The organism is uncultured Methylophaga sp. (assembly GCF_947259025.1).
Classification (GTDB): Bacteria; Pseudomonadota; Gammaproteobacteria; order Nitrosococcales; family Methylophagaceae; genus Methylophaga.
Genome location: NZ_CAMYKO010000004.1, coordinates 1 through 453,744 on the forward strand (window position 1 = coordinate 1; position 453,744 = coordinate 453,744).

450 protein-coding genes, 6 tRNA genes, 1 rRNA gene and 2 pseudogenes (1 of these 459 only partly in view) are annotated in these 453,744 nt (G+C 52.1%); 223 read left to right on the top strand and 236 right to left on the bottom strand.

Annotated elements, in window-relative coordinates:
• Positions 1-122 (bottom strand): 16S ribosomal RNA (locus Q0X64_RS03200); the annotation flags it as partial.
• 590 nt (positions 123-712) lie between these two features.
• Positions 713-788 (bottom strand) — tRNA-Lys (locus Q0X64_RS03205).
• An 84-nt stretch (positions 789-872) separates the two neighbouring features.
• Here Q0X64_RS03205 and Q0X64_RS03210 point away from each other — a divergent pair.
• Entirely contained in the window at positions 873-1,163 is a 291-nt protein-coding gene (locus tag Q0X64_RS03210; RefSeq protein WP_297808989.1) for a hypothetical protein, read from the top strand.
• Here Q0X64_RS03210 and queC read toward each other — a convergent pair.
• Genes queC through glnE form a run of 15 tightly spaced genes read right to left on the bottom strand, consistent with a single transcriptional unit; the run spans position 1,154 to position 14,708 of the window.
• On the bottom strand, positions 1,154-1,825 hold the full coding sequence (gene queC / locus Q0X64_RS03215; protein WP_297808992.1) for a 7-cyano-7-deazaguanine synthase QueC: 672 nt from the start codon (positions 1,823-1,825) through the stop codon (positions 1,154-1,156). The two genes, Q0X64_RS03210 and queC, sit on opposite strands and share 10 nt — an antisense overlap.
• Positions 1,822-2,463 carry a 7-carboxy-7-deazaguanine synthase QueE gene (queE, locus tag Q0X64_RS03220; RefSeq protein WP_297808995.1) on the bottom strand — a complete coding sequence of 214 codons (642 nt, stop codon included), beginning with the start codon at positions 2,461-2,463 and terminating at the stop codon, positions 1,822-1,824. Before queE ends, queC begins: the two co-directional genes overlap by 4 nt.
• Positions 2,464-2,483: 20 nt before the next feature.
• Positions 2,484-3,305: a tol-pal system protein YbgF gene (gene ybgF, locus Q0X64_RS03225; RefSeq protein WP_297808996.1), complete on the bottom strand. Its 822-nt coding sequence runs from the start codon at positions 3,303-3,305 to the stop codon at positions 2,484-2,486.
• Positions 3,306-3,307: 2 nt separating this feature from the next.
• Positions 3,308-3,877 (bottom strand): peptidoglycan-associated lipoprotein Pal, encoded by a 570-nt coding sequence (pal, locus tag Q0X64_RS03230; protein WP_297808999.1) that lies wholly within the window; start codon positions 3,875-3,877, stop codon positions 3,308-3,310.
• Between the two features lie 18 nt (positions 3,878-3,895).
• Entirely contained in the window at positions 3,896-5,194 is a 1,299-nt protein-coding gene (tolB, locus tag Q0X64_RS03235; RefSeq protein ID WP_297809002.1) for a Tol-Pal system beta propeller repeat protein TolB, read from the bottom strand.
• Between the two features lie 12 nt (positions 5,195-5,206).
• Positions 5,207-6,400 carry a cell envelope integrity protein TolA gene (gene tolA, locus Q0X64_RS03240; protein WP_297809005.1) on the bottom strand — a complete coding sequence of 398 codons (1,194 nt, stop codon included), beginning with the start codon at positions 6,398-6,400 and terminating at the stop codon, positions 5,207-5,209.
• Between the two features lie 9 nt (positions 6,401-6,409).
• Positions 6,410-6,865 (bottom strand): protein TolR, encoded by a 456-nt coding sequence (gene tolR / locus Q0X64_RS03245; RefSeq protein ID WP_297809007.1) that lies wholly within the window; start codon positions 6,863-6,865, stop codon positions 6,410-6,412.
• A gap of 24 nt (positions 6,866-6,889) precedes the next feature.
• Positions 6,890-7,561: a protein TolQ gene (gene tolQ, locus Q0X64_RS03250; RefSeq protein WP_297809852.1), complete on the bottom strand. Its 672-nt coding sequence runs from the start codon at positions 7,559-7,561 to the stop codon at positions 6,890-6,892.
• On the bottom strand, positions 7,551-7,955 hold the full coding sequence (ybgC, locus tag Q0X64_RS03255; RefSeq protein ID WP_297809010.1) for a tol-pal system-associated acyl-CoA thioesterase: 405 nt from the start codon (positions 7,953-7,955) through the stop codon (positions 7,551-7,553). The genes tolQ and ybgC overlap by 11 nt, the downstream gene beginning before the upstream one ends.
• Positions 7,955-8,971 carry a Holliday junction branch migration DNA helicase RuvB gene (gene ruvB, locus Q0X64_RS03260; RefSeq protein ID WP_297809013.1) on the bottom strand — a complete coding sequence of 339 codons (1,017 nt, stop codon included), beginning with the start codon at positions 8,969-8,971 and terminating at the stop codon, positions 7,955-7,957. Before ruvB ends, ybgC begins: the two co-directional genes overlap by 1 nt.
• Entirely contained in the window at positions 8,971-9,570 is a 600-nt protein-coding gene (ruvA, locus tag Q0X64_RS03265; RefSeq protein WP_297809015.1) for a Holliday junction branch migration protein RuvA, read from the bottom strand. Before ruvA ends, ruvB begins: the two co-directional genes overlap by 1 nt.
• Positions 9,567-10,103 carry a crossover junction endodeoxyribonuclease RuvC gene (gene ruvC / locus Q0X64_RS03270; RefSeq protein ID WP_297809017.1) on the bottom strand — a complete coding sequence of 179 codons (537 nt, stop codon included), beginning with the start codon at positions 10,101-10,103 and terminating at the stop codon, positions 9,567-9,569. Before ruvC ends, ruvA begins: the two co-directional genes overlap by 4 nt.
• Before the next feature lie 10 nt (positions 10,104-10,113).
• Complete coding sequence (locus Q0X64_RS03275; RefSeq protein ID WP_297809020.1) at positions 10,114-10,863, bottom strand: YebC/PmpR family DNA-binding transcriptional regulator; 750 nt, start codon at positions 10,861-10,863, stop codon at positions 10,114-10,116.
• 60 nt (positions 10,864-10,923) lie between these two features.
• On the bottom strand, positions 10,924-11,856 hold the full coding sequence (locus Q0X64_RS03280; RefSeq protein WP_297809023.1) for a branched-chain amino acid transaminase: 933 nt from the start codon (positions 11,854-11,856) through the stop codon (positions 10,924-10,926).
• Between the two features lie 23 nt (positions 11,857-11,879).
• On the bottom strand, positions 11,880-14,708 hold the full coding sequence (gene glnE / locus Q0X64_RS03285) for a bifunctional [glutamate--ammonia ligase]-adenylyl-L-tyrosine phosphorylase/[glutamate--ammonia-ligase] adenylyltransferase (protein WP_297809025.1): 2,829 nt from the start codon (positions 14,706-14,708) through the stop codon (positions 11,880-11,882).
• 230 nt (positions 14,709-14,938) lie between these two features.
• Here glnE and Q0X64_RS03290 point away from each other — a divergent pair, with 230 nt between their 5' ends.
• The 6 genes from Q0X64_RS03290 (at position 14,939) to Q0X64_RS03315 (ending at position 18,235) form a co-directional block, all read left to right on the top strand.
• On the top strand, positions 14,939-15,337 hold the full coding sequence (locus Q0X64_RS03290; protein WP_297809028.1) for a DUF6627 family protein: 399 nt from the start codon (positions 14,939-14,941) through the stop codon (positions 15,335-15,337).
• A gap of 37 nt (positions 15,338-15,374) precedes the next feature.
• Positions 15,375-16,340: a PA2778 family cysteine peptidase gene (locus Q0X64_RS03295; RefSeq protein ID WP_297809030.1), complete on the top strand. Its 966-nt coding sequence runs from the start codon at positions 15,375-15,377 to the stop codon at positions 16,338-16,340.
• Between the two features lie 43 nt (positions 16,341-16,383).
• Positions 16,384-16,722: a tRNA-binding protein gene (locus tag Q0X64_RS03300; RefSeq protein WP_297809032.1), complete on the top strand. Its 339-nt coding sequence runs from the start codon at positions 16,384-16,386 to the stop codon at positions 16,720-16,722.
• Positions 16,723-16,778: 56 nt separating this feature from the next.
• Positions 16,779-17,141 (top strand): lysozyme inhibitor LprI family protein, encoded by a 363-nt coding sequence (locus Q0X64_RS03305; protein ID WP_297809034.1) that lies wholly within the window; start codon positions 16,779-16,781, stop codon positions 17,139-17,141.
• A gap of 93 nt (positions 17,142-17,234) precedes the next feature.
• Positions 17,235-17,864 (top strand): alternative oxidase, encoded by a 630-nt coding sequence (locus Q0X64_RS03310; protein WP_297809036.1) that lies wholly within the window; start codon positions 17,235-17,237, stop codon positions 17,862-17,864.
• A gap of 2 nt (positions 17,865-17,866) precedes the next feature.
• Complete coding sequence (locus tag Q0X64_RS03315) at positions 17,867-18,235, top strand: DUF6164 family protein (RefSeq protein WP_297809038.1); 369 nt, start codon at positions 17,867-17,869, stop codon at positions 18,233-18,235.
• 72 nt (positions 18,236-18,307) lie between these two features.
• Here Q0X64_RS03315 and groL read toward each other — a convergent pair whose 3' ends face one another.
• From groL to Q0X64_RS03330, 3 genes are all read right to left on the bottom strand, one after another.
• Positions 18,308-19,945 carry a chaperonin GroEL gene (groL, locus tag Q0X64_RS03320; RefSeq protein ID WP_297809040.1) on the bottom strand — a complete coding sequence of 546 codons (1,638 nt, stop codon included), beginning with the start codon at positions 19,943-19,945 and terminating at the stop codon, positions 18,308-18,310.
• A gap of 45 nt (positions 19,946-19,990) precedes the next feature.
• Positions 19,991-20,281 (bottom strand): co-chaperone GroES, encoded by a 291-nt coding sequence (groES, locus tag Q0X64_RS03325; protein ID WP_297809041.1) that lies wholly within the window; start codon positions 20,279-20,281, stop codon positions 19,991-19,993.
• 120 nt (positions 20,282-20,401) lie between these two features.
• Positions 20,402-20,878: an FxsA family protein gene (locus Q0X64_RS03330; protein WP_297809043.1), complete on the bottom strand. Its 477-nt coding sequence runs from the start codon at positions 20,876-20,878 to the stop codon at positions 20,402-20,404.
• Positions 20,879-21,155: 277 nt separating this feature from the next.
• On the opposite strand from Q0X64_RS03330, the gene Q0X64_RS03335 reads away from it, so the two are divergent.
• The 3 genes from Q0X64_RS03335 to Q0X64_RS03345 all read left to right on the top strand — a co-directional run bounded on the left by Q0X64_RS03335 (position 21,156) and on the right by Q0X64_RS03345 (position 26,143).
• Complete coding sequence (locus Q0X64_RS03335; protein WP_297809045.1) at positions 21,156-22,490, top strand: porin; 1,335 nt, start codon at positions 21,156-21,158, stop codon at positions 22,488-22,490.
• An 80-nt stretch (positions 22,491-22,570) separates the two neighbouring features.
• Complete coding sequence (locus Q0X64_RS03340) at positions 22,571-24,082, top strand: hypothetical protein (protein WP_297809047.1); 1,512 nt, start codon at positions 22,571-22,573, stop codon at positions 24,080-24,082.
• Between the two features lie 237 nt (positions 24,083-24,319).
• Positions 24,320-26,143 carry a bifunctional diguanylate cyclase/phosphodiesterase gene (locus tag Q0X64_RS03345; protein WP_297809049.1) on the top strand — a complete coding sequence of 608 codons (1,824 nt, stop codon included), beginning with the start codon at positions 24,320-24,322 and terminating at the stop codon, positions 26,141-26,143.
• Here the strand turns inward: Q0X64_RS03345 and Q0X64_RS03350 are convergent.
• Entirely contained in the window at positions 26,140-26,574 is a 435-nt protein-coding gene (locus tag Q0X64_RS03350) for an arsenate reductase ArsC (RefSeq protein ID WP_297809051.1), read from the bottom strand. The genes Q0X64_RS03345 and Q0X64_RS03350 overlap by 4 nt on opposite strands.
• A 166-nt stretch (positions 26,575-26,740) precedes the next feature.
• On the opposite strand from Q0X64_RS03350, the gene Q0X64_RS03355 reads away from it, so the two are divergent.
• Complete coding sequence (locus Q0X64_RS03355; protein WP_297809053.1) at positions 26,741-27,415, top strand: TIGR04211 family SH3 domain-containing protein; 675 nt, start codon at positions 26,741-26,743, stop codon at positions 27,413-27,415.
• Between the two features lie 52 nt (positions 27,416-27,467).
• Here the strand turns inward: Q0X64_RS03355 and Q0X64_RS03360 are convergent, their stop codons facing one another.
• Genes Q0X64_RS03360 through Q0X64_RS03370 form a run of 3 tightly spaced genes read right to left on the bottom strand, consistent with a single transcriptional unit; the run spans position 27,468 to position 30,451 of the window.
• Positions 27,468-27,998 (bottom strand): pyridoxamine 5'-phosphate oxidase family protein, encoded by a 531-nt coding sequence (locus tag Q0X64_RS03360; protein WP_297809055.1) that lies wholly within the window; start codon positions 27,996-27,998, stop codon positions 27,468-27,470.
• A gap of 4 nt (positions 27,999-28,002) precedes the next feature.
• Positions 28,003-28,398: a heme utilization cystosolic carrier protein HutX gene (hutX, locus tag Q0X64_RS03365; protein WP_297809056.1), complete on the bottom strand. Its 396-nt coding sequence runs from the start codon at positions 28,396-28,398 to the stop codon at positions 28,003-28,005.
• Positions 28,399-28,408: 10 nt separating this feature from the next.
• Entirely contained in the window at positions 28,409-30,451 is a 2,043-nt protein-coding gene (locus Q0X64_RS03370; protein WP_297809058.1) for a TonB-dependent hemoglobin/transferrin/lactoferrin family receptor, read from the bottom strand.
• 161 nt (positions 30,452-30,612) lie between these two features.
• Between Q0X64_RS03370 and Q0X64_RS03375 the strand changes: the two genes are divergently transcribed.
• From Q0X64_RS03375 to Q0X64_RS03390, 4 genes are read left to right on the top strand one after another with little or no spacing between them, the layout of a single operon-like run.
• Positions 30,613-31,446, top strand: coding sequence for an ABC transporter substrate-binding protein (locus Q0X64_RS03375; RefSeq protein WP_297809059.1), 834 nt, complete (start codon positions 30,613-30,615; stop codon positions 31,444-31,446).
• A 12-nt stretch (positions 31,447-31,458) separates the two neighbouring features.
• Positions 31,459-32,502, top strand: coding sequence for an iron ABC transporter permease (locus Q0X64_RS03380; protein ID WP_297809061.1), 1,044 nt, complete (start codon positions 31,459-31,461; stop codon positions 32,500-32,502).
• 7 nt (positions 32,503-32,509) lie between these two features.
• On the top strand, positions 32,510-33,271 hold the full coding sequence (locus tag Q0X64_RS03385; RefSeq protein ID WP_297809063.1) for a heme ABC transporter ATP-binding protein: 762 nt from the start codon (positions 32,510-32,512) through the stop codon (positions 33,269-33,271).
• 33 nt (positions 33,272-33,304) lie between these two features.
• Positions 33,305-35,089: an ABC transporter ATP-binding protein gene (locus Q0X64_RS03390; RefSeq protein WP_297809065.1), complete on the top strand. Its 1,785-nt coding sequence runs from the start codon at positions 33,305-33,307 to the stop codon at positions 35,087-35,089.
• A 196-nt stretch (positions 35,090-35,285) separates the two neighbouring features.
• Here the strand turns inward: Q0X64_RS03390 and ilvD are convergent, their stop codons facing one another.
• Positions 35,286-37,139: a dihydroxy-acid dehydratase gene (gene ilvD / locus Q0X64_RS03395; RefSeq protein ID WP_297809067.1), complete on the bottom strand. Its 1,854-nt coding sequence runs from the start codon at positions 37,137-37,139 to the stop codon at positions 35,286-35,288.
• A gap of 127 nt (positions 37,140-37,266) precedes the next feature.
• Between ilvD and argA the strand changes: the two genes are divergently transcribed.
• The gene (gene argA, locus Q0X64_RS03400) at positions 37,267-38,574 is read left to right on the top strand and encodes an amino-acid N-acetyltransferase (RefSeq protein ID WP_297809069.1); all 1,308 of its coding nucleotides are present in this window, start codon (positions 37,267-37,269) and stop codon (positions 38,572-38,574) included.
• Here argA and Q0X64_RS03405 read toward each other — a convergent pair.
• The 4 genes from Q0X64_RS03405 to Q0X64_RS03420 all read right to left on the bottom strand — a co-directional run bounded on the left by Q0X64_RS03405 (position 38,571) and on the right by Q0X64_RS03420 (position 42,008).
• A complete protein-coding gene (locus Q0X64_RS03405; protein ID WP_297809072.1) occupies positions 38,571-40,238 on the bottom strand; it encodes a GMC family oxidoreductase in 1,668 nt (555 codons plus the stop codon). The genes argA and Q0X64_RS03405 overlap by 4 nt on opposite strands.
• Positions 40,229-40,654 (bottom strand): gluconate 2-dehydrogenase subunit 3 family protein, encoded by a 426-nt coding sequence (locus tag Q0X64_RS03410; RefSeq protein WP_297809074.1) that lies wholly within the window; start codon positions 40,652-40,654, stop codon positions 40,229-40,231. Before Q0X64_RS03410 ends, Q0X64_RS03405 begins: the two co-directional genes overlap by 10 nt.
• Before the next feature lie 187 nt (positions 40,655-40,841).
• Positions 40,842-41,417 (bottom strand): hypothetical protein, encoded by a 576-nt coding sequence (locus Q0X64_RS03415; RefSeq protein WP_297809076.1) that lies wholly within the window; start codon positions 41,415-41,417, stop codon positions 40,842-40,844.
• Positions 41,418-41,501: 84 nt separating this feature from the next.
• Positions 41,502-42,008: an RNA pyrophosphohydrolase gene (locus Q0X64_RS03420; RefSeq protein ID WP_297809078.1), complete on the bottom strand. Its 507-nt coding sequence runs from the start codon at positions 42,006-42,008 to the stop codon at positions 41,502-41,504.
• A gap of 147 nt (positions 42,009-42,155) precedes the next feature.
• On the opposite strand from Q0X64_RS03420, the gene Q0X64_RS03425 reads away from it, so the two are divergent.
• From Q0X64_RS03425 to Q0X64_RS03435, 3 genes are all read left to right on the top strand, one after another.
• Positions 42,156-42,809: an HAD family hydrolase gene (locus tag Q0X64_RS03425; protein ID WP_297809080.1), complete on the top strand. Its 654-nt coding sequence runs from the start codon at positions 42,156-42,158 to the stop codon at positions 42,807-42,809.
• Between the two features lie 48 nt (positions 42,810-42,857).
• Positions 42,858-44,300: an Asp-tRNA(Asn)/Glu-tRNA(Gln) amidotransferase subunit GatB gene (gene gatB, locus Q0X64_RS03430; protein WP_297809082.1), complete on the top strand. Its 1,443-nt coding sequence runs from the start codon at positions 42,858-42,860 to the stop codon at positions 44,298-44,300.
• Between the two features lie 203 nt (positions 44,301-44,503).
• Positions 44,504-45,646, top strand: coding sequence for an FIST N-terminal domain-containing protein (locus tag Q0X64_RS03435; protein ID WP_297809084.1), 1,143 nt, complete (start codon positions 44,504-44,506; stop codon positions 45,644-45,646).
• Here Q0X64_RS03435 and gshA read toward each other — a convergent pair.
• On the bottom strand, positions 45,643-46,917 hold the full coding sequence (gene gshA, locus Q0X64_RS03440) for a glutamate--cysteine ligase (protein ID WP_297809086.1): 1,275 nt from the start codon (positions 46,915-46,917) through the stop codon (positions 45,643-45,645). The genes Q0X64_RS03435 and gshA overlap by 4 nt on opposite strands.
• 269 nt (positions 46,918-47,186) lie before the next feature.
• Here gshA and Q0X64_RS03445 point away from each other — a divergent pair, with 269 nt between their 5' ends.
• The 12 genes from Q0X64_RS03445 to fae all read left to right on the top strand — a co-directional run bounded on the left by Q0X64_RS03445 (position 47,187) and on the right by fae (position 63,050).
• The gene (locus Q0X64_RS03445; protein ID WP_297809854.1) at positions 47,187-47,558 is read left to right on the top strand and encodes a response regulator; all 372 of its coding nucleotides are present in this window, start codon (positions 47,187-47,189) and stop codon (positions 47,556-47,558) included.
• A 3-nt stretch (positions 47,559-47,561) separates the two neighbouring features.
• A complete protein-coding gene (gene pilH, locus Q0X64_RS03450; RefSeq protein WP_297809088.1) occupies positions 47,562-47,936 on the top strand; it encodes a twitching motility response regulator PilH in 375 nt (124 codons plus the stop codon).
• Positions 47,929-48,471, top strand: a complete 543-nt coding sequence (locus tag Q0X64_RS03455) for a chemotaxis protein CheW (RefSeq protein WP_297809090.1) — start codon at positions 47,929-47,931, stop codon at positions 48,469-48,471. Before pilH ends, Q0X64_RS03455 begins: the two co-directional genes overlap by 8 nt.
• Before the next feature lie 24 nt (positions 48,472-48,495).
• Positions 48,496-49,761 (top strand): methyl-accepting chemotaxis protein, encoded by a 1,266-nt coding sequence (locus Q0X64_RS03460; protein WP_297809092.1) that lies wholly within the window; start codon positions 48,496-48,498, stop codon positions 49,759-49,761.
• Positions 49,762-49,788: 27 nt separating this feature from the next.
• A complete protein-coding gene (locus Q0X64_RS03465) occupies positions 49,789-55,803 on the top strand; it encodes an Hpt domain-containing protein (protein ID WP_297809094.1) in 6,015 nt (2,004 codons plus the stop codon).
• 15 nt (positions 55,804-55,818) lie between these two features.
• Positions 55,819-56,280, top strand: coding sequence for a chemotaxis protein CheW (locus tag Q0X64_RS03470; protein ID WP_297809097.1), 462 nt, complete (start codon positions 55,819-55,821; stop codon positions 56,278-56,280).
• A 76-nt stretch (positions 56,281-56,356) separates the two neighbouring features.
• A complete protein-coding gene (locus Q0X64_RS03475; RefSeq protein WP_297809099.1) occupies positions 56,357-58,306 on the top strand; it encodes a transglycosylase SLT domain-containing protein in 1,950 nt (649 codons plus the stop codon).
• A gap of 9 nt (positions 58,307-58,315) precedes the next feature.
• Positions 58,316-59,542 carry a multifunctional CCA addition/repair protein gene (locus Q0X64_RS03480; RefSeq protein ID WP_297809101.1) on the top strand — a complete coding sequence of 409 codons (1,227 nt, stop codon included), beginning with the start codon at positions 58,316-58,318 and terminating at the stop codon, positions 59,540-59,542.
• Between the two features lie 104 nt (positions 59,543-59,646).
• Complete coding sequence (gene mch / locus Q0X64_RS03485) at positions 59,647-60,630, top strand: methenyltetrahydromethanopterin cyclohydrolase (RefSeq protein ID WP_297809103.1); 984 nt, start codon at positions 59,647-59,649, stop codon at positions 60,628-60,630.
• Positions 60,631-60,636: 6 nt separating this feature from the next.
• On the top strand, positions 60,637-61,548 hold the full coding sequence (locus tag Q0X64_RS03490; RefSeq protein WP_297809105.1) for a RimK family alpha-L-glutamate ligase: 912 nt from the start codon (positions 60,637-60,639) through the stop codon (positions 61,546-61,548).
• Positions 61,538-62,407 (top strand): triphosphoribosyl-dephospho-CoA synthase, encoded by an 870-nt coding sequence (locus tag Q0X64_RS03495; RefSeq protein WP_297809106.1) that lies wholly within the window; start codon positions 61,538-61,540, stop codon positions 62,405-62,407. Before Q0X64_RS03490 ends, Q0X64_RS03495 begins: the two co-directional genes overlap by 11 nt.
• Before the next feature lie 124 nt (positions 62,408-62,531).
• A complete protein-coding gene (fae, locus tag Q0X64_RS03500) occupies positions 62,532-63,050 on the top strand; it encodes a formaldehyde-activating enzyme (RefSeq protein WP_366517482.1) in 519 nt (172 codons plus the stop codon).
• A 29-nt stretch (positions 63,051-63,079) separates the two neighbouring features.
• On the opposite strand, the gene Q0X64_RS03505 is transcribed toward fae, so the two are convergent.
• The gene (locus Q0X64_RS03505) at positions 63,080-63,799 is read right to left on the bottom strand and encodes a HisA/HisF-related TIM barrel protein (RefSeq protein WP_297809110.1); all 720 of its coding nucleotides are present in this window, start codon (positions 63,797-63,799) and stop codon (positions 63,080-63,082) included.
• Between the two features lie 15 nt (positions 63,800-63,814).
• On the opposite strand from Q0X64_RS03505, the gene Q0X64_RS03510 reads away from it, so the two are divergent.
• From Q0X64_RS03510 to Q0X64_RS03530, 5 genes are read left to right on the top strand one after another with little or no spacing between them, the layout of a single operon-like run.
• Positions 63,815-64,762: an ATP-grasp domain-containing protein gene (locus Q0X64_RS03510; RefSeq protein ID WP_297809111.1), complete on the top strand. Its 948-nt coding sequence runs from the start codon at positions 63,815-63,817 to the stop codon at positions 64,760-64,762.
• Positions 64,759-65,799 carry a hydantoinase/oxoprolinase family protein gene (locus tag Q0X64_RS03515; protein ID WP_297809112.1) on the top strand — a complete coding sequence of 347 codons (1,041 nt, stop codon included), beginning with the start codon at positions 64,759-64,761 and terminating at the stop codon, positions 65,797-65,799. Before Q0X64_RS03510 ends, Q0X64_RS03515 begins: the two co-directional genes overlap by 4 nt.
• 9 nt (positions 65,800-65,808) lie before the next feature.
• A complete protein-coding gene (pabB, locus tag Q0X64_RS03520; protein ID WP_297809114.1) occupies positions 65,809-67,200 on the top strand; it encodes an aminodeoxychorismate synthase component I in 1,392 nt (463 codons plus the stop codon).
• Positions 67,197-67,778: a delta 1-pyrroline-5-carboxylate synthetase gene (locus Q0X64_RS03525; protein ID WP_297809116.1), complete on the top strand. Its 582-nt coding sequence runs from the start codon at positions 67,197-67,199 to the stop codon at positions 67,776-67,778. Before pabB ends, Q0X64_RS03525 begins: the two co-directional genes overlap by 4 nt.
• Complete coding sequence (locus tag Q0X64_RS03530) at positions 67,775-68,935, top strand: aminotransferase class V-fold PLP-dependent enzyme (RefSeq protein ID WP_297809118.1); 1,161 nt, start codon at positions 67,775-67,777, stop codon at positions 68,933-68,935. The genes Q0X64_RS03525 and Q0X64_RS03530 overlap by 4 nt, the downstream gene beginning before the upstream one ends.
• On the opposite strand, the gene Q0X64_RS03535 is transcribed toward Q0X64_RS03530, so the two are convergent.
• The 8 genes from Q0X64_RS03535 to Q0X64_RS03570 all read right to left on the bottom strand — a co-directional run bounded on the left by Q0X64_RS03535 (position 68,907) and on the right by Q0X64_RS03570 (position 77,121).
• Positions 68,907-70,463: an AAA family ATPase gene (locus tag Q0X64_RS03535; RefSeq protein WP_297809120.1), complete on the bottom strand. Its 1,557-nt coding sequence runs from the start codon at positions 70,461-70,463 to the stop codon at positions 68,907-68,909. The two genes, Q0X64_RS03530 and Q0X64_RS03535, sit on opposite strands and share 29 nt — an antisense overlap.
• Before the next feature lie 15 nt (positions 70,464-70,478).
• Complete coding sequence (gene aroB / locus Q0X64_RS03540; RefSeq protein ID WP_297809122.1) at positions 70,479-71,558, bottom strand: 3-dehydroquinate synthase; 1,080 nt, start codon at positions 71,556-71,558, stop codon at positions 70,479-70,481.
• Positions 71,555-72,091: a shikimate kinase AroK gene (gene aroK, locus Q0X64_RS03545; protein WP_297809123.1), complete on the bottom strand. Its 537-nt coding sequence runs from the start codon at positions 72,089-72,091 to the stop codon at positions 71,555-71,557. Before aroK ends, aroB begins: the two co-directional genes overlap by 4 nt.
• A gap of 83 nt (positions 72,092-72,174) precedes the next feature.
• Positions 72,175-74,310, bottom strand: coding sequence for a type IV pilus secretin PilQ (locus Q0X64_RS03550; RefSeq protein WP_366517473.1), 2,136 nt, complete (start codon positions 74,308-74,310; stop codon positions 72,175-72,177).
• A gap of 29 nt (positions 74,311-74,339) precedes the next feature.
• On the bottom strand, positions 74,340-74,876 hold the full coding sequence (locus Q0X64_RS03555; protein WP_297809125.1) for a pilus assembly protein PilP: 537 nt from the start codon (positions 74,874-74,876) through the stop codon (positions 74,340-74,342).
• A 33-nt stretch (positions 74,877-74,909) separates the two neighbouring features.
• On the bottom strand, positions 74,910-75,500 hold the full coding sequence (gene pilO, locus Q0X64_RS03560; RefSeq protein ID WP_297809127.1) for a type 4a pilus biogenesis protein PilO: 591 nt from the start codon (positions 75,498-75,500) through the stop codon (positions 74,910-74,912).
• A 2-nt stretch (positions 75,501-75,502) separates the two neighbouring features.
• Complete coding sequence (locus Q0X64_RS03565; RefSeq protein WP_297809129.1) at positions 75,503-76,063, bottom strand: PilN domain-containing protein; 561 nt, start codon at positions 76,061-76,063, stop codon at positions 75,503-75,505.
• Positions 76,063-77,121, bottom strand: coding sequence for a pilus assembly protein PilM (locus Q0X64_RS03570; RefSeq protein WP_297809131.1), 1,059 nt, complete (start codon positions 77,119-77,121; stop codon positions 76,063-76,065). Before Q0X64_RS03570 ends, Q0X64_RS03565 begins: the two co-directional genes overlap by 1 nt.
• Positions 77,122-77,315: 194 nt before the next feature.
• Here Q0X64_RS03570 and Q0X64_RS03575 point away from each other — a divergent pair, with 194 nt between their 5' ends.
• Positions 77,316-79,694 (top strand): penicillin-binding protein 1A, encoded by a 2,379-nt coding sequence (locus Q0X64_RS03575; protein WP_297809133.1) that lies wholly within the window; start codon positions 77,316-77,318, stop codon positions 79,692-79,694.
• On the opposite strand, the gene Q0X64_RS03580 is transcribed toward Q0X64_RS03575, so the two are convergent.
• From Q0X64_RS03580 to miaB, 9 genes are all read right to left on the bottom strand, one after another.
• Positions 79,695-81,188 carry a M48 family metalloprotease gene (locus Q0X64_RS03580; RefSeq protein ID WP_297809134.1) on the bottom strand — a complete coding sequence of 498 codons (1,494 nt, stop codon included), beginning with the start codon at positions 81,186-81,188 and terminating at the stop codon, positions 79,695-79,697.
• 30 nt (positions 81,189-81,218) lie between these two features.
• Positions 81,219-81,419: a 50S ribosomal protein L31 gene (gene rpmE / locus Q0X64_RS03585; RefSeq protein ID WP_297809135.1), complete on the bottom strand. Its 201-nt coding sequence runs from the start codon at positions 81,417-81,419 to the stop codon at positions 81,219-81,221.
• Positions 81,420-81,542: 123 nt separating this feature from the next.
• On the bottom strand, positions 81,543-82,118 hold the full coding sequence (locus tag Q0X64_RS03590) for a class I SAM-dependent methyltransferase (protein WP_297809137.1): 576 nt from the start codon (positions 82,116-82,118) through the stop codon (positions 81,543-81,545).
• Positions 82,119-83,570 (bottom strand): TrkH family potassium uptake protein, encoded by a 1,452-nt coding sequence (locus Q0X64_RS03595; protein WP_297809139.1) that lies wholly within the window; start codon positions 83,568-83,570, stop codon positions 82,119-82,121.
• A gap of 12 nt (positions 83,571-83,582) precedes the next feature.
• The gene (gene lnt, locus Q0X64_RS03600) at positions 83,583-85,037 is read right to left on the bottom strand and encodes an apolipoprotein N-acyltransferase (protein ID WP_297809140.1); all 1,455 of its coding nucleotides are present in this window, start codon (positions 85,035-85,037) and stop codon (positions 83,583-83,585) included.
• A 41-nt stretch (positions 85,038-85,078) separates the two neighbouring features.
• Positions 85,079-85,936, bottom strand: a complete 858-nt coding sequence (locus Q0X64_RS03605; protein ID WP_297809142.1) for a transporter associated domain-containing protein — start codon at positions 85,934-85,936, stop codon at positions 85,079-85,081.
• Positions 85,933-86,400, bottom strand: coding sequence for an rRNA maturation RNase YbeY (ybeY, locus tag Q0X64_RS03610; RefSeq protein ID WP_297809144.1), 468 nt, complete (start codon positions 86,398-86,400; stop codon positions 85,933-85,935). Before ybeY ends, Q0X64_RS03605 begins: the two co-directional genes overlap by 4 nt.
• The gene (locus Q0X64_RS03615) at positions 86,397-87,374 is read right to left on the bottom strand and encodes a PhoH family protein (protein WP_297809146.1); all 978 of its coding nucleotides are present in this window, start codon (positions 87,372-87,374) and stop codon (positions 86,397-86,399) included. Before Q0X64_RS03615 ends, ybeY begins: the two co-directional genes overlap by 4 nt.
• Positions 87,375-87,390: 16 nt before the next feature.
• Entirely contained in the window at positions 87,391-88,731 is a 1,341-nt protein-coding gene (miaB, locus tag Q0X64_RS03620) for a tRNA (N6-isopentenyl adenosine(37)-C2)-methylthiotransferase MiaB (protein WP_297809148.1), read from the bottom strand.
• Positions 88,732-88,856: 125 nt separating this feature from the next.
• Between miaB and radC the strand changes: the two genes are divergently transcribed.
• Positions 88,857-89,531, top strand: a complete 675-nt coding sequence (gene radC, locus Q0X64_RS03625) for a DNA repair protein RadC (protein ID WP_297809149.1) — start codon at positions 88,857-88,859, stop codon at positions 89,529-89,531.
• Here the strand turns inward: radC and Q0X64_RS03630 are convergent.
• From Q0X64_RS03630 to Q0X64_RS03660, 7 genes are all read right to left on the bottom strand, one after another.
• Positions 89,526-91,094, bottom strand: a complete 1,569-nt coding sequence (locus Q0X64_RS03630) for a PepSY-associated TM helix domain-containing protein (RefSeq protein ID WP_297809151.1) — start codon at positions 91,092-91,094, stop codon at positions 89,526-89,528. The two genes, radC and Q0X64_RS03630, sit on opposite strands and share 6 nt — an antisense overlap.
• Positions 91,091-91,351: a hypothetical protein gene (locus Q0X64_RS03635; RefSeq protein WP_297809152.1), complete on the bottom strand. Its 261-nt coding sequence runs from the start codon at positions 91,349-91,351 to the stop codon at positions 91,091-91,093. The genes Q0X64_RS03630 and Q0X64_RS03635 overlap by 4 nt, the downstream gene beginning before the upstream one ends.
• Positions 91,341-91,676: a hypothetical protein gene (locus Q0X64_RS03640; protein ID WP_297809154.1), complete on the bottom strand. Its 336-nt coding sequence runs from the start codon at positions 91,674-91,676 to the stop codon at positions 91,341-91,343. The genes Q0X64_RS03635 and Q0X64_RS03640 overlap by 11 nt, the downstream gene beginning before the upstream one ends.
• A gap of 8 nt (positions 91,677-91,684) precedes the next feature.
• Positions 91,685-92,422, bottom strand: coding sequence for a cytochrome b/b6 domain-containing protein (locus tag Q0X64_RS03645; protein ID WP_297809156.1), 738 nt, complete (start codon positions 92,420-92,422; stop codon positions 91,685-91,687).
• A 73-nt stretch (positions 92,423-92,495) separates the two neighbouring features.
• A complete protein-coding gene (locus tag Q0X64_RS03650) occupies positions 92,496-93,347 on the bottom strand; it encodes a thymidylate synthase (RefSeq protein WP_297809157.1) in 852 nt (283 codons plus the stop codon).
• A 66-nt stretch (positions 93,348-93,413) separates the two neighbouring features.
• Positions 93,414-94,340: a sigma-54 dependent transcriptional regulator gene (locus tag Q0X64_RS03655; RefSeq protein ID WP_297809159.1), complete on the bottom strand. Its 927-nt coding sequence runs from the start codon at positions 94,338-94,340 to the stop codon at positions 93,414-93,416.
• Positions 94,337-95,083 (bottom strand): sulfite exporter TauE/SafE family protein, encoded by a 747-nt coding sequence (locus Q0X64_RS03660; RefSeq protein ID WP_297809161.1) that lies wholly within the window; start codon positions 95,081-95,083, stop codon positions 94,337-94,339. Before Q0X64_RS03660 ends, Q0X64_RS03655 begins: the two co-directional genes overlap by 4 nt.
• A gap of 153 nt (positions 95,084-95,236) precedes the next feature.
• On the opposite strand from Q0X64_RS03660, the gene Q0X64_RS03665 reads away from it, so the two are divergent.
• The gene (locus Q0X64_RS03665) at positions 95,237-97,261 is read left to right on the top strand and encodes a TonB-dependent receptor (RefSeq protein ID WP_297809163.1); all 2,025 of its coding nucleotides are present in this window, start codon (positions 95,237-95,239) and stop codon (positions 97,259-97,261) included.
• Between the two features lie 3 nt (positions 97,262-97,264).
• On the opposite strand, the gene Q0X64_RS03670 is transcribed toward Q0X64_RS03665, so the two are convergent.
• The 10 genes from Q0X64_RS03670 to Q0X64_RS03715 all read right to left on the bottom strand — a co-directional run bounded on the left by Q0X64_RS03670 (position 97,265) and on the right by Q0X64_RS03715 (position 110,144).
• A complete protein-coding gene (locus Q0X64_RS03670) occupies positions 97,265-97,837 on the bottom strand; it encodes a hypothetical protein (protein WP_297809164.1) in 573 nt (190 codons plus the stop codon).
• A gap of 51 nt (positions 97,838-97,888) precedes the next feature.
• Positions 97,889-99,394, bottom strand: coding sequence for an exopolyphosphatase (gene ppx / locus Q0X64_RS03675; protein ID WP_297809165.1), 1,506 nt, complete (start codon positions 99,392-99,394; stop codon positions 97,889-97,891).
• 140 nt (positions 99,395-99,534) lie between these two features.
• Positions 99,535-100,257, bottom strand: a complete 723-nt coding sequence (gene phoU / locus Q0X64_RS03680) for a phosphate signaling complex protein PhoU (RefSeq protein ID WP_297809167.1) — start codon at positions 100,255-100,257, stop codon at positions 99,535-99,537.
• A gap of 24 nt (positions 100,258-100,281) precedes the next feature.
• On the bottom strand, positions 100,282-101,124 hold the full coding sequence (gene pstB / locus Q0X64_RS03685) for a phosphate ABC transporter ATP-binding protein PstB (protein ID WP_297809169.1): 843 nt from the start codon (positions 101,122-101,124) through the stop codon (positions 100,282-100,284).
• Positions 101,125-101,127: 3 nt separating this feature from the next.
• Positions 101,128-102,801, bottom strand: a complete 1,674-nt coding sequence (pstA, locus tag Q0X64_RS03690; protein ID WP_297809171.1) for a phosphate ABC transporter permease PstA — start codon at positions 102,799-102,801, stop codon at positions 101,128-101,130.
• Positions 102,802-102,812: 11 nt separating this feature from the next.
• Entirely contained in the window at positions 102,813-105,086 is a 2,274-nt protein-coding gene (locus Q0X64_RS03695; RefSeq protein ID WP_297809173.1) for an ABC transporter permease subunit, read from the bottom strand.
• 133 nt (positions 105,087-105,219) lie between these two features.
• On the bottom strand, positions 105,220-106,176 hold the full coding sequence (locus Q0X64_RS03700) for a phosphate ABC transporter substrate-binding protein PstS family protein (RefSeq protein ID WP_297809175.1): 957 nt from the start codon (positions 106,174-106,176) through the stop codon (positions 105,220-105,222).
• Between the two features lie 135 nt (positions 106,177-106,311).
• Positions 106,312-107,601 carry a phosphate regulon sensor histidine kinase PhoR gene (gene phoR / locus Q0X64_RS03705; RefSeq protein WP_297809177.1) on the bottom strand — a complete coding sequence of 430 codons (1,290 nt, stop codon included), beginning with the start codon at positions 107,599-107,601 and terminating at the stop codon, positions 106,312-106,314.
• Between the two features lie 11 nt (positions 107,602-107,612).
• On the bottom strand, positions 107,613-108,305 hold the full coding sequence (phoB, locus tag Q0X64_RS03710) for a phosphate regulon transcriptional regulator PhoB (RefSeq protein WP_297809179.1): 693 nt from the start codon (positions 108,303-108,305) through the stop codon (positions 107,613-107,615).
• Positions 108,306-108,494: 189 nt separating this feature from the next.
• Complete coding sequence (locus Q0X64_RS03715; protein WP_297809181.1) at positions 108,495-110,144, bottom strand: inorganic phosphate transporter; 1,650 nt, start codon at positions 110,142-110,144, stop codon at positions 108,495-108,497.
• A 140-nt stretch (positions 110,145-110,284) separates the two neighbouring features.
• On the opposite strand from Q0X64_RS03715, the gene dsbD reads away from it, so the two are divergent.
• The 19 genes from dsbD (at position 110,285) to Q0X64_RS03810 (ending at position 131,681) form a co-directional block, all read left to right on the top strand.
• Positions 110,285-112,120: a protein-disulfide reductase DsbD gene (gene dsbD / locus Q0X64_RS03720; protein WP_297809183.1), complete on the top strand. Its 1,836-nt coding sequence runs from the start codon at positions 110,285-110,287 to the stop codon at positions 112,118-112,120.
• A gap of 148 nt (positions 112,121-112,268) precedes the next feature.
• Positions 112,269-112,706, top strand: coding sequence for a type II 3-dehydroquinate dehydratase (aroQ, locus tag Q0X64_RS03725; RefSeq protein ID WP_297809185.1), 438 nt, complete (start codon positions 112,269-112,271; stop codon positions 112,704-112,706).
• Positions 112,707-112,725: 19 nt separating this feature from the next.
• Positions 112,726-113,190: an acetyl-CoA carboxylase biotin carboxyl carrier protein gene (gene accB, locus Q0X64_RS03730; protein ID WP_297809186.1), complete on the top strand. Its 465-nt coding sequence runs from the start codon at positions 112,726-112,728 to the stop codon at positions 113,188-113,190.
• A gap of 59 nt (positions 113,191-113,249) precedes the next feature.
• The gene (gene accC, locus Q0X64_RS03735) at positions 113,250-114,590 is read left to right on the top strand and encodes an acetyl-CoA carboxylase biotin carboxylase subunit (protein WP_297809187.1); all 1,341 of its coding nucleotides are present in this window, start codon (positions 113,250-113,252) and stop codon (positions 114,588-114,590) included.
• Positions 114,590-115,465 carry a 50S ribosomal protein L11 methyltransferase gene (prmA, locus tag Q0X64_RS03740; protein WP_297809188.1) on the top strand — a complete coding sequence of 292 codons (876 nt, stop codon included), beginning with the start codon at positions 114,590-114,592 and terminating at the stop codon, positions 115,463-115,465. Before accC ends, prmA begins: the two co-directional genes overlap by 1 nt.
• The gene (gene dusB, locus Q0X64_RS03745) at positions 115,452-116,456 is read left to right on the top strand and encodes a tRNA dihydrouridine synthase DusB (RefSeq protein WP_297809189.1); all 1,005 of its coding nucleotides are present in this window, start codon (positions 115,452-115,454) and stop codon (positions 116,454-116,456) included. The genes prmA and dusB overlap by 14 nt, the downstream gene beginning before the upstream one ends.
• Positions 116,453-116,743, top strand: coding sequence for a DNA-binding transcriptional regulator Fis (gene fis, locus Q0X64_RS03750; protein WP_297809190.1), 291 nt, complete (start codon positions 116,453-116,455; stop codon positions 116,741-116,743). Before dusB ends, fis begins: the two co-directional genes overlap by 4 nt.
• A gap of 33 nt (positions 116,744-116,776) precedes the next feature.
• Positions 116,777-118,342, top strand: coding sequence for a bifunctional phosphoribosylaminoimidazolecarboxamide formyltransferase/IMP cyclohydrolase (gene purH, locus Q0X64_RS03755; RefSeq protein WP_297809191.1), 1,566 nt, complete (start codon positions 116,777-116,779; stop codon positions 118,340-118,342).
• Positions 118,343-118,357: 15 nt separating this feature from the next.
• The gene (locus Q0X64_RS03760) at positions 118,358-120,973 is read left to right on the top strand and encodes a class I adenylate cyclase (protein WP_297809192.1); all 2,616 of its coding nucleotides are present in this window, start codon (positions 118,358-118,360) and stop codon (positions 120,971-120,973) included.
• Positions 120,974-121,038: 65 nt separating this feature from the next.
• The gene (argC, locus tag Q0X64_RS03765; protein WP_297809194.1) at positions 121,039-122,067 is read left to right on the top strand and encodes an N-acetyl-gamma-glutamyl-phosphate reductase; all 1,029 of its coding nucleotides are present in this window, start codon (positions 121,039-121,041) and stop codon (positions 122,065-122,067) included.
• A complete protein-coding gene (locus Q0X64_RS03770) occupies positions 122,067-122,765 on the top strand; it encodes a DUF6776 family protein (protein ID WP_297809196.1) in 699 nt (232 codons plus the stop codon). Before argC ends, Q0X64_RS03770 begins: the two co-directional genes overlap by 1 nt.
• Before the next feature lie 8 nt (positions 122,766-122,773).
• Positions 122,774-123,226 carry a polymer-forming cytoskeletal protein gene (locus tag Q0X64_RS03775; protein WP_297809198.1) on the top strand — a complete coding sequence of 151 codons (453 nt, stop codon included), beginning with the start codon at positions 122,774-122,776 and terminating at the stop codon, positions 123,224-123,226.
• 82 nt (positions 123,227-123,308) lie between these two features.
• Positions 123,309-123,653 carry an iron-sulfur cluster insertion protein ErpA gene (erpA, locus tag Q0X64_RS03780; protein WP_297809200.1) on the top strand — a complete coding sequence of 115 codons (345 nt, stop codon included), beginning with the start codon at positions 123,309-123,311 and terminating at the stop codon, positions 123,651-123,653.
• A gap of 126 nt (positions 123,654-123,779) precedes the next feature.
• The gene (locus Q0X64_RS03785) at positions 123,780-125,051 is read left to right on the top strand and encodes a DUF2254 domain-containing protein (RefSeq protein WP_297809201.1); all 1,272 of its coding nucleotides are present in this window, start codon (positions 123,780-123,782) and stop codon (positions 125,049-125,051) included.
• Positions 125,052-125,125: 74 nt separating this feature from the next.
• The gene (locus tag Q0X64_RS03790) at positions 125,126-125,725 is read left to right on the top strand and encodes a TetR/AcrR family transcriptional regulator (RefSeq protein WP_297809203.1); all 600 of its coding nucleotides are present in this window, start codon (positions 125,126-125,128) and stop codon (positions 125,723-125,725) included.
• A gap of 9 nt (positions 125,726-125,734) precedes the next feature.
• Complete coding sequence (locus Q0X64_RS03795) at positions 125,735-126,892, top strand: efflux RND transporter periplasmic adaptor subunit (RefSeq protein ID WP_297809204.1); 1,158 nt, start codon at positions 125,735-125,737, stop codon at positions 126,890-126,892.
• A complete protein-coding gene (locus Q0X64_RS03800; protein ID WP_297809206.1) occupies positions 126,892-130,035 on the top strand; it encodes an efflux RND transporter permease subunit in 3,144 nt (1,047 codons plus the stop codon). The genes Q0X64_RS03795 and Q0X64_RS03800 overlap by 1 nt, the downstream gene beginning before the upstream one ends.
• Positions 130,032-131,450 (top strand): efflux transporter outer membrane subunit, encoded by a 1,419-nt coding sequence (locus Q0X64_RS03805; RefSeq protein WP_297809207.1) that lies wholly within the window; start codon positions 130,032-130,034, stop codon positions 131,448-131,450. The genes Q0X64_RS03800 and Q0X64_RS03805 overlap by 4 nt, the downstream gene beginning before the upstream one ends.
• A 51-nt stretch (positions 131,451-131,501) precedes the next feature.
• Positions 131,502-131,681, top strand: a complete 180-nt coding sequence (locus tag Q0X64_RS03810) for a PLDc N-terminal domain-containing protein (RefSeq protein ID WP_297809209.1) — start codon at positions 131,502-131,504, stop codon at positions 131,679-131,681.
• A 59-nt stretch (positions 131,682-131,740) separates the two neighbouring features.
• Here Q0X64_RS03810 and gloA read toward each other — a convergent pair whose 3' ends face one another.
• From gloA to Q0X64_RS03825, 3 genes are all read right to left on the bottom strand, one after another.
• On the bottom strand, positions 131,741-132,214 hold the full coding sequence (gene gloA / locus Q0X64_RS03815; protein WP_366517483.1) for a lactoylglutathione lyase: 474 nt from the start codon (positions 132,212-132,214) through the stop codon (positions 131,741-131,743).
• Between the two features lie 102 nt (positions 132,215-132,316).
• Positions 132,317-133,663, bottom strand: a complete 1,347-nt coding sequence (locus tag Q0X64_RS03820) for a sodium:alanine symporter family protein (RefSeq protein WP_297809213.1) — start codon at positions 133,661-133,663, stop codon at positions 132,317-132,319.
• 93 nt (positions 133,664-133,756) lie between these two features.
• Positions 133,757-134,551 (bottom strand): SDR family oxidoreductase, encoded by a 795-nt coding sequence (locus tag Q0X64_RS03825; protein ID WP_297809215.1) that lies wholly within the window; start codon positions 134,549-134,551, stop codon positions 133,757-133,759.
• A gap of 106 nt (positions 134,552-134,657) precedes the next feature.
• Here Q0X64_RS03825 and Q0X64_RS03830 point away from each other — a divergent pair, with 106 nt between their 5' ends.
• Positions 134,658-135,560 (top strand): LysR family transcriptional regulator, encoded by a 903-nt coding sequence (locus Q0X64_RS03830; RefSeq protein ID WP_297809218.1) that lies wholly within the window; start codon positions 134,658-134,660, stop codon positions 135,558-135,560.
• A 1-nt stretch (position 135,561) separates the two neighbouring features.
• Here Q0X64_RS03830 and mnmE read toward each other — a convergent pair whose 3' ends face one another.
• The 5 genes from mnmE to rpmH are packed head-to-tail and all read right to left on the bottom strand — an operon-like array spanning position 135,562 to position 139,289.
• The gene (gene mnmE / locus Q0X64_RS03835) at positions 135,562-136,905 is read right to left on the bottom strand and encodes a tRNA uridine-5-carboxymethylaminomethyl(34) synthesis GTPase MnmE (RefSeq protein WP_297809220.1); all 1,344 of its coding nucleotides are present in this window, start codon (positions 136,903-136,905) and stop codon (positions 135,562-135,564) included.
• A 6-nt stretch (positions 136,906-136,911) separates the two neighbouring features.
• Complete coding sequence (gene yidC / locus Q0X64_RS03840) at positions 136,912-138,552, bottom strand: membrane protein insertase YidC (RefSeq protein WP_297809222.1); 1,641 nt, start codon at positions 138,550-138,552, stop codon at positions 136,912-136,914.
• On the bottom strand, positions 138,545-138,781 hold the full coding sequence (yidD, locus tag Q0X64_RS03845; protein ID WP_297809224.1) for a membrane protein insertion efficiency factor YidD: 237 nt from the start codon (positions 138,779-138,781) through the stop codon (positions 138,545-138,547). Before yidD ends, yidC begins: the two co-directional genes overlap by 8 nt.
• Positions 138,766-139,098 carry a ribonuclease P protein component gene (gene rnpA, locus Q0X64_RS03850; protein ID WP_297809226.1) on the bottom strand — a complete coding sequence of 111 codons (333 nt, stop codon included), beginning with the start codon at positions 139,096-139,098 and terminating at the stop codon, positions 138,766-138,768. Before rnpA ends, yidD begins: the two co-directional genes overlap by 16 nt.
• Before the next feature lie 56 nt (positions 139,099-139,154).
• Positions 139,155-139,289 (bottom strand): 50S ribosomal protein L34, encoded by a 135-nt coding sequence (gene rpmH / locus Q0X64_RS03855; RefSeq protein ID WP_297809228.1) that lies wholly within the window; start codon positions 139,287-139,289, stop codon positions 139,155-139,157.
• 267 nt (positions 139,290-139,556) lie between these two features.
• On the opposite strand from rpmH, the gene dnaA reads away from it, so the two are divergent.
• From dnaA to Q0X64_RS03870, 3 genes are all read left to right on the top strand, one after another.
• Positions 139,557-140,927: a chromosomal replication initiator protein DnaA gene (dnaA, locus tag Q0X64_RS03860; RefSeq protein WP_297809229.1), complete on the top strand. Its 1,371-nt coding sequence runs from the start codon at positions 139,557-139,559 to the stop codon at positions 140,925-140,927.
• Between the two features lie 28 nt (positions 140,928-140,955).
• A complete protein-coding gene (dnaN, locus tag Q0X64_RS03865) occupies positions 140,956-142,059 on the top strand; it encodes a DNA polymerase III subunit beta (protein ID WP_297809230.1) in 1,104 nt (367 codons plus the stop codon).
• A 324-nt stretch (positions 142,060-142,383) separates the two neighbouring features.
• Entirely contained in the window at positions 142,384-144,228 is a 1,845-nt protein-coding gene (locus Q0X64_RS03870) for a hypothetical protein (protein WP_297809231.1), read from the top strand.
• 60 nt (positions 144,229-144,288) lie between these two features.
• Here the strand turns inward: Q0X64_RS03870 and Q0X64_RS03875 are convergent, their stop codons facing one another.
• Genes Q0X64_RS03875 through hemC form a run of 5 tightly spaced genes read right to left on the bottom strand, consistent with a single transcriptional unit; the run spans position 144,289 to position 149,921 of the window.
• Positions 144,289-146,022, bottom strand: a complete 1,734-nt coding sequence (locus Q0X64_RS03875) for a monovalent cation:proton antiporter-2 (CPA2) family protein (protein ID WP_297809232.1) — start codon at positions 146,020-146,022, stop codon at positions 144,289-144,291.
• A 10-nt stretch (positions 146,023-146,032) separates the two neighbouring features.
• Complete coding sequence (locus tag Q0X64_RS03880) at positions 146,033-147,235, bottom strand: heme biosynthesis HemY N-terminal domain-containing protein (RefSeq protein ID WP_297809233.1); 1,203 nt, start codon at positions 147,233-147,235, stop codon at positions 146,033-146,035.
• Positions 147,232-148,254 carry a uroporphyrinogen-III C-methyltransferase gene (locus Q0X64_RS03885; RefSeq protein WP_297809234.1) on the bottom strand — a complete coding sequence of 341 codons (1,023 nt, stop codon included), beginning with the start codon at positions 148,252-148,254 and terminating at the stop codon, positions 147,232-147,234. The genes Q0X64_RS03880 and Q0X64_RS03885 overlap by 4 nt, the downstream gene beginning before the upstream one ends.
• Positions 148,238-149,008: a uroporphyrinogen-III synthase gene (locus tag Q0X64_RS03890; protein ID WP_297809235.1), complete on the bottom strand. Its 771-nt coding sequence runs from the start codon at positions 149,006-149,008 to the stop codon at positions 148,238-148,240. The genes Q0X64_RS03885 and Q0X64_RS03890 overlap by 17 nt, the downstream gene beginning before the upstream one ends.
• Positions 148,992-149,921 (bottom strand): hydroxymethylbilane synthase, encoded by a 930-nt coding sequence (hemC, locus tag Q0X64_RS03895; RefSeq protein WP_297809236.1) that lies wholly within the window; start codon positions 149,919-149,921, stop codon positions 148,992-148,994. The genes Q0X64_RS03890 and hemC overlap by 17 nt, the downstream gene beginning before the upstream one ends.
• A 124-nt stretch (positions 149,922-150,045) precedes the next feature.
• Between hemC and argH the strand changes: the two genes are divergently transcribed.
• Positions 150,046-151,428 (top strand): argininosuccinate lyase, encoded by a 1,383-nt coding sequence (gene argH, locus Q0X64_RS03900; RefSeq protein WP_297809237.1) that lies wholly within the window; start codon positions 150,046-150,048, stop codon positions 151,426-151,428.
• A gap of 232 nt (positions 151,429-151,660) precedes the next feature.
• Positions 151,661-152,176: a flavodoxin FldB gene (gene fldB / locus Q0X64_RS03905; protein ID WP_297809238.1), complete on the top strand. Its 516-nt coding sequence runs from the start codon at positions 151,661-151,663 to the stop codon at positions 152,174-152,176.
• Positions 152,177-152,215: 39 nt separating this feature from the next.
• Here the strand turns inward: fldB and Q0X64_RS03910 are convergent, their stop codons facing one another.
• The 6 genes from Q0X64_RS03910 to Q0X64_RS03935 form a co-directional block, all read right to left on the bottom strand.
• Entirely contained in the window at positions 152,216-152,545 is a 330-nt protein-coding gene (locus Q0X64_RS03910; protein WP_297809239.1) for a DUF3325 domain-containing protein, read from the bottom strand.
• Complete coding sequence (locus tag Q0X64_RS03915) at positions 152,532-154,238, bottom strand: PepSY-associated TM helix domain-containing protein (protein WP_297809240.1); 1,707 nt, start codon at positions 154,236-154,238, stop codon at positions 152,532-152,534. The genes Q0X64_RS03910 and Q0X64_RS03915 overlap by 14 nt, the downstream gene beginning before the upstream one ends.
• A 10-nt stretch (positions 154,239-154,248) precedes the next feature.
• Positions 154,249-154,542: an iron uptake protein gene (locus Q0X64_RS03920; protein WP_297809241.1), complete on the bottom strand. Its 294-nt coding sequence runs from the start codon at positions 154,540-154,542 to the stop codon at positions 154,249-154,251.
• 191 nt (positions 154,543-154,733) lie between these two features.
• Complete coding sequence (locus tag Q0X64_RS03925; RefSeq protein ID WP_297809242.1) at positions 154,734-157,160, bottom strand: TonB-dependent receptor; 2,427 nt, start codon at positions 157,158-157,160, stop codon at positions 154,734-154,736.
• Between the two features lie 115 nt (positions 157,161-157,275).
• On the bottom strand, positions 157,276-158,226 hold the full coding sequence (locus Q0X64_RS03930; RefSeq protein ID WP_297809243.1) for a FecR domain-containing protein: 951 nt from the start codon (positions 158,224-158,226) through the stop codon (positions 157,276-157,278).
• On the bottom strand, positions 158,219-158,710 hold the full coding sequence (locus tag Q0X64_RS03935; protein WP_297809244.1) for a sigma-70 family RNA polymerase sigma factor: 492 nt from the start codon (positions 158,708-158,710) through the stop codon (positions 158,219-158,221). Before Q0X64_RS03935 ends, Q0X64_RS03930 begins: the two co-directional genes overlap by 8 nt.
• A 222-nt stretch (positions 158,711-158,932) precedes the next feature.
• Here Q0X64_RS03935 and Q0X64_RS03940 point away from each other — a divergent pair, with 222 nt between their 5' ends.
• Entirely contained in the window at positions 158,933-159,598 is a 666-nt protein-coding gene (locus tag Q0X64_RS03940) for a pyridoxamine 5'-phosphate oxidase family protein (protein WP_297809245.1), read from the top strand.
• Between the two features lie 6 nt (positions 159,599-159,604).
• Here Q0X64_RS03940 and Q0X64_RS03945 read toward each other — a convergent pair whose 3' ends face one another.
• The 4 genes from Q0X64_RS03945 to Q0X64_RS03960 all read right to left on the bottom strand — a co-directional run bounded on the left by Q0X64_RS03945 (position 159,605) and on the right by Q0X64_RS03960 (position 164,645).
• Positions 159,605-160,060: a TerB family tellurite resistance protein gene (locus Q0X64_RS03945; protein ID WP_297809246.1), complete on the bottom strand. Its 456-nt coding sequence runs from the start codon at positions 160,058-160,060 to the stop codon at positions 159,605-159,607.
• A 162-nt stretch (positions 160,061-160,222) separates the two neighbouring features.
• Positions 160,223-162,364: a TonB-dependent siderophore receptor gene (locus Q0X64_RS03950; protein ID WP_297809247.1), complete on the bottom strand. Its 2,142-nt coding sequence runs from the start codon at positions 162,362-162,364 to the stop codon at positions 160,223-160,225.
• A gap of 105 nt (positions 162,365-162,469) precedes the next feature.
• Positions 162,470-163,588: a GNAT family N-acetyltransferase/peptidase C39 family protein gene (locus Q0X64_RS03955; RefSeq protein WP_297809248.1), complete on the bottom strand. Its 1,119-nt coding sequence runs from the start codon at positions 163,586-163,588 to the stop codon at positions 162,470-162,472.
• A complete protein-coding gene (locus tag Q0X64_RS03960; protein ID WP_297809249.1) occupies positions 163,566-164,645 on the bottom strand; it encodes a DUF2817 domain-containing protein in 1,080 nt (359 codons plus the stop codon). The genes Q0X64_RS03955 and Q0X64_RS03960 overlap by 23 nt, the downstream gene beginning before the upstream one ends.
• Positions 164,646-164,791: 146 nt before the next feature.
• Here Q0X64_RS03960 and Q0X64_RS03965 point away from each other — a divergent pair, with 146 nt between their 5' ends.
• Entirely contained in the window at positions 164,792-166,270 is a 1,479-nt protein-coding gene (locus Q0X64_RS03965; protein WP_297809250.1) for a RimK family protein, read from the top strand.
• 597 nt (positions 166,271-166,867) lie between these two features.
• Here the strand turns inward: Q0X64_RS03965 and Q0X64_RS03970 are convergent.
• Positions 166,868-168,937: a TonB-dependent receptor gene (locus tag Q0X64_RS03970; RefSeq protein WP_297809251.1), complete on the bottom strand. Its 2,070-nt coding sequence runs from the start codon at positions 168,935-168,937 to the stop codon at positions 166,868-166,870.
• A 157-nt stretch (positions 168,938-169,094) separates the two neighbouring features.
• Here Q0X64_RS03970 and Q0X64_RS03975 point away from each other — a divergent pair, with 157 nt between their 5' ends.
• Entirely contained in the window at positions 169,095-170,006 is a 912-nt protein-coding gene (locus Q0X64_RS03975) for a DnaJ C-terminal domain-containing protein (protein ID WP_297809252.1), read from the top strand.
• Between the two features lie 14 nt (positions 170,007-170,020).
• Positions 170,021-171,397, top strand: a complete 1,377-nt coding sequence (locus Q0X64_RS03980) for a DegQ family serine endoprotease (protein WP_297809253.1) — start codon at positions 170,021-170,023, stop codon at positions 171,395-171,397.
• A gap of 39 nt (positions 171,398-171,436) precedes the next feature.
• Here the strand turns inward: Q0X64_RS03980 and Q0X64_RS03985 are convergent, their stop codons facing one another.
• Positions 171,437-172,006 carry a hypothetical protein gene (locus Q0X64_RS03985; RefSeq protein WP_297809254.1) on the bottom strand — a complete coding sequence of 190 codons (570 nt, stop codon included), beginning with the start codon at positions 172,004-172,006 and terminating at the stop codon, positions 171,437-171,439.
• Between the two features lie 182 nt (positions 172,007-172,188).
• Here Q0X64_RS03985 and gdhA point away from each other — a divergent pair, with 182 nt between their 5' ends.
• Positions 172,189-173,535: an NADP-specific glutamate dehydrogenase gene (gene gdhA, locus Q0X64_RS03990; RefSeq protein WP_297809255.1), complete on the top strand. Its 1,347-nt coding sequence runs from the start codon at positions 172,189-172,191 to the stop codon at positions 173,533-173,535.
• A 66-nt stretch (positions 173,536-173,601) separates the two neighbouring features.
• Here gdhA and Q0X64_RS03995 read toward each other — a convergent pair whose 3' ends face one another.
• On the bottom strand, positions 173,602-175,725 hold the full coding sequence (locus Q0X64_RS03995) for a TonB-dependent siderophore receptor (RefSeq protein ID WP_297809256.1): 2,124 nt from the start codon (positions 175,723-175,725) through the stop codon (positions 173,602-173,604).
• 373 nt (positions 175,726-176,098) lie between these two features.
• On the opposite strand from Q0X64_RS03995, the gene Q0X64_RS04000 reads away from it, so the two are divergent.
• The 9 genes from Q0X64_RS04000 to Q0X64_RS04040 all read left to right on the top strand — a co-directional run bounded on the left by Q0X64_RS04000 (position 176,099) and on the right by Q0X64_RS04040 (position 184,508).
• On the top strand, positions 176,099-177,457 hold the full coding sequence (locus Q0X64_RS04000) for a sigma-54 dependent transcriptional regulator (RefSeq protein WP_297809257.1): 1,359 nt from the start codon (positions 176,099-176,101) through the stop codon (positions 177,455-177,457).
• Between the two features lie 305 nt (positions 177,458-177,762).
• On the top strand, positions 177,763-178,053 hold the full coding sequence (locus tag Q0X64_RS04005; protein WP_297809258.1) for a hypothetical protein: 291 nt from the start codon (positions 177,763-177,765) through the stop codon (positions 178,051-178,053).
• 1 nt (position 178,054) lies between these two features.
• Complete coding sequence (locus Q0X64_RS04010; RefSeq protein WP_297809259.1) at positions 178,055-178,549, top strand: hypothetical protein; 495 nt, start codon at positions 178,055-178,057, stop codon at positions 178,547-178,549.
• Between the two features lie 2 nt (positions 178,550-178,551).
• Positions 178,552-179,169 carry a hypothetical protein gene (locus tag Q0X64_RS04015; RefSeq protein WP_297809260.1) on the top strand — a complete coding sequence of 206 codons (618 nt, stop codon included), beginning with the start codon at positions 178,552-178,554 and terminating at the stop codon, positions 179,167-179,169.
• A 22-nt stretch (positions 179,170-179,191) separates the two neighbouring features.
• Positions 179,192-180,427: a hypothetical protein gene (locus Q0X64_RS04020; RefSeq protein WP_297809261.1), complete on the top strand. Its 1,236-nt coding sequence runs from the start codon at positions 179,192-179,194 to the stop codon at positions 180,425-180,427.
• Positions 180,428-180,516: 89 nt separating this feature from the next.
• The gene (locus tag Q0X64_RS04025; protein WP_297809262.1) at positions 180,517-181,218 is read left to right on the top strand and encodes a C39 family peptidase; all 702 of its coding nucleotides are present in this window, start codon (positions 180,517-180,519) and stop codon (positions 181,216-181,218) included.
• Positions 181,219-181,282: 64 nt separating this feature from the next.
• Positions 181,283-182,149 carry a hypothetical protein gene (locus tag Q0X64_RS04030; RefSeq protein ID WP_297809263.1) on the top strand — a complete coding sequence of 289 codons (867 nt, stop codon included), beginning with the start codon at positions 181,283-181,285 and terminating at the stop codon, positions 182,147-182,149.
• A gap of 127 nt (positions 182,150-182,276) precedes the next feature.
• On the top strand, positions 182,277-183,563 hold the full coding sequence (locus tag Q0X64_RS04035) for a transporter (protein WP_297809264.1): 1,287 nt from the start codon (positions 182,277-182,279) through the stop codon (positions 183,561-183,563).
• A gap of 162 nt (positions 183,564-183,725) precedes the next feature.
• Positions 183,726-184,508: a DUF2189 domain-containing protein gene (locus Q0X64_RS04040; protein WP_297809265.1), complete on the top strand. Its 783-nt coding sequence runs from the start codon at positions 183,726-183,728 to the stop codon at positions 184,506-184,508.
• Positions 184,509-185,002: 494 nt separating this feature from the next.
• Here the strand turns inward: Q0X64_RS04040 and Q0X64_RS04045 are convergent, their stop codons facing one another.
• Positions 185,003-185,572, bottom strand: coding sequence for a nucleoside deaminase (locus Q0X64_RS04045; RefSeq protein ID WP_297809266.1), 570 nt, complete (start codon positions 185,570-185,572; stop codon positions 185,003-185,005).
• Between the two features lie 157 nt (positions 185,573-185,729).
• On the opposite strand from Q0X64_RS04045, the gene Q0X64_RS04050 reads away from it, so the two are divergent.
• On the top strand, positions 185,730-186,125 hold the full coding sequence (locus Q0X64_RS04050) for a hypothetical protein (RefSeq protein WP_297809267.1): 396 nt from the start codon (positions 185,730-185,732) through the stop codon (positions 186,123-186,125).
• A 71-nt stretch (positions 186,126-186,196) separates the two neighbouring features.
• On the opposite strand, the gene Q0X64_RS04055 is transcribed toward Q0X64_RS04050, so the two are convergent.
• Genes Q0X64_RS04055 through Q0X64_RS04065 form a run of 3 tightly spaced genes read right to left on the bottom strand, consistent with a single transcriptional unit; the run spans position 186,197 to position 188,305 of the window.
• Positions 186,197-186,577 carry an STAS/SEC14 domain-containing protein gene (locus tag Q0X64_RS04055; RefSeq protein ID WP_297809268.1) on the bottom strand — a complete coding sequence of 127 codons (381 nt, stop codon included), beginning with the start codon at positions 186,575-186,577 and terminating at the stop codon, positions 186,197-186,199.
• A gap of 52 nt (positions 186,578-186,629) precedes the next feature.
• Positions 186,630-187,256 (bottom strand): MBL fold metallo-hydrolase, encoded by a 627-nt coding sequence (locus Q0X64_RS04060; protein ID WP_297809269.1) that lies wholly within the window; start codon positions 187,254-187,256, stop codon positions 186,630-186,632.
• A 53-nt stretch (positions 187,257-187,309) separates the two neighbouring features.
• Positions 187,310-188,305, bottom strand: a complete 996-nt coding sequence (locus Q0X64_RS04065) for a hypothetical protein (RefSeq protein WP_297809270.1) — start codon at positions 188,303-188,305, stop codon at positions 187,310-187,312.
• 77 nt (positions 188,306-188,382) lie between these two features.
• Here Q0X64_RS04065 and Q0X64_RS04070 point away from each other — a divergent pair, with 77 nt between their 5' ends.
• A complete protein-coding gene (locus Q0X64_RS04070; RefSeq protein ID WP_297809271.1) occupies positions 188,383-189,561 on the top strand; it encodes a DUF819 family protein in 1,179 nt (392 codons plus the stop codon).
• A gap of 3 nt (positions 189,562-189,564) precedes the next feature.
• On the opposite strand, the gene Q0X64_RS04075 is transcribed toward Q0X64_RS04070, so the two are convergent.
• Positions 189,565-190,173, bottom strand: coding sequence for a hypothetical protein (locus Q0X64_RS04075; RefSeq protein ID WP_297809272.1), 609 nt, complete (start codon positions 190,171-190,173; stop codon positions 189,565-189,567).
• Positions 190,174-190,463: 290 nt separating this feature from the next.
• On the opposite strand from Q0X64_RS04075, the gene Q0X64_RS04080 reads away from it, so the two are divergent.
• Positions 190,464-190,847: a hypothetical protein gene (locus Q0X64_RS04080; protein WP_297809273.1), complete on the top strand. Its 384-nt coding sequence runs from the start codon at positions 190,464-190,466 to the stop codon at positions 190,845-190,847.
• 146 nt (positions 190,848-190,993) lie between these two features.
• Complete coding sequence (gene bfr / locus Q0X64_RS04085; protein ID WP_297809274.1) at positions 190,994-191,473, top strand: bacterioferritin; 480 nt, start codon at positions 190,994-190,996, stop codon at positions 191,471-191,473.
• Between the two features lie 939 nt (positions 191,474-192,412).
• On the opposite strand, the gene Q0X64_RS04090 is transcribed toward bfr, so the two are convergent.
• From Q0X64_RS04090 to mnmG, 19 genes are all read right to left on the bottom strand, one after another.
• Positions 192,413-193,897: a sodium:solute symporter family protein gene (locus Q0X64_RS04090; RefSeq protein WP_297809275.1), complete on the bottom strand. Its 1,485-nt coding sequence runs from the start codon at positions 193,895-193,897 to the stop codon at positions 192,413-192,415.
• On the bottom strand, positions 193,894-194,154 hold the full coding sequence (locus tag Q0X64_RS04095) for a DUF3311 domain-containing protein (protein ID WP_297809276.1): 261 nt from the start codon (positions 194,152-194,154) through the stop codon (positions 193,894-193,896). The genes Q0X64_RS04090 and Q0X64_RS04095 overlap by 4 nt, the downstream gene beginning before the upstream one ends.
• A 120-nt stretch (positions 194,155-194,274) precedes the next feature.
• On the bottom strand, positions 194,275-194,661 hold the full coding sequence (locus tag Q0X64_RS04100) for a tautomerase family protein (RefSeq protein ID WP_297809277.1): 387 nt from the start codon (positions 194,659-194,661) through the stop codon (positions 194,275-194,277).
• Positions 194,662-195,550: 889 nt separating this feature from the next.
• Positions 195,551-196,657: an XRE family transcriptional regulator gene (locus Q0X64_RS04105; RefSeq protein WP_297809278.1), complete on the bottom strand. Its 1,107-nt coding sequence runs from the start codon at positions 196,655-196,657 to the stop codon at positions 195,551-195,553.
• Positions 196,658-196,659: 2 nt separating this feature from the next.
• The gene (locus Q0X64_RS04110) at positions 196,660-197,322 is read right to left on the bottom strand and encodes a hypothetical protein (protein ID WP_297809279.1); all 663 of its coding nucleotides are present in this window, start codon (positions 197,320-197,322) and stop codon (positions 196,660-196,662) included.
• A gap of 101 nt (positions 197,323-197,423) precedes the next feature.
• Positions 197,424-198,788 carry a bifunctional UDP-N-acetylglucosamine diphosphorylase/glucosamine-1-phosphate N-acetyltransferase GlmU gene (gene glmU, locus Q0X64_RS04115; protein ID WP_297809280.1) on the bottom strand — a complete coding sequence of 455 codons (1,365 nt, stop codon included), beginning with the start codon at positions 198,786-198,788 and terminating at the stop codon, positions 197,424-197,426.
• Between the two features lie 491 nt (positions 198,789-199,279).
• Positions 199,280-199,705 (bottom strand): F0F1 ATP synthase subunit epsilon, encoded by a 426-nt coding sequence (locus tag Q0X64_RS04120; RefSeq protein ID WP_297809281.1) that lies wholly within the window; start codon positions 199,703-199,705, stop codon positions 199,280-199,282.
• Between the two features lie 18 nt (positions 199,706-199,723).
• On the bottom strand, positions 199,724-201,100 hold the full coding sequence (gene atpD, locus Q0X64_RS04125; protein WP_297809282.1) for a F0F1 ATP synthase subunit beta: 1,377 nt from the start codon (positions 201,098-201,100) through the stop codon (positions 199,724-199,726).
• A gap of 28 nt (positions 201,101-201,128) precedes the next feature.
• Positions 201,129-201,995, bottom strand: coding sequence for a F0F1 ATP synthase subunit gamma (gene atpG / locus Q0X64_RS04130; protein ID WP_297809283.1), 867 nt, complete (start codon positions 201,993-201,995; stop codon positions 201,129-201,131).
• A gap of 14 nt (positions 201,996-202,009) precedes the next feature.
• Positions 202,010-203,551, bottom strand: coding sequence for a F0F1 ATP synthase subunit alpha (gene atpA / locus Q0X64_RS04135; RefSeq protein WP_297809284.1), 1,542 nt, complete (start codon positions 203,549-203,551; stop codon positions 202,010-202,012).
• A 25-nt stretch (positions 203,552-203,576) separates the two neighbouring features.
• Positions 203,577-204,110 carry a F0F1 ATP synthase subunit delta gene (locus Q0X64_RS04140; protein WP_297809285.1) on the bottom strand — a complete coding sequence of 178 codons (534 nt, stop codon included), beginning with the start codon at positions 204,108-204,110 and terminating at the stop codon, positions 203,577-203,579.
• Between the two features lie 11 nt (positions 204,111-204,121).
• Entirely contained in the window at positions 204,122-204,592 is a 471-nt protein-coding gene (locus tag Q0X64_RS04145) for a F0F1 ATP synthase subunit B (RefSeq protein WP_297809286.1), read from the bottom strand.
• A gap of 45 nt (positions 204,593-204,637) precedes the next feature.
• Positions 204,638-204,871 carry a F0F1 ATP synthase subunit C gene (gene atpE / locus Q0X64_RS04150; protein ID WP_266277168.1) on the bottom strand — a complete coding sequence of 78 codons (234 nt, stop codon included), beginning with the start codon at positions 204,869-204,871 and terminating at the stop codon, positions 204,638-204,640.
• Between the two features lie 56 nt (positions 204,872-204,927).
• Positions 204,928-205,827 carry a F0F1 ATP synthase subunit A gene (gene atpB, locus Q0X64_RS04155; RefSeq protein WP_297809287.1) on the bottom strand — a complete coding sequence of 300 codons (900 nt, stop codon included), beginning with the start codon at positions 205,825-205,827 and terminating at the stop codon, positions 204,928-204,930.
• 7 nt (positions 205,828-205,834) lie between these two features.
• Positions 205,835-206,206, bottom strand: a complete 372-nt coding sequence (locus Q0X64_RS04160; RefSeq protein WP_297809288.1) for an ATP synthase subunit I — start codon at positions 206,204-206,206, stop codon at positions 205,835-205,837.
• Between the two features lie 85 nt (positions 206,207-206,291).
• Positions 206,292-207,152: a ParB/RepB/Spo0J family partition protein gene (locus Q0X64_RS04165; protein WP_297809289.1), complete on the bottom strand. Its 861-nt coding sequence runs from the start codon at positions 207,150-207,152 to the stop codon at positions 206,292-206,294.
• Positions 207,153-207,168: 16 nt separating this feature from the next.
• On the bottom strand, positions 207,169-207,945 hold the full coding sequence (locus Q0X64_RS04170; RefSeq protein ID WP_297809290.1) for an AAA family ATPase: 777 nt from the start codon (positions 207,943-207,945) through the stop codon (positions 207,169-207,171).
• A gap of 1 nt (position 207,946) precedes the next feature.
• Positions 207,947-208,579, bottom strand: coding sequence for a 16S rRNA (guanine(527)-N(7))-methyltransferase RsmG (gene rsmG, locus Q0X64_RS04175; protein ID WP_297809291.1), 633 nt, complete (start codon positions 208,577-208,579; stop codon positions 207,947-207,949).
• On the bottom strand, positions 208,579-210,462 hold the full coding sequence (mnmG, locus tag Q0X64_RS04180) for a tRNA uridine-5-carboxymethylaminomethyl(34) synthesis enzyme MnmG (protein ID WP_297809292.1): 1,884 nt from the start codon (positions 210,460-210,462) through the stop codon (positions 208,579-208,581). The genes rsmG and mnmG overlap by 1 nt, the downstream gene beginning before the upstream one ends.
• Before the next feature lie 106 nt (positions 210,463-210,568).
• Here mnmG and Q0X64_RS04185 point away from each other — a divergent pair, with 106 nt between their 5' ends.
• Positions 210,569-210,925, top strand: a complete 357-nt coding sequence (locus tag Q0X64_RS04185; RefSeq protein WP_297809293.1) for a diacylglycerol kinase — start codon at positions 210,569-210,571, stop codon at positions 210,923-210,925.
• Here the strand turns inward: Q0X64_RS04185 and lgt are convergent.
• Positions 210,909-211,691, bottom strand: a complete 783-nt coding sequence (gene lgt, locus Q0X64_RS04190; RefSeq protein ID WP_297809294.1) for a prolipoprotein diacylglyceryl transferase — start codon at positions 211,689-211,691, stop codon at positions 210,909-210,911. The genes Q0X64_RS04185 and lgt overlap by 17 nt on opposite strands.
• 299 nt (positions 211,692-211,990) lie before the next feature.
• Between lgt and Q0X64_RS04195 the strand changes: the two genes are divergently transcribed.
• The 3 genes from Q0X64_RS04195 (at position 211,991) to Q0X64_RS04205 (ending at position 214,357) form a co-directional block, all read left to right on the top strand.
• Positions 211,991-212,698, top strand: a complete 708-nt coding sequence (locus Q0X64_RS04195; RefSeq protein ID WP_297809295.1) for a TorF family putative porin — start codon at positions 211,991-211,993, stop codon at positions 212,696-212,698.
• A gap of 62 nt (positions 212,699-212,760) precedes the next feature.
• The gene (locus Q0X64_RS04200) at positions 212,761-213,099 is read left to right on the top strand and encodes a P-II family nitrogen regulator (protein WP_007144177.1); all 339 of its coding nucleotides are present in this window, start codon (positions 212,761-212,763) and stop codon (positions 213,097-213,099) included.
• A gap of 19 nt (positions 213,100-213,118) precedes the next feature.
• The gene (locus Q0X64_RS04205; RefSeq protein ID WP_297809296.1) at positions 213,119-214,357 is read left to right on the top strand and encodes an ammonium transporter; all 1,239 of its coding nucleotides are present in this window, start codon (positions 213,119-213,121) and stop codon (positions 214,355-214,357) included.
• An 86-nt stretch (positions 214,358-214,443) separates the two neighbouring features.
• Here the strand turns inward: Q0X64_RS04205 and hemE are convergent, their stop codons facing one another.
• The 3 genes from hemE to gltB form a co-directional block, all read right to left on the bottom strand.
• The gene (gene hemE / locus Q0X64_RS04210) at positions 214,444-215,511 is read right to left on the bottom strand and encodes a uroporphyrinogen decarboxylase (protein WP_297809297.1); all 1,068 of its coding nucleotides are present in this window, start codon (positions 215,509-215,511) and stop codon (positions 214,444-214,446) included.
• Between the two features lie 114 nt (positions 215,512-215,625).
• Entirely contained in the window at positions 215,626-217,032 is a 1,407-nt protein-coding gene (locus Q0X64_RS04215; RefSeq protein ID WP_297809298.1) for an FAD-dependent oxidoreductase, read from the bottom strand.
• A gap of 25 nt (positions 217,033-217,057) precedes the next feature.
• The gene (gene gltB, locus Q0X64_RS04220; protein WP_297809858.1) at positions 217,058-221,509 is read right to left on the bottom strand and encodes a glutamate synthase large subunit; all 4,452 of its coding nucleotides are present in this window, start codon (positions 221,507-221,509) and stop codon (positions 217,058-217,060) included.
• A 263-nt stretch (positions 221,510-221,772) separates the two neighbouring features.
• Here gltB and purE point away from each other — a divergent pair, with 263 nt between their 5' ends.
• From purE to Q0X64_RS04235, 3 genes are all read left to right on the top strand, one after another.
• Positions 221,773-222,267, top strand: coding sequence for a 5-(carboxyamino)imidazole ribonucleotide mutase (gene purE, locus Q0X64_RS04225; protein WP_297809299.1), 495 nt, complete (start codon positions 221,773-221,775; stop codon positions 222,265-222,267).
• Positions 222,268-222,349: 82 nt separating this feature from the next.
• The gene (locus Q0X64_RS04230) at positions 222,350-223,489 is read left to right on the top strand and encodes a 5-(carboxyamino)imidazole ribonucleotide synthase (protein WP_297809860.1); all 1,140 of its coding nucleotides are present in this window, start codon (positions 222,350-222,352) and stop codon (positions 223,487-223,489) included.
• Positions 223,490-223,492: 3 nt separating this feature from the next.
• Positions 223,493-223,774: a SelT/SelW/SelH family protein gene (locus Q0X64_RS04235; RefSeq protein ID WP_297809300.1), complete on the top strand. Its 282-nt coding sequence runs from the start codon at positions 223,493-223,495 to the stop codon at positions 223,772-223,774.
• A gap of 34 nt (positions 223,775-223,808) precedes the next feature.
• On the opposite strand, the gene topA is transcribed toward Q0X64_RS04235, so the two are convergent.
• The 4 genes from topA to Q0X64_RS04255 form a co-directional block, all read right to left on the bottom strand.
• Positions 223,809-226,094: a type I DNA topoisomerase gene (topA, locus tag Q0X64_RS04240; RefSeq protein WP_297809301.1), complete on the bottom strand. Its 2,286-nt coding sequence runs from the start codon at positions 226,092-226,094 to the stop codon at positions 223,809-223,811.
• A 101-nt stretch (positions 226,095-226,195) separates the two neighbouring features.
• Positions 226,196-226,663: a DUF494 domain-containing protein gene (locus Q0X64_RS04245; RefSeq protein ID WP_297809302.1), complete on the bottom strand. Its 468-nt coding sequence runs from the start codon at positions 226,661-226,663 to the stop codon at positions 226,196-226,198.
• 37 nt (positions 226,664-226,700) lie between these two features.
• Positions 226,701-227,804, bottom strand: coding sequence for a DNA-processing protein DprA (dprA, locus tag Q0X64_RS04250; protein ID WP_297809303.1), 1,104 nt, complete (start codon positions 227,802-227,804; stop codon positions 226,701-226,703).
• Positions 227,805-227,817: 13 nt separating this feature from the next.
• Positions 227,818-228,849, bottom strand: a complete 1,032-nt coding sequence (locus tag Q0X64_RS04255) for a LysM domain-containing protein (protein WP_297809304.1) — start codon at positions 228,847-228,849, stop codon at positions 227,818-227,820.
• Positions 228,850-229,031: 182 nt separating this feature from the next.
• On the opposite strand from Q0X64_RS04255, the gene Q0X64_RS04260 reads away from it, so the two are divergent.
• The 15 genes from Q0X64_RS04260 to Q0X64_RS04330 all read left to right on the top strand — a co-directional run bounded on the left by Q0X64_RS04260 (position 229,032) and on the right by Q0X64_RS04330 (position 242,315).
• Positions 229,032-229,349, top strand: a complete 318-nt coding sequence (locus tag Q0X64_RS04260) for a cytochrome c (protein WP_297809305.1) — start codon at positions 229,032-229,034, stop codon at positions 229,347-229,349.
• Between the two features lie 137 nt (positions 229,350-229,486).
• The gene (gene def / locus Q0X64_RS04265) at positions 229,487-229,990 is read left to right on the top strand and encodes a peptide deformylase (protein WP_297809306.1); all 504 of its coding nucleotides are present in this window, start codon (positions 229,487-229,489) and stop codon (positions 229,988-229,990) included.
• A 17-nt stretch (positions 229,991-230,007) separates the two neighbouring features.
• Complete coding sequence (gene fmt / locus Q0X64_RS04270; RefSeq protein ID WP_297809307.1) at positions 230,008-230,937, top strand: methionyl-tRNA formyltransferase; 930 nt, start codon at positions 230,008-230,010, stop codon at positions 230,935-230,937.
• Positions 230,930-232,240 (top strand): 16S rRNA (cytosine(967)-C(5))-methyltransferase RsmB, encoded by a 1,311-nt coding sequence (gene rsmB / locus Q0X64_RS04275; protein ID WP_297809308.1) that lies wholly within the window; start codon positions 230,930-230,932, stop codon positions 232,238-232,240. Before fmt ends, rsmB begins: the two co-directional genes overlap by 8 nt.
• A complete protein-coding gene (locus Q0X64_RS04280) occupies positions 232,218-232,796 on the top strand; it encodes a DUF4390 domain-containing protein (protein ID WP_297809309.1) in 579 nt (192 codons plus the stop codon). Before rsmB ends, Q0X64_RS04280 begins: the two co-directional genes overlap by 23 nt.
• Positions 232,787-234,952 (top strand): ATP-binding protein, encoded by a 2,166-nt coding sequence (locus Q0X64_RS04285; protein ID WP_297809310.1) that lies wholly within the window; start codon positions 232,787-232,789, stop codon positions 234,950-234,952. Before Q0X64_RS04280 ends, Q0X64_RS04285 begins: the two co-directional genes overlap by 10 nt.
• Entirely contained in the window at positions 234,949-236,223 is a 1,275-nt protein-coding gene (locus Q0X64_RS04290; RefSeq protein ID WP_297809311.1) for a sigma-54 dependent transcriptional regulator, read from the top strand. The genes Q0X64_RS04285 and Q0X64_RS04290 overlap by 4 nt, the downstream gene beginning before the upstream one ends.
• A gap of 14 nt (positions 236,224-236,237) precedes the next feature.
• Positions 236,238-237,620 carry a Trk system potassium transporter TrkA gene (gene trkA / locus Q0X64_RS04295; RefSeq protein WP_297809312.1) on the top strand — a complete coding sequence of 461 codons (1,383 nt, stop codon included), beginning with the start codon at positions 236,238-236,240 and terminating at the stop codon, positions 237,618-237,620.
• A 7-nt stretch (positions 237,621-237,627) separates the two neighbouring features.
• Complete coding sequence (locus tag Q0X64_RS04300) at positions 237,628-238,188, top strand: YqgE/AlgH family protein (RefSeq protein WP_297809313.1); 561 nt, start codon at positions 237,628-237,630, stop codon at positions 238,186-238,188.
• Positions 238,185-238,604 (top strand): Holliday junction resolvase RuvX, encoded by a 420-nt coding sequence (gene ruvX, locus Q0X64_RS04305; RefSeq protein WP_297809314.1) that lies wholly within the window; start codon positions 238,185-238,187, stop codon positions 238,602-238,604. The genes Q0X64_RS04300 and ruvX overlap by 4 nt, the downstream gene beginning before the upstream one ends.
• Entirely contained in the window at positions 238,586-239,131 is a 546-nt protein-coding gene (gene pyrR, locus Q0X64_RS04310; protein WP_297809315.1) for a bifunctional pyr operon transcriptional regulator/uracil phosphoribosyltransferase PyrR, read from the top strand. The genes ruvX and pyrR overlap by 19 nt, the downstream gene beginning before the upstream one ends.
• Complete coding sequence (locus Q0X64_RS04315; protein WP_297809316.1) at positions 239,121-240,095, top strand: aspartate carbamoyltransferase catalytic subunit; 975 nt, start codon at positions 239,121-239,123, stop codon at positions 240,093-240,095. Before pyrR ends, Q0X64_RS04315 begins: the two co-directional genes overlap by 11 nt.
• Positions 240,092-241,369: a dihydroorotase gene (locus Q0X64_RS04320; protein ID WP_297809317.1), complete on the top strand. Its 1,278-nt coding sequence runs from the start codon at positions 240,092-240,094 to the stop codon at positions 241,367-241,369. Before Q0X64_RS04315 ends, Q0X64_RS04320 begins: the two co-directional genes overlap by 4 nt.
• A 21-nt stretch (positions 241,370-241,390) precedes the next feature.
• Positions 241,391-241,576, top strand: a complete 186-nt coding sequence (locus Q0X64_RS04325; RefSeq protein WP_297809318.1) for a DUF3012 domain-containing protein — start codon at positions 241,391-241,393, stop codon at positions 241,574-241,576.
• On the top strand, positions 241,566-242,315 hold the full coding sequence (locus tag Q0X64_RS04330; RefSeq protein WP_297809319.1) for an HAD family hydrolase: 750 nt from the start codon (positions 241,566-241,568) through the stop codon (positions 242,313-242,315). Before Q0X64_RS04325 ends, Q0X64_RS04330 begins: the two co-directional genes overlap by 11 nt.
• Before the next feature lies 1 nt (position 242,316).
• Here the strand turns inward: Q0X64_RS04330 and Q0X64_RS04335 are convergent, their stop codons facing one another.
• The 4 genes from Q0X64_RS04335 to Q0X64_RS04345 all read right to left on the bottom strand — a co-directional run bounded on the left by Q0X64_RS04335 (position 242,317) and on the right by Q0X64_RS04345 (position 251,098).
• Positions 242,317-245,940 carry a hydantoinase B/oxoprolinase family protein gene (locus Q0X64_RS04335; protein ID WP_297809320.1) on the bottom strand — a complete coding sequence of 1,208 codons (3,624 nt, stop codon included), beginning with the start codon at positions 245,938-245,940 and terminating at the stop codon, positions 242,317-242,319.
• A gap of 116 nt (positions 245,941-246,056) precedes the next feature.
• Positions 246,057-248,969, bottom strand: coding sequence for an autotransporter domain-containing protein (locus Q0X64_RS04340; protein WP_297809321.1), 2,913 nt, complete (start codon positions 248,967-248,969; stop codon positions 246,057-246,059).
• Complete coding sequence (locus Q0X64_RS13330) at positions 248,857-249,327, bottom strand: autotransporter outer membrane beta-barrel domain-containing protein (protein WP_366517484.1); 471 nt, start codon at positions 249,325-249,327, stop codon at positions 248,857-248,859. Before Q0X64_RS13330 ends, Q0X64_RS04340 begins: the two co-directional genes overlap by 113 nt.
• Before the next feature lie 142 nt (positions 249,328-249,469).
• Positions 249,470-251,098 (bottom strand): inverse autotransporter beta domain-containing protein, encoded by a 1,629-nt coding sequence (locus Q0X64_RS04345; protein WP_297809322.1) that lies wholly within the window; start codon positions 251,096-251,098, stop codon positions 249,470-249,472.
• 327 nt (positions 251,099-251,425) lie between these two features.
• Between Q0X64_RS04345 and Q0X64_RS04350 the strand changes: the two genes are divergently transcribed.
• Positions 251,426-252,211, top strand: coding sequence for a helix-turn-helix transcriptional regulator (locus tag Q0X64_RS04350; protein WP_297809323.1), 786 nt, complete (start codon positions 251,426-251,428; stop codon positions 252,209-252,211).
• A gap of 114 nt (positions 252,212-252,325) precedes the next feature.
• On the opposite strand, the gene Q0X64_RS04355 is transcribed toward Q0X64_RS04350, so the two are convergent.
• From Q0X64_RS04355 to Q0X64_RS04365, 3 genes are all read right to left on the bottom strand, one after another.
• Positions 252,326-252,402: transfer RNA gene (locus Q0X64_RS04355), tRNA-Asp, on the bottom strand.
• A gap of 112 nt (positions 252,403-252,514) precedes the next feature.
• Entirely contained in the window at positions 252,515-254,266 is a 1,752-nt protein-coding gene (ycaO, locus tag Q0X64_RS04360) for a 30S ribosomal protein S12 methylthiotransferase accessory factor YcaO (RefSeq protein ID WP_297809324.1), read from the bottom strand.
• 70 nt (positions 254,267-254,336) lie between these two features.
• The gene (locus Q0X64_RS04365; protein ID WP_297809325.1) at positions 254,337-255,155 is read right to left on the bottom strand and encodes a plastocyanin/azurin family copper-binding protein; all 819 of its coding nucleotides are present in this window, start codon (positions 255,153-255,155) and stop codon (positions 254,337-254,339) included.
• A 290-nt stretch (positions 255,156-255,445) separates the two neighbouring features.
• Here Q0X64_RS04365 and Q0X64_RS04370 point away from each other — a divergent pair, with 290 nt between their 5' ends.
• Positions 255,446-256,732 (top strand): DEAD/DEAH box helicase, encoded by a 1,287-nt coding sequence (locus tag Q0X64_RS04370; RefSeq protein ID WP_297809326.1) that lies wholly within the window; start codon positions 255,446-255,448, stop codon positions 256,730-256,732.
• A gap of 6 nt (positions 256,733-256,738) precedes the next feature.
• Here the strand turns inward: Q0X64_RS04370 and Q0X64_RS04375 are convergent, their stop codons facing one another.
• From Q0X64_RS04375 to Q0X64_RS04395, 5 genes are all read right to left on the bottom strand, one after another.
• Complete coding sequence (locus Q0X64_RS04375) at positions 256,739-257,404, bottom strand: peroxiredoxin (protein WP_297809327.1); 666 nt, start codon at positions 257,402-257,404, stop codon at positions 256,739-256,741.
• Positions 257,405-257,498: 94 nt separating this feature from the next.
• Positions 257,499-257,849 (bottom strand): hypothetical protein, encoded by a 351-nt coding sequence (locus Q0X64_RS04380; RefSeq protein ID WP_297809328.1) that lies wholly within the window; start codon positions 257,847-257,849, stop codon positions 257,499-257,501.
• A 13-nt stretch (positions 257,850-257,862) separates the two neighbouring features.
• Entirely contained in the window at positions 257,863-258,708 is an 846-nt protein-coding gene (lepB, locus tag Q0X64_RS04385) for a signal peptidase I (RefSeq protein ID WP_297809329.1), read from the bottom strand.
• A gap of 43 nt (positions 258,709-258,751) precedes the next feature.
• Complete coding sequence (locus tag Q0X64_RS04390) at positions 258,752-260,014, bottom strand: MgtC/SapB family protein (protein WP_297809330.1); 1,263 nt, start codon at positions 260,012-260,014, stop codon at positions 258,752-258,754.
• On the bottom strand, positions 260,011-260,985 hold the full coding sequence (locus tag Q0X64_RS04395) for a bile acid:sodium symporter family protein (protein ID WP_297809331.1): 975 nt from the start codon (positions 260,983-260,985) through the stop codon (positions 260,011-260,013). Before Q0X64_RS04395 ends, Q0X64_RS04390 begins: the two co-directional genes overlap by 4 nt.
• 94 nt (positions 260,986-261,079) lie before the next feature.
• Between Q0X64_RS04395 and Q0X64_RS04400 the strand changes: the two genes are divergently transcribed.
• Together Q0X64_RS04400 and Q0X64_RS04405 are read left to right on the top strand one after the other, a co-directional pair.
• Positions 261,080-262,150, top strand: coding sequence for an efflux RND transporter periplasmic adaptor subunit (locus Q0X64_RS04400; protein WP_297809332.1), 1,071 nt, complete (start codon positions 261,080-261,082; stop codon positions 262,148-262,150).
• Positions 262,151-262,166: 16 nt separating this feature from the next.
• Positions 262,167-265,316, top strand: coding sequence for an efflux RND transporter permease subunit (locus Q0X64_RS04405; protein WP_297809333.1), 3,150 nt, complete (start codon positions 262,167-262,169; stop codon positions 265,314-265,316).
• Here the strand turns inward: Q0X64_RS04405 and Q0X64_RS04410 are convergent.
• Positions 265,307-265,738 carry an MgtC/SapB family protein gene (locus Q0X64_RS04410; RefSeq protein WP_297809334.1) on the bottom strand — a complete coding sequence of 144 codons (432 nt, stop codon included), beginning with the start codon at positions 265,736-265,738 and terminating at the stop codon, positions 265,307-265,309. The two genes, Q0X64_RS04405 and Q0X64_RS04410, sit on opposite strands and share 10 nt — an antisense overlap.
• Positions 265,739-265,761: 23 nt before the next feature.
• On the bottom strand, positions 265,762-266,277 hold the full coding sequence (locus tag Q0X64_RS04415) for a lipocalin family protein (RefSeq protein ID WP_366517474.1): 516 nt from the start codon (positions 266,275-266,277) through the stop codon (positions 265,762-265,764).
• 41 nt (positions 266,278-266,318) lie between these two features.
• Between Q0X64_RS04415 and Q0X64_RS04420 the strand changes: the two genes are divergently transcribed.
• Complete coding sequence (locus Q0X64_RS04420) at positions 266,319-266,576, top strand: TIGR03643 family protein (RefSeq protein WP_297809335.1); 258 nt, start codon at positions 266,319-266,321, stop codon at positions 266,574-266,576.
• A 6-nt stretch (positions 266,577-266,582) separates the two neighbouring features.
• Here Q0X64_RS04420 and Q0X64_RS04425 read toward each other — a convergent pair whose 3' ends face one another.
• The 14 genes from Q0X64_RS04425 to Q0X64_RS04490 form a co-directional block, all read right to left on the bottom strand.
• Complete coding sequence (locus Q0X64_RS04425) at positions 266,583-266,978, bottom strand: MAPEG family protein (protein ID WP_297809336.1); 396 nt, start codon at positions 266,976-266,978, stop codon at positions 266,583-266,585.
• Positions 266,979-266,980: 2 nt separating this feature from the next.
• On the bottom strand, positions 266,981-267,991 hold the full coding sequence (locus Q0X64_RS04430) for an alpha/beta hydrolase (protein ID WP_297809337.1): 1,011 nt from the start codon (positions 267,989-267,991) through the stop codon (positions 266,981-266,983).
• A gap of 9 nt (positions 267,992-268,000) precedes the next feature.
• Positions 268,001-268,819: a hypothetical protein gene (locus tag Q0X64_RS04435; RefSeq protein ID WP_297809338.1), complete on the bottom strand. Its 819-nt coding sequence runs from the start codon at positions 268,817-268,819 to the stop codon at positions 268,001-268,003.
• Positions 268,816-269,559, bottom strand: a complete 744-nt coding sequence (locus Q0X64_RS04440) for a dienelactone hydrolase family protein (protein WP_297809339.1) — start codon at positions 269,557-269,559, stop codon at positions 268,816-268,818. Before Q0X64_RS04440 ends, Q0X64_RS04435 begins: the two co-directional genes overlap by 4 nt.
• 29 nt (positions 269,560-269,588) lie before the next feature.
• Entirely contained in the window at positions 269,589-270,056 is a 468-nt protein-coding gene (locus tag Q0X64_RS04445) for a DM13 domain-containing protein (RefSeq protein ID WP_297809340.1), read from the bottom strand.
• A 29-nt stretch (positions 270,057-270,085) separates the two neighbouring features.
• Positions 270,086-270,598 carry a DUF4124 domain-containing protein gene (locus Q0X64_RS04450; protein ID WP_297809341.1) on the bottom strand — a complete coding sequence of 171 codons (513 nt, stop codon included), beginning with the start codon at positions 270,596-270,598 and terminating at the stop codon, positions 270,086-270,088.
• The gene (locus tag Q0X64_RS04455) at positions 270,558-271,568 is read right to left on the bottom strand and encodes a class 1 fructose-bisphosphatase (RefSeq protein ID WP_297809342.1); all 1,011 of its coding nucleotides are present in this window, start codon (positions 271,566-271,568) and stop codon (positions 270,558-270,560) included. The genes Q0X64_RS04450 and Q0X64_RS04455 overlap by 41 nt, the downstream gene beginning before the upstream one ends.
• A gap of 157 nt (positions 271,569-271,725) precedes the next feature.
• A complete protein-coding gene (locus Q0X64_RS04460; protein WP_297809343.1) occupies positions 271,726-272,541 on the bottom strand; it encodes a formylmethanofuran dehydrogenase subunit C in 816 nt (271 codons plus the stop codon).
• Entirely contained in the window at positions 272,538-273,443 is a 906-nt protein-coding gene (gene fhcD / locus Q0X64_RS04465; protein ID WP_297809344.1) for a formylmethanofuran--tetrahydromethanopterin N-formyltransferase, read from the bottom strand. The genes Q0X64_RS04460 and fhcD overlap by 4 nt, the downstream gene beginning before the upstream one ends.
• On the bottom strand, positions 273,440-275,107 hold the full coding sequence (locus Q0X64_RS04470; protein ID WP_297809345.1) for a formylmethanofuran dehydrogenase subunit A: 1,668 nt from the start codon (positions 275,105-275,107) through the stop codon (positions 273,440-273,442). The genes fhcD and Q0X64_RS04470 overlap by 4 nt, the downstream gene beginning before the upstream one ends.
• 13 nt (positions 275,108-275,120) lie before the next feature.
• On the bottom strand, positions 275,121-276,395 hold the full coding sequence (locus tag Q0X64_RS04475; RefSeq protein WP_297809346.1) for a formylmethanofuran dehydrogenase subunit B: 1,275 nt from the start codon (positions 276,393-276,395) through the stop codon (positions 275,121-275,123).
• Between the two features lie 93 nt (positions 276,396-276,488).
• Positions 276,489-277,055, bottom strand: a complete 567-nt coding sequence (locus tag Q0X64_RS04480) for an SPOR domain-containing protein (RefSeq protein ID WP_297809347.1) — start codon at positions 277,053-277,055, stop codon at positions 276,489-276,491.
• Between the two features lie 10 nt (positions 277,056-277,065).
• Positions 277,066-278,823 carry an arginine--tRNA ligase gene (gene argS, locus Q0X64_RS04485; RefSeq protein ID WP_297809348.1) on the bottom strand — a complete coding sequence of 586 codons (1,758 nt, stop codon included), beginning with the start codon at positions 278,821-278,823 and terminating at the stop codon, positions 277,066-277,068.
• A gap of 84 nt (positions 278,824-278,907) precedes the next feature.
• Complete coding sequence (locus Q0X64_RS04490; RefSeq protein WP_297809349.1) at positions 278,908-281,091, bottom strand: primosomal protein N'; 2,184 nt, start codon at positions 281,089-281,091, stop codon at positions 278,908-278,910.
• A 289-nt stretch (positions 281,092-281,380) separates the two neighbouring features.
• Here Q0X64_RS04490 and folA point away from each other — a divergent pair, with 289 nt between their 5' ends.
• Positions 281,381-281,875 carry a type 3 dihydrofolate reductase gene (folA, locus tag Q0X64_RS04495; RefSeq protein WP_297809350.1) on the top strand — a complete coding sequence of 165 codons (495 nt, stop codon included), beginning with the start codon at positions 281,381-281,383 and terminating at the stop codon, positions 281,873-281,875.
• On the opposite strand, the gene Q0X64_RS04500 is transcribed toward folA, so the two are convergent.
• Positions 281,844-282,095 (bottom strand): TIGR02647 family protein, encoded by a 252-nt coding sequence (locus Q0X64_RS04500; protein ID WP_297809351.1) that lies wholly within the window; start codon positions 282,093-282,095, stop codon positions 281,844-281,846. The two genes, folA and Q0X64_RS04500, sit on opposite strands and share 32 nt — an antisense overlap.
• Before the next feature lie 123 nt (positions 282,096-282,218).
• Between Q0X64_RS04500 and Q0X64_RS04505 the strand changes: the two genes are divergently transcribed.
• Positions 282,219-282,563 carry a pentapeptide repeat-containing protein gene (locus tag Q0X64_RS04505; protein WP_297809352.1) on the top strand — a complete coding sequence of 115 codons (345 nt, stop codon included), beginning with the start codon at positions 282,219-282,221 and terminating at the stop codon, positions 282,561-282,563.
• Here Q0X64_RS04505 and tatC read toward each other — a convergent pair.
• The 10 genes from tatC to hisB are packed head-to-tail and all read right to left on the bottom strand — an operon-like array spanning position 282,560 to position 287,707.
• Complete coding sequence (gene tatC, locus Q0X64_RS04510) at positions 282,560-283,294, bottom strand: twin-arginine translocase subunit TatC (RefSeq protein ID WP_297809865.1); 735 nt, start codon at positions 283,292-283,294, stop codon at positions 282,560-282,562. The two genes, Q0X64_RS04505 and tatC, sit on opposite strands and share 4 nt — an antisense overlap.
• Complete coding sequence (gene tatB / locus Q0X64_RS04515; RefSeq protein WP_297809353.1) at positions 283,281-283,565, bottom strand: Sec-independent protein translocase protein TatB; 285 nt, start codon at positions 283,563-283,565, stop codon at positions 283,281-283,283. The genes tatC and tatB overlap by 14 nt, the downstream gene beginning before the upstream one ends.
• Positions 283,566-283,583: 18 nt before the next feature.
• Positions 283,584-283,826: a Sec-independent protein translocase subunit TatA gene (tatA, locus tag Q0X64_RS04520; protein ID WP_366517475.1), complete on the bottom strand. Its 243-nt coding sequence runs from the start codon at positions 283,824-283,826 to the stop codon at positions 283,584-283,586.
• Between the two features lie 9 nt (positions 283,827-283,835).
• The gene (locus tag Q0X64_RS04525; RefSeq protein ID WP_297809354.1) at positions 283,836-284,174 is read right to left on the bottom strand and encodes a histidine triad nucleotide-binding protein; all 339 of its coding nucleotides are present in this window, start codon (positions 284,172-284,174) and stop codon (positions 283,836-283,838) included.
• Positions 284,171-284,491 (bottom strand): phosphoribosyl-ATP diphosphatase, encoded by a 321-nt coding sequence (locus Q0X64_RS04530; protein WP_297809355.1) that lies wholly within the window; start codon positions 284,489-284,491, stop codon positions 284,171-284,173. Before Q0X64_RS04530 ends, Q0X64_RS04525 begins: the two co-directional genes overlap by 4 nt.
• The gene (gene hisI / locus Q0X64_RS04535) at positions 284,488-284,871 is read right to left on the bottom strand and encodes a phosphoribosyl-AMP cyclohydrolase (RefSeq protein ID WP_297809356.1); all 384 of its coding nucleotides are present in this window, start codon (positions 284,869-284,871) and stop codon (positions 284,488-284,490) included. Before hisI ends, Q0X64_RS04530 begins: the two co-directional genes overlap by 4 nt.
• A complete protein-coding gene (gene hisF, locus Q0X64_RS04540; RefSeq protein WP_297809357.1) occupies positions 284,868-285,641 on the bottom strand; it encodes an imidazole glycerol phosphate synthase subunit HisF in 774 nt (257 codons plus the stop codon). The genes hisI and hisF overlap by 4 nt, the downstream gene beginning before the upstream one ends.
• Before the next feature lie 6 nt (positions 285,642-285,647).
• Complete coding sequence (gene hisA / locus Q0X64_RS04545) at positions 285,648-286,397, bottom strand: 1-(5-phosphoribosyl)-5-[(5-phosphoribosylamino)methylideneamino]imidazole-4-carboxamide isomerase (RefSeq protein ID WP_297809358.1); 750 nt, start codon at positions 286,395-286,397, stop codon at positions 285,648-285,650.
• A gap of 28 nt (positions 286,398-286,425) precedes the next feature.
• The gene (hisH, locus tag Q0X64_RS04550; protein WP_297809359.1) at positions 286,426-287,070 is read right to left on the bottom strand and encodes an imidazole glycerol phosphate synthase subunit HisH; all 645 of its coding nucleotides are present in this window, start codon (positions 287,068-287,070) and stop codon (positions 286,426-286,428) included.
• 43 nt (positions 287,071-287,113) lie between these two features.
• On the bottom strand, positions 287,114-287,707 hold the full coding sequence (gene hisB, locus Q0X64_RS04555; RefSeq protein WP_297809360.1) for an imidazoleglycerol-phosphate dehydratase HisB: 594 nt from the start codon (positions 287,705-287,707) through the stop codon (positions 287,114-287,116).
• A gap of 96 nt (positions 287,708-287,803) precedes the next feature.
• Between hisB and fnr the strand changes: the two genes are divergently transcribed.
• Positions 287,804-288,553, top strand: a complete 750-nt coding sequence (fnr, locus tag Q0X64_RS04560; RefSeq protein WP_297809361.1) for a fumarate/nitrate reduction transcriptional regulator Fnr — start codon at positions 287,804-287,806, stop codon at positions 288,551-288,553.
• Between the two features lie 108 nt (positions 288,554-288,661).
• Complete coding sequence (locus Q0X64_RS04565) at positions 288,662-289,348, top strand: OmpW family protein (RefSeq protein WP_297809362.1); 687 nt, start codon at positions 288,662-288,664, stop codon at positions 289,346-289,348.
• A gap of 76 nt (positions 289,349-289,424) precedes the next feature.
• On the opposite strand, the gene murJ is transcribed toward Q0X64_RS04565, so the two are convergent.
• Positions 289,425-290,966, bottom strand: coding sequence for a murein biosynthesis integral membrane protein MurJ (gene murJ, locus Q0X64_RS04570; RefSeq protein WP_297809363.1), 1,542 nt, complete (start codon positions 290,964-290,966; stop codon positions 289,425-289,427).
• A 47-nt stretch (positions 290,967-291,013) separates the two neighbouring features.
• Between murJ and Q0X64_RS04575 the strand changes: the two genes are divergently transcribed.
• A complete protein-coding gene (locus Q0X64_RS04575) occupies positions 291,014-291,652 on the top strand; it encodes an SCO family protein (protein ID WP_297809364.1) in 639 nt (212 codons plus the stop codon).
• On the opposite strand, the gene Q0X64_RS04580 is transcribed toward Q0X64_RS04575, so the two are convergent.
• Entirely contained in the window at positions 291,634-292,560 is a 927-nt protein-coding gene (locus tag Q0X64_RS04580; protein WP_297809365.1) for a hydrogen peroxide-inducible genes activator, read from the bottom strand. The genes Q0X64_RS04575 and Q0X64_RS04580 overlap by 19 nt on opposite strands.
• Positions 292,561-292,780: 220 nt before the next feature.
• Between Q0X64_RS04580 and Q0X64_RS04585 the strand changes: the two genes are divergently transcribed.
• From Q0X64_RS04585 to gyrB, 3 genes are all read left to right on the top strand, one after another.
• The gene (locus tag Q0X64_RS04585; protein WP_297809366.1) at positions 292,781-292,945 is read left to right on the top strand and encodes a rubredoxin; all 165 of its coding nucleotides are present in this window, start codon (positions 292,781-292,783) and stop codon (positions 292,943-292,945) included.
• Between the two features lie 76 nt (positions 292,946-293,021).
• Positions 293,022-294,137, top strand: a complete 1,116-nt coding sequence (recF, locus tag Q0X64_RS04590; RefSeq protein WP_297809367.1) for a DNA replication/repair protein RecF — start codon at positions 293,022-293,024, stop codon at positions 294,135-294,137.
• Between the two features lie 39 nt (positions 294,138-294,176).
• On the top strand, positions 294,177-296,591 hold the full coding sequence (gene gyrB / locus Q0X64_RS04595) for a DNA topoisomerase (ATP-hydrolyzing) subunit B (protein ID WP_297809368.1): 2,415 nt from the start codon (positions 294,177-294,179) through the stop codon (positions 296,589-296,591).
• Between the two features lie 257 nt (positions 296,592-296,848).
• Here gyrB and Q0X64_RS04600 read toward each other — a convergent pair whose 3' ends face one another.
• The gene (locus tag Q0X64_RS04600) at positions 296,849-298,162 is read right to left on the bottom strand and encodes an NAD(P)/FAD-dependent oxidoreductase (protein WP_297809369.1); all 1,314 of its coding nucleotides are present in this window, start codon (positions 298,160-298,162) and stop codon (positions 296,849-296,851) included.
• Between the two features lie 232 nt (positions 298,163-298,394).
• On the opposite strand from Q0X64_RS04600, the gene Q0X64_RS04605 reads away from it, so the two are divergent.
• The 4 genes from Q0X64_RS04605 to Q0X64_RS04620 are packed head-to-tail and all read left to right on the top strand — an operon-like array spanning position 298,395 to position 301,710.
• Positions 298,395-298,952: a flavoprotein gene (locus tag Q0X64_RS04605; RefSeq protein ID WP_297809370.1), complete on the top strand. Its 558-nt coding sequence runs from the start codon at positions 298,395-298,397 to the stop codon at positions 298,950-298,952.
• Complete coding sequence (locus Q0X64_RS04610) at positions 298,952-300,466, top strand: DUF6513 domain-containing protein (RefSeq protein WP_297809371.1); 1,515 nt, start codon at positions 298,952-298,954, stop codon at positions 300,464-300,466. The genes Q0X64_RS04605 and Q0X64_RS04610 overlap by 1 nt, the downstream gene beginning before the upstream one ends.
• Positions 300,438-301,022 (top strand): DUF447 domain-containing protein, encoded by a 585-nt coding sequence (locus Q0X64_RS04615; protein ID WP_297809372.1) that lies wholly within the window; start codon positions 300,438-300,440, stop codon positions 301,020-301,022. Before Q0X64_RS04610 ends, Q0X64_RS04615 begins: the two co-directional genes overlap by 29 nt.
• A complete protein-coding gene (locus Q0X64_RS04620) occupies positions 301,015-301,710 on the top strand; it encodes a (5-formylfuran-3-yl)methyl phosphate synthase (RefSeq protein ID WP_297809373.1) in 696 nt (231 codons plus the stop codon). The genes Q0X64_RS04615 and Q0X64_RS04620 overlap by 8 nt, the downstream gene beginning before the upstream one ends.
• A 13-nt stretch (positions 301,711-301,723) precedes the next feature.
• Here the strand turns inward: Q0X64_RS04620 and Q0X64_RS04625 are convergent, their stop codons facing one another.
• Positions 301,724-301,987, bottom strand: a complete 264-nt coding sequence (locus Q0X64_RS04625; protein ID WP_297809374.1) for a DUF2798 domain-containing protein — start codon at positions 301,985-301,987, stop codon at positions 301,724-301,726.
• 125 nt (positions 301,988-302,112) lie between these two features.
• On the opposite strand from Q0X64_RS04625, the gene Q0X64_RS04630 reads away from it, so the two are divergent.
• The gene (locus Q0X64_RS04630) at positions 302,113-303,030 is read left to right on the top strand and encodes a LysR family transcriptional regulator (RefSeq protein WP_297809375.1); all 918 of its coding nucleotides are present in this window, start codon (positions 302,113-302,115) and stop codon (positions 303,028-303,030) included.
• Between the two features lie 46 nt (positions 303,031-303,076).
• Here the strand turns inward: Q0X64_RS04630 and metE are convergent, their stop codons facing one another.
• Positions 303,077-305,356 carry a 5-methyltetrahydropteroyltriglutamate--homocysteine S-methyltransferase gene (gene metE, locus Q0X64_RS04635; RefSeq protein WP_297809376.1) on the bottom strand — a complete coding sequence of 760 codons (2,280 nt, stop codon included), beginning with the start codon at positions 305,354-305,356 and terminating at the stop codon, positions 303,077-303,079.
• A gap of 99 nt (positions 305,357-305,455) precedes the next feature.
• Here metE and Q0X64_RS04640 point away from each other — a divergent pair, with 99 nt between their 5' ends.
• Positions 305,456-306,352 carry a LysR family transcriptional regulator gene (locus tag Q0X64_RS04640; protein WP_297809377.1) on the top strand — a complete coding sequence of 299 codons (897 nt, stop codon included), beginning with the start codon at positions 305,456-305,458 and terminating at the stop codon, positions 306,350-306,352.
• Here Q0X64_RS04640 and Q0X64_RS04645 read toward each other — a convergent pair whose 3' ends face one another.
• The 5 genes from Q0X64_RS04645 to gpmI are packed head-to-tail and all read right to left on the bottom strand — an operon-like array spanning position 306,353 to position 311,835.
• Positions 306,353-307,147 (bottom strand): response regulator, encoded by a 795-nt coding sequence (locus Q0X64_RS04645; protein WP_297809378.1) that lies wholly within the window; start codon positions 307,145-307,147, stop codon positions 306,353-306,355.
• Positions 307,148-307,156: 9 nt separating this feature from the next.
• Positions 307,157-307,711, bottom strand: coding sequence for a DJ-1 family glyoxalase III (locus tag Q0X64_RS04650; RefSeq protein WP_297809379.1), 555 nt, complete (start codon positions 307,709-307,711; stop codon positions 307,157-307,159).
• A gap of 13 nt (positions 307,712-307,724) precedes the next feature.
• On the bottom strand, positions 307,725-309,077 hold the full coding sequence (locus Q0X64_RS04655) for a S41 family peptidase (RefSeq protein ID WP_297809380.1): 1,353 nt from the start codon (positions 309,075-309,077) through the stop codon (positions 307,725-307,727).
• A 31-nt stretch (positions 309,078-309,108) separates the two neighbouring features.
• Positions 309,109-310,296, bottom strand: coding sequence for a peptidoglycan DD-metalloendopeptidase family protein (locus Q0X64_RS04660; protein WP_297809381.1), 1,188 nt, complete (start codon positions 310,294-310,296; stop codon positions 309,109-309,111).
• A gap of 3 nt (positions 310,297-310,299) precedes the next feature.
• Positions 310,300-311,835, bottom strand: coding sequence for a 2,3-bisphosphoglycerate-independent phosphoglycerate mutase (gpmI, locus tag Q0X64_RS04665; RefSeq protein ID WP_297809382.1), 1,536 nt, complete (start codon positions 311,833-311,835; stop codon positions 310,300-310,302).
• Positions 311,836-312,272: 437 nt separating this feature from the next.
• Here gpmI and Q0X64_RS04670 point away from each other — a divergent pair, with 437 nt between their 5' ends.
• From Q0X64_RS04670 to Q0X64_RS04690, 5 genes are read left to right on the top strand one after another with little or no spacing between them, the layout of a single operon-like run.
• Entirely contained in the window at positions 312,273-312,692 is a 420-nt protein-coding gene (locus tag Q0X64_RS04670; protein ID WP_297809383.1) for a rhodanese-like domain-containing protein, read from the top strand.
• A gap of 24 nt (positions 312,693-312,716) precedes the next feature.
• Complete coding sequence (gene grxC / locus Q0X64_RS04675; RefSeq protein ID WP_366517476.1) at positions 312,717-312,974, top strand: glutaredoxin 3; 258 nt, start codon at positions 312,717-312,719, stop codon at positions 312,972-312,974.
• Positions 312,975-312,987: 13 nt separating this feature from the next.
• On the top strand, positions 312,988-313,482 hold the full coding sequence (gene secB / locus Q0X64_RS04680) for a protein-export chaperone SecB (protein WP_297809384.1): 495 nt from the start codon (positions 312,988-312,990) through the stop codon (positions 313,480-313,482).
• Between the two features lie 15 nt (positions 313,483-313,497).
• Positions 313,498-314,517 carry an NAD(P)H-dependent glycerol-3-phosphate dehydrogenase gene (locus Q0X64_RS04685; RefSeq protein ID WP_297809385.1) on the top strand — a complete coding sequence of 340 codons (1,020 nt, stop codon included), beginning with the start codon at positions 313,498-313,500 and terminating at the stop codon, positions 314,515-314,517.
• 28 nt (positions 314,518-314,545) lie between these two features.
• A complete protein-coding gene (locus Q0X64_RS04690) occupies positions 314,546-315,415 on the top strand; it encodes a hypothetical protein (protein ID WP_297809386.1) in 870 nt (289 codons plus the stop codon).
• A gap of 49 nt (positions 315,416-315,464) precedes the next feature.
• Here the strand turns inward: Q0X64_RS04690 and Q0X64_RS04695 are convergent, their stop codons facing one another.
• Positions 315,465-316,634 carry an SAM-dependent methyltransferase gene (locus Q0X64_RS04695; RefSeq protein ID WP_297809387.1) on the bottom strand — a complete coding sequence of 390 codons (1,170 nt, stop codon included), beginning with the start codon at positions 316,632-316,634 and terminating at the stop codon, positions 315,465-315,467.
• 18 nt (positions 316,635-316,652) lie between these two features.
• Here Q0X64_RS04695 and Q0X64_RS04700 point away from each other — a divergent pair, with 18 nt between their 5' ends.
• Positions 316,653-317,372, top strand: a complete 720-nt coding sequence (locus Q0X64_RS04700; protein WP_297809388.1) for an SDR family NAD(P)-dependent oxidoreductase — start codon at positions 316,653-316,655, stop codon at positions 317,370-317,372.
• On the opposite strand, the gene folK is transcribed toward Q0X64_RS04700, so the two are convergent.
• Positions 317,331-317,837, bottom strand: coding sequence for a 2-amino-4-hydroxy-6-hydroxymethyldihydropteridine diphosphokinase (gene folK / locus Q0X64_RS04705; protein ID WP_297809389.1), 507 nt, complete (start codon positions 317,835-317,837; stop codon positions 317,331-317,333). The genes Q0X64_RS04700 and folK overlap by 42 nt on opposite strands.
• Positions 317,838-318,188 carry a dihydroneopterin aldolase gene (gene folB / locus Q0X64_RS04710; RefSeq protein ID WP_297809390.1) on the bottom strand — a complete coding sequence of 117 codons (351 nt, stop codon included), beginning with the start codon at positions 318,186-318,188 and terminating at the stop codon, positions 317,838-317,840.
• Positions 318,189-318,267: 79 nt separating this feature from the next.
• Between folB and plsY the strand changes: the two genes are divergently transcribed.
• On the top strand, positions 318,268-318,861 hold the full coding sequence (gene plsY / locus Q0X64_RS04715) for a glycerol-3-phosphate 1-O-acyltransferase PlsY (RefSeq protein ID WP_297809391.1): 594 nt from the start codon (positions 318,268-318,270) through the stop codon (positions 318,859-318,861).
• Here the strand turns inward: plsY and tsaD are convergent.
• Complete coding sequence (tsaD, locus tag Q0X64_RS04720) at positions 318,858-319,865, bottom strand: tRNA (adenosine(37)-N6)-threonylcarbamoyltransferase complex transferase subunit TsaD (protein ID WP_297809392.1); 1,008 nt, start codon at positions 319,863-319,865, stop codon at positions 318,858-318,860. The genes plsY and tsaD overlap by 4 nt on opposite strands.
• 136 nt (positions 319,866-320,001) lie before the next feature.
• On the opposite strand from tsaD, the gene rpsU reads away from it, so the two are divergent.
• The 6 genes from rpsU to Q0X64_RS04750 all read left to right on the top strand — a co-directional run bounded on the left by rpsU (position 320,002) and on the right by Q0X64_RS04750 (position 326,155).
• Entirely contained in the window at positions 320,002-320,217 is a 216-nt protein-coding gene (rpsU, locus tag Q0X64_RS04725) for a 30S ribosomal protein S21 (RefSeq protein ID WP_266236185.1), read from the top strand.
• A gap of 27 nt (positions 320,218-320,244) precedes the next feature.
• Positions 320,245-320,706 carry a GatB/YqeY domain-containing protein gene (locus Q0X64_RS04730; RefSeq protein ID WP_297809393.1) on the top strand — a complete coding sequence of 154 codons (462 nt, stop codon included), beginning with the start codon at positions 320,245-320,247 and terminating at the stop codon, positions 320,704-320,706.
• 66 nt (positions 320,707-320,772) lie between these two features.
• Positions 320,773-322,494 carry a DNA primase gene (gene dnaG / locus Q0X64_RS04735; RefSeq protein WP_297809394.1) on the top strand — a complete coding sequence of 574 codons (1,722 nt, stop codon included), beginning with the start codon at positions 320,773-320,775 and terminating at the stop codon, positions 322,492-322,494.
• 87 nt (positions 322,495-322,581) lie between these two features.
• Positions 322,582-324,420, top strand: coding sequence for an RNA polymerase sigma factor RpoD (gene rpoD / locus Q0X64_RS04740; protein ID WP_297809395.1), 1,839 nt, complete (start codon positions 322,582-322,584; stop codon positions 324,418-324,420).
• A 10-nt stretch (positions 324,421-324,430) separates the two neighbouring features.
• A tRNA-Ile gene (locus tag Q0X64_RS04745) sits at positions 324,431-324,507 on the top strand.
• Positions 324,508-324,706: 199 nt separating this feature from the next.
• Complete coding sequence (locus Q0X64_RS04750; RefSeq protein ID WP_297809396.1) at positions 324,707-326,155, top strand: mechanosensitive ion channel; 1,449 nt, start codon at positions 324,707-324,709, stop codon at positions 326,153-326,155.
• 81 nt (positions 326,156-326,236) lie between these two features.
• Here the strand turns inward: Q0X64_RS04750 and Q0X64_RS04755 are convergent, their stop codons facing one another.
• Positions 326,237-326,452 (bottom strand): TIGR02450 family Trp-rich protein, encoded by a 216-nt coding sequence (locus Q0X64_RS04755; RefSeq protein ID WP_297809397.1) that lies wholly within the window; start codon positions 326,450-326,452, stop codon positions 326,237-326,239.
• A 97-nt stretch (positions 326,453-326,549) separates the two neighbouring features.
• Between Q0X64_RS04755 and pdxH the strand changes: the two genes are divergently transcribed.
• Positions 326,550-327,200 carry a pyridoxamine 5'-phosphate oxidase gene (gene pdxH, locus Q0X64_RS04760; protein WP_297809398.1) on the top strand — a complete coding sequence of 217 codons (651 nt, stop codon included), beginning with the start codon at positions 326,550-326,552 and terminating at the stop codon, positions 327,198-327,200.
• 62 nt (positions 327,201-327,262) lie between these two features.
• On the opposite strand, the gene Q0X64_RS04765 is transcribed toward pdxH, so the two are convergent.
• From Q0X64_RS04765 to Q0X64_RS04775, 3 genes are all read right to left on the bottom strand, one after another.
• Positions 327,263-327,403: an entericidin A/B family lipoprotein gene (locus Q0X64_RS04765; protein WP_297809399.1), complete on the bottom strand. Its 141-nt coding sequence runs from the start codon at positions 327,401-327,403 to the stop codon at positions 327,263-327,265.
• Between the two features lie 32 nt (positions 327,404-327,435).
• Positions 327,436-328,092 (bottom strand): Crp/Fnr family transcriptional regulator, encoded by a 657-nt coding sequence (locus Q0X64_RS04770; RefSeq protein WP_297809400.1) that lies wholly within the window; start codon positions 328,090-328,092, stop codon positions 327,436-327,438.
• 170 nt (positions 328,093-328,262) lie between these two features.
• On the bottom strand, positions 328,263-328,430 hold the full coding sequence (locus Q0X64_RS04775) for a DUF1328 domain-containing protein (protein WP_297809401.1): 168 nt from the start codon (positions 328,428-328,430) through the stop codon (positions 328,263-328,265).
• A 154-nt stretch (positions 328,431-328,584) separates the two neighbouring features.
• Here Q0X64_RS04775 and Q0X64_RS04780 point away from each other — a divergent pair, with 154 nt between their 5' ends.
• Genes Q0X64_RS04780 through Q0X64_RS04790 form a run of 3 tightly spaced genes read left to right on the top strand, consistent with a single transcriptional unit; the run spans position 328,585 to position 329,586 of the window.
• Positions 328,585-328,788 carry a hypothetical protein gene (locus Q0X64_RS04780; RefSeq protein WP_297809402.1) on the top strand — a complete coding sequence of 68 codons (204 nt, stop codon included), beginning with the start codon at positions 328,585-328,587 and terminating at the stop codon, positions 328,786-328,788.
• 52 nt (positions 328,789-328,840) lie between these two features.
• Positions 328,841-329,110, top strand: coding sequence for a hypothetical protein (locus tag Q0X64_RS04785; protein ID WP_297809403.1), 270 nt, complete (start codon positions 328,841-328,843; stop codon positions 329,108-329,110).
• A 29-nt stretch (positions 329,111-329,139) separates the two neighbouring features.
• Positions 329,140-329,586, top strand: coding sequence for a hypothetical protein (locus Q0X64_RS04790; protein ID WP_297809404.1), 447 nt, complete (start codon positions 329,140-329,142; stop codon positions 329,584-329,586).
• A gap of 14 nt (positions 329,587-329,600) precedes the next feature.
• Here Q0X64_RS04790 and Q0X64_RS04795 read toward each other — a convergent pair whose 3' ends face one another.
• Both Q0X64_RS04795 and Q0X64_RS04800 read right to left on the bottom strand, forming a co-directional pair.
• Positions 329,601-329,741 (bottom strand): entericidin A/B family lipoprotein, encoded by a 141-nt coding sequence (locus Q0X64_RS04795; protein ID WP_366517477.1) that lies wholly within the window; start codon positions 329,739-329,741, stop codon positions 329,601-329,603.
• Positions 329,742-329,814: 73 nt separating this feature from the next.
• Positions 329,815-330,054, bottom strand: a complete 240-nt coding sequence (locus tag Q0X64_RS04800) for a hypothetical protein (RefSeq protein WP_297809405.1) — start codon at positions 330,052-330,054, stop codon at positions 329,815-329,817.
• 73 nt (positions 330,055-330,127) lie between these two features.
• Here Q0X64_RS04800 and Q0X64_RS04805 point away from each other — a divergent pair, with 73 nt between their 5' ends.
• Positions 330,128-330,817, top strand: a complete 690-nt coding sequence (locus Q0X64_RS04805; protein ID WP_297809406.1) for an EAL domain-containing protein — start codon at positions 330,128-330,130, stop codon at positions 330,815-330,817.
• Positions 330,818-330,820: 3 nt separating this feature from the next.
• Here Q0X64_RS04805 and Q0X64_RS04810 read toward each other — a convergent pair whose 3' ends face one another.
• Positions 330,821-331,279, bottom strand: coding sequence for a BLUF domain-containing protein (locus Q0X64_RS04810; protein ID WP_297809407.1), 459 nt, complete (start codon positions 331,277-331,279; stop codon positions 330,821-330,823).
• 153 nt (positions 331,280-331,432) lie between these two features.
• Between Q0X64_RS04810 and Q0X64_RS04815 the strand changes: the two genes are divergently transcribed.
• The 7 genes from Q0X64_RS04815 (at position 331,433) to Q0X64_RS04845 (ending at position 337,402) form a co-directional block, all read left to right on the top strand.
• Complete coding sequence (locus Q0X64_RS04815; protein WP_297809408.1) at positions 331,433-331,963, top strand: glutathione peroxidase; 531 nt, start codon at positions 331,433-331,435, stop codon at positions 331,961-331,963.
• 393 nt (positions 331,964-332,356) lie between these two features.
• Complete coding sequence (locus Q0X64_RS04820; RefSeq protein ID WP_297809409.1) at positions 332,357-332,902, top strand: OmpA family protein; 546 nt, start codon at positions 332,357-332,359, stop codon at positions 332,900-332,902.
• A gap of 17 nt (positions 332,903-332,919) precedes the next feature.
• Positions 332,920-334,263: a TolC family outer membrane protein gene (locus Q0X64_RS04825; protein ID WP_297809410.1), complete on the top strand. Its 1,344-nt coding sequence runs from the start codon at positions 332,920-332,922 to the stop codon at positions 334,261-334,263.
• 173 nt (positions 334,264-334,436) lie between these two features.
• A complete protein-coding gene (locus Q0X64_RS04830) occupies positions 334,437-334,856 on the top strand; it encodes a hypothetical protein (protein ID WP_297809411.1) in 420 nt (139 codons plus the stop codon).
• Between the two features lie 88 nt (positions 334,857-334,944).
• Positions 334,945-335,439: a thiol peroxidase gene (tpx, locus tag Q0X64_RS04835; RefSeq protein WP_297809412.1), complete on the top strand. Its 495-nt coding sequence runs from the start codon at positions 334,945-334,947 to the stop codon at positions 335,437-335,439.
• 211 nt (positions 335,440-335,650) lie between these two features.
• On the top strand, positions 335,651-336,298 hold the full coding sequence (locus tag Q0X64_RS04840; protein ID WP_297809413.1) for a hypothetical protein: 648 nt from the start codon (positions 335,651-335,653) through the stop codon (positions 336,296-336,298).
• A 183-nt stretch (positions 336,299-336,481) separates the two neighbouring features.
• Entirely contained in the window at positions 336,482-337,402 is a 921-nt protein-coding gene (locus Q0X64_RS04845; RefSeq protein WP_297809414.1) for a mechanosensitive ion channel family protein, read from the top strand.
• Here the strand turns inward: Q0X64_RS04845 and Q0X64_RS04850 are convergent.
• Positions 337,384-338,490: a WG repeat-containing protein gene (locus tag Q0X64_RS04850; protein ID WP_297809415.1), complete on the bottom strand. Its 1,107-nt coding sequence runs from the start codon at positions 338,488-338,490 to the stop codon at positions 337,384-337,386. The genes Q0X64_RS04845 and Q0X64_RS04850 overlap by 19 nt on opposite strands.
• Positions 338,491-338,602: 112 nt before the next feature.
• On the opposite strand from Q0X64_RS04850, the gene Q0X64_RS04855 reads away from it, so the two are divergent.
• Positions 338,603-339,469, top strand: a complete 867-nt coding sequence (locus Q0X64_RS04855) for an alpha/beta hydrolase (protein WP_297809416.1) — start codon at positions 338,603-338,605, stop codon at positions 339,467-339,469.
• A 37-nt stretch (positions 339,470-339,506) separates the two neighbouring features.
• On the opposite strand, the gene Q0X64_RS04860 is transcribed toward Q0X64_RS04855, so the two are convergent.
• The 3 genes from Q0X64_RS04860 to Q0X64_RS04870 all read right to left on the bottom strand — a co-directional run bounded on the left by Q0X64_RS04860 (position 339,507) and on the right by Q0X64_RS04870 (position 343,501).
• The gene (locus tag Q0X64_RS04860) at positions 339,507-340,958 is read right to left on the bottom strand and encodes an aldehyde dehydrogenase family protein (RefSeq protein WP_297809417.1); all 1,452 of its coding nucleotides are present in this window, start codon (positions 340,956-340,958) and stop codon (positions 339,507-339,509) included.
• Positions 340,959-340,968: 10 nt separating this feature from the next.
• Entirely contained in the window at positions 340,969-342,609 is a 1,641-nt protein-coding gene (locus Q0X64_RS04865; protein WP_297809418.1) for an acetolactate synthase large subunit, read from the bottom strand.
• Between the two features lie 64 nt (positions 342,610-342,673).
• A complete protein-coding gene (locus tag Q0X64_RS04870; RefSeq protein WP_297809419.1) occupies positions 342,674-343,501 on the bottom strand; it encodes a flagellar motor protein MotB in 828 nt (275 codons plus the stop codon).
• Positions 343,502-344,070: 569 nt separating this feature from the next.
• Here Q0X64_RS04870 and Q0X64_RS04875 point away from each other — a divergent pair.
• The 3 genes from Q0X64_RS04875 to Q0X64_RS04885 all read left to right on the top strand — a co-directional run bounded on the left by Q0X64_RS04875 (position 344,071) and on the right by Q0X64_RS04885 (position 348,981).
• Positions 344,071-347,451, top strand: coding sequence for an EAL domain-containing protein (locus Q0X64_RS04875; protein ID WP_297809420.1), 3,381 nt, complete (start codon positions 344,071-344,073; stop codon positions 347,449-347,451).
• Positions 347,452-347,453: 2 nt separating this feature from the next.
• Positions 347,454-348,317: an HDOD domain-containing protein gene (locus Q0X64_RS04880; protein WP_297809421.1), complete on the top strand. Its 864-nt coding sequence runs from the start codon at positions 347,454-347,456 to the stop codon at positions 348,315-348,317.
• 115 nt (positions 348,318-348,432) lie between these two features.
• A complete protein-coding gene (locus Q0X64_RS04885; protein WP_297809422.1) occupies positions 348,433-348,981 on the top strand; it encodes a Slp family lipoprotein in 549 nt (182 codons plus the stop codon).
• Positions 348,982-348,985: 4 nt separating this feature from the next.
• Here the strand turns inward: Q0X64_RS04885 and oadA are convergent, their stop codons facing one another.
• Both oadA and Q0X64_RS04895 read right to left on the bottom strand, forming a co-directional pair.
• Complete coding sequence (gene oadA / locus Q0X64_RS04890; protein WP_297809876.1) at positions 348,986-350,779, bottom strand: sodium-extruding oxaloacetate decarboxylase subunit alpha; 1,794 nt, start codon at positions 350,777-350,779, stop codon at positions 348,986-348,988.
• A gap of 26 nt (positions 350,780-350,805) precedes the next feature.
• Positions 350,806-352,221, bottom strand: a complete 1,416-nt coding sequence (locus Q0X64_RS04895; RefSeq protein ID WP_297809423.1) for an acetyl-CoA carboxylase biotin carboxylase subunit — start codon at positions 352,219-352,221, stop codon at positions 350,806-350,808.
• A 116-nt stretch (positions 352,222-352,337) separates the two neighbouring features.
• Between Q0X64_RS04895 and Q0X64_RS04900 the strand changes: the two genes are divergently transcribed.
• On the top strand, positions 352,338-353,288 hold the full coding sequence (locus tag Q0X64_RS04900; RefSeq protein ID WP_297809424.1) for a LysR family transcriptional regulator: 951 nt from the start codon (positions 352,338-352,340) through the stop codon (positions 353,286-353,288).
• On the opposite strand, the gene Q0X64_RS04905 is transcribed toward Q0X64_RS04900, so the two are convergent.
• Complete coding sequence (locus tag Q0X64_RS04905) at positions 353,289-353,489, bottom strand: hypothetical protein (RefSeq protein ID WP_297809425.1); 201 nt, start codon at positions 353,487-353,489, stop codon at positions 353,289-353,291.
• A gap of 179 nt (positions 353,490-353,668) precedes the next feature.
• Between Q0X64_RS04905 and pqqA the strand changes: the two genes are divergently transcribed.
• Positions 353,669-353,740 (top strand): pyrroloquinoline quinone precursor peptide PqqA, encoded by a 72-nt coding sequence (gene pqqA, locus Q0X64_RS04910; RefSeq protein ID WP_081443609.1) that lies wholly within the window; start codon positions 353,669-353,671, stop codon positions 353,738-353,740.
• A gap of 84 nt (positions 353,741-353,824) precedes the next feature.
• Here the strand turns inward: pqqA and Q0X64_RS04915 are convergent, their stop codons facing one another.
• On the bottom strand, positions 353,825-354,034 hold the full coding sequence (locus Q0X64_RS04915; protein WP_297809426.1) for a hypothetical protein: 210 nt from the start codon (positions 354,032-354,034) through the stop codon (positions 353,825-353,827).
• A 201-nt stretch (positions 354,035-354,235) separates the two neighbouring features.
• On the opposite strand from Q0X64_RS04915, the gene Q0X64_RS04920 reads away from it, so the two are divergent.
• Complete coding sequence (locus tag Q0X64_RS04920) at positions 354,236-354,568, top strand: hypothetical protein (protein ID WP_297809427.1); 333 nt, start codon at positions 354,236-354,238, stop codon at positions 354,566-354,568.
• Between the two features lie 16 nt (positions 354,569-354,584).
• Here Q0X64_RS04920 and Q0X64_RS04925 read toward each other — a convergent pair whose 3' ends face one another.
• From Q0X64_RS04925 to Q0X64_RS04935, 3 genes are all read right to left on the bottom strand, one after another.
• Entirely contained in the window at positions 354,585-358,010 is a 3,426-nt protein-coding gene (locus Q0X64_RS04925) for a GMC family oxidoreductase N-terminal domain-containing protein (RefSeq protein ID WP_297809428.1), read from the bottom strand.
• Positions 358,011-358,025: 15 nt separating this feature from the next.
• Positions 358,026-359,714: an alkaline phosphatase D family protein gene (locus Q0X64_RS04930; protein ID WP_297809429.1), complete on the bottom strand. Its 1,689-nt coding sequence runs from the start codon at positions 359,712-359,714 to the stop codon at positions 358,026-358,028.
• A 377-nt stretch (positions 359,715-360,091) separates the two neighbouring features.
• Positions 360,092-360,388 (bottom strand): hypothetical protein, encoded by a 297-nt coding sequence (locus Q0X64_RS04935; protein ID WP_297809430.1) that lies wholly within the window; start codon positions 360,386-360,388, stop codon positions 360,092-360,094.
• 393 nt (positions 360,389-360,781) lie between these two features.
• Between Q0X64_RS04935 and Q0X64_RS04940 the strand changes: the two genes are divergently transcribed.
• From Q0X64_RS04940 to Q0X64_RS04975, 8 genes are read left to right on the top strand one after another with little or no spacing between them, the layout of a single operon-like run.
• Complete coding sequence (locus tag Q0X64_RS04940; protein WP_297809431.1) at positions 360,782-361,354, top strand: hypothetical protein; 573 nt, start codon at positions 360,782-360,784, stop codon at positions 361,352-361,354.
• Positions 361,344-362,579, top strand: a complete 1,236-nt coding sequence (locus Q0X64_RS04945; RefSeq protein WP_297809432.1) for a hypothetical protein — start codon at positions 361,344-361,346, stop codon at positions 362,577-362,579. The genes Q0X64_RS04940 and Q0X64_RS04945 overlap by 11 nt, the downstream gene beginning before the upstream one ends.
• Positions 362,580-362,587: 8 nt before the next feature.
• Positions 362,588-364,033 (top strand): hypothetical protein, encoded by a 1,446-nt coding sequence (locus Q0X64_RS04950; protein WP_297809433.1) that lies wholly within the window; start codon positions 362,588-362,590, stop codon positions 364,031-364,033.
• Complete coding sequence (locus Q0X64_RS04955; RefSeq protein WP_297809434.1) at positions 364,020-366,041, top strand: PEGA domain-containing protein; 2,022 nt, start codon at positions 364,020-364,022, stop codon at positions 366,039-366,041. The genes Q0X64_RS04950 and Q0X64_RS04955 overlap by 14 nt, the downstream gene beginning before the upstream one ends.
• Complete coding sequence (locus tag Q0X64_RS04960) at positions 366,028-366,168, top strand: hypothetical protein (RefSeq protein WP_297809435.1); 141 nt, start codon at positions 366,028-366,030, stop codon at positions 366,166-366,168. Before Q0X64_RS04955 ends, Q0X64_RS04960 begins: the two co-directional genes overlap by 14 nt.
• A gap of 2 nt (positions 366,169-366,170) precedes the next feature.
• Positions 366,171-366,953, top strand: coding sequence for a MotA/TolQ/ExbB proton channel family protein (locus tag Q0X64_RS04965; RefSeq protein ID WP_297809436.1), 783 nt, complete (start codon positions 366,171-366,173; stop codon positions 366,951-366,953).
• Between the two features lie 6 nt (positions 366,954-366,959).
• Positions 366,960-368,021 carry a VWA domain-containing protein gene (locus Q0X64_RS04970; RefSeq protein ID WP_297809437.1) on the top strand — a complete coding sequence of 354 codons (1,062 nt, stop codon included), beginning with the start codon at positions 366,960-366,962 and terminating at the stop codon, positions 368,019-368,021.
• Positions 368,018-368,968 carry a hypothetical protein gene (locus Q0X64_RS04975; RefSeq protein ID WP_297809438.1) on the top strand — a complete coding sequence of 317 codons (951 nt, stop codon included), beginning with the start codon at positions 368,018-368,020 and terminating at the stop codon, positions 368,966-368,968. Before Q0X64_RS04970 ends, Q0X64_RS04975 begins: the two co-directional genes overlap by 4 nt.
• 37 nt (positions 368,969-369,005) lie before the next feature.
• On the opposite strand, the gene Q0X64_RS04980 is transcribed toward Q0X64_RS04975, so the two are convergent.
• Entirely contained in the window at positions 369,006-369,611 is a 606-nt protein-coding gene (locus tag Q0X64_RS04980; RefSeq protein WP_297809439.1) for a DUF2238 domain-containing protein, read from the bottom strand.
• A 149-nt stretch (positions 369,612-369,760) separates the two neighbouring features.
• Between Q0X64_RS04980 and Q0X64_RS04985 the strand changes: the two genes are divergently transcribed.
• The gene (locus Q0X64_RS04985) at positions 369,761-369,937 is read left to right on the top strand and encodes a hypothetical protein (RefSeq protein WP_297809440.1); all 177 of its coding nucleotides are present in this window, start codon (positions 369,761-369,763) and stop codon (positions 369,935-369,937) included.
• 60 nt (positions 369,938-369,997) lie between these two features.
• Here the strand turns inward: Q0X64_RS04985 and Q0X64_RS04990 are convergent, their stop codons facing one another.
• Entirely contained in the window at positions 369,998-370,522 is a 525-nt protein-coding gene (locus Q0X64_RS04990; RefSeq protein WP_297809441.1) for a cytochrome b/b6 domain-containing protein, read from the bottom strand.
• 145 nt (positions 370,523-370,667) lie between these two features.
• On the opposite strand from Q0X64_RS04990, the gene Q0X64_RS04995 reads away from it, so the two are divergent.
• Positions 370,668-371,564 carry a LysR family transcriptional regulator gene (locus Q0X64_RS04995; protein WP_297809442.1) on the top strand — a complete coding sequence of 299 codons (897 nt, stop codon included), beginning with the start codon at positions 370,668-370,670 and terminating at the stop codon, positions 371,562-371,564.
• On the opposite strand, the gene Q0X64_RS05000 is transcribed toward Q0X64_RS04995, so the two are convergent.
• Both Q0X64_RS05000 and Q0X64_RS05005 read right to left on the bottom strand, forming a co-directional pair.
• Positions 371,561-374,020 (bottom strand): FtsX-like permease family protein, encoded by a 2,460-nt coding sequence (locus Q0X64_RS05000; protein ID WP_297809443.1) that lies wholly within the window; start codon positions 374,018-374,020, stop codon positions 371,561-371,563. The genes Q0X64_RS04995 and Q0X64_RS05000 overlap by 4 nt on opposite strands.
• 2 nt (positions 374,021-374,022) lie before the next feature.
• Positions 374,023-374,700: an ABC transporter ATP-binding protein gene (locus Q0X64_RS05005; protein WP_297809444.1), complete on the bottom strand. Its 678-nt coding sequence runs from the start codon at positions 374,698-374,700 to the stop codon at positions 374,023-374,025.
• Positions 374,701-374,726: 26 nt separating this feature from the next.
• Between Q0X64_RS05005 and Q0X64_RS05010 the strand changes: the two genes are divergently transcribed.
• Positions 374,727-375,350, top strand: a complete 624-nt coding sequence (locus Q0X64_RS05010; protein WP_297809445.1) for an arylesterase — start codon at positions 374,727-374,729, stop codon at positions 375,348-375,350.
• Positions 375,351-375,367: 17 nt separating this feature from the next.
• On the opposite strand, the gene Q0X64_RS05015 is transcribed toward Q0X64_RS05010, so the two are convergent.
• The 8 genes from Q0X64_RS05015 to Q0X64_RS05050 form a co-directional block, all read right to left on the bottom strand.
• A complete protein-coding gene (locus Q0X64_RS05015) occupies positions 375,368-377,347 on the bottom strand; it encodes a DUF2075 domain-containing protein (RefSeq protein ID WP_297809446.1) in 1,980 nt (659 codons plus the stop codon).
• Positions 377,340-377,573, bottom strand: coding sequence for a helix-turn-helix transcriptional regulator (locus Q0X64_RS05020; protein WP_297809447.1), 234 nt, complete (start codon positions 377,571-377,573; stop codon positions 377,340-377,342). Before Q0X64_RS05020 ends, Q0X64_RS05015 begins: the two co-directional genes overlap by 8 nt.
• A gap of 114 nt (positions 377,574-377,687) precedes the next feature.
• Positions 377,688-378,524 carry a nuclease-related domain-containing protein gene (locus Q0X64_RS05025; protein WP_297809448.1) on the bottom strand — a complete coding sequence of 279 codons (837 nt, stop codon included), beginning with the start codon at positions 378,522-378,524 and terminating at the stop codon, positions 377,688-377,690.
• Positions 378,525-378,570: 46 nt separating this feature from the next.
• The gene (locus Q0X64_RS05030) at positions 378,571-379,782 is read right to left on the bottom strand and encodes an acetate kinase (RefSeq protein WP_297809450.1); all 1,212 of its coding nucleotides are present in this window, start codon (positions 379,780-379,782) and stop codon (positions 378,571-378,573) included.
• Positions 379,779-382,163 carry a phosphoketolase gene (locus Q0X64_RS05035; RefSeq protein WP_297809452.1) on the bottom strand — a complete coding sequence of 795 codons (2,385 nt, stop codon included), beginning with the start codon at positions 382,161-382,163 and terminating at the stop codon, positions 379,779-379,781. The genes Q0X64_RS05030 and Q0X64_RS05035 overlap by 4 nt, the downstream gene beginning before the upstream one ends.
• A gap of 110 nt (positions 382,164-382,273) precedes the next feature.
• Positions 382,274-382,417 (bottom strand): hypothetical protein, encoded by a 144-nt coding sequence (locus Q0X64_RS05040; protein WP_297809454.1) that lies wholly within the window; start codon positions 382,415-382,417, stop codon positions 382,274-382,276.
• Between the two features lie 36 nt (positions 382,418-382,453).
• Positions 382,454-383,476, bottom strand: a complete 1,023-nt coding sequence (gene cydB / locus Q0X64_RS05045; protein ID WP_297809456.1) for a cytochrome d ubiquinol oxidase subunit II — start codon at positions 383,474-383,476, stop codon at positions 382,454-382,456.
• 2 nt (positions 383,477-383,478) lie between these two features.
• Positions 383,479-384,882: a cytochrome ubiquinol oxidase subunit I gene (locus tag Q0X64_RS05050; RefSeq protein ID WP_297809458.1), complete on the bottom strand. Its 1,404-nt coding sequence runs from the start codon at positions 384,880-384,882 to the stop codon at positions 383,479-383,481.
• Between the two features lie 300 nt (positions 384,883-385,182).
• On the opposite strand from Q0X64_RS05050, the pseudogene Q0X64_RS05055 reads away from it, so the two are divergent.
• The 3 genes and pseudogenes from Q0X64_RS05055 to Q0X64_RS05065 form a co-directional block, all read left to right on the top strand.
• Positions 385,183-386,079, top strand: a pseudogene (locus Q0X64_RS05055) (cache domain-containing protein); the annotation flags it as partial.
• Between the two features lie 174 nt (positions 386,080-386,253).
• A complete protein-coding gene (locus tag Q0X64_RS05060) occupies positions 386,254-386,838 on the top strand; it encodes a GGDEF domain-containing protein (protein WP_297809883.1) in 585 nt (194 codons plus the stop codon).
• Between the two features lie 228 nt (positions 386,839-387,066).
• Entirely contained in the window at positions 387,067-387,762 is a 696-nt protein-coding gene (locus tag Q0X64_RS05065) for a VC0807 family protein (protein ID WP_297809460.1), read from the top strand.
• 204 nt (positions 387,763-387,966) lie between these two features.
• On the opposite strand, the gene Q0X64_RS05070 is transcribed toward Q0X64_RS05065, so the two are convergent.
• From Q0X64_RS05070 to Q0X64_RS05080, 3 genes are all read right to left on the bottom strand, one after another.
• Positions 387,967-388,461, bottom strand: coding sequence for a cupin domain-containing protein (locus Q0X64_RS05070; protein WP_297809462.1), 495 nt, complete (start codon positions 388,459-388,461; stop codon positions 387,967-387,969).
• A gap of 18 nt (positions 388,462-388,479) precedes the next feature.
• Positions 388,480-388,839: a cyclophilin-like fold protein gene (locus tag Q0X64_RS05075; RefSeq protein ID WP_297809464.1), complete on the bottom strand. Its 360-nt coding sequence runs from the start codon at positions 388,837-388,839 to the stop codon at positions 388,480-388,482.
• Positions 388,840-388,982: 143 nt separating this feature from the next.
• Positions 388,983-390,032, bottom strand: coding sequence for an NAD(P)-dependent alcohol dehydrogenase (locus Q0X64_RS05080; RefSeq protein WP_297809466.1), 1,050 nt, complete (start codon positions 390,030-390,032; stop codon positions 388,983-388,985).
• Positions 390,033-390,513: 481 nt separating this feature from the next.
• Here Q0X64_RS05080 and Q0X64_RS05085 point away from each other — a divergent pair, with 481 nt between their 5' ends.
• The 7 genes from Q0X64_RS05085 (at position 390,514) to Q0X64_RS05110 (ending at position 394,969) form a co-directional block, all read left to right on the top strand.
• Complete coding sequence (locus Q0X64_RS05085) at positions 390,514-391,731, top strand: integrase family protein (protein WP_297809468.1); 1,218 nt, start codon at positions 390,514-390,516, stop codon at positions 391,729-391,731.
• On the top strand, positions 391,731-392,291 hold the full coding sequence (locus Q0X64_RS05090) for a hypothetical protein (RefSeq protein WP_297809470.1): 561 nt from the start codon (positions 391,731-391,733) through the stop codon (positions 392,289-392,291). The genes Q0X64_RS05085 and Q0X64_RS05090 overlap by 1 nt, the downstream gene beginning before the upstream one ends.
• 183 nt (positions 392,292-392,474) lie before the next feature.
• A complete protein-coding gene (locus tag Q0X64_RS13335; RefSeq protein ID WP_366517485.1) occupies positions 392,475-392,651 on the top strand; it encodes a helix-turn-helix domain-containing protein in 177 nt (58 codons plus the stop codon).
• Positions 392,641-393,267, top strand: coding sequence for a hypothetical protein (locus tag Q0X64_RS05095; RefSeq protein ID WP_297809471.1), 627 nt, complete (start codon positions 392,641-392,643; stop codon positions 393,265-393,267). Before Q0X64_RS13335 ends, Q0X64_RS05095 begins: the two co-directional genes overlap by 11 nt.
• A 25-nt stretch (positions 393,268-393,292) precedes the next feature.
• Positions 393,293-393,946, top strand: a complete 654-nt coding sequence (locus tag Q0X64_RS05100; RefSeq protein WP_297809473.1) for a VRR-NUC domain-containing protein — start codon at positions 393,293-393,295, stop codon at positions 393,944-393,946.
• 15 nt (positions 393,947-393,961) lie between these two features.
• The gene (locus tag Q0X64_RS05105; RefSeq protein ID WP_297809475.1) at positions 393,962-394,567 is read left to right on the top strand and encodes a BRCT domain-containing protein; all 606 of its coding nucleotides are present in this window, start codon (positions 393,962-393,964) and stop codon (positions 394,565-394,567) included.
• Positions 394,568-394,627: 60 nt separating this feature from the next.
• Entirely contained in the window at positions 394,628-394,969 is a 342-nt protein-coding gene (locus tag Q0X64_RS05110; protein ID WP_297809477.1) for an MbcA/ParS/Xre antitoxin family protein, read from the top strand.
• Here the strand turns inward: Q0X64_RS05110 and Q0X64_RS05115 are convergent.
• Positions 394,966-395,319: a type II toxin-antitoxin system ChpB family toxin gene (locus tag Q0X64_RS05115; protein WP_297809478.1), complete on the bottom strand. Its 354-nt coding sequence runs from the start codon at positions 395,317-395,319 to the stop codon at positions 394,966-394,968. The two genes, Q0X64_RS05110 and Q0X64_RS05115, sit on opposite strands and share 4 nt — an antisense overlap.
• The gene (locus Q0X64_RS05120; protein WP_297809480.1) at positions 395,313-395,564 is read right to left on the bottom strand and encodes an AbrB/MazE/SpoVT family DNA-binding domain-containing protein; all 252 of its coding nucleotides are present in this window, start codon (positions 395,562-395,564) and stop codon (positions 395,313-395,315) included. The genes Q0X64_RS05115 and Q0X64_RS05120 overlap by 7 nt, the downstream gene beginning before the upstream one ends.
• A gap of 134 nt (positions 395,565-395,698) precedes the next feature.
• Between Q0X64_RS05120 and Q0X64_RS05125 the strand changes: the two genes are divergently transcribed.
• A complete protein-coding gene (locus Q0X64_RS05125; RefSeq protein WP_297809481.1) occupies positions 395,699-396,118 on the top strand; it encodes a hypothetical protein in 420 nt (139 codons plus the stop codon).
• A 1-nt stretch (position 396,119) separates the two neighbouring features.
• Here Q0X64_RS05125 and Q0X64_RS05130 read toward each other — a convergent pair whose 3' ends face one another.
• From Q0X64_RS05130 to Q0X64_RS05140, 3 genes are all read right to left on the bottom strand, one after another.
• A complete protein-coding gene (locus Q0X64_RS05130) occupies positions 396,120-396,530 on the bottom strand; it encodes a type IV toxin-antitoxin system AbiEi family antitoxin domain-containing protein (protein WP_297809483.1) in 411 nt (136 codons plus the stop codon).
• Positions 396,531-396,592: 62 nt separating this feature from the next.
• Positions 396,593-396,847, bottom strand: a complete 255-nt coding sequence (locus Q0X64_RS05135) for a Txe/YoeB family addiction module toxin (protein ID WP_297809485.1) — start codon at positions 396,845-396,847, stop codon at positions 396,593-396,595.
• Positions 396,844-397,095: a type II toxin-antitoxin system prevent-host-death family antitoxin gene (locus tag Q0X64_RS05140; protein ID WP_297809486.1), complete on the bottom strand. Its 252-nt coding sequence runs from the start codon at positions 397,093-397,095 to the stop codon at positions 396,844-396,846. The genes Q0X64_RS05135 and Q0X64_RS05140 overlap by 4 nt, the downstream gene beginning before the upstream one ends.
• A gap of 93 nt (positions 397,096-397,188) precedes the next feature.
• Between Q0X64_RS05140 and Q0X64_RS05145 the strand changes: the two genes are divergently transcribed.
• Both Q0X64_RS05145 and Q0X64_RS05150 read left to right on the top strand, forming a co-directional pair.
• Positions 397,189-397,443, top strand: a complete 255-nt coding sequence (locus Q0X64_RS05145) for a type II toxin-antitoxin system prevent-host-death family antitoxin (RefSeq protein WP_297809488.1) — start codon at positions 397,189-397,191, stop codon at positions 397,441-397,443.
• 52 nt (positions 397,444-397,495) lie between these two features.
• Positions 397,496-398,251, top strand: coding sequence for a metallophosphoesterase (locus Q0X64_RS05150; protein ID WP_297809490.1), 756 nt, complete (start codon positions 397,496-397,498; stop codon positions 398,249-398,251).
• 113 nt (positions 398,252-398,364) lie between these two features.
• Here Q0X64_RS05150 and Q0X64_RS05155 read toward each other — a convergent pair whose 3' ends face one another.
• Entirely contained in the window at positions 398,365-398,682 is a 318-nt protein-coding gene (locus tag Q0X64_RS05155; protein ID WP_297809491.1) for a helix-turn-helix domain-containing protein, read from the bottom strand.
• A gap of 207 nt (positions 398,683-398,889) precedes the next feature.
• Between Q0X64_RS05155 and Q0X64_RS05160 the strand changes: the two genes are divergently transcribed.
• The 4 genes from Q0X64_RS05160 (at position 398,890) to Q0X64_RS05170 (ending at position 401,055) form a co-directional block, all read left to right on the top strand.
• Positions 398,890-399,144: a helix-turn-helix domain-containing protein gene (locus Q0X64_RS05160; protein ID WP_297809493.1), complete on the top strand. Its 255-nt coding sequence runs from the start codon at positions 398,890-398,892 to the stop codon at positions 399,142-399,144.
• Positions 399,145-399,146: 2 nt separating this feature from the next.
• Positions 399,147-400,448, top strand: coding sequence for a HipA domain-containing protein (locus tag Q0X64_RS05165; protein ID WP_297809495.1), 1,302 nt, complete (start codon positions 399,147-399,149; stop codon positions 400,446-400,448).
• Between the two features lie 81 nt (positions 400,449-400,529).
• Positions 400,530-400,805, top strand: a complete 276-nt coding sequence (locus tag Q0X64_RS13340; protein ID WP_366517478.1) for a helix-turn-helix transcriptional regulator — start codon at positions 400,530-400,532, stop codon at positions 400,803-400,805.
• Positions 400,783-401,055, top strand: coding sequence for a type II toxin-antitoxin system Phd/YefM family antitoxin (locus Q0X64_RS05170; protein WP_297809497.1), 273 nt, complete (start codon positions 400,783-400,785; stop codon positions 401,053-401,055). Before Q0X64_RS13340 ends, Q0X64_RS05170 begins: the two co-directional genes overlap by 23 nt.
• A gap of 288 nt (positions 401,056-401,343) precedes the next feature.
• Here the strand turns inward: Q0X64_RS05170 and Q0X64_RS05175 are convergent, their stop codons facing one another.
• From Q0X64_RS05175 to Q0X64_RS05190, 4 genes are read right to left on the bottom strand one after another with little or no spacing between them, the layout of a single operon-like run.
• Positions 401,344-401,559 carry an MbcA/ParS/Xre antitoxin family protein gene (locus Q0X64_RS05175; RefSeq protein ID WP_297809499.1) on the bottom strand — a complete coding sequence of 72 codons (216 nt, stop codon included), beginning with the start codon at positions 401,557-401,559 and terminating at the stop codon, positions 401,344-401,346.
• Positions 401,546-401,800, bottom strand: a complete 255-nt coding sequence (locus Q0X64_RS05180) for a hypothetical protein (RefSeq protein ID WP_297809500.1) — start codon at positions 401,798-401,800, stop codon at positions 401,546-401,548. The genes Q0X64_RS05175 and Q0X64_RS05180 overlap by 14 nt, the downstream gene beginning before the upstream one ends.
• 27 nt (positions 401,801-401,827) lie before the next feature.
• Positions 401,828-402,187, bottom strand: coding sequence for a hypothetical protein (locus Q0X64_RS05185; RefSeq protein ID WP_297809502.1), 360 nt, complete (start codon positions 402,185-402,187; stop codon positions 401,828-401,830).
• Positions 402,184-402,546: a hypothetical protein gene (locus Q0X64_RS05190; protein ID WP_297809504.1), complete on the bottom strand. Its 363-nt coding sequence runs from the start codon at positions 402,544-402,546 to the stop codon at positions 402,184-402,186. Before Q0X64_RS05190 ends, Q0X64_RS05185 begins: the two co-directional genes overlap by 4 nt.
• A gap of 261 nt (positions 402,547-402,807) precedes the next feature.
• On the opposite strand from Q0X64_RS05190, the gene Q0X64_RS05195 reads away from it, so the two are divergent.
• Together Q0X64_RS05195 and Q0X64_RS05200 are read left to right on the top strand one after the other, a co-directional pair.
• Positions 402,808-403,440 (top strand): division plane positioning ATPase MipZ, encoded by a 633-nt coding sequence (locus tag Q0X64_RS05195; RefSeq protein ID WP_297809506.1) that lies wholly within the window; start codon positions 402,808-402,810, stop codon positions 403,438-403,440.
• A 12-nt stretch (positions 403,441-403,452) separates the two neighbouring features.
• Positions 403,453-403,674: a hypothetical protein gene (locus Q0X64_RS05200; protein WP_297809508.1), complete on the top strand. Its 222-nt coding sequence runs from the start codon at positions 403,453-403,455 to the stop codon at positions 403,672-403,674.
• 43 nt (positions 403,675-403,717) lie between these two features.
• On the opposite strand, the gene Q0X64_RS05205 is transcribed toward Q0X64_RS05200, so the two are convergent.
• Together Q0X64_RS05205 and Q0X64_RS05210 are read right to left on the bottom strand one after the other, a co-directional pair.
• Positions 403,718-405,880, bottom strand: coding sequence for a relaxase/mobilization nuclease domain-containing protein (locus Q0X64_RS05205; protein WP_297809510.1), 2,163 nt, complete (start codon positions 405,878-405,880; stop codon positions 403,718-403,720).
• The gene (locus Q0X64_RS05210; RefSeq protein WP_297809511.1) at positions 405,877-406,353 is read right to left on the bottom strand and encodes a hypothetical protein; all 477 of its coding nucleotides are present in this window, start codon (positions 406,351-406,353) and stop codon (positions 405,877-405,879) included. Before Q0X64_RS05210 ends, Q0X64_RS05205 begins: the two co-directional genes overlap by 4 nt.
• Positions 406,354-406,647: 294 nt before the next feature.
• On the opposite strand from Q0X64_RS05210, the gene Q0X64_RS05215 reads away from it, so the two are divergent.
• The 7 genes from Q0X64_RS05215 to Q0X64_RS05245 all read left to right on the top strand — a co-directional run bounded on the left by Q0X64_RS05215 (position 406,648) and on the right by Q0X64_RS05245 (position 412,859).
• Complete coding sequence (locus Q0X64_RS05215) at positions 406,648-407,007, top strand: hypothetical protein (protein WP_297809513.1); 360 nt, start codon at positions 406,648-406,650, stop codon at positions 407,005-407,007.
• 421 nt (positions 407,008-407,428) lie between these two features.
• Positions 407,429-408,931 carry a hypothetical protein gene (locus tag Q0X64_RS05220; protein ID WP_297809515.1) on the top strand — a complete coding sequence of 501 codons (1,503 nt, stop codon included), beginning with the start codon at positions 407,429-407,431 and terminating at the stop codon, positions 408,929-408,931.
• 95 nt (positions 408,932-409,026) lie between these two features.
• Positions 409,027-409,224, top strand: a complete 198-nt coding sequence (locus Q0X64_RS05225; RefSeq protein ID WP_297809517.1) for a hypothetical protein — start codon at positions 409,027-409,029, stop codon at positions 409,222-409,224.
• Entirely contained in the window at positions 409,221-410,957 is a 1,737-nt protein-coding gene (locus Q0X64_RS05230; RefSeq protein ID WP_297809519.1) for an Eco57I restriction-modification methylase domain-containing protein, read from the top strand. The genes Q0X64_RS05225 and Q0X64_RS05230 overlap by 4 nt, the downstream gene beginning before the upstream one ends.
• A complete protein-coding gene (locus Q0X64_RS05235) occupies positions 410,929-412,035 on the top strand; it encodes a BsuBI/PstI family type II restriction endonuclease (protein ID WP_297809521.1) in 1,107 nt (368 codons plus the stop codon). Before Q0X64_RS05230 ends, Q0X64_RS05235 begins: the two co-directional genes overlap by 29 nt.
• A complete protein-coding gene (locus tag Q0X64_RS05240) occupies positions 412,028-412,195 on the top strand; it encodes a plasmid partition protein ParG (protein WP_297809523.1) in 168 nt (55 codons plus the stop codon). Before Q0X64_RS05235 ends, Q0X64_RS05240 begins: the two co-directional genes overlap by 8 nt.
• A 157-nt stretch (positions 412,196-412,352) precedes the next feature.
• Positions 412,353-412,859 carry a hypothetical protein gene (locus Q0X64_RS05245; protein ID WP_297809525.1) on the top strand — a complete coding sequence of 169 codons (507 nt, stop codon included), beginning with the start codon at positions 412,353-412,355 and terminating at the stop codon, positions 412,857-412,859.
• Positions 412,860-413,044: 185 nt separating this feature from the next.
• On the opposite strand, the gene Q0X64_RS05250 is transcribed toward Q0X64_RS05245, so the two are convergent.
• The 3 genes from Q0X64_RS05250 to Q0X64_RS05260 are packed head-to-tail and all read right to left on the bottom strand — an operon-like array spanning position 413,045 to position 415,397.
• The gene (locus tag Q0X64_RS05250; protein ID WP_297809527.1) at positions 413,045-413,731 is read right to left on the bottom strand and encodes a hypothetical protein; all 687 of its coding nucleotides are present in this window, start codon (positions 413,729-413,731) and stop codon (positions 413,045-413,047) included.
• A 12-nt stretch (positions 413,732-413,743) separates the two neighbouring features.
• Positions 413,744-415,204, bottom strand: coding sequence for a hypothetical protein (locus tag Q0X64_RS05255; RefSeq protein ID WP_297809529.1), 1,461 nt, complete (start codon positions 415,202-415,204; stop codon positions 413,744-413,746).
• The gene (locus tag Q0X64_RS05260; RefSeq protein WP_297809531.1) at positions 415,194-415,397 is read right to left on the bottom strand and encodes a hypothetical protein; all 204 of its coding nucleotides are present in this window, start codon (positions 415,395-415,397) and stop codon (positions 415,194-415,196) included. Before Q0X64_RS05260 ends, Q0X64_RS05255 begins: the two co-directional genes overlap by 11 nt.
• Positions 415,398-415,511: 114 nt before the next feature.
• Between Q0X64_RS05260 and Q0X64_RS05265 the strand changes: the two genes are divergently transcribed.
• The 6 genes from Q0X64_RS05265 (at position 415,512) to Q0X64_RS05290 (ending at position 420,268) form a co-directional block, all read left to right on the top strand.
• Positions 415,512-416,375: a hypothetical protein gene (locus tag Q0X64_RS05265; RefSeq protein ID WP_297809533.1), complete on the top strand. Its 864-nt coding sequence runs from the start codon at positions 415,512-415,514 to the stop codon at positions 416,373-416,375.
• A gap of 3 nt (positions 416,376-416,378) precedes the next feature.
• Complete coding sequence (locus Q0X64_RS05270) at positions 416,379-416,624, top strand: hypothetical protein (protein ID WP_297809535.1); 246 nt, start codon at positions 416,379-416,381, stop codon at positions 416,622-416,624.
• On the top strand, positions 416,624-418,669 hold the full coding sequence (locus Q0X64_RS05275) for a TraM recognition domain-containing protein (protein WP_297809537.1): 2,046 nt from the start codon (positions 416,624-416,626) through the stop codon (positions 418,667-418,669). The genes Q0X64_RS05270 and Q0X64_RS05275 overlap by 1 nt, the downstream gene beginning before the upstream one ends.
• Positions 418,670-418,819: 150 nt before the next feature.
• The gene (locus tag Q0X64_RS05280) at positions 418,820-419,410 is read left to right on the top strand and encodes a hypothetical protein (protein ID WP_297809539.1); all 591 of its coding nucleotides are present in this window, start codon (positions 418,820-418,822) and stop codon (positions 419,408-419,410) included.
• A gap of 13 nt (positions 419,411-419,423) precedes the next feature.
• Complete coding sequence (locus Q0X64_RS05285; protein WP_297809541.1) at positions 419,424-419,837, top strand: hypothetical protein; 414 nt, start codon at positions 419,424-419,426, stop codon at positions 419,835-419,837.
• Entirely contained in the window at positions 419,834-420,268 is a 435-nt protein-coding gene (locus Q0X64_RS05290; RefSeq protein ID WP_297809542.1) for a hypothetical protein, read from the top strand. The genes Q0X64_RS05285 and Q0X64_RS05290 overlap by 4 nt, the downstream gene beginning before the upstream one ends.
• Positions 420,269-420,321: 53 nt before the next feature.
• On the opposite strand, the gene Q0X64_RS05295 is transcribed toward Q0X64_RS05290, so the two are convergent.
• Entirely contained in the window at positions 420,322-420,504 is a 183-nt protein-coding gene (locus Q0X64_RS05295; RefSeq protein ID WP_297809544.1) for a hypothetical protein, read from the bottom strand.
• 120 nt (positions 420,505-420,624) lie between these two features.
• Here Q0X64_RS05295 and Q0X64_RS05300 point away from each other — a divergent pair, with 120 nt between their 5' ends.
• From Q0X64_RS05300 to Q0X64_RS05330, 7 genes are all read left to right on the top strand, one after another.
• Positions 420,625-421,113, top strand: a complete 489-nt coding sequence (locus Q0X64_RS05300) for a hypothetical protein (protein WP_297809546.1) — start codon at positions 420,625-420,627, stop codon at positions 421,111-421,113.
• Positions 421,114-421,135: 22 nt separating this feature from the next.
• The gene (locus Q0X64_RS05305) at positions 421,136-421,402 is read left to right on the top strand and encodes a hypothetical protein (RefSeq protein WP_297809548.1); all 267 of its coding nucleotides are present in this window, start codon (positions 421,136-421,138) and stop codon (positions 421,400-421,402) included.
• Between the two features lie 128 nt (positions 421,403-421,530).
• Complete coding sequence (locus Q0X64_RS05310) at positions 421,531-422,595, top strand: DnaB helicase C-terminal domain-containing protein (protein ID WP_297809550.1); 1,065 nt, start codon at positions 421,531-421,533, stop codon at positions 422,593-422,595.
• A complete protein-coding gene (gene trfA / locus Q0X64_RS05315; RefSeq protein ID WP_297809552.1) occupies positions 422,595-423,482 on the top strand; it encodes a plasmid replication initiator TrfA in 888 nt (295 codons plus the stop codon). Before Q0X64_RS05310 ends, trfA begins: the two co-directional genes overlap by 1 nt.
• A gap of 351 nt (positions 423,483-423,833) precedes the next feature.
• Entirely contained in the window at positions 423,834-424,280 is a 447-nt protein-coding gene (locus Q0X64_RS05320) for a hypothetical protein (protein WP_297809554.1), read from the top strand.
• Between the two features lie 164 nt (positions 424,281-424,444).
• Positions 424,445-425,992: a YadA-like family protein gene (locus Q0X64_RS05325; RefSeq protein WP_297809556.1), complete on the top strand. Its 1,548-nt coding sequence runs from the start codon at positions 424,445-424,447 to the stop codon at positions 425,990-425,992.
• 339 nt (positions 425,993-426,331) lie between these two features.
• Positions 426,332-426,550 (top strand): hypothetical protein, encoded by a 219-nt coding sequence (locus Q0X64_RS05330; protein ID WP_297809557.1) that lies wholly within the window; start codon positions 426,332-426,334, stop codon positions 426,548-426,550.
• 7 nt (positions 426,551-426,557) lie between these two features.
• On the opposite strand, the gene Q0X64_RS05335 is transcribed toward Q0X64_RS05330, so the two are convergent.
• The 7 genes from Q0X64_RS05335 to Q0X64_RS05365 all read right to left on the bottom strand — a co-directional run bounded on the left by Q0X64_RS05335 (position 426,558) and on the right by Q0X64_RS05365 (position 434,586).
• Positions 426,558-428,006 (bottom strand): plasmid recombination protein, encoded by a 1,449-nt coding sequence (locus Q0X64_RS05335; protein WP_297809559.1) that lies wholly within the window; start codon positions 428,004-428,006, stop codon positions 426,558-426,560.
• A gap of 9 nt (positions 428,007-428,015) precedes the next feature.
• Positions 428,016-429,224, bottom strand: coding sequence for an LPD7 domain-containing protein (locus Q0X64_RS05340; RefSeq protein ID WP_297809561.1), 1,209 nt, complete (start codon positions 429,222-429,224; stop codon positions 428,016-428,018).
• A 228-nt stretch (positions 429,225-429,452) separates the two neighbouring features.
• The gene (locus tag Q0X64_RS05345; protein WP_297809563.1) at positions 429,453-430,310 is read right to left on the bottom strand and encodes a hypothetical protein; all 858 of its coding nucleotides are present in this window, start codon (positions 430,308-430,310) and stop codon (positions 429,453-429,455) included.
• A 35-nt stretch (positions 430,311-430,345) separates the two neighbouring features.
• A tRNA-Leu gene (locus Q0X64_RS05350) sits at positions 430,346-430,432 on the bottom strand.
• 171 nt (positions 430,433-430,603) lie between these two features.
• Positions 430,604-432,337, bottom strand: a complete 1,734-nt coding sequence (locus Q0X64_RS05355; RefSeq protein ID WP_297809565.1) for a chloride channel protein — start codon at positions 432,335-432,337, stop codon at positions 430,604-430,606.
• Between the two features lie 114 nt (positions 432,338-432,451).
• Positions 432,452-433,831 (bottom strand): oxygen-independent coproporphyrinogen III oxidase, encoded by a 1,380-nt coding sequence (gene hemN, locus Q0X64_RS05360; RefSeq protein WP_297809567.1) that lies wholly within the window; start codon positions 433,829-433,831, stop codon positions 432,452-432,454.
• Between the two features lie 83 nt (positions 433,832-433,914).
• On the bottom strand, positions 433,915-434,586 hold the full coding sequence (locus tag Q0X64_RS05365; protein ID WP_297809569.1) for a TIGR00730 family Rossman fold protein: 672 nt from the start codon (positions 434,584-434,586) through the stop codon (positions 433,915-433,917).
• A gap of 236 nt (positions 434,587-434,822) precedes the next feature.
• On the opposite strand from Q0X64_RS05365, the gene purD reads away from it, so the two are divergent.
• The 3 genes from purD (at position 434,823) to hemF (ending at position 437,686) form a co-directional block, all read left to right on the top strand.
• Positions 434,823-436,112, top strand: coding sequence for a phosphoribosylamine--glycine ligase (gene purD / locus Q0X64_RS05370; RefSeq protein ID WP_297809571.1), 1,290 nt, complete (start codon positions 434,823-434,825; stop codon positions 436,110-436,112).
• Between the two features lie 114 nt (positions 436,113-436,226).
• A complete protein-coding gene (locus Q0X64_RS05375) occupies positions 436,227-436,781 on the top strand; it encodes an L-threonylcarbamoyladenylate synthase (protein WP_297809573.1) in 555 nt (184 codons plus the stop codon).
• Positions 436,778-437,686, top strand: a complete 909-nt coding sequence (gene hemF / locus Q0X64_RS05380; protein ID WP_297809575.1) for an oxygen-dependent coproporphyrinogen oxidase — start codon at positions 436,778-436,780, stop codon at positions 437,684-437,686. Before Q0X64_RS05375 ends, hemF begins: the two co-directional genes overlap by 4 nt.
• A gap of 166 nt (positions 437,687-437,852) precedes the next feature.
• On the opposite strand, the gene prfA is transcribed toward hemF, so the two are convergent.
• Together prfA and hemA are read right to left on the bottom strand one after the other, a co-directional pair.
• Positions 437,853-438,938: a peptide chain release factor 1 gene (prfA, locus tag Q0X64_RS05385; protein ID WP_297809577.1), complete on the bottom strand. Its 1,086-nt coding sequence runs from the start codon at positions 438,936-438,938 to the stop codon at positions 437,853-437,855.
• A complete protein-coding gene (hemA, locus tag Q0X64_RS05390) occupies positions 438,935-440,194 on the bottom strand; it encodes a glutamyl-tRNA reductase (RefSeq protein ID WP_297809579.1) in 1,260 nt (419 codons plus the stop codon). The genes prfA and hemA overlap by 4 nt, the downstream gene beginning before the upstream one ends.
• Before the next feature lie 116 nt (positions 440,195-440,310).
• On the opposite strand from hemA, the gene Q0X64_RS05395 reads away from it, so the two are divergent.
• From Q0X64_RS05395 to Q0X64_RS05455, 14 genes and pseudogenes are all read left to right on the top strand, one after another.
• Positions 440,311-442,107: a tetratricopeptide repeat protein gene (locus Q0X64_RS05395; protein ID WP_297809580.1), complete on the top strand. Its 1,797-nt coding sequence runs from the start codon at positions 440,311-440,313 to the stop codon at positions 442,105-442,107.
• Positions 442,104-442,700, top strand: coding sequence for a lipoprotein insertase outer membrane protein LolB (gene lolB / locus Q0X64_RS05400; protein ID WP_297809582.1), 597 nt, complete (start codon positions 442,104-442,106; stop codon positions 442,698-442,700). The genes Q0X64_RS05395 and lolB overlap by 4 nt, the downstream gene beginning before the upstream one ends.
• Positions 442,697-443,554, top strand: a complete 858-nt coding sequence (ispE, locus tag Q0X64_RS05405; RefSeq protein WP_297809584.1) for a 4-(cytidine 5'-diphospho)-2-C-methyl-D-erythritol kinase — start codon at positions 442,697-442,699, stop codon at positions 443,552-443,554. Before lolB ends, ispE begins: the two co-directional genes overlap by 4 nt.
• A gap of 22 nt (positions 443,555-443,576) precedes the next feature.
• A tRNA-Gln gene (locus Q0X64_RS05410) sits at positions 443,577-443,651 on the top strand.
• Positions 443,652-443,741: 90 nt separating this feature from the next.
• Positions 443,742-444,677, top strand: a complete 936-nt coding sequence (locus Q0X64_RS05415) for a ribose-phosphate diphosphokinase (protein ID WP_297809885.1) — start codon at positions 443,742-443,744, stop codon at positions 444,675-444,677.
• Between the two features lie 105 nt (positions 444,678-444,782).
• Complete coding sequence (locus Q0X64_RS05420) at positions 444,783-445,484, top strand: 50S ribosomal protein L25/general stress protein Ctc (RefSeq protein WP_297809586.1); 702 nt, start codon at positions 444,783-444,785, stop codon at positions 445,482-445,484.
• Positions 445,485-445,507: 23 nt separating this feature from the next.
• On the top strand, positions 445,508-446,080 hold the full coding sequence (gene pth / locus Q0X64_RS05425) for an aminoacyl-tRNA hydrolase (protein ID WP_297809588.1): 573 nt from the start codon (positions 445,508-445,510) through the stop codon (positions 446,078-446,080).
• A gap of 8 nt (positions 446,081-446,088) precedes the next feature.
• Positions 446,089-447,180 (top strand): redox-regulated ATPase YchF, encoded by a 1,092-nt coding sequence (gene ychF, locus Q0X64_RS05430; RefSeq protein ID WP_297809590.1) that lies wholly within the window; start codon positions 446,089-446,091, stop codon positions 447,178-447,180.
• A 53-nt stretch (positions 447,181-447,233) separates the two neighbouring features.
• Positions 447,234-448,280: a phospholipase A gene (locus Q0X64_RS05435; RefSeq protein ID WP_297809592.1), complete on the top strand. Its 1,047-nt coding sequence runs from the start codon at positions 447,234-447,236 to the stop codon at positions 448,278-448,280.
• A gap of 60 nt (positions 448,281-448,340) precedes the next feature.
• Positions 448,341-448,417, top strand: a tRNA-Met gene (locus tag Q0X64_RS05440).
• Between the two features lie 212 nt (positions 448,418-448,629).
• Positions 448,630-448,749: pseudogene (locus Q0X64_RS13345) on the top strand (Arm DNA-binding domain-containing protein); the annotation flags it as partial.
• Between the two features lie 237 nt (positions 448,750-448,986).
• The gene (locus tag Q0X64_RS05445; RefSeq protein ID WP_297809593.1) at positions 448,987-449,931 is read left to right on the top strand and encodes a thymidylate synthase; all 945 of its coding nucleotides are present in this window, start codon (positions 448,987-448,989) and stop codon (positions 449,929-449,931) included.
• A gap of 25 nt (positions 449,932-449,956) precedes the next feature.
• A complete protein-coding gene (locus Q0X64_RS05450; RefSeq protein WP_297809595.1) occupies positions 449,957-450,847 on the top strand; it encodes a hypothetical protein in 891 nt (296 codons plus the stop codon).
• Positions 450,756-451,673, top strand: coding sequence for a hypothetical protein (locus tag Q0X64_RS05455; RefSeq protein WP_297809597.1), 918 nt, complete (start codon positions 450,756-450,758; stop codon positions 451,671-451,673). Before Q0X64_RS05450 ends, Q0X64_RS05455 begins: the two co-directional genes overlap by 92 nt.
• Before the next feature lie 3 nt (positions 451,674-451,676).
• On the opposite strand, the gene Q0X64_RS05460 is transcribed toward Q0X64_RS05455, so the two are convergent.
• A complete protein-coding gene (locus tag Q0X64_RS05460; RefSeq protein WP_297809599.1) occupies positions 451,677-452,774 on the bottom strand; it encodes an ImmA/IrrE family metallo-endopeptidase in 1,098 nt (365 codons plus the stop codon).
• Positions 452,764-453,096 (bottom strand): hypothetical protein, encoded by a 333-nt coding sequence (locus Q0X64_RS05465; protein ID WP_297809600.1) that lies wholly within the window; start codon positions 453,094-453,096, stop codon positions 452,764-452,766. The genes Q0X64_RS05460 and Q0X64_RS05465 overlap by 11 nt, the downstream gene beginning before the upstream one ends.
• A gap of 242 nt (positions 453,097-453,338) precedes the next feature.
• Here Q0X64_RS05465 and Q0X64_RS05470 point away from each other — a divergent pair, with 242 nt between their 5' ends.
• Positions 453,339-453,744: the 5' portion of a uracil-DNA glycosylase family protein gene (locus tag Q0X64_RS05470; RefSeq protein WP_297809888.1), read on the top strand. It continues 179 nt past the right edge of the window; 406 of the gene's 585 nt are visible here — the first part of the coding sequence; its start codon is at positions 453,339-453,341; its stop codon lies beyond the right edge, outside the window.

Sequence of the window (453,744 nt, forward strand, 5' to 3'; positions counted from 1 at the left end):
TATACGTTACTCACCCGTCCGCCACTAATCCGAAACAGCAAGCTGTTTCTTCATCGTTCGACTTGCATGTGTTAGGCATGCCGCCAGCGTTCAATCTGAGCCATGATCAAACTCTTCAGTTTAATACTAGCTTGTAACTTTATAAGACAAAGTTACCAAATCTTGATTGACGTTGAACATGAATGTTCACGTCAGGTTTTCTACGACCTAACGTAAGCACCCACATAAATTACTTGATACCAGTTTGTTAAAGAGCGTTTCCTGCAGAACTTGCTGCAGCAAAGAAGCGAGAATTATACAGTGCCTCGCCGGACTGTCAACCGAAATTTTCGACTCATTTTAAAACCGGAAATTTCGCTGAAATTCGTTGTTGTCTGCCTGCTTTCAAAGCCAAGCTCATCAACTGAGGCTGCGCATCTTACGTGACAGGCTGAGGCATTGCAACAGCTAATTTTCGCCGCTGTCATCAATTTGTCATTTTCCGCCTGATAAAAGCAAACATCAAGAGTGAGTTAGCGATTTTTCACTATCAAATACCGCTGCCCCGAATAGCCATTCGATGGCCACTGTGAGTCTGGTCACAGACCGGCGCTCCGCTTTGGGTAATGATGAAGCTATCTGGGAGTAGAACACGCTGCGGCGCAGCGCTCAGGAAAGATGGTGGTAGAAATAAAAAAGGGCTATGCTTAAAAAGCATAACCCTTTTGAATCTTGGTGGGCCGTCTGCGACTCGAACGCAGGACCAACGGATTAAAAGTCCGGTGCTCTACCAACTGAGCTAACGGCCCGTAAGAAGCCGAGAATGATACCGTATTTGAGATAAATGACAACCCCTAAACCCAGATTTTTTTCATTTTGCTGACGAGGCGGACATGGCAGTCATAACCAAACCTGATAAAGCCACATTCACCACGGCACTGAACAACGCCGAGCTGCTGCGCGAGACGGGCAATGATCATCACCATATTGCTCATGCGGTACTGTTTCTCGAAGAACGCAACCGGATGTTGCAGGCTGTCGCCGATGCGGCCGAGGAATATGTGCGCTTTGGTGAAGATAGCCAGTTGCACAGCAAGTTGCTTAAGGCGCTGGAAGCCCTGGACAAATATGAACTGGAAACCGACACCGATGAACCACCGGGCTTTGGCCTGGATCAGGGCTGATAACGGGTCGGGTCTGTCATGCCGGCCTGGGCAAAGCCCTGTTTACGAAATCGGCAAGAATCACATTGACCGCAGGCACGGCCTTGGTCATCCGCCTCATAGCATGACACCGTCAGACTGTAATCGACGCCGAGTTCATTACCGCGTTCAATAATGGCCTGCTTGCTCAAATCAATCAGCGGGGTTTCAATCTTTAATGGATGTCCTTCCACCCCGGAGCGGGTGGCCAGGTTCGCCATTTTTTCAAAGGCCGCAATATACTCGGGACGACAGTCCGGGTAACCGGAATAATCAACGGCATTCACACCCACAAAGATCGCTTCGGCTTCCAGCACTTCGGCCCAGCCCAGGGCTATCGACATAAAGACGGTATTGCGCGCCGGCACATAAGTCACCGGAATACCTGCCTGCTCCTCATGAGGAACGTCGATATTGGTGTCAGTCAATGCCGAACCGCCAATAGCGGTCAGATCGATATTAATGACTTTATGCGAAACCGCACCGAGTTGTTCTGAAAGCAAGGCGGATGCATGAAGTTCAGCGCGATGACGCTGGCCGTAATCAAAGCTGATGGTGTAGCTTTCATAGCCCTGCGCTTTGGCAATCGCCAGTACGGTCGCTGAATCAAGACCACCGGATAATAAAACTACCGCGCGTTTCATCGACCCTGCTCATCTCCCCACAGATATTTATGTAACTGCAACTGCATTCTGACCGGCAGATTATCTTCGACAATCCAGTCAGCCAGATCCGCCGGTTTGAGTTCACCATGAATCGGTGAGAACAGCACTTCACAGCGATCGTTTAATTGATACTGAATCAGTTTGCTTCGGGCCCAGTCATAATCTTCACGATGACAGATAACGAACTTGAGCTGATCTTTTTGTTCCAGCAGTGCGATATTGTCGTAGCGGTTTCTGCTTTCCTCGCCCGAGCCTGGTGTTTTAAGATCCATCACCCGCACGACCCGTGGATCAACGTCGCTGATATCCATGGCACCACTGGTTTCCAGTGAGACTTCGACGCCCATGTCACAAAGCGCTGTGAGTAAAGGCAGGCAGTTGCGCTGAGCCAGCGGTTCACCGCCGGTGACACAGACATAGCGGGGTTTGTAGGCAGCGACCTGGGCGACGATATCGTCGATCTCCATTTTTTCGCCACCATAAAACGCATACTCGGTATCACAATAACCGCAGCGAAGTGGACAACCAGTCAGCCGCACGAACACCGTGGGCAACCCCACGGTGCGGGACTCGCCCTGTAAAGAATAGAAAATTTCGGTAATGCGGCACTGGGCCATAATAATTCCCGGCTCAGTGTTTATTGTGACTGCTGGATACGATCCAATCTGACTTTGGCCAGTCTGGCGGCCGAAGTGTCAGGATATTGTTCAATGACCTGCTGCAGCGTGGCAGTAGCTCGGGCGGGATCACCCATTTCCTGCTCGCTGAAACCACGCTTGAGCATCGCATCCGGCACCTTGGTACTGGAAGGATATTGATCAATGACGATCTGAAACAGCGCGGCCGCATCAGCAAATTCACGCAACACGTATTTGGCTTCACCCTGCCAGTAATAGGCATTAGGAAGATAGGTACTGCCCGGATATTGTTCCGGGAAAGCCTGTAAAGCGGCAATGGCTTCTTCGTACTGACCGCTACGCAGGGTTTGCAGAGCAGACTGGTAAGCCGCTTCGCCATCTTCTACCGAGGCCGGCGCAGAATCCGGCGTCTGGGTTTGCTGTGCTGACTGTTCGCCAGAAGCAGGTTCAGTGGTTTGCGACGCCGGTGCAGGTGTTTGACTGCCATTGGTGTTATCGGCAGGCATGCTTGTCTGCGGTGGTGTCGCCTGAGCCTGTTGCGTCATACGCTCGTCCAGATCGATATACATCTCGCGCTGGCGCTTTTGCATCTGCTCCAGTTCATGGCGCAGGGTTTCATTTTCGCCGTTCAGCCGTTTGACCTCGTTTTGCAACTGGTCAACACGGGTGATGAGATTCATCAATCCCTGGCCCTGAATAATGCGTTCCAGGCGCTCCACCCGCTGTTGCAGCGGCTGGCCATCCTCTGCCCAGCTAATGCCGGGCAGAGTGGCGGCCAGAATCACGGCACTGATAAGGCTTGTTTTGCCGTTAAACTGCATAATTATCGACCTACGTAAACAAGTTCAACACGACGGTTCTGTGACCAGGCATATTCGTCACCGCCCTCTTCGGCAGGACGCTCTTCACCAAAGCTGGTGACCTGGAACTGGTCAATGCTCGCGCCCTGCAACATCAGAATACGGCGCACTGACAAAGCACGACGTTCGCCCAAAGCCAGGTTGTATTCGCGTGAACCACGCTCATCAGTATGGCCTTCCAGACGCACGGTCAGGTTAGGGTTTTCCGCCAGGTAGGCAGCGTGAGCCTGCAGGGTTTGCTGATCCTCGTTACGAACCACATCGCTGTCGTATTCAAAATAGACAGTGCGGTTGGATAGCGGGCTATCCGGATCATTGAGTTCATTACCGGCATACTGATCTTCACCGACTACGACTTTGGCTTCAGCGCCCATGTCTTCACCGTCAGCACCCTGACCATCAACACCGGCAGATTCAGCGCCACGGTCTTCAACCAGCACATCCCCTTCCTGCATCCCTTTATCCGGCGAAGAGCTACAGGCTGCCAGCGCGAACAGCGGCAGAATAATTGCAAATAATTTGAATAACTTCATTGATTATCTCCTATCGGATTATTGTCTGAACGGCGACCAGGCCGGTTCTCGAACTGCACTGCCTGATTCTCCCAGGCGTTGTTTAATACGGCCGTCCACGGAGACTGCCGCCAAAACACCTCTGCCTTGTTGCTCTGTCGCATACAGGATCATGCGGCCGTTGGGCGCAAAGCTCGGGGATTCATCTGCCGTGGTTTCTGTTAACACCTGCACGGCACCTGTCTGCAAATCCTGGATAGCAATATGGAACTTGCCATTGACGGCATGCACCATCGCCATATTGCGGCCATCCGGTGAAATATCCGCAGACGCATTATAACTGCCTTCAAAGGTCACCCGCTCGGCACGACCACCATCAGCATTCACCCGGTAAATCTGCGGGCGACCACCGCGGTCCGAAGTAAACAGGATTTCGCGGCCATTAGGCAGCCACACCGCCTCGGTATCGATGGCCTGTGAATTATGCGTGACCCGTGACAGATTACCGGAAGCCAGTTCCAGTACATAAATTTCCGGGTTGCCGTTTTTCGACAAAGTCAGCGCCAGCTTCTTGCCGTCCGGTGACCACGCAGGGGCACTATTAAGGCCACGGAATGAAGCAACCGAGTTGCGACGACCGCTGCTCAGTTGCTGCACATAGACTTCGGCTTTGTTGTTTTCGAAAGTCACATAGGTCAGTTGCTGACCATCCGGTGACCAGTTGGGAGAAAGGATTGGCTGCGTGGATTGCAGCACTGTGCGCGGGTTAGCGCCATCGGCATCAGAGACCTGCAGAGCAAAGCGCTTGCTGCCATCCGCATTTTTCATCTCGCTGACAAAAGCCAGCCGGGTTGAGAACACGCCTTTTTCACCGGTCAGTGTCTCATAGACGATATCGGAAATCTGATGCGCCAGATTGCGCAGACCTGAGGCAGGCACATTATAGCGCTTGCCTACCAGTTGCTCGGCTTTGTAAACATCGTAAAGCTGGAACTGAACCTGGTAGTTTTCGCCATCCTGACTGCTGATCTTGCCGATCAGCAAACCTTCGGAGCGCAGCAGGCGCCAGTCCTGAAAGTTGACCTGCTGGCCTTCATGCGGCTCTGAAATCAGATCACGTTTTTCCAGCGGCGCGAAGCGGCCACTGCTTGCCAGATCGTTGCTGACAATATCGGAAATATTTTCCGGCGGTGCATAACCCTCAACCCCGAACGGGACAATCGCAATCGGCAGTGCTGCTTCGGAACCGCCGGTGATCTCAATCGTAAGCAGGGCATGCGCCGGCCATGGCACCAATGCTATCAGTAGCGCGATGAGTTTGAACCACTGTCTGAACATTGTTTCTGTCCTCTATTCTGGTTTGAAAATAAACTGGAAGTCGCGCAGCGCGTCAGCCGCTTTGGGATCAGAAGGCTGAGGCAGAGGCGCTGCCTTGTAAACCGCATTTTCTGCAGAGCGATCAAACACCGGGTTGCCACTGCTTTTAACGATTTTAACGTCACGCACATCACCGCCCGGTAACAAGGTGACCCGGAGCGTGACTTGCAAGCCCTCTGCCGTATTGGCGGGACGGATCCAGTAACGCTTAACGCGTTGCTTGATCATAATCGAATACTGATCGACTACGCCCTGCACCCGGCGTGCCTCGCGTTCCTGCTGCTCCTGCTCCAGTTGTTGCTGCAGCGCATCTTCGGCAGCCTGACGCTCGGCCTCTTCAGCTTTACGCCGTGCTTCTTCGGCCTTGCGTTTTTCTTCCTCGGCTTTGCGACGTGCCTCTTCCTCAGCTTTACGCTTTTCTTCTTCCAGACGTTTGCGTTCTTCCTCTTCCTTGCGGCGCTGCTCTTCTAATCGCTGGCGTTCTTCTTCCGCCTTGCGCTTTTCTTCTTCAATGCGCTGACGTTCGGCTTCGGCTTTGGCTTTCTCTTCCTCGATGCGCTGGCGTTCAGCTTCCGCCTTGGCTTTTTCTTCCTCGATAAGCTGGCGCTCGGCTTCAGCTTTGGCTTTTTCTTCCTCGATACGCTGGCGTTCCTGTTCGGCTTTCAGCTTTTCCTGTTCGATACGCTCACGCTCGGCCTGAGCCTCTTCACGCCGCTTTTCTTCCTGCTGGCGTTGCTGTTCGGCTTCTTTACGCTTTTGCTCTTCCAACTCCCGTTGTTTCTCGAGCTCAGCAATGCGTTGTTGTTCTTGTTCCGCCTGTTTCTGACGGCGCTGTTCTTCCAGTTCAGAACGCTGTTCCAGATCCAGGGCTTCCTGTTCTTTGCGGGCCAGTTCTTCCTGGGTCTGCTGCAAGCGATCTTCCAGTTCCTGCTGACGCTGCTGTTCGGCTTCACGCTCCTGTTGCTCGCGCTGTTCAAGCTTGGCCATTTCCTGTTCTATCAGATTTTCATCCAGTACTGTGGCCTGCACGATTTCAGTTTCTGGGTTAGAGGCAACCTGTGGTGTGCTGGTTGACTCCAGCCCCACCACCAGCAATACCAGCAGAGCAGCATGCAACAGCAGTGAGTAGCTTCCTGACAGAAAATTTTCAACGAATGCTTTTTTCATTGTGCGTTCTTATTCGTCGTCGCTCACCGGATCAGGTTGCTGAGTTATCAAACCAACGCTGGGTGCACCGGCTTTTTGTAACAGTGCCATGGCACTGACCACGTAGCCATAGCTGGCGGCATTATCGCCTCTGACCATCACCGGCGTCTGCGGATTACGGCGCAATACAGCTTGCGTTTTCGCCATCAGCTCACGAGCAGCTATTGGCTCGTCCTGGCGATCACCGATGGCAGCGTAAAACTTGCCATCGGCATCAACCGATACGATCAAGGGCTCGGTATTCTCATCCGGCATTTCTACCGGCTCTGCCGTCGCCTGCGGCAGGTTCACCTTCACACCCTGGGTCAGCATCGGTGCGGTGATCATAAAGATAATCAGCAACACCAGCATCACATCGATATACGGTACGACGTTTATCTCGCCCATCGGCTTACGGCGTTGTCGCATTGGTTTGTGAACAGCCATATCTCTACCCGGGTACCTTAACGGTTAATCCTGTTGACGCTGCAAAATGGAAGAAAATTCCTCCAGGAAAGTATCGTAGCGGTTAATCAGCCGCTCTACTTCGTGGGAATAACGGTTATAAGCGATGACCGCCGGAATCGCAGCAAACAGGCCCATCGCTGTTGCAATCAGGGCTTCGGCGATACCAGGAGCCACCATTGCCAGGGTCGCGTGTTGCACATTACCCAGCGCCCGGAATGAGTTCATGATGCCCCAGACTGTACCAAACAGACCGATATAGGGACTGGTGGAACCGGCGGTCGCCAGAAACGGCAGCGAGGTTTCCAGTTGGTCAATTTCACGGGCCAGCGAAATACGCATCACCCGCTGCGAGCCTTCCAGCACCGCATTATGACCGCTGCCGTTCGATTTTTTCAGGCGAACAAATTCCTTGAAGCCGACTTCGAAAATGCCTTCCATGCCCCGGCTGGCATGCGGCCTTGAAGAAATGTCTTCATACAGCCGGTTAAGTTCGTTACCGGACCAGAATTTGTCTTCAAAAGCATCAGCATCACGCTTGGCCTGTTCCAGTTCACTGCGCTTGCGAAAAATCAGCAGCCAGGAATAGAACGAGATCAGTAACAACGCCAGCATCACCAGCTTGACCAGCAAACTGGCTTCAGAAATCAGCGTGATAATGGAAAGATCAGCAGTCACCATGCATCTCCGTCAAAATAAAGGTGGGTATGGACTTGGGGCGAAAGGACTCGGCATCCAGGCTCGCAATTCTGACTGAAGCCTGACATAACAGTTCCTCGCCGCGATAGATGTTTTGTTCAAACTGCATACTAGCACCGGATGCTTTATTTATCCGTGATTGAATCAACAAAGCATCATTAAAACGGGCCGGCCTGCGGTAAGTCAGTTGCATCGAATGCACGGCGAACAACAGATTATGCTCTGTCCTGAGCTGGTCCTGTTCAAACCCCAGGGCACGTAACCACTCTGTCCGCGCCCGCTCCATGAAATTCAAATAGTTGGCATGATACACGACTCCGCCAGCGTCGGTATCTTCGTAGTAAACCCGCACCGGCCAGTCAAACGTCTGCATTAATGACCGTCCAGCGTCAGGTCCGGTGAGTTCAGCCCGAGGTGCAGCCAGGCGCGCTTGGTCGCCACCCGTCCACGCGGGGTACGCATAATGAAACCTTCCTGGATCAAATACGGTTCCAGCACGTCTTCAATGGTGCCGACTTCCTCGCCAATGGCCGCTGCCAGGTTGTTGATGCCGACCGGGCCGCCTTCAAATTTTTCGATAATCGCCAATAATAATTTTCTATCCAGCATATCGAAACCGTAGTTATCGACATCCAGTAAATCCAGTGCCTGACGGGCCACTTCAGCGGTCACTTCACCGTTGAACTTGACTTCGGCATAGTCACGTACCCGTCGTAAAAGGCGGTTGGCAATCCGTGGCGTGCCCCGCGAGCGGCGGGCAATTTCATTGGCACCGCCCTGCTCCAGCTTGACGCCCAGAATGCCGGCGCTGCGCTGGACGATGGTGCTCAGATCCTCTACCGCATAGAACTCCAGCCTTTGTACAATGCCAAAGCGGTCGCGCAGGGGTGACGTCAGAGAACCGGCGCGGGTAGTGGCACCTACCAGAGTGAACGGTTCCAGATCAAGCTTAATCGAGCGTGCTGCCGGCCCTTCGCCGATCATAATATCGATTTGATAATCTTCCATCGCCGGATATAAGACTTCTTCCACCACCGGACTCAGGCGGTGAATTTCGTCCACGAACAGCACATCATTGGGTTCAAGATTGGTCAGCAAGGCGGCCAGATCACCGGGACGCTCGAGCACCGGGCCCGAAGTCTGCTTGAGGTTGACGCCCATTTCATTGGCGATGATATTTGCCAGCGTGGTTTTACCCAGCCCGGGCGGGCCGAAGATCAGCGTGTGGTCGAGCGCTTCTTCACGGTTGCGGGCTGCGGAGACAAACAGATCCATCTGCTCACGCACCACCGGCTGGCCGATATAATCATCCAGCCTGACCGGACGAATCGCCCTGTCGATGCGCTCTTCATCGTTGGTAGGCTGCGGCGAAATGAAGCGTTCTTCCATTAGTGCCTCTGCAACGCCTGGCGAATAATCTGTTCGGTGGACATGCCATCTATATCAAAACTGCGCAGCATCTTGTCAGCTTCCGCGGGTTTATAGCCCAGCGCCATCAATGCTTCCACCGCTTCGTTCTTGGCGCCACCCGCCGGTGCAGAAACACTATCGACCACAATATCCTGCAGTCCCATCGCGCTGCTGACTTCCTTGAGGCGATCGCGCATTTCCACGATCAGGCGTTCGGCGGTTTTCTTACCGACACCGGGCAGGCGGGTCAGGCTGGCGGTATCACCGTCCTGCACACTGCGGGCAAAGGTATCAACATCACTGCCGGAGAGAATGGTCAGCGCCAGCTTGGCACCGACACCATTAACTTTAAGCAGGCTGCGAAACAGGAGGCGCTCGCGTTCAGTGGCAAAGCCATAGAGCAGTTGGGCGTCTTCCCTGACCACCATATGCGTGAACAAGGTCACTTCATCATTGACGGCGGGCAGGTTGAAAAAGGTCGACATCGGCGCTGATAACTCATAACCCACACCCTGCACATCCACCACCAGCTCAGGTGGCTGCTTTTCAATGATAACCCCACGTAAACGTCCAATCATCGACTATATCGTCCTCCGCGACGGCTAGTGCGCATGCCTGCCGGTAATTTGCTTTGACTGCTGCCGACCGAAGCGTGATGGGCATGTGTCAGTGCACAGGCCAGCGCATCAGCGGCATCTTCTTCCGGCACTTCCGGTAGGTTCAGAATCACAGACATCATATACTGGACCTGATCTTTTTTCGCGTGGCCATTGCCGACCACGGCTTTTTTTATCTGGGTGGCGCTGTACTCCGACACCGCCAGTTGTTTGTTGACCGCGGCACAGATGGCCGCGCCGCGTGCCTGCCCCAGCTTCAGTGCCGAGTCGGCATTTTTATGCAGAAAGACTTTTTCTACCGCGACCATGTCCGGCTGATAGCGCTCGATCAGATCACTGAGGCCTTCAAAGATCTGCCTTAAGCGGTCAGCAAACTCGCCGTCGCCGACTTTGAGGCGGCCATTGATCACGTGTTTAATTTTTTTGCCATCCAGCTCGATAATGCCAAAGCCGGTTTTACGGGAACCGGGATCAATACCCAGAATGCGCGGCATAGAATCGGCTTCAGCCTTCCAGCTGTGCCATCACCTCATCAGAGAAATCCGCGTTGGAATAGACTTCCTGCACATCATCCAGTTCTTCAAACGCTTCGATCAGACCGATGGTTTTCTTGGCATCGTCCACTTCCAGGCTGACGGTGTTATCCGGGTGCATGGTGACCTGCGAGGATTCAACTTCAATCCCGGCGGCAACGAGTGCGTCTTTGACGGTGGAATAATCTTCCGGAGAAGTGAAAACATCCAGACTGCCATCGCTGTTGGTGACGATATCTTCTGCACCGGCTTCCAGTGCCGCTTCCATCACTTCATCTTCTTCAGTACCGGAAGGCAACGTAATAATGCCTTTCTGGTTGAACATGAAGGCGACACAGCCATCGGTGCCCATATTGCCGCCGCGCTTGGAAAACACATTACGCACTGCGGCAACTGTGCGGTTTTTATTGTCGGTCATGCAGTCCACCATGATGGCAATGCCGTTGGGGCCATAGCCTTCGTAACGGATTTCCTCGTAGTTGACGCCTTCCAGCTCACCGGCACCACGCTTGGTCGCGCGTTCGATGACATCCTTGGTCATATTGCTGCCCAGCGCCTTATCAATTGCTGCCCGCAAACGTGGGTTGGAATCGGGGTCGCTGCCACCCATTCGTGCTGCGACGGTGATCTCACGGATCAGCTTGGTGAACAGTTTGCCGCGTTTGGCATCCTGTGCGCCTTTACGATGCTGAATATTAGCCCACTTACTATGACCTGCCATTGTGCTTATTACCTCTTGCTTTGCTTACAGCCGGTTTACCGGCCTCAGTAATGTTCGTTATCAGTCGACCAGCGTATTCCAGTTGCGGTACATCTCGCTGCGGCCCAGAACCTGGTCGAAGTACATCGATTGCAACTTCTCGGTGATGGGTCCACGGCTGCCCTGACCGATAGGACGATTATCCAACTCACGGATAGGTGTGACTTCCGCCGCGGTACCAGTAAAGAAAGCTTCATCGGCGACATAAACTTCATCACGGGTGATGCGTTTTTCACGCACTTCCAGGCCGATATCACGCGCCAGGGTGATGACGGTGTCGCGGGTAATGCCTTCCAGCGCTGATGTCAGCTCCGGGGTGTAGAGCACGTCATCACGCACCATAAAGAAGTTTTCACCACTGCCTTCACAGACAAAGCCCTGAGCGTCGAGCAGCAGTGCTTCGTCGTAGCCACAGTTGACTGCTTCCTGCAAAGCCATCATGGAGTTCATGTAGTTACCGTTGGCCTTGGCTTTACACATGGTGATATTGACGTGGTGGCGGGTAAATGACGAGGTCTTGATGCGAATGCCCCGGGTCATGTTTTCTTCGCCCAGATAAGCGCCCCAACTCCAGGCCGCGACCATGGTGTGCACGTTCAGGTTATCGGCACGAATGCCCATGCCTTCCGAACCGTAAAAACACATCGGGCGGATATAGGCGGATTCAAGGTTATTCTCACGCACGACCTGGCGCTGCGCTTCGTTGATGGTTTCCTTGTCCTGCTGAATACCCATGCCCAGGATCTTGGCGCTGCGGAACAGACGGTCGGTGTGTTCCTGCAAACGGAAGATTGCGGTGCCATCATCGGTCTTGTAAGCGCGGACACCTTCAAACACGCCCATGCCGTAATGCAGGGTGTGCGTCAAAACGTGTACCTTCGCTTCACGCCACGGCACCATTTTGCCGTCCAGCCAAATCAGGCCGTCACGATCCGCCATTGTTGCTGCTACCATATCCAAAATTCCAAGTCTGTCTGTTAATCGGAGCCGGTCAGATCTTCGTCCAACCAGCGTTGCCAAATTGTGGCTACCTGCTGTGGATAGTCGCCCACTTGCGCAACAGGAGCCAGCGCCGGCCGCTCCTGCAATACGCAGTAATTCGCCTCTGAGCGATAGCGCCGATAGGCTTCTGCCAGCATTTCACCCTCATCGGGCTCCAGTTTGCCGCTGGCCACCAGCGCTTCCAAAATCCTGATATTATCAGTGTAAACCAGTAGTTCAGGCAAGTTTGCTGACCAGGCCAGTACCGCATATTGCACCATGAACTCGATATCGGTCATGGCGCCGATACCCTGTTTCAGATCAAACAGTTGACCCTCAGTTTTATCCAGTTGCCCGCGCATCTTGGCGCGCATATCGCGCACCTTGTCAGCCAGCTCGGCGGTATCACGTTGCTTTGACAGCACCTGTTCGCGGATTTGGCGAACCTGCGCCGACAGTTTTTCATCCCCCACCACGCAACGCGAGCGCACCAAAGCCTGGTGTTCCCAGGTCCAGGCCTCGGTCTGCTGATAGTCCGCAAAGCCACTGACCGGACTGACCAGCAGACCGGAGGCGCCGCTGGGGCGCAGCCGCATATCCACTTCGTAAAGGATGCCACCCGGCGTAATGGTGGAAAGCAAATGAATCATGCGCTGCGCCAGCCGGGTATAGAACACCATCAGCTCCACCGGCTTATCACCGTCAGTCATGCCCTGCTGGCTGTCATCAAAGATGAACACCAGATCCAGATCCGAACCATAGCCCAGCTCCAGGCCGCCCAATTTACCGTAAGCCAGAATGGTAAAACCGCAGTGGGTGGGATCATCGCCCTGGGCTGCGGGTGGATAGCCGTGACGCGAAACCAGATGCTGCCAGGCCAGTTGCCAGACTTTTTCAAGCTGAATTTCCGCCAATTCCGTTAGCTGATCGCCCACCCGCATCACCGGTAAAACCCCGGTCACATCGGCGGCCGCCACATGCAAAGTGGCGATCTGGCGAAATTCCCTGAGGCGATTCATCAATTCTTCCAGGTCACCGGCATCGACCGAGGAAAGGAACTGTTCCAGACGCGCCTTTTGCTCTTCCCGTTCAGGTACTTCATAAAGCGACCGGGGATCCAGTAGCTCATCCAGCAAAACCGGGTAACGAGCCAGCTGATGACTGATCAGCGGACTGGCAGCACAGAGTTTAATCAGCTGCGACAGGGCCAGTGGATTTTCCACCAGCAGAGACATGTAAGCACTGCGACGCATAATCGAGGCCAGCAACGGCATCAGTCGCGACAGACACTCGTCGGCATTATCAACGCCAGCCGCGGCCTGCACCAGCAGTGGCAGCAGTTTTTCCAGCCGCTGGCGTCCGGTCTGGCTCAGGTTGCGGCAAATGTGCATTTCCAGCAATTTGTCGATGACTTCCAGGCAGGCTTCCGGATCCTGATAACCACATTGAGTCAGGTACTGGAGCTTGTCTTCCTCGCCGGCATTAAGCAGCGATATGTTATTCGTGGCCGCCTCGTCTTCGGCTTGCGGCGCCGCCAGTAACTGGTTGAAATGATCGTGCACCTGCTGACGATGCTGTGACAGCGTCTCTGCAAACGTCTCCCAGTCTTCAAAGCCCATGCCGCAGGCCAGGCGCTGACGCCCTTCCTCTTCAGCGGGCAGCAAGTGTGTTTGCTGGTCGGCCCAGGCCTGAATACGGTGCTCAGTACGGCGCAGGAAATCATAAGCCTGCTTGAGTTCCTCCACGGCATAGTCGGAAAGCAGCTGCCTCTCGGCTAAACCATCGAGAATAGTGAGGATAGGTCTCTGTTGCAGCGGTTTATCCCTGCCGCCATAAATCAACTGAAACACCTGGCCGATAAATTCAATTTCACGAATGCCGCCCGCGCCCAGTTTGATATTGTCTTCCATGCCGTTGCGATGCAGTTGTCCGGCAATCATCGACTTCATCTCACGCAGCGAATCAAACATGCCGTAATCAAGGTAGCGTCGATAGACAAAGGGCTGCAGCATCTCCCGTAATTGTTCTCTGGCTTCATCAGTGCCGGTAATGCTGCGCGCTTTGATCATGGCGTAGCGCTCCCATTCCCGGCCCTGGGTCTGGTAGTACTCTTCCATCGCATCAAAGCTCGAAGCCAGGGCCCCGCTCTCCCCGAAGGGACGCAGCCGCATGTCAACCCGGAACACAAAACCATCGACAGTCTGACTGTCGAGCGACTGGATCAGCTTGCGACCGACACGGGTGAAAAACTCGGTGTTAGTCAGCTCGCGGCGGCCACCGCGGGTCTGACCATCTTCGGGATAGGTGAAGATCAAATCGATATCCGAAGACAGGTTAAGCTCGCCCGCCCCCAGCTTACCCATGCCCAGTACCACCATGTACTGCGGGTTGCCATCCTCGTCACAGGGTTCACCCAGTTGCTCAACCTGCCACTCATGCAGCAATGCCAGACTCTGGGCAATAGAGACATCGGCCAATGCTGACAGATCGGCCATGGTCTCGGCCAGATCAGCCCAACCGGCCAAATCCCGCCAGATAATGCGGACCATTTGCTGATGACGAAAACGCCGCAGTTGTTGTTGCAGTAACTCTTCCGTGGTGACCTGCTCCAGCCTGGTGGCAAGCTGCTCGGCAAAGTCCTCAGCTGACAGCGTCTTTTCGATAATATTCGCCGCCATTAACTCTGCCAGTTGCGCCGGCTGGCGTTGCCCCCACTGATTCACATAGTCACTACCGGTCAACACTGCCGGCGCCGACTCCTGCAGCGACGGATAATCGTTCAAGATGCCTTGCCAGTCTTCGGGCAGGGAAAAGGCAGCGGTCATATGATTTCCTGAGTTGAAGCTATAAAAGCCCTACTTTACCGCAAGCGGGCGGATGTCCAAACATGAACTCTGTCACAGGCCGAATAGATTTTCAGGGTGATTTTGCCGGCTGGGTCACAAAGCGGGTTTCAACTGGTCGAGATTTTCAGATGAATTTGTTAGCTTGCCAGTTGTCTTATAACTGCCACGGTTAGCAGTTGTGGACTACTTCACTTTGATAAGGAGTATTTATGCATTTTTTCAGACGACTTGGAAAAATCATCCCGGTGCTGTCAATTCTGGCATTCCTGAGTATGCACATGGCACCGTTACAGGCCGCCATGGTCGATAACAGCCAATTGATCGCCGACTCACAACAACAAATAACCAAACAGGAAGTATTAAGTCAGCTTGATCGCCAGGATGTGCAGAACAAGCTGGTCGCGATGGACGTGGATATCGACGATGCTAAACAACGCATCGCTCAGATGAGTGATCAGGAGCTGGCCCAGATCGCACAGGATTTTGAACAGATGCCCGCAGGTAGCGGTGTCCTCGGTGCCTTGCTGGTCATCTTCATCGTTTTTGTTGTCACCGATATGCTGGGGGCAACAGACGTGTTCAGTTTCGTTCACAACATTAATCACTAGGATGAACGCAAGCTTGATACAAAAAAGCGCCAGGCTGTTGTCTGGCGTTTTTTTTGCTCTGCTGCTCAGTGCCTGTGCCGGGACACCGCAAACCCGGGAGCTGATCAGCCAGGTGCCGACAAACCTGCCCAGCCAGGTTGAACTCAGCGGCATTGCTTTTTATCCGCAGGAAAAATACCAGTGCGGACCGGCGGCGCTGGCCACCATGTTGACCAGTGAGGGCATTGACGTCACGCCCCAGCAACTGGTCGATAAGGTTTATATCCCCGAGCGCAAAGGCAGCCTGCAGATAGAAATGATCGCCACTGCCCGCAGTGCCCAACTGCTGGCCTATCAACTGGCCCCTGAGTTAAAAGCAATTCTCAGAGAAGTCGCATCAGGGCGGCCGGTGTTGGTATTTCAGAATCTGGCGCTGGACTGGTTACCGCAGTGGCACTATGCGGTGGTGGTCGGTTATGACCTCAGTGCCCAGCAACTGATCCTGCGCTCAGGCACCCAGAAACGCCATTTAGTGGCATTCTCAACTTTTGAACGCACCTGGCAGCGCGGCAAACACTGGGCTTATGTGTTTACCGCGCCTGATGAAGTACCGGTCACCGCCAATGTGCTGCAATACAGCCGCAGCGCCAGTGAATTGATGCAATCCGGTCATCAACAAGCGGCGTTAACCGCCTTCCAGACTGCCAGTCAGCACTGGTCGAATGAGGCTCTGCCACAAATGACGCTGGGCAATGCTCTATATCAGATGGAAGATTTTGAAGGTGCGCATCAGGCGCTCAGCCGCGCCGTGAAAATTGAACCCGACAATGCCCGTGCCTGGAATAACCTCGCTTACGCGATGATGGCCCGACAATGCCGGGTGGGCGCGATTAAAGCCATTGGCTGTGCCGTCAGGCTGGATCCCGAAGATCAGAACCTGGCTGACAGTCTCAAAGAACTGGTCGGCCAGCGCACAGTGCCGGCAGGACAATGCGAAGTGCCACGCTGCCCGCGCTACCAATAAACCTTTTCTCGGGTTAGCATTTTGCTTTTATGTGGAGACGTTGATGGCTGATTTAAGCTGGCCTGAATTTGAGCAGGTCGAACTGCGGGTGGGCACCATCATTGATGCCAAGCCGTTTCCGGAAGCCCGCAATCCAAGCTATATTCTGCAGCTGGACTTCGGCCCTGAGATTGGCACGCGTCAATCCAGTGCCCAGATTACCGATCTCTATTCTCCGGAAGATCTGGTAGGCAGGCAGGTGATGGCCGTCACCAACTTTCCTCCCAAGCAAATCGGCCCTATCATGTCAGCCTGTCTGGTCACCGGCTTTCACCGTGACGATAACAGCGTGGTGCTGGCCGTTCCGGATGCCGAAGTGCCCAACGGCACCCGACTCGCCTGAGGTGATAAATGCGTTTTTTGCTGTTGTTAAGCCTTTTCTGTTTACCGGCTACGGTCATGGCCCAACTCCCCTGCACTGAGGCAGACACCACCGTGGCGATGAATGCCTGTCTGGAAGCAGAGCTGGAAAAAGCAGACAACACCATGCAACGTTATCTGGAGGCCAGCCGCGAGCGTTATCAGGACAATCAGGCGGTTCTGACAGCCATCAGCAAAGCCCAGCATGCCTGGCAACAATATCGCGATGACCACTGCAACTCGCTCTACACCATCTGGATAGACGGCACCATTCGCGGCCCGATTGGCTGGCGCTGTCTGATTGATAAAACCCAACAGCGCAGCCATGAGTTGTGGTCTACCTACCTGAACTTTATGGACAGTCAGGAGCCACTGTTGCCGGAGCCTTCACCCTCGCCCTGACGGCGCGACGCTCAGCATTGAGACTTTACCTGTATACCCGAAATCGGTTTAAATTCTCACAGATGCAAAGATAAAGGCTTTACAGGACACAGCATGGCAGAAAATTATCAGTCGCCCCCGCATTATTCACCGCGTTGCTTTTCCGACAGGCTGGCCTTGCGCGTGGTTAAATTTATGCGCTTTTTTGCCGATGCCTTTTTTGCAGGACGCTATGGCCACCGTGCCGTGATCCTGGAAACCGTAGCAGCGGTGCCCGGCATGGTGGGCGGTGCTTTACAGCATCTACGATCTCTGCGAAAGATGAAGGATGATGACGGCTGGATTGCCACCTTGCTGGAAGAAGCTGAAAACGAGCGCATGCACCTGCTCACCTTTATTCATATCGCCAAACCCAATATCTTTGAGCGCTTGCTGGTCATCGTCACCCAGGGTGTGTTTTATAACTTGTTCTTCCTGCTCTACCTGTGTTCATCACGGGTGGCCCACCGTATTGTTGGTTACCTGGAAGAAGAAGCGGTGTACAGCTACACCGAATACCTTAACGGCGTTGATAACGGTCAGTACGAGAATGTCCCGGCACCGCAGATTGCCATTGGTTACTGGGATCTGCCCGCCGATGCGCGGCTGCGCGAGGTGATCGTGAAAGTGCGTGATGATGAGGCCAAGCACCGTGATGTGAACCACGACTTCGCCAATCAAGTGCAAAATGGTGAGCACCCTTAATCATGGCAGCCTTATTATTCCGACTGGCTCAGGTGCCGGAAGATGAACATCAGGATATCCGTCAGCTCCTCGATGAGGGCGGCTTTGATATCTATGAGACTTCGGCCGGGCTATTCGGCCTGGGCGTGGCGGCTATCTGGTTGCGTGACCGCGATCAGTTATCTCAGGCACAGGCTGTGATTGACGATTATCAAAAGCAGCGCGCAAAGCAAATGCAGGCTGACTACCAGGCCCGTGTTGCCAGTGGTGAAGAGGCAAGCTTCTGGGAATACAGCATCCATCACCCCTTCCGCCTGCTGGGCGTCATTGCCGTGGTGGCCCTGGTGCTGGCAGTGATGCTGCTGCCATTCTGGAAAACCCTGCACCTCTGAACCCTCCCCCATACAAAAAAGCCCCGACACAATGTGTCGGGGCTTTTTGTTTCAGAAGGACTGAACGGCTGATTACATCATGCCGCCCATACCGCCCATGCCACCCATATCAGGCATGGCTGGTGCGTCTTCCTTTGGCAGTTCAGCGATCATCGCCTCCGTAGTCAGCATCAGGCCTGCTACAGAGCCGGCATTTTGCAATGCGGTGCGAGTCACTTTGGTTGGGTCCAGAATACCGAACTCAATCATGTCACCGAACTCACCGGTCGCAGCGTTGTAACCGAAGTTACCTTTTCCTGCTGCCACTTCGTTCTGAATGACCGATGCTTCAGCACCGGCATTGCTGACGATTTGACGCAGTGGTTCTTCCATTGCGCGACGCGCCAGTTTGATGCCCATGTCCTGATCGTGGTTGTCACCTTTGAGCTCACCCAGACTGCTTTCTGCGCGAACCAGTGCGACACCACCACCCGGGACCACGCCTTCTTCAACGGCGGCACGGGTTGCGTGCAGCGCGTCTTCAACGCGGGCTTTTTTCTCTTTCATTTCAATTTCGGTAGCCGCACCGACTTTGATCACGGCAACACCGCCAGCCAGTTTGGCCACGCGTTCCTGCAGTTTTTCTTTGTCGTAGTCTGAAGAAGACTCGGCGATTTGAGCACGGATTTGCTCAACACGTGCCTGAATTTCATCAGCACGGCCCGCACCGTCAACGATGGTGGTGTTTTCTTTGCTGACAGTGATTTTCTTGGCTTGACCCAGGTGATCCAGCGTCACTTTTTCCAGGCTCAGGCCGACTTCTTCAGAAATCACGGTGCCACCGGTCAGCACTGCGATGTCTTCCAGCATCGCTTTACGACGGTCACCGAAACCAGGGGCTTTCACCGCGCAGACTTTAACGATGCCGCGCATGTTGTTGACAACCAGTGTCGCCAGCGCTTCGCCTTCCACGTCTTCAGCGACGATCAGCAGCGGACGGCTGGACTTGGCAACTGCTTCCAGGGTTGGCAGCAGATCGCGGATGTTAGAGATTTTCTTGTCAAACAGCAGAATGAACGGGTCTTCCAGTTCAGCATTCATGGTTTGCTGTTCGTTAACAAAGTAAGGCGACAGGTAACCACGGTCGAACTGCATACCTTCAACCACGTCCAGCTCGTTGTCGAAGCCGCTGCCGTCTTCCACGGTGATAACGCCTTCTTTACCGACTTTCTGCATCGCTTCGGCAATGATTTTACCGACTGACAGATCAGAATTGGCCGAGATAGTACCGACCTGGGTGATGGCTTTATCATCATCACAAGGTGATGACATTTGACGCAGCTCTTCAACCGCAGCCTGAACGGCTTTATCGATGCCGCGTTTCAGATCCATCGGGTTCATACCGGCAGTCACGGCTTTCATGCCCTCACGCAGAATAGCCTGAGCCAGTACGGTCGCAGTAGTGGTACCGTCACCGGCAGCGTCAGAGGTTTGTGAAGCGACTTCTTTCACCATCTGGGCGCCCATGTTTTCGAACTTGTCTTCCAGTTCGATTTCTTTGGCGACTGATACACCATCTTTGGTCACGGTCGGTGCACCAAAGCTCTTTTCCAGAACCACGTTGCGACCTTTTGGACCCAAAGTGACTTTGACAGCATTGGCCAGGGTGTTAACACCGGTGACCATTCTCTGGCGCGCATCGACGCCGAATTTGACTTCTTTAGCAGCCATATTGATTCCTCTTATCCTTTATAAAGCAAATGAATCCAGAAAAGATTAGCCTTCGATAACAGCAACGATGTCGTCTTCGCGCATAACCAGCAGCTCTTCACCGTCAGCCTTGACTTCGGTACCGGCATATTTACCGAACAATACTTTGTCACCGACTTTAACAGTCAATGCACGAACGTCACCTGAATCGGTTACTTTGCCATCACCAACGGCAACGACTTCACCGCGTGATGGTTTTTCTGCCGCGTTATCGGGGATAACGATACCGCCAGCACTCATTGTTTCTTCTTCCATGCGACGCACAATCACACGATCATGAAGGGGACGAAGATTCATCTGTAATTCCTCCGAAAAAATGTCTGTTTAGGACCAAGTTGTTTGTTTTGGCTCCCATTAAATGGGGGCTGAAAACCCGCTTTCAAGGGGCTGAGCGAAAATTTTTTTAAGCTTTTTGTGCTATTTGAGGTGTCTGGAATCGTCTTCGTCGACCACTTCACCTTCAATGATGTCGTCATCCTCTGTCGACGACCGATAGGAACGCTGCTGATAAAACCCGGCTTTGCCACGACCACTGAAAATCATCCGGCTGTTTTTGAGCATCTGTTTAATCAAAGCCTGACGCACCGGCGGTGTCAGCAGTAAGAAGCCCACAGTGTCAGTGAAAAAGCCCGGCGTCAGTAGCAATGCACCACTAATCAACAGGCACAACCCTTCCAGCATTTCTGTCGCCGGGATTTGCCCCTGCGCCATTGAAGTCTGTGCCCGGTACAGCGTCTGGAAGCCCTGCAGCCGTAAAAGAAAAGCCCCTATCACTGCGGTGGCCACTACCAGGAAGATCGTCCAGCCAGCCCCTATTACCTGTCCAACCTGGATCAGGAAATAGATCTCCACCAGCGGCACTATCAGAAATAAAACAAACAGCAATCGAAACATAAGCTTTTCCAGTTCCTGGGTGTAATAGATGACATTGGGACGACAAGGCTTTTTTCAAGTCCAGCGCGAATTTGTTGCACAGATACAACAAAAAATGTCGTTTTGTCGCATTGTCATCAAACTGTCATGGTTTTTTCATCAGCGTGAAATATTTCGGGCATAAGGTGTGCGGGACTTCGGCATTGGACCGGATTTAAAAACCAACCAAGAGGATAGTCCCTTGAAACTCAAATCAACATCTCTTTTAATCGCAGGTGCGTTGTTTGGTGCAGCAGTCATGCCAGCACAAGCTAACAACGATGCCATGATGGATCTGCTGGAAGTGCTGCGTGACAAAGGCACCATCAGCTCTCAGGATTACGACTTGCTGAAAAATGCCGCGGCAGCGGACAAAGAAGCCAGCGAAGAAGTCGCTAACAAAGTTAATAAAGTTGAGAAAGAAGCGGTTTCAGTCAGTCTGAAAAAAGGCGCGATGAAGCTTGAATCCGGCGACGGCGCATTCAAGGCACAGGTCGGCGGTCGTGTGATGGCTGACTACGCCTGGATCGATGATGATGATCGCGCAGAACGTATTGGCGATGCCAGTGGTGACGGTTCTGAACTGCGTCGTGCCCGCCTGTTCATGAAAGGCACTGTTTTCAACGACTGGAAATACAAAATGCAGGTCGGTTTCGCCGGTGACGAAGTCGAAATCAAAGACGCTTATATTGGTTACACCGGTTTCGATGCCGTTGACTTCACACTGGGTAACCACAAAATGCCTTTCAGCCTGGAAGAGCAAACCAGTTCTAAATACATCACCTTTATGGAACGCAGCCTGACCAACGACATTTTCTCTCCCGGTCGTCAAAATGGTCTGAGCGCTGCCACCAACGGTGATAACTGGTCTTTGAAAGGTGCGGTACATATGGACGGTATCGACAACAACAACGAAGACAAAGATGAAGATTACGGCTACGGTGCCCGTGCTCACTTCGCACCACTGGTTGACGGCAGCAACGCCATTCACCTGGGTGTGTCATGGCACCACCAGGAATATGAAGAAGAAGGTCTGAACAACGGCACACACGGTGACCAGCGTTTCCGTGCCCGCCCTGAAATTCACACTGTGGATACACGCCCTTACCTGACAAACATTGATGGCGTTGAAGATGACGATACCATCGGTCTTGAAGCAGCTGGCGTGTTTGGTCCTTTCTCTTTGCAAGCTGAATACTTTGACAAGAGCATCAATACTGAAACTGATGATGTCGATTTTGACGGCTGGTATGTCTACGGTAGCTTCTTCCTGACTGGTGAATCACGTGCCTATGAGGCAGACGCTGGCGAATTCGGCCGTGTTTCTCCGAAGAGCACTGTGGGTAACGGTGGCTACGGTGCCTGGGAACTGGCACTGCGCTACTCTGAAATTGACCTGTACGACTCAAGCTCAGCGGCTGTGACTGATGCCGGTGAAAAAGGCGATATCTTTACCATTGGTCTGAACTGGTACGCCACACGCAACATCCGTGTGATGGCGAACTATATCGATGCCACTGTTGAATACCCGGGTCAGGGTATTTCTGATGAAGACATCAAAGCCTTCCAGCTGCGTGGTCAAATTGACTTCTAAGCTAAAGCACTGAATTGATGTCAGTCTTAAAAAGCCCCGCTTAATCTTTTAAGTGGGGCTTTTTTATGGAGAAAAAATTAATGAAAATGATGTATCAAACTTTGCTTGCCACTATGGCACTGAGCGTCAGTGTCAATGCATCGGCTTTGGATACTGTTGAATTGCTGGATGTGATCCAGACCGGCAACAAGAAAGGCGATGAGATCGTCTCTGTGCAAAGCAGCAGCAAGCAGCTTGCCGTCTCTAACAGTAAGAAAGGCAGCGTCGATATTTATTCCATTGCCAACCCCGGTCAACCTGTCAAACAACACAGCCATGCACTGTCACTAACTGACGGCGAGCAATTAACTTCTGTCGCCATGCACCCGGAATATTCCTATTTTCTGGCTGCGATTCAGGCTACAGGTGCCACTGCCGCAGGTCGTGTTCAGTTTCATGACATTGACTCGGGTACATTGCTGGCCAGCTTGCCAACCGGCATAGGCCCGGACGCCGTGGTGATTGATCCCACCGGCCGTTATGCGATGTTACCCAATGAAGCTGAAGCCTTTATCTACCACCCGGAAGATGAAACTTTCAGTTCTCCTGAAGGCTCTCTGACTCTGCTTAAGCTGGCACAGACAGCGCAGCAGAGTGAAGCCGTACAAATTGCATTGCCAGACCTGACCGGTAAAGCCGGGTTTGTCAGTGCGGCTGACAAGCGTTTTATTGAGCGTGAAATTGACTGGAATGGTGATGGCAAAATCACTGAAGAAGATGTCGATCTGGACAACAACGGTACGATTAGCGAAAACAAAATGACTGTGGGCACATTCCGCGGAGAGCCGGTCAGAGTGGAAGAGGAAGACGGAGAGCTTTTCCTGTTTCCATTATTCGATAATCAACCTGATGTGCTTGAGCCTGAATACCCGGCCTTTTCGCCTGATGGCTCAACAGTCTGGGTAAGCCTGCAGGAGAACAATGGCATGCTCGTAGTAGATACTGAGTCAGCCACTATCATCGACAGCTTTGGCCTGGGCACCACAACCCATCCGGCCGATCTGGACGACAACCAGAATGTTGATTTCAGCGAGACTCTGACCGCCCTGAGAGAGCCCGATGGCATTGCCATCAGTAAAAGTGGTCGTTTCCTGCTGACCGCTGATGAAGGCGATACCGATCCCAAGGCCTCTAAAACTAAAAAAGGTCCGGCAGGTGGTGGCAGAACCATCAGTGTATTTGATGCCGGCAATGGTGAGTTTATTGCTGATACCGGCAATCAGATTGATCTGATGGCACATAATAAAGGCATTTACCCGGAGTCGCGCAGTGACAATAAAGGCTCCGAACCGGAAATGCTGATCAGCTTTACCGACATGGGTATCGACTATGCGGCAATTGGTCTGGAGAGAGCGAATGCGCTGGCATTGTTATCCCTGCAAAACCCTCAGCAGCCCGTCATTCTGGATATTACTGCGATCAATGCTGATGCAGAAGATGGAAAGGTGGCCCCAGAGGGTGTGGCCTACTATCAGGACAAAGACAGTGGGTCGCATTATATATACACCGCCAATGAAAAAGACGGCACACTGGCCGTATTTCAATTACGTTAAAAGCCACAGTAGCTCAGTCTCTGCCTGGCAGGGACTGAGCTTTACTAAACTCGAAACAGCTTAAGAATTCATCGAATGGTAATAATTCACATATATGATGTGTATTGAGTTTATTCAGCAACCTGCCGGTTTATAGGCACAGACGCTCAAGACAGCCGGCTTACTGAGATTACTCATCTCTCGTGGTGACTTATCCTGCCTCTCCGGGGGCAGGATTTTTTTTGGTAGCGGCTCAGTATGACACAAGAAGAACTTCGCCATTTTCACTCACTGGAAGAGATTCTCAGTCAAGGGACTTTGACACCACTGTTTCAACCGATAGTCTCGCTACAACAACAGCAGATTCTGGGTTATGAAGCTCTGATTCGTGGTCCTTCCGACAGTCCGCTGCACTCTCCTATCAACCTGTTCAACACGGCCCACCGCCATGGCCGCCTGGCCGATCTGGATTTGTTATGTCGTGAGACGGTGATCCGCCGTTTCGGTGAGTTAGGGCTGAACCACACCCTGTTCATCAACACCTCTCCGGCTGCATTGCTGACAGAGGGTTACCCGCATGGCCTGACCCTTAAGTATCTGCAACAGGCGGGGCTATCACCACAACAGGTGGTCATTGAACTGACCGAGCAACATCCAATTGATGACTATGAGCTGATGCGCGATGCCACCCGCCATTACCGCGACATGGGCTTTTCCATCGCCATTGATGACCTGGGCGCGGGGTACTCGGGCCTCAGAACCTGGTCTGAACTCAAGCCTGATTATGTCAAGCTGGATAGGCATTTTATGCAGAATATCCACGACGATCGACAAAAACGCCATTTCGTTCAATCAATGATTGATATTGCCCGTAGCATTGGCTGTAAGGTCATTGGTGAGGGCGTCGAGGTGCGTCAGGAGTATCTGGCGGCACAGAGCCTCGATTTGCAATTTGTGCAGGGTTATTATTTCGGTCGCCCGACCCGTCACCCACAAGCCAGCCTTGATCCAAATCTGTTCAGTCAACGTCAACAAAACAGCCTATTACAGGCCGGCAGACCCAGAAAAAATACCCTGGTGGGCAGCCTGCTCAATGAACTGGCACCGCTGCGCTGTAACGACAGTGTCGAGCAGGCGGCAGAACGCTTTCAGCGACAATTGAAACTCACTGCTTTGCCCGTGGTGGACAACACCAATCGAGTCAAAGGCATGCTCTGGCGGGATGAATTCATGACGCTGTATGCCAGCCGTTTTGGCCGGGAATTATATGGCCGTAAATCGGTAGAGACATTTATCGATACCACGCCCGTTGTCGTAGAAACCAGTCAGTCTCTGAAAAATCTGAGTTACTACCTGACCAGTCAGCAGTCAGAGCAACAGCACAGCGTTTTTATCATCACCGAAGAACAACGCTATCGCGGGGTAGGCAGCCTAATCGACCTTTTACGACAGATCACCGATATGCAAATCACCATGGCCCGCCATGCCAACCCGCTGACCGGCCTGCCAGGCAATGTGCCGCTGAGCGAGCAGACCCGGGATGTGTTGGAACAGCAACGGGATGTCACCGCCTGTTATATCGACCTGGATAATTTCAAGCCTTATAACGATATTTACGGCTACGGCAAGGGCGACCAGGTGATCCACCACACTGCCAAAATCCTTCGTGAGCACATCAATAACGATATTGATTTTATCGGCCATGTCGGCGGCGATGATTTTATTATTCTGTTCGAAAGCCCTGACTGGCGTCAGCGCTGTGAAGCCATCCTCGACGCGTTTCAGCAAGTTCAGCCGCAGTTATATAATCATCGACATATGCAGCAGCAAGGCATTCACGCCATGGACCGGCACGGGCGAGAGATGTTTTACCCTCTGATAAGCCTGTCGATTGGCGCGGTAAGGTTCAGGGATTTCGCCGGCATTCTGGTTGAGAGTGAGTTGGCGGAGTGTGCTACTAAAGCCAAATCAATGGCAAAACAGATAAATGGCAACAGTCTCTACCTGCTGGGTAAACAGCAGTGTGAATGCAATGAAAATCTCGTTTCGCCTCGCCTGATGGCTAGTAATAATCAGGCCTAGATTGCGGCTTCCAGCGCAACTTGTTCCAATACGAACTCAACCCGTTGCCGGACTTTCTCACGGCTTTCCCGAAACTCTTCCAGCAACTGTGGCTCACTGCCGCGCATTTTGGCCGGATCCGGCAATGGCAGATGCACCTTGATGGTATGTGGGCTCAGCAGCGGGCATTGTTCTTCTGCATTGTCACATAGGGTCACCAGCAAATCGGCCCACTCCAGCATTTCTCCGTTAACCTTGATGGACTGCTGACGGGAAATATCAATGCCGACTTCCGACATCACCCGAATGGCATGGGCATTCTGACCATGTGCCTCGATACCGGCTGATTTGATTTCCACATTGTCACCGGCCAGGGCCCTGGCCCAGCCTTCTGCCATTTGTGAACGGCAGGCATTGCCGGTGCATAAAAACATGACTCTTAACGTTTCCATTTTCTTTACCTTATTTATCGGTGGGGGCGACCATACCAGCGCTTTGTGACAAGCCGATGAATCCAAAGGTTTTGCCGACTTAATCGCAGAATCATCAAGGCAACTTGAAGCCAACTGACCGGCATCTGCTAAAATGCGGGTTTTAAATTAAATAAAGCCAAGCACCGTGAAAAAAATCTTCAGTTGCACTCTGCTCATCGCTGCTCTTTGCCTGCCAGCCCTCAGCCAGGCGCAAACAACGCGTTATGTTTCCGACGAACTGGAAATCACCATGCGTAACGGCCAGGGCATCAAGTTCGGCATCAAGAAAATGCTGCAGTCCGGCACCCAGCTTCAGGTGCTGGAAACCGACCCCGCCGGTTACTCCAAGGTCCGGACCCCGGAAGGTGCTGAAGGCTGGGTCTTAACCCGTTATCTGAGCAACAGCCCCAGCGCCCGTAATCAACTGGAATCCAGCAAGCAGCGAGTGGCAAACCTGGAGCTGGAAATCAGCAAATACAAAGAGGAAATTGCCTCGCTGAGTAACCAGAACTCCGATGTTGATTCCAAGAACCTGACCCTGCGCGAGAAATCACAGCGCTTGAGCAAGGAGTTGGATGATCTGCGTCGTACCGCTTCCAACGCTGTAGCACTGGAAAACGAAAACCGCCAGCTCAAAGAGAAACTGCAACAAATCGACCACGAAAATCAGTCTTTGGTGATCGAAAACAACGCGCTTAAAGACAACAGCACCCGTAACTGGTTCCTGGTCGGCGCAGCGGTATTGTTCTCCGGGATCTTACTGGGCCTGATTCTGCCCAGACTGCGCATTCGCAAGAAAGACAGCTGGGGTAGCCTCTAATCAGAAAAAGGCGCCATTATGGCGCCCTTTTTACCTGCTCAAGAAGATAAGTTCAGGCCTTCGCATCACTGCGCTTTTTGTGGCCCTCACGCAGGTGCGACAGACTGTCACCGGACAGGGTCCCGCCCTCAATCTGATAGGCTTTGCCAAACCCTTTCACGTAGCGGCCACCCTGAGGATGCAGGCGGAACAGCTTAAAGTCGCTGAGTTGACTCAGATTGCTGATTCGCTCGCCATGACGGCTTTGCAGGCAATCAACGCCCTGTTGCCAGTCTGCCGTTTCCGGTTTAATCATTTCTGCCCACAGCCGGTAAAACACACGCAGGCGGGCAAATAATTCATCAGCGGTATCTTCATCTTCAATGATCAAAGCCGAGGCCTGCGGGTTGTGTTGCAGATTCCTGCCGTGCACGGCGATTTCACTGATCAACACATACAGGCAGTCATCGCCCACCGCAAACGGTGCATAAGAAGCATAGGGCAGGCCGTCTTCATCCAGTGATGACAGCATCAGGCTTTTGCGGCTGTTGACCATGGCCATAATCTCATCGCGGATTTGGGTTTCCAGACCTTTGTTATTCATACATTCAATCCTGTTGGTACTGCAGCTGCAGTTGTTTAAAACGTGCTGTTTGCGGGGCAATCAACTTACCGTCCGAATCCCGGCCCAGAAAGATCTTGAAGATGGTGTCGCCCTCGGCATCTTCAAACACAAAAGCATAGCTTTCCCGGCCACGATGGGCTTTATCCTGAAAGCGGATATGCGACACCCGCTCCAGGTTCAGATGGCCGTGAAAACCCGGCAGCGGGCCTTCCAGATTATAAAACCCATGCCCCTCGCTGCCGCGGGGAAACGGGCCTTTGAACTCAAACACCGACCCACCGTGCAGGATGATGGTGGTTACCCATTCCCAGTCGGCAATTTCCTCCAGCAGCGCCCTGGCCTCTGTGCCCGGCATGCAGTCAATATGTGTGGTGCTCATCTTGCCTCCTTTAGAAATCGTATCTTACACCCAGGCGAATATCTTTACCGGGCATGTAAAGCTGCTCAAAGGCGACGATATATTTCTGATCGGTCAGGTTGTTCACTGACAGATCTACGGTCAGGTTTTCAACGTCACGTGGTGTCCAGCTGGCATAGAGATCCAGCAGGGTGTAATGATCATAGTCTGCCGAATCGTTGATTTCATTGGGCAGATGGTCCTGCGCCTCAACCCGGGTCAGAGTAAAGCCGGTTTTCAGGCTGTCAGCCAGCCAGGCTTTATTCAAATCCACAACCCATTTATCTGCAGGCACTGAATACAGGGCGACACCGGTTTTTTTATCCTGACCACGGGTCTGCCCATAGCTTACCAACGCATTCCAGCTTTGCCACTGGTAATTCATCGCCAGTTCAAAGCCGACCAACTGAGCTTCATCCACATTTCTGTTAAAGGTGGTACCGGCACTGACTGGAATCACTGTAGGCGGACCTGGCGGGTTAGGGATCACATTGAATACCGGGTCAGTGACTACCTGCTCAATAAAGTTATCCACATCATTATGGAAGGCTGACGCGTGCCAGTTAATCTTGTCTCCCTGATTGAAGACATCGCGCATCTGGTAATCCACCAGCAACTCTATATTACGGGATTCTTCCGGTTTCAGATTGGCATCCGGCACAAAGCTGTTACAAAAGCCCGGGAAAATACAAAAGTGACTGCCTGAGGTGTAAAGCTCTTCGGCGCTGGGGGCGCGGAAAGCTTCGTCATAGCGTAATGTCAGACGCAGATCCTGGTTGGGTAACCAGCTGAGCGCGGCTGACGGTGAAAAGGCATTATCACTGCGATCATCGTTGAGGTTATCGGCTTCGGTAGCAAAATAATCGTAGCGGCCGCCCAGTTCCACCAGCCATTGTTCATTCAACGGCATCTGCATATTCACAAAGGCGCCCCAGACATCGGTGGTAGCTTCAGGCGGGGTAGGTCGGTTGCTACCGCCGCGGCTGGTGTCGAGCTTATCCTGGTAGCCGTCGATACCATACAGTAAGTGCACATTGCCCAGATCACTGCGGTTATTCAGGTTGATGCCCAGGGTACGGATTCTGGTGTCATCCGGCCTGCTATCTGTGATGCGGCTCTCTTTCATCTCGGTTTCATTCCAGTAGAGCTGCAGTTTGCTGTTAATCAGATCACTGTGCGGGTTGAAATGGTAGTCCAGAGAGGCATGCTGGGTTTCGTTTTCCCGCTCGACCAGAAAGTTGGAAGTGGCATTCGGCACTGCGCTGCCATTACTGGGTACTGAACCATCGGCGCGGGAACTGCGGAAATTAAAAGTCGCGGTCTGGCTGTCATCTATAAACCAGTCCATCTTGGCCATCATGCCACGGTCACGAACGGCCGAGTCCAGCAAGTCATCACCACCGCCAATTTCGATATCATTCCCGTCACGGTAAAAACCTGACACCAGTAAATCGACATCACCGTAGCGCCCGGCCACCGCAGTGGTGGTCAGCCATTTGTCATTGTTGCTGTTATAGCCCTGCTTGACGAAGCCACCCAGGCTCTCTCCCGGCGACAGCAGATCAGCAGCATGGATGGTGTTGGATGCGACCACCCCACCTAAAGCCCCGGAGCCCCATAATGAGCTGACCGGACCTTTGACGACTTCCACGCTTTTCAAAAGCGCCGGATCCAGAAAATAGGTCGGACGGTGCCCTGAGAAAAAATTCACTCGTTTACCGTCGACCAGTTGTAACACCCGTTCTCCCCCCAGTCCTCGTATGTTCACATTCTGCAGATCCTCACGGGGGCCGCCATTAGTTGTGACATTCGGCAGATAACCGACCGTCTCAGGGACAGACACGGCTTGTTGCTGATCCAGTTGCTCCGTTGTGACCCGTTCGACATGACGGGTTTGCACTGTGTCAGAATCACTGCGCGTCGCGGTGATCACAATGGTGTTCATTTCATATGCAGGAACAGTATCAGCGCTGGTCGCTGGCATCGCTGCTGCAAGAGCGCTGCACAGCAAGGTCATATTACTTTTTAGCTTCATCGAATAATCCTTCTGGCTGGCCCAACCGGGCAATCGTCTTTGATAATGTGAATTATTATTATTTGCATTACTGGATTTTCTTGTAAAGGATTGTTACATTTCATTTTTCTAAAGCTGTTTTGCTATCTGCCTGTCACCAGGCGCCATAACTGGAGATTGAAATGTTGTTACGCCGTTTTCCTGTGCTGCTGATATTGCTGGTTTTCTTATTGCCGCTGCGGGCACAGGCTGAGCCAAATCAGCGCATCGTCAGTGTCGACAGCAATGCGACTGAGGTGCTGATGGCACTGGGATTAAGTGAACGGATCGTGGCAGCCGATGTCACCAGCCAGTCGCTGTTATCGGCAGAAGTCCCCGATCTGGGCTATCACCGGGCACTGTCTGCAGAAGGCATTCTCGACAGTAATCCTGACTGGGTGGTCGGCAGTAATCACATGGGGCCGGCGGAGACGCTGAATCTGCTGAAAAAGGCACCGCTCAAACTGGTGCAGCTGGATAGTCCGCATACACTGGATGAGTTGCAAGCCAATATTGCGGAACTGGGGCGGTTACTGCAGCGAGAACAGCAGGCCGCGTCACTGGTGGCCGATATTGAGCAACGTCGCATGCAATTGCCTTCGAACATGGCGCAAAAACAGCAAATGGTTTTCCTGCTGGATTTGGGCGACCGCGGCTTGTCCCAGGCTGGCAAGGGAACCACTGCTGATGCCCTGATCACTTTACTGGGCGGTGAAAACGTCAGCCAGTTTGGCGGCTATAAATCCTTGTCGGTAGAAGCCCTGCTGGCTATCAACCCGGATGTCATCCTGCTGGGACAACGGGCTGATGGTGAGCTCGATGTCGATGTTATCCAAAAGCGTCATCCGCTGCTTTCAAAGACCCGGGCAGGTAAAAATGGCCATATCGTTGGCGTTAATGCTGCCAAGTTGATTGCCGGTATCAGCCTCGGCGCGCTGGATGAAGCGCTGGCTATTGCTGACAAACTGACACCGTAAGCACACACTACCATGGCGCATACGATCCGCTTTCCGGCCTGGCTGGCCTGGTCCTCCATGTCAGTCATACTGCTTGCCGGGCTATTACTGTCGCTGACCTCCGGGCCAATGAAACTGACGGCTTCAGACTCGATGCTGACACTCTGGGATGCCATCGCCGGTTCCAGCTACAGTCAACTGGCTGAATACCAGCAGCTGGTGATTACCGATATTCGCTGGCCGCGAACGCTGCTGGCCCTGTTTGTCGGCGCTATTCTGGCAATCTGTGGCGCGGTGACCCAGGGCCTGTTTCGCAATCCACTCGCTGATCCGGGCATCATCGGTGTCTCTTCCGGCGCCGGTCTGGGTGCAGCCATTGCCATTGTCCTGTTACCAGCCAGCCTGACGCTGATATTTACGCCTGTTGCTGCCTTTACTGGTGGCCTGCTGACAACAATTCTGGTTTACCGCCTCGCACAATCCCAGCAGGGCTCGACATCGGTGCTGATCCTGCTGCTGGCCGGGGTCGCCATTGGCGCTTTCAGCGGTGCGGTAGTCGGGTTTCTCACTTTTATCGCCAACGATCAGGCGCTGCGTGACCTGACCCTGTGGGGAATGGGCTCGCTTAACGGTGCCACAACATCAATGTTATGGCTGACGGCCCTGACCAGTCTGTTTCTGTTATTTTATTACCAGCGTCAGGCAGTCGCACTGAATGCGCTGTTGCTGGGTGAAGCGGAAGCTGAGCATCTGGGTATAGATACCGAAAAGCTTAAACGACGACTGATTGTGGTCACGGCGATCGGCGTGGGCGTTGCCGTGTCGGCGTCCGGAATTATCGGTTTTATCAGTCTGGTTGTGCCGCATCTGATCCGCATGAGCCTGGGCCCCGATCATCGGCTGCTGTTGCCTTTTTCGGCTCTGACCGGCGCCGCCCTGTTATTGATGGCTGATGTCGGTGCACGGGTGTGGATGGCCCCGGCGGAATTACCGGTAGGGCTGGTCACTGCCTTGATCGGCGCACCGTTTTTTGTATTTCTGCTACTGCAACAGCGGCAGCGACTGAGCACGCTCTGAGGTAGTCATGCTGATAATCGACCAACTCGAACTGCACCGCAGTGGACGCGCCATTCTCTCGGTCAATCATGCTGAACTTAAACCCGGCGAAGTGATTGCTGTTTTGGGCCCCAACGGCGCCGGTAAATCCAGTCTGCTCAAGACCCTGGCCAGCCAGTGGCAGCCTGACAAGGGCGATCTGCTATTGCATGGGAAAGCGCTGCATGAGTGGCCACGCCGGCAGCGTGCCCGCCATGTTGGCGTGTTGCCGCAGAGTAGTGAGCTGACCTTCCCTTTCAACGCCCGTGAAGTGGTCGCTATGGGTGCCACGCCGCTGTCTCTCGAAGCCGCAGAAATCGACGAGCAATCACGTCACTGGATGCAGGTCACCGACACCCTGCCCTTTGCGGACAGGATTTATACCAGTCTCTCCGGTGGTGAACGGCAACGGGTGCAACTGGCACGCGTGCTGCTGCAACTCTCAAGCGCAGAACAGCCGCCATTGTTACTGCTGGACGAACCCACCTCAGCGCAGGATCTGGGTCAACAGCATCATATGCTGACATTAATTCGTCAGCTCAGCCGTGAACAAAATGCCGGTGTCGTTGCCATATTGCATGATCTCAACCAGGCCGTGCGCTATGCCGACAAGATTTGGCTGCTGAATGAGGGTAAAATGGTGTCATCAGGCTCACCCGAGACTATTTTACAAGCCGAAACCATTGCAAAAATCTGGGGCTATCATCCGGAGATACTCAGCAGCAAAGATGGTCGTCAGGTGCTGGTCTGATACCCTGCCTGATTACTGATTTGACTGACGCTGATGACAAGCAACAACAACTACGATCTCAAAAGCATCCTGCAGCAGGCGCTGGGCTATAAAAAGCACCTGATCAAAGCCAATATTATCGCTTTGCTTGCCACTGCCTGTGCCGTGCCCGTGCCCTTGCTACTGCCATTGATGGTGGATGAGGTGTTGTTGGATCAGCCCGGTCCCACGGTACATTTTATTGAGCAGTTCACCCCTGAACACTGGCATGGGCCGGTGCTTTTCATCCTGGCGGTATTGCTGTTTACCCTGATTTTGCGCGTCTTTTCGCTGATACTGAACGTGGCGCAGTCGCGTTACTTCACTTTGATTGCCAAGCGCATCACTTTCCGCATCCGGCATAAACTCATTAAAAGACTGGGGCGCATCGCCATCAGCGAATACGAAACCCGCGGCAGCGCCGGTATCGCTTCACATTTTGTTACGGATATTGAAGTTATCGACGACTTTATCGGTAACACCGTCAGCCGGTTTATCGTCGCCTTTCTCAGTATTCTCGGTACCGCGATTATCCTGCTGTTTCTGCACTGGCAACTGGCCCTGTTCATTCTGTTTATGAATCCGCTGGTGATTTACTTCACCATGGTGGTCGGCAAGCATGTCAAAGAACTGAAGAAAAAGGAAAACTCGGCCTTCGAGGTGTTTCAGCAGAGTCTGACCGAAACGCTGGATGCCGTGCAGCAGATCCGCACAGCTAACCGCGAAAAACATTATCTGGGCCGCGTTATCGACAACGCCAGGCAGGTGCGCAATCACGCCAGTGAGTTTGCCTGGAAAAGCGATGCCGCCAACCGTTTTTCTTTTGTGATCTTCCTGTTTGGCTTCGATGTTTTCCGTGCCATCAGCATGTTTATGGTGGTGTTCTCAGATTTGACCATCGGTCAGATGTTCGCCGTGTTCGGCTACCTGTGGTTTATGATGAGCCCGGTGCAGGAGATCCTCAATATTCAGTATTCCTACTACGCTGCAGGCGCGGCAGTGGGCCGGCTCAATAAACTGTTCTCGATGAGAGAGGAAGCCCAATACCCGGACAAAATCAATCCTTTTGTTGCGGGTCAGGCCTGCAGTATTCGCATTGACGATCTGCACTTCAAATACGGTGATAACAACAAAGTATTGAGCGGCGTTTCGCTCAATATCAAGGCCGGCGAAAAAATCGCACTGGTCGGCGCCAGCGGCGCCGGTAAATCCACGCTGGTCAATGTGTTGCTGGGTCTCTATCCGGCCGATCAGGGTATGGTCTATTTCAACGATGTCGCGGTCAGTGATATCGGCCTGGAAACCGTTCGCGAGCATGTAGCGACCGTGCTGCAGGCACCGGCTTTGTTTAATGACAGCGTGCGTCAGAACATCACCATGGGCCGTGAATTTGCTGATGACGCGGTTTGGCAGGCGATTAAGATCGCTCAGCTGGAAGACACCATCCTGGCCATGCCCAATAAGCTCGATACTATTATCGGCCGGGCCGGGGTCAAACTCTCAGGCGGTCAACGTCAGCGGCTGGCCATCGCACGCATGGCACTCATCGACCCCAGTGTAGTAGTGCTGGACGAGGCAACCTCAGCGCTGGACAGTGAGACCGAATACCACCTGCATATGGCTTTGGAAGAATATCTTCAGGGCCGGACTACCATCATTATTGCCCACCGCCTGAGTGCCGTGCGTCAGGCTGATCGGGTGGTGGTCTTCGATGGCGGGGAGATCATCGCCGAAGGCGATCACGAGTCTTTGATGCGTCAGGAAGGCCTGTACCAGAAGCTCTACGCCCAGCAGATTTAAATTTGATTCAACCACAGAGGCACAGAGGGCACAGAGCGTTTGTTATCCGCAGATTTCGCTGATTAACACAGATTTAAAGTCTCTCAGAAATCGGCGCCCATCTGCGAAATCTGCGGATCAATTGAACTGATGCGCTAGTGAAGAACGCCGTGAAAGAACATTTAATACTCTCTGTTCCTCTGTGGTTAGCCTCCAATCAACGGCGCTTAAGCTGCTCCACATCACGCACCGCGCCTTTCGCCGCCGAGGTGGTCAAGGCCGCGTAGGCCTGCAGAGCCAGGCTGACTTCACGCTCACGCGCCACCGGTTTCCAGGCATTTTCGCCGCGGGCTTCCATCTTGGCCCGGCGGTGGGCCAGTTCTTCATCGGTGAGTTCAACATCGATCTTACGGTTGGGAATATCGATATGAATCATATCGCCCGGTTCCACCAGCCCGATATTGCCACCCTCCGCCGCTTCCGGTGAGGCATGGCCAATCGACAGACCGGATGTACCGCCAGAAAAACGACCATCAGTCAGCAAGGCACAGGCTTTACCCAGGCCTTTGGATTTCAGGTAACTGGTCGGATACAGCATTTCCTGCATGCCCGGACCGCCTTTGGGACCCTCGTAACGAATCAGCACCACATCGCCTTCTTCAATACCGCCGCCGAGAATACCGGCGACTGCCGCATCCTGGGACTCGAAGATCTTAGCCGGACCTGAGAAAGTCAGAATCGACTCATCGACACCGGCGGTTTTGACGATGCAGCCATCCTCGGCCAGGTTACCGTAGAGTACGGCGAGACCACCATCCTGACTATAGGCATGCTCGATATCACGGATACAGCCGTTTTCACGATCGATATCCAGTTCCGGCCAACGGCAGTCCTGGCTGAAGGCGACCTGGGTCGGAATCCCGGCCGGGCCGGCCAGATAACGGCTCTGCGCCATTTCATATTCACTGCGCGCCACATCCCACTGCGCCAGGCCGTCAGCCATGGTTTTGCTGTGGACGGTCGGCACTTCGGTGTGCAAAAGACCACCAGCGGCCAGCTCACCCAGAATACCGACGACGCCGCCTGCACGGTGCACATCTTCCATATGGTATTTGTTGGTGGCTGGCGCGACTTTGCAGAGGTTAGGAATCTTGCGCGACATGCGGTCAATATCAGCCATGGTGAAATCAACCTTGGCTTCATGCGCTGCTGCCAGCAGGTGCAACACGGTATTGGTGGAACCACCCATGGCAATATCAAGCGCAATGGCATTCTCAAACGAGGCCTTGGTCGCAATCGCCCGCGGCAAGACATCGTCTTCATCGTTTTCGTAGTATCGCTTGGCCAGATCAACGATACGACGACCCGCTTCCAGAAACAGTGCTTCGCGGTCAGCATGAGTTGCCAGCAGCGAACCATTGCCCGGCAAGGACAGGCCCAGCGCTTCGGTCAGGCAGTTCATCGAGTTGGCAGTAAACATGCCGGAGCAGGAACCACAGGTGGGGCAAGCGCTACGCTCAACCTGAGCCACATCTTCATCACTGACATTGTCATCGGCGGCCTGCACCATGGCATCAACCAGGTCCAGTTTGACGTCTTTACCGGCCAGCTTGGTTTTACCGGCTTCCATCGGGCCGCCGGAGACAAAAATAACCGGAATGTTAAGCCGCATGGCGGCATTGAGCATGCCCGGCGTAATTTTGTCGCAGTTGGAGATACACACCAGCGCATCGGCGCAGTGGGCATTGACCATGTATTCAACCGAATCGGCGATAATATCGCGTGACGGCAGGCTGTAGAGCATGCCGCCATGGCCCATGGCAATGCCATCATCGACCGCGATGGTATTGAATTCCTTGGCGACGCCGCCAGCACGCTCGATTTCGCGGGCGACCAACTGTCCCAGATCTTTCAGGTGCACATGCCCCGGTACAAACTGGGTGAAAGAGTTGGCAATAGCGATAATCGGTTTGTTGAAATCATCGTCTTTCATTCCCGTCGCCCGCCACAAGGCGCGGGCACCTGCCATATTGCGGCCGGCTGTTGACGTCTTAGAACGATATTCAGGCATGCTGAGACTCTCCAAAAATCTGTATTGAGCGCGAAATGCTATGATCGCACTGAATTTAATGAATATTTAACCCAATAATTTTACACCACACTTGGCAAGCGTGCTGAGTCTGAGATAAAAAGAAGCTATGAATAACGCGTCACCGTTCAATTCGGAAAACAATCTGGCCACCACAACCAGCTGGTTTCGTACGGCTGCGCCTTATATTCATGCGCATCGCGGCGCCACCTTTGTCATTGCGTTTGATGGCGAAACGATTGCCAGCGACGGCTTTGCACCGTTGCTACATGATATTGCCATTCTCAATAGCCTCGGCATCAAGCTGATACTGGTTTACGGTGCCCGTCCCCAGATTGAGGCGCAGTGCGCCGCACAGGACATTGAAGTCCACTATCACAAGGGGCTGCGGATCAGCGACGACGCCAGCATGGAAGCGGCCAAGGCTGTTATCGGCAGGTTGCGTCTTGATATCGAGTCCCAGCTTTCCTTTGGCCTGCCCCACACGCCAATGGCTGATGCCCGTATCCGCTGCACCAGTGGCAACCTGGTCACTGCCCGTCCTGCTGGTATTCTCGATGGTGTCGACCTGGGCCATACCGGCGAAGTACGCCGCGTCGATACCGTTGGTATAAACCAGCAACTGACGCTGGGAAATATCGTGTTATTACCGCCGCTGGGCTACTCATTGACAGGTGAAATGTTCAATTTGTCCGCTGAAGCGATTGCCACCGCAGTCGCTGTCGCATTGAAAGCCGATAAACTGATTTTTGTGGGCCCGTCCAATCAGGCACTTCCCCGTGAGCTGACCCTGACTCAGGCCCGTCAGCACCTGGATGAACATCCCTCAATTGCAGCCTCAGTCAAAGCCTGCGAAGCAGGCGTTCAGCGGGTTCACCTGCTGGATAGGGACCAGGATGGCGCCCTATTGCAGGAACTCTTCAGTCGTGACGGTGCCGGCACCTTGCTGTCTGCCACCTCATTTGAAACCACGCGCCAGGCAAATATTGACGATGTCGCCGGGATTCTTGAACTGCTACAGCCACTGGAAGCCAACGGCACGCTGGTCAAACGTTCCCGCGAGTTACTGGAACGCGAAATCGAACATTTCACGGTGATGGAGCGTGATGGCACCGTGGTCGCCTGTGCGGCTTTGTACAACTATCCGGACAACCAGATGGCCGAACTCGCCTGCCTGGCAGTATCGGCGGGTTACCAAAGCAAGGGGCGCGGTAAACAGCTGCTGGCCAGCATTGAGCAAAGCGCGCTACAGGCAGGGGTAAAAGCCATGTATGTGCTCACCACCCAGACTGCTCACTGGTTTCTGGAACAAGGTTTTAAAGCCGCTGATATTGCCGACTTACCGGTAGAAAAACAGGCGCTGTATAACTACCAGCGGAACTCGCGGGTATTTCGCAAACCATTAGCGTCTGCTTAAGTCGTTTTCAGAGACACAATATAGTCAGCAGTGCGCAAAGCCAGGGCCTGAATGGTCAGAGATGGCGCTTCGCCACCACCGGTTGAGGGAAATACACTGGCATCGGTGATAAACAGATTGGCATGGTCATGACTCTGACCATAAGCATTGACCACAGATTTCAGCGGATCAGTGCCCATCCTGCAGGTGCCAAACACATGGGTCGCAGAAAAGTGGTCATAGGTGGTGAACTCCTCTACCAGCTCTGCACCGGCTTGCTTGAGTAATGCTCTGGATTTCTCTGCCATGAACCTGAGCCGCCTCAGTTCCTGCTCACCCAGCGATGAGTGGATTTGTGGGCTGTAAAGTCCAAGACTGTTTTTTTGACTGCGATCCAGATCCACATAGCTGTCAGGATTGGGTAAAAACTCGCCAATCGCTCCGACACTGAGCGCTTTACCAAAGGACTGTCGCATTTGTTGCTTCATCTTGCGCCCAAAACCACCGACAGCTCTCGAGGCATAGGCGATCGGGCCGGTAAAGCCGATCTCACGGGTCGCCGAAGTCAGACGGCACCCACCGACCACACCTTCAATCGCATCAGGCCTGTTAAAATCCCAGCAAATGGCATCGGCCGGCAGGCCCATATGTGTGTTGCTCAAATCGGAGACGATTCCTGTTGAGTTCCACACCAGCGTTTCCATAAAGTTTTTACCCACCTGACCGGAACCGTTGGCCAGCCCCTCTTTCGCGCCCGGCTGTGAAGCATTAAGCAATAAGGCGGGCGTTTGAATCGCACCGGCGGCGAGCACGACGCTAGTGGCAGACAGACGCTGTTTTTGACCCTGTTCGATAAAACTGACAGCCGTGATATCGCCATTGTCAGACAGCTCAAAACCGACTACCGGGCAGTGGGTTTTAATTGTCAGACGTCCGCTCGCTTCGGCATGACGGATAAAGGTCACATCGGCCGAGCCCTTATCCGAAATCGGACATCCCTTCGAGCAATTGCCGCAATAATTACAGGGCGGCCGGTTATCATAGGGCTGCGACAATGCCGCGCGGGAGTTGGCCTGCCATTGCATGCCCAGTTGCTGTCCTGCCTGCACCAACGCCTGGGCCGAAGTGCTCAGAGGATGGGCTGGTAGAGGAAACGGTGCCGAGCGCCAGCGTTCGCCCTGCTCAGTGGGCCCCGCCACACCGATGAGCTTTTCTACCTCAAGGTAATAAGGTTCGAGTTCAGCGTACTCAACAGGCCAGTCGTATCCCACCCCGAACTCCGTTTGTAGTCGCATTGAGGCTGGGTTGAGGCGGTGGGCTTCCCCCACATAGTGCAGCGTCGAACCACCCACTCCCTGGACATGCCAGTATCCGGGTCCACTGGGTTTGCGTTTGCCCTCTCTGGCGAGTTTGCCGCGGGTTTGGCTCCAGGATGCTAAATCAACGTAATCGGAATTAAGTGGGCCCAGTTCAGCAATACTCACCGCGCCCTGACTGTTTTTCTTTTCGGGGAAGGCATGGCGTTCCCAGTCGGGCTGATCCAGTTTATAGTCAGCCTGCGGATCAAAACGGCCACCGGCTTCCAGAATCAGTACATTGAGTCCTTTACTGACCAGTCGCCAGGCTGTGGCGGCACCGCCGGCACCGGCGCCAATGATGATCACATCAGGATTCGCTAGTGCCATGGCGGGGAATATCCCAGCGGCTGGGGCGGCCTGTCAATGGCCAGGCCTTCCCAGGCTGCAGGCTGAGCAAAATAAAAGCGCATGGCGCTACTGCGCACTATTTCGTAAAACAGGCGGGGCACGTTCTCCCAGTCGGATTCGGCCATCCAGGCCACCAGTTTGTACTGTTGCTTATATTTCAGCTCGGAAAAAGGCGGGCCGCCAGTCTGGTTCAACCATTCACAGCCTGCGGCCAGGAGTTGTCTCAATTTTTCTGAGGACTCAGCTAAAGACCATAGCTGAGCATCCACCTGCAAATCGGTCGCGGAGCCGGTGAAACGGTCTTTTGGAATCAACACATCCACAAAAGCGGCCAGCGTTGTTTTTTCCGAGTTTGTAGGCGCCCCCTGATTCAACACCTCTGCACTGAGACTCACGCTATGAGCAGCAAAAAAAACGCCAACAGATTGTAGAATCTGTCGGCGCTGTTGATTGAAGCTTTTATTTCTCAAACTAATGTTTAAATGTTCATCATTATATTTGGCATGTAACACCAGTGATGCTTAATATGGTGATAAAGATCTAAACGACCTGCCTCATGCCGCGCGTTAATCTCAACCGGGATCAAAAGGGTACGCCATTGAATGGCACAGAGCAGTCAGCATCGACAAACTCGCCACCACCACCAGGTCCACGGCTTAAACAGCTAGTTTCTTCATCAGGTTTATCAAACTCATCACGGGTATGCAGCATAAAGTAAGGTTCGATGGCAGATCGATAGACATCCAGCCCTCCAGCCACATGCGGCGCATTGACCCCAACCGGGATCAGAAATGAGTTGGTCTTCAGGTCATAGCCGATACCGGCTTCACCCTGGAAATCTTCTTTACCATTCAGGTAAGTGAGCTTGGCTTTGCCGAGTTGAAAGCCACCGGCAAAATTGATACTGAGAGAAGCATGTACGCCCTCGGTATCACCATCGGCTTCCACCTTGCCGTGGGAAAAACCAATCACGGCTGAAGGTGTCATATCACCCCAGGTCCAGACCAGGCCGGCATAAGCCTGATTATCGGTTTTTTCTTTTCCAGAATCAGAAACCAAATCGTAAGTGACAGGTGGAACATTTGGAACTTGACCAGCAAAGGCATTTGCAGAGATCAGAGCAAAAAGTGCGAAAAAACTAATGAGCAGATATTTCATGGTGAATCCTTTTATTTGCAAACCCGTTCAAACTGTTTGCGATTTATCCTGTTTTTGTGAACTACGTCACATAAATTAATGCTTTTACTTTCTCTTGGCAAGCACACGCCGTTTGTATTCCGGGAACAAAATGGGGGCAAATTCGTGTAGCGCTTTTTCATAGACCCGGCGTTTGAAAAACACGATTTCTTCTACCGGGGTCCAGTAATCCACCCAGCGCCAGTCATCAAACTCGGGTTTTTCGTGCAGATCCAATCGCACGTCCTGTTCATTGCCGGTAAAACGCATCAGAAACCAGCGCTGTTTCTGGCCGATGCACAGAGGTTTGTTGCCGTAGCGCAGATAGCGCTTGGGCAGACGGTAGCGTAACCAGTTTCTGGTGGTTGCCAGCAGTTCAACATGCTGCGGTGACAGGCCCACCTCTTCCATCAGTTCACGGTAAGCCGCCTGTTCGGCAGTTTCATGGGCTTTTATGCCTCCCTGCGGGAATTGCCATGAATCATGTTGCGCGCGCTGTGCCCACAGCACCTGGTTGTCATCATTGCAGAGTATGATCCCTACGTTAGGCCTGAAGCCATCTTTATCAATCACGACTTATGTCTCGACTGGCTGGGCGTTAACACCCCCAGCAGGTTAATCTTAATAGCAACTAGATTAGTAAATGCACCGACAGGTTGCAATGCATTTTGGCGTAGAATGAACACTTTACTGAATTAACACGGAGACAAATTCTGGATCATGGCACTGGCAATTTTTGACCTTGATAACACCCTGCTGGGGGGAGACAGTGACTTTCTTTGGGGTCGCTATTTGTGTGAGAACGGGATTGTCGAGGAAGCCGACTATCGCCGAGCCAATGAGCATTATTACCAGCAGTATCTGGAAGGCTCGCTGGATATTTATGACTTTCTCGAATTTGTCTTCAAACCACTGGCCACCCACGATATGGACACCCTGCTGCAATGGCGCGAAGCTTATCTGGAGCAGAAAATCAAACCGATCATGCTGCCGGCTGCCGAGCAACTGGTGGAAAAACACCGAGCTCAGGGCGATACCCTGCTAATTATTACCGCCACCAACAGTTTTCTGACTACGCCTATTGCCAACTTACTGGGTATCGAGCACCTGATTGCCACCGAACCGGAAGTCGCTGATGGCCGCTTTACCGGCCGGGTTGCCGGCAAGCCTTCATTTCAGCACGGCAAAGTCGAGCGGCTGCGCGGCTGGCTAAGCGACCGTGATGAAACGCTGGCGGGCAGTATTTTTTACAGCGATTCGCACAATGACCTGCCGCTGCTTGAGTTGGTCGACACCCCGATCGCCGTCGATCCGGATCCCAAACTTAAGGCTGAGGCCCAGCAACGTGGCTGGAAAATTCTCAGTTTAAGGTAATGCTTGCTACAATCTATCGTTTTTCAGAATCATCATCAGGCCGTCATTATGGAATGGGAAGTTGTTATCGGGCTGGAAATTCACGCCCAGCTCGCCACCAAAAGTAAGATTTTTTCGGGTGCTGCCACAGCCTACGGTGCTGCGCCCAACACACAGGCTTGTGCCATCGATCTGGGCTTGCCGGGCGTATTGCCAGTGCTTAACGAGGAAGCGGTAAAAATGGCGCTCAAGTTCGGTCTGGCGGTTGATGCCGAGATCGGCGAGCGCAGTGTGTTTGCCCGTAAAAATTACTTTTACCCGGATCTGCCCAAGGGCTATCAAATCAGTCAGTATGAACTGCCGGTTGTTGGAAAAGGCAGTATCAGCATCGAACTGGAAGATGGCAGCGAAAAAGACATCGGCATTACCCGCGCTCACCTGGAGGAGGATGCCGGCAAGTCGCTGCATGAGGACTTCCACGGTCAGACCGGTATCGATTTGAACCGTGCCGGCACGCCGCTGCTGGAAATCGTCTCCGAACCGGATCTGCGTAGCGCCAAGGAAGCCGTGGCCTACATGAGAAAGATTCACTCGCTGGTACGCTACCTGGAAATCTGTGACGGCAATATGCAGGAAGGCTCTTTCCGCTGCGATGCCAACGTTTCCATCCGTCCCAAAGGACAGCAGGAATTCGGCACCCGCGCCGAGCTGAAAAACATCAACTCTTTCCGTAACGTTGAACGCGCGATTAACTTCGAAGTTGAGCGTCAGATTGATGTGCTGGAAGGTGGCGGTGAAGTGGTGCAGGAAACCCGTCTCTACAATGCTGATAAAGACGAAACCCGTTCCATGCGTAGCAAGGAAGAAGCCAACGACTACCGTTATTTCCCCGATCCCGACCTGCTGCCTTTGCTGGTCGATCAGCCCTTGATTGAATCAGTGCGTGCAACATTGCCGGAACTGCCTAATGAAAAACGCGATCGTTTTGTCAATGAGCTAGGGCTCTCTTTATATGACGCCTCTATTCTGATCAGTAGTCGTGAACTGGCTGATTATTTTGAAGCTGTGCTGACAGCCACTGGCAATAAAGATCCCAAGCAATGTGCCAACTGGGTCACCGGCACTTTGTCCGGCGCATTGAACAAGGCCGACCTGGATATCAGTGAGTCACCGGTAACGGCTGAACAACTGGGCAGCATCTTGCAGCGTATCGATGACAAGACCATTTCCGGCAAGATTGCCAAAACCGTATTCGAAGCGCTGTGGGCAGGTGAAGGCAAAGATGCGGATGAAGTTATCGAAGCCAAAGGCCTGAAACAGGTGACCGATACCGGTGCCATCGAGGCCATGATTGAGGATGTGCTGACTAACAATCCGGACCAGGTGCAACAGTACCGGGACGGCAAGGAACAATTATTCGGTTATTTTGTAGGCCAGGTCATGAAAGCCTCAAAAGGCAAAGCCAACCCGGCGCAGGTCAATGAAATCCTCAAACAAAAGTTGGCTGGATAACAGCGACACACTCATCAACGTAAAAAAGCCACTTTTTGTTGTGGCTTTTTTGTTTGTCAGTGCATGACGAATTGTGAACTTCGTCACAGTTTTGTCAGCGCATGATTCCCCAGCACGAAAAAACTGATGTAGTATCAGTCGATATTTATTAATTTGTTCAGGCGCAGGATGCGTCATTTTCTCGGAGTCAGATTCGCGAGCCTATGAAGTTTGAACAGGAACACCTGCCCGCCAAGACGGGCTTGAACAAACTGCCGTCGACCTCACCATTGCCGGATGCAAACTGGGTCTTGGTTTTCGGTTCGGTCAACCGATTCAACGAACGCGGTTTTGCCAAAAACCTGCGTAAGCGCTATCCGCAAGCACAAATCATCGGCTGCACGACCTCGGGCGAAATCACCGGTGAGGGCGTTTACGATGACAGTGTTCACATCAATGCGATGAAGTGGGAGCGCAGTACCCTGCGTTTCATCACCAAGCCGGTAAACAGCATGGAGCAGTCACATGCGCTGGGCGCACAAATTGCCGGCGAGCTGAAAATGGATGATCTCAAAGGCGTGTTCGTACTCAGCGACGGGCTCAATGTGAACGGTTCCGAACTGGTGGAAGGCCTGCAGGAAGTATTGCCCAATGTGCCTATCACTGGCGGTCTGGCTGGCGATGACGCTAAGTTCTCCAAAACCCTGCTCATCAACAATGACAAGATCCAGGATCGGGTGGTCATTGCTGTGGGTATTTACGGTGAAGATGCCATTGTCACCAGTGGCGCGCTGGGCGGCTGGAATCCTTACGGTCCACCACGACGGATCACCCGTTCCAATAAAAACGTTGTCTACGAAATGGACAACAAACCCGCCTTACCCCTCTATAAAATGTATATCGGCTATTACGCCAATGAGCTGCCGGCTTCCGGACTCAATTTCCCGTTTGCGATCATGGACGACAAAAACGTCAATGTGATTCGCACGCTGCTGTCGATTAATGAAAAAGACAATAGTCTGACCTTTGCCGGCAATATTGATCAGGACTCCACCGTCCGCTTTCTCAAATCCGATCACGACAGTCTGGTGATGGGGGCCAGTGAGGCCGCCCGCCAAATCCTGCAAAAGGATGTCAATATCAATGACCGGGCGTTGGCTATCTGCGTCAGCTGTGTCGGCCGTAAACTGGTGATGGAGTCACAAGTGGCCGATGAAGTGTTTGCGGTACAACGTTTGCTGGGCATGCAAACCGGTATTACCGGTTTTTATTCCAACGGTGAAATCTGCTCCGGTGAAGACGACAGTCACAGCCAGTTGCATAACCAGACCATGACCATCGCCTACCTGAGCGAGCATAACGCCTAGACCAGCTCCCTGGCTGCTGCCAGTAAGGCCAGCCGGGCAATGACGCCGTAAGCATAAAAACGGTTAGGCTCAGAGTCCGGTTTATCTTGCTGATCCGGCGTAATACAGGACTGGGCAAAAGCCAGTGGTTCAAAATGCATACCCGGTGCATTGAGGTTTTCGTTGACACCACGGCCGGTATGCACCCGGTAAAAACCGCCGATCACAAAGTGATCCATCATATAAATCACCGGTTCGGCCACCGCTTCTTCCTCGCCCAGCGTTTCAAAGGTATACACCCCTTCCTGCACCAGTACGTTATCCACCACCAGCCCGTCCTTGGCAGAGGACATCTTATTACGCTGCTTGCGGTTGAGATTCATGATTTCATCGACACTCTTCACCGTCATGATCCCCATGCCATAGGTGCCGGAATCAGCTTTGACCACGACAAACGGTTCGCGGTCAATATTGTACTCACGGTATTTGCTGCGGATTGACATCAGCAGGTTATCAACGTTTCTGGCCAGACATTCCAGGCCGGCTCTTTCCTTGAAGTTGACCTCGCCACACTGCAAGGTCAGCGGCGAAATCAGCCAGGGATCAATATCAATCTGGCGGGCGAACTCCTTGGCCACATTGTTGTAATGGGTAAAGTGCTGTGACTTCTTACGGGTTGACCAGCCAGCCTGCAGCGGTGGCATCACTTCCTGCTCCAGCCCTTCCAGGATTTCGGGACGCCCCGCTGATAAGTCGTTATTCAGCAATACCAGACAGGGAGAAAAGTCTCCCACCGCGACCCGGTTCCCCTTTCTTACCAGCGGCTCCAGTAGGCATTGCTTGCCCGATGGCAAATCGATAGTCACCGCTTCGGTGATATCGTCACGCAGGCTACCGATACGCGCCTCCAGGCCGGCTTTCTGGAAAATATCACGCAAGGTTTCCAGACTTTCCAGATAAAACAGGTTGCGAGTATGGTTCTCGGCGACAATCAGTACCCTTTTTGCTGTAGGGCAGGCGCGTTCTACCGCTGCCTGTGCAGCCTGAATCGACAGTGGTATAAAGGCTGGATTGAGATTATTGAAGCCGGCCGGGAACAGATTGGTATCGACCGGTGCCAGCTTGAAACCGGCATTACGCAGATCGACTGAGGCGTAGAACGGCGCTGGTGTCTGCAGCCATTGTTCTCGCAGCCAGGTTTCGACCTGGGTCTGTTTTTCCAGCAAATGGGCTTCCAGTTGCAGCAGCGGGCCATTGAGAGCGGTGATCAGGTGGGGGACGCCAGAGGTCATAGGGTTATCTCGCTGTTTCGATTGCAGGATGCGGGGTTATGGCCGCATATAGTGTGAGATGGGACACAGTTTCCATATTTCAAGTGATACATACTCGTTTGTCGATTAAATTCGGGCGGCAAGCAAGGCAGAAAAAGGCCTGGCACATCACTAGCCTGCAGACAAAAAATGGGTTATCTTCGTTCGACAGGATTGTTTTAAATGACGACTTTATCAGGTACAGCATAACCGTGAGTGAGAACCAATCTGAATTTTCAGGCCTGAAGGTCATGGTAATTGATGACAGCAATACCATTCGTCGTACTGCCGAAACTTTGCTCAGCAAAGCCGGTTGCGAAGTACTAACTGCTGACAATGGGTTTGAAGCGCTACCGGTTATCAGTTCTCATCGTCCGGATATCCTGTTTATTGACATTATGATGCCACGGCTGGATGGATACCAGACCTGCGCGTTGGTGAAAAACAACCCCAGATTCAGTGACATCCCAATTATTATGCTCTCCAGCAAGGATGGCTTGTTTGACCGCGCCAAAGGCCGTGTGGTTGGCGCTGAGCAATACCTGACCAAACCCTTTACCAGAGACGATCTTCTCGGTGCCATCCGCCAATATTTGCTGGAAAACAACCAGGACGCTGATTAGCTTATGGCACTGATTCTGATTGCTGATGACTCACCGACCGAAGTCTACGTTTTGCAAAAAATGCTGGAGCAAAACGAACACCAGGTCCTGATTGCCGAGGATGGCGAACAGGCAGTCAATATGACACATCAAAACAAACCCGACTTAATCCTGATGGATGTAGTCATGCCCAATCTCAACGGTTTTCAGGCGACCCGCAAACTGTCCAAGGATGCTGAAACCAGTCACATTCCCATCATCATTGTCTCCTCCAAAAATCAGGAAACCGACAAGATGTGGGGATTGCGTCAGGGTGCAAAAGGCTATCTGGGCAAGCCGGTTGATGAAGCCAGCCTGCTCAGTCAGATTAATGAACTATTGGGAAGTCAACATGGCTGAATTGCAGACGCCCGAGGACATCATCGCACTGTTGCAGGACATGGAACGCCGCAGCAAACAACAGGCGGCCGGGCTGAGTCAGCAGGAACAAGCCGGAGACAGTTGGACTGCTATCGGCTTTCGCATCGGCAAGCAGCATTTTGTTATTCCCCTCAGCCATTCCCGCGAGGTTTTTCCGCTTCCCGAGCAGGTGACACCGGTGCCCAAATCACAGCACTGGGTTTACGGAATCGTTAATCTGCGCGGCGAACTGTTACCGGTGTTCGATCTCAGCCTGTTTCTGGCCGGAGAGCCCGCCAATGTCACCAAGCGCAGTCGCATTATCGTTATCAATGACAGTGATATCAGTTCCGGTGTTCTGGTCGATGAGGTGTTTGGCCTCAAACATTTCCAGCGTGCACCGGAGCCTATCGCAGAACAACTTGAGCTCAAACCCTACTTAAGCGGCAGCCTTTATCAGCAGGACACGCTCTGGCACGTGTTCAGTTTTGAAAGGCTGATTGCCGATCCCCGTTTTATTAATGCCGCCGCCTAACAAATCGATATCAGGACAAGGTTTATGAAATCCACCAGCAAGCTTTTTTTATCTTCCCTGATGAGCAGAAAAAACTGGCTCAATCTATTCCTCGTGATCCTGTTTTCAGTGGCAACGCTGGCCGGCCTGTGGCTGATAGTCAGCGGCCAGTATCAGAGCCTATATAACAATCTGTTACACATCGGTGCCGGCGTGGCGGTCGGTTTTATTCTGACATTGGTGTTTGCGGTCAGGCTCAGCTTCCCAACCATGAATGCTCTCAAGGCATCGATGGATGACATGGAATTACAAAATCGTCATAACCAGGATGCGATCCTGCGCCTGCTGGATGAAATGGGCGACTTGGCCGACGGTGACCTTACGGTCAGCGCCACCGTCACCGAAGACATCACCGGAGCCATCGCCGATTCGGTCAACTACACCATTGACGCCCTGCGCAGCCTGGTCGAGCAAATCAACTCCACCACCCTGCAGGTCTCATCGGCAGCGCAGGAAACCCAGGCCACCGCCTTGCACCTGACCGATGCCAGTGAGCACCAGGCACAGCAAATCACCGAAGTCAGTAGCGCGATTACCCAGATGGCTGGTTCCATCGAGCAAGTATCAGAAAATGCCAGTCAGTCGTCTGAGGTAGCCCGGCAATCGGTATCACTGGCGGTTCAGGGTAACGGCGCGGTGAAAAAAGCGATTCATGGTATGGACACCATCCGTGAACAAATCCAGGAAACATCCAAACGGATCAAACGCCTGGGTGAAAGCTCACAGCAAATCGGCGATATCGTGGAACTGATCAACGACATCGCCGAGCAGACTAATATCCTGTCACTCAACGCGGCCATCCAGGCGGCAATGGCTGGTGAAGCCGGTCGCGGCTTTGCTGTGGTCGCCGATGAGGTGCAACGTCTGGCTGAACGCTCCAGTAACGCCACCCGCCAGATCGATGCGCTGGTAAAAACCATCCAGAGTGATACCAGTGAAGCCATTGCTTCAATGGAACAGAGCACCACCGAGGTGGTTAGCGGGGCCAAACTGTCCCAGGACGCCGGCGCCTCACTGGAACAGATTGAATCGGTGTCACAGCAACTAGCCGAACTCATCAACAACATTTCTGCCAATGCCAAGCAACAGGCGACAGCAGCGGTCAGCACTTCGGAGAACATGAACGTTATTCAGGAAATCACCATGCAGACCTCGACCGGCACCAATGAGAGTGCCGCAGCTATCGGCCGGCTGCTGGATTTGACTAATGAACTGCGTAAGTCGGTTTCCGGCTTCAAACTGCCACAGTAAACAGACAGGCGAGAGCGGACAGCGAAAATGGCACAATTTATCAAGGGCAACTATAACGCTTTGATGTGGCTGCAGGAGGAACTGCAGCAGTCACTGGCACATGCTCTTTACGCCATGAACAGCTACATCGACGGCGATACCGATAGTGCTAAATCGTTGTCCGACTGTATCGGTGCGCTGTATCAGGTCAAAGGCACACTCGATATGGTCAATATGAGTGGTGCCGCCATGCTCGCTGATGAAATGCAGCAAACCGCAATTGCCCTGCGTGACCACCGTACTGCTGATAAGGAGCAGGCTCAGGATGCACTGGTCCGGGCTCTGCTGTTACTGCCCAATTATCTGAAGCTACTGAGCAATGACTTTCAGGACCATCCGCTGTCCTTACTCGATAGTTTCAATGAATTGCGTCATACCCGCGGCGCTGAAAAGCTGACCGAACAGGCATTGTTCAACCCCATACTCAGTGTGGCATTACCTGATAGCATCGCCCCCAACCCGCTTCGCAAACCGCCCGCGATCGCCATTGAACGCAACAAGCTGGGTCATGCCTTCCAGGTTATGCTACTCAACTGGTTAAGACAGCAGGATCAGGAAAGTCTGCGCAAAATGCGTGGCGTTACCCATTATCTGCGATTAGCGAGCCTGGAAGAAAAAACCACCCTGCTCTGGTGGGCAGCGGAAACGATGTTGGAAGCCCTGGAACAGGACGGCCTCGAAACCAGCGCGGAATGCAAACAACTGCTCGGCAAACTGGTCGCCCCCATCAAAACCCAGAGCGAACAAAGCGAAGCGGTGTTGCTGGAAACCCTGCCGACCGAACTGATTCACAAACTGTTGTTACAGGTGGCCCGGGCGCAGAGCAGTGGCCCGCTGGTGACACTGCTGAAAGCCACCTTCAACCTGCATTTCCTCGATCACAAGCAGAAAATCTACGGCATGAGCGACAATGCGCTGGGCGACGCGCATTTGGCTCTGCTGGAACAACTGGAAGACCTGAAATCCAGGCTCGATCGCTACAATCCGGATCAGGATCTGGATGCAGCCACCATCAGCGAGATCACCCAGCAGTTGCAGAGTATGACCGATACACTGGCACTACTGACCGAATACGAAGCCAGCAACCTGTTGCAACTGCAGGCTGAAAAACTGCAGGCCCTGAACGAAGATAACCAGCGTCCTGATGAAGACGCATTGACTGAACTGGCCGATGTGTTGCTGCAGGTAGAAAAATTCCTGCAAACATCAACCCAGGCCAGTGTCAATGACCAATTACGTCATACCGTGATGTCGGAATGTCTGCTGGAAATGGCGAATATCAAGGAAACCCTGACTTTGATGAGTCAGGCTCAGCGCCATCCCGATCAGCTAGGTGAAACTGAAAGACAACTCGGTTTGATCGCCGGCAGCATGGAAATGCTCAACTACCCGGACTGTGCCGACATTCTGCGCCAGACAGTCAGCAAAATCAGCGAGCACAACGATAGCCATGAAGCGTTCAGTCCGGCCCAGCTCAATTATCTGGCCGATATTCTCGCCTGCTGCGACATATACATGGAAGGCATCAGCCAACATGGCCACGCTGAACCCGGCTTTCTGGCCGATGCCCGAGACAAGCTGGCCTACTACGACCAAGCTGATGAGTATGCCGACGACAGCGAACAGACGCCTTCAGAATCAGGGGAAACTGTTCAGGATCCGGCATTAGCGGAACTGGACTCTCTACTCAACGGTGATAATGAGCAGTTATTATTTGATGCTGAACCGGCCAATCTGAGCATCGATGAACAAGCAACAAAGGCTGGCAATCATAGCGCTGAGACAGCATTAAGCAGCCCGGAAAGCGCTGGTTCCGTCGCCGATATCATTGCAAATCGCGATCAATGGCAGTTTGCTGAAGGCATTGATGCGGAAATCGCCGATGTCTTCATCGAAGAAGCCCAAGAAGTGCTGGGCGAGTTGGATAGCTTGATGCCGCAGTGGCTCAATCATAATAATGAGGCGGCATTAACAGATATCCGCCGTCACTTTCATACGCTGAAAGGCAGTGGCCGTATGGCCGGGGCGACGGTGCTGGCGGAGCTGGCCTGGGGCGTGGAAAAGGTGCTCAACCATGTGCTTGATGGCACCCGTCCGGAGACCGAGCAGGTTCAGCAACTGACTGCCGAATCTCACCAGCTTATTCCCGAGTTGCTGGCCCGTTTCACCCGCGCTGATAACAGTAGCACCGCCCGCGTCGATGCCTTACATGAGTTGAAACAGGCCTGCCTGTCGGCAAGCGCAGATGACAGTGCCGCAGCAGATCTGACCCTGTCTTTCGCTGAGACGGATGACGCTGATATCAGTGAGACCGCATCTCCTGAAGCCGACAATGCAGCATCGGTGCTTGAATTTGATCCGGCTGACTATCAGCCAGCCTCAGATAACAGTACCTCACAAACTTTCGAGGCCAGCGACTTTACAGTCGAGACTGCGCTACTGACCGGCGTTGAACGTTATCTTCGCCGTCAACAGAATACAGCGGTTCTGTCGCAGACTGATGAGCAGCCCGCGGCGCTGACCGGGGTTGAGCAATACATCCGCAGCCAGCGCGAAGCGGCGCCAGTCACTGACACCGCTGCCCCCTCCCTGACCGGCGTTGAACGCTACCTGCGACAGCAGGCAGACGAGACTAGCGTGTCGCGCTACATTCGCCAACAATCATCAATCGCAGAGCCGGAAGCTGACTTAATTGCCAGTCCTGCAGTGCCACACCAGGCCCTGACTTCGGTTGATCGCTACCTGATTGAACAGGCCAGACAACAACGACCTCTCACCGGGGTAGCACGCTACCTGGCCGAGCATGACGCCCATACCGAAGCCGATGATGTGGCCGCCGAGGAAGATGACGAACTGCTGCAAATCTTTGCCAGCGAAGCTTCGCAGCATATCGAGCAACTCAAACAGGGACTGGATGATATTGCGTTCTCCCGTCAGTTGAATAAAGCCATGTTGCGCGCTATCCACTCACTGAAGGGCTGCGCCAATATTGCCGGTATCACGCCAATGGGACTGATCGCCACTGATCTCGATACCGCTATGAAGCAGCTCTACGCCAGCGACAGCGTACTTGATAACACGCAGATGCAGCAGCTTAATTTGTGCGTGGGTGGTCTGGAACAAATCCTGGCCAGCGTGACCGGTGACGTCAATGAGCCCGATATGCTGGCCTTATCAGCTGCGGTTAGCAGCCTGCAGAGTGAGATTGATAGTGACAGCGGCACAGTCGTTATCGACCCTGAGTTTCTGGTCGTCTTTCTTGAAGAAACCGATGAATTACTCGACCGTTATACAAATCAGCTGAATCTCTGGCGTCAACAGCCCGGTGACAATGACAACCTGCAGGCCCTGACCCACACGCTATACGATCTGGAACAGGCTGCCAGTCAGGCCCAGCAACAGCAGATTGCCCGCGTTTATGCGGCCCTGTCGCGGCTTATCCAGCAGCGCCAACCGGACACGCCCGGCCTGGAATCCTTACTTGAACAAGGTTACGAACAGCTCAACCAGCACATCGAAAACCTGCTGCAGAACAAACCGCACACCGCCGAATTTGATTTTGCCGATCGGGTCGATAACTATCTTGCCAGCCAGACTGCCCCACCTGTTCAGCACGAGCCCGTTGCCGCGATAGATGAAACCGAGTTTGCCTTGCCGGCCGATGCCGATCCGGAACTGCTGGAAGCCTTCAGTGAAGAAGCGGCGGAGCTGCTGACCTCCAGTGGTCAGTCGATTAAAGCCTGGCAGCAGGATACTGACAACAGCAAGGAACCGCTGCAGCTACAGCGAGACTTGCACACACTCAAAGGCGGGGCACGCCTGACCGGCATCACGCCGATGGCCGATCTCACGCATCAGCTGGAAACCCTGGTGCTGGCAGTCTGCGACCAGCAACAAGCTGCTGACGAAGACTTTTTCGACTTGATGCAGCGCTGTCAGGATAAGCTTAGCGAGATGCAGGAGCAATTGGCCGATAATCAGTCGATTCAAACGGCCTTATCACTGATCGAAGAAATTGCTCAGCGCACCAATGGCCAGGATCTGGATATCGACAACCGGCCCCTGCCTGAACCAGAAATCACTCAGCCAAGCGTCACCGAAACGCTGGCCAAGGCAGTGGCATCGGAAACAGCTGCAGTCAAGCCCTCCCCACATGTTGAGCAGGTGCGGGTACGGGCAGAACTGCTGGATTACCTGACCAATTTCGCGGGTGAAGTCAGCATTGCCCGTGACCGCGTTACCCAGCAACATACCGCGCTGCGTCAGCAACTGCAGGAAATGGAAGAAACCGTGAGCCGCCTGCATGGCCAACTGCGTAAACTGGAAATAGAAACCGAAACCCAGATCCTGTTTCGTTATGAGGATGAACGGCTGAAACAGGACTCAGACTTTGATCCGCTTGAGCTGGACCGTTTTTCGATGATTCAGCAATTATCGCGTGGCCTCACCGAGAGTGTGATTGACCTCAATGACATCAGTCAGTCAATGAATACGCTGGTCAAGGAAACTGACACCATTTTGCTGCAACAATCCCGGATTAACACCGACCTGCAGGAAGGCTTAATGGCCACCCGCCTGTTGCCGTTCAGCGGGGTGACGCCGCGACTGGAACGTATCGTCAGGCAGACCGCGACGGAACTTGAGAAAAAAGCCAGCCTGAGCATACAGGGCGCTGAACTGGAGCTGGATCGAACCATTCTCGATCGCCTGGTGCCGCCGCTGGAGCACTTGCTGCGTAACGCTATCGCTCATGGCATTGAAGCGCCGGGCGAACGGCTGGCCAACGGCAAAAATGAACAAGGTCAGTTGCAGCTGCAGATTGAACGCCAGGGTTCAGAAATGGTGCTGACCCTCAGTGATGATGGCCGTGGTATTGATATCGACAAGGTCAAACAAAAAGCCCTGTCGCTGAACCTGGTATCAGCCGATAACATGCCGGGTGAAGAGGAACTGATTCAGTTGATCCTCAGCTCCGGCTTCAGCACTGCTGACAATATTTCACAGCTCTCAGGTCGCGGTGTCGGCATGGACGTGGTCAGCAACGAAATCCGAAGCCTCAAAGGCAGGCTCAGCATTCATTCCGACGCCGGACAGGGCACTCATTTCACTATTCGCCTGCCATTGACCTTGTCGGTGGTCCAGTCTTTGTTGGTACGGGTACAGGAAGAACAATATGCGGTACCGCTGGGCAGTATCAACGCCGGCGAACGTATCAGTGTTCGCGATATCAAGCTGCTGCTGGGCACGCACAACCCGCACTACGTATTTAATGGCGAAAAATACGACTTTATGCCGCTGGCTTCACTGATGGGTAAACCGCTGACCCTGCCGGATAACCTCAAACAGCAACTGCCCTTGTTGTTGTTCCGTTCCGGTGAGATGCGGGTAGCGTTACTGGTGGATGACATCATCAGTAACCGCGAGATTGTCATCAAATCCGTGGGCCGTCAGTTGGGCACTATCACCGCTATCAATGGGGCCACCATCCTCGGTGATGGCCGGGTGGTATTTATTCTGGATATTCCGACGCTGATTGAAACCAGCCGCGATATTCGCTTCGACAGTCCGGATGCCGCGCAATTGGATGTCGATCTCAACCAGGTTCGGGAAAAATCCGCCACCGCCATGGTCGTCGATGACTCGATTACCATGCGTAAAGCTTCTGGCAACTTGCTCAAGCGGCTGGGTTTTGAGGTGATGACCGCACGTGACGGTGTCGACGCCCTGTCACAACTGCATGAGCAAAAGCCGGATATCATTTTGCTGGACGTAGAAATGCCACGCATGGACGGCTTTGAGTTCGCCTCAATTGTGCGCAATGACGATAACTTCCAGCATTTACCCATCATCATGATTACCTCCCGCACCGGCCAGAAACATCGGGAGCGCGCACTGGAGATCGGTGTTAACGCCTATCTGGGTAAACCCTATCAGGAACAGGAACTGGTCAGTGAAATGCAAAAGCTGTTGGGCCAGCAAGCCTTTCCGGTTCAGCCAGCCTAATCAGCAAGGATTGTTATGACAGCACAAACGCCACAATTTGTTCACTGCATGCTGATCCCGCTCAACCGGCATTATCTGCTGTTACCCAACAGCAGCATCAGCGAGGTGATTCCGGTTACCGGTGTCAGTCAGGAACAGACTGACAGCGTCAATTGGCTTGGCTTTATTCACTGGCAGCAGGAGAAACTGCCGCTGGTTCGCCTGGAGCAGTTACTCGGCGATCAACCGGAGAGTGAAACCTCCAGCGGTAAAATGTGCATCGTCAACGGTATTAATCCTGAGGCAGGCCTCAACCGCTATGCCATTCCCTGCAGTGGTTCGCCGCAGTTGATTACTTTGAACCAGGCTGCCCTGCACCTGACTCATGACGACAATAACTCGCCTTATCTGCATTGTCAGATCAAAATCAGTAACAAAATTGCGCTGATTCCGAACCTGGATCATCTGGAAACCACGATACAATCACAAATTGCCTGAATACAGTGGTTGAACGCGGTTAAAACAACGCTCATTGGTGCAGATTTTTGTACTCCAGATAGTTTAAGATAGCCGCATGAACTGGATTAAAACACTGCCGTTTTGTCTGTTACTGCTATTATGCTTGCCAGCCAGCCAGCTGGCGGCTGAGCCGCAACTGGAAAAACAGCGGCAAACCTTTCAACTGGCGCGCAAGGCGCTGGAAACCAACCAGATAAACCTCTACCAGCAATTCTACGCACGGCTTGATGGCTATCCCCTGCAGGGTTATTTGCAATACTTGTATCTGCGCCATCGCCTGAATCATGTTTCAGCCAGTACCATCAGCGAATTTTTGCAACAGCAGGATAATACTTTCTATGCCGAAAGGCTCCGGGCTGCCTGGCTCAAAAGACTGGCCAAACAGCAACGCTGGGAGGATTATTTACAGTTTTACCGTGAACCGCAGTCGGCCGAGCGAGACTGCTATCGCCTGCAGGCTTTGCTGGCAACCGGTCAACAAAGCAAAGCCTTCGAACTGACACCCGCCATGTGGCTGGTGCCACATTCGCAGGACAAAGCCTGTGATCCGGTATTCAAACGCTGGCAGCAGGCCGGGCTTTTGACCGAAGATTTGCGTCAGCAACGCATGATGCTGGCATTACGCGACAAGCAGTTTTCCATTGCCAGCTACCTGGCCCGCTCAGGCCCCCGTGCCACACAGGATCTGGCCTGGGTAGAGCGCTGGCAGAGCATTCACAGCAACCCGGCCTCCCTGCTGCGCCAGTTGCCCGCCCAGTCCCCCGCCGACAGTGGGCGGGTGACATTAGCCCGCGATGAAGCGCTGTCGCGTGAAATTCTGGTGCATGGCTTTAAACGACTGGCCCGACGTTCACCCAAAGACGCTTACAGTTACTGGCTAAAGCTGCGAGATCATTACCAGTTCAGTGAACAGGACCGCATCGAAGTACGCCGTGCTATCGGCACCTGGGCCGCACTGAACCGTGATGAGATGGCGCTGATCTATTTTGGCAATATTCCCGGTGGCGAATGGCAGGCCAGAGCGGCTATCTGGCAACAGGACTGGCGCGCCGCTCAGAAAGCCATCAAGCAGATGAATATTGATGAGCAGGGATCGACCCGCTGGCAATACTGGCTGGGCCGCAGTCAGGCGGGGCTGGGGCAACAGACTGCGGCCGAGCAGACCTTTGCCGGCATCCTGGGCCAGCGTGATTTTTATTCATTCCTGGCTTCCGACGCCCTGGGCCGCCCCTACGCCATGAATCATCGGCCAATAAGCACCAGTGATGCGCAGCTTGAACCGTTTAGACAACAACTGCCGGTGCAGCGCCTGCGGGAATTCTACCTGCAGGATATGATGCTGGAGGCACGACGCGAGGCCTATTACCAGTCGCAGTATCGCAGCGATGCTGAGCTGCAAATGCTGGCTGAACTCACCCACCAATGGGGCTGGCATCACCAGACCATTGCCCTGCTGGGCAAGGCACAGTATTGGGATGCGCTGGATCTGCGTTTCCCGGTGATTTTTGACACTGATATGCGCAAAGCCGGACAGACCCATGGCCTCAATCCGTCCTGGCTGATGGCTATCGCCCGCCAGGAGAGTGCCTTCAATCCCACCGCCCGCTCCCACGCCGGTGCGATGGGTCTGATGCAGTTAATGCCGGCCACCGGCCGGCAGATATCGAAGCTGATCAATCGGCCGCTCAAGCAGCTTGATGAACTTTACCACCCCGAGCGCAACATTGAGTTGGGCAGTGCTTATCTGAAACGTATGCTGGATGAAAACCAGCATAACCCGGTGCTGGCCACCGCGGCCTATAATGCTGGCCCACATCGGGTTCGCAAATGGCTGCCGTCCGAGCCGCTGGATGCAGCAATCTGGGCGGAAAATATCCCCTACAATGAAACCCGCCATTACGTGCAGACGGTGATGAGCTATGCCGCGATTTTCGACAGTCAACGCAACCAGCCGGTTAAACCATTGTCAGAACGTATGCCTGCAGTAGAACCCAAAAAACCGTAAACTGTTGTTATGCAAACGTATTTAGTTGGCGGCTGTGTCCGCGACAAATTACTGGGCCTGCCGGTCAAGGATCGCGACTGGGTCGTGGTCGGGGCCGGCCCCGATGAGATGCTGGAGCTCGGCTTTCGGCGGGTAGGTAAAGATTTCCCGGTGTTTCTGCATCCGCAGACGCAGGAGGAATTTGCCCTCGCCCGCACCGAGCGCAAAGCCGGTCGCGGTTACCATGGCTTTACCTTTTATGCTGAAGCCGATGTCACGCTGGAGCAAGATCTGGCGCGCCGCGATCTGACGATTAATGCGATTGCCGAGGATCCTGACGGTCTTATCATCGACCCGTATAACGGTCAGCAGGATCTGAAAGACGGCGTATTGCGTCATGTCTCCCCGGCTTTTGTTGAAGATCCGGTGCGGGTGTTAAGAATCGCCCGCTTCGCCGCCCGTTTCGGCTTTAGCATCGCTGATGAGACGAAGGCCTTGATCAGCAAAATGATTGCCGACGGTGAACTGGCGTATCTGGTGCCCGAACGAGTCTGGCAGGAACTCTACAAGGCGCTGCAAAGTGACAAGCCCTCGCCGTTCTTCACCAGCCTGCGCGAAGTTGGCGCCCTGGAAACGCTGTTCCCGGAAGTGGATCGCCTGTTTGGCGTGCCGCAAATCGCCAAATGGCACCCAGAAGTCGATACCGGGGTGCATGTGATGATGGTAATCGACCAGTCGGCCAGGCTGACTGATGATGTGTCGGTGCGTTTTGCCGCCTTATGTCACGATCTGGGCAAGGGCGTGACCCCTGCTGATATTCTGCCCAGCCATAAGGGCCACGAAGCCACGAGTATTAAGCTGACCCGCGACCTGTGCCAGCGTTTACGCGCCCCCAAAGAAACCACGGCTTTGGCCGTGCGGGTGGCTGAATTTCATACCGATGTGCATCTGCTGTTTGAACTGGATGCCGAGCGGGTGCTGACCGTGCTGGAAGGCGTCGATAGCTTTCGCCGGCCGCAACGCTTTGAACAATACATGCTGGCTGGTGAAGCCGATTTTCGTGGTCGTCCCGGTTATGAAGACGCGCCAATGCCCGAGGGCGAAGCGTTCAGAGCCTGTTATCAAGCCGCTGCCGCAGTCACCGCCAGCGAGTTTGTCGAAGCCGGTCTGACCGGTATGGCAATCGGCGATGCAATCCGTCACAAACGCCTCGAGGTCATAGCACAAACGCTCGACAGCTACCGCCCCGCGGCTTGAACCCTGACTGCCATCATGCTGGCATTCAGCCCTTGTAAGATCACAAGCCTGTCCCCATATCACGTATAATTCGCCTATTTTTCATTTTCAATTTAGGACTTATCATGAGCAGTGAACTCTCAGCCAACTGGACCAGCGTTAACGCTGCGTGCCAGCCGCTGGTCGATGCATTGGTAGCCGATGCACAGGCCCTCAACCTGGAAATCAGTACCCTGGAAAACGGTACCCGTATCGTTGATGCCGGAATCAATTGCACAGGCGGGCTGGAAGCCGGTCGCCGTATCGGTGAAATCTGCATGGGCGGCCTGGGTACTGTCACTCTCGGTACTAACAGCGGTTTTAATAACTGGCCCTGGTCGGTGAATGTCCACGCCAAAAGCCCCGTCCTGAGTTGCCTGGGCAGTCAGTACGCCGGCTGGAGCCTGTCGCATAAAAACGAAGATGGCCAGTTCTTTGCACTGGGCAGTGGCCCCGGTCGTGCGCTGGCAGGCCGCGAGGAGCTATTCAAGGAATTCGGCTATCAGGACAAGGCTGACTCGACCGTGATTGTGCTGGAAGTCGACAGCCTGCCACCGGTCGAAGTCGCCGAGAAAGTCGCCGATAACTGCGGTATCAAGCCCGAAGATCTGACCTTTATCCTGACCCCCACTTCCAGCCTTGCCGGTGTGATGCAAATCGCCATCCGTGTGTTGGAAGTCGCCATGCACAAAGCCCATGAACTGCACTTCCCACTGGAAAAAATCGTCGATGGTTACGGCGTGACGCCGGTCGCACCACCGGGCGGTGACTTTATGACTGCAATGGGTCGCACCAACGATGCCATCCTGTTTGGCGGCCAGGTTCACCTGTTTGTCGATGCCAGCGATGAAGAAGCCAAAGAGCTGGCCGAGAAAATGCCCAGCAACACTTCCTCTGACTACGGTCGTCCGTTTGCTGAAGTGTTCAAATCCTATGACTATGACTTTTTTAAAGTCGACGGCATGCTGTTCAGCCCGGGCAAGGTCATTGTGACCAATGCAAACACGGGTAAAAGCTTTACTGCCGGCGAACTGAACCAGGATCTGCTGAATCAGTCTTTCGGCCTGTAGGCACGCATGAATCCACGCATCGTCATTTTTAACGACACCCACGGCTGGCACAGCGAACAATTATGCGAAGCGCTGAGCAGGTTGGGTATCGAGGCGGTGCTGACTGATCTGGCCGAATGTCGTATTGATCTGGATTCGCCCACCGGCCTGTCGATACCAGGTTTTGATGATGAGCTGCCAGCCGCGGCAATGGTCCGGGGCATTGCCCCAGGTTTTCTGGAGCAAATCACGCTGCGCATGGATGTGTTGCATACGCTGGCCGAACTTGGGGTGCCGGTGTTTAACCCAGCCAGCGCTATAGAACATACCGTAGATAAAGCCCGCACCTCTCTCAGGCTGCATCTCGCCGGCTTGACCACGCCCAGAACCTGGGCCTGTGAAAACAGCGCGATGGCCACGAAAATTGTTGAATCGGAACTGACTGCCGGCCGGCCATTGGTGATGAAACCGCTATTTGGCTGCCAGGGCAAGGGCGTGGTGTTAATTGAGAGCCTGCCGCAATTCCACCAGCAACAGCCTATGGGTGAGGCGTTTTATCTGCAGCAGTACATTGCCCCGGAAACTGCAGGCGCCTGGCAGGACTGGCGTCTTCTGGTTATTGATGGTGAAGTCTGCGCCGCCATGTCACGCCGCTCCAGCCACTGGATCACCAATTATGCCCAAGGCGCCAGTTGTTTTGCTACGCCGGTCTCAGATGAAATGCGTTCATTGGCGCTTGCCGCCACTGAAGCCGTCAATGCCGACTATGCCGGTGTCGACTTAATCCGCGACGCCGATGGCCGCTTCACCGTACTTGAAGTCAACAGTGTGCCAGCATGGAAAGGGCTGTATCAGGCGACCGGCGCCGATATTGCCGGCAGCCTGGCAATCGCCATTGATCAACGTATCAGGACAGCGCTCACTTCACATGCTGTCTAAAGACGAAATAAGACAAGCGGTTTTCTGGGCCTCTGAGCAGGAAGTCATGGCACCCAAGCCAGGCAATGTGAATTGTTTCAGTGATGGCCACAATATGGCGGTGCAAGACTTTATCCGCAGCGCTAGGGCAATTGCGCCAGTCATGGCCCAGCCCGGTCTCAGCGTCGGTCAACGTATTCTCCGAGCTGTTGAGGCGACTCGTGAGGTTGTTGACTGTAATACCAACCTGGGCATTGTGCTGTTGTTTGCGCCGCTGTGTTCAGCCGTAGAACGCTGCGAACGGTTTGATCAGTTGCCCGATGCGTTGTCAGCAGTCTTAGCACAACTGACCGTGGATGATGCGCGACTGTGCTATCAAGCTATCCGTCTGGCCGAGGCCGGCGGCCTGGGTAGCAGCTCAGAGCAGGACATCAGTGAAGAGCCCAGCGTGACTTTGCTGAACGCCATGGAGCTGGCCCGCGATCGTGATCAAATAGCCCTGCAATATGTAAGTAATTTCAACACATTATGGCAAGTTAGCCTGCCTGCATTGACAAATTCGCTCAATTCTGGGGAAAGTGTTGAATGGGCTACGGCTTTCGCGTATCTTAAACTCCTATCAGACGCTCCTGACAGCTTGATTTGTCGCAAGCAAAATCGGGAGACCGCAACCGCAGTGACCAATAAGGCAAAACAGCTTGTTTTTCAAATGAATAAAAACAGTAAGTTAAATACTTATTCAGCTCAACTCACTGCCTGGGATATCGAATTAAAACAGAAATCCATCAATCCGGGAACGACCGCCGATCTTGTCGCAGCAACGTTGTTGCTTTGGGCATTTGAGGATGGATTTTCTGCTGACAGAATTTCAGTACCATGATGCATTCAGCGGACGGCACTGAGCAGGTGATACGTTCCTTTATTACGTATAAACCCTTCCTTGTCCGCAAGGAGGGAAAAAAATGAGCCTTTTTGACAATTTTTTTGGAACAGGAAAATATAACATGCCAGTTATCGATCGCGTACTTGTAGGTGAATCTCTAGTCATCGAAGACGGTGACCTTGACAACGTCGCTCACATTGACCTGATCATGGGCCCACGTGGCTCGGCTGCAGAAGATGCCTTCTGCCGCACTTTGACAGACCAGAAACAAGGGGTTAACGGTCTGTTGGCTGTTGTTGCGCCTAACCTGATGGTTAAGCCAGCGACTGTGATGTTCAACAAAGTGACCATCAAAAACATGAAGCAAGCCGTACAAATGTTCGGCCCGGCACAGCGTGGTGTTTCCCTGGCTGTCGCTGAGTGTGTTGAAGATGGCACTATCCCGGCTGGTGAAGCGGATGACTGCTTCGTTTGTGTGGGTGTTTTCATCTCTCCAACTGCTGACAGCGATGAGAAAATCCAGGACTGGAACTATCGCGCCACTAAAGAAGCTATCAAACGCGCGGTTGCCCGTGAACCGAAAGCGGCTGACGTGGTAGCGCAATACAAATCTTCTGAACACCCATTCGGTGCCAAGTAAGATTTAAAGTTTAAGATGCACCGCCCTTCTCAGGAAGGGCGGTGTTCTTGCTCCAGCCAATAGGCCACGGACTGCCTGTCCAGTTGACCAGTGTGTAAAGCACTGGCAACCAATGCCCCTGTGACCTTATTTTTTTCCAGCGTTAGCAAATCCCGCTGATCGCGAACCCCCCCCGCCATATACCATTGAATGTCATCACGGCAGGCCTGCAACTGCTTTAACCAGTCCACCGCCGGCCCCTGATTAGCACCCACATGATCCAGACTCATCACAATGACTCTTTCCGGCCATAACTTCGACTTTTCTAGTAAACCGGGAGGCCCCAGCACGCGGCCATGATGCCGATCCAGCGACAGCACCAGTTTTTGCTGATTGTCCTTGTGGCTAAGCAACTCAACCTGTTTCAGACTTTCACTGCCAATCACCAGGCGCAGGTTATGTATTGTCTGGTAGGCCTCTGAATCTTGTTGCTGTGCTATCCCGCTATCCAGCCAGAACTCCACCTGTGGGAAACGCGCTGTTAAGTCCCGGTAAAATTCAGGCTGTTGATGACCCTGCGTTATGGCATCCAGATCGGCAATATAAAATCGTGGAAACGGTAACCAGGCCAACAGATCAGCAATGACCTCTGCGGGCTCGGTGGCGGATGTCAGTTGTGACTCAAGCAAAGGGTAAGCCTGTCTGTCTCCCCCCCTGGCGTGAACCACCCTGCCACCCTGAATATCAAGGACCGGTATAATCTGCAACATAATGTAATCTGAGCTATGACGATTTTTATCTACGAACATCTTACCAGCGGCGCGCTGGCCGACACCGTCTTTTCCGAAGGATTGCTGCGTGAAGGTGATTTGATGCTGCAGGCCATATGCCGGGATCTGCTGGTACTGGGGCATACACTTTGTGTCATGCGTGATGCCCGTTTGCCAGCCATTGAAGCCCAGCCCGAGCTCAGACAGATCCGCATCACGACTGAGTCTGATTATGCTGCGGCCTGGCTGCAATGCCAGCGCGATTATCAGCAGTTTATTGTGATTGCGCCGGAAACCGGCAAAGTGCTTGAGCAACTGGTCCGGCAACTGGAGCAGAACAATAAGACTCACCTGGGCGCCACTGCCGATGCCATTGCCCAATGCAGCGATAAACAGCACTGTGCTCAACTGCTGCAAAGGGCGGGCTTGCCAACCCCTGAAAGCTGGCTGGCCCCTGATTGGGCTTCACAGGCTGCAGGTGAAGATAAAAAGTGGGTGTGCAAGCCCATTGATGGCGCTGGCTGTGAAGACACCTTTCTAATGGACACACAAACGCTGAGCGGTTTTATAACCCGGCAGACTGAGGCGCATCGACAACAGCTGATGGTTCAACCTTACATTGAAGGTATCGCGCTGAGCATCAACCTGTTCATCGATGATGAAATTGAATTATTGTCCGTCAACCGCCAGCATCTCTCACAAAGCGGCTCGCAACTGCATCTGGATTATTGTCAGCCGGGTTGTGACGATCTGCTTGAGAAACAGCAGGCATTAAAACTGGCCCGGCAGATTCATGCTACGATTCCCGGCTTATGGGGGTTTATCGGTGTTGATCTGGTTTTGTCTGATAAGGCACTGTGGATTATCGACATCAACCCCCGGTTAACGCTTTCCTATGCCGAGCCGGCCATCAGACTCAACACTAATCCGGCCCTGGCTCTGCATCGAAAATTACGCTTATGACACAACAACAGACTGGATATTGCGGCTGGGATATCGGCGGTGCCCACCTTAAAGTCGCCCGCTGCGATCATAACGGCCAATTGCAAACCGTGCGCCAATACCCCTGTGCTTTGTGGCGGGGTATCGACGAACTGGCGACGGTGCTACAAAAGGTTATTGACGAGCTCGACTGTCAGGCCGATATCCATGCTATTACCATGACCGGTGAACTGGTTGATGCCTTCAGCAACCGCCGCCAGGGTGTGGCAGCCATCATCGACTGTGTGGCTCAGACGCTGCCCGCCTCTTTATCTCATGTCTTTGCCGGTGACCGGGGCTGGCTATCTTTCGAGCAGGCCAAAAACCAATGGCAGTCAGTGGCTTCGATGAACTGGCAGGCCAGCGCCATGCTGGCGGCAAACCAACTGGACACGGGTCTGTTTGTCGATATCGGCAGCACCACCTGCGATATCGTGCCTTTCCAGCAACAGCACATTCAGCCCCGCGGTTACAGCGATCATGAAAGACAACGTGATGGCGGACTGGTCTACACCGGCGCCATCCGCACACCGCTGATGGCCATCAGCAATAAGGCACCGCTGCATGGTTATTTTGTGCCCCTGGCCGCCGAGTGGTTTGCCAGCAGCGCTGATATCTGGTGCCTGCTGGATGAGCTGGGCGAAGCACAGATCCAGGATAGCAGTGCTGACGGCCAGCCCTGGCAAAAGCCATACTGCCGCCAGCGGCTGGCACGGATGCTGGGTACTGATGCCGAGGCCGCCAGCGATGATGAATGGCAGCAGGTCGCCCGCTGGTTTGCTGACAAACAACTGCAAACTATCCTGGAAGGTTGTTTCCAGGTCATCAGTGCTTCAGGACTGCCTGCTACTGCACCGCTGGTCGGTGCTGGTGTCGGCCGCTTTATGGCGAAAGCCTGCGCTCGACGCCTGAACCGGCCTTATCTCGATTTCAGTGAGCTATGTCAGCATACCGATGCCGCCGCCGATCATGCGCCGGCCACTGCATTGGCCCTTCTGGCAAAACAACAGTTGTCGTAAAATAGCCGGATGAGTCAGTCACGCCCACCGCTCTGCCATGAACTGCCCTATCCCGGTGACAGTGCCCGTTATTTTAATCAACTGCGGCAACATCACTGGCCCGTCATGCTGGACAGTGCCAACACCGATCCGGTCAGTGGTCGTTATGACATTCTGGCGGCCGATCCCTTTATCACCCTGGAAACCCGCGGCGAGACCACGACCATCTCAGAACATGGTGAGCAGCGCTTTTCCGGTGATGATCCTTTTGCCCTACTCGATGGGCTGCTGAAACCGCGTCAGCAAACCTATACCGACCTGCCATTTGCCGGCGGCGCTATTGGTTACTTCGGCTATGATCTGGGCCGTCGCATTGAAAAGCTGCCGACAAGTGCGGCCGATGCTGAACATATTCCTGATATGGCGGTGGGCATTTATGACTGGGCAGTGATCACCGACCACCAGCAACAACGCTGCTGGCTGGCCAGTTTTGGCCTGAACCCCGACACCCAGGCGCAGTGGTCAACATTGATTGCCCTGTTCAGCGAAGCCAAGAACGAGAATGAAACCGATCCCTTCCATGTTGAGGGCAGTTTGCAATGCAATCTCAGCAAGGCTGAGTACATCAAGGCATTTCAGCGTATTCAACATTATATTACCGAAGGCGACTGCTATCAGGTCAACCTTGCCAAGCGCTTTGAAATCCAAGCCCAGGGTGATCCCTGGTTTGCCTATCAGCGTCTGCGGCAACAGAATGCCGCGCCGTTTTCAGCCTATTTCAGCTCCGGCGAAGTCACGGTAATGAGTTCCTCACCGGAGCGGCTGTTACAAATGCATCAGGGCCAGGTGGAAACCAAGCCGATAAAAGGCACCCGCCCCCGGGATCTGAACAATGCCGACAATGACCGGGCTTTGGCGGAAGCTTTGCAACAGAGCATTAAGGATCGGGCAGAAAACCTGATGATCGTAGATTTGCTGCGTAATGACCTGGGTAAAGTCTGCCGGCCCGGAACCATCAGCGTTCCCCGCCCTTTCGCACTGGAAAGCTTTGCCACCGTGCATCACCTGGTCAGCACTATTACCGGCCAGTTAGCCCGGGCGCAATCGGCAGTGTCCTTACTGCGGGCCTGCTTTCCCGGTGGCTCGATTACCGGTGCGCCCAAATTACGGGCGATGGAAATTATCGAAGAGCTGGAACCCAACCGCCGTGGTGTCTATTGCGGCAGCATCGGTTATATCGGTTTTGATGGCAATATGGATACCAATATCACCATCCGCACCCTGGTGTTCAGCGACCACAGGCTGCGCTTCTGGGCCGGGGGTGGTATCGTAGCAGACTCTCAGGAAGAGGCTGAATATCAGGAGGTACACGATAAAGCCGCAGCGATGCTGCGCTTGATCGAGGAATTACAGCAAACATGAGAGTGATAAAACTGGGCGGTAGCCTTTTTCATACACCGGAACTCAGACAGTGGCTGGAACTGCTGGATAGCGCCAGTCAGCAGGACACCGTGGTCATCGTCCCCGGCGGCGGACCGTTCGCCGATGAAGTACGTCACGCACAGCGCCTGCACCGCTTCAGTGACAGCAGTGCCCATCATATGGCATTACTGGCGATGGCCCAGTTCGGCCTGTTGATTGCTGATCTGGCACCTGAAAGTCAGATTTTCTATTACCCTCAACAGGATCCGCAGCAACTACCGCCGGGCTTACACGTCTGGCTGCCCGATCGCAGCCTGTTGGAGTCAAGTGAGATTTCCCATAGCTGGGATGTGAGCTCCGACAGCTTGGCACTCTGGCTTAGCCAGGAATTGGAAGCCGATGAACTGGTCATGATCAAACGCAGCACCGTGGTTTCCAGCCGTATTCAGGCATTGATTCAACATGGTGTTATCGACAAAGGCTTCACCTCGCTCTACCAGAGAAAGCCGGTGCTGACCAAGTTATTCCATTTTCAGCAACAGGCGCTGTTCCCTGATAACGGCCTGGTTTTACGATGAACCAGCCGCTGCCGGTAAGCGAAGCTAATCGCTTGCTGCAACAACTGTTTGCTGGCAGTGCAGCGGATTTAAACCTGTTGCCTGCCAACTCACAGGCTCTACTGGAAGAAGCCGAACAGCAGCGCAGCGCCGACCAGGCTGCCCATATGACACCCCGCCGGCTCGCCCCCTACAGCCTGTTGGGAATGCAACTGGCCGGCCTGCACCAGGGTAACTTGCTGTCAGCAGCGCTCTACCCTGAGCTAAAGCAAGCAGAAAGCGACACCCTGGACTGGCTGAAAAGCTTGTTCTACCTGCCTTATGCCCAGTTCAGTCATGGCGGCAGCTATAACAACCTGCAGGCTCTTTGGCAGGCCCGTGATCAGGACGGCCATAACCGCAGTACCGTCTATGCCAGTCAGGCCTGCCATTATTCGATTGCCAAAGCCTGCCGTATTCTGGGTCTGGAACTGCAACTGATTGAGACCGATGACCGGGAACAAATGCTTGTCGACGAGCTGGCTAAAGCTTGTGCAGACAAACCACCGCTGGCAGTGGTGCTGACTGCCGGCACACCGGTGTCAGGCGGTTGGGATCCGCTTGATGAAGCATTGGAGCTTGCCGGACAAACCGGTAGCTGGGTCCATATTGATGCGGCGTGGGGCGGCGCTTTATGGACGCTGGAAACGGCTTCACTGCGGTCTGTGAGTGGACAGGCTGACAGCCTGGGCTTTGATCCGCACAAGGCGCTGTTTCAGCCCCGTCCCTGCAGTGTCTATTTCAGCCGTCATGAATTGTCAGCTACACAAGAAACCGCTTATCTGAGAGATGCACCGAAAGACCGGCTGGCCGGCTCTCATGGCGCAGAACTGTTTCTGCCTTTATGGCTGAATCTGCAAATGCTGGGACAGCAGTGGTTTACTGAACAAACCCGCCAGCGCCTGGCCCAGGCTGATCTTTTTGCCCGGCAGCTATCACAGCTCACAGACGGTTTGGTGTTGAATAACGGCAACGGCATCATCTGCTTCTCCGCCCCGGTGGGCGCTTTACAGAATTTGGTGGCTGACGGCGTGCTGTCTTGCGCGCGCCTGAATGGTCAAAACGTGTACCGGGTGGTCTTTACCAGTTATAGCACCCGGGCCGATGCGCTTATTGCGCGGCTACGCCCTTTTCTTTGATTTGCTTTTGCACACTGTCAAAGCGACGTAACCAGGTAGGCAAAGTGTTCATTGGTGCCGGCCATTGATTACTGGCATCAAGGGCTGCCTGCTTGCCTGAATAAACCCCATAGATCAGCACATGCCAGGGCTTTTGATTACGCAGGCTGGTAAATCTGGCGACCTGTCCGGTCAAAGCATTTTTTTCAATAAAGGCATCGACTTCTGAGGCCTCCCAGGCGCCCATCAGTTGGAAGGTATAATCGGTCGACTGCTGCTGCATTACCCAGTCGCGGCCATGAACGGGACTGTTATTTTTTTCAGCATCGGCTTTGGCTACTGGGGCTTCAGACTCTGCCGAATTGGTGGAAGCAGCCTGTGACGTTTCGCTGTCGCTGCTTGGCACAGTCTGTGGCTGTGAGCTTGGCGATGGCTCAGCCTGTTCATCTGCCGGGGTCTCAGCGAGTCGCGGAGTCTCGGTCTCGGTCTCGGTCTCGGTCTCGGTCTCGGTCTCGGTCGCCAAATCCTGTTCGTCCTGGGGAATTTGTGCCAGCAGATCGGCTAATTCCTGTCTGGCGGCTTCGGGGGGATGCTGTTCATTTTCCCCCACGACGACCGTGGCCACTTCATCATCCTCTGCCAGCTCGGGCAGGCTGATGGTCTCCTGTTGTTCAGGTTTGACTATCCACTGGTTAATCTGTTGCTGATAAATCAACGCGATAATAATAATCAAACCAACAATAATCACGCCTGACCAGCGCCCGGTTTTTCTGAGGATCTGCATCCAGGGGTATTGATAGGTTGGGCTTGGCTTGCTGCCCAGTAAATGCTGATGGGCCAGTTGATTGAGGCGGCCGGGATTACCGCCAGAGAGACGATAAAAACGACGCAGCACTTTGGCTGTAAAAGGCAACTCGCCCTGGTAACCGACCGCCTCCAGGCGCTGCTGTAAATACGGCGCGACTTCAGCCATCTCCAGTAGTGGCATATCCAGTTTCTGGAAGTTGACAGTCTCAATCTCGGGGTTGGTTTCAGCGCTCAACACTGCCTGCCACAGCGGCTGCTCATCCTGCCATTGCAGCCACTCAGACAGTTGTTGTCGGGCGGTGGCTGACAATTGCTCAGCATCATCCACCACCAAAACCGGCACGATATTGACTTTCCGTAGCTGCAATAGCCGCTCACGGATCGCAGCTTCACAGGCGGCCGCATCATCCGGGTCAATAATATCTGCTTCCAGCGTCTCGGTGATGGCTCTGTCCAAGGCCAGGTTGGGGGTCTGAGAAGAGACAAAACAATAGCGGATATCACTGGCCGCCTGTCGCTGCATTTCCTCCAGCAGGGTCGTTTTGCCGCTGCCCTTGGCAGACTGTAATAATACCGGTGTTTGGGTAGCGCGCAGCAGATGCTGTAACAGTAAGCGGCGCTGCTTGATATGGCTGCCATCATAAAACGCCGCGCTCTGATTAACCCGGGCGAAGGGCAAGTCATTCAGTGCCAACCGGTTAAGGTAGGCTGGCTCGGCGGATGTGGCCGCTAACTCGCTCATCGCTGATTCACGCTCCTAAGCCTGAAAAAAATCCAGCGTTTGCTGCAGCTTGGCTTTATCATAATCATCACTGATCACGGCTTTGCCAATGCCCCTGAGCAGGATCAGTCTGATCACGCCATCCTGAACTTTTTTATCTACCGCCATCAAATCCATAAACTGCTGCGGACTCATCCCCTTCGGCCCGGTCACTGGCAGGCCGGCTTGTTCAAACAGGGTTTTGATTCTGCTGACATCTGACTCAGACATCCAGCCCATTCGGGCTGACAGATCGGCCGCCATTAACATGCCGGTGGCGATGGCCTCACCATGCAGCCAGTTGCCATAGCCCATGCCGGTCTCAATCGCGTGACCGAAGGTGTGGCCCAGATTGAGCAAAGCCCTGACGCCCTGCTCGGTTTCGTCTTTGGCGACCACATCGGCCTTATCCTGGCAGGAGCGCTCTATGGCATAAGCCAGTGCAGCCGGATCGCGGGACGTGAGCTTATCAATGTTCTCCTCCAGCCAGTCGAAAAAGGCCGGATCACTGATGAGTCCGTATTTGATAACTTCAGCGATCCCTGAAGCCAGTTGACGATCTTCCAGAGTATTGAGCGTGTTGGTATCAGCAATAACGCACTGTGGCTGATAAAACGCCCCAATCATGTTTTTACCCAAAGCGTGGTTAACCGCGGTCTTACCGCCCACTGAGGAGTCAACCTGTGACAACAGCGTGGTAGGCACCTGGATAAAAGGCACGCCACGCTGGTAGCAGGCAGCGGCAAAGCCCGCCATATCGCCAATCACACCGCCGCCTAAAGCGAGCAGCGTGACCTTGCGCGAAAACCGCGAGGCCAGCAATTTATCAAACACCTGGTTCAGTACTTCCAGCGTTTTGAACTGCTCACCATCGGGCAGCACGACGGCCTCGGTCTGATAGCCATCAAGGCTGGCCACAAGCCGATCCAGATAAAGCGGCGCAATGGTTTCATTGGTGACCACCAACACTTCTTTGCCTTTGATATGCTGCTGCAACAGGGATTGCTGCGACAGTAAGTCCTTACCGATATAAATCGGGTAGCTGCGGTCAGCCAGTGCGACGTTTAAGGTTTTCATGACGTCTTATTATCTTTTCCTGTCTTTTTGAGCTTTCTGATCACTTCATTCACCGTGTGTTGAATAGACTGATCACTGGTTTTTAATACGATATCAGCCACTTGTCGATATAGTGGATCCCGGCTTTGCAGTAAGTCATTAATTTTCTGACGGCGATCCCCATTTTGCAGCAGAGGCCGTTTCTTATCCCTGGCAGTGCGCCGGTACAGCTGCTCAGCCGTGGCCGACAAATAAATCACATGGCCGCGGGCTTTGAGCCAGTTACGGTTTTGTTCCGATAGCACCACCCCGCCGCCAGTGGCCAGAACGATATTCTCCATCGCCGATAGTTCTTCTATCGCCCGTGCCTCGCGCTCCCTGAAACCGGCTTCGCCTTCCATTTCAAATATCCAGGAAATCGACACGCCGGTGCGCTGTTCAATGACCTTATCACTGTCATAGAACTTTTTATGTAATGCCTTGGCCAATTGCCGGCCGATGGTCGATTTACCCGCCCCCATCGGCCCAACAAGGAATATATTACCTGATATCAAAAGCCTGCCCTTGAATTCCTGATCACAAAAAAGCCGGATCAGTCTGATCCGGCTCTTTGATTAATAAAGCGCTGCAGGGAATTTTAATACTGTAGGCCTTCTTTCACAATTTTTGGTGTGACAAAGACCAGTAGTTCACGTTTACGATCTTCCTTGAATTCATTTTTGAACAGGAAACCGACGTATGGCAAATCACCAAAGAACGGTACTCGTTCTACGTTATCGTTGATGCTTTGCTCGTAAATCCCGCCCAGCACCACAGTCTCGCCATTATCCACCAGTACCTGGGTAGCCACGCTGCGGGTATCGATACTGGGCACGCCCAGGAACACTTCACCCACCTCGTCCTTGCTGACTTCCAGATCCATCACAATGCGATCATCCGGGGTAATCTGCGGTGTGACATCGAGTTTCAGTACTGCCTCTTTGAACGACACATTTGTGGCACCAGAGGAAGTCGCTTCCTGATAAGGGATCTCTGTACCCTGTTCAATGGTGGCCTGTTTCTGATTGGCGGTGATGACCCGTGGAGAAGAAATCACTTCGCCGCGGCCTTCCGCCTGCATCGCTGACAGTTCCAGTTCCAGAATCATGCCCAACGGCAGTTTAGCCAGCGCCAGACCGATTGAGCCGGACGGATTGGAGACCGGTAGATCAACGTTCAAATCATTGGGGAAGCTGACACCCGCACCACCGGCCCCAGTCTCAGGCGTTTCCACCAGATTAGGATTGGTATTACCATTTCGTGCATCCAGACCGTCGAGTGAGCCTGAGACACCGGCTCCAAGCGTACGACTTCGGGCATTAGCACCGAAGCGCACGCCCAGTTCTTTATTAAAGTCATTATTGGCAATGACGATTCTGGATTCGATCAACACCTGTCTGACCGGTTTATCCAGTTGGTCGATGACCTGACGCATTTCCTCGAGGCTGTCAGAGGTATCACGGATCAGCAGTGAGTTAGTGCGCTGATCGATGGTGATATTGCCTCTGGGCGACAGGAAGCCTCTCTGATTGCTACTGCCACCACCTGCACCGCCCGAACCGCGTGAACTCAGCAATGTTGCCAGCTCAGTGGCTTTGGCAAACTTGATTTCAACAATTTCGGTATAGAGTGGTTCGAGTTCCACCAGTTGCTTCTGCGCTTCCAGTTCCTGCTTCTCACGCGCTGCGATTTCAGCCGCTGGGGCCACCATCATCACGTTGCCGCTCTGACGCATGCCCAAGCCTTTAGACTTGAGGATAATATCCAGCGCCTGGTCCCAGGGCACATTTTTCAAACGCAGAGTAAGGTTACCTTTGACGGTATCACTGGTGACCAGATTCATGCCGGTAAAGTCGGCCAGCAGCTGCAGCACTGCGCGTACTTCAATATTCTGGAAGTTGAGAGAGAGCTTCTCACCGGTATAGCCGAACTGTTCGCTGCGACCGGCCTGAGGTTCATCAGGTAAAGGCTTCACTTCCACCACCAGGGTATTTTCCGACTGATAAGCCAAATGCTCGTATTGGCCCTCCGTGGTCAATGTCAGCGTGGTGGCATTGGCACTGGACTCGGTGTCAATAAAATGTACCGGGGTCGCAAAATCCATCACATCCAGCCGCCGGTTCAGCTTTTCAGGCAATGTGACATTGGCAAGATCGACCACGATGTTGCCGCGCTCCTGACGCACATCCAACGCCGCATCTTCATTGTTCAGCTTGACGATGACGCGGGCTTCACCATTTTCGCCACGGCGAAAATCGACATCAGTAATGGCCGTTTCAGCGCTGCCGGCCGAAGCTCTGCTCGCTGTTCTCTGTCTGCCACTGTCGATAGTAATCAGCATCTGGTTGCCATCCTGAGTGATGGTGTAGGGCACTTTCTGTAACAGATTAATCACCATCCGGGTTCTGTCGCCGGCTTCAACAGCAGAAATGCTGCGGGTCATACCGACGTTAACCTGTCTGGTGCGTTCAGTTAAGCGGTTCTGCACACCCGCGAAATCAATCACAATCCGCGCCGGATCATCGGTCGCAAAGCTGTGCGGCTTGCTTACCGGCTCCGAGAATATCAACTGAATCCGGGCTTTATCGCCGGGCATGGCGCTGTAATCCAATGCCGTCAAATCAGCAGCCTGGACAGTGAAACCGAAAAATAGCAGGCCTGAAGCCAGGATGAGCTTTTTCATCATTGCCATTACCCCCACCTGTGCGCTGAGCGCTAAAGTCTGCTGATTCATGTTCATTCCATTTTGATTTGTCATGGTATTCATTGCTGTTTCACCTCTACCGCAGATACAGAGGTATCTCTTTCGATAAACCCGCCATTGCCCTTGGGAACGATTTCTCTGAGTTCCAGATTGTCATCGCTAATCGCCGTGATCTTGCCGTGGTTTCGGCCCATAAAGTTGCCATTCTGCACCCGATGAATGACACCATCCGGGGCTCTGACCAGCGCCCAGACCTGCTCCTGCTCCAGCGTGCCGACAAATTGCAGTTCTGCCAGCTCAAAAGCTTCCAGCGCCTCTTTGCGGCGGTTGGAGTCAGGCTGAATACCGTTGTCCACTATCGGCTCCGGCTCCGGCTCGGCCATATCCACGACGGTCGGGACAAAAGGATCGCGGAGATCGGCGGCAGCATATTCAAAATTCTCGTAGGGTTTCATCACCGGAATAGGGGGAATATCCGATTTCTGCTGTGATTTGATTTGCGCGACGTAGGCGTTGAGATCGCTTTTATTCTCCTGGCAACCCGCCAGTACCGCCAGCGCCATGACAATGATAGAAAGTTTAAATCGTTGACTCATGACTGATTCCTTATCCATCCCCAACTTATTGTTTTAGTTGTCATCATCGTCAAAATACCGGTAGGTTTTGGCCGTCATGTTCATGGTCATTTTGCCGGTCTTTTCACTGATTGAACCGAGGGTGATGTTGTGCATGGTGACGATCCGTGGCAGCGCCGCCAGACCACTGACAAACTCGCCGAACTGATGATAATTGCCGGTCACTGTCATCTGAATCGGCAGTTCAGCATAAAAGTCCACCGGCCGCTCACCCTGTGGCTGGAACAATTCAAACTCGAGACCATTGATCAGTCCGGTGCGGGTAACATCCACCAGCAATTCAGGCACTTCGCTTTTTTTCGGCAACTGTTCCAGCATTGATGAGAACATCACCCGCATTTCCGCCAGTTGCTCTTTATAGGCTTCCAGGTTGACTGCTTTGGCCTGTTTGGTTTCAAACTCCTGCTTGAGCTCGACTTCTTTCTGCTGCAACGTTTCGAGTTCAGCCTGTTTATCCTTGATCAGGAAGTAATAGCCGCCCCCCCAAATCACGGCGCAGATAAGCAGCACCGCGATGACCTTGAAAGCTACCGGCCATTCGCCGCTTTCATTAAAATCCAGTTCGCTAATTGAAGACAATTCCATCTCTATTCTCCGCCTTCAGCTTCGGGCTTGGCTTCATTCACTTCAACCGTGAATTTCCTGATCGCATCATCATTGCTTGAGGTGCGCTTAATCACTTTAAGCCGTGACTCACCGTATTCCTCATTACCATCAATTTCCTGCATGAATACCGAGACGCGGGCATTGGACTGGGCGACACCATCGAATTTAAGCAGATTCCCGGTGCGATCGACTTTCTCCAAGTTGACGCCTTCCGGCACCACTCTGGCCAGTGAGTCAAACACCTTGACGATTTTGGGGCGGCTGGCCTGCAGTTCCTGAATCACTTGCATCCTCGCCAGCAGACGTTCCCGCTGTTTTTCAAGATCTTTAATTTCTTTGATTTTCTTATCAACTTTAGCAATTTCCATTTGCAGGAAACTGTTTCGCTGATTCTGTCCTTCAATCAGGCTGTCGGCATACATCACCACCGCATATAGCACCGCGGCAGCAAATATCAGCCCGGCAACCAGCGCCAGGTAAAACTGCTGCTGTCTTTCCTGGCGGCGTTCTTCACGCCATGGCAAAAGGTTTATGTGGGCCATCAGTCAAAACTCCTCATTGCCAGTCCGCAGGCAATCATCATTGACGGCGCATCGTTGCTGAGTGCCTGTATTTTTACCCTCGACCCCAACACCATGTCTGAAAAGGGGTTGGCTACCGACGTCGAAGTGCCGGTTTCTTCTTCAATCATATCGGCGACCCCTTTAATCGAGGCGCAGCCGCCAGCGAGAATGATGTGATCAATTGATTGATATTGAGTGGAAGCTGAGAAAAAGAACTGCAAAGCTCGGGTAACGGTCATGGTCATTGACCGTTTGAAAGGTTCCAGCACTTTGGGACCGTAATCATCCGGCAGGCTACCGTCTTTTTTGGCGCGGCCGGCCTCCTGATAGGACAGGCCATAGTGGCGTTCTATATCTTCGGTCAACATGCGGCCACCGAAAGTCTGTTCGCGGGTAAAGACGATTTTGCCATCGACCAGCACATGCAAAGTGGTCACGGTAGCACCGACATCCGCCACAGCCACAGTCAGCCCCTGACCATGATGGGGTAACTGACGAGCTATCAGCTCGAAGGAATTCTCCATGGTATAAGCTTCAACATCGACCAACATCGGTTTGAGGCCGGCTTTTTCCACCACTTCGGTGCGGGCATCGACATTTTCCCGTCGCGAGGCCGCCAATAGCACGTCCATGGCATCCACATCAGCGGCAGAGGTGCCAAGTACTTCAAAGTCGAGCCGGACTTCTTCCAGTGGGTAGGGAATGTAATTTTCCGCTTCCATCATCACGTTCTCTTCCAGTTCTCTTTCAGAGAGGGAGGCAGAAAATGAAACAGTTTTGGTTATGGCGGAATTGGCGGAGACAGCGACAGCGGCTTCTTTGGCTTTGGTTCCTGAGCGTTTGACGGCGCGGCGGATGGCGCCGGCAACTTCCTCACGATTTTCAATACGGCTTTCAACCACCGCATTAACGGGCAAAGGCTCTACAGCGTAAGACTCAACAGTATATTTATCTCCTTTCTTGTGGAGTTCAAGCACTTTGACTACCGATGAACTGATATCGATCCCTAGTAAAGGAGATTTTTTTCGTCCAAACATCTGTCGCCTCAATTCCCGTTGATTCTGTCGTTATAAGCTCACTTAGCCTTATTAGTTAAAGTAGTTTATTAAGTTCGACGCGAATGTCAACAACAATTGTCAATAAAACTAAGGCTTTGTACTGAATCACTGTTTTTATTCCTGCCTTTATATATACTTTAGTGACTTATTTATTGCGAATATTTTTCAACCCAATGTCTCGACTAGCCCGCAAATTTATTGTCCTGCTCCTTGCTTTGTGCATTCTCTCAGTTATTGCCGCCGCCGGCGCCTACTATCTGCTTGCCCCGAAGTTACCCGACACCCAGACACTAAAGCAGACTCAGCTGCAGATACCGTTGCGTCTGTTCAGCTCCGAGGGCGCGCTGATGGCCGAGTTTGGTGAAAAACGGCGGGTCCCGGTCGAGCACAAGGATCTACCCGAGCGCCTGATCCAGGCATTTCTGGCCGCTGAAGATGATCGCTTCTATCAGCATCCCGGTGTCGACTATCAGGGCATCATCCGTGCAGCCTACTCGCTGTTAATGACCGGTGAAAAAACGCAGGGCGGCAGCACCATCACCATGCAGGTTGCGCGCAACTTCTTTCTCAGTAATGAAAAAACTTATCTGCGCAAGCTCAACGAAATCATCCTGGCACTGGAAATGGAGCAGGTGCTGAGCAAGCAAGAAATTCTCACCCTCTATATGAATAAGATTTATCTGGGTAAACGGGCCTATGGCGTCGGCGCTGCCGCCAATGTCTATTACGGCCGCCCCATCAACGATCTGACACTGGCGGAAATGGCGATGATTGCCGGACTGCCTAAAGCGCCGTCGCGGTTTAATCCGGTCGCCAACCCGGAGCGTGCGGTGATTCGCCGCAACTATGTACTCAAGCGCATGTGGGAAGTCGGGTATATCAGCGAAGCAGCGTTCCTCGAAGCCAGCGAAGCACCGGTCACCGCCCGCTACCACAGCCGGGAAATTGAAGTCTATGCGCCTTATGTTGCTGAAATGGTGCGTACAGAACTGTTTGAACAATACGGTGAAGAAATCTATACCAGCGGCTTCAATGTCTACACCACGATCCGTGGTGATCAACAGCAGGCCGCCAATAAGGCGCTGCAAACAGCGTTGCTGGAATATGACCGTCGCCATGGCTATCGTGGGCCGGTTGCCGAAATCGAACTGGCACCGGAGGAAGATGAAGCTGCATTGAGCGGAAAACTCGAAGCCTATGAAGCTATCGGTCCATTGAAACCCGCTATCGTCACTAAAGTCACTGACGACTCCGCCACCGTCTTTATTCAGCAGGCCGGCTTTGCTCAACTCAGTCTGGGCTCAATGAAATGGGCGCGCAAAAAACTGAGTACCAATAGCCGTGGTGCTGTGCCCAAAACAGTTAACGATGTGATGAAAGCCGGCGATATTATCCGCGTGGAAAACATGCAGGGTGAAAGCTGGCAACTGGCTCAACTTCCTGAAGCCCAGGGCGCGCTGGTGGCGGTCGCGCCTTTTGATGGCGCGGTTACCGCACTTAATGGCGGCTTTGACTATTTCAATAACAAGTTTAACCGGGTGATCCAGTCACGCCGTCAACCGGGCTCGGGTTTCAAGCCCTTTATTTATTCGGCTGCACTGGAAAAAGGCTACACCGCTTCCAGCATTATCAATGATGCCCCGGTGGTGTTTGATGATCCCGGGCTGGAAAATGTCTGGCGTCCGGAAAACTACAGTGGCAAGTTTTTTGGTCCTACCCGACTGCGTGAAGGGCTGATTCACTCGCGTAACCTGATCTCGATTCGCCTGCTGCGCGATATCGGCGCCGATTATGCGGTGGAATATGCCAAAAAATTCGGCTTTGACGACACCATGCTGCATAAAAACCTGTCGCTGGCCTTGGGCAGTGGCAGTGCCGCACCCTGGCATATGGCTACAGCCTATGCGGCGCTGGCCAACGGCGGTTATAAAGTCGAGCCCTATATTATCCAGCGAGTGGAAGATGCCAACGGTGAAATTATCATGCAGACCACGCCCACCACGGTCTGTGAAACCTGTCTGCTGGATAACAACAACGCCGACAATACCGGTTTCAAAGTGGCCGAGCAGATCATGACACCGCAGAACCACTACATAATGAATAGCCTGCTGCGTGATGTAGTGAAGCATGGTACTGGCCGCAAGGCGATGAGCCTGGGCCGTAATGATTTAGCCGGTAAGACCGGCACTACCAATGATCAGCTTGATGCCTGGTTTAACGGCTTTCACCCGGAGCTGGTGGCGGTCAGTTGGGTCGGTTTTGATACACCGCGCTCGCTGGGTCGCTATGAAACCGGCGGCCGCGCGGCCCTGCCCATGTGGATAGATTTTATGGAAGTGGCTTTACAGGGACTGCCTGAAGCCCCGCTGAAACAACCGGTGGATATGGTCACCGTCAGAATCGATCCGCAAACCGGCCTGCTCGCCAGACCCGGTGCCAGCGATGCGATTTACGAAACCTTCCGCGAGGATCATGCGCCAACCAGGGTGGCACCGGCAAGCAGTGAATATGCCGGTGACAATGGCGGGTCGCCGGTTATAGATTTATTCTGATCAGCGTACCCGTTTGGCCATCTGGCCGGCCTGCAATTCGCCATCAGGGTAATCATCATTGAGCAGCCGCAGCTGCTGGATCGGACTGTTGCTGATACGTGACTCGCTAGCCCAGCGGGCATAGCTATCGCTGCCCGACACCGTGACGACTTCCAGTTCCTGCTCACGTGCCAGCGCAATTTCATCGTCCCTGAGCGTGTGCAGACTATTGATGCTGGCCAGAAACGCCGGATCATAGGCATTGAATTCGCGGCTGTTTTCGCTGGTGCCGAAAAAGATAAAGGCCTGCTCCCGCAGATAAACAACTCCTATCCGCAGCGGCTTGTCTTTTTGTAAGGTAATGCCGGTATAGCCGTCGAGTCCATGCGGCTTAATCACCTCACCCGAACGCAGATTATCGACTTTCAGGCGCTGTTCAATAAACTGGCGCGGTGTCAGCTTACGATTCAGATCGGTGGCCCCCATTTCCATAAAGGCTTTACCTTCCGGTGCGATAGCCTGCAGGCTGTCCGGGTTATTGTTGATATGCCAACCTTGCGGAAAATCCAGCGCGAAACGCATGGAAAGATGATAAAAGTGGTTTTCCGAGCGGATCCCCTGAGCTTCACTGTCGCCGAAGGTCATCCCGGCAATACGCTGCAGATAGGGTTCGCGTTTGATAGCGCCGTTACTCGCCTCAGTGTATTTATTCGCCTCGCCGACGACTTGTTGCAGGCGGGTGTCGTTATCCGGGTGGCTGGCAAACAGGCCATGGTAACCCTGGTAATCACGCCCCTGTTTTTGAGCCTCTGCTTCGGCGAAGGTCGCCTGATCCTTGAGTACACTGATGACATCAATCATGGCTTTCGGCGTGTAGCCGGCCTTGGCCAGATATTCGGCGCCCAGCCGATCCGATTCCAGCTCATGCTCGCGGCCATAGCCACTCAGCAAAGCGCCCCCCAGCATATTGAACAGGTTCTGCGAACCGGCGCCGCGCAGCTCGGGTAATAAAATCGCGCCCAGCGTATAGCCGAAGTTGGCCGCCTGCGCCGCGCTTTGCTGACGCACACCATGGCGGGCGGTCACGTGACCAATTTCATGGCCCAGCACCGCTGCTAATTCCGCCTCGGAGTTCAGATAGGCCATCAGCCCGCGGGTGATATAGATATAACCACCGGGCAGCGCAAAAGCATTAATCACCGGTGAGTCGAGTACCGTAAAGCGATACACCAGATCATCACGATGGCTCACCGCCGCCAGCTTTTCACCGACTGACTGCACATAAGCCTGCAAGGCTTCGTCATCATAACGACCATACTCGGCGATGATCTTGGGGTGGTTGCTGCGTCCCATCTGCAGCTCGGTGTCTTCACCGAACATAACAAAGTCCTGATCGCCGGTGACCGGGTTGGTGGCACAGCCAGACAGCCCCAGAAACAACAAAGCCCCTACCAACAGGCAGAGGCTCCGGAGTCTGTCGTGCATGGTACTGATTTGTACTGACACGTGTTTCATCATCAAACCATAAAGTTTGATTCCGACAGATTACTTACCGTATTTCTGACGGAATTTGTCTACACGACCCGCGGTATCCAGCATTTTTTGCTTGCCGGTGTAGAACGGGTGGCATTCTGAGCACACATCCAGAGACAAGTCTGAAGTGCGTGTAGAGCGAGTTTTAAAAGTGTTACCGCAGCTGCAGGTAACATTGATCTCGGTGTATTCAGGGTGGATATCCGCTTTCATATCTGTACTCGTTAATGTGTGTTTGCGATAAATCTCGCTCAAATCTTCTAAGCTGAGCTTTTGAACCGCATTATTTTATAGATCAAGCAGGGCGCAGGCAAGTCTCATTTTGTCACCTGTGTTTCAGGGTTTCTCCGCCACCAGCATCGCCTGATTTCGCCAGCCCTGATTATGAGCACCAAGCAAGGATTCCTCCCTGAACACTCTCAAATTCAGACCGGCAAACAAAGACAGGAGTTCATTGTCAGCCAGTAAATAATCCGGATTGCCTGGTCCCTGCGGGAACACCTTGTCCCGGCAGTAGGTCTGGTAAAACAGCAAGCCGCCGGGCCTGAGCGCGGCCATCAGGGCCGGTGCCATTTCCCTGGCCAGAAAATGCGTGACCACCAGGACATCTAAACTGTGCTTTTCCGGAAACTCCCGCTCTACATCAGCCACCCGGGCATCAATATCCAAACCCTGCGCCGCTGCTTCAGCACTCAGTTTATTGATGGCAACCGGGGAAATATCGCGGCTGATCACACTCAGCCCGGCCTTAGCCAGAAACAGGCTATTGGCACCCAAGCCGCAGGCGAGATCCATGGCTACGCCATTGGCCGGCAACAGGTGGCCATTTTGCTGCAACACCTCGGCCGCCTCAGCCAATTGCGTCTGCTGATCGCGGTAACGTCGATCCCACTTTTGCTGCAGTTCACTCATTCAGCGGCGCCAGAATGCCGGAGTCAGCACCACCAGCAAGGTGAAAATTTCCAGCCGCCCCAGCAACATGGCCATGCACAATACCCACTTCGACGGTGAGTTGATATCACCGAAGTTAGCGCCGACTTCGCCCAGCCCCGGCCCCAGGTTGTTAAGACAGGCGGTCACGGCCGAGAACGAGGTCACCACATCCAGCCCGGTCGACATCAAAAACAGATGCATCATGGTGAAGCAGAATACGTACATGGCAAAAAAGCCCCAGACCGCGCCGACGACCTTGGCCGGCAAGGCCTTGCCATTGATCTTGATGGCAAACACGGCATTAGGATGAATCAAACGCAGGATCTCACGATAGCCTTGTTTGAACAGCAACATAATGCGGATCACCTTGATGCCGCCGCCGGTGGAAAAGGCACAGCCACCGATGTAACTCGCCATCAGCAGCAGGATCGGTAAAAAGCCCGGCCACAGGTAATAATCGGTGGTGGTAAAGCCCGCCGTGGTGCCAATGGAGACCGCCTGGAACACGCCTTGATGCACGGCAGTCCACAGGTCATCAAAGGTATCACTGAAATACAGGTAACTTGAAGTCACCACCGAAATAAAGGCCAGAATCCCCAGGTAAGTGCGCAGCTCCGAGTCACGCCAGTAATGCTTGATTGACCGGTGTCGCCAGGCCAGAAAGTGCAGCGAGAAGTTCATCCCGGAGATCAGCATAAAGGCCACTGCGATCATTTCAACCGTGGCACTGTTGAAAAAGCCCATGCTGGCATCGTGGGTGGAAAAACCACCGATAGCGACCGTGGAAAAACTATGGCCAATGGCATCAAACCAGCTCATGCCGGCCCATTTATAGGCGATGGCGCAGGCGATGGTAAGGGACAGATAGATATACCAGAGCGCCTTGGCAGTTTCGGTGATACGCGGGGTCAGTTTGGAGTCTTTCATCGGCCCCGGCGTTTCGGCACGATAAAGCTGCATGCCCCCCACGCCCAACAGTGGCAGGATGGCGACGGCCAGTACTACGATCCCCATGCCGCCCAGCCACTGCAGAAACTGGCGATAAAACAACACGGCCTTAGGCAGTGTATCGAGCCCGGTCAGCACTGTCGCCCCGGTGGTGGTCAACCCTGACATTGACTCAAATACCGCGTCGGTAAACGACATCTTGGGGACTTCGGTCAGGAAAAACGGCAGAGAGCCCGACAGGCCCAGCGCAATCCAGAACATCACTACGACGATAAAGCCGTCACGGATTTTGAGTTCTTTACGATGATTCCGCGCCGGCAGCCAGAAACACAGACCGATGGTCAGCAGCAGAAAGAAGGCCGAGATAAAGGCCTGGCTAGCCCCGTCACCATAATACCAGGACACCAGAACCGGTGGCAGCATGGTAATACTGAACAGGGTCAGTAAAATCCCTAAAATGCGCTGAATCGTCAGAAATTGCATCGAAGTCTTAAATTACACAGAATTTTTTGGTCGATAATACGCCCACAGCAGCAACATCAACAACGACAGCAGCCAGATTGGCCATCGCTGCAGAGTGACATAAGGCGTCTCGCCTGTCCGTGGCTGGATTGAGCTTGTCAATGCGGCCTTTTCAAACTGCGGGGTTTGCGCCATCACCCGGCCCTTGAAATCGACAAAGGCGGAAATACCGTTGGTGGTGGCCCTGACCAGTGGCCGACCGGTTTCCAGCGCCCGGCTGCGGGAAATCTGCAAATGCTGATGCGGGGCAAAGGAATCGCCATACCAGGCATTATTGGTGGCATTCACCAATAGCCCCGCTTCCGGCACAGTCTGCAACACTTCGCTGGAAAACACGTCTTCATAGCAAATGGATATACCGACTTTGTGCCCCGCCGCTTCCAGCAATGGCTGTCCGGCAGGGCCCGGCACAAAGGCCGACATCGGCAGATTGAAAAAGGCAATCAGGCCCCGTAACCATTCAAACGGCACGTAGTCACCAAACGGCACCAAGTGCTGTTTGTGATAAAAACCTTTAGTGTCACCAGCAACCATCATGCTGTTGTAGTAGCTGACGCCATCATCATCACGCACCGGCAGCCCCAGCAGAATATCGCTGTTATTGTCGCGGGCTTCCTCGGTCAGCGGCGTCAGATAGAAGTCTTCCAGCTGGTGATAAAAGGCCGGCAGCGCATTTTCCGGCCACACTATCAGGTCGCTGTCCCAGTGCTGACGGGTCATGGTCTGATATAGCGCCAAGGTATTCACCAACTGCTCCGGCTGCCATTTGATTTGTTGAGGCACATTGCCTTGAATAATGGTGGTGGCCACGGGCTCACCACTTGCCCGGGTCCAGTCCAGCGGCTTAAGTGCCTGTCCCGCGCCCCAGAGCAACAGTAAGGGTAACAGCCACAAAACCCGTCTTTGCTGCCAGACGGTCAATAGCAGACCGGCAGTCAGGGCCACCAGCAGCGAGACGCCACTGATCCCGATTAAAGGCACAAAGCCGGCCAGTGGCCCTTCGATCTGGCTAACGCCAAGTTCGAGCCAGGGAAAACCGCTGAGGAACCAGCCTTTGAACAATTCGAAACCAAGCCAGCCAGCCGGCAACAGCAATAGCCAGTCTCTGGTTGAAAGCATGCCGGGGCTGAGTTTTTTGACCAGCCAGCCCAATCCCGCCAGGTAGAGCGAGAGAATAGCAACAAACAGAAAAGTCAGGATCGAGGCCAGCAGCAGGCCAGACTGACCAAACACATGAATCGCGACAAAAACCCAGGAAACACCGACACCAAACAGGCCCAGGCCAAACAACCAGCCCCGCCAGGCAGCCTGTTTAGGTGTCACCTGCTGCCAGCTCAGAAACAAGCCGGCCAGACTGAGAATAGCCAGCGGGTAGATGAAAAACGGGGCAAATGCCAGCGGCATCAGGGCACCGGCGATCAGTGCCAATATGTTTCCTTTCCAGCCCTGCATGCTTAGCGCACTCCCTGTTATTCGGTTTCGGCTTCGAGTTCTTGCTCGGGTGGCAACACTATCATTTTCATCAGGTACAAACGCCGGTTGTCAGCGCGCAGCACGGTAAACTGGAAGCGCCCCACATTGATTTGCTCACCGCGTTGCGGCAGGTGGCCAAACTGGTTCATCACATGACCGCCGACGGTATCAAAGTCTTCATCGCTCCATTCGGTGTCGAAATGCTCATTGAAGTCTTCTACCGTGGTCAGCGCCTTGATCGTGTAGGTGTCTTCGCTGCGCTGCAGGATCGGCGCATCATCATCAATATCGTGCTCATCTTCGATTTCACCGACGATTTGCTCCAACACGTTCTCGATAGTAATGATCCCGGCGACCCCACCATATTCATCCACCACGATGGCCATATGATTACGACGGGCACGAAATTCACGCAGCAGCACGTTGAGCCGTTTGCTTTCCGGAATAAACACCGCCGGTCGCAATAGTTCCCGCAGGTCAAACTTGAAATCCCCGCTGTTGACGACCGCCGCCAGCAGATCTTTCGCCAGCAGAATGCCGATCACATCATCGCGATCATCGTCGATCACCGGAAACCGCGAATGCGCCGTTTCAGTGACCAGTTTCAGGGTTTCTTCCGCCGGTGCATCACGCGAGACCATGACCACCTGTGAACGCGGCAGCATAATATCGCGGGCCTGCATTTGCGAGACGCTGAGCGCGCCCTCGACAATCGATAATGCCTCAGCATCAAGAATGTGACGCTCGGAGGCGGAACGAATTAATTCAATCAGTTGATCCTGATCCTGGGGTTCCAGGAACAGGTTGCTCAGTTTTCGTACCCAGGACGGACTACTCGGTCGACCTTCGCTCATGAATCAGTTACTCCCGGCGACTGATAGGGATTAGCAATGTTAATAGACTGCAGGATGTGAATTTCCAGCGCTTCCATCTGCTCAGCTTCGTCGTCTTCAATATGATCGTAGCCCAGCAGATGCAGACAGCCATGAACCACCATATGCGCCCAGTGCTCATCAACGGCCTTGCCCTGCTCGGCGGCTTCGCGCTCAACGACCTGCAGGCAAATCACCAGGTCACCCAGCAATCTGGGCTCGAGTTCAATCGGCGCCTCGAAGGGAAACGACAACACATTGGTGGGGCCGGTTTTGCCGCGATACTCGCTGTTAAGCTCGGCACTTTCTTCGCTATCAACCAGGCGAATACTGAGCTCGCAGTCTTCTTCGACTTGCGCCAGCGCTGCCTCAGCCCAGTTCTGAAACTGCTCGACATCGGGCGTTTCGCCGCTACAGGCGTGCTGAAAATCCACGATCACGGTCATGACGGTTTATTGGCCTTATCGTAGGCCATAATAATTTTCTGCACCAGTTGATGACGCACCACGTCCTTAGCCTGGAAGAAGGTAAAGCCGATGCCCTCGACATCCTTCAATACTTCAATGGCATGGCGCAGACCCGATTTCTGATTGCCCGGCAGGTCAATCTGGGTAATATCGCCGGTGATCACGGCAGTCGAGTTATAGCCCATGCGGGTCAGGAACATCTTCATCTGCTCGATGGTGGTGTTCTGTGCCTCGTCCAGAATAATGAAGGATTCATTCAGCGTGCGGCCACGCATATAGGCCAGTGGCGCCACCTCGATGACATTACGTTCCATCAACTTGGCGACGCGTTCAAAGCCCAGCATTTCATAAAGGGCATCAAACAGGGGCCGAAGGTAAGGATCGACTTTCTGAGCCAGATCGCCAGGCAGAAAGCCCAGTCGTTCACCGGCCTCCACCGCCGGTCTGACCAGCACAATACGACGGGCAAAATCACGCTCCAGTGCTTCCACGGCGCAGGCCACCGCCAGATAGGTCTTACCGGTACCGGCCGGACCGACACCGAAGTTAATATCATGAGTCATGATCCGGCGCAGATACGCCTGCTGATTATCACCACGGGCCTTGATCAGACCGCGCTTGGTTTTAATGACGACCTCTTTATCCGGCTCGCTGAACGACGAGGTATCCTCGCCGCCACTGTCGCGAATGGCGAGGTGGATTTGTTCGGGCTGTAAAACATGGTCAGCGGTATCGGCATAGAGGTCATGAATCACCTCCTGCACCAGAATCAGCACATCGGCCGGGCCGATGATCTGAAATTTGATCCCGCGGTTATTAATCTCGACGCCAAAGCCACGTTCAAGCATTCTTATATGCTCGTCCAGATGGCCGCAAAGGTTGGCAAGTCGGGGATTATCGGCGGGACTCAGTTCGAAGCTGACGCTATCGAGCGAATGAGTAGAATTGGTCACTATGGGTTCCGAATGTTTATGCTGTCACGCTATCAGTTAGCAATTCACCGCGCAAGGAATTGCTGTGGGCTTCTTCGATGAGCACATCGACAAACTGGCCAACCAGGGAGGTATCGCCCTGAAAGTTAACCACGCGGTTGTTTTCGGTGCGGCCGGCCATATCACCACCACCCCGATGCGCTTCTCGTTCGACCAGGATTTTCTGGGTGGTGCCGACCATGGCTTTGGCATGCATATCTTCCAGCTCACGCAGGCGATCCTGCATGATTTGCAGTCTTTCTTTTTTGACATCTTCCGGCACTGAGTCATGGAAGGCGGCGGCCGGCGTACCGGGACGGGCACTGTAAATAAAGCTGAAGGAATGATCGAACTCAACTTCATTGATGAGATCCATGGTCGCTTCAAAGTCGGCCTCGGTCTCATTGGGAAAGCCGATAATAAAGTCACTGGACATGCTCAGTTCAGGGCGCACTTGCTTGAGACGGCGGATTTTCTCCAGATATTCCTTCGCAGTATGGCCGCGCTTCATCATCGCCAGAATGCGATCGGAGCCCGACTGCACCGGCAGATGCAAATGATTGACCAGCTCCGGCACTTCGCCGAAAGCCTCAATCAGGCTGTCGGAAAACTCCACCGGGTGTGAAGTGGTAAAGCGGATGCGCTCAATGCCCTCAATCGCTGAGACATAATGAATTAATAGAGCGAGATCGGCGGTTTCTTCACCTTCAATAACACCCTGGTAGGCATTGACATTCTGCCCCAGCAGGTTCACTTCCCGCACCCCCTGCGCCGCCAGTTGACGGATTTCGCGCAGAATCGGCCCCACCGGCCGGCTGACTTCTTCGCCACGGGTATAGGGCACCACGCAGAAAGTGCAGTACTTGCTGCAGCCTTCCATCACTGAAACAAAGGCGGTCGGCCCGTCAGCACGCGGGGCCGGCAGATTGTCGAACTTCTCGATTTCCGGGAAGGAAATATCAATGCTGGGTTTACGGCTGATTTTGACTTCTTCCAGCATCGCCGGCAGCCGGTGCAGGGTCTGCGGACCAAACACCAGATCGACGTAGGGCGCACGCTTGCGAATCGCTTCGCCTTCCTGACTGGCGACACAGCCACCGACCCCTATAACGAGGTTAGGCTTTTTATCTTTCCAGCGCTTCCAGCGACCCAGCTGATGAAAGACTTTTTCCTGCGCTTTCTCACGGATCGAACAGGTGTTCAGCAGCAGCACATCAGCCTCTTCGGCGATGTCGGTCGGCTCCAGTTGGTGAGAGTCTGCAAGCACCTCCGCCATCTTGTTCGAGTCGTACTCGTTCATCTGACAGCCGAAGGTTCTGATATAAAGTTTGCCAGCCATAAAATTGCTTAGTGTAAAAGGGCGCACAGGATACTATTTTTTCGCTGTTTAGTATAGACAAGTGTTTGTTTTTACTAACAACAGCAAATATAGTGTTAAGCAGTTGAATGACAAGGATGTGAATCATGGCAATCAAGGACTGGCCTGCCGATGATCGCCCGCGCGAAAAGCTGCTTAATTCGGGTGCTCAGGCTTTATCAGATGCCGAATTACTGGCGATTTTCCTGCGTACCGGGGTGAGCGGCCTGTCGGCCGTCGATCTGGCCCGGCAATTACTCAATCAGTTTGGCAGCCTGCGGGCCCTGCTGGAAGCCGATAAAACCACGTTTTGTGGCGGTCACGGCCTGGGTCAGGCCAAATTTGTGCAACTGCAGGCGGTGCTGGAAATGGGACGCCGCCACCTGGAATCAACCTTGACCCGCGGTGATGCCTTTACCGACTGTGACACCACCCAACGTTATCTGAAGCAGCGATTGCGCCCCTATGCCTTTGAGGTCTTTGCCTGTCTGTTTCTGGATAACCAGCACCGGCTGATTCATTTTGAGGAACTGTTTCGCGGCACCATTGACGGTGCCAGTGTTTATCCCCGCGAAATCGTTAAACAGGCGCTGGCGCATAATGCGGCGGCGGTGATCCTGGCGCATAACCATCCATCCGGCGTGGCCGAACCCAGCCAGGCCGATATTCAGATCACCAGGCGTATCCAGTCGGCGTTGCAACTGGTCGATATCCGGGTTCTGGATCACATTATTGTGGGTGATGCTGAGACCACCTCGCTGGCGCAGCAGGGTCAGCTATAAGTGACCGGCTTGCATTGTGATCGATTGTTTTGCCTCGCGTCTCAGCAAAAGTAACCCCAGCCCACCCAGTAACAAAGCAAACAACAGCAGGCCAAGACTGATAGCGGCCACCTGGGGGAAGCCAGCCTGCCAGAGTGATGCAATAACCGCTGTCATCAAGGTGCTGTCAACCACCACTACTCCCAACAACAGCAATGCCGAGAGCACACAACTCCAGCCCAGGTAACGCAGATAGCGGCGGTTCAAATAGGCCATTACAACGGACAGCAACAGCGTCAGGCCAAAGCCGGTCATCATCCATTCGCCGCGGTCGGTAAGCGCCACAGGTAATACCCGCTCCAGAAGAAAAGCCATGGCCGTAGCAGTAATCGTGCCCATGGTTCCACCCAATGTCAGCCCACGCATAACGGCAAGCGTTCTAGCATGACGGGATTGTTTTTGTCGTTTGGTCATCCAAAGCAAATTACCGGCAACAATCATTGCGCATACGCCAATTGCCAGCAGGAAATAGAGCAGTCGCAAATCAACCCCGGCGTAATTCGCCATATGCAGGCTGAATAGCATATTGACACCATCAGTAAACAGATTATGCTGCTGCGGATTCATCGCCTCAGGGAAGCTATCCGTTGATAGCTGGTAAAAGCGATCCACGCTTCTGGCAAAACTGCCGTTTTCCAGCACTGAAAAACCAATCAGCGCACTTTGATCACCATAATTCTGTATCGAAATGGTATGCACCGTAGTGTTGGCCTGTGCCTCAACTTTTTGCAGCAACGTATCCAAATCCGGCATTGATGCTGCCTGTTCGGTCATTTCTGCTTGATAGCTGGCAAAGCCGGCATCCTCCATCATGGTCTGCATATCGCCCTGATACAGGGTAATCATGGTGGTGATCTGGAAAATGATGCTCAGGTTAAACATTACCCCGGTCAGCGCATACATCAGGCCATAGGGCAGACTGATAACCCCCACCACAGTATGGATATCATTCACTTGCGAGCGGGTAGTGCTGTTATTGCGATAAAGGAAAAAGTTTTTAAACAGGTTTTTAAGCTGAATCACCAGGCCGGTCATCACCAGCACTAAAAAGAAAAAAGTGACGATACCGACAAGATACAAGCCCTGGGGCAACTTGAGGTTGAAGTGCAGTTGGTTAATAAAGTCAGCCAGTTGAAACGGCTCTGACGTCGACAGGGTCTCGCCACTGACCGGGTCAATCATCAGATGGACATGTTGGGCATGGTGTCCGCTTGCTTCCGGCAACGGTTCAAGCAACGGGAGTTCCATCCACAGATAGGGGGTGTGTTCTCCCGGAAGATGCAGTCTCAGCCTGTGGCTGGAATCAAAATCATATTGTGCAATCTTGTCCTCGACCACCTCATCAAGTGGAAGCGTCGCCTCACTGCCGCTTAACGGATAATGAGGCATTGTCGACCAGCGTTCGACTTCGGGATGAAACAGGGTGACAGCCCCCGCCCAGAAAATAATAAACAGCGGTACGGAAATAATCAGCCCTACCCAGCCATGAGCTTCAACAGCATGTCGGACAGTGCTGGCTTTCACGCAAAGACTCCCAGCATAAATGCACCATTAATAGCCAGTGATATGACTAATAAAGTTCCGCAATACCACATGAGCCGACCGACTCCACTGGCACAATAAAACATCGTCATAATCACGCCCCAGAGAACAATGCCGCCAACAAAACCAAGCAACAGGTAAACCTCTCTGGGCAACGGCAAAAGGTAGGCCGTGTTGAGCATCAGGCTGAGACTGAGAGACAGACTGACGAAAAATCCCAGCAGGGTTTTAAGCCACATAGTCCCCCCCGGACAAGGCCACCAGCAGCATCAGCACTGACAATGAAACTATGACCAATGAAGGTCTGGTGCAATGCGGCATGCTGATAGCCAGCAGGATCCACACCATCATGACCACCACCGCAATGATCAAACAGGCCGTCAACCACAGATAAACATGGCTCAACATCCATGCCGCACTCAGCATGGCAACAGAAAAAATAAGCCAGGCCAGGGGCTTGGGCAAAGGATGTCGTAAAATCCGCTGCTGCTGGGATGTGCAGTAAACAGGCACAGCGCCCAGCCAGGCCAGTTGTAAGGCGAGAATTTTTATTGCCAGTAGCATCCTGCTATTTACTCATCGTCGAGAGGTCTGGAACTAAACACTTTACGCCCACTAAACATCGCCGAGATAAGACCGTTACGCTCGCGCACTTCAGCAAACACCACACCGGCAATATGCAACACAATCAAAAAGCTGAGCAGGAAAAAATTGATCTCGTGAATGTCCTTGAAGGGTGAACGGAAATCGCGCATTTCCTTGTACGCGGCTTTATCGACGCCAACATCGGAATAGGGTTTAACCAAATCCATGGTTTCCGGACTCTCCGCCACCCAGGTTTTAAACTGCTGCCCAAACGGCGGCTTGTAGATATCGGTGCCTGCCAGCACCAACCCGGTTACGGCTTGTACCGTCAGTAAAACCAGCAGAGCTGTCACCATCATACGACCCAGCGGATTGTGCCCCTTAAAGCCAGCCGCGTTGCCCGTTTTCAAACCCTGAAAAAAGGCCTGACGCTGATGTTTGAATTTTTTGCCAACCGGCAAGATCGCCGACCAGCGGCTGTAACGACCGCCAATAAAACCCCAGATCAGGCGCCAGCCCAGGTTCAGGGCAAATACATAACCGATATAGACATGCCAGGTTTTGAGTAACACCTTGCCATCATCGGTGATACCCAGCGCCTTGCTGTTGAGGATCACCAAACCAATCGCTGACAAAGCCAGCACTGTAAGCACGTTAATCCAGTGAAACCAGCGAGTTGTGCGATCCCAGACCGGATATTCCTGTAAAGCGTTTTGTTGATTCATTTCCATTTCACCATGTTGAAAGCTGTAACTGGCTCATAGCTTAAACAGTGATTATTAAATTTGGCTTAAATTTTTACACCGAAAAAGGGTAGGAAATGGGCTCATGACACTGATAGCCCTCGACCTCAAAATCATCCAGTGTCACCCAGGATTCCAGATCCTGAAGCGTTTTTATCTCGGGGTTGATATGCAGCCTGGGTGAAGGATAAGGCTCGCGTTTGAGCTGCACATCGCGCATCAGTTCCAGTTGATCTTCATAGATATGGGCATTAACAATCTTATGGTAGGCCTTACCCGGTTTCAGGCCACTGATCTGCGCCATGATTTTGAGTAGGAAAAACACCTGAACCTGGTTAAAATTGAGGCCCAAAGGGACATCACAGGATCGCTGATAAGAGGTCAAATACAGGGTATCGCCCAACACGGAGAAGGTATGGGTATGCATACACGGTCGCAGGCAGCCCATCTCAAACTCACCTGGATTGTAGAAAGTCAGGATCTCACCGCGATCATCGATGCCCTGTGCCAAGTGATCGGCAATTTTCTCCAACTGATCCAGCGTGCTGCCGTCCGGTTTCTGCCAGCTGCGGCCCTGCACCCCGTAAACCCGGCCCATATCATCTTCGCCTTTGCGGTGGGGGTTATTGAGCCAGTCCGGGTTGTCGTTGGCATTGGCATTCCAGGTTTTGCAGCCAATGGCACGAAAGTCGGCGGCATTATCATAGCCACGCAGATAGCCCAGCATCTCGGCAATGGCGGCTTTCCAGTAACTTTTTCGGGTGGTGATCAGCGGGAACTGATTATTGGCAACATCATATTCCAGATCGGCATTGATGACCGTCAGGCAACGCTTGCCGGTGCGTTTATTTTCGACCCACTCACCTTCATCGATAATGCGTTGGCACAACGCCAGATATTGTTTCACTGCCTGTCCTCAATTTCGCTGGATGTTGGCGATGATTTTGGCATTGCCTGCATGGACGAACAAGCTTTAGGAAGAAATATTGTATTTCTGCATCCGGTAAAGCAGCGTATCGCGGCTGATCCCCAGCAAGCGGGCGGCCTTGGAGCGATTACCCGCCGCCATCTCCAGCGCCTGTTCAATCAGGTCCAACTCTACCTGAGCCAGGTCAATGCCACTGGCCGGCAACTGAAACGGACGCTCACTGATCGTGGATTCCGGTTGCATGGCTTCCGGTAGCTCATCGGCCTGCAATAATTGACCAGGGTGCAATAAAGCCAGCCGCTGACAGCAGTTTTCAAGTTCACGCACATTGCCCGGCCAACTGTAACTCTGCAGGCTTTGCTCGGCCTCACGGGAAAAACGCACCAGAGCATTATTGCCAGCAAATTCGCGTAAATAATGTTTCAGCAGCAAGGAAATATCATCGCGTCGTTCGCGCAGCGGCGGCAAATCAATTGGCACCACCTGCAGGCGGTAGTATAGATCGGCCCGGAAACGACCGGCTTTGACCTCAGCCGGCAGATTGGCGCTGGTTGCCGCCAAGATCCGGACATCGGCCACCTGCAAACGATGACTGCCCTGAAGCTGACACTCCCCTGCTTCCAGAAAACGTAACACCTTGGCCTGCACCGCCATGGGCAAGGCGTCGACCTCATCCAGAAAAACGGTCGATCCTTCCGCTGCCAGCAAACGGCCACGGAACGTCACATTGCCATCGGCATCACAGCGGCCGAATAGATCCAGCTCTACATCCTCGGTCGGCAAGGCAGCGCAGTTGATGGTGACCAATTCCTGATCACGGCGGCGGCTCTGCTCGTGCAGCGTCTGGGCAATCAGTTCCTTGCCGGTGCCGGTTTCGCCGCTGATTAAAACACTGGCATCACTCAGCGCAATCATCGGCAGGGTGCGCAGGATATGAGTGATCTCGGGGGACTGACCAAGAATATGCTTCATGGCTGCTCATCCTTTGCCAGCTCCGCCGCCGGCGCATGAGAAGTCGTGCCTGAATGATGCTGATGTGCCGCTTCCAGCGGCCAGAACAAGGTCGCGACCGCCATCATAATAATCAATATCCCGGCGACCTGACGCAATTGCCTGGAACGTGCCAGCGAAGCCAACATGCCGGTAAACAGCCCGGCCCCCATCACTGCCGGCAGGGTGCCGGCACCAAAACTCAGCATCACCAGCCCGCCTTTAAGTGGATCGCCGGCAGTCGCTGCGACAGCCAGTGCCGTATAGACCAGCCCGCAAGGTAACCAGCCCCACACTGTGCCCAGAAAGAAAGCCTGAGAATAGGAACGAACCGGTAGCAGCTTCTGGCCGATCGGTTGCAGCAATCGCCACACGGGTGCACCCAGCTTTTCCGCACGGGCAAACTTGGGAAACCAGCCGGCCAGATACAGGCCCATCGAAATCATCACCAATACCGACAGGATGCGCAGTACCCAGTGGGCATTGAGCTGGGTCAGCGGCGCACTGAGCAGGCCCACAATCAGGCCGGCGACACCGTAGCTGAGAATGCGGCCAATATTGTAATTAAAAACAAAGGGCAGCATGCGTCGCTGACTTTCCCTGACTTCGGCAGGCAGGCTTAATGTCAATGCACCTATCACTGAGCCACACATCGCGATGCAATGCACCGTGCTGAAGAGTCCCAGCAGAAAAGCGGTAATGTAGGAACTGACGATGGCATCCATTATTTAAACGTCCGGGGAACTGAAAACCAGCTCAGAATAACATGGGCCAAAATCCATCAAGTGTGTGATATCACACACCCCGATCTGTAAAACCCTGAATTTTGTCGCCTTGTGTTCATTTATCCTGTGCCTGATAAAAAGTAGGAGAAAATCATGACACGAGCAAGCTTTCTGACCCTGATACTGACAGGCTCACTCACCATGCCGGTGCTGGCTGATCATGTGGAACTGCCCGGGATGTCAGTCTCTGGCGTAGCCGGAGAGGCCGCGCCTTATTCCTTGCCCCCCAGCACTCTGGCAACGGCTGACAGCGGCGAGTTGTTCAAAAAACTGCCCGGTGCCAATATCAATCAGAACGGTCCCCTCACAAGTCTGGTGCAATACCGTGGTATGTATGCTGATCGCGTCAACGTTCTGGTTGATGGTCTGGCACTGAGCGCCGCAGGTCCCAACCGGATGGACAGCCCGCTGGGCTATCTGCCCAGCACTCAGCTGGATAATATTTCCATTTATCGCGGTATTGCGCCCGTCAGCAGCGGCATTGAAACCATTGGCGGCACCGTCAAAGCCGAGTCCAGGCAGGCTGAATATGGCAGCAGTGATGAGGTTGAGGTGCATGGCAACCTGAATACGCTTTATGCCACCAACGGTAACACCCGCTCTGTGGGCGCCAGCACCAGCATCGCCAACCAGAACCACCGCCTGCAGCTCTCCGGTAGTGTTGATCGCAGTCATGATCAGGAGTTCGATGGCGGTAAAATCCGGCCCAGCGAAGCAGACCGCGACACGCTGGGCGTCGCTTATGGTTTCAGATCCGGTCAGACCGAGTACGAGTTTGATCTCAATCATCTCGATACCGGTGAAACCGGCACCCCCGCCCTGCCAATGGATATTCTCTGGATCCGGGGTGAAACACTGAAAACCGGCCTCAAACACCAGCTGGATAATGGCGGTGAAATCACGGCTCGCGTTCACTACCAGGATGTCGATCACCGGATGGATAATTACAGCCTGCGCGCACGTGACATGATGTTCCGCTACAACGATGCTGATGTTCTGGCCAAAGGTTTTCAGCTCGGCTACAGCCAGGGTGGTTGGGAATTTGGACTGGAATCAGACAGTGCTGAACACAACTCTTTTATCTCTGATCCCACGAATGCCCAGTTTTTCGTCAACAACTTCAACGAGGTTGAGCGCGATCGACTGAGCGCTTTTGCCGAGTGGTCAGGCGAACTCAGTGATAAATGGCAGATGCAATCAGGCCTGAGACTGACACATGTCAAGACCGATGCCGATGAGGTCAATATCAATAACCCCATGGCGCCGCCAATGATGCAAATGATGGTGATGGGTCTCAAAAACAACTTTAACAATGCTGATCGCAGTCAGGAGGATACCCTGGCGGATATCGCTTTCACCTTTACCCGCGAGTTGACCACGTCGCTTGATTTGGAGCTGGGTTTTGCCAGAAAAGAACGGGCACCCAGCTACCAGGAGCGTTATTTGTGGCTGCCTTTGCAGGCCACGTCAGGGCTGGCTGATGGCCGCACTTACGTAGGCAACATCAACCTGGATCCGGAAACCGCGCATCAGTTCGAGATTGGCCTGGACTGGCACCATCCCCGCTTTGCCATCTCACCCCGGGTGTTCTATCACCATGTTGATGATTATATCCAGGGCACCGCGGGTGGGCCGAATGGCGCGCTGGTCTTCAGCAACGTCGATGCCAAGCTCTATGGTTTTGACACCAACTGGTTGTGGAGTGTGTCTGATCAATGGCAACTGGACGGCACAGTCAGCTATGTCCGCGGTAAACGCCGTGATGCCGATGACAATCTGTATCGCATTGCACCGCTGACTGCTCGTACCCAGCTGAGCTACATTCAGCCTGACTGGCGTGTTGCCGCTGAGGCGGTGACCGTGGCCAGGCAAAACCAGGTTTCATCATTCAATGATGAAGAAGAAACCGGTGGCTACGCCATTTTCAACCTGTCAGGTCAGTACAACGTCAACCAGAGTCTGACAGTACAGGGCGGTGTGACTAATCTGTTTGACCGCAAGTACCGTGATCATCTGGGGGGATATAACCAGGCCATGGGCAATGAAGATATCGCGGTGGGTGAACGTCTGCCGGGACTGGGCCGTAGTTTCTATGTCGGCATGAACCTGAGCTGGTAACGCTCAGGGTAATAACTGTTCCAGTACCGCATGGTGTGGCGCGAGATGAAAAATTGTCTCGCGCTGCTCCCCACGGCTGGTGACATAACGGAAGTTTAACTGCTGTGCGCCTTGCATCTGCAGGGTCAGATGCTCACCCGGGTCCAGTGGAAAATCGACCACTTCGGGCCGCCTGTCAGCAGCAAGTTCGGCGTACTGATCGGCATCCCAGCCAAGCAACTTCAGTACGTCAGGTTTATCTCCGTCTCCACGACTGCCGCTGAAGGCCCAGTCCGACTCGCTCTGTTCAAACTGATAGACGACTTGCTGGCTTTTGGGCGCTGGTGCGCCGCAGGAACGAAAGCCCTGCTGCAGCTTGATGGGTTGGTGCTTGTCTACCTGCAGCACAATCAATTCATGACTGGCAAAGCTGGCAGTGGTGCGGTCACTGAGAAATAAGGAACCCCAAACCTCACCATTGGCCAGCCGCTGAATAGTGAGCAAGTCGCCGTTATTATGGCGAATCTCAATAGCTGTAGTCTGAGCCTGCAGGCCCGGTCCCAGCAGCAATAATGTGATAAAAATCAGGTGTTTCATCGCTGTCCCCCACTCACCCTTGTGAGACTGCCGTCAGCACAGCGAGTTCGTTCAGGCCTGCACCAACAGCTTTAAGTCAATTTTTTTCAATTGCTCGGCTTCATGTTCCAGATCGGCTTCCGTCAGCGGGTGCTCTCGCAGCCACCCCTCAGGCAAGGTCAGCAGCAGCTTTTTGCCCTCGACCCTGAGCTTGACGTAGGTATCGGCCAGTTCACTGCGGCCACGGTTAAAGACCATGGCGAGACGTAACAAGACTGTGAGGCGCTGGCTGCTGAGCTGAAGTTCATCGGGGAGTTTTTTAATATGTTTCTTGGGAAAGGAGCGCCGCTGCCCGCGCACCATCACTGACAACACCTGCTGCTCTTCGCGGGAAAAACCCGGCAGGTCGGAATAGCCGACCAGATAGGCCGAGTGCTTATGAAACTGGTGATGGGAAATCGCCAGTCCAACCTCGTGCAGTTTAGCTGCCCACTGCAGCCGGTAGAGTAAGGCTTCATCATCAAGCTGCCAGTCCTGCGCTACCTGCTCGAACAGTTGTGTCACCATCACCGTGACTCTCTCAGCATGAGCCTCATCCACATCATAGCGGCGTGCCAAAGCCGCCACGGTGCGCTCGCGCTCATCATCATGCTGAATACGGCCCAGCAGGTCATAAAGCAGGCCTTCACGCAGGGCGCCGTCTGAGACGATCATCCGGTCAATGCCCAAACGGTCAAAAGCCGCAGATAATACACATAAGCCGCCGGGCAGGACATCGCTGCGCTCTTCACTCAAGCCCTGCAGATTGGCATTTTTCACACTACCGGCATCGATCAGGTGCTGCACCATTTTCTGCAGCGCTTCCGCAGTAATGATGCCGTCGTCGGCCCAGCCCTGCTCCTTGCAGATATTGGCGACACAGCGAATGGTGCCCGAGGCACCGACCGCTTCCACCCAGCCTGCCTGTCGATAGGGTCGCTGGATGGTACGAATTTGCCGGGCAGCGGTCAGCATCGCTCTCTGCATGGCACTGGCCGGCGTCTGGCCATCTGCAAAATATTTCTGTGAATAGCTGACGCAGCCCATTTCCAGACTCTCACGCATCTGCCCGCGAAAGCCTTCACCAATAATGAATTCGGTACTGCCACCGCCGATATCCATCACCAGCCGGCGACTGTTATCAAAAGCCAGTGCATGAGCCACGCCAATATAAATCAGCCGCGCTTCTTCCTCACCCGTCACAATCTCAATCGGGTGACCCAGCGCCTGCCGTGCCTGGTTGAGAAAATAGCGCGAGTTATGCGCAATACGCAGCGTGTTGGTGCCCACCACGCGGACATCGCCATAAGGAAGATGATTAATGCGCTCACCAAAGCGCTCCAGACAAGCCAGCGCCCGTTCCTGCGCTTCCAGTGACAGGAAGTTATCCTTATCCAGCCCGGCGCGCAGTTGCACCATTTCCCTTAGACGATCGACCACCTGAAAATGGCCATCGCGCAGGCGGGCAATGATCATATGAAAACTATTAGAGCCGAGATCGACCGCGGCCAGCACATCGTGCGTTTTTTGCTGTTGCATAGAGAATGCCGTGATTGTTTAGCCTCATTTTGCCCCAGCCCGGCAGCCTTGAACAATGCTTAATCGGCTTCAGGCAAAAAAAAGCCCGTCCGGGAGAGTGGACGGGCCAAGCAAATAGAGAGAAATTAAAAACCTGAAAATCAGTCGATAGGCTCGCCTTTAACGACTTTTTCCGCCTTTTCGATGCTCAGGTGACGCACGTCCTTACCCTCCACCAGGTAGATAATATGCTCACAGATATTATTGGCATGATCACCAATGCGTTCCAGTGAACGCGCTGACCACATCATGTCCACGACCCGCGACACATGGCGGGAGTCTTCCATCATGTAAGTCATCAGTTGGCGCAGGATGCCTTCGTATTCGGCATCAACTTCGCGGTCTTCCTTGGCCACCCGCAAGGCCATTTCCACATCAAAGCGGGCAAAAGCATCAAGGCTGTCACGCAGCATGCCGCGGACATGGTTGCCCAGACTTTGCAGCTCGCGGTAGTTGCGTTTGGGGCGGTCTTTTTCTGACAGGTTAATCGCCATGCGCGCAATGCGTACCGACTCATCACCGATACGTTCCAGATCAGTGATGGTCTTTTCAATACCGGTCACCAACCGCAGGTCACTGGCAGTGGGCTGACGCAGGGCAATGATCTGGATGCATTCTTCGTCAATGTTGATTTCCAGCTCGTTGACCTGTTCGTCCAGGCTGATCACTTCACGGGCCAGCTCGGAATCAGCCGTGATCAATGCTTCCATGGCATTAGCCACCTGCTGCTCGACCAGGCCGCCCATCGCCATCACATGCGAGCGGATATCCTGCAGTTCGTTCTCGAACTGCTGTGAAATATGTTGCGAATTATTGGTTACCATTTTTCTATCTCCTGGGCGCCTGCATTAACCGTAACGGCCGGTGATGTAATCTTCGGTCTGTTTCTTGGCCGGGTTGGTAAACAGCTCGTCGGTGGCACCAAACTCGATCAGTTCCCCCATGTACATAAAGGCGGTGTAGTCGGACACACGTGCCGCCTGCTGCATGTTGTGGGTAACAATTACGATGGTGTACTTTTCCTTGAGCTCGTAGATCAGTTCTTCGATTTTCAGTGTCGACAGCGGATCCAGCGCCGAGGCCGGTTCGTCCAGCAGCAACACTTCCGGCTCAATGGCAATAGCGCGGGCAATCACCAGACGCTGCTGCTGACCACCAGACATGCCCATGGCAGACTCGTGCAGGCGATCCTTAACCTCATCCCACAAGGCCGCGCCTTTCAGCGAGGATTCGACCACCTTGTCCAAAGTCGAACGGTCATTCACGCCCTGCAGACGCAGGCCGTAAGCAACGTTTTCATAAATCGACTTGGGGAAGGGGTTGGGTTTTTGGAACACCATGCCCACCCGGCGACGCAAATCGGCGACATTGACCGACGGGGCATTGATTTCACCGCTATCGAGCAGCAAATCACCCTGCATTTTGACGGTATCAATCAGATCGTTCATCCGGTTGAAACAGCGCAGCAATGTTGACTTACCGCAGCCACTGGGGCCGATAAAGGCGGTCACCCGGTTTTTAGGGATCTGCATAGTGATGTTATGTAAAGCCTGCTTGTCGCCGTAAAACAGGTTGAAGTCTTTGGTCTCCAGGCAGATAGTTTCATCGGCAAAGTTGACTTTGGGGCCGCGGTGCATTGATTCGATATCAATACCGCGGGCCACGTTTTTCTGTTCGTTGACTGCTTCCATCGCTTAACTCTCGGTTGCTTTATAGGTTTCACGCAGGCGATTACGAATACCAATCGCTGCCAGGTTCAGTACGATAATGATCAGCACCAGCAAAAAGGCGGTGGCATAGACCAGTGGCCGCGCGGCTTCCACATTCGGACTCTGGAAGCCGACATCGTAAATATGAAAGCCCAAGTGCATAAATTGTCGATCCAGATGCAGGTAAGGCGCAATATTATCGACTGCCAAAGCCGGGGCCAGTTTCACCACACCGACCATCATCAGCGGTGCTACCTCACCGGCTGCCCTTGCGACCGCCAGGATCAGCCCTGTCATCATAGCCGGCGCGGCCATCGGTAACACTGTGCGCCACAGGGTTTCGGCCTTGGTGGCCCCCAGTGCTAGGCTGCCTTCACGGATGGCGCGGGGGATGCGTGACAGGCCTTCCTCGGTCGCCACAATCACCACCGGTACGGTCAGAATGGCCAGCGTCAGTGATGCCCATAACAGGCCCGGTGAGCCAAAGGTCGGTGCCGGTAATTTAGCCTGGAAGAAGACCTCGTCGATGCTGCCACCGACAAAGTAGACAAAGAAACCCAGACCAAATACGCCATAAACAATCGAGGGCACCCCGGCGAGATTATTGACCGCAATACGGATCAGACGCACCACAGGTCCCTGCTTGGCATATTCCTTCAGATACACCGCTGCAATCACACCGAACGGCGTCACCATCACTGACATAATCAACACCATCAGCACGGTGCCGAAAATGGCCGGGAAGATACCGCCCTCTGTGTTGGCCTCACGCGGTTCACCGGAGACAAACTCCCAGACATGGAAGAAGTACTGTCCCATTTTCTCGGTAACGCCCATGCCGTTTGGCTTGTAGGCCTGGACGATTTTCGCCATCGGGATTTCAACTTCACGGCCATCCGCCATGCGCACCATGATCTGATCCCGGTTCAGCGCCTGATAGAGGCCATCCAGCTCTTCACGAAGCTTGGCATAGCGGTCGTTGTATTGCTGGCGTTCTTCTTCAATTTCCTGGTAAGGCAATGAGCCTTTAGCCACGTTGTCGAGTTCCAGTCGGCGTTCATCCAGGCGCAGTTCTTCCAGGCCGTGGTTGATTTTGCCGATCTCGTTTTTCTCCAGGTCTTTGATTTGGCGATAGAACGCATTACTGCGGTCCAGTCGGCTCTGGAACGCATCCCAGGCGCCCTCGCCCTGGGCAACGATATTACCCTGTTCCTTCACACTGACCAGGTAACCATAGAAATGACCCCATTCACGGCGCTCAATCGCCATAATGCCGTCCGGATAGGTGACATTCTGAATCCAGGGATCATAAATCCAGCGGAAATCGAGACCGTAATAGTCGCGGTTACCCACTTTCATCAGGGTACGCTGGGCAAAGTCCTGCCCCTCCGGTAATTCAATGCCGGAACGGGCCAGGCGTGCGGCCGAGACTTGTTCATGGTCGACTTTTTCACCAATCAGAATTTCGGCCTGCTGGCCCGGTTCCTGATAACTCATTTCCGCAATATCTGCGGGCCAGAAATGGCTGAGGCCGCGCACTGCGATCAACAGCAGCAGGCCGATCACCATGACGAGGCTAATACTGACGGCACCGGCATTGAGCCAGACCCAGGGGCTGCCACTTTGAAACCAGGTTTTAATAGAAGAACTCTGAGACATCGTTTTATCCATTACAGCGTGCTGTATTTTCTACGTAAACGTTGACGCACGACTTCAGCCGCCGTGTTCAGAACAAAGGTCGCCAGGAACAGCACCAGCGCTGCCAGGAACAGCACCCGGTAATGCGAACTGCCGACTTCAGATTCAGGCATTTCCACCGCGATATTGGCTGACAGCGCGCGGAAACCTTCGAAGATATTAAAGTCCATGATCGGCGTATTACCGGTGGCCATCAGCACGATCATGGTCTCACCGACAGCCCGTCCCAGGCCGATCATCACCGCCGAGAAAATACCGGGGCTGGCGGTCAGCAATACCACCCGGGTCATGGTCTGCCACGGGGTCGCCCCCAGCGCCAGCGAGCCCACAGTCAGATGCTTGGGCACACCGAAAATAGCGTCTTCAGTAATAGAGAAAATGGTCGGGATAACAGCAAAGCCCATCACCAGACCCACTACCAGCGAGTTACGCTGGTCGAAGTCAATACCGACATCGTTCAGAAATTGCGGCATATTGCCGTCGAACAGCCATAACTCCAGCGTCGCGCTGAGAGACATCGAGATAATGCCAACCACGATTACGGTCGGGATCAGAATCGCGGCTTCCCAGCCATCGGGAATCGATTCACGGAATTTACGCGGCAGCTTGGTCCAGGCCCAGGCCGTTAATATCACCATCAACGGCAAGGTGATGAGGATGGTGAACACCCCGGGCAGATTGTCTTCCACCAGCGGCGCCAGCCACAGACCAGCCAGGAAACCGAGAATAACGGTAGGCAATGCCTCCATGATCTCGATGCTGGGTTTGACTATCGACCGCATTTTGGGCGACATGAAGTAGGCGGTGTATATCGCGCCCATGATCGCCAACGGAATCGCCACCAGCATTGCGTAGAAAGCCGCTTTGATGGTGCCGAAGGTCAGCGGCGTCAGGCTGAACTTGGGCTCGAAATCATTACTGGCTGAGGATGACTGCCAGATATGTTCCGGTTGCTGACGACTTTCGTACCAGACTTTTTCCCACAGGGCATGCCAGGAAATATCCGGGTGCTCATTGTCGATATGCAGTTTCTTGATTTGGCCATCCGCATTGATGCTGATCAGACCATTGGCGCGGGGTGACAAGGCCAGCGATGCATCGGCCGTGCTGAGGTACGGCTCGACCAATAGGGTGCGATGCGCCGTGGTGTGATAAATGCCCAGATTGCCACTACGATCCAACGTCAGGAAGCCTTTACGGGCCTCTTCGGGGATGATGGCCACAATCGCGTCGCTTTGCTCGTTAAAGCTGCGGACGTTGTGTAGGTAATAGTTGTTGTCTTGGTCACGAACCGGGAACCACTGATCGACCTGGCCGTCGCTGCGACCTACCAGCACCGAAATACCGCCGGTCAGAAACTCAAAGCTGGTCACGCTGACACCGGTGGGTACAGCTTTTACCTTCTGCACCAGGCGTGGCGTAGCGGCGTCTTGTACATCGTAGAAATAGATGAAACCTTTATCATCGACCAGGTAAAGTTCACGCTGATCGATATCCAGCCGCAGATGCGTGATCGCTGCCGAACCATTCAAATCGATTTGCGCCGACGCTTCTTTCAGCGTGAACTGGGTCGGATCGATAAAGTTTTCTTCCTTGCGGATTTTTTTCAGCACCACCCGTTTATCAGCGGTGACCGCGGCAAAACTGGTGATATTGTCGTGACTCTGTACGCTGAGCATGTCCAGCGCCTGACCTTGTGGGTCAACCTCGATCCGCTTTTCGCCCAGCGGATATTCAATGCTGGGCACAATCACACGTTGAGTACCGGTGGGATAGGTGATCTTGTAGTCGCGCTTAAAGACAAAGGCGCTGCCGTCATTGAGACCATAGCCATAGACCCCGGTCACCGCACTGCCGGCTGCCACCGAGCTGATAGCATCTGAATCCAGCGGCAATTCAACATTGAGCATGGTCTCGCCGCTATTGGCTTTAAAGAAATGCGCAGTACCGTCGGCATTCACGCTCAGCGCCACATCGTTGTACTCATTCATCGACAGATAACGGCTTTGAGTCTGATTGCTCTGGTACTGCGTGTCAGTCTCGATGCTGGCACCTGAAAACAGCGGTAAAACCACGTACAACAGGTAAAAGAAAATAAGCACAATCGCCAGGATGACCGAAATACCACCAAAACCAATCCCGTATTTCGCAACGCGATCTTTCACTTCTCGCCAGTTGCGACGACGTCTGGCGATGGCAGAACCCGGTGCCGGCAGCACACTATTATCAGCAGTTTCTTCGTGCATCGAAATGTCCAAATCTCATTTGTTGTTCAAACAATCCCAAGCTTGCTGCAAGCAACAAACTTGGGATTGTTAAGCGTAAAAACGCCCCACACTCCTAAGGGTGTGGGGCGTTCACTTACAACGATGTTATGACTTACTGAATTTTATTCAGCTCTGCTTCAACAACCGCTGGTGGCAGTGGCACGTAGCCATCTTTTACAACAACTTGCTGACCGACTTTAGACAGCACCATTTTCAGGAACTCACGGTCAATCGGTGTCAAGTCTTTGTTCGGTGCTTTGTTGACGTAGACATACAGGTAGCGTGACAGCGGGTAAGTACCGTTTGCCGCGTTGTCTTTAGTCGCAGGAATGAATTCCGCACCTTCTTCTTTAGCCAAAGCAACGGTTTTGACACCAGAAGTCTTGTAACCGATACCTGAGTAGCCCAGGCCGTTCAGCGACTTGGTCACGCCCTGAACAACAGAGGCTGAACCCGGTTGTTCATTCACGCTGTTTTTGTAGTCACCTTTACACAGGGCGATTTTCTTAAAGTAACCGTAGGTACCCGATACGGAGTTACGGCCGTAGAGCTGAATGTCGCCCAGACCTTCTACACCCAGTTGACCCCAGTCAGTGATGTCTTCGCCGTAACCGCATTTGCGGGTCGCAGAGAAAACCGCATCAACCTGTTCCATGGTCATGCCTTCAATAGGATTGTCTTTGTGAGCAAAGACAGCGAGGGCATCAATCGCAACACGGATTGGTGTGGCTTTATAACCGAATTTAGATTCGAAAGCGGCTTCTTCTTTGTCTTTCATCATGCGGCTCATTGGGCCGAAGTTTGAAGTCCCTTCAGTCAGGGCCGGCGGTGCCGTTGAAGAACCGGCAGCTTGAATCTGGATGCTGACGTTTGGATATTCTTTTTTGAATTCCTCTGCCCACAGGGTCATCAGGTTTGCCAGGGTGTCAGAACCGACACTGGACAGGCTGCCTGAAATACCACTGACTTTTTCATAGTCAGGCAGGTTTGCGTCGACATCAGCAAATGTCATCGGTGAGAACGCCATGGTGACGGCGGCACCCAGCATTGCAAGATTTTTCTTGAACATATTGTTCAGCTCCCAAGTTAAAAAATGATCAAACGTTTAAAACGCTGGGAAAGTATGGAATTAGACTGTGACAAGGATATGAAAGATATATGACAGTTCTATGACAAACCCTGCCATAAATTAGCCAAGCCACTGTCAGACGGAGATTTTTTCCACCACGATGGTGGCCGGGAAGTCGCAGCTAAAGCAGCTGCCTTTGCCCAGTTCACTGCTGATATGCAGTTGAGCGCCATGACGCTGCAGCACGTGTTTGACAATAGCCAATCCCAGGCCGGTGCCACCAGCATCATTACTGCGGCCTTTATCGACCCGGTAAAAGCGTTCGGTCAGTCGCTCTAGGTGATGCTCAGCAATGCCCTCACCCTCATCCGCCACCGCCAGTCGCGCCCCTTCATCCAGCAAGCGCCAGCTCAGGGTGACAGCACAGCCTGCGGGGGTATATTTGACGGCGTTGAACACCAGGTTGGACACGGCGCTGCGGATTTCATCCACATCACAGACCAGCCATTTTTCGGTGTCCATTTCCAGCGTAATCTGATGATCGCGGTAATGCTCCAGCGTGTGAGCATCGTCGATGATCGACTGCAGCAATTTACCGACGTCGGTTGGGATGCGTCGCAACGCTTTTTCACCGGTTTCCAGCTGTGACAGCACCAACAAATCTTTGATCATCAGGTGCATACGTTCGCTTTGCTGTCGCATGGCCGGCAAGGCCGTCCGCCACTGACTGCTGTCAGTGTCATCAGTAAAAGCTTCCAGGTAACCGCGTAATACGGTTAGAGGTGTCTTCAGTTCATGCGAGACATTGGCGACAAAATCGCGACGCATACGCTGCAATTTGATGGTATGCGTCATATCACGGGCAATGAGTAAACGCCCGGCCCCCATGTAATTGACCAGCTTGAGCTCCAACTGCATGGCTTCATCCAGCGGCGACTTGACGGTAATCGACTCACCTTGTCGATGCGGATCTTCCAGCAATTGCTGAAAGGCCGGGTCGCGGATCAGATTATTAATGCGAACGTTATTATCACGCGGCCAGCGCACCCCCAGTAATTGCCGAGCAGCCTGGTTAGCCCAGTCCACTTGACCGAACTCCCCCAGCACCACAATCGCGTCGGGCAAGGCCGCGGTAGCCATTTGGAAACGTTTGAGATAACCGGTGAGTTTTTTCTTGCGATTGCTGTTTTGCTGTCGCATGTGCTCAATCTGGCGACAAACATCGTCTATCATGCCATCAGCACTGGGCGAGCGGCGCTTTTTGGGCTTTTCCAGCCAATGCTTGAGCTTGATCCAGTTGAGCTGAAGCCAGATGGCGTAACCCAGTGCGGCCAGGAACAGAAAGGCCATCATTTGCCCGAATATCAGTCCGGCGAAGCCGGCCAGGCTCAGCAGTGTCAACAGCCGCCAGTTATCCCATTGCATAAAAAGGCCGTTTAATCGTCGGAGAAGCGGTAGCCTACGCCACGCACTGTCTGAACCAGATGCTCGTGCCCACTCGGCTCCAGCGCCTTGCGCAGACGTCGGATGTGAACATCCACCGTGCGCTCTTCGATATAAACGGTATCGCCCCAGACATAATCAAGCAGTTGTGAGCGGCCGTAGGCACGCTCCGGGTTTTTCATGAAGAAATGCAATAGCCGGAACTCGGTGGGGCCTAACTCGATACGTTCGTCTTTGACCGTCACCCGGTGACTCTTAGTGTCCAGCACCAGGTCTCGTAACTGCAGCTTCTGCGCCTCATCACTGTCAGCCGGCTGACAGCGGCGCAGCACCGCCTTGATCCTCGCCATTAATTCCGGTGGTGAAAACGGCTTGTTAATGTAGTCATCGGCACCCACGCCCAGTCCCTTGACCATATCCTCGCTCTCGCCCTTGGCAGTGAGCATGATGACCGGAATATTGGCCAGAAACTCATTAGCACGCAGGCGGCGAATAAATTCAATACCGTCAATGCCGGGCAGCATCCAGTCCAGTAGTATCAGATCGGGTTGCTGGTGCTTAAGAAAATCCAGGCCAGCCTCGCCGTCACCGACGCTGTCACAATCGTAAGCTGACTGTTTCAGCGTGAAGGACAGCATGTCCCGGATTGCTGCATCATCCTCGACCACCAATACGCTTGTTGCCATAACGGTTGTTCCTTAATAGTCATTATCCTTGGCGCATCATACAAAGCAATTATGACAGTTTGATAACAAGCTGATGACGGCCTCATCCCTGCATGCCTGATTGGTATGTAAGTAGCTACTTACCTGACGCCCCGGCAATTTTCCTGACCACAATATGACAAATCAATGACAGCTCGCGGACACCAGCCATCAGCCCACGATGCCGCGGATCATGTAATACAGACAGGCTGACAAAACGGCAGCGGAAGGCACGGTAATCAGCCAGGCAGTAATAATCTTTTTGACCATATCGCGCTTAACATAAAGACTTTTCTTCTCTTTTTTCAGGGTCTTTTTGGCTTTCTTCAGGGTGCCTTTCTCTTCCTCAATGGTGCGGTAGAGATCAGTAATGCGCTCATAATCGCTGACGGTTTTGTCTTTTTTCTCCATCAGGTTGTTAAGTTCACTGCGCAGTGCGCTGAGTAAACGTTTTTCTTCCTGGATTTCGCGCTTATCCTGCTCGATTTCATCTTCCAATGTTTCCGAGCGATCCAGCCATTCACGCAGAAAACCCACACCAAACACACCGCCGATTGCGATGTGGGTGGAGCTGACCGGCAGCCCCAGCTGGCTGGCAATAATGACGGTGATGGCGGCGGCCATGGCAATCGCATAGGCACGCATCTGATCCAGCTCGGTAATCTCGCCGCCGACGGTGCGGATCAAGCGGGGTCCATACAGCGCCAGACCCAGCGCAATACCCAGCGCACCGACCGCCATGACCCAGAACGGAATGCCGGCTTGAGTATTGATACCGCCCGTCATCACCGCATCATGAATGGCGGCCAGCGGACCGATGGCATTGGCAACATCATTGGCACCGTGGGCAAAACTCAGCAGCGCCGCAGCAAAAATCAGCGGAATGGTAAACAAGACGTTAACGCTGGCCCTGTCATTAGTGAGTGTAGGCAGCCGTTTTTTTAGTGAGCGTTTGACCAGGAAAAACACCAGCACAGCAATAATAACGCCGATCACCGAGGCGTCGAGCAAACTCGGTTTTTTGCTGATTTCCAGCCCCAGGAACAACACCTGGTTAACCAGTTCCAGAAACTGCGGCCAGACTTTTTTCAGGCCTTTGAGCACCAGGTAGGTCACAAACGCCCAGGCCATGATGGCGACATAGACCGGCACCCATTTCATCGACGCCAAGATCTTGTCCTCACGGAAAATAATGGTTTTCTTGATAGCAAACAGGAAGGCCGCGGCAATGACACCACCAATCACCGGTGAAATCACCCAGGAACTGGCGATGGCCCCCATCGTGCCCCAATCAACAATGGTGAAACCGGCAGCGGCAATCCCCGCCCCCATGACACCGCCGACAATCGAGTGGGTGGTCGATACCGGCGCCCGCGCAAAGGTCGCCAGGTTGAGCCACAAGGCCGCCGCCAGCAGTGCTGACATCATCGCCCAGATGAAGCTCTCGGTATCACCCTGGAAGCCATTGATATCAACAATGCCTTTTTTGATGGTGGACACCACTTCACCACCGGCAATAATAGCGCCGGCGGCCTCAAAAAACATCGCAATGAATATCGCGCCGCCCATGGTTAAGGCTCTCGAACCCACTGCCGGGCCGACATTGTTAGCCACATCGTTGGCACCGATGTTCATCGCCATATAGGCACCGAATACCGTGGCTACAGCCAGGAACAGGCTGTGCGGGCCATCACCGCTGAGGTTAAAGCTATAAACCAGCGCAATCGCCATGAAAAGCAAAGCCATGCCGATGCGGGCAAGCTCACCATGACTCTTTTTATAAGCTTGCTTTTCGAGTTGATGGATATCTTTTATTTCCACGATAATCCCGCTATGTGCTTACCAAAATGCGGCAATTATTACAGTATTGTGACGACGCGCCTAGCCTCAACAAGACGGTTGTAACTATGCGCTGTTAAGATTGTCTAGTGAAAGACTGTCATGACAAGCCTTGGGGACTGATGAAAAAATTTCTGTTTTTAATTCTGCTGTTAACGGTTTTCAGCGCTCATGCGCGGCCCGGTTTTCTGGAGGGACTGGGGCTGAATCAGGCAGAGGATGTGCCGCCTTTAGTGGATGAGGCTTTTCAGTTCAGTGCTGAAGTCAATGACGATAATGCCATAGTGGCACGCTGGCAGGTCATGGAGGGCAATTACCTTTACCGCGACAAGTTGCGCTTTGAAGTTCTGGATAATGCACAGGTCAAACTGGGCGAAGTCAGCCTGCCTGCCGGTGAAAACAAACGTGATGAATTTTTCGGCCTGGTGCAGGTTTATCATCATGATATCGCTCTGAACTTACCGCTAAGCCGCCCCGCCAGCGAACAAACGCTCACCCTCAAAGCTTATTTCCAGGGTTGCTCGGAAACCTTCGGCATCTGTTACCCCCCCGGCGAACAACAGGTGACGCTGACACTGCCCGCTGTTAGCAACGCCTCGGACACTGAAGCGAATGCGCCGCCGCCCACATCCCCGGCTAAGCTCGCTCAGAATCCGCTATCGGAGCAGGACAGGCTGGCACAAAAACTGGCCCAAGATAATCTGCTGCAGATTTTTCTCGGGTTTCTGGGGCTGGGCTTATTACTGACCTTCACCCCTTGCGTGTTGCCGATGATCCCCATCCTCTCCAGCATCATTGTGGGTGAGGGAGAAAAAATCACTACCCGCCGGGCGTTTTCACTATCTTTAGTCTACGTGCTGGCCATGTCTGCGACCTATACGACCGCTGGCGTCCTGACTGGCCTTTTGGGTGAGAACCTGCAGACCCTGTTCCAGAATCCCTGGGTCATTGGCAGCTTCAGTCTGTTGTTCGTATTGCTGGCCTTATCCATGTTTGGGCTCTATGAATTGCAGTTACCGCATGGCCTGCAACACCGTCTGCATCAACTGACACATCGTCAGCAGGGGGGCAGTTTTGTTGGGGTTGCGGTGATGGGCCTGTTATCGGCCTTGATTGTCGGGCCCTGCCTGGCGCCGCCACTGGCGGCCGCGCTGATTTTTATCGGCCAGCATGCGGATCCTTTCTTGGGCGGCGCCGCTTTATTTGCGCTGAGTCTTGGCATGGGCATTCCGCTGTTGATTGTCGGTACCTCAGCCGGCTCTTTATTACCGCGCGCCGGCGACTGGATGAACGTGATCAAGGCTGTCTTCGGTGTATTACTGCTGGGTCTGGCGATCTGGATGCTGGAGCGCATTATTCCAGGCTGGCTGACACTGATGTTATGGGGCACCCTGTTAATTGTTTGCGCCGTGTATTTAGGCGCTTTAAATCAGTTGCAGATCGACAGCACCGGCTGGAGCAAACTGTTCAAAGGGCTGGGACTGATTCTGCTGATCTACGGTGCTTTGTTAATGATTGGCGGTGCCAGCGGCAGCCAGAATCTGCTGCAGCCTCTGCAGCTTCTGGCAGCCGGTCAGAGCCAGACTGAATCATCACAGCCTGCCCGTTTACAATTCAGCCAGGTAGATAATCTTGAACAACTTGAGTCACGGCTGGCGGAGAGCAATCAGCCGGTGATGCTGGATTTTTATGCTGACTGGTGTACCGATTGCAAGACCATGGAGCGCACTACCTTTCGGGATCCAAAGGTCATTGCTGCGCTGGACGACTATTTGCTGCTCAAGCTGGATATGACCGATAACACCGAGGCGCATCAGCAGATGTTGCAGAAACTACAGGTGTTTGGTCCGCCTAGCATGCTGTTTTATATGGCTGACGGTTCGGAACTGCGCGACTATCGTCTGGTCGGGCACATCTCGGCGGAAGCCATGCTCGAGCACCTGACCCGGCTGCCCTGAGGCATAAAACGGCAAAACTTCAAGAAGGCAGCCATTTCGGCGAAAATAGCGACAAAAGTCCGCTTTTTAAACCGCTAAACTGGACATCAACGGGTCGCTGGTGCACAATTCCGGCTAATTGTTTATTTGACCGGTGCAAAGGATCGTCATGGCGACTATTTTGGTGCTCAACGGCCCCAATCTGAACCTGCTGGGAACCCGTGAGCCAGAACATTACGGTGCCGACACCCTCGCTGATATCGAGGACCGCCTGAAAAGCCAGGCTGGCGATGCCGGGTTGCAACTGGATTTTTTCCAGAGCAATGCCGAACATGCGCTGGTCGATAAACTGCATCAGGCGCGCAGTGGTGTTGATTTCATCATTATCAACCCGGCCGCTTTTACGCACACCAGCATTGCACTTCGCGATGCACTGTCGGCCATCGCCGTGCCTTTTATAGAAGTACATCTTTCCAATGTGCATGCCCGCGAAGCATTCCGGCAGCACTCCTATTTATCCGATATCGCCCAGGGCGTGATATGCGGACTCGGCGCGCAGGGCTATGAACTGGCTTTGCAAGCCGCCATCAGACAACTTAACTCATAACTATTATTAAGGTCATTGCATGGATATTCGTAAAATTAAAAAACTCATCGATCTGATTCAGGAATCTGACGTCGCCGAGATCGAAATTGCCGAAGGCGAGGAGTCAGTTCGTATCAGCCGTAATAGTTCAGCCCCGGCTTATGCGCCAGCACCGGCCCAGGTGTCTGTACCGGCAGCAGCACCGGCGCCAGCACCTGCTGCTGAACCGGCCGCCGAAGCGCCGGCAGCCAGTGATAGCCAGGTCAATGAAGCCAACGCTGTGCGTTCTCCGATGGTCGGTACCTTTTACCGTTCCTCGTCGCCGGAAGCACCCGCCTTTGTTGAAGTCGGTCAGAGTGTCGCTGCCGGTGACGTCATCTGCATTATCGAAGCGATGAAAATGTTCAACCAGATCGAAGCCGATCGTAGTGGCACCGTTAGCGCCATCCTGGTAGAAAACGGCCACCCGGTTGAATTCGATGAGCCTTTGATCGTTATTGAATAACGTTTCCATTCCGCCATTGGCGAACCTGCTCATCCTGAACTGTGGATAAGACTACCGATATGATCGATAAAATTGTTATTGCCAACCGGGGCGAGATCGCCCTGCGTATTCTGCGTGCCTGCTGGGAAATGGGCATCAAGACCGTTGCCGTGCATTCCAGCGTGGATCGCGATCTGAAACACGTGCTGCTGGCCGACGAAACCGTCTGCATTGGCCCGGCACCGTCTAATGAAAGTTACCTTAATATTCCGGCCTTGATCAGTGCCGCTGAAATAACTGATGCCACCGCGATTCATCCCGGCTACGGCTTTCTTTCAGAAAATGCCGACTTTGCCGAGCGTGTCGAAGAAAGCGGCTTTATCTTTATCGGCCCGCGTGCTGAGACCATCCGCATCATGGGTGACAAGGTCGCCGCGATTAAAGCCATGAAAGAGGCCGGTGTGCCCTGTGTGCCGGGTTCCGATGGCCCGCTGGGTACCGATGATGAAACCAACCTGCGTCTGGCCCGTGAAATCGGCTATCCGATTATCATCAAGGCCGCTGGCGGCGGTGGTGGCCGTGGTATGCGCGAAGTACATAGCGAAGCGCATCTGCTCAATGCCATCGCGCTGACCAAGAGTGAAGCCCGCGCTGCCTTCGGCAACGATATGGTTTACATGGAAAAATTCCTGGAAAACCCGCGCCATGTCGAATTCCAGGTATTGTCTGATCAACACGGCAATGCCATTCACCTGGGCGAACGCGATTGCTCAATGCAGCGTCGTCACCAGAAAGTGGTCGAAGAAGCGCCAGCGCCCGGTATCACCCAGGAAATGCGTGATCGCATGGGCGCCATCTGCGCCGAAGCCTGCGTGCGTATCGGCTACCGCGGTGCCGGTACTTTTGAGTTCCTGTACCAGGATGGTGAGTTCTATTTTATCGAGATGAACACCCGTATCCAGGTCGAGCATCCGGTCACTGAACGAGTCACTGATATTGACCTGGTTGCCGAGCAGATCCGTATTGCTGCCGGTGAAAAACTGAGCATCAAGCAGGAGGATGTGGTGATGCGTGGTCATGCGATTGAGTGTCGTATTAACGCCGAAGATCCGCGCACGTTCATGCCCAGCCCCGGCAAGATCACCCATTACCATGCACCAGGTGGTGCCGGTATCCGTATGGATTCACACATCTACAGTGGTTACTCAGTGCCACCGAATTATGACTCGCTGATCGGCAAACTGATTGCCTACGGCAAGGATCGTGACTCGGCAATTGCCCGCATGCAAACCGCACTCAAGGAAATCGGTATTGAAGGCATTAAAACCAATGTCGAACTGCAGCGTGACATTATGGACGACACCCACTTCCAGACCGGGGGCACCAATATTCACTACCTCGAGAAGAAGCTGGGACTCTGATGGCCTGGATCCAGTTTGTCTGCCACACCTCACAAGACAAAGCCGAGGCGCTCTCGGAAGCGCTGAGTGAGTGTGGTGCGGCGGCGGTCACCTTTGAGGATGATGCCGATCAGCCGATTTATGAGCCGGACCCGGGTGAAACCCCGCTATGGAGCGAAACCCGGCTGACCGCCCTGTTTGATGCTGAAACCGAGCAGCAGCAAGTGCTCGATATGCTGGCCACCCTGGTCGATGAGGTGCCGCGCTTTCGCGTGGAAGCCGTCGAAGACAAGGACTGGGAACGGGAATGGATGGAGAACTTTAAACCCATCCAGTTCGGCGACAAATTATGGATCGTGCCCAGTTGGCATGAAGCGCCCGATGAAAAGGCGGTCAATATTCTGTTGGATCCCGGTCTGGCCTTCGGTACCGGCACCCATGCCACCACGGCTTTGTGTCTAGGCTGGCTGGATCAGGCCGATCTCAAAGGTAAATATGTCATCGACTACGGCTGCGGCAGTGGCATTCTGGCGATTGCCGCCGCCCTGCTTGGCGCTGAGCGTGTGATTGGTGTCGATACTGATCCGCAGGCGCTGGAAGCAACCCGTGCCAACGCTAAACGTAACGGCGTTGAAGTTGAAGCCTATCTGCCCGGCGATTGTCCCGATGCTCTCTGCGACCTGCTAATTGCCAACATCCTGGCCGGCCCCCTGCAGAACCTGGCACCACGGTTTGCCAACCTGTGTAAAGCCGATGCCCATCTGGTGTTATCGGGCGTATTGCAAACCCAGGCTGATGAAGTGGCTGAGAGCTATCAAAGCTGGTTTGCCATGCAGCCGGCTGCGGCTAAAGAAGACTGGGTCAGACTGACTGGACAACGCTATGGCGCAAAATGATCTGACAATCGGCCCCTACAGCCTGCCCAACCGGCTGTTTCTGGCGCCGATGGCCGGCGTCACCGATCGCCCTTTCCGCCAGCTTTGCCGCCGTCTGGGTGCCGGCATGGCAGTATCGGAAATGATCACGGCCAATAAGGCGCTGTGGGCCAGCAAAAAGTCTTTGCTGCGCGCCAATCATGATGGTGAGCCGGAACCACGCAGCGTGCAGATTGCCGGTGCCGATCCGCAAATGATGGCGGAAGCCGCCCGGCATAATGTCGATCAGGGCGCGCATATTATCGATATCAATATGGGCTGTCCGGCGAAAAAGGTCTGTAACGTGATGGCCGGCTCGGCGCTGCTGCAGAACGAAAAACTGGTGGCCGAAATTGTTGAATCGGTGGTCAATGCCGTAGATGTGCCGGTGACCTTGAAAATCCGCACGGGCTGGGACCGCGATAACCGCAACGGGACCACAATTGCCCGTATTGCTGAAGATGCAGGTATTCAGGCACTGGCCGTGCATGGCCGCACCCGCGCCGATGCCTACAAGGGCGATGCCGAATACGACACCATTGCCGATATCAAAAGCCGTATTCAGATCCCGGTGATTGCCAATGGCGATATTACTTCGCCGCAGAAAGCGCTTGAAGTGCTCAATAAAACCGGGGCTGATGGCCTGATGATCGGTCGTGGCGCTCAGGGAAACCCGTGGATCTTCCGTCAGATTCTGCATTTTCTGGATTCCGGTGAGCTGCTGCCTGAGCCGGAAGTCACTGAAATAAAACAGGTCTTGATTGAACACCTGCAAAACCTGTACGATTTTTACGGTGACTATACTGGTGTCCGCATGGCACGCAAACATATCGCCTGGTATAGCAAGGGACTCCGCAATGGTAATGCGTTCCGGCAGCAAATGAACCAGTTTGAACAGCCGCAACAACAACTCCGCTTTACCCGCGAATTTTTTGAGCAAATACAAGAACAACAGGACTCTCAAGCCGCATGACTAAACCGCTAGCCAAAGATGAATCGACTTGCGCTGAACTTGGTGTAGCGGCCGAGCACACGACGGCTCCCCTGAGTGACTGTGTCACACAAGCCCTGGCTGATTATTTCGAGCAACTCGAAGGTCACCCGGCGGCCAATCTCTATGACATGCTGATGACCGAAGTTGAAGTGCCGCTGCTCAAAGCCACTTTGGCCCATACCAATGGTAATCAGAGCCGCGCCGCCGAAATCCTCGGCATCAACCGCGGCACTTTGCGTAAAAAACTCAAGCTGTACGGCTTGTAAACAAATTCTCAATACCCTGGAATTTCTTTCTCAATGAACACGATCAAACGAGCTCTTTTGAGCGTCTCTGACAAGACCGGTGTGCTTGAACTGGCACAGGAACTGAACCGCCTTGGCGTTGAACTGCTGTCGACCGGCGGCACGGCCAAACTGCTGAGCGAGGCCGGTCTGCCGGTCAAGGAAGTCTCCGAACATACCGGCTTTCCGGAAATGATGGCGGGCCGCATCAAAACCCTGCACCCCAAGATCCACGGCGGTCTGCTGGGGCGTCGCGGCACTGATGATGCGATTATGAATGAACACGATATCGCGCCCATCGATCTGGTGGTGGTCAACCTTTATCCATTCGAAGCCACCATCGCCCGTGATGACTGCACCCTGCCGATGGCGATCGAAAATATTGATATCGGCGGCCCCACCATGCTGCGTGCGGCGGCCAAGAACCATGCTGATGTCACTGTGCTGATTGATCCGGCAGACTACGGCCGCGTTATCCAGCAACTGGAAGCCCATGGCGGCGTCGATGATCAGACCCGTTTTGATCTGGCGGTCAAAACCTTTGAACACACCGCCCATTACGATGGCGCCATTGCTAATTATCTGGGCAAGCTGACCGATAACGGGGATATGACCGAGTTTCCGCGCACATACAATAATCAGTTTAATAAGAAACAGGATATGCGTTACGGCGAAAACCCGCATCAGAATGCGGCGTTTTACACCGAAGCCGACGCCGAAAGCGGCACTATCAGTGCGGCAGAGCAGATCCAGGGAAAAGCCCTTTCCTATAACAACATTGCTGATACCGATGCCGCGCTGGAATGTGTGAAAGCTTTCCCCGAGTCCCCGGCCTGCGTCATCGTCAAGCATGCCAATCCCTGTGGTGTGGCCACCGCAGACAGTCTCCTGGCGGCCTATGATCTGGCTTTCCAGACCGATCCGACTTCCGCGTTTGGCGGCATTATTGCCTTTAACCGGCCTCTGGATGCTGACACCGCCAAAGCGATTATTGACCGCCAGTTTGTCGAAGTGATTATCGCGCCGTCGGTCTCCGATGAAGCCAAAGCCGTGGTCGCACAGAAAGCCAATGTGCGCCTGCTGGCCTGTGGCGACTTTGTTGAACATGCGGCGGCCAGCCTCGATTTCAAACGCGTTAACGGCGGCCTGCTGGTACAGGATCGTGACGATGCGCTGGTCGAAGCCCACGAATTGTCAGTGGTTACTGAAACCTCACCATCTGATGAACAAATGCAGGATCTGCTGTTTGCCTGGCGGGTGGCCAAGTTCGTTAAATCCAATGCCATTGTTTATGCCAAGGATCAGCAGACCGTGGGCATCGGCGCCGGCCAGATGAGCCGGGTGGTCAGCAGCCGCATTGCCGGCATTAAGGCTGAAGATGCCGGTCTTGTCGTTCCTGGCGCGGTGATGGCATCCGATGCTTTCTTTCCTTTCCGTGACGGCCTGGATGCCGCCGCCGAAGCCGGGATCAAGGCAGTGATTCAACCGGGTGGCTCGATGCGCGATGAGGAAGTCATTGCCGCCGCTAACGAACACGGTATTGCCATGGTCTTTACCGGTATGCGTCACTTCAGACACTAAGGGAGCAAGCAGGTCGTGGATCGGGTTCAGGCGCACCGTTTTTTCCAGGCGCATAACCATGAACGCATCCACCGCCTGCTGCAACTCGCCCCCCCACGGCACAGCCTGCTCCTGGAGCTGCTGCCGTTTCTGTTTCATATCAATGCCAAAGTCCTGCCGGGCTATGTCAATGATGACACCCCGGCCGGGCTGATTGACTACCGGCCGGACAAACTGATTGTTGATCGTGCCCAGCAGCTGGAAAAAAGTTTCCGTTACCGGCGCCGGGCGCTGCGCAGCTATCCGCTGCAGGGCCTGTATTTAATCAACCCTCACGGACTGCTCAGTTACCCGCAACAAGCCCAATTCGAGTTATGGTTGCTCCACAGCCAGCGCGTCAATACCGAGCAAAAAAGCCTGCTCGAGGAAAAACTAAAGCGGATCTGCGACTGGGCTGGCAAGTCTGGACTGCGCTTGCAGCCACGCTTGCTGTCCAGCGAAGATCTTTCTATGGGCAAACTCAGCCACTGGGATCGCGATCAGTTCTACAGCAGCGGCCTGGTGCTGGCCGGCAGCCAACCCTACTGGTGGTTTACCAGTCCCGATGAAGACAGGCATTACGCCGACAGCATCGCTGAGCTGCAGGCACAGCGCATGCTGAACCAGGTCAGCCTGGTGGATTTCGGTGAGGTGACTGAATTTGAGAGCGGGCCTGTATTCCAGCAAGCGTTGGCAGCACTGGATCACAGTCTGGATCATGGCAATCAGCTTCTCAACTTGCATTATCTAGATGCCTGCCTGCAACAGCCGGCAGCGATGTCCTTGGCACCTCGCCTCAAACAGCAGATCTACCTCCAGCAAACTGAGACCGCCGCCCTCGACCCACAGTATCTTCGATTGTTGCAACTGGAGGATATCCAGCCCGCACAAGCGCTGCGCGAGGCGTTCTACCGGCAAAGCCAGGAAAAACTCAGCAAAACGGTGCGTCAGGCCCTGTTGCCCTGGCGTCGCAGCTTTATTGCCAAACTGGCCGAATACTGGCACTGGGATGCCGACTTTCTGCAACAACGCGATGAGGAGTCGGCCAGCCTATCTTTCCGCCGTCAGCAATTCCAGTTACAGGGACAATCCGCTAAGGCCCTGCTGCAACGCCTGCAACAATGGGGGCAGCAACACCATGCACCGGAAACGCTGACATCGCTTCGGCGCAAACATCGGCTGCGCCATGAGCCGGCGCTGGATCAGGTGGCATGCCTGCCGCTGGCAATGCGTCCCGACAGTAATGATGATCGGCTCTACCTGACCCGTTTCAATGACAGCCAGACCTGGTATTTGAGTCGACAAGCCCTCAATAATCCGCGCGGCAATACGCTTTTTCAGCATGACAGCCTGTTGCAGGTTTTAGCTTTTGCGATAGCCAACCGTCTGCTGAGTCGCAGCAACTGGCTCAGCGTGAATGATCAGCAACAAACCATCCGTAGCGCCGATGTGCTGACACTGAGTCAGCAACTGTTAAAAACGCCACTTGCCGAGGGTGATCTGGTCAGTGATGCGTCGACGCTGGCGGCCCCCGAAACTTTTCATCAAGTCTGGTTGTTTATCAACCTGGCACAGCAACCCGAAGACAAACTGGCACGGCAGGGGCTGCAACTGTCCAGCAAGCTCAATGATCCGCTTAATTACAGCTCCAGTCAGCAGAGCCTGGTGTTATCAATAGACGGCCTGGTTCAATCCAGCTTCGGCTTGTTTTACAGCTTCCAGTTCCAGGGTGATGCGGTCGTGCCGGAAACCCTGAGATACCTGTTGTCCTGGCCCCCGTCAGCACAGGCCGCAGTGAAAAGCTGGTGTCCCACTGCGATTTTTGGCCAGGCCATCAGCCAGCGCCTGGATGATCTGCTCGGCGAGCTGTTCTCTGTCTATCATCGCCACACTGAACAGGGTCGCTTTCTACTCGATATTGCCGGTCAGCCCTACCAGCTCAATTGGCAACAGCAGCAAGTCAGCTTTGAACCCAGTCCACGTGCCAGCGATATCTGGCCGGCGCTAGCCAATCAGCGCAGAAGCTTTTCTGCACTGTGGCTGGACCAAAAACTGGATAAAACAGGGCTGCTCAAGACAATACTGCCCTATCAGACCCCCCGCAGCGTGAGCGTCTTTGTTCTGAGTGAAGCGCGCTGGATAAGTTGTTATTTCATCGATGAATTCGGCAACCTGCTACATCAGCAGATTGAGGATTTGAACGAATCCATTTTACTGAGTCACTGGCAGGCTTTTTTGTCGTCGGTCAAACACGGTAATCAACTGCAGCAATTGCGCTTTTACCGGCTCCAACAGCGACAAACTGGGTGGCAAGTCACGCCTTTGGCTTTGCCACAGCATGACAGGGGTTATCTGCCTGTCAGAATCACACAGAGCAGTACCGCCGGGGATGCCAACTGCACCCTGCGCTGCGGCCAGCATCAGTTTGACGGCCGGGCTGATGACCCAGCACTTTTCGCGCCGGTACAAACACTGGTTCAAAATCTGCCGCATAATTATCCGGTACTGATCAGCCAACTGCAGTTTGCCGATGAGGCTTATCATCCGGCCGCCGTCTACATCGAACATAAACTACGCCTGCAACACAGGTTAAATGAGCAAACTGCGAGCTAGGCCTGTCTGCAGACCGCTTTAATTTGGGTATACTGTAGGATTTATATCCAAGCTCAGAGCAAAGCATGATCAAAGTCGGAATTGTAGGGGGCACCGGATACACCGGCGTCGAGTTATTGCGGTTACTGGCCGGCCATCCTGATGTGTCTCTGGAAGTTATCACCTCGCGCAGTGAAGCGGGACTGGCAGTCAGCGACCTGTTTCCCAACCTGCGTGGTCACGTCGATCTGAAATTCAGTGAGCCCGATCCCGATGTGCTGGCGCAATGTGATGTAGTGTTCTTTGCTACCCCGCATACCGTCGCCATGGCGCTGGTGCCGGAGCTGATTAAACGCGGAACCCGCGTTATTGATTTGTCGGCCGACTTCCGACTCAAGGATCAGGCAGTCTGGGAGCATTGGTACAACACCCCGCATACCTGTCCGGAACTGTTTGATATCGCCGTCTACGGCCTGCCGGAAATCAACCGCGAGGCTATCCGCGATGCCCAGTTAGTCGCTGTCCCCGGCTGCTACCCGACCGCGATTGAACTGGGTTTTATGCCGCTTTTGCAGGCAGGCCTGGTTGATTCCGGTCACCTGATTGCCAACGCCACCACCGGAGTCAGCGGTGCCGGACGTAAAGCCGCCATTCCCATGCTGCTGGCAGAAACCAGCGGCAGTTTCAAATCTTATGGTGTCAGCGGCCACCGTCACCTGCCGGAAATCCGCGAGAAGTTATCCGAATACAGCCAGCAAAAGGTTGATCTGACCTTTATTCCCCATCTGGCGCCGATGGTGCGCGGAATTCACGCCACGCTATACGCTCGACTCACCCAGCAGGCTGATCTGCAGGCCCGGTTTGAAGCCCATTTTCAGGATGAGCCTTTTGTTGATGTGATGCCTGCCGGTGCCATGCCTGAAACCCGCAGTGTGGCGGGATCCAATGTCTGCCGCATAGCGGTGCATCAGCCGCAGGACAGCGATACCGTAGTGGTGCTGTCAGTGATTGATAACCTGGTTAAGGGTGCCTCAGGACAGGCTATCCACAATATGAACCTGATGTTCGGTCTGGAGGAGACCAGCGGCATTAACGTCATCGCGACCATGCCCTGATGCTGGACCGGCCTTATATTATTCATCACCGCCGGCCGTATCGCTGTCTGCTAGTGATTCTGCTCAGCCTGGCACTGGGCGTGGTAGCGGTCTGGTACTGGGGTCAGCAGTGGCGCGCGCAGCAACTGGAAAAATTGACCGCATTACAGGCCCAGCATCAGCAGTTGCTGCAGGAGAACCAACGTCTGAGCGAACAGAACCTGGCCCTGAGTACGCAAGTTGAGGACAACAAACAAAGGGATGCCATGCGTGAAGCTACCGATTCGCAACTGGAAGCCGAATTGCAGGCCATGCAGGAGCAAGTGATTGCACTCAATAAAGAATTGCTGTTCTACCAGAATATTACCCAGGGCAATGCCAGCAGCAAATTGCAGGTTCGTGAACTACTTCTGAGACCGGCAGACGCCGATCCGTCAGCCTTTCTCTACAGAATTGTTTTAACTCAGGGTAAACGCATTACCAAGCCGATTGCCGGCGAAGTGCTGCTGACTCTTAACCTCAAAGGTGACGGCGAAGCCCACTCACGCCTGCTTGAAAAACATGATTTGAGCATCCGTCACGTACAAGTGCTTGAGGGCACGGTAAAATTAACAGAGAATGAACAAGCAGAGAGTTTACGGGTTCTGTTGCGACAGGAAGATAAAACCCTGATAGACAAAACATTTGAGTGGGAAGTGACGCCATCTCCCGCACCATGAGGTAAACCATGTTCAAGAAAGACAAACCCAAGAAAAAGAAATCCGTTAACCGTATCGACACGCTGATCGGGCGCCACACCCATATCAAGGGTGATGTCAGTTTCAGTGGCGGCTTACGGGTTGATGGCAGTGTTGAAGGCAATATCAACGCCACAGGTGATGACAACTCGGTGCTGACATTGAGTGATCATGGCCGTATTGATGGTGAGGTGCGTGTGCCCAATGTCATTATCAACGGTGAAGTGAACGGTAATGTGTATGCGTCTCAGCATGTCGAACTCGCGCCCAAGGCGCGCATCAATGGTAATCTATATTACCGCATGCTGGAAATGGCGATGGGAAGTGAAGTGAACGGTCACTTAATCCGCGCCCAGCAGGAGGACGAGAATATCCTCCAGGTTGAACACGAAGTGTTTGATGATGATGCTCAATTTCACCTGGAACAGAAAGCCTCATCGTGAACTTTCAGAGGCTAAATCTTGACTATTTTAGTCAGAATTGGATAATAATTGACCAGTCAACACGAAATCTTTGGAGTTACCTATGACCAGCGAAATGCCCAGCCCGATTCTTTTCACCGAGGCAGCGGCAGCGAAAGTCAGCGATTTGATCGCTGAAGAAGGCAATGATGAACTGAAACTGCGCGTCTTCATTACCGGCGGCGGCTGCTCCGGTTTCCAGTATGGATTCACCTTTGAAGAAGATATCAGTGATGATGACACCAAAGTCGTCAAAGATGGTGTCACCCTGCTGATCGATCCTGCCAGTTACCAGTACCTGGTCGGCGCGGAAATTGATTTCACCGATGGCATTGAAGGTTCACAGTTTGTGATCCGCAATCCGAACGCCACCACCACCTGTGGTTGTGGTTCGTCGTTCTCACCTTAAGACGCCATTGAACCAACACAAACCGGTGCGGCGCTGCCCCACCGGTTTTTTTATGCGCGTTTTTCGCAGTCATTGTCTGCCACCGTAGGCTTGGTTATGCTTGAGACGACTGAGAAGGAGTAAAGCATGTTTTCCAAATGGCAGTGGTTGCTGACCCAACTGACCCGTACCCTGTGGCTGCGTGCTTCTCTGTTTGCTCTGCTCGCTGTAACCACAGCATTAATCGCGATCCCGGTCGAGCGCTTTATAACCGAGCCGTTTCCCTACAGCATCGGTGCCGAGTCAGTCGGCGATATCCTCAATATTCTGGCCTCCAGCATGCTGGCAGTGACCACCTTCTCTCTCAGCGTAATGGTCTCGGCCTACACCGCCGCCAGCTCCGGCGCCACGCCGCGGGCAACCCAACTGGTGCGTCAGGATTCCACTACCCAGAATGTGCTGGCAACTTTTATCGGCTCCTTCCTGTTCAGTCTGGTCGGTATCATTGCACTGAGCACCGGCGTCTATGGGGATAACGGCCGCTTGATCCTGTTTGTGGTGACCATCGGTATTATCGTTCTTATTGTTGTCACCATACTGCGCTGGATTGAGCACCTGTCACGGCTGGGACGGCTGGGTGAAACCACCAACCGGGTGGAACAGGTGGCCAGTCAGGCCGTACAGCAGCGGATTGATTATCCTTGCCTCGGTGCGCGCCGACTGGACTGGGATAATATGCCCGCCTATCTTGAGAACGCGATTTATCCCGACAATACCGGTTATATTCAGCATATCGATATCGGCAAGCTCAACCGCTGTGCCGAGCAGGCTGAAGCCGAAATCACCGTGTTAGCCGAGCCCGGCCAGTTTATCCACCCGGCCGAAGCCGCTGTCTGCTTCAGTGGTGAACTGACTGATGAGCTAGAAAACACGATTCGCTCTGCGTTCACGGTCGGTAATGAACGCTCTTTCGACCAGGATCCGCGTTTTGGACTGTCAGTGCTGGCTGAAATTGCCTCGCGGGCTTTATCACCTGCAGTCAATGATCCCGGTACAGCGATTGATATTGTCAGCCGTGCGGTGCGGATCCTGGAACCCTGGCGAGAGCACCTCTCCATCGATGACAGTCATGAAGACATTATTTACCCGCATGTTCGGATTGCCGAAATCAAACTGGAGGATCTGTTTGACGATGTGTTTCTGCCGATAGCACGTGATGGTGCAGCACTGATAGAAATTCAGCTGCGCCTGCAAAAATCACTACTGGCACTCAAGCAGCTTTGCCCCCAGTGTTTTGCCGAGCAAGTAGAACGTCACTCTGAAATGGCTTTCGAGCGTGCCCGCCATGCGCTGACCCTGGAAGCCGATCAGCAGCGCCTGCGGCGGATCGTCGATCAAATCCAGTCCTGTCTGAATTAAAAATTTAGTCTGTTTACAGCACATACCGATCGGTATATCATGAATGAACGTTCATTCATAACTCAGGTAACACCATGGCTCAAACCGCCGCCACCGATAAAAAACAACGCATTCTTGAGGCCACCTTACAGCTTCTGGCCCGCTGCGGTTTTCATGGGTTTTCGATGAAACAGTTGGCCACAGAAGCCGGGGTCGCCACCGGCACCATTTATCTGTATTTCCGCGATCGCGAGGCGCTGATCGCCGAGCTTCACAGCATTATTATCAGCGCCTTTGCCGAGGCGGCGTTTGCCGATTTTAATGCGCAGCGTCCACTGAAACAGCAATACCAGCGGATCTGCGCCAACATCTGGCAGTTCTGCATTGAAAACCGCTCTGTCACGTTGAGCAAGGCACAGTTTGATCACCTGCCCACAGATGTATTGCGCAGCCAGCGCAGCGATGCCTGGCAGCAGTTTCAACCGCTGCGTGACTTGTTTCAGCAGGGCCGCGACAACGGCCAGATCAAAAACCTGCCTGATGATGTTTTGGGCAGCCTGAGTTTTGAACCCTATATGTACATGGCCAGTCAGCAATTACTGGATGTCATTAATGTCGATCAGACACAGCTTCAGCAAATCATGGATGCATCCTGGGATGCTATTGCCACAGAAACCGGACAGGCCGCGGGGTAGGAGTAAATGATGAAACAATTAATTCAATGGCCCCTGCTGGGCTTGTTGCTGCTGGGCCTTGCCGCCTGCCAGCAGGAAGAGGCTTCACCGTCTGCCAATGCACAGACGCCCGCTGCCACACCGGTCAATGTGGTCACGCTGAAAGCTCAAGCTGTGACCCTGACCCGCTCTTTACCGGCCCGGACCGTAGCGCTGCGCAAGGCCGAGGTGCGGCCACAGGTGAACGGTATTATTGAAAAACGCTTATTTGAGGAAGGCGCTCAGGTGGAAGCCGATCAGCATTTGTATCAGATTGAACCGGCGCTGTTTGAAGCGAATCTGGCTAATGCCGAAGCCGGACTGGTGCGGGCCAGGGCCGCTTTGACCACCGCTAAAGCGCGTGAGACCCGTTATAAAAACCTGTTGGATGACAAAGCCATCAGCCGCCAGGAATACGATGATGCGTTGGCGACGTTCCAGCAGGCACAGGCAGAGATTCAGGTGCAGCAGGCTGCGGTCAAAACCGCGCAGACTAACCTCGGCTATACCAAAGTGACCGCGCCGATTGCCGGTCGTATTGGTAAATCCAATGTGACTGAGGGTGCCCTGGTCACCGCTCAGCAGGCCGCTGTGATGGCCACGATTCACCAGCTTGACCCGATTTATGTGGATATTGCCCAACCTTCCAAAGAGCTGCTGGCGCTGCGCAAGAAAATTATCGATCGCGAGCTGGATCAACAGTCCGCGCCCACCGTGAAACTGACACTGGAGGATGGCAGCCAGTATCCACTCGAAGGCAAGCTACAGTTTGCCGAGGTAGATGTCGATCCCTCGACCGGTGACGTGGTGCTGCGTGCCATTATGCCCAACCCTGAGCAACTACTGTTACCGGGCATGTTTGTCCGCGCTGAAATTATTGAGGGCGAACTCGATAATGCCATTTTGGCACCACAAAAAGGTATTACCTTCAATCGTCAGGGTGAGGCCAGCGCCCTGGTGGTTAACGACAATCAGCAGGTTGAGGCACGCCAGCTGAAACTGGGCCGTGCCATTGGTGATAACTGGCTGGTGCAGTCCGGACTTGAGGATGGGGAACAACTTATCGTCGCCGGGCTGCAGAAAGTAAGTCCGGGCGCCGATGTCCAGATTGATCAAAATCAGCAGCAGACCGCGCAGGGAGAGCAGTAATGGCGCGCTTTTTTATCGACCGCCCGGTCTTTGCCTGGGTCATTGCCATTATCATCATGCTGGCCGGGGTGCTGGCAATCATTCAGTTGCCGGTCTCGCAATACCCTGATGTGGCCCCGCCTTCGGTAGAGATCCGCACCACCTATCCCGGTGCTTCTGCCAAAACAGTGGAAGATTCCGTCATTCAGGTACTCGAACAGAACCTGACCGGCATCGACAATGTGCTCTATATGTCGGCCACCAGTGATTCCACCGGTGTCGGCCAGTTAACCATCACCTTTGAGGCCGGCACTGATCCCGATATTGCCCAGGTGCAGGTACAGAACAAACTGCAGGGTGCAATGCCGCTGTTGCCCCAGGAAGTGCAGGAACAGGGGATCCGCGTAACCAAGTCTTCGACCGGTTTCTTGATGGTACTGGGGTTTGTCTCATCCGACGGCAGTATGGATAAATACGATATCGCCGATTTTGTCGGTGCTAATATCCAGGATCCCTTGAGCCGGGTTGATGGTGTAGGCCGTATTCAAATCTTCGGATCCCAGTACGCCATGCGGATCTGGCTCAATCCGGAAAGACTCAGTCACTATAAACTGACCACCAGCGAAGTCGTGACCGCTATCCGTGCCCAGAATGTGCAGGTGGCAGCCGGCGAACTGGGCGGCGCGCCAGCGGTCGAGGGTCAGCAGTTCAATGCCAATATCGTGGTACAGACCCGCCTGGAAACCCCGGAAGAATTCAGCAATATCATCCTGCGGGTCAATGAAGATGGGTCACGTATTCTGCTCGGCGATGTCGCCCGCGTCGAACTGGGCGGCGAAAACTATCAGTACGAGACCGAGTACAACAAACAACCAGCAGCTGGCCTGGGTATCTCGCTGGCATCGGGTGCGAATGCGCTGGAAACGGCAGCGAACGTCCGCGAACGTATTGATCAACTGGAAGCATTTTTCCCCGCCGGTCTCGACGTCGTTTATCCCTACGACACCACCCCGTTTGTCAGGCTGTCGATTGAAGGCGTGATTCACACCCTGATTGAAGCCATCGTACTGGTGTTCTGTGTCATGTATCTGTTTTTGCAGAATTTTCGTGCCACGCTGATCCCGACTATCGCCGTGCCGGTGGTGTTGCTGGGTACCTTTGCCATTCTTTATGCCTTCGGCTTTTCGATTAACACGCTGACCATGTTTGCCATGGTGCTGGCCATCGGCCTGTTGGTCGATGACGCCATCGTGGTGGTGGAAAACGTCGAGCGGGTGATGCACGAAGACGGGCTCTCGCCGAGAGAAGCCACCCGCAAGTCGATGGGCCAGATCACCGGTGCTTTGGTGGGGATTGCACTGGTGTTGTCAGCAGTGTTTGTCCCCATGGCTTTCTTTGGTGGCTCCACCGGTGTCATCTATCGTCAGTTTTCCATAGCGGTGGTATCAGCGATGGCGTTATCAGTACTGGTGGCCTTAACGCTGAGTCCGGCTTTGTGCGCGGCCATGCTCAAGCCGACCAATGCCGATCATTATCAGCGCAAGGGCTTTTTCGGCTGGTTCAACCGCGTATTCAACTCTGCCACGCAGCGCTATCAGAATAGTGTTGGCCATATGATTGGCCGCACCGGCCGTTATATGCTGATTTACCTGCTGATCGTGGTCGGCCTGGCGTTAATCTTCAACCGTCTGCCGGGCTCATTCCTGCCTGATGAAGATCAGGGCCTGATGTTCAACCAGATGGTCTTACCGGCCAATGCTTCCAAGGATCGGTCGATGGCAGTGATGGACAAAATCGAGGATTATTTCCTGGAGCAGGAAGCAGACAATGTCGAATCCGTGTTCTCGGTCATCGGCTTCAGCTTCGGTGGCCGTGGCCAGAATAACGGGCTTGCCTTTATCAATATGAAAGACTGGGATGAACGGCCGTTAGCGGAACAGGAAGTGCAGCAGGTCGCAGCCCGTGCCAATGGCTTTTTTGCCACACTGAAAAATGCCATGGCCTTTGCCATCGCGCCACCGCCGATTCGTGAACTGGGCAACTCCAGCGGCTTTGACCTGCAACTACAGGATCTGGGCGGTCTGGGTCACCAGAAATTGATGGAAGCGCGTAATCAGTTGCTGGGACTGGCAGCGCAGGAGCCACTTCTGACCGGCGTCAGACCCAATGGCCAGGAAGATACGCCACAGTTCAAACTTGACGTGGATCACACCAAGGCGGCGGCCTTCGGAGTCTCGCTCAGCGATATCAACAACACTTTCAACACCGCCTGGGCATCTAGCTACGTCAATGACTTTATCGACAATGGCCGCATTAAAAAAGTCTACGTACAGGGTGATGCCCCCTACCGAATGATGCCCGAAGATGTCGGCGAGTGGTATTTACGCAATGACAATAATGAAATGGTATCAATGGCCTCGTTGACTGAAGGCCGCTGGATTTATGGCTCACCCAGGCTCGAACGCTATAACGGCGTGTCGTCCGTCAATATCCAGGGGGAAGGCGCACCCGGTGTCAGCTCCGGTGATGCCATGCTGGCCATGGAGTCACTGATTGAACAACTACCGGAGGGCATAGGCTATCAATGGACAGGCCTGTCGCTGCAGGAGCGTGAATCCGGTGATCAGGCCCCGTTATTGTATGCATTGTCGATCTTGGTCGTCTTCCTGTGCCTGGCCGCGCTTTATGAGAGCTGGTCCGTGCCGTTCTCGGTGATGCTGGTGATCCCGCTGGGCGTGCTCGGGGCGGTGCTTTTTGCCATGGCGCGGGGGCTGTCCAACGATGTCTATTTCCAGGTTGGCCTGTTGACGACCATTGGTCTGGCATCCAAGAACGCGATTTTGATCGTGGAATTTGCCAAGGCCTTGTATGAAGACGGCATGGAGCTGATTGAGGCCACGCTGGAGGCGGTCAGAATGCGTCTACGCCCGATTATTATGACCTCAATGGCCTTCATGCTGGGCGTGACACCGCTGATGATTGCCAGTGGTGCCGGCTCCGGCAGTCAGAACGCTATCGGCACCAGCGTGTTCGGCGGCGTATTCACCGCTACCGTGCTGGCCGTGTTCTTTATCCCGGTGTTCTTTGTGGTGGTCTTTAAACTGGCCGATAAGCTGAGTGGCCGCAACAAAAAAGTCGAGAACCCGCAGGAGACGCAGGCATGAAGGTATTGAGCAGAACCTCGCTGATTATGGGGCTGATAGCAGGCCTTTCCGCCTGCTCACTGATGCCGGATTATCAGCAGCCCGACCCGGACGTTGCTTTGGCTGACACCGGAGCGACGAATGAAACGGCTGCCGCTGAACTGGGCTGGCGTGAATTCTTCCAGGATCCGTCCCTGCAGGCGATGATTGAACGGGCACTTGACAACAACCGCGAGTTAGAGGCCGCCTCGCTAAGCGTGCAGCAACTGCAGGCCCAGTACCGGATTCAGCGCGCTGCCAGACTGCCGGCTGTGGATGCCGAGGCGGCAGCCAGTCGCTCACGCACACCGGAGTCGCTGAGCTTTACCGGTGATAGCGGCATTAACGAGCAATACAGTGTTGGCCTGGGTATTACCAACTGGGAAATTGATTTCTTCGGCCGTCTCGACAGCCTGTCACAATCAGCTTTGCAGCAGTATTTTGCCAGCCAGGCAGCCCGTAACAATATTCAGCTCAGCCTGGTGGCCCAGGTCGCTGATGCCTGGTATAGCTGGCAGGCGGCGCGCGCCCAGTATCAACTGGCAGTCGATACTCGCGAAGTCCGTGAAGAAAGTTACCGGTTGATTCAAAAGCGCTTCGATAACGGCCTCGCCTCAGAGCTGGACCTGCGCCAGTCTGAGACCGCCGTGCATGAAGCGCGGGTGTTGGAGGCTCAATACCGGCAACAGGCAAACCAGTTTTTTACCACGCTACAGCTTTTAACTGGTGACACGCTGGACAAACAACACTGGCAGGCTGAGTGGCATGAAATCGGTGAGATTCAGGCTATTCCTGCCGACTTGTCATCAGCAGTTCTGTTGCAGCGACCCGATGTGTTACAGGCCGAACACCAAATCAAATCCGCCAATGCCGATATCGGTGCTGCGCGGGCAGCCTTTTTTCCCAGGATCAGCCTGACCACCAGTCTGGGACTGGCCGGGAGTGCGCCGGCGCAACTGACCGAGACCAGCAGCCGTCAGTGGCAGATTGCACCGCAGTTCAGCCTGCCGCTGCTGGACTGGGGCGTGAATCAGGCCAACCTTGATGTCGCCGAGTTACAGAAAGATATCAATATCGCCAACTATCAACTCGTGATTCAGCAGGCTTTCAAGGAAGTGCGTGATGAAATGGAAGCCCGCATCACGTTGGATGATCAGTTTCAGGCACAGCATGACCTGACAACAGCCACCCAGCGCAGTCTTGAACTGGCGCGCACGCGTTTCGATGCCGGCGTCGACAGTTATCTGGATGTACTGGATGCCCAGCGTAGCTCAATCAATAGTCAGTTAAATCTGATTGATATCCGCCTGCAAGGTCTGCGTAATCAACTAACGATCTATAAAGCGCTGGGTGGCGGCCTGCTGGAAACCACCGTCAACGCGGAGTTGGCAAAATAGCAGCGTTTAATTTAAGCTGAGCCGGAACCTGACCAAAACAAGGAGACAGCAATGGGTTTAGAAGTAGGTGGTTTACTCGGTCTAATCTGGCTGATTATTGTTATCTGGGCCATTATCAAAGTCGCCAACAGTCCTGCCGGCGGCGGTGCCAAAATTCTGTGGATTTTGATCCTGTTGTTGTTCCCGTTGATCGGCTTGATCATCTGGTTCTTCCTGGGGCCCAAGGGCTAGCGGATAACCACAAAAAAAGGGGCTGAAAAGCCCCTTTTTTATTACCTGACTATTCTTTATCAAGCCAGATGTTCCTTCAGCAGCCCCGGCTGACGTTCAGGGGTGAAGATTTCAATCCAGTAGCCATCCGGATCCTGGATAAAGGCAATACCTTTCATCTTGCCGTCATTGGGCTTTTTCACAAAAGGCACGCCGAACTCTTCAAAGCGGGCACAGGCCGCATCAATATCCGGCACGGCAAAACCGATATGGCCAAAGCCTCGCGGATCACTGTTGCCATTGTGATAGCTGACATCATCCTTGTCTTCATCGCCCCAGTTATGGGTCAGTTCCAGCATCGCCGGCATGGCAAAAGTCTGTTTGATGCGCTCATCGTTATCCTCGGAAATCGCCTTGGCCTGTTCCGGTGACAAAGCGGCCATAAAATACAGCGTGAATTCCATCGCTGGAAAATCAAAACGTTTGACCAGCGTCATGCCCATCACTTCACTGTAAAACTTGAGCGTACGCTCGGGGTCTTTGATACGAAACATGGTCTGGTTAAACACAAAGTCATGCGTCGCCGGATCATGGTTCTCGGTCAGGCCTTTAGCCTCGTCAAAATGTCTGCTCATGCTGTCCTCCTCTATAAATAACTAGGTTTCCTGCCTGCTTTGCGCCGGGCGTGAAAAATAACGCTGGCTTTCCTGTTTCACCACTTTCGATAGCAGCAGGATGCCAATCAGGTTTGGAATCGCCATCAGGCCGTTCATCAGATCGGAAAAATTCCAGACGAAGCTGAGTTCACGGGTCGCCCCCACCATCACCACCAGCACAAAAACAATACGGAATGCCGTAATGGCTTTATCGTTGAACAGATATTCAATCGCTTTTTCACCGTAATAACTCCAACCCAGCAAGGTGGAAAATGCAAACAGCGCGGTGCTGATGGCGACAATAATGGTGCCGGTGTCGCCCAGGGTTTGGGCAAAGCTGAGGCTGGTCAGAATACCGGCACTGACGCCCTCACGCCAAACATCAGCGGTCAGGATGACCAGTGCCGTGGCGGTACAGACTACCAGCGTATCAATAAAGGTCTGCGTCATCGATACCAAAGCCTGCTTGACCGGATCTTTGGTGCGGGCTGCAGCCGCGGCAATCGGTGCTGAGCCCAGGCCGGACTCGTTGGAAAACACACCGCGGGCCACACCATAGCGAATGGCAGCCGCGACTGCGGCACCGGCAAAACCACCACCGGCGGCAATCGGATTAAAGGCGTGCCAGAAAATCAGGCCGAAAGCTTCGGGCACTTCACTGGCATTGAGGACAATGACCACCAGGGCGGTGCCCAGATAAGCCACGATCATAAACGGCACCAGCATCGAGGTGAAACGGCCGATGGAGCGAATACCGCCGATCAACACCAACCCGGTCAGGATCATCAGGATGCCGCCGGTCGTCCACTCGGCCAGGCCAAAGACTTCATTCATCACAGCAGCCGCTGAATTGGCCTGGGTCATATTGCCGATACCGAAAGCAGCACAAGCGGTAAACAAGGCAAACAGCCAACCCAGCCAGGGCAGTCCCGCCCCTTTGGCGATGTAGTACATGGGGCCGCCACGCATGCCCTTGTCACCCTGCTCACGGTAGCGCACCGCCAGCAAAGCCTCAGCATACTTGGTCGCCATGCCTACTAGGCCGGTCACCCACATCCAGAAAACGGCCCCGGGACCGCCCAGGGTGATCGCCGTGGCCACGCCGACGATATTACCAATCCCCACCGTGGCTGCCAGCGCCGTGGTTAAGGCAGCAAAGTGACTGATATCACCTTCTGCCTTGGCCTCTTTATCAAACACTAGCCGAAAAGCATGGCCTAAAGCGCGAAACTGCAGGCCCTTGAGTATGATCGTCAGGTACACACCCGTGCCGACCAGCAATATCAGCATCGGTGGGCCCCAGACCCAGCCAGACATGACCGACACCCAGTGTGATATCAGTTCCATCACCACTTTTCCTTCAATTAAGTTTTAGTGAAGTTAAGTGGAGATCAGGCTGCCTGTCAAACTGCCTTCGAAGCCCGCACAGTCAGGTGAGACTCAGACGATATCATCGACCACACCGCCATCAACCCGAAGCGCTGCACCACTGGTGGCCGAAGCCTGGGACGAGCAGACGTAAACCACCATATTTGCCACTTCTTCCACCGATGCAGGGCGTTGAATTACTGAACTGGGCCGCTGGGCCATAACAAATTCCTTGCCCAGTTGATCGATGCTTTTGCCTGTGCTTTCTGCTTCATCGGCAAACAGCGCATCGAATCCATCTGACCGCGTCGGACCAGGCAACACGCTGTTAACGGTAATGCCGCTACCCGCCAGTTTTTTGGCCAGCCCGCGGGAAAGCGATAATTGCGCGGTTTTGGAGACTCCGTAATGAATCATATCGGCAGGAATGTTGCGTGCCGATTCAGATGAAATAAACACTATCCGGCCCCAGTCCTTGTTTTGCATGCTTTCAATATAATGCCGTGACAGGCGCACCCCTGACATCACATTGGTCTGCCAGTAGCGATCCCAGGTCGCATCATCGGTATCGAAAAAGTCCAGCATGCCGTAAATACCGGCATTATTAACCAGAATATCGACTTCAGGCACTTGGCTTATCAACGCATCGCATCCTTCAACCGTGCCCAGATCAGCTACAGCGCCGCTGATGACAGCCTTCGGCAATGTCGCTTGCAACCGCTCAATTGCCCGATCCACTGATGTCTGACTGCGGCCATTAATAGTCACACTGGCCCCCGCGGCAGCCAAACCCTGTGCTATCCCGAAACCAATACCGCCACTGGATGCGGTGATCAAAGCCGTTTTGCCTGTGAAATCAATCTGCATTATTGCCTCCCAATACTGAAATCAAAACGATGGGCATTATTGTAGGCCTCGGTTACAATTGATTAAACAGAGATAATCTAAATTAACTATTTCCAATAATGCAACAATGAAACGTATCGACGATTTACTGGCCTTACGCGTGTTCGAACGCATTAGCAGCCTTGGCAGTCTGACTGAAGCTGCCCGTGATCTGGGTCTGTCGCTGGCCGTGGTGAGCAAACGTCTGGCAAAACTGGAACAGCAGTTGGGCTGTCAGTTAATTCATCGTAATACCCGCAAACTCACTATCAGTGATGAAGGCCGGCAGCTGGAAAAATATGCCCGTCGCATCATTGCCGAGCTGGAACAGGCAGAAGAAGCCCTCAGCGATACCCAGCTGACACTATCCGGCCCACTCAGGATTACCGCCCCCAATAGTTTTGGTCATCGCCACCTGATTGCTTTGTTGGCCCGCTTCCATCAGCTTTATCCGGCTGTTGAAATACAGTTACAGCTCAGCGATGAGGTTGAGGATTTGATTACTGATGACATCGATATTGCCATCCGTTACGGTGAGTTACCCGACTCAAGGCTTGTTGCCCGGCGCCTGCTGGATAACAAACGTATTCTCTGTGCCTCACCCGCTTACCTGGCACGGCATGGCATGCCTGAGACACTGCAGCAGTTGCAAAACCACCGACTGATTGTGTTCAGCCGTCAACAGGGGCGTGAGTGGCGGTTTGACGGAGAGACGGTGGATATTAACCATGCCACAATCTGTAACGATGGTGAAGCTGCCCATATCATGGCGCTTAGCGGCATGGGGATTGTGCGTAAATCCTACTGGGATGTTGCCGAAGATCTGGCCACGGGCACATTACAAACCGTGCTTGCCGACACGGTCTGGTGGGATGCGCCGATTCACGTGGTATATCTGCGTAATCCACACCAGCCCCGGCGTATCAGCCTGTTTATTGAGTTTTTAACGGAGAATATGCGAGCCTTGCAGCGCTCGGCCGAGGCGCCGTGAATTACTTGCCGATGCAGAAACTGGAGAAGATATGATCCAGCAGATCCTCGGTGGTGAAGGTACCGGTAATCTCGCCTAATGCATTTTGCGCCTGGCGCAGTTCCTCAGCCAGCAGTTCACCGGCGCCCATACCGGCCAGACAGTCATAACCATTTTCAATTGCCTGTCGGGCCCGCCCCAAGGCATCGAGGTGACGACGACGGGCGATAAACACGCCCTCTTCCTCGGGGTGAAAGCCCACCGCCTCAAACAGGTGCTGACGAAGCAGATCAATGCCATCGCCGCTTTTGGCACAAAGGAAAATAGTCGGCCGGCCATCTTCTGTGCTTTCACCGGCTTCGCGGCCACTTTGATCGATCTTGTTACGGATTACCGTCAGTGGTTTATCAGCCGGCATGTCAGCGAGGATTTTCTTATCCTGCTCGGTCATGCCCTGGCTGTCATCGATGATCAACAGAATATGATCGGCCTGCGCCAGTTCATTCTGGGTGCGGCGTATGCCTTCCAGTTCGACAATATCATCAGTGGCTTCATGCAGACCCGCAGTATCGGAAATACGCAGCGGCAGACCATCCAGGTGGATCTGTTCGCGAAGTACATCACGGGTAGTACCAGCGACATCGGTGACAATCGCTGCATCATGCCCGGCAAGCTGATTATGCAGACTGGATTTACCGGCATTGGGCTGGCCGGCTAACACCACGCTAATGCCTTCACGCAGCAAGCGACCCTGACGGGCGCTGCCGGTAATGCCATCGAGCGTTTTCAAGAGATCCTGCAGTTGCTGATCCACCTGAGCCTCGGCAAGAAAGTCGATTTCCTCATCAGCAAAATCAATCGAAGCTTCAACGTACATACGCAGGTGAGTCAGTTCTTGCAGAAAGGCATTAATGCGCTTGGAGAAGTCACCCTGCAGCGAGCGCACCGCACTGCGGGCGGCCTGCTCGGTAGAGCTTTCAATCAGATCAGCCACAGCCTCGGCCTGGGCCAGATCCATTTTATTATTCAGGAATGCGCGTTCAGAGAATTCACCGGGACGGGCCATACGGGCGCCCAGTTCAATGGCGCGTTGGCACAGCTTATCCATCACCATCGGACTGCCATGCCCCTGCAATTCCACCACATCTTCACCGGTAAACGAGGCCGGACCGGGGAAATACAAGACAATGCCGCTATCGATGACTTCGCTTTCCGCATCACGGAAATGGGTAAACTTGGCGAAGCGTGGCTCAGGCAATTTACCGCAGATGGTGCGGGCGATATCAGCGGCCTGTTTGCCGGAGAGCCTGACCACGCCCACACCACCGCGCCCGGGCGCGGTGGCGACTGCGACAATGCTATCCATCAGGGCTTAGAGTGCACCCATTTTGCGGGTGATATACCACTGCTGGGCAATCGACAGGATATTGTTGACCAGCCAGTACAAGACCAGACCCGCCGGGAAGAAGGCAAAGAACACGGTGAAGACCAGTGGGAAGATCTTCATCATCATCGCCTGCGCCGGATCCTGTGGTGCCGGGTTCAAACGTTGCTGGAACCACATCGACAGACCAAACAGCACCGGCAGTATGAAATAAGGATCCATCGCGGTCAGATCGTTGATCCACAGCATAAAGTCAGCCTGGCGCAGCTCTATACTTTCGACCAGCACCCAGTAGAAAGCCAGGAACACCGGCATCTGCACCAGGATCGGCAGACAGCCACCCAAAGGATTGATCTTCTCAGTGCGATACAGATCCATCATCGCCTGATTGAATTTCTGCTTGTCATCGCCATAGCGTTCTTTCAGCGCAGACAATTTCGGCGTCAGCTTACGCATGGCCGCCATTGAGCGGTAACTGGCCGCTGACAGACGGAAAAAGGCCAGTTTGATCAGCACTGTCAGCAGGATGATTGACCAGCCCCAGTTACCGGTCAGTTTGTGCAGCCATTCCATCACCCAGAACAGCGGTTCGGAGATAATGGTCAGCATGCCGTAATCGACGGTCAAAGGCAGGTTTTCAGCGACTTTTTCCAGACGTTCATGTTTTTTCGGCCCCAGGTAGAGTTGATAGTCTGCCTGAGTCTGTTCACCGGCATCGGCGCTGACGACTGGCATACGCACGCCGGCAGTGTAGTTCGTGCCATTGATGGACTTGCCGTAAAAACCCAGCTCTTGTTGCTGCTGTGGAATAATCGCAGCCACAAAATAATGCTGGATCATCGCTGCCCAGCCGTCATTAACGCTACGGTTGTATGGCGCGTCATCGAGTTCGTCGAAGTCTACCTTCTGGTATTCATTGCCTTCACTAGAGTACACCGCACCGGTATAGGTGTAGATGAACATCGATCCATCATCGCCACGGTTACGATTAAGCTGGGCATAAGGATAGGCGCTGAAACGCTCGCCGCTCTGGTTGATAATTTGATAATCGACATCCACCAGATAGCTGTCACGCTTGAAGGTGTAGGTTTTGACTACCTGCAAGCCATTTTCAGACTCCCAGTAGAGTGGCACCTGGATTTCATCCTGGCCATCCTGCAATTCGTATTGGGTCTGTTCGGCACGATATTCCGCATAGTGAGTGGGTGCTTCACCTTCACCGCGCAGGCCGGACTGGGTCACAAAGAATTGACCGGCGCTGTCATTCAGGAATTGTACGGGGGTGTCGGGTTGATCAGAGCTGACGGCATATTCCAGCAGCGCCAGTTCACGGATATCGCCGCCCTGGGTGGCAATCTGCAGATCCATCACATCGGTTTTGACATGAATTTTGCTGGCTACGGCCTCTGCCTGGGGGCTGTCCGGCACATCAGGCATCGCCTGTGCAGACTCTGATGGCAGCGCCGGTAAATCGGCTTCATTATCAGCGGCGGGTGAACCGTTCACGGTCTCACTGGCAGCATCGGCGGCCTGTTGCTGAGGTCGGACATAGTCTTCCTGCCAGGCTTCCCACAACAGCAGGGAAACGATAAGCAGACCGAAGATAAAGAGCGTTCTGAGATTATCCATTGTGATTCTTTGTTTTTAATTCGGGAACGGGATCGAGGCCACCCGCATGCCAGGGGTGGCAACGTGACAGGCGACGCAGACCGAGCCAGACGCCGCGCAGGGCACCGTGACGTTCAATCGCGTCGATCATATATTGCGAACAGGTAGGCTGGAAGCGGCAATGCATGCCGACAAAGGGGCTCAGCAGAAGCTTGTAGCCTCGAACAAGGCTGATCAGGATTTTTGCCATTGCGCCACCACGGTTAACCAATGTCGCTCCAATGCTGCCCATATTTGCGCATTGTCACGCTGGTTTACACCCGGCCGTGACAACACCACGATGTCGATGTTGGGAAAAGCGGATTGATGTTGCCGGAACGACTCACGAATAATCCGCTTTAATCGGTTGCGGCCGGTCGCCAGCTTGATGTGCTTTTTGGCGATAGCCAGCCCCAGACGGGGATGCCCTACTGTGTTCTCAACCGATATCACCGTCAGGCCGCCCCCTCCGGTGCGTTTTCCCTGACGGAACACCCGAGAAAAGTCGCCCGGGTGGTTCATTCTCATGGCTCGGCGGAAAGGTAATAATGCCAAGTCATGCCCTCTCAAAGAGGTCAGAGGGATTATGCTGACAGCTTAGCGCGGCCCTTGGCGCGGCGAGCGTTAATAACGCGGCGGCCACCAACAGTTTTCATGCGGGCGCGGAAACCGTGAGTGCGTTTACGCTTGAGATTACTAGGTTGAAAAGTGCGTTTCATTTCACCAACTCCACAAATAAATAACGATTTTGCTGCCCGCGGTCTTACAGGAGCAAAATCCGACCAGGCAAAAGACACGGGATTATAAGGTTTCCTGCCACTGCAAGTCAAACCAGAAAACGTCTTTAGGCTTTCTTTGTTTTTACTTGCCAAACAAGACACAGAAAGATAACTTTAGTGGTCTTGCGCGGGGCGTTATACTATAACAGCAATGGCCGCCCGTCGCTGCCTTCTTTAATTTAAATGATTGATAATCAAGGAGTTCATGTGTCCTCACCCCTTTGGGAAAAATGCCTGTCCCATCTAGAAGGTGATCTCTCGGCACAACAGCTAAACACATGGCTCCGGCCCCTGCAGGCCATCGAAACCGAAGATAGTTTGCGCTTACTTGCGCCCAACCCCTACGTTAAAGCCTGGGTTCAGGAGCAACTGGAAAATCAGATCAACACTTTGATCCACGGTCTCAGTCAGGGGCTGATTGAGCGCGTTGCAATTGAAGTCGGTACGGTAGACACCCCTGAGGGCAAGCCGCGCAATAACACGCCTATCAACGACGAGCCCATGGCAAAGCCCAAAGAAAATGAACCGGATGGTGAAAAGGCAGCCCCCGCTATCGGCAGCCCGATGAATCCGCTGTTCACCTTTGATAATTACGTCGAAGGTAAATCCAACCAGATCGCCCGCGCCGCTTCATTGCATGTGGCCGAAGCGCCCGGCACCAGTGGCTATAACCCGCTATTTCTTTACGGCGGCACCGGCCTGGGTAAAACGCACTTGATGCTCGCTGTGGGTAACAAGATCCGCCAGAACAATCCCGGCGCCCGCGTGATTTACCTGTCTTCCGAGCGTTTTGTTCAGGACATGATTACCGCGCTGCGCAACAATGCCATTGACCAGTTCAAGGCGCATTACCGCAGTGCCGATGCGCTGCTGATTGACGATATTCAGTTCTTCGCCAAGAAAGAGCGCTCGCAGGAAGAGTTTTTCTATACCTTTAATAGCCTGCTGGAAGGTCAACGTCAGATTATCCTCACCTGTGACCGCTTTCCCAAGGAAGTGGAAAACCTAGATGAACGCCTGCAGTCGCGTCTGGGCTGGGGCCTGACCGTCGCTATCGAGCCACCGGAACTGGAAACCCGGGTCGCGATTCTGATTAAAAAGGCTCACCAGAACCTGATCACGCTGCCGGAAGATGTGGCGTTTTTTATTGCCAAGCGCATCAAGTCCAACGTGCGTGACCTGGAAGGTGCGTTGCAGCGGGTTTTGGCCTTTTCGCGCTTTACCAACCAGCCTTTGTCGATTGAAATGGCCCAGGAGGCACTGAAAGATCTGCTGGCCCTGCATCAGAAACTGGTCACTTTAGAAAGCATTCAGAAAACCGTCGCTGAATACTTCAAGGTGCGCGTCTCTGATCTGTTGTCGAAAAAACGTACCCGCTCCATTGCCCGCCCGCGCCAAATCGCGATGGCACTGGCCAAGGAACTGACCAGTCACAGCCTGCCGGAAATCGGTGAATCTTTTGGTGGCCGCGACCACACCACCGTTTTACATGCCACCCGCAAAGTGGCGGAACTGCGTGAAACGGACAATCGCGTCGAAGAAGATTACCGTAACCTGCTAAGAACCCTGTCGAGTTGATTAATTAACGGACCCTGAGAGAATCATCATGCAATTCACTGTCAGCCAAGAAACCCTCGTCCGCCCCTTGCAACTGGTGTGCAGCATTGTTGAACGGCGTGCCACACTGCCGATTCTGTCCAATATTCTGCTAAGGACGCATGGCAACCAGTTGTCGATGACCAGTACCGATATGGAACTGGAAATGATCGCCACCCTGCCGGTGTCGGTGGAAGAAGAAGGCAAAACCACGGTCTCTGCGCGTAAATTGCTTGATATTGTCCGTGCCCTGCCGGCCAACGCCACTATCAGCTTTAACGCCAGTGATAATAAGGCCCTGGTGAAAGCCGGTAAAAGTCGCTTCTCGCTGGCGACCCTGTCCAGCGACGACTTCCCTGACAGTGAGGGTGCCAATTATGTTGATGAAATTGCTCTGCCACAATCGGCCTTAAAAGCTTTGCTGGATGAAACCAGCTTTGCCATGGCCAGCCAGGATGTTCGTTATTATCTCAACGGCCTGTTACTCGAACGCGAAGACACCACGCTGCGCGCGGTTGCTACTGACGGTCACCGACTGGCAATGGGCAGCCTGACTACCGCCAATCCGGTAGAAGAAAAGAACAGCGTGATCGTACCGCGTAAAGCGATTATTGAGCTGGGCCGCCTGCTGGGTGACACCGATGATGAAGTGAAACTGGCCTTCAGCAACCAGCAGATTAAAATCGAACTGCCTGACATTCACTTCACTTCCAAACTGATCGACGGTCAGTTCCCCAACTACGAGCGGGTGTTGCCGGTCGGTGGTGATAAGGAAGTGCTGGCCGAACGCGATGCACTCAAACAGGCTCTGTCACGCGCCGCCATCCTCTCCAACGACAAGCACCGCAGCGTGCGTATCAACCTGGATACCGATCTGCTCAAAGCCACCGTCACCAATCAGGAACAGGAATCGGCAGAAGAAGAAATGGCCGTCGATTACAAAGGCAGCGCCCTGGAAATTGCCTTTAACAACGCCTATCTGCTGGATCTGCTTAACGCCATCCCCGACGACAAGGTGAAAATCCTGTTTACCGATGAAACCAGTAGTGCCCTGGTAACGCCGGCCAACGACAAACTTGAACGGCAATATGTCGTGATGCCTATGCGACTGTGAAACAGTCAGCCCTCGTCCCGCCCAGGGCCTGTCGAGGGGCGGCTCTCTGTGCTATTACATTCAGCAAAAACATTGGTAGCTTAGTGACTCTATCAATACTTTTTAGTAATGTTTCTCTCAAGGATTGAACCGACGTTTTTCTTTTCAGGGATTGAAAAAATTGCTACCACGCCCCTCAAGTTATACTCCCTCTTCTGCATTACAACCTCTGACATTACTCCCCGAAAGACGACCTATAACATCAATCATAGCGATGTTTAGCGCCATCAGAGTGAGTCATCGTTTATAAGCTGATAATTAACTCGATCAGGAAATACCTAAGTCATGCCTACTCTATCTCATCGTTCTGTTGTCTTAATACTGCCTCTGGTCATCTCACTGCTTTTAATAAATACTGCTCTGGCAGAGACAAGCTCGATAAAAACAGCTTTGTCGAGCCAACAGCTTGTTAAGCAACTTATCGACAGCGATCCTCAATACCAGGCTTGGGAGAGCCGATACCAGCCCAAAGGGCAAGGCAATGATCTGGTGAATTACAAGCAGGTCGAAAACGGCGTAAACATTGAAGGCGCAGAAATTATGAGGGTTTGGCTAGAATTTAAACCCGGTACGGAAAAGGATCATGCGCCTCAATATCGCTATGTCCTAAAGCCGGTAAAGAATGTCACCGCACAAGAAATTCTATCCCGCAACAAGGGCCTCTATCTTGACCAGCACCCTGAATTCCCTGCAGGCGCAATGGGCAGGTTTCCTGTGTTTCCCAAAACGGATTTTCCGGCACCCGTGCCAGAAAAGGTGACTGATGGTGCCATTGTCACTGATTGGCAGTATTGTGCTTATTGCTTTGATGCCTCTCATAATTATGACTGGGTGACCGTGGAAAAAATTGCCCGAATGAGGGAAAGGCGAGAAGAAAATATCAGTAATGCCCTGAATATTGAGCAGATAAAATTCGGCTCTGAAGAAGATTTCAGACAAGCCACGTATCAAATGTACAAAACAATCGGTTCTGACTTAACGCTTCAAGAACTTGAAAAAAAGTGGAGCCGCTTTGATTTTGGACTATTCACCGGCAAAGAGGCCGAGAAGCAGAATAAGCTTTTTAATCGCCGGGTCGCCGCCGTAGAAATAGGTGGTAAGGAATATCAGGTATTTCTCGATAAAGCATACTACCCGTTAACCTTTGAAGCTTGGGCAGATTCAAAAGGCTGTCTGGATGAGGTAATAGGCATAAGCACTGACATGGCACAACAGATCGGGCTTCCTCTGAAACCAAATGAAATTATCTCTAACAACACTGATTACATTGATTGCAGAAGTAAAGCATTGGCCTCTTTTGATATCGACGCCTACGCTGAAGCCTATCCCGCTCTTGATAATCAGGAAGAGAAATTATTGGATAAAGCCGGTTTCAGCATGGATTTAGATGCGCGTAAAAAAGCCAAGAAAGTGCTCACGCCACAAAAGATGATAGCCGATGCAATTGCAGGCCTTGAAGAGGCTGAAGATAAGCTTGATGTGGCTTTCAATGCAGCTGAAGAAGAAAGGAAATTTCAGGCTAAACGAAGGGCAGAAGAGCAGCAGCGCAAAGCCGAACATGAAGCCTGGTCGCGAGCGCACTGGGCAAACACAATGAACTCAATCAGTCAGCGTAGCCAATGGGTGGCCAATAACCTTGACTCGACCAACCGCATGATTGAAAAAACAATCGCCATGAATAAAACCAGCCATGGCACTGAGTATCGCAGAGAAAACATCCGTCGCACTGCTGAAAAAGCCAGGTCAAAAGCCGAGCAAGCAACGAGTCGCGCTAAAGAAACAAGTGAAAATCGCTTATCAGATTCGGCCAAGTCAAGCCCGGCTAAACTACCTGCAGATCAAAAGCAGGATGCGCAGGCAACGCCCAACCGCCTTGTAATTGAAGCTGAACCGGTTAAAGGCGCAACTGAAACCTATCTAAGCAAAGATACGGCTATCGATATTGCTCGTACCAACCTGGAAAATAACGCAGCCAAGCTGTGTGGCAGCAGCTTTAAAGCCGAGATCCAGTGGGGTGACATGAAGTGCGAGCAGAGTGAGAGCAGTGATGACTATATGTGTCATGCCAATAGTCTGGTGAGCTGCTGGGAGCAGCGATGTGACGCCGATTTTTGCGGTACCCGGCATTAACCTCAATAACAAAAAAGCCCCTTTTCAGGGGCTTTTTTTTATTCTTATTGGCTAAAACAGTTAGTGTTTTAACTCACCCAGGACCACTTTGTTCTCGGCAACTTTCTGCACCACGTTGGAGTAGTAGTCATCCCGGAACTCGTCGATAACCCTTGAGGCTTTTTCGGCCTCGACGCCACTCCCCAACAAAATTTCCTCGGTCAGCCGCAGACTGGTTTCCAGCGTTTCTGAGACAGCCGATGTGGCGCCGGTGGTAATCAGATCAGCGCAGTGTTTTCTATCCCGTGCCCGCGCATGAATCGGCATATCGGGATAAAACTGGCGGACCTGGGACACCAGCCGGTCAATCTGCTCCGGATCATCAAGGGTGACCACGATCATTCTCGCGTGATCGGCCCCAGCCGCCTGTAATACCTTGACCTTACTGGCATCACCAAAAAACACCGGGAAGCCCTGGGCGCGGGCATCCTTGACCCGTTTCTGTTTCATATCCAGCGCCAGGTAAGGCACACCGGCCGCACCCAGCAAAGTACCAATCCGGGCACCCACACGACCAAAGCCGGCCAGAATGACGTGCTCCTCACTGGCCTCGACAAACTCGGCGTAGTCCTCATCTTCAGAGGGTTCGGGTGTATAGAAACGCAGCAACAGCCAGTTGGTCATATTCACCACAAACGGGGTCAGCACCATGGTCAGCGCAATGACCAGCGTCAGGATATCTCCCAGTTGTTTTTCCAGCACACCGGAAGCGGCAGCAAACCCAAATAGAACAAAGCCAAACTCACCACTTTGTGACAATAAAGCACCGTTTTGTAAGGCAATATCGTGGCGGGCACTGCTGAGCCGTGATAGCACGTAAACGACCAGACACTTGAGCGTCATCAGCCCCCAGGTCAGCAGCAGAATATCAACCAGCCGGTCCCACAGCAGGCTGAAGTCGATGCCCATGCCCACAGTCATAAAGAACAGTCCGAGCAAAATGCCACGGAACGGCAGAATATCGGCTTCTATCTGGTGACGGTAATGTGATTCAGCCAGCATAACACCGGCGACAAAAGCGCCCAGTGCCATCGAGAAGCCCACACTTTGCATGATCCAGGCAACGCCCAGCACCAGCAATACCGCCATGGCGATAAACACCTCGGCATCCTGACTGGCAACAATTCTGCCCAGCACCGGGTTGAGCAGGTAACGTCCGGCAAACAATAAAGCAGCCAACACCAGGATGGCGTACACCGGTTGCAGGCTGGGCTCCATAATGTCCTGACTACCGCCGGCAAAATAGGATACCAGCGCCAATAGCGGTACCACGGCAATATCCTGTAACAGCAGCACCGAAAACGACATCCGCCCCATCACGGTGGAAATGCCACCACGCTCGGCCAGCAACTTGAGGCAGAAGGCGGTTGAAGACAGGGCCAGACCGAACCCGATAATAATCGCACTTTGGTTGGAGACGCCCAGCCAGATAGCAATACCGTAAATCAGCCCGGCCGTGATCAATACCTGGCCCAGCCCCAGGCCCAGCACCATCTTGCGCATTTGCCAGAGCTTGTCGGGTTTGAGCTCGATACCGAGAAGAAATAACAGGAAAATGACGCCAAATTCGGCTAAATGTCGAATATCTTCGACTTCGGTAATGACGCCAAACCCCCACGGGCCCAGCACCATACCGGCGAAGAGGTAGCCCAAAATCGCGCCCAGCCGGATTCTGTGAAAAATAGGAATGATAACCACTGTAGCCAGAAGTATGGCCAGGATATCAATCAGGTAGTGTCCCCCCGCTTCCTGCACTCAGTTACTCCTAGCCGACCCGATTTTCGGCATGGCTGAGCATCAGATCCAGTCCGGTTTTATAGGTTTCTGCCGCGGCATCAGGCTTGCTTTGTGCCGTTTGTACTTCCGCCAGTGCCTGATAGGTTTCACCGCGGGCACCGTACTGAATACTGGCCCGCAAGTATTCTTCCGCTTTGGTCCACAAGTCACTCGCCTTGGCCAGGCGGCCCAGTGTCAGTAACAGCCAGGGGTTATGCTGATGCTGCTTGAGCCATTTTTCTGCTAAAGCCAGACGCTTGAGCAAATCACCCTGAGTCAGGCGGCCATATTCATAGACCAGCGCATCACTCCAGTTTTTACGCATAAATTGTTCGATGAGTGTGATCGCCTGCTCGCCTTCTCCCTGCTCAATCAGCCCGCTGATATAGGGTTTAAGCATGGATTCGGTCTGGCGAACACGGGCAGGTGACTGTTCCCAGATTTGCGACAGTTTGCGCCAGTCCTGACGCAGTAAAGCTGATTCCATCTGTCCCACTGCTGCTTCCTGATCCAGCGCCTGGGCTTCATCGCTCTCCAGCACATGACGTTTACGTAAATCGGGCAGCACTGCCTGTACTTCCTGCCACTGATCCATATCCTGATACAGCGATTGCAGTAATTGCAGCACATAAGGATGTTTGGGCGCCATTTCACGCAAATGCCGCAGCGTCGCCAGCGCCTGTTCATTCTGCCCTGCCGAGATCTGCAGTTCTGCCTGCACCACACCCACGGCAATATCCGCCCCTTCCGTGGTTTCATGGGCGAGTCGCAGATAATTATCACGCCGCTCCGGCGCCTGTTGTTTCTGTGCTGCCCGCGCCGCAGCCAGATAATGCAGCAGCGGCGTTTCACTATTGCCGGCATGACGGATCAACACCCGCTCAGCCTCGGCCCAGCGGCCCTCTTCCAGTGTGATCAGGCCCCGGGTCAAAGCACGGTTTGCCCGTTTATGACGCTGGGTTTCTTTCCAGGCCGAGAGTTTGCGGGGGGACTGTTTGACCAGTACCAGGCTGCGCAAAGACAAATAGGCCGCCACCAGCAATAAAATAAAAGCGATGGAAAACACCACCAGCGAGGTTTCCAGACTCCAGCTGCCATATTGCAGCAGCACAAAACCGGGCTCAAAGTCCGCCGCCCAGATAACGGCAGCGCCCAGCGCCAGGGCTAAAGCAATAACGATCAGCAGCTTCATTGCTGATACTCCTCAAGCCAGTTCAGTGAGCCGGATATATCCGGTACATCGACTTTAATCTGTGCCGAGTTCAGGTTTTCCAGGGTCGCGATTAGGGCATCACGCTGGTCACCGGTAAAGTATTGCCTGAGCCATTGGATCGCGGTCTGCATACTGTGCTGATAACTGGCATTGTCAGCATTGAGCAGGGCCAGACGGGCGCTTTCCAGTTGCAGGCGCAGATTCTGATAGAGGAAGTAGCGTTGCTCCGGTACCAGCACCGCTGCCTCTCCACTTTGATCGTGACGAATCACCACCAGCGAGCGTAATTGCTGCCAGATATCGGCGGCGGCCTGTTTCCATCCAGCTTGTTCAGGGACCACGCCGGATTCATTTTCGCTGGCAGCCGTGACTTCAGGGCCTTTTTTCACACGCAGCTTGGCAATATTATTGGCGGCCGTTTGCAGCTTGAGGGCAATACCTGCGGTATCGACATCAGCCAACGCCTGCAGCGCCATAACTTCTTCTGCAATCAAAGCCCGCAGTGGATGCAGGCGGTAGTCAGACAAAGCTTTAATCTGCAAATCCGCCATTTGCAATGCCTGCAATGCGCCAGTCACATCATGTGCTAGCAAAGCGCGCTGGTTAGCGACGTTAAGCAGATATTTGATTTCCTGCAGTGCCCAGGTGCGTTTTAAATCAGCGCTGGACAGGGCTTCACGGTTGAGCAAATCTTCAATTTTATCGGCCAGCCCCTGCTGATCCTGTTGCAGCGTCGCCAGTCGTTGCCGGGTATCATCATCGGCATCAGCCAAAACCGCCATTTCGGACTGCAGGGCGCTGTGTGCATCAATTTGTTGCTGCTGTTGTGCCATTATCTGCTGATAAAGCCAGCCACCCGCTGCGATAAGCAAGACCAGCAAAATCGCGATGGCAATCCACAACAGACGATTGTCTGTGCTGCCCGGCGTTGGCTTTTCGTTGAGTTCAGCATCCTTTACGTTAGCATCAATCTGCTGCTTTTCATCGTTGTTTGCCATGCTGTTTGTCCATTTCCGTCAATGTTTGTAAAACCGCGCTATCGCTCGCATTGTCACTGACTTCGACCCATCTGAAGCCGAGCCCGTGGGCATGCTGTTTTAGTCTGTCACTCACTACCACCAGCGGCTTGTACAACAGCTCAGCTTTGAACTCGCTCAGCAAGCGGCACAAATTATCGATGCCGGCGGCACTGGTACAAACCAGTTTATCGGCATACATCGCGTGAATACAGTCCTGCCGATCCGGTGATGGCAAATCCCGGCGATAGACTTCCATATAGTCAATACTAGCACCTCTGGCTTTCAGGGTATCAGCCAAGCGTTCACGGCCGCCCTGACCACGGACAATGATCATTTTTTGACCGTCCACATCCTGCATCTCAGGCATTTGCAACAGTCCGTCACTGCCGGTCGAACGCTGCGGCTGGCAATCTACCGACAAACCGGCCGCTTGCATCGCACTGGCGGTCGCATCACCGACAGCCGCCAGTTTAAGCTGCGATGGCAAAGCTTCTGACCAGCCTGATACAAAGCTTTCAAGGGCGTTGCGGCTGACAAAAATCAACCAGTCTGCCTGATCCAGATTGTCAGTTAACCAGTCGGTGGCCGGCAGTGGTTCAATGTGGATAACCGGAAAACAAATAGCCTGTCCGCCAGCCTCATCAATCAGCGATGCCATTTTAGCCGACTGTGCCAGTGGTCTTGTCACCAACACCCGCTGACCGGTCAGCGCCTGTTCAGTCACCATAAACATCCGCCAGGATCTTGTCTGCGCCCTGTGCCAGCAGCATTTCTGCTACTTCCAGGCCTATCGCCTCGGCCTCGGCAGCCGGACCACGTTTTTCAGCATAAAGGGTATTAGTGCCATCCGGACGGCCCACCAGGCCGCGTAACCAAACTTCATCATTCTCCAGAATGGCATAACCGGCAATCGGCACCTGGCAGCCACCCTGCAAGCGCCGATTCAAGGCCCGCTCAGCCAAAACCGTGGTGGCGGTATGGGAATCATGCAGCGGGGCTATCAAAGCATTCATTGCTTCATCATCAATGCGGGTTTCGATGCCCAAAGCGCCCTGGCCGATAGCGGGCAGACTCTGTTCCGGCGTCATCTGACCACGGATGCGCTCGTCAAAGCCCAGCCTTTTCAGACCGGCGCTGGCCAGAATAATGGCATCAAACTGGCCTTCATCCAGCTTGCGTAGACGGGTATTGACGTTGCCGCGCAAAGGCAGCACCTCCAGATCGGGACGACGGGTACGGGCCTGACATTCACGCCGCAAGCTGGAAGTACCGAGTCTGGCACCGTGGGGTAAATCATCAATGCTGTCGTAATGATTAGAGACAAAAGCATCGAAGGGATCTTCCCGCTCACAGATCACCGGCAGATGCAGGCCTTCAGGAAACTCGACCGGCACATCTTTCATTGAGTGCACGGCAATATCGGCGCGGCCGTCGAGCATGCCCTGCTCCAGCTCCTTAACGAACAGGCCTTTGCCGCCGACCTTGGCCAGCGGCGTGTCGAGAATAATATCGCCCTGGGTTTTCATGCCGATGAGCTCAACTTCCAGATCGGGGTTTTGAGATAACAATTCGGCTTTGACAAACTCGGCCTGCCAGACGGCAAGCGGGCTGTTGCGGGTGGCGATTCTTACGGTTTTCTTTGTCATGAATGTGGTCTTTTCGGGCTTAAATTACGGAAAATCAACGCTGATTCTAGCACTTTGACAAGCTTCAACTCGAATAAGCACGTTATAATGACGCCCTGTTTTCAAATCGCGATCATGATCCACTATGAGCACAGCCAACAAGAAACTCTCATCCGCCCGCCTGACCCAGCCTACCGACAAGTTTGTCGAAGAATTCACCGCCTCGGTAAGCTTTGACCAGCGTCTGTTCCGCCAGGATATTCAGGGCTCGATTGCGCATGCGACCATGCTCAGCGAAGTCGGCGTGCTCACCGGTGAGGAACGTGATCAGATTATCCAGGGCCTGCAGCAAATCGAACAGGAAATCGAAAACGGCGAGTTCGAATGGTCGGTGGCCCAGGAAGATGTACATATGAACATCGAGGCGCGGCTGATCGCGCTGATTGGTGAGGTGGGCAAGAAACTGCATACCGGCCGCTCACGCAATGACCAGGTGGCCACCGATGTGCGCCTGTATCTGCGCGATATGATTCAACCGATTCGCAGCGAACTCAAGCGCCTGCAAGGCGCTTTGCTGGATGTTGCCGAGCGTGAAGCTGACACTATCCTGCCCGGCTTTACTCATCTGCAGACGGCGCAGCCGGTCACCTTCGGCCACCATATGCTGGCCTGGTATGAAATGCTGGTACGTGATGCCGAACGCCTGGATGACTGCGAGAAGCGCGTCAACAGCATGCCTCTTGGTGCCGCTGCGCTGGCCGGCACCACGTTCCCGATTGATCGCGAAATGACGGCCAACCTGCTGGGCTTTGATCGAATCTGCCAGAACTCGCTGGATGCGGTCAGCGATCGTGACTTTGCTATCGAGTTCAACAGCTTTGCCTCGATCCTGATGATGCACCTGTCACGCTTCTCGGAAGAACTGATTATCTGGTCTTCGGCCCAGTTTGATTATGTCGATCTGGGCGATGCCTTCTGCACCGGCTCCTCGATCATGCCGCAGAAGAAAAACCCGGATGTGCCCGAACTGATCCGCGGTAAAACCAGCCGCGTTTTTGGCAATATGTTCAACCTGCTGACCCTGATGAAAAACCAGCCTCTGGCTTACAACAAGGATAACCAGGAAGACAAAGAACCCTTGTTCGACACCATCGACAACCTGCTGGGTTCGCTGCGGGTCTATGCCGATATGATGGCTGTGATTACCGTCAAAGCCGACAATATGCGCCAGTCGGCGCTGCGTGGTTATGCAACGGCCACCGATCTGGCCGACTACCTGGTGCGCAAAGGCACGCCGTTCCGTGATGCCCATGAAGTCGTGGGCCTGTCAGTCGCCTATGGACTCAAGCACAACAAAGACCTGTCAGAAATGAGCCTGGAAGAACTGCAACAGTTCTCCGACCGCATTGAGGCCGATGTGTTTGAAGTGCTGACGCTGGAAGGCTCGGTCGCCGCGCGCAACCACCTGGGTGGCACCGCGCCGGAGCAGGTTCGCGCCGCAGTAAAACGCGCCCGCCAAGCCCAATAAAGCGCAGCAACGCTTTCCCGGTATTGCCCGTCCGGATGGTGACTATACTGTCGCCATCAAACGGTCTCTGCTGCGTCAATAACGACACGGCTCATGATATGCCAGCATCGTCTGAGCAGCGATGCGCCTGACTCAGTGATGATTGTTCAGCCATAAAAACATGATACAGATATTGAATTCTTATTTGATAATAATTACTATTTGCATCATTAACTAGCAAATAGGGACAACCATGATCGCAGTAATTTATGGCTCAACAACCGGTAACACTTCCGACGCCGCCGTCAAAATTCAGGACGTGCTGGGGGAAGAGGAAGTCGAGTTATTTGATGTCAAAGATGTCGGCCTCGACGCGCTGGAATACTTCGACAACATCATCTTCGCCATTCCCACCTGGGACTACGGTGAAGTTCAGGCTGACTGGGAAGAAGTCTGGGACGATGTTGATGCCGTGGACTTCAGTGGGAAAACCGTGGCTTTTCTGGGCATGGGCGATCAATTTGCCTACGCAGAATGGTTCCAGGATGCAATGGGCATGCTGCATGACAAGGTCAAAGCACGCGGTGCCAGCGTTATCGGTCACTGGCCGGTAGAGGGTTACGAGTTCGACGAATCCAAAGCCTTAACTGAGGACAAACAGCACTTTGTCGGCCTGGCCCTGGACGAAGACTGTCAGCCTGAACTGACCGAACAACGTCTCACTGACTGGTGTGAAATGATCAAAACCGGGTTTATGGCGCCCGCCTAAACCTGGTCAGACTAAACAACGTACAGGCTGCTTTCTACTCTAGCCTTTGTCGGCAAAAAAAGACGGGCAGATAAGCCGCAGCCACTGCGGTCTGCGGCTGAGCAGCATGGCTACGGTCATCGCTGCCACTGCCAGCAGCATAATCCACACCAGTGCCGCCATCGATGGATGATCGGCGGCCAGGCAACACACTGCTGACAACAGCAGAAACCCTCTTCCCAGCAGTTTGAGCAAGAAAGTATTGGGCCCGCCCGCGTGACCCGGAAATACCTGCTTCCAGTGTGACTGGTAGCAAAGTGCAAACCAGCCCATGCTAAGCATGGTGGATACCACTGCCGCGATTAGCCAGCCTGCCTCAATCATATGCATTCACCTGCTTGTTGTGTTGCGCCGATTTACCGCGCTTGGGTTTAACTGTTTCCGTTGCCTTGGCACCCAATTTACGTGCTACCAGCATGGCGATCAGCGCCGTGGCAATCAGGCTTAAATCGACGCCGGCCACCGCCCAGTAGGTATCGGTAAAGAGGGTTTTAATCAGGTGATCGCCGGTGGTCACCCAGTTCATCACCACTGCCAGCAAGCTCAGTGCAGCCAGTACCCAGCTTTGCTCTCGCCAGGCCGGGTTAACGCGTGCTTTGGCAACCGGCGAACTGCGCCAGGCAGCGTGCAGGAAGGCCAGCCCCCATGCCCACCAGAAGACGGTCTGTTCCCACTGACCTTTGCCCGCCAGATCAGCAGGCAGAATACGGTTGGCCACCAGCATACTTACCGCGGCAATCACCATACCGGTAACCGTGGTCACAGCCATGGCATCGACGATACGGCTGCCCTGGCTGCCGGCTTTCGCATGGCGGGCCTTGCGTTTTTCCACAAACAGAATAAAGCCGGTGGCGATACAGATCGCGCCCAGCAAACCGCCGAACACATACAACCAGCGCAGCATCCAGTGCTCAAAGTGCTGCAGATGCAGACCCGTCAGGAATTCATCAATCGAGGCGACGACACTGCGCGGCGGCTCTTCACGAATAACCTCGCCGGTACTGGCTTTGAAATGGATACCCTCACCCACCAGCGCAACACGATCACTGCCGGCACGGTAGATGCTGACATAGCTGTTTTCGTCGCCAATATGGTCCATAAACAGGTAGCCGACCTCGCCCGGCATATCACGCTCCGCCCAGCGACGTTTAGCTTCCGCCACCATCGCATCAACCGATGCCAGCGGCGCGGCTTCACCGGATTCTTCATGCGGCAGACCGGTGCGTTCGGCTTCCAGCTTCTCATGTTGCTCATGCAGGGGTTTCAGCGTGGTATGCGACAACGGCAGATAGATATTGGTGGCAAAGATCACCAAGGCCGTAAAAGCAAAGAAAAAGTGGAACGGTAAGGCCACCACCCCGGTGACATTGTGCAGGTCGAGACTGCTGCGTAAAACATGCTTCCAGGGGCGGAAAGTAAAGAATTCACGAAACAGTTTGCGGTGAATAATCACCCCGGTCACCAGCGCTGCCAGCAGCACCAGCGCCGCCACACCAACGATCCAGTAACCCAGCATGTTCCAGCGCAGATGCAGATTAAAGTGCATCGGGTAAAACCAGTCACTGCCGATTTTAAGCGCACTGTCACTCAGGGTTTCGCCCGTGGTGGGGTTGACCGTGGCCCAGCCATGAACGTGCAAATGATCATCCGCGGGATCTTTGGGCTCATTGGGAATACCGAACTCACCGCCAATGCGCAGCACCGGATCACGGTGCGTGGTGTAGGCATAGAGCGATTTCAGCGGCATGGTATCGGGATCGGGCAAGTCGCCAATCACCCGTTGCTGAGTGGCAGCCATATCGGTGGGGTGCGGCTTTAATTCATCAAAGACCGGTTTCAACACCTCATCAAAAGAGGGCATCGGCTGCGGTTCAAAACGGGTATCGGGAATGGCCCAGCGATCAATTTCCCGGTCAAACACCGACAGCGCGCCGAAGAAAAAGCAGATCATCAGCACAAAGCCGAGTACCAGACCCAGCCAGGTGTGCACCCAGCCCATGGACATACGGAAAGAATTAAACATCGTCGCGCTCCTAACTGACCAGACTGTTTTGCAGCATGGTGGCAATCAACATCATCACCGCGGCACCACCGGCCAGAACCAGCCACACCCGAAGCATACTGGCGGCGGCAAATGTCCAAAGGAAAAGCGCCAGAAACACCAGAAAGGCGACCAGCGTCATGCCGGTTTCCGCTTCGTGGAAATCAATGCCCAGGGTGACCATGGTAGTAATGGCCAAAGCCGATAAGCCCCAGGTGAAGGCGTAACCACCGAGAAAGGCGGCAATAATGCGGTTGGTGATGTGCAAAGCAGTTTGCGAAATCATGGTAAAGCCTTAGTTCGAACAACAGGGCCTGAGCGCCCAAATGTGAATAAGACGCATTATACCTATCTGTTTGATTAACGCCCAGTCAATTGGTCTAATCTCTCGACATAGCTGATTGAATTATCATCTAATATAAAAAAACAGCGGCCGGTGGCCGCTGTTTTAATTAGCTCGAAACGGCGCATAAGATTTTAAAAATCGAGTGCGTAGCCCAGCGTGACCACCCGGCCGCGCCCCTTGAAGTTGCGGGTATCAGAGCCGTAATTGGTCTGTGAAGAATAACTGAAATAATCTTTATTCAGCAGGTTACTGACAGCAAGATTAACCGTGCCATCACCCAGCTCATAGCCCAGCGACGCATCGATCAAGGCATAACCATCAAAGTCTTCATCATCGGCATCATTAAAGCTGCGATCAAAGTTATAGCTGGCCTGAATGAAAGAGCTCAGCTTGGGTGTCCAGTCCGCGCTCCAGCTTGCCAGCAGACGGTTGGGCGGAATGTTGGAGCCATTCAAATCGGCATCGACCCGGCCATCATTATCGCTGTCAAAACGACCGCGGATTTGGGAATACGCCAGGTTGAAATAGTGATCGGCATTGGCCTGCAAACCCAGGCTGGCTTCGACACCCTCAATCTCGGTTTTTTGTCTGCGGATAAAGTATTCGGTGTTATCGGCATTGGCGACAAGACGAGAGCCCAGATCGGAATCCGACTCGTAATAACTGATTTCAAAATCAACCGGCGCCCAGTCAATGCGGATACCGATTTCTTTGTTGGTCGTCAGAATCGGCTTCAAATCCAGCAGTGATTCCACACTCAGGCCTGGGGTGCCGATACCGCGTAGCACACGGCCGACATCGGGCATACCGAAGCCTTCCGAATAGTTGGCAAAGACACTCAGCCATGAGGTCGGGGAAACGACCGCGCCGCCATTAAACAGGGTTTCATTAAAGTCCGGTTTACCGCCCTGCACCGTCACCCCGCCTTTTCCGAACACCGTATTGAAAGTATCGATGTCCAGCTCGGCATGTTCATAACGGGCACCGGCATGTAACACCAGAAAGTCTGCTGGCTTGAACTGGGCCTGCAGGAACGGTGCATAGTTTTTATACACAACTTCCGGCACATAAACTCGATCGGTCATCGCCAGACGCTGCAATGAGCTGTCTTCCAGCAAATCGAGGCCAGTGGTCAGTTTCAGTTTGTCATCGAACAGGCCGTCCTTCACCAGGGTGAATTTGGCGCCGTTTTTATCAGACTCGATTTGGGTTTGATCAATGCTGTCCGGTGCCAGCACCGGGTCGGTAAAGCTGCCGGAAGCCAGCGCCCCATACAGCGCTTCAAACTCCTGGCGGTAAGCCTGGGCGGTAAACTCCATGCCCGCCAGATCGTAATGCTGATAATTAACACTGGTCGTCAGCACCCGGTTACGTGGCGCTTCGCCGATCGGTGTGCCCCTGCGTGAAGTGGTGGGAATGCCCGCCGCCTTGTTGCCATCAACACTGACATAATCATTGCCGCCTTTGATCTGGTAGCGGTTGAGGGTGAACTCCAGGTTCTGATTATCATCGAACCAGTAACCCAGCTTGGCAAACACGTCATAGCTCTGCGAATTCATAATATCGCCCTGGACATTATCGACACCGATTTCAGTGCCATCGGCATCCAGAAACACGCCCTGGCGCTCATAGCTGAGACCCAGCGTATATTCGAAATCGTTTTTACTGCCGCGTAGGCTGTAATCAGCCCGGTAACCCATGGTTTCATCACCGAACTCGCCGGTGGGTGAGCTCATCTGAATATTGGCATGCTGTTTCAGCGTATCGCTGCTGGGACGACGGGTAATAAAGTTGATAATGCCGCCGGTGGCGCCGAGGCCGTGAATGGCATTGGCACCGTGAATCACTTCAATGCGCTCTACCATTGCCATATCTATGGTGTGACCATCACGTTGACCGTCACGCAGGGGATTACTCTGTGGCACGCCATCAATCAGGAATAAGGGAGAACGACCGCGAAAGGTTTCACCGCCGCTGGTCAGTTTCTGGCGGCTGGGCGAAAACGCCGGCAGCAATCGGCTGAGGATCTGAGAAGTGTCACTGCTCATTTCCATCTGTTTTTCAATCTGCTCTCGGTCGATCACCGTCAATACCTGGGCAGAATCTTCCAGCCGGGTTTCAGTACGGGTTGAGGTGATGACCATCTCATCCAGCTCTACCGTGTTCATATCACGCGACCCTGGGCTAACAGTAGCAGCCGACTGTTTAACAATGGTGTAGCTGCCATTTGCCAGTTGCTTTGAACTCAAGCCCTTGTCACTGAGCAAACTGTCGAGCAAAACATCAGGGGCATAGCTGCCTTTATACTGCGGTGTGGTCAGCCCCTGCACGACCTCCGGCGCAAAAGACACGGTAATGCCACTTTGCACTGAAAACTGCACCAGGGCCGACTCCAGTGAACCGGCATCAATATTAAAGCTTTGCTGAGTGACCGCAGTGTCGGCATGGGCTGCCGTGCTGAGCACTGCACCGCTCAGCAGGCTGGTGCTGACAATCCCGGCCACCAGCAAACGACGACTCAGGGGTTTCAAGGGATATTTCTGGACACGTTGTTTCATTGCATTGCCTGTTAATTGGAAAATCATGGCGTCAATTTGCAACGCCTCTATCTAACAGGCCGAACGAGATTCAAAATCAACAACCCCTGGTTACATTTTTTTCAGCAGCGAAAACTCAGCCTGCTTCAACCCGGGCCCAGAACCGCGTCAGGTAACGCACTTTTACCGGCAGGGTACTGCTGAGGTTTTCCAGTACCGAGCGGGTATCGTTTAAATGAAAAGCCCCGGAAATCCGGTAATCGGCCACCTTTTCATCACAACTCAGCATGCCCTTATGATAGCGGGTGAGTTCCTCGATAAAATCAGCAAGCCGCCAATCGCTGACAATCAGCAAGCCCTGTGTCCAGGCATCGGCATTGGCAGGGATAGCCGTGGAAGCACCGTAGTGCTTTTTGGTCATGTCGGCCTGGTTACCAGCCTGCAGAGAACGACTGTGTTCCAGACCGTCGGCGGTCATTTTCACGGCATGCTCAAACACTTTGACTCGGCTCCGGGCTCCGTCACTGCTGACACTAAAGCGGGTCCCCAGTGCCTGCACCTGACCATGCGCGCTTCTCACAATAAAAGGCCGCTGATGATTATCACTGGCCGTGGTCAGCATCACTTCACCGCGATGCAAAAACACTTCCCGTTTATCAGAGCTGAAACGCACATCCAGTGCCGAGTCGGTATTAAGTTGAAGCTGGCTACCATCGGCCAGAGTGATATCACGGCGCTGTCCCACGGCAGTGCGGTAATCGGCGGTCAGACTGATCAGCCGGTTTTTTTGCTGCCAGGCTGTCCCCGCCCCGCCAACTGTCACTACCACCATCAAGGCTTTGATCATCTCCCGGCGTGAGCGGCGGGCTTTATCCAGTGTTTCGTGACGAATATCACGGGGCAGCCCGCGAAAGCGTTTTTGTAGTTTCTGAATCCGGCGCCAGGCCAGGACATGCCTGGAGTCGGCTTCCAGCCACTGTTTATGGGCATCGTGCAGCGGGTCGTCGGCAGCAGCAGATTTAAGATCGACATACCAGGTGGCGGCGGCTTCCAGAATATCGGCATCCAGCTTCATCGTATCACTCATCCACTGACAGCAGGCACTGGGTCATCGCACGGATAAAGTGTTTCCGCACCGTGTTGACGGAAATATCGAGGCGACGACTGATTTCGACATAAGACAAACCATCGAGCTGCGCCATCAGAAAGATCTGACGTCCCCGTTCGCTCATGCTATCCAGCATCTGGTCGATTTCCATCAGGGTCTCAAGAATGCTGTGCTGGAGTTCAGGTGAAATAGCATATTGTTCCGGCTGTAGCGCTAACGCATCCAGATAGGCCTTTTCCACGCTGCGGCGGCGGAACACATCCACCAACAGGCCGCGTGCAATACTGCTCAGATAGGCTTTAGGGGCACGCAGATCTTCAGCGCGGTTCTGAACCAGCAGTTTGATAAAGGTTTCCTGAGTCAGATCGCTGGCCTGATCATCACAGTCCAGGCGGCTTTTGATCCACTGCCAAAGCCAGCTGTGATGTTCTCGATATAAGATTTCCAGGGTCTGCTGTGTCATCCAGTAAAAACAAACGATTACGATTGATAATGAGATACATTATCGTTTATGTGTTCGTTTGGCAACTAAATCGTTGTTTTACAGCCTATTCAGGCAGTGCACGCTGCTGAGCAGGCTTGCTAACAGGCCTGAATCCGGGAAAATTGCCCGAGTTCGGCGTCGCCATATACACAGCATGAACAGCATGTTAATTTGACCCGCAGCTTATTGATTGGAGCCGTTATGAGCAGACTTTACGGTGATAAACACCGCGATTTTCAGGATCAGTTTGACAGCCGGCAGATGGCAGACCGGGTTGAAGAACTGGCTGTTGTGACAGAAATTTCTGAAGAAGCGGCAGCGTTTATCGAGCAGCGGGACATGTTCTTTCTGTCCACCGTCGATCACCAGGGCCGCCCCACGGTCTCCTATAAAGGTGGCGAGGCAGGCCGCTTTGTGAAAGTGGTTGATGACAACACCCTGGCCTTTCCCAGTTTCGACGGCAATGGCATGTACTACTCAATGGGCAACATCGACGGCCAGTCCGAAGTGGGCATGTTGTTCATCGATTTTGAGAAACCCCACCGCATCCGGGTTCAGGGTAAAGCCAGCGTATCGGCTGATGATCCGCTGTTATCTCACTGGAAAGAGGCTGAACTGGTGGTCAGGGTAAGCATCACTGAACTCTGGCAGAACTGCCCGCGTTACATCCATCGCTATCAGAAAGTTAAAGATTCACGCTACGTGCCCAAAAACGAATGTGAAACGCCGGTCGCGACCTGGAAACGGGTGGATGAAGTCCAGGATGTGCTGAAAAAGCATGAACGGGAGCAGGTTGAAAAAGCCGGCGGCCAAATTGCTATTGAAGAATGGGCGGAGATGGTTCAATCCGGTGACGAAAACGCCTGAACAGGCTCACTCCCCCACCACCCGAAGCTTGGTCGCAATAAAATCTTTATGGGAAACATGTAACAGATTGGCCAGCCGGCGGATCACGTGCTGTTCGAGTTCATGAATATGCTCATCAGCCCAGGCCAGTTTCCATAAAGACTCGATCAGCTCGATTTTTTCTTCGGCGCTGAACTCGCGGTTGAGCTCGGAGGTGAAGCGATAAAAATCGGTGGAATCTTCATGCGCATCCTCCGCTTCAGCAATCAGCTTCTCGGCATCCTGCTCGCTGATGTGAAAACGGCTCGACAAAATATGGCGCAGCATCGCTTTTTCCGTCTCATGCTGCTCATCATCAACGGCAATAATCTCCACCATCAGCGCCACCGCCGCCAGCAATTTTGATTGCTCGCGGTCAGCAAGCATGGCATCAGTCTCTTCGCCAAGCGTTGTGCTCAGCATTTGTTTCAGTTTTTCTATCATCACGTCTCCTCAGCAAAAGCGACTCGATCTTCAAAAGAAAGTTCTTGAACCACAGGAATCAGGAATAATGCCAGTAAACCGGGCCTCAATAAAAGCAGGCCCGGTGTTTTTCAACAGCCGGGCCTGCCCCAGGTTTATTGCTGATTAAGACTCTGGTACAAGTCAGAAATCGTAGCGAAGGCTGGCAGTCACATTACGCGGCGCACCGTACGCCAGTTGGCTGTAAAAACCAATCTGACTGTAGTATTCCTCATCAAAGACATTATTAAGGTTGAGCTGTGCCTGTAATGAAGCGCTGATTTGATACCTCGCCATCAGGTTCACCAGTGCAAAGCTGTCCTGCTTAAGTTTATCCTGGTCCCCCACCGGATTGGTGGCAATCGTGTAGTTACTGCTTTCCCAGTTAAGACCACCGCCCAGCGTCAAGTCCTGGATACGATAGGTCGTATAAAAGGTGGCTGTTCGGCGAGGGTGCTCGGTATTAACCGCATCGCCATTGGCATCCTCGGCTTTGAACTGTGACCAGCCCAGCAGAATATTCCAGTTCTCGGTCAGCGCACCGTTGACCTCAAACTCAAAGCCTTTGCTGGTCGCACCTTCAGCAGGATCATAGGCTTGGTTCGTAGTGCCTGGCACCAGGTTATCCGGATCCACCTGGCCCAAGTTATCCTGTTCAATCCGGAAAACCGAGAGTGTGGTACTCAGCCTGTCATCCATAAAGCTGGCTTTGATACCCGCTTCGTAGTTTTTACCCTCTATAGGCTCCAGGAAGTCACCATTTTTATCCTGTAAGTTCTGCGGTTGGAAAATTTCGGTGTAACTCACATAGCTTGAGTAAGTATCGTTGATATCGTAGATAAGGCCAGCATAGGGTGTGATTTCGTCATCATGTTCAAACTCATACATGCTGCCATCCCAGTTCATACCGGTGACTTCCCAGTCAGTCACACGACTGCCCAGAATCAGTTTCAGCGGATCCGCCAGACTCAGTCTGGTCACGGCATAAAGCCCGGTCTGTTTGGTATCACGTGTAACGTAGGTTCGTTTGGCCCCCCAGCTTGGCTCTGGGTAGCTGCCATCCCAATCATAGAAGTTACCCACTGCTGAGGATGTCAGCGCATCGCGGCGCTTGGCAACAAAGTCCTGATCACTGTGCATCAGGCCCAGCGTCACCTCATGACCTTGCCCGAATAGTTCAAACGGTATGTTGCCGTAGATATCGATGTTTTCCTGTTCGCGTTCGTTGTCATACCAGGAGGGGCTGGAAGACATCCCCAGCCCGGTGTTGCGGTCCGGCGATCCACTCAGATAAAGCAGGCGCAGGTCACCCTCGTTGACGCTCTTGCTATAGGCTGCATAGACCATCGCACCGGAATCAAAAGTGTGCTCAAGATTCGCATAATAATTAGTCACCTCAGAGCCCCAGCGTGTCCAGTCTGCACCCGTCGTTTTCGATCGGCTCCAGTCTGTGCGTGAGCCATCGCTGAACCAGACAGGTAAACCACCCCAGGTTGATGATGTGGGGTTGTGATCCTGATAACTGACGCCGACATTTAACAGCGTTTGATCGGTCAAATCAGCAGCGATAGTCCCCATAAAGACCTGACGCTCATCTTCAAGCAGGTCAACATAGGAACGGCTGTCATGATAGCTCCCCACCAGACGGCCACGAACCGTCGCCGCTTCGTTGAGTGGTGTTGAGATATCAACAGTGCCCTGATACTTGTCCCAGGATCCCGCGGTGAGGGTTGCCTGTCCATCAAACTCGCGGCTATCTGCCCGCTTGCGAACCAGATTGATGGCAGCAGAAGGATCCCCTGCCCCGGTAATCAGACCCGTCGCTCCGCGGACTATTTCCACACGGTCATACAGCACGGTGTCGGTCATTGTCTCGCCGGCAGAATACCCACTTTCCCAGGTCGTGGGTACGCCATCAATCTGGAGATTATTAATCGCAAAACCACGCGCCGAATAATTAAAACGTGAACTGTCATTGGCTTTAGCAGAGACACCCGTCGCCAGATTGACGACATCAGTAATCGTCTCCAGCTCAAAATCATCAATTAACTGGCGGGTGATCACAGACACCGACTGAGGCGTTTCTTTAGCTGAAAGACCCAATCGTGTCGCAGTGTTCATCTTGTTGACCTGATATTCGCCAGTATGCTCTGACGCACCAGTCCAGTCAGCTGAGACTCCCATTTTGGGGAGTGAAATGGCGTTGGAATCCTGCTCTTCAGCCATCACAGGCTGAATGACAAGCAGGCCAATAGAAGAGGCTAAAAGGGTTTTTACAAATTGCATTGATAAGCTCCATCTGCGTGAAGCTGATGGAGTTTAACAAACAGTAAATATAATGCAAATAGTAATCGTTATTATTTAGTAAACTTATGGCAGATTACACTGACGTTAATCCTTGTTAATAACAACTGCCGCCTGATAACGGGATTTACCATAACCCAGCATGCGGTTGAACTCTTTATGCGTGACCGGAATGTAGCCGCTGTCGGTGACGCTTTTATTATCATCCCAGGCCACATCGGGGTCATGAAAATAAACGAAGGTATCAGACACTGATACTAACAATACCCAGTGAGGTGATTTGCTCTGATTAAGCCGGTAAGAGCTGATCAACACCAGAGCCAGCCCACCTTGTTGCAGGTAAGGCGCTAACAAGGCGATATCAACAGGCGCCTGGATCTGGATAATGTCGGCTGCATCCAACTGTCTGGCAAAGTCCTGGTGCACGCATTCAATCACCGCCTTTTTATCCTCGCTGCGCACACCATCAATGAACGGCACCGCATCCGTGTTCGTAAGTAACGTGACATCAAAACCGCGCCGCTGAGCTGCCAGCGCCAGCCCATGCGGGCTGCAACCGCCATGACCCGAGGTCATGAAAATGGTCGTGGCCTCACGCCATAGCTGAAGCTCGAGCTGACGCTCAAGCTCAATTCCTCTATCAAGGCTTTTCATCGCCATCATCAGACAGGCCGGGCCGCAGCTGAAGTCGGTGGTTTGTGAGTAATGTGCCACTGCCGGGTGGCTGACTTCGGGCAGGTGATGCAAAACCTTCATCATGCGCAGCGCATCACTGTGATCTTCATAGAAATCACTGACAATGTCGAAACGCTGATAGCCGAGTTTCTGATAGAGGCTGATAGCACGCTCGTTATCGGGCCTGACTTCCAGCCGCAGGAAACTGCGGCCATCGTCCAGTGCCCGGCTTTCAGCCTCAGCCATCAGTCGCTGCGCTATACCCGCCTTACGGAAAGCGGCATCAACAGCGAGAGAATAAACCCGGCCCAGTGATGTTCCCTGTGAATAAAGCAACAGGACATAGCCTGCCAGTTGCTTATCGGCCTCGGCCACCAGCAACAGGCTGTGGCCTTTTTCGATCATCCAGCGAAAACTACGGCGGGAAATGCGATCGCTGTCAAAACAGGCTGTTTCAAGCTCATTGAGGGCATCAACATCCGCTTTGCATGCCGGTCTGATAGTGAGTTCAGCGGCTATTGTGGTGGACATTGGCATTATCGGTTAATCCGTCCAGGGCCATACCGATGACCTGGCGGCCCCGGAACAGCACCAGCTCCTGCCACTGCTTGTCCTGCGGGCAGAAAAAGTCCTGCATGGCATGCTTGATATCCAGTGTGTTGTCATCAGACCAGTCTACCTTGCCCGATTGCTGCAGCTTTTGATCCTCTGATAAGACCTGCAGCATTTGCTGGTTGCCATAGGTGCCAAACTCCAGTGTCAGGTAGCAGACATGCTCGCCCTGGCTGTGCCAGAAATAGTCATGCAGGCCCAGCTTGGTGCCCGAGCTTGAGTTGCCCAGTGAGGGTTCCGTGACCGTGGCACCGAACAAATCCACCGCATAATCATGCGCCTTGCTGTCGACCGGATGATCACAGATCAGCTCACCATAGCCGTAGGGGCCGAGACCGCTGTGAATATCGAGCACAATGATTTGTTTGCGCCTAACCGGTTTGATTTCGGCGACCAGTTCTTCGATCACCTGGCGCGACCAGCTCGCCTGTTTGCCGCCGTAATAAGGCATCTCCGGCTTTTCGTATTGCCCCTCCGACAAAAGGTCAAACTGCTCACGATCCCGGGCAATGCTGGCAATATCGGTTTTACCCTGCGCCAGTTGATCCCAGATCGCAGTGGCACCGGACTTCGGTAGCTTGGCATTGAAATCAACAAAGTTACGGTTAACGTCAATGCCTTCGTCATCGTTGCGACTGGCCCAGGCAAAGCCCCAGGGGTTGAGCGCATGAACCAACACGACACCGACATCGGCGGGTAAACGGCGATAACGGCTGAGAAAGTCCGACTGAATAGCGGAGCCGGCCCCGCCCTCAACACCGTGCACACCGGACACCACTACCAGCACCTTATCCGCCTTATGATTGCCGGCCCAGGCAATATCGCAGAACAGTTTTTCATTTTTGGGGCCTTTCATCGTGTGTGGCAGATGGCTGAACTTTTCGACAATTGAACTGGTTTCGGCATGGCTGACGAACTGATCACGGGCATCCGCATAGCGCTGCGAAAAAACACTCAAAACGGCTTCTGCAAACATGGCAAAAGGGCCTCCAGCATGGGTCGATATAAAAAGATAAACAGACACACAATGCTGACGCAAAAATTTTTGTACCCTGTCAGGTGATTAGTCGTATTATTCGATTTTTTAGCGCCTGATCAGGCCACACTGCGGAACTGCATAGAATGACTAAGCATTTGATTGTTGTTGAAAATATTGAAGACTGGCGGCCTTATTTTCCCAGCGAACAGGTGGTTGCAGTTGATGACTATTTGCAACAGCTATTGCCGCAGACTGACGGTCGTGCGCAAATTATCAACCTGTGCCGCAGCCTGGATTATCTGAGCCGCGGCTATTATTGCTCAATGGTTGCCGAAGCCCGCGGCCACCGCGTGCTGCCGGCATTGAAAACGATTAATGATTTGTCGCGTAAAAGCCTGTACAGCTACGACCTGTCGGACTTGTCCCAGCAACTCAGTAAACTGATCGCTGCCAGCCCACAGCAACAAAGCCTGCTGCTCAAAATCTATTTTGGCCAGAGCCCGGACACCTCGCTACAAAAACTGGCAAGACAGGTGTTTGAACAATTCCCCTGCCCGATTATCGAAGTTGAATTCAGTTTCAGTGATCACTGGCAAATCAGACAGATTCGAGCCGCGGCGCTCAACAAGCTGAATGAAGCTGAGCAGGACTTTTTCGCCCAGGCACTGGATAATTTCCGCCACCGCTTATGGCGTAAACCCGCCAAACGCCGGCAGTTTCGTTTTGATATGGCGATCCTGCATAACCCGGATGAAGCGATGCCGCCCAGTAACCCGGCCGCTTTAAAGAAACTGATCCGCAGTGGCCGCCGTCTGGGAATTGATGTCGAGCTGATCACACCGAAAGACTATATTCGTCTGGCGGAATATGACGCCCTGTTTATCCGTGAGACCACCGCGCCGCACAATCACACTTATAAATTTGCCCGCCGCGCTGAGAAAGAGGGGCTGGTTGTGGTCGATGATCCGACCTCCATCATTCGCTGCACCAACAAGATTTACCTGAAAGAACTGCTGTCGGCCAATGATCTGCCGATGCCCGAGTCTCACCTTTTATATCGCAATGACGAGGCCGGACTGAATGCGTTGTGTGCGACGGCAAACTTTCCGCTGGTCATGAAAATCCCCGACGGCGCCTTTTCACGGGGTGTCATCAAGGTCAAAACTGCCGAGGAATTACGCCGTGAAGCAACCGCCTTCTTCCAGCAGTCCGCCATTATTCTGTTGCAGGAATTTATGTACACCGACTACGACTGGCGTATTGGCATTTTCAATCACAAACCCATCTATGCCTGCCAATACTTTATGAGCAAAGGCCACTGGCAGATCTATAACCACAACAGTAAAAAAGGCACTGACAGCGGCAAATCAACGGCTTTGCCGATCAGTGAAGTACCGGAAAAAGTGCTGCGCATTGCCAGCAAAGCTGCCCGGCTTATCGGTGATGGGCTGTATGGAATTGATATCAAACAAAGCGGTTCGCGCACCGTCATTATTGAGATCAACGATAACCCCAGTATCGACAGCGGGGTGGAAGATGAATATCTCGGCGTCGCGCTGTATGACGATATTATGCGCGAGTTTTTACGGCGGCTGGAGCTGAAAAAAACGGCGGGGCGGTAGTTTGTGCTCCGGTTTCTGTTATCCCGGTGGGGACTGGATTGCCGCGTCGCAAGCTCCTCGCAATTACAGGGGAAAAGTTGAGCCGCATAAGTGGGGTGTTGGCAAAGCGTTTTGGTTTATGCATCCACGGCTGGACTGGATTGCCACGGCGCAAAGCGCCTCGCAATGACAAGGAGAAAGCTGAGCCAATTAAGTGCGGGTTTTGGCAAAGCGTTTTGGTTTATGCATCCATGGCCGGGCTGGATTGCCGCGTCGCAGGTGCCTCGCAATGACATAGAAGAAGCTGAGCCACTTAAGTGCAGGTTTTGGCAAAGCGTTTTGGTTTATGCATCCACGGCCGTGCTGGATTGCCGCGTCGCAGGCTCCTCGCAATGACAAGGGAAAAGCTGGGCTGATTAAGTCTGGGTTATGGCAGACGTTGTTGGTTCATGCATCCACAGCCGGGCTGGATTGCCGCGTCGCAGACACCTCGCAAAAACAAGCTGTAAAACCCCGTCATCGCGAGGCTTTGCCGAAGCGATCCAGGCCCGGATTCAAATGCCCTGAGCCAGACTTGCATCAGCAAAACCCCACGCTAACGCGTATTCTCGTCAGCTATCAGAAACGGTAACTGGCACCGACGTGTAGGTAACGTTTCTCACCGACAAAGTAGCGATAGCCATCCGGATCCGAGTTGGTGTTGAAGTCAGCCCGTTCGGCATATTCGGTGTTGAACAGGTTCTTAATGCGGCCATAAACCGTGAAGTTACTGGTGACATCATGCGATGCACGCAGGTTAAAGACATCATGTCCCTCGTACTTCTTGTCATTGGCGTCATTCAGGTAATAATCACTCATATGCACCCATTCCAGTTCGGCACGGGTTTGAGTTGAGATATTCCAGCCCAGGCGAATATTGCCGATGCGCTTGGGCGCAGTCACCAGATAATCACCTTTTTCGATATCCGCATTGGGCTTGTCGAAGTCATATTCATGCTTGGCAAACGCCACGTTGGCGGCGATATCGAATGAGTCATTGAATGGGTAGAACATGCCCAGTTCCAGGCCGGTGTGCTCGGTTTTACCGTTGGGTACGTTCTGATCGCTGCTGTCAGTAAAGAAGTAATCACGCTTCTTCATATGATAGGCAGTGACTTCATATTGCAGCCCCTCACCCACTTTACGCAGCCCCACTTCAACGCTGTCGATTTCTTCGGAATCAGCAGTACCGGTTTGTGAAGGCCCGATCTGGGCACGGTACAAATCACTGGTTTGCGGTGCCCGCGTACCACGAGAATAGTTCACAAAGGCTGCGGTATCTTCGGTTAATTGCTGAACCAGACCCAGCTTGGGACTGAAGTTGCTGAAGGTATCGACATCGCTGTCCGGTCGCAGATAGCGCCCACTGTCTGGCAAAGTGCGGGAGTTCGTATTGTTGGTATAGTCATAACGCGTGTATTCATAACGCAAGCCCGCAGTCATCCGAGTATTTTCAAGAATCTGCCACTCTGTATGAATGTAGGGCGCAATTACCGTGGCATCGACCTCGTAATCGTAGTGTGTGCCTTGAACAAAATCGCTCACAAAGCCACTAGGGAAAACTACTGTTGGGTTAGCCTGCACCTCGGAAAGCTCACCCTCGGTGTACTCCAGATCAGTACCGACAATAATCTTATGCCCGCCGTCCAGGTCTTTGGTGAAGGAGGACAACAGCCCTACACTGCTGTGCTTGTTTTTCTCCAGCGGCTTACCAGGCAGGAAGTGCATCAGGAATTCCATTTCGGTATGGCGCATATAAGGCGTCAGGGTAAACCGTGATGAATCACTGAGTTCACGGATCCACTCGGTCGACAGTCGGTATGATTTGGCATCACGGTAGGCATCCGGATCAGGATTGGTGCGTGAGCGGCTTTCACTCTCGTAAGCCTTGAAACCGGTGATGTATGGTGTGGTTTCCTGGTTCAGGTTGGTGTAGCTGAACAGGGTTTTGAAGCTGTCGATATCGCCATAATAATCATGGCGCAGCGAGACTTTCTGCTGGTCGTAACCCGAGTCATTGGCATAACCGCCGTCGGTGGTGCCCAGCACATTCACCCGGTAGCCATGACGACCGACTGTATCACTGACAGAACCTTTAGCGGTGTAGAGGTCATGAGGACCGACTGAGAGATCAATTTCCCGTTCCAGCTCCAGCGACGGTGCCCGACTCAATACGTTGATCAGACCATGCACAGCGTTGGAACCATAAAGCGCACTGCCGGGACCACGTACCACTTCAATGCCACCCGCTTGTTCATAGTTCACTTCAAACAGGCCATTGACGTTGGCAAAGCCCGCAGCACGCAATGGAATACCATCTTCAAGAAACAGGAAGGAGCCGGCACCGGCACCGCCACTCAGAACCGGCGAGCGAATCGAGGTCAGGTGCTCCTGACCGTTACCGTGCTGTACGTTGACACCGCTGATACGATTAACGACCTCAGTCACATGATCCGGTCTGACCAGATCAATTTCTTCCTGAGACACTTTACCGGTATTACCAGCCTGTTCCAGCAGTGGTGACTCTGCACGGGTGCCAGTCACGACCAGGTCATCCAGGGTTGCAGCTTCTTCCGCTGCCATTAGCTGTCCGCTGCCTGCCAGACTCAGCGCCACCATCAGCGTAATTTTGGATTGTTTAAACATCATCTCTCCCACTTTTATTTGTTAGTTTGCTTATTTTTGTGGCTATGCTCTCACAGCAGCTGGGCTATCCGCATCAGGAAAATTCCTGATTTGTGTTGAAAACGCGTCGATAAATCCCCATTTACTGATCCAAATCAATTTCAGGTGTATAAGTCCGTTTATGGAATACAAAGACTATTACAAGATCCTCGGCGTCGCCCGCGATGCCTCGCAGGACGAGATAAAAAAAGCCTATCGCAAGCTGGCACGCAAGTATCATCCTGATGTCAGCAAAGAGGCAGATGCCGAGGATAAATTCAAAGAAGTCGGTGAAGCCTACGAAGTGCTGCGCGATGCACAAAAACGCGCCCAGTACGATCAGTTCGGCAGCAACTACCGTCATGGCCAGTCGTTCAACCCGCCTCCAGGCTGGGATGAGAGCATGGGCGGTTTCGGCGGCGGCAATTTCAGCAGCTTCTTCGAAAACCTGTTCGGCGGTATGGGTGGCATGGGTGGTGCTGCCGGTGGTGGCATGGGTGATAACTTCTTTGCCAAGGGCGAAGACGTTAACGCCAAAATCACGATTTCTCTGGAAGATGCCTATCATGGTGCGACCAAAGCGATACGCCGCCCCGCCGGCGCCAGTCAGGGCGGCACGATTAACGTTAAAGTCCCGGCCGGCATCAGTTCGGGTAAGAAAATTCGGCTGGGAGGTCAGGGTAAAGCCGGTGCCGGTGGCAAGTCCGGCGATTTATTCATCGAAGTGAATATTGCACCACACAAACTCTACCGGCTGGATGATAAGGATATTTATCTGGATTTACCCATTGCTCCCTGGGAAGCGGCACTGGGTGCTAAAGTCACGGTGCCGACCCTGGCCGGAAAAATCAGCCTGACCATCCCGGCCGGTGCCCGCAGTGGTCAGAAGATGCGCCTGAAAGGCCGCGGTCTGCCGGGCAAAGAACCCGGCGATGAATTTGTGGTCTTGCAAATCATGACCCCGGCCGCCGACAGCGACAAAGCCAAACAGCTTTATCAGCAAATGGCTGAAGAAATGCCGTTCAACCCACGCGAGGCACTGGAAAAAGTCTGACACTGGAGGTTTTGATGAAACGTAATATCAAATCATGGCTGGTCTGGCTGGCCGGGCTCACCTTGCTGGCTCAGGTTGCCTCAGCGGCGCTGCCGCTGAACTGGTTTTCAGAACAGGGTGAAATGCCAACGCTGGCGCCGATGCTGGATCGCAGTAAACCGGCAGTGGTCAACATTGCCACCCGCAGCCAAGTCCGCAGGCAGGACAACCCGCTTCTCAACGATCCGTTTTTCCGTCACTTTTTTGATCTGCCCGAGCAGCCCCGGGTCAGGCCCCAGCAAAGTCTGGGTTCTGGCGTCATTATCGATGCCCGGGAAGGGCTGGTGATCACCAATAATCACGTCATTCGCGGTGCGGATGAAATCAGTGTGTCGCTCAATGACGGCCGAAACTTTCAGGCTGAGATCGTCGGCAGTGATCCGGCCACCGATGTCGCCTTGATTAAAATCCCTGCTGAAAATCTGTCTGCTCTGCCACTGGCTGATTCGGAATCACTGCGGGTGGGTGATTTTGTGGTCGCTATCGGCAACCCCTTTGGCTTAGGTCAGACCGTGACTTCGGGCATTGTCAGCGCCCTGGGTCGCAGCGGACTGGGTATTGAAGGGTATGAGAACTTCATTCAGACCGATGCCTCCATCAACCCCGGCAACTCAGGGGGTGCGCTGGTGAACCTGCGCGGTGAACTGGTCGGCGTCAATACCGCGATTTTCTCCCCCGGTCGCAACCCGGGTAATGTCGGTATCGGCTTTGCTATCCCCAGCAATCTCGTCAAACAAATCAGTGACCAACTGCTCGAATTTGGTGAGGTGCGCCGGGCCTATCTGGGCGTACAAATGCAGGACATCACCCCGGAACTGGCCAACGCCTTTGGTATCAATGTTCAGGAAGGTGCGGTAGTCACCCATGTGGTGCCCAACTCGGCGGCTGATGAGGCCGGCATCAAAGTCGGTGATGTCATTACTTCTGTTGATGGTGCCCGCCTCGCCAATGCTGATAGTCTGCGTAATACCATCGGTCTGATGGTGGTCGGTCAGGAGGTTGAGCTGGATATTATCCGTAACGGCAAAAAGCAAACCCTCAACGCCCAGGTCAAACAGACCCGTCAGACTTCACCTAATGGCGCGGTGCATCCCAAGCTGTCCGGTGCTACTTTTGGTGATATCGAAGAGGACTCGCCTTACTTTGGCAAGGTCGAGGGCGTGATGCTGTATTCAGTCAAACGCGGCAGTCCGGCCTGGAATGCAGGCCTGCGCAGTGAAGATGTGATTACCTCCGTCAACCGCCAGCCGGTCGATAGCTTGGAAAGCTTCAAACCACTGGTGTATAACGCCGATCAGCTACTGCTTAATATCGTTCGTGGTCGTCGTGCCATGTTCTTGCTGCTGAAATAAGATTTTAAGTGAACACACCCGCTCCGGCGGGTGTTTTTATTACAAGCCGCGCTCCAGATCCAGCCTCTGACTGTAAACAAACACCCCGTTGGAAAACAGCAGCCACTCGATCGTGATTTCATCCTCGTTGTGAATCACGACATCAGACAACACCTCGACATAACGGCTGCCACCGCGATTTCCACCCCAGCTTCGTCGCTCCCTTTCTTCGGCATTGGCACCCTGCTCACTGATTCTGAGTGAAGTCATACTGCCTTTATTCATCAGAAATACCCGGTCACCATCACTGATATAGCTGCTGTCGTATTCCTTATTCATCGAGATCAGCAACAAAGCCGTGTTGGAGTCGTGCAGCTCTGCCTCGACCTCAGCATAGCGCTGAATCGGTTCCGGTTGATCGCGGGAGCCTTCGCAGATCAACTCGGTCAGTTGACCGTCCCATTCTCCCTGCAGGTTCTCAAGCACTCTCAGTCCCGGTTCATCGCCGCCCACAGCAATTTTTTGCTCCCGGTCATCAAAGTAGCTTTCTCCCAGGCGCAGGTAAGCCGGTGAAGGCTCAAAACAATAAAAGGCCTGCACCGAAAAAGGCATCAGTAGAATCAGAAACATTAATGCTCGGCTTGTAGTCACAGTCCACCTCCGCTAAACGATTACTGCTATGACAGCTGGCGAGGGCCAATTGTTTGCCAGCTTGTTGCCACTGAGTGGTTGAGCTTATAAGCTGGTCGCACATGCCATCAAACCCAGCCCGGTCGCAATGATGCAGGGGCAAAAAAAGGAACGGGGAGCACATGTCGAATTACTCTGATACGGTCTCTGACATTTACCAACAGGTCATTCAGCGCAGCCCGGGAGAGCCGGAATTCCATCAGGCACTCTACGAGGTGCTGGAAACCCTGGCACCAGCCCTGGAAAAACATCCGGAATATGCTCAGCACAAAGTCATTGAAAGGCTATGTGAGCCGGAGCGGCAAATTATTTTCCGCGTGCCCTGGGAAGATGATAATGGTGAAGTGCAGATCAATCGCGGGTTTCGCATCGGTTTCAATAGCGCTTTAGGCCCTTATAAAGGCGGACTGCGTTTTCATCCCAGCGTCACGCTGGGCACGATGAAATTTCTGTCGTTTGAACAAACTTTTAAAAATGCCCTCACCGGCCTGCCAATCGGCAGCGGTAAAGGCGGTTCTGACTTTGATCCCAAAGGTAAGTCGGAAAATGAAATCATGCGTTTCTGCCAGAGCTTTATGACCGGACTTTACCGTCATCTGGGAGAAAACACCGATGTGCCCGCCGGAGATATCGGCGTCGGTACCCGCGAAATCGGTTATTTATTCGGCCAGTACAAACGTATCACCCAGCGTTATGAATCCGGCGTGATTACCGGTAAAAGCCCGCAATGGGGCGGTACCTGGATCCGGCTCAAGGCAACCGGTTATGGTGCGGTGTTTTTCTGTGAAGAAATGCTGCGCGCCGTGCATAACGAAGAAATGAAAGACAAGGTTGCCGTGGTATCAGGCTCGGGTAATGTCGCCACCTATGCCATGGAAAAATTACGGGTCATCGGCGCCAAAGTGATTGCCTGCTCGGATTCAAGCGGCGTCATTATCGACCGCAAAGGCATTGACGTGGATACCGTCATTCATATCAAAGAAGTGGAGCGGGCCCGTCTGAAAACCTATCTCGATTTCCACCATGATGCCGAGTACATCGATAACGGCAATATCTGGGACATCCCCTGTGATATCGCTATGCCCTGCGCCACTCAGAACGAACTGGAAGAAGAAGACGCCCAAAAGCTGGTAGCCAATGGCTGTATAGCCGTCTGCGAGGGTGCCAATATGCCCAGCACCCCGGAAGCTATCAAGGTTTTCCAGGCCAATGGCGTGGCGTTTGGTCCGGGTAAAGCGGCTAACGCTGGCGGTGTTGCCTCATCGGCGCTGGAAATGCAGCACAATGCCACCCATGGCAGTGGCTTTGAGTACAGTGAAGAACGCCTGCATGAAATCATGAACCATATTCACCGTAACTGCTGTGAAACCGCAGAAGAGTTCGGCCAGCCACATGACTACGTGTTGGGTGCCAATATTGCCGGTTTCCGCCGGGTGGCAAATGCGATGATTGCTTTTGGGATTATCTAGTCGGTCTGAGTACTTGCTTTCACATCCCACAAAAAAGGCCCCGAAGTTCGGGGCCTTTTTTGATCATCAGAAGTGGTAGTAAGCGTTAGCGGTCACATTCCGACGCTCACCAAAGCCACAGTCACGTCCGGCGCCCCGACACCATGAAACATACTCTTCATCGGTCAGGTTCTTGGCATCCAGAACAAAGTCCCAGTTTTTATAGCTATAGCCGATCATCGCATCATAGAGGGTTTCAGATAGGACTTTCGGACCTGCGCCATCTCCATAATCTGAGCCCACATTGTCACCAATATAGCGAATACCGGCACCGACACGCCAGTTAGTACCCAGATAAAGCTTATTCCACCAGGATGCGACTTTTTCAGACACATAAGGTAAGCGCTCACCAGTCTCACCGTTATCAGCATGCATATCGGTATAGCTCAACTGCGTTTCAAACTGGTTCCAGCGTTTGTTGACCTGCATTTCCCAGCCATCAATCGTGGCACCGGTCTGCTCGACACCGTCAGGTATATCGCCGGCCTGAACACGATTGGTCTGCAGAATGTCGAAATAAGCTGCCGTAATCGCCAGGCTTTTATCATCAGACAGATATTTGAAACCATATTCACGTTGCTTACCTGTTGTCGGCTTCAGCGTGTTGTCTTGGCTGGTCCCCAGGTTCATGGTGAAGGCTTCTGAGTAACTGGCATAAGGTGACAGGCCATTTTCGAAGCGGTACATGACACCAATACGTCCAGTGGTTTCATTTTCATCACTGCTTACATTGTCCCCCACCTCTGCAAGTAAGGTATTCTTCGCCCAATCACGACGCAAAGCGGCGGAGATCACAACAGGGCCAATCTGCATATGATCCGCGATGTAAAAACCTACCTGTCTGATTTGGTTATCATCGGGGTTGGTCGGGTTGAGAACACTCGGATCAAAATTGCCATAAACCGGGTTATAGAGATTCAGAGAAGTGCCGACAGCAGAAGCCCGATTTTCGGTTTCCCAAACAGCATCCTGCCGGTCAACACCGATAGCAATATTGTGACTGGTGACGCCTAACTCAAACTCCCCCTGCAGGCGTGCATCCAGATTGAATATGCGGGTTTGCCGATCAGCCATGGTGATCAGCCGGCTCATATCGCCATTGGGCTGTGGATTAACAGCAGCATAAGCGGTTGTGTAATGTTCCCTGGTACGGGTACTGGACTCTGTGTAACGTGCGGTGGTTGAGAATGACCAGTTATTGCTGAAGCTGTGATCAAACATCAAAGTTACTTCAGTCTTCTCACGGTCGTATTTATCCCAGCCAGGCTCACCAACAAAGGTTTCAGAACCAACGTAACCCAGAGGCCCACGATCAAGCGTGCCTGACTGCGGTAAGAATTGTGCAGAAACCTGGCCGGTGTTCATCTGCCGGTTGAACAGCACGGTGAAGCTGGTATCGTCTGTCGGCTGCCAGGTCAGAGAAGGTGCAATAAAAAAGCCGTCATCATCAACATGATCAACCTGAGTCTGACTATCACGCTCAAGGCCGACCACCCGATAGAGCAGCTTTCCATCCTCAGTGGCAGGCCCGGTCACATCAAAAGCCAGTTGCTTGCGGTGAAACGAACCATACTGCGCCCAGATTTCGCCCTGCTTTTCAGCTTTTGGTAGTTTGGAAACTGAATTAACGATGCCACCAAGATCACCTTGTCCATACAACACCGAAGAAGGGCCTTTAAGCACTTCTACGCTCTCAAGTGCATAAACATTCGTACGAACGGAATTATAAGATCCGTAGACTTGGCGCAGACCATCCACATATTGGGTAGGGTCAATACCACGAATCTTGGCTGAGTCACCGCGAGTATCAAGGCCAAAGGCACCGGCATAGACACCGGAGCTATATAGCAATGCATCCTGAATGGTCTTAGCGCCGGTATCTTTAATAAAGTCTTTGTCAATGATTTCGATCGAGTATGGCGTGTCCTGCACCGGGACATTCAGCTTGCCGACATCCGGTGTCTTTTCCAGTTCAATGTAACCGTTACGGTCAACTTCGCCAGACGTGACTTCAACTTTAGGCAGTGCAACGGACTGCTTTTCTTGATCTGCTTCAGCCATGACATTAATGCTGGCCATCATAAGAACAGGCAGAATGGCCACGCGAAATGCCGGGGCACCCACCCTGCGTCGATGATTGCTAAAACTCATAGAATACCTTGGAACGTTATATAAATAGCAATTATTTGCGTTCGCAATACTATGTAAGAATGTAACAATTGTCAACGACAGACTTTTTTATGTGTTCAGGCTGGGGCTTAAACATGAAGGTAACTAACGGAGCTTGATACGTTATCAATGAAACAGTGATTCTCCATCAATGATCATAACTGCCAGACCAGCAGCTCATAGGTCTGTATGCTCCCCCCCCCCTCATTTAACGGCTTGATATTGAAATAATTCTGACGTAATTTAAGAGTTAAATGCACAGTAACCTCTTGATGCTAGGGAATAGCCAAGAACTATAAATATGAAAAATAGCATTTAATGGCGAGGAAGCCATAGAGGTCACGGAGACAATTTGATGACTAGCAGATCCGAGCGCGCACTCGTATACATGGGGAATGGCAACGTCCCCGACGATCTGTGGGATGAATTCCAGTCAAATGACTGGTATGTGCAAAAGGCACAGACCGTTGAGGATGTTAAGCAGTCCGTTATTGATCACGATCCCAAGGTCGGGCTGGTAGAACTATCCTGTCAACAATCAGAGTCGTGTCTTCAGGCAATAGAAGATATGCTCAGACAGCATGCCAGAATCGAGTGGATAGCGCTGGTACAGACAGAGTCATCTTTGCCTCCCAGGCTAAGACAAATCATTGCTGATTCCTTTATAGATTTTCATACCTTACCGGTTGATACCAGTCATCTGCTGGCCAACATTGGCCATGCTTATGGTATGGCGCGAATGAAATGGGACAATGTCCAGTTTCCAGATGAAGTCGAGACACTGGAAAAGGAGATGGTCGGCAGCAGTCAGCAGATCCGTAACCTGTTTTCCAAAATCCGCAAGGTCGCCGGTGTCTCTGCCCCCGTATTGGTCACTGGTGAAAGTGGTACCGGCAAGGAACTCACTGCCCATGCTATTCATGAACGCTCAAAGTGTGCTGACGGCCCCTTTGTCACGGTGAATTGCGGTGCGATACCGACCTCTCTGGTGCAGTCAGAATTGTTTGGTTACGAAAAAGGCGCCTTTACCGGTGCCAACCAACGCAAGATCGGTCACTTTGAAGCGGCCGATGGTGGGACTATTTTCCTGGATGAAGTCGGCGATCTGCCGCTGGACCAACAAATCAACCTGCTGCGTTTCCTGCAGGAAGGCACGATTCAGCGTGTCGGCGGCAGTCAGCAGATTCCGGTCAATGCCCGTGTCATTGCGGCCACGCATGTGGATCTGGAAAAAGCCGTCAAATCAGGCAAGCTGCGTGAGGATCTTTTCTACCGCCTGAACGTATTGCAAATACACACTCCGCCGCTACGGGATCGGGTCGGTGATATTGAACTGCTGGCCAATTATTTCTTCCAGAAGTTCTCACATGAGAAAAGTAATAACGTCAAAGGCTTCTCCCAGTCCTGTCTTTCTGTGATGCGTGACTATCACTGGGAAGGCAATGTAAGGGAACTGGTCAACCGCATTCGTCATGCCATGGTCATGTGTGAAAACCGCATGATTTCTGCCGAGGATCTGGGCATTGACCAATCCTCTCCCCGCTATCACTTTATGACACTTAAAGAAGCCAAGAACCGGGCCGAACAGGAAGCGATTCTCAACACCCTGGCCCGCCACAATCACAACGTCACTGCTGCTGCCAAAACTTTGGGTGTTTCCAGAGTCACCCTCTATCGCCTGATAGAAAAGCACGGTATCTCGGTTAATCTCTGATTCATCTCCTGACACGCTTTCCAACTGTCCCCACTCGGTCTTTGCTCCGTCCTCCGTAACCAGTGTGAATATTGTGTGACTGTAAACAAATTTTTACACCTCCCCGATCTCATCCCTAAGCTCCCGTCATTCAAAGAATTTCCTGTTGGTTCCCTGAATCACCTGTAACAAAAAGTTTACATACCGGCGTATGTCGCCTTTCCTCAAAAAATAAGTTATCTCTATATTTATCAATGCCTTACAAGTTGTGGCACAGTCCATGAATTGTTTTCTTTCACCAAGAGAACAAAGCAGAGTCGCTTTCCATGAAAAACAGCCTGACTACATTTGCTATCACTGCGCTACTACTGGCCGCTCCGGTCAGTGTGTGGGCTGATGATGCTGATGCATGGCTGCTCCCGGCGACCCTGGAAGTGTCATCGCAACCCTCTCCCAAACTGATCCACGACACAGATTTATCCACCATGCGAGGCCAGGGCTTCAAAATGCCCGAGTTCGATATTGGGGTGATTCTCTGGGATGAGGTTGATAGCGGTGCCAAACCCAAAACCCATCACTCCAGTGGTGATGGCGCTTTCACTGTCACGGTTGAATAAAATGAAATCAAGTAACAATAAAATTTATTCACTGATTGATGCGGCCGTCATTATTATTTTGCTGGCGATGGCCTCGTCAGTTCAGGCTGATCCCGGCGATATCATTATTCTGCGCGACGTCCCACCACAACGCTGGGATGTGAATCGTCATACCGGCCAGCCCACTATCATCAATCCATCCCCGGTCAAAGAAACGACAGCCCTCGGCAATACATTGCAGGACATGGGCGTTGATGAACTGACCGATCAACAATTTTCCGGTATCACATCCAACGCCGTATCAGGCTCCTCGACGGTTAACAGTAACTTTGCCAACACCGTGACTAACCAATTGGGCAGTCACGGCAGTGGTAATGGTGTTTCCAGTCAGATGAGCACACTCAACAGTATCACCTCAGGTCTTGGTGGCAGTATTTCCGGCAGTGTCGGCGGTGCCACCAAAAACCTCGGTAGCGATATCCGTGGTGCGTTATCGGACACTTTTCCAGGTAGATAACTATGAAGCTCTTACCTTTCAGTCTGCTGTTTGCTTCATTGTTGCCATCATTGCCGGCGGCGATCGCTGACGATGCATTGACCGGACTGCCTTATGCCATCAACAGCAGCATGATCGACGGTCATGCGCTTAGTGGCAGCAGAGGACGGAACGTCGTCAATATGGCGGCGGGTGATGCCAATGCCCAGCAAAATGCGGCGGCCATTGCACTGAGTCCTAATGGCAATGCCAGCATTGGACTCTTCACACAGCAGAACCTACATCAGAATTCCAGCACAAGCCCGGGCATGTCCATCTCCGGTATTGGTGGTAACGCCTTTACCAACACGATGGGCGCGCTCTCGATTAACCAGACCAGTGGCACGGGCAATGCCCAGGTCAATGGGATGGCAATCGGGATTGGGCTGGATGTCGACGTCATGTCGGAAAACATGCTTTCCAACATGTCGACCGGGGCTGGACTGGCAGCCCGCGAGCCAGACGATGGAACCCGGAGTGCCACTATCGCTGATAGTGCCTTCACCGGTTCACGTGGGCTGGTGCAAGTTAACCAGTCAGCCGGGTCGGGCAATAGCACGGCCAACAACTTTGTTCTCCAGATTGAACTGGGAACGAAATAATTGTGATTAAAAGGAGAAAGTCATGAAATTATCAACCAAGTACACACCCATTGCTGTCGCGTTGGCTGCGTTAGCTGCTGGCCCAGCAATGGCCGGTCAACCAGGTCACAGCGGCACACTCGATGTTGGCATTCTGGTCGACGCCAAAGTCAATGCCAGAGCTGATCTGGGACTGAGCGTATCGAAATACAAAAACGATACTGAAGTCACAGTCGAAAAAACCTCTGACACCGATCGTTACATTGATGTGAAAGGTGATATCGACGTTGACGGAACCATTCCTGTTGGTAGTAGCTCTGCGGCTTTAACTAGTCAGAATCAGAACAACTACAAAAACGGAAACGTTTACGATCCTGAAGATCCCGAGAATGCAGCTCTTGTTGCGAGCGACACACCTAACGATGGCGACTTTCTTGTCGACAATAAAGCTGAGTCCGTTGAAAACGGTCTGCAAGGAGCCAGCGGTAATATCGGCCTGAATATCTCAGCAGGGCAAAACAACGCACAGGACAACAGTGCTGCCTTATCAAAAGTGGATGCCGAGTTTGTGTTTGCTGCTGCAGACTCTATCTCCAACCAGAACGCTGAACGTAATCAATACGTTTACAAAGGTAATCAGTTTGATGCCACTCTGGGCGGAAACACACTACGTGATGCCAGCGGTAATATCGCTGTAAACATTGCAGCCGGTAACAGTAACCTGCAAGCCAACTCCCTGGCTGCCTCTGTTAACACCAGTGGCACTATGGCTGAAGCGACCGTTTCCAGCCAGCAAACACAGGATCATAACTTCACTTCACAACAAGGTATGCTGGAAAAAGTATACGACACAGTGAATGTGACTATGGTCGGTGGCATGGTTGGTGGCTATCAAGGTACCTCTGACCAGATTGGCGATCTGTATGCTGACTCCTGGACTGGTGATACTCATCCAGATGGCACACAAACCGGTCATATTGACTTCGACAGTGAAGCCCAGGGCGCTGTAGATCTCAATGATGACGGTGGTGCATTTGCATTCAATGAAGAAGGCACAATTGGTCTGCTCGGCGTATTCAGTGGCCAAGTGGTAACCGCACGCTGGATTGACCGTCCACATCAAAACAATGCCACTCTGAGTGGTAATGCACTGCGCGGCGCCAGCGGTAATATCGGTGTCAACATCACTGCTGGTACTAACAACCTGCAAGGTAACCACCTGTCAATCGCAGCAGCGACTGGTGGCCCAGCAGGCGGTGGTGGTGGTGGCGAACAATAAAATCAAACCTTCATTGGTTTGATGCCACAACCAAAGAGAATCTCCGGCTCCTTCGGGAGCCGGAGTTTTCCTCCCACAAGGTTAGTATTATGAAATTCACCAAAACCACACTGCTGCTTCTCACCACATCCAGCCTCTGGCTGTCGATGTCAATAAGCAGTGCGGCCAATATGCAATTTGGTGGTGTCGTCCCCGGCACCATGATTACTAAGAACATCATCAGTATGCGCGAGCGGCACTTTATCGATATGGTGCCTCAGCAGACTGATTTCAGTTGCGGGGCAGCGGCCCTGGCGACCATTCTCAACTATGCCTATGGCTATGATTTTACAGAAGCCGATGTCATCGCCGGCATGCTCAAGGTCAGCAACCCGGAACTGGTACAAACCAAGGGGTTTTCACTGCTGGATATTAAACATTATGTGGAAACCCTGGGATTGCGAGGCAGGGGTTATACCGTGAACCCGGAAATCCTTGACCGCATCAAAATCCCCACCATTGTTTTGCTTGATATACGTGGCTACAAACATTTCGTCGTCCTCAAAAAGGCGACGCCCGAAAAGGTATATATCGCTGATCCGGCTCTGGGCAACAGAGTCATGGACAGGCAAGACTTCGTAGATGGCTGGAACAAAGTCACTTTTGCCGTTATCGGCAATGGCTTTGATCGTGAAACCATTCTGTTACGTCCCAAACAACCGCTGACAGCCAGAAATACGGTAGACACCTGGAGACCGCTAACAGATGCCGAGTTGGTTGAGTACGGATTCTATCGTTCCGAACTGTTCTGAAGTTGGCCTGACCATTGATTGTCATTCAGGGAAGGATCAAGCAAAGATAGGGAGAAAGGACAAAATGAAAACTAAAACAGTCACGCGCGGCAGGGAAAACCGCTCGTCAACAGACAAAGGAGGTCGCGCTGTCAGCAAGCTGTTGAAGCCCCGCATTGTAGCGGCTTCAGCCTTGTTATTCTGTCTTTCCCCGGTTCATTATGCACACGCTGAATTGCCTGAAATGAGCGTTTTTGCCAATGCTCAGGAGTTATCAGACGATGTGCTGGGTGAGACGCGGGGTAAATTTGTTTCTGCCGGAGAAATCATGACCTTCGGCGTAAAAATGGTAACGGAATGGGTCACCTCAACAGGTGAAGTCATTAATGCCAGCGGGACGCTGGCTGTGAACATGGGGACGGGGCAACCCACTGTCCGTTTTGAACCGCTGATCAGCGTCCATCAGGGTCAGCCAGTCAACCAAGTCGCTTCATCGGGCAATAATATCGTCAATAGCGGGCAGGGCCTGGAAAACGTGTCCGGTGTCGTACAGACCATACAGGTTGCCGGTAATACCAACGGCATTGGTAACACCATTGGTGTGTCTGTCAGACGCTATCAACAGGACAACAATACGCCTGCTGGAAATACTGCTTCCAACCTGAATGTGACAACACCGTCCGGTAACACAGCTGGCGTGGCTTTAGCCAATAATGGCTTATCGGTGAACGTCAATGTGCTCAACCAGGGTCAGGCACAGCAGGCAATTCGCAGCGTTTCCCAGGGTAATGGGCAGGTGCTGCAATCCGTTCGTCTGGGCGGTGATCTGAACCAGATCCGCAACATGATCAATCTGGATATTCAAACCCGTAACCGTGCGGTGTCATCAACTGCCAATACGCAAAATCTGGTGTCGTCATTACGGCAGTTGTCGCAGAGCACACCTTTTTAGGGAACTCAACATATAAAGGATTAAAAGGCTGATGAATGTGATTGAGTCTTCACAAAAATTTGACATCAATAAACCCGTGTTTAATACTCCAATTAAACGGGGTTGTCTCATTAGCCGAGGACTTGAAATGCATTCAATATCATTTCGTTACACTACCCTGAGCTTCTGTATCGGTCTGGCCCTGGCCACACCGGTACAGGCTGCTTCAGACCCGGAAGTCGAAGCGCTGCAACAACAAGTTAAGGAAATGCAGCAACGCTATGAGCAGCAAAATGCGGTGCTCAAGGCGATGGCGGTCAAGATACAAAAACTTGAGCAGGAATCGCAGCCCCGTAATGTCAAAGTCGGCGGCGCCCAGCCTCAACCCAACACCTCTGCTGAGCAGGGAGAACCGGGCGGCACAACACCAGCCAATACCCAACAGGCCCAGAACGGCGAAGAAGTAGTTAAAGAAGCCCCCGCCTCACGTAGTGCGGAAGCGGTCTATCGTGAGCAGCACGCCCTCTTTGACCGCAAGTTCACCATTGAACCCGGCATTACCTATTCACATTCAGACCGTCGCGATCTGTTCCTCAATGGTTTTTTGGCACTGGATGCTATATTCCTGGGTAATATCAGTCTGGATCGAGTCAAAGCCGATACCTGGACCTTTGATTTAACCGGTCGCTACAGCTACAGCGATCGGCTGCAATTTGATGTCAATGTCCCCTACCTCTACCGTGACTCATCGTTCAATACCTCTGGTGCTGGATTTGCCACCGATCAGCTTGCCGAAGGCGATGTGTCTAATGGTGATTTTGGTGATGTCAGCTTTGGTGCCTTCTATCGACTGTTTCAAGAACAGGGCGCCCGACCTGACACCGTGCTGAGCCTGCGGGTCAAGACACCAACAGGTAAGGACCCCTATGGCATCAAATTTGTAGAAGTGGCAGACAGTGGTGGTAATCTCACCCTGCCGACCGAGTTGCCGACCGGTAATGGTGTCTGGTCAGTGACGCCGGGCATCAGCGTGATAAAAACCACCGACCCCGCGATTCTGTTCGCCAACTTCTCTTATACCTATAACTTTGAAGAGTCATTTAGTGATATCAGCACTGATGTCGATACCCGCACCAGCGCTGATGTCGACCTGGGTGATAGCTTTGCATTCGGCGCCGGTTTTGCTTTTGCCCTCAACGAAAGGTTGAGTGCCAGTATGTCGTACTCTCATCGCATCACACGTGAGACCACTATCAAACAAAGTGGCCAGTCTGAGCAAAGCATTAACGGCAGCGATGCCAGTGCTGGCCTGCTCAACTTCGGTATCAGTTACAGCCTGGGTGATAACCTGACTATGACCGGTAATGTGGGCATTGGTATTACCCCGGATGCCCCGGATGTCACGGTCGGCTTCCGTTTCCCGTATAACTTCTGATAAGCCTCAGTAGCAATAATGTCTTAGAACCGGCTTCCTGCCGGTTCTTTTTTATCTGCCTTATAGAAGCTTTTGCGCTGTGATGCTGTCACATTTGTAGAGTGATTTGTTAGCCATCATATTGTTGATGGGCCTGATTGTTCAGAACAACAGGAGGACACCATGAGTGTACAAAGTCATCTTCATTATCAAGTGCCGGCTCAGTTTTCGATTCAGCATGCCGCCTTTCTGCGACCGTTCGTCTGGCTGGCAAAAGGGGGACAGGATCTGCTCCACCACCCCAAAGCCAGTCTGGTCCATGGCCTCATTGTCACCGGTCTGTTTTTACTGACTTTGCTTATCACCAGCAGTCACGCCTACGTGCTGGCCGCCGTCATCTCCGGCTTTATGCTGGTGGGGCCGATTATGGCTGCCGGGCTTTGTGAAATATCACGCCGGGCACAGTTTCATGATCATGTCAGTTTCGATGATTCGCTGGAGGGACTGAGCCGAAACCAGACTTCCTTGCTGCGTTTCGCCGGTATTCTACTGGGGCTTAGCATCGTCTGGTTTGTGATATCCGGCCTCGTGTTAATGGCCACAGTCGGCAATGTGGTGCCCGCCTTCGATCAGTCACTCTGGGGTGACTTTTTCAGTTATGTCAGTCCAATGCAACTGGCTCTCTATCTGGCTGTAGGCGGATTGCTGGCCAGTATTGTGTTTATTCTGTCGGTGGTGTCAGTGCCTGCGATTATCGACAGTGAAATCAGTGCTACTGATGCGATGTTCACCAGTATCAAAGTCGTGGCTCAGAATGTGCCAACCATGCTGGTCTGGGCTGCTTTACTTGCCCTGCTTACCGGCGTTGGCATCGGCAGTTTTCTGTTAGCAATGGTGGTGATTTATCCCCTGCTGGGACATGCCAGCTGGCATGCTTATCGGGATCTGGTGGAGAATCAGGCTTAGTCTGGGATTCTGTCAAAGTACTGGGGCTGGATTATTCGCCACGTCCATGTGGCTCACCCGTTAACGGGTTGCTTCGCAATTCAAAATCATTCCCGATGATGTTGTGCCACGGCCTTCGGCCTCGCAATGACAACAAAACACACTCACACTGTAAGTGCAAAAAATAACGTCACTGCGAGAAGCGATAGCGACGAAGCAGTCCAGTCCGGAGTTCTATCAAAGTACTGGGCCGGGATTATTCACCACCTCCATGTGGCTCACCCGTTAACGGGTTACTTCGCAATTCAAAATCATTCCCGATGATTTTGTGCCGCGGCCTCCGGCCTCGCAATGACAACAAAATACTCGCACTGAAAGTACAAACAACACCGTCACTGCGAGGAGCGATAGCGACGCGGCAGTCCAGTCCAGTGCGTTACCAGCAAACCCAGGCTGAACTTTCATGATCTGCGCTCGCAATGACAACGCAAAGCAATGACCAAAAGTTCACCACGCTACCCCTCACGCGAATTATAAATATGCCCACCCGACAAAAAATAATCTGATAAAACCGCCACGGCATCATCACGCTGCACTTCAGTGACCACCTCAATCCCCCGTGCTTCCAGTTCCCCGGCCCAGCTGGGGTGATGAGGGCCCTCATCAAAACCAATATGGCGGGCATCGACGTCTGATGCGCCGCATACAAGCTGCCTGACACCCGACCAGGGAATCGCACCGAAACACATGGCACAGGGCTGGCAGGATGTCACCAGGGACAAAGCCGGCAAATTCTCCTGACCCAAGTCATAGTGACCCCGAATCCGCTGGGCCAGACTCAATGCCACAATCTCGGCATGCAGTATCGACATCTTCCCTGTCGGCACCAGGTTGACGCCCAGGGCAATCAACCGACCGCTTTCAATTTCAAACACGCCTGCTGCAAACGGGCCACCGGTCTTTTTTTTCACATTGCGCTTTGATGCCTCGATCACAAAACGCATCTGCGCCTCTAAAGATGTGGTTGCAATGTAGTCTTGCTCGTATTCCGCTACCCAACCGGGCAATTCAAATGTAACCTGCATTGTCACGCTGCCTCCGGCATTTTTTCTGTGGTCTTTTTCTGAGTCTTAAATCACAAAATTATCAGTATTTACATACTTTTACATTACTTAACCCAAACTTTCGCGGCATCGGTTTAAGGTCATAACTGTGAAAGCTTGTTTAAGCGAGGTAAAAGCTATGCGACTTATCAAAAATAGCAGAATCCTGATCATCGGTCTGTGTTCCGGCCTGATGCTGGCATTATCAGCCAACCCGGCCAAAGCCGGTGATCTGAGCATCGGCATAGGCTTTAATCTGGGCCATCCCGGTTATTACCAGCGTTATTATCCCGATAGTTATGTCATTCATTATCGTGACTATGATCGGCACCGTCATCATTACGGCAAAAAATATCATCATAAGAAACACTGGAAGCATTACTACAAGCACCATCGCTATAACCGTCACCATGGTCATCACAGAAGCTATGGCAAACACCGCTATCACAGCAAGCGAGACTGGGGTTATGCCCGCCATGATAGACGCTACAAACGTCATGACCGACATGATGGTCGCCGCCATTACCGGCACTGAAGCTTCTGAGCTCCCTGTCCTGCTTATCGGGACAGGGAGTCATTTTATTGCGGCAGTCTATTCACCCGATTTCAGCGGTTCAACCAGCTCAGCGCCTCAGCAAAGTCATCGAAATAGCGTGCCTCACCGGAAATGAACCAGCTACCTATCTTCGCTGCCCATTGCTGCCAGTACTTATCGCCCACAATCGCGATCTTGTTAAAGTCCGAACCATGTTTGAGCCCCAGCTTGAAGTCATCCCAGGCAGCACGCAGCTCCCACCCTTCAAACTCGGTAGCATCAAGCAGCACATTGGCTTTTGGGTGATCCACCTCATTCAGCGCTGCATCCAACATGGGTGTGATACGGGCATAGTCTTCATGGGTCAGCTTGCCCTGCACCCGCATGCTGATGAAAAAGTCATCTCCAACACGATCTATACCGACGGATAAACCATGACGTTGTATATCCATACGACCTCCTGCCTGCATGTCTGCTGACTAGATGATAAACCTATAAGCATCACTAATCCTGCAGCAGGCTCATTGCCTGTTCGACTTCTTCCTGCCAGTGACCACTCACTGTTTGATAGCCGCTTTGTCCGGAAAAGGCACTGGAAAACACCACGTCCGGCTCCAGCCTTTGCAGCAGCGTCAGGCTCTCGGCCAGCTTATCAGGATCACTGAAAGACAGGAGGCCCGGCTTCCAGCCATCATCGCTGAGATAGAGCGTATCACCGGTAAACAGGTAGATCTGGCCGGTCGACGACCGGACCTGGAAGCAGCAACTGCCCGGCGTATGACCCGGTGTGGGGATAACTTCGATATCACCCATAACCCGCTCGCGCCTGGTGAACACCAAGTCGGGGACGCAGTAGCGGGCAAAGTCCGCCATTTCAGATTGATGGCCACCGAGCTGACAGGAAAAGCGCTCACGTAGCGTCAGCAAGGAGTCACCCAGTTCATCACGGTGACTCAGTAACTGCCAGCTGATGCCGCCCAGCCCGGCCATTTGATCGATATCATCAGGCTGGCTGGTATTGTAAAACAGCACATTGCCGCCTTCTCGCAACAGCAGGTAGGCATGGGTGGTCAACCCAGGAAACGGACTTTCCGTTTCGGTTTCCCATAAGTCCTCAAACAGTGCTTTCATCTGTCACCTCATCGGGGCTTTTTATTTTTGACCCTGTATATCGGACTTGGTTTTCAACTCACCGTCGGCACCCGTGCCTGCAGGGCTGGGGGCAAGCTCGATACCAGTCCCCGTCTGACCCGGTGCCAGAAGCCGGACAACAACAACAGAGAAAAGCCAATCACCACGCCCACATAGGCAAAGCTATCGCCGGCCAGACCATAGGTATCTAGCACCTCGGTCAAGGCCACCAGCACATAAATCAACGCCGACACCATAAAGGCACGCCGGTCGATGACCAGCGAAATCAGCGTCAACAGCAAATACAGCAGTAGGACAATGCCCAGATCCAGCGCGGCCTGTTGCCCTTCAAAAATCCCCAGGTTGGAAAACACTGGATGCACAATCAGCGGCGCCGCAGTCAGGTGCAGCCAGAAAGCCACATCGGATTGTCCTGACAAGCGTTTAAGATCAGCCATATCCCAGCGCATCGCCAGTAAAAACACCAGGACGCCACTGAGCAACATCATCGAATTGAGATAATCCTTGAGCTGCGGCATCAGCGAAATCAGCGAGGCCACGATAAATACTACCGCGGTCGCTGCACCGGCAGCCACCGTAATCGGCACATGAAAGCGGATCCAGTGCAACCAGGCCGCCAGCGTGCCGGCAATGGCCGCAAACACAAAAGCCTGCTCGGAAGGAAAGCCTGCCAGCACCAATACCGAGCCGAACACACTACCGACAAAGCTCATTAACAGGACAATCGCCGGTAAAGCCATTTTGCGTTTGAGTACAAAAAACTCAGCCAGTCCCCAGGACAACGCTGCGACCACCGCTAATGCCAGTGGCACGCTGACAGCCTGCACAACCCAACCTGCTGACAACAGCAACAGCAGGCAGGCAATCACCACAAAAATATCATTAAAACTGGTGATCAGCCGGAAGCCTTCCTCATCCTCGTTATGGGTCTGATTGCGCCGGGCGATAAATTCACGAAACTGACTGACAGCTGAGGACTGGAAGATGCCTTCATCCACCGCTTGTTGCAAATCATCATCGGTATACATGGCGGGCCTTCATTTATTTGGGGACGGTAATCGGGTTATGCTCAACCCAAGCTTTTAATTTCAGACAGGATACAGGCATGAACCCGCTTATCCCAGCCGAACACAATATTGCCGTTTTTGCCGCCCTGTTTGCTATTGCCCTGTTCGGTTTCTGGGCCGAAAGCAAGCGATGGGGCAAATTGCTGACCGGCGCGGTGTGGGCAATCCTGCTCTCAATTCTGCTCTCCAACCTTAATATCCTGCCCAAGTCGGCACCGGCCTACAGCGTGGTATTTGGCTATTTTGTACCTTTGTTATTACCCCTGTTTCTGATTCATGCCGATGTGCGCCGCATCCTGGCCGAAAGCGGCCGGGTAGGCATGGGCTTTGTTCTCGCCTGCTTTGGTACGGTGCTGGGGGTGATGATCGGCGCATCACTGGTCGATCTGGGCGAACATGAAGCAGTTCTGGCCGGAATGTTTACCGGCACTTACACCGGCGGCTCGGCCAACTTTGCCGCGGTGATGCAATCCACCGGTTTTAACGACAGCAATATTATTGCCGCCGCCACTGCCGTGGATAATCTGCTGGGTATCCTGTTTCTGGTGCTGATTATCATGATGCCGGCCTCGCGCTTTTTTATGCAGCGCTATATCCAGCGGGATTACGAGTCGGATGAGCAACAGAGCCTGGAGAACGGCGAACAGATCAGCGGCCTGTCGATAGCCGCCGCCTTGACCTTTGCCCTGGTGGTAGTGGCAGTCTCCGATCTGACGGTTTATCTGCTGAATCAATTAGCCATCGGCTTTGATTTCACGCTGCTGCGTTACCTGTTTATTACCCTGTTCTCGGTCATCCCCGCGACCTTGGTACCACGACAAATGCAGAGACTAAAAGGCGGACAAAGCATGGGCTTTGTACTGGCTTTGGTGTTCTTTGCCACCATCGCTGCCGGCGCTGATATCGCCACCCTGCTCGCTTATGCGCCGATCCTGCTGGTCTTTGTGTTTGTGCTGTTGCTGGTGCACTGGATTGTGGTGTTTATCGGCGGGCAACTGCTCAACAGTCTGCTGAAACGGATGGGCAAAGACTCGCTGCAACTGTCTTTGCCGGAACTGATTATTGCTTCCAATGCCTCGGTGCTGGGCGCGACCACCGCACCCGCGCTGGCTATGGCGCGTGGCTGGAACACCTTGATCACGCCGGGCATCCTGGTCGGTGTGGCCGGTTATATTATCGGTACGCCCTTAGGTCTGCTCATTGCATCAATATGGTGATGACTAGCGAGCGCTGTAAGCGCTATCCGGCTTGCTTTTAATCATCCTGGTAATGCGCAACCCCATGCCTGCCAGCAACAAGAACACGACTGGTATGTAAGCAGCGTCCTGAAGTGCGCCTTTGCCATAAGTTTCCAGGAAAATCAGCCAGATCAGATACATGCCGATGGAGTGCAGCCACTGCCAGGCTTTAGACCCAAGCCAGCGTCGTGGCGGATCAAACGAGGTAATGGTCATCGCCAGAATAAACAGGTAAGTCAGACTGGCCAGCCCGATCTCAATCGGATGCAGCTTGGCAAGCGAACCCTCCGGGTAAAACTTCATCAGCAGGATCAGAAACAGCAGGTGCACAAAGTGAGAAAAGGCAAAAGACACGCCGAGATAACGACGGTTTTGTAGGAGGTACCGCGCCCAGCGCGTTTTAAACAAGGCAAAGAGACTGGATGCGGTGAACGCCAGCACAAACAGCAACACCGAACTGGCGGCGGTCGCCCGGATCATGCTGCGAAGCGCTTCCTCGCTGAAACCCAGCAGGATAAAGCTAATGAACGACGTTATCACCAGCACCAGTGCCACCAGCCCGGTTATCCGCCACGCGGAAATAGAGATCATATGCACCCTGCTATAGCTTGAGACAACTAAAATCCAGCATAGAGTTCAGCGTCGGCACTGTAAATACTTACTAAGTAGCGTAAAGAGAAAATACTGTTCGCCTGCCCAACTAATAACCAAAACTTGAAAGCAGGGCAGACACTTACACTGATTGAAAACCTTGTATGTCCAACTATTTCCTCGCTTACCCTCGTTGCTTTTCATGATGATATGATTGCCTACTTGTGCGCCATAGTTGATAACTGGTTCACATTTTTACATTCATCAAACCAAATCTACAGGAGGTTGATTTGAAACTTAAGCTTATTATGGCCGCACTCTCTGCAGTGGTACTTTCCGGCTGCGCATCTATCGTCAACGACTCTAATATCCCTGTCACCGCCTCATTCTCAGATGGCAGTAACGGTGAGTGCCACTTTCAAAACAAGCGTGGCGCATGGTCTGCTGATATGCCCGGAACTGTTCTAATCAGACGCTCCGATGATGCCCTGATCTACCGCTGTGAAACCCAAGATGGCAGAAACACGACTGGCTCTATTGTCAGTGAAATTGAGGGTGCAAAATTTGGTGCCAGTGTGATTTTTATGGACTTGGGCATCACCGATGCCATTACCGATAAACACCGCACCTATCAACACAACATCGTCATCCCTGTCAGAAAAGCCGAAAGCTGATTAATTACTGTGGAATAGCATTGGAGATGTCCGCTTGGGCATCTCCGCCATCTCCTAGGCAGTCATTAGGCCGCGTGACAACAACGCTCAGATCATGCAAGCTAATTACATCTAAAAATACAAAATCAACATCAGTAGGCAGCGTTATGAAAGGTAGTCAGAAAGTTATCGATTTGCTCAACAACCTCTTAGCCGGTGAACTGACCGCCATGGATCAGTACTTCATCCACTCCAGGATGTATGAAGACTTCGGCCTGACCCGGCTCTACAACCGCATCGCCCACGAAATGCAGGACGAAACCGATCATGCTGACCAGATGATCCGGCGCATTCTGTTTCTGGAAGGCATGCCCGACCTGGTCACCCGTGAACCGATTCATGTCGGCCACGACGTGCCGCAGATGCTGAAAAACGATCTGGACCTGGAATATCAGGTCGTCGATAACCTGCGCAAAGGCATTGCCCTGTGTGAGGAAGAAGGCGACTACGACACCCGCAAAATGCTGGTGCAGCAACTGGAAGACACTGAACTTGACCACACTCACTGGCTGGAACAGCAACTGGGTCTGATCGAGAAAATGGGTCTGCCCAATTATTTGCAGGCGATGACATTAGCCGAAGCTTAATTTTATTTTTTGCCGTCTTAGCTAGCAGGCCTTGTCGGCACGGTAACCCGGGTCACACCTCTGAATCTGGGACTGGATTGCTTCACTGCGTTCGCAATGACGGTTATAAGCGCTTACAAACTTTTCTCAGATCCGCAGCTTGGGCTGAATGCAATAAGCAAAACCCGGGCATGGTTTGAAGTGTTGGGCTTCGCGAGCTCAGCACCAACCTAGATTTATCCCGTCATTGCGAGCCGGCCATGCCGGCGCGGCAATCCAGGCCTCACCTCTGAACCTGAGACTTGATTGCTTCACTGCGTTCGCAATGACGGTTTCAAGCCCTGACAAACTTTTCCTTTGATCCGTAGCTTGGGCTCAATGCAATAAGCAAAACCCCGGCATAGTTTGAAGTGTTGCGCTTCGCGAGCTCAGCACCAACCTACATTTATCACGTCATTGCGAGCCGGCTGTGCCGGCGCGGCAATCCAGGCCCCAGTTCTAAACTCGGGACTGGATTGCTTCACTGCGTTCGCAATGACGGTTATAAGCCCTGACAAACTTTTTTCTCAGATCCGCAGCTTGGGTTGAATGCAATAAGCAAAAGCCCGGCATGTTTTGAGGTGTTGGGCTTCACGAGCTCAGCACCAACCTACATTTCTCCCGTCATTGCGAGCCGGCCTGCCGGCGCGGCAATCCAGGCCCCACTTCTGAACTCGGGACTGGATTGCTTCACTGCGTTCGCAATGACGGTTATAAGCGCTGACAAACTTTTCTTTTGATCCGTAGCTTGGTTTGAGCCCAACAAAACCCAGGCATGCTTTGAAGCTTTGGGCTTAGCGAGCTCAGCGCCAACCTACATGTATCCCGTCATTGCGAGCCGGCTGTGCCGGCGCGGCAATCCAGGCCCCAGTTCTGAGAGTGGCACTGAATTATGTGCCTGCACTCAGTTATGTCTTTGCCCTATCCAGATCTTACCGCACTGACTTTCCCTGCCCGCTCCCTGGCATCAGCAATATCACCCCACAGTTGTGGCACATGACTTTCCACCGGCCGCAGGTAACCGGCCACGATCATGATGCTCAGTGTGGTCATAAAGCCATAAACGCCCGGTGTCCAACCATGAGTCTGAATAAAGGCCGGCTCAGTCAGGGTCAGTCCGAACGACACGGCCATGCCTGATAAAAAGCCAATCACAGCGCCGAACTTGTTGGCTCTTTGCCAGTACAGGCCAAGTAACACCACTGGTGCCAGCACGATCATGCCCTGATAGGTCATCAGGGCCAGGAACACCAGTTGCCCTTCTTTCAGATAAGCACCGACCAACGCACCGATACTCATCACCACTACCGTCCAGCGCGCGATCAGCAGGGCTGTTTTCTCACTGATTTTGCGATTGATGACCTGGGCGATATCCCCCGAGATTGCCGTTGACATGGCATTCAGAATGCCACTGACTGTACCCAGACTGGCCGCCATCACCAGGACGGCAAACAGGGCCAACGGCCAGACACCGGCCTCACTGTGTGCCCAGAACAAGGCTTCTTCCGGGTTTTCCTGTGCAAAAGGTAATGGGTGCAGCGCCATCGATAAAATAAACAACAGCGCAAAGGATAAAATGCCCAGCACCGGGGCAAACAACACCGACTGCTTGATTGTGCGAATGCTGTCTGCCGCAAACAATTTGTTATACACCCAAGGCCACATAAAACCGCCCAGACCACTGGTGATAATGATCGCCGTCCAGTAATTAGGCGACACATCCCAGCCCGGCCCCGGGAAGGTCATCGCAGCCGGGCTTTCATAGAACAGCCTGTCCATCGCTGCCGACAAACCGCCCAACTCGGTGAACAGCACATAAATCAGCACACCTGAGCCCACGATCATCATGTACATCCCCTGCACGATATTCGCGGTGACCACACTGCGCATACCGCCCATGGCGACATAAAACACCACCACGAAAATACCGATAATCATACCCAGCAACGGGCTGATAAAACCCTCGGTCGCATAGTTAAAGACATAACCAATCGTGTACCACTCCATCAGCAACCACGGCACCGATAAGGCGACACCGGCAAACCCCGTCAGCACCCGGATAAAGTCACTGCGATAACGCAGGCCCAGCAACTCCGACTGGGTGCGAAGCTGATACTTCTTGCCCCAGATAAAGGTTTTCTCGGCCACCAGATACATCACCAGCAAAGTGATAATGCCGTAGGGGATCACATACATGCCGATCATGCCGAAACTCACGGCAAAGCCGGAGAACACGGTATAACCCGCGCCGACATACCAGGTCGCCAGAAAACCGAAGGTAATGCCCAGCACGCCTATGCTGTGATTCGCCGTGGCATAGTCAGCCATTGTCGACACGCCCAGTTGGCGGCGGTTGATAAAGAGAATCAGCCCCAGAAAGGCCAGTAATGACAGAACCGGAATCATCTAACTTTCTCCACCTCAACATCCAACTCCATCGCCCCGCTACGGCTCTCCAGCAGATACCAGGAGGCAAAGAACACGGCGGCCACCAATGACAGCCCAATATGCCAGACCATGGCAAAAGGCAGTCCCAGCCAGCGCGGTTCTATGGTGTTGGCCCAGAGGAAAACGGGCGGATAGGTGGACAGGAAGGTGGTCGCCAGGATCAGCGTTATGAACAAGGCCGACCGGCGGCGGGAATGAGGCCGGGTAAAAGACATGGACTGCTCCGTTGCAGATTGATCAGTCCTTCACCTTATCAACTGATGCCCGGATGTAAACGGGAAATTTGCCCGACCGTTCTAAACGTTGGGCTTCGCAGGCTCAGCCCAATCTACTTGCTAGACTTTAACCTTGTAGTTAAGGTCTTTAGCTTCGTCCCCCGTCATGCCTCGAAAGCCCCATTGATAGGGCTGTTGTTCTTTGATGGTGATTTCGACATCAATGGGTGCCAAAGAAAGCTGGCTTTCCAGCTCGGAGAATAAAGCTTTGATCAGGGCCTTCTGCGTCTCAGCTTTACGGCCTGCCATCATATTAATCTCGATCACGGTGTAGGCATCACTTCTGCCGCCGGGATAATAAAAATCATCCCTGTCGAGTGGCATAAAACGATGCGCCCGCTTATCTTCCGGCAAACCCAGCACGCTCTGCATGCAGCCATGAATCACATCCGAAAGCTGGGCTTTGATGGGATTCAGTTTTTCTTTTATGCCATAAATAACAATCATGGGCTTCCCTGTTTGATTATCTAGATTCGGTGAGAGTCTAACATCCTGTTGTCGCCTTGATGGCGGGTGAGGAAACCTGCAACGAAAGCCTGAGAAGTAATAAACCAGACATCAATGGTGTCTGCCCCTTTGCTCCACTGACCTCAATATCACCCGTTGGTTGGGCAAAATGCCATGACTCCCAACAAGCCCCAGGATTGATGAGCTTCGAAGACTCAGCGCCAACCTACCCAACTCGTCATTGCGAGCCGGCCGTGCCGGCGCGGCAATCCAGGCTCCACTTCTGAACTTGGGACTGGATTGCTTCACTGCGTTCGCAATGACGGTTATTAGCACTTAGATGCTTTTTGTTAGTTATCAGCTTTGATATGACTCGAAGCATATTTCGCCTTAAGGGCGAGTCAGGGATTTGCGCGGCCAAATCCCTAACTACCCAAGGCCGCCCGACTGTGCTGGCCTAACGGCTCCACTGCGTTGCTCAATTTGTCTGGCGGACGGCCAAAACTCGCTGCGCTCAGACACTGCCCGTCCTTCTCCCAGACAAATCTCTGCTACTCGTCAGCACAAACGGGGAGTATTGGGGTTGAAACTCAAATCTGAGTTGTTGCCCCCTCTCCCTTGATGGGAGAGGGTTGGGGTGAGGGTGAAAACGCCCTTTGCGCAGCCGAGCATCGGAAATCAGTTTGGATCAAACACGACGAGTGTCTGAGCGTAGCGAGTTTTCGTCGTGTTCCAAACTGATTGAGAAGCGCAGGGAACCCGATAGGGCAAGCTGTGGGCTGCCTTTTTGTTTGGTTCGTTTATTTTGGGCATGCAAAATAAATGAGCTCGGGCTTTAGTCCGAAATAAACATGAAGCAAGTTAGCTATCAGTATAAGTCTGAGTTCATCTATTTGACTATTCTCAGTGGATTTTTTGGCATGTTTATGTCGGGCAAAAACTCTTCAACTGTAGTCTCAGTTAAACCTAGCTTTTGTAACACAGATTTCCATTGAATTAAGCCAATACCATTAATCATTGTTTCAAGTAATGCCGGCTGCTCAAAAGGAATATCCTTATCCGAGGGCTCTCCTGTCGCCCAACCTTTTTTATTGATGTAAATATAACCAGAGCGCATTTGATCTTCGCTGATCAGCCCCAGTGATTTAGCCCTATACAGCAAAGCTTTGGAGCTAACTTTAAAATGAAGTTTTAACTTTGTTATATTCACCCAATTTAAGCTTTTCGCGCCCCGGGTTATAGGAAAGTTTTCTATCGCTTCAGAAAAACTAATTCTCGGCATCAAGAAGGCACTTGCAAAATAATTAGCTTGCTTTTCAGTAGCTTTACAACCAGTCACTACCCCATCATGCATGATTAGATGACCTAACTCGTGTGCTAGGTCAAACCGATATCTGCAAGGATTGTTTTTTGCATTATTTCTGATAATGATCGGTCGACCACTTGATAATGAAAACGCATCAACTTTATCGTCAGCACCATCTATTGTGGTCACAATTACACCAGCATTTTCCAAAACAATAGTGATATCAGAAATTGGACCTAAACCTAACTCCCACTCACGTCGAAGAGACTCAGAGGCTCGCTCAATACTCTCAGTAGTAATGGATTCAAAAGTGTCCTCAAGAGTTATCTGAAATTTAGGTAGGTCATAGTAACTTTCAATCTCTGAGATGAGTTCGGACAAGAGTTCCGCCCTTGCCATGACCATATTCGTGATCGCTTTTGTTCTTGCTCTTACACTTCTGAAATGACACTTCTCCTCCACAACAGGCAAGATACGCTCGGTATAGAAGAAGCTTTTCTCTACGCCTAACTCAAGGCATAAAGTATCCAACTGGTAATCTCTCGGTTCTTGGCCTGACTCCATTTTAGAAATATTTTGCCGAGTTACGCCGAGAACCGAACCGACATTCTCCAGAGAAAGCCCCTTTGCTAGTCTAGCTAAACGGAGCTTATCTCCCCGATATATTTGCAGACTCTTTATTTCTCTCATTGCTACTCATCCAAATGTTTTGTTCTTTCTTGTTCTTTTGCTTTTAATATTACTTGTTTTCTTTCTACCGGCTTTTCTTGAATTAATTGCTCGCTAATTGGACGAATCTTGTTGCTGAAATTATCATCCGAATACCAGAGCGATACTAGTGAGTTATTTGTTGGGTGATAGCCTGCTAAAGCCACTTTGAAGTCATCTTCAATATCAACAATATCTTCACCAATACTAATATCTGTTGGTGCGACAACCATTAGTCGCCAATATAACTCCTGTGTAGCAAAATCAATTTCATCACGATCTTCTAGAAGAAGAATTAGCTGGTCTTTCTCAATTTCGTTCTGATTAAAGATCTTCACTCGCTTTTTTGGTGAGCGAGGTTCATCTCTAAAAACACGCAATGGTATGTTGTTGATCCTTGGTACATAATCCATTCCACTACTCGCTAAAGTCAACCATGGCTTATCAGTATCACGATTAAGCTTTATAAATAGCTGTCTAAGACGTCCATGAAGTGTAGTCTCAAATGTGTAACGATCATCATACTCACCCGTATTCGAGAGCCTTGTCTGCTCTGCTACCTCTAAGATTTCTCTGGAGAGTATATTCAGATGGTCTTCATCAAAAGCTGAGCAAACTTCAAAAGGTGATTCAAAATCTGTTGACATAAGAGACCTCTAATCATGGGAAAATCGCAGTATGTCAACCAGATTAGTGCTATATCTGTCTTTTGTCAACCAAAAAGGTGGGTTATTTTTATTTTGTAAACTTATTTTTTCTTAACCGGCCTCTTCCATCCCTCAACCGTCTTCTGCTTAGAGACAGTCAAAGTCAAAGCCTCACCTGGTGCGGTCTTCCGAATCGTAGACCCAGCCCCAATCGTCGCCCCATCCTCAACCGTAACAGGCGCCACCAACTGTGTATCAGACCCCACAAACACCCGATCCCCAATCACAGTGCGGTGCTTATTGGCCCCATCATAGTTACAGGTAATCGTCCCGGCCCCAATATTCACATCCGCCCCCATATCGGTATCACCGATATAGCTCAGGTGATTCACCTTGGAACCCAGGCCGATATTGGCATTTTTGACTTCGACAAAGTTACCCACCTTGGCCTTGGCTGCCAGAACGGAACCGGGACGCAAACGAGCATAAGGACCAACCGCACAGTCGGGGCCAACCTCGGCATTTTCGATAATGCTGTGGGGCAGGATGTCGGCACCTTCATGAATCACGCTGTTGATAATGATGCAATTGGCACCGATGCTGACGTTATCAGCAATGGTGTTGCTGCCTTCGAAGATCACGTTGATATCCACCGTGATATCTTGACCGGCATTGATAGGACCGCGGATATCAATCCGTGCCGGGTCACGCATGGTGACACCGGCCATCATCAGATCGGTGGCGGTTTTCTGCTGGTAGTAGCTTTCCAGTTCGGCGAGTTGGACGCGGTTATTAACGCCGGCGACTTCCATCTCGTCATCACAGACCACGGAGCTGATCTCGATGCCCTGCTCGACAGCATTGGCGATCAGGTCGGTCAGGTAATACTCGCCCTGGGCATTGTTGTTATCGAGTTGAGACAAAGCCTCGTCCAGCCATTTGGCCGGGATGCACATGATGCCGGTGTTGATCTCGTTGATCAGTTTGGTTTCTTCGTCAGCATCTTTTTCTTCGGTGATTCGCAACATTTTGTCATCGAAGTCGCGGACAATACGGCCATAGCCGGTCGGGTTATCCAATAAGGCCGTCAGCACCTTCAAGCTGTTCTGATCACCGGAATCAATCAGTGCTTCCAGCGTGTCGGTTTCTATCATCGGCACATCGCCATAGAGCACCAGTACCTGATCCGATTTCTGAAAGAAGGCTTTGGCCTGCTCCACCGCATGGCCGGTGCCTTTTTGCTCATGCTGCATCACGGTGTTGATGCCCTGCTGCTCCAGATAGGGCACCACTTCATCGGCACCATTGCCACAGACCACGGCCATTTCGGTTGGGTTAAGCATGTTGGCGGTGTCGATAACATGCTGCAGTAATGGCTTGCCGCCCAGGGTATGCATGACCTTGGGCTTGTTGGATTTCATGCGGGTGCCTTTACCGGCGGCGAGGATGATGATGGATAGTGACATAGGGTTTTCGGCTGTTAATTCAAATTGGGCATTTTAGCAGATTGGCTTTATTGATCAGAAAATGAACCACAGAGGCACTGAGGGCACAGAGTTAACAACTGTCATTTCGGGAGCTGCCGTGACATGCCTGATGCCTCCACTGCGGTCGGCATGACAATATCCTCCAGCCTTTTTCATTCATAGACACGGCAATTCACTGACGTCATTTTATTGAGTACTGGGCCTGGATCGCTTCGGCTTCGGGCCTCGCGATGACTAGGTCGTTCTCCCGTGGGTTTTCGTGATTACCTGTATCCAGAAGTGCACTGTCATTGTGAGGAGCTTGCGACGGAGTAATCTATTTCAGTACTGGGACTGGATTGCTTCGTCGTGCCTCCTCGCAATGACAAATTATTTATCTCTGTGTCCTCTGTGCCTCTGTGGTTAGCTTTCAAAAGGGCAAAAAAAAAGGCCGTCCGAGGACAGCCTTTTTTCTTTCCAGCAAAGCGCTGTTAGCGTTTTGTGGTTTTTCTTGCACGCTCGATAGCACGCAGTTGCGCCATTGCTTCGGCCAGCTCTTTCTGGGCTTCCGCAAAGTCACGCTTGGCAGATGAATCAGACAGCGCACGCTCTGCGTCGGCCTTGGCCTGCAAGGCTGCGGCTTCATCAACATCGGCAGCACGTGACGCGGTGTCAGCCAGAACGGTGACAACGTGTGGCTGAACTTCCAGCATACCGCCCGAGACATAGAACTGCTCTTCCGAGCCGTTGTCTCTCAAAACGCGTACTTCACCTGGCTTGAGTCGAGTCAGCAACGGGGTGTGACGTGGGTAAATACCCACTTCACCTTCCACTGCCGAGGCAAAAACCGCTTCCGCCAGACCTGAGAAGATCTCATTTTCGGCGCTAACGATGTCGACATGAATAGTCATAGCCATGCTTTACCTCCCAGGGGATTAGAGCTTCTTGGCTTTCTCGACGGCTTCTTCGATGCTACCTACCATGTAGAACGCTTGTTCCGGCAGAGAGTCGTATTCACCATTCAGGATGCCTTGGAAACCAGCAATTGTGTCTTTCAGCGATACGTATTTACCAGGTGCACCGGTAAAGACTTCGGCAACGAAGAACGGCTGAGACAGGAAACGCTGGATCTTACGAGCACGGGATACGGTCTGTTTATCTTCTTCAGACAGTTCGTCCATACCCAGGATCGCGATGATGTCTTTCAGTTCTTTATAACGTTGCAGGGTACCCTGAACGCCACGAGCGACATCATAGTGCTCGTTACCAACAACCAGTGGGTCCAGCTGACGTGAAGTTGAATCCAGCGGGTCAATCGCAGGATAGATACCCAGCTCGGCGATAGAACGTGACAGTACAACGGTCGCGTCCAAGTGAGCGAAGGTGGTCGCTGGAGACGGGTCAGTCAAGTCATCCGCCGGTACGTAGACCGCCTGGATAGAAGTGATAGAACCGGTCTTGGTTGAGGTGATACGTTCCTGCAGTACACCCATCTCTTCCGCCAGGGTCGGCTGGTAGCCTACCGCTGATGGCATACGACCCAGCAGGGCTGATACTTCGGTACCGGCCAGGGTGTAACGATAGATGTTATCAACGAAGAATAGTACGTCACGGCCTTCATCACGGAAGAACTCGGCCATGGTCAGACCGGTCAGCGCCACACGCAGACGGTTACCAGGTGGCTCGTTCATCTGACCGTAAACCAGCGATACCTTGTCGATAACGTTGGAATCAGTCATTTCGTGGTAGAAGTCGTTACCTTCACGGGTACGCTCACCGACACCGGCGAATACTGAGTAACCGCTGTGCTCGATCGCGATGTTACGAATCAGTTCCATCATGTTGACGGTTTTACCAACACCGGCACCACCGAACAGACCGACTTTACCACCCTTGGCGAATGGGCAAACCAGGTCGATAACCTTGATACCGGTTTCCAGCAGTTCGTTACTGGCAGCCAGTTCATCGTAAGGCGGCGCTTTGCGGTGGATACCCCAACGCTCTTCTTCACCGATATCGCCTTTTTCGTCGATAGGGTTACCCAGGACGTCCATAATACGACCCAGTGTTTGTTTACCCACCGGTACGCTGATCGCTTTACCGGAGTTGGTGACTTCCAGGTCACGTTTCAGACCGTCTGAAGTACCCATGGCAATGGCGCGAACCACACCGTCGCCCAGCTGCTGCTGAACTTCGAGGGTCAGACCGGTTTCTTCGACGTTCAGTGCGTCGTAGACTTTTGGCAGGCTGTCATGTGGAAACTCCACATCAACGACCGCGCCGATAATTTGTACAATCTTTCCAGAGCTCATCTCGCTTCCTCTTATATATCTATATCAGTTATACCGCAGCGGCACCTGCAACAATCTCGGAGATCTCTTGCGTAATCGCAGCTTGTCGAGCCTTGTTGTAAACCAGTTGCAAGTCATCGATGAGGTTACCGGCGTTGTCAGTCGCGTTTTTCATCGCGAGCATACGAGAAGCCTGTTCACAGGCAATGTTCTCGACTACGCCCTGGTACACCAGTGACTCGATATAACGGACCAGCAGGTCGTCCAAAACTTCTTTTGCATCCGGTTCGTAAATATAGTCCCAGTGGTGGGACAGCTCTTCGCTCGGCTTTTCCGGCGTTGCCGGCAACAGGCGCATCAGCTTGTCGTCCTGAGTCATGGTGTTCACAAACTCGTTATAGACAAGATAGAGGCTGTCGATGCGACCTTCGTTGTAGGCATCCAGCATGACCTTGACTGTGCCGATCAGCTCTTTTAGCTGAGGGGCGTCACCCAGTTGGGTGGCTTGGCTGACAAGGTTGACCGGCAGTCTGGCAAAGAAACTGGAAGCTTTCTGACCGATGGTGCAGATATCCACTTCCAGACCTTTGTCTGACTTGTCCTTAATATCATTCAGGACTGTCTTGAACAGGTTGTTGTTCAGACCGCCACAAAGTCCACGATCAGACGAGACAACGATGTAACCGACGCGTTTGGTTTCTTCGCGATCCATCAGGTACGGATGTTTGTACTCAGGATGGGCGAAGGCCAGATGCTGGATGACGTTGTAAATCTTGTCTGAATAAGGACGTGTCGCTGCCATGCGATCTTGAGCCTTACGCATTTTACTCGCGGCAACCATCTCCATCGCAGAGGTGATCTTCTGCGTATTTTTGATGCTGCCAATTTGAGTCCGTATCTCTTTACCGCTAGCCATGACTTATGCTCCGATTACCAGCTACCGGTTTTTTTAAAGCTCTCGATTGCTGTGCGCATTTCGCCAGCAATGTCGTCATTAAAGTCACCGGTGTCGTTAATTTTCGCCATCAAGTCAGCTTGGTTTGATTTCATGTTAGACAGCAGGGCCGCTTCGAATGAACCGACTTTATCTACTTCTACGTCGTCAATGAAACCTTCGTTAGCTGCGAACAGCGAAATCGCCATTTCAGCTACTGACAGAGGTTGATACTGAGGCTGCTTCATCAGCTCGGTCACGCGTTGACCACGGCTGATTTGAGCGCGTGTGGCTTCGTCCAGGTCAGAAGCAAACTGAGCAAATGCCGCCAGCTCACGATACTGAGCCAGGTCAAGACGAATACCGCCACCCAGTTTCTTGATGATCTTGGTTTGTGCAGAACCACCCACACGCGATACCGACAGACCGGCGTTAATCGCAGGACGGATACCGGAGTTGAACAGGTCAGTTTCCAGGAAGATCTGACCGTCAGTGATGGAAATAACGTTGGTTGGTACGAAGGCCGATACGTCACCCGCCTGGGTTTCGATGATTGGCAGTGCAGTCAAAGAACCGGTCTGGCCTTTCACTTTACCGTCGGTGATTTGTTCAACGTAGTCAGCATTAACACGGGCAGCACGTTCCAGCAGGCGTGAGTGCAGGTAGAAAACGTCACCCGGATACGCTTCACGACCCGGTGGACGACGCAGCAGCAGTGATACCTGACGGTAAGCCCAGGCTTGTTTAGTCAGGTCATCATAGATGATCAGCGCGTCTTCACCTTTGTCACGGAAGTACTCACCCATGGAGCAACCCGCGTATGGTGCGATGTACTGCAGCGCAGCAGAGTCAGAAGCAGAAGCGGCAACGATGATTGTGTGTTCCAAAGCGCCGTGTTCTTCCAGCTTGCGAACCACGTTAGCAATAGAAGAAGCTTTCTGACCGATAGCGACGTAGATACATTTAACGCCGGTACCTTTCTGGTTAATGATGGCGTCAATCGCAATCGCTGTTTTACCAGTCTGGCGGTCACCGATGATCAGCTCACGCTGGCCACGGCCAACGGGGATCATGGCGTCAATCGATTTCAGACCAGTCTGGATTGGTTGGTCGACTGATTGACGGGCGATAACGCCGGGCGCGACTTTCTCGATTGGAGAAGTGCTTTCGGCCTGGATGTCGCCTTTACCATCAATCGGTGTACCCAGTGAGTTCACAACACGACCCAGCATGGCTTCGCCAGTTGGGACTTCCAGAATACGACCAGTACATTTAACTTTGTCGCCTTCGGAAATGTGTGTGTATTCACCCAGGATAACGGCACCGACCGAGTCACGTTCCAGGTTAAGCGCCATACCAAAGGTGTTGCCCGGGAATTCCAGCATTTCCCCTGACATGACATCGGCTAAGCCGTGAATACGTACGATACCGTCGGTCACACCGACTACGGTACCTTCTGTGCGCGCTTCAGTGGCCCCTTCAAAGCTTTCGATACGCTTTTTGATCAGGTCACTGATTTCTGCTGAATTCAGTTGCATCTCTGTTTCCTCTATAACGGGCCGCTTAATTAATAGCGTTGGCCAGTCTGTTCAGTTTACCCAAGGCAGATCCATCAATTACCAGATCCCCTGCACGAATAATTGCGCCGCCCAGCAGACTTTCATCGATGCTGGTGTTGAGCGTGATATCACGACCCAGGCGCTGTTTCAGCGCAGCAGAAATTTTATCTGCCTGTTCCGGGCTGAGCTCACGCGCTGAGATGACATCGGCTGTCATCTGTTTCTCAGCTTCTGCGCGCAATGCTTCGAAGAGAACGGTGATCTCTGTCATCAACAACAGACGATCATTTTCTGCCAGTAACGCCAGGAAGTGTTTTGCATCGGTTGTCATGCTGTCACCGGCGATATCCGCCAGCACATCAACAACCTGCTCATCACTGACGGCAGGGCTAGTGATTATGGATTGCATTTCTGGTTCACTAACGCATTGCGCCAGAACCGCAAGCAGGTCAGACCACGCCTTCAACTCACCTTTTTCCTGTGCCAGCGAAAATACCGCATTGGCATAGGGACGAGCGATGGTTATTGCTTCTGCCATCCTTAATTCCTCTAGATTCGGCTTACCAATTCGTCAAGCAAATCGGTATGGGCCTTTTCATCAATTTCACGGCCAAGAATTTTGCCGGCACCTGCCAGAGCAATACCGCCGACCTGTGATTTCAGTTCATCACGGGCACGGTTGGCTTCCTGGTCAATCTCTGCTTTGGCAGAGTTCAGGATGCGCTCACCTTCAACACGGGCATTATTTTTGGACTCGTCCACAATTTCGTTACCACGCTTTTGCGCCTGAGAAACGATTTCGCTCGCTTGCTCTTTGGCTTCGTGAATCACTTGTTGCGCACGCTTTTCCGCCAGTTCCTGCTCATGTCTGCCTCGTTCGGCAGCAGCCAGACCATCGGCAATTTTCTTTTTGCGCTCTTCCAGCGCTTGCATGATGGGCGGCCATACATATTTCATGCAGAAGGCGACAAAAACCGCGAAAGCGATAATCTGGCCTATGATGGTTGCATTGATATTCATGCCTGTACCTCTGTTTTTACCGCAATTGGGGTCGGATTATGATTATTAACCAGCCACCGCGAACAGTACGTACATAGCCAAACCAACTGCGATCATAGGTACCGCGTCAACCAGACCCGCAACCAGGAAGAAGTTAGTACGCAGCATTGGCACCAATTCAGGTTGACGAGCTGAAGCTTCCAGAAAACGACCGCCCAGCAGACCAACACCAACAGCCGCACCCAGTGCGCCCAGGCCGATCATCAGAGCACCAGCAATGTAAACTAAACCCATATCCATTTTTTTCTCCTACAAAAAGTAAAGACTAAAAATAAAAAGTTAAAACCCAACAAACATCAATGATGTTCTTGATGAGCCATATCCAGATAAACCGTTGTCAGCACCATAAAGATAAATGCCTGCAACGTGATGATCAGAATATGGAAAATCGCCCAGCCAATCTGCAGCAGACCAGCGAATGAACCCAGTACCAGACTTGCGCCGTACATGGTCGCAATCAGGATAAACACCATCTCACCGGCGTACATGTTACCGAACAGACGCAGGCCCAGTGAGAAGGGTTTGGCAATTAAAGTGACGGTTTCCAGCACGGTGTTAATAGGCATCGCCCATTTGCCGAATGGTTGCAGCGTCAGCTCACCGATAAAGCCGCCCGCGCCTTTGATCTTGAAGCTGTAGTACAGCATCAGCATGAAGACAAAGATTGCCATGCCCAAAGTCGCATTGGGGTCGGTGGTCGGTACGATCTTGAAGTAAACGTGGTGTGGATCAACGCCGAAGATGGCACCGGCAGACTGCATCACAATCTGTGGAATCACGTCCACGGGGATCAAGTCCATCAGGTTCATCAGGAAGACCCAGACGAAGATGGTTAGAGCTAAAGGAGCAACGAGGTTGTTTTTACCACCGGAGAAGGAACCTCTCACGGTGTCATCGATGAAGTCGATGATCATTTCTGCAAAATTCTGGGTGGCGGTGGGGATGCCGGCGGAGACTTTTTTGGCGACGCTGCGGAAGAACCACATCATCAAGGTACCGAGGAGAATCGACATGAACATGGTGTCAACGTTGATTGACCAGAATCCCATGTTGGCGGCTTCTCCGGTGGACATCGCGAAGCCCCACTCGCCTGTGGGTGCCCATACACCGGGCTCTGTTTCTACTTGTTTCTGACCAAAAGTCAGGTTCTGAAGGTGATGCTTGATATATTCTGATGTAGTAATTTCACTAGCCATGTTCGGTTCAAGCCCGGTTCGAATTTCCCAAAAACAACATCAGTTGTGTCAGAGCAAAACCCAGTAACAAAGGCAGACCTTTCAGCTCCAATGCTCCCAGTGCGGTGGCAAACATCATCATCGTTACCATCCAGCGCTCCGCAACACATCTGTATGCGCTACTCAAATTTTTCTCGGCATCTGCCCTCGCCGTTTTGGCTGCGCGCAGAATATGCCATTTCATCAGCAAAGTGTTGATAACGGCGGTTAATGCCCCAAAAGTGGCGGCAGATAATGTCTCAACACCCCACCAGACGGTAAAAAAGGCGATAAAAGCCAACATCGCAAGTTGCCATTTCAAGACGCGGTTGAGCGGCTGTAACCTGGCTAATTGCTGCATTTTTACCCGTGGTTTTGGAATTTGCCTTAAGCAAATCAGGGCATTATAAAGACACCGCGCAAAGGCGGTCAATGAAATTCTTGCCTTACTTGATGCGCTTGATCAGTTTTTTCAGCTCATCCACATTGCGATAGTTGATGACCAGGCGACCCTTGCCGCTGGCGTTATGCTTGATACTGAAGGCCGAATCCAGTTTTTGCTTGATACTGTCTTCCAACTGACTGATTTCTTCAAGCTCGCTTTGTGATTGTTTTTGCGCCGGTTTTTTCGGACTCTGCAAACGCCGAATCAGTTGCTCGGCTTCGCGGACAGATAAACCTTTTTCAATGATCTGGCCGGCGGCTTCACTTTGCTGATCACTTTCCAGTGCCAACAAGGCACGGGCATGCCCCATTTCCAGATCACAATTTTCCACCAGTTTTTTGACATCTTCGTTAAGATTGCGCAAACGCAACAGATTCGTCACGGCAGCCCGGGATTTCCCCACTGCTTCGGCAGCCTGCTGATGAGTCATTTCAAATTCTTCACGCAGACGGAATAAAGCGTTGGCCTCTTCCATCGGGTTGAGATTTTCGCGCTGGATGTTCTCTATCAGTGCCATCGCAATGGCGCTGCGATCAGAGACATCACGCACCAATACTGGCACTTCCACCAGCCCGGCCATGCGCGAGGCACGCCAGCGACGCTCACCGGCCACGATTTCGTATTTGTCTTCAGCAATCGGCCGCACCACGATAGGCTGAACCAGTCCCTGGGCTCGGATAGAGTCAGCAAGCTCTTCCAGAGACTCCTGCGACATATCGACACGCGGCTGGTATTTACCAGGCTGGATCATATCCAGCGGGAAATGTTGCAGGCTGTCATCCAGGTTGGCTTTTTCTTCCTGGTTCACATCCGCCAGCAATGCATCCAAGCCTCTGCCCAAACCTCTCTTCTTTGTTGCCATGCCAGTATCCTGTTGTTCAGCCATTTGCTTTTTGCTGTCGTCGCATAAATTCACTTGCCAGCGCCATGTAGGCTATCGAGCCCCTTGACCCCCGATCGTAAGCCAAGACCGGCATTCCGTGACTGGGCGCTTCAGCCAACCGGACATTACGGGGGATGATGGAATGAAACACCTTGCCCTCGAAATGATTGATCAATTGACGCGACACCTGGTTGGCCAGATTATTTCGGGCATCAAACATGGTGCGCAGCAGGCCGGTGATATCAAGCTTGGGATTGGCCCGTTGCTTGACCCGTTCTATGGTGCGAAGCAGCGATGACAGGCCCTCCAAAGCGTAGTATTCGCACTGGATCGGGATCAGAATGCCCTGTGATGCGACCAAAGCATTAACAGTAAGCATACTTAATGAAGGGGGGCAGTCAATGAGAACGTAGTCATATTTCTCACGGGTTGATTCCAGCGCGATCCTCAGACGGTGCTCACGCAGCTTGATTTCCAGTAGCTCAACTTCGGCCGCAGTCAGATCAGAATTGGTGGGCATCACATCAAAGCCCAGGCCTTCTGGTGTAATGATGGTATCAGCCGCTCGAGCCTCGGCCATGATGACTTCATAGCTGCTGTTATCAATCTCGTTTTTGTCGAGACCGCAACCGGTGGTGGCATTACCCTGAGGGTCAAGGTCGATAAGCAGGACTTTTTTACCATATTCCGACAGCGCGGCTGCCAAGTTGACGGTGGTCGTGGTTTTACCCACACCCCCTTTCTGGTTGGTCACTGCGAATACGTTTCCCATCTCAACCCTGATCTTTGATTAGTCTCACCAGATGTCGCTCGCCATCACAGGCGGGCACGTTCAGCGACACCACATCCAGCAGCCGGAACTGATCAGAATCAAACTGCAATTCCTGTTCGGGGTAGACCCCTTTCATCAGCACCAGGCGACCGCCCTGCTCACAATGCTGCCCGGCCAGATCGAGAATATCGTCGATGCTGGCAAAGGCACGAGCAGTGATAATAGCAAATTGAGGTAAAGATACCTGTTCCACGCGGCCATGCACAACCGTGACGTTGCTAAGGCCCAGCTCGGCCTTGACCTGCTGCAGAAAACGGGTTTTTTTGGAATTACTGTCAAGTAAGGTCACCGCGCAGTCAGGATAGGCAATGGCTGCCGGGATACCGGGCAGACCACCGCCGGTGCCCACATCGAGCAAGCTGGACGCCTCCAGATAAGGCAATACCGACAGGCTGTCGATAATATGGCGGGACAGCATTTGTGCCGGGTCACGCACCGAGGTCAGGTTATAGACCTTGTTCCATTTGACCAGCAGCGCAACATAATCGAGCAACTGCTGTTTTTGAATATCACTCAGATCAATCGATAAAGCAGCACAGCCCTCGTCGAGCTTTGCTCTGAGATCCGCCGCCATTAACTGGCTTCGCTCAGGCCGCTGCGTTTCAGATGCACCAACAGTAGCGAGACGGCTGCCGGGGTCACGCCGGAAATCCGCGCTGCCTGACCCAGGTTGCCGGGTCGGGCCTGTTCCAGTTTTTCACGGACTTCATTGGACAGCCCCCGGACGTTTTTATAATCCATATCCGCCGGCAATGCGGTGTTTTCATTGCGCTGCAAACGCTCAATCTCGTTTTGCTGGCGATTGATATAGCCGGAATATTTAGCCTGAATCACGACCTGTTCAGCGACTTCGTCGGTCACATCCTGCTCACGCTCCATCATTGCCAACAGGGCGGCATAATCAACTTTGGGCCGGCGTAGTAGATCCTTGGCCGTAGTAACCTTGCTCAGCTTTTCACCGAGGATGGTTTCGGCCCTGGCCTGATCCATTTTTTCCGGCACAAACTTGTAGCTATCAAGGTAGGCGTTTTCTTTTTCCACCGCTTCCTGCTTGGCATTGAATACCGTCCAGCGCAGGTCATCAATCAGGCCCAGTTCACGGGCAACCGGTGTCAGGCGGATATCGGCATTGTCCTCACGCAGCATCAGCCGATATTCGGCGCGGCTGGTGAACATGCGGTAAGGCTCGCGGGTGCCGGAAGTGATCAGATCGTCGATCAGTACGCCAATATAAGCTTCGTCACGGCGTGGATACCAGGTGTCCAGTCCACGCGCCTGCAGACCGGCATTCAAACCGGCAATTAGGCCCTGGGCCCCGGCTTCTTCATAACCGGTGGTGCCGTTGATTTGACCGGCGAAGAACAGGCCCCCCATATGCTTGGTTTCCAGCCACGGGTTCAGATCACGCGGGTCGAAAAAGTCATATTCAATGGCATAACCCGGACGGGTGATATGGGCATTTTCCAGGCCTTTCATTGAACGCACGATCTCGTACTGAACATCGAAAGGCAGACTGGTGGAGATGCCGTTGGGATAAACTTCACCACATTCCAGTCCTTCCGGTTCCAGGAAGATCTGATGCGAGGCGCGGTCAGCAAAGCGCACCACCTTGTCTTCAATCGACGGACAGTAACGCGGACCGATACCTTCGATTTCACCCCCATACATCGGCGAGCGATCCAGGTTATTGCGAATCACATCATGGGTCTGCTCATTGGTGTGAGTGATATAGCAGGAGATTTGCTCAGGGTGATGTTCGCGTTTACCCAGGAAAGAAAACACCGGTGTCGGATCATCACCCGGCTGTTCGGTCAGCTCTGAGAAATCAATGCTGCTGGTCGCAATCCGTGGCGGTGTGCCGGTTTTCAGGCGATCAACCCGGAATGGCAAGGCGCGCAGACGCTGCGCCAGCGCATTCGATGCCGGATCACCAGCGCGACCACCCTGATGATTCTGCATACCGATATGAATCAAACCACCGAGGAAAGTCCCAACGGTCAGCACCACGGACTTGGCAGAGAAACGCAAACCGGCCTGGGTCACGACACCGACCACACGGTCATTTTCCACCACCAGATCATCGACCGCCTGCTGGAAGATATAGAGATTGGGCTGATTTTCCAGATAAGCCCGCACTGCCGCTTTATAGCGAACCCGATCCGCCTGGGCACGGGTAGCACGCACGGCCGGGCCCTTACTGGAATTCAAGGTACGGAACTGAATACCGGCGCGATCGGTAGCCTGGGCCATAATGCCGCCCAATGCATCGATCTCTTTAACCAGATGTCCCTTACCGATACCGCCAACCGCCGGGTTACAGCTCATCTGCCCCAGGGTGTCGATATTCTGGGTCAGCAGCAGGGTTTTAACGCCCTGACGCGCCGAAGCGAGGGCCGCTTCGGTACCGGCATGACCGCCGCCGACAACAATGACATCATAGTGATCCTGGTAACTCATAGCGCACCAATAACAATTTGATTAGCGAAAAGACGATAATTTTAACATGCCGTTAATAATGTTTGCCTAATATTCAAACATTTATCTTTCATCAGACAGGAAAAATATGGAAAAAAATCGTGGCATCAAGCGTCTTGTTTTCGCCCTGCTGTATTCCTGGCAGGGACTCCGGTCAGCACTCAAGCACGAGGAAGCTTTTCGCCAGGAATTCATCGGTTTTGTGGCGCTGACGACCTATAGCTTTTTCCTTGATGTCACGCCGATGGAACGGCTGATGATGATCAGCACACTGGTGTTGGTGATGATCGTCGAAGTGCTCAACTCGGCGATTGAAACCACCATTGACCGGGTCAGCTATGACAAACATAAGCTTTCCGGCCGGGCTAAGGACTACGGTTCTTTTGCCGTTCTGATGACGATCCTGATCGCCACCGCCACCTGGCTGACTATCCTGTTTGCCTAGCGCGGCGGTAAGCCCAGACCATCATCCAGCCGCCACCGATGATCATGGGTAGGCACAAAACCTGCCCCATGGTCAGCCAGCCAAAGGCCAGATAGCCATACTGTGGATCGGGAATACGCACAAACTCGACAATAAAGCGGAATACGCCATAGCCCAGCAAGAATAGCCCCGAGACAGCAGCCCTGGGTTTTGGACTGGCCGAATATAGCCAGAGGATAATAAACAGCAGCAGCCCTTCCAGCGCTGCCTGATAGAGCTGGGAAGGATGCCTGGGTAAGGTCCCGGCTCCAGGGAAAACCATCGCCCAGGGCACATCACTGACCCGGCCCCAGAGTTCACCATTAATAAAGTTACCGATGCGGCCCAGCATCAGACCGATTGGCACCAGCGGTGCAATAAAGTCACTGATCTCAAAAAATGTTTTGCCGGTCTTGCGACTGAAATACCAGAAAGCGGCCAGAACACCGAGCAGGCCACCATGGAAAGACATGCCCCCTTGCCAGATCTTGAGCAGATTGAGCGGATTATCGAGGTTGGCAGGCAAGTCATAGAAAAGCGCATAACCCAGGCGACCACCAATAATGACGCCTAATGCCCCATAGAACAGCAAATCCTCTAGCTGATTATGCTGCCAGTCATATCGTGCAGCCCGATAGCGACCCAGCAACCAGACCAAAGTGAAGGCGAGCAGGTACATCAGCCCGTACCAGTGGATATCCAAAGGCCCGACACTGATGGCGATCGGGTCGATTTGTGGGTAGGTCATGGCTTTCCCTTAAGAATGATGTGGCGGCTATGTTAGCAACATAACGTGAGCAAATCTAAGACTTGAAGCACTGTTTCGCACCAGTTTGGCTCAGAGATGGTTTTTGACCGCACCAAAATGATCCTGCAGGGTGAACCAGTGAATAGCAACTGTGCGCTAGTTCACTGTTTTTTCAAGGTTTTACGAAGTTGGCATGCTATCTGCTCAACTTGTTGCAGTCTGAATACAGATGTTGCAAAAAATCAACGCTGACATTCGAACGACTAAACAACTAAAAATGTTAAACCGAGGAGTAAACCATGAAATTGAGTAAACTTTCAGCACTTTGCTTTGCAGCAACCACTATGTTCGCTGCTTCATCAGCAATGGCTTGGGAAAGTGAAGACGGCCAGCACTCAACCAGTGCCAGCGTAGCCGTTTCATCTGAATATATCTGGCGTGGTATTTCACAAACTGATGGCGACCCTGCAATCTCAGGTAGCCTTGATTATTCACACAGCAGCGGTTTCTACGCTGGTGTATGGGGTTCAAACGTCGACTACGGTGATGACGCCAGTGCTGAATTCGATGCTTACTTTGGTTACGGCGGTGAGTTCGGTGACTCTGGCATTGGTTACGATGTTGGTTTCCTGCGCTACATGTTCCCAGGCGAAGATTACAACTTCAATGAAGTATACGGCTCTTTGAGCTACAGCATCTTCTCTGCAGGTGTTGCTTACTCAAGTGATACGCTGGGTTCTGGTGAAGATGGCTATTACTACTACATCGATGCCGGTTATGACTTGCCAATGGGTCTGAATCTGTACGGTGGTTTTGGTGTTTATGATGCCGACGAAGATACCTTCGGTCCTGAAGATTCTTATAACCACTACTGGGTTGGTGTTTCTAAAGACGTTGCCGGCTTCACTCTGGACCTGTCTTATCAGGACGCAGACAGCGATGCTGAAGACATCTACGGTGATCTGGCTGAGGAAACATTCCTGTTCTCAGTTTCTAAATCATTCTAAAACTTCTCTCAGCTACCCCCTCGATGTTGAGGGGGTAGGTTTTCTACAGAAGGAAAGTACTTATGAAACAAGTAGTAGCAATTATCAAGCCCTTCAAGCTTGATGATGTCCGGGAGTCTCTCTCCGAGATCGGCGTGCAAGGCTTAACCGTTTCAGAGGTCAAAGGTTTCGGACGTCAGAAAGGCCACACCGAGTTGTATCGTGGTGCCGAGTATGTCGTTGATTTCCTGCCTAAACTGAAACTGGAAATTGCCGTCGATGATGACATCGTCGAACAAGTGATCGAAGCCATCATCAAAGGTGCCAATACTGGCAAGATTGGTGACGGTAAGATCTTCGTTTACCCATTAGAGCAAGTGGTTCGGATTCGCACAGGCGAAACCGGTCCCGATGCCCTGTAAGCTTGAGGAGTAGATAACAATGGAAAACGAAATCTTCCAACTCCAATATGCACTGGACACCTTCTATTTCCTGATTAGTGGTGCCTTTGTTATGTGGATGGCCGCCGGCTTCGCCATGCTGGAAGCGGGTCTGGTCCGTGCGAAAAATACAACTGAAATCTTAACCAAGAACGTGATGCTGTTTGCGATTGCGTGTACTGCCTATCTCGTTGTTGGTTATGACATCATGTACGACGGCGGTGTGTTCCTGGCCGGTATTGTTGGCGACGGCGTTGCCGGTGCTGATGAGCCAGCGACTTATGCCCCTTCTGCTGACTTCTTCTTCCAGGTCGTGTTCGTGGCTACCGCCATGTCTATCGTCTCTGGTGCGGTTGCAGAGCGCATGAAACTGTGGGCTTTTGCTGCCTTCGCTATTGTGATGACTGCGTTCATCTACCCACTGGAAGGTTCCTGGACCTGGGGTGGCGCTGATGTATTCGGTCTGTACAACCTGGGCGACCTGGGCTTCTCTGACTTTGCCGGTTCCGGTATCGTTCACATGGCGGGTGCCGCTGCAGCTCTGGCTGGTGTTATCCTGCTGGGCGCTCGTAAAGGCAAATACGGCCCTAACGGTGAAATTCACCCGATTCCAGGTGGCAACCTGCCGCTGGCAACTCTGGGTACTTTCATCCTGTGGTTGGGCTGGTTCGGCTTTAACGGTGGTTCGGTTCTGGCTACTGCCTCAGTCGAAAGCGCCAACGCCGTTGCTGTTGTCTTCATGAACACTAACGCTGCTGCGGCAGGTGGTGTCCTGGCTGCACTGATTGTCGCCAAACTGATGTTTGGTAAAGCTGACCTGACCATGATCCTGAACGGTGCATTGGCTGGTCTGGTTGCCATCACTGCCGGTCCTGACACTCCGACTCCGCTGATGGCCACTATCATCGGTGCAATCGGTGGCGTTATCGTTGTGTTCTCCATCGTGTTCCTGGACAAAATCAAAATCGACGACCCAGTCGGTGCGATTTCAGTCCACGGTACCGTTGGTCTGTGGGGTCTGTTAGCAGTGCCTCTGACTAACGATGGTGTTAGCTTCTCTGGTCAGCTGATCGGTGCAGCCACTATCTTTGTCTGGGTATTTGTTGCCAGCTTCATCGTCTGGTCTATCCTCAAAGTGGTCATGGGTATCCGTGTCACCGAGGAAGAAGAGTATGAAGGTGTTGACTACGTGGAATGTGGTATGGAAGCATACCCAGAATTCACTAACTCTGGTAAATAATCGAGAGTCATACTCCGTAAAAGGGGACAGGTTTCGGCCTGTCCCCTTTTTTTATGCGCTGAACAAAAGCAGCGCAAAGGCTTCAATCAGGACTGATGATACTGCGCGCTATGCTTATGCACAGCGTCAACAAGACGCGCCATATTGTCCGGGTTCACGGTCGGATGAATACCATGACCGAGATTAAACACATGGCCTTCGCCACGGCCGAAGTCGGCCAGAATACGGGCAACTTCCTGTTCCACCCGATCACCTGACGCATAGAGCACACACGGGTCCATATTGCCTTGCAAGGTGACCTTATCACCGACACGCTTACGCGCCTGGCTGATATCAGTGGTCCAGTCCAGGCCCACACCGTTCACGCCGGTTTCAGCCATCCACTCCAGCCATTGACCGCCCCCCTTGGTGAACATCGTGATCGGCACTTCACGGCCATCAGCTTTGCGGGTCAGGCCGTTGACGATCTTTTCCATGTAGGTAAGTGAGAATTCGCGGTAATTCGCCGGGCTCAGACTGCCGCCCCAGGTATCAAACAACATCAGCGCTTGCGCGCCAGCTTCAATCTGGGCATTCAAATAGGCAATGACTGAATCAGCCAGAATATCCAGCAAAGCGTGCATCTGATCGGGGGCATCAAACAACATGCCTTTGACCTTGGCAAAGTCTTTACTTGTGCCGCCTTCCACCATGTAACAGGCCAAAGTCCACGGGCTGCCACTGAAACCAATCAAGGGCACTTTACCGTCGAGTTCTCGGCGGGTCAGGCTGATGGCATCCATCACATAACCCAGTTTATCCGCCATATCGGGCACGGCCAGTTGTTTGATATCGGCTGCTGAGCGAATGGTGCTGGAAAACTTGGGCCCTTCGCCGGTAACAAAATGCAGCCCCAGCCCCATGGCATCAGGAATGGTCAGAATATCGGAAAAGATGATGGCGGCATCCAGATCAAAGCGACGCAGTGGCTGCAATGTCACTTCACAGGCGAGATCGGGCGTACTGCACAGGGTCATAAAACTGCCTGCTTCTGCCCGCACTTCACGGTACTCTGGGAGATAGCGTCCAGCCTGGCGCATTACCCATACCGGGGTGCGATCTACCGGTTGTCTGAGCAAGGCTCGCAGATAACGATCGTTTTTTAATTCCGCCACAACTTCATCCTGGTTTTGGGTCTGCAGATACAAAAAAGGCTTGATCATACAGGAATGCGCCTCCCGTGATGAACAAGCCTTTAGTGTCTGGCTGAGTCGTTTAGTTCAGATCAATCAGACATCGAGGTAGTCGAGCATGCCTTCGGCAGCCTGACGGCCTTCCCAGACCGCGGTGACAACCAGGTCAGAACCACGCACCATATCGCCACCGGCGAAGATTTTCGGGTTGGTGGTCTGGTAAGCATGACCGCCATTAGCCGGAGCAACAACACGGCCACCATCATCGATGCTGACATTGTATTGCTCAAACCAAGGTGCCGGACTCGGGCGGAAACCGAATGCGACCACCACGGCATCAGCCGGGATCACTTCCTCACTGCCGGGCACTGGCTCCGGACGACGACGACCACGCTCATCAGGTTCACCCAAAGCGGTGGTCACTACTTTAATCCCGGTAACTTTACCGTTTTCGCCAACGATTTCTACCGGCTGACGATTCCACAGGAACTGCACACCCTCTTCACGGGCATTGTTCACTTCGCGGCGTGAACCGGGCATGTTTTCTTCATCACGACGATAGGCGCAGGTGACGCTGCTGGCACCCTGACGAATCGCGGTACGGTTACAATCCATCGCGGTATCACCACCGCCCAGCACAACCACGTTTTTACCTTCCAGATTCACATAAGAATCAGTGGGCATATCGAGCAGGTACTTATTGTTAGCAACCAGGTACGGCAGGGCTTCATAAACCCCCTCCATATCTTCGCCCGGGAAACCGCCTTTCATATAGGTGTAAGTTCCCATACCCAGGAAGACAGCATCATATTCGTCGATCAGGGTCTGGAAGTCGACATCTTTACCGACGTCGGTATTGAGGCGGAACTCAACGCCCATGCCTTCAAGCACTTCACGACGACGTTGAATAACGGTCTTTTCCAGTTTGAACTCGGGAATACCAAAGGTCAGCAGACCACCGATTTCCGGGTAGCGGTCATACACCACCGGTTTAACACCATTGCGGACCAGTACGTCAGCTGCACCCAGACCAGCCGGGCCAGCACCGATAACCGCGACGCGTTTGCCGGTATCGGTCACATTGGACATATCCGGACGCCAGCCCTGTTCCAGGGCGGTGTCGGCGATGTACTTCTCTACCGAACCAATCGTGACCGCACCAAAGCCATCATTAAGGGTACAGGCACCTTCACACAAGCGGTCCTGGGGACAGACACGGCCACAGATTTCCGGCAGGGTGTTGGTCTGGTGAGACAGCTCGGCCGCTTCTTCCAGGTTGCCTTCGCTGACCAGTTTCAGCCAGTTGGGAATGTAGTTGTGAACCGGACACTTCCATTCACAATAGGGGTTGCCACACTCCAGACAGCGATCCGACTGATCGGCCGCTGATTCTTTATCAAAATCGCCGTAAATCTCGCCAAATTTCTGGACCCGCACATTGGCATCCATTTTCTTCGGGTCGACACGACCTACATCTAAAAATTGAAACGTATTTTTTGCCATGATTTTCTTATTCTACGCTGAGTCCTTAAGCTGCCTTGGTGGCCATTTTGAGCAGACCGTCCATTGCAGCGGCTTTGGGTTTGACCAACCAGAACTCCTTGAGGCGTTGTTCAAACGCGTCCAGCAGTTGGTGGCCCCAGGCACTACCTGTTTCCCGCACATGATCTTCAATCATGCCTTTCAGGAACAGGGCAATTTCGGACATCTCGTCGCTGTCGAGTTTTACCAGCTCGACCAGTTCATCGTTGTAGCGATCAGCGAAGCTGTTATCACTATCCAGCACGAAAGCCAGGCCGCCGGTCATACCGGCACCGAAATTGAGACCAGTCTGACCCAGTACTGCAACCACACCACCGGTCATATATTCACAACCGTGGTCGCCTACGCCTTCAACGACGGCAGTGGCGCCCGAGTTACGCACTGCAAACCGTTCACCAGCGTTACCGGCCGCATACAAAGTGCCGCCGGTGGCACCGTAAAGACAGGTGTTACCGAGGATGCTGGCTTCGTTGGTCTGGAACTCACTGTCGGCCGGCGGGTACACAACCAGTTTGCCATCAGCCATGCTCTTACCAACATAGTCGTTGGCATCGCCTTCCAGGTACATTTCCAGACCGCCGGCATTGAACACACCGAAGCTCTGGCCGACCGAACCTTTGAGGCGCAGGCGAATCGGCTTGTCGATCATGCCGTAGTTACCATGAACCTTGGCAATTTCACCCGACAGACGGGCACCGATCGAGCGATTGATATTGCGTACATCGTAGCTGAATTCACCACCGGTCTTATTGACGATAGTGTCTTTAATATCAGCCACCATCTGCTCAGCCAGCTCACCTTTATCATAAGGCTCGTTTTTCGGCTCAATGCAGAACTTGGGCTTATCAGCAGGCACACCGGCATCTGACAGCAGTGGCGCCAGATTCAGTTTCTGCTGCTTGGTGGTTTCACCCGGCAGGACTTCCAGCAGATCAGTACGACCAATCAGATCCTGCAGACTGGATACGCCCAGCGCAGCCAGCCATTCCTGCGTTTCGCGGGCCACGAACTGGAAGTAGTTCATGACCATTTGCGGCAGCCCGATAAAGTGCTGCGTACGCAGTTTTTCGTTCTGAGTCGCGACACCGGTTGCACAGTTGTTCAGGTGACAGATCCGCAGGTATTTACAACCCAGCGCGACCATCGGACCGGTACCGAAGCCAAAGCTTTCAGCGCCCAGAATCGCGGCTTTGACCACGTCCAGGCCGGTCTTCAGACCGCCATCCGTTTGCAGGCGGACTTTGTCACGCAGGTCATTCGCACGCAACGTTTGATGCGCTTCTGACAGACCCAGCTCCCATGGACCACCGGCATACTTCACTGAAGTCAGCGGACTGGCACCGGTACCACCGTCGTAACCGGAGATGGTAATCAGATCGGCGTAAGCCTTGGCCACACCGGCGGCAACTGTACCGACACCGGCTTGAGACACCAGCTTGACCGAAACCAGCGCCTGCGGGTTGACCTGCTTGAGGTCGAAAATCAGCTGCGCCAGATCTTCAATCGAGTAAATGTCGTGATGCGGCGGCGGTGAAATCAGCGTGACACCCGGCACCGAGTGGCGCAGGCTGGCAATCATCTGATTCACTTTCTTACCCGGCAACTGACCGCCTTCGCCCGGTTTCGCACCCTGTGCCACTTTAATCTGCAGCACTTCAGCGTTGACCAGGTAATGCGGGGTCACACCGAAACGGCCGGAAGCGATCTGTTTGATCTTGGAGACACGCTCGTTACCGAAGCGATCCGGGTCTTCACCACCCTCACCCGAGTTAGAACGACCACCCAGGCGGTTCATCGCTACTGCCAGCGCTTCGTGTGCTTCCGGCGACAAGGCGCCCAGCGACATACCGGCACTGTCAAAGCGTTTAAGGATGTGACTGACATCTTCTACCTGATCCATGGTCAGTGGCTGATCGGCCAGTTTAGGCTTCATCAGATCACGCAGCACCATCGGATCACGGTCATTGACCAGAGAGGCGTAAGCCTTGTAGTCATCGTAGCTGCCGCCCTGTACGGCTTTTTGCAGCGTGGCAATCACATCCGGGTTATAGGCGTGATACTCACCGCCATGGATAAATTTCAGCAGGCCGCCCTGACCGCGTTTCTTACGCTGATTCCAGGCCACTTTGGCCAGCTTTTTGTCATCCGCCTGGATATCATCAAAGTCAGTACCACTAACACGGCTGGTGGTGGATTTAAAGCACTTGTCGACAACGCTGTCATTGAGCCCCACGATCTCGAACAACTGCGCACCACGGTAGCTGGCAATAGTAGAGATACCCATTTTCGAAGTGATCTTGAACAGGCCCTTGTTGATACCTTTACGGTAACGACGGCACAGTTCCGGACGATCCAGATCCTTGATTTCACCGGTCTCAATCATGTTGTTGAGGCTGGCGTAAGCCAGGTAAGGATAGATACCGGTAGCACCATAGCCCAGCAAGGTGCCGAAGTGATGCGGGTCACGGGCAGTACCGGTTTCCACAATCAGGTTGGCGTCACAGCGCAGACCGGCCTTGATCAAGCGGTGGTGCACGGCACCGGTGGCCAGCAAGGCATGAATCGGCAGTTTGTCTTTGGCGATATCGCGGTCAGACAGCACAACCACCACATGACCTGCAGCGACGGCTTTTTCCGCCTGGTCGCACAAATTATCCAGTGCCTGCTCCAGGCCGGTAGCCGCATCATAGTTCAGTGACAACGTCACGGCGTCGTATTCAGGGTTGTGTTCACCCATTGCCAGCAATTGGCGGAATTGGCTTTCGGAGAGCACCGGCGAATCAACAACAACGCGCTGGGCGTGGTCTTCGCCTTCCTCGAACATGTTGCGCTCTTCACCGAAACAGGTTTCCAGTGACATCACGATGTTTTCGCGCAGCGGATCAATCGGCGGGTTGGTGACCTGGGCAAATTGCTGACGGAAATAGTCGTAAACCGAACGCACTTGTGTCGACATTACCGGGAACGGCGTATCATCACCCATGGAACCGACCGCTTCCTGACCGGCTTCACCCAATACGCGGATTACCTGGTCACGCTCTTCAAAGGTAATGTTGAACAGCTTTTCATAGGTGTCGTAATCATCACCGTCAATGGTCGGACCGGTTTCATCATCGTCAGCGACTTTCAGGCGCTGCAGATTATTGTCCAGCCACTCGCGGTATGGTTGACCGGCTTTCAGCTTGTTGTCGATATCTTCCGGCATCAGCAGATCACCGGTATGAGTATCAACGGCCAGCATTTGACCAGGCTTCAGACGACCTTTGGCGACCACATCCTGGGGCTGGTATTTCCAGACACCGACTTCAGACGCCAGCGTGATATGACGATCCTTGGTAATGATGTAACGCGCCGGACGCAGACCGTTACGGTCCAGAGAACAGGCGGCATAACGACCATCAGTCATCACCACACCAGCCGGGCCATCCCAGGGCTCCATGTGCATGGAGTTATAGTCGTAGAAGGCTTTCAGGTCATCATCAATAGTGGGGTCGTTCTGCCAGGCTGGCGGAATCACCAGACGCATGGCGCGGAACAGACTAACGCCGCCAGCCAGCAGCGCTTCCAGCATGTTATCCATGCTCGATGAGTCAGAGCCCGTGGTGCCCACCAGCGGACGGATTTCGTCCATATCCTCAATCAGCGAGGTAGCAAACTTGGCACCGCGAGCCAGAGCCCAGTTACGGTTGCCCTGGATGGTGTTGATTTCACCGTTATGGGCCAGCATGCGGAAAGGCTGAGCGAGGCGCCACTGGGGCATGGTATTGGTGGAGAAGCGTTGGTGAAAAATGACCACCGAGGTTGCCATACGCTCGTCATAAAGGTCTTTATAAAATACCGGCAGGTAAGTCGGCATGACCAAACCTTTGTAGGAAACGACATGCGACGACAAACTGGCAATATAAAAGTCGGCATCATCAGTGACTGCTTTTTCCACCAGACGACGAGCAATGTAGAGTTGGCGCTCAAAGTCGGCTTCATCCATGCCTTTAGCGGCGTTCACAAATACCTGACGCATGACTGGCAGGGACTCCAGCGCCTGATCACCACAGGCATCAGCCGGATTAACCGGCACATCACGCCAACCCAGCACTTCCAGTCCTTTGCTGGTCAGTTTTTCATCAACGATAGCCTGAGCCGCTTTGGCTTTGGCTTCATCATTGGATAGAAAAACCATGCCTACCGCATACAACGGTGCCAGTGCGTAGCCCTTTTCTTCAGCAATAGCCTTGAAAAAGCTGTCGGGTTTTTTCAGCAACAGACCACAGCCGTCACCGGTTTTACCATCAGCGCCAATCGCGCCACGGTGGGTCAGATTACCCAGCGCCTCGATCGCCGTATTCACCAGCCAGTGGCTGGCCTTATCATCCATTTGGGCGATCAGGCCGAAACCACAGTTATCCTTTTCAAATTGTGGTCTGTAAAGACCTTGATTCATTTCTGTTGGCAGACTCACGTCAAGTACCTTCGTCAATTGTTTAGTGCCGTCATTGCTCCCCCGGCGGATGTCCGGCGCTTTATCGTCAGCGTTGAGGAGCGTTCGCCAAAATACGGCAGAAAGGATCGTCTATTATAGCGATCCACGGCGTTGCATTCAATTCTGGCGTGCGTTGATTGGACAGGATCAGCAGCGTTAAATTTTCCTATTTTCAATAAAATAGCTAAAATGCACTGTTTTTCTATCGAAGCATTGGATCCGTTATGGAAAAACCACTCGTTGGTGTGGTGATGGGCAGCAACAGTGACTGGCCCGTCATGGAAAAAGCCGTCGAACAACTGGAAGCCTTTGGCGTCGCTTATGAAGCCAAAGTCGTGTCCGCCCACCGGACGCCGGACTTGCTGACCGAATACGCAGACACCGCTAAAGAGCGCGGTTTGGCCTGCATTATCGCCGGTGCCGGCGGTGCGGCGCATCTGCCTGGTATGCTGGCAGCCGGCACGACCGTGCCTGTTCTGGGCGTTCCGGTGCCATCGCGCTATCTCAAAGGTCAGGACTCATTATTGTCTATAGTGCAAATGCCCAAAGGCATCCCGGTGGCGACCTTTGCTATCGGCGAGGCCGGTGCCGCCAATGCCGCGCTGTTCGCCATTGCCCAGCTAGCCACAAACGATCAGGCGCTGAGCGACAAACTGGAAGAGTTCCGCCGTGACCAGCATCAGAAGGTGCTGGATATGACGCTTCCACCCAAGGCATAAACCCCGTCGCACGTTACATGACGTGCCCGGTTGAAACAGTCAAAGCGCCGTTATCAGGCGCTGCAACAGAATGAGGTTGATGATGAATTCACAGATTTTACCTGGTGCAACCTTAGGCATGCTTGGTGGCGGCCAGCTGGGCCGCATGTTTACCGTAGCCGCCCAGACCATGGGCTACAAAGTGTTGGTGCTGGATCCCGATCCAGGCAGCCCGGCCGGTATCATTGCCGATAAACACCTCTGCGCTGCCTACGATGATGAACAGGCGCTGGCCGAGATGGCAGAAATATGTGCTGCCGTCACCACCGAGTTTGAAAATATTCCGGCTCAGACGCTGGCATTCCTGGAAGACAAAACCACGGTGCGTCCGTCATCAAAAGCATTGGCACAAACCCAGAACCGCAATGTGGAGAAAAACTTTATTGCCTCGCTGGGTATTGCCACCGCCCCTTATGTGCCGATTCAGCGCCGCGAGGATATTGCCGAGGTGGAAAAAACCATCCAATTTCCGGCGATTCTGAAGGTGGCGACCTTCGGTTATGACGGTAAGGGCCAGGTGCCCTGTGACAACTTGGATGATGTTTACAAAGCCTTTGAGTCGCTGGGCGAGAAAGAATGTGTGCTGGAACAGAAAATCCAGCTCGAGCGCGAAATCTCGGTGGTGCTGGCGCGCAGCGAAACCGGCAGTATGACCAACTTCCCGGTGGCCGAGAATGCGCACGTCAACGGCATTCTGCATTCCACTACCGTACCCGCCAATGTTAGCGCCGAACAATCCCAGGCTGCGATTCAGATGGCCGATGATATTGCCCGTGGTCTGGGTTATATCGGCACCATGGCGGTGGAATTCTTTGTCTCCACCGACGGCGACATTATCGCTAATGAAATCGCCCCGCGGCCACACAACTCCGGCCACTACACGCTGGATGCCTGTCATACATCACAATTCGAGCAGCAGGTACGCATGCTCTGCGGTCTGCCGGCCGGTGACTGTGACCTGGTGAGCCCGGTGGTGATGATCAACACTCTGGGTGATGTCTGGGGCAACAGCGAACCTAAATGGGATCAACTGCTGGCCGAGCCCAATGTCAAATTACATCTTTACGGTAAAAAAGAAGCCCGGGTAGGACGCAAGATGGGCCACTTCAATGTACTGGCCGCCAACACCGACGACGCAATGGCGCAGGCCAGCCGTCTGTTTGATGCCATTCACGGCGAGTAAACCATGGCTGGCAAGGTCACTATTGTTTACTGCACCCAGTGCCGCTGGCTGCTGCGCGCCGGCTGGATGGCGCAGGAGTTGTTGTCGACCTTTGATGAAGAATTGGAAGCACTGACTTTAAAGCCCGGCACCGGCGGCATTTTTGAGGTCTATGCCAATGAGGAGCGGGTCTGGTCGCGTAAAGAGGAAGGCCGCTTTCCGGAGATCACCGAGCTCAAACAACGGGTTCGGGACCAGATTGCCCCGGAGCGGGATTTAGGCCATATCGACCGTAACAAAAGCTAAAGCTAAAACGGCGCCTGAGGCGCCGTTTTTATTTCTATTCAGCCGATTCGACCTTCTCGGTGAAGTCACACTCACGCTGCGGACAGACTTTCTCGGTGCCGCGGCTCTTGGTGGTTTTCAAAGTCAGAATGGGCCAGTGACATTGCGGACAGGCTTCCTTCAAAGGCTCATTCCAAATCGCGTAATCACAATCCGGATACTCCGAGCAGGAATAAAACACTTTGCCGCGACGTGATTTACGGGTCAGGATCTCACCTTTCTCACACTTGGGACAGCCCACGCCGGTATTCTTCGGTTGCTCCAAGGACTCAATGTGCTTGCACTTGGGATAGCTGGAACAGCCAATAAACTTGCCATAGCGCCCGGTGCGGATCCACAGATCAGATTCACACTTGGGACATTTGCGACCTTCCACCACTTCCGGCTCATTGCTAGTTTCTTCGCCGTTGATATTTCGGGTGTAGTCGCATTCTGGGTAACCGGTACAGCCAATAAAGCGGCCACTACGACCCAACCGGCTGGACAGTTTCTTGCCACACTTGGGGCAGTCCTCATCCAGGATTTCCTGGGTCACATCACTGCGCTGAACTTCCTTATCCTTGGTTTCTACCTGTTCTTTGAACGGCGCCCAGAATTTGGTCAGCAGCGGGATCCACTCTTCCTCACCCCGTGCTACCGCATCCAGTTCATCTTCCAGTTCAGCAGTGAAGTTGTAATCCACGTACTTGGTGAAGTGTTCGACCAGGAATTTGCCCACCACGCGGCCGACATCGGTCGGGTGAAAGCGTTTCTTGACCAGCTCGACATATTCACGCTGCAGCAGGGTGGAAATGATGCTGGCATAAGTGGATGGACGACCGATATCGTGTTCTTCCAGCGCCCGCACCAGGCTGGCTTCGCTGTAACGCGGAGGCGGCTCGGTAAAGTGCTGCTCGGGGCGGATGGCTTTTAGTTCCACCACCTCGCCGACTTCCATCGGTGGTAGCAGGTTTTCATCCTTATCTGACTTACCGCTGTCATCCTTGCCTTCCAGGTACACGCTCATAAAGCCGGGATTGACCACGGTGGAGCCATTGGCACGGAAAGTGTTGCCTTTGCCACAGCCCAGATCGACGGCCACCGTGTTGAGTGTTGCATGCACCATCTGACAGGCCATGGTGCGCTGCCAGATCAGAGTATAGAGCTTGAGCTGATCACTGGTCAGGTAAGCTTTCATGTCCTCCGGTGATCGCAAAACCGAAGTGGGACGAATGGCCTCGTGGGCCTCCTGCGCATTTTTAGACTTGGTTTTGTATTCCTGCGGCTTACCCGGCACCATTTTCTTGCCGTATTTATCCGCAATAAAACCGCGGATTTCATTAACCGCTTCGTCGGCCAGAGTCACCGAGTCGGTACGCATATAGGTGATCAGACCCACAGCGCCTTCGCCGGTATCGACGCCTTCATAGAGCTGCTGGGCAATGCTCATGGTGCGCTGGGCACCAAAGCCGAGCTTGCGCGAAGCTTCCTGTTGCAATGTCGAAGTGGTGAACGGCGCAGCCGGATTACGGCGACGCTGCTTCTTCTCGACATTGGTCACCAGCAGTTTGCCTTCGGCCGCCTTGTTAAGGGTTTTAACGACCTCTCCAGACTGCTTTTCATTATCGATGCTGAACTGGCTCAGCTTGTCACCATCAAAGTGCGTCAGCTTGGCCTGAAATGCTTTTTTATCGGCTACCGCATCCGCTTCGATGGTCCAGTATTCTTTGGGGTTGAAGGCTTCAATTTCCAGCTCGCGTTCAACGATCATGCGCAGAGCCGGACTCTGCACCCGACCCGCTGACAGGCCGCGGCGCACCTTTTTCCAGAGCAGTGGTGACAGTGTAAAACCCACCAGGTAATCCAGCGCCCGCCGTGCCTGCTGGGCATTGACCAGATGCATCGACAGGTCGCGTGGATGATCAACGGCGTCGTTAACCGCTTGCTGGGTAATTTCGTGGAATACCACCCGGTGGGTTTCCTTATCCTTGAGCGCACCGCGTTTTTTCAGCAGTTCATACAAGTGCCAGGAAATGGCTTCCCCCTCACGATCCGGGTCAGTCGCGAGATAAAGCGCATCGGCTTTTTTCATCGCCTTGGCAATGGCATCAACATGCTTACTGTTGCGGTCGATCACCTGGTATTTCATGGCAAAGTCATTCGCCGGGTCAACAGCCCCTTCCTTGGGCAGAAGATCACGGACGTGGCCGTAGGAAGCCAGTACTTCGACATCTTTACCCAGGTATTTTTTAATGGTCTTGGCCTTGGCAGGCGACTCGACGATAACTAGTTTTTTTCCCATATTACCTTTCGCAGGCGCTCCCTTTTTCAAAAAGCAGCAGATAAAACAAAGCCCGCTGTGTCGCGGGCAGAGTTGAATTAGATTTGTGATTCACCTTGGTTTTAGTGAATGACAGCCTCCACGTCCTCAAACACCAGATCTTCCATCCAGGCAAAAGCCACTTCTCTGCCGGGTTGGTAGAACAAGACCATCAGCACGACCCATTTCAACTGGTCCAGATCAATATCTTCACTGTCCAGGGCCAGTACGCGCTCAATGACCACTTCACGGGTTTCGACATCAAGCACACCGACCTGTTCCAGGAACAGCAGATAGCCGCGGCATTCCACGTCCAGGCGTTCCAATTCATTATCGTTGTACAGACGTATGCTGGCATCGCGGTTGACAGGCCGCTCGGCGACGACGGTCATATTTTCCAGCCAGTCCAGGGCTTTATGGATTTCCAGTTCCTGGAAGCCAACGCGTTCCAGTTCCAGTTCGATGGTGTCTTTATCGGGTTTTTGACTTTCTTCAGTGTCGATGTAGTTTTCAAACAAATACAGCAACACATCAATGATATTTTCTTTCATTCGATTCTCTGTTGAAGAAGGATGATGCTTCTCTCAATCAACCCGTACGCACGTATCGTCCGCCCGGCAATGACTCTACCTCGCCTTCTAATTCCAGTAATAACAGCATGGATGAAACCGCATCGGCCGTCAATCCACTATTTTCTATCAACTTGTCAATAGGTATGGGGTCAAATCCCAGAGTTTCAAACAAAATCTGATAATCGCCGTCTTTTTTGTGTGAAACTTGGCTTTCTGTGACCGGCTCAATTTCCGGCGCGCTCACACCGGCCAGTGCGCCCAATTCTTCCAGGATGTCATCCGCCGTTTCGACCAGCTTGGCACCTTCACGAATCAACTGATGACAGCCCCGCGACAAGGGGTTATGTATCGATCCGGGAATCGCAAACACTTCTCGAGCCTGCTCCATTGCCATCCTGGCTGTGATCAAAGAGCCGCTTTTCAAAGCCGCCTCCACAATCAGGGTGCCCAGTGACAAACCACTGATTATCCGGTTACGCCGGGGAAACAATTCGGCCCGGGGTGAGGTGCCCAATGGAGATTCGGAAACGATCACGCCCTGTTCGCTAATCTGGTGAGCCAGATCCCTGTGTTTGGCCGGATATACCCGATCCAGGCCGGTGGCGACCACCGCGATAGTCTTACCGCCAGCCGCAAGGGCACCCTGATGTGCTGCGCCGTCTATGCCTGCAGCCAGTCCTGAAGTGATGGTCAAACCACCACTGGCCAGGTAACGGGAAAAATCAAAGGCGGTCTGGCGACCGGATGCCGACGGATTGCGGCTGCCTACAATGGCCAGTTGCCATTGTGACAGTAAGGACAAATCGCCCTGAACGTAAAGCAAAGGCGGCGGATCGGAAATTTCTCTGAGCAGCGCCGGATAACGCTGATCATCGATTGGCAAAAGATAACGATGGTCGGCTTCCAGCCAGGCCAGGTCGGCCTCGACCTGCTGCCAGTCAGGCCGGCGCAGACCGTCCATCACCGACGCGCTGAGACCTTGTGCCAGATTCGGGTTATCAAGGATCTGCTGCGGACTTTCAAACTGCTGCAGCAATCGGCTCAGGGTTGCCGGCCCCAGTCCAGGCACCCGTTGCAGCGCGATCCAACAAGCGAGCTCATTGTGCTTGTCGGCAGACATCAGCCAACGGCCCTCAGGGTGCGCTTTTAACCTTGTCCAGCAAGTGAATGGCCTGGCTTGCTTTCATTACGATGGCGTAGCTGACTTTTTCGTAGGTTTTAAACACCATGGCCTCGCCAGCATGTTCATCAGGTAATGTGACCTTGTCATTTCGATCCGCAGTGACCTGATCGGGGATGGTCTCACCGGCAGCGAACACCGACAGGACATGACCGGTTTCCAGTCCATCGCGGGCGCCGAGGTTAAGTACCACGATCTGATACTGGCCTACCTGCGACACACCATCGAAGACAGAGATGATGTAGCCGTTCATTTCATTACCCGGTGAGCGCGGAATGAAGTTCAAATCAAAGTCGTCTTCTTCTATTTCCAGCAGACGGTCACCGATTTGCACCTCACGGTTGGTGTAGGTCAGATCAACTCTGGCCGGATCACCATGGGCCGACACGACGGCATCGCCGGTATATATGGCTTCATAGCCGAGTACTTCTCCACTATCCGGATCGGTATAAACCTTGCCACCACGGAAAATGCTGTAATCATCGGCATCTTCCTGCTTAACACCGCGGGCATAAACAAAGTCACCGGAACCGGAGATCAGGCGTTCATCAGCACTGGCAACGACATAGGGCGCATTGTCCAGCACTTCCTCACCCACCACTTTAGGCTTGCTCAGGAAGGGGCCAATTGCCGACAGCGGGATAGTTGGAATGGGTTTGTCTATCAGGGTCTCCCGCACTTCAGGGCCCAGTTTCACGGTGCGCTGGCCACGATTAATCTCCAGCACCGGGCGACCATCACGCCACACCAGCGACAATTCATCACCGGGATAAATCAGATGGGGGTTTTCAACCTGCGGGTTGGCATACCAGATATCCGGCCAGTGCCAGGGAAATTTGAGGAACATGCCGGAAATATCCCACAGCGTGTCACCTTTTTTGACGACATAACGCTGTGGATAGTCAGGGTTGAGTTCAACATCGTTCGCTATCAGCGGTAAGCTTATTAAAACGAAAAACAGGCTTAAGACAATGCGTCGTATCATTGAGCTATCCTCATGGATGTGAACGTTACCCTGATCCATTATTCGAGTAACAACGGTCATAGTGTGTTATAAGCGTAAACAGTAATCAAGCAATCAGGCAACTTTGCGACGCTGTGACAGTCTGTTAGCTGTTAATTAACGTGACCGGGTTCATAATTCCGGCATAAAAATCGGAGCCTACTATGAAAGCATTTCTTTTAACTTTGCTGGGTCTGTTTCCGCTTTTTGTCACCACCACTGCCACTGCAGCCGGTGACCCCGAGGCCGGTAAGGCAAAAGCTGCTGTCTGTGCCAGTTGTCATGGTGCTGACGGCAAAGCATTGATCCCCACCTATCCTAACCTCGCCGGTCAGAATCAGGAATATCTGGTCATTGCGCTGAAAGCCTATCGCAGCAAGGAACGCCAGGGGGGTAATTCAGCACTGATGCACGCCATGGCCGCCAATTTGTCGGATGAAGACATCAACAACCTGGCGGCTTATTACGCCAGCCTCAAGTAATCTAGCCGATCACTCGGGCTTCAAGGCGGCTGCGGCCGCCTTTTTTGCTCAAGCTTTAATTTTTCAACTGGCCCCGGACAGACTAAAATAGAAGAAATGAATTTAGTTCTGCTAAACAGAACGCAACAGGTACAACCATGGCTATTTTGAATATTTTGCATTACCCCGACCCGCGGCTTCGCAACCAGGCTGAGCCGGTCAACGAGGTCAACGACGAGATCCGCCAGCTGGCCGACGATATGCTGGAAACCATGTACGATGCGCCCGGTATTGGTCTGGCTGCGATCCAGGTCAACGTTAAAAAGCGAGTGATTGTGATCGATATTTCGGAAGACAACAGCGACCCGCTGGTGTTGATTAACCCGGAAGTTATCGAGGCTGATGGTGAGCGTGAATTCGAAGAAGGCTGCCTGTCAGTGCCCGAAGCCTATGAGGCCGTAACCCGTGCCGACAAAATCAAGGTTAAAGCCCTGAATTTTGACAATGAAAGCTACGAGTTCACCGCAGATGGCCTGCTCGCGACCTGCATTCAGCATGAGATCGATCATCTCGATGGCAAGTTATTTGTTGATTACCTGAGTAATCTTAAACGCCAGCGGATCCGCAAAAAACTGGAAAAACACCAGAAACAAAAACTATAAGGACAAGCTCACCCACAATGCGCATCATTTTTGCCGGTACGCCGGATTTTGCCGCTGAAAGCCTCAAAGCCCTGCTACAGACTGAACACACGGTCTGCGCTGTTTACACGCAACCTGACCGACCCGCCGGACGTGGCCGCAAACTGACGCCAAGCCCGGTCAAACAGATTGCGCTGGAACACGCTATCCCGGTGGAACAACCACTGAACTTCAAATCCGAGGACAGTTTAGCAACGCTGGACAGCTACCAGGCTGACTTAATGGTCGTGGTCGCTTACGGCCTGCTGTTACCACAAGCCGTGCTGGATACACCGCGACTGGGCTGTATTAATGTGCATGCTTCATTGTTGCCACGCTGGCGGGGTGCTGCGCCGATTCAGCGGGCGATTCTGGCCGGCGACACAGAGACCGGCGTCGGCATTATGAAAATGGAAGCGGGCCTGGATACCGGACCGGTCTTGCTGGAAAAGCGCTGTCCCATCGACAACGACGATACCGCCCAGGTGCTGCATGATCGTCTGGCCACGCTGGGTGCTGAAGCACTGGTGAGTAGCCTGGCGGAAATTGAAAACCGCCTTGCTCAGGCCCGGCCACAGGATGAGGCCCACAAAACCTATGCGCACAAGCTGGAAAAGCAGGAAGCACTGATCGACTGGCAGCACACTGCCGAGCAAATCCTGCGCCAGGTGAACGCCTTCAACCCTTGGCCGGTCGCGCAGACTCAGTGGCAAGGCGACACCATGCGGATCTGGCTGGCGCAACTGGCCGACACTCGTCAAAGCGGCCAGCCCGGTGAAGTACTGACAGTGGATAAACAGGGAATCGATATTGCCTGTGGCAGCGGCGCATTACGCATTACCCAGTTGCAGGTGCCGGGCAAACGGGCGATGACCGTGCGCGATTTTCTCAATGCCAATCAACTAAAGGTCGGCGAACAGCTTGGCTAAGTCCTCAACCCTTTCCGCCCGCAGCGCTGCCGCTGAAGTGGTGGCCGCCGTTATCGGCGATCAGCGTTCGCTGACTGCCTGCTTGTCACAATGTCTGGATAAGGTCGATGAACGCGATCGCGGATTCTGCCAGCAGCTTTGTTACGGTGTATTGCGTTGCTACCCGGCTTTGGCTTTTCTCGCTGAACGCTTATTGAAGAAACCATTCAGAAATAAAGACAAGGATATTAATGCGCTGCTGCTGATGGGCCTCTACCAGCTTCGGGAATTGCGCACCCCGGCACACGCCGCTATTTCAGAAACCGTCAATGCGGCCAAACAACGCCGCAAGCAATGGGCCGGCGGCCTGCTCAATGCCTGTCTGCGCAATTATCAGCGTCAGTCTGCTGAACTGGAAGCAGCCCTCGCCGAACATGCTGAGGCACGTTATGGCCATGCTGACTGGTGGCTCAAACATTATCAGCAGGACTGGCCTGAAAACTGGCAGCAAATCTGCGAAGCCAACAACCAGCAACCGCCGATGATGCTGCGGGTCAACCGTCAACGGCTGAACCGGCAGGCATACCTCGACAAGCTGGCCGAGGCCGGTGTTGATGCACAGATCCTGCAAGACACGGATGACGGCATTCTGTTATCCACACCCTGTGATGTAGGGCGCCTGCCCGGCTTTTTTGATGGCGAAGCCTCGGTACAGGATGGCGCCGCACAGAAAGTGGCGGCATTACTGGATATCCGGCCCGAACAGCGCATTCTTGATGCTTGCGCCGCGCCCGGTGGTAAAACCGGTCATATGCTTGAGGTCGAGCCGGGCAACACGGTGGTCGCCCTGGATATCGCCCCTCAGCGACTGAGCCAGATCGACGACAATCTGACGCGGCTGAAATTAGCGGCACAACTCAAGGCGGCTGATGCCGCTGACACGGCCAGCTGGTGGGATGGCGAAAAGTTCGATCGCATCCTTATTGATGCCCCCTGTACCGGCAGCGGCGTGATTCGCCGCCATCCCGATATCAAACTGCTGCGCAGGCCCGAAGATATCCCGGCACTGGCCCGGCAACAGCAACAACTGCTGGATAATCTGTGGCCACTGCTGAAAGCCGATGGTCTGATGGTTTACACTACCTGCTCTGCTTTCAAACAAGAGAACGAGCAGCAAATTGAAGCGTTTCTGCAAAGACATCCGGACGCCGAGGAGCTCAGACCGGCAACGCCACCGGCCCGGTCACGACCATTTGGCTACCAGCACCTGCCCGGCAGCGATGTCATGGACGGTTTTTATTATGCCTGCCTGCGACGCCGTTAAACGTTTCCTGCCCATCCTGATGCTGCTCGCCCTGGCCTACAGCGGCATTGCAGCAGCGACTATCTTCAGTGTTAATAATCCCAAGGTTCATCAAATCGGCAATGGTTATGTATTGTCAGCACAAATCGACTACCCACTGACCCCGCGGGTCATTGAAGCGCTGCAAAACGGCGTGCCCATCACCTTTTTCCAGGAATTAAAGCTGGTCGAGAGTTTCCCTTTGCTGGGTAAGTTCTGGCAGTGGGAAACCGACCTCTGGCAGAGCCGCTTGTATTACGAACTCCGTTATCACGCCTTGTCGGAACAGTATGTGCTCAAATCTCTGGATACCGGCGCCCAGCAGAACTTTCCCCATATTGATGGCGCGTTGGCTGCCTTGGGCCAGATTGAAGATTTGAGTCTGCCGCCGGAGTTTACCCAGCAGCCTGATAATTTACTGTTACTGATTCGCAGCGGCCTCGATCTGAATGCATTACCGACACCGATGCGTCCCGGTGCCATGCTCTCCAGCAAATGGCAATTGACCAGCCCCTGGGTGCGAGCAGTATGGCAATAGCTTTAATCAAACGCCTCAGCACCGGCACCGCACCCTATTTGTCCCTGGCCTTGCTGTTGCTGGTCATGGCTTTGCTGCTGAGCGCAGCGACTCAGGACAAGTCTCGCCTCAATGACCTGTTTCTGGTGATCTTTGGCATCGGTGTGGTCTGCCTGTTGTTGCTGGCCGGGATCCTGATCCGCAGCATGATCCGGCTTTACCGCGACTTCCAGCGACACGAGGCGGGGTCGAGGCTCACCGTCAGACTGGTCAGCCTGTTTGTGTTATTGATCCTGGTCGCCACTACCATGGTCTATGGCTTTTCAATGCACTTCCTGCACCGCGGCATCAACAGTTGGTTTGACGTCAAGATAGAGCAGGCTTTGAATGACTCGCTGGAACTGAGCCGCACCTCTTTCGGCATCCGTATGCGTACTCTGTTAAGGCAGACCCGGATGATGGCCGGGGTGCTCAGTGAGCTACCTGAATCCGAGCTGTCCCACAGCCTGCGGGATCTGAATAACCTCAGCGGCGCACTGGAAGTCAGTATCTGGGGCATGGACGGCACACCCGTCGCTTCCAGTATAGAAACCCCGACCATTATGGTGCCGGACCGGCCCAATGACAGCATTCTGGGCCAGTTACGCCAGGGTGAAGATTATATCGGCCTGGATCCCACCGAGGATGACAAGCTGCGACTGCGCGCCACGGTGCGTATCCCTACCCAGTCGGTACTGGCCGAGGAAAGGCTGTTAAACGTCCTGTTCCCAATCAATGACCGGCTCAGCGAACTGGGTGATGTGGTGCAGGATGCCTACACCGATTACAAGGAGCTCAGTTACCTGCGTAAACCGCTGATCACGGTGTTTACCCTCAGTCTGAGCCTGATTGTATTTCTGACCATCCTGCTGTCGATCTGGTTTGCGGTGTGGATATCCAGACGCATTGTCGAACCGCTGCAGGGTCTGGCCGAAGGCACCCAGGCGGTGGCCTCGGGTAACTTCAATATGCAATTGACCGCTTCCGGTCATGATGAAATCGGCTTTCTGGTGCGCTCATTCAACCAGATGACCCAGCGCCTGACTCAGGCCCGCAATGCCTCACAGCGCAGTCACCGCTTGCTGGAACAACAGACCAGCTACCTGACCACGGTACTGGGCAGCCTCTCCAGCGGTGTGGTGACCATCGACAAGCGCTTGTATCTGCACACCGCCAATAATGCCAGCAGCAAAATCCTCGGCGTCAACCTGCAGCAACGCCTGGAAAGTCCGCTGTCACGGCTGGCACAGCTTAATAACAATATGCAGACCTTCTGCCAGATGATCGAAAGTTGTGCTGACAAAGGCAAAAACTGGGAACAACAGATTGAACTGCATCAGTCCAAAGGCAAGCAGACCCTGATTTGCCATGGCACTGAACTGCCTAACAATGCCGGCTGGGTGGTGGTGTTCGAAGATATCACCGCCCTGCTTCAGGCCCAGCGCAATGCGGCCTGGGGCGAGGTAGCCCGGCGGCTGGCACATGAAATCAAGAACCCGTTAACCCCGATTCAGTTATCGGCAGAACGGCTGCAGCGCAAATACAGTGCGCTGGTGCCGGAGGAACAGACCGACACCGTCAACAAGCTGACCGGCACCATCGTGCAGCAGGTTGAAGCGATGAAAGAAATGGTCAATGAATTCTCCGAATATGCCCGCACCCCGGCTTTGCAATTGCAGCCCCACAACATTGGCCCCCTGATCCGTGAAGTGCTGACGCTGTACCAGAGTAATCCGCGCCACCAGTTCACCTTGCTGAACTGTCCGCAACCAATCCAGGTTCGCATAGATGCCAACCGCTTGCGCCAGGTCATGCATAACCTGTTGAAAAACGCTATTGAAGCTTGCGAAGATGCCAATATCCCGGTTGATATCGTGATCAGTTATCATCCGCTTGAATTTGCTCAGCGCCAGTGGCTGGAAATCAGCGTCCGCGATCATGGCCCCGGCATTCCCGATAGCATCATCGACAAGCTGTTCGAGCCCTATGCCACCACCAAGCACAAAGGTACCGGACTGGGGCTGGCCATCGTCAAGAAAATCGTTGAAGAACACGGTGGCGATGTGTGGGCGGAGAATCACGACGGACAGGGAACCAGTATAATTATCAGATTACCTCTGGAGGACATGCATTCGTGAGTGCTGATAAACCGCTTATCCTGGTTGTTGATGACGAGCCCGATATTCGCGAGCTGATCAAAGACATCCTGGAAGATGAAAACTACCAGGTCACTATCGCCGCCAACGGCGAAGAGGCCCGGGCTGAATTCGATAAACAGATGCCCGATCTGGTGCTGCTGGATATCTGGATGCCGGATATCGACGGCATCACCCTGCTTAAGGAATTCAAACAACAGAATAAAGCCGTCACCATCGTCATGATGTCGGGTCACGGCACTATCGAAACCGCAGTGGAAGCGACCCGGCTGGGTGCGGTCGACTTTATCGAAAAGCCCTTGTCGATGGCCAAGCTGCTGCGCGGCGTGGAGATGGCGCTGGAAAACAGGGCCAAGCAGGCCGCTATTCAACGCGAGCTGTCACAGGAGCCAGTCGGCAAGAGCAGCCAGATGAATCTCCTGCGTGAGCAGGTAGAGCGTATCGCCGGCCATGATATGCCTATCCTGCTGGTTGGCGAAGCCGGTGTTGGCAAGCATTGTTTCGCCCACTACCTGCAGAGCCTGGGACAGTTTGCCGATGGTAAATTTGTCGAACTCAGTCCGGAAAGTTTTCCGCTCGATAGCGCCAAGATCAAATCTTTGGCCGAAAATAACTGCCTTTATATCAACGATCTGGCGCTGCTCAGTGATGAAGCTCAGGCGCTGCTGCTGCACCTGCTGGAAAGCAAGCAACTGGAACATAGCCAGTTGATCTGTGCCACCCAGTATTCGCTGCAGAAAGCCGTTGATAACGGCGACTTTCTCGACAGCCTGCTCTACCAGCTCAACAGCATTACGCTGATGATTCCGCCACTCAGAGACCATATCGAGGATATCCCCGAACTGGTGCATCACTTTGTCGATCTACAGACCACACAGGCCGGCCTGCCTTACCGCCGCTTTACCGTGGCCGCCCAAAACCGGCTGCGCAATCACAGCTGGCAAGGCAATGTGCTGGAACTAAAAAATGTTATTCAGCGCTTGCTGGTACTCGGTGATGGTGATGATATTGACGTTGATGATGTCGAACACGCGCTGGAAACCGAAGCGGAAGCCACCGCCGAGGGCGATGAAACCATCAACTATGATTTACCGCTGAGAGAAGCGCGGGAGCAATTTGAAAGGCTCTATCTGTTGCGTAAACTGCAGGAAACCGACGGCAATGTCGGCAAGGCCGCCAAACTCGCCGGCATGGAAAGAACGCACCTCTACCGTAAACTGCGTTCTTTGGGCATCGACACCAAGCAAATTTAAATAGCGAGACGATAATGAAGATTCTGATTCTGGGCGCCGGCCAAGTCGGCTCATCGGTTGCCGCTACGCTGGCACGCGAAGATGATGACATTACGCTGGTCGACAGTGATAACACCAATCTGCTCAAATTACAGGATCACTATGACATCCGCACCATTCAGGGCGAGGCCTCGCATCCCGATGTGCTGGCGCGGGCCGGTGCTGAAGATGCCGATCTGATTCTGGCGGTCACCAACAGTGACGAGACCAATATGATCGCCTGCCAGATCTGCCACACCCTGTATCACACGCCGACCAAAATCGCCCGCATCCGCACCACCGGTTATCTGACTACGCCGGAGCTGTTCGAAAAAGATAATCCGCAGGCGATTGCCATCGATATGCTGATCAGCCCCGAGCAGATCGTGACCGAATATATCCAGCGCCTGATCAGCCAACCTAATGCACTGCAGGTACTGGACTTCTCCGATGGCAAAATCCAGTTGGTTGCGGTGAAAGCGGTACATGGCGGGCCACTGGTAGGCCATCCGCTGCGCGATTTGCGTAAACATATTCCCAAGACCGAAACCCGGGTGGCGGCGATTTTCCGTGAAGGCCGGCCGATTACGCCCACCGGCGATACCGAGATCGAGGCTGATGACGAAGTGTTTTTTATCGCCGCCAGCAAGGATATTCGCGCGGTCATGGGCGAACTGTGCCGGCTGGAAAAACCCTACCGCCGCATTATGCTGGCCGGTGGCGGTAATATCGGCGCGCGCCTGGCCACGGCACTGGAAAATGATTATCAGGTCAAACTGATTGAGGCTAACCCCAAACGCGCGGAATACCTGTCGGAAGAGCTGGCCAACAGCATCGTGCTGCTGGGCGATGTCGCCAACGAAGAGCTGTTGCTGGAAGAAGAAATCGACAAGGTCGACCTGTTCTGTGCCCTGACCAACGACGACGAAGCCAATATCCTGTCAGCGATGCTGGCCAAACGCCTCGGTGCCACCAAAGTGCTGTCGCTGATTAACCGTGCTGCCTACGTGGATCTGGTGGAAAGTGGCACCATCGATATTGCCCTGTCACCACAACAGGCCACCATCGGCAGCCTGCTGGCGCATATCCGCCGCGGTGATATTGTGGCGGTTCACTCTTTGCGCCGCGGCGCCGCCGAAGCGCTGGAAGCGATTGCCCATGGTGACAGCAGCTCATCCATGGTGGTTGGTCGCCGCATTGATGAAATTGACCTGCCGCCGGGCACCACCATCGGCGCTATCGTGCGCGGCGAAGAAGTCATCATCGCCCATCATGATACGATCATAGAAAGTGAAGACCATGTGATCCTGTTTTTGGTCAATAAACGCTATATTAAAGAAGTAGAACGCTTGTTCCAGGTCGGCTTTTCATTCTTCTAGGAGCGTCATGGAATCGACTTTGCAAAATCATTTTCTGGTCGCCATGCCGGCCCTGATCGATTCCTTTTTTTATCGGTCAGTGGTCTATGTCTGCGAACACGACAGCAACGGCGCAATGGGATTGATTATTAACCGGCCCACCAAGGTGATGCTGGAAGAACTGCTGTCACACCTGAAAATCGACAACCACACCGACTATATTAAAACCACGCCGGTCCTGTTCGGCGGCCCGGTTCAGAAAGGCCAGGGCATGGTGATTCATGATCAGCATGAGGCCGAATGGAAATCCAGCCTCAAACTGGCTGAGGATGTATTTCTGACGACTTCCACCGATATTCTGGAAGCCATCGGCACCGAGCAAGGGCCGGAACATTCTCTGGTCACCCTGGGGTATGCCGGCTGGGGCGCCGGTCAACTGGAAAAGGAACTGGCAGAGAATAGCTGGCTGACCGTGCCGGCCACTCATGATCTGATGTTTGATACCCCCGCCGATGAACGCTGGCAGGAAGCCGCCAAATTGCTGGGCGTCGATATCAACCTGATGTCCAACAGTTCAGGACACGCATGACCACGACCAGAACCCTGCTGGGCTTCGATTTCGGCATGAAGAACATCGGCATTGCGGTGGGCCAGGAGCTGACCCGCACGGCCAATCCGCTCACCGCCATTAAGGCCCGTGACGGTATTCCCGACTGGGAGCTAATTGCTCGACTGTTACAGGAATGGCAACCGGCACTGCTCGTCGTGGGTTTGCCGCTCAATATGGACGGCACCGAACAAACAATGACCGCCGCCGCCCGCCGCTTTGGTAACCGCCTGCATGGCCGCTTCGGACTGCCGGTAGAATGGCAGGATGAAAGACTCACCACCTACGAGGCACTGGATCAAATGGGGATCCGCAGTAAAATGGATTCCCGTCAGCGTAGCGACGTCGATCAGTTATCGGCACAACTCATACTTCAATCATGGCTGAATCAACAATGACCACCGCACTCTCACAAACGCAGATAGACGCTTTGCTGCAAAGCATGGCAGCCGATATCCGTGATCGCCTTGGCGACAGTAAACCTTTGCTTATTGGCATACACACCGGCGGCGTCTGGGTCGCCAAGGCACTGCAGAACATTCTGGGTGCGGAATTTTTCGATGCGCCGCTGGGCACGTTGAATATCGCCTACTACCGTGATGACTTCACCCGCATCGGCATGCATCCACAGGTCACGCCCACCGATCTGCCATTCAGCGTTGATGGCCGCCATCTGCTGCTGGTTGATGATGTCTTGCTCAGTGGCCGCACCACCCGCGCTGCGCTTAATGAAATCTTCGATTACGGCCGACCGGCCAGTGTCACCCTCGCCGTGCTGGTGGAACGCAATGGCCGTGAGCTGCCGATTCAGCCCGATATTATCGGTGAGTCGATTGAGCTGGCCCGCGACAAGCACGTCAAACTGGTCAACAATAATGGCCTGCAGCTCGAATACCGCACCAAGGGAGTGGTGAATGAAGAATAACCAACTGACCGAAACCGGCCAGCTGCGACATTTCCTGACTATTGAAGGGCTGAAAAAGCCGCTGCTGACCGAAATCATGGATCGAGCCGAACAGTTTTCCGGCATCACCAGCCGTCAGGTCAAAAAAGTCCCGATCCTGCGCGGTAAAACTATCGTTAATCTGTTTTTCGAAAATTCGACCCGCACCCGTTCCACCTTTGAGCTCGCCGCCAAGCGACTTTCTGCTGATGTGATGAACTTCAACATCAGCACCTCGGCTACCTCTAAGGGGGAAAGCCTGCTCGATACCCTGCACAATCTGGAATCCATGCACACTGATATGTTTGTGGTGCGCCATAATCAGAGCGGTGCCGCCGAGTTTATTGCCCAGCACGTGGCGCCACATGTCAGTGTGATCAATGCCGGTGACGGCTGTCATGCCCACCCCACTCAGGCGATGCTGGATATGTTTACCATCCGCCGTCACAAGCAGGAATTTCACAACCTGCGGGTCGCCATCGTCGGCGATATTCTGCATTCGCGGGTAGCGCGCTCGCAAATCCAGGCGCTGGCAACTTTAGGAGTCGGCGAAATCCGCGTGATCGGCCCTCAGACATTACTGCCTTCTGACTGCCAGACATTGGGCGTACACGTCTATCACGATATGGAAGCCGGCCTGGAAGGCGTGGACGTGGTCATTATGCTGCGACTGCAACTGGAACGCATGCAGGGCGCGCTGCTGCCCAGTGCCCGTGAATACTTCCACTGCTACGGACTGACCGAAGACAAACTCAAACTGGCCAAACCTGATGCCATTGTCATGCACCCCGGCCCTATCAACCGCGGCGTCGAAATCGCTTCCAGCGTGGCCGACGGGCCGCAATCAGTGATTCTGGAACAGGTGACACACGGCATTGCCGTCAGAATGGCGGTAATGTCGATGGCACTCGGCTCCCAGTCAGAACAACACGAGATACATGCATGAAGATCCGCATACAAAATGGCCGTGTGATTGATCCGGCCAGTCAGCTTGATGCCCGCCAGGATGTGTTTATTGACGATGGACGCATTGTGGCGATAGGCGAAGCCCCCGCTGGATTTAGCCCCGATAAGATCATTGATGCCACTGGCCTGCTGGTATTACCGGGGCTGGTTGATCTCAGTGCCCGTCTGCGAGAACCCGGACAGGAACACACCGCGACCATTCTCAGTGAAACCTCGGCTGCTGCCGCGGGCGGCGTGACCACATTGTGCGTGCCACCCGACACCGACCCGGTAATCGATAACCCCGCTGTGGTGGAACTAATTGAAGATCGGGCCAAGAAATCGGCTCAGGCCATGGTGCTGACCATTGGCGCCATGAGCCAAAACCTGGACTCTGAACTACTGGCAGAAATGGCCCGGCTTAAAGCCGCCGGCTGCGTCGGTATCAGTAATGGCCTGTCGGCGATTAAAAACAGTGTGATTCTGCAACGGGCGATGGCCTATGCGGCCACATTGGATATGACTGTGTTTCTTAATGCCGCCGATCCCTGGTTGCAGCATCAGGGCTGTGTGCATGAAGGCACGGTCAGTGCCCGGCTGGGACTGGGCGGCATTCCTGAAAGCGCCGAAACTGTTGCTGTCAGCCGCGATTTAATCCTGATTGAACAAACCGGAGTACGCGCTCACTTTCATAATTTATCATGTGGTAAAGCGGTGAAATTGATTCGCGATGCACAAAATCGCGGGCTGCCGGTCACCGCCGATGTCAGTGCCCATCATCTACACCTATCGGAACATGATCTGGGCAATTACGATGCACTCAGCCATGTGCTGCCACCACTGCGCAGCATCCGTGACCGCGAACAGCTACAACAGGGCGTGCGTGATGGCGTGATCGCGGCGATTGCCTCACATCATCAACCGCTGGATCGGGATGACAAGCTGGGGCCGTTTGCTGAAACCCAACCAGGTATCTCCGGGCTGGAAACCTTGTTGTCATTAACGCTGAAACTGGTCGAAGATGATGAAATCGAGTTGCAGCGTGCAGTAGCCACTTTAACCTGTAATCCGGCTGATATTCTGGGCATTGATGCGGGTCAGCTTAAAGTCGGCGCGCGGGCGGATATCTGCCTGGTCGATCCCGATTCGGAGTTTGAGTGCCAGCCACTCAATTTTGTCAGCGCTGGCAAGAACAGCCCCTTTGCCGGCTGGCTGTTCAATCACCAGGTAAGCCATACCCTGTTCCAGGGCCGGCTGGTTTTTGAACGCGATTAACTTAAATTGAAGGACAGCAACATGCCAAAACCTTTGTTAAGCCTCTTTATCGCTGCAGCCCTGTTACTGGGCCTCGCAGCCTGCAGCCCCGAAGTCGGCAGCGAGAAATGGTGCCAGCAGATGGAAAACAAAGCCAAAGGTGACTGGACAGCAAACCAGGCCGCCGATTACACCCAACATTGTATTTTCCGCACTGATGAGTCATAAGCTTTACGCGCTCGATTTCGACGGGGTGATCTGTGACAGCGCGGTCGAAACCGGCATGGCCGGCTGGCTGGTCGCGCGCAAGCTGTGGACCGATATGCCGGATGCCCCGCCTGCGGAAATGATGCAAGCCTTCCGCCAAGTGCGGCCGGTGATGGAAACCGGCTATGAAGCGGTACTCATTATGCGCCTGCTGTTTGAGGGCATGCAGCCGGACAGCTTGATGGCCGCCTTTCATCATCAGATTGAAGCTTTAATGATTCGTGATGAACTTGGCGTTGATGAACTCAAGCAATTATTTGGTACGACCCGTGACCAGTGGATTGCCGACGACTTTGACAGCTGGATCGAGATGAACCCGCTTTTCGACGGCATTGCTGACAAATTAAAACAGATCGACACAGATAGCAGCTATATCATCACCACTAAACAGGAACGCTTTGTCGATCATATTCTCAAAGCCAACCAGATTTCTTTCCCCCTGGCACAAATTTATGGGCTAGAGCGCAATCTGAGTAAACCACAGATCCTCACTGATTTGAGCCTGGAACGGCCAGATGATGAGATTCTGTTTGTGGAAGATCGCCTGCCCACATTAATCAATGTGATTACTGATGACCGATTGGACAAGATCCGGCTGTTTCTGGCCGACTGGGGTTATAACACCCGCCAGGATCGTGACAGCGCCGCCGATATCAAACGCATCAATACGCTCAGCCTGAAAGACATGCAGCAGCTCTGATTCAGCCTTTTAGCATGGCGCCGAAACCGCCGCCACCCGGTGTCAGAATCTCGATCTGATCACCCGCCGCCAGTTCCACCTGGGCACAGGCAGTCAAGTCCTCCACCTCGCCTGTCCCACGAATGACGCGGTTACAGCCGGGCTGCCCGGCTTCACCGCCGTGCAGTCCGAAAGCCGGATACAAACGGCCATTGGAGAGTATGCTGACGGTAACCGGCTCGGTAAACAATAAACGCCTGACTGCCCCCTCTCCACCCTGCCAGCGTCCTTGCCCGCCGGAGTTGGAGCGAATCGCATGGGCCACAATGCGAACCGGATAACGTGATTCCAGCACCTCCGGATCAGTCAGCCTGGAATTGGTCATCAGGCTCTGTATCACCGCAGTTCCGTCAAAGCCCCCTGTTAACTGGCCATTGTCATCATAATCACCGCCGGCACCACTGCCGCCCGCCAGGGTTTCGTAATACTGGTGTTGCTGATTACCAAAGGTCAGGTTATTCATGGTCGGCTGCGCCGAAGCCATCATGCCCAGCGCGCCATAAAGCGCATTGGTAATACAGGTTGAGGTTTCAACATTGCCGGCTACTACCGATGCCGGGTAAAGCGGGTTGAGCATACTGCCTTCGGGGATGATCAGGCTGAGCGGTTTCAGACAGCCCGCGTTCAATGGGATCTCATCGTCCACCAGCGTACGGAATACATAAAGCACGGCAGCAATCGCCACTGCCCGCGGTGCATTGAAATTATTCTGCTGCTGCTCACTGGTGCCAGTGAAATCAATCTCCGTTGTCGCTGCCGCCCTGTTAACGCGGATTGCTACCTGGATTTGACTGCCATTATCCAGGCTGACTTTGAACTGGCCGTCTCTGAGTCGGTGAATGACGCGGCGCACCGCCTGCTCAGCATTATCCTGCACATGTTGCATATAGGCCTGCACCACGGACAGGCCGTAATCGGCGCACATTTTCCGCAAAGCCTGCACCCCGTTTTCATTGGCGGCAATCTGCGCCCGCAGATCAGCAAGGTTCTGGGCAATATTGCGTGCCGGATAGCGGCCCTGTTGCAATAAATCCGTTAACGCCTGCTCAAGAAACTGCCCTTTGCTAACCAGCTTAAAATTCGCTATTCGAACGCCTTCTTCGTCGATATGCGTCGAAAATGGCGGAATTGAACCAGGCGTCATGCCACCTACATCAGCATGATGGCCGCGACTGCCAACATAAAATGCCGGCTCTGAATGGCCCGGCAGAAACACCGGCGTGATTACCGTCATATCCGGCAGGTGGGTGCCGCCGTGGTAGGGATCATTGAGTAAAAACACGTCACCGGCTGCTATCGTGCCGCGATTGGCTTCGATCACCGACTTTATGCTTTCCCCCATCGAGCCCAGATGCACCGGCACATGGGGTGCGTTGGCAATCAGCTGGCCTTCTGCATCAAACAAGGCACAGGAAAAGTCGAGCCGCTCTTTAATATTGACCGACAGGGCTGTGTTTTGCAGTTGCAGGCCCATCTGCTCGGCAATATTCATAAACAGGTTATTGAAGACCTCCAGCATCACCGGATCAGCCTCGGTACTGACCGCCGCGTGACCAACCTCGCTGACCTGAGTCAACAGTAGATGCTGGTATTCGTTCACCTCGGCCTGCCAGCCGGGTTCAATCACCGTGGTGGCATTTTTTTCCACCAAGATCGCAGGGCCGTTAATCTTATCGCCTGCTTGCAGTTTGTCGCGTGCTATCAAGGCGGCCTGATACCAGTCACCATTGCTGTAAAACTGCACGGTTTTTCCACTCGGCAACGCGCGCCCGGCTTGCACGGTTTGTTTTTGCTCTTCGTCTGCGGCCGACTTTAACAAGGCTTCGACGGAAATCGCATCAACAATCAGGCGCTTGTCGGGGAGCAGGAAAGAGAAGCGCTGCTGGTAAGCCTCATTAAAGGCATCGCTTATCTGCTGCAAGCTGCCATAAGGCACGATCATCGCGGTATCACTGTCCTGGTAGCGCACATGCAGGCGCTGTTTCAGCTGCAGGTCTCCGCCATCCACATACTGCATTTTCAACTCGGATTCCGCCTGTTGACTGAGTTCACTCAGTTCGGTCTCAAGCTGCGGCAAGGTCGCCTTATTCAGTTCATAGTCGAGCGTTTTTTCACGGATCAGGCTTTGATCAGCGAGGCCCATGCCATAGGCACTGAGCACACCGGCAAAGGGATGAATCAGAATTTGTTTGATGCCCAATGCCTGGGCGACCAGGCAGGCATGCTGGGCACCGGCACCGCCAAAACACTGCATCAGATAGCGGGTGACATCATAGCCGCGTGCCACCGAAATCTTTTTGATCGCATTGGCCATCTGCTGCACGGCAATACGAATAAAGCCCTCGGCCACCGCTTCGGCGGCCAGCCCGGTGTCAGTGGCCAGCTTCGTGAATTTCGTTTCCACCACCGACTTATCCAGCGGCTGGTTGGCTTCCGGCCCGAATACCGCGGGGAAAAATTCAGGCTGAATTTTACCCAGCATCAGGTTGGCATCGGTGACGGTCAGCGGTCCGCCACGACGGTAACTGGCCGGACCCGGGTTGGCACCGGCACTTTCCGGCCCCACTCGTAAGCGGGCACCGTCATAGTGCAGAATCGAGCCGCCACCAGCAGCGACAGTATGGATCCGCATCATCGGTGCCCGCATCCGCACCCCGGCCACTTGGGTTTCAAACTCGCGCTCAAACTCACCGGCATAATGCGAGACATCGGTCGAGGTGCCGCCCATATCAAAGCCGATAACCCGGTCAAAGCAGGCGGTTTCTGCGGTACGCGCCATGCCCACGATACCACCCGCCGGCCCTGACAGAATCGCATCCTTGCCCTGGAACTGATGAGCATCCGTCAAACCGCCCGAGGACTGCATAAAAAACAAAGGCACGCCCGGCATCTGCTCTGCCAGTTGATCAACGTAACGGCGCAGAATCGGCGACAGGTAGGCATCGACCACGGCCGTATCACCACGGCTAACCATTTTGATCATCGGACTGACCTGGTGCGAACAACTGATCTGACTGAAACCGATAGCCTGCGCCAGCTCTCGCGCCTGCCGCTCATGCTGGTGATAGCGATAGCCATGCATAAACACAATCGCCAGCGAGCGATAACCCTGCTGGTACAAAGCCTTTAACTGCTGGTCCAGTGCCCCTTTATCAAGCGCTTTCAGCACCTCTCCCTGGGCACTGATCCGCTCATCAGCTTCAACCACGGAATGGTAGAGCAACTCGGGACGCTGGATATGCCGGTCAAACAGACGCGGCCGGTTCTGATAGGCAATCTGCAATGCATCGCGGAAACCTTTTGTGGTCAGCAGCGCGGTTTTCTCGCCTTTGCGTTCCAGCAGGGCATTGGTGGCCACGGTAGTGCCCATTTTGACCGAGCTGACCCGCTCGGCCGGGATCAGTTCATCCTTAGCTAAGCCCAGCAGAAAGCGAATACCAGCCACAGCAGCATCAGGGTATTGCTCGGGATTCTCGGATAGCAGTTTATGGGTGATGAGATCACCATCAGGCCGGCGGGCAACAATATCGGTAAATGTGCCGCCGCGATCAATCCAGAACTGCCATTTCGGTGTTGAAGCTGTCATGCCACAAGGATAATGCAAAAGCCGGATTATAACGGCTATTCAGCAGCAGACCTATCCAGAACCTGAAGCAGCTTCAGAAAAGCGTTGAGCGCTTAATTTAAATCAGGCCGTCAGGCTTACCATTGATAGCGATAGCCAGCCCTGATTTGCTGATCCTGCTCCGTGCCGGAAAACTCGCCCTCATAGGCAACACTCAGCGAAGCGCGCTCGCCCAGTGCCATAGCCACGCCGGTGCCGAGTAACAACCGGTCGCGATCCAGATCCGCGCCATCCACCTCGAAACTAGCCACGCGGTTATTGACAAACCCCGCCTGGGTTCGGGCCTTATCATCGCCAAACTCATGCAGCCAGGCAGCATTAAGGTGCCAGACCAATGAGCGGTTTTCTGCGCTGCTTAAGAACTGCTCAAAACGCAGCCCTGCCCGTGACTGAATTGACTCCAGCGACTCACTGGACACATCCAGATTGGCGGCGCCGGCACCGGACTCGCTGAATGACTCGCGGTCACTGTAGGCATAATCCAGCCCGATGTAGGGCGTCAGCATTATCTTATGCTTAAGCAAAAAGCTGTGACCGCCTTCGATACCGGCGAAAAAAGCCGTGGTATCGTAATCCGACTCTGCAGTCTGGCGGCCGCCCACATTAATCCGTCTCTCACTGTCACTGCCATACCAGCCCAGACCGCTGTAGCCTTGCATGTAATAGGCGTCTTTATCCCAGCGGGAATAGAGGGCTGCCTCGACCCCGTCCATATCGGTCGAGCCTGCCGCAAAACGGGCGTCAGACTGGGTATAACTGAGCGCGGCACCCAGCAGCCAGTCAGCATTTAACTGTTGATCCAGACCCAGCGATAGACCGGCATAGTGATAATCCATACCGCTGGCATTGCCGTCACCATCGACATCACCTTCACCGTAAACCGGGGTAAACCAGTATTGGCTGCCTTGTTGCGCTTGCGTATCGACGGCGTTCAACGCGGCTATGGGCGTATCCAGGCTCGCCAACTGCAGCGATGAGCCAGCGTCAAGGCCTGCCACACGGGTCGCCGGGTGTTGACTGCGCTGCACACTACGACTACTGAGCAGGCGGCCAAAGCGCTGCTGACTCTGTCGGGACAGTAACAGGCTGTTTCCGAGGCCCACGCCCGAGAGCTGGTCAAAGGCATCACGGGCCGCCGCACGACTGAGCACCGTGATTTCGCCCAGCAAATCCTGCATGCCGTTGGAAGCGCCACCGTCACTCAGCGTTTGCAAGGTCTGACCCACGGCAAGCTGGTTGGGCGTCCCGGCCACAGCAGTAAAATCATTAGCGTTACGCACCAGACTCAATGTGACATCGGTGGCGCTATAACTGAGGCTGGCATCGAGAAAGGCAAAGTTCACATTATCCACGCTGACACCTGTAAAGCTGTTGCTGATACTGCCTGCCTGCAGAATGGTGTAATCGGTAGAATCGGCATAGCTGCCCGCCTCCGGCAGAACCGATACCCGCGCGCCGCTGAGATCGGCATTACCGCTGGCAACAATCCTGTCGCTGTTACCGGCGTCAGCCACTTCCACCTCATAGACACCGCTGCTGAAATCCACATTGCCGGACACAGTCATGGTGCCGATGGAATTACCCGGTGCCAGGGTACCGCCGTTCAGAGTGATATCGCCCAGCGTACCGCTGCCACCAAGACTGCCGCCGGTGTTAACGGTAGTGGCGCCGACTAGGGTGCCGTTCACCGCGAGCAGCCCGCTGTTAACAGTTGTGGTGCCGGTGTAGCTGTTATTGCCTGTCAGCGTCAGTGTGCCGCTGCCGGATTTGGTGACATCAACCGCGGTCGCACTTTCCGCCAGGCTTCCACTAAAAATAGCGCTATCGCTACCTTGCACATCAAATGTGAAGCCCGGAAAACTGTCAGGGAAAGTAACCGTTTCATTATTGGTCTCGCCATCGCCCAGTGTGACCTGGGTGCGGAAACTATCGGCTACCACATCGTTACCGTCACCGGCATCCAGCGAGACAACAGAAAAGAGCTCGCCATCACTGCCCAGGCTGCCTGTACCCGGGGTAAAGCTGCCGGCGTTGCCGTCACCACCATCATTGCTGATCAGAATATGCTGCGTTTGGATCGGCAGATCATCGAGATCGCCAAGGGCAACCACATCCAGCGTGACATCATCCAGCGTCATATTGCCGTTCACATTGATGGTATCGGAAACGCCGCTGCTATCCACTTCAAAAAGCAACGTTGAGCCGGAATTTGCAAGCAGATCAGCGGTATTAATACTATCAATCGAGTTACCCGGTGCCAGGGTGGCGCCACTCATCAGGGTTACTGACCCCAGCGTGCCACTACCTCCCAGCGTTGCGCCGCTGTTAACGGTGGTGGCTGAGTTAGCGATAGAGCCATTCACTAACAAGGTGCCGTCATTGATGGTGGTATCCCCTCGATAGTCGTTATTCGCAGTTAGGGTTAAAGTGCCACTGCCGTTTTTTATAAGCCCCAGTTTATTGTTGGCAATAGCATCACTTATTTGACCCGTCACTCTGGTATCGCCTGCACCGGTAAAAGTCAGTTCACTCGCACTAAAACCTACATAAGCAAGCGTCGTTCCAATATCAAGCCCGCCGGTGCCGGCATCCCAAGTTAGGGATTGAAAGAACGCAATTTGGTATAAATTGAGCGTTTGTCGCTGACCGGACTGGTTATTCACACCGGAATCCAGACCCAGCCCATTCGACCCCGACAACTCAAATGCTCCAGCGCCAGCATCAAAACTAAGATTGTTGATATTATTAAAACCGGCACTGTCCGTATCCGGATTAATGATTTCTCCTGCCCCCGTAAATACCAGATCATCTCCATCCACTGGTACGGTGTCGGTATCCCAGTTGGCTGCCGTTGACCAGTTATTATCCGCCCCGCCGCTATCCCAGGTCACGGTATCGGCCTGAGCTGCCGAACATAACAATAAAGAAGTGGAGAAAACGGTTACGGATAAACGTTTCAGTTCGTTGTGAGGCGTTGATTTGGAGGACATACTGACAATAACCGTGCAAGAAAAAGCAATGGCTCATGATAGGCGGCCCCGTTGCGCTGTGATAGTCTCTGATCAGTGACACTTTTGCCCGCAATATCGCAGTAAGCTCATGGAAGACTCTCAAAAACAGGCCATTCACCGGCTCTGGGATAAGATGACCGCCAAACTCATGCGGCCAGGCGGCATTAAGATGCCAGACTAGTGATCGGTTTTCTGCGCTGTTTAAGAACTGCTCGAAACGCAGCCCTGTCCGTGACTGAGTTGACTCAAGCGACTCACTGGACACATCCAGATTGGCAGCACTGGCACCGGATTCGCTGAATGACTCGGGGTCACTACAGGCATAACCCAGCCCGATATCGGGCTCAGCATTATCATTTTCTTAAGTACAAAGCATAAGCGCATGAACCTATGCTTCTAAAACATCAATTGCTTGTTTGTCCGAGTAGTCGGGGGTATCGAATAAACATGCGATTTCAGTACACAACAAGGCTATTTTCTCAAGGGCAGCTGATATTGCCATTGGTTTCAATTGAGCCTGTAATGGAGCCGCCGACAGGAATATAACAATTGACGAGGTTTGATGTATTACCTGTACCCGAGAGGTTATTGATCGTCACACCGCCAGTGAGCATGTATGTACGCAAAGTTGGGGCTGTGCCGCCTATGTTCAGGCTATTATTAGAAAAGTCGATATTAGCGTTATTACCGACAAAGGCTATGACATGAGCAGTTGAGCCATTGGCGATAATGTTCATAGTGTTATTGCGTATGCTGACATTGCCGCTATTCTCTACATGTAGAATACTGGCTGTACTGCTACTCACCTCGGTGGTGAGCATGTTGTTCAGAATCTTGACGTTGTCTTTGCCCTCGATTCTGGCGATTGTTGTTGACAATGAAGTTGTTATTTTGGCTTTCATACCGATAAGACTGCTGTTATCAGCCATATCAAAAAACCGGGCTGCGCCATAGCCACTGCCACTCATGCCTGCACCTGAGAGACTGGCTGATGGTGTGGTAATGTTGACGGTTCTTCCTGAAGGGGTTTTGACCTTAAGGTTTGCAGCCCCCAGAATGTCTTGCCCTTGCTGTACTGTCGTGATGGTGTTTACCCCGGTGTAATCACCGTTCAGGATGACCGTCGTGTTTTCACCCGCGTTAGCAATAGCGGTACTAAAATTATTGCCATTAACGCTGTCATCAAACAGCACAATGCGTTTCCCATCGGCGGTTTCGCGAATCTTTTCTGGCGAGCCATAACTGCCTCCCTGGCTGACCACATCCACATCGCGGACAACAGGATCTGTCATCCGTTGCTCCATTGCTGTCAGTGCTCGACTTGGTTTGGCCTTTGTGTCACCCAATGGAATACTGAGTCGCAACATGGCAAAACGCTGACTGCCACGGGGATCATCATGCTGGTATTCCAGCCCCAGTGATAAACGCGAACCTCTCGACAAGAAAGGTAAAGCGTTGAATTTCATTTCCAGTCGAGCACGCGGTCCCTGGATGGTTTCTGCCCGGCTGTCGGTAAAGCGGTAGCCACCGGCATAGATACGTAATTGCTTATCGTCCTCGGGAGAAAATACGGGTATACGCCAACCGATTTCAGCGTCGTAACCGCTCATGGAACGTTCTTCACCGGCACGATAGGTGATAGCTGTGCCGGAAAAATCGACCGTGTCTAAACTTTCTTCAAAGTGGCTGGTTTCCCCCACGGGAATATAGGCATTAGCACGCAAATCCCAGTCCATCGACAGGGCTTCGACACCTAAGGTCACTTGGTTGAAGAAATTGTCATACGGGCTTTTACGACGGTCAAAATAGCCATAGCCACCGAGGTTCCAGCCATTGTCCAGCATGTGCCGAAGACCCACACCGATGTTGCCTTCATAGCTGTCATCGTTATCCATTCGACCGCGCAAATTCGCAAACAGCAGGCTGTCGTTGTTTTGCCACAGCGGGATCAGTAAATCTGCTTCACCCAGGCTCCGTTCGTTACCGAGTTTACCTTCGAAGTCGATGCGTGAGTGCCACTTGTCAGTTGAAGGGGCGACTTCAGCTTGGGCAGTTGAAGTCGCTGTCAGGCTGGCCGTTAGCATGAGAGAGAGCAGTAATTTCTTCATTCTAGTTCTTTATTTTTAAATTTTCATTTCAATGATGGCCAGACAGGAACAGTTACTTAGCAAGAATTGCATCCATGCTCTTAGCAGTTCATCATCAATATACAATGGAGAATATTTCCCCTTTTTCGATGACAATGCCTCCAGAGTTTTGTTACATCGAAGATATTTATATTGGGTTATGGTTAAGCTACAACAAACGCCTTAACGCCAAGGCTGAAATACTTTCGTTGTTAAAACGATTATTCACGACTGCATGTTAAGTAATGAGGCATCGTAGTGATAGTCACTGATCAGTGACACTTTTAATCATTCAGAACAGAAACACACATGGAAGATTTTCAAAAACAGGCCATTCACCGACTCTGGGATAAGATGACCGCCAGCAGTGCCTCCCGCTCACTAGAGATGCTGGATACCGTGTTGACCCAACTTGCTGATCTGGTGGATGCCCAGGAGGCTTACTGGATGGGCACCCTGCGTATTGATGCCATTGCCGACACGGATCCGGTTTCCGGCTGGCGGGCCCGGCACAATTACTACTTACGCCATACGGCTGAAAGGGAAGCCAACCGCAAGGAACATTACCGCCGTCTTGAAAGCGGCCAGATTGATCCCAGTATTCTGGCCAATATTCAGCATGCCGGTCACTTCCGAATCAATATCAAGCATGAAATCGTGCCAGCGGCATGGTTTGAGTCAGAGTTTTATCAGACGCTGTTTGCGCCTTTTGAGATTCAGGATGTCATCTTTGTCGCCACCCCGGTCAGCCCCGATGTGGAATCCTGGATGGTATTTGAACGCTGCGGTAAAACCCAGCCTAACTTCGGCGAAAAAGATCGCCAGTTGCTTGATTACGCCGTACGCCCGACCCAATGGTTTCAAAAACAACTGACCCTGCATCACGGTATTTATCTCGCCGAGGAAAAACTCACCGCCGCCGAGCGCCGGGTACTGAGCGGCCTGCTCACAGAGAAAACGGAAGACGAAATTGCTGCTGAAATGGGCTTGAGCCAAAGCACCGTACACACATACTGCGTACGCATCTGCCGCAAATTTGGCGTGCGTGGCCGCAATGGCCTGATTTCTCTGTGGCTGGGTGAAAATCAGCAATAGACCTTTTCAGCGCCCGGCATTGTTGTCGAACCACTGATTTGATGTCGCGGGTTCTCGTCGTTCCTGACACGGGAAACGGTGCTGAATTTCTATGGGGAGATGTTAAAGAAAAAATGGCGGAGCGGACGGGACTCGAACCCGCGACCCCCGGCGTGACAGGCCGGTATTCTAACCAACTGAACTACCGCTCCGCAGTTTTTCTTTGAACCGCCTTTGATAAGCCGGTTGCGAGAAGAAGCGTGCAAATATACAGCAAATTTTCAAAAGGTGTTAGTGTTTGCTGAAAATTTTTTTATTTGCGTTTCAATCCGGCTTTTTCCAGAACTGTTTTTTCGCCTGCTGCAGTTTTTCATAGCCCGCCAGCAGCGCATTGTGGCGCTCAAAGCCTTGCAAGCTCAGACCCGGTGTGTGCAGACCATCAAACACGACTTCTGCTTCCACGATATGGATGCATTGCGATACCAGTTCCTCACCAAACATCTGCGACAGCCCCTGCTGATAATCCTGGTACTGGCGGCTGTCATCCCACTTGATATCAAGCAACGCCCGCAGACAGCGGTAAAAACGTAGTTGCCCGGCATCACCCTGTCCCAGCGACAGGCACCAGTCGACCCATTCCAGCGCCTGCTCGTCCTGTAGCGCCAGGCACAGCATCAATTTGATTTCGCCCAGTCTGACACTGGCCCACAATGTGCCCGGGTCCGGAGCCAAACCGATAAACTGGGCTACCGGCGCATGATCATTAAAGCCGCCCTCTTCCAGCGCCAGCAGCAATTCGCGCCAGCTGTCTTCATTGCCCTGCTTAAGTGACAGCAGCGCTTCACGGAACATCGCGCCTTCGTTGTTGTTTTCCCAGACCAACTCATCGACCGGATAAATATCCGACATGCCCGGCACCAGAATGCGGCAGGCATAGACATCGAGATGCTCGTAATCAGCGATATAGATATCAAAGCCCAGCTCATGAATAATGCCGGTCAACCAGGCAAATTCATCGCGGGTGGAAGCGTCATGATCCCAGTCATTAAATGCAAAGTCGGGCGCTGCGCGGAAAAAGTCGAAGGAGATATAACCACTGGAATCAATAAAGTGCATTTCCAGATTCTGTGGTGAGGCCACCTCTTCCATATCAAAGGTCGGCGGGTGGAACACATCCAACTGATCCAGGCCGCGTCCCTGTAACAGTTCGGTGACCGTACGCTCCAGCGCCACTTCAAAGCTGGGGTGGGCGCCGAAAGAGGCGAACACCGAACCATCCTCGGGATTAATCAATGTGACATTCATCACCGGGAACTGCCCGCCCAACGAGGCATCGGCCACTTTCAGCTGATACCCATGCTGCTTGAGTTCATCCAGTGCTGCTTTGATTTTAGGAAAGCGGTCGATCACCGACTGCGGCACCTCGGGCAGACAGATGCCTTCAGCGATAATGCGGTTTTTCACATAACGCTCAAACACTTCCGATAGGCCCTGTACCCGGGCTTCATGCTGGGTATTGCCGGCCGACATGCCATTGCTGACATAAATATTGCCGATGATATTCACCGGGAAATAGCGCGTCTCGTTATCCCTGACCCGGACATACGGCAGAGCGCAGATACCGCGCTCGGCATTGCCCGAGTTGGTATCAAACAGGTGCTCAGGGCTCAGCGCGCGCTCTGGATCAAAGTGATCCCACAGGCCTTCATCCAGCAAGCCTTCTGGCATTTCGCCATACTCAGACTTGAACCATTTTTCATCCGGGTAATGCACAAACTCAGCCTGGCTGTAATGCTCGCCCAGGTAAAAGTCAGCAAAGAAATAGTTACAGCTGAGACGTTCAAAATACTCGCCCAAAGCACTGGCCAGACAGGCCTTGGCCGTGCTGCCTTTACCGTTGGTGAACATCAGCGGGCAGGTCTTGTCGCGGATATGCACCGAATAAACATTGCTCACCGGATTGAGCCAGGACGCTTCCTCAACGTCAAAACCGAAGGCTTTGAGCTTGTTCTGCATGGTAGCGATACTGGTTTCCAGATCGCTGTCCTTGCCTTTGATAAAGGTTTTCTCTGTCATACCGTTTTCCAAAAAAGAACCCCCTGCCCGGCTGGCGGGCAGAGGGTTCATCAATCGTGATTACTAATAATTACATCGCTTCAGCAGCGGCGATGGCTTTCCTTGCCAGTCGACCTTCCGCGCCTTTGGCATCAGCGGCCTTGATGGCATCCAGGTTCACCGGATCACCGACAATAATCGCACCGCCCATACCGGCGCCGATGTGCGGGGTGCATTTATAAACGTAAATGCCTTCCTGGCTGAAAGTGCGTTCATAGTTTTTGCCCAATTCTGAGTGCCAGGCTTCCGCGCCTTCCGGAATCAGGCCTTCAATTGACTGCGTGTCATGGGTCGGCATATTTTCCCAGGCGACGGTATCACCAGGCTGGATTTGAATCACCAGCGGGCTGTATTTCAGGCCCTGAGCGGTAACAATATGCATTTCACCACCGGTTGCGGCCTGCTTGGCTTCTTCTACTACCTGCTCCGCTTCCTGGGCAATATCTGCAGCGGCTGTTTCGGCATCTTCAGCCATACCGGCAGCGGCGCTTTCCGCTTCTGCCATCATATCGCCGGCTTTAGACTGCAATTCCTGCGTCGGTGTCGGCGTGGCCTCGACTTCGTCTTCCACCACGGTTTCCGGCACGGCTTCCTGAGAATCTTCCATATGCTCGGTCACGGTTTCATTGACGCCGCCGGCTTCATTCTGTGCCAGGGCTTCGGTACTTTCATCCTTGACCGCGGTTGAGGCGATTTCTGCTTCCTCCGTCATCGCTTCGGATTCTGGCGAGCTCACCTCACCATAGCGTTCCTGACTGTCATCTTTGAATACACTGGTTGATGCAAACACCACAAAAATGGCGACGATAGCCAGAATAACGGCAACCATTACTGCTTTGTTCTTATACATAATCCCTCCTGATTAAAAGAATCTGATTTAATCATAACATCTCTGTATGACTGCTCTGTGTCGACAAAATCAAAATTCCATGCGGTTTTCTGTCATAATAGCGCCCTGCTGCAAGGAAAGCACTCACCAGCGCGCCTTGCTTGACTTCCCGGATCACCACCGCTGTCTCCAAATCACCGACAAGCCTGTTCCCAGAGTTGTTCCCTCTGCCCCCCTGAGGGTGGCGAACGCTCGGCTTATCGTTCTGAACATGGTGCTGATATGCCGGTTTTTATTTTTGAGTATTTTTTATGACATTTTCTAATCTCGGCCTGTCCGATCCTATCCTGCAGGCTATTGCTGATCAGGGTTACAACCAGCCCTCTCCGATCCAGGCCAAGGCCATTCCGGCCATTCTTAAGGGCGGCGATGTGATGGCCGCGGCACAGACCGGCACCGGTAAAACGGCCGGTTTCACGTTGCCAATTCTGCAGCGACTGTCGACCGGCAAACCGGCTTCTGCCAACCAGGCCCGGGCCCTGATCCTGGCACCGACCCGTGAACTGGCCGCGCAGGTGGCTGACAGCATCCAGACCTATGGTAAGCACCTGCCGCTACGATCGAGCGTGGTGTTCGGCGGCGTTAAAATCAACCCGCAAATGATGCGACTGCGTAAAGGCGCCGATATCCTGGTGGCGACTCCGGGCCGCTTGCTGGACTTGTATCAGCAAAATGCCATTCGCTTTGATCAACTGGAAGTGCTGGTTCTGGATGAAGCCGATCGCATGCTGGATATGGGCTTTATTCACGATATCCGCAAGATTATTAACTTATTACCCAAAAAACGGCAAAACCTGCTGTTTTCGGCGACGTTTTCCAAAGATATCCGCAACCTGGCCAAACAGCTGGTCAATAACCCGGTTGAGATTTCCGTTTCTCCCGCCAACAGCACGGCCACCTCGGTCAAACAATGGATTGTGCCGGTGGACAAAAAGCAGAAATCGGCGCTTTTGGGTCATCTCATCAATGACAGTAACTGGTTCCAGGTGTTGGTGTTTTCACGCACTAAACATGGTGCCAACAAGCTGACCCGGCAATTGGAAAAAGTGGGTCTGCGCGCGGCTGCCATCCACGGTAATAAAAGCCAGGGCGCCCGCACACGGGCGCTGGCCGAATTCAAAAGCGGTGAGGTGCAGGTACTGGTCGCTACCGATATTGCCGCGCGTGGCCTGGATATCGATCAACTCCCTCATGTGATCAATGTCGATTTGCCCAATGTGGCCGAAGATTATGTGCACCGGATTGGCCGCACCGGCCGCGCTGGTGCCAGCGGTGAAGCCGTGTCACTGGTTAGCGCCGATGAGAGCGATCAGCTGTTTGCCATTGAACGCCTGATTGGCAAAACCCTGCAGCGCGAGTTTATTGAAGGCTTTGAACCGGTGCATGATGTGCCAGCCTCCAGGCTCAGTCAGCCCAAGCATCCGCGTCACCGTCACAAGCCACGCGCCGGCCACCGTGACGGCCAGCGCAGTGAAACCGCACATAGCCAGAAACGTCGCCGTCAGCCACGCAAAGCGGCCGGCCGCGGTCGGGGCTGATCCGATTCAGTCCTGCCCAGGCTGCCGGGTGGTGCGCAGATAAGGTTTAATCGTCTTGAAGCCCGACGGGAACAGCTCGCGGGCTTGTTCATCGCTGACGCTGGGCACGATGATGACATCATCACCATTTTTCCAGTTGACCGGCGTCGCGACTTTGAACTCGCTGGTCAACTGAATCGAGTCCAGCACCCGCAGGATTTCATCAAAATTACGCCCCGTGGTCATCGGATAGGTGAGCATCATTTTGATGGTTTTATCCGGCGCGATAATAAACACTGAACGCACCGTGGCGTTGTTGGCCGCGGTGCGGCCCTGGGCACCGCCCGGCTCTTCGGCGGGTAACATGTTGTAAAGCTTGGCCACCGCCAGATCCTGGTCGCCGATAATCGGGTAATTAACCTTATGGCCCTGGGTTTCCTCAATATCCTGCTGCCATAGCTGGTGATCGTCGGTGGAGTCGACGCTGAGACCGATCAGCTTACAATTTCTTTTGGCAAATTCATCCGCCATTCCGGCCATGCAGCCCAGCTCGGTGGTACACACCGGTGTAAAGTCTTTGGGGTGGGAAAACAGCAAGGCCCAACTGTCGCCCAGCCATTGATGAAAATTGATCTCGCCCTGCGTGGTCTGGGCGTTGAAGTCCGGCGCGGTATCGTTAATTCTCAGTGACATGATTGCCTCCCATGAATAACTGTTATTTCGCTGAAAAACTTCTTTTTATTTGTTCAGCATACTGCCAGCGCGCTATGGCTGACTACTGAAATGTTCAGTCTTTATTGACCTCACGCTTATCGATATACATCAGCACGATCTGGCGATCGGTGTAGATATCATTGCCGCTGTCTTTGCGGACCGTATCGTAAAAGGCCTTGAATTCAGGATCCCGCTGTTTCATGCCTTCCAGATCCTGCATCAGCACCTGGGCCTGAAATGCGGTTGGTGCGGTGTCAAAATGCCGGGAAGTGCAAAAAACAGCCACACTCTGTCCTGCCTGTTCTGCCCGGGTTTCACTTGATTCATCAAACAGGCACTCATGGTAATTGGCGTGCTCTTCGGCCTGCGCCGATGCCTGGAAAAGAATAAGCGCCAGTGGCGCCATACAAAGTTTCATATTCATAATTTCACCCTGTTTATTCACCCAGGCTATGACCGGTGACAAAGCTGAGCAGTTCCCGCCAGTTCAGCCTCTGCCGGTCGAGGTGAAACAGGACTTTACCCGCGATCTGCGCTGTGGGCAGGGTGCCCCAGAAACGGCTGTCACGACTGTTGTCACGGTTATCGGCGAGCACAAAAAAGCGGTTTTCAGGCACGCGCGAGGCGACTGCCCCCTCAGGAATTCGGGTTTTATTGCGCATGGCATCAAGATAGGGTTCCGACTGCCACTCGCCATTGATAAACAAGCCGCCCTGATGCACTGCGACCCGCTCACCGGGCAGCCCAACCACCCGCTGCAATACCGATTCGCCGGTTTCCGGATGGATAAACCAGATGACGTCACCACGCCCGATAAGCGCAGCAGAGGGCTGGCGCTCAAGCAACACCCAATCGTACTTTTTGATACTGCCACTCATCTGGTTCCCCGATACCTGCAGTGGCATCACGCCGGTCTTAACTACCAGCAGTGCCAGCCATATCGCGATAAGCAAGACAAAACTGATCCAGAACAGCAGATAGCCATACCAGTGCGGGGTCGTCGGCATCACCACCGGCCCTTCATCACGAGCGCGGTGCCAGCTAACCAGGGTAATGATGAGCAACACCAATAAGGACAACAGCCCGGCTGATAGCAAAATGAGTCCGGACTGGGGAAAATGGCGGGGCAACAACAGCCAGGCGAAGCCCGGCAACAAGGTAAGCAGCAAACACCAGCGCGCTGCCGTCGTTCGCCCCAGGTAATACAAACCCAGGCCCGGTGTCAGCCAGTTGAGCCAGGCTGCCAGAGCTGCACTGTGATGTTTAATCTGCAAAGGCTGCATCCGCCATCCTCCTTGTGCCGCGAGTTCGTTGCCTGGCCCAAGCTTACCAGTACCAGAGCCAGGTCGCGACTACGCCACTGATACCGGCCAGCACCAGCGGACCGGCGGCTTTCAGTCCCAGTGCGCGGCCACCGATTAAGCCACACATTATGCCCTTAACAATGCTGTTGGCGCAGGCGGCAATCACGCAGCCCATCACGAACAGGCGGGCGGACAACTGATCTTCCGCCATGCCCACCAGTGACAACATGATGGCATCGACATCTGCAATCCCCGACAGCGCCGCCAGTGTCATCAGCCCGGCTTCGCCGTAGGCATTTCTCAGCACCACACTGAGCAGCATCACCGCTGTCAGAATTGCGCCGAAAGTCAGTGCAGTTTTCAACTCGAGTGGATTTTGCAGAATAGAAGAGGCATCAGGCACCTTGCCGGCATTACCGCGGTGGAAAAACAGCAAAGGCGCATAAGTCAGCAGTGCCATCAACACCACCGGCGGCCAGAGTGAGGCCAGCATCGACGGCGCCAGAAGACCGACGATGATCAGCATGCGGATAAACATAGTGCCGCAGGCAATCAGAATGCCGCTGGCCGCCACAGACACCACGCCATGATTGTGGTGACCCAGCCGAGATAAATGCAAGGTTACTGCAGTCGATGATGCCAAACCGCCAAACAGACCGGTGAACAAGATGCCACGACGGGCACCGCCGATTTTGATAGCCACATAACCGGCAAAGGAGATCGCGGCAATCACCACCACCATCATCCAGATCCGGTACGGGTTGAGGGCTTCCCAGGGACCATAACCCTGATCCGGTAACACCGGCAGCATCACTACTGAAATCAGCAACAGCTTGATGCCGGCACGTAATTCTTCCACCTGCAGGCGGCTGACCAGGCCATGAAGTTGGGGTTTGTAACTGAGCAGCAACACCGCCACGACCGCGGTGGAAGAGGCAACCAGCACCTCGCCGCTGGTCGCCAGCGCGGCCAGTACAAATACCAGCAAGGCGGCCACCAGACTGGTAATGCCCCACTCGCCCTCCTGCTGCTGCTTGGCCAGAAAGATCATGCCCACGACTACCGCCAGCGCGGTAAACCCAAACCCCAGCACCAGCGCGCCGAACTGCTGGGCCAGCAAACCGAAACCACCGCCCAACAGCCCAATCAGACCGTAAGTGCGAACACCGGCGATGCGCTGGCCTTCCTGGCTGGCCCGCTCCTGCCAGCCACGTTCGACCCCGATCATCAAGCCGATGGCAAGCGCTACCAGAAGAAAGTACAGGCTTTCAATTTCTGCTGTCATGGGCTGTCACTCCTGTCACGCCATTGCCAGAAAGCGGCAAACACAGCACCACTCATATTGTGCCAGATACTGAATAGAGCTCCGGGCAGCGCCGCCAGCGCGGTGAAATTTTTCAGCGCCAGTGCCACCGCGAGGCCGGAGTTCTGCATGCCCACTTCAATCGCCAGCGTCCGGCACACCACGCTGGAATAGCCCAGCGCGCGGGCAACCAGAAAACCCAGTGTCAGACCAGCCAGATTGTGCATCATCACCGCCGCCAGCAAGACCAGTGACAAACTACTCATTCGTGACTCATTGAGCGCCACGATAATGGCAATAATGGCGATGATCGCGACCATCGCCAGCAATGGGCACAGTGGCTGCAAAGGACGCACCAGTCGGGGTAAAAAGCGGTTCAAAGCCACACCGGCGGCTACCGGCAGGATCACCAGGGTCAGAATTGTCTGCAACATCGACCACACCGGCACCTCAATGGCCGCATCAATATAAAGCCAGCTCAGCCACGGCGTCATGACCACCGCAAGCAGGGTTGATACCGCAGTCAGCGAAATCGATAAAGCCACATCGCCGCCGGCAAGATAGGTCATCACATTGGATGCGGTGCCACCGGAACAGGCGCCGACCAGAATCAGGCCGGTCGCCAGCAAGGGATCCAGCGCCAGGGCCTGAGCAATCAGCCAGGCCAGCAGCGGCATCAGACCGAATTGCAGACACACGCCTAACACCACCAGCAAAGGCATGGTCAGCACCCGGCGGAAATCGGTCGCAGTCAGGGTCAGCCCCATGGCAAACATGATCACTGCCAAAAGCGGCAAAATAGCCGGCTTCAAAGGCAGCCACCACGACGGCTGCCACCAGGCCAGAAAGCTGAACATTACCGCCCACAGCGGGAATAAACGCGTGATGACTGTCATTTGTAAAATAATGTAAACATGGTGATACAAGCCTTGCCAGCCGGGCTCAACTATCATTAAATTGCCAGTTCTGATGCGCTGCCGGCATGGTTGAGGAACTATTGCTGCGACTGACAACCCAAATATACCGAACTTTACGGACCGCAATCACATGGAATCTTCATCAATGCCCCCGCTGACGCGACTTTTTATATGGTCTTTTTTCTGCCTGCTGCCCCTTCACCTCAACGCCAATGATGCCACGCCGGTCTCCACCACTAAACCGACTCAATCCACGATTGCGGAAACCCTGACTCTGTCAGGTTCGCTGACTGCTGAAAAAGAAGCGATGCTGTCACCCCGGGTCGACGGACTGGTGCAGCAAGTGCTGGTCGATGCCGGCAGTGAAGTGGAAAAAGGGGATCTTCTAGTGAAGCTGGATCCGGCCATTGCCAGCCAGCAATACGCCCAGACCCAGGCGGCCACGGCAGAAGCAGAGGCTGCCCGCAATGAAGCCCAGCGTCTGGTTGACGAAGCCCAGCGCCTGCGAGGCAAGAATTATATTTCAGCCAGTGAACTGGCCAACCGTGAATCCAACCTGGCGCTGGCCGAAGCCTCACTGGTTGCGGCCCGTGCCACTCAGCGCACGGCGCTGGAACAGCTTCGACGCCACGAATTGCCGGCACCTTTTTCCGGCGTGATTAGTGCCAAGATGACTGAAGCCGGTGAATGGATAAACCGTGGCACCGCCGTATTGCAACTGGTTGCCACCGATAAAGTCCGGCTGGATGTCAAAGTACCGCAGGAACGTTTTTCATCAATCAAGAAAGACAGTCCGGTACAGGTCATCCCCGATGTCTATCCTGATCGGCGGCTGCCCGGGCAGATCAATGCCATCGTACCGGTCAGTGATCCTCAGGCTCGCGCCTTCCTGGTCAGGGTGGTTGTCGATGCGTCAGAAATCGACTTATTGCCGGGCACCTCAGCGACTGCGGTGATCGGCCTCAGTGACGGTGAAAGGCAGAAGCTTATCGTGCCGCGTGATGCTTTGTTGCTGCACCCGGATGGCGGCTACAGCGTGTTTGTAGTGGAAGAAGGCGTGGCAGAGCGACGCCAGGTGCAGATTGGTCAACAGGGCCAGGGCGGGGTTAGCATCCTCGATGGCATCGAAATCGACGATGAGGTGGTGATCCGCGGCAACGAAGTGCTTCGCGATCAGCAAAACGTCACTGTGACTAACTAATAAGGTCTGTTTGCTCATGCTTGAAGCCCCTATCAGAAACGGCAAACTGCTCACCGTCATCGTACTGATTATCGTGGTGCTGGGCATTGCTGCAGCGACTCGCATTCCGATTCAGATGATCCCCGATCTTGATGTGCGCACCATCAGCGTGGTGACCGGCTGGCCCGGTGCCACACCACAGGATGTGGAAAAGGAAATCCTGATCGAGCAGGAACGCTACCTGCGCAGCGTGCCCAATATGACCAGGATGGAGTCACTGGCCGATACCGGTCAGGCGGAAATCGAGATGGAGTTTCCCTTCGGTGTTGATATCAATGAAACCCTGATTGAAGTCTCCAATGCGCTCAGCCAGGTGCCGAGCTACCCGGAAAATGTCGATCAGCCGCGCATCCGCAGCAGTTCATTCTCTGAAAATGCTTTTATGTACTTTGCGGTCAAAACCCTGCCCGGTAATCCGCTTAATCTCGATATGGACATGGTCACCGACTATATCGATGACGACGTTCGCCCCCGCATGGAGAGGGTCAGCGGTGTCTCTGAAGTACAGCTGCGTGGTGGTGCCGAGCGTCAGATTCAGATTTATGTGGATCCGGCCAAACTGGCCCAGCGCGGCCTGACCCTCACCGAAGTCCGCGATGCTATACGTGAACGAAACCAGGACACCTCTGCCGGCGATCTGGATGATGGCAAGCGTCGCTACTTCATCCGCACCACTGGCCGCTTCAAGGACCTCAAGGCGCTGGAAGAACTGACCCTGGCTCACCGCAACAATACCGATATCAAACTCAAGGATGTCGCCAGCGTCGAACTGGACCACTACGAAGTGCGTGGCGTATCCATTGTTAATAACGAGGCTGCCCTGAGCATGGCGGTCAAGCGCGAGTCCGGCTCCAACGTGATCAATATCAAAGAGGATATGCTCAAGGTGGTGGAAGAGATCCGTCGTGATCAGCTTGAGCCTAACGGCATGACCATCGAACTGATTGGTGATGATGTGCGCTACGTGCAGGCCTCGGTAGATAAAGTAAGTACTAACTTGGCTTTAGGTGCTTTACTGGCAACCCTTATTCTGTTCCTGTTTTTACGCTCCGGCCGCGCTACCTTGATTGGTCTGATGGGTATGCCGGTCTGCACCATTGCCGCCTTCCTGGGCCTGCTGGCCTTTGACCGTACCCTCAATGTTATCTCGCTGGCCGGGGTGGCCTTTGCCATCGGCATGACGGTGGACAACACCATCGTGGTACTGGAAAGTATTGAACAATGCCGTCGTCGCGGGCTGGATCGAATTCAGGCAGCCATTACCGGCGTGCGGGAAGTCTGGACCGCAGTGCTGGCTTCCAGTATGACCACCATTCTGGTGTTCGCGCCGGTGCTATTTGTACAGGAGGAAGCCGGTCAGCTTTATTCTGATATCGCTATCGCCATTTCCACGGCCATTCTCGCTTCCATGCTGTTCGCCGTAGGCGTGGTGCCAGCTGCCTGTGCCCGGGTGGGTTTTGGTGATGACCGCGATCACGGAGATGATCTGTCGCATCCGGGGCCTATCCTCCGCATGGTGGGCTGGCTGAACGGTGGTGCCCTGCGTCGCATGGGTTGTATCGTGCTGATCTTTGCCGGCACCATGGGCGCCGGGGTCTACCTGATGCCGCCGGCTGAATACCTGCCTGAAGGCGAAGAGCCCAAAGCCTTCAGTGTGATGACCGCGCCGCCAGGCTATAACCTGTCGGAAATGAACCGACTGGGTGATGAGATTCGCGAACACCTGAAAACCGCCCTCAATGCTGATCCGGCCAAGTTCGACAATGGCGAACATGAACTGCCTTCACTCAAATACTACTATCAGCGTACTGCGCCGGGTGTGGTCTGGGTGCTGAGTGAACCGACCCGCAGTGAAGATATCGAAGCGATGATGAACGGCCTGACTGAGATGTTCGAACAGTATCCGGGCATGCGTGGCTTCTCTCACCGTGGCTCCATTATTGCCAGTAACCAGGGCGGCACCCGTGCGGTCAACCTGGATATTGCCGGTCCCGACCAGGAAAGTCTGTACAGCACCGCCGAATTTGCGCTGCGCCGGGCAGAAGCCCTATTCGGTGATCCGCAAATCGAATCAGAACCGTCAGCCCTGTCTCTGGATCAGCCTTTGATCGAAGTCCGGCCCAACTGGGATCGGCTGGCTGAAGTGAACATGACTGCCGATGACTTTGGTTATACCGTCGCTGCCCTCAGTGATGGTGCCTATGTCAGTGAGTTTTTCATGGATGATGACAAGGTCGATATGTTCATCTTCAGTAGCGCCGGCCAGAATCAGAAACTATCCGATTTGTCAGCCATGCCCATTATGACGCCACAGGGCACGGTACTGCCATTGAGTGCGCTGGCTGATATTACCGAAACGGTCGACAGTGACCAGCTGCGCCGCGTTGATGGCCGTCGTACCGTGACCCTGTCTATTATCCCACCCCGGGAAATCGCCCTGGAAACAGCAGTGAACCAGGTCAGAACACAAATGCTGCCGGAGATGCAAGCTGCTGGTGAAGTCGGCAAAGGCGTCGCCATCAGTATTTCCGGTGCTGCCGATCAGCTTGATGCCACCCGTGATTCTTTATCCGGCAACCTGGTGATTGCTTTGATTCTGATCTACCTGCTGCTGGTCGCGATATTCAGTCACTGGTATTACCCCCTGCTGATCCTGGCCACCGTGCCACTCGGTATTGCCGGGGGTATCGTAGGTCTGGTTGCCATTAACAGTGCCGGGCCGCTGCTTAATGCCGTTGGGCTGCCGGCGATTATTCAGCCGTTTGACATGATCACCATGCTGGGCTTTGTGATTCTGCTGGGCACGGTCGTCAACAACCCGATCCTGATCGTGGAGCAGACCCGTAAAAACCTGATGGACAGTGCGGTCAGTATTCGTGATGCAGTCAATCAGGCCGTCGCGACCCGGCTTCGCCCCATCCTGATGTCGACCGCCACCACCGTGTTTGGCCTGGCACCGCTGGTGTTTATTCCCGGTGCCGGTACCGAGCTCTATCGCGGGGTGGGTATCGTGGTGCTGGTCGGTATTCTGTGTTCCATGATCGTGACCCTGACCTTCCTGCCCAGTCTGCTGATCACGGTGCTGTCATGGACACGAAACCGCCGCACGCAGACCGTTCAGGCCTGATCTTCCTGCTTTTTGAGGAAGTTGCCGAACTGGAAAATTAAAAAACCGATAATCGACAGCACCAGTGCGATTTCATAACGGCTGTAGGCAACCGAGATACCAATCGCCCCGGTCAGCCAGATACCGGCGGCATTGGCGGTACCCATGGCGCGGCCCGAGTCTTTGACAATAGCGCCGCCGCCAATAAAGCCCATGCCGGTGATGACGCCATACATGACCCGGGCTTCGGCATCGCTGCCCTCGTAAACGTCCATTGCAACCAGCATAAAGGCGCAACAGGCGATCGATACCAAAGGATAGGTTCTGACCCCGGCACCGCGGGTCAAGTATTCACGGTTCAAGGCAATCGGCAGCGCCAGCACAAAGGCAATGCCTATCTGGTATAAGTTGAACCAGACCAGCGAAAAATTAATATCCGGCATTCTGTCTCCTCCATGCAGCGAGATTAATCATGATCGACAAAGATCAACTCATCCAGCTCAAAACCCTTGTCCCGGGCCAGTTCGATAAAACGCTTTCTTACCTTGTCACTGACCTGCGGCTCGCGTGCCAGTAACCATAGATAATCACGGCTGGGGCCGGTGACAAAGGCATACTGGTAATCCTCATCCAGTTCAAATACCACATAACTGGCATAAAATGGCCCGAAAAACGAGACTTTCAGATGCGCGCTGTTGTCCTCACTGACCATAAAAGCTTTGCCTTGCGCCTGCTCCCACGCCCCCTCAGCCACGGAATAACCACGGTTAATCACGGTAATACCACCTTGTTCACGGGGTATATACTCTGCCGTCACCCGACTCAGGCCACGTTCAAAACCATGATCGAGGCGCGCAATCTCATACCATTTACCCAGGTAACGTTCGAGTTCGAAGGGTTTGACCGGCTCAATTCCCTGCGGCAGGCCGGTACAGGCTGTCAGGAGAAGCAGAGCCAGGACCGGTAATAAAGTTCTCAACATATTTCACCTGTTTTTGATTCGCGGCGAGGCAGAGTTCAGTTATGAAACATCAGATCAAAGATGCTGATCGATCCCGCATTATCGAAATGGCCTGGGAGGATCGTACCCCTTTCGAGGCCATCAAAAGCTGTTACGGCCTGGCTGAAGCCGATGTTATCCGGCTGATGCGGCGCGAGCTCAAGGCCGGCAGTTTCCGTCTCTGGCGTGAACGGGTGTCAGGCCGTAAAAGCAAGCACCGCAAACTCCGTCATCCCTCAATTTCCCGGGGATACTGCCCCAGCCAGTACAAACACCGCTAAATCTGCCTAAAACGCAGTGACTGCCCTCAGGCCGATATAAAAACAACTCAGCCAGCCTAGCAGAAACACCAGCGAACGATAGCTGTGCATATCCAGCATGTAAAACACCGGATGAGCAATACGGCTCAGCAGAAACAAACCAGCCGCATAGCTGAATTCGGTCACATCGACGATGGAGACCTGGGCCAGAAAACACATCACCGCATAGAAAATCAACGCTTCCCAGGCGTTTTTCTGGGCGCCCAGAACCCTGGCCCCCAAACCGCTCATCTGCGATTGCTGCAGACGCGGGTGATGGTTATCAAAGCGGCCAAACTGACGGTAACGCAAATAACCGCCTATCACTGCCAGGGTGATAGGGAATAGTGACACAATAAACAGGACTTCAAATAAAAACGGCATGATTACCTCATGGGTTGCGTGGTCAGATGATCGAGCGCTTCCAGCAATGCGCGGTTAAATAATGCCGGCGACTGGATATGGGGTGAGTGTCCCAACTGCGGAAACAGGTGCAGGCGGGCATCAGGAATGCGGGCGACAGTCTCGGTCGCCAGTTGCGGGTAGTTGCCCAGTGTTTGCCTGATGCTATCGGTTGCAAAAGCTTTGCCCACCGCCGTATTGTCTTGTGCTCCGATTAACAACCAGGTCGGCACTGTTAGCTGCGGAAACTGGTGCACCACCGGTTGCGTCAGGATCATGTCGTAAATTTTTGCCGACAGCCAGGCGGATTGCTCACGATCTGCAGCAAACTGTCCGGCCAGCATGTCTACCCAGATATCGTACTCTTCACGCCATTCGCCAGCGTAGTAGGTGTTTTGCTGATAGCGTTTGATGCCCTCGGCATTGATATTAAGCTGTTGCTGATACCACTGATCAATCGGCAGATACGGCACGCCTTTTTGTAACCAGTCTTCCAGCCCGATCGGATTGACCAACATCAGCCCTGAAACCTGCTCCGGATAAAGCAGCGCATAACGGCTGGCCAGCATGCCCCCCATCGAGTGACCCATCAGCAATACCCGGCCCGGGTTCAGGCTGTTGATAAGCTGGCGGGTGTTGTCGGCCAGTTGATGAAAACTGAATTGATAATCCAGCGGCTTGGATGACTTGCAAAAGCCCACCTGATCGACAGCAATCACCCGGTATCCGGCTTCGCTGAGCGCAGCAATCGCCGACTCCCAGGTCGCAGCGCAGAAATTCTTTCCGTGAAACAGCACAATGGTCTCGCCCCTGGCTTCTCCGCTGGGCGCGACATCCATATAAGCCATTTCCAGTTGTTGCTGTTGTGACGTCAGCGAAAAGCGTTCGACTGGATAGGGATAATCAAAATTTTCCAGTCGAAAGCCGGTATCGGCCTGCCCTGTCATACTGAACAGCAACAGGCTTAACATCAGGATACGCTTGGCGTAGAACATCTTTCCTCCTTAATTATGCCTGGCAGCGGGCCACCAGAGCTGAGCCTCGTAGCCGCGCTGACGATACGCACTGACCCGGGCCTGAACCGGTGTGGATAAAAGATAATCGCGCAGCATCTCAGCGCCGGCTTTATTGATGCCTTGGACTTTGTCGGCGTTGACCAGGCTGATAGCCATCACCCGCTGCAGCAGCGGATCGGCTGACACCAGAATCTCCAGATCAGGCTGGTGTTGTTGGCTGAAACGTAAAAACGGGGTCGCTCCCCACAGCGTATAGGCCTGCCTCTTATCAGCCTGTTTCATCGCCTGACCTTTGGCTACCGCCTCATCGATCAACCAGCCCTGTTTGTCGGGCTTGCCAGCCTTGAGCCATAACAACTCGAACAGATCTTTAACGCCCTTGATCTGGTTGAGCACAAAGGGCTGTTGTTGCTCAGCAATCCGCTGCAAGGCTAGAGAGGCATTTTTCATGCCCCGGATTCCGGCAGGATCGCTTTTGGGCCCGATAATCACCTGCTGATTGGCAAACACCAGTTGTGGCCAACTCCCCAGCCGGGAAAGCACAAACGTCTGCATCGGGCTTTTGCCATAGTGGGCAATCAGCAGGTCAGCTTCACCCTGCCGCGCTTGCTCAAACACATCATTACCGCTGTAGAGTGATACCCGGTAACCGCTCCGGGCCTCAAAGTCGCTGATGAGCGTCTGCAGCAAGCCACTTTGATAAGGCGTGTTAACTACTGCCAGCCGCACCAGGCTGTTATCAGCCTGCGCCGTGACACTGCAGAGAATCAGCAGCAAGCTGAAAGCTGTCAGCCAGCGCCTGCTCATCGTAACTGGCTTTGCAGAAAGCCAAGCAGTCGCTGCCAGGATTTTTTATCTGCTTCAGGGTGATACTTGGGATTATCAAACTTGGTAAAGGAGTGCTGAGCGCCGCCATAGCTGATCATTTCATTAGGAGCACCGTCTTGTTCCAGCGCCTGGCTTAAAGCAGCGAATTCAGCCATGGAAATATTGGCATCTGCCGCGCCGTGCTGAACCAGAATGTCAGCTTTGACATTGCTGTAATCCTGTCCGGCCGGAGTGCCCAGCCCCCCATGAATGGCAACAAAACCTTGCATGGGTGAACCGGCCCTCGCCATTTCCAGCACTGCGGTGCCGCCCAGGCAATAGCCAATCATAACGCTATTATCGGTATTGGCGCCCAATTCAGCAGCCTTTTGCAGCGCGGCATTGATCAATCCGCGCATGCGATTCCGGTCACGATACAGTTCACCGGTATGATGGCGCTTGTCAGCGACTTCCACCGGCCGGATACCGGCGCCATAGATATCGGCAACAAACACGCTGTAGCCTTGTTCTTTCAGCATCTCTGCACGGCGAAATTCATAGCCGGTGGGACCATCCCAGTCGTGAATCAGCATGACCAGCGGCGCTTTTTCACCGGCACTGAGGTAGAAACCCTCCAGCGCTTGTCCCTGGTAGCTGTAGCGCACGGTCTCTGCACTGACCGCGCTGGCTAACAGCCACAATGCCGCGACAAAACCTGTAGCGATAGTTTTCAGCATCATACGCTCCTGTTTCAATGTACCGATGCAGTTTACTGGTATTTGGCTGCGCTGATAAACAGGCTGAATGATTCGCACCAGATAATCACACTGTTGTAGTCTTCCAAATCGACAGATGCCGCCAGCGGCAATACAAAATCTTTGAACCTGTTGACCTCTCCTACCTGACGCATCCGGTGTTGATGACTGAGAAAATCCGCCTTGGTCTCGACAAACTCGGGCGACAAGTACAAACGATAATCGGGTCCCGGCGCAATGCTGCCGGCAAAAGCAATCTGGCTGTCACTGAAATAAATGCTGCCTTCTGCAAAATGCAGTGGATCACTGCCTTCCAGTTCGCGACGGAACTGGCCGCTGAAACGCGCTTCGCTGGCCACCTTGTCAATCTGTTGCTGTGACTGCGCCGGCGGTTGGATCAGGATCGGTAATAGATAAATGCCGGCAGCAAACCCGAGTAAAAGAACCAGACCGTGTGAGACCACTAACAGCATTTTTTTCATGCGCTGGTTCCTCTGAGGAAAGACGGCTTTCAGGGATATAACTGTTCAAGGGCTTGCTGGTTTTTCTCTATCTGTTGCTGCAAAGATTGCATATTTTGCTGATGACGGGCATCCAGCTCATCCATTTTTTCAAACAGACCGTATTCACGGGTGGCAACGCGCCCGTCACCGAAGTCATAGGTTCTGTCCTGCAGTTTTTGCATCTCCACCTGATGCTGCTGTTGCGCCTGGCGCATTTGCTGTTCCAGTTCGTCATTGCGTTGATTAAGCTGGCGGATTTCACTGATCCGCGACTCTTCTTCAAAAGTCGCTGTCAGCGATTGCTGGGCGCTGACGGCATCAGGATCGGGCTGGCGAACTTCAATACGGATAGTTTGCGCCTGTTCAGAACAGGGCTGATCACTGAACTCGACAGCACCATTTTTTTCACATTTATAGACTTCAGCCGCCGACACTGACAGGCTCAGTAACAGCGAACACAGGGCGATAAAGCATCGCCAATCAAGTCTGCTGGTGATATTTGATAATACGGTCAACTTCATTTTTCGATCCCAGGATCACCGGCACCCGCTGATGAATATCTTCAGGCTGCACTTCCATAATGCGCTGATAACCGGTGGTACTGAGTCCGCCGGCCTGTTCAATAATAAAACTCATGGGACTGGCTTCATACATCAGCCGCAGGCGGCCACCCTGTTTCACCAACCGGCTGTCCATCGGGTACATAAACACGCCGCCGCGGGTCAAAATGCGGTAGATTTCGGCCACCATCGACGCATTCCAGCGCATATTGAAGTTCTTCTCGCGGCCGCCGTCCACGCCCTGAATACATTCATCGATATAGCGACGAACTGGCTCCTCCCAGAAACGGTGGTTGGAAACATTGATGGCGAACTCGGCGGTATCTTTAGGAATGCGCATATTGGGATGAGTGAGCATGAACTCGCCCACATCCCGGTCCAGGGTGAAGCCGTTGACGCCGCGGCCGGTAGTCATCACCAGCATGGTAGAAGGGCCGTAAATGCAAAAGCCGGCACAGACCTGTTCGGTGCCGGGCTGCATAAAATCCTTGAGCGACGGGTTTTTCGACGCTTCCGGGGCACGCAGGATGGAAAAAATCGTCCCCACCGAAAAGTTGATATCAATATTGCCCGAGCCATCCAGCGGATCGAAACAAATCAGGTACTTGCCCTTGGGATAGCGCGCCGGGATCTGGATAATCTCTTCATTTTCCTCGGAGGCCATCGCAGCCAGGTGACCGGTCCACTTAAGGTGCTCGATCATCACTTCGTTGCTGATAACATCAAGTTTTTTCTGGGTCTCGCCCTGTACGTTTTCCGAGTCGGCATATCCGCCCAGCCCGGATAAGCCGATGCGGCCAACCTGGTGAGAGATTTTTTTACAGGCGCTGACGATATCACTGAGCAGACCCGACAAGTCGCCGCTCGCACCGGGATTGGCACGCTGTTCTTCAACAATAAACTGGATAACGGATTTACCGCTGTCAGACATGCGCCATCCCTCTCTTTTTTCTCCGACTTGCATACGGTTTTATCACCGCTCTTTAACACAGAGATTAAACCAATTCGGCTGTTTTGCCAAAATCCTTTAAGCCAAAAAAAGCCCGCGTTGAAGCGGGCTTTTTTAGGCAATATCGAGCATCTGATGCTTAGATCTTAACCAGAATCTCACCCATGCCGATACCAGCCAGATCACCAGCATAGCGCTGGACCCGCGAGAACGGTTCCACCCGGGCAAACTCGCTGTCGAGCTTTTTGAATGAAGCAAACATCAACGGCAGAAAGGCTAAAGTGTGGGAGCCACAATCATTGAAGTTACCAGCCAGCCCGTGGGCCGGTGGCTGTTGCAACAACAATGTGCCACGCTTCATCGCATAGCCCAGGTGTTTACCGACCTGACCCAACACAGCAATCGTGCCCGACACCATACGTGAACCACAGTAATCGCCAGCATCGCCCTCAATCAGGATCATGCCACGGCGCATATGATCGCCGGTACGGGCGCCGGTATTACCAGTGATAATCACGGTGCCACCGGTCATACCGTTTTTATAGCCAATGCGGGCTGCGCCGACAAAGTCACCAGCATTGCCATCGACCTTGATCTCGCCGCCTTTCATTTCACAGGCGGTATAGATATGGGTATTGCCATTAACGGTAATAGAGCCGCCGCTCATAAACTGGCCCAGATAAGCGCCGGCATCACCGTTGATTGTTATCGTCCCGGTGCTCATGCCATGACCGATGTGATCCAGTTTATCCGTGGCTTTTTCAAAACGGATTTCCGCCAGATCATCACCGCTGAGTTCAAATAACGCATCGACGCGGACTTTCTGATTGCCGACCACCAGCGTTAAAGCCGCAATATCAGCCGCTGATTTGTCGCCCAGCTTATCGGCGGTTAGCGGTGAACAATCAACCCGCTGTGCAGGCGGATTTTTCAGGGTGAATGTAAATGCACTCATGCCATAATCTCCTGCAGATGGAAGTGGAACGGCCCCAGTTTGCCGCCGTAGTTACCAGCACTGATACGCCGAATACCGTTTTCTGCGCCCAGTTCACAGGCCGCCTCGATACCGGCGCGCATGGCCTTGTTGATATCTTCTTCGGTCAGGCCGTCAATCACGATTTCCATCACTGATTCGACTTCCGCTGACAATTCCGATTTGGTCTGCCCTTTTAATGTCGGGCAGAAGGCATCATTAGTGGAGGCATTCAAAGCTTTGTACTTTGAGCCGACTTTAGAGCCGGAACGCACCACCCCGCCCGGGAACGGCATAATCACATTGGGCAGTTTTTTCATCGCGGTAACTGCCGCTTCACAGGCAGCCAGCGCCTGTGGCTGCGACTCAGCCAGGATCAGAAAATTACCGCCACCGACTGCGGCGCGCATACCGGTATTTTCTTCAGTCAGAAATTCACCGTCCATCACCGGAATCCGCCAGTAGCGTTTACCGTCAATGACCTTGGAGATCTGATAACCGTCGCCGAAGAAGCGCAGGTTTTTACCCAAAGCGATTTCTTTACCTTCTTCATCCATCTCCAGGCCAGAGAATAAAGCAGACGTAGGAGAAGTAAGCACACACTGACCCGCACGGGTTTCAACCTGTTTCGCCAGCCCTTTGCCGCCCATGGCAAAGATCAGACAGGCCACACCGGGTCGACCATCCGGCGTTTCGCTGGGCTCAAGCGTACGTTCAATCGCTGCTTCACAACCGCAGGCAATGACCGAAGTCGCAAAGCCGGTAAAGGCCTGGGCCGAGTTCATCGCCCATGTCAGGTTCTGCGCGGTGATAATGACGCGGGTACCGCGCATCGGAAACGCTTCAGCAAAGGTTTCGTCAATCGTGACACCGTTGATAATCATAGTTTGCCTCCTTGTCTCAACGGCTGTACGGTCAGGCTGCCACGCCCGTCATCGACGATCTCATCATCGCTGATCTTGAAGTTACCCATCTTCATGGTGTGGAACTCATCAAAGTAGGACTGCAATGGCTTTTCAATCGAGCCATCATATTCCGGTTTGACCACATGGGTCGTGCCCCAGGTGATTTTCACCAGTTCGCCTTTTCTGACTACCATCTGACCGTCTTTAAAGACATAATCCGGTTTGCTGAACATTTTTTCGCGATCAGCATCATCGGTGTAAACGGTAATGTCAGCTGCAGCACCTACGCCCAGATGACCGCGGTCAGCCAGACCCAGCAGTTTGGCAGCACCGGCACGGGTCATAATCGCAATATCGTACAGCGAGTACTCGCGATCCAGTGAGGCCAGATGAGTGGCTTTCTGTGCTTCAGGATGCAGGGTGGACAGCATATCGTTACGGAAAGATTTATCCATCAGCAGCTTGATGAGATGCGGATAACTGGTAAATGGCGCACCGTTGGGGTGGTCGGTGGTCAAAAATATCCGCCAGGGATCATCAACCATCAGGAAGGTTTCCAGGCCAATCATCCATTGCAGAGCATTCACAAAGCTTTGATCTTTGTATTTGAATGGCACCACGCCACAACCGGCATCACACTCGATGTCCATACCGACCCACTTATTGGGGTGGGCATGCGGTGCACCGGCAAACTGGCGCATGGTATCACCGGAGGCGGTTACGGTCTGACCAAACAGGATCTGACCAACATCAACGGTAATATTTTTATTGCGGTTAATGGCCTCGGCAATTTCCGCGGCGCCGGAAGAAAACTTGAAATCCCCTTCAGTGCCATAGCTGTGGAACTGGATATGGGTCAGGTGCATGGGCAAACCTTCGATGCCCTGAATAGTATCCAGCGTGGTGTCCTTGTTACCCGGCACGCCCAGGTTACAGCCATGCACGTGCAGCGGATGCGGCACGCCCAGCTCAGTCACCGCGCGTGACAGTCTTTGCAGGATTTCCCTGGGCGAGACATTGTAAAAAGTATTTTTCTCGTCCAGATCCAGCTTGCGCTGGTTGAATTTAAAAGCGTTGATACCACCCGGGTTGACCACTTTCAGCCCCAGCGCCTGGGTATGGTTCAGTGTCCAGGCGACGTAGTTGTTAATGGCTTCCTGATCTTCATTGGCGGCCATCATTCTGAGCAGAAAATCATCACTGCCCAGCATCGCATAGCCGCCCTTGTCGATAATCGGGGTATCAGCCATTTCCATATGTGCCTGGCGGGCATTGACCGGCAACACAGCGGGTTCAAAACCGGCGGTGTAGCCCATTTCGGCATAGCGGTAGCCGGTGGTCAGGGTGCTCGGTGCAGCATGGCCACAGCCGCTGCGCATCAGCTCGGTGCGTTCCAGCAGCGCCTCGGCGTGATCTTCGGGCAGCATGGTACGGGCTATATTGACCTTGCCGCCACCGATATGGGTATGCATATCAATGGCGCCGGACATAATGATTTTGCCGCGCACATCGATTTCTTCATCAATTTTGCCGTCGGACGGGGCATCGACAATGCGGCCGTCACGAATGTAAATGTCGCGGACCACATCATTCTGCCCGTGTTCGGGATCAAAGACGCGGCCGCCGGTGAGTTTAGTCAGCATGGGAAGTCTCCGTTTACAGCGCTTGTTCAACAGCAGTCAGCACGTCAAAAGTGCTGGGCAAGCCGCTGTCACGTAATTTTTTCAGGGGTAACGATACCGCACTGTCGCAGCGGAAGGTGCGTCCGGCATGGTCAATACCCGGGACACCGACCGGGATAAAGACTTCCGGTTCCTCCTCGAAAGTCATGCCTGAGCGTCCCAGCACCACGGTGGTGGCATCAGTAACAGGCGGTGTGCCGGCGGTATTAAAACTCGATACCCACAGCAACAGATCGACCTCACCCTCATCCAGCATACGCTGGCCACGGTTCAGGTAGGGATCGTAGTCCGGCATATTGCGGCTGAAACTGGTGCGCATCGGATATCCCGATTGCCAGGATGACACCGCATTAACTGTGGTATCGCCCTCTTTACCACCGAGAGGCAGCCCATTACAGCGGGTGGTGTTATTGATTTCCTTAATCATGTCACACAGGGTCTGGATGGTGACCTCGGCATGATCGTGATTAAGCTGGCTGCCCGACCAGCTGATAACACCGTAACTGGCGCCTTTGAGTTTTTCAGCAATACCGGCGATATCGGCAGTCGCAATGCCGCCAACGCTCTCGGCCTGAACGTTTTTGCCATTGACCAAGGCGCGCAAAACCGCGACCACTTCCGGCAGATCATCCTCACTGCATTCCACCACTTCAGCGCGACGTCCGCCGGGTGAGGTAGAGGCCGTGCCTGATGGTGCTTTGCCCAGGTAAACAATCTCGCGGCTTTCAATTTCCTGGCCGAACATACTTTCTTTGGGCCAGACGACGCGTTCGAAAAAGCGCGGAAACGCCGATTCGATATCAGTCCCCACCACCAGCAGGAAATCAACGCGGTTTCGTACTTCGGTCAGAGTGGTGGTCATGTAGCCGGTATCCTGCAGCACCAGAATGTTTCTGAATGCGGCATCGGAAAACTGACTGTCCAGCGTGGCACGGCTGTGATCAGCCAGTGCCATCGCAGCGCGGGCGCCGTTCAAGTCGGTTCCCATGCCACCAATCAACGGTTGCTTACTGTTGTTGAACAGACCGGCGATATGCCTGACCGCCTCATCCAGCGAGACCTCCTGCCCTTTGATTCGCGGTGAAAGATCCGTCAGCGGCGTTTCAAACCCGGGCCGGGTCACGCTGTCACCCTGTTCTTTCACCGTGACCGTATTGCCCTCGACCTGCACCACCAGATCATCAGAAGCAATACCGCAGAAAGGACTGACAACATCGTGAAAGATGCCATCCTGTTGTTTGTCCGTCATATCGGTGTCCTCAATCAATTATTAAATCGTTAAACCGGGTGCGGCAGACCGCGGCTTACAGCAACCGCTTGACCTAGGCAGATAGCAAGCTTATCAGCCACGCTTGGCTTTGAGCAGCAGCGAGTCAATATCGTTTTCACGCAATTGCTTCTGCAGTTTATCCGCCTGGTCACGGCCGGCAATCGGGCCGACTTGCACCCGATGCCAGGTTTCCTTGTTATCTATGGTAACGGTCTGAACTTTGGACTCAATACCCAATAAGGCTAACTTGGCACGAAAACCATCGGCATCGGCCAGCTTTTTAAATGAACCGACCTGAATCATATAACTTTCAGCGGGCGCGGTTTTGGCCGGCGTTTCAGGCTGCTGAGCCGGTTCTGAAGGCGAGGCCACGACCGGTTGCTTGCCCTGATTTTTATTTTCCACCACGACTTCGGTTTCCGGCAGCAATGTGTAGAAATCGAAAGTCGGTTCCACACCTTTCGGCTCTACCTTCTTCTGCTGTTGTTTGGGCGTGCTTTCGCTGCTTTGATCCTCGGGCACATTATCTTTCAGGTGCAACAGGAACATGATGAAGGCGCCGACAGCAAAGCTCAGCAGCATCGGCCCCCATGGCAGGGAACGGTTGTCGTTGTTACGGGTATTTCTCTTGGCAGCCACGGGCAGTCCCCTACATTGAATCCGGTGCAGATACGCCCATCACTGTCAGGGCGTTGGTAATGACCTGACGCACAGCGCTAATCAGGGTTAACCTTGCCTGGCACAATGCTTCATCATCCACAATGAACTGATGGGCATTGTAGTAAGTGTGGAAATCGCGGGCCAGATCGGTCAGGTAGTGCGCCAGCATGTGCGGTGTGTGGTTCAGTGCCGCATTTTCCAGTGCTTCCGGATAAGCCGCTAAACGGGTTAGCAACGCTTCCTCATGCACTTCCGTGAGTTTGTCCAGGTTGGCTTCACCCACAGCCTGATCCCAGCTTTGACCGCGCTCTGCCAGCTGCCGGAACACACTGCAGACCCGGGCATGCGCATACTGGACGTAATAAACCGGATTATCGTTACTCTGCGACTTGGCCAGCTCCAGATCGAAGTCCATGTGTTGATCGGCGCCGCGCATCACGTAGAAAAAGCGCGCCGCGTCTTTACCCACCTCATCACGCAGTTCACGCAGGGTGACAAACTCACCGCTACGGGTCGACATGCCTACTTTTTCCGCACCGCGATAGAGCACGGCAAACTGCACCAGCAGCACTTTCAGCTGATCGACATTCTGCTGCATCGCCTGCACTGAGGCTTTAACCCGCGGAATGTAGCCGTGGTGATCAGCGCCCCAGATATCGATGATCTGGTCAAAACCGCGCTGATATTTATTCAGGTGATAGGCGATATCCGAGGCGAAATAGGTCTTCTGACCATTGTCGCGAACGACCACCCGGTCTTTTTCATCACCATAATCAGTGGACTTAAACCACCAGGCGCCCTTGTCCTGATAAAGCTGACCGGCGGCTTTGAGCTGTTCAATCGCTTTATCGACTTCACCGGATTCCACCAGCGAACGCTCGGAGAACCACTCGTCGTATTCACTGCCAAATTCAGCCAGATCCTGACGGATATCTGCAAGAATATGATTCAGCCCCTTATCGAATACCGTCCGGTAGTCAGCATCTCCCAGCAGTAACTTGGCTCGGCTGCCGAGAGCATCGATATGCAGTTCTTTATCGCCACCTTCGGGTTCATCAGCCGGTATCCCCTCAAATACGGCGGATGCCGGGTGACGGAATTGTTCGCCGAATGCCTGCTTTAACTCTTCTGCAATATCGCGGACATAGTCACCCTGGTAGCCATTGCTGGGAAAAGTGAAGTGCTCACCGCAGGCCTGCAGGTAACGCAGCCAGACACTGGTGCCCAGAATATCCATCTGACGGCCGGCATCATTCACATAATATTCGCGGTGCACATCAAAACCGGCAGCCATCAGCAAGCTGCTCACTACCGAACCGTAGGCGGCACCGCGGCCATGACCGACGTGCAAAGGGCCGGTCGGGTTGGCAGAAACAAACTCTACCTGCACTTTTCTACCTTTCCCCACTTCACTACGGCCATAGGCTTCGCCTTGCAGCAGGATATCTTTGACCACTTGCTGGCTGGCTTCGGCAGTCAGGAAAAAGTTGATAAAACCGGGACCGGCAATCTCAACCTGGGTCACAAATTCGGATTCGGGCAGGGCTTCAACGATCTCACTGGCAATCTGACGCGGATTCATACGTGCTGGTTTGGCCAGCATCATTGCAATATTACAGGCGAAATCGCCGTGGTTTTTGTCTTTGGTGCGCTCGATCTGAATGGCTGGCAGATCGATATCAAGTTGATGTTGTTGGGTAAAAGTCGCTAAAGCCTGGCTGAGCAGGTTTTTCAGTTGATCTTTCAACGTATTAAAGCCCTGAATGCAAATTGGAATGTGTGGCGCATTTTAACCGATCATGGGCAGTGATAACATCCTTGTCTGCTGCTGTCAGAGCAGATCGATGGGATCAATATCCATTGACCAGCGCAGTTTCCGCGCCAGTTTATGGCGGCTGATGCTGTCCGTACATCGATCCAGAAGCTGATGCAGGGGTTTGCGCTCGGCACTGTTCAGCAGCAGCTGTGCCCGGTACCGTCCGCCTTTTTTCTCCATAATCGCCGGAACCGGCCCCATGACCATCACAGTCTGCTGAGACTGACTGCCCAATATGCCTGCCACCTCTCCCAGAAAGTCCATGGCCAGACTGCGATCTTTGGCTTCTGCCCGAATCACCGCCCAGTGACTGGCTGGCGGCATGCCCATTTCAATACGTTCCTGCAACAGTTTATCTGCAGTCAGCGCGTAACCTTCACGGATAAGATTTCGCCAGAATGGATGTTGCGGCTGTTCACTCTGGATCAATACTTCGCCTTCTTTGGCACCGCGACCGGCACGTCCGGTGACCTGGGTAATCATTTGTGCCAGGTTTTCGGTTGCGCGGAAGTCGGCACTGTATAAACCCTGATCGGTATCCAGCACGCCGACTAGTGTCACATCATGAAAATCATGGCCCTTGGCCAGCATTTGCGTGCCCACCAGGATCCGCGCCTGCCCCTGTCGGATTTCGCTGACCATTTTGTCAAAGGCATTAACCCGTTGGGTGCTGTCTCGGTCAACGCGGATCACCGGTGTATCGGGAAACAGAGTCTGCAGATGCTGCTCAATTTTTTCGGTGCCGGCGCCGTAGCTTTTGAGCTGTTTCGACTCACACTCAGGACATTTATCAGGCAGTCGCTGGATAGACCCGCAATGATGACAAAACAGGATATGGCGTTGTTTATGCACCACCATGCGGGCATCACAATGGTTACACTGCGCCTGCCAGCCACAATCATGACACATCAAAACCGGCGCATAGCCCCGACGGTTGATAAACAAAATGACCTGGTTGCCGGCTTCCAGATGCTGGTGCATTTTTTTCAATAACTGTTCGGTCAGACCATGGTCAGGGTGTGCTCCCTGACTGTCTATCAAATGCACAGCGGGCAGACTGGCACCGGTGGCACGCTGTTGTAACTGCAGAAATCTGAAACGTTGTTGCTTTACCTGGTACAGACTTTCCAGCGATGGTGTGGCACTGCCCATCAGGACCGGCACCCCCATTTTCTGCGCCCTTATCAAAGCCACCTGACGGGCGTGATAGCGCAGTCCATCCTGCTGTTTGTAGGAACTGTCGTGTTCTTCATCAATGATGATCAAGCCCGCTTCCGGCAACGGCGTAAACACAGCACTGCGGGTACCGATGATGATTCTGCCCAGCCCCTCTCTGGCCAGCAGCCAGCCCTGTTTTCTCTCGCCGTCGGAGATGGCTGAGTTCAATACCACGATGCTGGTATTCAGTCGCTGTTTAAAACGCTCCACAAACTGGCCGGTGAGACCGATCTCGGGAATCAGAATCAGCACCTGTCGCCCGGCAGCCAGCATTTTTTCACTTAATGCGATATAGGCTTCGGTTTTACCGCTGCCGGTAATGCCTTCCAGCAGAAACGGTTGAAACTGCTCTCGGCTCTGCCAGACTTCGTCTACGACCTGTTGCTGTTCGCTATTCAGCGCACAAGGTAAATTCAGTTCTGTACGGGCAATGGGCAGCTTCGCCTGTGGTTTTTGTGTAATCCGCTGTTGTTGTTGCAAACTTTTCAGTGAAGTTGAGACATTACCCAGCTGGGCTTTTATCGCCGACTGACTGATGCCTTCCGGATAATCTTCCAGCAGACTTAAAATGGCCTGTTGTTTCTCGCCTGTTTTTTTATTATCGCTGTCTTCATTTTTGAACCACCAGGCTTCATGTTGCAGCTCAGATGAATCGCCTTTTCGCAGTCTCTTAGGCAGCACTGTCTGCAGGCATTCACCCAGGGGATGATGGTAATAGCGGCTGACCCAGAGCACAGTTTGCAATACTTCTTCAGGCAGCAGTGGCTGGGCATCGATAATCTCATCAATGCTTTTTAACTTGCTGCCTTCTTCATTGCTTTGGACATCACTGGCACGGATTACGATGGCAATGCAGCTTCTGCCGGCAAAATTAACTCTGACCCGCATACCGCTCTGCCAGAAACTGGCCGGTTTATCGGTCAGATAGTCAAACAGCTGTCTGAGCGGAGTCGGGATCGCGAGATGAACGATGCTTGCCATGAATTAATAACTAAAAGAAAGATAAAAGAATATTTTTGATGATGTTAGTGTTTTATGCCTGTGGATTGTTGGACGGATTCAATTAAGGCATCGAATTCAGCATCTTATCCTGTAATGGCATTGTTGATAACTTTTTTGCTGCGGGGCGAATTAGCTGTGGACAAAATAGCGACTTATCCACAGGCAAAGTTATCCACAACTTGTGATCGATCTTATTGGCGACTTATACAGGACTTATTGAGCATCACATTTAACGGTATCCTTAGGGTTTGACTGACAGGATTATTGAATGAAAATCGCGATCATTGTTGCCATGGATCAGCAGGGACTGATAGGACGGGATAATGGACTGCCCTGGAGGATTTCCGCTGATTTACAGCATTTCCGCCGCACTACAATGGGCAAGCCTATTGTGATGGGTAGAAGCACCCATGAGTCGATAGGCCGGCCGCTGCCGGGACGGCGGAATATCGTGATCACCAGTCAGCCTGATTATCAGGCTGCAGGCTGTGATGTCGTGCATACTGTTGATGAAGCACTGGATTTATGCCGTCAGCAGGAAGAAGTGATGATTATGGGTGGTGCCTCGCTGTATCAGCAGCTGTTGCCGCTGGCCGACACGCTTTATCTGACCCGCGTTCATGTCACGCTCAACGGTGATACCTGGTTTCCTGATTGGTCAGCAGCGGATTGGGAGCTCGTCAGCCGTGAAGATCATCAGGCTGACGATAAAAATGAATATGACTACAGTTTTATGCAGTATCAACGGCGGGCGAAGTCATAATCCGCAGCGCATGTTGCAGATGTTCAGCGGCTTCATAACCGAGATCCGTTAAATAGCCGCCATCTTCCTGACTGATCAGTCCTTTATCAAACAGGTTTCTTGCTGCGTCGACCAGGCCATCACGCGCATCGTGATGGATTTTAATGCCGGTCTGCGTACTGTCCAGCGGGAATTGCAGCAACACTTCCAGTTCATCGATCAGGTTTTGTTTGATGGTCATCAGTGGCACCTCTTTGTGAGTTTGATGTCTCTGCCAACATAGCATACTCAGTGGCAGTAAAGCGGCCGTTTACATCTCGGCAAACGACTTGTAATCTTGAGATCTCAAGCAAGGAGGTTAATCATGGCTGCACCGGTAATTTCAGACAACCCACTCTATCAATTACTACGCGAAGGCGAAGTGGACAGCTTCAATGCCAAGGTCGCTGCGGGTGAAACGGTCGATCTGACGGGGTGTGATTTCCGCCATTTAAACCTGCAGGGCTTGAATGCGCGTGGTCTGGATTTCAGTAACAGCTATTTCCGTCAGGCTGATTTGCGCGGCGTCGATTTCAGCCAGTGCATCAGCTTGGAAGGCGCCAGTATTCACGGTGCCAAGATTTCCGGCGTTTATTTTCCCAGTGAACTTGGGGCTGAAGAAATCCGTTTATCACTGGAGCATGGCACACGGCTGAGATACCGCCGCTAAGCTTCTTCTGTACGTCTTTTGGGTAACCAGCGGGCACTGACCAGGCCCAGCTCGAATAACAGCCACACAGGCAATGCCAGTAAGGTCTGAGAGATGACATCCGGTGGGGTCAGCAGCATGCCAATCACAAAAGCGCCCACAATTACGTAGGGACGTTTCTCACGCAGGCTTTGCACCGTCGATGCCCCGCTCCAGACCAACAGGATAGTTGCGATAGGCACTTCAAAGGCGAGACCGAAAGCAAAAAACAGCTTCAGCACAAAGTCGAGGTAACTGCTGATATCGGTCATCACGGCCACGCCTTCCGGTGCAGCCTGGGTTAAAAAGCCGAATACCAGCGGGAACACCACGTAAAACGCGAACATCACCCCCAGGAAAAACAGCAGGGTGCTGGCAAACAACAACGGGAAAACCAGCTTGCGTTCATGATCATAAAGACCGGGGGCGATAAAGGCCCACATCTGATAAAGCAAAAACGGCACTGCCAGCATAATCGCCGTGCTCAGTGTCAGTTTAAACGGGGTCAGAAACGGCGATGCCACTTCAGTGGCAATCATTGAGCTGGTTTCGGGTAAATGTTTGAGCAGCGGATCAGAGAGAAACAGGTACAGATCATTGGCGAAGGGAAACAGACAGGCGGCAATCAGTAAGACTGCCAAAACTGCCCGCAACAAACGATCACGCAGTTCAACCAGGTGAGAAATCAGCGGTTGTTGTTCATCCATCCCGATCTTTGTCCTGTGAGCGCTGTTCGTTTTTGTTGTCATCAACCCGGATTTCTTCGTTCATATCGGGCATATTGTCGGGCTTTCTCAGCGCATCCTGTAGTTCCTGCGCCCGTAACTCACGGTTGATTTCATTGCGGATAGATTGCACCGAAGCCTGGGCGCGGCCCAGCCACAAGCCCACAACACGAATCAGTTTGGGCAGCCGTTCGGGGCCGACCACCAGCAGTGCTACCACGGCGATCAGCAGGATTTCCCAGAAACCGATATCAAACATGACAGCGTTTCAGGCCGCTTAGCGGGATGTCTTGTCCTTGTCCTGCTGGCGGTGCTGGGTGTTGTCGGCCTCGTCATGCTCGATCACATCACTGTCGTTATCTTCAGCTGTATCCCGGCCTTCCTGCATGGAATCCTTGAAGTTCTTGATGGCACTGCCCAGGTCACCGCCCAGCGAGCGTATTTTCTTGGTGCCGAACAGCAACACAACAATCACCAGGATGATTAATAACTGCCAGATGCTGATGCCTCCGATACCCATAATGCGCTCCTAATGAAAGCCCGGCAGTTTTTTACCGCCGAGTATGTGAATATGCAGATGATCGACTTCCTGACCGCCGCCCGGCCCGGTGTTTATGATACTGCGAAAACCGTCTTCCAGCCCCTGCTGCCTGGCCAGTTTGGGCAAAGACAGCATCATGTGTGACAACAGTTCTGCGTGCGCCTGGGTGGCCTGATCCAGCCGGCTGATGTGGATTTTGGGGATCACCAAAAGATGGACATCGGCCTTGGGATTAATATCCTCAAACACATAGATGTGTTCGTCTTCAAACACTTTGCTTGAGGGAATCTCTCCATCGACAATCTTGCAAAACAGGCAATCGCTCATTTTTTGCTCCTGCTGGCTTTTTCTTCATGGCCGGACAGACCGAAACGCCGATCCAGTTCGTCCAGAACCAACTGCGGGTCTATCTCATTATGCGCCAGTAACACCAGACTATGAAACCACAGATCCGCGGTTTCGTAGATTATTTCATCCCGTTGACCGCCCTTACCGGCGATGACGGTTTCGGTGGCTTCCTCACCCAGCTTCTTCAGAATCTTGTCAGTGCCGCCGGCATAGAGGCTGGCCACATAGGAGCTGTCGGGATCAGCCTGTTTTCGCTCCTGAAGTACCGCATTAAGTTTTTGCAGAATATCGCTCATGAATAAATCTCGTCGGGGTTTTTCAGCACCGGTTCCACTGGTTGCCATTGCTCGTCTTCGAGACGGAAATAAAAACAGTGATGGCGACCGGTATGGCAGGCAATGCCGCCCTGCTGTACCACTTCCAGTAAGACCGCATCGTTATCGCAATCAATGCGGATCGATTTGATGATCTGCTGATGACCGGATTGTTCACCCTTGTGCCAGAGTTTCTGTCGTGAACGTGACCAGTAAACGGCATGGCCGGTTTCATTGGTGAGCTTTAAAGCTTCACGATTCATCCAGGCTAAAGTGAGTACTTGCTTTGTCTCAAACTCCTGAGTGATGACGGGAACCAGACCGTCTTCATTCCATTTCACCTGTTCCAGCCAATGGCTCATAAGCGTACCTCAATACCTTGGCTGGCCATTTGCTGTTTGGCTTCCCCTACCGTGTGCTCACCGAAGTGGAAAATACTGGCCGCCAGCACTGCATCGGCATGACCCTGTTTGATGCCATCGCTCAGATCCTGCAGTTTGCCGACACCGCCGGAGGCAATCACCGGTACATCCACTGCATCGCTGATGGCCCGGGTCAAATCCAGATCAAAACCCGACTTGGTACCGTCACGGTCCATACTGGTCAGCAGAATTTCTCCAGCCCCGAGATCCACCATTTTTCTGGCCCACTCGACGGCATCAATACCGGTGGGTTGTCGGCCACCATGGGTAAAGATTTCCCATTTCAGCGGCTCACCCTCAGCCGAGACTTGCTTGGCATCGATAGCCACGACGATGCATTGCGAACCAAACCGTTCGGCGGCTTCACGCACAAAGTCAGGATTTTTGACGGCAGCGGAATTGATACCGACTTTGTCGGCACCGGCATTAAGCATGCGGCGGATATCATCGACCGTGCGAATGCCACCACCGACGGTCAGTGGAATAAACACCTGGCTGGCGACCGCTTCGACCACATGCAACATGGTGTCACGTTCGTGATGAGTCGCGGTAATGTCGAGGAAGGTAATTTCGTCGGCACCTTGCTCGTCATAGCGCTTGGCGACTTCGATCGGGTCACCGGCATCACGGATATCGACAAACTGCACGCCTTTGACCACGCGGCCGGCATCAACATCGAGACAGGGAATAATGCGCTTGGCGAGACCCATCAGTGATTAAAACTCCAGCGGTGGATTCAGTTTATCGGCCAGTTCCTGAGCCTGTTTGAGTTCGATGCTGCCTTCATAAATGGCACGGCCCAGAATGGCACCGGTCACACCCTCGCCTTCGGCTTCACATAAAGCTTCGATATCATCATAGGTGCTGACACCGCCTGAGGCGATCACCGGGATTTGAATCGAGCTGGCGAGCTTGCGGGTCGACTCCAGGTTGACACCCTGCATCATGCCGTCACGGCTGATATCGGTGTAGATGATCGATTCCACCCCATCCTGTTCGAATTGCTGTGCAATATCAATAACGTCGTGGTTCGACAACTTGGACCAGCCATCTATCGCCACTTTGCCGTCTTTGGCATCCAGACCGATGATGATATGACCGGGAAATTCGGCGCAGACGTCACCGACAAAATGCGGGGCATTGATCGCTTTGGTACCCAGAATGACATAGCGTACGCCGGCATGCAGATAGGTTTCGATGGTTTCCTCATCACGGATACCGCCGCCTACCTGAATGTCGAGATCGGGAAAGCTTCTGCAGACTTCGTTAATCACATCGGCATTGACCGGATTACCGGCAAAGGCACCGTCCAGGTCGACCATATGCAAACGTTTTGCCCCTGCTTCCACCCATTTGGCGGCCACTGCCACCGGGTCTTCCGAAAACACGGTATTGTCTTCCATTCGCCCCTGACGCAAACGTACGCAGTGACCTTGTTTGAGATCAATGGCAGGGATTAACAACATAAAAATTTTCTCCGTTTTAGGGCTGGTATTAGCTTTGCCCGTCCCAGTTTACAAAATTTTCCAGTAATTGCAGGCCGGCATGCTGACTTTTCTCCGGGTGGAACTGGGCAGCAAATACGTTATCGCGGTAAATGGCCGCTGCAAAATCATCTGGATAGGGCGTGGTGCCCGCCACCACGGCCGGATCGGCCGGGCTGACAAAATAACTGTGTACAAAGTAAAAGCGACTGTCCTGCTCAATGTTTTGCCACAGCGGGTGATCACAGGTCTGGTGAACCCGGTTCCAGCCCATGTGCGGGACTTTCAGCTTGTCACCATTATCGGCCACCGGCTTGTCAAAAAACTTCACTTCACCTGGAATCACGTCCAGGGCATCGACACCGTGATTTTCTTCGCTATGGCTGAGCAGGGCCTGCATGCCCAGACAAATACCCAGAAACGGCTTGCTACCGGCAGCCTCAATGACCACTTGATCCAGTTGCAGGCGCTTCAGTTCGGCAATGCAGTCGCGAATCGCACCGACACCGGGGAAGACCACATGGCTGGCTGACAAAATGGTGCCGGGGTCGGCACTGACAATTATCTCGGCCTGATCCGCGGAAACGGCTTCCAGTGCCTTGGAGACAGAGCGGAGATTGCCCATGCCATAGTCGATCACTGCTACGCGACGCATGTTAAACCTGTTAGCTAATAATTGAGTTCAGTGAGGGATCGGCTTACAAGGCCCCTTTGGTGGAAGGCAACTGCTCCAGCGCCCGCTGGTCCAGGGCTACCGCCATACGTAATGCACGACCGAAAGCCTTGAAGATGGTCTCGGCAATGTGGTGGGCGTTGCGGCCCTTGAGATTGTCAATATGCAGGGTCAGGCCGGCATGATTAACCAGGCCCTGGAAAAACTCGTAAAACAGATCGACATCAAACTCACCGATCTTGTCACGGGTAAAGGTCACGCCGAATTCCAGCCCCGGACGCCCGGACAGATCCAGCACTACCCGAGACAAAGCTTCATCCAACGGCACATAGGCGTGTCCGTAACGCACCACGCCTTTCTTGTCGCCCAGCGCTTTTTTCAGCGCCTGACCGATAGTGATACCCACGTCCTCAACGGTGTGGTGGGCATCAATGTGCAGGTCGCCGTTGGCTTTGACGGTGAGATCAAACAGACCGTGACGGGCGATCTGATCCATCATGTGATCGAGAAAGGGCACACCGGTCTCGGCTTCAAACCGGCCACTACCATCCAGATTGAGGGCAACTTCGATTTGAGTTTCCAGCGTGTTTCGCGCAATTGTCGCGCTACGAGCGGTCATTTCAAGTCCTGCTTTTAATTTTAAAAGGAGATAATAACTGTTTCAGACAAGGGTTTGAAGGGTTATTATACCCTGCAAGCGTAATAAGGAATTGCTATGTCTCAATTGAACAACGTGACGCCTTTATTCAGAGACCTCGCCAAAGTTGAGCATGATCATCAGATCGCCTGTCAGGAATGTGCCCTTTACCGCCTGTGTCTGCCACTGGGGTTGCACAACAATGACCTGGCCAAACTCGATAGTATTATTGAACGCAGCAAAAGTCTTACACGTGGTCAATCGCTGTTCAGCGCCGAGACACCGTTCAAGTCAGTGTTCGTGGTGCGCTCCGGCTGCTTCAAAACCACGGTGGATGCCGTTGATGGCCGCGAACAGGTGACCGGTTTTTACTTCCCCGGTGAATTTATTGGCATGGATGCCATTTATCAGCAGGCTTACCAGTCTTCAGCCAAAGCGCTGGAAACCAGCACCGTTTGCGAGCTTCCCTACGACAAGCTGCAGCAGTTCAGTACTACCATTCCGCAGTTACAGACTCAGATGCTGAATCGTCTGAGTAAAGAGTTATCGGGCGATAAAAACCTGATGTTTCTGCTGGGTAAGAAAACCGCAGAAGAAAAGCTGGCGACGTTTCTGTTATCACTGTCACGCCGTTTCCAGGAGCGCGGTTTTTCAGCGCGGGATTTTCAGCTGAGTATGTCGCGCGGAGATATTGCCAATCATCTGGGGCTGGCGATTGAGACTGTCAGCCGTCTGTTCAGCCGTTTTCAGGATGAAGGTCTTATCCGTATTCATAATAAAGCGCTGACTCTGCTGGATATCGACAAGCTCAAACAACTCTGCGGTTGATTCACGCAACGCTGACTTTTTATTGATCCAGGTCAATGCGCCTTGTTGCGCCCTCCCCGACAATATACCCATGTTTAACGGACAGGGTTTGTCCAGAGGAGCGATAAAGTGAAAAAAACCGTTTTTGCCGCAGTAATGATGACCGCGCTGGGCCTGGGCGCCGCGGCACCGGTCATGGCCTATGAAGCCGGTGACTGGCTGATTCGAGGCCGTGTTATCCATATCAATCCCAATGATGACAGTGGCCAGCTTTATGCCGATGTCGGTGGTGGCTATTTTGCCGCCGGTGAAGGCGTCAAGGTCGATACTGACACCGTGCCGGAAATTGATATCACCTACATGCTCACTCGTCACTGGGGTCTGGAATTAATTCTGGGCTATTCCGAGCATACTGTTGCCGGAGAAAAAAACTGGTCGGCTTTGGGGGATGTGATCGATACCAAGGTTCTGCCTCCCACGCTGACATTGCAGTATCACTTTTTGCCTGATGCCAGTGTGCGTCCCTATGTCGGTGTCGGCATCAACTACACGCATTTCTTTGATGAAGAAGTGGCGGGTGTAATTGATACTGCCGGTTCTGACGTGGAACTGGATGACTCCTGGGGTCTGGCTGCTCAAGCCGGGGTCGATATTGCTATCAACCAGGACTGGTTTGTGAATATGGACGTCAAATATATCGATATCGACACTGAAGCCCATTTCGACAATATTGCCGGCGGTGCTTACCAACGTGCCCGTATCAACGCTGATATTGATCCCTTTGTCTGGGGGATAGGTATCGGTCGCCGTTTCTGATTCGAGACTGGTCCTCTCGTTTAGCACCACGTTAGTCCTCGTAGTGCCCTTAAGCCCTCCCAGTGAGGGCTTTTTTTTATCGGCTCAACGGTCTGATAAGCTGTCTGAGCCTGATTCCCAGCACCATTAGCAATACAAAATAAACGACCGCAGCACCACCAATAAGACCAAATAATTGCCCCGCGCGCTGCCAGGCTGTCCACTCGCTCCAGGCTGAGGCCTGCGGTGTTAACCACACCAACAGGGCCAGCATCACAGCATTGGCCAACAGCAGTTTGAGTCCGAGCACCGCCCAGCCGGCGTTAGGCGAATAGACACCGCGTTTTCTCAGGCCGATATAGAGCAGGCAGGCATTGAGCGCAGCTGACAGGCCAGTGGCCAGTGCCAGACCCACATGGGCCAGATACATCATCAGGATCACATTCAGCACCATATTGGTGACCATGGCGATAATGCCGATTTTGACCGGGGTTTTGGTGTCCTGGCGGGCGAAATAGCCCGGCGCCAATACCTTGATAAAAATAAAGGGTAACAGGCCCAGACCATAGGCCATCAGGCTCAAAGAGGCCATGTAGGCATCATCACTGGCGAACTCGCCATACTGGAACAGAGTGATCAACAAGGGCTGGGCCAGCGTTATCAGCCCTACCGCAGCCGGTGTGCCAATAATAAAGACCCAGCGCAAAGCCCAGTCGATAGTGTCTGAAAAGCCCTCTGCTGACTGACTGGCATGCTTTTTCGACAGGCTGGGCAGGATGACTGTGGACAGGGCAATACCGAATACCCCCAGTGGAAACTCGACCAGGCGGTCAGAGTAATACAGCCAGGATATACTGCCGGTGACCAAGAAGGAGGCCAACAGCGTATCCAGCAGCAGGTTGATCTGTGACACTGACACCCCGAACATGGCCGGAATCATCAGTCGGGTAATTTTTCTCACGCCCTCACTGCGCCAGCCCCAGCGCGGTCTTGGCAGCTTGTTGATTCGCCACAGAAACGGCAGTTGAAACAACAGCTGCACCACCCCGCCTATAAACACGCCCCAGGCCAAAGCCTTGACCGGTTCATCCAGTTGCGGTGACAACCAGATAGCAGCCCCGATCAAAGATAAATTCAGAAATACCGGGGTAAAGGCCGGTACCGCAAAGCGGCCGAAGCTGTTGAGGATGGCACCGGCCAGAGCGGTTAGCGAGATAAACATTAAATAAGGAAAGGTGATAAACAGCAGTTCACCGGCTAGTTCCAGCTTGAAGGGATCACTGATAAACCCCGGTGCGAAAATCATGATAATGACCGGCGCGGCCAGCATGCCGACAGCGGTAATCAGCATCAGAATGAAGGCCAGAGTACCGCTGGTACGGGCAATCAGTTCTCTCAGCGGCTCCTCGCCGCGTTCTCGGAATTCGGCCAGCACCGGAATGAAGGCCTGGGAAAAAGCGCCCTCGGCAAACAAGCGACGTAGAAAGTTGGGGATTTTAAAAGCAACGAAAAAAACGTCGGCGCCCAGACCGGCGCCAAACAAACGGGCGATCACAATATCCCGCAGAAAACCCAGGATCCGTGACAGGAAGGTCATTACACTGACAACTGCGGTAGACTGAAACAGCTTTTCGCTCATTGAAAACTCGCGGCTTGCTCACGCGCTGATAATCGGGACCAGACACAGTGGCATTATTCAAAAGCTTTAATTCTAAGGGTTTTTTACTGTTATATCTTGTTGTCTTTGCGGCAATGCTGCTGGTGTGGTTGTCGAGACAGGAAAGTGCGGGTGAAGACAAGCGGCAGATTCCCGCCTCCCTGCAGGCTGAAATTGTGTCGCCAGCCGGTGATATCCCACAGTTTCTGCTGCAGTCGACGGCTAGGCAAAAATTAACGGAACAATCGCTGCGCGGTAAATGGACTTTTATCTACTTCACGCACCCACATTGCCTGCCCTACTGTGAGCCAGTCCTGGAAGTGCTGGAAAACCTGCAAACATTGCTCGCCAATGATGAACAGCAGTTTGTGGTGATTAATTTTGACAGTGAGCGCAGTGGAGAACTTTCATCCTTGCTGGCTTCACGCGAGATGAGTCTGCCGGTGTTCAGTGGCGAACAATCCATGCTGGAAATGTTGGCCGGGGCTTTTGAGTTTCTCTACTTGCGTGAAGAAATTGGCGACATCGCACAGATAGAACAACAGCACAGCTTATTTCTGACCGATCCCAAAGGGCGTCTCTACGCCCGCTTTGAACCGCCATTCAGCTCACTGTCGATACAGCAGCAGTTTTTTGCCCTGCGCAACTTTTATGCGCGCAGTGAATAATCGGTATCTTCCAGTGCGTCAGACACCGTCTGCGCCAGTTGTTCCAGGGTCTGGGTGCGGCGGAAGCTGGGACGCCAGACCAGGCCGATTTCACGGGTGGCCTGATCATCTTTGTTTTCCAGCGGTACCAGGCTGATATCAGAATGGCTGACCATATCAGAGTTGATCGCCATATCAGGTATCAGAGTAATGCCCAGGCCACTCGCCACCATTTCAATCAAAGTATAAAGGCTGGTGGCCTGAACACTCCGGCGCTGCGCCGATGCCGGCAACTGGCAGGCGCTGAGCGCGTGTTCACGCATGCAATGCCCTTCTGCCAGCAGTAACAACTCATTGGTGGGCAGCTCAGACGCTTTCAGTACCCGCTTCAGTGATAAGCGATGCTGCTTTGGTACAGCGACCCAGAACGGCTCACGCGCAAAAATACGGTGTGTCAGACCGCGGATATTAAAAGGAAAGGCCAGTACCGCGACATCAATACTGCCGGCTTCCAGCTTATCCAGCAGCCTTTCCGACTGGTCTTCAATCAGAACAATTTCCAGGTCGGGCAGTTGCTGGCGAACAGTGGGTAGTACCTTGGGTAATAGAAATGGGCTGATGGTTGGAATGATGCCAACCTGTATGCGGCCTGAAAGCGGGTTTCTCTCAGACTGCGCCAGATCAACGAGGTCCTCACTTAGCGACAGGATCTGCAATGCGCGACCTGCTATTTCCTCGCCGATGGCCGTGGGTAACACTTTACGATTGGTCCGCTCTAGCAGGGAGACTTCGAGTAACTCCTCTAAATCCTGAATACCGGCACTTAAAGTTGACTGGGTAACAAAACATTTCTCTGCTGCGTGACCAAAATGTTTTTCATCGACCACGGCCGTGAGGTACTGCAATTGTCGCAAAGTGGGGAGTCTCATAATCGGATTTTCCGCTTAAAAGTCATTAATTAATCAGTATAGTTGAATTTTAAAATTATTGCTGTTTCTGCAGCAGTATGTTTTAAAACAATATTAAATCTGTCTGACCAGCAAAGCTGCAGATAGTTTTCCTGTGACTGCGCTCAAACGTTAGCAGCCCATATTTGTTAGAATCGCTTTGACTCGGGGTAATTCAAACAATGATTTAGGAGAACAAAAAATGAAACAATGGCAGTGCATCGTCTGTGGATTCATCTATGATGAAGCAGAAGGTTTGCCTGAAGAAGGCATCGAGCCAGGCACCAAGTGGGAAGATATTCCGGATGACTGGGAATGCCCTGAATGTGGTGTTGGCAAAGAAGATTTTGAAATGATCGAAATCTGATCATTCCATTACAATAACAGCCAGTTTTGCGGTTCACGTTAAGCTGGCTGTTTTTTATACTGAGAAAGTAAACCCTGTGCTGGCGCAAATTAGAACTCTTTCTTTTCGAAATATCAAGCAGGCAGATATCACCCCGGCACAGGGCATCAATCTTATTATTGGTGAAAACGGCTCCGGCAAAACCAGCCTGCTGGAAGCGATCTACATGCTTGCCATGGGACGCTCTTTTCGATCCCGGTCACTAAAGAATGTCGTCAACCATGATGAGCAACGGCTGACTGTGTTTGCCAGGTCGCTCGATCAAACCCCTATCGGTTTACAATACGATCTTGCTACCGGGTTACAGATTCGCCTCAATAATGCGCCACTCAAACGTCTCTCAGATCTTGCTACACATCTGCCACTTCAGTTTATCCCTGCTAACTGTCACCAGTTTTTTGAGCTTGGTCCCAAATACCGAAGACGGATGGTGGACTGGGGTGTGTTTCACGTGGAACATCAATTCAATTTCCACTGGCAGTCATACAAAAAAGCCCTGCAACAACGAAATGCAGCGATAAAAAAACTGAAGCCAATTAAGGAAATTCAACTCTGGGATAAGTATCTCGTCGAGCATGGTCTGGTTATCAACGCTATGCGTGAACGCTATCTTCAGACCTTACTGGAATACTTTCTTCCCCTCTTCCATCAACTTTGTCCTGAGCTGAATGACTATCAATTTAATCTACGCTATCTTCGGGGGTGGAATAAAGATAGTGATTTTGCGACTTATCTCATAGCGCATATAGAGCGCGATCGTGCTCTTGGCTACACCCGTTCAGGGGCCCATGCAGCTGACTGGTCGCTTAGAGTTAATGGCGCCGACCCCTATGAAATGCTTTCAAGAGGTCAGCAAAAACTGTTTTTCCTGGCACTGAGTATGGCGCAGATTTTGATCCTGGCAGAGAAAAAACAACTCACCTCAACCGTATTATTGATTGATGATTTAAGCTCAGAGCTGGATTGGCACCATCAAAATACAGTGATTAATACACTGCGGTCGTTACCAGTCCAATGCTTTATCAGCAGCACTAACGAAGAGCTAACAGGGCTGATTGATCAGAAAAAAGAGAAAATGTTCCACGTGAAACACGGCGTCATTTTTGATAGAGAGGGTGATGCTATCAACGGGGACTCAGACATAGTAGAATAATAGGTTATTCAACATCCTACCAACAGGAACAGTTTGATTATGGCAACGGATAATAACAGCACCTACGACTCCTCGAATATTAAGGTTTTGAAAGGACTTGATGCGGTAAGAAAGCGGCCGGGCATGTATATCGGCGATACTGATGATGGCACCGGTCTGCATCACATGGTTTTCGAGGTGCTGGACAACGCAATTGACGAGGCGCTGGCAGGACACTGCAGTGTTATTGAGGTCAGAATTCATCCTGATGATTCAGTCTCGGTCATTGATAATGGCCGCGGCATTCCCGTCGATATTCACGAGGAAGAAGGCGTTTCTGCCGCCGAGGTCATTATGACCGTGCTTCACGCTGGCGGTAAATTTGATGACAACTCCTACAAAGTCTCCGGTGGTCTGCATGGCGTCGGCGTATCAGTGGTCAATGCCCTGTCGAAGAAGCTGACCATGGATATTCATCGTCATGGCCGCCTTCACAAGCAGTCTTACACGCATGGTGTGCCTGATGCACCGTTGACCGATGTTGAAGACACCACTGAGACCGGTACCCGCATTCAGTTCTGGCCCAGTGAAGACACCTTTACGAACGTCACCTTCGACTACAACACGCTGGCCAAACGGATTCGCGAGCTGGCGTTTTTGAATTCAGGCGTCAGAATCAAATTAACCGATGAGCGTGATGAACGTACTGAAACCTTTTATTACGAAGGTGGTATCACCGCTTTTGTTGAGCACCTGAATAAAAACAAAACGCTTATCCACGACAACATTATTCAGATCTCCGGTCTGCGTGATGATGTTACGGTAGAGCTGTCAATGCAGTGGAACGATTCCTTCCAGGAAAATATCTACTGCTTTACCAACAATATTCCACAGCGTGATGGTGGTACCCACCTGGCCGGTTTTCGTGCCGCCCTCACCCGCACCCTGAATCAGTACATTGACAGCGAAGGGCTGGCGAAAAAGTCTAAAGTCACAACCAGTGGTGATGATGCACGTGAAGGGCTCACCGCAGTACTGTCAGTCAAAGTGCCGGATCCCAAGTTCAGTTCGCAGACCAAAGATAAACTGGTCTCCTCCGAGGTCAGAACTATTGTTGAGTCGCTGGTCAATGAGTTCTTCCATGATTTTCTGGTGGAACACCCCAACGATTCCAAATTAATCGCCAACAAGATGATCGACGCCGCCCGCGCCCGTGATGCCGCCAGAAAAGCACGTGAGCTGACCCGTCGCAAAGGCGTGCTGGATGTCGCTGGTTTGCCAGGCAAGCTGGCCGATTGTCAGGAGCGTGATCCCTCGCAATCTGAACTATTCCTGGTGGAGGGTGATTCTGCGGGCGGTAGTGCTAAACAGGGCCGTGACCGCCGTACCCAGGCTATCCTGCCGCTGAAAGGGAAAATCCTTAACGTAGAGCGTGCCCGTTTCGATAAGATGATCAGCTCGGCCGAAGTCGGCACGCTGATTACCGCGCTGGGCTGTGGTATCGGCCGTGATGAATATGATCCGGAAAAGCTGCGCTATCACCACATCATCATCATGACCGACGCCGACGTGGATGGTTCACACATCCGTACCCTGCTGCTGACCTTCTTTTACCGGCAAATGCCGGAGCTGATCGAGCGCGGCCATGTCTATATTGCGCAGCCGCCGCTCTACAAGATCAAAAAAGGTAAGCAGGAACGCTACGTGAAAGATGATGCCGAGATGGAGCGTTACCTGACTGAAGTCGCGCTGCAGAATGCCTCGCTTTACCCGACCGCTGATGCCAGTGCCATTGAGGGCAATGCGCTGGCGGCGCTGGTAGAGGAATATCAGACCATCAATGCCATCATCGGCCGTTTGTCCAACCACTACTACCCGGCTTTCCTTGATCAACTGGTGTATCAGCCACAGATCCCGGCATTCGGTGATCCGTCGATGACAGACTGGCTGCAGGCGATAGAAGTGGCGATGAATAAAGGACTGCCAACAGGTACGAGCTACCAGCTGAGCATTGAACAGCATGACGATGAACCAGTGCCCATGGTGAATATCAGCTTTACCCGTCATGGTATCAGCACGGATTTCCATGTACCGGGTGAATTCTTCTCCAGCACTGAATACCAGAAAATCCTGGCATTTTCTAATAAAATCAATGGCTTGTTCGGTGAGGGTGCGCGTGTTGAACGCGGTGAGCGCTCAGAGCCGGTGTATTATTTCTCACAAGCTGTCAATTGGCTGTTGGCTGAAGCCCGCCGTGGCCAGCATGTGCAGCGTTACAAAGGTCTGGGTGAAATGAATCCGGATCAGTTGTGGGAAACCACCATGGATAAAAGCAAGCGTCGCCTGCTGCAGGTCAAAATTGAAGATGCGATTGCCGCTGATGAGACTTTCAACACGCTGATGGGGGATCATGTCGAGCCCCGGCGAGAGTTTATTGAAACGCATGCGCTGCAGGTGTCCAACCTCGATATCTGATTTTGCTGCCTCCCGGCAACAAGGCCATCCAGCCCTCCCCGCGGTTGGATGGCCTTTTTTGTATGCGAGGTTTGCTTAGCAAAGGCCGCTGTCAGGCCCTGAAAGCTCGCTGAACGCATTAAAGTGTTTTTGTGAAAGATTGTCTAGGATAGACGGTAAAAACGCCTCAGGCGCTTTCCAGGGCTTTCAGATGAAGACAAACGGCTAAAAATAAAAAAGGCCCGTGGCGGGCCTTTTTCGTTCGTGGAGAACTGAAATTAGTGCAGCTTGATTTTGGGATGCACACTGCGGCGGAACAAATGTGATAAAGACAGCATGACCACTCGGAATGGGCCGAACAAAGCAACCTGGTGCATTTTGTACAATGACAGGTACATCATTCTGGCCATAAAACCTTCAATCAGCATGCTGCCGCGGCTGAGGTTGCCCATCAGGTTGCCGACCGTGCTATAGCGGCCCAAAGAGACCAGTGAGCCATAGTCGTGGTATTCGTATTCGGGAATCACTTTATCGTTGAGACGATGGATTAAAGATTTGGCGACCAGCGAGGCCATCTGGTGGGCCGCCTGTGCCCGCGGTGGCACGTTTTCATCATGGCCCTGCCATTTGCAGGCACAGCAGTCGCCGATAGCGTAGATATCATCATCCATGGTGGTCTGCAGGGTCTGGCGTACTACCAGTTGATTCATCCAGTTGGTTTCAAGGCCATCAATGTCTTTGAGGAACTCCGGTGCTTTGATACCTGCTGCCCAGACTTTGATGGCAGCCGGCACGACTTTGCCACTTTCGGTCTTGATTTCGGCTTCATTGACTTCAACCACACGCTCGCCGGTCATGACATTGACGCCGAGATTCTTCAACTCACTGAGGGTAGCGTCAGAAATATTTTCCGGCAGACCGGGCAGAATGCGATCTGCCGCTTCAATAATGCTGATGTGCACGTCTTGGGGATTCACTTCATCCAGGCCATAAGCGGTCAGCAGGTGCGAAACTTCGTGCAACTGGGCGCTGAGCTCAATACCGGTTGCGCCAGCACCAACAATAGCAATGTTGAGCTGACCTTCATGCAGCGGTTTACCCTGGGTGTGGGCACGCAGATAAGCCTGCAGCAGTTTGTTCTGGAAGGTTTCAGCCTGTTTGGTTGTGTCGAGGAAAAGACAGTGTTCACGCACGCCCTTGATACCGAAATCATGGCTGATACTGCCAACCGAGACCACCAGATAGTCATAATCAAAACTGCGGCGGGGAATGATTTCAACGCCTTCCTGATTTAATGTGGGCGCAACGGAGATTTGCTTTTTCTCGCGATCCAGTCCATCCATGCGGCCCAGACGGAAGCGGAAACCGCTGCAGTTAGCCTGACCCAGGTATTCGATTTCGTCTTCATGCGAATCCAGCGTCCCAGCCGCCACTTCGTGTAACAGGGGCTTCCAGATATGGGTGTGAGTGCTGTCGACCAGGGTGACTTCAGCTTTTCCTTTCTTACCCAGTTTTTTGCCGAGTTTAGTGACCAGTTCCAGGCCCCCTGCACCGCCGCCAACCACGACAATTTTGGGAATATTATTAGACATTCGCTATGGCTCCAATCCGACGCTGAACTTGAGGGCCACTGTGAATGATGCTGGCAGTTTGCGAGTGCTCGTGAGCAACAAACGAAGCAGGCAAATGCAGAAAAGGCGCAGCGGGCCCGTCAATTTAAAGCTGTGATTTTAACGTAAAAAACCCTACAAAAACTATCTTATTTTTACTATATATGCCGAGTCTGGCAAAATTTATGGTCTTAACCACTGCTAGAGACTCATTATGCAAGCAAGGCCTGAAAAGCCTCGTCTGGCCTGGGCTGTGACCGGCTCCGGACACTACCTGGAAGAATGTCTGGAAATCGTGCGTGAACTGGATGATGTGGATCTTTTCTACAGCCGCGCAGGTGAGGAAGTCGTCAGGATGTATGGTCACGATCCCAAGTCGCTGGTGCCGGAAGGCCGCGTTTATCGCGACCGGTCGGCCAGTTCGCCACCTGTGGGCCTGTTCTATCGCGGTGATTACCATACCCTGGTGGTCGCCCCGGCGACCTCGAATACCGTTGCTAAAATGGTGCTGGGCCTGTCAGACACGCTGGTGACCAATATTTACGCTCAGGCGGGTAAATGTCGGGTACCGAGCATTGTACTGGCCTGTGATGCGATACCTGAGGTCGATACCCCTGCCCCCGATCGCATGGTGCGGCTGTGGCCGCGTAAGGTTGACCTGGAGCATACAGAGCGTCTTAAAACTTATGAAGCCACCACCGTGGTGGAGTCAGCCGAACAACTCGCTGCGGCGCTGAAACAACGTTTAACCGAGGTAGAACAAGCCGGCTGATGGCGGACAAGATTCTGTTTCTGACCGGCAAGCTGGCAGAGCCCAGTGTGCAGAAGGTGTTACAGGAAATGGCGCCGCTGCCGTTTGAATTCCGGGTGCACCAATTGGGTTTATCGGTTGCTGCGCTGATGACCGATAAAATGATAGCCCGTCGCCTCAAACCGGAGGACTATCAAGACTGTGATCAAATCATTGTGCCCGGCCGTTGCCGTGGCGACCTGGACTCATTGAGCGAGGAGCTGGGGATTAAGGTCATCCGCGGCCCGGAAGAAATCAAGGATCTGCCCATGCATTTCGGTAAAGCCCGTAAACAACCCGATCTGAGCCAATACCGGGTCAATATTTTTGCCGAGATTGTCGATGCGCCCGAGCGCGATATCGACAGTCTGGTCGAGCGGGCTTTGTATTACCGCGACAATGGCGCCGATGTGATTGATATCGGCTGCTTGCCGCAGGAACCGTTTCCGCTGATGGAGGAAGCGATACAAGCCCTGCATGAGGTTGGTTTAAAAGTAAGTGTGGACTCACTTTCAATCCCAGACTTGCAACGTGCTGCCCAAGCAGGTGCCGATTATTTGTTGAGCCTGACGGAAGAAACCATCGATCTGACTAAAGAGACGGATGCCGTGCCCATCCTGGTACCGGCAGAACCGGGCTCACTGGCCTCGCTGGAGCGGGCGATGGAGGCCATGGATAAAATCGGCAAACCCTGGATTGCCGATCCGATCCTGGATCCGATTCACTTTGGTCTAACCGCTTCCATCGTGCGCTATCACGAGCTACGGCGAAAATACCCTGAAGCGCCGATGATGATGGGCATCGGCAATCTGACCGAACTCACCGATGCCGACACCAGCGGCATCAATGCCATGCTGTTTGGCATTATCTCGGAACTGAATATTGATTGTGTACTGGCGACGGAAGTCAGTCCGCATGCCCGTCGCGCCATACGCGAGGCCGATGTCGCCAGGCGCATGATGTATGCGGCCAAAGAGGACAACAGCTTGCCACGGGATTTAACGGGTGATTTGTTGGTCGCCCACGAAAGGCGGCCATTTACCGATACCGCCGATGAAATTCGTGAGCTGGCGAAAAGCATTAAAGATCCCAACTACCGGATCAAAGTGGCCCGCGAGGGAATATTTATGTTCAACCGCGACGGCTTAATGCTGGATAATGATCCCTTCGAGTTTTATCCGCAATTGCAGGTCAAGGATGATCCCGGTCATGCTTTTTATCTGGGCGTTGAACTGGCGCGGGCAGAAGTGGCCTGGCAACTGGGTAAACGCTACACCCAGGATGAAGATCTGAACTGGGGCTGTGCCGTTGAGCAGGAAGAAGAGGACCTGACTAGGCAAAAAGCGGAAGGCACCACGATGAAAAAAGGCCGCAAAGATCATGCCTGTGGCACAGCCGATAAACCGTCACTGAAAGCCTCTCGCGCCAACACCAAAACCAAGTCGAAAACAAAAAAGGAGCGCCCCTGTGGCACGGCTGACAAGTCGGATACATGAAGTCATCGTGACAACGATGGATGAGGCGGGCAGACCGCACTCGGCGCCGATGGGTATCAGTGAAGTGAATGGTTACTTTCTCATAAAGCCCTTCAAACCGTCATCGACCTATGACAATCTAAAGCGTCACCCGCAGTGCACGATTAATTACCTGGATGATGTCCGGGTCTTCGCCGGCGCCCTCACCGGCCATCGCCAGTGGCCTACCCTGCCCTGTCGCCGAATTGAAGGTGTGTACCTGGAGCAGGCGCTGGCGCATACCGAATTGGAAATCACCCGTTTCGACGATGATGATCCGCGCAGCTGTTTTTACGGGCAGGTGGTGGAAGAAGTCACCCATGCTCCTTTCCGTGGTTTTAATCGGGCCCAGAGCGCGGTGATTGAAGCGGCGATCCTGGTTAGCCGTCTGGGTATGTTGCCGCAAGATAAAATCCGCGATGAACTCCGCTATCTGCAAATCGGTATCGATAAAACGGCCGGGGATAGAGAACTGGAAGCCTGGGGCTGGCTGATGGATAAGATCAAACAAGCCGATATTGAGATCGATAATGAGTAAATGGCTGGCGAGCGTACAGTCGCTCAGAGAAGCACAAACCTTGGCAGATTGTCTGCCCGATATCCTGGATCTGAAAAATCCCGCTGCTGGCGCGCTGGGTGCCCTGCCGCTGGACACAGTCAGTGACATTGTAAACTGGGCCTCCGGGCGTTGCTTGGTCAGTGCCACGGTCGGCGACTTACCGATGCAGGCGGGCATCATTGCCGATGCTGTACAGCGGATGGCGGCTTGTGGGGTCGATTATGTCAAAGTTGGCCTGTTTGCTGAGCCGGGTTTAGCGGCCTGTATCGACCTGATGCAGCCGACACTGCAAGCACTGAATAAACCGGTGATTGCCGTGTTATTTGCCGATCAGATCCACGATATCTCGCTGATTGATGCTATCCAGCAGGCGGGCTTTGCCGGCGTGATGCTCGATACTGCGAGCAAGAATGGCCAGGGTTTGCTGGATCACTGGACGGCGGTTGAGCTGGGAGATTTTGTCAATGCCAGCAGGCAACACGGCTTGTTATGTGGCCTGGCTGGAGCGTTAAAGCTTCAAGATATCGACAGGCTGGAACCGCTGGGCGCTGATTACCTGGGCTTTCGCAGTGCTTTGTGTGACAAACAGCTGCGAACCAGCACGCTGAACCCGCAGCGGGCCGTGGCAGTCCGTGAGCGCCTTCAGCAGTTTGGCCTGGCCAGTTAGAGCCACTATAGGCTCAGGCCTTTTCCACGGTGTAACCCACCAGCTTGGTTACCAGTGGCCGAACCAGCATCACGCAGATAAATGCTGAGGGCATGGCGATTTGATAGGCCTGTACTGTGGCCAACAGATAACCATCACCAAACCCCTGATTGACCGCCGTAATAATCAGACACATCAGCACAGCCATAATCGCTGACATAAAAAAGGCGAAAACCACCGGTGTCAGACTGACCGGTAGTTTTCGGCGTTTTGTATGTGGTTGTTTCGCTTTACTCATTTGTTTTTCCTTGAACATCATGGGGGCTAGTTTAAGCGGCCGGTAGCGAGCGAACTAGAGGATTCGTCCTATAAAGACTGTTAAGTTAAACTTAATAAACTTTACATAATTGGATTGTTTTGACGATGGATAATCTGCGCGGTGTCGAAAATTTTGTTAGGACAGTCGAGCTTGGCAGTATCGCTGCAGCGGCAAGAGCGCTCAGCATTAGCCCAGCTGCCGCCAGTCAGAATATCGCTCGTCTGGAAGCGGCACTGGGCACTCGCCTATTAACCCGCACGACCCGCAGGTTGGCATTGACCGATGCCGGTGAGATTTATTTTCAGCGGGTAAAAGGGTTGTTACAGGAGCTGGAACTGGCTGAGCAAGCGGTTTCAGCGCTTCAGGGAGAAGTCGGAGGCAAGCTGAAAGTAGCCTGCTCGGCGGCTTTTGCCCGTCATGTGCTGGCACCGTTGATACCGGGTTTCCAAAAGGCTTATCCACAGATTAGTCTGGAAGTAGTGGCAACGGATCGGCGGATTGATCATATCCAGGAAGGCGTCGACATCAGTATCCGTATTCGACAGCAGCTTGAGGATGGGGTTATTGCTCGTCGACTCGCCACGGTGCCGCTGTTATTCTGTGCAGCACCCACTTATCTGGAACAAGCCGGCTGTCCGGACTCACCCCAGGCTCTATTGCAGCATGACTGTCTGATGTTCCGGATCCCGGTAGATGGCAAGATTTTCCCCTGGGCATTTATTCGTGACGGGCAGCGTTATCAACCGCAAGTCAAGGCGACGATGATCAGCGATGATATTGATATGCTGGCGAGAATAGCCATGGCAGGAGGCGGCATTACACGGCTGGCCGCCTTTGTGGCGCAACCCTATATCGATAATGGTCAATTAATTCCACTGTTCAACCAGGAGCATGGTCCAGAGGTTGAAGTGGAAGCCGAGCCGCTGGAGTTCTTTTTCTGCATGACAGATCGCTATGCCAAAACTCCCAAGGTGACGGCTTTGTTCGATTACCTGTCGCAGCAACTGCCGGCTGAATGGTAGAAAACGAACACTCAGGGCCTGCCTGCCCTGTCTGTCCGCAGATTGATCAGGCCGCGGCATCCTGCCTGAGTTGACGGGCGGCATCTACCATAGCCTTCAGAGCCGGTTTCACTTCGGCCCACTGACGGGTTTTGAGACCACAGTCCGGATTGACCCAGAGTCTTTCCGGCGGAATCCGCTGCGCCGCCATTTCCATCAGCTTCTGCATTTCTGCGATGCTGGGGATATTGGGGCTGTGAATATCATAGACGCCGGGGCCGATTTCATTGGGGTAGTCAAAGGCGTTAAACACATCCAATAGCTCCATATCCGAGCGTGAGGTTTCGATGGTGATCACATCGGCATCCATCGCTGCAATCGCCTCGATAATGTCATTGAACTCCGAATAACACATATGCGTGTGGATCTGGGTCTCATCCTTGACTCCGTTCGCGGTGATGCGGAAACAGTTGACCGCCCAGTCCAGGTAGTGCTGCCAGTCCTGCTGCCTTAAAGGCAGCCCTTCTCGCAATGCAGCTTCATCAATCTGGATAATGCCGACACCGGCTTTTTCCAGATCCAGCACTTCGTCACGAATGGCCAGCGCCAGTTGCAGACAGGTCTGGCTGCGCGGCTGATCATCGCGAACAAAAGACCAGTTGAGCATGGTCACCGGCCCGGTCAGCATGCCTTTCACGGGTTTATCGGTCAGCGACTGAGCGTAGTTGATCCAGTCCAGTGTCATGGCTTTGGGCCGATCGATATCACCAAAAATAATCGGCGGTTTTACGCAGCGCGAGCCGTAGGACTGTACCCAGCCAAAGCGGGTGAACGCATAGCCTTCCAGTTGTTCACCGAAGTATTCGACCATATCATTACGCTCGGCTTCACCATGCACCAGCACGTCCAGTCCCAGTGTTTCCTGTTCTTTGATCGCATACTGGATTTGCTCCTGCATAGCTTTCCGGTAACTGACCAGGTCCAGCTCACCTTTGCGATACAGCAGGCGGCTTTGGCGAATGGCGGTTGTCTGCGGGAACGAGCCAATCGTCGTGGTTGGGAATAATGGCAGTGGGAAACGCTGTTGCTGGGCGTCAATACGCTGCGAATAAGGATTTTGCCGCTGGCTCATGCTGTCAGTTACTGCCGCCAGTCGCTGTTGCACACTGGCTTTGTGTACTTTGACCGAATCCTGGCGCGATGTGATGGCTTGCCGGTTGGCTGTCAGATCGGCCTGGATACTGTCACGGCCATGATTGAGGGCATCAGCTAATAAAGCCAGTTCCTGCAGCTTTTGTACAGCAAATGCCAGCCAGTTAGTGATATCGCTATCCAAGCCACTTTCCTGCTCCAGATCCACAGGTACATGCAATAGCGAACAGGATGGGGCGAGCCATAGCCGATCCTGCAGGCGCCGATGTATGGGCTCAAGCCAGTTCAGCAGCTTGCTCAGATCGGCTTTCCAGATATTTCGGCCATCAATCACACCCAGAGAGAGTATTTTATGCGGGGGTAACCAGTCTATGACCTTGATGACCTCATCCAACGCTTTGACAGCATCAATATGCAGGCCAGCAGTGGGTAGTTCACAGGCCAGGTTGAGGTTTTCACGCAAGGGACCGAAATAGGTGGTCAGCAACAGTTTGACCGGTGTTTTATGCAGGGCGAAATAGGCCTGGCTCAGCGCATGTTGCCAGTGTTGATCCAGCTCGGTGGCCAGAATCGGTTCATCAATCTGCACCCATTCGGCACCGGCCTCTGCCAGCGCGATCAGACACTGCTCATAGACCGGCAACAGGGCGTCGAGCAAATCCAGTTTATTGCTCTCGTCCTTGCTTTTACCCAGCCACAGATAACTGACCGGACCCAGTAACACCGGCTTGGCCTGATGGCCCTGGCTGACGGCCTCGCGATACTGCGAAAGCAGACGTTCAGCATTCAGTTCAAACTGGGTGTCAGTATCAAATTCGGGGACCAGGTAATGATAGTTGGTATCAAACCATTTGGTCATCTCAGCCGCCGCAATCGGGGTCTGCTGCAAAGTTTTGGACGACTGACCGCGGGCTGCCTGGAAATACCGATCAGTCTCGGCCAGTCGTTTATCCGTGCGTTTCGGCAGATTGCCGACCAGCAGGCTGGTGTCGAGCACATGATCATAGAAGGAAAAGTCTCCTACCGGCTGCCAGTCCAGCTGACTTTGTTGATGCCAGTGTTGGCGTCGCAGTTCAGCGGCTTGTTGTTCCAGCTCATTCAGCGCGCTGTCGCCACGCCAGTAGTTTTCCAATGCAAATTTGAGTTCGCGGCGTTGTCCGATACGCGGAAAGCCGAGGTTGTGTGTGGTTACCATGATTTTTCCTTATCTGTCAGAACGTGGCGGCCATTGTAATGAGCTCAACTGATAAGTAATAATGATATTTTTTAACAAAACTATAAGTGAACCTCATACATGATTGAGCGTAATCATCTCAGGATCATCCAGGCACTGGCCGAGCATGGCAGTCTGACCGCGGCCGCCAATGCCCTGTTTGTAACCCAGCCCGCTCTGTCGCATCAGATTCGTTACCTGGAACAGAAGCTCGAGGTCAGTTTATGGCAGCGTCAGGGCCGAAAGCTGCGTCTGACCCAGGCGGGGCAGTTATTGCTGCGACTGGCCCGGCAGGTGCTGCCGGTGATCGAACAGACGGAAAACACCCTCAGAGCCTATGCCGACGGCAAGCAGGGGATCCTGAGGCTCGGAGTTGAATGTCACCCCTGCTATGAATGGCTGAAGGGCATTCTGGCCGAGTATCTGCAGATCATGCCCAGGATGGATGTCGATATTGTGCATAAATTCCAGTTTTCCGGCCTGGAGGGCTTACTCAACCATCACATTGACTTGCTGGTGACACCGGACAAGGTTAATCAGACCGGACTGAACTATTCGCCGCTGTTTGATTATGAGTTGGTATTGCTGGTTGATAAGCAGCATCAGTTGGGAGAAAAACGCCTAGTGGAAGCTGATGCATTATCAGGTGAGTTATTACTTACTTTCCCTGTAGCCCATGAAAGGCTGGATATCTATACCCAGTTCCTGATGCCCGCCGGGATCAGCCCCAGGCATAAGGCGATGGAGTCGCTCGAGATCATGATCCAGATGGTCGCGCTGGGACGTGGCGTCACCGTGTTACCTGACTGGCTGGCACGAAACTACACGCAAAACCTGCCGGTGACCATAGTGAAACTGGGTAAAAAGGGAGTCAGAAAAACCCTGTTTGCCGCAATGCGTGATGGTGAAAAGGACACGCCCTATATGCAGCAGTTTGTTGAACTGGGACAGCAGCGCGGTATCAATCAGAACAGCTAGTCAGGCTTCCAGCACCCGGAACAGCATTTCGCGAATCGTCTGCGGTTCGAAGGGTTTATCCAGAATCGCTGATACCCCGGCCTGTTGCACATTGCCCAGCCGGGTCTGGTTGTTTTCAGTGGTGGCCATCAGGATGGGTAAGACGACATCCCCCAGCTGCTTGCGGATGTAGCGGGTCAGTTCATGCCCATCCATTTCCGGCATATTTAAATCGGTTACCACCAGGTCATATCGTTGCTGGGATAACAGCTTGACCGCCTCACGGCCGTTTTCTGCCAGATCAATCTGGCTGATTCCCATGCTGCCCAAAACCCGTGATAGATGATTACGTGAGGTAAAGCTGTCATCCACCAGCAGGATATTGAGCTCGCTGACATCATAGCTCTCTAATTCAATCTCGGCCGGATCAATCACATCCAGCGTTGCGCGGATCGCGCGTTGCAGATCCTCATGATTGAAAGGTTTGGGCAGAATCGCCATCACGCCGGCCTGGCGTATGGGCTCCAGCGCATCCTGTCCGGTCTCGCTGGAGATCAGCATAAAGGCGATATCACTATCGGTCTCAGCCTGCTGTGCCTCAGAAATCAGTTGATCGGCCGACATATCCGGCAAATACATGCTGGTGATCACCAAGTCGGGCGGATACTTGGCGATTTGCGCCAGGGCCTCTTTGCCGCTGCGGGCGCTATCAATCTGACGCACATCAGCCTGTTGTAAATGGCGCATGATCAGCTTCAGCTGCATCGCAGAGGGTTCAATCAGCAGGATGGATAAGTCAGCAGCAGTTAAGGGCATGGTGGTATCTCAGGCACGGACCAGGCTGGTTTCAACCTGGTCGCGGGTGGATTTATCGCTAAGCAGTTCGATTATGGTCAGGGCAAAATCCATAGCGGTGCCGGGGCCACGCGATGTCAGGATTTTGCCATCAATGACTATCGGGTCGTCGCAGATATCGATATCAGGCCATTTCTGTGGGTCCAGAGCGCCCGGGTAGCTGGTGGCACGCTTGCCGTCCAGTACGCCGCTACTAGCCAGCACCATGGGCGCCGCACAGATAGCCGCCAGGTACTTGTCAGCCTGTTGCTGGCGATTAATTAAAGCATGAATGCGCTCATCGGCATCCAGTTTGTTGGTGCCCGGCTGACCGCCGGGCATTAACAACATATCGAAGTCCTGTTCCAGCACCTCATCCAACAGGCTATCAGCGACCAGCTTCACCTGACGGCTTGCCGTCAAGCTGTGTTGTTGATTGAGGTTGGCCGTGGTCACGCTGATACCGGCGCGACGCAGCAGGTCAATCAGGGTGACGGCTTCCAGTTCTTCAAAACCGTCTGCAAGCGGAATCAAAACACTGGCCATGGTGCGCTCCTGCTTAGCGTTTGAGAATATTCATGCCTTTGAGCAGGTTCAGCGCCTGAGACAGTACGTAGTCTCTGACTTCCAGTGGTTGTTTTTTGGCCTCTGACTCTGCTTCTTCAGACGCACTGTCAGCATCATCCTGCCCGGTTGGAGCGGCATCATCCGCGGCATTGTCTTCCTCTTCGCCATTTTCCAGGTGACGGGTCAGATCACGCTCACGCAGCGGCGTGAATTCACTCTCCTGAATTTCGGCGATATGAATACCATTAATTTCGATATCAGGCACAATACCCTCGGCCTGGATCGAGCGGCCTGACGGCGTGTAATAACGCGCGGTGGTCATTTTGACCGCAGTTTCGTTGGTCAATGGCATCACGGTTTGCACCGAGCCCTTACCAAAGGTTTTGCTGCCCAGCACGATACCGCGTTTCTGATCCTGGATAGCACCGGCCACGATTTCCGAAGCTGAGGCTGAACCGCCATTAACCAGCACGATTAAAGGCGCGCCTTTGAGCAGATCATCGGGCGTGGCGTGGAATTTCTGGTCGGAGTCGGCAATACGACCATCGGTGTAAACAATCATGCCTTTTTCGATAAAGGCATCAGAGACATCGACAGCGGCTTCCAGCACCCCGCCCGGATTGTTACGCAGGTCGAGTACCAGCCCGTTCAGCATGCCGTCGCTGTCCTGCTTCAGTTCAGTGATAGCCTCACGCAGGCTGGCGCCGGTGCGTGACTGGAAAGTGGAAATACGAATATAGCCGTAGCCGGGTTCCAGCATTTCATGTCTGACGCTTTTCACCTTGATAACATCACGGGTTAATTCGACTTTAAGTGGCTTGTCCTCCCCTTCCCGGATGATAGTGAGTAGTAACTTCGAACCGGGTTCACCACGCATGATGTCAACCGCATCATTGAGTGTCATGCCTTTGACCGGTGTGTCGTCGAGACGAATGATCAGGTCACCGGCCTGGATGCCGGCTTCCGCAGCGGGGGTGTCATCAATGGGGGCGACCACTTTGACAAAACCGTCTTCCATGCTGACTTCGATACCGAGACCGCCGAATTCGCCTGAGGTGCCTTCACGCAGTTGCTGGAAGTCTTCCAGATCCAAGTAGGTGGAATGGGGATCCAGCCCTGACAACATGCCACGGATGGCATTTTCCAGCAGCTTTTTGTCTTCTACCGGTTCCACATAACTACTTTTGATACGGCCGAAGATTTCGGAGAAAGTGCGTAAATCTTCCAGTGGTAGATCGGGTTTGACGGCTTCCCGCTCGGCAAAGACCATCTGGCCGAACACCAGACTGGCACCGAGAATGACACCGCTGGTTATCAGTCCGAAATCACGTTTAAACAAGCGCATAAAAATTCCTTCGTGTTTGGCACCGTCTCGCCTAACCCCGATTCACCAGCCACTTGATAGGGTTGGTGGGAGCGCCACGGTGACGAATTTCAAAATATAGTCCGGTCAGACCGCGAATTCCCTGCTCGCCGGACTGGGCAATCACTTCTCCTGCCTGAACCGTTTCACCGGCAGATTTCAGCAGCGTTTCATTGTTGCCATACAAAGTCATGTACTGCTCACCATGATCAATGATGACCAGCAGACCAAAGCCCCGCAGCCAGTCAGCAAACACCACCCGCCCTGCGGCTGTGGCTCTCACATCATGGCCGGTGGGCGAGTCGATGACAATGCCTTGCCACTTGAGTTTACCAAGATTTCGCGGGCTGCCATAGCGTGCCAGCAGTTTTCCACTGAGCGGCCAGTCGAGCTTACCTGTCAGACGTGAAAAAGGTGTGTTTGGTTTCAACGGCACTGATTTAGGGGTGACCGTTTGCTTTTGCTGCTGCTTCGTTTCGGCCATGGCCTGCTGTTCGCGCTCGCGGGCCAACTTGTCGAGCAAAGACTGCAGATTTTGTTCTTCCTCTCTAAGTGCGCTAAGCCGGGCATCCTGCCCAGAGATCTGTTTATCGAGGGCCGCCAGTGTGTGCTGACGTTTCTCGGTTTCCTGTTGCAAAGCTTGCTGTTTTTCCAGTTGCCGGGCTTTATCCGCTTCCAGTGACTGCTGAGCCAGTAATAGCGCTTTTTGCTCCTCATTAAGCTCGCTTAACAACTGGTTAATGGTTTCCAATTGATTTTTGCGAGCCTGGTGAAAGTAACGGAAATAGGTACTGCCGCGACTCAGAGTCGCGATATCCTGTTGATTGAGCAGCATTTCCAGATAACTGGGCTCGGCGTTGATAAATGCGGCACGCATCTGCGCATAGAGCGCATCCAGTTGCTGTTGCTGCTCTTCCTCCTTGATACCGGCCTGTTCTCGCAATTGCTGCAGGGACGCGTTTTTCTCATTGATTTGCTGTTGCAGTGCGCGCAGTTCACGGTTGAGTTCGGAGACTTTGCGGCTCTGGGCTTTCAGCCGCGCGTACATCTCTTCGCGGCTGGCCTTTTTCTGCGACAGATCGTCACTGAGCGTATCGATTTCCTGCTTTACGGATTCCAGCCGCTGTGCTGAATCTTCGTCTGCACGAACGGCAGACATCAGCAACAACAGCAAAACAAAAGCGAGACGCAGCAACATCATCAATCAGTTTTTGGCTTCAATCAGCAGGTGTTTGCTCATTTCAGCCGGGATAGGCAGCTCCAGCAGGCTCAGCATAGTCGGGGCGATATCCGACAGGGTGCCATGCTCATGGCAGACAGCGTCACGACCGGCGAATAACAGCGGCACCACGTTATTAGTATGGGCAGTATGCGCCTGACCGGTTTGGTGATTGACCATGCGCTCGGCATTACCATGATCGGCGGTGACGATCATTTCGCCGCCCACCTGCTCTAAAGCATTCCAGACCTGGCCCAAGCAACTATCCAGGGTTTCCACGGCTTTAACAGCTGCATCAAAGTTGCCGGTGTGACCGACCATATCAGCGTTGGCGAAGTTACAGATAATGACATCGTATTTGTCAGAACGGATTGCTTCAGCCAGTTTATCAGCCACTTCCGGCGCACTCATCTCGGGCTGCTGATCGTAGGTCTCGACTTTGGGTGATGGGATCAGAATGCGATCCTCGCCTTCAAACGGGGTATCCAGGCCGCCATTAAAGAAAAAGGTCACATGCGCATATTTTTCGGTCTCAGCGATGCGCAATTGTTTCAGGCCCAACGAAGACAGGTAGTCGCCCAGAATGTTATTCATCTTTTCGTTGGGAAAAGCAATGGGCGCGGTGTAATCCTTTTTGTACTCAGTGAGCGTCACGTAATCAGCGAGTGCAATCTCACGTGGTTTTTCAAAGCCATCAAAATCTGGCTGGATAAAGCATTCAGTCAGCTCACGGGCACGATCTGAGCGGAAGTTCATAAACACGATGCTGTCGCCATCTTCGATGCGCACCGGTTCACCGATGCTGGTGGCTTTGACGAATTCATCGGTTTCCTCACGGGCGTAGGCATTATTCAGCGCCTCGCTGGCCGAGTCAGCATGAAACGCACCTTCGCCCTCTGCGACCAGGCGGTAGGCCGCTTCTACGCGGTTCCAGCGCTTGTCGCGATCCATGGCATAAAAACGACCGATGATGCTGGCGAAGCGGCCTTTGCCCAGTGAAGTAAAGACGGCTTCCAGCTTATCAATCCCGGCCTGGGCACTTTGTGGTGGGGTATCGCGGCCATCGAGGAAGGCATGCACAAAGATCTTGTTTGCACCCCGCTCTGCAGCCAGCTTGACCATGGCATGGATATGTTCTTCATGACTGTGGACGCCGCCATCTGAGAGCAGGCCGAAGATATGCACGGCTTTATCGTTTTCAACCGCTTTATCTACCGCCGAAGTCAGCGTTTTATTATCAAAGAAACTGCCCTCTTCAATAGATTTACTGATGCGGGTAAATTCCTGGTAAACCACCCGGCCGGCACCGAGGTTGAGGTGGCCGACTTCGGAGTTGCCCATTTGATCGCCGGGCAGGCCTACCCCCTGGCCGGAAGCGTGAATCAGTGTATGCGGGTATTGTTGCCAGAGTTTGTCCCAGACAGGGGTGTGGGCGGCGTGAATAGCATTATTATCAGGATCGTCACTGTATCCCCAGCCGTCCATGATAATCAGCGCCAGTGGTCGGTGTTTGAGCGTCATTAAAAAGTCCTTAAAGCTAGTCGTGGTCGGGCTCTCTTGTCGCTGACCGGTGTCATTTATATTAATCAGCTTATTAGCCGTGTATTATATGGGCTTTTGTGATGAAATACAGTCGCCGCTACTGGCTGAGCCTCTGGCCAATCCGGCCGTAAAGCCTCAGCCTGACGCTCCGGCAAGGACTTTGAAAGCGGCGTGATCGCGTTGTCAGCCGGGTTTTTGCTGAGGCTGGTTTGCGACTATCGAAGTTTGTTGGCGCTGAATAAAGTGCTGCAGACGGGGCCGGTTTATCCCGGCTCGCTCAGCACGGCTGAAACGATTGGCCGCAATGCTTACCGTATTGATCACCGGGTTAAACTTAGACCCATCCGCATTATCAACATAATGCAAAAAAGGGTGCTGCCTGCCAGCATCAGATTCTATGTATTGAGTGGAGTGAAATGGAAAACCTGGGTGAATTTATTGTTAATCACTGGATCCTGGTAACCGCTTTTGTGGTCCTGGCCTGGCTGGTTTTTTCTGATTCGATTAACCGTCAATTAAGCGGTTTACGGCCTTTGGGCGCGACCCAGGCTGTGACGCTGGTCAATCAGAACAAAGGTCAATTTGTTGATGTGCGCAGCAAGGATGAGTTTGATAAAGAGCATATCGCCGACTCCATAAACTTGCCGCTGGCAAGCCTGGGTGAGGACGCCGCTCAACTCAAGGACAAAAATCAGCCGCTGGTGATTGTCTGTGCCAGTGGTCAGCGGGCACGCAGTGCTGCCAAGCAATTGCGCCGTCAGGGTTTTGAGCAGGTTTATGTGTTAACCGGTGGCTTGCACGCCTGGAAAGAGGCGAAGCTGCCTTTATTTAGTTAATTTCGAGCACGACAGGGTTTTATCGTGGCAAATGTAATCGTTTATTCTACTGCGCAATGTCCTTTCTGCGTTATGGCCAAGCAGTTGCTTGACCGTAAAGGGGTGGACTATGAAGAGATTCGCGTCGATCTGGATCCGGCCCGACGTGAGGAAATGATGCAGAAAAGCCGGCAACGTACCGTGCCGCAGATTTTTATTAATAACAAAGCCATAGGCGGCTACACCGACCTGGTAGCGATTGATCGCGCCAAAAAGTTGGATAGTCTCCTGGCACAATCGTAGAGAAGGAAGAAAGATGGCTGAAGAAAATACAGCAGCAAGCAGCGAAGAACAGCAAAAGCCGCGCTTCGTTATTCAGAAAATTTATACCAAAGATGTGTCGTTCGAGTCGCCTAATTCGCCGGAAGTTTTCCGTGACGAATGGCGTCCCAAGCTGGATCTGCAACTGGGCAATGACTACAAGCGTATTGATGACGACAACCATGAGGTGGTATTGACTGTCATGGTTACGGCCAAAGTCGATGATAAAACCGCGTTTCTGGTTGAAGTTAAACAAGCTGGCATCTTTACCCTGACCGGCTACAGCAACGAAGAAATGGGCCCGCTGCTGGGTAGCTACTGCCCCAACACCTTGTTCCCGTTTGTACGTGAAGTTGTGGCTGATCTGGTGACTAAGGGCGGTTTCCCGCAACTGGTTCTGTCACCGGTCAACTTTGATGCCATGTACCTGCACCAGAAAGAGCAGGCCCAGAAACAGGCGCAACAAGCACAGTCAGAAGCAACCCACTGATAGTCAGGACGGCAAGTGGCTGAAAAGCTTTTACCGACATTAGTCATCGGTGCCGGTGCCTGGGGTACGGCACTGGCGCTGGCGATTGCCAGAAAAGGCCACGATGTGTGGCTGTGGGGGCGTGATGCCGAGCAAATGCGCGCGATGGAAACAATGCGAAGCAATGCGCGTTATCTGCCTAAAATTCGCTTTCCTGAAGCGCTGAAACTGACCCCGGACTTGGAACATGCCGTGCGACATTGCCGGCACGTATTGATTTCTGTGCCCAGCAAGTCTTTTGTTGAGACGCTGCGGAAGATCAAACCCTGGCTGGGACCGGATGTGCCGGTCAGTTGGTCGACCAAGGGGCTGACTCCGGATGAAGGTCGTTTTTTGCATGAAGCGGCACGGCAAGAGCTGGGCGAAAGTCATCCGCTGGCGGTGATTTCGGGGCCTTCTTTTGCTGCCGAAGTGGCTTCTAACCTGCCAACCGCGGTGACTGTGGCTTCACCGGATCAGGATTTTGCCGAAGCGCTGGTGAGTCTGTTGCATTCACAAACGCTGCGGATCTACACCACGCATGACATGCTGGGCGTACAGATCGGTGGCACGGTGAAAAATGTACTGGCCATTGCAGCCGGCATTTCTGATGGGCTGGGTTATGGCGCCAATGCCCGCGCTGCGCTTATTACCCGCGGAATGGCCGAGATTCGGCGGTTGGCGGCTGCGCTGGGGGCTGATTCTGAAACCTTATTCGGCTTGGCCGGTATCGGTGACGTGATTCTCACCTGTACCGATGATCAAAGCCGAAACCGGCAACTGGGGCTGGCCATTGGTGGCGGCCTAAATGTGGATGAAGCGGTGAAACAGCTTGGCAAAACGGTGGAAGGCATGCATGCTGCCCGTGAAGTCCTGCTTCGGGCTCAACAGGCACAAGTGGAAATGCCCATCGTCGAACAGGTATGCAAAATCCTGTTTCAGGGTTACGATCCGCGCGAATCAGTTCAAGCATTGTTGTGCAGGGAACAGAAAGCAGAAATCAAACACCCTGCCTGACTGGGTTTATTAACAGAGGAATTATTTTATGCAAGGCATTAAGAAGTACAGCGCGACGATCGCCGCGGTTGTCATGCTCAGCCTGGGGCTTAGCGGCTGTGGTAATCCGCTGAAAAGTGATGAGCCCGAAATTCAAGTTGAAGGTAAGACAGTCTTTGAAGCTGGCTTGCAGTACGTTCAGATTGAAGAGCGAAAACAAAGCGGTGTTGCTAACGACCACCCGTTCCCGATTTCATCTGAAAATATGCGCACGGTGCTTGAGTCACTGTACATTTCAGATACGGTGCTTTTTAAAGAACGCCAATCGCCGCTTTTTTCAGCCTATGAGTTACAAACACTGAGTAATGCGTTGTCATCAGGCCTGGCACGAGCAGAGAGTAACGAGGACGTGACTTTTGTCACCATCGGTACCCACAAAAGCACGATAGCTAAAGAAAGAGAGACCAACACTGGTCGTGTTTTCTACAGTGGTGGCAGACTCAACATCATCTTCGGCAAAGTCAGAGAGCTTTACCGCGAAAAAGATCCCATTACTAACCAGCCGATTGACCGCAGAACCAATCCTTTGCTGCCAGGTAACCGTGCTGTCGATTCCGAGCCTGATAGACGTGTTGCACTGGACAACGGCCAGGCCTATTACATTGATCCGGAAACCGGAGAGGAACGCTCTGACTGGATTGTATTGGATATCCCAACCATATTGGCGACCATGGCCGAGCGCCGCTCATCCACTCAGGATGGCACGCTGAGTCCTGAACTGCGCGAAGATATCGCCCGCAACAAGCAGGAAACCAGCAACCTGCGTGACGATATGGCCAATATCAAGGAAGTGCTGTTTGAAATGAGCGATAAGCTCGACAAATTGCAAAAAGAACTGGATGACATGCAAGGCGAATAAGCCTGGCGGCACATTCACTGAAAAGGCGCCTGCGGGCGCCTTTTTTGTTTCATAACTGGTAGCGGCGATCAGCGGCCTGCAACCGCGGGAATACGCCCATATCGCGGCTCAGGGTGAGAATTTTAAACTGATGGCCCATGGCGCCCGGCAACAGCAGTTGTTTTAAGTTGCTGCTGTGTTTGAGCCAGTCGAGGGTCTTCGATTGCTGTTCCAGTTCGGCGCTCAACTGGGTGATATCTCCGGCTAAAAGAAAATCAGCTTGCTCGTGAAACCCGTCGACATCCAGGCCGGCAGCATGGGCACTGTGAGCCAGTGAACTGAAATCGACATGGGCGGTGATATCCTGCAGTCCGGGAAGTAACAGCGGATTATCATGTGCCTGCTGGCGATAGTAGCAGCGCAGCGTGCCCAGTGAGCGATCAGGGCGGTAATACTCCTCAAAGGCGTAGCCGTAATCAACAATGAACACTGCGCCCTGCTGCAGCTTATCAGCCACCGTTGTCAGCCAGTCTTCGGCGGCCAGGTTGACCTCTGTCTGGTAAGGCTGTTCGCCTATACAGGCACGGATCTGGCGAGCTTTATTCTGCAGACGTGAATTTTGTAGTGGCCGTTTTTGCCAGACAAACTGATCGTTATCGACACTGACGCCCTGCTCGCTGACATCGTTTTCAGTAAAAGTCAGTAAATGTAGCGGCATGGCATCAGCGACTTCATTGGCCAGTATCACGCCAGTAAAACGCTCTGGTATTGCAGATAGCCACGCGACCCGTGATGATAGCGAGGGGAGAGATTCTGCAATCAACTGCTGCTGACGCTGCTGCAGGTCGGCACTGGTTTCCAGTATCAAATAACGCCGGGGCAGACAATCAATTCGAGAGAGTTGCTCCAGCACCGTGACGGCCAAACGGCCGCTACCGGCGCCGAACTCCAGCACGTCAAAATCCTCGAGCTGTTTCCCGGCATCGGCAATGTGTGTCGCCAGTGCCTGGCCAAACAGGCTGCTGGTCTCGGGCGCTGTGGTAAAGTCGCCGCCCTGCCCCAGCTTGTGACTGCCGGCGCTGTAATAGCCCAGCCCGGGCTGGTAGAGACAGCGCTGCATAAAGTCGGCAAAGCTGAGCCAGCCACCCTGCTCGCTGATCAGCTCAGTAATTAGCTGTTTCAGTTTGTCACTATGCTGTTGCGCTGCCGGGTCAGCCGCAGCTAATGTTGATTTATCCATTATCAGAAGGAAATTGTCTTGCAAAAAAAGGTTCTTGTTACCGGCACCAGCCGCCGGGTCGGTTTGCATCTCGCCAAGCGTCTTCATGAGGATGGCTATGCTGTTCTGGCACATTACCGCAGCCAGACCGAGGGTGTCCAAGAATTACAGAAACTGGGTATTGAGACGATAGCAGCGGATTTTGACAGCGGTGAGCATATTCTCGACTTTGTCGCTAGGCTGCGTCGTGATTATCAGGGGTTTCGGGCCATTATTCATAATGCTTCCAGCTTTACCCCCACCGATGAGGACCTGGCGCAGGCTGCGCAGCAATACGAACAGTTTTTTTATGTGCATATGATGGCCCCCTTTCTGATTAATCAGGGCCTGCAGGATCGTTTGCAGGGTGATGATGAACAGCCCGCCGATATCATTCATATCACCGATATTAATGCCGAAAATCCAACCCCGCGCTTTGATATTTATGGCACGACCAAGGCCGGGCTGCACAATATGACGCTGGCGCTGGCGAAGAAATTCGGTCCTTCTATCAAGGTCAATGCGGTGGCGCCCGGTCCGGTCTTGTTTACTGAGTCACACACGGATGCTGTGCGGCAGGCGATGATGGCAGAAACGCCGCTGGCAAAGGAAGGCGGAGCCGAACCGGTCTATCTGGCGGTGAAAAGCCTGATGGATAATCCGTTTTTGACTGGTGTTTCAATCCCGGTAGATGGAGGTCGCCGCCTCTCCAAAGGCTGAGCTGCCAATCCGCAAACGGGTACCGGCCTGTGCAGCGGCCATCTCATTGTTTTCGGTCAGATAAGCCTTAAGTTCATCGATCAGCGGATAGAGAAAATATTCATCGGTGATGCTGCTGGCACCACGTTGCCAGTCTGCGTCCACGTTGAAATAGGCCAGAATATCGACATCAGCCGGTCGATCCTTGTACTTGCTGTCCGGATCATCGCGGTCCCGTCCCAGCGAGGTTTCTATCTCGTTGCAGCGTTGCTTGAGTTCGCGCTCATCCATGTCGGTTTCAATAAAGGCGACCGCATTGAGGAAAGCACGATGGCTGTTCATACCCACAGGCGGAATATTCAGCACCCGGCTCAGGTGCACAGGCTCGAAGCTTTCCAGCAACAAAGCGATAATGCGGGCAAAGTTCTGATCCGGATCGATATTACTGCCCACACCGAGCAGGTAACCACGGGGAAAAGCTGACATTTAGCGTGAGCGCTCGATAACGATGCGGGCCGTGTTTTGGCCATAGAGCGCGACGGGTTTGCTCAGGGTGAGTTTAACGCGCGGGATTGAAAACTGTTCCAGCAGCATGGCGCACAGATCTTCGGCAAGCGTCTCAATCAGCAGGTATTCACTGGCTTTAACAAAAGCCACAACCTGCTGTGCTACAGCGCCATAATCCAGGGTCTTACTGATATCGTCGCTTGCTGCGGCAGGCTTGATATCCCAGTCCATTTCCAGATCAAAGCTGAGGGTTTGCTGGGTCTGGCGTTCCCAGTCATAAATGCCGATAATTGTGTCTATCTTGAGGTCGTTAAGAAAAATTTTATCCATCTGAAAAAGCTGCTTATGCTGGTAATCCGGTTCTGGCGACCTATAATGTCGCAACAGTCATAACAGGTCGCATCATATCATGCTGGAAACAATCGCCTTACCCGTCGCTTTGCTGGTCATTGCCTATCTGTTCGGTTCTCTCAACAGCGCTATTGTGCTCTGCAAGCTGGCCGGTTTGCCGGATCCGCGCAGTCAGGGTTCAGGCAATCCCGGTGCTACCAATGTATTGCGCTTTGGCGGTAAAAAGCTGGCCGCTACGGTCTTGTTTTTTGATGTGCTGAAAGGTGTGTTACCAGTGTTAATGGCGCATGCCTTGGGGCTGGAGATGGTCTGGGTGGCCGCCACTGCCCTCGCCGCTTTTGTCGGCCATCTGTTCCCACTGTTTTTCCAATTCCGCGGCGGCAAAGGTGTGGCCACCGCATTAGGCGGTTTTCTGGCTCTGTCCCCTGCCCTGGCGGCTGCCGGTCTGCTGACCTGGCTGCTGGTGTTTGCTATAAGCCGCATCTCATCTTTATCAGCACTAATGGCTGCGGCATTAACGCCGTTTTACAGTCTGTGGTTGATAGGCAGCATAGGTGCGCGCTGGCTGATCCTGGCGGTGGCGATGATGCTGATTGCACGACACCATACCAATATCCGCCGCCTGATCAGCGGTGATGAAGAAAAGTCTTAGGGCGGCGTCAACTCATTCAGTGGCCAGCGCGGCCTGACACTGAATACCGGCCGTTCCAGCATGGTCAGCGCTTGCTGCCGGACAGCGCCGGCAAAGGCAATCATTGCGCCGTTATCGCTGCAAAACTGCTGCCTGGGGTAATACACCTCAACGCCGGGCATGGCATCCAGTTTTTCCCGCAAAGCTTTGTTGGCACTGACGCCGCCGGCGACCACCAGCCGTGAGTGGCCCGTATGCTTCAATGCCCTTTTGCATTTGATCGCCAGCGTGTCGACCACCGCAGTCTGGAAAGCCAGCGCGATATCGGCTTTGTCCTGTTCGCTTTGCTCACTATCGAGCCAGGTATTCATGGCAAAGGTTTTCAGGCCACTGAAACTGAAATCCAGACCCGGCCGGTTGGTCATTGGCCGCGGGAACTCATAGCGATCGGGCGTGCCCTGCTCGGCCTTGGCGGCAAGGTAAGGGCCACCGGGGTATGGCATGCCCAGTAATTTGGCGGTTTTATCAAAGGCTTCACCGACGGCATCATCGACCGACTCACCCAGCACTTCGTATTCCCCTACGGCTTTCACATCAACCAGCAGCGTGTGACCGCCGGAGACCAGCAATGAAATAAAGGGAAACGCAGGCGCGGGCTCTTCCAGTAAAGGCGATAACAGGTGCCCTTCCATATGATTTACAGCCAGCGCGGGTTTATCCAGCGCCCAGGCGATACTGCGACCGATAGCCGCGCCGACCAGTAAAGCGCCGGCAAGACCTGGCCCGGCAGTGTAGGCCACCGCATCAATTTCATCGCGGGAAAGTTTGGCCTGCGCCAGCACCTCATCGATCAATGGCAGGGTTTTGCGGATATGGTCACGTGAGGCTAACTCAGGCACTACGCCGCCGTATTCCGCGTGCATTTCAATCTGGCTGAACAAGGCGTGGCTCAGCAGTCCCTTTTCGGTGTCATACAGGGCGACCCCGGTCTCATCGCAGGAGGATTCGATGCCTAAAACGCGCATTTTTTGATCCTGATTCAATTGCTTAACTGCGGTTATTATGCCTTTTTTTGAAATAAAGTGATTTAACAGTTTGCTTTCTTGAACATATTTCGTACAATTGGGGGTTTTCCAAACATGAATTGATTAGGGAATATTAATGCCTTCAGTACGAGTTAAAGAAAACGAGCCATTTGACGTGGCGCTGCGTCGCTTTAAGCGTTCTTGTGAAAAAGCCGGCACCGTCGCCGAAGCCCGCGCCCGCGAAGCTTATGAAAAACCAACCACTGCTCGCAAACGCGCTGCAGCCGCTGCGGTTAAACGTCACCAGAAGAAACTGGCCCGCGAAAACGCCAGCCGCGTTCGTCTGTACTAAAAACGATTAGATACAGAGCTCACGACGATGCCGCAAGAAGCCAGTCCGCTAAAAGTCACTATCATGGACAGCGTCAAAGACGCAATGCGCGCCAAAGAAAAAGAGCGCCTCAATGTCCTGCGTCAGATCACGGCGGCCATCAAACAGGTTGAGGTGGATAACCGCACCGATTTGTCCGACGACGACATCGTGGCGATTCTGACCAAAATGACCAAGCAGCGTCGTGAAGCGCTGGAGCAATACGAAAAAGCCGGTCGTGATGATCTGGCCGACATCGAGAAAGCCGAGCTGGTCATTATCGAAGAATTTCTGCCGGCACAGCTGAGTGATGACGAAATCGCCGAGGCTGTTCAGGCGGCGATCAGTGAAGCCGGTGCTTCCAGCATTAAGGATATGGGCGCAGTGATGAATGTACTGCGTCCCAAACTGCAGGGCCGTGCCGACATGGGCGCGGTCAGTGGGCAAGTCAAGGCAGCGCTGAATAAATAACCACGCTGCCATCGTCTGTCACGACGTGGTTAATATTTCCTCCCGTTTTCAGCCATAATAGCGCTTATGGCTGGTCAAATTCCTACACAATTCATTGATGAGTTACTCGCTCGCGTCGATATCGTAGACGTTATCGACGCGCGGGTACCGCTCAAAAAAGCGGGCAAAAATCTGCATGCCTGCTGCCCCTTCCATAACGAAAAAACGCCTTCCTTCACGGTCAGTCCTGATAAGCAGTTCTATCATTGCTTTGGTTGTGGTGCCCACGGCACGGCCATCGGCTTTCTGATGGAGTATGACCAGCTCAGCTTCCCGGAAGCGATTCAGGATCTGGCTGATATGGTAGGCATGACCGTGCCCACAACCCAGCAGGTAAACCTGACACCGGCCAAGCAGAATCTCTATGATCTGATGGATAAAGTCGGCCGCTATTACGTGCACCAGTTGCATAATCATCCCCAGCGCCAGCCCTTTCTGGATTACCTCAAGCAACGCGGTCTGTCAGCCAAGACGATTGAAACCTTTGGTCTGGGCATGGCCCCCGAAGGCTGGGATAACGTGCTCAAAACCTTCGGCAATAACCCGCAACTGACCAAGCAACTGCTTGACGGGGGCCTGCTGATTAAAAATGACAAAGGCCGGACTTACGACCGCTTTCGCAACCGGGTGATGTTTCCTATCCGTGATCGCCGGGGCAGGGTGATAGGCTTTGGCGGCCGGGTGATGGATGACTCCACGCCCAAGTACCTGAACTCGCCGGAAACGCCGATATTCCATAAGGGGACTGAGCTCTACGGGCTGTACCAGGCCAGAAAAGCCAATCGGCGGCTGGAACGGATCCTGATCGTGGAAGGCTATATGGATGTGATCGCACTGGCCGAACATGGCGTCACCAATGCGGTGGCCACACTGGGTACCTCAACTACAGCCGATCATTTAAGACTGCTATTGAGAGCGGCACCCGAAGTGGTCTTTTGCTTTGATGGCGACCAGGCCGGCCGGGATGCGGCCTGGCGTGCGGCGGAGAATGCACTGCCCATGCTGGGCGGTAATCAGCAGCTCAAGTTTATGTTCCTGCCCGATGGCGAGGATCCGGACAGCCTGGTTCGGGGGCAGGGGCCTGAAGCCTTTAATCGGCGGGTGCAACTGGCGCAGAATTACTCCGACTTTTTCTTTGAAACCTTATCCGGCCGGGTGGACATTAATTCCATGGATGGCCGCGCGCGCCTGGTGGAAATGACCAAGCCTTATCTCAAGCATGTGCCCGCCGGCGTTTACCGCGATATGCTGGAACAGCGGTTGGCGGAGCTGAGTAAAACCAACCTGGCAACCCTTAACCGTCATCTGGAAAAACCGGCGCAGCCCGCCAGAAAGCCCGTTAAAAAGCCAACAATGGCGACGATGACGCCGATCCGTATGGCTATCACGATTTTGCTGCAGTATCCGATTCTGGCGCGAGAAATTGAAGATATCGCTGTCATCCGTCAGTCTCAGCAGCCAGGCGTGAATATTTTGGCGGATCTGGTTGAAACCCTGCATCAGCATCCCCATTTAACCACTGCGGCCCTGCTGGAACGCTGGCGTGATAAAGAAAACGGGGCGCACCTTCAGAAACTCGCACTGCAACCGCTAAGCCTATCAGCGGACGCGCTCAAACATGAACTCACGGGCATAATTTCTCGCCTAAGTAGGGAAGCGAAAGAGCAAAGGCTGGAGTATTTAGACAGCAAGCCGTTGAGTGAATTGACTGATGCTGAGAAAGCGGAGTACAGGTCGTTAAGAGGTTAAGTAAATGTCAATTTTGATGCAAAGGAACAAGCACTTAGGTATAATGAAAGGTTCACGTCTAAAAGCGTCAGGGGTTAAAGGGGCCGCATGAAAGATCAACAATCACGCGTTAAGGAATTGATTGCCTTAGGTAAAGAACGTGGTTACCTCACTTACGGTGAGATCAACGATCACCTGCCAGAGGACCTGGTGGATGCTGATCAGGTTGAAGATATTGTCAGCATGTTCAGCGATCTGGGTATCATGGTCCACGAGGACGGCATGGATACCGACGAGATGGAACGCCTGGCTGAAGCCATCTCATCCAACGACGAAGTCTCCGATGAAGAAGCTGCCGCCGTGCTGGCCAGTTCTGACGGTGAATTCGGCCGTACCACCGACCCGGTTCGCATGTATATGCGGGAAATGGGTTCGGTAGAACTGCTGACCCGTGAAGGCGAAATCGTCATTGCCAAACGCATCGAAGCCGGTCTGCGTGAAAGCCTGCAGATGCTCTCAACCTACCCTGCCTGTATCGCCCAGTTCCTGGCCATGTTCGACATGGTGGAAAACGGTGAAATGCGCCTCAATGAGCTGATCAAAGGCTTTGCCTCGGTCGAAGAAGAAGCCGAGCAGGAAGATGAAGAAGTCAGTGATAGCAGCAGTGATGATGCCGACGTCGATGATGATGACAACGACGACGATGATGACGATAACGATGATGTAGATGACGACGAAGATTCCGGTGAGATTGATCCGGAAGAAGCGCGCAGCCGTGTTGAAGCACTGGCCGAAACCTACCAGCGTTATATTGATGGTCAAGGCGATGCCGCCGAAGCCGCCCGTGAGCAGGCCAGTACCCTGTTTATGGACTTCAAACTCACGCCTAAAGCGCTGGCTATTCTCAATGCCCTGATGGCAGAAACTGTGGATGAAATCCGCAGCCAGGAAAAAACCATCATGGAAATCGTGGTTGAACAGGCGCGGATGAATCGTCGTGACTTTATCGATTCGTTCCAGGGTAATGAAAGTAACACCGAATGGGCGGATAAACATATCCGTGCCAAGAAACATTATTCATCCACCATCAAAAAGCATCACGACGATATTGTCGCCGCACAGAGCAAACTGGCAGAAATCGCCGAAACCCGTGGTATTTCCATTGCTGAAATCAAGGAAATCTCACGTCAGATGTCGATTGCCGAAGCCAAGGCCCGTCGTGCCAAGAAAGAAATGGTGGAAGCCAATCTGCGTCTGGTTATCTCGATTGCCAAGAAATACACCAACCGCGGTTTGCAGTTCCTGGATTTGATTCAGGAAGGTAATATCGGCCTGATGAAAGCGGTCGACAAGTTCGAATACCAGCGTGGTTACAAGTTCTCCACCTACGCCACCTGGTGGATTCGTCAGGCGATTACCCGTTCTATTGCTGACCAGGCCCGCACCATCCGTATTCCGGTGCATATGATTGAAACCATCAACAAACTCAATCGTGTCGCCCGTCAGATGCTGCAGGAAATGGGCCGTGAACCGACACCGGATGAGCTGGCAGAACGCGTCGAAATGCCGGAAGACAAAGTCCGTAAAGTGCTCAAAATCTCCAAAGAACCGATTTCCATGGAAACCCCGATCGGTGATGATGAAGACTCGCATCTGGGTGACTTTGTCGAAGACGTCAACGTGGTATCACCGTCAGACTCGGCCATTATTGAAGGTCTGCGTGAAGCGACCCAGGGCGTGCTTAACGGCCTTACCGAAAGAGAAGCCAAAGTGCTGCGTATGCGCTTCGGTATCGATATGAATACCGACCACACGCTGGAAGAAGTCGGTAAACAATTTGACGTGACCCGTGAACGTATTCGTCAGATAGAAGCCAAAGCGCTGCGTAAACTGCGCCATCCAACCCGTTCCGATCAACTGAGAAGCTTCCTCGATTCAGAGAGCTAATCCCGATCCCGGGCCTATAGCTCAGTTGGTTAGAGCAGGGGACTCATAATCCCTTGGTCCCAGGTTCGAGTCCTGGTGGGCCCACCAAACACCAAAGCCCCGCGATTAATCCCGCGGGGCTTTTTTGTTTGTCCCTTTTTTATCTTCACGCGCTAAAGTCAGTCTTCAAGCCGCTTGGCGGCATCTCCGGCTAGAAAATAAGCAGCTGTTTTTGTTAGCTATTTTGGACATTTCTAATTTGAGGCGATAGTGTGGTTGTGCACAATCAAAATAAAAAGGGAGTGATATGAGTCAGATAGCTGCTTTTTGGAATCAGTATGAAAGCTCGGTGCTACTGTTTGTAGTCGCCGTTTTATATCTAATCGGCTTTTACATTGTCGCGCGCATTGTCAAAAGCATCTTTCATCGTATTTTAGTTAAAACCGAGATCGATAACCGCTTTACCAAAACTGTGGGGTTAAGTGATAGTTTCCCCATAGAAAAAGTGATCTCGGTGACCGCATTCTGGATCATCATGGTGTTCGGCCTGTTGACCTTCTTCGACAAGCTGGACTTAAAGACGGTGACCCAGCCACTGAATGCGTTACTTACCGAAATCTTTACCTATTTGCCTAAACTGGGGGCGGCTGCAGGTTTATTGATATTGGCCTGGATCTTGGCCTCATTGCTGGAAAAGGGGATTACTAAAGCTTCTTCTGTGGCCAGACTGGATGAGCGCCTGAATAACCTGGATGAGGATCAGGAAGAACAGTTGTCTGTCAGCAAGTCCTTTGCGCGTGCCGGTTACTGGCTGGTATTCCTGCTGTTTCTGCCGATGGTGCTGGGCGTGCTGCAGATGGAGAGCCTGGTAACACCACTGCAGGATATGTTTGCCAAGCTGTTCAGCTACCTGCCTAATATCATATCGGCTGCTTTGATCTTTGCTGTCGGTTATTTTGTGGCCAGACTGGTCAAGCAGGTGGTCTCAAGCCTGTCGGCGGCGGCCGGTATAGATAACTTCAGTAACCGGGTGGGGATAGAGAGCAAGTTTTCTACCCTGCTGGGCACGGTGGTTTATACCTTTATTCTGCTGTTGGTCATTGTTCAATCGCTGGATGCCCTCAAAATTGCGGCGATCTCCGCACCGGCACAGAATATGATCCAGATGATCTTCGCGGCGATCCCCGGCATTCTGGCGGCGGCGCTGGTGATCGGCATTTCTTATTACATCGGTAAGCTGGTCGCGCAATTAGTGACTGATCTGCTTACTGCCGCTGGATTTAATAAGATGGTCACCAATCTGGGTTTTGAAATGGGCTCAGAACGCACCCCAAGTCAGTATGCCGGTAGCCTGGTGTTACTGGGCGTGATTTTGTTTGCCATTCTCGGTGCCACCGAGCTACTCAGCTTTGAGCCGCTGAGCGCGATTGTCACGGCGATGATCGAGTTTGCTGTTCAGGTGATACTGGCTGCGCTGATACTGGCAGTGGGTATTTATCTGGCCAGAAAAGTGAAATCACTGGTGGCTGAGGCCGGCATGCCCAATGCGGCGGCCAGCCTGGCCAGTGTGGCTATCCTGTTCCTGACTATTGCCATGGCGCTGCGTCAACTGGGACTGGCGCAGGATATTATCAATATTGCCTTTGGCCTGATGCTGGGCGCTGTAGCCGTTGGTGCAGCGATTGCGATCGGTCTGGGCAGTAAGGAGATCGCCGGACAGGAAGTGCAGGCAATGCTGGAGAAATTCAGAAAATAAAACCTATAACCCTGAGCCCCGCCATCTGGTGGGGCTCAGTCTTATCTGTTCACTGTTAAACAACCCTCGCGGCCGGGAAATCTACTTCCAGCCGGCTTTCCACTTGTTGTCGTCTTTGAGGCTGTGCCAGTCAATGCGGTATGTGCGTCCGCTGATGACGGCCTCAAGTTCACAGTTTGTGGCAATGCCTTTTTCATCGAACGTTACTTGCGTGACGATAAAGTGCTTTTCTTTGTTGGCAGGGGTGACAGCAGTCCATTTGCTGCCTTGTAACTTGGTCGGATTTATACGATTCATAGCTTGCCTTGCTTAAAAACTGTCACAGATTATTCACGATCCGAGTGAGTAAACTGTGAACATCAAAACACGCGCTTCGAAGAGGGCAAGATAAGCGATGACAAGCGATAATGCTTCACTACAGGCGCTCAGAAAGACCTACCAGAAAGGTTGTCTTGATGAAGCACAGGCGTTTAGCGATCCGTTTCAGCAATTCCAGCATTGGTTTGAGCAGGCCCTGAAACACGGACTATTTGAGCCCAACGCAATGACATTATCGACCGTGGATGAGCGGGGCAGACCGTCAAGCCGACCAGTGTTGATCAAGGAATATGATGACGCGGGCCTGATTTGGTATTCAAACTATCAGAGCCGGAAAGGGCAGGCACTGGAACATAACCCTTTTGCGTCGTTGCAGTTTTATTGGGCCGAGCTTGAGCGTGTCATTAGAATTGAGGGGCAGGTAGAAAAAATCCCGCCTTCACAATCTGACGCTTATTTTCATTCACGGCCCCTGGGCAGCCGAATCAGTGCCTGGGCATCCCCACAAAGCCGGGTTATTGTTAATCGTGACCAAATACTTGGGTGGGCCGATGAGTATCAGGCGCTATACGGGGATGCGCCGCCACGACCTCCTCACTGGGGAGGCTATCGATTAAAACCTGATTACTGGGAGTTTTGGCAGGGCAGGCCTTCAAGGCTGCATGATCGCATTGCCTATCGCTTGACTGATACAGGGCAGTGGCTTCAGCAACGCCTCGCCCCGTGAAACTTGAGCATTAAATAGAAACAGGCCCACGTGCAGTGGGCCTGAAAAAGTAGTGATGGGATCTAGTAGTTTTTGTTCTCGTCGGCACTGTCTTCAATGGCATCGCCAGCCGCTTCCACGTCTTTGCCGACGCCTTCAACGGTATTACAGGCAGTGAGACTGAGGCTGAATGCCAAGGTCAGTAAAAGCGTTAAAAATTTCATCAGTTTCTCCTTGTTTGGCGCTAAGTAAAAATTTACAACCTGGTCCATTCAGGACTGGTGTCCAGATAGGCTCTGTCAAAGCCAGACAATTCGATCAGACCTTCCAGGTCAAGAATGTGCAAATTGCCGTTTTGATGATCAAGCAAGCCCAACGTTTTGAGTTGTTTGAAAGTGCGGCTGATATGCACCGATGACAAGCCCAGTGTGTCGCCGAGCATGCTTTGATTAATCGGTAGTTCAAAAGGCATATTGCGCAAGGTCAGTCTGACCTTGATTTCAACGATAAAGTGCGCCAGCCGTTCCAGTGCATTACGCCGACCAATATTGGTGACCCGCTCTATCAGCATTGATTGTTCCCGGGCCATGGCCAGAAAAAATAAATCGGTCAGTTTAGGAGACTGCTCAAAAATCTCCGTCAGACGCTGCTTTGGAAAAGGGCAGGCCAAGGCATCGGTCATCGCGTAAAACTCGGTCAGGCTATGCCGCATGCCCATCTCGCGTAAGCCCAGGATCTGGCCAGGCAAGAAAATATCCAGAACCTGCCGCTGACCATCAGCGAGAATGCGTGTCGCACAGGCCCAGCCCGACTTGAGCATAAACAGTCGGTCACTGAACTCACCTTCCGCCGTCAAGGTAGCGTTCACCGGGTAATGGCGGGCATCCTGCTCCAGCGCTTGCAGCAAGGTCATTTCCCTGTCTGAGAGTGTTGAAATGTTCTCAAACTGAGGAATCAGAAGGCTCCTGTTGTCCGGTGCTTTGACAGTCGAATCCATGAATGCTCACTTGTATGAAACAGCGCGACATGAGCCAATGAGCATTCATTGAATTCAGTGTCTGCCTTGCCGGCGACCATCACTGCTTATTCAAGCGGTGGGCGGCGACCAGTAATAAAGAAAATGACGGCCAGGATCAGGCCAATCACGAATAAAATCCAGGCAATATTAGTGGCGGTACCGGCGATGCCACTCAGTCCCAGTGCCCCGGCAATGATGCCGATAATCAGAAATGTTAAAGCCCAACTCAACATAGTTCATCTCCTCGTTTGTAAACAATTGACCATGTCACAATAATCAAGCTTTCACAAAGCGTCTTTAACCTATGTTAAGGCAAGACGGGAGTCATGGCATTTATGCTGTTTTGCGAGTACATTCATTAGACACTATTTTCCTGAAGGAGGAAATATGAAAACTTCAGTTACTCAATCACCATCATGGTTTATTCGCACATTAGTTATGTTCCTGGCTTTGTCTGGTGCTGCTGTGCTGACTGCCTGTGAAGAGCAGGGCCCTGCTGAAGAAATGGGCGAAAACATCGATGAAAGCGTTGAAGAAGCCGGTGACGCCATGGAAGACGCTGCTGATGATGCTGAAGAGGCAATGGAATAAACCGCTACGGTATTTCTTGTTTTAAAGATTGATTCACACAGGAGGTTAAATCATGGCAACACAGAACAATAATCAGGATTTACAGGCTCAGCTTGATACCCTGCGAGAAGATTTCAGTGAACTCACTAAGACAATGAAAACAATGAGCACTGACTATGCCAAGCAGGGTCAGCAAAAAGTCCGCGATGGTGCCCAGCAAGCCAAAGCCCAGGCAGCACAGAGCCTGGATCAAGCCAAACAGGAAGTTGAAGCGCGCCCATACACCAGCATGGCTGTGGCTTTTGGTGTTGGCCTGGTGGTAGGCAAACTGCTGGACAGATAAGTGGCAATGGCGATGACAGGAGTTAAGTCATGAGATGGCGCGCGAAGTTACAAGTGAATACCGTTGCTACGCTGCTGGCAAGCTTGCTGGGGGTGCTGGCGACGGGCTTTGCCGCCGTCGGGCTGTATCTGTTTCTGGAGAAACAGGTGCAGCCTGACTTAGCCGCTTTTTACACAGCCTGCGCGCTATTGCTGCTGGCCATTTTTATCCTGCTGCTGGCGCGGTTTGTCACCAGTCCTCCCTCGACACCTCCGGCCAGGCAAAATGAAGACCCAACACAGGGTGTTCAACAGATCCTGGATCAGATATCTGACACGGGGGTGACCGCATTGGTGGAAAAGTATCCAGGCAGGGCGGTCGCGGCGACCCTGGCAGCTGGCTTAGTGCTGGGCTACAGCGCTGAAGCCAGAACTGCTGTAAAAGCAGCCTGCCGGGAATGGCTCAATGAGGAGTCGAATCAAAAAAAGCCCCAGTGAACGGGGCTTTTTTATCAGTAGTTCTTGTTTTCGCTGGCTTTTTTTTCAATGGCATCACCCGCGGCCTCTACGTCTTTACCCATACCTTCGATGGTATTGCAGCCTGTCACCACGCAGGTGAGACAAAAAGCTATCAACAATGAAATAATTTTCACAGACTTCTCCAGATTGATGAGGTAGAAAAATTATTGCGTTAAAATAGCCTGATCGTTCAGGCAAATCAAAAAATTATCTTGCCCCTTCCATTTGCTTGAACGTCTCTCCCTGCAAGTCATGTCGGTGGGTGCTACGTTCTGGCCTGACTTTACAGGTCACAACTGACAGGTGCATCAACATGGTGCTGTTTGAGAGGTAAAGGTCAGACAGGGTGAGCCGACGCTCGTCGGGACATCGAACGTTTTTCTTCAGCGCCAGATAATATAGGCTTTTCACCGACAGTTGTTTAGAAACACGCTTCAGGTAGGACATGTCAAAATTCTCATCATTACCCTCCGGTTGTCATCATTGCCTAGATAAGAATGGCGCGGAAATAGACTTTTCAATGGCATTTCAGCCTATCGTTAATGCCGAAAGTAAAACCATCTTTGGTTATGAAGCGCTGGTCAGAGGAGTCAATAACGAACCTGCGGGGTTTGTGCTGGATAAGTTAAATGATGAGAATCGTTACTTTTTTGACCAGTCCATCCGAGTCAAGGCGATCAGTACTGCAGTCGACTTGGGGCTTGAGTCCTTGTTGTCGATTAACTTCTTTCCTAACGCGGTCTATCGCCCTGAAACCTGCATCAGAACCACATTGAATGCCTGTGAAGAGTATGGATTTCCCATCAACAGGGTAATGTTCGAGGTGACCGAGTCAGAAAAGATTGAAGACCGTGAACACCTGAAAAATATTTTCAGCTATTACAACGAAAAGGGCTTCATCACGGCCATTGATGATTTCGGTGCCGGGTTTTCCGGTCTCAACCTGATATCAGACTGGCAGCCCAATATCGTTAAACTGGATATGAACCTGATCCGCAATATCGATCAGGATGTGACACGGCAGCATCTGGTGGAATCGGTCATTGGGTTTGCTCACAAGGTCGGTATCGATATCATTTGTGAGGGTGTGGAAACCAAAGCGGAACTCGAGACACTGATGGCAATGGATGTGAGGTTGTTTCAGGGTTTCTTATTTGCCAAGCCGCAGTTTGAGGCATTACCGGAAGTGGATTTTGATACCATTCTCTAAGGCTCAAGCAAGGCCCATATTGCCGCCGCGAAGCTGACAGGCATCAAGAAAGGCTTCAAAAAATACCCGCGCTTGTCGAGTCAGTTTATCGACACTCCTGGTCTCCATCATATCCTCAAATAAATCGTAAACTGTTTGATAGTGATGTAATGCGTCTTGCGGAATATGGCGCAAGGCCATGGTCCAGTCTCGAAAAGCCCGGGACTCAATCATTTCATGGCAAAGCAACTGAACATCCTGGTGGCGATGGTCATCGGCAATGGACGGGTAAATGAAGTCCAGAGACGTTTTGGGTCCTTCAAGGTATTGAATGATGCTGCCTTGGTGATAAATGAGGCAGCCGGTAACGCCGAAATGTGCATTTTTCCTGCGTGCTGAGTACATCAACTGGTCCAATTCCTCACCACTGAACAATTCCACAGCGGTGCTGGTGTACATAATTTTGTGGAGCGGGCTCGCCATAGCATCACCTTTGAAGCTGTTTACCGTCGAGCCTATCAAAAGATTAGATAAAAAGACATTTCTGTAAATCGAGGGGTAGCGACATCATCACAAATTTTTGATGACTGTATCAGCATCCTCAAAATTCACTTTTTATAAGCAGAGGAATCAGCCATGCGAAATGCCATTGTGTCAGCCCTGTTATTCATTCCGTCCGTTGCGCTGTCGGCCCAATGTCCGGCTTTTCTTAATTATGATTTACCCCGCCTGCACTCAGATGAAACTGTCAACATCTGTCAACAGGCCAGTGGTAAGCCCTTACTTATCGTTAATACTGCCAGTCACTGTGGCTTTACCAAACAATTTGAGGGACTGGAAGATATCCACCAGACTTATAAAGATCGCGACTTGATGGTGGTGGGCTTTGCCAGTAACGACTTCAACCAGGAAGCGAAAACGGAAGAAGAGGCTGCGAAAGTGTGCCGTGAGAACTTTGGTGTGACTTTTACCATGGTGGCGCCCAGCTATGTGAAAGGCCAGCGGGCCAATCCGGTTTTCAGGGAAATCAACCGGCAAAGTGAGGAGCCAAGCTGGAATTTCAATAAGTACCTGATCAATGCCAATGGCGAAGTTGTGAAGCATTTTGGTAGCCGGGTCGCTCCCGATGATGCGTCTCTGCACGAAGCGATTGAATCCATGCTCTAGACTAGGCTGATTGCCTTGGCATAAAATGTGATAGAGTTAACATTTTTGGTCAGTGGCACCAAGCAGACTGAGGCTGGGCGCATCGGTCATAAAGTTATCGGGACAATTTTGCTGATAAATCAGCCGGCTGTTTGGATAATATGGCCCGCTCAGCGATGTTGGCTGTGTTGACTTGCTTTTAATTAGCATTGATACTTCACTGACACAGAGATTTCACGCAAGTTTGTCGGCATTTCAGGGAGATAACAATGAAGCAGGATGTGTTGCAGCAACAGGCATCATTGCCGACTTTTCCCCCCGACTGTGGCAGCATGGCCGTCAAGCTCATGCAACGCAGTGTCCGGCCTTGTTTCTTGGCTAATACGCATATAGTACATTTTAAGAGGCATCAGGATGATTGATTTACGCCGTTTGTGTCTGCCATTGATGGTCACGCTGGTGGCGACAGGCTGTAGTCCAATACACGGCACCTTAGGGCCGGACAAGCAGCAGTCGGATTTGCGCGAGTCGGTTGAAGCACCGTTTCAATTAAGCGAAGGCGAATCGCCTTTCTGTAACGTGCCACCCATGCAGATACCCGAGGTGCCGGAGTTAGCCAGAGCGCCGGATATCTTCAGCTACAAACTGTTCTTCCTGCTGGATCAGACAACATTCACAGAAGAATCCAGGCGTGAGTCTGAAGAGATTTATCAGGAAATCCTGGATCGAGATTTCAGTGAAATCACCATCAGCGGCCATACTGATACCTCGGCTTCCAATGCCTATAATGAAGCCTTGTCACTGCGTCGCTCCAAGAAAGTACGTCAGCAGTTGATTGAGTATGGTGTGCCGGCAGATACCATCAGCATTTCTGCTGAAGGTGAGTATCGTCTGCTGGTCACAACCCCTGATGATACGGTTGAAGTAAGAAATCGTCGCGTCGAAATTACCGCACGCTGATTGACGGAGATTAAGCAATGCTACACAAATTCAAGCTGGTGACTTTAACGGCTTCCGTGCTGAGCGCAAGTTTGCTGATGTCGCAGTCGGCTTCAGCGCAGTCACTGACCGAAGCGGTTGATAAAACCATTCAAAGTAACCCCAACGTTCTGGCTGAAGGCTACTATCGTCGCAGTGTCGATAAAACCATCGACCAAGCACGTGCCGGCTACTATCCGCAGGTTGATCTGAACCTCGGTATCGGGCGTGAACGGGCTGAAAATAATTCCACAGCACCGGGCCATAGCCACCTGACTCGCGGTGAAGCCGGTCTCAGTGCATCACAAATGTTGTATGACGGATTTGCCACCAAAAGTGCGATTGAACAAAGCCAGTCAATGGCTGAGTCAGCCGGTTACAGTGTGTTTGATACTGCCGAGACTACCTCACTCAGAGCGGTTCAGGTTTACCTGGATGTACTGCGCCGGCAGGATCTGCTCAAGCTGACTGAGGACAACATGGAAAGCCATGAGCGCATTTTCTCGCAGATAGAGCAACGCAGTGAGAGCGGGGTCGGAAACAGTGCTGATTTGGAACAGACCCGTGGTCGTCTCGCCCTGTCTGAAGCCAATCTGACATCCAACCAAGGCAACCTGGAAGACGCCCTCAGTAGTTATAACCGAGTCGTGGGCAATATGCCGGAATCACCGGCCGATCCGGGGCTGGATTGCTGTGATAAAGCGCCTGCCACGCTGGAAGATGCGATGACAATCGCTTACAACCAGCATCCGGCTTTGCGCTCTGCCATGGCTCAGCATGAAGCTGCGCTGGCCCAGGAGCAGGGCGCAGAAGCGCCGTTCCATCCACAGGTGAATTTTGAACTCAGCACTAGAGCTGATAATGATCTGGATGGCCAGAAAGGGCATGAAAAAGAAGTACTGGCCATGCTCAGACTTCGCTATAACCTGCTTAATGGTGGTGCTGATAAGGCGCGGCTGGAAGAAACTGCCTTCCTCAGCCAGCAGGCGCGGGAAGAAGCCAATATCGCCGTACGCGACATCGAGCGCGATGTGCGTCTGGCCTGGAATTCTCTGGATAATCTCTCGCACCAGTTGCCGGTTCTCAAGCAGCGTATGGAGTCTGCCAAACAGACCCGCGAAGCCTATCAGCAGCAATTTAATCTGGGACAGCGCACGCTGTTAGACTTGCTGGACACCGAAAATGAAGTGCTGACAGCCAGCTCCGAGTACACCAATGCCTATTATGATCATCTCTATGCCTGCTATTGGCTGGCAGAGACTATGGGCAAACTGCTGGAGCACCTGGAACTGGAAGCACCGGAAGAAGCCATTACTGTGGCCAGTCCCGAGCCGGTCGAATAAATCATTCTGCTGAAACAAAAAGCCCCGTTCATCGGGGCTTTTTTTTGCTATCTCGCTCGCTATACCAAAGGGAATGCGTGATAACAGCGACTGGCCGGCATATCAGGAAGATCCTCCCTTTAATCGCCCGGGCAACTGAGCGATAGTAAAACAGTGATGTTCAGGGATAACAAATGATCGAACGCGATGAAGATACCTTTGCAGCGCTCAGGGAGATGGCAGAGGACATTCACCTGGTTTCGCGCAACCACAACGATGAACTGATAGGCATCGAGTATTACAACAATCTGCAAGTGCTCAGCACAGAAGAGCTGGATGAACTGGTCACCTTGTGGCAGCGAAAGAAAATCACCTGTCGTAAGGAAAAGCTTGCCTCTCAGTGGCTGGTGTTGCAGGTACTGATGCTGATTGCTTTCGCTATCTATATTGGCTGGTTATCCGGCGGCATAACTGGCACGATTTCCAGTCTGATCGGTGTTATAGCCATGATCAAGATGATCGAAGATAAACGGGTGCGGATCGCCAGGCGTAACCTTGCTGATGCCAGCCGTGTTTATCAGCATCTGGCAGACTTCCAGCAGTCCCAGCGCTGAACATATCACGCTGCTGGTTGACATCAAATCATCAGGATGTAAGGCTCATGCAGCCACAATAAACATCAATACTCAGGAGGAAATTTTTATGGCAACAGTCACATTAAAAGGTAATCCATTTAAAACTGCCGGCGAACTGCCTGCGGTTGGCAGCAAAGCACCAGCTTTTACCCTGACCAAGCAGGATCTGTCAGATCTGAATCTGTCTGACATTTCGGGCCGTGTTGTACTGAATATCTTCCCTTCAGTTGATACCCCAACCTGTGCAACATCAGTACGTGAATTCAACAAAAAGGCCGCTTCGCTCGATAGCACCACCGTTGTCTGTGTTTCCAAGGATCTGCCGTTTGCACTGGCGCGTTTCTGTGGTGCGGAAGGCATTGAAGACGTGGAAGCAGCCTCAGCTTTCCGCTCCAGCTTTGCCGATGACTATGGCCTGACCATGAAAGAAGGTCCTCTGGCTGAACTATGCTCCCGCGCCGTTGTGGTAATTGGTGAGGATGGCAATGTGCTCTACACCGAGCAGGTCGCCGAAATTGCCGACGAACCTGATTACGACAAAGCCCTGGCTGCCTTGTCCTAATCGCTGTGAAGATACCCCGGCTGCTCGCGTGGCCGGGGTTTTTTTATGTCTGAAAAACGCAGCCGTGTTGAAAAAATAAGCCAACCCACTAAAGCGTCATTTCATCGCTTTTATAAAAGCGATACTTAATCCTCAATAAGCGTTCGCGTGAAACTCAAAAAAACGGCTTCTGTCATTGAATTAAGGGCCGGGTTTAGGATTAAATTGAGTTATGAACGAATCTGCGGGCATGTTTTCTTCGGTGGCGGTGCTGGCCGAATTTCATCCTCAGGCTAAAGCACTGCGCTTCTGGCGTGATGAACAGCAGGAAATGCTACACGCCAAGGTTGAGCTTTATGATGCGCCGCTCGAGGCGCTACAGGAGCTTGAAGCCGATATTGCGCTGGTCTCCAGCTCGCTGAGCGATGCTGCATTGCCGGACTTTCACGCTTTTTGTACCGATATTGAGAGTATCTTCCGTGGCGCACAGCCCAGTGGTCCGGTGACACAATTGTCAGCAGTGGACTGGGCCCGTTTTCGTCGGATATCAGCCTATGCCCAGTACTGGCAGGATCGCAACCCATGCGAAGTCAGTAAGCTGCTGACCTTTATGATGGGTATTCCGCTTTTCAGCCAGTTGCTGGGCAGTTTTATCACCCGCCGCCATGGCGAGACCGAGCAGGCTATTATGCAGCAGACAGCAGAGCCCGGCGGGATTTATATCATGGGGGTGAACCGCTTTCATCAGCTGTTCAGTGATGAGATCGATACCGCCTTCAATGAAGCCAAGCTACTGGTCTCTACCTTTCGTGGCACGCGCGATGATAATGCGGCACGCATTATCAACGGCATGGTCAAGTCGACTTTTTTCCATTCATAAGTTTTAAAAAACCAAGTTATCACCGCCGGGTCGGGAACCAACTGATCCGCTATCTGTCGGAGATTTCATGGCGCACAGTCTGTCGCCATCGGCAAAGCTGCCAACCTTTTGACTTCTATTGTTTTGAGTTTACCCGCCCCTGTTTTGCAGGGGCGAGGTTTTTTGTCTGAAAAGGGGCTGGCCATGGATGCATTCAATGACTTTGTCGATACCATCAGCTGGAGCCTGCTGATTGGCACTACCGTTCGAATCCTGTTAATTCTGATGATTGCCTGGGCCGCGGCGCGGCTGCTCAGAACAGGGCTAGTGCGGTTTGAAAATAACCTGGTGCAGCGCAGCCTGTCTCGTGGCGAGTCCTCCACCGAATCCAAAAAGCGCATTGAAACCCTGATTCGCCTGCTCAGACAAGCCGGCATGATGGCAATTTGGATCACATTATTGTTGGTACTGCTGCGAGAAATCGGGGTGGAAATCGGTCCGGTCATTGCCAGTGCTGGTATTGTGGGGCTGGCGATTGGTTTTGGGGCTCAGAACCTGGTGCGTGATGTTATTTCCGGCTTTTTTATGATTCTGGAAAATCAGATCCGGGTCGGCGATGTGGCGATTATTAACGGCACCGGCGGGCTGGTGGAAGCGATTAACTTTCGAACAACCGTGCTACGCGACCTGGCCGGCATCGTGCATTACTTTCCCAACGGTACGGTGACCACACTGAGTAATATGACCACAGACTGGTCAGCCTACGTGTTCGATATCGGGGTGGCCTATAAGGAAAACACCGACCAGGTTTGCCAGATCATCCAGCAGGTCATTGATGAGATGCTGGCCGAAGAGGAATATGCTGAGTTAATTGTTGAGGCGCCGGAAATCTTCGGGGTGGATAAGCTGGATGATTCAGCAGTGGTCATCAAAGGCCGTATAAAAACCCGGCCCATCATGCAGTGGAAAGTGGGGCGGGAATTTCTGCGCCGCATCAAATTAGCCTTTGATACCCATAATATTGAGATCCCGTTCCCGCACAGTACGGTCTATTTCGGCGAAGCCAGCCCGCCATTCGATGTGCAAATGCTGGAAACCGCCGTGACTCAATCACGGGCGATGTAACCCCACTTGCCCTGCAGTTTGACCCGGGCCAGGCCTTCGTGGAAAGACTGGGCATCGTCATAGTCAGCAGCGATTATCATCTCACCCTGTTGGTTGATAAAGCCGTATTTCCAGTAATCCAGCGTGACCGCTGCCAGCCCCTGCTTAAAGGAATGCCCCCATTTGAATTGGGGCGGGATCACCATCTCACCCTGCGGGTTGAGGTAGCCGACTTGGGCATCGACTTCGATCCGGCCCAGCCCTTCGCTAAATGACCAGGCATTATCCAGCGTGGGTTTAACCACTTCTTCGCCGTCGCGATTGATATAGCCATAAAGCCCATCCCGCATCACCACGGCCATTTGCTGTCGAAAAGGTTTCACCCGCTGATAGCGTTTGTCGCTCAAAGCTGAGCCGTCAGGGCGGATAAACCACCACTGATTACCCTTGCTCACCACGGCCCGTTGATTATCAAATGCCTGTGCCTGACTGAACTGAGGCGCGATAACGGTTTCACCCTGGGGATTGATATAACCCCAGCCGTCAGCGGTTTCAACCGGAGCTAGCCCTTCTTTGAACAACAAGGCATTTTTAAACTGCGCGGCAAGCTGCCAGTTGCCATTATTATTGATAAAGCCCCACAAGCCATCCTGCTTAACAGCCGCCAGCTTCTGACTGAATGACCTTGCCGCTTCAAATTGTGGCTTTATCTGCCACTGCCCTTGGTTGTTGATAAATCCCCAGTGGCCTTCTTTGAGCACCGCGGCCAGGCCTTGTTGAAACGGCAGTACCTTCTGGAATTGCGGAGCAATCACCGTCTCGCCCTGCTGGTTGATAAAGCCCCAGCGGGTGTCTTGCATGATCGGTGCAAGTTGTTCATTGAATGCCTGCACTTTCTGGTTTTTAGCCGGTGTTAGCAGCGTATCGCCATTTTTGCCGATGAGTCCCATTTGTGGCCGGCCCTGTTCGACCATAACCACGGCGGCAACGCCATCTTCAAAGTTGCCGGCAGCATCAAACTGAAAGTTAATCTGCAGATCACCGGGGTCGGCTTGCAGCGTGCTGAGCCAGAGGGATAAAGGCACTATTAATAGGTTGCGCGGCAACATAGGAATCTCCATCTGCAGCAAATAAGTGGAGCCTGTCGCGGTTTACGTGAATTTCACGTCAACAGCACAACACTGTTTTAGTTATGACTCCCCGCGAAGAGGCCGGCGACAATTGAAAGCAAAATTAAGCAAACCGTTGCTGCATGGCATGATTGCCAGTGGCCTGGTGTGGCTGACCAGTGCCTGTTCACCGGTGACGGTGCTCAATGCCGTGATACCGGAGCAGGGCTATCAGCGAATCGATGATATTGCTTATGGCAAGGCACCACGCCAGACACTGGATATCTACCTGAGTCAGCAACCTCAGCCAAAGCGCAGTACAGTGGTATTCTTTTACGGCGGCAGCTGGGAGTCGGGCGATAAAAAGCAGTACAAGTTTGTTGCCGAAGCACTGACCTCAGCGGGTTTTGATGTGGTGATACCCGATTACCGCGTCTATCCCGAGGTGCTGTTTCCGGCCTTTGTTGAGGATGGCGCCGCAGCATTGAGCTGGGTCAAAAACAATATAAGCCAGTATGGCGGCAATGCCGACCGGCTGTTTGTCGCCGGTCATTCAGCCGGGGCTCATATCGCCGCCTTGCTGGTGTTGGATGAGCAATACCTCAAGCGCCATGAGCTACAGGCAAGTGATCTCAATGGCATGATTGGCATGGCCGGGCCCTATGACTTTCTGCCGCTGAAAAGCCGTACCTTGAAAACGATTTTCGGTCCGGAAGCCTCGCACTGGCGCAGTCAGCCTATTCACTATGCGGATGGCAATAATCCACCGATGCTATTGCTGGTGGGGAATAACGATTTGACCGTCTGGCCGAAGAACAGCCGTAATCTTGCCGCTAAAATACGTGAAAACAACGGTAACGTGAAGCTGGTCGAGTTCGACGATTACGGTCATGTGGCGATGGTGGCCAAGCTTGCCAGGCCGCTGCGGGGCGATGGCCGTTTACTGGACACGATCACCACATTTATCCGCCGCCATTGAGGGCAAACCCCGGCTTGGCCGGGGTAGCAATGAGTGGCTAGCTGATGCCCTTGGAAGTGACCACGATCATTTTTTCTACCTGCATATCTTCCATGCTGTAGGGAATGCCGCCTGTGCCCAGGCCCGAATGCTTAAGGCCGGCAAACGGCATCCAGTCGACCCGGAACGCGGTCTGCTCGTTAATCATCACCGCCGAGGCATCGAGTCTGTCGGCGGCAGCCATGGCAGTATCAATATTCTGGCTGTAGATCGCGGCCTGGAAAGCAAACTCCAGACTGTTGGCCTTAACAATGCCTTGATCCACACTGTCCACCGGGTAAATACAGACTACCGGGCCGAAAATTTCTTCCTGGGTCACTTTGGCGTTTGCCGGTGGATCAAACAAAACGGTGGGGGCATAACTGTTATGGGGCAGGGTCTGGCCACCGCAGAGCATTTCCGCGCCTTTATCCACCGCCTCCTGTACCCAGGAGGCAATGCGGTTAAGTTCGCCTTTACGGATAATCGGGCCCACCTCGGTTTTATCCGACAAGGGATCGCCCACCACCATTTTCTCGGCTGCAGCTGCGAGTTTTTCAGCCAGTTCACGGGCAATGCTGCGCTCAGCATAGATCCGCTGCACTGAGACACATACCTGGCCAGCATGGTAGAAGCTGCCCTTGGCCAGTCCCGGCACCGCCTTGTCGATATCGGCATCTTCGGCCACCACCACCGGTGCCACACCGCCATGTTCCAGGGCACAACGTGCGCCGGGGGCCAGCTTGGAACGCAGATACCAGCCGACTTTGGCACTGCCTATAAAGCTGAGAAAGCCGACCCGTGAATCCGTGGCCAGTTTTTCGGCAACATCATGATTTTCTGTCAGCAGCGCCTGACACCATTCTGCCGGCAGGCCGGCGCGGTGGAAAATCTCTACCAGACGAAAGCAGGACAGCGGCGTGTTTTCCGCCGGTTTGACGATCACCGGACAACCGCTAGCAATGGCGGGTCCCACTTGGTGAGCAATCAGGTTAAGCGGGTGGTTAAAGGCACTCACTGCCACCACCACCCCAATCGGCTCCTTGCGCATCATCGTCAGACGGTGCTGGGAGGCGGGGTTAATGCCCATCGGAATGGTGTGAGGGGCATCGTTTCTGAGGCCGTCGATGCAGGCACGGATACTGTCGATACAACGCACCATCTCGACTTTGGAGTCGAGCAAAGGTTTGCCACCTTCCTCGGCTGCCCCGGCCGCCAGTGTATCAGCCTGATCTTTCATCATGGCGACTGCTTTTTCCAAGATATTGATGCGCTCTACGGTTGACAGCCACTGGCTGCGATCCCGAAACAAGGCATGCGCTGTTGTCAGCGCCTGATCAACATCGGCGTGATCCGCCTGATCCACCGTGCCAATCAACTGATCGTTATAGGGCGAATAGACTTCAGTGTGTTTGGCCTGTGATTTGTTGATGCCAGCAATCATCAAAGGAAAGTGGGGAATGCTGCTCATAGCGGGCTCCTTACAAAATGCAGATTTTCTGTTTCAGTCCTTCGCTTAAGATCGAATGGTTCAGCGAATAATCCACAGCCAAATCGATCAAATGCACGCCCTTGCCGTTAAGGGCGGCCTCAAGCACTTTAGTAAATTCAGCATGACTGGCCGGACGATGGCCGGTAGCACCATAACTTTCGGCGTATTTAACGAAGTCCGGATTGTCGAAGCTGAGACCATAATCCTTGAAGCCCATACCCTCCTGCTTCCAGCGCACCATGCCGTAGGCATTGTCATTGAGGATCAGTACCACCAGGTCCAGCCCCATGCGCACGGCAGTTTCCAGCTCCTGTGAATTCATCATAAAGCCGCCGTCACCGCAGACCGCCATCACCCGCTGTTCCGGATGCATCAGTTTGGCCGTCATGGCGGTGGGCAGGCCGGCCCCCATGGTCGCCAGCGCGTTATCCAGCAGGATCGAGTTGTAGTAGTAGCTGGGGTAATTACGGGCGAACCAGATTTTATATACACCATTATCCAGCGCCAGGATATCTTCCTCGCCCATCAGCTCACGGATAATGCGTACCGCCGACTGTGGCAATACAGGGAAGCGTTCATCGTCGCTGTATTTAGACAGGCGCTCGTTCACCTCCTGCTTGACCCGGTAAAAATAGGAAAAGTCCCAATGCGGCTGCGGACTGAGACCGGCGCGCAGACGGTTGATCGAGGTGGCGATATCACCCACCACATCGAGCTGCGGGAAATACACCGGGTCGATCTCGGCAGCGTGGAAATTGATGTGTATCACCTCGGCGCCGCCGTCTTTCATGAAGAAGGGCGGTTTTTCCACTTCGTCATGGCCGATATTGATAATCAGATCGGCGCGGTCAATCGCACAGTGCAGAAAGTCTGATTCCGACAGTGCCGCTGTGCCCAGGTAACTGTCATGGCGTTCATCGATCACGCCCTTGCCCAACTGAGTGTTGAAAAACGGAATGCCGGTATGTTCGACAAACTTGGTCAGCGCCACGCTGGCACGTTTACGGTTGGCACCGGCCCCGATCAGCAGCAGCGGCATGGTCGCTTCTTCGATCATTTTCAGCGCATGCTGAATGGTGCGGTTATCGGCATCGGGCCGGCGGATAGTTTCCACCGTGTAGATGCGCTCATTGGCTTCCTCGGCGGCAATATCCTCGGGCAGTTCGATGTGGACGGCTCCCGGCCGTTCTTCAACAGCCACGCGGAATGCCTCGCGGACGATAGCGGCGACAGTATTGCCGTGCACCACCTGCTTGGTGAATTTAGTAATCGGCCGCATCATATTGACGACATCGACAATCTGAAACAAAGCCTGCTTGCTGGCTTTGATGGGTTTCTGACCGGTAATAATCAGCATCGGCATGCCACCAAGCTGGGCATAGGCAGCTGGCGTGACCATGTTGGTGGCACCGGGCCCCAGGGTCGAGAGACAAACACCGGGTTTGCCGGTGAGCCGACCGTAGTTGGCAGCCATAAAGCCCGCTCCCTGCTCGTGGCGGGTAATGATCAGCTTAATCGAGGAATGCTGCAGAGAGTCGATAAAGTCCAGGTTTTCCTCACCCGGAATACCAAAAATATATTCGACCCCTTCATTTTCCAGTGCTTTGACGAGCAGGTCAGATGTTTTCATGCTGTGTCCTTATGGTTGGGTGACAAGGTTCTCATCGAAGCCATTTTTTTGGATTATATCGCCATCATTCCGGCTGCGACCATGGCTTGATAATGCCGATTTCTACCCGCCGGTTTACCGCCCTTCCCGCTGCGCTGTCATTGGGCTTCAGCGGCTGGGTGTCAGCGTAGGCCTCAATTCTGAACTGATCGGCATTCAGGCCCGGATGCTGCAGCAGGGCATGCACCACTGAGGTGGCGCGGGCGCCGGATAAATCCCAGTTGGATCGGTAAAGACCAGCCCGTAACGGGACGTCGTCGGTATGACCTGCGACCACAAATTGGGCGTTGATATCCGCCAGGGCATTGGCAATGCGATCGAGTACCGGCACAAAGCCGGGTTTGAGACTGGCGCCGGCCGAGGCAAAAGAAGCCTGTTCATTGATGCGGATCAATACTCTATCCTGCCTGGTTTCCAGGGAGATCAAGTTGTCATTGAGGGCGCTGGATAAAACCTGCGTCAGTTCCTGTCGCAGGCTATTCATCTGTGCAGCCTGATAAACTGCGGCATCCTCGGTCTTAAGTACATCCTTGTCGGATTGTCCGGCCTGGAGAACCTCATCAATGGGGGTAGGTTGATCCGGGTTGGGAGAGAAACGCTGTTGAATAACGCTGGTGCCTTTGACGATCTCGTCTTTCGGTTTGGGCCGCTCAACACCGAAGGCGTCTTCCATGGTGCGCACCACCATTTTGAATTTGAGCGCATCAATTTCCGCCATGGCTACCAGCAATACAAAAAAACACAGAAGCAAAGTCATCAGATCGGCAAAAGTGCCCATGTATCGCGGGATCACAATGTCCTTCGCTGCGGTGCGAGGCTCAGGACGTTTTGGCTCCGGTTCTGATTGACTCATTGCTGGCTATCGATAGTAGTTTGTATCAGGCTAGCGCGTTTAAGGTATTAAGCCAAATACTGCTATTCAGCCAATCTGGTTTATGACTGAGTGACTGCCCGGCTGTGAGAAACAGGTTAATGAGTTGACTGTCAGGTTGGTGTTTATGGAAAGCAATTTATATTTCATAAGTTGATGATAATAAATCATTATTTTGATTGCATTGATGTTGTCATCACCCGCCCGGCAGCGCATATGCTCATTGCCAATTAAATGAAGACTATCGCGCTGAGCAGGCCAAAATCTTGTCTGGGATTGGCGGTATACGCGGCAATAAAGTCTTGTTTATCACTGCAATGTTCTCTCTGTATGCGCTACTTCAGAGTAGGCTGGAGGGCGATTTTTCACCGGCAATGTCAGAAAATAGAGACTGTCCGAAGAGCCGCGTAGGGACGGTCAAAGTAGTGCTGATCAATGAGTCATACAGCCACTCGCACAAAACCCTGAGCCCTGCGTATAATCAAACGCAGATCAGAAATCTAGCCACAACTTTTTTGCGCCACAACAATAACTGAGCCGACCGCCAGCTGATGCAAGCAAATATCTCTACGAAACTGGCTTTTTACAGCATGCTGACGGTGCTTGCTGTGCTGTTGTTCGGTGCCGCAGCGTATCTCAATCACAGCCTGGTACAACAACATCAGGCGCAGCTTCACAGTGAAACCCAGAAGCATCTCACCTTTTATCACAATCGCCTCTACAGCAACCTGCAAAACCATATTCAAATCGTTCGGGGCTTGCCGGGTCTGTTTGCCGTCAATCCGGAACTGACTCAGGATCAATTTGCTCGAGCAGTCAGCCATCTGGTCAAGGGGGATTCAGAAATCCGCAATATTGCTGCCGCACCGGATATGGTCATCAGGTACATGTATCCGATAGAAGGCAATGAAGCGGCAATCGGGCTTGATTACAGAAAAACGCCACAACAAGCTGAAGCTGCCGACAGAGCGCGACGCACACGTAATCTTGTTCTCGCCGGCCCCCTGCAACTGAAACAGGGTGGTGTTGGTTTGATCACGCGCATCCCCGTCTTTCTGCAAGAGCCCATTAGTGGTGAAGAATATTACTGGGGGTTGATATCAGCCGTTATCGACGTCAATCGCTTTTTTGAAAAAAGCGGGCTACTGGATGACGACTTACCTATAGATTTAGCGATCAGGGGCGCTGACAGTCTTGGCAGAACCGGCGATGTGTTTTTTGGTGATCCGGCCTTGTTCAATGATGACAGTCTAATTCATACGCTCAACCTGCCGGAAGGCGAGTGGTTGCTGGCCGCTGCACCGAGGAGAGGCTGGTCAGCGCTGCCATCCGATTTCTGGCAAAAGCGCATCTTGATTTACGGCATTGCTGCTGCTTTGTTTCTGCTTATGGCGCTGTTTATTCGCTTTATCTTTGCCGCTTCACTGGCTAATCACAAGTTCCGTAATCTGATCGAGAGTTCACCAGTGCCATATATGTTGTTGGGTGCGGGAAACAAAATTATCTCTATCAATCAGGCTTTCATCGAGACCTATGGCTATCGGCTGGATGAGATTAAGTCTCTCAGCAGTTGGTGGGAGATCACTGCCGAGCCTCAGCGTTACCGGCATGATTTCCAGAGCTATCTGGGGCTGCAACGCCTTAACAGCAGTGGCAGGCAAACCCACACCACGCCGATGGAAATTGAACTGCGTACCAAGTCAGGCACCCGAAAAGTGGCATTGCTGAGCACTTCTTTGCTGCAGGATACCTTCGAAGATGAAAAGCTGCTGGTGGTCTATGACATCACCGTGCGCAAGGAAGCGGAAGAGCAACTGCGATTCTCGTCGCGGGTATTCAATCAGGCGCAGGAAGGCATCATCATCACTGATACTGTCGGCACCATCACCGATGTCAACCCGGCGTTTTGTGAAATTACCGGTTACAGTCGTGAGGAAGTGATTGGCAAAGGACCGCAGCTGCTGAACTCAGGTAAGCACAGCACTGAGTTTTTCAGCAAAATGTGGCAGTCCATTACCGAGCATGGTTACTGGCAGGGAGAGGTCTGGAACCGTCGCAAGAACGGCGAGCTCTATGCTGAACTGCTGACGATTTCGGCGTTGACCGATGATGATGGTCAGAGCCGGCATTTTGTCGGTCTGTTTTCCGATATTACCCAGACCAAACAACAGCAGGAAACGCTGGAGTTGATGGCGCATTACGATGTGCTGACCAAGCTGCCTAATCGTGTCCTGTTCGCCGACCGCTTCTCCCAGGCGGTGGCGCACAGTAAGCGCACTGAAACCCTGCTGGCGATTTGTTTCCTGGACCTGGATAACTTCAAACCGGTAAACGACAGCTACGGCCATGAGGTCGGCGACCAGTTGCTGATCGAGGTCGCGATGCGACTACGCGCCAATGTGCGTGATGAAGATACCATTTCCCGGTTCGGTGGCGATGAGTTTGCGATTATGTTCCGCGATATCGAAACGCATGAGGAATGTGAGTACTTACTCAAGCGTATACATGACTCACTGTCCCAGCCTTACGACGTTAGCGATTTGCGGCTGGAAATCAGTGCATCCAGTGGTGTGACTTTTTATCCCAGTGATAATGCCGATCTTGATACCCTGCTGCGGCATGCCGATCAGACCATGTATCAGGCCAAGTTATCAGGGCGTAATACCTTCAAGCTGTTCAATCCGGCGCACAACCGTCAGACCATGGAAAAACAGCAGTGGCAGCAGGAAATTCGCGAAGCCTTGAAGGCCGGCCAGTTTTGCCTGTTTTACCAGCCCAAGGTCAATATGCGCACAGCGAAAGTCTATGGCGCTGAGGCTCTGATTCGCTGGCAGCATCCTGAGCAGGGCCTGTTATCACCGGCCGCATTTTTACCCTTGATCAGTGACAGCGATCTGGAAATCGAGATGGGTAACTGGGTGATGCAAACAGCGCTGGCTCAGGCCAGTGCCTGGCATCAGGCCGGGTATCCGCTGGAAGTCAGTGTCAATGTCGCTTCCTCGCACCTGCAGTCAGCACGCTTCATTGATGATGTAGAAGCGGCGCTGGCCACCTGCCCTGATCTGGACTCACGCTACCTGCAGCTGGAAATTGTGGAAACCAGTGCTTTAGGTGATATTGCCTCGATTTCGAGGGTGATCAAGCTGTGTCGGGATGTACTGGGTGTGTCTGTGGCGCTGGATGATTTCGGTACCGGCTACTCATCATTAACTCATCTGCGCCACTTGACCGCCAGCACCATTAAAATTGATCAGACTTTTGTTCGCGATATGCTCGATGATCCCCAGGATTACACGATAGTTGATGGCGTCAGTGGGCTGGCTGGTGCCTTTAATCGTCAGGTCATCGCCGAGGGCGTAGAAACCGTCGAGCATGGTTTGATGCTGCTGATGATTGGCTGTGAACATGCTCAGGGTTACGGCATCGCCAGACCCATGCCGGCAAGGGAGTTACAGCCTTGGCTGGAGCAATACCGGCCTGATCAGCAGTGGCTTGACTGCGCCGCCTTGCCTTTGACGCCCAAGCAGCAGGCGCTACGCTTGTTTGAGCTGACCAGCCAGCGCTGGTATCGACTGTTTGTGCAGAACCTGGAGCAGGATAAGGACGAAGTGGAGCACTGGCCGATCATGGATCAACGAAAATGCCATTGTGGTAGCTGGATTCAGCGCGTCAAATCACAAGGCCTGTTTGATGCTGAGTGGCTGGAGAGGGTTGACCACGCCCACACCGAGTGGCACCACCTTGCGCGTCAGATGCGGGACATGCTGCTTGCTGGCGAAGCTGCCGCATGCCGGGCCCGGATTGATGATTACCAGCGTCGTTATGCGGCGATGGCCACATTGGTTGATGAAGCCATTTTTCCGGCAACAGTGCTTGCCAGAAATAGTTCGATGACCAATAATTCACAGACAAATAACAGGGTTATGGAATAGGTATGGATATCAGTGACATAAAGGCGCAGGAAATCATCAGCAAATTCAATATCCCGCCTAAGCCGGAAGTGTTGGTAGCGCTGCAGCAGGAGCTGGATAAGTCCGAACCCGATCCCATTGATTATGCGGATATCATCAGCCGTGATGTGGCGCTCGCAGCAGTCGTTTTGAAAACCATCAACTCACCGATGTTTTCTCTGAAACGGGAAATCGCTGACATTCGTCAGGCGGTAATGATGCTGGGCACCGACAAGCTGGAGCCGCTGGTTAACTACTTTGCACTGCGTTCATCGATGAAAGGCAAAGCGGTTATCTCGCTGGAAAAATTTTGGGATAACACCATGGAAGTGGCGACCATGTCGAAGTTGGTGCTGAGTTACCTTAATGACCGCTGTGATGTGGATGATGACCAGTTGTATGCATTGGGGCTGTTTCGTGACTGTGGCATTCCGCTGATGGCGATGAAGTTTGATAACTACCGGGATGTCCTGTTTGAAGCCAATCATTCACCGCATCACAGCTTTACCGAAATTGAAGAAGGTCACTACCAGACTAATCACGCCATCGTTGGCTATTTTGTCGCGTCTTCCTGGCATTTGCCTAAATCCCTATGTGAGCTCATCCTGCGTCACCACGATCCTCACTTTCTCAATGATCGCCGTGTCAGCGAACAACAAAAAGATCTGTATGGGCTGATCAAAATTGCTTCAATGGCGGCAACCCGTTACAAATACGGCAAAACTGACAGTGAATGGCCAATGACCAGTGAGTTAGTGCTGACGCATTTCAAAATGAGCGATCTCGACTATAAGGAAATGCTGGCTGATTTGCTGGATGAATATGAATCCCAGTACGGCGAATTTTAGTGTGTCTTGCCGTTGTTTTCAGCCTCAAAAGTCAATGAACCACAAGGGAAACTCTGCGACCCCGGCAACAGTCATAGTTTGAGATTACATACTTGGCAGACAACGCCTGGGAGTCATGATGAAAGCTTTAGTATCTTTGTGCCTGCTGTTTCTGGTCGGCTGTAGTAATGTGCCGGTGGCCATCAAAACAGCACCTCAGCCTGATTTGCAATTGAGTCAGGTGACCGGCAAAGCGGCCAGCCATCAGGATGATACAGTCCGCTGGGGTGGACAAATCGTCAAAGTAGAGAACAACGACAGCGGCTCATTACTGCACATTGCTCAGTTCCCGGTCAACAGCTACGGCCGTCCTGATGAAACCGCTGACAGCCAGGGACGTTTTCTGGCACGGACCACAGACTTCGTTGATCCTTATATCTACAAGTCAGGCACGCTGGTGACTGTGGCAGGCAGAATAGCAGAAGAACAAACCGTTACCGTCGACAAGAAAAACATGACGATTCCGGTGATCGAGATTGGTCAAATCTATCGCTGGACACCACGCCAGTACGTGCATGATCCCTACTGGTATGACTCGCCCTTTTATTACGACCGCTTTGGCTACGGCTTCAGTCACCCGCGCTGGAGAACACGCGGGTACTATAGCTATGGCCCTTACTGGTAGCCGATCAGCCGATCTCAATTAGCGTTTCGCCCGGCGTGACCCGATCACCTTTGCTGACGTGGACAGCTTTGACGGTGCCGGCGACATTGGCCATCAGCTCGGTTTCCATCTTCATCGCTTCCATGACCAGCAGGGCCTGGCCGGCCTCAACCTCATCGCCTTCTGCGACCAGCACCTCGACTACATTACCCGGCAGTGGCGCGGTGGCATCGCCCGGGCTGGAGGCTTTCTTGCGACCGCCTCCGCCTTCTTTGATGTATTCGTTCAGCGCCTCAAAGGTGACCTCTTCCGGCATGCCATCTATGGAAATATAGAACTTACGCTTACCGCCGCCGACGTCACCGACGCCGGTAATCGCGATATCGTAGCTCTCGCCATGCACATCCACCTTAAACTCGGTGGCAATCGGTTCATTGTCGTTGTTGCTGGCATCACTGGCAGGCAGCAGGGGTTCAGGTTTGAGCTCCCCATCCTGGCGTTGCTGCAGAAATTCACGGCCTAAATCGGGGAACATGGCATAGGTCAGCACATCTTCTTCTGATTGCGCCAGTTCGCCGATGTCGTTACGCAGCTTATCCAGTTCGGGTTTAAGTGCATCAGCCGGTCTGGACTCAATGATCTCTTCATTACCCACGGCTTTTTTCTGCAGATCGGCATTGACCGCAGCCGGTGCCTGACCGTAACCGCCCTGCAGATAACGTTTAACTTCATTGGTAATGGTCTTGTAGCGCTCGCCGGCAAGGACGTTATAAACCGCCTGGGTGCCGACAATTTGTGAGGTTGGGGTTACCAGCGGTGGATAACCCAGATCTTCCCGCACCCTGGGAATTTCAGCAAACACGTCACGGATCCGATCCAGCGCGTTCTGCTCTTTGAGCTGGTTGGCCAGGTTCGACATCATGCCGCCCGGCACCTGATTGATCTGAACTGACACATCTTCACGAGTAAATTCGCTCTCAAACTGGTGGTATTTCTTACGAACTTCGCGGAAATAGTCGGCAATTTCCGATAACAGGTTTAAATCAAGGCCGGTATCGAATTCGGTATTTTTCAGCGCCGCCACTTGTGACTCAGTGGCCGGGTGGCTGGTGCCCCAGGCAAAGGCGGAGATGGCGGTGTCAATGCGATCGGCACCGGCCTCAATCGCTTTCAACTGACACTGTGCAGCCAGACCCGAGGTGGCGTGGCTGTGAATCACCAGCGGCAGATCCACCTCGCTTTTAATAGCTTTAACCAACTCATAGGTCGGGTAAGGAGCGAGCAGACCGGCCATATCTTTAATCGCAATGGAATCGGCGCCCATGTTCTGCAGGTCTTTGGCCTGTTTTACATAAAGCTCGGGCGAATGTACCGGGCTGGTGGTATAAGCGATGGTGCCCTGGGCATGTTTACCGGCCTGTTTGACCGCAGCCATGGCAGTTTCAAGGTTACGCAGATCATTGAGCGCATCGAAAATGCGGAACACATCAATACCGTTTTCGGCAGCGCGGCTGACAAAAGCTTTCACCACATCATCGGCATAATGCCGGTAGCCCAGCAGGTTCTGGCCACGCAGCAGCATTTGCAGGCGGGTGTTAGGCAGGGCCTCTTTTAACTGGCGCAGTCTGTCCCAGGGATCTTCCTTGAGAAAGCGCACGCAGGCATCAAAGGTGGCGCCGCCCCAGACTTCCAGTGACCAGAAGCCTGCCTGATCCAGCTTGTCGCAAATTGGCAGCATGTCATCGGTGCGCATGCGGGTGGCAATCAGAGACTGGTGGGCATCGCGCAGAATGACATCGGTAACTTCAATTTTTTTCATCATTAATTCTCCAGCTTTAGGGCGGCTTACCAGCCGGCATGGGCTGCAATTGCAGTGGCCAAAGCCAGCGCGACCGCGCTGGGACGTTGTTTATCGGAATATTTCAGCAGTTCCGGGTGGGCCGGGACAAAACCGGTATCAAAATGGCCGCTGCGGAAGTCTGCGTGGTTGAGGATCTGCTTGTAGTAATTGGCCGTGGTTTTGATGCCATGCAGGCGCATATCATCCAGCGCCCGCTGACCGCGGTTAATGGCATCATCCCAGTCCAGCGCCCAGACCACCAGCTTCAGGCACATTGAGTCGAAATAGGGCGGAATGTCGTAACCGGTATAAATCGCGGTATCCACCCGCACACCGGGACCGCCGGGCGCATAGTAGTGGGTAATACGGCCGAAACTGGGTAGAAAGTCGTTTTTGGGATCTTCCGCATTGATACGGAACTGCAGGGCAAAACCGCGATAGCTGATGTCCTGCTGGCGGTAGCTGAGCGGCTTGCCTGCGGCAATCCTGAGCTGTTCACGCACAATATCGACACCGGTAATTTGCTCGGTGATGGTATGTTCGACCTGCACCCGGGTGTTCATTTCCATGAAATAAACTTCATTGCCGGTGAACAGAAACTCCACCGTGCCGGCATTTTCATAGCCCACGGCTTCCGCGGCGCGCACTGCCAGATCACCCACATAGTCGCGCTGCTCCGGGGTCAGTTGCGGACTGGGGGCAATCTCGATCAGCTTCTGGTTGCGCCTTTGTATCGAGCAGTCACGTTCATAGAGGTGAATCACATTACCTTGGCTGTCAGCGAGGATCTGCACCTCAATATGGCGCGGATCGACAATACATTTCTCCAGAAACACCTCGGCACTGCCAAAGGCCTTGGTGGCTTCCGATATCACCCGCGGGTATTGCTGACGTAGTTCATCGGCGTTGTCGCAGCGGCGAATCCCCCTGCCACCGCCACCCGAGGTGGCTTTGATCATCACCGGATAACCGACTTCGTCTGCCAGAGACAGGGCTTCATCCAGGCTGTCCAGATTGCCGTCCGATCCCGGCGTTATCGGCACCCCGGCTTCACGCATGCTGTCACGGGCCGCGGTTTTATCACCCATTTTCTCGATCACACTGGATTTGGGGCCGATAAAGGTGATCTGGTGTTTTTCGCAGAGGCGGGCGAATTCGGCGTTTTCAGAGAGGAAACCATAGCCGGGATGAATCGCATCACAACCCGTTTCTACTGCCAGGTTCACAATGCGCAGCGGATCCAGATAGCCGGATAAGGGGTCTTCGCCCAGAGAATAAGACTCGTCCGCACGTTTCACATGCAAAGCATAGCGGTCGGGTTCGGTGTAGATCGCTACCGAGCGTATGCCCATTTCGGCACAGGCCCTGACGATACGAACCGCAATTTCGCCGCGATTGGCGATCAAGACTTTTTTCAGCATGCAGCAGACTCCTGGATCAGATGCCAATAATGTAAAGAAACGGCCTCATAATGAAAAATTGATATAATTTTTATCTGCGATAAGCAATAACTTATGGATGGAGAGGAAGTGGCTTTATGCCAATGACATTAAAGCAGTTATTAAGTCGTTTGTCGTTCAGGCAGATGCAAGTGTTTCAGGCGGTTTATGAGTTGCAGGGCTATGGTCGGGCAGCAGAAGCCCTGGGCCTGACCCAGCCTGCTGTCAGCTCACAAATCCGCAAGCTGGAGCAGGCACTGGATCAGCCCTTATTTGAATATGTCGGCAGGCAACTTTATTGCACCCGCGCTGGTGAAATGGTGGCACAGCGCATTAATGCGGTGTTTGAGCAGGTTGCTTCATTGCAGGCTGATTTGCATAGTTTGAGGGGACAGTTGTCAGGGGAGCTGAACCTGTGTGCGGTGAGTACAGCGCAATATGCCGTGCCCCACCTGCTGCAGCCCTTTCTGGACCGCTACCCGACAGTTAACGTCAATCTCAGGGTCATGAACCGGGCCAGCGCCATTGAGCAACTCAACAATAACAGTGACGAACTGGTAGTGATGGGACTGGTGCCCAGCGATCGCTCATTGGCGACCCTGCCATTTTTAGATAATGAGCTGATTCCGGTCATGGCAGCTGATCACCCGCTGGCAAGGCAAAAAGCCTTAACGCCCCAGCAGTTTCTGGATGCGGGTTTATTATTGCGTGAAGCCGGCTCCGGTAATCGCCTGGCTTTGGAGCAGCATTGCCAGCAACAACGTTTGTCACTGCGCTCATTGATGGAGATGACTTCTAATGACGCTATCAAGCATGGGGTATTGGCAGGACTCGGCGTGGCCGTTTTACCCAAGCTCAGCGTGCTGGCGGAATTACGGCAAGGGCAGTTGCTCAGTCCTGAGCTGAAAGGTTTTCCCTTACGTCGCAGCTGGTGTCTGGTCTATCCTAAAGGCAAACACCTGACACCGGTGATGCAGGCTTTTCTGGAATACACGCAGGCCAATCTTAAGCAGATAAACCAGTATTTTGCCAAATTGATGGCTGCCTGATCAGGGCTTGATAAAGCGGGTTTCAACGTGCAGCGAGTCTTTCTGCTTTTCCCGTTTCAGCTGCCAGCCTTGTTCAAGGATGAAGTCCAGCGCCTGCTCATAGCTGTCAAAAGCCTGCTCGACCTCTAAAGTCTGGTCATTTTCCTCGTAGCTGACATGGAACACAGATTCTGACTGGGTAATGGTAGCTTGTGGTTTCATGAGAACTCCTCAACTGATTCATGCTTGATCGTTAACTAAATCCGTGGGCGGGTAAAGCGGTCATTTGCTGAATCAGTAAAATCCTGAGTGTTCTCAAGAAAATCACTGTATTGCCTGCTGACCCAGCTTAGTAACATTTGAACCGCAGTCGAAGTAAACCAAACCAAGAGGTGATTATCATGTGGACTAAACCAGAATACTCAGACATGCGTTTCGGTTTTGAAGTGACCATGTATATCTGCAACAGATAATACAAGTATCGAACGTAAAAAAGCCCCGCTCAGCGGGGCTTTTTTTTGCCTGTCGTTGATACCGCCTCTGCGGTAATGCTTGAACTAGACTTTAACGTTGATATTGTTACCGATGCTGGCTGAAGGCTGACTTGGTGTTGCCGCGCCCACTGCCGCCTGGATCAGTTGCACACTGGCCTGACCTTGAGCCTTGGCAGCATCATTACTGAGTTTGAGTGCTGCCACTTCCTGCTGGGCGGCGATACGCTCTGCAGACAGTATGGGTGAAACGTTTTGCGTTCTTTCAATATCCATAAGCACACCTCTTAATTTGTCACCAGCATAATACAAACTGGCGCCGATGTGAAGCTAATCTATTGTCACGATTAGCATTTTTGTCTGAGTTTGCCTGATGCGGCTGGTGTTTTGAATAAAAGCATTAGAGAATGAAACTATACGGTAGCCATTCCGTCGTAAATTACAGAGGCTTTAATCACTCCGCAGGGAATAGAAACCATGGTCAAAACAGTTGATGAGCGTCATCAAGAGGCCCGCCTTGATCCCGGCACTTTGCCGCCATGCGAGAATGAGGCTGAATGCCGCAAAGCAGCACAGAGTGGAGAACCGCATGCACTGCTGGCGCTGGCACAGGCTTTGATTGACGACAGCATTGAGCATCAGGATCCGGACGAAGCACTCAAGCTGCTGGAGCGGGCGCGAAAGGCAGCCGGCAGCGATGCTGAGACGATCAATGAATGGGTCACGATTATCGAGGCCCGGGTTCATAAAAAGAAACATGAACTGGGGGAAGCCCAGCAACTGGAAATGATGCATAACGAAGATGCCTGAGCATCGCTGACTGACCTCAGGCCGTCTGCAACAGATGCGCCAGTATCAACGGGTAGACATCGATATCGGCCTTATCACCGAAAATACAGTCTATGTGGGCATAAGCCGGAATCACATGCCGCTGGTACTGGCTGTTGCCAAAACGCTGGCACAAGCGGTTATAAGTTCGCTTGGTGCTCTCCGGCAGATAACATTCATTGTCTTCACCGGAAATAAACAGGATCGGCAGATTCAGCCTTTCCAGATGCGGCAGGTAGCTATCGTTGCCATCGCTATCGACCAGCTTGCCGGCCCGGCACATGGTAGCGAGATGGGCCAGGGTTTCGATATTGGCTTCAGCAAATAACTCATCCAGGTTGCTGTGCAACAGATGATTGAGTTGATCATGACGATACAGTGAGGCATACATAAAAGTGATGCGGTGACAGCTATCGTTATGGCACTGGCCCTGGGCATTGGCCAAGGCATTGATATCCAGCGCTTTATGATAGAGGTCTGTTAGTAAAGAGCCCCCGTCATCAGGAGGATCGGCAGTGAGTGAGTCTACACCCAGCCGCTCCAGGAAAGAGGGTAAATGTAAGCCGGTTTTCAACGCTGTGGTGGTCGGCACCACGATATCGGTGGCAATTTGCGAACAGACAATACTGCGCACCCCTTCCAAACCTGCCAGCATCGACATAATGAAGGTGGTGGCCCCGTAGCAATGCACCAGCGCCTGTACAGTGTCGGCCCCAGTGATGAGTTTAATCTTGCTGATCGCCGCCGGGTAATCAAAGCGGGCCACCTGGTCGCCGTTGGATTGATGGGCTGCTGCCGGCAGCAGAATGCTGACCCGATAATCCAGCAGCCAGACATCAAAGCCATTGGCCACCAGATACTCCACCAGATTTGTATCGATCATATCGGTTGAGAAGATACTGGAAGCCACCCCCAGCCCGTGAACCAGCATTACCGGGCCTTTCTGACCGCCCTGATAGCGGGTCAGTTTCAGCTCAACCCCGTCCTCGGTCAGCAGAGGATACACTTCCGGTGCCGGTGCCCGCAATGGCCTTTTCTTTCTGGGCAAAGTGGGAGTGTCGCTGTCGGGATTAAAAAACACCCCGCCATAGGTCTGGTAAAGCGTCCCGGCAAAGAAACGGCCGAAATCGGCGGTGGCCCTGAGCCGCTGCTCCCAGTTGTCGGCGCGGATGACTTCCAGCGTACTCATCTGCCGCAGTAAATCCACGGGTGCAATGTGCAGCACGGCTTTGCCGACCAGAGAGCCGCTGTCGTCGGTGCCCCGGTAGAGGGTCACAAACAGCGTGGTGGTATCGGTCCAGACTTCGCTGATCCCCGGATCATTTTTGATCAGTTTGAAGCCATCAAAAAAATAGGCTTCACCGCTTTCTGCATGTAGCAGCATGCGGTAACGCATCTGACGGCTGTCGGGCGGTGAGTCGATGGACTGGAACAGGTTGAAATGACCGGCACTGACGGTCAAAGCCTTGTCTGACAGCGCCGGGCAATGAACACTGCCATTAATCCGGGCGGCATGGGCCGGATCGTTGAGCATGTTTTGCAGATCATCACTGACAATGGTCAGGGTGAACTCCATCGGGTTATCGTCGGCCTGTCCGGCCAGCTCTGCCTGGTAGAAGCTTTGCAAATCATCCTGGTTATCGCTCAGCTTGGCAAAATGACCACGCATGGTCTCGGTAAAACGTAAGCCCATGGTCTGAGGGGGATGCGGTCGATTTGGGGCAGAAGGCAGACTGTAATCAATAACCCAGCCGTTATCCCTGGCCATCAGCGCGCAGCAGCGCTCGGTCAGGGCGCTGATAGTGAACAAAGGGTTGACCGCAATCGAGGTGGGGATCACCGAGCCATCCGATACGTACAGATCGGAATAGACCGTATCATCCTGGCCCGTGAAGACCTGGCCCTTGTGATTGACGACGCCCTCACTGGCATCGGCGGACATCGCACAGCCACCCAGCGGATGAACGGTGACCAGGCTGTTGTGAAACAGCGGTGACCATAGGGGATTTTCGACATAGCTGCCGCCCAGAGCCGTGGTGGCTTCGGTAAGCCGCTGGTGGGCATGAGCAAAGTTAGCCTGTGCGCCCAGATCGGGCCAGTCGATATTGACCCGGTCATGTTCCAGCGTGATGACGCCCTGTGCATCATCATGGCTCATCACCAGAAAGGTCTGGGTTTGATTGACAGCGCCGTGATAAGGGCCGCGCAAAATGCTCTGCCAGACATTGCCCTGTTCATCCAGGGCATCGTCATTATCCGTATCATCACCCAGCCATCCGGCAGCGCTGGCCAGTGCCGAAGGCAATGCCTGACCCAGCGCACCGGGTAAAGCGCCTTCCTCAATCACCATGCGCTGATGCTTGTCGGGGTGATGGCGCAGATCAATCAAGCCGGTAATGCAGGGGCCGACCGGGTTGAGCTCGCCCGGCGGCCGAGTGCCGAAGCCGACGCCATTGATCAGATCATCGCAGTTATAAGCAAAGCCCAGCATATCGCCGTTGCCGGTAAAGCCATGACCCAGTTTGTCGGATAACGCCAAACCCTGTTCACGACTGCGCAGCAGAATCTCATTACTGCCCAGGGTGCCTGCCGCCAGCACCACTTTGCGGGCATCGACAAACATCAGCGGTGCATCAAAACGCTCACGGCCCATTTCCACAGGCTGGTAATACACCCGCCAGCCATCGGCTTTCTGCTGCAGATGATGCACGCTGGCCTGGCAAAAAATCTCGGCCCCATGATTCCAGGCATCGGGCAGGTAGTTCATCTGTGTGGTGTTTTTGGCGCCATAATTACAGCCGCTGACGCAGTCCCCGCAGTTGTTGCAGGGCAGTTGTTCGACACCGACATGGTTGACGCCGGCGGCAAAGCTGTCGAAATTGACATTGATGGGGGGCCGGGAAAAGTCGGCGCCCATGGCCTGTGCCGATTGGCGATGCGCTTTGAGTTTATTCAGTGGCGGATAGTCATCCGGATAAGGCGTCGGCTTGAGCATGTCGGCAGCCAACTCAAAGCCCTGCTGCAACAGGCCATCCTCATCATCGCGGATTTGCTGTGGCCAGGCCGGGTCGCTCAGGACTTCCGCTGTAGGCGGCAGCGACACATTGGCATTGATTAGAGAGGTGCCGCCCAACCCACAACCGACCACCACATTCTGTTGTGCCTGAACATGAATATCATAGAGGCCGGTTTCATCACCCAGATGTTTGCCGGGCAGGTGAAACTGCATTTCCCTGAGCGCCTCGGCTTCGGTATCGGGAAACTCGCCCAGCAGAAATTCGCGGCCGCGTTCCAGCAGGCAGACGGTCTGACCGGCTCGCGCCAGTCTGGAAGCGGCAATGGCCCCGCCGTAGCCGGAGCCGATAACGATCACATCATAAGGATCAGATTGGATGTCTGAGAGATCGGAGGACAGGCGTTTCATCGTGTCTCCCTTGCCTTACCAGGCTGCGAGTTTGAGCTGGGATTGTATCGGTCTGCCGGGCAGGCCGAACCAGCCGCCAGCTTCCAGGATCTGACCTTTATTACTGAAAGTGGTGACCTGGATATGGTGACTCGCCGGATCAACATCAATCCGGCAGAAGTTATCTTCCTGGGTGAAGTTCCAGGCCCGGTAATCCATCTTGCAGACTTTGCCATCGGCGCTGAACTCGAAACTGTCTTCCTGACCTTCCGCCTTTGAGTCATGCACATAAGCTGACGGCTCGCCATCAGCAAAGGGAAAAGGCCAGTAGAGCGCGGAAGAGACAATGGAAAAGGCCCGGATTTTTTCGGCATCGGCAAAGCCGCTGAATGCTATTTCCGCCACATTGCTGCAGTGAATATCGCCGGACAGGAACACCACGTTCTGGATTTGATGCTCAATCAGTGTGCGCAAAATGGCCTCGCGGGTGTTGGGAAAAGCCGGCCAGGAATCGCTGTCCTCTTTCCACTCAATCTTCTGTTTATCAGTCCCTTCGCGGCCAGTTCGGGCATCAATAGGACTGGGTGCAAACACGCTGGCGCTGACAATAAACTTGGGCGCATTGCCGAATTTTTGCTGACTTTGTTTCAGCCAGAACAGCAGTAAATCCAGTTGGCTGGGTTCTTCTTCGGACAAGCTGGGCCGGCCCAGTAAATGGTTATCCCTGAGACTGTCACCCAGATCGCCCATATGTCGCTGAGTACGGGTATCCAGCACAAACAGCGGATAGCCACTACAGGCAAAATCATAAAACAGCCGGTCACCATAACAGGTCGGCCCATGGACCCACTGATAACTGCGATAGGCATTGATGGCCAGGTTGAATACACGGCGGCTGTCGGCACGGCGGATCCGGTCCTGATGCCAGTTGTCCTCGATCTCATGATCATCGAGAATCATATAAGTCGGCACCTGCCGCAGCAGCTTACGCATATGCCGTGAACCGAAAGCCGAGTGATAGCGTTCCTGAAATTCCTCAAAAGTATCCGCCAGCCCCAGCGGTATATGGCGGTTGAGCATATCGGCATAAATCTGGTCACCGACCATCAGCAGCATATTCACCGGTGGCCGGCCGTCGCGGCCCTGCGCTTCAGCGAGCAGGGGCTCAAAGATGGCATCGGAATGACGGGTTTTCCACAATAAGCCTGGGTAACGGCAGGAGCCCAGCAAAAGACTGAGCGGCCGTTGCTCGTTGCCGACAGCAGGGAAGGTGGTGAAGCTGGCCTCGGAAAGCTCGGGGTCGAGCCGTTCCAGATCATTAAACCAGACCATGGCATCCGGCAGGCGCTCGGCCAGTGCATCATGCGGCATGCTGTCCAGTTCGGGGCTGGGATCATCAATATGCAAAGTGCCGACACGCACCGTGTAGTGGGTGTTGGGTTTTAGAGGAACAGGGCGGTTATCAGCAGGCTTGAGCCCCACTTCCTCGCCCAGCGTGAAAGTGCCGGTGCGGTCATATTCGCGTCGCAGCCGGAAGTAATAGACACGTTTTTTTCTGGGGCGGCGGTCGTTTTCATGGGTGATGGCAATCACCCCCACTGTGCGCCGGTGCGCATTGACATCTGCGCCTTCATCACCTGCCGCGCCACGAATCCAGATCCGTGACGTGGTATCGGTGGTATGACCCACAATCGGCCCCAATTGAGCCGGACGAAGACTGCTCATAACCCCTCCTTTCCCTGGCGACTGCCTGAGCTTGTCGTGACTAGCCTTAACTATGATCTATTTCAGTTTGGGGATCAATAAGATACCTGAGTCATTATCAGCCAGCACTGAGCGCTTTTACCTTGGACCCGTTCGCAAAAGCCAGAAGCGAGCATGACGCAAGAGCGGGCGGCGGCGAACAGAGAGAGGGGACAAAAAGAAGCCAGGTAAAAACCTGACTTAATTTAACAATAGAAGGCGAGGTATGACCCTATGAAGCTGGATGCCTCAGTTATGTTATCGGTCTTTTTTTAAAAAACTGCAAGCCTTTTTTGAACCATGGCGATTTTTTGTGAAACGCATCGCAATCGGGCATCAAGCTACGATGCCGAATAAATTCACTCTTGTTGCTGGCGGGAAGCCCGGCATTCCTCGTATACGGTTTCACTGAACTGCTTGGCAGCGAAGAACTGGGATTCATAGTCCTCTGCGATAGGCTCGGCATAGGCCCTCAGTAATAAACCACGCGAGAGGTTGCCGGGCGTGTCCTTGACCGCTTCGCTGATGGGCATGCCCTGCTGTCGCCAGCTCATAAATTGACTCGCTTTATTTTTCCAGCCATCGCAGTCCAGCGTTTGTTCAGCATGAGCCGCGGCAGAAAAAGAGACTAAAATCAGCATCAGTAAAAAGCGCATCGTTCTACCTCAATTTATGTTTGATGTGTGAGTATTTCTCTGTCCGGGTGAAGAGTCTGTGAACCTGGCTTGGGGCTGTTTGACCAGAGCGACGGAGACGGACTTTTGCCGCTGTGAATTGGGTGAGCCCCCACCTCTGCGGTAAAGGCAACTGCGAGCCAAGCCTGTACTCGCATGCCTTTGGAACTATTGTCCGCGTATTTTTTCAAAATTACGCTTGCTACACTTACTTATACAAAAGCTCTTTAAGCTGATGGCTGATAGGTTTATGAGCGACCGCTGAGCAGGCGAAATTTATGTTACTTTCATTTCAACATTGCCTGGCGGGCCGAAGTGAATGGAATATTCAAACATGATGGGTGAGATTGACGCAGAAAAAGAGGACATGCAGTCATGAAAACTGTTGTCTACCGCTGTAGATATGCGCTGAGTCTGGCACTGTTTATCGCCGGCTCCGTGCTTGCTGACGAGCCTTCATCAGATAAAACCACTGATGACTGCGAAGTCGTGGGCATCAACTACCAGGACAATCCGGAGCTGACCCGCGCAGAGAAACTGGCTCTGATGGAACAGGCCTTCTACGAATCACTAAAAAAATTCGAAGACTGTAATTTGTCCATCAACGACAGTTCATCAGCAAACGGCAACGCCGCATCAGCCGCAGGCAGTGCGGGCGGTGAGTCTGCTGCCAGTGAGGCTATGCAGGGTACTGAGGCTGAAACTGAACAGGAAGCGGTCGCCGCCAGCGACGCCAGTTCAGCGGTGAGCAGTGAAGACAACAGCGAACAAGTGCTCAGTGGCCCGGCAGACAATGGCAAGATCCCCGATGATATTCCGCCGGCTGAAAATGATGATGCCATTGCCGCCCAAATCCGCATTGCAGCTGAAGCCGAAACCGACCCCGAAGTCCGCAAAAAATTGTGGAATGAATACCGTAAATACAAAGGAATGAACGTTGAACATTGATCGTTTCAGACAACCCTCCAAACTGCTGGTCTACCTGCTGATCATGATGCATGCGCTGACCGCCTGCGTCGGTGGTCAGAGCAAGCCTTCAGCGACCGGGCCGCAGCTGGCTTCAAGCTTCGAAGAAGACAGTAGCGAAGTGGCCTACACTGGCCCCAGGCTGGATGTCATTATTCCGGCCTTTTCCCCCGGCCTGTCGGAAGATGAAGCCAATTATGAAGAAGAAGGTATCTGGCCCGAACTGCGCCGCGCCGAAGCCAACCGCTTTGCCTATAAGCTGAAACAGGCACTGGAAAAAACCGGCAAGTTTGGCGCTGTGCGGGTCACGCCGGATAACACCGCTTCCGGCGATTTGTATGTGCTGGGAGAAATTATCGAATCCAATGGCATGGATCTGGAATTCGATATGGAAGTCGTGGATATCAGTGGCAAGCAGTGGCTGGATGAAAACATCGCACATGAAGTCACGGAAGGCTTTTACAAAAATCCCAGAAACGAGGGAGTCGACGCCTACGACCCGGCCTTTGAGGACGCCGCCAATCGGATTGTGGCCGCCCTGCTGGAACAACAGCAGCGCCGTCTCGCCGAACTTAAACAGATTGCCGATCTGCGTTTCGGCGCCAGCTTTAATGAACAGGCTTTCCTGCCTTACCTCAACACGGATGCGCAGCCGATGACGCTTAATGCCATGCCCAGCGATGCCGACCCGCTGTTCCAGCGCGTGAAATCGGTGCGGGTTCGCGAGCAGTTGTTTATCGATAATCTGCAGCAGGATTACAGTGGTTTCAGTCAGCAGATGGAAGACAGCTATCTGGTCTGGCAAAAAGCCAGTTTTACTGAAATGCAGCTCAGAAAAGAAGCCAACACCAAAAGCTGGATGAAGATTGCCGGCGGTGTGCTGCTGGTCGCGGCCGCTATTGCGGCTGCCGCCTCCGGTGAGCCATACGATAATAATATCGGTGCTGATATTGCCGCGGTGGCTGCCGGTGTTGGTGGCGCGGTGCTCATTAACAGCGGCTTCACCTCACGTGAGGAAGCCAAGATGCATCAGGATGCCATTAATGAACTTGGGGAGTCGGTCAACCTGGAAATGTCGCCGCAGGTCATCAGCTTTGAGGAAAAAACGGTTGAACTTACCGGTGATGTCGAGGAACAGTTCCAGCAGTGGCGCGCCTTTATGTCACAAATGTATGAGCTCGAGGCCACCCCTGAAACCCAGCTGTAGGTCAGCCCATGCTTAATGAGAAAATCGCCCGGGCCAGACAGGCAAAACGACAGAATTTTTTGCGTCTTATTGCCTTCGGCAGCGCCGCGCTGTTGTTGCTGGCGCTGGTGTTTTTTTTCAGCAGCTATTCCCCCTCTGACCCTGAACAACCGGTTGCGACCGAGCAACCGGAAACAGCGGCTCCACCTCAGCCGTCAGACTCGACAGCGACGCCGGTAGGCGACAGCGAGGTAAGAGAAAGCTATCTTGAAGCCTACGCGCATTATCAGAATGTCTTGAGACCGCAACTCGATGAGATAGATATTAAAAGTTGGGATAAAGCGCTGGCCGAGCGCCTTCAACAGGGGGAAGCTGATGCCATTGAGGCCTTTTCAGCCGGTGACTATGGCAAAGCCAACAGCGCAATGAAAGCGCTCAATACGCTGGCCGAAACCACGCTTGAAAACAGTCGTCAGGCATTCAATGAAGCGATGAAAAATGCTGAACAAGCTTACGATGCGCTGGATTACAACCGTGCACGCCTTGAAGCTGACAAGGTGCTGATGCATAAGGCCGAAGATGAGGACGCTCAGCAGCTGTCGGCCAAAATAGAACAGATCCCGCAGCTGGCCTCACTGGAAAAAGCGATTAACGTGGCCCGAGCAGAAAACAATCCGGCCAAAGAGCTGGCGCTTATCAATGATCTGCTGCAAATCGATAGCGAGCAGGAGGCCATGAAACAGCGCGCCGCCTCACTGCGAAGTCAGCTCGCCGCCAATCGTTATGATCAGCATATTGCCCGGGGCTACCGTGCTGTTGATGCAGCCGATCTTTCAGCGGCAAAAACAGCGCTTAATCAGGCCAGACAGCTTTATGCCGAGCGCGCGGAAAATCAGCAACTGGCCGCAGCGATTACTGAACTTGAGTCCCGTCTTGTTTATGAATCGAGTGTCGCCGCTGCGCAAGCGGCGCAACAGGCGGATAACTGGCAAAGCGCAGTCAAAGAATGGAAACAGGCACTGCAGCAACGCCCTGCTGATAAAACAATCAGCGATAATTTGACCCGCGCCGAGCGCATTGTCTCGCTGCAGCAGCAAATGCAGGCCTTGCAGGCCAATCCTCAACGCTTGTCCAACGAACTGGTGAAGTCCAAAGCAGAGATTGCATTGATTCAGGCAGAACCGCTGCGCGGGGCCAGTCCTTCACTCAATGCCGCCGCCAACAAACTGCGTGACAGCATGAATGCGGCGAACAAACCCGTCACCGTGGAAGTCATTTCCGATGGTGAAACCGCCATCTCAGTGCGCGGTGTGGGTGTAGTGGGTACCACCCGCGCCAAGACCATCGAGTTGAAACCCGGCACTTATCAGTTCGAGGGCAAACGTCAGGGCTATAAGTCCAAAATCGTTGAAGTCACCATTCCCCCCGATACAGCGTCTTACCAAGTGAGCATTGTCGCCGATGAGCGAATTTAAACAGGCCGTTTTTGAAGCCAAACAAAAAAGCCGGCGCCGGCGTCTGCTATGGAGCGCCGGCAGCATGCTGGCAGTGCTGTTTGTTATCAGTCTGCTGATCATCGCCAAGGCCAGCCGTATTGAAGTATTGCCTCAGGAAATCAGTAAGCAGGCCGAAGTCTCGGCCATTTCCGGGCTGGCTTTTGTGATCGACAATCATCTTTACAGCCTGACCTCAAAGGCAGAGATTGAAGCCACTGCAACGGGCTATAGACCACAGACACGCACGATTGCCAACCAGGATTTCGGCAAGGTCATTCAACTGGTGCTGGAACCGTTGCCGGCCTGCCTGCTGATGAGTTCGCCCATTAGAGACAATCAAACCCGCTGGTCCATCAACGGTTCGATGATTGCGGTGGCTGACACACTCGAACAGCAGTTGGAGCCGGGAGACTATCAGGTTGAAATCAGCCATCCCTATTACCAGCCGCAAACCCTCAATCTGACGCTCAAACCCGGCGAAGTGATGGAACAGACCCCCAGCCTGTCGCCACTTCAGGGTGAGCTTGCCATCAGCAGCATCCCTGAGGGCGCCTCGGTGAGCATTAATGGCGAAACACAGGGTCAGACCCCGCTCACATTGGCACTGGTCGGTGGTGAGTATCAGGTCGAGGTCGCGAAAGCCGGTTTTGACCCCAGCCGCGAGCAGCTTGAGATCAGTCAAAGCGACCCCAACCCCAGCCGCGAGTACCGACTCGCAGCCAAAAGCGCCGGCGTGACGGTGTCACTGGATCCGGCAGGCGGCACGCTGACACTGAACGGCATTAATGTGAATCCACAGGGTAAAATTCGCCTCAAGGCTGGGCAGGAAAACACACTCCGCTACCAGAAACCTGGCTACTTCAGCCAAACACGGACGCTAACGCTGACTGCTGAGGAAAGTCGTCACCTTGATTTCAGCCTGGAACAGGAAATGGGGGCGCTCAAAGTCACTGCCAGCAAAACGGCCGAGGTCTTTATCAATGGCAAAAAAGCCGGTGACACGCCTTTTGAAACCCGGCTGATGGCGATTCCGCATCAGATCGAGGTCCGTGCGCCTGGCTACAGGACAATCAAGCAGACTGTGACGCCGAAAGCCAGTGCCACAGCGACGGTGCACGCTGTCATGGTGTTGGAAGCCGAAGCACGGCTTGCCGATGCCCCGCCGGTTTATAAAACCAAAGCCGGGGGCGAGATGGTGCTGTTTAAACCCAGCGACCAGATCAGGATGGGGGCAGCCCGCGGAGAGCCCGGCCAGCGCGCCAATGAATTTATTAAAACCGTACACATTAACCGGCCGTTTTATGCCGGACGTCATGAAGTCACCAATGCCGCTTATACGCAGTTTGATAAGGCCCATGGCGGCCAAGCACAACTGCCAACCACCGGTGTCAGCTGGGTTGAAGCGGCCCAATATGCCAACTGGCTGAGCCGGAAAGAGAACCTGCAGCCGGTGTATCAGTTCAGTGGTAACACTCTCACGGCTATCAATTCCAGCGCCGATGGCTATCGCTTATTGACTGAGGCCGAATGGGAATGGCTTGCCAGAAAAGCCGGCAGAGCACAGCAAAGCCGGTTTGTCTGGGGGAACAGCCAGACCATCCCTAAAAATGCCGTCAATATCGCCGATGTCTCGGCCAAAGGCAGTGTCACGGTTTATGTGCCGCGCTATGATGATGGTTATGCCGGGATGGCACCAGTGATGTCGATGCAACGGGAACAGTCAGGGCTGTTTGATATGGGCGGCAATGTCAGTGAGTGGACCCATGATGCCTATACACTGATACCACCAACGGCAACTGCGGCAGAGCCGCATCAACTCGACACCAACCTCACTGCCAGCCGTGTCATCAAAGGCGCGAACTGGCGTTCTGGCTCCTTAACCGAGCTGCGCGCTTCCTACCGCGATGGCAAGACCGAGGGGGCCGAAACACTGGGTTTCAGGCTGGGCCGATTTGTTTACGGAGGGCATGACAATGTCACGCATTAAAAAATTGGGGGCGCTGCTGGGCGCTGTCCTGCTGCTGTTCGTCATTGGCTTTACCGCGCACAAGGTTTATGCCGGTAAACCGGTCATCAGTCTTAACTCGCCCGTTTCTTTTCCGGTGGATATCTGAACATGAACGAAACGTTGAAAAATTTCGCTGCGCTGGTGGTGTCGGTGATTGTGGTACATATGCTGTTTATCGCCTACGTCAGGCCGGAAGCGGCACAGTTAATGGCAGAGGCCGCGGCACAGGGACAGTCTGCACCGCGCGATATCGTGGTGCTGATCAAGGACTATGAACAGCAGATCTGCTTCATTCTGCTGCTTTGGGGCTGTTTTCTGATTAGCAGTGCTTATCGCCAGATTCTCAAAACCAAGTATCTCTACAATGTGGATCTGATTGAAGATGTGCGCATTGAAAACAGCGAAGAGACCAATGCCCGACACGATCTCGACGTCAACGGCATCATTCAGCGCCTCGATCATGATATTCCGGAAGACTGCCGCCAATCCCCGCTGGTGCAGACGTTGCGCTCAGCATTATGGCGTTACAGCTCCACCGATAATGTGCAGAATCTGTCCGATGCTATCGAGAGCAACCTGGAAGCCATCGCGGTCAAGCAGGATTCCGAGAACACCATGATCCGCTATCTTATCTGGGCGATTCCCTCGATAGGCTTTATCGGCACTGTGCGCGGTATCGGTCAGGCGCTGTCTCAAGCCGATGAAGCGCTGGCCGGTGATATTGCCGGGATGACCGACAGTCTCGGTATCGCCTTTAACTCCACCCTGGTTGCCCTGCTTATCAGTATCTTTCTGATGTTTCTGTTCCACCAGCTTCAACGCCTGCAGGACAGTCAGATTGTCGATACGCAGGACTATTGCGACAGGTTCCTGCTGCGCCGCATCAGGTAAGTTGCTTTGGCACATAAACCCCGCCGCGCTGAAGGATCGAGTCTCGCCTTTCTGGACATTATGTCCTGCGGGCTGGGCGCGGTGATCCTGGTCTTTATGCTGGTCAAGCAGAGCGTGGATGAAGCCCCGGCCGAAATTGAAAATCTCAAAAACGATATCAGCCAGCTGGAGCAGGCCAGAGATGAGTCACAGCAGCGGCTGAATGACATCCGTCAGCAGCTGCAACAGGAAAACATCGATATCGCCAGCCTGCGACAGAGCCTGTCATCTCAGCGGGCTGATCTGCAGGCCAAAAATGAGGCACTGTCGGCCGCCACTTCCACGCTGGACGAGCTCAAGCAAAGCATCACCAGCATCAAGGTGCCGGAAAAACAGGATCTGGTCGAAACCCAACAGGTGAACGAAGAACAGTATCTGATGGGGCTCAGGGTGGAGGGCAGCAAGATCGCCATTTTGCTCGATGCCAGTGCCTCCATGACCAATGAAAAACTGATTGATATCATCAAAACCAAGAGCGGCAGCGATCAGAACAAAATCAACGCCCCCAAGTGGCAGCGAACGCAACGGGTACTGAGCTGGATGCTGGCCAGACTGCCACAAAACAGTGAGGTGCTGGTGATGGCCTACAATGAACAAGCAAAACAACTGGGTGGCAAGGGCTGGATTAATGCCAGCAGTGAGTCAGCCAATCGTATCATCCGCGAAGCCAGCAGCCTGGTGCCAACCGGGGCAACCAATCTGCAGAAAGGTCTGAACGCCATCAAAAGCTTTTCACCCAGCAATGTCTATGTGATTACCGATGGCCTGCCGACCCAGGGCGAGTCGCGCTTTAAAAGCCTGAATCCCTTTTCAGATTGCAGTTCACTCACCGGTGGCGGTAAAACCATCAGTGGTGAGTGCCGCAAACGACTGTTCCAGCAGACCATCAAGGAGAGCGGCAATATGGGTGCCCAGCTCGATGTCATCCTGTTACCTATTGAAGGCGACCCGGAAGCGGCTTATCAATACTGGCTGTGGGCGGCCAGTCAGCGCGGTATGGTGATCAGCCCGGCGAAGAACTGGCCATGAAGCGACGCAGCAGAAGTCTCGATATTTTCAGCCTGTCCTTTCTGGATGTGATTTCCTGCGGCTTCGGCGCAGTAGTCATGCTGATCCTGATTTCCAAAACCGATATCGACCAAAGTCAGGCTGGTGCCGATGAAGTCAGCGCGCTGCTGGCTTCGCTATTGTCGTTGCAGAATTCGGTCACGGAGATTGAAAAAACCATGCGCGAGGATTTGGCTGCGCTGGAGTCGTTATCCGATCAAAAGTCCTCCATTCAACAGGCCTCAAGTTCTTTGCAGCAGGAACTCAGCACGCTGGATAAACAATCCGAAGCGATGGCCGAATCGGTGGAAGGCTTGAGTCTGGTAGAACAAAGGCTGAAACAGGCCTCGCTCAGCACACCCCGGCCACCGGTCAGCGAGCGTGATGATGAGGTCGGCGGCATCCCGGTCGACAGCGATTACGTGGTATTTATTGTTGATACCTCGGGCAGTATGAAAAGCATCTGGGGCAGAGTGTCCAGCGAAATTATCAACGTGCTCAATATTCATCCTGAAGTAAAAGGCTTTCAGGTACTGAATGATATGGGAAAACCGCTGATCTCGGGCTACGACGGCCGCTGGATTCCCGATACCCAGAGCCGGCGCAAAAATGCCATTTCGCTATTCTCTAAATGGAATGCTGTGTCCAATTCCAGTCCGGTGGAGGGGCTCAGCGTGGCGCTGAGAAAATATGCCAAACCCAATATCACCACCTCTATTTACGTGTTTGGGGATGAATATTCCGGCGGCAATTATGATGCGGTGATCAAAACGGTGACCGAACAGAATAGGGTCTTAAGCTCCGGCCGGCGCCTGGCCAGAATTCACGCGGTCGGTTTTATTTCGGCGGGCACCACTGACCGCTTCAGTGTGTTGATGCGGGAAATGACCCGCCTGAATGACGGCACTTTTATCGCCTTGCCCAACTAGGCTCTTTGTCAGAAAGTGAGCGAGCGCTCACATCGAATTACCCTCGACGTACAAACTTAAACAGATAAAATCCGATGACAGCCAGCAAGGCGCCGGCAAAGTTGAATACCATATCCAGCATCAGGTTGAAGTAACCACCAACGCCGTTATCAGGCACGGTCAGCACGGCGATAAACTCAATCATTTCATTGACCCCGCTCACACCCAAAGCCGCCATCACTGCGATAAAGCCGACCAGAAGCTGACTGTGCTGATTGCCAAAATATTGCCGAAGTAAATGCAGAAACAAGAGACCAACAACGGCATACAGGTAGCCATGCACCACCTGATCAAATTTGAGAATAAAAAACTCACCACCGCCGTCATAAAACGGATAAATCCGCCAGGCATAGAGCACGCCATCAGCCGTCTGAACACTGCCGCCCATCATATGCATCAAGCCCCACAAAGACAGGCCTGCCAAGATATAAGTGGGGATACGGGTTTTATCGAGCGTGGCGTAAAGCAGGGTGAAAATAAACACGATCACGCCGACATAGCCGATAAATTCCATATTCAACTGGCCAATGTAGAACACGGCAAACACAATGGTATAAAGCGCGGTAAAGATCAGAATGGCGAATTGTGATTTTGAAAAGGTCATCAAGCACTCCCTGGCTATCATGAATAAGCTAAACACTTTTAGCGACGATAGCAGAATTTATAAGGAGTTGTTTGCAATCTTTGTTAAGATGGCGGGGTTGGTGAAGAGCTCGGTCTCACCGGTATTGAGATGAAGTAAGGATGATTGAGATGGATAAAACGACAATTACAGTTATTGCTGTGGTGGCGCTGCTTGTTATTGCTCTGGTGTTTAAAAAACTGATCAAGCACGAAGAAAAGAAAAATGACCCCAATCTGGCTGAGCCACGCGACTCAAACAGCGCGCCCGGCAATCAGGGCGTCAAAAACCGGGGCGACGACAAATAATTTTTGTCGCCCAGCCCTGAAGAAAAGCCCCGGCATCACAGATGTCGGGGCTTTTTTGGTTTAGACCATGCGTTTCAGGGTGTCATCACGGCGAATGAAGTGATGGAACAGGGCACCGGCAAAGTGCGCCAGTACCAATCCAACCAGCACTAATGCCAATACGGCATGCATATCGCCGATAGTGATCATCCACTGCGTTTCACCGGCCGGTTTATCCAGCATCGTCATACCAAACAGTTTGACCGGGTAGCCTTTGCCGTAGATGTAGAGCACACCCAGTGGCGGCATTACCAGCAGACAGAAATACATGATGCGGTGACTGCTGCGGGCGATGGTACCGATAAGCCCCGGGGTTTTGGGGCGCTGAGGCTTTTGTTTGCGGGTCCACAGCAGGCGGGCAATGGTGAGCAACATGATCAGTGCCCCAATCGAGGTGTGGTAGGGGCCGAAAGTGTCGCCCAGCCAGTGTTCGCCGTCATTAATATAATCAGCGAATTTAAAGAATTGCTGGATTACCAGCACAGCCATGAACCAGTGGAAAAAACGGGTAATCAGGCCATAGCGTTGTTGTGAGTCATGCAGCATGGCTCTCTCCTGAAATCTTAAACGAGTGGTTCTTTTTGTCGCGCAGTCCGGCGCAACAAGAAAAACAGTCAGACTTTAACTTAATGTTATAAGTAGGAGAACATGGCATTATGCATAAAGAGCTTTAACTGAGAGTAAGAAATAAATGCTGGATCGCTTTTTGAGCATGCGCGTGTTCAGCCAAGCCGCCGCATTGGGCAGCTTGTCTGCGGCGGGCCGCTCGCTGCATATGTCGCCAGCGATGGCGACCAAGCACCTTGATGCACTAGAGGCGCGGCTGGGTATTAAGTTATTGCGCCGCACCACCCGCCAACTGACGCTGACCGATGCGGGCAGCCAGTATCTCGAATCCTGCCGACGTATTTTACAGGAAGTCGATGAAGCAGAATCCGAAGTGCTGGCCCAGCGTAATGAAGCCGTCGGGCAGTTGCGGATGAATGTGCCGCTGTCATTCGGGGTGCGCTTTATTGCACCGCTGCTGCCCGAGTTCAATCGTCTTTATCCGCATGTTGAAGTTGAACTGGGGCTCAGTGATGCAAAACAGGACTTGCTCCGCGAAGGCTGGGATCTGGCCATCCGCATTGGCCATCTGGCTGACAGTTCGCTCAAGGCTCGACGGCTGGGCGATTGTGAACTGCTGGTATGCGGTTCACCGGATTATCTGAGCCGCTATGGCAGACCGCGCCGCGCAGCAGAAATCAGCGATCATCACTGCCTGAGTTATACCCTGTCGCCGATGCAGGGTGAGGGTTACTGGTGTTTCGGTCGTCAGGGCGAGGTCCGGGTAGCGGTAAAAAGCAGCCTTAAAGCTAACAACGGTGACGCGCTGCTGGCAGCAGCCCTGGGCGGTCAGGGTCTGATTTATCAGCCCGACTTTATTGTGGGGCAGGCGCTGGCTGACGGTACGCTGGAGGCGATAACGCTGGACATCCCAACAGTCGATGTGGGCGGCCTGCATGTGTTATCACCGCCGGACCGGCGGCCACCGGCCAAGGTCCGCGCGATGATCGACTTCCTGCAGCAGGCACTGAAGGATCGCTAAAACTCACGTAGCAGATGCATCGGTGGCACCCTGACCACGGTTCTGCTGGCGCTGATGCCGATTGCACAAATAATGCCCATGCCAATCAGCGGACCCAACCCCCACAACAGCGGATGCCAGCTGGCCTGACCGTTGAATACAAACACCTGCAAACCAAACAGACAGGCTTCCGCCCCGGCAGCGGCAATCAAACCGGAAAACAGGCCCAGCGCGCCAAACTCAACAAACAAAGACTGCTGTACCAGCGCCTTTCTGGCGCCTAAAACACGCAATAAAGCGCCTTCTTCCAGCCTCTCTTCCAGCGTCGCGCGCACACTGGCCAGCAACACCAGCCCACCGGCACTGAGGATACAGATAAGTACCAGTTGAATCGCCTGAGACAACTGGCCGATGACGGTCTGGATCTGCTTTAACAGTTCACCGACATTGAGCATCGAGACAGTGGGGAACTGTGCCATTTCACGATAAAAAGCCTGGGCATTATCGTTACTGACAAAAGCACTGCTGACAAAGTTGGCGGTGTAGTCCTCCAGTGCTGTTTTGGGCAGGATCAGGTAAAAGTTGGGCTGCATCGATCCCCAGTCCACCTTGCGAATTGAGGTGATAGGCAGCGTGACCCGTTTGCCGCCGATATTGATTTCCAGTTCATCACCGAGTTGGAGATTGGCTTCCTGAGCAGCACTCTGTTCAACCGAGAGGCCATTTGCTGCAAAGTCACCGGCGACCAGCTCATTGCCCTTGCCAATGCTGTCGGCCCAGGTCAGGTTGAGTTCACGCTCATATAACTCGGGTTCGCCCCTGCCCTCGGGGTAGAGCGACTGAATACTGGTGCCTTTGGCGGTCACCACCCGGCCGCGCACCATGGGATACCAGTCAGAACGGGGGATAGCGAGCGCATCAGTAACTTGGTTGATGCTGTCAATCTGGCCGCTTTGAACGTTAAACAGATAATGATTGGGGGCATCGGCCGGCAGTTGCTGCTGCCAGTCCGAGACCAGGCTGGTTTTTATCCCCACCAGGATCAGCCCCAGCATGATAATCAGCGTGAACACCAGCAGCTGAAACAGGTTGGGCACCAGTCGCCGGTATAAAGACGCCAGCCCGATCTGCCAGCCGCTGGTGGCGCCCGAAGTCAATGATCGGCCCAGACGGAATACAGCAAAGCCGATGACCGACACCAGCAGACCGATACCCAGCATTGCCAGCGTCATAATGCTGGGTAATAAAAAGCCCTCTGTGTAAAGGCACATCAGACCGTACATGCCGATAAAGCCAAGCCCGTAAATGATGAGGGTGTTGTGTTCCAGTTTTAACGCCGGTTGCAAAACCGACATCGGCGAGATTTGAATCAGCCTTTGCATCATCGGCAGGCAGAACGCCAGCATCGATACCAGACCGGTCGCCACGCCCAGCCATAAGCGACTGACAGAAGGTGCCGGTAAGGCCGTGGACATCAGACCCGATAACAGCGAGGAAATCAGTCCCTGTATCAGCCAACCAGCAACAAGCCCGATAGCCACACCGCCGATAAACAAAAGCGAGAACTGGATCAGGAAGGTTTTCACCAGTGACCTGGGCGTGGCCCCCAGGGTTTTTAATACCGCGACCTGCATCAAATGCCGTTTGGCAAAGCGCGCTGATGCCAGTGCAATGGCGACACCGGACAGGATCACCGCCAGCGTGCCGGCCAGCAGTAAAAATGACTGGGCTTTGCCAATGGTGTCACCGATGCGCTCGCCTTTTTGTATGGGTGTTCGCCAGCGCTGGCCTTCATTGAGCTTTGGTGTCACCCAGTCTTGATAGGCCTGCAGCGCTTGCCTTTCTCCGGCCAGCAACAGACTGTAACGAACACGGCTGCCGGGAATAATCACGCCGGTGGCTTCCAGATCAGCGTGGTTCATCACTGCCCGGGGAGATACCGCAAAGGCAGAACTGCTGGAGCCGGGATCCCTGACCAGGTAGCCGCTCACCGTTAAGCTGGTTTCACCGACTTCTACTGCATCACCGATCTCGGCATTAAGCAGGCTGGCCAGACGCGATGACAGCCAAATTTCGCCCTGCTTTGGCGAATGACTCGTGCTGGTGCCAGCACCGAACAGCGTGTTATCGACCAGATAAGCCCCTCTTAGAGGGTAGCTGTCAGTGACAGCACTGACCCAACTCAACTGCAGGGCATCGCCGGCAAAGATCATGGTCCTGAATGACGTTCTTTCCGCCTGCTCAAGCGACAAATCACGGGCTTTTTGCCGCCAGCTTTCAGCAATTACGTCATCGCTGCGGATCTGGCGATCGGCGGCCATCAGGCTGGCTGACTCTTTCTCAAAAGACAGTTGCAAGCGGTCGATAAATAAACTGATGGCGGTGACGGTGCTGACCGAAATAATCAACGCAACGATCAAGGTCAGGATATCGCCACTTTTCAGATCACGAAGCAGTAAACGTAGCGCAAAACGCATAATCAGTGCTCCGCCAGTTGACCGGCTGACATCACCAGTTGCCGGTCACATTTCTTGGCGAGTTCATTGTCGTGGGTGACCATCACCAGCGTCGTGCCCTGCGAATGATTGAGGTCAAACAACTGATCGATAATAATTTTACCGTTGCCCTCATCCAGATTACCGGTAGGCTCATCGGCAAACAGGATTTTGGGGCTGGAGGCAAAAGCACGGGCAATAGCCACGCGTTGCTGCTCACCACCGGAAAGCTGGCTGGGGTAGTGGGTCAAGCGCTCTGCCAGACCGACTTTGTCGAGTAAGGCTTCCGCTTTTTGACGGGCATCTTTATCGCCTTTCAACTCTGCCGGGAGCATCACGTTTTCCACCGCCTGCAGACTGGGTAATAAATGAAATGACTGGAAAATAAAGCCGACATACTGACCACGCAGTAATGCCCGCTGTTCTTCATCCATCTCGGAAAACGCATGGTCGTAGAGATAAATGTCACCCGAGGTATTGATATCAAGGCCGGCCAGTAAGCCCAGCAGGGTCGACTTGCCCGAACCCGAGGCGCCGACAATGGCCACGGACTCACCTTCCTTGATTTCCATATCGATTTTTTTCAATATCGTTAAGTCGCCGGTGTTGGCAGTCACGGTATGGGTTAAATTTTTTACTCTAATTGCTGTCTTAACTGCCATCTGGGCTCACTTTAAATAAGGTATTTATGTTTGTGAAAAGATGCATCGGGTTTGTATTGCTAGCTGGACTCTTGCTGAGCAAGCTGGCATTTGCCTCAAATTTGCTGGTGATGGGAGACAGCCTCAGTGCTGCCCACAACATGCGACCAGAAGCAGGCTGGGTAAGTTTACTGGAGAATCAACTTTCTGAAACATACCCGGAGATTAAGGTCATCAATGCCAGCGTCAGCGGCGAGACCACGCAGGGCGGCCTGGCGCGTTTTGATAAGCTGCTGTCAGCGCATCAACCCCGCTGGGTCATCCTGGAACTGGGCGCCAATGATGCGCTGCGTGGCTATCCACTGGATCAGACTACCCAGAATCTGGAAACCATGATCAAACAGGCCCGGCAAGCGGATGCCAAAGTGCTGCTGGTGGGCAATCAAATCCCCCAGAATTACGGCAAACGTTACACCGAAATGTTTTTCAATCTATACAAAGACATCGCCGAAGAATATGAACTCGCTTATGTGCCGTTTATGCTGGAGGGCGTGGCGCTGGATAAAAGCCTGATGCAAAATGATGGGCTGCATCCTAATCAGGATGGCCAGCCAATCGTATTGGAAAATATTTATCCGCACCTTGAGCCTTTATTAATAAAGTCAGATTAGTGGATAGCCTTGTCGCACTAGTCGAGCGTTTTCACTCCACACTGCAACAGATAATCATAAGTTTGTTGATAAAACGCAGCTTGACGAGTGCTGTCATTGTTGTCGCCCGCAGGAATAAATATAACCATGCCCTGCCTTGCACGGGATAAAAGAACTCGATAGGCATTAGCCAGATAATTTTGATCAGCTTCTTTTAGTCGTCGCTGCCAATTAGCGCCCCGAAAACGCCAATATTCAAATTGATTTTTTTGATAACGGAAATCAGCATCCCAGCAAACGATAGTCCAATCCAACTCAAGCCCCTGTACTAAAAACTCGGTGCCAACATCCTCCAGAAAGTGCGATGACCTGACGTCCTGTCTCTGCCCCAAGAACCAGTTGGCTGGGTCAATCTGGTTATCAACAAAAACGCCGTTTGCTTTGAGTCTTTTGCCATTCGATGAGGCAATGATGCCTGCACTTTGCTCACCACGGCACTGACCTTTCACCCAGCGCTTAGCAACTTCTAGATCTCTGGTAACGAAGAAGGGATAGGCAGATTGAATTTGGCGCGATAGCTGGCATGCCTTGTCAGGTTGATTGTGAATGATGTAATGAACGAAATGTGAGACTCTTTCAGCCCGAAATGAGCGCATTGAACTGGCAAGGTGCAAAGAAGAAAGCTCGTTGAGCTGGTGATCTTCAAGCTGCAGCGCTTGACTGTCGCCGACATACTCAGCTTGCATAAGCTGTGGTGAATAATAAACCTTCCAGTCAGGGAAGGAGTCTGACAATGCCGTAAACCAACCTTTTAACCCGGCCTCTCCATCATGAATTTCTTGCCCACCTCCGATCAGGGCAATAATCACAGTCCAATCTTTGTGACGATCCATCACACTGATCAAGAATTCTGCTTCTGACTGATCGAAGTTATCGACACCCCGTTTCTGACGCATAAACTTAACCGCCTTTTCTCTATTCCAGGCTCTTTGAGCTTCATCGAATATCACAACATGGTTGTGTGGCGGTTTATCAGCGTCGGTTAGCATCTCATCCCGAAAATGATGAATGTTCTGGATAAAGGCTTCGGTTTCTCTTCTTGCCTCACTGATGTTCAGCGTTTTGGCCGAACGCTTTGATTTGTCTTGACGGTCCCGGGCTAGAGCCTCCCTAAGCACATGCACAAGCGGGCCATTTCCCGATAAAAAAACGGCCTGCTCTTCACCGTGTCTGTTGAAGTGCCCATTGGCGACATTTAAGCCAACCAATGTTTTGCCTGCACCAGGCACACCAGTCACAAAGCAAATCGTTTTTTGTTGATGGAGCCTCGAGTGATGGATGATATCGAGCAGTTGCTCCGAGGTATCTGTGAGGTTAATTGCTTCAGCGTCACCGCGTGATATTTCAGTCACATCATGATGGGCATAAAGAGCCTGAGCCGCCTGAATAATGGTTGGTGTTGGTTTATAAGATGCCTTTAACCATTTCTCAGGCTCAATCTGTTCTTGTGGTGAGACTTGAAGCAGACAGTGCGAGACTAGTTCGGTGATAGTTTGAGCATTAGCTCTTAATGGCTTGGCAACCTGATCTTGAAGTTCTAGAGGGACTAGTTCAGATGTTGGAGCATCTGTGGCAATAAGGATTGGAATAATAATTTTGTTATGGCTGGCTTCATGAAAGTGGCTCAGGTCAAGCGCATAGCCTTCAGCCTGTCTCAAACTGGTCTGGTGGAAGGATTTTTCACCGACTTTGAATTCCAGGCAAAATATCATGCCGTCAATCAGCAATACTACATCGACGCGACGCCCCATTCTTGGAATTAGTAATTCAAAGCAAATAAAGGCATCGCTGATTTGTTCAAAAATCGAACGGATGACTTTTATTTGCTCTCGCCAAGCCCATGTTTGCTGTAAGACGATATCTTGAGAGTGGTGTTGGGCAAGTCTTCCGATGATGGTCTCGGGAGAAAGCCGCAAAAACTCATTTCTCGTGGCTGAGAAAAAGGCACGTTCAAGCATCAGCCACCTCTTCGAACATCATCAGGGTGGCAGGTGAAACCTCAAGAGCATCAGCGAGCCGGAGAATATTCAATAAACTGATATTACGTTTGCCACGTTCCACGGCGCTAATATAAGTTCTGTCGAGATCTGATAGTAAGCCAAGCTTTTCCTGACTTAAGTTTTTCTCGCTACGTATTTTTCTGAGATGTCTGCCAAATGCTTGCAGATGGGGGGTGTTCATCATGATGAGCTCGTTTTTTGCCAATCATGATGGTTGATAAATGTTGCCTATAAGTCTACGGACTATAAGTCACAATAGCTGATTGGCAGGGCTCTGAGCTTGATGATGAAAGTACCCTCAGTCTCTGTATGCCCGAATATAGCGAGAAACATGATAGGCGATCAGATTGACCTCAGATTCATCAAGTTTTTCACTACTGTTGGAAATAAATGTGGGCAAGCCCTTGGGATTAAGCACCCACACATCGCTACTTTTGGCATCACTGGTGGGTTCAATAAACCAGCCTGGAAATACAATCACCGGTTTGGTTGAAAAGTGTTTACCCGTCGTTTCCTTTAGTAACTCCCGAATCCAGCTACTGGCGGCTTTGACTTGAGTAATCGGCTTGTCTGTTTTATAGCCATTGCCCAAGGTAAGTTGAGAGCCATCGAAAATAATCCGGTGCGAGCCATCGTCTGACTTTGAGTAAGTTTTGGTTTCAACAACATAAATACCGCTTTTTGCGATCACAAGGTGATCAATATTGAAACCCTTGGCAGGAATATCATGAAATACTCTGGCTGAGGTTTCCCTGAGCCTCTCCAAATATTGACCTACTGCTTTCTCACCGTCGCGGCCGAGGCGGAGCTGAGTGACCTTCCTCCGGTGTTTAAGGATGCGATAAACAAATATTGGAGCAATCAAAAGTGCGGCAATGGTCATGTTGATTGGGTGGGCATCGACCTCTTTAAACCATGTCCACCAATCCCAGACGACCAGGACCATAAGCATCGCCAAGACCGTCAAGTCTTGATTGACTTTATCGTTGATGATTTTGTCAATTTCTCTATCCAGAGACTCGGCAGGATTGTGTAAAGGATTGTCTTTAATCGGCGACTTCAAAGCTTTTCCGTCCTTGTGAAGCAAAATTAATTTATAGTTTTGATTTGGTTTTTGGTCAATGAGAACTGTCACTCAGCGTCTTGAATCAGATAATGAAAACACCAGTCAGGTACGGCAGTTAAGTATTCGACTTCAAATATTCAGCCACTTGCCGAGCTATCTGTAGCTCCTCGTCGGTGGCTATAACCAGAATCCGACTGGGGCTGTGTGAGTGTGAAATGTCTGCGTTGCTGGTATCAGCTTCAAGGTTTCGCTGTTGATCCAGAACAAGCCCGAATTTTTCCAGGCCCTCGCAGCATCGCGCCCGAACTTCTTCGGCGTGTTCTCCGATACCGCCGGTAAAAATAAGCGCATCAATCTCGCCCAGTGCAATGAGATAAGCGCCAATGTACTTACGCACATGATAGATAAACATATCGAGTGCGAGCTCAGCATCGGGCTCTCCCTGAGCGGCACGACTGAGAATTTCCCGCATATCATGCGACTGACAGATAGCCTGCAGGCCGGACTCAAAATTAAGCTGGTGGGCGATTTCTTCTGCTGACAATCCCTGTTTTTGTTGCAGGTAGAGTGGAATGGAGGCATCCAGATCGCCGCTGCGACTGCCCATCATCAGGCCTTCAAGCGGGGTAAAGCCCATCGAGGTATCCACACTCCGGCCCTGACGAATGGCACAGGCACTGTCGCCGTTGCCCAGATGCAGACTAATCAGATTAAGCTGCGACAGGGGTTTGTTCAGAATCGAGGCGGCTTCACTGGCCACATACTGATGCGAACTGCCGTGAAAGCCATAGCGGCGAATGCCAAACTCAGTGAACCAGCGTTGCGGCACCGGATAGCGATAGACATGCTCGGGCATGGACTGGTGAAAGGCGCTATCAAAGACCGCAAGCTGAGGCGTGTCAGCAAATCGTGACAGACACAGTCTGATTCCCTGTAAGTTGCCCGGTAGATGTTGAGGTGCCAGCTCGGTCAGTGCTGCTATCTCATCGACGACCTGGTCTGTCAGCCTGGCCGGTTGGGTAAATGTCGTGCCGCCATGCACAACACGATGACCGATCGCCGTCAATTCAGCGTCTGCAACTGAGCCGAGGAATTGTTCCAGATCCTGATCCATCTGGGCGAAAGCAGCCTCGAAATCAGCGAAATGCCTCTGCTGTTGAGTGGTCTCTGCATTCCCCTGCTGAATCAGCGTCAGCTGATGCTGGCCCTGCTTTTCAGCGATCCCTGTGACAGTGCCGTTGAGCAGCGTGGCTGAGTCAGGCAGGGCAATAATTTTGTATTTCAGTGACGAGCTGCCGCAGTTCACCACCAGAATATGCTGTTTCACGGCTTATCAGGCCAGGTCCAGTCAGCATATTCCGGTTTATCAACACCAAATTCGTAGGCATAAAGTCGGCACTCAATCTGCGCATCCTTGAGTTGCTGCTTGGCATGTGCACCGATTGTCTGCAGTTTCTCCACCCGGTCGATGACATCCATGGCCAGACTGAAGCGGTCGATTTCGTTTTGAATAGCCAGCTCCAGTGGGGTGTTGATGTTGCCTTTTTCCTTGTAACCGCGGACGTGGATATTCTTGTGGTTGGTGCGGCGGTAGGCCATGCGGTGCACCAGCCAGGGATAACCGTGGAAATTGAATATCACCGGTTTATCAAGGGTGAACAGGCTATCGAAATCTGGATCATTCAGCCCATGCGGGTGCTGGCTGTCGGGCAGTAACTTGAACAGATCGACGACGTTGATGAAGCGGATCTTCAAGTCTGGAAAATGCGTTTTGAGCAGCACGATGGCAGCCAGGGCTTCCTGTGTCGGTATATCACCACAACCGACCATCACCACATCTGGCTCCTGACCCTGATCGGAACTGGCCCAGTCCCAGATACCCAGGCCCTTGGTGCAATGCTTGATCGCTTCATCCATCGTCAGAAACTGCAGATGTTTTTGTTTATCGGCGACGATAACGTTGACGTAATTGTCGGCGCGTAGACAATGATTCGCCACTGACAGCAGGCAGTTGGCGTCGGGCGGCAGATAGATGCGGCAGACACTGGGGCTTTTGTTAACCACCAGATCCAGAAAACCGGGGTCCTGATGAGTGAAACCATTGTGATCCTGCCGCCATACCGTGCTGGTGATCAGCAGGTTGAGCGATGAAATCGGTGCACGCCAGTCTATCTGGTTACAGATATCCAGCCATTTGGCATGCTGGTTGAACATCGAGTCAATCACATGCACGAATGCTTCATAACTGGAGAAAAAGCCGTGGCGCCCGGTGAGCAAATAGCCTTCCAGCCAGCCTTCCAGGGTATGTTCGGAAAGCATCTCCAGAACCCGACCATCCCGTGACAGGCGGCCGCCGTCTTCATCTTCCGGTAACAGATCGGCCATCCACAGCTTGGGGCTGGCATCATAAACATCATCCAGTTTATTGGAGGAGTTTTCATCCGGGCCAAAGACTCTGAAGTTGTCCCCGTTTCTGCTCATGATGTCTCGCAGAAACCGGCCCAGTGGGCGGGTATTTTCCACCAGCTCTGCGCCGGGCGATTTCACCTCGACCGCATAATCCTCAAACCCGGGCATTCTCAGAGCGCGGCGAATCAGGCCACCATTGGCATGCGGATTGGCGCTCATGCGCTTATGACCGCTGGGTGCCAGTGCTTTCAGTTCTGGTTTTAAGCGACCTTCATCATCAAACAATTCATCCGGGCGATAGCTGAGCAGCCAGTCTTCCAGTTGTTTCAGGTGCTCGGCATTGTCTTTGACCCCTGCCAGAGGCACCTGATGCGCGCGCCAGAAGCCCGCCACTTTATGACCATCCACATAATCCGGGCCGGTCCAGCCTTTGGGACTGCGTAACACGATCATCGGCCAGCGTGGTCGTTCGACATGGCCTGATTGTCGGGCTTCAGACTGAATCGCCTGAATATCATTGACGCACTGCTCCATAACGGCTGCCATTTTCGCGTGCATGGCCATGGGCTCATCGCCTTCCACGAAATGCGGCGTCCAGCCGTAGCCTTTGAGCAGGTTTTCCAGCTCATCGTGGGAAATACGTGATAACAGCGTCGGATTGTTTATCTTATAGCCATTGAGATGCAATACCGGCAACACCGCGCCGTCGCGGGCCGGGTTGAGGAATTTATTCGAGTGCCACGAAGTCGCCAGTGGTCCGGTCTCTGCCTCGCCATCCCCTACCATCACGGTAACGAGAAGGTCGGGGTTATCAAAGGCGGCCCCGAAAGCATGTGACAGGCTGTAACCCAGTTCACCGCCTTCATGAATTGACCCCGGTGTTTCCGGTGTGCAGTGGCTGCCGATACCGCCGGGAAAAGAGAACGACTTGAAGAACTGACGCATCCCATCCAGATCTTCACTTTTATTGGGATAAACTTCCGAGTACGTGCCTTCCAGATAGACCGGGGCCAACACACCCGGTGCGCCATGACCGGGCCCGGCCAGGAAAATGGCATTCAGATCGTATTGCTTGATCAGCCGGTTCATGTGGATATAAGTGAAACTCAGCCCGGGACTGGCGCCCCAGTGACCCAGTAAACGGTTTTTGATGTGGTCAGGTTCCAGGCGGGTGCGGAGCAGGGGATTATCCTGCAGGTAAATCATGCCGGCGGCGAGATAGTTACACGCACGCCAATAAGCATGCATCTTTTCAAGTAGTGCGTTATCAAGCTCACTGGCATCTTTTGATGCATTCATAATCAAGCGCTCCCGAGTGATATGAAAAGATTCTGCTCAGGTCATCATTAACAAACGGCTCATACAATTTGATGACACTAGCGATAGACTTGATCAGATAGGGTTGTAATTCAACTGCGGTCTTTAACAGCGCCCAGCGAGTGAGCCGGCGCATGAAAAGCCTGCTCTAAACACGCATCATCAACCTGATAATACTGCTGAGCAGCAGCACACTGAGCAGACCACCAAGCCACAGGATCGCGAACCAGAGCCATTGACGCTGCTTCTCAGAGCAGTGTCTTTCAAGTAACTCAGTAATGAATTTCATCACTGGTTTTCCCCCTGAACACATAGTAGCTGTAGGCAGTGTAGGCGAGGATGATGGGAAGAAAGACAACCGTTCCAATCAACAGCAAAGACTGAGAGGTTGACACTGCGGCGGCATCCCAGACAGTAAAACTGTAAGGCACTATCCAGGGGTAAATGCTGATAAGTACGCCCAGGTAGCCAAGCAGGAAAATCAGCACAGCCATCAGAAAAGGCCTCAACTCACGGTTGCTGTGCAGGTCACGCCACAACAGCAGAAAAGCCGCCATAGTCATCAATGGTATGACAGACAGGTACAGCATGTTGGGTAGACTGAACCACAGGTTCTGGATACGGATATCATTCAAGGGCATGAATACGCTGACAATCAACATACCCAGCACAACATAAGCACTGACATACCTGGCTACACGCCGGGCCCAATCCTGGGTGTTGCCTTCGCTTTTCCATATCAGCCAGGTAGCGCCAATCAATGCATAGCCAAAGATCAGGGCCAGCCCTGTGACAATGGCAAAACCATTAGCCCAGTCCAGCGGCCCACCGGAAAAACTCCTCTGGGTGACAGCCACGCCCTGAACCAGATTGCCCAGAATGATGCCTTGCATAAAGGCCGCCAGGACAGAGCCGATATGGAATGAGGCATCCCACAATTTACGATCGCGGCCCTGGGTTTTGAAACGAAATTCAAAGGCGACACCTCGAAAAATCAACCCCAGCAGCATCAGGATGACCGGCAGGTACAGCGCCGGCATCAATATCGCATAAGCTACCGGGAAGGCTGCAAATAAGCCGCCTCCACCCAGTACCAGCCAGGTTTCATTACCATCCCAGAAAGGGGCGATGGAATTCATGATGGTGTTGCGGGACTGATCCGAGGGGGCAAAGGGAAAAAGAATGCCACAGCCCAGATCGAAGCCATCCAGCAGCACATAAATCAGCACCGCAACCGCGATTAAACCGCCCCAGATCAGGGGTAAGTCAAGCCATGATGATGAAAAGTCGAACATAATCAACGCGCCCCTTGATGATCGCCGGCGATGAGAGGAGCGGCAGTCTCATGGCCGTGCTCATAATAGCCTTCTGCCTGTTGAGACTCTATCGGACCTTTGCCGATCAGTTTGAGAATGTAGTAACTGCCAGCGCCGAAGATCAATGTGTAAAAAACGATAAAAATGACAAGACTCAGCAACACCTGCTCTGCGATAACCGGTGAGATGCTCTCGCTCGTCTTCACCACCCCGTAAACGGAGTAGGGTTGGCGGCCCACTTCTGTCACAAACCAACCGGCCAGCACTGCAATAAAGCCTGTGGGCGTCATCGCCATACACCATAACTGAAATTTCGGTGAGTCAAACAGACGCTTTCTGAAATACAGCACTGAGGCGATGACGCCGGTAAAAATCATTGCCATGCCGATCCCAACCATGATGCGGAAAGACCAGAAAACCGTGGCAACAGGTGGCCGCTCCTCTTTGGGGACATCTTTGAGACCGGGTATGACCCCATCCCCAGAACCCGTCAGCACCCAGCTGGCGCCATTGGGTATGGTAATGCCGTAGTCAGTGGTTTCAGTGTCTTCATTGGGCAGGCCAAACAGATATAACGGCTTGTTGCCGCCCTGTTCCCAGTTGCCCTCCATGGCTGCGACCTTGACCGGCTGGTGGTGCATGGTGTTCTCGCCATGCATATGGCCAATAAATAATTGCAGCGGTGAGACGAATACCGCAATCAGCATAGCCATGGAGAACATCACTTTGGCATGTTCAACATGCAGCTTACGCCAGAGGTAATAAGCACTGACCCCGGCTATCACAAAAGCAGTGGTGAGATAGGCGGCGGTGAGCATGTGGAAAAAGCGAACCGGGAAAGAAGGGTTGAAGATGACCTCCAGCCAGTTTGTGGGATAGAGCAGGCCATCAGCACCGATCTCAAACCCCTGAGGCGTTTGCATCCAGCTGTTGGCAGACAATATCCAGAAAGCTGAAATGACGGTCCCTACAGCGACGATCACCGTCGATGCAAAGTGCATTTTTTTGCTGACGCGTCCCCAGCCAAACAGCATGATCCCGAGAAATGAAGCCTCTAGGAAAAAGGCCGTCAGCACTTCATAGCCCAAGAGTGGGCCGATGACATTGCCCACCTTGTCCGAAAAGACTGACCAGTTGGTTCCGAACTGGTAAGACATGACCACGCCGGAGACCACACCCATACCAAAGCAGACAGCGAAGATTTTGATCCACATCCTGTAAATGTCTTCATACACCTGTCGGCCTGTTTTCAGGTATAACCCTTCAACCACTGCCAGCCAACTGGCAAGACCTATGGTGAATGCCGGAAATATGATGTGGAAGCTGATCGTGAAAGCAAACTGCAGCCTGGCAAGTAAAACGGGGTCAAGTTCTAGTCCGGCCATCTCAAATCCTACCCATCAATATTCATAAAATTATTCATCACTGTTGGGACTGGTATTGCTACGCTTAATATGCAAACCGAGTATAAAACATGATTGATATTTCCGGTTGATGATACCGCCTGCAAGTTTCAAGGGTTTGATCTGGATCAAACCTGGGCCATAGCGTCAGTGTTTCGTTCGTTTTCCCGGGGCTTAATGAGTACTGTATCCTGACTTATTGATTGTTTATTATTTGGCCACTGGTTAATAACCGCATTCAAGAGAAATGAATGTGACCAACCCACTCATGAACGAGGTGAAATGAAGTACGCCGCGCTGTCGAACAGAAAACAGATTTTTCTTCTGGTCACCTTCTTTATTCTCATCTTTGATGCTTTATTTGTCTGGAGCAACTACAAAGCCGCCAAAGACACGCTGCATGAAAACCTCTCGCAACGTGGTGAGCAATTACAAGACAGCTATCAAATTGCACTGGCTCAACTCAGTCAGTTTATGTTGCAGACAGCGACCTACATTGCCAACGATCCGGTGGTGGCACAGCGCTTTTACGAGGGCAAAAAAGCCGTTGCTGAGGAGGGTGGTGGCGCGGGTGGTGAGAGAGCAGATCGCCTCAGAAAGCAGCTTTACAACACTGTATCCAGTGGCTGGCAGGCGCTGAGACAGGATTATAAGGTTCGCCAGCTACACTTTCATTTGCCACTGGATACCTCATTTCTGCGTGTCCACAAGCCAGAGAAGTTTGGTGATGATTTATCTGCCATTCGTCACAGTGTCGTTGCCGTCAACAGCAAATAGGTAAAGTCGAGTGGCTTCGAGTCGGGACGCGTTTATGCGGGGATACGAGGTGTTGTACCGGTTTACTTCAACAACATCGAAACAGGTGAAAAGGTCCATGTCGGCGCATTGGAAGCCGGAACTTCATTCAACCTCATGCTGCAGGATCTGCAAAAAGCCCTGTCTGCAGACTTTGCGGTGCTGATGACAATGGAGCATGCCAGGCAGACGATGTGGCCGGACTTTTTAAAATCGTATTTAAAAACAAAGACTGAGATTCAGGACTTTTTACTGGAAGCCGCCACAAACCAGCAGCAAGTAGAGGCTATTTTCGCTCAGGATTCCGCTCAAAAGCTCCTCTATTCCTCTGATACTCAGCTGATTACCGTGGATGGCATGCCCAGAGCGGTCAGTAGTTTTCCCCTCAGAGATTATCTGGGCTCGGTCGATTCTGACAGAGATGACATCGGCCGAATCGTTGTTTGGACTTCTGCAGAAAAAGAAGTCGCAGAGTTTGAGGAAAATACCAGAACCAATCTTTTTATCGCCATCATCGGCTTTCTGGTGATTGAAAGCCTGCTGTTCTGGGCAATCAAAATGGAATCCAAATTAGAGCTGCATAAAGAGATAGCCCTGAGAGATGGTCTCACTGGTATTTTCAACAGACGTGCTTTTGATAAACGCATCTCAGAAGAGTTTTATCGTGCGAAACGTCATGATGAAGCGCTATCGGTGATCCTCTGTGATATTGATAACTTCAAAAGATACAACGATCACTATGGGCATATTGCCGGTGATCTTTGTTTGCAGAGCGTGGCTAATGCCCTGACAAAAAATCTGAAACGGTCAGGAGATTTTCTTGCCAGGTATGGCGGAGAAGAGTTTGTGATTGTGTTGCCCTCAACAGATGAACAGCACGCATTCACGATTGCAGAACAATTAAGGGCGCAGGTTGAGTCACAAAAGCTCGAGCACCTGCAAAGCTCAACGGGCAATATTGTGAGTATCAGTTGTGGTGTGGCGACAAGCAAATCGGCCGATTATGCAGCAGGTATGGAACCCGGCGCTTTACTCAATCAAGCGGATAATGCACTTTATGAAGCCAAGCGCAAAGGGCGCAATAGAGTCTGCACTGCCCGCATAGCGGTCAATAAGACTGCGGAGTCATTAAGAGCCTGCTGACAGCTGGCCGATTCACTCAGACGCAAAGCCCGATAAGCAGATAATGTTTTCCCAGTGATGAATAAAAACGCTAAGCTGGCAGGATGACATTGCTATATGACTTGGGTGAAAATAACAGGCATGAAGTTTTCATCCCCAAGCATTACAGAGCGTGATGCAATTTATCCAGGACAACGTTGTCTTGAATGGCGGGCTTTAATGGCCTGTGACAAATAGAGCAAACCACAGATGAACACCGCACCAAAACAAAAATCCAACTCGATGCTGGACCTCGTGCTCAGCATTATTCTGCCTTCCGTCATTTTGATGAAATTCAGCTCAGACGACTACCTCGGCGCCAGCGGCGGTTTAGTCGTCGCGCTGGCTTTTCCGTTGGGTTGGGGGCTGTTTGATCTCATCAAAAATCGCAAGTTCAACTTTATTGCGTTGCTCGGTTTGATCAGCATTTTGTTAACGGGTGGTATTGGGCTGCTGGCGCTGGATGTCAAATGGCTGGCAATCAAGGAGGCCGCGGTACCGGGGATTATCGGTCTCGCCGTGCTGCTGTCAGTATTCACGCCTTATCCGCTGGTGAGAACCTTGCTGTTTAATCCGGCTGTCATGGATATCAAGCTGGTTGAAGACAAGCTGGCGCAAACCAATAACCGTCAACAGTTTGAAGATCGCCTGATGAAAGCCACGTATTTTGTGGCCGGGTCTTTTGCCTTTTCAGCAGTGATGAACTACATCCTGGCAACAGCCATCGTGACAAGTCCGGCCGGCACCCAGGCCTTCAATGAGGAGCTGGGCCAACTGACTTTGTATAGCTACCCGGTGATTGCCTTGCCATCGATGCTGATGACAATGGGCATTCTTTATTACTTGTGGCGAAGCATCCGTGACTTGACCGGGCTGAAGCTGGAAGAGGTGGTGGGGCCTAAGTAAGCCTGAGAGTTTATAGCTACAAGTAAAAAAGCCCCAACACCTTTCCGCATTCAGGCTTTAAACTCTGAATCCTGTCCGGGGCCGGAATGTCACTGGCAATCAAATTGAAATGATTATATTCAGTCTGGTCGCCAAATCAGCAACCCCGCTATCCAGGATAGGGTGAAGGAATGGCTCCCTCTCCCTATCACAACACAAGACGAATTAGTGACCTGAAAGGTAAGTGTCATCAGAGACGGTTTCCATCCAGTGAACATTGCTGCCATCGTGTTTTTCCTGAATAGCGATATGGCTCATGCTGGTGGTTGATGTCGCACCGTGCCAATGCCTGTGACCAGGTGGGCACCAGACAGTATCTCCCTCATTGATAGTGATTTTTTTGCCATTTTCTAATTGGGTCCAACCTTTGCCAGACGTTACGACAAGTAGCTGACCTCTCGGATGGCTATGCCAGTTTGTGCGCGCGCCCGGTTTAAATGTCACTTGTGCTGAAGTGAGCACAGAGGGCGTCTGAGCTTCAAGATGAAAAGGATCTATCCAGGCCTGTCCAGTGAAATACTCTGCTGGCCCTTCAATCATTTGACGGGATTCTTTCGTTTTGTGGATCAGGGTGTCCTGCTTTTGAGTGAGTTCTTCTGCATTGATACTTACGGCGAAAAGCGCTATCAGAGCTGTAGTGAAGGGTAAAAATTTATTCATAAAATCTGACTCCTCTTCTTAGTCATCTGCAACGGTGATGTCCATGACAATTGTTCCAGGGTTGTTAAAAGTCGTTACATCAGCATCTATGCGGCCAATTGGTATCAGCCCTTCTGCATATTTGTCATCTTTGTAAAAGATGGCGAGGTTATTCCAGGGTGAATAGATGGTTAACTCACCGGCGGCAGGTTTATGGCCCTCAATGGCGTTTGTGGGGGCGAGTTTTTTGGGTAAAGCGTGACTGGCTTTTTCTGTGCCAGCAAAATCACGCAACTCCAGCGACAACGGCAAGAGAGAATAAAAGTCCTTGGCCGTTTGATTGTTATCAAGCTTAGCGTTGATGGTTTTCTCACCGTTAACTTGAATGATGATGTTCATTGCTTTTTCCTCTGCCATAAGCAAGTTGCAATATAGGGTCAGCCAGATAACACAAATGAATCGCAATTTTTTCATAGTCGGCCGGATTTAATTCGCCAGCATTGCCCTTTTTCTCTGTCCATCCTGTCAGGTGTAGCAGGCTTTCAGGTATCTGAAAAGCTCGCCATATCAATAACAAAGCGATACGAAATATCCCCTTTGGCTAGGTGCGTATAGGCCCCATTAATTTCATCCATGCGAATCATTTTGCAGTCCGGGTAGATATCGTGCTCAGCACAAAAATCCAGAACCTCCTGTGTTTCCTCAATGCCGCCAATCAGAGAGCCAGCAATCCGGCGGCGACCAAAAACAAGGGGCAAAGTCATCGGTTCTTCAAGCGGACCAATCTGGCCGACAATGACCAGCGTGCCGTCTACATCCAGCAAAGGAAGGTAAGGCGTAACATCGTGTTTTACCGGGGCGGTATCAATGATGAGATCGAAAAAGTTGGCTGATTGTTGCATCTCTTTTTCATTAGTAGATGCCAAAATACCCTGAGCCCCAATTTCTTTGGCTTCATCTTCTTTCGCCTTGGAGCGACTGATCACAGTAACCTCGGCGCCCATTGCCACAGCAAGTTTCACCGCCATATGTCCGAGACCTCCCAGTCCAATGACGCCCACCCGGCTGCCTTTTCCGACACTCCAGGTGCGCAGTGGTGAGTAAGTCGTGATACCCGCACAGAGGATGGGTGCAGCTTTGGCCAGGTCGAGTTGCTCGGGCACGTTCAAAACAAACTCCTCCCGAACTACGATATGTTTCGAGTAGCCGCCTTGAGTGGTTTCACCGGAAATGCGGTCGGGCATACCATAAGTTGCTGTCATCCCATGTCGACAATATTGCTCTTCGCCGTCATGACACTGATCACAGTCCTGACAGCTATCAACCATGCATCCCACAGCAACGTATTGACCGATGCCGAATTTTTGCACTTCAGGGCCAACATCGATGACACGACCCACAATTTCGTGCCCGGGAATGAGTGGATAAGGCTGAGGTCCCCAGTCACCATTAACCGTGTGCAGGTCGGAGTGACAGACACCGCAATAGAGGATTTCAATGGCAACGTCATTTTGACGTAATTCTCTACGTTCAAAATGAAATGGTTTAAGATCCGTATTTTCAGAATGAGCTGCGTAGCCGATAGTTTTCATGCCTTATCCTTACAATATGAAAAAAGGTATCAATGCTTTCAATTAGTTACTGATTTATTCAGTGTAGTCATTAACTGATTAATCGGCTTGCCTGATGCTATTGCATTGATGCTTGTTTCTCTATAAGTGGGGAGTAGCGTTATAACTTACACAATGATTATCCCCAGTCAGAAGTCTGATGAGTGGACTATCCACACAGAGGAGCCGTGACTTTGTATGGTAGGCGCTTGAGTTACGCATAAAAAAAGCCCCAACACGTTTCCGCATTGAGGCTTTTATATTCTTGATGGTGCCCAGGGCCGGAATCGAACCGGCACGGCCGCAAGGCCGAGGGATTTTAAGTCCCCCAATTTGAATCCTACCAAATCGTAATAGCTTGTAACAATCCTTGTTCTGGCTTACTATGACTCATATTAAATCGTATTAAGGCATACCTAGTTGTAGTCTGTTTGCTACCTATCTGTTACCTAATTCGACCTTCATGACTAGAAAAATAACTATAAGCCAAAAATCTGTTGAAGCGCTTCCAATAACGGGGAAGCAAGTAGATTATTGGGATTCAAAGCTTACAGGTTTTGGCGTTAGGGTTTCACCTGGTGGAACCAAGTCATATTTTTATACGGGTCGCCTTGATGGTAGACAGGTTCGTTGTAGCATAGGTAAGAATCAAATATTCAAGGCCGAGGCAGCCAGGCGAAAAGCCCTGGAGTATGCAGGCCAGTTAGCATCCGGAATTGATCCCAGAAAAAAAAGAGCTGAAGGTGTTTCTTTCGGGGTGTTGCTTGAGGAGTACATTGATTATTGCCGTAGAAGGGGCGTGGTCAGCACCAAACAGATAGAAAACACTTTAAGAAGAAATATTGAAAAAGGCTATCCCTCAATATGGAATAAGCCAGTATTGAGTATTTCAGACGATGACTGCATGAAAGTCATCAGGAAGCTAACCAGTAAAGAAAAGCTTAGAACAGCTGATAGAGTTCGCTCCTACATAAAGAGTGCGTTTACATACGCAATAAATTCGAAATCCAACACGCTTGCCTCTCAGTCCGTCCAGGATATTGGGGTTACAGTTAATCCAGTAGCACAAATGAAAAAAATAGTTGGATCAAGTAACCCCAAACAAAATGCACTGAGCGCTTCTGAACTCAAGACATACTTCAAACATGTCAGTCAATTGCCAGAGCCCACAAAATCATTGATGACACTCCATCTGTTAACAGGTGGTCAACGTCAATCGATGCTGCAAAGGGTATTGATTGATGACATTGATATGGATGCGCAAGTCATGACTTTGTATGATCGCAAGGGGCAGAGGCATAAACCAGAAATTCACATAGTCCCTTTGCTGGACAGTGCGGTTGAGTGCATCAAAAAAATCACTGCTGGACCATATATATTCTCTTGCGATGGCGGTATAACACCAGTTAACACGGATTACTTCAACAGCAATGCTAAGAAGATCTTTGAAAAAATGTTCCCTGAAGATCAGATGGGCAAAGGTAAATACTCTGCAGGGATTATTAGATCAACCGTGGAGACACGTCTTTTAGCGAAGCCCTACCATGTTAGTAGTGATATTTTAGCGAGCTTATTAAGTCATGGCCGAGGTGGCGTTCAACAAAAGCACTACCAGCATTATGATTTTTATGATGAGAAACTTCAGGCTCTGCACATGCTTGAAAGAATGGTCAATGGATAATGCCTAGCGTTAACAACATCATGGAGTCAGCACTAGAGTTTTTAGGTCAGTTTGACGAAGCTCTCAAAAGTCCAGGGCGAGATTACAAAGATCTTTGCTTCATCGATTACAGCATGGGTTTGGTTGGTAACCATTACTTGACGGTCAGAGACTCCACCAAGATAAACGAAGATGCTCTGCAATCGTTAATCTCAGAGGTTGAGAGCAACATTCTGGCATACGATACATGCGTAGAGCTTTTTGAGAGGCTTGCGCGAAAAAACCTACGTATACCCATGCCTCTTGTTGACACCATTTCAAAAATGGCCAGAAACGATTTAAAGAGGCCCACCCCCAGGGGGCGAAAAACTAAATACTATCAACATAGGATAATCCGTTCGGCAATAGGCCACCTGGCATCAGAATATGAGATGCCGATTTACCATTCATCCGATAAAGATTCGGTTTGTTCGGTGGTCAAGGAGGCGCTAGAACGACTAGGCATCTACTTAAGCTACGACCAATTGGTTGATATCTATAAAGGCAAAACACAAACAAGAAAGCCACCCGGAACGTCATAATTTCGCAGCTCAGACTAATCCAAATTTAATACGAGCTAATACGAGCTAATACGAGTTAATACGTCGAAGGGGGACTATTCACTATATGTACCCCCCTGATATTAAATTGGAGTTGTGGCGTAATTGAGCACAAGTTGAACGTGTGGAGGGGATGTTATGTCACAGCCAAATCGCTTGCCAAAAATGCTCACCCAGGAGGAAGTTGCGTCCTATCTGGGTAGGTCTAAACATTGGTGCGAAAAAGCCAGATACCAGGGTTATGGGCCCAACTATATCAAGATGGGACGACACGTAAGGTATCTGGAAGAAGATGTTTTATCTTACCTTGAGAGTTGTAAGGTGGTTCATCATGTCGATTAGATTTCCAAAGATGATGAACCCTTCTACTGGGAAGCCCTTTGTTCGAGGTGATCCTTGGCCATTTGATTGTGATCATAAAGAATATGGTCATGGTCATATTCATTTTGGTAAAAAGTTTGATCAATATCTAACTGCAGTTCAAGACTCATGCTTTAGAGGGTTCGCCTTCATGAGCTGGGCTGATGAGGCCAGAATTCAAAGGAATCGTAATAAGAACAAAGAAGGCATGAGGCTGAGATCTATATCTGAAGATTTAGACACACGCCTTCATCGGAGGGCGGCAAAAAAATACAATGAACTAGCCAAGCATCGCTCTCCAAATTTTACATTTGAAGAGTTTTTCAAAGCCCTGATGAAGGCGTGGGTGGGATGCCGAGATATACCGGGTGATTCCGGAGAGTTTGGCAAACTATGCCCTGTCCTTGGGGTGCCAATGTATCTAAATGCTGGATTTGAAGAAAGAGATAGCTCAGTAAGCATACATCGTATCAATAATGAACATAATTATAGTCCCAGCAATGTGATGCTTATATCTTACAGAGCTAATAGATTAATTAGTGATGCAAGTTTTGATGAGATTCAATCTGTTTATCAGTTTATGCTGAGACACCAATAATCGATCCTTATGCAATAAACGATATATGAACAAGCTATCACTTGAGAGTCAGTGTCAAATGTTATCGCTTCCTTTGGATGAGATTGAGCTGAGCTATAGTGGAAAGCCAGAGCCAGCACTACTTCAGCATTTTGAGACTCAGGGATACATTGGATCATCAAATGAGGGAATCACTTTCCACACTGTTTTGAAGGCGTTAATGCTGGATAAGCTTGCTGAGATAAACACTTTCAACGAGAGAGCTGACGCTTGCACCAGGTATTTAGAAGCGCAGCTGACCATTCATAAAGACAAATTACCTGAAATAATCGGTTCGATTAAAGGTGCAAGCAAACAAGCATTTTGCTTAAATTTGAAGGAAATACTTCAGCAGCCATTTATTAAAAATGAGTATCCAACCCTATCTTTTGAGTGTTGCGAGGCTTTGTTTGATGCGATTGACCTGGACACCTTCACCAAAGTCGCTGAAAAGTTTTCTGAAGACCCTTACACCTACCGGAGTGGGTGGCCAGATTTAACCTTGGTGAAAGGAAGCGAAGTACGATTCGTTGAGGTTAAGACGACAGATAAACTTCATCAAAGTCAGTTGGTGACCATACCCGCTCTCAGGGAATGCCTCCCGTATGACTTCAGTGTTTATAGAGTCAAAAAGCTAGGATCAAGCAAGGCGTATGATTAATACAAGGAGAGAAATATGGATATTTTCACGAAGTTTAACCGGAATAAGATTCAAGATCGGCAGGTAGACACCCTGATTGGTCTCAGTAAGGGCATTACTGCTGATGGAAAGGTAGACCAGGCTGAGGCGGAATTCTTGCAATCCTGGCTTGTGCAAAACTACCATACCGACAATCCCATCATTATGAATCTCTTGGATAAGGTCACCGTCATGCTTGAAGACGGGATTCTCGATCCTGACGAGTCTACGGAGCTGCTCTCTATTCTACGTTTGATTTCCGGTGAAGAGACAGAAATCGGGGAAGTGGCCAAGCCCTCGGCTTTGCCCGTTTGCTCTCCAGCCCCAAGTATTGCTTTTGAAGATAGCCTGTTTCTTTTCACTGGCACTTTCGCTTATGGCACACGCAAAGAGTGCCAGCAAGCCATTGAATCTCTTGGAGGCCTGAATGCCAAGGGTGTTACCAAAAACCTCAATTACCTGGTTTTGGGCACTTATGTCACAGACAGCTGGGCACATGAAAGCTTTGGTAGGAAGATCGAAAAGGCCATGGCTTACCGTGATTCAGGCGTGCCATTGTCGATCATCACTGAAGAACATTGGGTTAATGAGGCTGGGTTTTAATCAGTGAGTGCCCCGGAGCAATCTAAGGCAGACAAAAGATACATTCTTGCAAATGCATTAATGACAGCTTCGGAAGATTTGGGCCTGGACACAACAGAACTGGCCAATGCTATTGGCGTTGATGCGGCTGAAATTATTCAAATCAGGGAAAACTCATCTCTCGACCCTGAGAGCAAACAAGGTGAGATAGCACTTCATCTTATCCGCATATCTCGCGACTTACATGCATTAACCAATGGCGACAAAGACTGGATACAGGCTTTCATGCGATCTGAAAACCGCGGCACCGGTGGCGTGCCAGTCAAACAAATTGCCAGTGTGGATGGCTTGATGAAGGTTGTTCGCTATATTGATGCCATGCAAGAAAGCAACGGAACCGGTCAAGTTTTTGGTAGCAGTTAACCTTCAATGATTGAAGAAAGGATAGCGCTGGCTTCATCCACAACATGCCTTGGAGCTGACTCAACCTTGACTGCTTTTCTCGCAGTCAAATCCATCATCCGAATAGCGTTAAGCAGCACCACGCCCTGAGTCTCTGTGCCGCTACCCATTAGCGGCACAGTAAACCCTTTATATCGGGCATGATTACCACCTTGAGTGATAGGCGCCACTAAAACCATACCAAGCTTGTTGAATAGCGCAGGAGATAACACCAAGCATGGTCTGAAATCACCTTGTGTTTCCCGGCCAACTGTTGGGTTAAGAGAAACCCTGACAATGTCTCCCTTGTTGAAACTCGCTCTTCTTACCACACTTCATTCCCGACAGGTTCAGAGCGATCCCATTCCTTGAGTTCTTGCGACATAGGTGCAGACTCATCGCATTTCGCCACTAAGTCCTCAAGGCGATATTTTGGCTTCGTTGAGCTGATGACAATCTTGCCATTAATCTCTTCAATGCTCACTTTGTCACCGGCCATCAGATGTAATTTCTGAAGCAAGGACGCCGGGATAATTGCGCCTTCAGAGTTGCCGATTTTTCTAATGCTTGATTCCATAAAACCACCTAATCAATTGTGATTTGTTAATGAGAGTATTCTATTTGATATCACTTAATGTTTCAACATTGTTATAACTTTAGCTGACTTTAAAAGACGTGAGAAAATATTGAGAACACGTTATAATCACATTCATGTGCGGCGGCGTTTATTACCAAAAAGACGGTGAAGTACACCGGTCTTACTTCCCCAACCCCAAAGCCCAACTGCCGGTATTAACAGCCGATGGCGATCTCGAACTGGTCCAATGGGGCAGACGGGATAAACAGGACGGTGATTTACCCATGACCGGCTGGGCCCGGCTGGATTCCATCAAAGCCGGCAAGTGGGAGCACTGTCATCCGATCCCGGTCAAAATCCCGGTATTGAGCTTTATGGAAAAGGACTACCAGGGGCAAAGCCATTGGTACGATCTGAATGCTGATCAATTCATCCAGGGCTTGTTGGCCCAGGCAGGCTCAGAAAAGCGGGTTTATGTCGTGACGGTACCGCCAGAGGCAGCCAATGCCTATATTCATAACCGCTGGCCGCGGGTGTTGAGTGAACCGATTTAGCTCATCGGTACTCATAGGTCACTTTACGTCCTTTGTATTCAAACTTCCTTGATACCCGGCTATTTTTGACTGCGACTTGTCGTCCAAGTGGGATTTGATTCGTTTCACCCTGGTTATACTTATCAAACCCAGTGGTGGTGACCACCTCTACACCTAGCTTTTTAAGGGCATCTTTGGCAAGCGAGGAAATTGGCTTAACCGTGATGGTGTCTCCAGTGAGAGGCGATTTTTTTGCCTTGGCATAAACACCACGGCTGATTCGCTGAATTTTTTCCTGCTTTTCAAGCGAACGAAGCGCTCTGCTAACTTGAGCTGGATCTGAGAGGTCTGCAAAATCACGAATGAGGAACACCGAATCCTTGCTACGGGAAATGCGGTATTTGATTTTTTGCTTCAGTGTTTTTAAGGCCATGGAGACCTCCGTGAGTTATGCAGCTCGACTGATAATGTAAGTAACACTTTCTCTGCTAGAAATCAGTAGTGGTACCGAAGCTGTGCAATAAGCAAAGCATCATCAGTTACCTTGTAAACAAAGCGATGTTCATCATTAATTCGCCTTGACCAATAACCAGTGAGACTGTTTTTAAGTGGTTCGGGCTTCCCTATTCCATGAAACGGATGGCGTTTGGTTTCTTTGATAAGGGTGTTCACCCTTTTTACTATTTTTTTGTCGTTTTTCAGCCAAAAAAGATAGTCATCCCAAGCATGCTCTGAAAAGATCAGCTTCATTCAACAAGAGCCTTTTCCTTTCCACCGCCTTTTTCTAATTCGTTGATAGATTCAAGTAAACGTTTCGCATTATTTGGAGCACGCATTAGGTAAGCCGTTTCTTGCAGCGCTTCATAATCCTCAAGAGATAGCATGACAACTGATTCAGACTTGCTTCTGGTAATGATGACCGGTGAATGATCATCGCAAACTTGCTGCATGGTTTTCGCCAAATTAGTTCTGGCAGCTGTATAACTAATTGCATCCATAATGTTAACCTGTACAAAATATTGTTATGTACATAATACCGTACAGGTTTAGTTTTTACAATTACTAAACCTTTGCCGATTTGGAAAGATACAATGAGAAAGACAAGCAAAATACTGTCATCCAAAACGATTGGAATTACGGAACTAAAGCGCAATCCCATGGCGGTTGTTAAGCAGTGCGATCCTGTCGCGGTTCTTAGCCGGAATAAACCGGTGTTTTATGCGATTCCAGCGGAGACCTATGAAGCCATGTTGGAACGTCTGGAAGACCTGGAGCTGGCTGCCATTGTTCGAGCAAGGCAAGATCAACCGCGTTCAGAATTAGATTGGTCCAACTTGTCGACTTAATGATGTTCAACTGGCAAGAGGGAGTTATAAGAGATAGCGAGAGGCAACACGGATGAAATTATTACTACAATCAGATCTGCACATGGAAATGGGGGAATTCATTGCTATCGATCAAACTGAAGCAGATGTAGTCGTGCTCGCCGGTGACATCAATATTGGTACGAGGGGGCTTGAGTGGGCCATCATGAAAGCAAAGGCGCTTTCAAAACCGTTCATTTATGTCGCTGGTAACCATGAGTATTATCGCAAGGAATACTTCGGCCTGCAGGCAGACCTTCGAGCAATGGCGGCCGAGCATGAAAACGTGCACTTCCTGGAAGAAGATGAAGTCGTCATCGATGGCGTGAGATTCTTGGGCGCGACGCTCTGGACTGATTACAAAGCGACAACGGAGTTCAGCCAGGCGGCGAACATGGGTATTGCCGGTGTTTCACTCAACGATCACAGACTCATTCGCTATGGTGATGAGCGATTCACGCCCGAGCATGCCCTGGCGTTGAACCAGAAAAGCGTTGCCTGGCTGACTGAAAAACTCGATACGCCATTTGATGGAAAGACTGTCGTGGTGACCCATCATGGGCCCAGCCTGAAATCAGCACATCCGGAATATGGTTTGAACCAGCTGAGCACAGCATTCATTTCAAACCTCGATGACTTGGTCGAAAAAGCCGATGTCTGGTGCTTTGGTCATACCCATTCAGGTATCGATACCCAGGTCGGCAAGTGCCGGCTTGTCAGCAATCAGCGGGGTTACCCGATGGAAAGGCTACCGGTACCGTTTAACAGACAATTCACTGTCACTGTTTAACAGCCTGACAATTATTAGTTTATCGTGTCTTTGAATCGTTAGTTTATTGTGTATTTATGGCTTAAGAATGCGGGCTAGAAGGGAGTACCCCGTGCAAATGTATACCCCACTACTCACCTAACCCGTTTATTCATAAGCTCAATATCAGCGAGCTTGCGCCCCAGCTCATCATCGCCGGCCACCTTCAGCAAGTCATTTTCCTGATTCAGGGTGGCCAGAACATTCATGTAATGACCAATCGCCACGCTGGGGCTGCCTTTCTCAATATTTGAGACCGTGAGCCGTGTTGTGTCTGCCCGTTGCGCCACCATCTCCATGGTGAGCTTGCGCCGCTTTCTGGCCAGTGAGATGTTCTCACCCAGCTGCTTAAGAATGCGCTCCCTGGCCGGCAATAAGACCGGTGATTTTCCGCGTAAGTTTTTTGATGACATGATTAATATGCTTCGCATTGATAATGTTTAATGTAAAGCATATCAAACAATACGCTCGATTCGGAAGCTTAATTAGTATATAATCCCATATTTATAGGATTATATTGCTTAAGTAACGGTCAGGCATTATAAATCCTATTAAAATAGGACTATTCCAATATTCTCTAGCAGAAGGTATAATAATCCTACTAAACGAGGATTATACCTATGGCAAAGCGTATTGTTGTCAGTGACAAACCCGAAACAGATCAGCCTGTAGACCCGGTGCTAGTCGGTGAGACGGTGCGTTTTGTTCGCACCTCGGCAGGCCTCACTATTGAAGATGCAGCGAGTCTTGCCGGTGTTTCCAAGCAAACCTTGAATGATCTGGAAAAAGCCAAGCCGGGCGCCCGCCTGGATACCATGCTGAAGGTCATGGGAAGCCTTGGCATTAAGCTCAAAATTGAATTGCCGGGAGCTTAAAGATGGCTATGCTTCCCATTTACTTTAATGATAAAGAGTTAGTCGGCACCATTGGCGTCCGGGACAACCAGTTTTTCGTCGAGTACGACAAAGCCTGGCTTGAAAAAGGCTTTGCGTTGTCACCGCATATCCCGCTGGATGGCACCGGCCTGCCGGTCTCTATCGAACATTTTTTGAGTAACTTGTTTCCAGAAGGTGACCAGCTGGACGTACTGCTGCGGAGCATGCAAATTCGCAAAAGCAACGTCATGGGCATCCTGTCAGCGATTGGCCTGGATGCGCCCGGTGCGATGGCTTATGGCGCTGCTGAGGCTGATTCCGACCGGTTGCGACCGGTCACCGGTGAAGAAATTACGGCCAAGCTTGATAGTGGTGATCCAAATGAAATCCTCGTCTGGGATGGTAAATACCGGTTAAGCCTGGCCGGTGTGCAAATGAAGCTGAACATCGTTGTCAGTGAGGGTGAGTTCTTTCTGGCCGACGGCCGGTTGGCCAGTACCCATATTCTGAAGTTTGCCAAACCTGAACACCGGCACCTGATTGCCAATGAATTTGTGTGCATGCGCCTTGCCCATGCGGTAGGTCTCGATGTAGCCCAAGTTGAGTGCCTGCAGTTTGGTGACCACCGGTCACTGTTGGTGAAACGGTTTGACCGGGAGGCAGGAACCGATACCGGTCAGGTTCGCCGGCTGCATGTCATTGATGGCTGCCAGTTGCTGGATTTGCCGCCGGAATACAAATACGAGCAGATCCACGGCGGCGGCAGAGATGTAAAACACATTCGAGACGGCGCCAGCATTCCGATGCTGTTTGATGCCATCAATCAGAGCTTGATCCCGGCCAAGGCCAGGCAGCAGCTGTTGGATCTGATTTTGTTCAATCTCATCATTGGCAATGCTGATGCCCATGGCAAAAACGTCAGTTTCAGAATTGATCAGAAAGGTTTTGAAATGGCGCCATTCTATGACCTGGTGTCTGTCTGCTTCGAAGCCAGGCAGAACCCGAAGCTCGATACCAACCTGGCCATGGCCATCGGTGATGAGTTCGATCCAGGTCAAATTACGGCTTACCACCTGATTACGATGGCTGAGAATGTCGGTATTGATCCAAATCTGTTGAAACGTCGTCTGCTCTTGATGTGTGACAAAGTGAAAAAACTCACTGGTCAATTAAACCTTGGAGGATTAACCGGTCCTGACAGGGAAGTCGCTGACTCCCTCATTGAATTCATTCTGGCTCGCACAGAAGGGTTTGAGCAGCAGGCTGGTGAATTTCAGGCGGTGATGGATAGCCTTAAGGACTAATCGATCATTCTATTAATACCAGTATTCTAGTAAAATGAATTATAAATTAGTCAAAATACTATTATTCTGGTAATTACAGTTATGGACTCAAATCTTCAGCCCGACATTGGCGATCAACTCCGTTTGTTTCGCAAGAGACGTTACCCAAAGGATGATCAGAAAGCCTTCGCTTTTCGAATTGGGGTTTCGCGTGCGACATTGCAAAAAATGGAGAAAGGAGACCTTTCAGTCTCAATGCAAAGCTATTTTTCTGCAGCGAGGCTGTTCGGCATTGAAGATCGATTACTGACCTTATTTGTTATGCCCAGAAACAAAAACCTGTTTGATGAGCTCTATGAGCAGAGAAGAAAAAAGTAACCCAATAATGAAATCCTTTAGCATTAAAGCCGCTAGAGAGAGATTTATAGAGCTGGTTTGCAGGGCTCAGCAAGGAGAAACATTTGTTATTACGGATGCCGGAAAGCCCGTTGCGATAATGAGTTCAATAAATGATTCACCGATTAAAACAACGACAAGGATCGGATTTATGGCCGATCAGCTGAAGGTACCTGGTGATTTTGATCGAATGGGTAAGACTCACTTAGATAATGACTATGGCTTTCATTAGCGAATTACCATGACAAATTTGACTCTCGCCCTCGACCTGGAAGGCGTTTTAATCACCAACGCAGTCAGCCAATTCCGGCGACCGGGAGTGACGATGTAAATGGCTGAACACTTGCCTTAAAATAAAAAGGCGCCACTAAATAGCGGTGCCTTTTTGTTAGTTCGGAACATGACATTTCAGCTCTAATTGCTTGGTGTGAGAGGTTCCTTGATTGTCATTTTAAGTGATCAGCCCGTAATCGATCAAAGTAATCATCGCCCAGCCGCGTGGCCGGCATTGAAAATCTTTTCATGTGAATACGCCATGCTCGATTCTGCCTAGCAGGTCTATAACCTGCTTTACGCCTTCCTCTGTGCCAGCTAGTTCAAGCGGTGCCTTCCCGCTCAATGCTTTTTTGGGCGTCTTTAGCCAGCGCAGCGCCTCATCTTTGTCCTGGAAGATATCCTCCGCCTTGGCGAGCAGCCTTTCACCGCAAAAGTTACGCCCAGAATTAGTTTCGGTCATTACCATTCATTTTATAGCTGATGGTTAACTCATTTATTGTCTCAAAACTACCTATCTTCTGATACAGAGCGCCCAATACATCTGAGACTTTATCTATTTCATGAGTAAATTCCGGCACTTTATTTAGGAGGGGGTGCTGACCTAGAAACTCATCAACATATACGCACGCGACGGGGAGCCTGTCTACGGCCTCAATAATATGTGCATCATTGAGCTCAGGCATAGCTTTAGGATCTGTCATTGCTTACTACCTTTATAGATAAAGACTTCAATCAGTAAAGCAATCATCACATAAGATCTCGATCCACTTCCCCTGGGGCCGCCCTGGCTGGCCACAATTCTCACAGACCGATTCTGATGCTTCTTCGTATCGCTCGATAACCGCGTCCATATCTTTGCCGATATCATCCATCACAACCTGCATGGTGGCATGGTGTGTCTCAACCCAGGCCAGCTTAGGCTCTTTACCATATAGCCGCTTCATTTCATGAGCCATTGGCTCCAGCTCGTCCATCATGTCTGCAATGAGTTGATACCAGCCATCACCACAGTTCAGAAAGGGCAGATCCTCACCCCTGCAGATTGTTGGGGCTCTGAGTTTGATTTGTGCTGCGAGATGTTTTTTCACTGCTCATCAGTAGCTTCAGGCCCGTTATCGGGCTCGACCGGAAACTTAAGACTGACTTCAACGCGTTGCTTAAGTTCTTCGGGAGTGTTGGATAGGTAGTCGTATACTTCCTGTGCCTTAGGGTGCAGGCTGCCAGGCTCATCAAGTAATTGATACACAGATCCTGATTGGGTGAGGCCGGTATTTTCTTCAGGGTTGTACTCTTTGATCTGACTACTGATGCGAAATTCGTTGGTGTTCACATCTAGGCCTAAAAACTTTTCCTGAATCTCACCATCAATTTCGATGACGACAATGTTCCATTCGGATAGGGCAATACGCCCTGGTGGTACTGAGTGAATCGCAGGTGCTTTCCGCATTGTTAAGTCCATATAGAGGCTCAGCTTCCCGCATGAAGCTTTTGTTGATGATACAGCCCTGAATTACAGGTGCAAAAATGTACTGGGAAAAGTCGTCAAATAAGAGGTTTTTTCCTCATATTTGAGTCATTCGATTTGGCTTTATCCGGAATTCTGTCCAGATTATGAGAAAAATTTAACAAGAGCTTCCATAGGCTGCATATTGTGTATTACATGTATTTCATGTAATACACAAGTCGCTCATAATATGGAGGCAACATTTTGATAGTTTCATTTTTAAACCAAAAAGGTGGCACCGGGAAAAGCGCTCTAGCCAGAACACTTGCTGTTGAGTTTGTGAGGAATGATTGGTCTGTGCACGTTGCAGATATGGATGTTGCACAATCTACCAGCTTTCAATGGGCAGGACGAAGAGCTGATGGGGAGCTTTCAAATGCTGTGGATGTAGCGCTATACAGAGATGTTAATAATTTATCCAAGCTTGATGGGTTGTATGACCTTCTGATTGTGGATGGAAAGGCTTTTGCAGACACGCATGCGTTACAGGTTGCCAGTTTGTCCAGCCTAGTTGTTATTCCTGTTGGGGTATCAGTTGATGACTTGAAACCTGCTTTGGACCTTGCTGTTGGCTTGGTTCAAAAAGGGGTTGATAAAGAGAAAATTCTATTTGTGATCAGCAAGGTCACAGAGAATGGTGAGCGCGAGGCAATGTTTTCCAGGTCATCCATACAGAATTGGGGATTTAAGGTTACAAGAGGGTGGGTTCCACTCAAAACGGCGTACAGCCAAACATTGGATATGGGTAAATCTCTTACTGAGACTAAGTACAAAGAGCTAAACGCAAAAGCTGACAGAATCATTAAGCAAATAGCGAGTAAATTGCTAGAGAAATAGGGAGATATTCGTATGGCAAAAATTCAACCACCCAAGAGAGAAGTCACCAGTGAGCCGAAAAGTCCACTGGATCAGGCCGCGCCCAGTGGTAACTACACAACCCTTCAGATAAGAGGCGTCTCTGATGAGCTAAGAGATGACTTTAAAGTGGCGGTTTTAAAGTCTCCATATAAGAATATGGCCCAATTGTTTGAAGCCATGCTGCAAGAGTACAAGGAAAAGCATATGCTCTGACATTTTAAATCCTGGGGCATTTCCCTATGCCCCTATGAATGATTCATACAATCTCTCTTTGAATCTCTCTATCCATGTTGATTTCTAAAGGTCTGCGGTCGGTGTACTGAATGACGTCTTTAACTTCTACATTTAGTTCTGCAACGTCGGCAATATCTCTCGACATCTGTTTTATGTATGGGTTTCCATCCACGCTCACTTCATAAGCATCATAGTGCTCTTTGATGTGGTTCATTGCCTTTAACAATGACTTCGGATCTGTTTTGTTTAAATCAACCTCACGCCCGTTATCAGTAAAGATCAGTTCCCCTTGTTCGTTGCTGACATAAGTTGGTTCACCTGGTGCGTCAACTGATACGCTCTTAGGTATGAGCTTTGGTGATTTATCTCTGCTTGCCTGAAAGGTAATAACATCCCGTGCATCGGCGTTACCCTGTTTCGATTCTTCAATAACAAACGAATGAAAGTCTCTAGATTTGAAAAGTGACTGAACCGCTTCGAACTTCTCTTTGTATTCGTTTCTGATTTCGTCCAATGTTTCCTGAAACCGGCTTTCCATGACACCTTTTAGGTGCCGTTTGTAATCAGTTATAGACTGAGCAATTCTCTCCCTCATCTTCTTCTGATCGTCCTCAGACATAGTCTCTAGTTCAGCCTCTTTCTTGGCGGAAAGCGAGAAATCTTTTAACTTCGTATTGAGCTCCCTATTGAATTGTCTGCGCGTTTCTCCAATCTCGGTGGTTCGCTCAGAGTTAAGCTTTTCTTTATTTAGGGATACGGACTCTTTATTAGAGATAAACTCATTTTCGAGCTGCTGCCTCTTCCCTATTATCCCTTGATACCACTCACCCTCTTGTTGGCTCCTATTTTTGTGTTGATTTGACTCGAACTCATAGAAGGTCTGAAGTTGTTTTTCTGATAGCCCTGGACGCACCTTTGGCAATGCTTTTCTATCGTTCTCTAAATCTGGGTTATTAGGATCAAGTGCCCGACTTACCTCCGCCCATGACCCATTAGTTGATAGCGTTTCATCAAGGTTTTTTACGCGTGCCCAGCTTCCAAGTTCTCTTGCGCTAATCCTATCTTGAGGGTTGGCGTTATGTTTAATGACGTAGCCGTTGCCTTGTCTCGCAATGTGCGAATTAAACTTGTTGTTGAGCATGTCATTAAGACCCGCCCAGGAAGCTTCGTAATCGGATGAAGATATGTATTGCTGCATCTCCAGAGATATGACCTCTTGCGCAAACAACTTGAACCCACGGCCGTTGTGTGAAAAACGCTCTTTATCAACGTGGCGGTGGTCGGCAGTCTCAATAAATTTATTGAAAGCCGGTCCATTTCTGGATAATTCCTTGTCGAGTGTTTTGATGCCTGCCCAATCACCTAAGACTGATGATTTTGCTCTCTCTGCTTGATGACCACTATTTGACGCAATAACATAGCCAGAGCCATATTTCTCTAGATGGCTGTCATGTTTATCATCAAGCAGGCTGGCTAACCCGTTCCAGTCAGGAGAGTCCTGCTTCAGATAGAGTTTGATGTCTTCAGCGATGACAGTTTGTGCATATCTGGAGTAGCTGACCATTCCAGACCTGAGCTCAAAATCTCTTACACTCTGACTAATAATGCCACGCTCATGAGGTCGCTCGAATTTTTTCAGGTATTTCGTTTTGGCAAGCCCATCCTCACCTACCACCACTCTTCCATTGTCGTCTCGGACATAGTCGGCTAAGTGTGTGTAAGTTATATCCCAGCCTTGTTTGTACTCAATCTGTTTTACTGCTTCGTGAATTGTGGTGAATGACCACTCAATATGAAGCGATCGCCCAGTCTCCGGGTGAACTCGGTTTAGAACGCCGTGTATGTGAATGGAGTCTGAATCATAGTGGACTGAGCATACAATCTGATGTCCGTTTTCAGAGCGATCTGCCCCAATCTTTTGAAGATATATGTCCACCGCCTCTTTTAGCTGTTCATCATTAGGTTTTTCGTGTGCTGGCCAAGACAATACGAAGTGATGAATAGGGTCTTTAACATTAGGGTTTTGAGTGGCCTCAGCTTTCATCTCGGCGTGCGCTGTTTCAATACTAAGAACATTATTTGCCCATACGTGGCCTTTGGTTTTTTCATGGTCAGTTGTGTAGGCGATAATATCCTTAAAACTTGAACGACCATCGCGACGTTGAGTTGGTATTTTCCCAATCATTTTTCTGCCCTCGCAATGCGTGCAACGGCGTCAGTTGCTCTTCCAACAAGCGTTGATGTCTCAAGCAAAATGGAAGCTGTTTTATCTGAGTTGTCTTTGCCCTCTTGTGACTCAAGAAAGACATGCTTAATCATTCCGGTCATCCTGTTGGTCTTGGCGATCAAGTCTCTCAATGTCTTGATGGTTTTCATGTCCATCTGACTGTGAACCGGATAACCGATTACTCTCTTCCTGGTGTAATTACTGATCGTCAGTCCACTCATTTCAGAGTCTTCAGTAATTTCGGCGTACTCTTGCTCGCTAACACGAACAGTAATGACCTTTGTTCTATTGCCAGTGTTGGTAGCTTTTGGCTTCTTTGCATCTTTCTTTTCTTTAAGCAAATACTGTTTTTCACGAAGCCTGTTGATCTGGTCAGCTATTATTTCGAGCGTTAAATCATCGTTATCGTAATCGTTCTTATCGACTTCCATGGAATGGCCTTCCTTTATAAAAATAATCTGTGATTATTGGGGTCAAGGGGAAACCCCTTGCAAGTATCCGAACCGAGCAAATTTTTAATTTGTATTCGGTTTGGCATCTTGTCCCTTTAATTCCATCTTAATTTTGGGTGGATCGGGGTGCAAAATTTTCTGCAATCTAGAGGGCTTTTGGACAGTTTTCTGTTTTTTCTTGATTAAAAATTGATCGGAGATCCTCATTTTGTAATCATGGTTTTAGGTCGCAGTTGCGGCGACTTATTTATTAACGTGAAAGGGGTGTAACCTATGACCAACAAGCGATTAGAAGTGACTAACGAGAAGGTGGAAGAACTGAGCAATATACTTGATCAGATGCAAGAAAAAGAGCCTCCGAAAAAGAAGATGACAGGCTCAGATGTGGTGAAAAAATATAAGCCCAAAATCAAGAAACTGATCAGCAAAGGCTTCAGTTATTCGGATGTGAAGAATGCCTTCAGTCAAGCTGGAATAGAGCTCAGTGAATCCACAATCAAGTCTGCTATGCAGGGTGGGAAAAAGCACAGGGCATCATCAAAGAAAGACCTCAAAGAGCCTGCTGAACAGCCAGTGCATAATGATGAATCTGTAAACAATACTGACGGGCAGTACAGTGTAAATATGCCCTAACTATTGCCATACCACAGCCAAATAAAAAGGGAGGCAAGGCCCTAGGCGTTAAACTAAAGTGTGTCTAGCCTGAAAAGCTGATAACATCCCCGTTACCATTTGGTAGCGGGGATTTTTTATGTCAGGGAAGAGGCGTGGCCGCACAAGGAAATCAGTCGAGATTGCCCCATATCTGGGTATTCAAGCTAATCATTGTAAAAATCCGGCGTGTGCCAATTTCGGTATAAGTTATGAAGATGATCCAGCCGATACCAGGTACATCAGAAGCGGCTCAACGCAAGTAACACCTCCACTATTTAGAGAGCCCGCATCAAAAACAGCTCATCCCGCACTCGGCAGACCAAATGCCACTCTGTTTATACAATGCCGATTGTGTAGCGGAACACTTCCTCTAAAAAACAATAAAGCAATCCATTCAGTCATGAAGATCTGGAAATACCATCCAGATAATCAATCATGCCCCAGCACGTCATGTCTAAACCATGGGATACCGATCCAACCTGGCCCATACAAAAAGAACGGCACCACCAAGTCAGGTACTATCCGGTGGTTATGTAAGGCCTGTGGCAAATCATTTGTTGAGAAAGCAGCCGTCAGGGCGCCACGTACCGGCGAAAAACCTTATCGCCGGGAAGATGTCGTAATGGGCTTTGTAAATGGCCTTGCCATTCGGCGTATGCAAGAGCTCTATGGCATTAACGCGGCAAGTATCTACCATCACCTGGAAAAGGCCTATGAGGCTTGTGTGCGATTCCACAGCGCCAGAATGGAAAGGCTTCCCTCCGTGCTCGAAAAACGTGGCTCTGTTTATTTCTCCACGGACAGGCAAGATCTCCTGGTTAACTGGACAGATCGCCATAAGCGCAATGCTGTTGTCGTAAAAGCCGTTTGCAGTGTCGATGTAGATACGGGATTTGCTTATCGTTACGACGTTGGCATAGATGACCATAATGATGCTCAGCAGATCCACCAGGAAAGCATTGATGCCGAGGACATCGACAAGGCCTATATCTTCCGGAAATACCCACATTTATTCCTGCCCTCAGATATGTCCCATGAGCGGCGTTTAAATGCCTTTGTTGAGCAAGAGCTTATAAAAGCCAGAAGAGAAGAACCGGATCTATCAGATGTCCAGCTTAAGTACATTGAATCTCAATTAAGGCATGATGTTGAATTGCCTTCTTTCCACCTGACAGAAGGCACTGGTCTGCCAAAAAATAGTCTCCTGATCCGCGAAGATTATCAGCTCTATGCTCACTATCACCTGCTCGCTGAACAGTTCGGAATAAACAATGACATCACGGTAGTGAATTACTCCGACCAGGAATCAGGTCTCAGGGCTGCCTTCATGTCTGCCTTTGGTGAAAAGGTTAAAAAACATCAGGCCGAGTTGTACTACATTCGCTTTCTGAAAGGCGCGACAAGAGAAGAGCGGGAAGCGGCATCAGCGAGGGCAGAAAAACGCATCAACGCCGTCATGAAGGGGCAAGGCTGTAGTCGTGAGCAAGCTAAGTTTATTTTGTGTGAATTAGCCCTCCAGGGACAGTTAGAGCCTGTGGGTCACTGGAATGACAGTTGGGGAGATCATCCACTGGAAACACCAACAGAAGTCTACAAATCCTATTCTCACATGACTGATTTCGGCAACAAACCATTGAGGTACAGAGCCAAATACTTGAAGAAGGCAACGCTCCACCCGGTTGATAATTATTTCATGCGCGTGCGGCGCCGTGTAAGTCAGCTGGAGCGAGGGATTCCTACAGCATCCAGCGAGCGACGAATTTGGTACGGTAAGTGTTTTTACAGGCCTGATTTGGTGAAAAAAGTATCCATGGTGTTAATGACGTATCTTAACTACGTCTCGCCTGAAGGGAAAAAACGCCGGCTGAAAAACTTGGACTGGCAAAAGGCCCTGTTAGATTGAGAGATATTTTGCTTAACTGACAAATTAAATGTGATCTGAATAACTTGACTTTATACATACGGTATGTATAATATGTATAAAAATGGAGCATCATCATGGCAACAGAATGTGAAATCGAATTAGCTGGATCAGAGAGGATCTCATACTTCGTTATTACTGTTCATGATGTATACCGCAGTTACCAGGTCGATATGATGTTTGATGAATTCAGTAAGGCGGAAAAATACGCCAAAGATAAAGGCTGGGTCATTACTAATGACAAATCCGGCAGTCGTCCCGGGGTGTCAGTATGACGGACACGGAAACAGCAGCCTCAATTAATCATGCCAGGGCTTTCATTCATGAAATTATGAGCTCAATTTGGGCTGTTTATTCATCTATAACCCCAGAAAAATATCCGCATGGCATCCGTGAACTTTTTCCTCAAGTTGAGGCGCTTCCTGCTTTAAATAATGCTGAAAAGTTAGATGCTCAAGCATTGGCCGAGAAAATGGCTTGCATGCCATTAATTGAATCCAGTTTTTTAATCGGGGAGCTTTATACAAAAAAACTTCCAAAAGATTACCGGGCGCAGTATGGGATCTATTTCACTCCTCCAGCATTAACAAGTCGGCTGCTTGATTCGCTTGAGGAAAATGGCGTTGACTGGTTGCATGTGAGCGCTATTGATCCAGCATGTGGAGGTGGTGCATTTCTGAGCCCTATCGCGGCTCGCATGAGGACTTCGATGCATGATGCTGGTATGGATGATAATCAAGTCATCGAAAGCATCTCTCGGCGGCTTCGAGGAAAGGAAATAGACCCATTCTCCGGATGGTTGTCACAGGTCTTCTTTGAGTTGTCGTTGATTGAAGAGATCTCTGCAACCGGGCGCACCGTTCCTGTTATTGTTGAAATTTGCGATACGCTTCGTTCTGAAGATGAGACCAAATACGATTTAGTCGTTGGTAATCCGCCTTATTCAAAAATCAAATTAGATAAGGAAATGAGAGTACGTTATGAACGCTCTTTATACGGTCATGCAAACCTCTATGGCTTATTTACAGATAAAGCCTTCTCAATGCTGTCAGAAAGCGGCATCTTGGCCTTTGTTACTCCAACCTCGTTTTTGTCTGGCCAATACTTCAAAAATTTACGCAACCTGATTTCATCAGAGGGGAATATCCTTTCTATTGATTTTGTTGAAGCAAGAAAAGGCGTTTTTGATAGCGTTCTTCAAGAAACTTTGCTTGCCGTATTTACTAAGGATCCGACACACGATAATAAGTCAGTATCCTCAACCGTTCATGTTCGCCCTGGCAATGAATATGATGTTGAGGTAAATGGTCTGTTTAGTATTCCCTCTAAAAGCTCTGAGCCATGGTTCATCCCCAGAAATCGTGAGCATGAAAATGTATTAGCTAAGGCGCAGGCGTCACACTCTAAACTGGACGACTATGGCTATAAGGTGTCTACTGGTCCATTGGTCTGGAATCGACACAAAGAGCTACTTTCTTCAAAGAAAACTAAACATACCCTGCCGCTGATCTGGTCTGAAAGTGTCCTGAATGATGGTAGTTTTAAACATAAGGCCGAAAAGAAAAACCATGTTCCTTGGATTACCATCAAGGAGGAAAAAGATAACTGGTTAGTCGTAAGCCAGCCCTGCCTTGCTCTACAACGGACAACGGCAAAAGAGCAGCAATCGCGCCTTATTTGCGCAGTTATCCCGGAAGACTTTATTAATCAGCATGGAGGTGTTGTTATCGAAAATCACCTCAATATGATTAAACCCATTGAAGGCCGAGAGCAGTTGGTCGATCTGGAAGTGTTAAAAAGAATCTTGAAAAGTAGAACAGCAGACCTATTGTTTCGTGTTATGAATGGGTCAGTGGCTGTCTCAGCATACGAATTGGAAGCCCTTCTGCTTCCCCCTGTATCAAGAATAAAAAATATTGTAGAAGCTGTAAAAAGTGGCTTCAGTGAAGAAACCATAGAAAAAATCATCAGGGAATCCTATGACCCAAAAATTACCAAAGCTGCCTAGTCTGGAGTTTATTGAAAATCGCCTGCCAGAGATTTTCCCTGAAGGTACTCAGAACAGAGCCTGGCACACGAATAATACAGCTGCAAAAACAATATTTGTGATGATGTATGTCGGTGCCGTTGAGGGAAACAATTACTGGCTTCGACCTGATCAAGTTACAAGAATGACGGATAAGCAATCTCAGCTTCTTTCTGATTCGGACAGGCTGGATTGGATTAAATTTTCAACAAAACAGATACCAAAGGACAAGCCAATTATTGGCCGGTGGTACGACATAAACAGTCGAGAACAAGTAAGGGATGATTGCATTAAGAATGCATTGATTGTCTCTGGCACTGTAGTGGTGAAGGATAACGTTCCAACGAGCTCTAGTGCTGGCAGGTATGCTTTAGAATCAGAATTTGTGGAATTGCTTAATCCCGATTTGAAGGGAAAAGACCTGGAGAAAGCAATTACTGAATGGTCAGAAAAGCACCTATCTAAAGCGGCCATTGTGAGGCAGCAAATTTTAAAACAAACGGCCAGTACAAAAGGGCATTCCCTTATCACTGTTCAACTGCCTAATGGTGATACCAGGAAACTAACTTTTGGGCCCAGTTCGGAAATAGCAAAAGCAGTGTGTGAGGATTTTGCCCCAAGGTTTCTATCTCACCCTGTGGTTATTTGGATTAGTGAAGGTGCCAACAAGGAAGATGTTAGAGACAAAGCCTTGGCAGACATGATTGGCATTAACATCGAGGCGGATAAGCATTTGCCAGATATGATTTTAGCTGATCTTGAGGGGCATAAAACGTTAATTGTTTTTGTTGAAGTAGTGGCTTCAGATGGGCCGATCAATGAATCCAGAAAAAAGGCCCTGCTAAAGATTATCGAAGACGCGAAACTGCCGACTGAAGACGTGGCTTTCGTCACGGCTTATAAAGACAGAGAGAATAACGCGTTCAAGAAAACGTTCTCTGTACTGGCATGGCAATCTTTTGCGTGGTGCATGTCTGAGCCTGATAAGATAATTGCTTTGAGAGATGTATCAAATACACAAAGCAAACTTCAGGACTTAATGGCAAAAGGTAATGACTGAAAAAGTCAAAAAAGCAGATGAAGAGAAGGTCAGAATAAACTTTCTTATTACCAAGGATGAGCGCGATTCTTTCAAGCGCGCCTGTATGCGTAATGAATCCCAGATGACCGATGTGCTAGTTGATTTCGTAAGGGATTATATTAAGAGAAGTAAAAAATGACATGGACAGACTTACCGTAGGCGCAGCGCTTATAGCTCTATGTTTATACGGGCTATATCAAATTTGGCTTAACCTAAAATCGAGCAAGGACAATAGGAATTTTACGGATGAATTCCTTAGCAAGCTCATGAGATATGTTAATAGTCATGGCTCCAACATGGAGGATTATGACTGGATGCTCCATAGATCAAACAAGATGCAATACAACCTTGGCCATGCAGGAATATACGGAAGTTACAGGCCACCATATCAAAATGTTGTATACAGCAATTACCCAATCATCCTAAATATGCTCCCCGACCTCCGTAATGCACTAAATGACCAAGTGTTAAGCGGCGATGTGGCAAGCCAGTACGCACACGCGTTGCGAGAAGTCTTAATCAGGCATATTGGTGAAACAGAAGATAGGATTAATTATCTAGTGGATGAGATCATGAATCCACTTAAATGGTTTCGCGAGGGTGTCAAGGAAGTGGTTTCGATACCTGTATACCTGTTAAGTGCACTTGGCATACTGAGTAAGCCACTGGCTTCTAATATGTTGTCTAGCAGTTTGTTTAGTGTATTATCAGGTGTTGTAGCCCTGATAAGTTTTTTGAGTGCACTTGTGACTATTGGCCTGGGGTGGGAGCAATTTTCACAGAAGATAATAGCTTTAATCTAGCCACTATGGTTGGAATATCTGGATACTAAAAAGGCATCTTCAAATAATTGAAGATGCCTTTTCTGTTTTAGGGCCCTTTGTAACTATGCGTTAAAGGTTGATAGCAACACTTTAGTTTAACGCCTAGGGCAAGGCCTCCCTTTTTTACGCATTGTCCCAATGCAACTCAACCGATGAGATAAGAATCAGAGCTCACAACCACCTGGCATGTAGCCAATAAGACCTGTACTAGGATTGACCTTTTTAATTGTCAGACTTCCAAAATCAGTCCCACCAGTTAGCAAGAGCATTGCTGATTGAATATCCTTCTCAGGGCCATCGTATGTATAAGGCTCATTACATGCGTCATAAACCGTCCCACCCATCGCTCCAAACGTTCTTACAAGGACAAACTTCGGGTCTTTATGAAACTTGCTCATCCTGATTGTCCCAGCATACTCAGGTGTATTCTCATCAGACCACTCTTGTGCTTTCATTAGGGACTCTAATTTGTCGCTAGCATCCCAACCTAGAGGCGGTGTCATGTTAATCATTTGAGCCCACTCATTTACGGATTTAGGGGAGGCCTTCGTGTGCGTGTAAAGCCACTTAAGCTTCTCAGCGTTGGAGTTGTTAATCGCTGACACGTACTCGTTGTAAAGATCGCCATAAGGGATGCTAATTTTGCCGAGATACTGTGGAGAGCCATGCTCATCCGAGATAAAGTTTCGACACTCATTACCCTCGACCACCATCGTAACCACACCTTCAGCTTTTGAAGAAAGCCACTCTCCGGATTTAATCTCGGCATCGTTGTAACATGCCGGTGCGGCGATGGCGCCAAAACTGAAAGAGAAGGTTAGTGCAGCAGCGAGATTGGTTAAATTTTTCATTCGTAAAACCTCTTATTTAAAAATAAAACTAAAGTGAGAGCCCAATGGGTAAACCATTTGCTCAAGCTGAACCACGCCGTCCAGAAGCCATCCGGACACCCCATCAATGACTCCATTATTTGGAGCTGTTATGCAGACAACAATAAGCCCAATTATTGATGTCGATACAATAAGTTTTCTGCTCAAACCTCCTGCTGGTATTGAAGCCAGAAGCGCGACTGCATTGGCAATACTAAATACAAGAGAGAAGGTGAGAGCCACTGGTAAAATCAGGATTGATTCGACGAAATGCTTGCCCTGATTATCAAGATTTTCTGCTGGTGTATGAAACATAGTCATCTGCCTTTGAAATTCAGATTCAATGAGTTTTTCACCAACATGGGTTACGAAGCGGTTGAAGGTCATATCGAGCTCAACCTTGTTATCCACATCTATTCCCAACTGTTCATTGAAAGCGATACGAACCATGTCACTCCCAATAAAACTCTCCCAGGTGATCGGCTCTCCTTTCTTTTCAGGCAGACCGAGCACTTCGCGAAGTCTTTTGTCAAAGTCGCCTGGCTTCATGTTTTCACATGTATGCGTTTTAATAGTTTTATAGGTCACGCGGCCATTAAGTCTGACGGCTTTGGTTTCTGTTGTAGGGCGGCAAATCTCCTGCCATTGCATTTGGCGACCAAACACGCTGGTTAGTTGAAGGTTGGCTTCATGCATTAAGTTTTGAAAGCAAGTCATACCCTCCTTTCCCCTGGTGTTTGTTGAACACTGAGAGGCTTTGTTCCACCAGGACATAAACCGGGTATAGTTTGCTTTTATTGCTGTCGAGATCTCCTCTTCGTTCTCATTAAGGTTACTGGCAAACTCTTCATAGGTATCAGGAAGCGTTTCCTCTACGTAATGCTTGTATGATCTATAGGCCTCTTCAATTCTCTCGCCCATACGAGCCCTGACCTCATATTCAACAATCTCAGGAGCAGCATCTCGAACCACTTTGAGATGAGATGGGGTATGCCATGATGTGAATGTCATCAGTGATACAAATGATTTATTCGCAACCTCATTTCGAGTGATGAAATCCGAGGCTCCTGATAATGTGGCAACCCCACTCAGTTGAGAGCTTTGCAAGAGCGTGAGATGCTGAGCCGCTTTGACATCAGTCGGTGTAGCAGCGGTGATGATGTGGTTAATAATCATTTTTTGGGCATTAAAAATGATAAAGCCGGCGATTACCGCAGCTCCAAAAGCCTGTATAGGTTTCATATTCAGCCTTGAACCAACAAGGAATCTGAATGTAATTAGTGCAGCACCAAATGCTGAGATAGTCCGCCCCATGCCCTCAAGGTTTTTAGCCTGGTCAGGGTTTGATACAGCACTAATGATTGCAGCGTTAAATCCGAGCTCAACAATAAGGTAGGCAACAGCTATAACAGTGAGCGTGTATTTCATGATCCGAGGATTTAGTTCATTGCTCATTGTTTTTATCCTTCTCGAAGACCTTCTTAATTGCCCTGTCGACTTTGCTGTCTCTTCGTATGACGCTCTTTACTGCTCGCCTGATGGCCTCTGAATGGCTGATGCCCAGCTCTTCAGAATAAGCGTGCATGACCTCATGCTGAGGCCCCTTAAACCGAAATGAAACGCCTTTCCCTGACTCGTCTTTTTTCATCTGAATACTTCTCCTTCCACAATTTTGGATAGTTTTTCTGGGTAAAACTCAAAGAGTTGGCTTTAATGCTACCTAGGTGCTATTATAATAGCAAATATAGTGAAAGGAGTTAGCATGAAGTCGATAAAATTGATTTTTAATTCAGTGATTACAGCTTTATTGATGTCGCAGCAGGCGCTTGCAGCGGGCGGCATTGACCTCTCTGTTATTGAAGAACAAGAGATTGTTCCCACAAAAGCCTTTGAAAAGGAATGTGCCAATGTTCAAGTATCAGGTGTTCATGCCATCTATGAAGCCATTAATAATGGTGCAGATGAGACAAGTGACCTGATTATCTCTGTTGAGACTATGCTGAGGACACCGCACAGCATACTGTCCAAACCCAAACAAATCGCAGTTGTCGATCCCTTCGACTGCTCAGTCAAAGCCATGAATAGCGGTATTCCTGAAGATAAAGTGTTCATTGATATTTTCAAGCATGAGCCACTTCTGGAGTTTATTTTCAAGAACTACCTAGGCGAAATAGCGCGTATTCAGAAAAGCGTATCGCTGGATAACCTTCCCTCGGCATACGTGTATCAAAGAGCCTTGAAAAAAGTTGATACCGATGATCATATTGCTGCATCAAAAGCGCTTGGTGTTGAACCATTAATCTGCGGGAAAACTTCTGAAAGCGTTTCTCTTTTATGGTCTGACGTATTTCTTGCTCTGGATGGAAAGGCGCTTCCCACCACTGAACGTGAGCGCGAGGCTCATTTTTCCCGGCGAAACATCGCAAGGAGAGACGGTGGGCTTTTAATGAGCACCAACAACTTTCCTGAAGTAAATGGTGTTGTAAAAATCCGTGAGCATAGGCACATCTTTTCCTGCCGTCATGAGCGTGACAACGATCGATTTAGTCGTGCAAACGAATACCTAGCTAAACATGTGAATGAGTCACTAAAAAAGCTTGGTGCTGACTTCAGGTTTAAGGAGTGATGTATGCGGTTTGTTAGCGATCTTCTATCACAGATCATCATCACTCAGGTTGTTTTAGCTTTTTTATGTGTTCAGTTTGAGCTTGAAATGGTGTCTATTTTGGCGCTCCTGAGATTTTCATTTTTGTACACGATGTTTTTATTTATCTCTGTAGTGCTTGCTGTCTATTTGGCTTTTATCGTACTGAGAACGACTTTAAATGGTAGAGCGGGACAGCGTGTCGCTAATGAATCAAGGGAGTGGGAGTAATGTTTTGGAATATTTTGTATGAAAAGCTCAACACGCTACCGTTTGCTGCAGCCTCTGCCGGAGCTGTTATTGGTCATGCTGTAGGCAGCGACCAACTCTATCAGCTTATGCGTTCAGAACATTATGCAGGTGTAATTTCAGGAATACCTACAGCAACTGATGTTATCAGTGCTTTAAATCCTATCGCCGGCGGGGTTCTAACGTATTGCCTTGCGAGGTCTACGGGGAATATTTTTAATTCTCATAAGGCCAGTTATCTAGCGCTACGACAATATTTATCATCAAGTGAGTTCTTTACTTATACGCTCCCAGAGTGGCCGGGTCATTCTGGGAATGGCGTTCGACTGGTTATTGGCGAGACTCACTCCGAAGATCCCTCGGATACAACTTTTTCTGACAATCCTGCGTGGTACACAATCAATGAGCGTGGTTTATATACGGGCATAATCGCTTATGGGGGCGTTGGTGCGGGTAAGACTGCTACCTTCATGTACCCCTGTATTGAACAAATGTTTGAGTACAAAAGTAGTGATATTGAAAAGCGGGTAGGCGGCCTGGTGCTGGATGTTAAAGGAGATTTCGTTGCTTATGTCGAAGAGCAGGCGATTAAACATGGTCGTGAAGCCAGTCTTCTAAAAATACGCCCTGGAAATGGTGTTAAGTGGAACCCAGTTCATGAGCCAAATATGGATGTAAAGGTTCTTACATATAGGCTTCAAGGTATTTACGAGAATATGAATTCTTTTGACGAGGGCGCCAATGCTTGGGTTACCGATGAAATGCTAAAACTTCTGGAGTGTGCCATTGGCATTATCCGCGTCTCGGAGGGTTATGTAACCATCAAGGCTGTTCATGAATTTATATTAAAAATCAGCAGGCCAGCAGCAGAGGAGGATGAGCGAGATATCAGGGATGGGTTGCCTCAAGACCCTAGGGCTCGACTGGATATGATTCGACATAAATATCGAAAACACTGTAAGAGTGAAGAACTTCGATCTGAACTTGGAGAGGGGGTAACGCCTGCAGCAAAAACCAAGGCCTGGATTGATGATATGAGTCAAAGAGAATTTGATGGTTACTATGATTATTTCGCTGATGAGTATTTAGGCAAGTCTGAACGAGAGAGAGATATTGCTAAGTCCGCACTCACTAAGATTACACAGCAATTCATGAGTCCGGTAATGCAGGACACATACTCTCCGGCAGAAGAAGATATAACATTCAAAGGTTTTGATGCCGTAATCGAAGATGGTGACATTGTTGCTTTAGACCTTGGTTCCACTAATGGTCCAATTGCGGGCGTGCTTGGAATTGCGCTGAAGCTTGCCTTTGAGAAAGCTGCACTTGCAAGGGTTGAGCGAGCCAAAAGAGATCCATCTGTCAACACAGATAGAGTTTTAATGCTTGTTTGTGACGAGTATCAGCGGTTTGCATCTGCTGCTGGGAAGAGGTGTCCTGAAGGCGATGATGAGTTCTTCGCTCAATCCCGACAATCAAAATGCTTTCCCTTGCTCGCAACTCAGCAGCCCTCTTCTTTAATCAACTCGGTTGGCGAGAAAGCGGCGGTGAACATTATGAACAACATCAGGACTAGGGTCGTCTTATCTATCTCAGCTGAAGATGATGCTGAAGACATAAGTCGAGGGCTGGGTAAACATGAAGTGAAGAAAAAAAGTGAGTCTGTTAATGAAAATTTCGATGGCGGGTTTAACCCTTTAACAAGCAAGGTTGAGGGCGGGAGTAGTGGTATGGGCAAGAGTGCCAGCTACAGCACTGAAAGAGATGTCCAAGTTTACCCTGAGCAGATAAGGGCACTAAGAATGGGTGAGGCTATCATTTCTGTCTTCGATGGTAGTGAGCTGCGCCCACCAAGAAAAGTCTTTCTTAAAACACACTTTATGCCGGACTTCTTTGAAGATATTTATGACAGCCCAAGGGAAATCCCTTGGAAGGAGCTTTACGAATGGCATTCCCTTGTAGGTAAGGATAAGTTTGATGCGCAGGCGGAATATAAGTCATTCAATAAAATTAGGTGGGCATTGTAATGATGATTTCACTACTTCTAAAAGGGGTCATTCTTTGTGTGCTGATTTTCGGGGGAATGTATCTAGCCTCAGTAAATGATGCATATGATGGTTTATGGTACCCCACACTCCTAATAGTTTTTGCACTATCAGTTCTCAGAATGCTTTGGAATGATGTTTTCAAGGGAGGGGGACGTGGTTAGTAAAGTGATACTTACATTTACTTCGATAGTTTCACTGGTCTTGCTGGTCTACTACGCCCCGAGTGTAGAGGACAGAGTAACAAGAGCAGAGAATGCAAGAATGGCAACAAATTTTTATGATGCCTTACCATTACTTCTACCATTGGGAAGCAACCCTATGTTGGGGGTCGATAGGGATTACAAGGCCACCCTCAACAAAAGCCTGAGTGAAAAGATTGGTGACCTGAGAGGTAAAATCCAGGACGAGACTGGATTGGAGGTTGGTGTGACCGGAGCTGAGCGAAGAATGAATGGCTTCAGAAAGCTAACCATATTTGATCCTTTCGCTATCGATGGTGACCAAGTCATGATTCGCTCCAAAGGAGTTGAGACCAAGGTCACCCTATCAAGAGAGCCTCAAACAGTAACTATTAGAACTGGTGAGTTTTATATAAAGGCTCTGACAGATGATGTGGCTGTTGCAATTGTGGTGCAGCATCAAAAAAATCCTTCACTGCAGAAGGTTGTGATAACTCCAGTCATATCGAAAGGTATGTCTGTTGCTGCCACCTCACATTAAAAGGCTAATCCTTATGAAACATGTTATAGCAATACTTGCGGCATCCATATGCTATCTGATTCTACAAGTGTCTGGACCTGAGGCAGTTGGTCTTATGGCAATAGCATTACTTGGTTACACTGCTCTGAAGATTTTGGCTGAGGCACGGCTGCTTCCATCCACTCTTTTGACACTTATGGGGGTTAAAGACACATCTATAACCCTAGAGCGTATACAGGCAAAAAAGAGAGAAAAAAAAGCGTCACAAGGTAAAAGCGGCGATAACGCAAGTGGTGAAAAAGTTGAACGACACACAGAGTCGGAGGGGGTTAAGAAAGCAGCAGAGGTAATTGAAGAAGCGCCCAACCCGTCACAGCGTCTTCGTGAGCTCAAATCAGAGGCCCAGCCTAATATGCGTTTCGCACCAAAATGGGGTAAGAGTGAATGATTACTAAAAGTGTGCTGATTGCAAAAGCGGAATATTATGTTGCCGGAAACGGATCTCTTCTCTCTGCTCTGATATTTGGTGCTGTCGCAGCATTTACATACGTGTTGGCCAGCGCTCTTCCAATCTCTATGAGTAATCAGGAAAAGATTGATACAGCGGCGCTAGATGCTGTAATGATAGGTTTTAGAGAAGATCAAGATGTCCCAGAACATTCGCTGAAAACAAGACTTAGTCCAGCCGCTACAGCGCTAATAAATGAGGGTATTGATGAAGTCAAAGAGCAGAGAAAAAGCAGAGTTGAGTCAGATCCCAACTATAAACTCAAACTAAAAGAACCTGAGGCTCTAACTTCGACCGAGCAAGCACCATCTGTGCTTGCGCCTCAGACCATTAGAAGCTCGGACACTATTAACTCTAATGCCCTGAACTAGAGCTGATGGTAATGGGTGGCTAGATATTCTCATGATATGTGTGCGATTGGTATCTAGCCATCCTTACTTTGTTCTCCATCCTTCTCAATAATGCGTTTTATAGCTCTTCTATGAGCTTCTAAAAGGCTCATGCCTATATCAATCATATAATGGCGCAATGGTTTCATGGCTTCTGCATCGTGACGAACAGTAATCCCTACGCTCTCATTTTCATTTTTTTTACTCTCTTTAGACATTTAGCTTCTCTGTTTTGGACAGTTTTTAAATAAAAAACCTTCCCCGCTTAACGTTCTATGGCCAAATGTGCTATTATAATAGCACATTCATTGAAACAGTGCGGGGTAGGAGTGATTTATATGAAAATTTTACCAACATTAATGCTGGCCTCTCTAGTTAGTTTCCTAGGGTTTGTTTGCACTATGACGGTTATTGCTGCGAAAGACCTATATGACTCAGCTCTGCCGCAGGCTTACGTCGAGCAATCTCAACTGTTCAACTCATACGTTAATACGCGGTTTATGGGTGATCTCACACTTGAAAAGTTGATGTCAGCTCATGGAGGAGATCTGCTTCAACCAGGCGGCACACCATGGAATATGTTGCCGGCATCGAAAGACCTAAAGTATGTAACTAATGGAAAGGTGATCCTTTTGGGGTCAGAGGGCAGTGTTACTGAATCTGCATGCAAGGAAATCCAGCAAGAGTTCAACAAAGACACCTCTGTCTATGAGGTAAATAATAAGTCAGAGATTGGCAATGTCCTTTACTTTAACCCTCGCAATTCTAGAGGTGGGTGCATGCTTATTAAGGGCTCTGGTGCCTCACCTTATCTGATTTTGGGTTAAACACTTTTACAGGAGAAGAGACATGACACCAACAGAAATACTTGAAAAGAAGTATGGCCATGAAATCAACTGCATCGCTTTGATAAAACCGAACAGCAGTCTAGCTAAGCAGCTTGACCTTAATGATCCAACTTATTGCATATTGGAATATTACCCAGGAATTGCGCCTGTAATTATCAAATGGGGAGATGGCTCTTTTAACTCTGTTGAGGATGCAAAACATATTGATGATTTGGTCTTACTCACAGACCTTGATCAAGATTGCGTTGATGAAGTGTTCGGTTTTTAGGAGCCAGTTATTGTGCAACTTAAAAAGCAAACATTGAAGGCAAGTTAGCTAAAGGTGTCCTAGGGAAGGTTGCGGCTTCCCCAGGACGGCAACTCAGTAAGGACTACGTGTGAAAGGGGTAGCTATTTATGAGTCACGATCAAGATTCTACTACAGCGTCAGATTTAAATACAAAAGAGCAAATCAGTATCGAGTCTGTGCAGCTCTCTGAAGAAGCACTGGATGAGCATGTAGAAGGGCTGATTAATATCAGATACGAGCCAACAAAAGATGACATTGAGTTGGCCAGCAGGGCAAGGGAGAAGCCAGTCAAAGACACGCGTGTTCTCGTTGATGATTACATGCGAATCTTGGAAGAAAGAAGCCAGGGCATTATGCGCCACATTCCAAGTGGGTTCGAAAGTTTAGACGACGAGCCCTGGTTGGAAAATGGAACACTGGTAATTATTGGCGGAAGACCCGCAATGGGTAAAACCGCCTTTGGTCAACAAATAGCTGAAAACACCTGCTCAGAAGATTCAACAACTCTTTTCTTTTCTCTTGAAATGAATGGTGTTCAAGTTACTGAGCGTTCAGTTTCTCGACGTTCAGGTGTTGAAATTCCTAAAATTAAAAAATGGGAAGTAACCGAGAAAGACGTAGATGACTTAGTTGCTGCAACTGTCGAGTTCAAGCAATTAAATCTACTGGTTGACCCAGTCTCAATGTCGATTCAGGAGTTAGTAGCCATAGCTCACAAGGTGAAGGATGGTCTTGAAAGCCGAGAATTACCTCCACTCAAATGTATTGTGATTGATTACCTTCAAAATATTGAAGTGCTGGGGCGTGAAAATGCTGAAGAAAAAACGAAGGTTTCTTACGTATCGAGACAGTTGAAATGGTTGGCTAAGGAGCTTGATATTCCAGTGGTTGCCCTGTGTCAGTTAAACAGGGCAGTTGAAAGTAGACAGGATAAGCGTCCTAGCCTTTCTGATTTAAAAGAGTCGGGGCAAATTGAGCAAGACGCTGAAATTATCCTTTTTATTTACAGGGATGAGTATTACAACACCGACTCTGATATGCAGGGAGTCGCTGAGATTATCCGAGCTAAATCAAGAAATGGGAGTACCGGGACTACGTATCTGAAGTTTCATGGTAAGACGGCTACGTTTTCGGACATGAATAAGCCGGAGAGTCTGAAATGGGCGGCGTAATGAATGAGACAGTATCAGGCAGTCTGTCAGCTTTAACGACACGGCTTAAGCAAAATACTGTAAAAGCCTCAGTGGTGGATGAGGCTGTTGTTGAGGATAGGGCTTCGAACGACAGTTTTGGTTCTTCAGAGCGTGTTGTGGAGGCTATAAAGCGTTTTCCTGATGAGGTCAGCATTCTACCCACAGAGTTGACTCGGACGGCGCTTTTCCCTCTAAGGCTCAAGAAGCAAGAAAGGCGTCTCCTAAATAAAACGAAGCTAGCAAGCAGGCAGGATGTAACGCTTGAATATACCGGTATCGAATTGGACCAGGATGATGCAGATATTTGGCTGGCCTGCATTAGGCTGTCAAATGGTCATGGGTTAGGTGAGCGTGTATATACATCCGCGTCTGCCCTATTAAGAGAGTCAGGAAGAAAGGGGCGTGGTGGTGACAACATCAAGTTGCTGTTGGAGTCCCTAGATAGACTTTCATCAGCTGATATTAAAGTCACATACAAAAGGAACGGACAAGTTCAGGATGCTCATTTATTTCTGCTGAAGAGTGGTGTTAACCACGCAACAAAAGAGATCTATTTTCGTTTAGATCCTGAGGCAGCTGAGCTGTTCAGGAACGTTGCTTACATTGGCTGGGATGCAAGGTGCAAACTCAAGAGTAGAAAAGCAAAAGCTATTCACTCATATATTTGCGGTCACAAAGCAGGGAAAAGACACACAGTAAGACTTACAGATCTCATGACATGGCTGGGCCACAAGGGCCGTAAAGCAGACTTCCTTAAGAACTTGGATACAGCTTGCAATGAAATCGTCAATGTAAGCGAAATCACCGACCTAGATATAAATAAAAAAGCTGACAGGATCAGTTGGGTGCGCTCACATAATGCTTAATCAAACAGCAAATCACTACGCGTCAGTTGGGCGTAAATCTGCGTCAGTTGGGCGTAAGGATGCGTCAGTTGGGCGTAAGGATGCGTCAGTTGGGCGTTTATGGAAGGCGAAAACCGTTGGTATGCCAGACTTTGCGCGGTGCGCTAAACAAATAAACATGTTTAACAAAAAACATGTTGTTACAGCATACCGCTCTAAGGCGGATATGCTGCAGCCAACCATTACGCATTGCTATCGCAATGCAACTTCATCTTATGAGAAAAAAAGCGGTCCGCGGCGGAAGACTTTTTTCTTCAGTGGTTTTTGCATTCAGCAATGAATGCGTAATAGATAGCACAGGGAGATCTATTCATGGCAATTGCAGACAGAGAAGTATTGGAGCTGGAAGTTAATGACTACTTAAGCTCTGTAGCAATGAAGACACTTATGACATTAGTTGAACGTCAAGACTTAATCTTCAACTCATGCTTACTCAAGAAGATTAGCTCATCTTCCCCAGAGTACGGGCTTATAGCTGAAGAATCTTTGAGAATGGTCGCGAATCTTGCTATGTGTGTGATGATGGAGAAGTATGGCTCACATAAGCTCTATTGGGCTTATTCGAATCAGGCGCATTTTGAATTATCACCTCTCCAGGAGATGATGATTTTGCATAATCTTGAGGTATGCGTTAACACAGCTACTTTCGAAACAGCCTACTCTGTAGATCAATCAGGTCAAGATGCATTTACATGGTTATATCTTGATATTGTCACAGACGCTACTTACAAAAAACCAAATCTTAAGCTGATCGCTTGACACCATAACCCCCCCTGGCAATTTTGCCGCGAATTTTACCTTTTCTAATCCGGACAGTTTTTTCTTAGGAAAGCGCATTTCCTTCAGCTTTGCAGCCAATAATGCTATTATAATAGCACGGCTTGTTAAAGCCATTATCGTTTTTAGCTACGTGTGGAGGGTTTATGAAACCTTTTTTTAAATTCGGGGTGATTGATGCGGCGGTTACCCTATCAGCAATGCTTTTAGTTGCATCTGTCACTTATGCAGATAGCGTTAACATCGGTGAAAACAACGAGGTAGCTTCTGAAGCTATTGGTATAGGAACCAATATGGTTGTGGGACCGGAGTTGATGCCAACAAATCCTTACCTTGAAGAGAATGAGTATTCTCAGGGGATTGGTTACAACTCCACTGTTTCTTATGGTGGAAATTTATTCGGCCGTGAATCACGAACTGCCGGTGGGAATATATTCGGTAATTATTCTAGTGGGGGAGGAACCTCGAATCTTTTTGGTAACTATCTTGATGGAAGGAATGGTTCAATTCTGATTGGTAATGACTCATATGGTAATAACGGCAACTGCCTGGGTGATCATTGTTATGCCGTGCTTGGTGATGCAATTGGTGACTACAGTAAAGTTACAGAACACAATGTAGTGTCATTTGGTAACTCTGATATTGACTTGCAACGTCGACTAACCAATGTTGCCGAAGGGGTTGATGCTACAGACGCTGTAAATAAGGGGCAGATGGAGGGTTATGTCGCTTCAAAGATTGTAAACGAGGACGGCGTCGTAACTTTTAGCGATGGCGAGCCTATTTACGATACTGCAGCCTATGAGTCCGACCTTGAAGACTGGCACTCCCAGGCGCCTCAAGAAGATAGTTTTTATTCGGATGAGCCGGATATATTTGATTTCGATGAACCTGAACCAGAATATTCTGATTATTTTGACCCTGACACTGGTACGGTTGATCAAGCCGCCTATGACGCTGCTTACGATGAATGGATCATAAACGGCCTTGATTTTGAAGCTTACGACTCAGCGTATCAGTCCTGGTATGAAAATGAATACACACCTGGCGTTGAGCAATACAACAACGCATATGCAGATTACCAGGCAGCTAATCCTGCTCCCAATCAGTTTGATGATGCTTACATTACCAGTGATGGATATTCCAGGGTTGCGAATATTGCAGACCCCGTTGAGTCTACAGATGCTGCTAACAAGCGTTATGTTGATGAAAATGATCAGCGAGTCCTGTCAGAAGCACAGGAATATTCAGACGAAGGTGATAGACAGGTGTTATCAGAAGCGCAAGAATATTCAGACGAAGGTGATAGGCAGGTGTTGTCTTCTGCAAATTCATACACCGATGCGAGCGTAAGCCGTTCAAACGCTGCCAGCACTGCTTACACGGATAAGAAGTTTCAAGAGAGTATCTCTTACACTAACCAGCGTTTTGATGAATTAGATTCTCGAATCGATGAGCTAGAAAGTGAGTATTCATCTGCCATTGCAGAGGTTGCCGCCATGCCGATCCTTCCGGCAATGGTCAAAGGTGATTATACAATTGCTCTAGGAACGGGGTATTACAACAAAAAGGCAGCATTAGGCATGACTTTTGGTCATCAGTTTGATCATAGGTCACTTGTATATGGAGGGGTTTCCGCTTCAACCGGTGCAAAGCCAGTTCTTAGAGCTGGTGTCAGCTTTACTTTTCGTTAAATGTAGCCTGCTTCTCGACTGAGGGTTAAATCCTCAGTCGGGAATTTCTTTTAGCGGTGCCATGGGGATATTCATGAAGAAGACAATCACTTTAAAGCTCACTGATAATCAGCACAGAAAATTAAAGGTAATTAGTACAAAGAGGGGGGTCAGCATGAGCGCTCTAATAATAGATGAGCTTATGATCATGGCCAGGGACCTTTAATACCTCACTTTCTAAGGTGAAAGACTTGCGGTTTTGATTGCCCCATGATGGGTGGGCTGATAGACATATCTTTCGACAATTATGCATAATGTAATCATGAACTCTATATACACACCCATCTACCTGGGGCTGAAATGAAGCCTAAAGGCATTACATTCAAGGTCCCCATGGATGAATACAAAGAATTAAAGCGGATCAGTGCTAAGAAAGGGGTTAGCATGAGCACTTTGATCAAGAATGAGCTCTATCTGATGATTGAAGATGGTTCACTTGAAGACAGAGAGCGCAGTAGTGTCATGCCTGGGGACGGCCCCTTCGATCCTTTCGATCCTTTTAAGGATTTCCCCGATTAATGCAAGCCTAAAGCTCTAATTCTAGACCTCTATCTCGCTTGATATCCTTGGAGAGGCAGTTAACTTCTCTGCGGTACAATTCCATATCACTCTTCATAGTAACCAACTCATCTGACCAGTCTTTTTCCAGTTTTGGCTTGTGGCGAATGCTTCCGATTAGCTCCTTATTGGCCTGTTCGGCGAACCGGTTACCGTGTTCATCATTATCAAAGCCAAGATACACCGCCTCAATATCATTCTTCACTATAAAGAGATTAATGTTCTTATAAATGTCTTTTACCGGTGCGCCGGCGGTACTTATGGTTTTGATGCCATGGATTTCGGCATATGCCAGGGAGTCAACCGCGCTCTCACAGATTGCTAGTCGGTTTTCATATTTGAGATCGTTGGGGGTGGCAGTGAAGAAAGTGCTCTTGTTAGAGCCAGGAGCAACTTGCTTGAATGTGCTTCCATCAATCATCTTTGATGTACCAACAATCTCTGCCCCGCTTTTGTTGCCTTGAATATCACGCATAACAAAAACAGCGTTTCCCTTGATGTCGGCATAGACATCACCAAGATCAACTGCTGACTTATCAATCCCTTTCCTTAGAAGGTAGTCGGTGACACGGCCAGATTTATTAATATCTGGTTCTGGCAACGAAAGTTGCGGTTTATTTATTGTTTTCTTCACTACAGGCTTGGGCTCGAACGTCTTGAGTGATACGCCCTCATTTAACTCTTTAACAGCATCACTGAACGAGCATTGATTGATGTGCATTACCAAGTCTATGGCGCCAACTCCAGCTTCGTTAGTAGCCCAGTTACTCCAAACGTTGGGGTTATTTTTCTTTATGGAAATTGCACTGCCATCGGTATCAGTTCTATGCCATCTGAATCCTGCTCTGTCATCTTGCTCATAACCAGCCCTGTGCAGGACCTCTTGGAGCGAGATTGAGCGAAGCGCATCGAGTTTGTGCTTAAGTTCAGAAGGTAGGGGGTCACCACCTTTGAATCTCGCCAAGCTTGAAACTCTCTTCTGTCCCCTGTTGAGACCTATTTCTTTTACCGCATTGGCATACTGGTCTTGCAATGATGCCAGCTTGCCTGGTGAGCCTATAAAGCTTCTTGCGCTCAGCTTATCTCCATTCAGAGGCACAAATGTGTAATGAATTTCAGGTGCGCCATTTCGCTTGGCTAATGTGACATCAATATAGTTGGACGGGCCAAAGTGTTCCTTGGCCCACTCAACAGATAAATCCTTCCACTCTCTGATTGTCCTGTTGTCGCAGGACTCATAAAACTTTTTCGATACACTCATTACAACCTCAACAGCGTGAACCGCATCTTTTCGCGGGGGGGTGCTAAGAGTGAGATCAATTTTTTCGGAGGCCAGTTTTGCTACAGACTTTCCTCTCTTCAGCTCCAATTCATTAAGCGTTTTGATCTTATTTATTTCCAACATCGCTTTATTCATATCCCCTCCTTAGGCTAGGTCGAGACCAACGTCAAGCTCTCTTTTTTGTGAGAGGGCATCCGAGCTGGGCAGCCTGGCTAGTGAGTTCAAGCGTTGCTTCTCCTGGTCAGACAGATGTGATGCTTCCTGATCTAACTGCTGAGTTTTGGTTGTTAGACCATCATCTCTTTCGAGAACTGTTAAATCCTTTTGCATATTGAGCACAACAGATAGGTCGTCAGCACGGCTTTTGAATTGTTCATTACCAGATACTTTCAGCTTTACCCGACTTTCATTTTCAGCGATAGGCTTAAATTTCTCTTGAGCATAAATCAGGCCCGCAGCAACACTTTTATTGTCTGTCATTACCATTTCAACGCTTTTACCTGTATCAATGAAAACCGCTTTACCTTCTTGATTATGGTGAACGCCAGGGTAAATTGTTGTATCTGGCTTACCCCTCATTAATTGTTCTTGAGAATACTCTTTGAGACGGACCTCAAAAGCATCCTCAACAGGGTCGGTTTGCTGAGTTTTGTGCTGAACAAATTTTTCGAAATAATTGCCTTCAAATTCACGGGTGCCAGGGAATAACTGTTCTACAGAGTGAGAACTGCTATCAAACTCTGGAGAGGTTATGACGGGTATGTGCTGACCATTAGCTTCATAATCAATCACCTTCTGAGCGTCTGAGTTATCCTCCAAGGCTTGCTTATGAAGGTAATCATCAAATGTTTCTGAGTGATCGTAAAGTGAATTGAGCTCATCTAGTTTTACTTGGAAGTGCTCCCTAATTTCTTCAGCTTTAGTTTGATTCAAATTTGTAAGAAAACTCTTGTAGTCTGCTCTATCTTGTGCAGCTTTTTTCAGAAATTTACTTGCCTCGTCTTCACTCATCTCCGAAACGTTTTGATAAGCCTTGTCATAGTTTTCACGGTTGTTTAACTCACGCTCGATAGATGCGTCGATATCTTCAAGGGATTGTTGAAGCTCTTGCTCCAGCCTTTCCCTACCTACCTTGAGGATTTGTGTATCTTGCATGTAGTCGAGTTGAAGCCTGTCCTTGAGCTTGTCCATGCCCTGACTCCAAGTTGCCTCAGTAGCATTTATAACTTCATCGTGGCTTTCGGCGGCTTCCTGAATCAAGGCTCCCCTAAGCTGTTGGTGGGCTGGCTTTGCACCGCCATCCAGGAACTCCTCGTTGTTCATCCGCTGCATCCATGAATCTTTACTACTCATTCCAATACTCCTAATTTATTAGTTGGTTCCAACAGCCTCCGCGAACTCTTAGTACGCATCTATGATTTTATCATTCTCACTTATGTTTGCGAATTTATTGGATTTTTGGACAGAATTCTGTCCTAAATTAGGAGTATCTATGTAATACATGTATTACATGTATTACATGTATTACATGTATTATATTTGTAATATGTGAGATATCTGTCGCAGCTATGCGGGGTAATGTTATGTGTGCGAGAACACCTGCTCAAGGGTGTTTCTTCCAGTGAACTCCCTAGCCACAATCGTTCCAAACGACTGAGCAATCGTGAATGCCAGCCATAGGTCACCCCTGGTAAGGCTCTGCTCCTTATACCTTTCCTCAACCCTGGGAAATATTTTTAGATCTTTTTCAATCTTCATGAAGTCCTCATAACCTGAGACCTCAACAAAACGCTTGAGACCTTTTACTAGGTTGTGGCCAAGGCTTTTAGCCTCACTTTGTGATAAGCCTATCTTCAAAGCAATGAAGGACTTGATGAATATTTCTACGGCCATTCTGCTGTTAAGAATGGATCTTGGATCAGGTTTGTTTTGAGATAAAAGTTGAATGGCAGTTTTTAACTCTTGGCTGCCAGCAAAAAGAAGTTCTTTCCCGAAACCACTTATCTTGCCCGTCTTGGTTAGATCCTCCAGGCCATGAGCGTAGTCAACGCAGTCAGCCCAGAAAATTGTATATTTCCATAACTCATTATTCTCATTCATCAACTGAGCTTTAATGGGGGAAGGCATTTCTGCCAGAGAGTCGAGGGCGTTTAATTGAACCCTTCCGTATGAGAGTGGGATCGATATATCCCAAAACTCGCCATCGTAGAAGTAGACGGAATTGAACAAACTTCCGATTTCGTTGGCGCCTGGTTTGGACCGTTTTTCAAACCATTTAAATATTCTGTCAGCAGTGCTTGAAGATATTGAGACAGATACGTTGTGGTCAGTCGAGTATCTTCGTAGCGCTTCCCAAGGGCGTTTCTTGTGTTCTAACCCTGAGCTACTAAATTCAGAATTTAGCTTGAGAAGGTATTCTTCGAGTGCCGAATCATCCATGCCGTAAGAAGAAATAGGTGTATTGTGTTGAGGAGTGGTGCCCGGGGCCGGAATCGAACCGGCACGGCCTAACGGCCGCAAGATTTTAAGTCTTGTGTGTCTACCAATTTCACCACCCGGGCAGGCGGCTTGCTACCTATATGTTACCTTGAAAATAAATATAATTCTTAATAAGTTGATTTTTATATGTTTTTTCCGGGGCGGTGAAGAGATTTTAAGTCCCTTGTGTCTACCAATTTCACCACCTGGGCAACAAGCGGGGCATTATAACCGAGTTTGGCTTTATTTTTCAGCTATTGATGTTTGGCGGTCACGGCAGAGGGCAGTCGATAGTGTGACTCAATCGTCTCGCGGGTGAGAATGCCGTAGGTTCTCTCAATCATCGGTGCCGTCATGCGGGTGACAAACAACGCCTCGACATGATGGCTGTTGAGGGACTCGGCGGCTTCATGGAGGCTGGCATGCAAAGATATCTTATGTACATTGCGGCGGCTGGCCGGGATTTGCATCAGATCAATATGCCCTCCTTCCTCGGTACTGACGGCCCGCGCCAAATCACCGGCCGGCATCAGGGCCACCGGCTCACGGTCTTCCTTGATCAAAACCCAGTCCGGGTTGGACTCCAGTGCATGTACCGCCGCCTGGGTGCTGACTTCGCGTGACATGATAATGAAGTTACGCTGCATGGCATTGGCCACGCTGAGCCGGCGTAAAGTCTGGGTAACCGGGTCGTTGCGAAAATCGAGACCACGGGCTCGCAGCAGCTTCATGAACAAGGCGTCTTCTTTGAAGTAGTCATGAATGACCAGGCTGGAAAAGACGATGGCCAGCATGCCGGGCAGGATAATATTGGGGTTGGCCGTCAATTCCAGCATGGCCATCAGCGCGGCCAGTGGAGCTTTGAGGGTGGCGCCCATCATCGCGCACATGCCAATCACGGCATAAAAGGTCATGGTTGATGATAACTCTGGAAACACTTTACCCCCGACAATGCCCAAAGCGGCCCCGGCGCAGGCGCCAACGACCAAAGTAGGGCCAATCAGACCACCGGGAATACCCAGTCCCACGCAGGCGGTGGATAAGCCCAGTTTAAGCACCATCAGTATCAGCAGAGCACTCAAAACAGCTTCATTGCTGGAGATACCACTGATGGCGTTGTAGCTCATGCCCATGACCTCGGGCACCATTAGCCCGGCCAGGCCCATCAAAATACCGGCATATGTGGTTCGAAGCCAGTAGGGGTGGTTGTTAAACAGGCCTGAGAAAAAGCCCAGACTGCGCACAAACAGGGTGGCGAGCCCGCCAATCAACACGCCCATCAACACAATGTAGGGGATTTCCCATAAAGACTGCATATCAGCGGACAGGTTGGCAAAAATGGCGGTTTCACCAAAGGTCAGACGGCTGAGCACCGTGCCGGTGACTGAGGCCAGGATGATGGGGATAAAGCTGGCGATGTGATATTCCATCATGATGACCTCCATGGCGAAAATCACACCGGCAATAGGGGTGTTAAAGGAGGCAGCAATGGCGGCTGCTGTACCACAGGCCACCAGAATGCGCACGCTGTTATTGGGTAAATCCAGCAGGCTGGCGAGTTGACTGCCACCGGCAGCACCGAGATGGACACTGGGCCCTTCACGACCAATCGAATGACCACTGATCAGGGCAATGCCGGCACCGAAAAACTGTCGTAAAGCATTCTGCCAGGGCAGGCGGCCTTCATAGGAAGAGAGCCGCTCAATAACATGCACCACACCGGTGTTGCGCTGTTCCGGCTTGAGCCCGTAAAGCAGCAAACCAATCAACAGGCCACCGGCAATGGGCAGGCCTAACACCCACTGCCAGGGCAGATTGGCGAAACCTTCAATTTCTCCGGTGGGGAACAGCCATATCTGGCCGTAATCGATAAACAGCCTGAAAGCGATGATGATGAGGCTGGCGAGCAGACCGGTAACGATCGCCAGACCATAAAGCTTTGCTGCGGAGTCACCAAAAATAAAATACTGACGAATTTTCTCCAGCATATTGCTTTGCATAACCCGAGCTCAGAAAGATAGTCACTCGATTTATACCGAAACTGCTGCAAAAACGCCAATGACAGCTTGGTAATAAGGTCTGAGAGCCAGCGCGTGCTGCGTTCAGATAACGCGGGAAAAACGCTGTCTGGCAAGCTGACTGTATTTATCAAACAGCATGCAGACATGGCGGATGAGCAGTCGGCCGGTGGGTGAAATTTCAATCCGATTCCAGTCGTATTTCAGCAAGCCGTCCTGAGCGAATTGCTCAAGCTGTGGAAATATCTCGTGAAAATACTCGGCGAAGTCTATCGGATAGCGACTTTCCAGTTCGGCAATATCCAGCGCAAAATCACAAATCAGCCGGTTGATGATCTCGCGGCGCAATTTATCGTCGTCATCCAGTGTGATACCGCGCATCACGGGTAAACGCCCGGCTTTGATGGCCTGATCATATTCAGCCAGGGTTTTGACATTCTGGCTGTAGGCGTCGCCCACCATGCCGATTGAAGTGATGCCTAGCCCGATCAGATCACATTGAGCATGGGTCGAATAACCCTGAAAGTTGCGGTAAAGCTGGTGGTTTCGCTGTGCAACCGCGAGCTCATCGTCGGGCTTGGCGAAGTGATCCATGCCTATGTAGACATAGCCGGCCTCATTCAGCTTGTTGATAGTACTTTGCAGAATAGCCAGTTTAACGCTGGCACTGGGCAGATCGGCGGTGCGGATCTGACGCTGGACTTTGAAGCGCTCGGGCAGGTGGGCATAGTTAAAAACTGAGAGACGATCAGGTGACGCTGCGATCACCTTATCTAGGGTTTCATTGAAGCTGGCTACAGTCTGATGCGGCAGACCATAGATCAGATCCAGGCTGATACTGCGAAAGCCTTCCCGCCGTGCGGCTTCCAGCACGCGAAAAGTCTGTGCTTCGGTCTGAATGCGGTTGACCGCTTGTTGCACCTGCGGGTTAAAGTCCTGCAGACCCAGACTGAGCCGGTTAAAGCCAATCTCCCGCAACAGCGCAATGGTGTCGCTGTCTGCTTCACGCGGGTCGATTTCAATAGAAAACTCACCGTTCTCATCATCAGCCAGCGTGAAAAACTGACGGGTGACGTGCATTAATTCCCGCATCTGCTGGTGGCTTAGGAAGGTGGGGGTGCCGCCGCCCCAATGTAACTGCTCTACAACGCGATCGCTGTCGAATAGCGCTGCCTGCATGGCCATTTCCTGATGCAGATTTTCTAGATACGGTTCGGCATGAGTCCGGTTTTTGGTGATGATCTTATTGCAGGCACAGTAATAACAGACGGTATCGCAGAACGGCAGATGAAAGTACAAAGATAATGGGCCGCCACGCTGATTGGAAAGGTCGATATGTTGTTGATAACGCGCAGCATCCAGGCTGTCATTAAATTCCAGCGCAGTCGGGTAGGAGGTGTAGCGCGGACCGGCGCTGTCGTAGCGCCTGATAAGGTCGGCATCAAATTGTAAGGCTTGCTGCATGGTCAGATCCTGCTCAAATTTTGAGCAATTATAACCAGCCGGGATGAACAGGAGGCGCTTACTTGAGCCTGATTTGACCTGGATCAAATGGGCGAGCGCTGCTCGGTTTCTGATTGAGCTGACAGGCTGTCGACATAGGCCTGAATAATAGGCGGCACCTCCTCAACATTATCAACCATCCGGAACAGAAACATATCCTCTGCATCGATACAGCCCAACTCCACCATTTCCTGTTTGAGCCAGTCAATCAGCCCCTGCCAGAAAGCTGAACCATAAAGGATGACCGGGAAATGGCGAATCTTCTGGGTCTGAATCAAGGTCAAGGCTTCAAAGAACTCGTCCAGGGTGCCGAAACCACCGGGGAACACCACATAGCCCATCGAGTATTTAACGAACATCAGCTTACGCACGAAGAAATAGCGAAAACTGAGGCTGGTATCCTGGTTGGGGTTAGGCGTTTGTTCATGGGGCAGCTCAATATTGAGGCCGACTGAGCGGCCGCCCTGGTTGATGGCGCCCTCATTGGCCGCACCCATAATGCCCGGCCCACCGCCGGTGATGACAGATAAACCGGCCTGAGACAGCGCAGTCGCCACTGCTTTTGCAGCATCGTAATAGGGAGAATCGAGGTTCAGCCGTGCGCTGCCAAATATGGAGACTGCAGGCCCCAGTTCATTCAGCGTTTCTATGCCATCAATCAATTCAGCCTGGATACGAAATACGCGCCAGGCTTCTGAAGTTTTCAGATCTTCCATGCTCAGTCCAGCCTCTTCGCTGTCATGCCTGTCATTCAAGATAATTAAATGCCCATGGCTTTGCAATTGGCTGGATTGGCTGGCGTATTGGGTAACAATCCCTCTGTGATCCCGAGCGAAGTCGAGGGATCTCAGGGCTCAGCAACGGATAGATAAATCAGGCTCCTGCGCCTGATGATAGAAAGCCGGATATCAGGTATTATTATCGCCTTTTCTGCACATTTTTCGGCGAATCTATGAAAGTTCTTGTAATCGGCAGTGGCGGGCGCGAGCATGCGCTGGCCTGGAAACTCAGTCAGTCTTCCCAGCAACCACAGGTTTTTGTGGCACCCGGCAACCCCGGTACCGCGCTGGAACCTGGTATCAGTAATGTAGATATTAAAGTCGAGGATATCGACGGACTGGTGGCTTTTGCCAAAGATAACGCGATTGACCTGACCGTGGTTGGCCCCGAAGTACCCCTGGTGTTGGGCGTTGTCGATGCCTTTGAAGCGGCCGGTTTGCGCTGCTTCGGCCCCAATCAGGCAGCGGCTGAACTGGAAGCCTCCAAGAGTTTCACCAAGGACTTTCTGGCCCGCCACCAGATTCCCACCGCGGCTTACAAGGTCTTTACCGAGGTAGAGCCGGCTAAAGCTTATATTAAGGAGCAGGGCGCGCCGATCGTAGTTAAGGCTGATGGCCTCGCAGCCGGTAAGGGCGTTATTGTTGCCCAGACCGAACTGCAGGCGATAGAGGCCGTGGAAGATATGCTGGCAGGCAATAAGTTTGGGGATGCCGGTCATCGGGTTGTGGTTGAAGAATTCATGACCGGCGAAGAAGCCAGTTTTATCGTGATGGTAGATGGTGAACATATTCTGCCATTGGCGACTTCTCAGGATCACAAAGCACGCGATGATGGCGACAAAGGCCCCAATACCGGTGGCATGGGCGCGTATTCACCGGCACCGGTCGTCACCGATGACGTCTATCAGCGCATTATGGATGAGGTTATCGTGCCTACCGTCAAAGGCATGGCGGCAGACGGCAGGCCCTATGTCGGCTTTCTCTATGCCGGTCTGATGATTGACGAAAACGGTGCGCCCAAGGTGGTCGAGTACAACTGCCGTTTTGGTGACCCTGAAACGCAGCCAATCCTGATGCGTCTGCGTTCGGATCTGCTTGAACTCTGTCAGGCTGGCCTCGATGGCCGCCTTGATCATGTCTCCGTGGACTGGGATCCGCGTGCCGCAGTTGGTGTGGTCATGGCAGCAGGCGGTTATCCGGATGCCTATCGCAAAGGCGACAAGATCTCCGGCCTGACGCAGGCAGAAAGCCTGGGTAGCAAGGTCTTCCATGCCGGCACGGCATGCGAAGGCGAAGATGTGGTTACAGCGGGTGGTCGTGTGCTTTGTGTTACTGCGCTGGGTGACAGCGTGGCTGATGCCAAGGCCAAAGCCTATATTTCCCTGTCGGAAATCAGCTGGGATGATGCCTACTACAGAACGGATATCGCTTACCGGGCGGTAGCCCGCGAGCAGGCGCTCTGAACAAGCGCCAAGCCAGTGAAACTCGCTTTATGAATGGGAAGCAGGCTACAGACCGGGTCTGCGGCTCATGTCTTTGACAATAATGACCCGTTTTTTTATTGAGAGGGACATCCAATGACAGCGCAAAACTGGCGTTTACGACGCGCCCTCAAAACGCTGGAAGCCGGCGGACTTATCGCCTACCCGACCGAAGCCGTATATGGCGTCGGCTGTGATCCCTGGGATGAGGATGCCTTGATTGAATTGCTGATGCTCAAACAGCGGCCCTGGCATAAAGGTCTGATCCTGATCGCATCCGATTTCAACCAGTTACAGGATTTTATCCAGCCTTTACCGGCAGATACCCTCAAAATGGTACAGCAAAGCTGGCCCGGACCGGTCACTTGGTTATTGCCAGTGCGCGACGAGGTCTCGCCCTTTTTGACTGGTGAACACGACACCATTGCCGTCAGGGTGACAGCCCATCCGTTAACCCGTCAGCTCTGCGAAGCATTCGGCGGGCCGATAGTCTCGACCAGCGCGAATATTGCCGGTCTCCGGCCTGCCAGAAATGTGCACCAGGTGCGATGGCAACTGCCCAGCATAGAATATGTTTTGCCCGGTGCGCTGGGTGGGGCCAGCCGGCCCAGTGAAATCCGAGATGCCAGAAGCGGAGCTGTGTTGCGATGAGTCAGCCGGATATTGATGCAGTACGTAAGTATTTACTCTGCCTGCAGGACAATATCTGCAGTGAGCTTGAAGCTATCGATGGGGAAGCTGAGTTTGAACTGGATCAGTGGCGTCGCGAAGCCGGTGGCGGTGGCCGCACCCGGGTGTTGAATGAAGGTCGGGTGTTTGAACAGGGCGGTGTGAACTTTTCTGAGGTTAGTGGTGACAATATGCCGCCGTCAGCCACAGCCAACCGGCCGGAGCTGGCTGGCCGCAGTTTTCGGGCGATGGGCGTGTCGCTGGTGATACACCCGCGTAATCCCTATGTGCCCACTTCGCACGCCAATGTCCGTTTTTTTATCGCCGAAAAAGACGGAGAAGCGCCAATCTGGTGGTTTGGTGGCGGCTATGATCTGACACCCTATTACGGTGATGAAGATGATGTGATTCACTGGCACCAGACGGCCAAAGCGGCCTGTGATCCCTTCGGTGATGATGTTTATCCGCGATTCAAAGCCTGGTGTGATGACTATTTTTACCTCAAACACCGCGACGAGCGCCGGGGGGTAGGCGGCCTGTTCTTCGATGATTTGAATGAATGGGGCTTTGAACGCTGTTTTGCTTTTATGCAGGCAGTGGGCAACTCTTACCTGCCGGCTTATCTGCCAATCGTGCAGAGACGCCAGGACACGCCGTTTGGTGAGCTGGAACGTGACTTCCAGCTATACCGGCGTGGTCGCTATGTTGAATTCAACCTGGTGTATGACCGCGGCACTTTATTTGGCCTGCAGTCGGGGGGACGTACCGAGTCGATCCTGATGTCGTTGCCACCACTGGTGAAGTGGCGCTATAACTGGCAGCCCGAGCCAGGTTCAGCGGAAGCCAAGTTGTATACCGACTTTCTGCTGCCACGTGAATGGGTCTGATGAGGGGAAAGGCTTATCCGCAGATGACGCAGATAGCCACAGATTATTCCCTCAGCGAATTACCGACTGCTTCATGCCCCTGTCCATCGGCGTTAAGCGAGAGGCAACAAGCATTAAAATCTCATCAGTTAATCAGCGTTTATCTGTACCATCTGCGGATGACCTGTTAATCACCGGCCAGTAGTGCCAGTTGATCAGCCTGATATTCGTTGATGAGCGGCTCGACGACCTGATCCAGGTCACCTTCGACGATTTCGTTCAGCTTGTACAAAGTCAGGTTGATGCGATGATCAGTCATGCGGCCCTGAGGGTAATTATAGGTACGGATGCGTTCACTGCGGTCACCACTGCCCACCAGTGATTTACGGGTCTGAGCCTGTTCTGCTTCCTGTTTTTGTACCTGCTCGGCCATGATTCGTGATTGCAGCACTGCCATCGCCTTGGCGCGGTTTTTATGCTGGGAGCGTTCTTCCTGACATTCCACCACGATACCGGTGGGGATATGGGTAATGCGAATCGCCGAGTCGGTTTTATTCACGTGCTGACCACCGGCGCCTGAGGCACGGAATGTATCGACGCGAATATCCGCGGGATTGATATCAACTTCGTCGATCTCGTCGACTTCTGGCAGGATCGCGACGGTACAGGCTGAGGTATGAATACGACCCTGGGATTCGGTCTCCGGTACCCGTTGCACACGGTGGGCACCGGATTCAAACTTGAGTCGCGAATAAGCGCCTTCACCGACAATTCGGCAGATGATTTCTTTGTAACCGCCATGCTCGCCTTCCTGAGCGCTGATAACCTCGACTTTCCAGCGCTGATTTTCAGCATAGCGGTTATACATTTTGAATAAATCACCGGAGAAGATCGCCGCCTCATCGCCACCGGTGCCAGCGCGGATCTCCAGGTAGATATTGCGCTGATCGTTGGGATCTTTGGGTAATAGCAGCTTTTGCAGCGTCAGTTCCAGATCTTCCAGTTTGCTTTCTGCGACGGTGAGCTCTTCGCTGGCCATTTCCCGCATCTCAGCATCGTCTTCTTCCAGCATCAGCCTGGCATCGTCGATTGCTGTCAATGTGTTGCGATATGTAGTGAAGTTGCTGACAACAGGCTCTAACTGTGCGTACTCCTGGGATAAGCTGCGAAACTTGTTCTGATCGGCCATGGTATCCGGATCGGCTAGCAGGCCAGCGATTTCTTCATGGCGATCGACGAGAGATTCCAGTTTTGATTTGATCGACTCTTTCACTTTTGATCCTTGATATTAAACAGACGGCGGGCTGAGTCCAGCAGCTGGTCGTCTTCTTCGAAACCGGACTGGCGTAATTGACGGCTGGGTTCGTGTAAAAGGCGGTTGGTCAGGCTACGGGCCAGTTCTGTCATTGCCTGCTCAGGAGTGAAGCCCTGTTCCAGTTGTTTTAATGCTTTTTCAAGTGAAGACTTACTTACTTCTTCTGCATTATCGCGAATGGCCCGAATGACAGGGACGGCATCCTGGGCTCGCAGCCAGGCAAGAAAATGACCGACTTGGCTGTCGATGATTTCTTCGGCCTGAAGCGCGGCATCGCGGCGGGACTGCAGGTTTTCTTCAATAATGTCTCTGAGGTCGTCCACGCAATAGAGGTAAATATCCTCCAGTTGGTCGACTTCGACCTCAATATCACGTGGCACGGCAATGTCCACCATAAAAATAGGTTTGCGTTTACGCTGTTTGAGCGCGCGCTCCACCGCACCCTTGCCCAAGATCGGTAACTGGCTGGCAGTGGAACTGATCACAATATCGGCCTCGGCCAGGTGTGCCGGCAACTCACTGAGGCTGATCGCATAGCCATCCACTTGGGCTGCCAGATTATGGGCTCTTTCAACGGTGCGGTTGGCAATAATCAGGCGCTGGATGCCGTTATCAAACAAGTGACGGGCCGCCAGTTCGATGGTGTCACCGGCACCAATTAATAACGCGGTGGATTGAGCCAAATCACTGAAGATCTGTTTTGCCAGGCTGACGGCAGCAAAAGCAACAGATACCGGGCTATTGCCAATGGCAGTGTCGGTACGGACCTGTTTGGCCACTGCAAACGCATGCTGGAACAGCCGTCCCAGAGATTTGCCCAGCGTTTTGGCATTCAAAGACTGGCTGTAAGCGTCTTTAAGTTGTCCCAAAATCTGCGGCTCGCCCAACACCATCGAGTCCAGGCCACAAGCCACTCTCAGCAAATGGCGGATTGCGTCGCCATTCTGGTAGTGATAAAGATAGGGCGTTATCGCGCCTTCTTCCAGCTGATGAAACCGGTGCAACCAAGCCACAATATCATTGTCTGAATCATCATCGAGGCAACAGTAGATTTCTGTGCGGTTGCAAGTCGACAGAATGACGACTTCAAGCACAGACTCCTGTTGCTGTAGCGCCGACAATGCGTCGGGCAATGTGTTCGCATCAAAAGCAAACAGCTCGCGGATATGCACGGGAGCCGTATTGTGGTTGATGCCGTAAGTGACAAGATGCATATTGGGAAAAAGTCGTAATTAAATGCTGTTAAACTTTACAGCCGTTGTTGCAATGGTTTTTGTAGGACAAATCAATTCGCCATTCTATCAAAATCAAACGTGCAGGTCGTTTTAATATGGATCCAATGCAATCATTCATGGGTGACGTCAATCGGCGTTTCAAACATCTCGGGTTGCTGTTTCTGCCCTTGTTTCTGTTGGCCTGTGCTGCCAGCCCGGCCAAACAAACCAAGCTGGCCGATGCTTCGACTTCTGAAGACAGCCCTGCAGTCAGCAGTGAAACTAAAACCAACACTGAGACAGCGAAAGAGCCGGAGAGTTACCTGCCACTGACGCCGGAACTCATGTATTACGTGCTGGCTGCCGAAGTCGCCGGACAGCGTGGACAGGTGGGTGCCGCAGTAGACCTTTACCACCGCGCCTCAGAAGTGGTTGATTCACCCAATCTGGCGAGTCGTAGCGCTCAGGTTGCTACGCTGTCACGGGATCAAAAGCGTATCAATCGCGCGCTGGAACGCTGGGTTGAAGTCGATCCCGATGATGCTGACGTCTACATCATGCAGGCACCGTTTCTGATGATGAAGGACGATTACGATGCAGCCGTGGCAGCGGTTGATAAAGCGCTGAGCCTGGAACCGGAAAAGAAAGAAGCCTATCTCAAGCGTTTTTCCGAAAACATGGCAGAAGTGGCCGAGCCGGATCAGGCTCTACAAAGCCTCAGCAAACTAAGCTCTTATCAGCAGGGTGACCCGGACGCCAGGTTTGCCTATGCCCGCATGGCTTTTTTCTTCAAGCGTTACGATGAAACTTTGCAGGAACTGGCACCGCTGATCGATGCTGAACCGGGCAATGAAGAATATCTGGTGCTCAAGGCCGATACGCTGCAGCGTCTGGGACGCTCGGATGAAGCCTTGGAATTAATTGCTGATGCAGCCAGCCGGGAAGAAGCCAGCCAGGATCTTCGCTTTACCCATGGCAAGTTGCTGGGTGAAAACGGTCGCACTGACGAAGCGCGTGAGATCTTCGAGTCTATTCAGGCCGATGCCCCGGAAAACCGTGATGCTCTGTTCGCACTGGGATTGCTGGCATTGGAAGAACAGGATGGTGCGCTTGCCAAATCCTATTTCAGTGAATTGCTGAAAGTCGGCGACCCCAGTTATCAGGCGCCTTATTTTATGGGCGTTGCCGAAGAAATACTTGGCAACACGGATGCGGCGATGGTGTGGTTTGCCTCCGTCCCCCTGCGCAGTAACCGATTTGAGCTGGCTCAGGAACATTACATCAACCTGCTGGTTGAACGCGGCGAGCTTACAAAAGCACGCCAGCACCTGAGCGAACTGCGCAAAGAGTTACCTGAACAGGCCCTGCAATACACCTTATATGAAGCGAGTTTGCTGCAGGAAGAAGGCAAAAAGCAGGCGGCCTTTGACTTGCTGACCAAGGCGATCAAGCAGTATCCGCAAAGTGAACAGGTACGCTATAGCCGGGCGATGGTTGCTGAGTCAATTGACAGGCTGGATGTGCTGGAAAAAGATCTGCGCTGGATCCTGGAGCGTGATCCAAATAACGCCCAAGCGCTGAATGCTTTGGGCTATACGCTGACTGACCGCACTGATCGCCATCAGGAAGCGCTGGATATGATCAACCGGGCGCTGGAACTGCAACCGGGTGACCCGTTTTATCTCGATAGTCTGGGTTGGGTTTATTACCGGCTTGGTGACCTGGAAAAAGCCGAACGCTATCTGCGCCAGGCGCTGGAGGTGCAGCCCGATGCCGAGTTTATTGCTCACCTGGGGGAAGTGCTGTGGGAGCGCGGCAAGCAGCAGGAAGCCAAACAAATCTGGCAGCAGGGCCTGGAGCACGATGCTGACAACAGTCTGCTGCTCGATACTATGCGCAGGTATGGTCAATGAGATTATTGCTGTGTCTGTCAGTCATCATCATGATGACTGGCTGTAGCTCTATTCGTCAGACTCAGCCCAGTCAGAGCCCCTATGAACTGTGGCAGCAGCGTCAGCTTCAGCAGGCTGAATTGCAGGCCTGGGCGTTTAAAGGACGCACCGCCATTGTTCAGGGTCAGGAAGGCTGGAATGCCGGTATCAACTGGCAGGAGCAAGGGCAGCATTACCAGATTCGCCTGTCAGGGCCTTTTTCACAGGGCGGCGTGTCACTTGATGGTGATCAGCAGCAGGTCACTTTGACTCTCAACGATGGAGAGACACTGACTGCACCGACCCCGGAACAGCTGCTGGCCGAGGCGATGGGCTGGCTGCTGCCGGTCAGCGCACTCCGTGACTGGGTCAGAGGTGTGCCGTATTCCGGCGCTCCGGTGGACAGCCGGGAACTGGACCAAGAGGGAAGGCTGACCAAACTGGAGCAGGCTGGCTGGCAGATAGAGTTTCTGCGCTATATGCCGTTTGAAAGCTATTCCATGCCAGCCAAGGTGTTTATGAAACACGCCCGGCTCAATGTCAAACTCATTGTCTCAGACTGGAGTCGGCCTTGATCAGTTGGCCGGCCCCGGCCAAGTTAAATCTGTTTTTGCATATTACCGGCCGCCGCGCCGACGATTACCACGATTTGCAAACGGCGTTTCAGTTTCTCGACTATGGCGATGAGCTGCAGTTTGAAGTCAATGATAGCGGCGATATCCGCTTGAGCGCATCGCTGGCCGGTGTCGCCGATGAAGATAACTTAATCATTCGTGCCGCCCGTTTGCTGCAAAGTCACACCGGTTGTCAGCAGGGGGCTGTGATTCAGCTTGAGAAACGTTTGCCGATGGGCGGCGGTCTGGGTGGTGGCAGCTCCAATGCAGCCACGGTCTTGGTCGCTTTGAACTATCTGTGGCAAACGGCGGTCAGTAATGAGGATTTAGCGCAACTTGGTCTGCAATTAGGCGCAGATGTGCCGATTTTTATTGCCGGCTATGCTGCCTGGGCAGAAGGCGTGGGGGAAAGGCTGGCGCCGATAAACCCCACAGAATCATGGTTTGCCGTGATTAAGCCGGATTGTGAAGTGTCCACCGCAGAAATATTTTCATCGACGGAATTGACACGCGACTGCGAACCCATCACAATATCGCGCTTCCTTTCAGGGGAAGGCAGAAACGTCTGCGAAGCGGTAGTAAAACAACGCTACCCGGCAGTTGCAAATGCGCTGAATTGGTTGGCACAATACGCGCCACCAAGGATGACCGGAACTGGTGCTTGTATATTCGCTGGTTTTGAAACGCAGCAGCAAGCGCAGCACGTAGTGGAAAACCTGCCTTCCAACTGGCAGGGGTTTGTGGCCAAAGGCTGTAACCGGTCGCCACTCACGGCATTAGCTTCGTCTCTTAATGAGTCGGATGCGACTGCATGATGATAGAATGAGTTTTTACAGTTGGGGTATCGCCAAGCGGTAAGGCACTGGGTTTTGATCCCAGCATTCCCAGGTTCGAATCCTGGTACCCCAGCCACTCTTTTTTCTTTTTAGACAGAAACTCGGCGCCACTACCGTGACACAAAACCGACTTCTCCAGTTACAGCAACGCACAGCCGACAGTCGCATGATGGTTTTTACCGGCAATGCGAACCGTAAGCTGGCGCAGAATATTGCTAACTTCCTCAGCATCTCCATTGGTAAAGCCACCGTCGAAAAATTCAGCGACGGCGAAATCATGGTCGAAATTCTCGATAACGTCCGCGGCAAGGACGTCTTTATCGTGCAGCCGACCTGCATGCCGACCAATGATAATCTGATGGAGTTGATGGTGATGACCGACGCGATTCGTCGCGCCTCGGCCAAGCGCATCACCCTGGTCGTGCCTTACTTTGGTTATTCACGTCAGGACCGCCGTCCCCGTTCGGCGCGAGTGGCGATTACCGCGAAAGTGGTGGCCAACATGTTGACCGGTGTCGGTGCTGACCGTGTGTTGACGGTCGACCTGCATGCCGATCAGATCCAGGGCTTTTTTGATTGCCCTGTTGATAACGTCTACGCTTCACCGGTTCTGCTGGGTGATATCTGGAAACATAAATACCAGGATTTGGTGGTGGTTTCGCCTGATGTAGGCGGCGTAGTTCGCGCCCGGGCTTTGGCCAAGCATCTGGATGTGGAACTGGCGATCATCGATAAACGCCGTCCACGGGCCAATGAAGCCAAGGTGATGAATATCATCGGTGACGTTAATAACCGCGTCTGCGTGTTGATTGACGATATGGTGGATACCGCCGGCACTTTGTGTGCTGCAGCCGCCGCCCTCAAAGAACACGGTGCGAAGAAGGTCGTGGCCTATTCCACCCACCCGGTTTTATCCGGTCCGGCCATCGACAATATTTCCAAGTCGGTGTTGGATGAAGTGGTCGTGACAGACACGATTCCACTGCAGCCCAATGCGGCTGATTGTGACAAAATTCGCGTGCTCAGTATCGCTGAAATGCTGGCTGAAGCGATGTACAGAATTAGTAACGAGGAGTCAGTCAGCTCCTTGTATATGGATTAGCCGGCTCGCCGGTTATTGAGTGCCGAACCTGGTCGCGGGGGAGGCGAGTACCGCCGTTGGGCGGTTTTTTGATGAACAATAGTTCATATTTTTTTGGAGAAAATCATGGAAAACTTGTTTGAAGTACATGCCGAAGCACGTACTGATGAGGGGAAAGGTGCGAGCCGCCGCCTTCGTCATGCGGGCAAATTCCCGGCAGTTGTTTATGGTGCGGAAAAAGATCCGGTTTCAGTTTCCCTGGATCACAACCAGTTCCTGCGTCACCTGGACGAAGAAGCGTTCTACGCTCACATCCTGACTCTGGTTGTGGATGGTAAAAAAGACCAGGTGGTTCTGAAAGACTTGCAACGTCATCCTGCCAACGACAACAAAATCCTGCACGCTGACTTCCTGCGTGTTCACGCTGGCCATGAAATGACCATGACTGTGCCGGTTCACTTTATTGGTGAAGATGTCGCGCCGGGCGTTAAAGAAGGTGGCCAGGTCACGCACATGATGAACGAGGTGGAAATCGCCTGTCTGCCAAAAGACCTGCCTGAATACATCGAAGCAGACATTTCCAATCTGGAAATGGATGACAGTATTCACCTGTCTGAACTGACGCTGCCGAAAGGCGTGAGCCTGACTGCGCTGACTCACCACCAGGAAGAAGAACTGGAAGAAGGCGAACGTTCTGCCTACGACCAGGCTGTCGCCAGCATCCATATGCCACGTGTACAGGAAGTCGAAGAAGACGAGGAAGACACAGAAGCGACTGACGCGTCTGCCGAAGAAGAAAACGGCGACGACGAAGCGACTGAAGAGTAACTTCTGCTGTCTGGGGGAGCTGAATGGCTAGCTGGATTATCGCCGGACTGGGCAACCCCGGCTCCCAATATGACGGAACCCGGCATAATGTCGGGTTCTGGCTATTGGACCAGCTCGCCCGTGATCTCGGCACCACTTTAACGGTGCAGAAAAAATATCACGGCGAGTTGGCTCAATGCACTCTGGGTGAGCACAAACTCTATCTGCTCAAACCCCTGACCTTCATGAATCGCAGCGGACAGTCTGTCGCACCGCTGGCGAATTTTTTCAAAATCCCCCCGCAAAATATCTTAGTTATCCACGATGAGCTGGATCTGGAACCCGGTGTGGTCAGGTTAAAGCGCAATGGTGGTCATGGCGGCCATAACGGTCTGCGGGATATTATTGCCCAGGGCGGGAGTAAAGAATTTCTGCGTTGTCGCCTCGGTATTGGTCACCCCGGCCATAGCAAGCTGGTGTCGGATTACGTACTCAGCAAACCGTCGCCGACCGATCGTCAGCAGATCGAAACGGCTATCGACAACATGTTAAACATTCTGCCGGATGTCCTGTCGGGCAAGCTCGACAAGGCCATGAACTGGCTCCATTCTCAATAGGATCAGATATGGGATTCAAGTGCGGTATCGTTGGTTTGCCCAACGTCGGTAAATCCACCCTGTTCAATGCCTTGACCGAGGCCGGCATCGATGCCCAGAACTATCCGTTCTGCACCATTGAGCCCAATGTCGGCATTGTACCTGTGCCGGATCCGCGTCTGGATAAGCTGGCCGATCTGGTCAGCCCGGAAAAAATCCTGCCGACCACCATGGAGTTTGTTGATATTGCCGGCCTGGTGGAAGGCGCGTCCAAGGGCGAAGGCCTGGGTAACAAGTTCCTCGCCAACATCCGCGAGACCGATGCCATTGCCCATGTTGTGCGTTGTTTCGAAGATGACAATGTGGTCCATGTCGCCGGTAAAATCTCGCCGCTGGATGATATCGAGGTGATTAACATCGAACTGGCTTTGGCCGATCTGGAGAGCGTGGAAAAAGCCATCACCAAAGCTACCCGTGATGCCAAGAGCGGTGATAAGACCGCCAAGGCCAGACTGGATTTACTGATCAAAATGCGCGAACACCTGGACGGTGGTGAGCCGGTGCGTGCGATGGGGCTGGATAAAGATCAGCAGGCCTTGATCAAGGATCTGCAACTGCTGACTTCCAAACCTACGATGTACATCGCCAATGTTTCTGAAGACGGCTTTGATAGCAATCCGGCGCTGGATGCTGTGAAAAAGCTGGCCGAGCAGGAAAACGCGATTGTGGTGCCCGTCTGCGCTGCGATTGAAGCTGAGATTGCTGATCTGGACGATGAAGAAAAAGTCGACTTTCTGGAAGAAATGGGGCTGGAAGAGCCCGGGCTCAATCGTGTTATCCGCGGTGGCTACAGCCTGCTGGGTCTTCATACCTACTTTACTGCCGGCCCCAAGGAAGTCCGTGCCTGGACTGTCAAACTGGGTGCCACGGCACCGGAAGGCGCTGGTGTGATCCACACTGATTTTCAGAAAGGTTTTATCCGTGCCGAGGTGGTCAGTTACAACGATTACGTCGAATACAACGGTGAACAGGGCGCCAAAGATGCCGGTAAATGGCGTCTGGAAGGCAAGGACTACATTATTGCCGATGGCGATGTGATGCACTTCCGTTTCAATGTGTAAGCGGTCTGTTATAACGTTAGGTTAAACTTCATCGTCCTTGACTGGGATCGCTTATGACAAAATTCATGCTGGCCTCTCTGCTGTTACTACCCGTTTGGTCGTTGGCAGCCCAGGCAAATGCTGACCGTGAACAGTGCTTTCTGACTCAGCTTTCAACTGCCGATAACACCATGACGGTGGGCGAAATCCGCCAGTTATGTGAGTCGGGTGAGACCCGTGAAGATATCGAAGCGGCGGCGACATCGGCACAAGAGCCGGTCGATATCGAGGTCACCGATAACGGCGTGGAAACAGAGGACGACTCAGCCATCACCCGACGCCTGTTTCTGGAGAAGAAAGAAGCTCGCAACCCCTTTGTATTGCTGCCGCACAAGCCCAACTACATCCTGCTCAGTAATAATATGAGTTCACCCAACGAAGACCCGTTTAGGGCTGCTGATCCGGATGACGATATTAATTTCCAGCCCTGGGAAACCAAATTCCAGATCAGTTTCAAACTGCCGGTAGCGCGCGGGCTGTTTAATAACCGTGCCGATCTGTTTGTGGCATACACTAACCGGTCTTTCTGGCAGCAGTTCAACAAGGAAGGCTCGGCGCCGTTCCGTGATTCTAATCATGAGCCGGAAGCCTGGCTGTCATTCCGCAATGATTATGAACTGTTTGGTGTCAAAAACTCGATTATCCGTACCGGTATTTCACACCAGTCCAACGGTCAGTCGGGTGAGTTGTCTCGTAGCTGGAACCGGGTCTATGCCGACTTTATTTTTGAATACGATGATCTTTACCTGTCGTTCAAACCCTGGCTCAGGATCAATGAAGACCGTGAAGATGACGATAACCCCGATATCGATGAATACATGGGCAATTTTGAGCTGGGCGCGCTCTACAAACTGGATAAGCATACCTTCGAGCTGATGTTGCGAAATAACCTCGATTTCGGCGAAAACTATGGTGCCGTGCAGCTGGGCTGGAGCTTCCCGCTGGGAGATCGCGTTCGCGGCTATGTACAGTGGTTTAACGGCTATGGCGAGAGCCTGATCGACTATGATGCACACAGCAATAGTCTGGGCATCGGAATCCAGCTTAGCGACTGGCTATAAAATTCGTTTGCAGCCTTGATATTTGCTGGTTGTTATCGTATTATGGCGCGCTTCTCATACGGCTATGTAGCTCAGTTGGTTAGAGCACATCACTCATAATGATGGGGTCGGTGGTTCGAATCCACCCATAGCCACCATATATAAATCACCAGACGTTCGTCATGATTCTCAAACCCCGCCAAATGCGGGGTTTCGTGTTTCTGGTGTGTCAGTTTTTATCAGATAGTTTCTCGACGTATCACTATTTTTTGTGGTGAATATCAAATCGATGATGGCAACTATGGCTCTTACAGTTCTCCAAATACGCAATGCATCACCTCAAGAAAAATAATACAAACTACCTGCTGGGCTAGGCCTTTACCTGGTTGTTAGTCCCAAAGGTGGTAAGCGGTGGCGTGTACGTTACAACTTCAATGGGAAACAAAAAGAGCATTCTGTAGGTACATACCCTAGAGCATCCCTCCCTTAAAGATGCAAAAAAACGGCGAGATAACATACGTAGCCAAGTCTAAGAGGGTTTTGTAGTGGTTCACTGATCGCGGACACCATTTTAGGAGGTAATATGACCTCCCAAGAGGTGTTCAATGACAAAGCAAAGAAGAAGTTTACTTCACGAAATAATCGAGTTGATTAAGCGTCTCCATAATAAATTTTTCTAATTGATATACTTAAAAAGATATTACACAGGGCATAAAGGACTATATGTGTGGAAATACAAGAAAGTACATTAGATGACTTACTCAATGAGGTATACAGAAAACTTCTCCAAGAGGGAGTAGAGGTAGAGGCTAGCAAGGGCAAAAATATTGAGCTTAACAGTGTATTATTGGTGTTGAGCAATCCCTTAGCCAGGTTGAGCCGGACTGAGACCAGAAGCCTGTTGTTTAGCTGTTTGGGTGAGTTGCTCTGGTACCTTTCTGGATCGAATGAAGTCTCATTTATTGAGCACTATTTGCCGAGTTATGGTGAATTGGCTTCTGATGATGGAGTCACTGTTCATGGAGCTTATGGCCCACGTCTAACTAATGCAAAAGGCTGCATAAATCAGATATACAACATCATAGAGCTACTGAGAACTAAACCCAGTTCAAGAAGAGCAGTGATTCAATTATTCGATGCATCAGATCTCGCTAGTTATCATAAAGACATTCCATGCACATGCACCTTACAATTTTTAATAAGAAATAAGAAATTAAATCTAATTACCTATATGCGCTCTAATGACGCTTATATAGGCCTTCCTCATGATATTTTCTCATTTACAATGCTCCAAGAGATTGTTGCAAGGGCTCTCAACGTTGATTTGGGTGTCTATAGACACTTTGTTGGGAGTTTGCACCTTTATGACGAGAAAATTAATAAAGCACAGCAACTCCTTGAAGAGGGCTACCAATCGACATTAATCCAAATGCCCGAAATGCCCATGCAAGATGTCTGGGACTCAATCTACTGGTTAATAAAAATCGAAGAACAATGCCGTAATGGCAATGACATACGCCATGAAGTCAGAGAGAGCCATCCCTACTGGAGTGACCTCGCCAGACTCCTATTGGTCTACGCAAATAAAAAGTCAAAACCTTATATTGAGGCCATAACGAAAGATATTGAGCATGATGTCTATCAAGTTTATGTCAGGAAATTTCAGAAGTAGAGTCGAGTCATCAAAAGACAATTAAATGAAAACATCTATATTAGGCTTAATTAATAAACTTAATTCTGAGAAAGTGTCTGGGCTTGGAATCATAGAGTGGGCGACACCGGTTCCCGTTTTTGGTGACATATCAAACTCTAATATCGCTACCTTGGGCCTAAACCCAAGTAATAGGGAGTTTGTGGAGGTAGATGGCACAGAACTTATAGGAAAGAAAAGAAGATTTCACACATTAAGATCTTTAGGTATTGATAGTTGGTGGCAAATCCAAGCTCATCATACTCGAATGATTGAGGACAGCTATAAGCTATATTTTGAGCAGAATCCCTATGATGGTTGGTTTAAAGCTCTAGATAACTTAATGATAGGTTTAGAGGCATCTTACTATGGTGGGATGATTAACTCTGCTTGCCATTTAGATCTAATACCATTTGCAACATATAAAAAATGGACAAGCCTCAGTAACAATCAAAGACAGAGGCTATTATCACTATCAGAGTCTCACTTATTTGATTGTTTAAAAAATACGTCAATTAGTCTTCTTATACTCAATGGAATGAGTGTAATCCAAGCAATGCAAAAAATGACAGGTATGGCTATTAGCAGCAAAGAAATGCCTAGTTGGAAGCTTCCAAGAGCTAATCAAAACCATATAAAAGGATATGCTTTCGAAGGAGAGTTGACTGAGATTGCTGGAATGAAGTTAGGGCGAGTGGTTCGAGTAATTGGCTTTAACCACAACATTCAAAGCAGTTTTGGTGTTACAAATAATGTAAAAAATGCGATCAGAGACTGGATCGCTGAGTATAGACATGAGGTCGCTAGTGAAATACAAACAAAAACAACAATTAAAGCAATCACTGCATCAGGAGTTAAACAAAGTAAAAACTTCGCTCCCTATGCCCGGAGTGGCTGACCAGGTTGCTCAAGAAGTTTTTGTACAACAGATACTGGACAGTATTCGAAGAGTAGATTTCGTCTACACTCAACGACAGAGGAATATTTCTGCAGTATGTGCCGCCCCTACATCTGACGCTTTTGACCCTATTAAAGCAGCAATTTATTATTTTGCTAATAACCAAATAGAGGAAGCTTTCTGGTTGGTGTTTTTATCCACTTTCACCGGTAAGCATAAATCGAAAAAGTGGATAATGCTGTCAGAGATGTATTCAATGTTAGGAACAGGTCAGTTGCTAACATGGGATTACATAAATAATAATTTTCAGCAATTCTCGAGCTGGTACGAGAAAAACCATCCGAATATCACTCGAGCTTTTGGTAACCACCGTAAATTTGAGACATTGAAAGCACATGCAGATGGTAGTCCAATCAATGTCTTTAGCTCATATATTCATTGGGTTGGTGGAAACCACCAGGAAATGATTTCTGATGCGATAGTTAAAATTGGACCTGACCCTAAAGATTTATTTGATTATTTGTTCAATGCTATGTCAGCAGTAAAGCAGTTTGGGAGGACTAGTAGATTCGACTACCTCACAATGCTTGGAAAAGTAGGTTTGGCACATATCGAACCGCCAAATATTTACCTGCAAGGTTCAACAGGGCCTCTAGGGGGGGCAAAATTGCTATTCGGCACGGGCTTTACTAAGCAAGAATATGAGGGAAAAATAACAGAGCTCGGAGATGCGCTCACCCTTGGCCCGATGTCGATGCAAGTACTTGAAGATTCATTATGTAATTGGCAGAAAAGCCCCCGTGTCTACAAGCTTTTTATCGGGTAATACCTAGGACAAAGAAGCTATTTCATCTCTGTTGTAACGAACTTTCATTTTATTGAAATATCGCTTATCCAGAAATTCGTAATGCTGCATCTGACCCACAACGATTCCAGGAGAGATACCTAATTTCTTGGCGAATCTTGGTATTTTCTTCCAATCTTTTGAGTTTAAATCAAAGAACTCGTCTTTGTATTGTTGAGGGATTAAGGTGTTTTCTGAAAACTTATTAGCTTCTTCCTCTTCAGCTTCAGTGATGAAGCCATCACCTTCAATGAAAAGTCGATCTTGGCCATGCAAAAGCAAATGGCCCACTTCATGGAACAAAGTGAACCAAAACTGATCATCAGACAAGTATCTGAAGCTTAGAAGCATTATAGGGTGATCATCTTCATTAAAAAAAGTAGCCCCACTAGCTCTGCATTTAGTTGGTGTAGGTAAAATAACCAAAGCAACACCGCATTCAGAAAATATATTCTGAAGTTTTGGAATGAAGCTAGATGGTTCGCTATCACGGGAAAGAGATTTAATCTTTTCAAGAGAATCCTGAAGCTTTTCTTTACTCCAAGGTTTTAATTCTCTTTCTTGACTTCTGATCTCGCCCTGCCGAAGCCATGTAACTATAGACTCTGGAGAAGAGTCGAAAGAAGTTGAGGTTCTGAATGCTGTTCTCGATAACTTATAGTTATATTTTGTGTACCATCTATCAATAGAGGTTGCTCCAAAATAAGCTAAGCAAGAAGCAATTTTGTTTTGAAAATTTGTTGACTTCTCAATCCAGCCAAACTTAACCATATCCCTTACTGGTAAGGATTCGAGCCATCGTTTTTTTTCTATTTCAGATTCACGTAAACGTTCTAAATCACAACGATAAGTTTGTTCTCGATTGATCCAGAAATCTTGTGAAGCTCCGAGGTTCGAAGAGAGCTTTAGTGCAAGCTCATTATTAATTTCATGTTCGCCCTTAAGAAGCTTTCTAGTGTCAGATTGCTTTATCCCAAGCATCTTTGAGAAACTCTTCAAGCTGATATTTCTTAAATCAAGAATTTGAGAAATTGTGTCGCCTGGAGCAGAGGTCCAGTCAGGTGTAAAAGTTTTAAGTTCCATCTTCAATCCTCAAGAGTTTAACTCTAGTGACTTTTGACCAATCAATTTCATCATTATTTGTGAGCGGATTAGAGGGATGATTGGCAACAAAAACTAATTTTGAGGTTTCACCAATACTTATTTTGAAAACGTGAACACCGAATTCGTGCTCATAAATTATTCGTGGACTACCTAATAGTATATCACTCCAACTAGTTGCTGCCGCAATGTCATCCAAGCGAGTACGAAAGAGGAGTGCAATTTCCCCTCCGAACTTTTCTATCCCTAGCTGTTGAATTTCGCATATTGAACGCAATTCTTTAGACTCAAAGGCTAATTCCAATCAACGATCCTTGCTGTAATTCGAAATATTTGTGTCAAATCTATCATCTGATTTGTGACTACACCAGCATGGCATTAAGCCAAGGCAGAGGGTGATAAATGGTGGTAACAATGGTGGTAAGTTTTAACTGTGTTAAATGTAAGTCTATTTAATACAGTTACGTAGTGCTTTGAGTTGAATCCACCCATAGCCACCACTTCTTTATTCCTCCCCCTTTATCCGCGCATTGCTAAAATGCTGTGATGCAAACAGCCCAGCAACTGATTTCCGATATACGCGACTGTACCCTGTGCCGGGACACATTGCCCCTGGGGCCTCGACCAGTCATACAGTTCAGCCCTGAAGCCCGTATTCTAATCGCCGGCCAGGCGCCCGGACGTAAGGTGCATCAGACTGGAGTGGCGTTTGATGATGCTAGTGGGGACCAGCTCAGAAACTGGTTGGGCATCAATCGCGAGCAATTCTATGATGCCACTAAGGTAGCTATTCTGCCGATGGGCTTTTGCTATCCGGGCAGCGGTAATAACGGTGACCTGCCGCCACGCCCCGAGTGCGCTGAGACTTGGCGTGAGCAGCTCCTGGCACATCTGAATAAGCTCGATCTGATCCTGATCATCGGTCAGTATGCTCTGAAGTATCACTTGCCCC

What these genes read in the sequence shown, in the direction of transcription:
- gatB (WP_297809082.1), top strand. Translation starts at nt 42,858, where the DNA reads ATGGAATGGGAAGTTGTTATCGGGCTGGAAATTCACGCCCAGCTCGCC.
- Q0X64_RS04420 (WP_297809335.1), top strand. Translation starts at nt 266,319, where the DNA reads ATGAAACATCAGATCAAAGATGCTGATCGATCCCGCATTATCGAAATG.
- fis (WP_297809190.1), top strand. Translation starts at nt 116,453, where the DNA reads ATGACTAAACCGCTAGCCAAAGATGAATCGACTTGCGCTGAACTTGGT.
- Q0X64_RS03385 (WP_297809063.1), top strand. Translation starts at nt 32,510, where the DNA reads ATGCTGATAATCGACCAACTCGAACTGCACCGCAGTGGACGCGCCATT.
- Q0X64_RS04980 (WP_297809439.1), bottom strand. Translation starts at nt 369,611, where the DNA reads ATGACCTTTTCAAAATCACAATTCGCCATTCTGATCTTTACCGCGCTT.
- Q0X64_RS04040 (WP_297809265.1), top strand. Translation starts at nt 183,726, where the DNA reads ATGAGTGTACAAAGTCATCTTCATTATCAAGTGCCGGCTCAGTTTTCG.
- miaB (WP_297809148.1), bottom strand. Translation starts at nt 88,731, where the DNA reads ATGGCTGGCAAACTTTATATCAGAACCTTCGGCTGTCAGATGAACGAG.
- Q0X64_RS05365 (WP_297809569.1), bottom strand. Translation starts at nt 434,586, where the DNA reads ATGGAAGATCTGAAAACTTCAGAAGCCTGGCGCGTATTTCGTATCCAG.
- Q0X64_RS03925 (WP_297809242.1), bottom strand. Translation starts at nt 157,160, where the DNA reads ATGAAACAACGTGTCCAGAAATATCCCTTGAAACCCCTGAGTCGTCGT.
- tolA (WP_297809005.1), bottom strand. Translation starts at nt 6,400, where the DNA reads ATGAAAAAAGCATTCGTTGAAAATTTTCTGTCAGGAAGCTACTCACTG.
- lgt (WP_297809294.1), bottom strand. Translation starts at nt 211,691, where the DNA reads ATGACCTACCCACAAATCGACCCGATCGCCATCAGTGTCGGGCCTTTG.
- Q0X64_RS04490 (WP_297809349.1), bottom strand. Translation starts at nt 281,091, where the DNA reads ATGGCAAGCATCGTTCATCTCGCGATCCCGACTCCGCTCAGACAGCTG.
- fmt (WP_297809307.1), top strand. Translation starts at nt 230,008, where the DNA reads ATGCGCATCATTTTTGCCGGTACGCCGGATTTTGCCGCTGAAAGCCTC.
- gdhA (WP_297809255.1), top strand. Translation starts at nt 172,189, where the DNA reads ATGTCGAATTACTCTGATACGGTCTCTGACATTTACCAACAGGTCATT.
- ychF (WP_297809590.1), top strand. Translation starts at nt 446,089, where the DNA reads ATGGGATTCAAGTGCGGTATCGTTGGTTTGCCCAACGTCGGTAAATCC.
- Q0X64_RS04405 (WP_297809333.1), top strand. Translation starts at nt 262,167, where the DNA reads ATGCTTGAAGCCCCTATCAGAAACGGCAAACTGCTCACCGTCATCGTA.
- accC (WP_297809187.1), top strand. Translation starts at nt 113,250, where the DNA reads ATGATCGATAAAATTGTTATTGCCAACCGGGGCGAGATCGCCCTGCGT.
- Q0X64_RS05075 (WP_297809464.1), bottom strand. Translation starts at nt 388,839, where the DNA reads ATGAACATCATCATTCAAGTTAACGGTGAGAAAACCATCAACGCTAAG.
- Q0X64_RS03915 (WP_297809240.1), bottom strand. Translation starts at nt 154,238, where the DNA reads ATGTTTAATTCTTTCCGTATGTCCATGGGCTGGGTGCACACCTGGCTG.
- Q0X64_RS04990 (WP_297809441.1), bottom strand. Translation starts at nt 370,522, where the DNA reads ATGCTGCATGACTCACAACAACGCTATGGCCTGATTACCCGTTTTTTC.
- Q0X64_RS05330 (WP_297809557.1), top strand. Translation starts at nt 426,332, where the DNA reads ATGAAGCCTAAAGGCATTACATTCAAGGTCCCCATGGATGAATACAAA.
- Q0X64_RS05285 (WP_297809541.1), top strand. Translation starts at nt 419,424, where the DNA reads ATGAAACATGTTATAGCAATACTTGCGGCATCCATATGCTATCTGATT.
- Q0X64_RS04120 (WP_297809281.1), bottom strand. Translation starts at nt 199,705, where the DNA reads ATGGCTATGACTATTCATGTCGACATCGTTAGCGCCGAAAATGAGATC.
- Q0X64_RS03595 (WP_297809139.1), bottom strand. Translation starts at nt 83,570, where the DNA reads ATGCAATTTCTGACGATTCAGCGCATTTTAGGGATTTTACTGACCCTG.
- Q0X64_RS03530 (WP_297809118.1), top strand. Translation starts at nt 67,775, where the DNA reads ATGAACCAGCCGCTGCCGGTAAGCGAAGCTAATCGCTTGCTGCAACAA.
- Q0X64_RS05325 (WP_297809556.1), top strand. Translation starts at nt 424,445, where the DNA reads ATGAAACCTTTTTTTAAATTCGGGGTGATTGATGCGGCGGTTACCCTA.
- Q0X64_RS04930 (WP_297809429.1), bottom strand. Translation starts at nt 359,714, where the DNA reads ATGAGCAGTCTTCGTCCGGCTCAATTGGGGCCGATTGTGGGTCATACC.
- purE (WP_297809299.1), top strand. Translation starts at nt 221,773, where the DNA reads ATGGAAAAACCACTCGTTGGTGTGGTGATGGGCAGCAACAGTGACTGG.
- pilH (WP_297809088.1), top strand. Translation starts at nt 47,562, where the DNA reads ATGGCACTGATTCTGATTGCTGATGACTCACCGACCGAAGTCTACGTT.
- Q0X64_RS04985 (WP_297809440.1), top strand. Translation starts at nt 369,761, where the DNA reads ATGGATAAAACGACAATTACAGTTATTGCTGTGGTGGCGCTGCTTGTT.
- Q0X64_RS04815 (WP_297809408.1), top strand. Translation starts at nt 331,433, where the DNA reads ATGCGAAATGCCATTGTGTCAGCCCTGTTATTCATTCCGTCCGTTGCG.
- Q0X64_RS03460 (WP_297809092.1), top strand. Translation starts at nt 48,496, where the DNA reads ATGAAATCCACCAGCAAGCTTTTTTTATCTTCCCTGATGAGCAGAAAA.
- Q0X64_RS04400 (WP_297809332.1), top strand. Translation starts at nt 261,080, where the DNA reads ATGGAATCTTCATCAATGCCCCCGCTGACGCGACTTTTTATATGGTCT.
- Q0X64_RS04935 (WP_297809430.1), bottom strand. Translation starts at nt 360,388, where the DNA reads ATGCGCTTTTTACTGATGCTGATTTTAGTCTCTTTTTCTGCCGCGGCT.
- Q0X64_RS04215 (WP_297809298.1), bottom strand. Translation starts at nt 217,032, where the DNA reads ATGGCAAAAAATACGTTTCAATTTTTAGATGTAGGTCGTGTCGACCCG.
- Q0X64_RS04070 (WP_297809271.1), top strand. Translation starts at nt 188,383, where the DNA reads ATGAACCCGCTTATCCCAGCCGAACACAATATTGCCGTTTTTGCCGCC.
- Q0X64_RS03770 (WP_297809196.1), top strand. Translation starts at nt 122,067, where the DNA reads ATGCTGGACCGGCCTTATATTATTCATCACCGCCGGCCGTATCGCTGT.
- Q0X64_RS05305 (WP_297809548.1), top strand. Translation starts at nt 421,136, where the DNA reads ATGACACCAACAGAAATACTTGAAAAGAAGTATGGCCATGAAATCAAC.
- Q0X64_RS04645 (WP_297809378.1), bottom strand. Translation starts at nt 307,147, where the DNA reads ATGCCCTTAACTGCTGCTGACTTATCCATCCTGCTGATTGAACCCTCT.
- Q0X64_RS05175 (WP_297809499.1), bottom strand. Translation starts at nt 401,559, where the DNA reads ATGACCGAAACTAATTCTGGGCGTAACTTTTGCGGTGAAAGGCTGCTC.
- ruvC (WP_297809017.1), bottom strand. Translation starts at nt 10,103, where the DNA reads ATGCCGCGCATTCTGGGTATTGATCCCGGTTCCCGTAAAACCGGCTTT.
- Q0X64_RS04160 (WP_297809288.1), bottom strand. Translation starts at nt 206,206, where the DNA reads ATGCAGCAATTAGCCAGGTTACAGCCGCTCAACCGCGTCTTGAAATGG.
- Q0X64_RS05420 (WP_297809586.1), top strand. Translation starts at nt 444,783, where the DNA reads ATGGAAAACTTGTTTGAAGTACATGCCGAAGCACGTACTGATGAGGGG.
- Q0X64_RS04655 (WP_297809380.1), bottom strand. Translation starts at nt 309,077, where the DNA reads ATGCGCTTGTTTAAACGTGATTTCGGACTGATAACCAGCGGTGTCATT.
- Q0X64_RS04690 (WP_297809386.1), top strand. Translation starts at nt 314,546, where the DNA reads ATGCAAGGCATTAAGAAGTACAGCGCGACGATCGCCGCGGTTGTCATG.
- rpoD (WP_297809395.1), top strand. Translation starts at nt 322,582, where the DNA reads ATGAAAGATCAACAATCACGCGTTAAGGAATTGATTGCCTTAGGTAAA.
- Q0X64_RS04095 (WP_297809276.1), bottom strand. Translation starts at nt 194,154, where the DNA reads ATGTCTTTTACCCGGCCTCATTCCCGCCGCCGGTCGGCCTTGTTCATA.
- Q0X64_RS13335 (WP_366517485.1), top strand. Translation starts at nt 392,475, where the DNA reads ATGCTCACCCAGGAGGAAGTTGCGTCCTATCTGGGTAGGTCTAAACAT.
- Q0X64_RS03665 (WP_297809163.1), top strand. Translation starts at nt 95,237, where the DNA reads ATGACACGAGCAAGCTTTCTGACCCTGATACTGACAGGCTCACTCACC.
- Q0X64_RS05095 (WP_297809471.1), top strand. Translation starts at nt 392,641, where the DNA reads ATGTCGATTAGATTTCCAAAGATGATGAACCCTTCTACTGGGAAGCCC.
- Q0X64_RS05110 (WP_297809477.1), top strand. Translation starts at nt 394,628, where the DNA reads ATGACAGCTTCGGAAGATTTGGGCCTGGACACAACAGAACTGGCCAAT.
- Q0X64_RS03470 (WP_297809097.1), top strand. Translation starts at nt 55,819, where the DNA reads ATGACAGCACAAACGCCACAATTTGTTCACTGCATGCTGATCCCGCTC.
- def (WP_297809306.1), top strand. Translation starts at nt 229,487, where the DNA reads ATGGCTATTTTGAATATTTTGCATTACCCCGACCCGCGGCTTCGCAAC.
- Q0X64_RS05105 (WP_297809475.1), top strand. Translation starts at nt 393,962, where the DNA reads ATGGATATTTTCACGAAGTTTAACCGGAATAAGATTCAAGATCGGCAG.
- Q0X64_RS03825 (WP_297809215.1), bottom strand. Translation starts at nt 134,551, where the DNA reads ATGCAGATTGATTTCACAGGCAAAACGGCTTTGATCACCGCATCCAGT.
- prmA (WP_297809188.1), top strand. Translation starts at nt 114,590, where the DNA reads ATGGCCTGGATCCAGTTTGTCTGCCACACCTCACAAGACAAAGCCGAG.
- Q0X64_RS05050 (WP_297809458.1), bottom strand. Translation starts at nt 384,882, where the DNA reads ATGGCCGGACTAGAACTTGACCCCGTTTTACTTGCCAGGCTGCAGTTT.
- Q0X64_RS03475 (WP_297809099.1), top strand. Translation starts at nt 56,357, where the DNA reads ATGAACTGGATTAAAACACTGCCGTTTTGTCTGTTACTGCTATTATGC.
- Q0X64_RS04350 (WP_297809323.1), top strand. Translation starts at nt 251,426, where the DNA reads ATGGAAGATTTTCAAAAACAGGCCATTCACCGACTCTGGGATAAGATG.
- Q0X64_RS03310 (WP_297809036.1), top strand. Translation starts at nt 17,235, where the DNA reads ATGGCAGAAAATTATCAGTCGCCCCCGCATTATTCACCGCGTTGCTTT.
- gshA (WP_297809086.1), bottom strand. Translation starts at nt 46,917, where the DNA reads ATGACCTCTGGCGTCCCCCACCTGATCACCGCTCTCAATGGCCCGCTG.
- Q0X64_RS05140 (WP_297809486.1), bottom strand. Translation starts at nt 397,095, where the DNA reads ATGGATGCAATTAGTTATACAGCTGCCAGAACTAATTTGGCGAAAACC.
- mch (WP_297809103.1), top strand. Translation starts at nt 59,647, where the DNA reads ATGAGCAGTGAACTCTCAGCCAACTGGACCAGCGTTAACGCTGCGTGC.
- Q0X64_RS03970 (WP_297809251.1), bottom strand. Translation starts at nt 168,937, where the DNA reads ATGATGTTTAAACAATCCAAAATTACGCTGATGGTGGCGCTGAGTCTG.
- Q0X64_RS05310 (WP_297809550.1), top strand. Translation starts at nt 421,531, where the DNA reads ATGAGTCACGATCAAGATTCTACTACAGCGTCAGATTTAAATACAAAA.
- Q0X64_RS04430 (WP_297809337.1), bottom strand. Translation starts at nt 267,991, where the DNA reads ATGTTCTACGCCAAGCGTATCCTGATGTTAAGCCTGTTGCTGTTCAGT.
- Q0X64_RS05255 (WP_297809529.1), bottom strand. Translation starts at nt 415,204, where the DNA reads ATGAGCAATGAACTAAATCCTCGGATCATGAAATACACGCTCACTGTT.
- Q0X64_RS04170 (WP_297809290.1), bottom strand. Translation starts at nt 207,945, where the DNA reads ATGGGAAACGTATTCGCAGTGACCAACCAGAAAGGGGGTGTGGGTAAA.
- Q0X64_RS04075 (WP_297809272.1), bottom strand. Translation starts at nt 190,173, where the DNA reads ATGATCTCTATTTCCGCGTGGCGGATAACCGGGCTGGTGGCACTGGTG.
- Q0X64_RS04145 (WP_297809286.1), bottom strand. Translation starts at nt 204,592, where the DNA reads ATGAATATCAATGCAACCATCATAGGCCAGATTATCGCTTTCGCGGTT.
- Q0X64_RS03975 (WP_297809252.1), top strand. Translation starts at nt 169,095, where the DNA reads ATGGAATACAAAGACTATTACAAGATCCTCGGCGTCGCCCGCGATGCC.
- Q0X64_RS05135 (WP_297809485.1), bottom strand. Translation starts at nt 396,847, where the DNA reads ATGAAGCTGATCTTTTCAGAGCATGCTTGGGATGACTATCTTTTTTGG.
- Q0X64_RS04765 (WP_297809399.1), bottom strand. Translation starts at nt 327,403, where the DNA reads ATGAAATTTTTAACGCTTTTACTGACCTTGGCATTCAGCCTCAGTCTC.
- Q0X64_RS04110 (WP_297809279.1), bottom strand. Translation starts at nt 197,322, where the DNA reads ATGTCAACAGATTTTGAATCACCTTTTGAAGTTTGCTCAGCTTTTGAT.
- fnr (WP_297809361.1), top strand. Translation starts at nt 287,804, where the DNA reads ATGTCTCAATTGAACAACGTGACGCCTTTATTCAGAGACCTCGCCAAA.
- tsaD (WP_297809392.1), bottom strand. Translation starts at nt 319,865, where the DNA reads ATGCGCGTTTTAGGCATCGAATCCTCCTGCGATGAGACCGGGGTCGCC.
- hisH (WP_297809359.1), bottom strand. Translation starts at nt 287,070, where the DNA reads ATGCGTCGCGTAGCAGTGATCGACTATGGCATGGGCAATCTCCGCTCT.
- Q0X64_RS03820 (WP_297809213.1), bottom strand. Translation starts at nt 133,663, where the DNA reads ATGGAACTGATATCACACTGGGTGTCGGTCATGTCTGGCTGGGTCTGG.
- Q0X64_RS03360 (WP_297809055.1), bottom strand. Translation starts at nt 27,998, where the DNA reads ATGAATAACAAAGGTCTGGAAACCCAAATCCGCGATGAGATTATGGCC.
- dusB (WP_297809189.1), top strand. Translation starts at nt 115,452, where the DNA reads ATGGCGCAAAATGATCTGACAATCGGCCCCTACAGCCTGCCCAACCGG.
- Q0X64_RS03575 (WP_297809133.1), top strand. Translation starts at nt 77,316, where the DNA reads ATGTCTCGACTAGCCCGCAAATTTATTGTCCTGCTCCTTGCTTTGTGC.
- Q0X64_RS05060 (WP_297809883.1), top strand. Translation starts at nt 386,254, where the DNA reads ATGGAATCCAAATTAGAGCTGCATAAAGAGATAGCCCTGAGAGATGGT.
- hemA (WP_297809579.1), bottom strand. Translation starts at nt 440,194, where the DNA reads ATGCATCTTGTCACTTACGGCATCAACCACAATACGGCTCCCGTGCAT.
- topA (WP_297809301.1), bottom strand. Translation starts at nt 226,094, where the DNA reads ATGGGAAAAAAACTAGTTATCGTCGAGTCGCCTGCCAAGGCCAAGACC.
- lepB (WP_297809329.1), bottom strand. Translation starts at nt 258,708, where the DNA reads ATGCAGCCTTTGCAGATTAAACATCACAGTGCAGCTCTGGCAGCCTGG.
- Q0X64_RS04010 (WP_297809259.1), top strand. Translation starts at nt 178,055, where the DNA reads ATGAAATCAAGTAACAATAAAATTTATTCACTGATTGATGCGGCCGTC.
- Q0X64_RS04840 (WP_297809413.1), top strand. Translation starts at nt 335,651, where the DNA reads ATGAACGAATCTGCGGGCATGTTTTCTTCGGTGGCGGTGCTGGCCGAA.
- Q0X64_RS03955 (WP_297809248.1), bottom strand. Translation starts at nt 163,588, where the DNA reads ATGTCCACCACAATAGCCGCTGAACTCACTATCAGACCGGCATGCAAA.
- Q0X64_RS04900 (WP_297809424.1), top strand. Translation starts at nt 352,338, where the DNA reads ATGCCAATGACATTAAAGCAGTTATTAAGTCGTTTGTCGTTCAGGCAG.
- Q0X64_RS03945 (WP_297809246.1), bottom strand. Translation starts at nt 160,060, where the DNA reads ATGATAGAAAAACTGAAACAAATGCTGAGCACAACGCTTGGCGAAGAG.
- argH (WP_297809237.1), top strand. Translation starts at nt 150,046, where the DNA reads ATGAGCACAGCCAACAAGAAACTCTCATCCGCCCGCCTGACCCAGCCT.
- glmU (WP_297809280.1), bottom strand. Translation starts at nt 198,788, where the DNA reads ATGTCACTATCCATCATCATCCTCGCCGCCGGTAAAGGCACCCGCATG.
- Q0X64_RS03370 (WP_297809058.1), bottom strand. Translation starts at nt 30,451, where the DNA reads ATGAAGCTAAAAAGTAATATGACCTTGCTGTGCAGCGCTCTTGCAGCA.
- Q0X64_RS04805 (WP_297809406.1), top strand. Translation starts at nt 330,128, where the DNA reads ATGGCATTTCAGCCTATCGTTAATGCCGAAAGTAAAACCATCTTTGGT.
- Q0X64_RS05010 (WP_297809445.1), top strand. Translation starts at nt 374,727, where the DNA reads ATGTTTGTGAAAAGATGCATCGGGTTTGTATTGCTAGCTGGACTCTTG.
- Q0X64_RS03580 (WP_297809134.1), bottom strand. Translation starts at nt 81,188, where the DNA reads ATGAAACACGTGTCAGTACAAATCAGTACCATGCACGACAGACTCCGG.
- cydB (WP_297809456.1), bottom strand. Translation starts at nt 383,476, where the DNA reads ATGTTCGACTTTTCATCATCATGGCTTGACTTACCCCTGATCTGGGGC.
- Q0X64_RS05300 (WP_297809546.1), top strand. Translation starts at nt 420,625, where the DNA reads ATGAAAATTTTACCAACATTAATGCTGGCCTCTCTAGTTAGTTTCCTA.
- Q0X64_RS04315 (WP_297809316.1), top strand. Translation starts at nt 239,121, where the DNA reads ATGAAGAATAACCAACTGACCGAAACCGGCCAGCTGCGACATTTCCTG.
- pstA (WP_297809171.1), bottom strand. Translation starts at nt 102,801, where the DNA reads ATGTCTCAGAGTTCTTCTATTAAAACCTGGTTTCAAAGTGGCAGCCCC.
- gloA (WP_366517483.1), bottom strand. Translation starts at nt 132,214, where the DNA reads ATGTTTCGTATCAAAGACCCCGAGCGTACGCTCAAGTTTTACAGTGAA.
- Q0X64_RS05230 (WP_297809519.1), top strand. Translation starts at nt 409,221, where the DNA reads ATGACGGACACGGAAACAGCAGCCTCAATTAATCATGCCAGGGCTTTC.
- pth (WP_297809588.1), top strand. Translation starts at nt 445,508, where the DNA reads ATGGCTAGCTGGATTATCGCCGGACTGGGCAACCCCGGCTCCCAATAT.
- Q0X64_RS04285 (WP_297809310.1), top strand. Translation starts at nt 232,787, where the DNA reads ATGGCAATAGCTTTAATCAAACGCCTCAGCACCGGCACCGCACCCTAT.
- Q0X64_RS04800 (WP_297809405.1), bottom strand. Translation starts at nt 330,054, where the DNA reads ATGTCCTACCTGAAGCGTGTTTCTAAACAACTGTCGGTGAAAAGCCTA.
- Q0X64_RS05005 (WP_297809444.1), bottom strand. Translation starts at nt 374,700, where the DNA reads ATGGCAGTTAAGACAGCAATTAGAGTAAAAAATTTAACCCATACCGTG.
- Q0X64_RS05035 (WP_297809452.1), bottom strand. Translation starts at nt 382,163, where the DNA reads ATGAATGCATCAAAAGATGCCAGTGAGCTTGATAACGCACTACTTGAA.
- Q0X64_RS04940 (WP_297809431.1), top strand. Translation starts at nt 360,782, where the DNA reads ATGAAAACTGTTGTCTACCGCTGTAGATATGCGCTGAGTCTGGCACTG.
- Q0X64_RS05170 (WP_297809497.1), top strand. Translation starts at nt 400,783, where the DNA reads ATGAGCAGAGAAGAAAAAAGTAACCCAATAATGAAATCCTTTAGCATT.
- Q0X64_RS05000 (WP_297809443.1), bottom strand. Translation starts at nt 374,020, where the DNA reads ATGCGTTTTGCGCTACGTTTACTGCTTCGTGATCTGAAAAGTGGCGAT.
- Q0X64_RS04415 (WP_366517474.1), bottom strand. Translation starts at nt 266,277, where the DNA reads ATGTTGAGAACTTTATTACCGGTCCTGGCTCTGCTTCTCCTGACAGCC.
- Q0X64_RS04165 (WP_297809289.1), bottom strand. Translation starts at nt 207,152, where the DNA reads ATGGCAACAAAGAAGAGAGGTTTGGGCAGAGGCTTGGATGCATTGCTG.
- hemC (WP_297809236.1), bottom strand. Translation starts at nt 149,921, where the DNA reads ATGACAAAGAAAACCGTAAGAATCGCCACCCGCAACAGCCCGCTTGCC.
- Q0X64_RS03985 (WP_297809254.1), bottom strand. Translation starts at nt 172,006, where the DNA reads ATGTTTCTGATTCTACTGATGCCTTTTTCGGTGCAGGCCTTTTATTGT.
- Q0X64_RS04825 (WP_297809410.1), top strand. Translation starts at nt 332,920, where the DNA reads ATGCTACACAAATTCAAGCTGGTGACTTTAACGGCTTCCGTGCTGAGC.
- Q0X64_RS04625 (WP_297809374.1), bottom strand. Translation starts at nt 301,987, where the DNA reads ATGAGTAAAGCGAAACAACCACATACAAAACGCCGAAAACTACCGGTC.
- Q0X64_RS04585 (WP_297809366.1), top strand. Translation starts at nt 292,781, where the DNA reads ATGAAACAATGGCAGTGCATCGTCTGTGGATTCATCTATGATGAAGCA.
- aroB (WP_297809122.1), bottom strand. Translation starts at nt 71,558, where the DNA reads ATGAAAACCTTAAACGTCGCACTGGCTGACCGCAGCTACCCGATTTAT.
- Q0X64_RS03455 (WP_297809090.1), top strand. Translation starts at nt 47,929, where the DNA reads ATGGCTGAATTGCAGACGCCCGAGGACATCATCGCACTGTTGCAGGAC.
- Q0X64_RS04380 (WP_297809328.1), bottom strand. Translation starts at nt 257,849, where the DNA reads ATGAATATGAAACTTTGTATGGCGCCACTGGCGCTTATTCTTTTCCAG.
- Q0X64_RS04200 (WP_007144177.1), top strand. Translation starts at nt 212,761, where the DNA reads ATGAAACAAGTAGTAGCAATTATCAAGCCCTTCAAGCTTGATGATGTC.
- Q0X64_RS05200 (WP_297809508.1), top strand. Translation starts at nt 403,453, where the DNA reads ATGGCAAAAATTCAACCACCCAAGAGAGAAGTCACCAGTGAGCCGAAA.
- yidC (WP_297809222.1), bottom strand. Translation starts at nt 138,552, where the DNA reads ATGGATAATCTCAGAACGCTCTTTATCTTCGGTCTGCTTATCGTTTCC.
- bfr (WP_297809274.1), top strand. Translation starts at nt 190,994, where the DNA reads ATGAAAGGTAGTCAGAAAGTTATCGATTTGCTCAACAACCTCTTAGCC.
- Q0X64_RS03565 (WP_297809129.1), bottom strand. Translation starts at nt 76,063, where the DNA reads ATGGCCCACATAAACCTTTTGCCATGGCGTGAAGAACGCCGCCAGGAA.
- Q0X64_RS04445 (WP_297809340.1), bottom strand. Translation starts at nt 270,056, where the DNA reads ATGAAAAAAATGCTGTTAGTGGTCTCACACGGTCTGGTTCTTTTACTC.
- Q0X64_RS05215 (WP_297809513.1), top strand. Translation starts at nt 406,648, where the DNA reads ATGACCAACAAGCGATTAGAAGTGACTAACGAGAAGGTGGAAGAACTG.
- Q0X64_RS03965 (WP_297809250.1), top strand. Translation starts at nt 164,792, where the DNA reads ATGACTAAGCATTTGATTGTTGTTGAAAATATTGAAGACTGGCGGCCT.
- Q0X64_RS04320 (WP_297809317.1), top strand. Translation starts at nt 240,092, where the DNA reads ATGAAGATCCGCATACAAAATGGCCGTGTGATTGATCCGGCCAGTCAG.
- Q0X64_RS05265 (WP_297809533.1), top strand. Translation starts at nt 415,512, where the DNA reads ATGAAGTCGATAAAATTGATTTTTAATTCAGTGATTACAGCTTTATTG.
- Q0X64_RS04605 (WP_297809370.1), top strand. Translation starts at nt 298,395, where the DNA reads ATGCAAGCAAGGCCTGAAAAGCCTCGTCTGGCCTGGGCTGTGACCGGC.
- Q0X64_RS04850 (WP_297809415.1), bottom strand. Translation starts at nt 338,490, where the DNA reads ATGTTGCCGCGCAACCTATTAATAGTGCCTTTATCCCTCTGGCTCAGC.
- pabB (WP_297809114.1), top strand. Translation starts at nt 65,809, where the DNA reads ATGAGTCAGTCACGCCCACCGCTCTGCCATGAACTGCCCTATCCCGGT.
- Q0X64_RS04090 (WP_297809275.1), bottom strand. Translation starts at nt 193,897, where the DNA reads ATGATTCCGGTTCTGTCATTACTGGCCTTTCTGGGGCTGATTCTCTTT.
- Q0X64_RS04885 (WP_297809422.1), top strand. Translation starts at nt 348,433, where the DNA reads ATGATGAAAGCTTTAGTATCTTTGTGCCTGCTGTTTCTGGTCGGCTGT.
- Q0X64_RS04920 (WP_297809427.1), top strand. Translation starts at nt 354,236, where the DNA reads ATGGTCAAAACAGTTGATGAGCGTCATCAAGAGGCCCGCCTTGATCCC.
- Q0X64_RS04140 (WP_297809285.1), bottom strand. Translation starts at nt 204,110, where the DNA reads ATGGCAGAAGCAATAACCATCGCTCGTCCCTATGCCAATGCGGTATTT.
- Q0X64_RS03305 (WP_297809034.1), top strand. Translation starts at nt 16,779, where the DNA reads ATGGCCCAACTCCCCTGCACTGAGGCAGACACCACCGTGGCGATGAAT.
- hemN (WP_297809567.1), bottom strand. Translation starts at nt 433,831, where the DNA reads ATGCAGCAAGCCTTACAATTTGATGCCGACCTTATCAGGCGCTACGAC.
- Q0X64_RS05100 (WP_297809473.1), top strand. Translation starts at nt 393,293, where the DNA reads ATGAACAAGCTATCACTTGAGAGTCAGTGTCAAATGTTATCGCTTCCT.
- Q0X64_RS05260 (WP_297809531.1), bottom strand. Translation starts at nt 415,397, where the DNA reads ATGAAAAAAGACGAGTCAGGGAAAGGCGTTTCATTTCGGTTTAAGGGG.
- Q0X64_RS03800 (WP_297809206.1), top strand. Translation starts at nt 126,892, where the DNA reads ATGGCGCGCTTTTTTATCGACCGCCCGGTCTTTGCCTGGGTCATTGCC.
- Q0X64_RS05340 (WP_297809561.1), bottom strand. Translation starts at nt 429,224, where the DNA reads ATGAGTAGTAAAGATTCATGGATGCAGCGGATGAACAACGAGGAGTTC.
- Q0X64_RS03445 (WP_297809854.1), top strand. Translation starts at nt 47,187, where the DNA reads ATGGTAATTGATGACAGCAATACCATTCGTCGTACTGCCGAAACTTTG.
- Q0X64_RS04895 (WP_297809423.1), bottom strand. Translation starts at nt 352,221, where the DNA reads ATGCTGAAAAAAGTCTTGATCGCCAATCGCGGCGAAATTGCGGTTCGT.
- Q0X64_RS05040 (WP_297809454.1), bottom strand. Translation starts at nt 382,417, where the DNA reads ATGGCTCTGGTTCGCGATCCTGTGGCTTGGTGGTCTGCTCAGTGTGCT.
- Q0X64_RS03375 (WP_297809059.1), top strand. Translation starts at nt 30,613, where the DNA reads ATGTTGTTACGCCGTTTTCCTGTGCTGCTGATATTGCTGGTTTTCTTA.
- Q0X64_RS04580 (WP_297809365.1), bottom strand. Translation starts at nt 292,560, where the DNA reads ATGAGACTCCCCACTTTGCGACAATTGCAGTACCTCACGGCCGTGGTC.
- Q0X64_RS03555 (WP_297809125.1), bottom strand. Translation starts at nt 74,876, where the DNA reads ATGAGTCAACGATTTAAACTTTCTATCATTGTCATGGCGCTGGCGGTA.
- folA (WP_297809350.1), top strand. Translation starts at nt 281,381, where the DNA reads ATGAAAATCGCGATCATTGTTGCCATGGATCAGCAGGGACTGATAGGA.
- Q0X64_RS04950 (WP_297809433.1), top strand. Translation starts at nt 362,588, where the DNA reads ATGCTTAATGAGAAAATCGCCCGGGCCAGACAGGCAAAACGACAGAAT.
- Q0X64_RS04300 (WP_297809313.1), top strand. Translation starts at nt 237,628, where the DNA reads ATGGAATCGACTTTGCAAAATCATTTTCTGGTCGCCATGCCGGCCCTG.
- secB (WP_297809384.1), top strand. Translation starts at nt 312,988, where the DNA reads ATGGCTGAAGAAAATACAGCAGCAAGCAGCGAAGAACAGCAAAAGCCG.
- oadA (WP_297809876.1), bottom strand. Translation starts at nt 350,779, where the DNA reads ATGAAAAAAATTGAAGTTACCGATGTCATTCTGCGCGATGCCCACCAG.
- Q0X64_RS04475 (WP_297809346.1), bottom strand. Translation starts at nt 276,395, where the DNA reads ATGACGGACAAACAACAGGATGGCATCTTTCACGATGTTGTCAGTCCT.
- murJ (WP_297809363.1), bottom strand. Translation starts at nt 290,966, where the DNA reads ATGAGCGAAAAGCTGTTTCAGTCTACCGCAGTTGTCAGTGTAATGACC.
- Q0X64_RS03280 (WP_297809023.1), bottom strand. Translation starts at nt 11,856, where the DNA reads ATGGTAGCAGCAACAATGGCGGATCGTGACGGCCTGATTTGGCTGGAC.
- Q0X64_RS03830 (WP_297809218.1), top strand. Translation starts at nt 134,658, where the DNA reads ATGAAACGTATCGACGATTTACTGGCCTTACGCGTGTTCGAACGCATT.
- Q0X64_RS05460 (WP_297809599.1), bottom strand. Translation starts at nt 452,774, where the DNA reads ATGGAACTTAAAACTTTTACACCTGACTGGACCTCTGCTCCAGGCGAC.
- pdxH (WP_297809398.1), top strand. Translation starts at nt 326,550, where the DNA reads ATGACAAGCGATAATGCTTCACTACAGGCGCTCAGAAAGACCTACCAG.
- Q0X64_RS04375 (WP_297809327.1), bottom strand. Translation starts at nt 257,404, where the DNA reads ATGTCACTGAGAATTAACGATACCGCGCCGGACTTCAACGCCCAGACC.
- rpmH (WP_297809228.1), bottom strand. Translation starts at nt 139,289, where the DNA reads ATGAAACGCACTTTTCAACCTAGTAATCTCAAGCGTAAACGCACTCAC.
- Q0X64_RS05220 (WP_297809515.1), top strand. Translation starts at nt 407,429, where the DNA reads ATGAAGATCTGGAAATACCATCCAGATAATCAATCATGCCCCAGCACG.
- Q0X64_RS04875 (WP_297809420.1), top strand. Translation starts at nt 344,071, where the DNA reads ATGCAAGCAAATATCTCTACGAAACTGGCTTTTTACAGCATGCTGACG.
- yidD (WP_297809224.1), bottom strand. Translation starts at nt 138,781, where the DNA reads ATGGCAAAAATCCTGATCAGCCTTGTTCGAGGCTACAAGCTTCTGCTG.
- Q0X64_RS04880 (WP_297809421.1), top strand. Translation starts at nt 347,454, where the DNA reads ATGGATATCAGTGACATAAAGGCGCAGGAAATCATCAGCAAATTCAAT.
- queE (WP_297808995.1), bottom strand. Translation starts at nt 2,463, where the DNA reads ATGGCCCAGTGCCGCATTACCGAAATTTTCTATTCTTTACAGGGCGAG.
- Q0X64_RS04365 (WP_297809325.1), bottom strand. Translation starts at nt 255,155, where the DNA reads ATGTATAAGAACAAAGCAGTAATGGTTGCCGTTATTCTGGCTATCGTC.
- ruvA (WP_297809015.1), bottom strand. Translation starts at nt 9,570, where the DNA reads ATGATTGGACGTTTACGTGGGGTTATCATTGAAAAGCAGCCACCTGAG.
- ppx (WP_297809165.1), bottom strand. Translation starts at nt 99,394, where the DNA reads ATGCAACAGCAAAAAACGCACGATGTGCTGGCCGCGGTCGATCTCGGC.
- Q0X64_RS03550 (WP_366517473.1), bottom strand. Translation starts at nt 74,310, where the DNA reads ATGAATCAGCAGACTTTAGCGCTCAGCGCACAGGTGGGGGTAATGGCA.
- Q0X64_RS03505 (WP_297809110.1), bottom strand. Translation starts at nt 63,799, where the DNA reads ATGTTGCAGATTATACCGGTCCTTGATATTCAGGGTGGCAGGGTGGTT.
- Q0X64_RS04195 (WP_297809295.1), top strand. Translation starts at nt 211,991, where the DNA reads ATGAAATTGAGTAAACTTTCAGCACTTTGCTTTGCAGCAACCACTATG.
- Q0X64_RS04870 (WP_297809419.1), bottom strand. Translation starts at nt 343,501, where the DNA reads ATGAGTCAATCAGAACCGGAGCCAAAACGTCCTGAGCCTCGCACCGCA.
- tpx (WP_297809412.1), top strand. Translation starts at nt 334,945, where the DNA reads ATGGCAACAGTCACATTAAAAGGTAATCCATTTAAAACTGCCGGCGAA.
- ybgC (WP_297809010.1), bottom strand. Translation starts at nt 7,955, where the DNA reads ATGCAGACGTTTGACTGGCCGGTGCGGGTTTACTACGAAGATACCGAC.
- Q0X64_RS03590 (WP_297809137.1), bottom strand. Translation starts at nt 82,118, where the DNA reads ATGAGTGAACTGCAGCAAAAGTGGGATCGACGTTACCGCGATCAGCAG.
- Q0X64_RS05295 (WP_297809544.1), bottom strand. Translation starts at nt 420,504, where the DNA reads ATGTCTAAAGAGAGTAAAAAAAATGAAAATGAGAGCGTAGGGATTACT.
- Q0X64_RS04620 (WP_297809373.1), top strand. Translation starts at nt 301,015, where the DNA reads ATGAGTAAATGGCTGGCGAGCGTACAGTCGCTCAGAGAAGCACAAACC.
- Q0X64_RS04035 (WP_297809264.1), top strand. Translation starts at nt 182,277, where the DNA reads ATGCATTCAATATCATTTCGTTACACTACCCTGAGCTTCTGTATCGGT.
- mnmG (WP_297809292.1), bottom strand. Translation starts at nt 210,462, where the DNA reads ATGAGTTACCAGGATCACTATGATGTCATTGTTGTCGGCGGCGGTCAT.
- Q0X64_RS04335 (WP_297809320.1), bottom strand. Translation starts at nt 245,940, where the DNA reads ATGACAGCTTCAACACCGAAATGGCAGTTCTGGATTGATCGCGGCGGC.
- Q0X64_RS05250 (WP_297809527.1), bottom strand. Translation starts at nt 413,731, where the DNA reads ATGAAAAATTTAACCAATCTCGCTGCTGCACTAACCTTCTCTTTCAGT.
- Q0X64_RS03880 (WP_297809233.1), bottom strand. Translation starts at nt 147,235, where the DNA reads ATGAAGCTGCTGATCGTTATTGCTTTAGCCCTGGCGCTGGGCGCTGCC.
- glnE (WP_297809025.1), bottom strand. Translation starts at nt 14,708, where the DNA reads ATGACCGCTGCCTTTTCCCTGCCCGAAGACTGGCAAGGCATCTTGAAC.
- Q0X64_RS04390 (WP_297809330.1), bottom strand. Translation starts at nt 260,014, where the DNA reads ATGACAGCAGAAATTGAAAGCCTGTACTTTCTTCTGGTAGCGCTTGCC.
- gltB (WP_297809858.1), bottom strand. Translation starts at nt 221,509, where the DNA reads ATGAATCAAGGTCTTTACAGACCACAATTTGAAAAGGATAACTGTGGT.
- fae (WP_366517482.1), top strand. Translation starts at nt 62,532, where the DNA reads ATGCCAGTTATCGATCGCGTACTTGTAGGTGAATCTCTAGTCATCGAA.
- Q0X64_RS03935 (WP_297809244.1), bottom strand. Translation starts at nt 158,710, where the DNA reads ATGACACAGCAGACCCTGGAAATCTTATATCGAGAACATCACAGCTGG.
- Q0X64_RS04975 (WP_297809438.1), top strand. Translation starts at nt 368,018, where the DNA reads ATGAAGCGACGCAGCAGAAGTCTCGATATTTTCAGCCTGTCCTTTCTG.
- Q0X64_RS04995 (WP_297809442.1), top strand. Translation starts at nt 370,668, where the DNA reads ATGCTGGATCGCTTTTTGAGCATGCGCGTGTTCAGCCAAGCCGCCGCA.
- Q0X64_RS04015 (WP_297809260.1), top strand. Translation starts at nt 178,552, where the DNA reads ATGAAGCTCTTACCTTTCAGTCTGCTGTTTGCTTCATTGTTGCCATCA.
- Q0X64_RS05150 (WP_297809490.1), top strand. Translation starts at nt 397,496, where the DNA reads ATGAAATTATTACTACAATCAGATCTGCACATGGAAATGGGGGAATTC.
- dsbD (WP_297809183.1), top strand. Translation starts at nt 110,285, where the DNA reads ATGAAAAAATTTCTGTTTTTAATTCTGCTGTTAACGGTTTTCAGCGCT.
- Q0X64_RS05320 (WP_297809554.1), top strand. Translation starts at nt 423,834, where the DNA reads ATGGCAATTGCAGACAGAGAAGTATTGGAGCTGGAAGTTAATGACTAC.
- Q0X64_RS04060 (WP_297809269.1), bottom strand. Translation starts at nt 187,256, where the DNA reads ATGAAAGCACTGTTTGAGGACTTATGGGAAACCGAAACGGAAAGTCCG.
- metE (WP_297809376.1), bottom strand. Translation starts at nt 305,356, where the DNA reads ATGGTAACCACACACAACCTCGGCTTTCCGCGTATCGGACAACGCCGC.
- trfA (WP_297809552.1), top strand. Translation starts at nt 422,595, where the DNA reads ATGAATGAGACAGTATCAGGCAGTCTGTCAGCTTTAACGACACGGCTT.
- Q0X64_RS05280 (WP_297809539.1), top strand. Translation starts at nt 418,820, where the DNA reads ATGATGTTTTCAAGGGAGGGGGACGTGGTTAGTAAAGTGATACTTACA.
- Q0X64_RS04260 (WP_297809305.1), top strand. Translation starts at nt 229,032, where the DNA reads ATGAAAGCATTTCTTTTAACTTTGCTGGGTCTGTTTCCGCTTTTTGTC.
- Q0X64_RS04660 (WP_297809381.1), bottom strand. Translation starts at nt 310,296, where the DNA reads ATGATGTTGCTGCGTCTCGCTTTTGTTTTGCTGTTGTTGCTGATGTCT.
- aroQ (WP_297809185.1), top strand. Translation starts at nt 112,269, where the DNA reads ATGGCGACTATTTTGGTGCTCAACGGCCCCAATCTGAACCTGCTGGGA.
- Q0X64_RS03670 (WP_297809164.1), bottom strand. Translation starts at nt 97,837, where the DNA reads ATGAAACACCTGATTTTTATCACATTATTGCTGCTGGGACCGGGCCTG.
- Q0X64_RS04255 (WP_297809304.1), bottom strand. Translation starts at nt 228,849, where the DNA reads ATGATACGACGCATTGTCTTAAGCCTGTTTTTCGTTTTAATAAGCTTA.
- erpA (WP_297809200.1), top strand. Translation starts at nt 123,309, where the DNA reads ATGACCAGCGAAATGCCCAGCCCGATTCTTTTCACCGAGGCAGCGGCA.
- Q0X64_RS04455 (WP_297809342.1), bottom strand. Translation starts at nt 271,568, where the DNA reads ATGTCTGACAGCGGTAAATCCGTTATCCAGTTTATTGTTGAAGAACAG.
- Q0X64_RS04055 (WP_297809268.1), bottom strand. Translation starts at nt 186,577, where the DNA reads ATGGATATACAACGTCATGGTTTATCCGTCGGTATAGATCGTGTTGGA.
- dnaG (WP_297809394.1), top strand. Translation starts at nt 320,773, where the DNA reads ATGGCTGGTCAAATTCCTACACAATTCATTGATGAGTTACTCGCTCGC.
- Q0X64_RS03960 (WP_297809249.1), bottom strand. Translation starts at nt 164,645, where the DNA reads ATGTTTGCAGAAGCCGTTTTGAGTGTTTTTTCGCAGCGCTATGCGGAT.
- Q0X64_RS03920 (WP_297809241.1), bottom strand. Translation starts at nt 154,542, where the DNA reads ATGATTTCGCAAACTGCTTTGCACATCACCAACCGCATTATTGCCGCC.
- hisI (WP_297809356.1), bottom strand. Translation starts at nt 284,871, where the DNA reads ATGAGCCATTGGCTGGAACAGGTGAAATGGAATGAAGACGGTCTGGTT.
- Q0X64_RS04600 (WP_297809369.1), bottom strand. Translation starts at nt 298,162, where the DNA reads ATGTCTAATAATATTCCCAAAATTGTCGTGGTTGGCGGCGGTGCAGGG.
- Q0X64_RS04235 (WP_297809300.1), top strand. Translation starts at nt 223,493, where the DNA reads ATGGCTGGCAAGGTCACTATTGTTTACTGCACCCAGTGCCGCTGGCTG.
- Q0X64_RS05090 (WP_297809470.1), top strand. Translation starts at nt 391,731, where the DNA reads ATGCCTAGCGTTAACAACATCATGGAGTCAGCACTAGAGTTTTTAGGT.
- Q0X64_RS05165 (WP_297809495.1), top strand. Translation starts at nt 399,147, where the DNA reads ATGGCTATGCTTCCCATTTACTTTAATGATAAAGAGTTAGTCGGCACC.
- Q0X64_RS04410 (WP_297809334.1), bottom strand. Translation starts at nt 265,738, where the DNA reads ATGCCGGATATTAATTTTTCGCTGGTCTGGTTCAACTTATACCAGATA.
- Q0X64_RS03795 (WP_297809204.1), top strand. Translation starts at nt 125,735, where the DNA reads ATGAAACAATTAATTCAATGGCCCCTGCTGGGCTTGTTGCTGCTGGGC.
- Q0X64_RS03890 (WP_297809235.1), bottom strand. Translation starts at nt 149,008, where the DNA reads ATGTTTATGGTGACTGAACAGGCGCTGACCGGTCAGCGGGTGTTGGTG.
- pal (WP_297808999.1), bottom strand. Translation starts at nt 3,877, where the DNA reads ATGAAGTTATTCAAATTATTTGCAATTATTCTGCCGCTGTTCGCGCTG.
- atpE (WP_266277168.1), bottom strand. Translation starts at nt 204,871, where the DNA reads ATGGATATGGGTTTAGTTTACATTGCTGGTGCTCTGATGATCGGCCTG.
- Q0X64_RS05290 (WP_297809542.1), top strand. Translation starts at nt 419,834, where the DNA reads ATGATTACTAAAAGTGTGCTGATTGCAAAAGCGGAATATTATGTTGCC.
- dnaN (WP_297809230.1), top strand. Translation starts at nt 140,956, where the DNA reads ATGCAATTCACTGTCAGCCAAGAAACCCTCGTCCGCCCCTTGCAACTG.
- Q0X64_RS03290 (WP_297809028.1), top strand. Translation starts at nt 14,939, where the DNA reads ATGCATTTTTTCAGACGACTTGGAAAAATCATCCCGGTGCTGTCAATT.
- Q0X64_RS03940 (WP_297809245.1), top strand. Translation starts at nt 158,933, where the DNA reads ATGAGCAGACTTTACGGTGATAAACACCGCGATTTTCAGGATCAGTTT.
- purD (WP_297809571.1), top strand. Translation starts at nt 434,823, where the DNA reads ATGAAAGTTCTTGTAATCGGCAGTGGCGGGCGCGAGCATGCGCTGGCC.
- Q0X64_RS03490 (WP_297809105.1), top strand. Translation starts at nt 60,637, where the DNA reads ATGAATCCACGCATCGTCATTTTTAACGACACCCACGGCTGGCACAGC.
- Q0X64_RS04525 (WP_297809354.1), bottom strand. Translation starts at nt 284,174, where the DNA reads ATGAGCGATTGCCTGTTTTGCAAGATTGTCGATGGAGAGATTCCCTCA.
- dprA (WP_297809303.1), bottom strand. Translation starts at nt 227,804, where the DNA reads ATGTCTGCCGACAAGCACAATGAGCTCGCTTGTTGGATCGCGCTGCAA.
- Q0X64_RS03910 (WP_297809239.1), bottom strand. Translation starts at nt 152,545, where the DNA reads ATGCATATGATTGAGGCAGGCTGGCTAATCGCGGCAGTGGTATCCACC.
- Q0X64_RS04230 (WP_297809860.1), top strand. Translation starts at nt 222,350, where the DNA reads ATGAATTCACAGATTTTACCTGGTGCAACCTTAGGCATGCTTGGTGGC.
- Q0X64_RS05225 (WP_297809517.1), top strand. Translation starts at nt 409,027, where the DNA reads ATGGCAACAGAATGTGAAATCGAATTAGCTGGATCAGAGAGGATCTCA.
- Q0X64_RS04780 (WP_297809402.1), top strand. Translation starts at nt 328,585, where the DNA reads ATGAAAACTTCAGTTACTCAATCACCATCATGGTTTATTCGCACATTA.
- folK (WP_297809389.1), bottom strand. Translation starts at nt 317,837, where the DNA reads ATGTCAGCTTTTCCCCGTGGTTACCTGCTCGGTGTGGGCAGTAATATC.
- Q0X64_RS03515 (WP_297809112.1), top strand. Translation starts at nt 64,759, where the DNA reads ATGACACAACAACAGACTGGATATTGCGGCTGGGATATCGGCGGTGCC.
- Q0X64_RS05015 (WP_297809446.1), bottom strand. Translation starts at nt 377,347, where the DNA reads ATGCTTGAACGTGCCTTTTTCTCAGCCACGAGAAATGAGTTTTTGCGG.
- Q0X64_RS05160 (WP_297809493.1), top strand. Translation starts at nt 398,890, where the DNA reads ATGGCAAAGCGTATTGTTGTCAGTGACAAACCCGAAACAGATCAGCCT.
- Q0X64_RS03655 (WP_297809159.1), bottom strand. Translation starts at nt 94,340, where the DNA reads ATGAAGCATATTCTTGGTCAGTCCCCCGAGATCACTCATATCCTGCGC.
- rpsU (WP_266236185.1), top strand. Translation starts at nt 320,002, where the DNA reads ATGCCTTCAGTACGAGTTAAAGAAAACGAGCCATTTGACGTGGCGCTG.
- Q0X64_RS04865 (WP_297809418.1), bottom strand. Translation starts at nt 342,609, where the DNA reads ATGAAAACATCTGACCTGCTCGTCAAAGCACTGGAAAATGAAGGGGTC.
- queC (WP_297808992.1), bottom strand. Translation starts at nt 1,825, where the DNA reads ATGAAACGCGCGGTAGTTTTATTATCCGGTGGTCTTGATTCAGCGACC.
- Q0X64_RS13340 (WP_366517478.1), top strand. Translation starts at nt 400,530, where the DNA reads ATGGACTCAAATCTTCAGCCCGACATTGGCGATCAACTCCGTTTGTTT.
- atpG (WP_297809283.1), bottom strand. Translation starts at nt 201,995, where the DNA reads ATGGCTAGCGGTAAAGAGATACGGACTCAAATTGGCAGCATCAAAAAT.
- Q0X64_RS05070 (WP_297809462.1), bottom strand. Translation starts at nt 388,461, where the DNA reads ATGAATAAATTTTTACCCTTCACTACAGCTCTGATAGCGCTTTTCGCC.
- phoB (WP_297809179.1), bottom strand. Translation starts at nt 108,305, where the DNA reads ATGGCAACAAGCGTATTGGTGGTCGAGGATGATGCAGCAATCCGGGAC.
- Q0X64_RS04610 (WP_297809371.1), top strand. Translation starts at nt 298,952, where the DNA reads ATGGCGGACAAGATTCTGTTTCTGACCGGCAAGCTGGCAGAGCCCAGT.
- Q0X64_RS03425 (WP_297809080.1), top strand. Translation starts at nt 42,156, where the DNA reads ATGGCACTGGCAATTTTTGACCTTGATAACACCCTGCTGGGGGGAGAC.
- Q0X64_RS05345 (WP_297809563.1), bottom strand. Translation starts at nt 430,310, where the DNA reads ATGGATGATTCGGCACTCGAAGAATACCTTCTCAAGCTAAATTCTGAA.
- Q0X64_RS04925 (WP_297809428.1), bottom strand. Translation starts at nt 358,010, where the DNA reads ATGAAACGCCTGTCCTCCGATCTCTCAGACATCCAATCTGATCCTTAT.
- Q0X64_RS03805 (WP_297809207.1), top strand. Translation starts at nt 130,032, where the DNA reads ATGAAGGTATTGAGCAGAACCTCGCTGATTATGGGGCTGATAGCAGGC.
- Q0X64_RS03930 (WP_297809243.1), bottom strand. Translation starts at nt 158,226, where the DNA reads ATGAGTGATACGATGAAGCTGGATGCCGATATTCTGGAAGCCGCCGCC.
- Q0X64_RS04845 (WP_297809414.1), top strand. Translation starts at nt 336,482, where the DNA reads ATGGATGCATTCAATGACTTTGTCGATACCATCAGCTGGAGCCTGCTG.
- Q0X64_RS03790 (WP_297809203.1), top strand. Translation starts at nt 125,126, where the DNA reads ATGGCTCAAACCGCCGCCACCGATAAAAAACAACGCATTCTTGAGGCC.
- Q0X64_RS03640 (WP_297809154.1), bottom strand. Translation starts at nt 91,676, where the DNA reads ATGCTACTGGCAATAAAAATTCTCGCCTTACAACTGGCCTGGCTGGGC.
- mnmE (WP_297809220.1), bottom strand. Translation starts at nt 136,905, where the DNA reads ATGGATAGCATTGTCGCAGTCGCCACCGCGCCCGGGCGCGGTGGTGTG.
- Q0X64_RS04955 (WP_297809434.1), top strand. Translation starts at nt 364,020, where the DNA reads ATGAGCGAATTTAAACAGGCCGTTTTTGAAGCCAAACAAAAAAGCCGG.
- radC (WP_297809149.1), top strand. Translation starts at nt 88,857, where the DNA reads ATGGCAATCAAGGACTGGCCTGCCGATGATCGCCCGCGCGAAAAGCTG.
- Q0X64_RS04450 (WP_297809341.1), bottom strand. Translation starts at nt 270,598, where the DNA reads ATGAAGTTGACCGTATTATCAAATATCACCAGCAGACTTGATTGGCGA.
- Q0X64_RS04340 (WP_297809321.1), bottom strand. Translation starts at nt 248,969, where the DNA reads ATGTCCTCCAAATCAACGCCTCACAACGAACTGAAACGTTTATCCGTA.
- Q0X64_RS03695 (WP_297809173.1), bottom strand. Translation starts at nt 105,086, where the DNA reads ATGCACGAAGAAACTGCTGATAATAGTGTGCTGCCGGCACCGGGTTCT.
- Q0X64_RS03405 (WP_297809072.1), bottom strand. Translation starts at nt 40,238, where the DNA reads ATGGCACTAGCGAATCCTGATGTGATCATCATTGGCGCCGGTGCCGGC.
- Q0X64_RS04425 (WP_297809336.1), bottom strand. Translation starts at nt 266,978, where the DNA reads ATGCCGTTTTTATTTGAAGTCCTGTTTATTGTGTCACTATTCCCTATC.
- Q0X64_RS03435 (WP_297809084.1), top strand. Translation starts at nt 44,504, where the DNA reads ATGAAGTTTGAACAGGAACACCTGCCCGCCAAGACGGGCTTGAACAAA.
- Q0X64_RS03775 (WP_297809198.1), top strand. Translation starts at nt 122,774, where the DNA reads ATGTTCAAGAAAGACAAACCCAAGAAAAAGAAATCCGTTAACCGTATC.
- Q0X64_RS04905 (WP_297809425.1), bottom strand. Translation starts at nt 353,489, where the DNA reads ATGAAACCACAAGCTACCATTACCCAGTCAGAATCTGTGTTCCATGTC.
- Q0X64_RS04050 (WP_297809267.1), top strand. Translation starts at nt 185,730, where the DNA reads ATGCGACTTATCAAAAATAGCAGAATCCTGATCATCGGTCTGTGTTCC.
- Q0X64_RS05145 (WP_297809488.1), top strand. Translation starts at nt 397,189, where the DNA reads ATGAGAAAGACAAGCAAAATACTGTCATCCAAAACGATTGGAATTACG.
- Q0X64_RS03345 (WP_297809049.1), top strand. Translation starts at nt 24,320, where the DNA reads ATGACACAAGAAGAACTTCGCCATTTTCACTCACTGGAAGAGATTCTC.
- Q0X64_RS05180 (WP_297809500.1), bottom strand. Translation starts at nt 401,800, where the DNA reads ATGACAGATCCTAAAGCTATGCCTGAGCTCAATGATGCACATATTATT.
- Q0X64_RS05130 (WP_297809483.1), bottom strand. Translation starts at nt 396,530, where the DNA reads ATGGCCTTAAAAACACTGAAGCAAAAAATCAAATACCGCATTTCCCGT.
- Q0X64_RS05190 (WP_297809504.1), bottom strand. Translation starts at nt 402,546, where the DNA reads ATGCGGAAAGCACCTGCGATTCACTCAGTACCACCAGGGCGTATTGCC.
- Q0X64_RS04650 (WP_297809379.1), bottom strand. Translation starts at nt 307,711, where the DNA reads ATGGCCAGTGTTTTGATTCCGCTTGCAGACGGTTTTGAAGAACTGGAA.
- tatB (WP_297809353.1), bottom strand. Translation starts at nt 283,565, where the DNA reads ATGTTTGATATCGGTTTCTGGGAAATCCTGCTGATCGCCGTGGTAGCA.
- Q0X64_RS03350 (WP_297809051.1), bottom strand. Translation starts at nt 26,574, where the DNA reads ATGGAAACGTTAAGAGTCATGTTTTTATGCACCGGCAATGCCTGCCGT.
- Q0X64_RS05395 (WP_297809580.1), top strand. Translation starts at nt 440,311, where the DNA reads ATGGATCCAATGCAATCATTCATGGGTGACGTCAATCGGCGTTTCAAA.
- pilO (WP_297809127.1), bottom strand. Translation starts at nt 75,500, where the DNA reads ATGGAATTGTCTTCAATTAGCGAACTGGATTTTAATGAAAGCGGCGAA.
- Q0X64_RS04000 (WP_297809257.1), top strand. Translation starts at nt 176,099, where the DNA reads ATGACTAGCAGATCCGAGCGCGCACTCGTATACATGGGGAATGGCAAC.
- ycaO (WP_297809324.1), bottom strand. Translation starts at nt 254,266, where the DNA reads ATGACAGAGAAAACCTTTATCAAAGGCAAGGACAGCGATCTGGAAACC.
- gpmI (WP_297809382.1), bottom strand. Translation starts at nt 311,835, where the DNA reads ATGACGCTCAAACACCGACCACTGGCGCTGATTATCATGGACGGCTGG.
- Q0X64_RS05450 (WP_297809595.1), top strand. Translation starts at nt 449,957, where the DNA reads ATGAAAACATCTATATTAGGCTTAATTAATAAACTTAATTCTGAGAAA.
- Q0X64_RS05085 (WP_297809468.1), top strand. Translation starts at nt 390,514, where the DNA reads ATGACTAGAAAAATAACTATAAGCCAAAAATCTGTTGAAGCGCTTCCA.
- hisB (WP_297809360.1), bottom strand. Translation starts at nt 287,707, where the DNA reads ATGACCGCTCGTAGCGCGACAATTGCGCGAAACACGCTGGAAACTCAA.
- folB (WP_297809390.1), bottom strand. Translation starts at nt 318,188, where the DNA reads ATGGATAAAATTTTTCTTAACGACCTCAAGATAGACACAATTATCGGC.
- Q0X64_RS04730 (WP_297809393.1), top strand. Translation starts at nt 320,245, where the DNA reads ATGCCGCAAGAAGCCAGTCCGCTAAAAGTCACTATCATGGACAGCGTC.
- phoR (WP_297809177.1), bottom strand. Translation starts at nt 107,601, where the DNA reads ATGCAATGGGATAACTGGCGGCTGTTGACACTGCTGAGCCTGGCCGGC.
- Q0X64_RS04830 (WP_297809411.1), top strand. Translation starts at nt 334,437, where the DNA reads ATGATCGAACGCGATGAAGATACCTTTGCAGCGCTCAGGGAGATGGCA.
- Q0X64_RS05065 (WP_297809460.1), top strand. Translation starts at nt 387,067, where the DNA reads ATGAACACCGCACCAAAACAAAAATCCAACTCGATGCTGGACCTCGTG.
- Q0X64_RS03785 (WP_297809201.1), top strand. Translation starts at nt 123,780, where the DNA reads ATGTTTTCCAAATGGCAGTGGTTGCTGACCCAACTGACCCGTACCCTG.
- Q0X64_RS03645 (WP_297809156.1), bottom strand. Translation starts at nt 92,422, where the DNA reads ATGAATCAACAAAACGCTTTACAGGAATATCCGGTCTGGGATCGCACA.
- hutX (WP_297809056.1), bottom strand. Translation starts at nt 28,398, where the DNA reads ATGAGCACCACACATATTGACTGCATGCCGGGCACAGAGGCCAGGGCG.
- Q0X64_RS04755 (WP_297809397.1), bottom strand. Translation starts at nt 326,452, where the DNA reads ATGAATCGTATAAATCCGACCAAGTTACAAGGCAGCAAATGGACTGCT.
- Q0X64_RS05205 (WP_297809510.1), bottom strand. Translation starts at nt 405,880, where the DNA reads ATGATTGGGAAAATACCAACTCAACGTCGCGATGGTCGTTCAAGTTTT.
- Q0X64_RS04770 (WP_297809400.1), bottom strand. Translation starts at nt 328,092, where the DNA reads ATGACCTTGCTGCAAGCGCTGGAGCAGGATGCCCGCCATTACCCGGTG.
- Q0X64_RS03605 (WP_297809142.1), bottom strand. Translation starts at nt 85,936, where the DNA reads ATGAGCGAAGGTCGACCGAGTAGTCCGTCCTGGGTACGAAAACTGAGC.
- Q0X64_RS04505 (WP_297809352.1), top strand. Translation starts at nt 282,219, where the DNA reads ATGGCTGCACCGGTAATTTCAGACAACCCACTCTATCAATTACTACGC.
- atpD (WP_297809282.1), bottom strand. Translation starts at nt 201,100, where the DNA reads ATGAGCTCTGGAAAGATTGTACAAATTATCGGCGCGGTCGTTGATGTG.
- Q0X64_RS05210 (WP_297809511.1), bottom strand. Translation starts at nt 406,353, where the DNA reads ATGGAAGTCGATAAGAACGATTACGATAACGATGATTTAACGCTCGAA.
- Q0X64_RS04245 (WP_297809302.1), bottom strand. Translation starts at nt 226,663, where the DNA reads ATGAAAGAAAATATCATTGATGTGTTGCTGTATTTGTTTGAAAACTAC.
- Q0X64_RS04695 (WP_297809387.1), bottom strand. Translation starts at nt 316,634, where the DNA reads ATGGATAAATCAACATTAGCTGCGGCTGACCCGGCAGCGCAACAGCAT.
- atpB (WP_297809287.1), bottom strand. Translation starts at nt 205,827, where the DNA reads ATGGCTAGTGAAATTACTACATCAGAATATATCAAGCATCACCTTCAG.
- Q0X64_RS05080 (WP_297809466.1), bottom strand. Translation starts at nt 390,032, where the DNA reads ATGAAAACTATCGGCTACGCAGCTCATTCTGAAAATACGGATCTTAAA.
- Q0X64_RS03300 (WP_297809032.1), top strand. Translation starts at nt 16,384, where the DNA reads ATGGCTGATTTAAGCTGGCCTGAATTTGAGCAGGTCGAACTGCGGGTG.
- Q0X64_RS04750 (WP_297809396.1), top strand. Translation starts at nt 324,707, where the DNA reads ATGAGTCAGATAGCTGCTTTTTGGAATCAGTATGAAAGCTCGGTGCTA.
- trkA (WP_297809312.1), top strand. Translation starts at nt 236,238, where the DNA reads ATGAAGATTCTGATTCTGGGCGCCGGCCAAGTCGGCTCATCGGTTGCC.
- Q0X64_RS04185 (WP_297809293.1), top strand. Translation starts at nt 210,569, where the DNA reads ATGGAAAAAAATCGTGGCATCAAGCGTCTTGTTTTCGCCCTGCTGTAT.
- Q0X64_RS03525 (WP_297809116.1), top strand. Translation starts at nt 67,197, where the DNA reads ATGAGAGTGATAAAACTGGGCGGTAGCCTTTTTCATACACCGGAACTC.
- Q0X64_RS04435 (WP_297809338.1), bottom strand. Translation starts at nt 268,819, where the DNA reads ATGAGCAGGCGCTGGCTGACAGCTTTCAGCTTGCTGCTGATTCTCTGC.
- Q0X64_RS03315 (WP_297809038.1), top strand. Translation starts at nt 17,867, where the DNA reads ATGGCAGCCTTATTATTCCGACTGGCTCAGGTGCCGGAAGATGAACAT.
- Q0X64_RS03340 (WP_297809047.1), top strand. Translation starts at nt 22,571, where the DNA reads ATGAAAATGATGTATCAAACTTTGCTTGCCACTATGGCACTGAGCGTC.
- Q0X64_RS03870 (WP_297809231.1), top strand. Translation starts at nt 142,384, where the DNA reads ATGCCTACTCTATCTCATCGTTCTGTTGTCTTAATACTGCCTCTGGTC.
- gyrB (WP_297809368.1), top strand. Translation starts at nt 294,177, where the DNA reads ATGGCAACGGATAATAACAGCACCTACGACTCCTCGAATATTAAGGTT.
- Q0X64_RS05155 (WP_297809491.1), bottom strand. Translation starts at nt 398,682, where the DNA reads ATGTCATCAAAAAACTTACGCGGAAAATCACCGGTCTTATTGCCGGCC.
- Q0X64_RS05125 (WP_297809481.1), top strand. Translation starts at nt 395,699, where the DNA reads ATGTGCGGCGGCGTTTATTACCAAAAAGACGGTGAAGTACACCGGTCT.
- tolB (WP_297809002.1), bottom strand. Translation starts at nt 5,194, where the DNA reads ATGTTCAGACAGTGGTTCAAACTCATCGCGCTACTGATAGCATTGGTG.
- Q0X64_RS03810 (WP_297809209.1), top strand. Translation starts at nt 131,502, where the DNA reads ATGGGTTTAGAAGTAGGTGGTTTACTCGGTCTAATCTGGCTGATTATT.
- hisA (WP_297809358.1), bottom strand. Translation starts at nt 286,397, where the DNA reads ATGTTGTTAATCCCTGCCATTGATCTCAAACAAGGTCACTGCGTACGT.
- rsmG (WP_297809291.1), bottom strand. Translation starts at nt 208,579, where the DNA reads ATGGCGGCGGATCTCAGAGCAAAGCTCGACGAGGGCTGTGCTGCTTTA.
- Q0X64_RS04105 (WP_297809278.1), bottom strand. Translation starts at nt 196,657, where the DNA reads ATGAGAGAAATAAAGAGTCTGCAAATATATCGGGGAGATAAGCTCCGT.
- Q0X64_RS04045 (WP_297809266.1), bottom strand. Translation starts at nt 185,572, where the DNA reads ATGCAGGTTACATTTGAATTGCCCGGTTGGGTAGCGGAATACGAGCAA.
- ruvX (WP_297809314.1), top strand. Translation starts at nt 238,185, where the DNA reads ATGACCACGACCAGAACCCTGCTGGGCTTCGATTTCGGCATGAAGAAC.
- Q0X64_RS04005 (WP_297809258.1), top strand. Translation starts at nt 177,763, where the DNA reads ATGAAAAACAGCCTGACTACATTTGCTATCACTGCGCTACTACTGGCC.
- argC (WP_297809194.1), top strand. Translation starts at nt 121,039, where the DNA reads ATGATCAAAGTCGGAATTGTAGGGGGCACCGGATACACCGGCGTCGAG.
- Q0X64_RS03535 (WP_297809120.1), bottom strand. Translation starts at nt 70,463, where the DNA reads ATGAGCGAGTTAGCGGCCACATCCGCCGAGCCAGCCTACCTTAACCGG.
- Q0X64_RS04370 (WP_297809326.1), top strand. Translation starts at nt 255,446, where the DNA reads ATGACATTTTCTAATCTCGGCCTGTCCGATCCTATCCTGCAGGCTATT.
- Q0X64_RS04820 (WP_297809409.1), top strand. Translation starts at nt 332,357, where the DNA reads ATGATTGATTTACGCCGTTTGTGTCTGCCATTGATGGTCACGCTGGTG.
- ilvD (WP_297809067.1), bottom strand. Translation starts at nt 37,139, where the DNA reads ATGCCTGAATATCGTTCTAAGACGTCAACAGCCGGCCGCAATATGGCA.
- Q0X64_RS05415 (WP_297809885.1), top strand. Translation starts at nt 443,742, where the DNA reads ATGATGGTTTTTACCGGCAATGCGAACCGTAAGCTGGCGCAGAATATT.
- Q0X64_RS05435 (WP_297809592.1), top strand. Translation starts at nt 447,234, where the DNA reads ATGACAAAATTCATGCTGGCCTCTCTGCTGTTACTACCCGTTTGGTCG.
- Q0X64_RS04330 (WP_297809319.1), top strand. Translation starts at nt 241,566, where the DNA reads ATGAGTCATAAGCTTTACGCGCTCGATTTCGACGGGGTGATCTGTGAC.
- Q0X64_RS03980 (WP_297809253.1), top strand. Translation starts at nt 170,021, where the DNA reads ATGAAACGTAATATCAAATCATGGCTGGTCTGGCTGGCCGGGCTCACC.
- Q0X64_RS03995 (WP_297809256.1), bottom strand. Translation starts at nt 175,725, where the DNA reads ATGAGTTTTAGCAATCATCGACGCAGGGTGGGTGCCCCGGCATTTCGC.
- pstB (WP_297809169.1), bottom strand. Translation starts at nt 101,124, where the DNA reads ATGGAAGCAGTCAACGAACAGAAAAACGTGGCCCGCGGTATTGATATC.
- Q0X64_RS04280 (WP_297809309.1), top strand. Translation starts at nt 232,218, where the DNA reads ATGCCTGCCTGCGACGCCGTTAAACGTTTCCTGCCCATCCTGATGCTG.
- Q0X64_RS03510 (WP_297809111.1), top strand. Translation starts at nt 63,815, where the DNA reads ATGACGATTTTTATCTACGAACATCTTACCAGCGGCGCGCTGGCCGAC.
- Q0X64_RS04530 (WP_297809355.1), bottom strand. Translation starts at nt 284,491, where the DNA reads ATGAGCGATATTCTGCAAAAACTTAATGCGGTACTTCAGGAGCGAAAA.
- Q0X64_RS03380 (WP_297809061.1), top strand. Translation starts at nt 31,459, where the DNA reads ATGGCGCATACGATCCGCTTTCCGGCCTGGCTGGCCTGGTCCTCCATG.
- Q0X64_RS04345 (WP_297809322.1), bottom strand. Translation starts at nt 251,098, where the DNA reads ATGAAGAAATTACTGCTCTCTCTCATGCTAACGGCCAGCCTGACAGCG.
- Q0X64_RS03335 (WP_297809045.1), top strand. Translation starts at nt 21,156, where the DNA reads ATGCCAGCACAAGCTAACAACGATGCCATGATGGATCTGCTGGAAGTG.
- Q0X64_RS05240 (WP_297809523.1), top strand. Translation starts at nt 412,028, where the DNA reads ATGACTGAAAAAGTCAAAAAAGCAGATGAAGAGAAGGTCAGAATAAAC.
- Q0X64_RS03210 (WP_297808989.1), top strand. Translation starts at nt 873, where the DNA reads ATGGCAGTCATAACCAAACCTGATAAAGCCACATTCACCACGGCACTG.
- lolB (WP_297809582.1), top strand. Translation starts at nt 442,104, where the DNA reads ATGAGATTATTGCTGTGTCTGTCAGTCATCATCATGATGACTGGCTGT.
- Q0X64_RS03415 (WP_297809076.1), bottom strand. Translation starts at nt 41,417, where the DNA reads ATGAAATATCTGCTCATTAGTTTTTTCGCACTTTTTGCTCTGATCTCT.
- Q0X64_RS05235 (WP_297809521.1), top strand. Translation starts at nt 410,929, where the DNA reads ATGACCCAAAAATTACCAAAGCTGCCTAGTCTGGAGTTTATTGAAAAT.
- accB (WP_297809186.1), top strand. Translation starts at nt 112,726, where the DNA reads ATGGATATTCGTAAAATTAAAAAACTCATCGATCTGATTCAGGAATCT.
- Q0X64_RS03700 (WP_297809175.1), bottom strand. Translation starts at nt 106,176, where the DNA reads ATGTTCAAGAAAAATCTTGCAATGCTGGGTGCCGCCGTCACCATGGCG.
- fldB (WP_297809238.1), top strand. Translation starts at nt 151,661, where the DNA reads ATGATCGCAGTAATTTATGGCTCAACAACCGGTAACACTTCCGACGCC.
- groES (WP_297809041.1), bottom strand. Translation starts at nt 20,281, where the DNA reads ATGAATCTTCGTCCCCTTCATGATCGTGTGATTGTGCGTCGCATGGAA.
- Q0X64_RS04205 (WP_297809296.1), top strand. Translation starts at nt 213,119, where the DNA reads ATGGAAAACGAAATCTTCCAACTCCAATATGCACTGGACACCTTCTAT.
- ybgF (WP_297808996.1), bottom strand. Translation starts at nt 3,305, where the DNA reads ATGCAGTTTAACGGCAAAACAAGCCTTATCAGTGCCGTGATTCTGGCC.
- Q0X64_RS05375 (WP_297809573.1), top strand. Translation starts at nt 436,227, where the DNA reads ATGACAGCGCAAAACTGGCGTTTACGACGCGCCCTCAAAACGCTGGAA.
- Q0X64_RS04395 (WP_297809331.1), bottom strand. Translation starts at nt 260,985, where the DNA reads ATGATAGTTGAGCCCGGCTGGCAAGGCTTGTATCACCATGTTTACATT.
- ybeY (WP_297809144.1), bottom strand. Translation starts at nt 86,400, where the DNA reads ATGACCGTGATCGTGGATTTTCAGCACGCCTGTAGCGGCGAAACGCCC.
- groL (WP_297809040.1), bottom strand. Translation starts at nt 19,945, where the DNA reads ATGGCTGCTAAAGAAGTCAAATTCGGCGTCGATGCGCGCCAGAGAATG.
- phoU (WP_297809167.1), bottom strand. Translation starts at nt 100,257, where the DNA reads ATGGTAACCAATAATTCGCAACATATTTCACAGCAGTTCGAGAACGAA.
- Q0X64_RS03495 (WP_297809106.1), top strand. Translation starts at nt 61,538, where the DNA reads ATGCTGTCTAAAGACGAAATAAGACAAGCGGTTTTCTGGGCCTCTGAG.
- Q0X64_RS04630 (WP_297809375.1), top strand. Translation starts at nt 302,113, where the DNA reads ATGGATAATCTGCGCGGTGTCGAAAATTTTGTTAGGACAGTCGAGCTT.
- Q0X64_RS05355 (WP_297809565.1), bottom strand. Translation starts at nt 432,337, where the DNA reads ATGCTGGAGAAAATTCGTCAGTATTTTATTTTTGGTGACTCCGCAGCA.
- Q0X64_RS04860 (WP_297809417.1), bottom strand. Translation starts at nt 340,958, where the DNA reads ATGAGCAGCATTCCCCACTTTCCTTTGATGATTGCTGGCATCAACAAA.
- Q0X64_RS04030 (WP_297809263.1), top strand. Translation starts at nt 181,283, where the DNA reads ATGAAAACTAAAACAGTCACGCGCGGCAGGGAAAACCGCTCGTCAACA.
- Q0X64_RS04460 (WP_297809343.1), bottom strand. Translation starts at nt 272,541, where the DNA reads ATGAGTGCATTTACATTCACCCTGAAAAATCCGCCTGCACAGCGGGTT.
- atpA (WP_297809284.1), bottom strand. Translation starts at nt 203,551, where the DNA reads ATGCAACTGAATTCAGCAGAAATCAGTGACCTGATCAAAAAGCGTATC.
- Q0X64_RS03885 (WP_297809234.1), bottom strand. Translation starts at nt 148,254, where the DNA reads ATGGCAAACAACGATGAAAAGCAGCAGATTGATGCTAACGTAAAGGAT.
- hisF (WP_297809357.1), bottom strand. Translation starts at nt 285,641, where the DNA reads ATGGGTCTCGCCAAGCGCATTATTCCCTGTCTCGATGTTGATGCCGGC.
- Q0X64_RS04785 (WP_297809403.1), top strand. Translation starts at nt 328,841, where the DNA reads ATGGCAACACAGAACAATAATCAGGATTTACAGGCTCAGCTTGATACC.
- Q0X64_RS04470 (WP_297809345.1), bottom strand. Translation starts at nt 275,107, where the DNA reads ATGCTGACTAAACTCACCGGCGGCCGCGTCTTTGATCCCGAACACGGG.
- Q0X64_RS04500 (WP_297809351.1), bottom strand. Translation starts at nt 282,095, where the DNA reads ATGACCATCAAACAAAACCTGATCGATGAACTGGAAGTGTTGCTGCAA.
- Q0X64_RS04100 (WP_297809277.1), bottom strand. Translation starts at nt 194,661, where the DNA reads ATGATTGTTATTTATGGCATAAAAGAAAAACTGAATCCCATCAAAGCC.
- ruvB (WP_297809013.1), bottom strand. Translation starts at nt 8,971, where the DNA reads ATGGAAGAACGCTTCATTTCGCCGCAGCCTACCAACGATGAAGAGCGC.
- rnpA (WP_297809226.1), bottom strand. Translation starts at nt 139,098, where the DNA reads ATGAGAATGAACCACCCGGGCGACTTTTCTCGGGTGTTCCGTCAGGGA.
- Q0X64_RS04640 (WP_297809377.1), top strand. Translation starts at nt 305,456, where the DNA reads ATGATTGAGCGTAATCATCTCAGGATCATCCAGGCACTGGCCGAGCAT.
- argA (WP_297809069.1), top strand. Translation starts at nt 37,267, where the DNA reads ATGAATAACGCGTCACCGTTCAATTCGGAAAACAATCTGGCCACCACA.
- Q0X64_RS04965 (WP_297809436.1), top strand. Translation starts at nt 366,171, where the DNA reads ATGAACGAAACGTTGAAAAATTTCGCTGCGCTGGTGGTGTCGGTGATT.
- pyrR (WP_297809315.1), top strand. Translation starts at nt 238,586, where the DNA reads ATGGCTGAATCAACAATGACCACCGCACTCTCACAAACGCAGATAGAC.
- Q0X64_RS04440 (WP_297809339.1), bottom strand. Translation starts at nt 269,559, where the DNA reads ATGATGCTGAAAACTATCGCTACAGGTTTTGTCGCGGCATTGTGGCTG.
- Q0X64_RS04025 (WP_297809262.1), top strand. Translation starts at nt 180,517, where the DNA reads ATGAAATTCACCAAAACCACACTGCTGCTTCTCACCACATCCAGCCTC.
- hemF (WP_297809575.1), top strand. Translation starts at nt 436,778, where the DNA reads ATGAGTCAGCCGGATATTGATGCAGTACGTAAGTATTTACTCTGCCTG.
- Q0X64_RS03330 (WP_297809043.1), bottom strand. Translation starts at nt 20,878, where the DNA reads ATGTTTCGATTGCTGTTTGTTTTATTTCTGATAGTGCCGCTGGTGGAG.
- Q0X64_RS04790 (WP_297809404.1), top strand. Translation starts at nt 329,140, where the DNA reads ATGAGATGGCGCGCGAAGTTACAAGTGAATACCGTTGCTACGCTGCTG.
- plsY (WP_297809391.1), top strand. Translation starts at nt 318,268, where the DNA reads ATGCTGGAAACAATCGCCTTACCCGTCGCTTTGCTGGTCATTGCCTAT.
- Q0X64_RS05245 (WP_297809525.1), top strand. Translation starts at nt 412,353, where the DNA reads ATGGAGGATTATGACTGGATGCTCCATAGATCAAACAAGATGCAATAC.
- Q0X64_RS05270 (WP_297809535.1), top strand. Translation starts at nt 416,379, where the DNA reads ATGCGGTTTGTTAGCGATCTTCTATCACAGATCATCATCACTCAGGTT.
- Q0X64_RS04960 (WP_297809435.1), top strand. Translation starts at nt 366,028, where the DNA reads ATGTCACGCATTAAAAAATTGGGGGCGCTGCTGGGCGCTGTCCTGCTG.
- Q0X64_RS04670 (WP_297809383.1), top strand. Translation starts at nt 312,273, where the DNA reads ATGGAAAACCTGGGTGAATTTATTGTTAATCACTGGATCCTGGTAACC.
- fhcD (WP_297809344.1), bottom strand. Translation starts at nt 273,443, where the DNA reads ATGATTATCAACGGTGTCACGATTGACGAAACCTTTGCTGAAGCGTTT.
- tolR (WP_297809007.1), bottom strand. Translation starts at nt 6,865, where the DNA reads ATGGCTGTTCACAAACCAATGCGACAACGCCGTAAGCCGATGGGCGAG.
- Q0X64_RS03390 (WP_297809065.1), top strand. Translation starts at nt 33,305, where the DNA reads ATGACAAGCAACAACAACTACGATCTCAAAAGCATCCTGCAGCAGGCG.
- Q0X64_RS05275 (WP_297809537.1), top strand. Translation starts at nt 416,624, where the DNA reads ATGTTTTGGAATATTTTGTATGAAAAGCTCAACACGCTACCGTTTGCT.
- Q0X64_RS05020 (WP_297809447.1), bottom strand. Translation starts at nt 377,573, where the DNA reads ATGATGAACACCCCCCATCTGCAAGCATTTGGCAGACATCTCAGAAAA.
- Q0X64_RS04775 (WP_297809401.1), bottom strand. Translation starts at nt 328,430, where the DNA reads ATGTTGAGTTGGGCTTTAACATTTCTGATTATCGGCATCATTGCCGGG.
- purH (WP_297809191.1), top strand. Translation starts at nt 116,777, where the DNA reads ATGAACACGATCAAACGAGCTCTTTTGAGCGTCTCTGACAAGACCGGT.
- Q0X64_RS04065 (WP_297809270.1), bottom strand. Translation starts at nt 188,305, where the DNA reads ATGTATACCGATGATGATTTGCAACAAGCGGTGGATGAAGGCATCTTC.
- Q0X64_RS03660 (WP_297809161.1), bottom strand. Translation starts at nt 95,083, where the DNA reads ATGGATGCCATCGTCAGTTCCTACATTACCGCTTTTCTGCTGGGACTC.
- Q0X64_RS03950 (WP_297809247.1), bottom strand. Translation starts at nt 162,364, where the DNA reads ATGCAATTTGTAAAAACCCTTTTAGCCTCTTCTATTGGCCTGCTTGTC.
- rpmE (WP_297809135.1), bottom strand. Translation starts at nt 81,419, where the DNA reads ATGAAAGCGGATATCCACCCTGAATACACCGAGATCAATGTTACCTGC.
- Q0X64_RS04810 (WP_297809407.1), bottom strand. Translation starts at nt 331,279, where the DNA reads ATGGCGAGCCCGCTCCACAAAATTATGTACACCAGCACCGCTGTGGAA.
- Q0X64_RS04325 (WP_297809318.1), top strand. Translation starts at nt 241,391, where the DNA reads ATGCCAAAACCTTTGTTAAGCCTCTTTATCGCTGCAGCCCTGTTACTG.
- Q0X64_RS03480 (WP_297809101.1), top strand. Translation starts at nt 58,316, where the DNA reads ATGCAAACGTATTTAGTTGGCGGCTGTGTCCGCGACAAATTACTGGGC.
- tatA (WP_366517475.1), bottom strand. Translation starts at nt 283,826, where the DNA reads ATGGGTATCGGAGGCATCAGCATCTGGCAGTTATTAATCATCCTGGTG.
- Q0X64_RS05120 (WP_297809480.1), bottom strand. Translation starts at nt 395,564, where the DNA reads ATGGAATCAAGCATTAGAAAAATCGGCAACTCTGAAGGCGCAATTATC.
- Q0X64_RS03275 (WP_297809020.1), bottom strand. Translation starts at nt 10,863, where the DNA reads ATGGCAGGTCATAGTAAGTGGGCTAATATTCAGCATCGTAAAGGCGCA.
- Q0X64_RS04020 (WP_297809261.1), top strand. Translation starts at nt 179,192, where the DNA reads ATGAAATTATCAACCAAGTACACACCCATTGCTGTCGCGTTGGCTGCG.
- Q0X64_RS04915 (WP_297809426.1), bottom strand. Translation starts at nt 354,034, where the DNA reads ATGGATATTGAAAGAACGCAAAACGTTTCACCCATACTGTCTGCAGAG.
- Q0X64_RS05335 (WP_297809559.1), bottom strand. Translation starts at nt 428,006, where the DNA reads ATGAATAAAGCGATGTTGGAAATAAATAAGATCAAAACGCTTAATGAA.
- Q0X64_RS03465 (WP_297809094.1), top strand. Translation starts at nt 49,789, where the DNA reads ATGGCACAATTTATCAAGGGCAACTATAACGCTTTGATGTGGCTGCAG.
- Q0X64_RS03635 (WP_297809152.1), bottom strand. Translation starts at nt 91,351, where the DNA reads ATGTGGCTTAAAACCCTGCTGGGATTTTTCGTCAGTCTGTCTCTCAGT.
- Q0X64_RS03570 (WP_297809131.1), bottom strand. Translation starts at nt 77,121, where the DNA reads ATGTTTGGACGAAAAAAATCTCCTTTACTAGGGATCGATATCAGTTCA.